Here is a 461373-nt window from a genome sequence, read left to right as displayed (position 1 = left end):
ATGCCGAACCACCCGGACTGGGTGGTCGACCCGGTACAGGGCTGAACCGAGGGGGCGGCCCGCTTCCGGGGCCGCCCCCTCCTCACCGGACGCCGACCGCCGCGAGCGCCTGACGCTGCCGCGCCGTCGGCTGCGCGGGGAAGTACAGGTAGCAGACGCCACCGGTACCGGACACTACGTTCCCGGAGGCGTTGTACCGCTTGGTCCGTAGCCAGATCGTCTCCCACTCCGACCGCCGGTAGACGCGGCGCACCGCGGCGTCGTCGGGCGAGGCCGGGTCGTTGGCGATCACGTCGCCGTCCGCGGTGAAGCCGATGACCGTCATGAGATGGCCCGAGGTGCCGTAACCGGCCCCGGTCAGCTCCGACTTGAGGAACGACTGGGACGTTATGGCCGGGATGCCGGCCGCGATCAGGGTCTCCAGGTCGGCGAGCGAGCCGAGGCGCGTCACCACGCCCTGAAGGTCCTTGTACGTCGCCGCGTAGGCGGCGTTGAAGGGCCAGTTGCCGCAGCCGTCGTACTGGTAGTCGTAGGTGTACCGGGCCGCGTGGCACACCTGCGGGTCGGCCAGGCCCGGTTCGATCCAGGCCAGTTGTTCCGAGGTCGGCCTGCGCCCCCAGTACTCGATGATCATCTGGGAGGAGGTGGGACTGCACCAGGCCTCGCCACCGTTGTCGTACTCGGGGTACTGGCCGGCGTGGATCTCCTGCGAGTAGCGCGGCACCGTCAGCTCGCGGGCGAGCCCGGGAGTGGAGGCCGGGACGGTGAAGCGGTCGGGGATGTCGGATCCCATCGCGCCGAGCCGCCACACGGTGGGCGTGGCCCCGGAACCCGGCGCGCGGTACAGCGTCAGGCGCAGCCGGTACGAGACGAGCCGCAGGCCCGAGGCCGCGTCGTCGATGGCGAAGGTGTCCGTCCAGATGCTGCTTCTGCCGTCCTTCTGGCCGTCGACGGAGGTCCGCCTGATGTCCTGGTCGCCGGCCGCCCAGCGTCCCATCACGTACCAGGGCGTGGCGGTGCCGTCGGAGTAGGTGCCGGTGAGCTCGACCTGGAGCCAGGTGCCCGCCGGGGTGCGCGCGTTCCAGGAGGCGATGGCCTCGGTGGCGGGGACGGCGAGCCGGTGGACCGGGGAGGTCCAGGTCGCGTACTCCCAGGTGGCCGTCCTGCCGGTGTGCGGATCCGTGTACGCGACGGTGCCGGCCGGGGAGGCGATCACGAGGCCCGGCCGGGTGCCGGACACGGCCCGCGTCCCCTTCGCGGTACCGGAGCGCCAGTCGGCGTACGAGGTCCAGGCGCGGTTGTCCACGGCGCGCGCGGGCGCGTGCCCCCGGCGTGCCTCCTGGGAGCGTGCTTCCGCCGCCGCGGCCGGAGTGGCCGCCGCACCGGTCGCCGCCGCGGCCACCGCCGCGGCCACCGCCGCGGCCAGAATGGTTCTGCGGGACGGCTCTGAAGCTCTGGTCATGGGTGGGTGACCCCCGTTCGTCCGGTAGCGGCAATTCCCAACTATGGACGGGGTGAGGCGACTTCTGCCAGCACTTCGGCCCGTGCCACGCCCACCAATATTGGTCGGGACCACTGGCGTGACCTGCGACGCCGACGGACGACCGGACGCCGGCCACGCCGAACGGCAGGGAAATTCCCCTATAGGCGCGGATTTCCGTCCGCTTTCCCCGGCAACCCCCGCGGGACTTCCCCCCGGGGCTCCACCTGGCCATTCTCCGCCTCCTCCAGGCCTCCTCTCCGACACCTCCAGTCCCCTTCTCCAGCTATCCCCCGAGTTTTCCGGCAACCTCTTCCGTGCGACTTCTCGACGTGTTTTCCCGCCCGCTGATCCGGTCGAAATCGGCCCGCCCTAAAATGATCCGGATATACCCGCACACACCTCACACCTCACCGGACCCGGGATCTCCCATTCACGCATTCGCCTCCCACCTGCGCCGGCTGCCGCCCTCCCGCGGCCCCGTCCGCCTGATCGGCGTCGACGGGCACGCGGGCTCCGGGAAGACCACGTTCACCGGACGGCTGGCCGCGGCACTGGGCGGCGCGCCCGTACTGCACCTCGACGACATCGCGACGCACGAGGAGCTCTTCGACTGGACGGCGCGCTTGCTGGACCAGGTGATCGAGCCGCTGGGCCGGGGAACGGCCGCGCGCTACGCCCCGTACGACTGGACGGCCAGGGCCTTCGGCCCGGTGCGTGAGCTGCCGCCCGCGCCCGTGGTCCTGCTGGAGGGCGTCGGCGCCGGACGCCGCGCACTGCGTCCGCATCTCGCGCGGCTGCTGTGGATGGAGCTGCCTCGCGACGAGGCCTGGGCGCGTGGACGCCGGCGGGACGGCGAGACACAGAGCGCGTTCTGGGCCGAGTGGGTCGCCGCGGAACGGCGGCATTTCGCCGAGGATCCCTCGAGGCCCTTCGCGGATCTTCTGGTGCGGCAGTGTTCCGAGGGATACGAGGTGTTTTCGGGGCCTGCCGGGACTCCTGGACCGGACCAGTTCCTCACGCACGGTGACGGACCATCCGCAATGTGCTGAACTCGTGAAGACCCTTGCCGGAGAACTTCCGCCAGTGCTTCAACTCGGCTTGACCGGGGGGCCGTACAGGACTTACGTTCTGAATGTGCGGCCCTTCGAGGTCGCCCCGCAGACGCGAAGCCCCCGATTGTTCCCCCGTGATCGGGGGCTTCGTTCTGCCCACACCCTTTCTTTTCGGGCGCCGCGCGCCGTGATTCGCTCACCCTGGGTCACCGGATGAAGTGCGCCCCATCTGCTCCCACCTCGTGCAACGGTGCTGTCGGCACCCTTCGGCAGGCCCATGCGGCGCAGGTACCATGCCTCTCGGTGCGACCTTCGGACGGCTTGCTCTGCGCACCGGTGCAACTCCCGTCCGCGGCACAGCGGTTCGACCAAGCTGCCGACGGGCACCGGCCCGCTCGGAGAACCATCGGGGGCACGGTTTGTGGGGGACGTGATGGACTTCGGCACGCAGGGCCCGGAGGCCCCGGCCGACCTCGCCTGGATGCGAGGTGTGGACGCCTACACGATGGGCGCCTATCCGCAGGCGGAGGAGGAGTTCCGCACCGCGGTCCGGATGGACCCCGGCATGGCGGACGGCTGGCTCGGACTGCACGCGCTGCGCGTGGACACGACGACCGCGCTGCTGCGCATGTTCCGGCACCGGGACCGCTTCGGCGAACAGCGCTCCCGGCACCGACGCACCCTGAACTCCTGGTACTGGCTGGGCTGGTGGGTGCAGCCGGTGCTCGAGAGCCCGCGCGATCTGCTGCTCGCGCACGCCTCGCACTGGCTGGACGGCCGCCATGTCCCCGAACTGGACCGGGCGTTGGCCGGTCTGCCCCCGGTGGACGCGGATCCCCAGGTGCGCTTTCTGCACGCCTGCCGGGCCTATCTCGTCAAGGACTGGGAGCAGTTGGTCCGGCACACGGACCCGCTGATCGACGATTCGATGCTGGGCATAGAGGCCGGTCTCTTCGGCGGCATGGCCCGGGTCCGACTGGAGATGTTCGGGCAGGCGGAGCCGCTGCTGTCGTCGGCGCTGATGCGCTGCCGCAGCGAGCAGCCGCAGCGCAAGGAGCTGCGGTACTGGCTGGCCCGCGCGCACGAGGGCACCGGCCGGTCGGCCGCCGCGCTCCCCCTGTACCGGGCCGTGCACCGCGTCGACCCCGCCTTCATGGACACCTCCGCGCGACTCGCCGCGATCTCCGAGGGCGACGGGTACGACGATGCCGCCGCCGACCTGGCGGCGATCACGCTCACCGGGATCGGGCAGGACGTGATGGACGGTCCGGACGGCCTGGATCCGCTGTGGGGAGGCGAGGGCCGCGACCTCCGGCTCCCCGAGGCGGACCCGCTGCCGCCCGGCGCGGTGTCGCCGGAGACCGACGTGGTGCGGGAGAAGGCCGTGGTGCCGGTGCGGCCGCTGCCCGCCGGTCCGACCGACCCGGCACTGCTCGAGGAGGCGCTCGCCGAGCTGGAGCGCATGGTGGGACTGGAGCCCGTGAAGCGCCAGGTCAAGGCGTTGTCGGCGCAGTTGAACATGGCGCGGCTGCGGGCCGGGCAGGGGCTGCCGGTCCAGCCGCCGAAGCGGCACTTCGTCTTCTCCGGTCCCTCGGGCACCGGCAAGACCACCGTGGCCCGCATTCTCGGCCGGGTCTTCTACGCGCTCGGTCTGCTCGGCGGCGATCACCTCGTGGAGGCGCAGCGGGCGGATCTGGTGGGCGAGTATCTGGGCCAGACCGCCGTCAAGGCCAATGAGCTGATCGACTCCGCGATCGGCGGGGTCCTCTTCGTGGACGAGGCGTACTCGCTGTCCAACTCGGGATACGGCAAGGGCGACGCGTACGGCGACGAGGCCCTCCAGGTGCTTCTGAAGCGGGCCGAGGACAACCGCGACCACCTGGTCGTCATCCTCGCCGGCTATCCGGAGGGCATGGACCGTCTGCTCGCCGCCAACCCCGGGCTGTCCTCGCGCTTCACCACCCGTGTCGACTTCCCGTCCTACCGCCCCCTCGAACTCACCTCCATCGGCGAGGTGCTGGCCGCGGAGAACGGTGACATCTGGGACGAGGAGGCGCTGGACGAGCTGCGTTCGATCGCCGGGCACGTCGTCGATCAGGGGTGGATCGACGAGCTCGGCAACGGGCGGTTCCTGCGGACGCTGTACGAGAAGAGCTGCGCGTACCGGGATCTGCGGCTGTCCGGGTATCCGAACACGCCGTCGCGGGACGATCTGTCCACGCTTCGGCTGCCGGATCTGATGCAGGCGTACGGGGAGGTGTTGTCGGGGCGGGGGCCCCAGGACCCGTCGGCCCTGTGACCCGGATGATCGCCCCCGCCGCCCCTACCCGACCCGTCCCTGGGGGCTCCGCCCCCAGACCCCCGCATCGCCCGAAGGGCTCGTCCTCAAACGCCGGACGGGCTGGAGAGGCCGCCCGCACTCACAGGCTGACGGCTGGCACAGGCATTTCAGCCCGTCCGGCGTTTGAGGACGAGGCCGTTCAGGCCAAAGCGGGAGTCCGGAGGCGGCAACCCCACGGACAGCCCCCACAAACGCCGGACGGGCTGGAGAGGCCGCCCGCACTCACAGGCTGACGGCTGGCACAGGCATTTCAGCCCGTCCCGCGTCTGAGGACCAGGCCGTTCAGGCCAAAGCGGGGGTCCGGAGGCGGCAGCCCCACGGACAGCCCCCACAAACGCCGGACGGGCTGGAGAGGCCGCCCGCACTCACAGGCTGACGGCTGGCACAGGCATTTCAGCCCGTCCCGCGTCTGAGGACCAGGCCGTTCAGGCCAAAGCGGGGGTCCGGAGGCGGCAACCCCACGGACAGCCCCCACAAACGCCGGACGGGCTGGAGAGGCCGCCCGCACTCACAGGCTGACGGCTGGCACAGGCATTTCAGCCCGTCCCGCGTCTGAGGACCAGGCCGTTCAGGCCAAAGCGGGGGTCCGGAGGCGGCAACCCCACGGACAGCCCCCACAAACGCCGGACGGGCTGGAGAGGCCGCCCGCACTCACAGGCTGACGGCTGGCACAGGCATTTCAGCCCGTCCGGCGTTTGAGGACGAGGCCGTTCAGGCCGAAGCGGGGGTCTGGGGGCGGCAGCCCCCAGGGACGGTCCCCTCAGGTCGCCAGCGCCTCCTCCGGAGCCTCGCTGAGCGCCGTACGCAGCGTCGCAGCCACCACGGTGACGTCCCGGTGCGCCGGATCCCGTACCTCGCCGACCAGCAGCTCCAGTACGTCCTCCAACGCCACGAGCCCGAGCACCTTCCCCGACGCGTCGGCGACCTGCGCGAGGTGCGTGGCGGCGCGGCGCATCACGGTCAGGGCGTCGTCGAGGGGGAGTTCCGACCGCAGGGTCGTCATGTGCCGCCAGATCTGCTGGGGCACCGCCCGCTCGGACTCCTCCAGGTCGAGGACGTCCTTCACATGCAGGTATCCCATGAAGGCGCCGGTCTCCGCGACCACCGGGAAACGGGAGTACCCGGTGCGCGCGGTGAGGGCGACGACCTGGCCCGGGGTGACCGAGGCGCCCACGGTGACCAGGGACTCGCGGTCCAGGAGGACGTCCGTCACCGGTCGGGAACCCAGCTCCAGCGCGTCCTCGAGGCGCTCCTGCTCCTCCGGCTCCAGCAGGCCGGCCTGGCCGGAGTCCTCGACCAGACGGTTGAGCTGCTCGCTCGTGAAGACCGCCTCGACCTCGTCCTTGGGCTCCACCCGGAACAGTTTCAGGATCAGACGCGCGCACGCGCCGAGGGCCACCGTGACCGGCCGGCACAGGCGGGCGAAGGCGACCAGCCCCGGGCTCAGCCACAGCGCGGTCTTCTCCGGCGCGGCCATCGCCAGGTTCTTCGGGACCATCTCGCCGATGACGAGGTGGAAGAAGACGACGAGGGCGAGCGCGATGACGTATCCGAGGGGATGGATCACGCCGTCCGGCAGCCGGACTGCCTCGAAAAGGGGCTCCAGCAGATGGGCGACGGTCGGCTCGGCGACCGCGCCGAGCGTCAGCGAGCAGACGGTGATGCCGAACTGGGCCGCGGCCATCATCTGCGGCAGCCGCTCCAGCCCGTACAGGACCTGGCGGGCCCGGGCGGACTCCAGCGGCTCGATCTGACTGCGCCGCACGGAGACGAGCGCGAACTCGGCGCCGACGAAGAAGCCGTTGGCGAGCACCAGAAGAACGGCGAAGAGAAGTTGGAGCACGCTCATCGGACGGCCTCCGTGGCGAGGTTCGCGTCCGCGATCCTGACCAGCCGGACCCGCTCGGCGCGATAGTGCCCGACCTGGCGCACCGAAAGCCGCCAGCCGGGAAGCTCCGCCCTGTCACCGGGAGCCGGGATGCGGCCGAGCAGATCGGCGACGAGACCCGCCACCGTCTCGTACGGACCCTCGGGCACATCCAGTCCTATGCGCTGAAGGACGTCGACACGGCAGCTGCCGTCGGCGTCCCAGGCGGGCCGTCCGTCCTCGGGCGGCGCCACGGCGAGTTCCGGCAGGTCCTGTCCGTCGTGCTCGTCGCGGACCTCGCCGACGAGTTCCTCGACGATGTCCTCCAGGGTGACGACGCCCGCCGTACCGCCGTACTCGTCGACGACGACGGCGATGGGCTGCTCGCTGCGCAGCCGTTCCAGGAGCGGCTGCACGGGCAGCGTCTCCGGGACGAGCAGCGGGGGCTGGGCGATCCGGCCGACGGGTGTGCGCAGCCGGTCGTGCGAGGGCACCGCGAGGGCGTCCTTGAGATGGACCATGCCGACCACCTCGTCGATCCGCTCCCGGTAGACGGGGAAGCGGGACAGGCCGGTGGCCCGGGTGAGGTTCACGACGTCCTCCGCCGTGGCCGTCGACTGGAGGGCGCTGACCCTCACCCGCGGCGTCATGACGTGCTGTGCGGTCAGGTCGGCCAGCGAGATGGTCCGTACGAAGAGATCCGCGGTGTCCTGCTCCAGAGCGCCGGCCTGGGCGGAGTGCCGGGCCAGGGAGACCAGCTCGCCGGGGGTGCGGGCGGACGCCAGCTCGTCGGCGGGTTCGACGCCGAGTGCCCGTACGAGCCGGTTGGCGACCGTGTTGAGCGCGGCGATCACCGGCCGGAACAGGCTGGAGAAGACGTGCTGCGGGCCCGCGACGAAGCGGGCGACCTGCAGCGGCTTGGACACCGCCCAGTTCTTCGGGACGAGTTCGCCGACGACCATCTGCACGGCCGCGGCGAGCAGCATGCCGACCACGACGGCCACGCCGGACACGGCGCCCTCGGGCAGGCCGAGCGCGGTGAACGGGCCGTGCAGCAGTTCGGCGAGCGCCGGTTCGGCGAGCATGCCGACGACGAGCGAGGTGATGGTGATGCCGAGCTGGGTGCCGGAGAGCTGGAAGGACAGCTCCTTGAGCGAATTGACGACGGTACGGGCCCGTCGGTCGCCTTCGGCCGCGGCCTTCTCGGCGTCCGGCCGCTCGACCGTGACGAGGCCGAACTCCGCCGCCACGAAGAAACCGTTGGCGAGGATCAGCAGGAACGCCGCCGCGAGAAGCAGCAGGGGGATGGTCATGCCGCCGCCTCGATGGGTCGGGAGGGGGCGGCGCAGGTACTACAGGACGATCCGTCCATCGCTGGAGGGAGTCACTCCTCGGGTAGCAGGGGGCCTCTGAATACCGGGTGGTATGTCAGTGGCGGAGGCGCAACGAAAACGCCTCCGCCAACAGGTTAATCAAGACATGGGCCCGCCGGGCAGGGTGGAAGGCCGAGAGTCAGCCGTGATGTTGCTCCGGGTCGCCGATGGAGCGGGCCTCGGCGAGCGCCCGCAGGGTGCGGGCGTCGTCGATCGCGCGCTGTCTGGCGATGCCCGGCTGGATGCCGAGCGCCGGAAGACTGGTGCCGTCACTGAGGTTGAGGAACACCCACGGGTCGCCGGGGCGCAGGTTGACCTGGAGGATCTCCGCCCAGTCCAGGTGCCGGCTGCTGGCGATGTTGACGACTGTGACTCCGCTCTCATCGGCGACGACCTTGGGCCGGGACAGGAGCAGGAGCACCCCGAGAAGCAGCGCGGCGGTGAAGACGAAGCTGACGCGCTCCCCCGGGCTGAGCTGCTCCAGGAGCATCGCGACCGTCGTGATGACCACGAAGATCGCGACACCCGCGGTGAGCAGGACCGCCCGGGTCCGGGACGGCCGGAACGTGACGGGGAGTTCGGGAAGGTGGGACATGGATCGGGCGGTCCTCAGAGGCGGCAGGCGTGGATGGCCGTGGTCAGGATGGCCCGCGCGCCGAGCGCGTACAGGTCGTCCATGATCCGCTGCGCTTCCTTGGCGGGCACCATCGCGCGGACGGCCACCCAGCCCTCGTTGTGCAGCGGCGAGATGGTCGGCGACTCCAGGCCGGGGGTGAGCCCGACGGCCTGCTCCAGGTGCTCGGCGCGGCAGTCGTAGTCCATCATCACGTACGTGCGGGCGACCAGGACGCCCTGAAGGCGGCGCAGGAACTGCTGGACCTTGGGCTCGGCGTCCTCGGAGGTGTCGGCTTCGACGCGGCGGATGACGACGGCCTCGGACTTCATGATCGGCTCGCCGAAGACCTCCAGGCCCGCGTTGCGCAGCGAGGTGCCGGTCTCGACGACGTCCGCGATGACCTCGGCGACACCGAGTTCGATCGCGGTCTCGACGGCGCCGTCGAGGTGGACGACGGAGGCGTCGATGCCGTTGTCGCCGAGGTGGCCGGCGACGATGCCCTCGTAGGAGGTGGCGACCGTCAGGCCGGCGAGGTCCTCGACGCTCTTGGCGGTGCCGGGCTTGCCGGCGAAACGGAAGGTGGAGCGGGCGAAGCCGAGCGGGAGGATCTCCTCTGCCTTGGCTCCAGAGTCGACGAGCAGGTCGCGGCCGGTGATGCCGATGTCGAGGCGGCCCGAGGAGACGTAGATCGCGATGTCGCGGGGGCGGAGGTAGAAGAACTCGACCTCGTTGCCCGGATCGACGATCCTGAGCTCCTTGGACTCCCGGCGCTGCCGGTAGCCGGCCTCATGCAGCATCTCCGCCGCAGGTCCTGACAGGGAACCCTTGTTGGGGACGGCGATGCGCAGCATGAGGTCGGCTTCCTTTGTTAGTGCGTACGTCGGTGGGTTCGTACGCCGGTGGATTCGTACGCCGGTGGGGTGCGGGGCGTGGCTCAGAGGTGGGCGTACACGTCGTCGAGGGAGATTCCGCGCGCCACCATCATCACCTGGACGTGGTAGAGGAGCTGGGAGATCTCCTCGGCGGCGGCGTCCTTGCCCTCGTACTCGGCGGCCATCCAGACCTCTGCGGCCTCTTCGACGACCTTCTTGCCGATGGCATGGACGCCCTTGCCCACGAGCTCGGCGGTGCGTGAGGTGGCGGGGTCGCCGTTGGCGGCCTTGTGCTGGAGCTCGGTGAAGAGCTCCTCGAACGTCTTCTTGGACATGGTGCTGCCCACCCTACGCGCCCGAGCCGGTGTCTCAGCGCCAGGGTTCGGATACTGAACGCAGTGTGGCCGCGGTGGCCACGGCGGCCGTCACCGCCTCGTGCCCCTTGTCCTCACGGGAGCCTTCGATGCCGGCCCGGTCCAGGGCCTGCTCCTCGGTGTCACAGGTCAGTACACCGAAGCCGATGGGGACGCCGGTGTCGATGGAGACCTGGGTGAGGCCCTGGGTGACGCCCTGGCACACATACTCGAAGTGGGGTGTGCCGCCCCGGATGACGACGCCGAGCGCGACGATGGCGTCGTAGCCGCGGCCCGCGAGGACCTTGGCGACGACCGGGAGCTCGAAGCTGCCCGGGACCCTCAGCAGGGTCGGCTCGTCGATCCCCAGCTCGTGCAGGGCGCGCAGCGCGCCGTCCACGAGGCCGTCCATCACCTTTTCGTGCCACTGTGCCGCGATGACCGCGACGCGCAGGTCGCCGCAGTTGCGTACGGACAGTTCGGGTGCACCCTTGCCGCTCACGTCTCTCCTCAGTGCGTCTGTGCTGTGTTGCCGGTTGTGCCGTTGTTACTGGATTCCGTTGTTACCGATCCCGCGGGTGTTGCCTCCCGCGGGTGTCACTGGTTGCCGCAGGCGGCCGCAGTGGGCGTCTCCAGCCAGGGCAGGTCGTGCCCCATCCGGTCCCGCTTGGTGCGCAGGTAGCGGAGGTTGTGTTCGCCCGCCTGGACGGGCATCGGCTCCCGCCGGGTGACCCGCAGGCCGTGCCGGACGAGCGCGTCGGTCTTGTCGGGGTTGTTGGTCATCAGCCGCAGGCTGTGGACGCCGAGGTCCTCCAGGATCTGCGCGCTCGCGCCGTAGTCGCGGGCGTCGGCGGGCAGCCCGAGTTCGAGGTTGGCGTCGAGGGTGTCCCGGCCGCGTTCCTGGAGCTCGTAGGCGCGCAGCTTGGACAGCAGTCCGATGCCCCGCCCCTCGTGTCCGCGCAGATAGACGACGATGCCGCGGCCCTCGGCCTGGATGCGTTGCAGGGAGGCCTCCAGCTGGGGGCCGCAGTCGCAGCGCAGCGAGTGGAACACGTCGCCGGTCAGGCACTCGGAGTGGACGCGGACGAGGACGTCCTCGCCGTCGCCGATCTCGCCGTGGACCAGGGCGACGTGCTCGACCCCGTCCACGGTGGAGCGGTAGCCGTACGCCGTGAACTCGCCGAAGAGGGTGGGCAGCTGTGTCCTGGCCACGCGGCGGACCGTGGGTCCGGACGCGGGCGCCGCCTGGTCGAGCGGGGCCGGGACCTGGAGAGAGCGCCGGTAGGCGATCAGGTCCTCGATGGAGATGATGGTCAGGCCGTGCTTGCGGGCGAACGGGATCAGTTCGGGAAGGCGCAGCATGCGGCCGTCCTCCCCCGCGATCTCCACGATGGCGCCCGCGGGGCGCAGGCCGGCGAGCCGGGCCAGGTCGACGGCCGCCTCGGTGTGTCCGTTGCGGACGAGGACGCCGCCGGGCCTGGCGCGCAGCGGGAAGATGTGGCCCGGCCGCACGAAGTCGCCCGCCCCGGCCTGGCCCCCGGCCAGCAGCCGCAGTGTGGTGGCGCGGTCGGCGGCCGAGATGCCGGTGGTCACGCCGTGGGCGCCGGAGGCGTCCACCGAGACCGTGAACGCCGTCCTCATCGACTCGGTGTTGTTCTCGACCATCTGGGGGAGCTGGAGGCGGTCGAGTTCGTCGCCTTCCATGGGTGCGCAGATCAGTCCGCGGCACTCGCTCATCATGAACGCGATGATCTCGGGGGTCGCCTTCTCGGCGGCGATGACGAGGTCTCCCTCGTTCTCCCGGTCCTCGTCGTCGACGACCACGATCGGCCGGCCCGCCGCGATGTCGGCGATGGCCTTCTCGACCGGGTCGAGCGCGAAGTCCGAGGCATCTTGGTCGTGCCCGGTGCTGTACCAGACGGGGGCGGCGGTCATGCCGGGACTCCTTCCAGGACGGGCTGCCCGGCCTTGCGGGAGCGCAGCCACCAGTCGCGCATGCCCCACAGGACGAGCGCGCCGTAGAGGACGTAGACGAAACCGGAGAAGGCGAAGCCGTTGGCGAAGTTGAGCGGGACGCCCACGACGTCCACCAGCAGCCAGGCGAACCAGAACTCGACCATGCCGCGCGCCTGGGCGTACATGGCGATGACCGTGCCGACGAAGATGTAGGCGTCCGGCCAGGGGTCCCAGGACAGCGACGGGTACGCGTGGAACAGGGCGCTGACCGCGAGGGTGCCGACGGCCGCGGCGCCCACCAGGCAGGCTCGCTCGCGCCAGGTGGCGAACCGTACGGCGATGGAACCGTCCTGGCCCTGGCCCCGGCCGCGGTTCCACTGCCACCAGCCCCACAGGGCGACGACGATGACCACGAGCTGCTTTCCGGCGCTGCCGGAGAGATGGGCCGAGGCGAAGGCCGTGAGCAGGATGACGCCGGACAGGAGCTGTACGGGCCAGCTCCAGATGGAGCGCCGCCAGCCGAGCGCGAGGCCGATCAGACCGATCACGTTGCCGATCATGTCCGACCACTTGATGTGCTGTCCGAAGAGTGTGAACGCCTCGGAGTTGAGCCAGTTCACGGCCGGCTCCCGGAGGTGTCCGGCAGCGCGACCGGCTGCTCGCCGCGGGCGCCGAGCAGCCGCTCGACGTACTTGGCGATGACGTCCACCTCGAGGTTGACCGGGTCGCCGGGCTGCTTGCGGCCGAGCGTGGTCAGATCGAGGGTGGTGGGGATGAGGCTGACGGTGAAGTGGTCCGGGCCCGCGTCGACCACCGTCAGGCTGATGCCGTCGACGGTGATGGAGCCCTTCTCGACCACGTAGCGGGTGAGGTCCGCGGGGAGCGAGATCTTGACGATCTCCCAGTGCTCGGACGGCTTGCGCTCGACGACCGTGCCGGTTCCGTCGACGTGGCCCTGGACGATGTGTCCGCCGAGGCGGTCGCCCACGGCCATGGGGCGTTCGAGGTTGACGCGGGAGCCGACGGTGAGGGCACCGAGGCTGGAGCGGTTCAGGGTCTCCGCCATGACGTCGGCGGTGAATTCGTCGCCCTCGTGGTCGACGACCGTGAGACAGACTCCGTTCACGGCGATGGAGTCGCCGTGCCGTGCGCCCTGCGTGACGACGGGTCCGCGCAGACGGAAGCGGGAGGCCTCGTCGAGATTCTCGACGGCGGTGACCTCACCCAGCTCTTCGACGATTCCGGTGAACACTTCCCGGGTCCTCCTGCCTCATGGGGCACGGACTCCGGGGCCTGTCGATGACGACAGAACGAAACGGACTACGACACCGGGAACGATGCCGAAAGGGGACCTGTCCCGCAGGACACGTCACGACAACCGGCAGCGCGCACGAATGCCCGCCCGCCGCGCACTGCCTCCCATCCGGACTTTAACCGTCGGTCCAGGAATTTCACCTGGTCAACCGGCCGCTGGAAGCGACCGGGTCGCGGACTGTAACCGCCGGTTCGGACTTTCACCGACCCCGGAGTGCGCTGCTTCTGGTACAGCATCAGTGTGCCATGCCCTGTCCATGCCCATGCGGGTGAAGTTCTGTGGGGTGCCTCACAGGCCGCCCGAATGGACTTCTACGGCGACACAACGGCGACACAAGGGCGGTCAACTCCCTTGGGGGCTTGCATGTTTGACGACGATACGGATATTGGTCCATACCTATTGACGCTCTGGTCTAGTCCTCTTAGGGTCGGCGATCAAGGTCCCCGGAAGCCCAGGGCCGTCACGGTTCCCGGAAGCCGAGGGCGATCAAGGTTTGCGGAAGCCGAGGTGGCCTACTCGCCCCCTGAGCGACCCGGCGGCGGTGACGGAGGCCCTTGCCCCGCCGCCGGGTCTCCCCATCAGGGAGAAGAAGTACGCCGGGCACCTCCGGGAACTCCGCTCCCGGGACCCGGGCTTCGCGCCTCCGGCCGCGAGGCGGTGGGCGCCGGGGCGGAACGCCCGGGGACGGCGGCGACTTCGCGGTGGATCACCGCGGATGCGGCGTGAAGAGGTCGTCCTGGGCCGACTCCCGGGCGGTCAGCAGAGCGCCTCGCAGCACCGCGCCGCCGCCCAGCGCCCCGGCCCGCACCTCGGCGGGCAGCGGGGACATCCGGGCCAGCCGCTCGCCGACCCTGGCGGCCAGCACCTCCCCGCCCGCCTGTCCCACCTCACCGCCGAGCACCACACAACCGGGGTCGAGGACGGCCACGACGGACGCGGCGCCGACGGCGAGGCGGTCGGCGAGGGCGGAGAGGAAGCGGTCCGCCAAGTCGTACAGGAAGCGGTCGGTACCGGAGGAGGACACGGCGGCCACCGCCGCGCGCACCAGTGCCGCCGCCCGTGGTTCACCGGACGACTCCGCCGCCTCCAGCCCGTACCCGGCGGCGAGTTCGGCGATCGCGGCGGCCCCCGCCAGCGAGTGGAATCCGCCCACGCAGTCCGTCGCCGACGGCAGCGTGGTGGTGCCCGGAACCGGCAGGAACCCGATCTCGCCGGTGCCGCCGGAGGCCCCGCGGCGGAGCCTGCCGTCGAGGACGACGGCCGCGCCCGTGCCGTGGCCGAGCCAGAGGAGGACGAAGGTGTCCCGGTCCCGGGCCGCGCCGTCGCGCTGTTCCGCGAGAGCGGCGAGGTTCGTCTCGTTCTCGACGATGACCCGGGCGGGCAGCCGTTCCTGGAGGGCCGCGACCAGACGGCGGTGCCATTCGGGCAGGCCGGAGGAGTCCCGGAGTTCGCCGGTGGCCGGGTCGATGAGACCGGGCGCGCCGATGCCGACGGTGTGCAGCCGCTCGGCCCCGGCCTCCTTCGCGGCCCGCTCCACCAGGGCGACCGCCTGCTCCACGGCGGGCCCCGTGCCGGCGTCGCCCGCGATGGGCACCGACGCCCGCCCGAGCTCCGCGCCGAGCAGGTCGGCGACGACGACCGTGACGCCCTCGGTGCGGACGTCGAGGGCGGCCAGCTGCGCCCGGTCCGCGACGATCCCGTACAGCCGGGCGTTCGGGCCCCGCCGCTGCTCCCCCGACTCCCCCACCACCGAGATCAGCCCGGCTGCGGTCAGGCGTTCGACGAGGTCGGCGACGGTGGGCCGGGACAGTCCCGTGAGCTGCTTCAGCTGTCCGGCCGTCAGCGGGCCCTCCTGCTGGAGCAGTCGCAGGGCGAGCCGGTCGTTGATGGCCCGGGCCGTGCTCGGAGATGCGGGCATGCCGGGATCTTCCCAGATCACGCAGTCCTCCCAGATCGGTGGGGCCCGCCGGTCGCGGGGCGTGGGGCCGCCTGCCCGACGGCCGCTATATCGCCTATCTATCAGGCAGGGTCCCTGATAGTTTACGGCGGCAGCATGGGGAGCGGAGCCGGGAGGGTGGGAATGACAGGAACGACGGGAACACCGGGTGACGTCGTCCGGGACGCGGTCGAAGTGAAGCGGGCCCGGTACGCCGTGGCGGCCGTGTTCGCGGTGCACGGCGCGGTGACGGGCTCGTTCGCCACCCGCGTGCCCTGGATCCAGGACCACGCGTCCGTCAGCACCGGCCAGCTCGGGCTCGCCCTGGCGTTCCCGGCCATCGGCGCCTCCCTCGCGATGCCGCTGGCGGGCCGGATCAGCCACCGCTTCGGCGCGCGCACCGCGCTGCGCGGGCTGATCTCCCTGTGGACGCTGGCACTGGTCCTGCCGTCCGTCGCGCCGAACCTCTACACCCTGTGCCTGGCCCTCTTCGTCTACGGCGCGACGGCGGGCATGGCCGACGTGGCGATGAACGCGCTCGGCGTCGAGATCGAGAACCGTCTCGGCAGGTCGATCATGTCGGGGCTGCACGGCATGTGGAGCGCGGGCGCACTGGTCGGATCGGCGGGCGGCACCCTCGCCGCGCATCTCGGTTCGGACGCGCGTCTGCACCACGTCCTGGCGGCCGGGGTCCTGACGGTCCTGGGCCTCACCGCGTGCCGATGGGTCCTGGACCTGCGGCCGACCGAGGACGAGGTCCCCCCGCCGCGCTTCGCGCTGCCGCCGAAGTCCGCGCTGCTCATCGGCGCGATCGGCTTCTGCGCGGTGTTCGCCGAGGGCGCGAGCCTGGACTGGTCGGCGGTCTACCTCAAGGACGAACTCGGCACCTCGGCCGGGCTCGCGGCGGCGTCGACGACCGGCTTCATGCTGACCATGGCGCTGGCCCGGCTCGTCGGCGACGCCGTGGTGAACCGGTTCGGCGCGGTGCGCACCGTGCGGGCGGGCGGGGCGCTTGCCGTGTTCGGCGGACTGCTCGTCGTCGTGGCGGGCAATCCCGCGGTGGCGATGGGCGGCTTCGCCCTGCTGGGCCTCGGCATCGCGGTGGTCGTCCCGCTCTGCTTCGCCGCGGCGGGTCACGCCGGCCCCAACCCCAGCCAGGCCATCGCGGGCGTCGCCACCATCACGTACACCTCGGGTCTGGTCGCGCCGAGCGCGATCGGCTCACTGGCCCAGGCGACCAGCCTGGTGGTGTCGTTCGGACTGGTCACGATCCTGGCGAGCGGACTCGCCGTGTTCGCGGGCGTGCTGCGCGCGGGCGAGCGCGACCGTCCGAAGGTCAGTCGGCCGAGCGCAGCAGTTCCCGACCCACGGCCCTGAAGCGGTCGCTCCACGACGTCGGACGCAGCGTGCCGGCGTCGAGCCGGACCAGGACCCGCGTCCCGCGCGCGTAGGTGACCGCGCCGTCGGCGGAGCAGAACCGGAAGCCGTACGTCAGTCCGGTGTTGCCCAGCCGCTCCAGCCACAGGTGGACGGCGTACGCGCCGGGCCGGTTCACCGGGGCGTCGTAGCTGATCCGGAGCTCCCTGACCGCGTTGCAGGAGTCGCCCGCGGCCTCCCAGTCGCCCTCGAAGCCGAAGCCGTTCTCGTTCCAGAGCGCGGTCCAGGCGCGCTCGACGAGCACGGGATAGCGGGCGTTGTGGAGCAGCCCCAGCGCGTCGAGGTCGTCGAAGTGGACGGTGACGGGGAGCAGTCTCCCGTACGGGAGGGCGGGGGCGACGGGGGCTTCGGCGGTCACGGGCGGGGCTCCTGAGGGTGCCGGGAGGGGCGGTGGGGGCACCCCATCCTAAGCGGCCGCTCAGGAGCCCCTGATCTGGGTGTTCGTACGCCGTCGGGTCAGCCCGCGATCGAGTCGAGCTGCTCCGCGGCCGGCCGCAGCGCCCAGAGGTCGCCGCCGGGTGGCGCCTCCAGCTCCGGTACGGCCGCTCGTGCCGCCCGGTCCCCCGCGTCGGCGGCCGCGTGCACGACGTCGCTCGCCGCGAAGCGGTGGAACTCCAGTTCCGGGTACGGCCACGGGGCGGCTCCCGTGGCGGCGGGCAGCAGTTGGTCGACCGCCTTGAACAGGCTCTGGCCGTCCGGCCCCCGGTACGCCCACAGGTCCACTCCGACGTGCCGGCCGATGGCCGCGAGGCGGGTGTAGGCGACGAGGTCGAAGGTCGAGTAGTGCCAGCTGCGGGTGCGGGTCAGTTCCTGGGGCTGGGTGCCGTCGGCGGCGATCTGCGGGTCGATGCGCCTGGACCGCGCGTCGAGCACGGTCCGCCGGGCCAGGTCCCTGTCGCCGGTCGCGTACGCCAGGGCGGCGAGCTGCATGTCGTAGAAGGTGCCGTGGTTGTTCGCGGCGGCGCCCTCCTCGACGCCGAAGGTGCTGTCCACCAGCCAGTCGCGGAGGTCCGTGTTCCAGGAGCGCATCGCGGTGCGGTCGGTCCTCGACCAGCCGGGGGCGCCGGTGTCGAGGATCGCGACGGCGTCCAGGACGCTGGTGTAGGACTGCGAGAAGTCGATGATGCCGATGGCCCGGCCGTCGTACTTGCAGGGGATGAACTGCCCGTGGGCCAGGTCGGGGTTCATCCGGGTGGCCGGGTCGAGGAACCAGGTGCGCAGGACGGTGGCGGCCTTCTGCGCGTACTGCTTTCTGCCGGTGTAGTACCAGGCGAGTGCGAGGTCGTACGTGGAGTCGAAGACCTTCTCGACGTCCTGGCGGTCGGTGCCCGTGTCGACCTCGGGGTTGCGCTGCCCGTCGCGCTGGACGTAGGGGCAGCCCCACGGGTTGTCGGCGGTCGCGGGCTGCGAGGGCCACCAGTACGGGGCCTGGCTGAGGTAGTCGTGGACGTCGCCTCCGGGGGCGGGCTTGGGCTTGTCGACGACCGTCCAGGGACCCTGGTCCAGCCAGGCGTCGGCGCGGGCCGTGAGGTTCGCGACGGCGTGCCGGAGCCCGGCGTCGCCGTGGTCCAGGCGGATCTTCGTCCGTTGCAGCCGGGCGCCGTCGAGGACGGCGGTGGCGGGGGCCTTCGGTGTCGAACGGCCCTCGTGGGCCGAGGCGGTCGGGACGACGGCGGCCGCGAGGGCGACCACAGCCGCCAGGACCACGCCCGCACGGGGTCTTCTACCCATCGAGCACTCCGATCATACATGTGAACGCAGTTCATGAGTGGGACCGTGCGAGCGTAGAACCGCCAGTTGACCCTGACAATGGTCCGGACCGATTCACGTACAGAGAAAGCGAAGCCGCACCATGGATCTCGGCGTGCGCTGGAAACTGCACGGCGACGGACGCAACCCCGCGCCCGGAGCCGTCGTCCGCCCCGATGAACGCCTCTCCTGGCCGCGCACGATCGGGCTCGGCGCCCAGCACGTGGTGGCGATGTTCGGGGCGTCCTTCGTGGCGCCCGTCCTGATGGGGCTCGACCCGAACCTCGCGATCATGATGTCCGGCGTGGCGACGGTCATCTTCCTGCTCGCCACCCGCGGCCGGGTGCCCAGCTATCTCGGCTGTTCGCTCTCCTTCGTGGGCGTCGCCGCGGTCATCCGCGCACAGGGCGGCACCAGCGCGACGGTGACGGGCGCGGTGTTCGTCGTGGGCGTCGTCCTGTTCCTGGTGGGGCTCGCCGTGCAGCGGTTCGGGGCACGGATCATCCACGCCGCGATGCCGCCGGTCGTCACCGGCGCGGTCGTCATGCTGATCGGTTTCAACCTGGCTCCGGTGACCGCGTCCACGTACTGGCCGCAGGACCAGTGGACGGCGCTGCTCGTGATGCTGTTCACCGGGCTGGCCGTGGTCTGCCTGCGCGGTTTCTGGTCCCGGATCGCCATCTTCCTCGGCCTGCTGTTCGGATACGTGATCTCCTGGGCCTTCGACCGGATCTTCGGGAAGATCCATTCGGTCGACGCGGGCGGCAAGGTCACCGACCACTGGCGGCTGGACCTCTCCGGTGTCGGCAGGGCGGACTGGATCGGCCTGCCGCACTTCCACGGCCCCTCGTTCCAGTGGTCGGCGATCCTCGTCGCGCTGCCGGTCGTGATCGCGCTGGTCGCCGAGAACGCGGGCCACGTCAAGGCGGTGGGCGAGATGACCGGCGACCCGTTGGACGACAGGCTGGGCTCCGCGATCTCCGCGGACGGCGCCGCCTCGATGCTCTCCACGGCGGTCGGCGGCCCGCCCAACACCACGTACTCCGAGAACATCGGCGTGATGGCCGCGACGCGCGTCTACTCGACCGCCGCCTACTGGGCCGCCGCCGGATTCGCCCTGCTGTTCGGCGTCTGCCCCAAGTTCGGCGCGGTCGTCGCGGCGATCCCGGGCGGCGTCCTCGGCGGCATCACCGTCATCCTGTACGGCATGATCGGTCTGCTCGGCGCCCAGATCTGGCTGCACGGCCGGGTCGACCTGCGCAATCCGCTGAACCTGGTGCCGGCCGCGGCGGGCATCATCATCGGCGTCGGCGGCGTCTCGCTGAAGTTCTCGGACACCTTCTCGCTCAGCGGCATCGCGCTCGGCACGCTCGTCGTGATCACCGGGTACCACGCGCTGCGGGCGATGGCGCCGGCCCACCTCAAGACCCAGGAGCCGCTGCTCGACTCGGGCACGTCGGCCTACGACGAGGACGGCGTCGCCGAGGGCCCGGATCGGCGCGCCGGCTCGTAGGCCGCGACGGCGGTCGAGCCGGCCGTCACCGCACCGCGCCGGGCCGCGCGTGCGCGCTCCGCTCCGCGTGCGGCCCGGCGCGGGGTACGTATCCCGGACACCGACCGCTCCCCCGCTCGCGACACTCCCGGCAGGGACGTTTTCCCCCGTTCTGGGGACCCGCCCGGCCAGGCGGCACGCCCACCGGGCCACGGCTGGGACCCTTCCCCCATGGCGCAGTTGGAACATTTCACTACTCCCGTGCACACGGTCGTCTCCCGGATGCGGGCCCTGGAGGCGACCCTGCCGGAGCGGGACGGGGTCGCGGTCTTCAACCGTGTCTACCTCACCGTCACCGAGGAGATCGACCGGCGCCTGGACGCCGGGCAGTTCCCGGATCCCGGGGCCGCGGCCACCCTGGACGTACGTTTCGCCGAGCGGTATCTGACGGTGGCCGAGGAGGGGTGCCCGCCCGCCTGCTGGCGTCCGCTGCTGCAGTTCCGGCGCCATCCCGGAGTACTCCCCCTGCAGTTCGCGCTCGCGGGCGTCAACGCGCACGTCGGACACGATCTGCCGCTGGCCGTCGTGGACAGCTGCCGAGCGCTCGGTTGCGAACCGGCCGACCTGGAGGACGAGTTCGAGCGCGTGGGCGACCTCCTCGTATCGATGGAGGAGCGCGTCCGCGAGGACCTGATGCCGGGACCCGACCTCCTGGAGGTCGCCGACCCGCTCACCCATCTGCTGGGCGCGTGGAGCCTGGAGCGGGCGCGCGACGCCGGCTGGTCGGCGGCGCGGGCGCTGTGGGCGCTGCGCGGACTCCCCGGCCTCGCCAGGGAGTTCGGCGACCGTCTCGACGCGACGGTGGGCCTGACCGGACGGATGATACTGACCCCATTGGGGGATCGAACCGGCCACTGCGGACGGTAACCCGGTGAACCTCCCCGTGATCGCTGTACGTTGACCGAACGGCTCACCGACGTGCAAAGGGGCGACTGGTATGGCGATCCGGCTCGGACTCGGCCTTCCGCAGATGAAGCAGTACGACCTCGGGCGCGATGTGCCGGCGGTGGCCCGCGCCGCGGAGCAGGCCGGCTACGAGAGCCTGTGGGTGTTCGAGCGGGTGCTCTTCCCCGAACCGGCCACCCAGGGGCTGTACGGAATTCCGGGGCTGGCCTGGCCCGACTCCTACCGCTCGGTCGCCGAGCCGCTGGTGACCCTGACCCTGGCCGCCGCGTCGACCGGGCGGGCCCGGCTCGGCACCAGCGTGCTGGTGGCGCCGCTGCACGTCCCCTTCCAGCTGGCACGCTCGCTCGCCACGCTGGACGCGGCCAGCGGTGGCCGGGTGGTGGCGGGCCTCGGTACCGGGTGGTCCCACGACGAGTACGCGGCGGCCGCCGTGGCGCCCTTCGAGAAGCGCGGCAAGGTCCTGGACGAGCTCCTGGACGTCTGCGCGGCGGTCTGGGGACCGGACCCGGTGTCGTACGAGGGTGAGCTCACCACCATCGCCCCGTCCGAGGTCGGGCCGAAGCCCGCGCGTCCGATCCCGGTGTACCTGCCGGCGAACAGCCCGAAGGCGTCGCGGCGGCTGGTCGACCGCGCGGACGGCTGGATGCCGACCGCCCAGGGCGTCGGCCAGCTCACCGAGGAGTGGACCCGGCTCCAGGAACTGGCCGCCGAGCGCGGCAGGTCACGGCCGATCGAGGTCTGCGTCCGCGTCAACGCGCGGTACACGGCCAAGCCGTACGAGGGCGCCGAACGTCCCCTGTTCACGGGCAGCGCGGCACAGATCGCCGAGGACCTGGCCGCACACCAGGTGGACGGGGTCGGGGAGTTCCTGCTCGATCTCCAGGCACCGCTCCGCGACGCCACGGAGCTTGAGGACGTCGCGGCGGAGGTGTACGGGCTCGCCCGCGCGGCCGGCGTCTGAGCACCCCGACCGCCGGCACGGGTCCGCGGCCGGGTTCGAGCACCCCGACCGCCGGCACGGCTCCGCGGCCGGGTCCGAGCACCCCGACCGCCCCGGCGGCCGTCCCGGCCCCCGGCCGTGGACCCTCAGTCCTCGGGCAGTTCCACCGGCGCGATCTCGTCGTAGACGTCGCCCGGCCCGGGGTTGGTCGCGTCGGTCGCTCCACCCAGCTGGTGCATGACGCCCCAGACCGCGTTCAGCGCGGTCTGGACGGCGCCCTCGGCCCAGCCGGCGGTCCAGGAGATGTCGTCGCCCGCGAGGAAGATGCCCCGCTTGTCCTCGGGCAGCGCGTCCTGCATGAAGTGCGTGAACAGGCGCCGCTGGTAGCGGTAGTGGCCGGGCAGGTTGGCCTTGAACGCCCCCATGAAGTAGGGCTCGTTCTCCCAGGAGACGGTCACCGGGTTGCCGATGATGTGCTTCCGGATGTCGACGTTCGGATAGATCTCGCCGAGCGACTTCAGCATGACCTCCATCCGCTCGTTCGCGGACAGCGGCAGCCACTTCAGGCTGTCGTCGCACCACGTGTACGAGAGACAGATGACGGCGGGCCTGTCCGGGCCCTCGTCCAGGAGGTAGGTGCCGCGGGTCATCCGGTCGGTGAGGGTCATCGACATGACGTCACGCCCGGTCGTCTCGTCCTTGTCGAGCCAGAACGGACGGTCGACGGGCACGAAGAGCTTGCTCGACTCCATGTAGTGGGTCCGCTCCATCGCCGTCCAGTGGTCGATGGGGAAGAGCGAGTCGTCGCAGGCGATCTTCGAGAGCAGCAGCCAGGACTGCGCGGTGAAGATCGCCGCCTGGTAGGTGCGGATGTCGCCGTTCGCGTCCGTCACGGTGATCCGGTTGCCCGACGTGCGGTTCAGCCGGGTCACCGCCGGACGCGGGGCACCGTCGTGCAGCGAGGCCAGCGAGGTCCCGGGCGCCCAGTGGACGATCTTCACCGGCTCGCGCTCCCACAGCCGCAGCGGCAGCTGCTGGGAGCCGCCGACGATGCCGCGGTGGTGGTCGTCGGCCTCGGTGTAGACGACGCGAAGGATCTCGAGGATCGAGTTCGGGAAGTCGGTGTCCCAGCCGCCCGTGCCGAAGCCGACCTGGCCGAAGATCTCACGGTGCCGGAAGGACTTGAAGGAGTCCGAGTCGCAGAGGAAACCGTAGAAGGTCTGGTTGTCGAGCTTCTCCACGAGCTTCGCCCAGATCTCACGGATGCGCGGGACGTCGCGCTCGCGCATGGCCCGGTTCATGTCGGAGAAGTCGGCGCCCTCCTCGAGACAGGCGTTCCACGCGTTCATCACGTCGCGGTAGACCTGCGGCAGGTCGTCGACGGTGGTCGCGTAGTGCGACTCGCCCTTGAGGTCGACGACCGTCGAGGGCGTGCTCTCCGCGAGCGGGTTGGGGAACGGCCGGGTCTCCAGTCCCACCAGGTCGATGTAGTGCTGGAGGGCGGTCGACGACGGCGGGAAACGCATGGCGCCCATCTCGGCCGTCAGCGAGGGGTCGCACCCGTCGAAGCCCACCGTGCGCAGCCGGCCGCCGATCTCGTCCGCCTCGTACACGACGGGCTTGAGGCCCATCTTCATCAGTTCATAGGCGGCCACGATGCCGGAGAGTCCGCCGCCGATGACCGCGACCTCGGTGCCGTGCTCGGTCGCGGGTATCTGGCCGAGGCCCGCGGGATGCGCGAGGAAGTCGTCGTACGCGTACGGGAAGTCCGGGCCGAACATGGTGATCGGCGGCTGCTGCGCGTCGGTGTGCTGGACGGCGGTGGGCACCGTGGACGTCATGGGGTACGGACTCCTTGCGACAAAGCTTCGGGGAGGGCTGGAAGTTCAGGCGAGCGACCCGTAGAGGCCGGGGCGGCGGTCCTTCAGATACGGGTTCGCCTCGCGCGAGGCCGCGAGGAAGGCGGGGTCGGCGTCGGCGAGGACCAGCTCCTCGGCGCGCCCGGCGCGGGTGCGGGCGACCCCGTCGGGCCCGGCCAGCGTGGACAGCCCGACGAACTCGAACTCCCCCTCCACGCCGACCCGGTTGACGTAGGCGACATACATCTGGTTCTCGAAGGCGCGCACCGGGACGACGGACTCGGCGACGAACTGGAAGGGGTGCATCTGCGCGGTCGGCACGACGAGGAGGTCGGTGCCGGCGAGGGCGTGCGCCCGGACGTTCTCCGGGAACTCCACGTCGTAGCAGATCATCAGGCCGACGCGGAGGCCGTTCAGCTCGGCCTGGACCACCGGCTGGTCGCCCGGGGTGAAGTGGTCGCGCTCGAAGCAGCCGAAGAGGTGGGTCTTGCGGTAGTTCGCGAGCCGGGTGCCGTCGGCGGAGATCAGCTGCGCGGAGTTGTGGACCCGCTCGCCGGAGCGCTCGGGGTAGCCGTAGGCGACGGCCACGCCGTGCCGGGTGGCGATCTCGGCGATCGCGTCGGCGGCGTCGCCGTCGGCGGGCTCGGCCAGACGCGCGATGTCGTCGCCGATCGCGTAGCCGGTGAGGAACATCTCGGGTGCGGCCAGCAGCCCGGCGCCGGCGGCAGCGGCGCGACCCGCGGCGGCGTCGAGGACCTTGAGGTTCTCGACGACGGAGCCGGGGCGGCCGGAGCTCTGGAGCAGGGCTGTGCGCATGCGTGTTCCTCACCGGTACGGATGGGTTTGGGGGCCAGGTAGACGGTACGGGCGCCTGGCCAGCGTGGACAAGGAGGAGCCGTTGCGTGCCGGTGAACGAATCGTTGCGTGCGGGGGCCGTCCGGCGGTGATTTGTTGTGAGGGGTCTCTGGGAGGCCTCCCGCGGGCCTCCCCGGGGCCTCGAGGGTCGGTTCCGGGGCTTCGCCCCGGGTCCCCGGGGGCGGAGTCGGATGCGGTGTCGGATGCGGGTGGGTGGGGCTGGGCGCGCCGTTCCCCGCGCCCCTGGGGTGGCTCCGTGCGGTGTCGAGTGCCGGTGCGTAGGGGCTGAGCGCGCAGTTCCCCGCGCCCCTAAAAGGCCGGTCCCCACGCCCCCTGAAAAATGCCGGTCTCCGCCGGCCCGGAAGAGCTGGTGTCCGCGTCCCCGAAACGCCGGTCCCCGCGGTCCCGGAATAGGGATTCCGGGGCGCGGGGAGCTGGGGGGGTCGGCGGGGGGGCGTCTAGTCGAGGGTGAACGTGGTGAGGACTGCCGCGTGGTCCGAGGGCCAGGCGTTGTCCGTGACGTGGGGCCAGGCGCGCGGGGTGCCGGTGACGACGGTGCGCGAGTCCCGTACGCGCAGGCCGCGTCCGTCGTGCAGGACGAAGTCGATGCGGTCCTGCGGCTCGGGGCGGCCGCTGCCGTCCTCGTGCTCGGTGTGGATCGGCGACCAGGTGTGGCCCGGGTCCCGGACCGGGTCGGGGTGCGCCTCACGGTAGGAGTCGCGCAGGCCGGCCTCCTCGGCCGCCCGGGTCACCGGCCACTCGACGTCCGGCCAGTCCAGGTGGGAGGGGCTGTTGAAGTCGCCGACCAGGATCACGGGGACGCCGGGGACGGCCGCGGCGTCGATCTCGCGCAGGATCTCCCGCATCTGGCCCAGCCGGCCGGCCTCGTGGGCGATCAGTCCGGCCGTGGGGAGCCCGTCGAAGCGGGCCTCGTACGGTCCGTACGGCGTGTAGTCGAGGTGGGTGCTCCAGACGGCCACCTCCTGGCCGCCGTCCAGCCGGATCCGCACCCCGGTGCCGCCGTAGAAACCGACCTCCGGGGCGCCGAGGCGGGCGGTGATCGGGTGGCGGCTGATGATCCCGAGGTTGTCCCCGGCCCGGTGGTGGTGCCAGCCGAGAGCCTCGGCCAGCTCCCGTGCCGCGTTCCCGTACGTCTCCTGGAGGCCGACCACGTCGGCGCCCGTCTCCGTGATGACCTTGAGCTGCTTCTCGCGGTGGTCGTCGACCTCGGTGCCGCCGTACCAGAGGTTCCAGCTCATCACCCGCAGCTCACGGGGCGCCAGCATGCCCCGCAGCCGGTCCGGCGTCACCTCCTCCAGGCTGGTGAGGACCGTGCGTCCGGGGGCGGGGTCGATCGGTGCGAGCGAGGGCACGGCGAGCACCGCGCACCCCGCGGCCTCGGCGGAGGCCACACCGGTCTCGGTGTCCTCGACGGCCACACAGAGGGCGGGGTCGACACCGAGGGCGCGGCAGGCGGCGAGGTAGGGATCGGGAGCGGGCTTGGTGCGCTCGGTGTCGTCGGCGGTGACGGAGGTGGCGAAGTGCGCGGCACCGAGCGCGTCCAGGACGGTGTCGGCGACGGCACGTGGGGAGGCGGTCACCAGGGCGGTGGGGACGCCCTCGCGCGCCAGGTCCCCGAGGAGCCGCAGCGCGCCCGGGCGGGGCACGATCCCGGTCCGGACGCGGTCGGCGAACTCCCGGTGCAGCCCGGCGGCGATGCCCTCCGCCGGGGTCCCCGTGACCGCGCCCAGCCAGTCGGCGGTGTACTCGACGGGCCGCCCGAGGACCTCCGGCTGGTCCGCCCCGGTGAGCGGGCGCCCGAGCCCGACGGCCACCGTTTCCACCGCCTCCCACCACAGTCGCTCGGTGTCCACGAGCGTGCCGTCCATGTCGAACAGGACGGCCTGGAGCGGGAGTCGGGGGGTGGCGCGGTGGGTCACGGTGTTCTCTTTCATCAGTGGGGGGAGGCCCCGGTGAGGGGGAAGGGGCCGGGAGCGGAGTCGGTCAGTGCGTGCGCTCGGCGACCAGGACCGGCCGCTCCGGCAGGCGCACGGTGACGGCCGCGCCGGGACCGAGGCCGGCGGCCTCGTGCGTGGGCAGGTCGGCCTTCACCTCGGTGCCGTCCGCGAGCCGCACGGTGACCCGGGTCGCGGCCCCGAGAAACGCGCCGGCCACGACCCGGGCGTCACCGGCGTCGTCCGCCTGCACCCGTACCGCCTCGGGCCTCACCAGCACGTCCACCTCCCGCGCGTCGGGCGCGTCCCCGTCGACCGGCAGCCGCTGTCCGAGCACCTCGACCGTCGTGGCCTCAAGACGCCCCGGGATGCGGCTCATCGTGCCGACGAACTCGGCGACGAACGCGGTGGCCGGCCGCCCGTACAACTCGGCGGGCGCCGCGCACTGTTCGAGCCGTCCGGACCGCATCACGGCGACGCGGTCCGCCATGGACAGCGCCTCTTCCTGATCGTGCGTCACGAACAGGGTGGTGATGCCGAGTTCCTGCTGGAGCCTGCGGATCTCCTCGCGCAGGCTGAGCCGCACCTTCGCGTCGAGCGCCGAGAGCGGCTCGTCGAGGAGCAGGACACGCGGGCGCAGGGCGAGCGCGCGGGCCAGCGCGACGCGCTGCTGCTGGCCGCCGGAGAGCTGGTGGGGGAAGCGCTCGCCCTTGTCGGCCAGGCCCACGAGGTCGAGCAGTTCGGCGGCTCGGGAGCGTCGCTCCGCCGTCCGCACCTTGCGCATGCGCAGCCCGAAGGCCACGTTGTCGAGGGCGCTGAGGTGCGGGAAGAGGCTGTACGACTGGAAGACCATTCCGGCGTCGCGGCGGTGGGCGGGGACGCGGGTGACGTCCTCGCCGTCGACCAGCACCTCGCCGGAGTCGGGGTGTTCGAAGCCGGCGAGCATCCGCAGCGCGGTGGTCTTGCCGCAGCCGGACGGGCCGAGCAGGGCGAGGAGTTCGCCGGGCCGCGCGGTCAGGTCGAGTCCGTCGAGGGCGACGGTCGTGCCGAACGACCGGCGCAGGCCTCGGAATTCGACGGTGGCGGCCTTCTCCACGGCCGGGGCGGTCTTGTGCGTGGTGAGGGTCATGGTCATCCCCGGGAAGCGGTACGGGAGCGCCCGCCGAGTCCGGCGAGCGAGAGGAGCAGTGCCCAGGTGACGAGCAGGCTGAGCACGGAGACGGCGACGGAGAGCTGGGCCTGCGACCCGCCGATGCTGTAGATCCACACGGCGAACGGCTGGAAGCCGAGCAGCTGGGCGACGGTGAACTCGCCGAGCACCAGGGCCAGGGTGAGGAAGGAGGCGTTGAGCAGTGCCCCCCGCAGGTTGGGCAGCACGACCCGTACCAGCGCCTGCGGCCAGTTCGCCCCGCAGCTGCGGGCGGCCTCGACGAGGGTGCGTACGTCGACGGCGCGCAGTCCGGCGTCCAGGGCCCGGTACACGAAGGGCAGGGCCATCACGACGTAGGCGAGGACGAGCACGAACGGGAAGTCGGGGTTCTGCAGTGCCACGAACGTCTGGAAGAGCGGGGTGCGGGAGAGGTGTTCGGGCCCCCACTTGAGGACCGTGGAGATCCCGGCGACGAACGCGATCGGCGGGACGACCAGCGGCAGCGAGCAGATGACCTCGACGACGGGCCGCAGCTTCGGGGCGCTCAGCCGCAGGGCGACCATCGCCGGCACCATCAGCAGCAGGACCACGGCGATGGTGGCGGCGGCCAGTTCCAGCGAGAGCAGCAGGCTGGAGGTGAAGCCGTCGGCGCCGACGATCTGGCTGTACGCGTCGAAGGTGATCCCCTGGTTCGGCACGTCGACCGTGAAGACCAGGGACGCGGCGAGCGGGACCAGGAAGTAGAGCCCGGCGAAGGCCAGGACGACGCCGCGCCAGGGGCGCACACGCGGGGACTTGTTCACGCTTCCAGCCATCGCGCGCTCCGTCGTTGCAGGGGCAGGTACACGGCCATGACCAGGCCCGCGACGAGGACCATGTCGAGGCTGAGGGCGAGTGCCACGTTCTCCTGGCCCACCAGGACGTTGCCGGAGATGGCGTCGGCGATCTGCAGGGTGACCAGCGGGACCGCGCTGCCCACCATGGCCGCGGCGGTGGCGTACGCCGCGAAGGCGCTGCCGAAGAGCAGCACGAGACCGCCGAGCAGTGAGGGCGCGAGGACGGGGAGGGCGACATGGCGCCAGTACTGGACCCCGGTGGCGCCGTTGTTCTGCGCGGCCTCGCGCCACTGGGAGCGCAGTCCGTCCAGGGCGGGCGTGATGGTGAGGACCATCAGCGGGATCAGGAAGTAGAGGTAGACGATGACCAGTCCCCAGAAGCTGTAGAGGTTCCAGCCCTTGTCGGACAGGCCCAGGTGCCGGGTCAGGACGCCCGCGTTGCCGAGGGTGGCGACGAACGCGAAGGCCAGCGGGACACCGCCGAAGTTGGCGAGGACACCGGACGCGGTCAGCACGGCCTCGCGCAGCGCGCGGAAGCGGGAGGTGACCACGGCCTGGGCGAGCAGCAGTCCGAGCACGGTCGCGAGGGCGGCCGAGACGGCGGACAGCTTGACGCTGCCGACCAGGGCGGTGAGGTACGCGCCCTGGAGCGAGGCGGTCAGGTTGGCCGTGGTGTACGAAGTGGCACCGGTGGCCTGGTCCTTGAGGGTGAAGGCGCCGTTCAGCATGGCCAGGGCGGGGACCCCGAAGGCGATGGCGACGAAGGCGAGCAGCGGAAGGACGGCGAGCGGGCCGACGGCGCGGCGCCGCCGCTGCCGTGGGGCAGCGGCGGGCACCGTGTCGGCCTCGGTGAGGGCGACGGTCATCCGGAGACGGCCTTGCCCCAGCCCTGGGCGAGGACGCCCTTGGCCTTGTTCTGCTGGTCCTCGGTCGGGAAGCTCGGCGTGCCCGAGACCTTGGGAAGCGCGGCGGCGGCGGTCTTGTCGAGCGTGCCTGCCGTGTCCATGGCCGGCATCAGGCCCGGGCGGGCGTATCCCTTGAGCCAGAGGTTCTGGCCCTCGGTGCTGTAGAGGTACTCCTGCCACAGGCGCGCCGCCGCCGGGTGCGGGGCGTCCTTGTTGATGGCCTGGGAGTAGTACTGGGCGTACTGGCCGTCCGCGGGGACCGTGACCGTCCAGTCGAGGCCCTTGGAGTTGAACTCGTCGGCGTAGCCGGCGTTCAGGTAGTCCCAGTCGATGCTGATCGGCGTCTCGCCCTTCTCGACGGTGGCCGGGGTCGACTCGACGGGCGTGTAGTTGCCGCTCTTCTTCAGCTTGCCGAAGAAGTCGATGCCGGGCTGGATGTCGTCGAAGGAGCCACCGTTGGCGAGGGCGGCCGCGTACACGCCGCCGAACGCCGAACCGGACTTGGTGGGGTTGCCGTTGAGGGCGACCTGGCCCTTGTACTGCGGCTTGAGCAGGTCCGCGAAGGTCTTGGGGCACTCCTTGACCTTCTTGGCGTCGCAGCCGATGGAGACGTAGCCGCCGTAGTCGTTGAACCACTGCCCCTTCGGGTCCTTCTGGGCCTCGGGGATGTCGGCGAACGAGGTCACCTTGTAGGGCGCGAGCAGCCCCTGCTGGGCGGCGCTCAGCGCGAACGAGCTGCCCAGGTCGAGAACGTCGGGCGCACGGTCCTGGCCCTTGCGCGAGGTGACGGCGTTGATCTCGTCCTGGCTGGAGCCGGCCGGGTTCTCCACGTCGATCTTGATGCCGTACTTCTTGGTGAAGCCGTCGATCAGCGCGCCGTAGTTGGCCCAGTCACGGGGCAGCGCGATCGCGTGCAGCGTGCCCTCCTTCTTCGCCGCCTTCACGAGGGCGTCGAGACCACCGAAGTCCGCGGCGGAGGTCGCGGTGGCCGCGCTCTTGCCGTCGGCGGTGGTCGCCTTGTCGTCGGGGGCCGCGCCACAGGCGCTGAGGGCGAGGGCGGCGGCGACGGCGAGGCCGCCGGTGAGGACGGCGGTCCTCGGCAGGAACACGGTCACGGTCTCTCCAGGAGTACGCACGAGGGTGTGATGGAGCGGAGAACTTGTCTGAACAAGTTGACCCCAGTAGGCCCGGCTCCGGTGTCCTGTTCGTAAACACTGGCGAAACCCTGAACCCCGATTCCCTGCACAATCCCGAGCTGCCCAGATCACCGTCCGATCTCGATTACGCTGGTCACGCTGTGCACAGCAGCCGGATCAGAGGGGAAGCATGGGGGCGCGACACGAGGAGATCGCCGACGAGCTGCGGCGGGCGATCGACCGCGAGGAGTACACGGTGGGCAGTCTGCTGCCCGCGGAGACGGACCTCGCGGCACAGTACGGCGTGGCGCGCGGCACGGTCCGGCAGGCCGTCGCGGCCCTGACCGCCGAGGGCCTGATCGGGTCCCGCCAGGGCGCGCGCCGGGTGGTGCTGGCCAGCCGCCGCAGCCAGAGCTTCGCCGAGCTGCGCAGCTTCGCCGAGTGGGCACGCACGATGGGGCGGGAGGCGACGGGACGCGTGGTCGAGCAGACGTACCGTCCGGCGACCGCCGAGGATGCCGTGCGCCTCCAACTGCCGGAGGGGACGGCCGTGTTGCACGTGCTGCGGGTGCGTGGTCTGGACGGCGAGCCGGTGCTCCTGGAGCGGACCGTGTACGCCGACTGGATCTCCCCCGCCGTCGAGGCCATCGAGCCCGAGTGCCCCTCCGTGACCCAGCGGCTCTTCGAGGACACGGGCCTGGTCTTCGCCTACGGCGAGCACGTCATCGACGCGGTGGCGGCCGGCGCCCAGGACGCCGACCTTCTCGGCATCCGCCGCACCAGCCCCCTGCTTCGCGTCCGCCGCGTCACCACGACGCGCGAAGGACGCCCGGTGGAGTGGTCGGACGACCGCTACCGCTCGGACGCCGTGAGCTTCAGCGTGCACAACTCGATAGGGAACAACGCCATGGCGAGGAAGACGGCGGAGTAGAGGCGGAGTAGACACGGACGCCCCGCGCCCGTCAGGGGGCACGGGAACCTGCGCCCGTCAGGGAGCACCGGAACCTGCGCCCGTCAGACGCGCGGGGAACCGCGCCACTCACCACCGCGGACAACTCGCGCCGGTCAGCCCCGCGGGCAGCCCCCACCCGTCAACGCCGCAAGCGACCCGCGCCCCTCCAGGGGCGCGGGGAACTGCGCGACCAGCCACGGACCACCCGAAGGCCGCCGACCTGCCCCGGCCCCGCCCCTGGCGCCGCACCTGGTCTCGGCCACGGGCCCTACGTGGGCGACCCCGAAGAGAACCTCCGCAGCAACGGCGAAAGCACCAGCACCGACTTCGTCCGCTCCACGAACGGCTCCCCCGCGATCCGCTCCAGCACGCGCTCGAAGTGCCGCATGTCGGACGCGAAGACCTGCACGACCGCGTCCGCCTCCCCGGTGACGGTGGAGGCGGCCACGACTTCCTGGTAGCGCTCCAGCCCCCGCTGGATCGTCTCCGGCGAGGTGTTGCGCCGGCAGTAGATCTCGACGAAGCCCTCCGTCTCCCAGCCGAGCGCGGCCGGGTCCACCCGTACGGTGAACCCCGTGATGGCCCCGGTGGCCCGCAACCGGTCCACCCTGCGTTTCACGGCCGGCGCGGACAGGCCGACCATGTGGCCGATGTCGGCGTAGGAGCGGCGTGCGTCCTCGGCGAGGGCGTGCACGATGCGTTCGTCGAGATCGTTCAGCACTGCGGGTGGTTCACTTCTCTACGGTGGCGATACGGGAGCGGCGGTAGCCGTAACTGAAGTAGAACACGAGCCCGGCGGCCATCCAGACTCCGAAGACCACCCAGGTGACGGCCGAGAGGCTGCCCATCATCCAGACGCAGAGCGCGAAGCCGATCGCGGGCAGCACCGGCGACAGCGGTACCCGGAAAGTGCGCCGCATGTCCGGGCGCGTCCGGCGCAGCACGACGACGGCGACGTTGACGAGCGCGAAGGCGAAGAGCGTACCGATGCTGGTGGCGTCGGCCAGCTGACCGAGCGGGATCGCCGCGGCCAGGACACCGCAGAACAGGGAGACGATCACGGTGTTGGCGCGGGGCGCGCCGGTCTTCGGGTGGACCCGCGAGAACACCTTGGGCACGAGTCCGTCGCGGGACATGGCGAAGAGGATGCGGGTCTGGCCGTAGAGCACGGTCAGGACGACGCTGGCGATCGCGATGACGGCACCGGCCGCGAGCAGGGTGCCCCAGAAGGTCTGCCCGGTGACGTTCTTCATGATCTCGGCGAGGGCGGCCTCCGAGTCGTTGAACCGCCGCCAGGGCTTCGCGCCGACGGCGACGGCCGCGACGACGACGTACAGCGCCGTCACGATGACCAGCGAGAGCATGATCGCGCGGGGCAGGTCGCGCTGCGCGTTCTTCGCCTCCTCACCGGCCGTGGAGGCGGCGTCGAAGCCGATGTACGAGAAGAAGAGCGTGGCTCCGGCCGCGCTGACTCCCGCCATGCCGAGCGGCATGAAGTGCTCGTAGTTGCCGGACTTGAAGCCCTGGATGCCGATGGCGCAGAACAGCAGCAGCGCGACGATCTTCACGGCGACCATGATCGTGTTGGCGCGCGCGGATTCCTTGGCGCCGCCGAGCAGGAAGGCCATGGCGAGCAGGACGACGATCAGCGCGGGCAGGTTGAAGACGCCGCCGTCGCCGGGCGGCGCGGAGAGCGCGTCCGGGATGGTGACGCCGATGGTGCCGTCGAGCAGCTCGTTCAGGTACTCGCCCCAGCCGACCGCGACGGCGGCCACCGAGACGCCGTACTCCAGGACCAGGCACCAGCCGCAGATCCAGGCGATCAGTTCGCCCAGCGTTGCGTACGCGTACGAGTACGAGGAGCCGGCGACCGGGATGGTGCCCGCCAGTTCCGCGTACGAGAGGGCGGAGAAGAGCGCGGTGAGCCCGGCGATCACGAAGGAGAGGGTGACCGCGGGTCCGGCCTTGGGGACGGCCTCACCGAGGACCACGAAGATTCCGGTGCCGAGCGTGGCACCGATGCTGATCATCGTCAGCTGCCACAGGCCGAGGGAACGGCGCAGGGTGCCGCCCTCTCCCTGGCCGCCCTCGGCGACCAGGCGCTCCACGGGCTTGCGGCGCATCAGACGCGCGCCGACACCCGGGGACGGTGGGGCGGTCTGTGGGCGGGACTGCGGGGGTGCGCCGGGATCGAGCACGCGCTGGCTCCTTCATCACTGCCGGTCGGAAAAGGCGAGGACCGGCGGCACCCCTGACAGGAGGGACCCACCGAGCGGAGTCCCCGCCACGCCATGTACAGCGCTCGACCCTATGAGCCGGGCCTTCACCGGCGTAATGCAGCAACCTTGCGCGTCTCCGTAAGATCATTGCGTTCATCCCGGCTCGGCGCGTGTTCGTTGCGCGGGCCGTTTCGATGGTTGCGCCCGCCGTCCCCGGGCCGCCGGACGAGCCATTACCGGCCCCGGCCGGCCGGGGGGCCGTGGACCGGTGCGCGAACGCCGAACGGCCCGCGCGGACGTACCGCGGGGGCCGTTCGGAAGGGGGCGGGTCAGCTCCAGCTGGCGTGCAGCGGCTTGCCCTCGGCGTATCCGGCGGCGCTCTGGATGCCGACGATGGCTTTCTCGCTGAACTCCTCCAGCGAGTTGGCACCGGCGTAGGTGCAGGAGGAGCGGACGCCCGCGATGATCGAGTCGATCAGGTCCTCGACGCCCGGACGGGCCGGGTCGAGGAACATCCGCGAGGTGGAGATGCCCTCCTCGAACAGGGCCTTGCGGGCGCGGTCGTACGCCGACTCCTCGCTGGTGCGGTTGCGGACCGCCCGGGCGGAGGCCATGCCGAACGACTCCTTGTACAGGCGTCCGTTGGCGTCCTGCTGGAGGTCGCCCGGGGACTCGTACGTCCCGGCGAACCAGGAGCCGATCATGACGTTGGACGCGCCCGCGGCCAGTGCCATGGCGACGTCGCGCGGGTGGCGGACCCCGCCGTCGGCCCACACGTGCTTGCCGTACTTCTTCGCCTCGGCTGCGCACTCCAGGACGGCGGAGAACTGGGGCCGGCCGACGCCGGTCATCATCCGGGTGGTGCACATGGCGCCGGGGCCGACGCCGACCTTGATGATGTCCGCGCCCGCCTCGACGAGGTCCTTGACACCCTCGGCGGCGACGATGTTGCCCGCCGCGATCGGGACGTGCGGGTCGAGCGCGCGCACGGTCCTGATCGCGCTGATCATCGACTCCTGGTGGCCGTGCGCCGTGTCGATGACGAGGGTGTCGACACCCGCGTCGAGGAGCTGCTTCGCCTTGCCCGCGACGTCGCCGTTGATGCCGACGGCGGCGGCGATGCGCAGCCTGCCGTTCGCGTCGGTGGCCGGGGTGTAGAGCGTGGCGCGCAGGGCGCCCTTGCGGGTGAGGATGCCGGCGAGCCTGCCGTCCCGGTCGACGGCGGGGGCGTAGCGGCGGTTGGCACCGTCCAGCTTGTTGAACGCCTCGCGCGGCTCGATGTCGGCGTCGAGCAGCAGCAGATCCCGGGACATGACCTCGGAGAGCTGGGTGAAGCGGTCCACGCCGGTCAGGTCGGTGTCGGTGACCACGCCGACCGGGCGGCCGTCCTCGTCCACGACGACGCCCGCGTTGTGCGCGCGCTTGGGCAGCAGCGCGAGGGCGTCGGCGACGGTCTGGTGGGGGGCGAGGATGATCGGGGTGTCGAGCACCAGGTGGCGTCCCTTGACCCAGGTGACGACCTCGGTGACGACCTCGATCGGAATGTCCTGCGGGATGACGACGAGGCCACCGCGACGGGCCACGGTCTCGGCCATCCGGCGGCCGGCGATGGCCGTCATGTTGGCCACGACGAGCGGGATCGTGGTGCCCGTCCCGTCCGGCGCGGCGAGGTCCACGCCCTGCCGGGAGCCGACCGCCGAGCGGCTGGGCACCATGAAGACGTCGTCGTACGTCAGGTCGTACGGGGGCTGGATGTCGTTGAGGAAACGCACGTGCTGCACATCCCGGTCGATCAGAGGTGGCCCCCGGACAGGTCAGCCAGGGGGAAAGCACGTACTTCATTGTCCCATGGCGACCCTGGTGGGATACCCAGACACATCATCCAGGCCGACCGGCCCGGCCGTCGTCGGATCCTCCAAGCGCGAGGACGACCTGGAGCGCCCCCGCGGTGCCACGCCCGTGATCGGTGGCCTCGGCGAACACCTCCTGCGCGACGCCCCAGTCCCGTGGCGCGGCCCGGGCGAAGTCCCGCCAGCCGGTGACGACGAGCAGCCGTCCACGCGCGGGCGGGGCCCAGGACAGGTCTCCGAGGCAGTCGGCGAGGGCGTCCCAGTTCCGCCCGAACCAGTCGGGCAGGTCGAGGGCGCGGGCGCAGCGGTCCATGAAAGCGGGTTTGTCGGTGACCCCGGCGAGGTCGAGCCGGACGTGGGCCCAGCCGGCGGCGGCCAGGACGTCAGCGAGGGTGCCGTCGATCATCTCAACACCGCCCGGAAGGACTTGTAGTGATCATCGGTGTAGTAGATCTCACCGCCCTGCCCGGTGACAACGCGCCGGGCTCCCCGGTCCCGTTCGCCGGGCGTCGTGACGGTGTACTCGTGGTAGTAGCCGCGCCGGTGGAGCGGCAGCAGCCGCTCGAAGTTGCCGAAGACGACGCCGTCCCTGGCGTACGGGAAGGGGCCGCCCCGGTCGATGAGGGCGAGGGTCGCGCGCGCTTCCGCGGGGAGGCGGGCCTCCTGCACGGTGCCCATGCCGTGCGCCCAGCCGGGCGCCGCGGAGAGGCCGGGGGCGGTGTCCGCCGGGGAGGAGGGCGAGGGCGCCGAGGAGCACCCCGTGAGCAGGGCCGCCAGGCACAGGAGGAGACTCGCGACGAGCCTGGGCACCGACCGCGGCAGCATGACGTCGATGCTGCCACGGCCGGCCGTCGGCGGCGCGCGTAAGGGCCCCGGAGAGCGCCTCACGAGCCGCCTGCCGTCCGTGGGGCGCGGTGGGGCGCCCGAGGGGGCACGGCGCGCTCCGGGGGCGCCGTGAGCCCCCTTGCGGTCACGGCCCGTCCGGGTCCTGGCGGGACAGCGCCGGGCGTGGTGCGGGACCCGCCGTCATCAGGTAGTCCGCGGCCGAGGTGTCCGTCACCAGGCTGGTGACGAGCCCGGAGCGCAGTACGGCGTCGATCGCGGCCGCCTTGCGCTGTCCGCCCGCGATCGCGACGACCTCGGGGATGCGGCGCAGCCGGTCGGCCTCGACGGTGATGCACCGCTCGCCCAGGTCCCGGCCGACCCGCCGGCCCTCGGTGTCGAACAGGTGCGCGGACATTTCGGCGGCGACACCGAGGGACGCGTAGTGGGCGCGCTCCTCGTCACTGAGCATGTCGTGCACCGTCGAGATGCCCGGCTCCCAGGAGCCGATGGAGACACAGGCGACGGTGACCTTGTCGAAGTACTCGAAGGCGCGTGCGATCCCCGTCTGGCTGCGCAGCGCCGCCGCGGTCGCCGCGTCGGGCAGCAGCATCGGCGCGTAGATGGGGTGGGCGTCCCCGCCCGACACCTGCGCGGCGCGGCGTACCGCCTCCACCGAACCGCGCTCGGCGGTCCCGGCGTCGTAGACACCCGTCAGCTGCACCACCGTGCACGGCGGGAGCCGGTCGAGGGCCGCGGCCATGTGAATGGTGGAGCGGCCCCAGGCGAGACCGAGGACATCGCCCTCGTTGACGAGCTCGCCGAGCAGGTCGGCGGCCACCTCTCCGAGGTTCTCGGGGTCGGGCGACTCCTCGGCGTCGGCCGGGGACTCGACCACCACCGCGTGCCGGAGGCCGTAGCGGGCGCGCAGCGCGTCGGAGCGCTCCGCGTCCAGCTCGGCCGGCACCCGGATCTCGATCCGCACGAGATCCCGTTCGAGAGCGGTCTCCAGGACCCGGGCCACCTTGAAGCGGCTGACGCCGAACTCCTCGGCGATCTGGATCTTGGATTTGCCCTCGAGGTAGAAGCGGCGGGCCATGGCCGCCGCCTGGACCAGCTCAGCGGGTCCCATCCGCATGGCTGACCGGCCCGCCGACATACCCGACACGGCGCTCTCCTCACTGCTGTTCACACTCTGGATTCGCCGTTCATCCTTGCAGATCCGGCGTACTTGATCAGCCCAGATGGGCGGCGTTCACGTTCCCTTGGTTCAGTGGTCGCACGCCCACGCCGCATGAGCCGTCGCCTCCTGTGCCTGGGTGCGCAATGCACGTACCGCCTGGGCCGGGTCCGATGCCCCGTAGACCGCCGAACCTGCGACGAAGACGTCCGCGCCCGCCTCCGCGCACCGCTCGATGGTGGAGGCCGAGACACCGCCGTCGACCTGGAGCCAGAGCTCGAGTCCGTGCTTGCTGATCAGCTCACGGGTGCGGCGGATCTTCGGAAGCATGATGTCCAGGAACGCCTGGCCCCCGAAACCCGGCTCCACCGTCATGATCAGCAGCATGTCGAGCTCGGGCAGCAGATCCTCGTACGGCTCGATGGGGGTCGCGGGCTTGAGCGCCATGGAGGCGCGGGCACCCATGGCCCGGATCTCGCGGGCGAGCCGCACCGGCGCGGCGGCCGCCTCCACGTGGAAGGTGACGGAACCGGCACCCGCTTCGACGTACTGGGGCGCCCACCGATCGACGTCCTCGATCATCAGATGGCAGTCCAGCGGCGTGTCCGTCGCGCGGGCCAGGGATTCCACGACCGGCACCCCGAGCGTGAGGTTCGGTACGAAGTGGTTGTCCATGACGTCGACATGGAGCCAGTCCGCTCCCTGCACCGCCTGTGCCTCCTGGGCAAGACGGGCGAAGTCGGCGGAGAGAATGCTGGGGTTGATCTGCACGGCCATGCCCCAAGACTGCCATGCCCGGCACCGGTTGCTCTCCCCGGTCCGGAACGGGGCCGGCGCCGGGATGCCGCGCGGTGGTCCGCCATGCCGCGCGGAGCCGCCCGCGGGCCCCTTCCGACACGGCCACGGGGTGCCGTGCCGGACGGCAGAGGGCGCGGTGGGCTCAGCGGGCGGGGCTCAGGCGGTCCGCCTGATCAGCGCCAGGTACATCGCGTCCGTCCCGTGCAGATGCGGCCACAGCTGGACGTCGGGGCCGTCGCCGAGCGCCGGTACGTCCGGGAGCAGCGGGCGGGCGTCGAGCAGTTCGGCCGAGCCGTTCTCGTAGTGCTTGAGCACGTCGTCCACGACCGCGCGGGTCTCGGCGAGGTGCGGCGAGCAGGTCGCGTATCCGACGACGCCGCCGATCCGGACCGAGTCGAGCGCGGTGCGCAGCAGTCCGCGCTGCAACGACGCGAACCCGTCCAGGTCCTCCGGGCGGCGCCGCCAGCGCGCCTCGGGACGGCGCCGCAGGGCGCCGAGGCCGGTGCAGGGCACGTCCATGAGGACGCGGTCGAACGTGCCGGGCAGCCAGGGCGGGCGGGTGCCGTCGGCGGCGATGACCTGGTAGGGGCCGGGGTTCCCGGCCAGCGCCTTCGCGACGAGCCCGGCCCGGTGCGGTTGCTTCTCCGAGGCGAGCAGCACGGCGCCGCGCTCGGCGGCGAGGCCGGCGAGCATGGCGGCCTTGCCGCCGGGGCCCGCGCAGCCGTCCAGCCAGGCCTTGTCGGGCCCGTCGAGCGGCGCGTTCGCGAGGGCCAGAGCCACCAGCTGGCTGCCCTCGTCCTGGACGCCCGCACGACCCTCCCGTACGGCGTCGATGGCACCCGGTTCGCCGCCCTCGCTGAGCCGCACGGCGTACGGCGACCAGCGCCCCGGCAGGGCGGACTCCTCCCCCAGGGCGTCGAGGAGTTCGCCCGCGGTGGCGCGTCCGGGCCGGGCGACGAGGGTCACCTCGGGTCGTTCGTTGTCGGCCTCCAGCAGGTCCTCGATCCCGGCCCGCCCGCCGCCGAGCGAGTCCCACAGCGCGGAGACGACCCAGCGCGGGTGGGAGTGCACGACGGCCAGATGGTCCTCGGGGTCGTCGTCGTAGGGCGGCGCGACCTGCTCCAGCCAGCCGTCGAGATCCTGCCGCGCGACCTTGCGGAGCACGGCGTTGACGAACTTGGCGCGCCCGTCGCCGAGCACGACTCGGGCGAGTTCGACCGAGGCGGAGACGGCGGCGTGCGTCGGGATGCGTGTCCCGAGCAGCTGGTGGACGCCGAGGCTGAGGACGTCCAGCACCGGCGGGTCGACCTCGCGCAGCGGCCGGTCGACACAGGCCGAGATGACGGCGTCGTACGTGCCCTGGCGACGCAGCGTCCCGTACACGAGCTCGGTCGCCAGCGCCGCGTCCCGGCCGTCGAAGTCGCCCTTCTCCCGCGCCTTGCGCAGCAGCGGGGGCAGGACGAGGTTGGCGTACGCGTCCCGCTCGTCCACGGCCCGCAGCGCCTCGAAGGCGAGGAAGCGGACGGGGTCCTTCTGGGGGCGGCGGTAGGGCTTGCCGGGCTTGCTCGGCCGACGGGACTGCTCACTCACGAAAAAGGTGCTCCGGATCCAGGAAAAAGGTGCGCCTCTCAGCGTACGCCGCGGGCCGGGGTCCGACGCCGGGCGCTCCGCGTGGCCGGGGCCCCTCGGAAGTACCGGGCATGCCGCCCCGGACGGGCGGCCCCGGCAGGACGGGACCATGGCGGGCGCGGACCACCGAGACTACGGCGGCCCTGTACGGCTCCGGCGGGGCGAGACTTTGACGGTCCCGACCAGGAACTTTGGCGATCGCGACCAGGGACTTTGGCGGTCCCGACCAGGGCGAGACCTGGGCGGGCCCGCCCAGGGCCCTCGGCGGGCCCAACCGGGCGAGACCTTGGCGGACCTGCCCAGGGCCCTCGGCGGTCCCAATCGGGACGAGACCTTGGCGGACCCGACCGAGGACCTTGACGGGCCCTACCCGGGACCTGGGCGGACCCGACCGAGCGGCCCCGGTCGGCCGAGGGGACCGGCGGCGCGGCAGCCGGACCCCGACGCCGAGCCCCGGTCGACGCCCAGCCCCGACGCGATGCCGAGACCCAGCGAACGCCGAGCCTCCGTACGCGCGGCCCGGTGCGATGCCGAGCCCGGATGCAGCGACCGGGCCCCGGCACCGCGCCGAGACCCCAGTGCGCCACCAAGCCCCGACACAGCGCCGAGCCCCGGTGCAAAACCGAAACCGCGTACAGAAACCGGACCCCGACGCCGCGCCAAGACCCAGAGCGCCACCAAGCCCCGACACAGCACCGAGCCCCGGTGCAAAACCGAAACCGGGTACAGAGGCCGGACCCCGGTGCGAGGCCGAGCCCAGGTACAGCGACCGGCCCCCGGCGCGGTGCCGGGCCCGGTGCCATGCCGGCCCCCGGCGCGGTGCCGGAGGCCCCGGTGCCGGCCCCGGCGCGGTGCCGGCCCCGGCGCGGTGCCGGGCCCGGCACGCCACCGGCGCGGCTCAGACCCCGAGCGCCTCTCCGGAGGAGATCCGTACGCCACGTGCCCAGTCGGCGGCGCGCATCGGCTTCTTGCCCTGGGCCTGCACCCAGAGCAGTTCGACGGCGTACGAACCGGTTCCGACGTACACGTTGTTCTTGCCGACGGACAGCTCGCCCGGGGCGAGGTCGGTGCGCTCGGGCACCGGCGCGGCCTGGACGAGCTTGAGCCGCTCGCCGCGGAAGACGGTCCAGGCACCCGGCGCGGGGGTGCACCCGCGTACCACCCGGTCCACGCGCAGCGCCGGCGCGGACCAGTCGACGTGGGCGTTCTCGACGCTGATCTTCGGCGCCAGGGTGACGCCGTCGGCCGGCTGCGGTACCGCCTTCAGGGTGCCGTCCTCGATGCCGTCCATGGTCGCGAGGAGCAGTCCGGAACCGGCGAAGGCCAGCCGGGTCAGCAGATCCCCGCTGGTGTCGGTGGGCCGGACCTCCTCGGTGACGGTCCCGTACACGGGCCCCGAGTCGAGCCCCTCCTCGATGAGGAACGTGGACGCACCGGTGATCTCGTCGCCCGCCATCACCGCGTGCTGCACCGGGGCGGCGCCGCGCCAGGCGGGCAGCAGCGAGAAGTGCAGGTTGACCCAGCCGTGGGCGGGCACGTCGAGGGCGACGCGGGGCAGCAGCGCCCCGTACGCCACCACGGGGCAGCAGTCGGGGCCGATCTCCCTCAGGCGCGCCAGGAACTCCTCGTCCCGCGGCCTGGCCGGCTTCAGCACCTCGATCCCGGCCTCCGCCGCGCGCTCGGCGACCGGACTCGCGACGAGCCGGCGCCCCCGCCCGGCGGGCGCGTCGGGCCGCGTGACGACGGCGGCCACCTCGTGCCGCCCGGAGGCGATCAGGGCGTCCAGAGCGGGGACGGCGACCTCGGGGGTACCTGCGAAGACGAGCTTCATGGGTGGCGGTTGGCCTCTCGGGCGGGAACTCTTCAGACCCCGCGAGCACGCCGACGGGGCCGAGGTACGGGGCGGCGCACCAGTCTATGCGTCGCGGGGGCACCGGACTCGGGCGCTCCCGGACATCCCGCGCCGACGCCGGCTCCAACGCCCGTACCGCCGGGTCCCGACGCCGACAGCCCACGCCCCGCACAGGGCGTGCGGGCCGTGATCGCCGCCGTACGGGCCGTGCGCACCGGGGGCGTACGCCCCCGGACGCGCCCTCTGCATATGCCCCTACGCCCCCGCAGCGTGACCACTCACCCGGAAACGCGTTGGTCAAGAGAGAGTTGACCACCAACGGGCCGTGATCGCGGCCCGATCCTTTTCAACGCCGGTTCGAGAGGCTTGTTCATGGCCGACCACGCAACCCACGACGCCCAGGCTCGGGCCAGCCTGCACTTGCTGGTGCGGGACATCGAGCGGGTCCGCCGGCAGGTGGACGCACTGCGCACGCTCACCGCCCAGCTGGGCAACGTCTACCGCCCGCGCCGCTCCGGCCCCGCCACGGGCTTCGTCGTCTACGGGCGCGCCCCCGCCCCGACCGTCCGTCTCGCCCAGGAGCTACGCGACAGCGTCGAGACGCTGGTCACGGCCGCCGTGGACTTCGACCGCTCGCTGGGCTTCTCGTGGGACGCGGTGGGCTCGGCCCTCGGGGTCACCAAGCAGGCGGTGCACCGCCGTTACGGCGCCCGTCGCGCCGCCGCCCAGGCCGCCGCGGAGGCCGAGCGCGCCACCGAGACTTCGAGTGCCCGCCCGGTCGCGGTCACCACCGGCATCCCCGCGGTGCCCACGGTCCCCGCCGCCCGCTCCATGCCGACGCAGCCGACAGCGGGCAGCCCCACACTCCGCGACGAGGTGCGGCCCACCGCGTTCCCGGGACCGCGCAACGGCTGAACCGGGTACCCCGTCCCTCACGCTCCGCCCTGCCTCCCGGCGCCGCCGCCCCGGGAGGCAGCCCCTCGGCCACCCGTCACCCGATGTCCGGCGGATCGATCCGAATCCGTACGGGCTCGCTCCCCCCACGCGCCATCCGCGCCGCCTGTGCGGCCTTCAGCGCGGCCGCCAGTGCGGCACCGCTGCCTGGCGGCACCCGGACGAGAGCGCGCTCCCACCGCTCCCCCGGCGGCGGCGCCCCCACCCGGCGCGGTCGCCCGGCATCGGTGACCGGCAACGGCACCGGCCCCAACACCTCGGCGTCGCCCGGCAGTTCGACCACCGCGAGAAAACCGGCGAGCGCCTCGGCCGTACCCGACACCGCCGCCATCCGTGACACCGGCGGAAATCCCAGCTCGGCCCGCTCGGCGAGCTCACGCACCGCGTGCCCGACGGGGTCCCACCGTACGAGCGCCTGCACGGGCCGCAGCGTCGGCTCCGCGACGACCACCACGGTGCCGCCCGCTCCCTGCCCGCGCACCAGCGCCGAGGCCCCGATCCAGCGCCGCAGCGCCTCCTCACCGGCCCGCAGATCGGGCCGCGACAGCATCGCCCAGCCGTCGAGCAGCAGCGCGGCCGCGTATCCGCCCTCCGCGACGGGTTCGGCGCCCGGCGTGGACACGACGAGCGCGGGTGCCCCCGGCACCGTGTCGAGCACCTGCTCGCGCCCCGACGTCCTGACCGGCACCGCCGGAAAGGCCCGGCCCAGCTCCTCGGCGGTCCGCCGGGCGCCCACGATCTGCGCGCGCAGCCGGAACCCACCGCACTCGGGGCAGTGCCAGGCCGCCTCGTCGCGCCCGCACCACGTGCACCGCAGCGCGCTCGCGTCCCGCGCCTCCAAGGGACCTGCGCAGTGCCGGCAGCGGGCCGGAGCCCGGCACTGCGCGCAGGCCATCCTCGGTACGTAGCCGCGCCTCGGCACCTGGACCAGCACGGGCCCGTGCCGCAGCCCCTCCCTGACCGCCTGCCAGGCCAGGGTGGGCAGCCGGGCGGCCCGGGCCGCCTCGTCCCGTGCGAGGTCCCCGTCACCCACGGTTCGTACCAGCGGCGCGCTCGCCCGCACCTGGTCCCGCTCGGCCGCCAACGGCAACGCCCAGCCGCTCTCGACCAACTGGGCGGCCTCGACCGTGCAGCTCCAACTCCCCAGCAGAAAGGCGCATTTGTCGTGGGCGGCCCGGAGCAGCAGGACCTCCCGCGCGTGCGGCTGGGGTGCGTGCGGCTCGCTGTGACTGCCGTCCCCGTCGTCCCACAGAACGACGAGTCCGAGGTCGCGCACCGGCGCGAACATGGCGGCGCGCGTCCCCACGACGGCCCGTACGGACCCGCGCCGCACGGCGAGCCACTCCCGGTAGCGCTTCTCGGGTCCGGCCTCGGCCGTGAGGACCGCGTGCCGCCCCTCCCCCAGCAACGAGGTCAGCGCCGCGTCCACGCGGGAGACGGTCCGGCCGTCCGGTACGACGACGAGCGCGCCCCGTCCCGAGGCGAGCGTCGCGCCCACGGCCCGCGCCAGCTCCTCCGCCCATGCGGGCCCCGGCAGTGCGTTCCACACGGCCCGCGGGGAGCCGCCGCGGGCGAGCGACTCCACAAAGGCCGCCCCCCGCGCATACCGCGTCCAGGACTCCGCCGCGGGCGCGTCGGGTGCGGGCAAGGGCGCCGGAGAGGGCTTCGCCTCGGCCCGAGCGTTGCGCGGCGGCACGGCGAGTTGCAGCACATCGGCGAGGCTGCCCGCGTACCGGTCGGCGACGGCCCGGGCCAGCCCCAGCAGCTCGGGGCCGAGGACCGGTTCGGGAGACACCACCTGGGCCAGTGCGGCGAGCGGTCCTGAGTAGTCGGACTCGGCCAGCCGCTCGACGAGGAAGCCGTCGATGAGGCCCCCGCCCTCCCGGCGCCCGTCCCGCACCCGGTGCCGCCCGGCCCCGAACCGCACCCGGACCCGGACACCGGGCTGAGCCTGGGCGTCGAGCTCCTCGGGCACGGCGTAGTCGAAGTACCGGTCGAGATGCAGCACGCCCTTGTCGACGAGCACCCGCGCGACGGGCAGTTCCTTGGCCAGCGCGGCGCCGCGCCAGGTCCGCGGCTTCGCCTTCGGCGCCCTGGCCTGCCGCACGCCCTCGCGGATCAGCGCAAGCTGCTCGGGCGGCACGCCCTCCGCGTCACCCTCACCCCGCCCGTTCGCGCTGCTCACAGCAGTATTCCTACCAGACCGCACTGACAGCGCCGCGCGCCCGGGATCGGGCCGGCCGCGGACCGCGAACGCCCTCGGGCCGTGCCCGCGCCTTCGCGCCGTGCGAGCGGCAGGAAGGGGCGGCCGCGACGTCGGCTCTCCCGAGATCCAGGCGGCAGCGGCTCATGATGCCTGCAGTTTCACCGCACGCCCGAGGGACGTGCTCGACCGAAGTAGCCGCGGCCATCGCACCGGGAGATCCTCAGCGTAGGAACGGGGAGCGGTCCGCGCGAGGCCTTTTTCCGGGCCGGCGCGACCCGTCGCCGGATCAGGGCCGACCGTCGGCACGAACGGCGGACCGTGCCCGGCGGCGCGGGACCAACTGCGCTGCGCGGGAACCACGAGCGGGGCAGGAACCACGAGCAGGGCAGGAACCATGGACGAGGCCCGGCACCCCTGAGGGGGCACCGGGCCTCGTCAAGACGCGGCGAGCCGCGGGCGACTACAGGCCGACGGCCCTGCGCAGCGCGTCCACACGGTCCGTCCGCTCCCACGTGAAGTCGGGCAGCTCCCGGCCGAAGTGGCCGTACGCGGCCGTCTGGGAGTAGATCGGGCGCAGCAGGTCGAGGTCACGGATGATGGCCGCCGGGCGGAGGTCGAAGACCTCGGTGATGGCGGTCTCGATCTTCTCGGCGTCGACCTTCGCGGTGCCGAAGGTCTCGACGAAGAGACCGACGGGCTCGGCCTTGCCGATGGCGTAGGCGACCTGGACCTCGCAGCGCGTGGCGAGACCCGCGGCGACGACGTTCTTGGCGACCCAGCGCATCGCGTACGCGGCGGAGCGGTCGACCTTGGACGGGTCCTTGCCGGAGAAGGCGCCGCCGCCGTGGCGGGCCATGCCGCCGTACGTGTCGATGATGATCTTGCGACCGGTCAGGCCGGCGTCGCCCATCGGGCCGCCGATCTCGAAGCGGCCGGTCGGGTTGACCAGCAGGCGGTAGCCCTCGGTGTCCAGCTTGATGCCGTCGTCGAGGAGGGCCTTGAGCTCCGGCTCCACCACGAACTCGCGGATGTCGGGTGCGAGCAGCGAGTCCAGGTCGATGTCGCTCGCGTGCTGCGAGGAGACCACGACCGTGTCCAGACGGACCGCCTTGTCACCGTCGTACTCGATGGTGACCTGGGTCTTTCCGTCGGGACGGAGGTAGGGGATCGTGCCGTTCTTGCGGACCTCGGAGAGCCTGCGCGAGAGCCGGTGCGCCAGGTGGATCGGCAGCGGCATCAGGTTGGGCGTCTCGTCGGTCGCGTACCCGAACATCAGCCCCTGGTCGCCCGCGCCCTGCTTGTCGAGCTCGTCCTCGTCACCCTCGACGCGGGACTCGTACGCCGTGTCGACACCCTGCGCGATGTCCGGGGACTGGGAGCCGATCGACACCGAGACACCGCACGAAGCGCCGTCGAAGCCCTTCTTCGACGAGTCGTAACCGATCTCGAGGATCTTGTCCCGGACCAGCTGGGCGATCGGCGCGTACGCCTTGGTCGTGACCTCTCCGGCCACGTGCACCAGGCCGGTCGTGATCAACGTCTCCACGGCGACCCGGGACGTCGGGTCCTCCCGCAGAAGCGCGTCGAGAATGGTGTCGCTGATCTGGTCAGCGATCTTGTCGGGGTGACCCTCGGTCACGGACTCCGAGGTGAACAGGCGACGGGACACAACGCTCCCTGTGGTTGCAGCGGCTGCTGGCTGATCATTGGCGGACGGGACGGGAGCTGCGCCCGGCGTCGTCCGAGAACAGTTTATCGGTCGCGCTCGCCGACAGGCCCCCCTGTCTCGCTTCTCGGAAGCGCTGTGACCTGCGGCACGGGCATTCTGCGCTACGGAGATCGCTCTCCGCCAGGGTCACCGCGAGCGAATTCCGCGCGGACGGAGGCGCCTGTTGAGGTGACGGGAACCTCTACCGCAGACGGCGTGTCACCAGATCCCACACGGTCTCGGCCAGGGCTTCCTTGGGTCCGTGGGGCACCGCGGTCTCACTGCCGTCGGCACCCAGCACCACGGCCTCGTTCTCCTCGGAGCCGAAGGTCCTGCGCTCCCCCACCTCGTTCACCACGAGGAGATCGCACCCCTTGCGCTCCAGTTTCGCGCGGCCGTTGGCGAGGACGTCGTCCGTCTCGGCGGCGAAACCGACCACGATCTGGCCGGGACGCGAACGGTCCGCCGAGATCTCGGCGAGGATGTCCGGATTACGGACCAGGACGATCGGCTCCGGCTCCTGGCCGTCCTTCTTCTTGATCTTCCCCGTCGCGTAGGCGGCGGGCCGGAAGTCCGCCACGGCCGCCGCCATCACCACGGCGTCGGCGTCCGGGGTCGCCTTGAGCACCGCCTCGCGCAGCTGCACGGCCGTGCCGACCCGCACCACGTCCACGCCCGCCGGGTCCGGCAGACCGGTGTTAGCGGCGATCAGCGTCACCCGGGCGCCTCGCGCGGCCGCGGTGCGGGCGAGGGCGTACCCCTGCTTGCCGGAGGACCGGTTGCCGAGGAAGCGGACGGGGTCGAGCGGTTCGCGGGTACCGCCGGCGCTGACGACGACATGGCGGCCGGCGAGGTCGGGTTCGCGCACGCCCCGGGCCAGCACCCGGCGGCAGACCTCGAAGATCTCCGTGGGGTCGGGCAGCCGGCCCTTGCCGGTGTCCACGCCGGTCAGACGGCCCACCGCGGGCTCGATGACGACGGCGCCGCGGCGGCGGAGCGTCGCCACGTTCTCCTGGGTGGCCGGGTGCTCCCACATCTCGGTGTGCATGGCGGGCGCGAAGACGACCGGGCAGCGGGCGGTGAGCAGGGTGTTCGTCAGGAGGTCGTCGGCGAGACCGTGGGCGGCCTTGGCGAGCATGTCGGCCGTCGCGGGGGCCACCACCACCAGGTCCGCGTGCTGCCCGATGCGGACGTGCGGGACCTCGTGGACGTCCGACCAGACCTCGGTGGAGACCGGGTGCCCGGAGAGCGCGGACCAGGTGGCGGCGCCCACGAAGTGCAGCGCGGACGCGGTCGGTACGACCCGCACGTCGTGCCCCGACTCGGTCAGCCTGCGCAGCAGCTCGCACGCCTTGTACGCGGCGATGCCACCGCTGACCCCCAGCACGACCTTCGGCTTGCCCACCGGGCCTCCCCACACTCGACACCCGTACGCCCCGGCTCGAAGACGTACGACTCCATGACACACCACGGGCCCGGCAGTCGTACTGCCGGGCCCGGGATGAAGTGAAACAGCGGACTACTGCGCGGGGCCCTCAACGGCCTCGGACGTCAGCAGACCCGCGTTGATCTCGCGCAGGGCGATGGAGAGCGGCTTCTCGTGGACGTGGGTGTCGACGAGCGGACCGACGTACTCGAGGAGGCCCTCGCCGAGCTGCGAGTAGTACGCGTTGATCTGACGGGCGCGCTTGGCCGCGTAGATCACGAGGCTGTACTTCGAGTCGGTGGCCTCGAGGAGCTCGTCGATCGGAGGGTTGATGATGCCCTCGGGAGCGGTGATGGAAGAGGACACGCTCTGCCTTCCGAAAGGTGGAAATTGACCTGGAATATCAAACAACTTCCATCAAGGCTAGCAGCTCACGCGCCACGTCCTCGACGGAGGTGTTGACCAGGGTGACGTCGAACTCCGGCTCGGCCGCCAGTTCGATCTTGGCGGCCTCCAGACGGCGTTCGATCACCTCGGGCGGTTCGGTGCCCCGCCCGGTGAGCCTGCGCACCAGCTCCTCCCAGGAGGGCGGAGCCAGGAACACGAGCAGCGCCTCGGGCATGGACTCGCGGACCTGCCGGGCGCCCTGGAGGTCGATCTCCAGAAGGACCGGCACACCCGTCTCCAGGTGCTCGAGGACGGCCGCGCGAGGTGTCCCGTAACGGTTGCCGGCGAATTCGGCCCACTCCAGGAGCTCGCCGTTGGCGATCAGCTTGTCCATCTCGTCGTCCGAGACGAAGAAGTAGTGGACCCCGTGCTTCTCACCGGGGCGCGGCTTGCGGGTCGTCGCCGACACCGAGAGCCAGACCTCGGGGTGTTCCTTGCGCATATGAGCGACGACCGTGCTCTTGCCGACCCCTGAGGGGCCGGAGAGCACGGTCAGCCGCGGACGTTCACTCATGCGGCGATTATTCCAGTAATCCCGGAGTGCCCAGGACTCAGGCGCCGGAACCGCCGAACTCACGCTCCAAGGAGGCGATCTGGTTCGAGCCGAGACCGCGCACGCGGCGGCTCTCGGAGATCCCGAGTCGCTCCATGATCTGCTTGGCGCGGACCTTGCCCACGCCCGGCAGGGACTCGAGGAGAGCGGAGACCTTCATCTTGCCGATGACGTCGTTCTCCTGGCCCTGCTTGATGACCTCGTGAAGGGAGGCGCCGGAGTGCTTGAGTCGATTCTTGACCTCGGCCCGCTCCCGGCGAGCCGCGGCGGCCTTTTCGAGCGCGGCTGCGCGCTGTTCAGGGGTAAGGGGCGGAAGAGCCACGCCTACGTCACCTCGGATGTCGAACTGTCGGATACGGACCGGTGAGGAACCTAGTCGCCCCACACCTGGGGAGCTGCGAGCAACACGCTTGCCCGTTCTCCCCCACTACCTAGAGGGCGTGGGAGGTGCCCCCACTCGACGGAGACTAGCGGGCAAGTCCGCCAGAGTCAGCGAGAACAGCGGAAAAGTCCTGGTCAGCCTCCCTGGAGCCGGGCATTTGCGACATACTGCCCCGGATTTGAGGATGTATTCAGACTCGGGCCGCTCCGAACGCAGCCATCGGACGACTGCCGAAGGTCCGCCGCGGACCCGCGGGAGGTCGGCCCGAGGTCCCGAAGGCCCCGATAGGACCCGGAAAGGGCGGCTCAGGCGGCCTCGACCGCGGACCTGATCTCCTCCGCGAAGCGGTCCGCGGACTCCCGCAGCGCGAGAACGTCGGGACCGTGACGAAGAACACCTCGGCTCACGTTCGGGACGACGTTGCGCACCGCCGCCCCGAAGACTCCCGCGAGATCGGCCGCGGTGGCCCCCTGGGCGCCGATTCCCGGCGCCAGGAGCGGCCCGTTGATGTCCAGGTCGTAGGAGGAGAGATCGCCCAGGGTGGCACCGACGACCGCGCCGAAGGACCCCAGGGGCGACTCCGCGGCGTTCTCGGCGGCGAGATGGGCCAGCATGGTCGCCCCGACGGTGCGGCCGTCCTCGCGGACCGCGTGCTGCACCTCGCCGCCCTCCGGGTTGGAGGTGAGGGCGAGCACGAAGAGCCCGGCACCGCTCTCGCGCGCCAGCTCCACCGCGGGCTTCAGCGATCCGTAGCCCAGGTAGGGCGACACGGTCAGCGCGTCCGAGAACAGCGGCGCGTCCTTGCGCAGGAAGGTCTCCGCGTACGCGGCCATGGTCGAACCGATGTCGCCGCGCTTGGCGTCCATGACGACCAGCGCCCCGGCCGCCCGCGCCTGCTCGACCGACCTCTCCAGGACGGCGATCCCGCGCGAGCCGAAGCGCTCGAAGAACGCGCTCTGCGGCTTGAGGACCGCGACCCGCTCGGCCAGCGCCTCGACGACGGTGCGGCTGAAGCGCTCCAGTCCGGCGATGTCGTCGGTCAGGCCCCAGTCGGCGAGCAGGGAGGCGTGCGGGTCGATACCGACGCACAGGGGGCCGCGCTCGTCCATGGCGCGGCGCAGGCGTGCTCCGAAGGGTTCCGGGCTCATACGGGCTTCCTCACGTCGGCGCCGACCGCGTCGGCGAGGGTGGCGTACGGGCTCGTACGCAGGCGGGCGGCGAGGCCCTTGTGGATCGCGCGGCCCCAGAAGGGCCCCTCGTAGACGAAGGCGCTGTACCCCTGGACCAGCGTGGCGCCGGCCAGGATGCGCTGCCAGGCGTCCTCGGCGTTCTCGATGCCGCCCACGCCGATCAGGGTCATCCGGTCGCCCACGCGCGCGTAGAGGCGGCGCAGCACCTCCAGGGAGCGGGCCTTCAGCGGTGCGCCGGAGAGTCCGCCGGTCTCCTTGACGAGGGAGGGTCCGGACTTCAGGCCGAGTCCCTCCCTCGCGATGGTGGTGTTCGTGGCGATGATCCCGTCCAGACCGAGTTCGACGGCCAGGTCGGCGACCGCGTCGATGTCCTCGTCGGCGAGGTCGGGGGCGATCTTGACGAGGAGCGGCACACGCCGGTCGGTCACGGCACGGTCGGCGGCCTCGCGGACGGCGCTGAGCAGGGGTCGCAGCGCCTCCGTGGCCTGCAGGTCGCGCAGTCCGGGGGTGTTCGGGGAGCTCACGTTGACCACGAGGTAGTCGGCGTGCCGGGCGAGCCGCTCGGCCGACTTCACGTAGTCGCCGACGGCCTCCGCCTCGGGGACGGCCTTGGTCTTGCCGATGTTGACGCCGACGACGGTCCTGAAGACGGGCGTACGGGCCGCCAGGCGCTCGGAGACGGCCGCGGAGCCCTCGTTGTTGAACCCCATGCGGTTGATCAGCGCCCGGTCCGGCACCAGCCGGAACAGCCGCTTCCTGGGGTTGCCCGGCTGCGGCTCGCCCGTCACCGTGCCGATCTCGACGTGGTCGAAGCCGAGCATCGACATCCCGTCGATGGCGACGGCGTTCTTGTCGAAGCCGGCCGCGAGCCCGAAGGGGCCGTGCATGCGCAGCCCGAACGCCTCGGTGCGCAGCTCCTCGAAGCGGGGGGCGAGCGCGGCGGCGACGAAGGTGCGCAGGACGGGGATGCGGGCGGCGAGCCGGATCCAGCGGAAGGCGAGGTGGTGGGCCCGCTCGGGGTCCATCCGCTTGAAGACGAGGTTGAAGAAGATCTTGTACATGAGTCCTCACGAAGACGTGGAGCCCTCACGAAGAGGGGGACACCGTTTCCGGTGTCCCCCTCTCCGGGCTGCTAGTCGCGGGCCGCGGTCAGATGCTCGGCGTGTTCCTGGAGGGAGCGCACGCCCACGTCGCCGTGGTTGAGCGCGTCGATGCCCTGGACGGCGGCGGCCAGCGCCTGGACCGTCGTCAGGCACGGCACGGACCGTGCCACGGCGGCCGTACGGATCTCGTAGCCGTCGAGGCGGCCACCGGTGCCGTACGGGGTGTTGACGATGAGGTCGACCTCGCCGTCGTGGATGAGCTGGACGATGGTCCGCTCGCCGTTCGGGCCGGTGCCCTCGGACTGCTTGCGCACGACGGCGGCGTTGATGCCGTTGCGCTTGAGCACCTCGGCGGTGCCGGACGTGGCGAGCAGCTCGAAGCCGTGGGCGACGAGCTCGCGCGCCGGGAAGATCATCGAACGCTTGTCGCGGTTGGCGACCGAGATGAAGGCGCGGCCCTTGGTCGGCAGCGGACCGTACGCGGCCGCCTGCGACTTGGCGTAGGCGGTGCCGAACACCGAGTCGATGCCCATGACCTCACCCGTGGAGCGCATCTCCGGGCCGAGGACGGTGTCCACGCCGCGCCCGTGGATGTCGCGGAAGCGCGACCACGGCATGACGGCCTCCTTGACGGAGATCGGCGCGTCGAGGGGCAGTTCGCCGCCGTCGCCGTGGGCCGGGAGCAGCCCTTCGGCCCGCAGCTCCGCCACGGTCGCGCCCAGCGAGATCCGGGCGGCGGCCTTCGCCAGCGGCACCGCGGTCGCCTTCGAGGTGAAGGGAACGGTGCGCGAGGCGCGCGGGTTGGCCTCGAGGACGTACAGGATGTCGCCCGCCATGGCGAACTGGATGTTGATCAGGCCGCGGACGCCGACGCCCTTGGCGATGGCCTCCGTGGAGGCCCGCAGGCGCTTGATGTCGAACCCGCCGAGGGTGATCGGCGGCAGGGCGCACGCGGAGTCGCCGGAGTGGATGCCGGCCTCCTCGATGTGCTCCATGACGCCGCCGAGGTAGAGCTCCTCGCCGTCGTAGAGCGCGTCGACGTCGATCTCGATCGCGTCGTCGAGGAAGCGGTCGACCAGAACCGGCCGGGAGGGGCTGATCTCGGTCGACTCGGCGATGTACGAGGACAGCCGGGTCTCGTCGTAGACGATCTCCATGCCGCGGCCGCCGAGGACGTACGAGGGCCGTACGAGGACGGGGTAGCCGATCTCGTCGGCGATGGCCTTGGCCTCGACGAAGGTGGTGGCGGTGCCGTGCTTGGGGGCCGGCAGGCCGGCCTCCGCGAGGACGCGTCCGAAGGCGCCGCGGTCCTCGGCGGCGTGGATCGCCTCCGGGGAGGTGCCCACGACCGGCACGCCGTTGTCCTTGAGGGCCTGTGCCAGCCCGAGCGGGGTCTGGCCGCCGAGCTGCACGATCACACCCGCGAGGGGCCCGGCCAGCGACTCCGCGTGCACGATCTCCAGTACGTCCTCCAGCGTCAGCGGCTCGAAGTACAGACGGTCGGAGGTGTCGTAGTCGGTGGAGACGGTCTCGGGGTTGCAGTTGACCATCACGGTCTCGTAGCCCGCGTCGCCGAGCGCGAAGGAGGCGTGGACGCAGGAGTAGTCGAACTCGATGCCCTGGCCGATGCGGTTCGGTCCCGAGCCGAGGATGATGACCGCGGGCTTCTCGCGCGGGGCGACCTCGGTCTCCTCGTCGTAGGAGGAGTAGAAGTACGGCGTCTTCGCCGCGAACTCGGCGGCGCAGGTGTCGACCGTCTTGTACACCGGGCGCACGCCCAGCGCGTGCCGCACCTCGCGCACGACGTCCTCGCGCAGCCCGCGGATCTCGGCGATCTGAACGTCGGAGAAGCCGTGCCGCTTGGCCTCGGCGAGCAGTTCGGGGTGGAGCTTGTCGGCGCCGGCCAGCTCGTCCGCGATCTCCTTGATCAGGAAGAGCTGGTCCACGAACCACGGGTCGATCTTCGTCGACTCGAAGACCTCCTCGGGCGTGGCGCCCGCGCGGATGGCCTGCATGACGGAGTTGATGCGCCCGTCGGTCGGCCGCACGGCCTCGGCCAGCAGTTCGGCCTTGTCGCCCGGCTCGCCCACGAAGGTGAACTGCGAGCCCTTCTTCTCCAGCGACCGCAGCGCCTTCTGCAGCGCCTCGGTGAAGTTGCGGCCGATCGCCATGGCCTCGCCGACCGACTTCATGGTCGTGGTGAGGGTGGAGTCGGCGCTCGGGAACTTCTCGAAGGCGAAGCGCGGGGCCTTGACCACCACGTAGTCGAGCGTCGGTTCGAAGGAGGCCGGGGTCTGCTCGGTGATGTCGTTCGGGATCTCGTCGAGCGTGTAGCCGACGGCGAGCTTCGCGGCGATCTTGGCGATCGGGAAGCCGGTCGCCTTGGAGGCCAGCGCCGAGGAGCGGGAGACGCGCGGGTTCATCTCGATGACGATCACCCGGCCGTCCTCGGGGTTCACCGCGAACTGGATGTTGCAGCCGCCGGTGTCGACGCCGACCTCGCGGATGACGGCGATGCCGATGTCCCGCAGGATCTGGTACTCGCGGTCGGTGAGCGTCATCGCCGGGGCGACGGTGATCGAGTCACCGGTGTGCACGCCCATGGGGTCGAAGTTCTCGATGGAGCAGACGACCACGACGTTGTCGTGCTTGTCGCGCATCAGCTCCAGCTCGTACTCCTTCCAGCCGAGGATGGACTCCTCCAGGAGCACCTCGGTGGTCGGGGAGAGCGTCAGGCCCTGGCCGGCGATGCGGCGCAGTTCCTCCTCGTCGTGCGCGAAGCCGGAGCCGGCGCCGCCCATGGTGAAGGAGGGGCGGACGACGACGGGGTACCCGCCGAGCGTCTCGACGCCCGCCAGCACGTCGTCCATGGAGTGGCAGATGACGGAGCTGGCGGACTCGCCGTGCCCGATCTTCTCGCGCACGGCCTCGACGACGCCCTTGAAGAGGTCGCGGTCCTCGCCCTTGTTGATCGCCTCGACGTTGGCGCCGATGAGCTCGACGCCGTACTTGTCGAGCGTTCCGGCGTCGTGCAGCGAGATCGCCGTGTTGAGGGCGGTCTGACCGCCGAGGGTGGGCAGGAGCGCGTCCGGGCGCTCCTTGGCGATGATCTTCTCGACGAACTCCGGGGTGATCGGCTCGACGTAGGTGGCGTCGGCGATCTCCGGGTCGGTCATGATCGTCGCCGGGTTGGAGTTGACCAGGACGACCCGCAGGCCCTCGGCGCGCAGGACGCGGCACGCCTGGGTGCCGGAGTAGTCGAACTCGGCGGCCTGGCCGATGACGATCGGGCCGGAGCCGATGACCAGGACGGACTGGATATCGGTGCGCTTAGGCACGCTGGCCCTCCATCAGGGATACGAAGCGGTCGAACAGGTAGGCGGCGTCGTGCGGGCCGGCTGCCGCTTCGGGGTGGTACTGGACGCTGAAGGCCGGCCGGTCGAGGAGGTGGAGTCCCTCGACGACCTGGTCGTTCAGGCAGACGTGGGAGACCTCGGCGCGGCCGTAGGGGGTCTCGGAGACCTCGTCGAGCGGCGCGTCGACGGCGAAGCCGTGGTTGTGCGCGGTGACCTCGACCTTGCCGGTCGTGCGGTCCTGCACGGGCTGGTTGATGCCGCGGTGGCCGTACTTCAGCTTGTAGGTGCCGAAGCCGAGCGCGCGGCCGAGGATCTGGTTGCCGAAGCAGATGCCGAAGAGGGGCGTCCTGCGGGCGAGCACCTCCTGCATCACGGAGACCGGGCCGTCGGCGGTGGCCGGGTCACCGGGACCGTTGGAGAAGAAGACTCCGTCGGGGTTCACGGCGTACACGTCCTCGGCGGTGGCCGTGGCGGGGAGTACGTGCACCTCGATGCCGCGCTCGGCCATCCGGAGCGGGGTCATGCCCTTGATGCCCAGGTCGACGGCGGCGACGGTGAACCGCTTCTCGCCGATCGCCGGGACGACGTACGCCTCCTTGGTGGCGACCTCCGCGGCGAGGTTCGCGCCCTCCATCTCGGGTGCCTGGCGCACCTCGCCGAGCATCGTGCCCTCGTCGGGCAGCGCGTTGCCGGAGAAGATGCCGACGCGCATGGCGCCGCGCTCGCGGAGGTGGCGGGTGAGGGCACGGGTGTCGACGCCGCTGATGCCGACGACGCCCTGCGCGCGCAGTTCGTCGTCGAGGGAGCGGCGGGAGCGCCAGTTGGAGGGCACGCGGGCGGGGTCGCGGACGACGTAGCCGGCGACCCAGATCCGCTTCGACTCGGGGTCCTCGTCGTTCACACCGGTGTTGCCGACGTGCGGGGCGGTCATGACGACGACCTGGCGGTGGTACGACGGGTCGGTGAGGGTTTCCTGGTAGCCGGTCATCCCGGTGGAGAACACGGCCTCGCCGAAGGTCACCCCCGTGGCCCCGTAGGCGCGGCCGCGGAAGATCCGGCCGTCCTCCAGGACGAGTACGGCGGGAGCCGCCTTGTGCCTCTGCGAGGCGGCTCCCTGGATGGAGGTCGTCATCGTGCGCCTTCCGTGTCGTTGCTCTTGCTGATCATGTTGTTCAGGGTGTCGACCCACTCGCCGTGCTCGGCCGCGCGGTCGGAGCGGAAGCCGGAGTCGATCAGCCGGTCGCCGTGTGCCCAGGTGACGACGAGCAGGCCGCCCTCGGTGAGGACCTTTCCGGCGATGCCCTTGTCGAGCCGGGCCTCGCGCAGTGCCTCGGCGGGGACGAAGAAGTCGGTCGCGCCGGGGCGTACGACGTCCAGTCCCGCGTCCGTCAGCGTGAGCTCGACCCGGCTGCGGGTGCCCAGGCCGTGCGCGACGATGCGGTCGAGCCACTGCCCGGCGGTGGTGGAACCGTGGTAGCGGCCGCTCATGCCCAGTCTCGCCGGACCGGGGTCGTCCGGCGCGGTGGGCAGCTCCGGCAGGTCGCCCTGGAGGGTGCCGCGCCACTTCCAGCCCTCGCGCATCAGCCAGTAGACGAGGGCGACGAAGAGGACCAGTCCGACGAGCCAGCCGATCCGGGCGGCCCAGTCGGTCACTTCGGCCGACTTCTGTTCGGCAGCCAGGGAGGCGGCCATCGGGATGAGAGGTGTCACGCGAGCTTCCCGTCGACGAGGGTGGCCTTGCCCCGCAGCCACGTGTGGGTGACCCGGCCCGGCAGCTCACGGCCCTCGTAGGGGGTGTTGCGGCTGCGCGAGGCGAAGCCCGCGGGGTCCACGGACCCACGGTATGCGGTGTCGACGAGCGTGAGGTTGGCGGGCTCGCCTGCCGAGACGGGGCGGCCGTGCCCGTCGGCCCGCCCGATGCGGGCGGGAGCGGAGGACATCCGGTCGGCGACGCCTGCCCAGTCGAGCAGACCGGTCTCGACCATCGTCTGCTGGACGACGGACAGCGCGGTCTCGAGGCCCACCATGCCCATGGCGGCGGCGGCCCACTCGCAGTCCTTGTCCTCGTGCGGGTGCGGCGCGTGGTCGGTGGCGACGATGTCGATCGTGCCGTCGGCGAGCGCCTCGCGCAGGGCCGTCACGTCACGCTCGGTCCGCAGCGGCGGGTTGACCTTGTAGACCGGGTTGTAGGTGCGGACCAGCTCGTCGGTGAGGAGGAGGTGGTGCGGGGTGACCTCGGCGGTCACGTCGATGCCGCGGGACTTGGCCCAGCGCACGATCTCGACGCTGCCGGCGGTCGACAGGTGGCAGATGTGGACGCGCGAGCCGACGTGCTCGGCGAGCAGGACGTCCCGGGCGATGATCGATTCCTCGGCCACCGCCGGCCAGCCTCCGAGGCCGAGTTCGGCGGAGACGACGCCCTCGTTCATCTGGGCGCCCTCGGTGAGGCGGGGTTCCTGCGCGTGCTGGGCCACGACGCCGCCGAAGGCCTTCACGTACTCCAGCGCCCGGCGCATGATCACCGCGTCGTCCACGCACTTGCCGTCGTCCGAGAAGACCGTGACGCCGGCGGCGGACTCGTGCATGGCGCCGAGCTCGGCGAGCTTCCTGCCCTCCAGGCCGACCGTCACGGCGCCGATGGGCTGCACGTCGCAGTAGCCGTGCTCCCGGCCGAGCCGGTAGACCTGCTCGACGACGCCGGCGGTGTCGGCGACCGGGAAGGTGTTGGCCATGGCGAACACAGCGGTGTAGCCGCCGCTCGCCGCCGCCCGCGTGCCGGTCAGGACGGTCTCGGAGTCCTCACGGCCGGGCTCGCGCAGATGGGTGTGCAGGTCGACGAGGCCCGGCAGGAGCACCTTGCCGTCCGCCTCGACGACCTCGGCGCCCTCCGCCGGCAGTCCGGTGCCGACCGCGGCGATCGTGTCGCCGTCGATCAGGACGTCCTGCGGCTCGCCGCCGAGCACCTTCGCACCACGGATCAGGATCTTGCTCATTCTTCTTACTTCTCCTCGGTGCGGGTGTGGGTGACGGCGGGCTCGTTGCCGCCCAGCAGGAGGTACAGGACGGCCATGCGGATGGAGACACCGTTGGCGACCTGCTCCACGACGGTGCAGCGATCGGAGTCGGCCACCTCGGCGGTGATCTCCATGCCGCGGACCATCGGGCCGGGGTGCATCACGATGGCGTGCTCGGGCATCTTCGCCATGCGGTCGCCGTCGAGCCCGTAGCGGCGCGAGTACTCGCGCTCGGTCGGGAAGAAGGCCGCGTTCATCCGCTCGCGCTGGACGCGCAGCATCATCACCGCGTCGGACTTGGCGAGCGTGCTGTCGAGGTCGTACGAGACCTCGCAGGGCCAGGATCCGACGCCGACCGGCACCAGCGTCGGCGGTGCGACGAGGGTGACCTCGGCGCCGAGGGTGTGCAGCAGGTCGACGTTGGAACGGGCGACGCGGCTGTGCAGGACGTCACCGACGATCGTGATGCGCTTGCCGGCCAGGTCCTGGCCGATCCCGGCGTCGCGGCCGACCAGGCGGCGGCGCATGGTGAAGGCGTCCAGCAGGGCCTGTGTGGGGTGCTGGTGGGTGCCGTCGCCCGCGTTGATCACGGCCGCGTCGATCCAGCCGGAGGTGGCGAGCCGGTACGGGGCTCCGGAGGCGCCGTGCCGGATGACGACGGCGTCGACGCCCATGGCTTCGAGGGTCTGGGCGGTGTCCTTGAGGGACTCGCCCTTGGAGACGCTCGATCCCTTGGCGGTGAAGTTGATGACGTCCGCGGAGAGGCGCTTCTCCGCGGCCTCGAAGGAGATCCGGGTGCGGGTCGAGTCCTCGAAGAAGAGGTTGACGACGGTGCGGCCGCGCAGGGTCGGCAGCTTCTTGATCGGCCGGTCGGCGACCCGGGCCATCTCCTCGGCGGTGTCGAGGATCAGGACGGCGTCGTCGCGGGTGAGGTCGGCGGCCGAGATGAGATGACGCTGCATCTGTCAGGCTCCGTAAGGCAGTTCAGTTCGGGAGGCGGGCGCCGCGGGGGTGTGCCCCGGGAGCGCCGCGGCGGGCGTGCGGGCGCGCAGGCGCACTCGGAGGGCGTACCGCGGTGACGGACGCCGGAGTGCTACTGCTGCGCGTCCGGGGAGATCCGCTTCGCACCGAGCAGCACGGTGTCGCGACCGTCCTCCTCGGCGAGCTGGACCTTGACCGTCTCCCGCAGCGACGTGGGGAGGTTCTTGCCGACGTAGTCGGCGCGGATGGGCAGTTCGCGGTGACCGCGGTCGACGAGGACCGCGAGCTGCACGGCGCGCGGGCGGCCGATGTCGTTCAGCGCGTCCAGTGCGGCACGGATCGTGCGCCCCGAGAACAGCACGTCGTCCACGAGGACGACCAGGCGGCCGTCGATGCCGTCGCCCGGGATCTCGGTACGGGCCAGCGCTCGCGGCGGATGCATGCGCAGGTCGTCGCGGTACATGGTGATGTCGAGCGAGCCCACCGGGATCTTGCGGCCGGTGATCTCCGCGAGCTTGTCGGCCAGTCTGCGGGCCAGGAAGACGCCCCGGGTCGGGATGCCGAGGAGCACCACGTCGTCGGCGCCCTTGGCGCGCTCGACGATCTCGTGGGCGATGCGGGTCAGCACCCGCGCGATGTCGGGGCCCTCGAGAACGGGCCGCGCGCCGGCTGCGTACTGCTGCTTTTCCTGCTCAGAGTCCATACGAAACGGACCTCCTTCTCCGCCTCACGGGACGGATCATTAAAGGACGTCGGATTTGCGCCATCCACGGTACCAGCCCGGCAACGCGCCTGATCACCCCCCTTTGAGCCACCCCGGGTGACCCCCGTGGAGCGGTCGGTCCGGACCATTCGGCTTGACGGGGGAGAGTAACGCTGCGTAACCTCACAGTGAGTCACCAGAGTCACCAGCCGCGCGGCCGAGCCGCACGTTGATACAGCGTCCGGGGAGCTATATGTCCAGCGAATACGCCAAACAGCTCGGGGCCAAGCTCCGGGCCATCCGCACCCAGCAGGGCCTTTCCCTCCACGGAGTCGAGGAGAAGTCCCAGGGACGCTGGAAGGCGGTCGTGGTCGGTTCCTACGAGCGAGGCGACCGCGCCGTGACCGTGCAGCGTCTTGCCGAACTGGCCGATTTCTACGGGGTCCCCGTGCAGGAGCTGCTGCCCGGCACCACTCCGGGCGGGGCCGCCGAGCCGCCGCCGAAGCTCGTCCTCGACCTGGAGCGCCTGGCCCACGTGCCGGCCGAGAAGGCGGGACCCCTGCAGCGCTACGCCGCGACGATCCAGTCGCAGCGCGGTGACTACAACGGCAAGGTGCTCTCGATCCGCCAGGACGACCTGCGCACCCTCGCCGTCATCTACGACCAGTCGCCCTCGGTCCTCACCGAGCAGCTGATCAGCTGGGGTGTGCTGGACGCCGACGCGCGCCGCGCCGTCGCCCACGAAGAGGTCTGACCCCTTCGGACAGCTCAGCAGAAACGTGCCGCCGGGGTGGCCGGGACCATGAGGTTCCAGCCACCCCGGCGGCTTTCTGCGGGCCTCGGGGCCCATGTGGGTACAGGAACGCCGGAGGGCCCGCAGCGAACGCGCTGCGGGCCCTCCGGCGATTTCCCAGCCGTTTCCCGGCTGTGCGGACGAGCCGCGGTCAGGCCTCGTCGCGGCGGAGCGACGGCTTCAGGTCCTTGAGCCGGCCCAGCAGTCCGTTGACGAACGAGGGCGACTCGTCCGTGGAGAACTCCTTGGCCAGCTGCACCGCCTCGTCGAGCACCACCGCGTCGGGGGTTCCGTCGACCCAGATCAGCTCGTAGGCGCCGAGGCGCAGGATGTTGCGGTCGACGACCGGCATCCTGTCCAGCGTCCAGTCGACGGCGTACGTCGCGATGAGCTCGTCGATCCGCTTCGCCTTGGTGGCGTAGCCCTCGACCAGCTCCATCGTGTACTCGCTGACCGGCGGCTGCCGGGTGTCGTTCCGGGAGTGCCGGATCCAGTCCGCGAGGACCGTCAGGACGTCCACGCCGCGCTGGTCGCCCTCGAAGAGGATCTGGAAGGCGCGCTTGCGGGCCGTGTTGCGGGCAGCCACGGTTAGCTGTTCACCCGGCCGAGGTAGTCGCTCGTGCGGGTGTCGACCTTGATCTTCTCACCGGTGGTGATGAAGAGCGGGACCTGGATCTGGTGGCCGGTCTCCAGGGTGGCGGGCTTGGTGCCACCGGTGGAGCGGTCGCCCTGGACACCCGGCTCGGTCTCCTGGATGACGAGCTCGACGGCGGCGGGCAGCTCGACGAAGAGCACCTCGCCCTCGTGCTGCGCCACGGTGGCCGTGAAGCCCTCGATCAGGAAGTTGGCGGCGTCGCCGACGGACTTGCGGTCGACCATGAGCTGGTCGTACGTGTCCATGTCCATGAAGACGAAGTACTCGCCGTCCATGTACGAGAACTGCATGTCGCGCTTGTCGATCGTGGCCGTCTCAACCTTGACGCCGGCGTTGAACGTCTTGTCGACGACCTTGCCGGAGAGCACGTTCTTCAGCTTGGTGCGCACGAAGGCCGGGCCCTTGCCGGGCTTGACGTGCTGGAACTCGACGACGGACCAGAGCTGGCCTCCGTCGAGCTTGAGCACCAGGCCGTTCTTGAGGTCGTTCGTGGAAGCCACGGTTGCGGAATCTCCTGGACTGACGTGGACGACCCCGGGACACGCGCACAGCCGAGGGCTAGAGCGCGAGCAGTTCCTTGGTCGTGATGGTGAGTAGCTCGGGTCCGCCGTCCGCCTCGGGGCGCACGACGAGCGTGTCATCGATCCTGACACCGCCCCGGCCCGGGAGGTGGACCCCCGGTTCGACGGTGACCGGCACGCAAGCGTCCAGTTTACCCATGGCCGCGGGGGCCAGCTGCGGGTCCTCGTCGATTTCGAGCCCGACACCGTGCCCCGTCAGTGAGGGAAGGGCCTCCGCGTACCCCGCGGAATCGAGCACCTGGCGTGCCGCGCGGTCCACGTCGCGGTAGGCGACGCCGGGCACCAGCGCCTCGCGTCCGGCCCGCTGGGCGGCGAAGACGAGGTCGTAGAGGGCGATCTGCCAGTCCGCGGGCGAGGTGCCGATCACGAAGGTGCGGCCGACCTCGCAGCGGTAGCCGCGATAGGTCGCGCCGAGGCAGACGGACAGGAAATCGCCCTCCTCGACCCGCCGGTCCGTGGGCCGGTGCCCGCATCTCCCGGAGTTCGGCCCGGTGCCCACCGAGGTCGCGAAGGCCGGTCCGTCGGCGCCGTGGTCGACCAGACGGCGCTCGAGTTCGAGGGCGAGATGACGCTCCGTCCGGCCGACGAGAATGGATTCGAGGAGTTCCCCGAGGGCCTGGTCGGCGATCTCCGCGCCGATCCGCAGACAGGAGATCTCCTCCTCGTCCTTGATCACCCGCAGCTGTTCGACCGCGGCGCCCAGGTCGCTCAGGCGCAGCCGCGGTGCCACCGACCCCATGGCCCGGTGCCGGCTCACGGTCAGGTGGTGCTCCTCCACGGCCAGCGAGTCGGCTCCCTGAGCGGTGGCGACGTCGGCCGCGGCGACGGCCGGGTCGCCGCCCGCACCGGACAGCGCCTGTACGCGCAGCGCCTCGTCCGGATGTCCCGCGCCGACCTCGTCGCCCAGCGGACCCGTGCAGAGCAACAGGTCCTCGCCCCTGCCCAGCAGGAGGACGGCACCACGCGGGGCCGCCCCCGCGAGGTACCTCACGTTGGCGGGGCGGGTGACGAGCGCGGTCGCGCTGCCGCCCGCCGTACAGCGCTCCCTCAGCCGCTCGCGGCGAGCCGCGTACACCTCTGACATGGATCGAGCCTACGAGCGCCGACCGGATACCGCCGGTTCAGCGGGGCCGGACGGGCGCGTGGGGGCACGGGGCGCACGGAGACCCGGGGTGCCGGAGCTGCCGGAGGTACGGCCGGGGGTGCCGACGCGTGCCGGCCCGGGGCCCGAAGGTAGGGCCGGGGGTGCCGGCGCACGTACCCGGCCTGCGTCGGACGTGCGGCCGGGCGCGATACCGGCGCACGTACCCGCATGCATCGGAGATACGGCCGGGGGTGGGACCGGCGCGCGTACCCGGCAGGCGCCGGACGTACGGCCCGGCGCCATACCGGCGCACGTACTCAGCAGGCATCGGAGATACGGCCGGGGTGGGACCAGCACACGTACCCAGCCTGCGTCGGACGTGCGGCCGGGCGCGATACCGGCGCACGTACCCGGCCCGCGCCGGACGTACGGCCGGGGGTAGGACCGGCGCGCGTACCCGGCAGGCGCCGGACGTACGGCCGGGCGTGACATCGGCACGCATACCCGGCGGGCGTCGGGCGCACGGTCGCAGGTGGTGCCGACGCGCGTACCCGGCCGGCGTCGGTGGATGCCCGCGCGGCGCCCGCGGACGCGTGCGACACCGTCGGCACGGCACCGCGGGTCCACGCCGGACGCCGTGCCGTCAGGACGGGGCTACCACTGCGGGGGGCTGGCGATCGAGCGGGCGAGCACGTCGTCCAGGACCCGGGCCGTGGTCGGTACGTCGAGCTGCGAGTTGTCGATGATGGGCAGCCCGGAGCCGTACCAGCCGGCCATCCGGCCGTGGATGCGGGCCACTTCCTCGTCGGTGAGGCGGCGGTTTCCGGAGCGCTCCGCGTTGCGCTCCAGGACTATCTCCAGGCCCGGCAGCAGGACGACGGGCAGCAGACCAGGACCGACGTGCCGCTTCCAGCCGCCGAGGCCGACGACCGGGCGGTCCGGGAAGACGGCGTCGTCGAGGATGCAGGAGATGCCGTTCGCCAGGAAGTTCCGCGCGGCGAAGCCGCAGGTGCGGCGGGCCAGGCGGTACTGCGCCTCCGAGTGGTCGTTCCACCCCGACTGGGGGTCGGCGAATCCGGAGCGCACCCATTCGCGTACGTCGTCGAGGCTGATGTGGGCCGTCGGGACGCGGCGGTGGTCCGCCCAGTACTTGGCGACGCTGGTCTTGCCCGCGCCCGCGGGGCCGATGAGCAGCACGGCGAGCGTGGTCGCCGTGGGATCGGGGGCGCCCGTGGCGGGGGCTGCGCTCGGCATGGCGACCGGGCCGCCCGGGGGCAGCTGCACATGCCCCGTGGTGTCGGGCACGGGCGGTACGGGGCCGTGCTGCGGGGGCGCGGGGTGCGGCAGGTGCGTCGGCGGAGCCGGAGGTCCCGGCGGCGGGCCGGCGAAGCCGGGCGCGGGTGCGTTCGTGGGTGCCGGACCCGGGTGTCCGCCGGGGTGCCCCGGGTGCTGCGCGGCCGGCGACCAGCCGGCGCCCGGTCCGTGCCCCGGCTGGTGGGGCGGCGGCAGCGGAGCCCCCACTGCGTGCTGCATCCGGTGCCACTCCGTCTCGTACAGGCGATGGGCGCTGGCGAGCGGAGCCTCGGTCCCGACCCGCTCTCCCCCACCCTAGAGGGCGCGGGAGGCGCCCCTACCGAACGGTACCTTCCCCGGCCGCCGTTGTGTGAACGGCCGGGAAAGGCGGGAAGTGCCCATGAGGCGAGGGCAAACCTGCCCAAGTGAGGGCCCGTTGGGTGTTACTCCCCCACTTCGCCGTACGCGGCGAGGAGCACGGCCGGGTCGGGGCCCTCCAGGACGGTCGGCTTGGCCAGCCCGTCGAGGACGATGAAGCGCAGCAGGTCGCCGCGCGACTTCTTGTCGACCTTCATGTTCTCCAGGAGCTTGGGCCACTGGTCGTGGCGGTAGCTCAGCGGGAGCCCCACGGATTCGAGGATCGTGCGGTGCCGGTCGGCGGTCGCGTCGTCCAGCCGGCCCGCGAGCCGGCCGAGTTCGGCGGCGAAGTGCATGCCGACGGCGACGGCGGCGCCGTGCCGCCACTTGTAGCGCTCGTTCTTCTCGATGGCGTGCGCGAGGGTGTGCCCGTAGTTGAGGATCTCGCGCAGTCCCGACTCCCTGAGGTCGCCGGAGACGACCTCGGCCTTGACCTTGATGGAGCGCTCGATCAGCTCGGCGGTGTGCGGGCCCGCGGGCGTGCGGGCCGCCTCGGGGTCGGACTCGATGAGCTCCAGGATCGCCGGGTCGGCGATGAAACCGGCCTTGATGATCTCGGCGAGGCCGGAGACGAAGTCGTTGACCGGCAGCGAGTCGAGCGCTGCCAGGTCGCAGAGCACGCCCGCGGGCGGGTGGAAGGCGCCGACGAGGTTCTTGCCCTCGGCGGTGTTGATACCGGTCTTTCCGCCCACCGCCGCGTCCACCATGCCGAGCACGGTGGTGGGGACGGCGATCCAGCGCACCCCGCGCAGCCAGGTCGCCGCGACGAAACCGGCCAGGTCGGTGGTGGCGCCGCCGCCCACACCGACGATCACGTCGGTACGGGTGAAGCCGGACTGGCCCAGCGCCTTCCAGCAGTAGGCGGCGACCTCGGCGGTCTTGGCCTCCTCGGCGTTCGGCACCTGGATGGCGACGGCCTCGAAGCCCTGCCCGGCCAGATCGGCGCGCAGCGCCTCGCCGGTCTCGGCGAGCGCCTCGGGGTGGACGACCGCGACGCGCTTGGCCCGGTCGCCGATCAGTCCGCCGAGCTCGCCGAGGAGCTGACGGCCGACCAGGACCTCGTAGGGGTCGGTGCCCGCGGTGCCGCCGACCTGGATACGCGTCACTGCCTCGCTCATGCTTCCTTCAACTCCAGTGCGTCGAGGACGGCTTGGGCCACCTCTTCGGGGGTGCGGCCGTCCGTGGGCACGACCGCGCTGGCGACTTCGGTGTACAGGTGGCGCCGTGCCTCCATCAGCTCGCGCCACTGCCGCCGCGGGTTGACGGCGAGCAGCGGACGGGCCACGTTCAGGCCGGTGCGCTGGACCGCCTCGTCGACGTCCATCGAGAGGTAGACGACCCGGTGCCCGGTGAGCAGCGTGCGGGTGTCCTCGTCGAGGATCGAGCCGCCGCCGAGCGCCAGTACGCCGTCGTGGCCGGCCAGCGCGCGGCCGACCGCGCTCTTCTCGATGGCGCGGAAGGCCGGTTCGCCGTCGTCGACGAAGATGTCGGCGATGGTGCGGCCCTGTTCGGCCACGATGTCGTCGTCGGTGTCCCGGTAGGCGCAGCCGAGCCGCTCGGCGAGCAGCGCGCCCACCGTGGTCTTGCCGACACCCATCGGGCCGACGAGCACGACCAGCGGTCCCGCGGTCACCGTACGACCAGGTTCTCGAGGTACGACTCGACGTTGCGCCGCGTCTCGGGGACGCTGTCGCCGCCGAACTTCTCCGCCACCGCGTCCGCGAGGACCAGGGCGACCATGGCCTCGGCGACGATGCCCGCGGCCGGGACCGCGCACACGTCGGAGCGCTGGTGGTGGGCCTTGGCGGCCTCTCCGGTGGCCACGTCGATGGTGGCCAGCGCGCGCGGCACGGTCGCGATCGGCTTCATCGCGGCGCGGACGCGCAGCAGCTCGCCGGTGGTCAGACCGCCTTCGGTGCCGCCGGAGCGGCCGGTGGTGCGGCGGATGCCGTCCTCGCTGTGCACGATCTCGTCGTGGGCCTTGGAGCCGGGCACCCGGGCCAGTTCGAAGCCGTCTCCGACCTCGACGCCCTTGATGGCCTGGATGCCCATGAGCGCGGCCGCGAGCCGGGCGTCGAGCCGCCGGTCCCAGTGGACGTGGGAGCCGAGGCCCACGGGCACGCCGTACGCGAGCACCTCGACGACCCCGCCGAGTGTGTCGCCGTCCTTGTGGGCCTGGTCGATCTCCGCGACCATCGCCTTCGACGCGTCGCTGTCGAGGCAGCGCACCGGGTCGGCGTCGAGCTTCTCGACGTCGGAGGGCCTGGGGTAGACGCCGTACGGTGCCTTCGCCGCGGCGAGCTCGACGACGTGCGAGACGATCTCGATCCCGGCCGTCTCCTTGAGGTACGAGCGGGCCACCGCGCCCAGGGCCACGCGGGCGGCGGTCTCCCGGGCGGAGGCGCGCTCCAGGATCGGGCGGGCCTCGTCGAAGCCGTACTTCTGCATGCCCGCGAGGTCGGCGTGGCCGGGCCGGGGCCGGGTCAGCGGGGCGTTGCGGGCGAGGTCGGCGAGGATCTCCGGGGCGACCGGGTCGGCCGCCATGACCTGCTCCCACTTGGGCCACTCGGTGTTGCCGACCATGACGGCCACCGGCGAGCCGAGGGTGAGCCCGTGCCGGACTCCGCCCAGGAAGGTGACCTCGTCACGCTCGAACTTCATCCGGGCACCGCGTCCATAGCCCAGGCGCCGCCGGGCGAGGTGGTCCGCCACCATGTCCGTGGTGATCGGAACGCCGGCGGGAAGACCCTCCAGCGTCGCGACAAGTGCGGGACCGTGGGACTCCCCCGCGGTCAGCCAGCGCAACCTGCTCAACGGTGCTCCTCATGCTCGCGCCCTGGTACTGCTGCTGCGTACACGCGTCCTTGCGTACGGCGACGGCGCGACCGGGTGCGCGGCCCTGGCCCGCCACCCCCGATCCTCCCATGGCCGGGCCCCCCGTCCGGCCTCAGGTCCATCAGACGGACGTGTCCGGTCCGGCCGGAGGATGCTCGGCCGGACCGGCGGAGGTGTTCAGCGTCCGGCGAGCGCGTGCTCGCCCGCCGTGCGCATGGCGCCCAGGGGGGCCGGGGAGCGTCCGGTCATCTGCTCGACCTGCAGCACGGCCTGGTGCACGAGCAGGTCGAGGCCGCCGACGACGGCGCCGCCGTACGCCGACCAGCGGGCGGCTAGTTCGGTGGGCCAGGGGTCGTAGAGCACGTCGAAGAGGGTCGCGGGGCGCTCGGGGACCGCGGCGGCCAGCGCGTCCGTGGTGCCCGCCGGGGTCGTGGCGATCACCAGCGGGGCGCGCAGGGCCCGCTCGGCGTCCGCCCAGTCCGCGATACGCACCGTCACGTCGAGCCGTTCGCCCCACTGCCGCATCTCGGCGGCGCGCTCGGCGCTGCGGACGTACGCGACGACTTCTCCGGTGCAGATGCGTGCCAGGGCGGCCAGCGCGGACGAGGCGGTGGCCCCGGCGCCCAGGACGGCGGCGGACTCCACCTGCTCGATGCCGTGCTCGCGCAGCGCGGCGACCATCCCCGGGATGTCGGTGTTGTCGCCGACACGACGTCCGTCGTCGGTGAGGACGACGGTGTTGACCGCCTCGACGGAGGCCGCCGTCTCACTGATCCCGTCGAGCAACGGGATGACGGCCCGCTTGAGCGGCATGGTCAGCGAGAGGCCCGCCCATTCGCCGCCGAGTTCCTCCAGGAAGCCGGGCAGCGTCTCCTCGTCGACCTCGAAGCGGTCGTAGGACCAGTCGTCGAGTCCCAGTTCCCGGTAGGCGGCGCGGTGCAGCACCGGCGAGAGGGAGTGGGCGATCGGCGAACCGAGGACCGCCGCGCGCCGGGCGTCAGTGGCCCGAACTCTCATTGAACTTTTCCTTGAGCCTCTTGAATTCGGCATAGGTCTTGGCGAACTCGGTGTTGTTCTGGCCGTCGGTCGCCACGAAGTAGATCCAGCCGTCGTCGGTCGGGTTCAGCGCCGCCTTGAACGCGTCGTCGCCGGGGTTTCCGATGGGACCGGGTGGCAGGCCCTTGCTCGTATAGGTGTTGTACGGGTCCTTGTTGCTGTTGATCTCGGACTCGCTGATGTCGATGTTGCTCTGGCCCTTCAGGTAATTGAAGGTCGAGTCGAACTGGAGCAGCTGGTTGGTCTCCGTGTTCGTCGACTTGAGGCGGTTGTAGATCACCTCGGCCATCTTGCGGAAGTCGTCGTGGGTCTTGCCCTCGGCCTGGACCAGGCTCGCGACCGTGACGAGCTGCAGCGGGTCGGCGAGGTCGAATTCCTTGGCCTTCGCCTCGAGGTTCAGCTTCCGGTAGTTCTCGACGGCCTGCGCGACCATCTGCTTCAGGACGGCTTCGGGCTTCATCCCCTTGGCGGCGGGGTAGGTCGCCGGGTAGAGGAATCCTTCCAGCGGTTCCTTGATGTCCTTGTTGTTGTTCGCCCAGCTCGGCAGTCCGAAGCTCTTGTATTCCTTCTTGGCCACCTTGGCGGTGGTGCCGTCGGGGAGGGAGAGCTTCTCGTCGATCTTCTTGTAGATGGTGACCGTGCGCTCGCCGGGAGCGACGACCACGTTGTTCTGGCTCTTGGGGTCGAGCATGAGCTTGACGGCGCTGGCGGCCGACATCTCTTTCTTCAGCAGATAGGCCCCGGCCTGGATCTTCGTCCCGTCGGGATTGGTCTGCTGGGCGGACACGAAGGCGTCGACGCTCTTGATGACGCCGGCCTGTTTCAGCGCCTGCCCGATCGCAAAACCGCCCGCGCCCTTGGGGATGTTGACCGTCACCTCGCCGGTGCCGTCGCCCACGTAGTCCGGAGCCGGGCCGAAACGTTTTTGGTAGAACTGGTAGCCGAAGTATCCGACGCCGCCGACACCACCGCCGAAGACGAGCACGACCACCAGGCAGGCGCAGCCGCTGCGGCGCTTCTTGGTCGTGCCGCCCTTGCCGCCCCGGCCCTTCCGGTCGCCGCGGCCGCTCTTCGGATCGTCGTCGCCGGAGTCGTCGTCATCGTCGCCCCCCGCGAAGAAGGCGTGCTCGCCCTGGTCCGGACCCGGGTCCCAGTCGGTCGGGGCCGGTTCGGGCTCGACGCGGCGGCGCGCGGGCGGTTCCGGCGGGGGGTACGCGTCGGGGGTGTTGTAGAAGTCGGGCTGCTCACCACCGTAGGCGGCGGCCTGGTTCGCGTAGGGGTCGGTCGGGTCGGGGGCGTACGCGACCTGGTGCTGCGTCCCGTTGTCCCAGCCGCCGTCGTGGTACTGCTGCTGGTCCTGGCCGAGGTACTGCTGCTGCGCCGGATCGACGTACCCCTGCTGGTCGTGGCCGGTGTACTGCCCCGCGTACGGCTGCTGCCCCTGACCGCCGTACTGCTGCTGTCCCTGGTCGTGGTACTGCTGCCGGCCGGGGTGCTGCGGGCCCGCGGCATCGAACTGCTGCTGGCCGTAGCCGCCCTGCTGACCGTCGCTCCAGTCGCCGTACTGCGCCTGCTGCTGTTGCGGCTGCTGCGGATAGTGCTGCGGCTGGCCGCCGTAGGGGGACTGGCCGTCGGCGGCCTGTCCTCCCCATCCGCCGTCCCCGTACAACGGGTCCTCCGGATGCCACGGTTCGGAGCCTGGGCCCCGGCCATACTCAGTCATCGATCCCCTAGAGCCGCGAGGCGGTGGCTGCTGGCGCTGTGGCTCGGCTCCCGTTTCGCCTCTTTTGCTGTGCGGTGGCTGTTCGAACACCACCACATCGCGCGGAACGTTACCGTATCGCGATCAGATGACCACTTCGACGCCCTCGCCAGGTGGATTACCTGACACCCGTTCGGATTCCAATGCCTGTTGAAGGATGATCACAGCGGCCGCCTGATCGATGACCGACCTGCCCTTCTTGGACTTCACGCCCGAGGCCCGCAGTCCCTGACTGGCCGTCACCGTGGTCATTCTCTCGTCGAGGAGCCTCACCGCGACCGGCGCGATCGACCGGGCGAGGTCCTGGGCGAAACCACGGACCTTCACGGCGGCCGGGCCCTCGCCCCCCTTGAGGGAGCGAGGCAGTCCGACGACGACCTCGATCGGCTCGTACTCCTCGACCAGCTGCCTCAGCCGGCGCTGGGCGGCGGGCACGTCCCGTCCCGGTACGGTCTCGACCGGCGTCGCGAGGATCCCGTCGGGGTCGCACGAGGCGACCCCGATCCGCGCGTCCCCGACGTCGATCGCGAGCCGACGGCCGCGGCGCATGCCCCGGCCGTCCCCGCTGCCCGTACCGTCCGTGCTCACGTGCCCGTCCGCGCTCACTTGGCCGTCTCGCCGACCAGGCGTTCGACGGCGTCCATGGCCTCACCGATGGCGGCCGGGTTCTGGCCGCCTCCCTGCGCGACGTCCGGCTTGCCGCCACCGCCGCCGCCGAGGGTCTTGGCGGCCGTACGGACCAGGTCGCCGGCCTTGAGACCGCGCTCGCGGGCCGCCTCGTTGGTGGCGATGACCGTGAGCGGCTTGCCGCCCGCGGTGGTGAACAGGGCCACCACGACGGCCCGGCCGCCCTGGATGCGGCCGCGTACGTCGAGGACCAGCTTGCGCAGGTCGTCCGCTCCCGTGCCGTCCGGGACCTGGCCGGTGACCAGAGCGACACCGCGGACGTCCTTGGCGGACCCGGCGAGACCGGCGGCGGCCTGCAGGACCTTCTCCGCGCGGAACTTCTCGATCTCCTTCTCGGCGTCCTTCAGCTTGCCGAGCATGGCGGAGATCTTCTCCGGGAGCTCCTCCGGACGGCCCTTGACCAGCTCCTGGAGCTGGGCGACGACCGTGTGCTCCTTGGCGAGGAAGTTGTAGGCGTCGACGCCGACCAGGGCCTCGATGCGGCGCACACCGGAGCCGATCGAGGACTCGCCGAGCAGCTTGACCAGGCCGAGCTGGGCGGTGTTGTGCACGTGCGTGCCGCCGCACAGCTCCTTCGAGAAGTCGCCGATGGTCACGACGCGCACGCGCTCGCCGTACTTCTCGCCGAACTCGGCGATGGCGCCCTGCTTCTTGGCCTCGTCGAGACTCAGGATCTCGGCGTGCACGTCCAGGTCCCGGGCGAGCACCTCGTTGATCTTCTGCTCGACGTCGGTCATGACGGCCGTGGGCACGGCCGAGGGCGAACCGAAGTCGAAGCGGAAGCGGCCCGGCTGGTTCTCGGAACCGGCCTGGGCGGCCGTCGGGCCGAGGGCGTCGCGCAGGGCCTGGTGGGTGAGGTGCGTGGCCGAGTGGGCGCGGGCGATGGCCGTCCGCCGACGGGTGTCGATGGTGGCCTGGGCCTGGGCGCCGACCGTGACCTCGCCGACCTGGACGACGCCCTTGTGGACGTACACACCCGGGACGGGCTTCTGGCAGTCGCGGACCTCGACGATCGCGCCGCTGTCCACCCGGATGCGCCCGGTGTCACCGATCTGGCCGCCGCCCTCGGCGTAGAACGGGGTGCGGTCGAGGACGATCTCGACCTCGTCGCCCTCGGTGGCGGCGGGCGACGACACACCGTCGACCAGGATGCCGACGATCGTCGACTCGCCCTCGGTCCGGTCGTACCCGATGAAGTCGGTCTCACCGGAGGCGTCGGCGATCTGGCGGTAGGCGCCGAGGTCGGCGTGACCGGTCTTCTTGGCCCGGGCGTCGGCCTTGGCCTTGTCCCGCTGCTCCTTCATCAGGCGGCGGAAGCCGTCCTCGTCCACGGAGAGGCCCTGTTCGGCGGCCATCTCGAGGGTGAGGTCGATCGGGAAGCCCCAGGTGTCGTGGAGCAGGAAGGCCTTGTCGCCGGCGAGAACCGTGCCGCCGGAGTCCTTGGTGTCCGTGATGGCCGTGTCGAGGATGTTCGTGCCGGCCTTCAGCGTCTTGAGGAAGGCGGCCTCCTCGGCGAGGGCCACGGTCTCGATCCGCCGGCGGTCGCTCACCAGCTCCGGGTACTGCTGCCCCATCATCTCGATCACGACGTCGATGAGGTCCTTGACGACGGGACCGGTGGCGCCGAGCAGCCGCATGTTGCGGATGGCGCGGCGCATGATGCGGCGCAGGACGTATCCACGGCCCTCGTTGCCCGGGCTCACGCCGTCGCCGATGAGCATCACGGACGTTCGCATGTGGTCGGTGACCACCCGCAGCGAGACGTCGGAGTCGTGGGCGGCGCCGTACTCGACGCCCGTCAGCTCGGTGGCCTTCCTGATGACGGCCATGGAGGTGTCGATCTCGTACATGTTCTGCACGTCCTGCAGAATCATGGCGAGGCGTTCCAGGCCGAGGCCGGTGTCGATGTTCTTGCTGGGCAGCTCGCCGAGGATCTCGAAGTCCTCCTTCGAGGTGCCCTCGCCGCGCTCGTACTGCATGAAGACCAGGTTCCAGATCTCCACGTACCGCTCGTCGTTGACGGCCGGGCCGCCCTCGACACCGAACTCGGGACCGCGGTCGTAGTTGATCTCGGAACACGGGCCGCAGGGACCCGGGACGCCCATGGACCAGTAGTTGTCCTTCTTGCCCAGGCGCTGGATGCGCTCGGACGGGACACCGATCTTGTCGCGCCAGATGGACTCGGCCTCGTCGTCGTCGAGGTAGACCGTGATCCACAGCCGCTCGGGGTCGAGCCCGTAACCACCCTTGTCCTGGGGCGAGGTGAGCAGCTCCCAGGCGTAGGTGATGGCACCTTCCTTGAAGTAGTCGCCGAAGGAGAAGTTGCCGCACATCTGGAAGAACGTGCCGTGGCGGGTGGTCTTGCCGACCTCTTCGATGTCGGGTGTGCGCACGCACTTCTGCACGCTGGTGGCGCGCGACCACGGCGGCTTGACCTCACCGAGGAAGTACGGCTTGAAGGGGACCATGCCCGCGGGCACCAGGAGCAGAGTCGGGTCGTCCGCGATGAGCGACGCCGAGGGGACGACGGTGTGACCGCGCTCCTCGTAGAAGCTCAACCAGCGGCGGCGAATCTCGGCCGACTCCATCAGTGGTCCTCATTCCGGTTGTGCGAGTACGTCGACCTCTCGACGTACCTCGGATCGTTACGGTTCTCGATGGCGGCGTACCGCCTGGGGGCGGGGAGTTCACGGTCGACGGACGCGCCGAGCCCGAGCGCCTCGTCGAGTTCGGCCTCCCGCTGGGCCATGCCCTCGCGGACGTCGAGCGCGAACTCCTTGAGCCGGTGCCCTGCCTCGACCGCCTTGTTCGCGGCCTGGGCGGCGAGGCTCTCGGGAGTCAGCTGCTTGAGCTTGCGGTTGACCTTGGTGGTGGCCCACACGCCCGCGGCTGCGCCGGCGGTGAACCAGAACGTACGGCGGAACATCGCTGCGTCAGTCCTTCTTCCGCTTTCCCCGTCGCGCGGACGGGACGGTGCGGCCCACGATCACGGTACGCCGGGACGCTTTGGGGGGCACGTTCTCTCGGCGGCCGCCGATGGCCCGGCGGACGCCGTAACCGAACGCCGCGACCTTGACCAGCGGGCCGCCGAAGGTGGAGGCGACGGTCGTGGAGAGCGCCGACGCGTTCGACGTGACCTCCTGGACGTCCGACGCGATGGCGTCGACCCGGTCGATCTGGGTCTGTGCGGAGCGCACCGCCTCCGAGGCGTCGGCCAGCAGCGGGACGGCCTGATCGGTCACGTCCGCCACGAGCTTGGTGGTCGCCCTGAGCGTCTGGGCCAGTCTCGCCAGCGCGACGGCGAGGAACGAGACCAGGATCGCCCAGAAGACGGCCACCAGGATCCCGGCCACCTCTCCACCGGACACTGTCGCACCCGCTCCCTAGTACGTGCCTGAACATCGAAAAGTCGTCCCCCGACCCTATCGCGCCGGGGCCGCCGCTCCGTACCGCATTAACGGCCGAGGAGGCCGGAATTGCGCGAAGCGATTGTACGGAACGCATACGAGTCAGTACTCTCCGTTTGCCATGCAGCATTTTGACCGGCCCCGGTCCTCCGGCGGTACGCCGCACGGCAATCTGCCCCTGGAACTCGACGCGTTCGTCGGGCGCTCGGCCGAACTCACGCGGCTGGCCGAGGCGCTGGAGGGGTCCCGGCTGGTCACGGTGACCGGCATGGGCGGCGTCGGCAAGTCGCGCCTCGCCGCGCGGACGGCGGCGCGCACGGACGCACGGGACGGCGTGTGGCGGGCGGAACTGGCCGCCGTACGGGATCCGGACCTCGTCGCGTACGCGGTCGTGGAGGCCCTGGGGCTGACGGACCAGACGTCGAGGGCGCCGCGCGAGCTCCTGCTCGACCGTCTCGCCGGGCGCCAACTCCTCCTGGTCGTCGACGGGTTCGAGCATCTGGTGGACGCCTGCGCCGCACTGGTGGGCGAGCTGCTGCGGCACACGCCGGGGCTGCGGGTGCTCGCGGTGGGACGCCGGCCGCTGGAGATCGAGGGCGAACGGCTGTTCCCGCTGGCGCCGCTGGGCGACACGGAGGCCCTCGAACTGTTCGAGGAGCGGGCGGCGGCCCGGGTGCCCGGCTTCGTGCTGGACGACGCCAACCGGTCGGACGTCCGGGAACTGTGCCGCCGTGTCGACGGGATCCCGCTCGCCGTCGAGCTGGCCGCGGGCCGGCTGAGCGCCCTCTCCCCCGCCCAGCTGCTGTCCCGCCTCGAGGACCGCTTCCGGTTGCTGACGGGCGGCGGGCGGGACGCTCTGCCGCGGCACCAGACACTGCGTACGGCGATCGGCTGGAGCCACGAACTGTGCACCTCCGAGGAGCGGCTGCTGTGGTCGCGGCTCTCGGTGTTCGCCGGCCGGTTCGACCTGGAGGCCGCCGAGTACGTGTGCGGCGGCGACGGGCTGCACGCCGACCGCATCCTCGACGTGATCGGGGCGCTCCTCGCACAGTCCGTGCTGGCCCGCGAGGAGACGCCCACGGGGCCGCGCTACCGGATGCTGGACTCGGTCCGGGCGTACGGCGCGGACTGGCTGGCGGCGGCGGGGGACGCGGACCGGCTGCGCCGCCGCCACCGCGACTGGTACATGGGCCTGGCGACCTGGTGCGAGCTGGACTGGTTCTCGCCCCGGCAGGCCGAGGTGGCCGTGCGGGTCGAGGCGGAACTGCCGAATCTGCGCCACGCCCTGGAGTACTGCCTGACCGAGCCGGGTGAGACGCATCTGGGCCAGTACCTGGCGGGCAGCCTGTGGTTCTACTGGGTGGGCTGCGGCCGGCTGGCGGAGGGGCGCCACTGGCTGGAACGCGGCGTGGAACTCGACAGCGACCGTGACCAGTCGCGGCTCAAGGCTCTGTGGGTGCTCGGCTATGTGGCGATCCTGCAGGGCGACACCGTGTCCGCGCTGACCGCGCTCCAGGAATGCCGCGAGGAGGCGCTGCGCACCGGCAGCCCCACCGCGCTCGCCTACGCCGAGCACCGCGCCGGCTGTCTCGCGCTGGTCACCGACGACATGCGGCGGGCGGAGACCCTGCTGCGCTCGGCGCTCGACCGCTATCACGAGATCGGCGAGCTCAACAGCAACGTGCTGATGGGGCAGGTCGAGCTGGCGATGGCGCTGGCGTTCCAGGGCGACATGCCGGCCGCGGTGAAGCTGTGCGAGGACGTCCGCCGGGTGTGCGAGGACCACGGGGAGCGCTGGGCGCTGGCGTACGCGTTGTACGTGCTGGCGTACGAGGCCCTCACCGCGGGCGATCCGTCACGCGCCCGGGAACTTCTGGTCCGGTGCCTGGACATCGCGCACACCTTCCACGACCTGCTCGGCACGGTCCTCGCGCTGGAGCTGCTGGCGCTGGTCACGACGGTGCAGGGTGATCCGGCCGAGGCCGCGGTGCTGCAGGGTGCGGCGGCCCGGCTGTGGCCGTCGGTCGGGCTGCCGCTGTTCGGCTCGGCGTACTACAACGTGCCGCACGAGCGGTGCGAGGCGGGCGCCCGGGAGCGGCTGGGCGACGAACGCTACGAGGAGTGCGTACGGGCCGGGGAGCGGCTCGGCCGGGAGGCGGCGGTGGAGCGGGCGCTGCGGCGGCCCGGACAGCGGCCGCTGGGCGCGGTGCCCGCACCGCGCAGGCTGGCCCCGGACACGCAGAAGCCCGCCGTCTCGCGCACCTCGAAGGGCGGCGGGACGACGGGCTGACGCGCAGGTGGTGCTACGTCCGCGGGATGAAAATCAGCGGGCGTAGTACTCGACGACGAGCTGCTCGTCGCAGATCACCGGGATCTCCTTGCGGTTCGGCTCGCGGTCCAGGCGGAACGCCAGGGCGCCGAGGTTCACCTGGAGGTAGCGCGGGGTCTCACCGTCGGGGGCGAAGCCACCGGCGCGGGAGACCTCGAACAGCGTCTTGCTGCGGCTGCGCTCGCGGACCATCACGACGTCGTCGGGACGGACGCGGAACGAGGGCTTGTCGACCTTCTGGCCGTTGACCTCGATGTGGCCGTGGACGACCATCTGGCGGGCCTGGTAGATCGTGCGGGCGATGCCCGAACGCAGGACCAGCGCGTCGAGACGGCGCTCGAGCTCGATGATCAGGGCCTCACCGGTCTTGCCCTGGACCTTGGAGGCACGCTCGTAGGCGCGGACGAGCTGGCGCTCGGACACGTCGTACTGCGCGCGCAGACGCTGCTTCTCGAGCAGACGGACCTTGTAGTCCGAGTTCTGCTTGCGGCCGCGACCGTGCTCACCCGGCGGGTAGGGGCGGGCCTCGAAGTACTTGACGGCCTTCGGGGTCAGCGCGATGCCGAGGGCACGCGACTTCTTGACCTTGGGGCGGGACTGGTTCGCCATGAACCAAACACCTCATGTTTCCGATGCGAATACGGCTTCACCAGGGTTAGGGGAGGTCGCAATCCGCAGCCCGGGAAACCCTCCTCGCCGCCGTGGGGATCCACGTGGGCGGGGCGGGCAGCCGCTCCTGGGTCTGGGCACATACGTGCAGCACGCGAGTGGCCCACCGACCTGTCCCGGAAGACCGGGTGGTGGTGGGCTGCCCGCGACACCTTCGACGGTGCGCGACGCTCCTGGAATCCCCCCGTTGAGGCAGGGGCTCCGGCTGGATGTCCCGTTCTGGTGGTGCCGACCGGAGCCGGACACGGGACGCAGCGCTTCGCGTCATCCTACAGGGTGGTCAGGAGCGTCCTCGACCGAGGTGCTTGCGGGTCCACTCCACCGCGTCCGCGTAGCGCGCCTCCGTGCCGTGCCGGGTCGGCGTGTAGTACTCCCGGTCGCTGAGCTCCTCCGGGGCGTACTGCTGGGCGGCGATGCCCTCGGGCAGGTCGTGCGGGTACACGTACCCCTGGGCGTGCCCGAGCTTGGCCGCGCCCTTGTAGTGCCCGTCGCGCAGGTGCATCGGGACCGGGCCCGCGTGTCCCTTGCGCACGTCCTCCATGGCGGCGCCGATCGCCGTCGTCGCGGCGTTGGACTTCGGCGCCAGGGCCAGGGCGATGGTGGCGTGGCTGAGGGTGAGCGCGGCCTCCGGGAAGCCGATCATGGCGACGGCCTGGGCGGCGGCGACGGCTGTCGGCAGCGCGTGCGGGTCGGCCAGGCCGATGTCCTCGCTGGCGGAGATCATCAGCCGGCGGGCGATGAAGCGCGGGTCCTCGCCGGCCTCGATCATCCGCGCCAGGTAGTGCAGCGCGGCGTCCACGTCCGAGCCGCGGATGGACTTGATGAGGGCGCTCGCCACGTCGTAGTGCTGGTCGCCGTCACGGTCGTACTTGACGGCGGCGCGGTCGACGGTCTCCTCCAGGGTCTGGAGGGTGATCTCCGGCTCGCCCTTGTCGAGCGCGGATCCCGCCGCCGCCTCCAGGGCGGTCAGGGCGCGGCGGGCGTCACCGCCGGCGATCCGCATCAGGTGCTGCTCGGTGTCCTCGGGGAGGGTGACGGACCCCTTGAGGCCGCGCTCGTCGCCGAGCGCCCGGCGCAGCAGTCCGCGCAGGTCGTCGTCGGTGAGCGGTTCGAGGGTGAGCAGGAGGGAGCGGGAGAGCAGGGGGGAGATCACGGAGAAGTAGGGGTTCTCGGTGGTCGCCGCGATGAGGGTCACCCAGCGGTTCTCGACGGCCGGGAGCAGGGAGTCCTGCTGGGCCTTGCTGAAGCGGTGGATCTCGTCCAGGAAGAGGACGGTCTCCTTGCCGAAGCCTCCGGTGGCGCGGCGGGCGCTCTCGATGACGGCGCGCACTTCCTTGACGCCGGCGGTGATCGCGGAGAGCTCCACGAAGCGCTTGTTCGTGGCCTTGGAGACCACGTACGCCAGGGTCGTCTTGCCGGTGCCGGGCGGGCCCCAGAGGATCACCGAGGAGGGTCCGGCGGGGCCGCCGCCGCTCTCGCCGACCAGTCTGCGCAGGGGTGAGCCCGGCTTCAGCAGATGCTGCTGGCCCACGACCTCGTCGAGGGTGCGCGGGCGCATCCGGACGGCCAGGGGGCTCCCGGAGGGGTCCTTCTCCTGGCGTTCTTCGGCTGCGGCGGTGAACAGGTCGGGCTCCACGGGAGAAACCCTATGTCACCCCACTGACAATCCCCTCGGCGCTGTCAGCTGGTCCAGAAGTCCCACCAGCGGGTCAGGATCAGCATGCCGATGATGCCGATGTGCACGACGGGCAGGACCCAGGTGAACTCGCCGAAGAAGCTCTTCAGCCAGCGCGGGGCGGGCAGGAAGCTGTGACGGACGTTGAACGAGGTCACGTACCAGAACATGATGATCGTGGCGACCCAGGCCAGCGAGCACCACAGGCACAGCGAGTTGATGCGGTACAGGGACTGGAACTGCAGCCAGGTGCAGAATCCGACGCCGAAGAGGGTGCCGGCGTTGAAGGTCAGCCAGTACCAGCGCGGGAAGGTGGCCCGCGCCAGCAGGCTCACTCCGACGCAGATCACGATGCCGTACGCCACCAGGCCCAGCATCGGGTTGGGGAACCCGAAGGCCGAGGCCTGGTCGCTCTTCATGATGTTGCCGCAGGAGACGACCGGGTTCAGGCTGCACCCCGGCACGAAGTTCGGGTTCTCCAGCAGCTTGAACTTGTCGATCGTGATGACCCACGCGGCGAGCAGGCCGGCCGCACCGGTGATCATCAGCAACAGGGCGAGCGCACGGCTGCCGCCGACCGTCCGGGGACCGTCGACGCGGTCCGGGTCGGTGGAGACGTCCTTGACTGTCGTCTTGCTCATCACGCCGTTTCCGTAGCTTCGAAGGGCCTGCGGGCACCGACATTGTGCCGCACGCGCGGGTCTGTCCACCGTTCGATGGACATAAGGAGGTACGTGCGGTCGACCCTGAGCGTTCGGTTCGGCGGGTGGCTCGGGGCCAGGACGACGCGCGGGGCGGAGCTCGCGGGGGACGTACGAGGGCTGCCGGGCGGCACGGGGACGTGATCGCCGTCGACGGCGTCGATCCCGGCATTCGCCGGGGCGAGGCGTTCGGCCTGGTCGGACCCCGTGGCGCGGGTCGGGGCACGAACGGTGGAGACCCTCCAGGGCCACCGTGCCCGGGACGCGGGCGAGGTCGCCGTCCAGACCTCGGACCCGGCTACGGGGACGCGCGCGCGGCGCTCTCGGGTCGGCATCGTCCGGCAGGACGAATCCGCGCCCGCCGGGTTGACGGTGCGCGGGACCACGCACACCGCCCCCGCCGCCCGCGCCCGTGGAATCACCTCACGGGCGGGGCCGGCAGGGGCGGAGAACCGCGTGCTCAGCCGAGCCGGACCTCGAGTTCCGCCACGATCTCGTTGACGCCGACGGGGGTCTGCTCGCCGGACTCCATGTCCTTGAGCTGCACCACGCCCTCGGAGAGGTCCCGCTCGCCGGCGACGATCGTGTAGCGCGCCCCGGACCGGTTCGCGTTCTTCATCGCGCCCTTGAGCCCCTTGCCGCCGTACGAGAAGTCGGCGGCGATCCCCAGCTTGCGCAACTCCGTGACCTTGGCGAAGAGCACCCGGCGGGCCTCCTCCCCCAGCGGCACCGCGAACACACTGGTGGACGCGGGGAGTTCGAGCTCCACTCCCTCCGCCTCCAGCGCCAGCACCGTACGGTCGACGCCCAGGGCCCAGCCGACCGACGGCAGTTCGGGGCCGCCGATCATCTCGGAGAGACCGTCGTAGCGGCCGCCGCCGCCCACCGCGGACTGCGAGCCGAGTCCGTCGTGGACGAACTCGAAGGTGGTGCGGGTGTAGTAGTCCAGACCGCGCACCAGCTTGGCGTCGTCCTCGAAGACGACACCCGCGGCCGTGAGCAGCTCGCGCACCTCCTCGTGGTACGCCTTGCACGCGTCGCACAGGAAGTCGCGCAGGAGCGGCGCGCCGACCAGCTGCTTCTGCACGTCGTCACGCTTGTCGTCGAGGACCCGCAGGGGGTTGATCTCGGCCCGGCGGAGGGTGTCCTCGTCGAGTTCGAGACCGCGCAGGAAGTCCTGGAGCGCGGCCCGGTACACGGGGCGGCACTCCTTGTCGCCGAGCGAGTTGAGAAGGATCCGGAAGTTCCTCAGCCCCAGCGACCGGTAGGCCTGGTCCGCCAGGATGATCAGCTCGGCGTCGAGCGCCGGGTCCTCCGCGCCGATGGCCTCGGCACCGACCTGCGAGAAGTGGCGGTAACGGCCCTTCTGGGGGCGCTCGTAGCGGTAGTACGAGCCGGAGTACCAGAGCTTCACGGGGAGGTTGCCGAGCTTGTGCAGGTTCGCCTCGAGCGCGGCGCGCAGCACGGACGCGGTGCCCTCGGGGCGCAGCGCCAGTCGGTCGCCACCCTTGGTCTCGAAGGCGTACATCTCCTTGGTCACGATGTCGGTGGACTCACCGACCCCGCGCGCGAACAGTTCGACGCTCTCGAAGCCGGGCGTCTCGATGTAGCCGTAGCCGGAGTTGCGCAGCGGCGCCGCGATGGCCTCGCGGACCGCGAGGTACTTCGCGCTGTCCGGCGGGATCAGGTCGTACGTGCCCTTGGGGGCCTTGAAGGTGCTCACGGAAGTCTCTCGTCACATTCCTCGTCGGGGAGCCGGCCGCGCGCCGGGCTCTTGACGGTCTGCCGCCACCTGCCGCAGGTACGGGTTGGTGGCGCGCTCCTGGCCGATGGTGGTCTGGGGACCGTGCCCCGACAGCACCACGGTCGAGTCGTCGAGCGGCAGGCACACGCGGGCCAGCGAACCGAGCATCTCGTCCATGTCACCGCCGGGCAGGTCGGTGCGTCCGATGGAGCCGGCGAACAGCAGATCCCCGGAGAAGAACACGGGCGGAACGTCCGCGCTCTCGGGCATCCGGAAGGTCACCGACCCCTTGGTATGACCGGGCGCGTGCGCGACGGACAGCTCCAGACCGGCCAGCTCGAGCCCGACGCCGTCGGCCAGTTCCTTGACGTCGTCCGGCTCACCCACCGTCAGCTCACCCATCAGCGGCATGCCGATGGACCGACCGAGGGCCTTCTCGGGGTCGCTCATCATGTACCGGTCCTCGGGGTGGATCCACGCCGGTACCCCGTGCGCTCCGCACACCGGGACGACCGAGGCGACATGGTCGATGTGGCCGTGGGTGAGGATGACCGCGACGGGCTTGAGCCGATGCTTCTTGAGCGCGTCCTCGACTCCCTGGGTGGCCTGATGGCCCGGGTCGATGATCACGCACTCCTCACCCGCGGCGGGGGCGACCAGGTAACAGTTGGTCCCCCAGGCCCCGGCGGGGAACCCGGCAATGAGCACGATCGTCCTTCGGGGTGTCGTACGCGATGAGTCGTACAGGGTGGGCGGCTGTGGCTCAGAGCCTACCGGCGCTGCCGTTTCCTCAGCCAACCCATATACGGTACGGGGCACACGCAGGCGATCGGCTCACCAGACGCACGCGTCCCACTTGACGTACGAGACGCACGAGGAGATAACCCGGTGGTCACCCAGGAACAGCGGCGGCGTCAGCTCGCCCGGGAGAAGTTCTTGCGGCAGCAGCAGCGGCGCACGGCCGCGCGGCGCAAGTCACACATGCGCAACACGGTGGTCGCGTCGGTCCTCGGCGTGGTCGTCGTCGGCAGTGTGGTGTCGTACGCGACCGGGGTCTTCAAGAACGACGACAAGAAGGCGAATGCCGGCGCGGAGGTCACGCCGAGCGCCTCCCCGACCAGCAAGGCGCCGGATCCGTGCAACAAGCTGGCCGCGGGCGCGGTGAAGTCGCTGAGCTGGAAGAAGGAGCCGGCGATGACCATCGACAAGTCCGCGGACTACACCATGAAGATGGCCACGACCTGCGGAGACGTGGACATCGCGCTCAACGCGGCGGCGGCTCCGCACACCGTGAACTCGTTCGACTTCCTCGCGGGCAAGGGCTACTTCGACCACACGAAGTGCCACCGGCTCACCACCGACGGCATCTACGTGCTGCAGTGCGGCGACCCGCAGGGCACCGGCGCGGGGGGTCCCGGCTACACGATCCCGGACGAGAACCTGAAGGACAAAAGCCTCAAGGGCAACGTGTATCCGGCGGGCACCGTCGCGATGGCGAACCAGTACAACGCCCAGACGAAGCAGGGACGCCACACAGGTGGCAGCCAGTTCTTCCTCGTCTACCAGGACAGTCAGCTGCCGCCCGACTACACACCGTTCGGAACGGTGTCCGACGCGGGAATGAAGGTCCTCAAGAAGATCGCCGCCGCCGGTGCGCAGCCCGCCGACCCTCAGTCGGGCAACACCGCACCGAACGCGACCGTGGTGATCAACAAGGCGACCGTCTCGAAGTCCTGACCCGTCAACCGGGGAACTTCGGTCGCGCGGGATGCGGACAGCCGCCCCGCCGGTCGCCTATGTTGGCCGTGACGAAACTGTGGACGATGCCCGGGGGCCCTGAAGCCCCTCGCAGGCATCATGTGGAGGAGGCGCTGTGAGCAGCGACCCGTGGGGCCGCGTCGACGAGACGGGGACCGTGTACGTGCGTACGGCCGACGGCGAGCAGGTCGTCGGTTCCTGGCAGGCCGGCTCCCCCGATGAGGCGCTGGCCTACTTCGAGCGCAAGTACGAAGGCCTGGTTGTGGAGATCGGCCTCCTCGAGAAGCGAGTGAAGACCACCGACCTGTCGGCGAAGGACGCCCAGACCGCCATCGACCACATCCGCGCGCAGGTGGACGCCCACCACGCGGTCGGTGATCTGGCGGCGCTGAAGGTACGGCTGGACAAGCTCGTCGAGACGGTGGACGCGCGCCGTGAGGAGCGCAAGGTTCAGCGGGCGAAGCAGTCCGACGAGGCCCGGCACTCCAAGGAGGCGCTGGTCACCGAGGCGGAGGAGCTGGCGCAGAGCGACCAGTGGCGGGCGGCCGGTGAGCGGCTGCGCTCCCTGGTGGACACGTGGAAGGGGCTGCCGCGACTCGACCGCAAGTCGGACGACGAGCTGTGGCACCGCTTCTCGCACGCGCGCTCGGCGTTCTCCAAGCGCCGCAAGGCGCACTTCGCCTCGTTGGACGCGCAGCGCGAGGACGCCCGCAAGACCAAGGAGAAGCTGGTCGCGGAGGCCGAGGCGCTGTCCGCCTCGTCGGACTGGGGTCCGACGGCGGCGCGCTACCGCGAGCTGATGGCGGACTGGAAGGCAGCGGGCCGCGCCCAGCGCGAGCACGAGGACGACCTGTGGAACCGCTTCCGCGGCGCCCAGGACGTGTTCTTCGCGGCGCGCGGTTCGGTCTTCGCCGAGCGGGACGCGGAGCAGTCGGAGAACCTGAAGCTCAAGGAGGAGCTGGCCGAGGAGGCCGAGAAGCTCGTCCCGGTGCAGGATCTGAAGGCCGCCCGGGCCACCTTCCGCTCGATCAACGAGCGCTGGGAGGCCATCGGCCATGTGCCGCGTGACGCCCGCCCGAAGGTCGAGGGCCGGATGCACGCGGTGGAGCGGGCTCTGCAGGAGTCCGAGGAGGCCGAGTGGCGCCGGACCAACCCGGAGGCACGCGCGCGTGCCGAGGGGCTGACCGGTCAGCTGCAGGCCGCCGTGGACAAGCTCCAGGGCCAGATCGAGGCGGCGCGCTCCGCGGGCAACACCTCGAAGGCCGACAAGCTCCAGCGGGAGCTCGACGGCCGTCAGGCGCTGCTCGACCAGGCACTGAAGGGCCTGCAGGAGTTCGGCGGCTGAGCAGGCCGTCGCCCTCCGCGCAAGGGCGTACGAAAGGGGCTCCCGTACACCAGTACGGGAGCCCCTTTCGTCTGCCGGCGAGCGACTACGGCTACGGCCTGCGCGCCGAGGTCACCCGGTACACGTCGTACACGCCCTCCACGCCCCGTACCGCCTTCAGGACGTGGCCCAGGTGCTTGGGGTCGCCCATCTCGAAGGTGAAGCGTGAGGTGGCGACACGGTCGCGGGAGGTCTGGACGGCCGCGGACAGGATGTTGACGTGCTGGTCGGACAGGACGCGGGTGACGTCGGAGAGCAGCCGGGAGCGGTCCAGGGCCTCCACCTGGATGGCGACCAGGAAGACCGAGGACTGGGTGGGCGCCCACTCCACGTCGAGGATGCGCTCGGGCTCGCGCGACAGGGACTCCACGTTGACGCAGTCGCTGCGGTGGACCGAGACACCGCTGCCCCGGGTGACGAAGCCGATGATGGGGTCACCGGGGACCGGGGTGCAGCAGCGCGCGAGCTTGACCCACACGTCGTCGACGCCCTTGACGACCACACCCGGGTCGGCGTTCGAGCGCCGCTTACGGCCGCGTCCGCGGGCGGGCGGGACGCTCTCGTCGATCTCCTCGGTGGCCGCCTCCTCGCCGCCGAGGGCCTGCACCAGTTTCTGCACGACGCTCTGCGCGGCGACATGGCCCTCACCGATGGCCGCGTACAGCGAGGAGATGTCGGGGTAGCGCATCTCGTGCGCGAGCGTCACCAGGGAGTCGCCGGTCAGGATGCGCTGGATCGGCAGGTTCTGCTTGCGCATCGCGCGGGCGATGGCGTCCTTGCCCTGCTCGATCGCCTCGTCGCGGCGTTCCTTGGAGAACCACGCGCGGATCTTGTTGCGGGCGCGCGGGGACTTGACGAAGCCGAGCCAGTCGCGGGAGGGTCCGGCGCCGGCCGCCTTGGAGGTGAAGACCTCCACCAAGTCGCCGTTGTCCAGGGTGGATTCGAGGGGGACGAGGCGTCCGTTGACCCGTGCGCCTATGGTGCGGTGGCCGACCTCCGTGTGGACCGCGTACGCGAAGTCCACGGGGGTCGCGCCCGCCGGAAGCGCTATGACGTCGCCCTTGGGCGTGAAGACGAAGACCTCGTTGCGGGACAGGTCGAAGCGCAGGGACTCGAGGAACTCGCTGGGGTCCTCGGTCTCCTTCTGCCAGTCGAGCAACTGGCGCAGCCACGCCATGTCGTTGACCGCGTCCTTGTCCTTGCTGACGCTCTTCGGGGCGTCCGTGCGCACCTTGGAGGCGCCGGCGGAGGGCTCCTGCTTGTACTTCCAGTGCGCGGCGATGCCGTACTCGGCACGGCGGTGCATGTCGAACGTCCTGATCTGGAGTTCGACCGGCTTGCCGTTCGGTCCGATGACCGTCGTGTGCAGCGACTGGTACATGTTGAACTTGGGCATCGCGATGTAGTCCTTGAACCGGCCGGGTACCGGATTCCATCGCGCGTGCACGGTGCCGAGGGCCGCGTAGCAGTCCCTGACGGTGTCCACGAGGACACGGATGCCCACCAGGTCGTAGATCTCCGCGAAGTCACGGCCGCGGACGATCATCTTCTGGTAGACGCTGTAGTAGTGCTTCGGGCGGCCGGTGACGGTCGCCTTGATACGGGCCGCGCGCAGGTCCGACTGGACCTCGTCGGTCACTATGGCCAGGTATTCGTCGCGCTTGGGGGCGCGCTCGGCGACCAGGCGCACGATCTCGTCGTACATCTTGGGGTAGAGGATCGCGAAGGCGAGGTCCTCCAGCTCCCACTTGATGGTGTTCATGCCCAGGCGATGGGCGAGCGGCGCGTAGATCTCCAGGGTCTCGCGCGCCTTCTTCTCCTGCTTCTCGCGCTTGAGGTAACGCATGGTGCGCATGTTGTGCAGGCGGTCGGCGAGCTTGATGACCAGGACGCGGGGGTCCTTGGCCATGGCGACGACCATCTTGCGCACGGTCTCGGCCTGCGCGGCCTCGCCGAACTTGACCTTGTCCAGCTTGGTCACGCCGTCGACGAGCAGGGCGACCTGGTCGCCGAAGTCGCGCTTGAGGGTGTCCAGGCCGTACTCGGTGTCCTCGACGGTGTCGTGCAGCAGGCCCGCCATCAGGGTCGCCGGGTCCATGCCCAGCTCGGCCAGGATGGTGGTCACGGCGAGCGGGTGCGTGATGTACGGGTCGCCGCTCTTGCGCTTCTGGCCGCGGTGCCAGCGCTCGGCGACCTGATAGGCCTTCTCGACCTGCCGGAGCGTGGCCGTCTCGATCTTGGGGTCGTTGCTGCGCACTATCCGCAGCAGGGGCTCCAGGACCGGGTTGTACGGGTTCGAACGCTGCACGCCGAGCCGGGCCAGGCGGGCGCGGACCCGGTTGGAGGAGCCACCGGTGCGCGCGGGCTGGCTCGGGGCCGAACGGACCGCCGGGGTGCTCGCGGCGCGCTCGGGAACGGCCGGCTTGGGGCGGGACTGCCCGGCCGCCTTGTCGTCGCGCGCGGACTGGGCGTGCTCGACCGGCCCGGGAGCGGTGCTCTTCGCGGGCGTGTCCGTGCCACCCGAGGCGGGCTCGGGCTTGGCGGCGGTGAGTGGCTGGGCCTCGTCTGGCAAGAGGGCTCCTCGTGCGCGTTCCGGGTCCCCCGGTCAGGCTCCGGAGACCCCATGGTAGCGATCCTGGGCGCCGGGCTCGCTCTGGGCCGTGGGGAGGGCCCGTACAGGAGGAACGCGAGAGGCGGGCGCCGGATTCCTCCGGGCCCGCCTCCGACGGTGTCCCACGGGTGTCCCAGGCCTTTCCCGAAGGTTTCCTGGGCCTTTCCCGGTCCGATCCGAATCACTCGGATCTGGAGCAGTGCCTCCACTCAGATCTGGAGCAGTGCCTCCAGCGGAGCGCCCGCGAGAGCGGGCTCCAGCCGGCCTCGGCCGCCGAGGAAGCCGAGCTCCATCAGCACGGCGACGCCCGCGACCTCGGCGCCCGCCCGGCGGACGAGCTGGAGCGAGGCCTCGGCGGTGCCGCCGGTGGCGAGGACGTCGTCGACGACCAGGATGCGGTCGCCCGCGTCCAGGTCCTCGGCGTGCACCTCGATCTCGGCGGAGCCGTACTCGAGGTCGTACCTCTGCGACAGGGTCGCTCCGGGGAGCTTGCCAGCCTTCCGAACGGGGATGAAGCCGAGCCCGGCGCGGACGGCGACCGGGGCACCGAGGATGAAGCCGCGGGCCTCCAGGCCGACGATCTTCGTCGCCCCGGTGCGGACGGCGATCTCCGCGAGCGCGCCGGTCAGCGCCTCGAAGGCCACCGGGTCTGCCAGCAGCGGTGTGATGTCCTTGAACATCACGCCCGGCTCCGGGTAGTCGGCCACGTCGCGGATACGGCTGGACAGCAGCGTGGAGACGTCCGTCAGCTCGGTCATCGGCGCTTCCCCGAAGGTCGGCCACGGCCCCGGTTGCGGGACGCGGGCTGGTTACGCGGACCGACGACCGCCGGTGTGGCGCCCTCCGGCTCGTCATCGTCGTCGAACGGGACGGCCGAGACCGGCTCGTCCAGGGGTTCGCCCTTCGCGGCCGCCTGGGCGCGCTTGGCGAGGACGCGCTTCCTGAGCGCCTTCATCTGCGGCTCGCGCTCCTTGAGGTCGGCGACGAGCGGCGTGGCGATGAAGATCGAGGAGTACGCACCGGCGGCGAGGCCGACGAACAGCGAGAGCGAGATGTCGTTGAGCATGCCCGCGCCGAGCACGCCGCCACCGATGAACAGCAGGCCGCCGACGGGCAGCAGCGCGACCACCGTGGTGTTGATCGAGCGGACCAGCGTGCCGTTGATCGAGCGGTCGGCGACCTCGCTGTACGTGTACCGGGTCTGTTTGGTGATGTCCTTCGTCTGCTCCTTGAGGCTGTCGAAGACGACCACCGTGTCGTAGAGCGAGTAACCGAGGATCGTCAGCAGACCGATCACGGTGCCCGGGGTGACCTCGAAGCCCACCAGGGCGTAGATGCCGACCGTGATGGTGATGTCGTGGATCAGGGCGACCAGGGCGGCGACGGCCATGCGCCACTCGAAGGCGATCGCCAGATAGATCACGACGAGGACCATGAAGATCGCCAGGCCCTCCCAGGCCTTGTTGGCGATCTGGTCACCCCAGCTGGGGCCGACCAGGTCGGCGTTGATCTTCTCCGAGTCGACCTTCAGGTCCTTGGAGAGCTGGTCCTTGATCTGGTCCGACTTGTCGGTGTCGATGCCCGCGATCTGGATGCGCAGGCTGCCGTCGCCGAGCTTCTGGACGATGGCGTCGTGACCGGAGGCGTCCTGCGCGTACGTCTCGGCCTGGGTCACCGAGGACGTCATGTGCTTCGGAGTCGTGAAGACGGCTCCGCCCTGGAACTCGATGCCCATGTTCAGGCCGCGCACCGTCAGACCGAGGATGGCCGTGATGGTGATCAGGATCGAGATGGCGTACCAGATCTTGCGCTTGCCGACGAAGTCGTAGCCGATCTCACCGCGGTGGAGCCGGGCGCCGAGGGTGCCGAGTTTCGACATCTCACGCCTCCTTCGTGTCGACGGGGGCGGACGCGCGACGGGTGCGGCGCAGCGGCGGCTGGGCGCCCAGTCGCTTCGGGTCGAGTCCGGACCAGCTGTGGCCGCTCGCGAAGAACTTCTTCCGGGCGAGGATCGTCATCAGCGGCTTGGTGAAGAGGAAGACGACGACCACGTCGAGCAGGGTGGTCAGACCGAGGGTGAACGCGAAGCCCTGGACCTTGCCGACGGTGACGATGAAGAGCACCGCGGCGGCGAGGAACGACACGAAGTCGGAGACCAGGATGGTGCGCCGGGCGCGCGGCCAGGCACGCTCAACGGCGGGGCGCAGGCTGCGGCCCTCGCGGATCTCGTCCCGGATGCGTTCGAAGAACACGATGAACGAGTCCGCCGTGATACCGATCGCGACGATCGCGCCACAGACGGCCGGCAGGTTCAGCGCGAATCCGATGGCTGGACCGAGCAACGCCATGATCACGTACGTGAGGACGGCGGAGACCATCAGGGAGGCGATGGCGATGATCGACAGGCCCCGGTAGTAGACCACCAGGTAGATGATGACCAGGCCCAGGCCGATCGCGCCCGCGATCAGACCGGCGTGCAGCTGCTCGCCGCCGAGGGCCGCCGTCACGGTGGTGACGCTCGCCTCCTTGAAGGTGAGCGGCAGCGCGCCGTACTTCAGCATGTTGGCCAGGTCCTGCGCCTCGGTCTGCGTGAAGCTGCCGGAGATCTCCGCGTTTCCGCCGGTCAGCGCCTGGCTGACGTACGGGTCGGAGACGACCTCGCCGTCGAGGACGATGGCGAACTGGTTCTGCGGGGACTGGTTCTGCGCGAGCTTGCCGGTGATGCTGGCGAACTTCTTGGAGCCACCGGACGTGAAGTCCATGGTGACCTTCCAGCCCGCGGCGCTCTGGGTGTCGAAGACGGCCGCGGCGCTCTTGATGTCCGTGCCGGAGACCTCGGCGGGGCCGAGCACGTACTTCTGCCACTGACCCGAGGAGTTCTGGCCACAGGCCACGGTGGGGTCGGTGGGCTTGACGCCGTCACCGGCCTTGGCGCGGACCGCCTTGTCGGTGCAGTCGAGCGCGACGTACTGGGCCTGGAGCTTGGCGGCCGCGGGGTCGACGCTGCCGCTCGGCGACGGCGTGGTGCCGGTGGAGGCCGACGACTTCGCGGAGGGGCTCCCGGACGGCGTGGCGTCGGCCTTCAGGGCGTCCGTGACCGCACGGCCCTGGGAGGTGGCCGTGGCCGACGGAGTCGCGGAGCTCGACGACGTCGCCTTGTCGGTCGCCTTGCCGGTCGCCTTGTCGCTCGCCTTGTCCTTCGAGGAGTCGCTGCTGGAGGCGCTCGGCGAGGGGCTGGCCGTCGCGGCGTTCCCGGAGACCTCGGTGGCCAGCACCGGGCGGAAGTAGAGCTTGGCGGTGGTACCGACCTGCTCCCGGGCCTGCTTGGAGTTCGTGCCCTTGGGGATGTTGACGATGATGTTGCGATCGCCCTGGGTCTGGACCTCTGCCTCGGAGACACCAAGACCATTGACACGGCGGTTCATGATGTCGACCGCGGTGTTCATGTTGGTCTTGTTGATCGCGTTCGGCTGGCCCGGCTCGTTCTTCGCCTCCAGCGTGATGCTGGTGCCGCCGGCGAGGTCGATGCCGAGACGCGGGGTGGAATGCCCGGAGAGGAACATCCCCCCGGTGAGCGCCACGATGGCGATCAGGATGAGGGCAAGCGAGCGCCCCGGCCTGCTCTGGGCACTCGCGCTCCGGCCCTTCTTCGGTGCTGCCACCTTCTCGTACTCCCTCTCGGGCCGCCTCGCGCGGGGTCAGCGCGTGGGCGGCCATGACATGGTGTCGGGACTCCGTGCGACAGAGGCACATCCCTTGGGTTCACGGGGCGCGAGCGGATCGCGCCGTGTTCCCCCGGGGATGCTACTTCGCGCCGGACTCGCCGTCGGTCTTCTTCGGCTCTGCTTCGTCGCCCTCGGCCGCCTTCGCGTCGGCGGGCTCGTCCGCGGCGTCCTTCTTGCCGAGGTCGATGGGCTTGTCGTCGGAGGCGTCGGAAGCGGCGTCGGCGGCGGGCTCGTCGGTCTCGGTGAGGGAGGAGGCGTCGTCCGGGACAACCGAACCGTCGGCCTCGAGGTCGTGCTCGATGCCGTGCACGATGCGGTTGTACTCGTCGTCGGTGAGGACGGCGCCGATCGAGTTCTTCGCGAAGAGGAGGTCCACGCCGGGGCCCGCGTCAAGGAGGACCGAGTCCTCGTTGACCTCCTTCACGGTGGCGTACATGCCACCGATCGTGCGCACGCCGGAGCCGGGCTGCATCTCATTGCGCATGGAAGCAGCCTGCTGCTGCTTCTTCTTGGCAGACCGGGTCATCAGGAACATGGCCCCGATGAGCACGATGAACGGGAGGAGGGTCACGAGACTCACGGGTCGGAACTTCCTTCTTCGACCGCGATGGTGAGCGGCCTGCTGGATGGGGGTATGTATGTCGCCGACAAGGGCGGCATCGGCGGAGTCTAAGCGAGTCCGCACTCAGGGAACAACGCTCAGCATGGCACCGGGGTTCCTGACCCCGCGAGTGCCCGCGCCGTCACGCCCCGAACAGGTCCCCTTGTCCGTTTCCCCCCATGGCCCGCTGGGGCGGGGTGAGACCGAGATGTGCCCATGCCGCCGGAGTCGCGACGCGACCACGGGGCGTACGGGCGAGCAGTCCCTCGCGCACCAGGAAGGGCTCGGCGACCTCCTCCACGGTCTCCCGCTCCTCCCCCACGGCGACCGCGAGCGTGGACAGTCCCACCGGGCCGCCGCCGAAGAGCTTCAGCAGGGCTTCCAGGACTCCTCGGTCGAGGCGGTCGAGACCGCGGGCGTCGACCTCGTAGACCTTCAGCGCCGCGGAGGCGATCTCGCGGGTGATCACGCCGTCGGCCTTGACCTGCGCGTAGTCCCGGACGCGGCGCAGCAGACGGTTGGCGATACGGGGCGTGCCGCGGGAGCGGCCGGCGATCTCGGCGGCGCCCTCGGTGCCGATCTCGACGTCGAGGAGGTTCGCGGAGCGGTGGATGACGCGCTGGAGCTCCGCGGGCTCGTAGAACTCCATGTGCGCGGTGAAGCCGAAGCGGTCGCGCAGCGGGGGCGGGAGCAGTCCTGCCCGGGTGGTGGCGCCGACGAGGGTGAACGGCGGCAGCTCCAGGGGGATCGCGGTGGCCCCCGGGCCCTTGCCGACGATCACGTCGACCCGGAAGTCCTCCATCGCCATGTAGAGCATCTCTTCCGCGGGCCGGGACATGCGATGGATCTCGTCCAGGAAGAGCACCTCGCCCTCCTGGAGCGAGGAGAGGATCGCGGCGAGGTCCCCGGCGTGCTGGATGGCGGGGCCGCTGGTGATGCGGATGGGGGCGCCCATCTCGGCCGCGATGATCATCGAGAGGGTGGTCTTGCCGAGGCCGGGGGCGCCGGAGAGCAGCACGTGGTCGGCGGTGGCGCCGCGGGCGCGGGCGGCGCGCAGCACGAGGTCGAGCTGCTCGCGGACCTTCTCCTGGCCGATGAACTCGTCCAGGTCCTTGGGGCGCAGGGCCGCCTCGACGGCCTGGTCCTCACGGTCGGCGGACGCGCCGACGAGCCGGTCGGCGGCGGTCTCGTCGGTCGTGTCGTCCCAGTTCATTGCGTGTGCCTCGCGGTGTGGTGGTGGGGCGGCCGGTGGGTCGGCGGGCGCCGGTCGGGTCGGGCGGCGGGCCGCCGGGTCAGCGGGCGCGGTTGAGGGTCTGCAGGGCGGCCTTCAGGAGCCGGCCCACCTGCGGTGTGCCCTCCTCGGCCTCGGCCTGCGGGGCGACCGCGGAGACCGCCTCGTCGGCTTCGCGGGTGGCGTATCCGAGGCCGATCAGCGCGGCGTGCAGCTGCTCGCGCCAGCCGGTGCTGACCGGGGTGCCGATCCCGGCGCCCGTGCCGAGCGGCTCGCCGAGCCGGTCCTTGAGCTCCAGCAGGAGTTTCTGGGCTCCCCGCTTGCCGATGCCGGGCACGGCGGTGAGCGCCTTCTCGTCACCCGTGGCGATCGCCCGGCGCAGAGCGTCGGGGGTGTGCACGGCGAGCATGGCCTGGGCGAGGCGCGGGCCGACACCGCTCGCGGTCTGCAGCAGCACGAAGGTCACGCGCTCGTCGTCGTCCGCGAAGCCGTACAGGGTCAGGGAGTCCTCGCGGACGACCAGGGAGGTGGCGAGTCTGGCCGGCTGTCCCATGCGGAGGGTGGCGAGGGTGCCGGGCGTGCACTGGACGGCGATGCCGATGCCGCCGACCTCCACCACCGCTGAGTCGGGGGCGAGAGCGGCGACCGGGCCGCTGACGAAGGCGATCATGCGGTACGGCCTTTCGATGCGTGGTGCGGTGCGGACTGCGACGCCGCCTGCGCCGCGTGCAGGGCGGCCGCCTGCTGGAGTCGGTTCTGCGCGACGGCCTGCTGGAGTCGGTTCTGGGCGGGCGCGCGCCAGATGTGGCAGATCGCCAGCGCGAGGGCGTCGGCGGCGTCGGCGGGCTTGGGCGGCGCGTCCAGCCGGAGCAGCCGGGTGACCATCGCGCCGACCTGGGCCTTGTCCGCGCGTCCGCTGCCGGTGACGGCGGCCTTGACCTCGCTCGGGGTGTGCAGGGCGACGGGGATGCCGCGCCGGGCGGCACAGAGCATGGCGACGGCGCTGGCCTGGGCGGTGCCCATCACCGTACGGACGTTGTGCTGGCTGAACACCCGCTCCACGGCGACGCATTCGGGCGCGTACTCGTCGAGCCACCGCTCGATGCCCTGCTCGACGGCGACGAGGCGCAGGCCCAACTCGGCGTCGGCCGGGGTGCGTACGACACCGACCCCGCGCATGGTCAGGGGCCGGCCCGCGACTCCTTCGACCACGCCGACGCCGCATCGGGTCAGCCCGGGGTCGACACCCAGTACCCGCACCCCGGTCCCCCTTCGTCGCTCTCCCCGGTCACCCACTGGTGACAGCTGTTCGTGCAGGCTATCGGGTGCCACTGACAAAGCGACGGGCCGACGGGTGTGTCCCGTCGGCCCGTTCGGCTGTCGGCGGCTCAGGCGTCGACCTTCTCCATGACCTCGTCGCTGACGTCGAAGTTGGCGAAGACGTTCTGCACGTCGTCGCTGTCCTCGAGTGCGTCGATCAGCTTGAAGATCTTCCGGGCGCCCTCCTCGTCCAGCTCGACCTGCATGGTCGGGACGAAGTTGGCGTCCGCGGAGTCGTAGTCGATCCCGGCGTCCTGGAGGGCGGTGCGCACGGCGACCAGGTCGGTCGCCTCGGAGATGACCTCGAAGGACTCACCGAGGTCGTTGACCTCCTCGGCGCCCGCGTCGAGCACGGCACCCAGGACGTCGTCCTCGGTCAGGCCGCCCTTGGGGACGATGACGACGCCCTTGCGGTTGAAGAGGTACGAGACCGAACCCGGGTCGGCCATGTTGCCGCCGTTGCGGGTCATGGCGACGCGGACGTCCGAGGCGGCGCGGTTACGGTTGTCGGTGAGGCACTCGATGAGCACCGCGACACCGTTCGGGCCGTAACCCTCGTACATGATCGTCTCGTAGTCGGCGCCACCGGCTTCGAGGCCGGCGCCGCGCTTGACCGCCGAGTCGATGTTCTTGTTCGGGACCGAGCTCTTCTTGGCCTTCTGGATGGCGTCGAAGAGCGTCGGGTTGCCGGACACGTCGGCGCCGCCCGTGCGGGCCGCCACCTCGATGTTCTTGATCATCTTCGCGAAGAGCTTGCCGCGCTTGGCGTCGATCACGGCCTTCTTGTGCTTCGTCGTAGCCCATTTAGAGTGGCCGGACATCTGCCTGTCTCCTTCGCGTAACCCATCCTGTACGAACTCCCCCACACTTTAAGAGCCTGGGGGACCCCCAGATCCTACAAGGAGCCGGGTGTCCGGTTCGCGCGCACCATGTCGACGAACAGGCCGTGCACGCGGTGGTCTCCGGTCAGTTCGGGGTGGAACGACGTGGCGAGCGCGTTGCCCTGGCGCACGGCGACGATGTGGCCCTCGTGCATGGCCAGCACTTCCGCCTCCGCGCCCACGGACTCGACCCAGGGGGCCCGGATGAAGACGCCCTCCACAGGATCGCCCCCGACCCCCTCGACGTCGACCGCCGCTTCGAAGGACTCGTTCTGGCGTCCGAAGGCGTTGCGGCGCACGATCATGTCGATGCCGCCGATCGTCTCCTGCCCGGAGCGCGGGTCGAGGATCTTGTCGGCGAGCATGATCATGCCGGCGCAGGTGCCGTACACGGGCATCCCTTCACGCACGCGCGCGCGGAGGGGCTCCATCATGCCGAAGAGGTGGGCGAGCTTGGAGATGGTGGTGGACTCGCCGCCGGGGATGACCAGGCCATCCACCTCGGCGAGTTCCTCGGGGCGCCGTACCGCCCTGGCCACGGCGTCGGCCGCGGCCAGGGCGATGAGGTGCTCCCGTACGTCACCCTGGAGGGCCAGGACGCCTATGACGGGGGTGCTCATGAGTGGTGTGTCCTACCAGCCGCGGTTGGCGTAGCGCTCGGCCTCGGGGAGGGTGTCGCAGTTGATGCCGACCATGGCCTCGCCCAGGTTGCGGGACGCGTCCGCGATGATCTTCGGGTCGTCGTAGAAGGTGGTGGCCTTCACGATGGCGGCGGCGCGCTTGGCCGGGTCGCCGGACTTGAAGATGCCGGAGCCGACGAAGACGCCCTCGGCGCCGAGCTGACGCATCAGCGCCGCGTCGGCCGGAGTGGCGACGCCACCCGCGGAGAACAGCACCACCGGGAGCTTGCCGAGCTCGGCGACCTCCTTGACGATCTCGTAGGGGGCGCGCAGTTCCTTGGCCGCGGCGTACAGCTCGTTGTTGTCGTAGCCGCGCAGCCTGGCGATCTCGTTCTTGATCTGGCGCAGGTGGCGGACGGCCTCGACGACGTTGCCGGTGCCGGCCTCGCCCTTGGAGCGGATCATGGCGGCGCCCTCGGCGATGCGGCGCAGGGCCTCGCCCAGGTTGGTGGCACCGCAGACGAAGGGGGTCGTGAACGCCCACTTGTCGGAGTGGTTGACCTCGTCGGCCGGGGTGAGGACCTCGGACTCGTCGATGTAGTCGACGCCGAGGGACTGCAGGACCTGGGCCTCGACGAAGTGGCCGATGCGGGACTTGGCCATCACCGGGATCGAGACGGCGTCGATGATGCCCTCGATCATGTCCGGGTCGGACATCCGGGCCACGCCGCCGTCCTTGCGGATGTCGGCCGGGACCCGCTCCAGGGCCATGACGGCGACGGCGCCCGCGTCCTCGGCGATCTTCGCCTGGTCCGGGGTGACGACGTCCATGATCACGCCGCCCTTGAGCTGCTCGGCCATGCCGCGCTTCACTCGGGCGGTGCCGGTCGCCGCGTTGTCTTCGGGGCGGGCGGGGGTGGGGAGCGTGCTGGACACGGGTTGACCTCACTCGGTGAAAGAGGGTTTCTGCAGTACCGAGGAAACGGGAGTGGACCAGGCCACTGCAAGGGCCAATGGGGACCCGGTGGATCGTTTTCCGCCCCCGCCGCCCCTACCCGACCCATCCCTGGGGGCTCCGCCCCCAGACCCCCGCCAGGGGCGCTGCGCCCCCTGGACCCCCGCCTCGCCCGAAGGGCTCGTCCTCAAACGCCGGACGGGCTGAAAGACATGACCCCGGCCGGAACCATGCGGCACACGCCGCTACCGCCAGCGCAAGCCCGCATCTCCAGCGCAACCCGCATCTCCACCACAAGCCCGCATCTTCAGCGCGGGCCCGCATCTCCAGTGCAGCCCGTCTCCAGGCACGAGCCCGCACCTCCACCACAAGCCCGCATATCCACCGCAGCCCGTATTTCCAGCGCGGACCCGCATTTCCAGCCCGTCCGGCGTTTGAGGACGAGGCCGTTCAGGCCGAAGCGGGGGTCTGGGGGCGGCAGCCCCTAGGACGGCGATGCGGCAGGCGGCTCAGTTCGTGGGCCGGTCAGCCAACGCAGTAGGCGGCTCGTCGTCCATCTCGAAGGCCATCGGGAAGGCGGCATGACCGGCCAGCCGGAACCACCGCACCTTGCGATGCCTCCGCAACGCCCGCGCCGCCCGCACGGCGTCATTGTGGAACCGCCGGGCCATCGGCACCCGCCGTACCGCCTGTGCCAGCTCGCTCGCCGCCGCGTCCCCGCCCGGTGCCTCCCGCACCGCCTCCATCTGCTGGACCTCTCCGAAGACGGCCCGCAGGGCCTGGCTCAGCTCGCTCTCGGCGACCTCGCGCTGTTCCTCCTCCGCCTGCCGGGCGGCGTGCGCGGCCTCGTACAGCACGATGGAGGCGGCCGGGTCGAGCACCCCGGAGGTCGCCAGCTCCTGGGCGACCGAGGCCCGGCGCAACAGCTGCGCGTCGAGTGCGGCGCGCGCGGCGTCGATCCGGGCGTGCAGCCGGTCGAGACGCCCCGCGGTCCAGCTCAGGTAGAGGCCGATCGCGGCGAGGCCGACGAGGATCCAGATCAGGGTTGCGGTCACGGGCGGCAAGGCTACTCGGCGTGGTCAGCCGTCCCTCACGTCCCCTGGGCAGGTGTCCGCCACGGAGAAGGGCGTCCGCGCCCTCCCTGCCCCTGCTCCGCCGCGTCCCGCTCCCCGGTGCTCACTCCCGCGCCAGCCCGAACCGTGCCCGCAGCCCCGTCCGTTCGTCCGCGGCCACCGCCGCCGCCCCGTCCGTCACCGTCTCGTACACGGACAGGATGTCGGCGCCGACGGTCGACCAGTCGAAGCGCCGTACGTGCGCGCTGCCCCGCACACGCAGTTCGGCGCGGCGCTCGGGGTCGCCGAGCAGGCGTACGGCGGATGCGGCCAGCGCGTCCGCGTCCTCGTTGGCGAACAGTTCCCCGGCCGCTCCCTGGTCGAGCACCTGGGCGAAGGCGTCGAGGTCGGAGGCGAGCACCGGCGCGCCCGCGGACATGGCCTCCACCAGGATGATCCCGAAGCTCTCGCCGCCGGTGTTGGGTGCCACGTACACGTCGACGCTGCGCAGGAAGCGGGCCTTGTCCTCGTCGCTGATCATGCCCAGGAACTCGACACGTGAACGCATCTCGGCGGGCAGCGACTCGACGGCCTCCTCCTCGTCGCCCCGGCCGGCGACCAGGAGTCTGGTCGAGGGGCGTTCGGCGAGGATCTTCGGGAGTGCCTTCATGAGGACGGGCAGGCCCTTGCGGGGCTCGTCGATGCGGCCGATGAACCCGAGGGTGTCGCCCTGCCACCCCTGCTGGGGCTTGGCGCGGGCGAAGAAGTCGACGTCGACGCCGTTCGGGATGACGACCGCGTCGCCGCCCAGGTGCTCGACGAGCGTGCGCCGCGCGTACTCGCTCACCGCGATCCGCGCGCTGATCTTCTCCAGCGCGGGCTGCAGGATCGGGTACGCGGCGATCATCGCCCGGGAGCGCGGGTTGGAGGTGTGGAAGGTGGCGACGATGGGCCCCTGCGCGGCCCAGCACGCGAGCAGTCCGAGGGACGGCGAGGTCGGTTCGTGGATGTGGATCACGTCGAAGGTGCCGTCGTGCAGCCAGCGCCGCACCCTGGCCGCCGACAGGAAGCCGAAGTTCAGGCGCGCCACGGAGCCGTTGTAGGGCACCGGGACCGCGCGGCCCGCCGAGACGACGTACGGCGGCAGGGGCGTCTCGTCGTCCGCGGGGGCGAGGACGGAGACCTCGTGCCCGAGGCGGATGAGGTGCTCGGCGAGGTCGCGGATGTGGAACTGGACGCCACCCGGTACGTCCCAGGAGTACGGGCAGACGATGCCGATCTTCACGGCCGCTCCCCGTCGGACGGTGCGGGGCGGGGCTCCAGGTCGGCGAGCCACAGGCGCTGCAGCATGTGCCAGTCCTCCGGATGGTCGGAAATACCCGTGGCGAAGGCATCGGCCAGCGCCTGTGTCATGACAGACGTCTTCTCGGCCCGGGTACCTGTCTCGGGGACCTCGACGGGGGGATGCACCCGGCCCTTCATGACCGGTGAGTCGTCGTACCAGAGCGTCACCGGGAGGAGCAGCGCCCCGGTCTGCTGGGCCAGCAGCGCCGGGCCCGCGGGCATCCGGGTGGCCTCTCCGAAGAACTTGACCTCGACGCCGGACGCGGACAGATCGCGTTCGGCGACCAGGCAGACCAGGCCTCCGTCGCGCAGCCGCCGGGCCAGGGTGCCGAACGCGGTGCCGCCGCTGTGCGGGAGGACCTCCATACCGAGGCCCTCGCGATAGGCGACGAAGCGGTCGTACAGCGATTCCGGCTTGAGGCGCTCGGCCACGGTGGTGAACGGCGTCTCCAGCTTGGTGGTGACCCACGCGCCCGCGAGGTCCCAGTTGCCCATGTGCGGGAGTGCGAGGACGACGCCCCGGTCGGAGGCGATGCCGTCCGTCAGGTGGTGCACGTCCGTGGGGTCGAATCCCTCCCGCACGCGCTCCCGGCTCCAGGCGGGAAGGCGGAAGGACTCCATCCAGTAACGCAGGTAGGAGCGCATGCCCGCCCGGGAGAGTTCCGCGAGCCGCTCCGGGCCCGCGTCGGGCACCACGCGCGCGTAGTTGCTCTCCAGGCGCAGTACGCCCTTGCCGCGCTTCCTCCAGGCGGCGTCCGCGATGGTGCGGCCGAGACGTACGGCGACCGGCTCCGGGAGCGTCTTGACGGTGCTCCAGCCGAGCGCGTACGCCCCGTCCACCAGTCTGTCCTGGAGGCTGGTCACGAGGTGGCCCCGCTGCTGTGCGCGGCGGCCGCGTCGGCCTCGGCGGACTCCCGGCGCACCGTGACGACGCGCTGGACCAGCGTGACCAGGCTGCCGACGGCGACGATCCACAGGGCGACGGGCAGCAGCCACTGGATGCCGGGCACCCCGAACGCGTGCAGCCCCGCGAGGCCTGCCGCGACCAGCGAGATCACCAGGCGTTCGGCGCGTTCCACCAGACCGTTGACGGCGACCGGCAGGCCGATCGCCTCGCCGCGGGCCTTGGTGTACGAGACCACCTGGCCGCTGGCCAGGCAGAAGATCGAGACGGCGCAGAGCACGTTGTTGTCGCCGTTGCCCGCGTACCAGAGGGCGAAGCCGCCGAAGACGGCCCCGTCGGCGACCCGGTCGAGCGTGGAGTCCAGGAAGGCACCCCACCGGCTGGAGCGGCCGAGCTGGCGCGCCATGTTGCCGTCGACCAGGTCGGAGAAGACGAAGAGCGTGATGACGATCGTGCCCCAGAAGAACTCTCCCCGGGGGTAGAAGACCAGCGCGCCCGCCATCACTCCGGCCGTGCCCAGGAGGGTGACCGTGTCGGGGCTTACCCCCCGGCGGATGAGAAACGCGGCGAACGGTGTGAGGACACGCGTGAAGAATGCACGCGCGTACTTGTTCAGCATGGCCTTCCCGAGGGTCGGTGTCGCCGGACGGCCCCTGCTGGCCCCCGGCTGGCCCATCGTAGTCACGCGCGCGCATGTGCGACGGTCGGGCACCCGCACCCCGTGTCACACGGGACTCCCCGGGCGGCACGGCGCGATCGCGTCCGCCGTATGGACGCACCGTGACGCGAGTGCAAAGCTCGAAGTCACCGCGGGCGTCATCGGAGCCGTACCGCTGGGGGTACCCCTGGACCTGGTCCGGGGCAGGATCCGTCGTGCCCGCGCCCACAGAGACCTCACCGTGCACGGGAGGCAAGGCCATGGGCGACAAGGCGAACGCACACCCCGGAGCCGCCGGCAGGGCTACGGCGGCCGACCACCCCGCGTCCGTACGGAATGTGGTGCTGGTCGGCCACAGCGGATCGGGCAAGACGACTTTGGTGGAGGCTCTCGCGCTGACAGCGGGAGCCGTGAACCGGGCGGGCCGGGTGGAGGACGGCACCGCCGTATCCGACTACGACGAGATCGAGCACCGCCAGCAGCGCTCGGTGCAGCTCTCCCTGGTACCCGTCGCATGGGACGGGTACAAGATCAATATCCTCGACACCCCCGGATACGCCGACTTCGTCGGGGAGCTCAGGGCCGGTCTGCGCGCCGCGGACGCGGCCCTCTTCGTGGTCTCGGCCTCGGACGGCGTGGACGGCTCGACCCGGATGGTCTGGGACGAGTGCGCGGCGGTCGGCATGCCGCGGGCCATCGTGGTCACCCACCTCGAATCGGCCCGCGCCGACTTCGACGCGATGACCAGGATCTGCGCGGAGGCCTTCGGCGCCGACGACCCCGACGCCGTACTGCCGCTCTACCTGCCGCTGCACGGAGAGCCGGGCCCCGACGGGCACGCGCCGGTGACCGGGTTGATCGGGCTGCTGTCGCAGCGGCTGTTCGACTACTCGTCCGGTGAGCGCGAGGAGGCCGAGCCGGTGGACGGGCAGCTGCCGCTGATCGCGGAGGCGCGCAACCGGCTGATCGAGGGGATCATCGCCGAGAGCGAGGACGAGACCCTCATGGACCGCTACCTGAGCGGCGAGGAGATCGATTTCAAGACACTGGTGCAGGATCTGGAGCGGGCCGTGGCGCGCGGGGCGTTCTTCCCCGTGCTGGCCGCCGCGCCCGCGGCCGAGGGCGCCCGGCAGGGACTGGGCACCGTCGAGCTCCTGGAGCTCGTCACCGGCGGCTTCCCGACCCCGCTGGAGCGCGCGGCACCCGCGGTGACCACGCCGGACGGCGCGGCGCGGGAGGTCAGGGCCTGCGACCCGGACGGGCCGCTGGTGGCGGAGGTCGTGAAGACGGCCAGCGACCCCTACGTCGGCCGGGTCTCGCTCGTCCGCGTCTTCTCCGGCACCCTGCGCCCCGACGAGACGGTGCACGTCTCCGGACACGGGCTCACCGACCGCGGCCACGAGGACCACGACGTCGACGAACGGGTCGGCGCGCTGTCCGCGCCGTTCGGCAAACAGCAGCGCGCCCTCACCCACTGCATCGCGGGCGACCTGGCGTGCGTGGCGAAGCTCAACCGGGCGGAGACCGGCGACACCCTCTCGGCCAAGGACGACCCGCTGCTGATGGAACCGTGGCAGATGCCCGACCCGCTGCTGCCGCTCGCCATCCAGGCGCACAGCAAGGCCGACGAGGACAAGCTCTCGCAGGGGCTCGGCCGGCTGGTCGCCGAGGACCCCACCATGCGCCTGGAACAGAACCAGCACACCCATCAGGTGGTCCTGTGGTGTCTGGGCGAGGCGCACGCGGACGTCGCCCTGGAACGGCTGCGCAGCCGGTACGGCGTCCAGGTCGACGTGGTCCCGCACAAGGTTTCCCTGCGGGAGACGTTCGCGGCCAGGTCGGCGGGGCGCGGGCGCCATGTGAAGCAGTCCGGCGGCCACGGCCAGTACGCGATCTGCGAGATCGAGGTCGAACCCCTCCCGAACGGTTCGGGCATCGAGTTCGTGGACAAGGTCGTCGGCGGGGCCGTGCCCCGGCAGTTCATCCCGTCCGTCGAGAAGGGCGTACGCGCCCAGGCGGCCCGGGGCGTGGCCGCGGGCCATCCGCTCATCGACGTACGGATCACCCTGCTCGACGGCAAGGCGCACTCGGTGGACTCCTCCGACGCCGCCTTCCAGACCGCGGGCGCGCTGGCGCTGCGCGAGGCCGCCGCCGAGGCGAGGATCCATCTGCTGGAGCCGGTCGCGGAGGTGACCGTCATGGTCGGCGACGACTACGTGGGCGCCGTGATGAGCGACCTGTCGGGGCGGCGCGGCCGGGTCGTCGGCACGGAGCAGACGAGCGGCGGCCGCACGCTCGTACGGGCCGAGGTGCCGGAGATGGAGATCGGACGGTACGCCGTCGATCTGCGCTCGCTCTCGCACGGCACCGCACGTTTCCGGCGCAGTTACGCGCGGCACGAGCCGATGCCGCCGCAGATCGCCGAGAGGATGCGCGAACAGACGCGGGAGGCCTCGTAGTTCACACCGGACACGCTTCGGTTCACCCTCGGCGGGCGGCTTCGGCCGTCCGCCGACGAAGGCCGCCGCCTGCCGATACGCTGATGACGATCAAGCTGATGGCTGATGACGTGGCGAGTCGATCACCATGACAGGCTGATCAACAGGTGTGCGGGGCAGGGAAGTCGGGAAAAGCCGCAGAAGCGACACCGCGGCGATGGGGGCGGGAATGACGGTTCCAACCGGTTTCGAGGACATCTTCGGGCCACAGGTGCCACGTTCGGGTTCGGACGAGATGGCGACCTACGCCCTGGCCTCGGCCGCGTACCGGGACGACGAGGTCGGGAAGATCCTCGAGGCCAACAACGAGTGGCACGAGTCGAAGGTCAGCCCGAGCCGCAAGTGGGCGACGATCTTCCGGCCCAACCTCGGCGAGGCCTTCGCCCAGTCCGTGGTGAACCGGATGCTGGGTGTCGACCGCAAGCCGGTCGTCCAGTCCTTCGGCATCGAGCCGCAGGCGGTGGTCGAGCACTGTCTGGCGGCCAACCGCCTCCGCAGGGAGCGCGACACCCGCCTCACGGTCGTGATGGCGGTCTGCGGCCTGCTCTTCCTGCCGGGCCTCCTGCTGTGGCTGCTGGTCTTCCAGATACGGACCGCCGTCTCCAAGCGCGAGGACAAGCGTGCCTCCGCCCTCGCCACCGCCCTTCTCGTCGCCGTGGGCGTCGTCGCCGTGATCGCCATGATCCGGCTGCCCTTCACCGGTCCCCTGGCCTGGTACGTGCGGGGCGCGATCGTCGCCCCGGTCGTCGGCTGGCTGCTGGCGAAGCAGATCTGCGAGCGCACCGCGAAGGACCTGCGCGACCGCTGGAACAACCTCCTCTCCGGCAGCACCGTCGGCGCCCGGGTCCCCGAGTCCGTCCCCAGCAGCCCCGGCGACACCCGGGCCGAGCGGCTGCGTCAGGCGTTCGGCGAGCTGCGGGACGAGCAGCGGTCGAACTCGGTCTTCTACGCCGGCCCCAAGGGCATCCTCGGCATGGGTACGCGCTGGGGGCACTGGCACCTCGCCGAGGATCTGGTGCCGGTCGTCTCGGACCAGGTGCAGAAGGTGGGGTCGCTCAGCGCGGAGCTCGCCAAGCACCTGGTGCCGCCCCCGGAGATCAACAGGTTCCAGAGCTTCGACGTCGTGAGCGCCGTCGAGCGGGCGCTGGAGCGGCTCAACACGAGCCCGCTGACCACGGGCGGTTTCCCCAAGCCCGAGATCCGGCACTGGGTCGTCACGCACATCCCGGCGACCGCCAAGGAGGTCACGCGCCCGAGCGGCAGCACGGCTCACCAGGTCAACCTCCAGCAGATACGGGACATCTGCAACAAGCAGCAGTACAACAGCGGCCAGCGGCACTACCTCGGGGTCCAGTGGACCCTCTTCGACGGCCAGTTGGTGATCAGCATGCTGGTCTCGGTGACCGTGCTCCACAAGACCCTGCGCATCGAGCTCACCGGCCACGCCCTGGGACCGGTGAACGGCCTGTTCATGGGCAAGCCGGCGGCCAAGGAGAAGAAGGTCGCCAAGACGGTCAAGTTCTGGGAGACCCGCACGGTGAAGCTCCCGCTGGTCGGCAACGACGAGGTCGTACGGCTCGCGGCCCGCGCCCCGTTCACCTGGTACCCGCCGTTCCTGAACTGGCTCGGCGGCTCGCTGACGCTTCCCGAACCGTTCGGACTGCGGCACGCCTGGGCCGACCAGCCCTGGAAGAACCGCTTCATGACCGACGACGTGCTGCGCTCCGCGACCCCCGTGCTCCGTGTGGTGCACGAGGCGGTCATCGAGTTCCTCAAGGGCCACAACGTGGACACCACGAAGTTCGACGGCCGCACGTCCGTGCTCAGCGGCACGGTGCAGGACCCGACACCGAAGAAGGACGACGTCTTCGACGCGTAGGCCTCCGGCGGCTGAGCAGGAGGCGCCGGGTCCCGTGGGCGCCGTCACGGGACCGGGGGACGCCGTGCGGGTCGGGGGGAGCGGCACGGGCGGGCGCCGTACGGACCACGGTCAGGCCCCGCACAGGTCACGAGCGCGCGCCGTACCGGACGAAGGCAGGGCACAGGCAGGCGCCGTACGGAGCCGCGGCCGGGCGCGTACGGGGCGAACTGCGGGGCACGGGCAGGCGGCGCCGTACGAGACGGGGCACGCGCAGGCGCCGTACGAGTCACGAGGGCGCACCGTACGGGGCGAGGTGCGGGTCACGAGCGGACGCCGCGCCGGGCGAAGTGGGGGACACAAGCCGGGCCCCGTACAGGGCACGCGCAGGCGCCGTACGCGCCGTACGAGTCACCAGCGGGCGCCGTACGCGGCGAAGTGCCGGGGGCACGGGCGGGCGCCGTGCGGGACGAAGCAGGGCACGGGCAGGCGCCGTGCCGGGCCTGGGCAGGCGCCGTGCCGGGCGCCGGGGCCGGGCGGCCCGTGGGAGCGGTCGGGGCGTGGATTCCCACGCCCCCGGTCCCTCCCCTTCCGCGCCCGGCAGGGCTACGGCTTGGGCCACGCCTCCGCGAGCATCTTGCGGGTGTCCGCGAGCAGTTGGGGCAGGACCTTGGTGTGACCGACGACCGGCATGAAGTTGGTGTCGCCGCCCCAGCGGGGCACGATGTGCTGGTGGAGGTGGGCGGCGATACCCGCGCCGGCCACGGTTCCCTGGTTCATGCCGATGTTGAAGCCGTGCGCGCCGGACGCGGCCCGCAGCGCGGTCATGGCCTGCTTGGTCAGCTCGCCGAGCTCGGCGGTCTCCGGGCCGGTCAGGTCGGTGTAGTCCGCGACATGACGGTAGGGCACGACCATGAGATGGCCGCCGTTGTACGGGTAGAGGTTGAGCACCGCGTACACCTGCTCACCGCGCCGGACGATGAGCCCGTCCTCGTCGGACTTGGCAGGGATCGAGCAGAACGGACAGCCGTCGTCGGCCCCCGGGCCGGTGGGCTTGTTCTCGCCCTGGATGTAAGCCATCCGGTGGGGCGTCCACAAGCGCTGGAACGCGTCCTGCGTCCCCACTCCGATCTGCTGCTCCGGCTCACTCGTCATGTGGTGCAGCATATTGCTTCGCCCGTTCGCGGCGTGTCGGCGGGGCTCGCCCGAATGCGCCCCGGGCCAAGCTGGGCCTGTGGACGACGACAGCCCGCAGGCCCGCTGGGAACGGCGCACCGAGGTCCCGCTCGGTCTGTGCTCGCTGCTGTTCCTCACCGCCTACGCGGTGCTGGTCCTGGGCCACGGTCTGCCGCCCGCCGCGCGGGACGCGTGCCTGGCCGCGATGCTGGCCGCCTGGGGCCTGTTCCTGGTCGACTACGGAGTGCGCTGGCGGCTGAGCGGCCAGGGGCCCCGCTTCGTACCGGCCCACTGGCTGGACACGCTGGTGCTCGTCCTGCCCCTGCTGCGCCCGCTGCGCGTCGTCAAGGTGTACGAGGCCGTGCAGCGCCGTCGCGGACAGCCCCGTCTCGCCCTGTACGCGCGCGTGGTCTTCTACGCGGGCCTGTCGGTGCTGCTGCTCGGCTTCGCCGGCGCCCTCGCCGTCTACCAGCAGGAGCACTCGGCACCGCACGCGACGATCCGCACCTTCGGGGACTCGGTGTGGTGGACGTGCTCCACCCTCGCGACAGTGGGCTACGGGGACGTCGTCCCGGTGACATGGCTGGGACGCACGATCGCGGTGGGTCTCATGGCGTGCGGTCTGGCGCTGCTCGGCGCGGTCACGGGGTCGTTCTCGTCGTGGCTGCTGCACGTCTTCGCGCGCGAGGACGACGAGAGGCCCCCGGGGTTCTGAACTCCCCGGGGGCCTCTCGTCGTACGCGTCGGATCACTCTGCGCGTCGGATGACTCCGCGCGTCAGACCTGCGTGCGTCAGACCTGCGTGCGCTCCTCGACGATCTTCGCGATCTTGGCGATCGCCTCGTCGACCGGGATGCCGTTCTCCTGCGAGCCGTCGCGGTAGCGGAAGGAGACGGCGCCGGCCGCCATGTCCTCGTCGCCCGCGATGACCATGAAGGGCACCTTCTGCTTCTGCGCGTTGCGGATCTTCTTCTGCATGCGGTCGGAGGAGGAGTCGACCTCGACGCGCAGCCCCTTCTTCTTCGCCTCGGCGGCGAACTTCTGGAGGTACTCCACGTGCGCGTCGCCGATCGGGATACCGACCGCCTGGACGGGCGCCAGCCAGGCCGGGAACGCACCCGCGTAGTGCTCGAGGAGCACCGCGAAGAAGCGCTCGATGGAACCGAACAGCGCGCGGTGGATCATCACCGGACGCTGCTTGGAGCCGTCGGGACCGGTGTACTCCAGGTCGAAGCGCTCGGGCAGGTTGAAGTCGAGCTGCACCGTCGACATCTGCCAGGTCCGGCCGATGGCGTCCTTGGTCTGGACGGAGATCTTCGGGCCGTAGAACGCGGCGCCGCCCGGGTCGGGGACGAGCGGGAGGCCCTGCTTCTCGGCCACCTGCCGCAGCGTCTCGGTGGCCTCCTCCCAGACCTCGTCGGAGCCGACGAACTTCTCCGGGTCCTTGGTGGACAGCTCCAGGTAGAAGTCGGTGAGGCCGTAGTCGCGCAGCAGGTTCAGGACGAAGGTGAGCGTCTTGTCGAGCTCGTCCGCCATCTGCTCCTTGGTGCAGTAGATGTGCGCGTCGTCCTGCGTGAACCCACGGGCGCGGGTCAGGCCGTGCACGACGCCCGACTTCTCGTAGCGGTACACGGTCCCGAACTCGAAGAGACGCAGGGGCAGTTCGCGGTACGAACGGCCGCGTGCGTCGAAGATCAGGTTGTGCATCGGGCAGTTCATGGGCTTGAGGTAGTAGTCCACGCCCTCGTCGAGCTGCATGGGCGGGTACATGCCGTCGGCGTACCAGTCCAGGTGGCCCGAGGTCTCGAAGAGCTTCCCCTTGGTCGCGTGCGGGGTGTAGACGAACTCGTAGCCCTCCTCCTCGTGCCGGCGGCGCGAGTAGTCCTCCATGACCCGGCGGATGATGCCGCCCTTGGGGTGGAAGACGGCGAGGCCGGAGCCGATCTGGTCCGGGATGGAGAAGAGGTCCAGCTCGTTGCCCAGCTTGCGGTGGTCGCGCTTCTCGGCCTCGGCGAGGAAGTCCAGGTGCGCCTTCAACTCGTCCTTGGACGGCCAGGCGGTGCCGTAGATGCGCTGGAGCATCGGGTTCTTCTCGCTGCCGCGCCAGTACGCGCCGGCGTTGCGCATGAGCTTGAACGCCGGGATGTTGCGGGTGGTGGGCAGGTGGGGACCGCGGCAGAGGTCCTTCCAGCACAGCTCGCCGGTCTTGGCGTCGAGGTTGTCGTAGATCGTCAGCTCGCCGCCGCCGACCTCGACGTCCGCGCCGTCGGCCCCGTCCTGGGCGGCCGCGGTGCCCTTGATGCCGATGAGCTCCAGCTTGTACGGCTCCGCGGCGAGCTCCTCGCGGGCGGCCTCGTCGGTGACCACGCGGCGGGAGAAGCGCTGGCCGCGCTTCTGGATCTCCTGCATCTTCTTCTCGATGGCCTTGAGATCCTCGGGCGTGAACGGCTTCTCGACGTCGAAGTCGTAGTAGAAGCCGTCCTTGACCGGCGGGCCGATGCCGAGCTTGGCCTCGGGGAAGAGCTCCTGCACGGCCTGGGCCATGACGTGCGCGGCGGAGTGGCGCAGGATGTTGAGGCCGTCCTGCGAGGAGATCTCGACGGGCTCGACCTCCTCGCCGTCCTTCACCTCGTACGCGAGGTCCTTCAGCTCGCCGGCCACGCGCGCCGCGACGACGGTGCGCTCGCCGGTGAAGAGATCGGCGGCCGTAGTGCCCGTCGTCACCACGCGCTCTTCCCGCTCGGAATCGCGTTGGATGATCACACGGACGTCTGACACCGGACTCTCCTGCCTGAAGGTGGGCGCGCCGCGACACGCGGGCGCAGACAGGAATCGTACCGAGCCGAGGCCCCCCTCCGCGAAACGGTTCCCGCCGGTCCGGGCTCAGTCCCCGCTGCAGGCCTCCTCGAAGAAGTCCAGATTCTCCTGGAGCGACTTCATCAGCCGGTCGCGTTCGGCCTCGTCCACCTGCACGGGTGCGACCCCGGAGGCGTCCGTGAGTCTGCGGAAGCCGCCGCGGCTCTCCAGCCGCCCGTGCACCCGCACCGGCAGCCCGACGAGATGGGCCTGTCCCGCTATCCGGTACGCCTCCTCGTCGAGGGTCACCCGTACGTACGGGACCTCGGCGCCCGCGATGACCCGCAGCCGTACGGTGCCCTCGCCGCGCGGCTGCGACCTGCGTATCCGCACCACGGCCCCGGTGATCCGGACCGGCACGGACGGTTCCTCGCGCAGGTAACGGGCCGCGGCCTCGCGCAGCACGGGCACGTCGCCGGGCGAGAACTCGACGGCCTCGTCGGGCGACGCGCAGCCCTCGGGGACGCCGGCGGCCGGCGCCCACTCGACGGCGATGCGGGCGCCCTCGGTGCCGCGTACGAGCGCGACGACGGCCTCGGTGAGTTCGTGACTCACGCCTGCCTCGACGGCCGCGTCGAAGGCGTCCATGCCGCCGGTGGCCCGCTGGTAGTCGATGGCCTCGCGGGCGGCGTACAGCGCCTGGTGCAGGCGTATGGCCAGCGGCCGGCCGGTGTCCACGGGCACGAAGGCGGTGAGCCTGCGCCCGTCGGGGTCGGCGCCGACGAGGACGTTCTCCAGGGACGCGGCGGCGGGCCTGCGGTACCGGGTGCCGTAGTAGCCGGCGCGAGCGCGGGTGGCGAGGGCGGCCGCGAGCAGCATCTGGCGGGCGGCCGAGCGCAGCCGCTCCTCGACGCTCCAGGGCGTGGCGCCGACCGGACCCCTCGGGACGTCGCGCCACCAGCGGATCTCGTCGCTGGGCACGGCGAGCGCGACCAGGACGTCGCGCGCGGAGGGGGAGCCGCTGCGGGAGAGCGCGTCGAGGGCCTCGCCGAGGAGGTCGTCGCTGTCGGGGAAGGCCCGGTTCTCCGGCACGAGCAGGCTGGTGCCCGAGCCGCCGGGCCCTGGTGGGGTCCACCTGCCGTACCGTCCCGCGGCGCCGCCGCGGCGCTGCCAGCCGTGCCGGTGCAGCAGGGCGCTGAGCACGGCGGGGTCGACCTGGCCGGGCTCGGGCGGCTCGGTCCAGTGGGCCTCCGCGGGGTGCGGCCTGACCGGCCGGAGGGGTTCGTCGATCGGACGGTGCGTCATGGTCTGCCTCCCGTCCCGACCCGCGTCATGATCTCGCACAGGGCCCGGTCGTCGAAGATGCGCGAGGTCGGTATGCGGACGGTGGTTCTGCGCCGGCCCGTGACGGGCTGCCCGGCGAGGTTGGTCCAGTAGCAGCAGTGCCGCAGGTCGAGGCGGTCGTGGCTGGCGCGCAGCCAGTCGTCCTGGGACCGGGGCACGAGCATCACGACCAGGATCTTGTGCACCGAGACCGGGGTGCGGGCGAGCTTCGCCAGGTGCTCGTTGTCGAGCGTGAAGGAGAAGGCGGGTCCCGGGGGGTTCGGCGGGATCTGGTACGTGCACTTGAGCTGCACCTTGATGGTGACTTCGTCGTCGACCGTGTGTCCGGGGCCGCTGTGGCTGACGTGCCAGTCGATCCCGTTGTCCGGAAAGGGCTGGGACAGCGAGCAGCCGGCCGCGGCGGCGACGGCGTGCAGGTAGCCGACCTGCAGTGTCTCCATGCAGGCGGTGGTGGCGAGCGTGCCGCGATGGGGTGCCGTCCGCTGGGGCAGCAGCCCGCCCCGCTCGGGCTGCGCGATTGCCATGAGTCCAACAGCCTTCCAAGCCAAGAGAATCCCCGCGACGGGCCGCTGAACTGCAAAGACCCGTACCTCTGTTGTCTCCTTCCGGCGTACGGCGCAAACAGCCCGGGTATCACCAAACGGGCAGAAGACGGTGCGTCAGCTGCCGTGGGTGAACGAGGAGTTGTGTGCGTATGACGTGCTGGTACGAGGGCCCCTTGGCCGCGTTCGACACGGAGACCACGGGCGTGGACGTCGAGACCGACCGGATCGTGTCGGCCGCCGTCGTCGTCCAGGACGCCGCGGGTTCCCGCCCCCGGGTGACCCGGTGGCTGGTGAACCCGGGGGTGCCGGTGCCCGAGGGTGCGACGGCGGTGCACGGGCTGACGGAGGAGCATCTGCAGCGCAACGGCCGCTGGCCGTCGCCGGTGATGGACGAGATAGTCCGGGTGCTGGGCGAGCAGGCGGCGGTGGGCCGTCCGCTGGTGGTGATGAACGCGCCGTTCGATCTGACGCTCCTGGACCGGGAGTTGCGCCGGCATCGGGCGTCCTGTCTCGACCGCTGGTTCGAGTCGGCGCCGCTGCGCGTGCTCGATCCACGGGTCCTGGACAAACATCTGGACCGCTATCGCAAGGGCCGGCGCACGCTCACCGACCTGTGCGCTCACTACGGCGTCGCCCTGGAGGGCGCGCACGACGCGGCGGCGGACGCGCTGGCCGCGATGGAGGTGGTCCGTGCGGTGGGACGCCGGTTCGCGCCCCGGCTGGAGCGGCTCTCCCCCGCCGAACTGCACACCTTGCAGTCCGTGTGGCACGCGGCACAGGCACGCGGGCTGCAGGCCTGGTTCGCGCGCAGCGGCTCGGAGGAGTCGGTGGATCCGTCGTGGCCGCTGCGGCCGGAGCTGTCCGCGGCGGCCTGAGCGCGGGCGCGTGGCGGGCCGGCGCGAGCGTGGGACGGCCCGCGTGGACACCGGCGCCGGGCGTCCGGCATGCAAGAAGGCCGGTCCGTCTGCGACGGACCGGCCTTTCCCGGTGGGCGATACTGGGTTCGAACCAGTGACCTCTTCGGTGTGAACGAAGCGCTCTCCCACTGAGCTAATCGCCCGGGAACGCACTGAACAATACAGGTCCTGGCGGGTGTCGTTCAAACCGCTCGCAGAGAGGCCCTCAGTCCGTGCCGCCCGGCACGCATCATCAGCGCGTGATTGAGCCGGAACAGAGGCCGTCCCGGCACCGCGAGCCGCCGCAGCAGGGGCTTGCGCACATCGACCTCCTGGTCGTACCGGGCGCGGGTGCCCGGCCCGTCGGGGCACACGGTCCAGCGAGCCCAGCCCTCGATGTCGCCCGACAGCGCGATCTCCAGAACCCCGGCGGTCGGGTCGCTCCGCACCTCACGTGCGGTGAACACCAGGTCGTACGGCAGGAACGAGCGGACACGGATGGTGCCGCTCCGTTCGCCGGCCGGGCGCACCTCGCGGACCTGGGGCCACCAACGCGGGTAGTCCTCGGCCTGTTCGAGAGCGCGGTAGACGGCGGCGGGCGGCGCGGGCAGGGCCCACAGGCTGCGGAAGCGGTAGTGGCACCAGTCCATGGACCGAGTGTGCCGGTCCGGGGTTCCGCGGACGAGGCGGGTACGTGCCGACTTCCGTCACCGTGGACCGCGACTCGGTGTCGACGAGGCCGATCTGACGGGGTGGTGGACCGACGGCTGCGACCGCGTCGCCGATGCCGCGCCGGTCCGTGCCGCCGGGCACCTTCCGGGTGTCGTGGTTCTCCTTCAGGGCGGCGAGGCACTCGTCCCGGGTCCAGCGCCGCCAGGGCGTGATGCACGCCTTCCCAAATACCCTCCCGCCGACGACAAGTGACAACTTGTCGGATCGGGAGGAATACCGAGTTGCTTTACGTCGACTTGGCCGGCCTTCTCGACTCCGGCATTTCCGGCGTCTATGTGCGGCCGGGGTCGAGCAGCACACCTCTCTTGTCGTACTTCCGCAAGAAGGGGACCGCGTTCCGGAATATGTCCGGCCGATTTCCACGGGCGGCTCCGACCCGGGACTTCTCCCAAAAGGCCACATAATCCTGGAAGTCCGTCTTCACCCTGTTCTTCGGGCGTCGGAGTGTTCGTGGCGGGGCGTCGGCACAGGGGAGGACATCCGAGAGGCGGTGCGCGGGCCTGACACGAGGGCTGACGACAGGTCACCCGGAGGCGGGCATGGGGGGCGCTGTCGACGGTGGCCCGCCTCGCCAACCCGGGCGGCGGCGCCATCACCCCGCCGATGCGGCCCGCGGCCGGCACCGCCGCCGAGACCACCGCCGCCCCCTACCTAGGCCGCTTTCGTTCGCTCCGGACGTCGCCGTCCGGCCAGATGGCCCCATGGCCGAGATACCGCGGTACGCGCCGTCGAGGCGCTACACAGCGTCACGTGACGCGCCGCGACCTGGCACGGGAACGACGAAGGCGGCCCTGTCCACGTATCCGTGGATCTGGGCCGCCTACCGTGCTCGTGGGCGATACTGGGATCGAACCAGTGACCTCTTCGGTGTGAACGAAGCGCTCTCCCGCTGAGCTAATCGCCCGGGCGCAGGGAGAACATTACCCCATGTCAGGGGGTGACTCCGACCGACCGGAGGCGCTCAAGCCCGCCCCCGGGGCGCCTCACCGTCACCCCTTGTCACTCCTTGTCACTCCTTGATGTTCCAGGGCATCTCGAAGCCGAACTTCCAGAGGTAGACGGCACAGAGGGCCGCGACGATCACCAGGCCGACGGTCGTCAGGATGATGTTGCGACGCCGGACCGCGGGGTCGAGCGCCCGCTGCGTCGCCTCCGTGACCTTGCGCTTCGTCCAGCGGAGCACCAGCTGCGCCCAGACGAACTCGGTCGCCCAGATCGCCATGCCGCCGAAGATCACCAGCCAGCCGGGACCCGGCAGCGGAAGCATGATCACGCCCGCGACGACCACCGCGAGCCCCACGACGAAAACGCCCACCTGCCAGCTCAGGTGCAGCGCACGACGCGCCTTGATGAATTCCGGCGCCCGCGAACCGAGCGGCTGCTCGGTCTTCCTCTCGTCATCAGCCGTGGCGGCCTCGCCCGGCTCGTCACTCCCCGTATTCATACGACCAAACCCTACCGGAGAGAAACCAGTCACCGGAATGGCCCTATCCGACGAAGGCACCCTCGGCCGGATGAGTTACGTAAAGGCACGCAAAACACTCAGAGGGGTTTACAACGGCACCGTAGGTGGCATGTCGATTTCGCCGACGTGCGAATCCCCGAGCGCACACTGAGCGAAAGGCCCTGGCGCTTATGAACACCACGGTCAGCTGCGAGCTGCACCTGCGCCTCGTTGTGTCGAGCGAGTCCTCACTGCCTGTACCCGCAGGACTGCGGTATGACACGGCCGATCCCTACGCCGTGCACGCCACCTTCCACACCGGAGCCGAGGAAACCGTCGAGTGGGTGTTCGCCCGCGACCTCCTCGCGGAGGGCCTCCATCGGCCCACCGGTACCGGCGACGTCCGAGTCTGGCCGTCCCGAAGTCACGGTCAGGGCGTCGTATGCATCGCCCTGAGCTCCCCGGAGGGCGAGGCTCTGCTCGAGGCCCCGGCGCGGGCCCTGGAGTCCTTCCTGAAGCGAACGGACGCCGCCGTGCCGCCAGGCACGGAACACCGGCACTTCGATCTCGACACGGAGCTCTCACACATCCTGGCCGAGAGCTAGCGACTCCACAGAGCCGCCCGGCGCCGTCCACTCGGGGAGACGGCTCGGGCTAACACAACCGCATAGGGCACAACCGAGTTAGGCACAACAGCATGTGGCACAACCGCACAGATCACGAACACCGGCGCCGTCGCCGCGGACTTCCGCGGCGACGGCGTCGGTGCGTGCGGGGACGAACACCCTGGGCACCAGGATCGTGACGCGGCGCGATGTCGCCCAGCCAGGACCCGGCACGATCAGCACGGGGCGGCGTCCGCCCGGTTCCTCCGCGCCGTACGCACGGTCACGCAGTGCACGCGCCCGCCCGCCCTCCGGGCCGCTCAGGGGCGGGCCGGCCGGGCCGTCCCCGCTCCCCCGCGGCCGGGAAGCCACTACCATCGGCCAGCATCGGCGGGCGGCCGCCCGACCCTCAGGCCAGGGAGCAAAACGTGCTGATCACCCACGACACCCGGTGCGCCCTCGACACCGTGGTGGATCTGGTGAACACCGCGCCGGAGGACGACACGGCGGACGGGCTCGCGGATGTCCCGTCCCTCGCCGATTTCGTACGAAAGCACGACATCAGTGATGTCGGCGTGCTGTCGGCGCAGGATCTCGCGGCCGTACGCGACGTCCGCGGCCGGTTCGCCGGGGTCTTCGCCGCCGACGAGCCGCGGATCGCCGCCGGACTCATCAACGAGCTGGTCGCCGCGGCGGGCACCACTCCCCGCCTCACCGACCACGACGGTTACGACTGGCACGTGCACTACTTCGCGCCGGGCGCCTCGGTCGCGGACCACCTCGCGGCCGACTGCGGGATGGCGCTGGCGTTCTTCGTGGTCGCCGGAGAGCAGGACCGACTTCGCCGGTGCGAGGCGCCGGACTGCCGGCGCGCCTTCGTGGATCTCTCGCGCAACCGCTCGCGTCGCTACTGCGACAGCCGGACGTGCGGAAACCGGCTCCACGTGGCCGCGTACCGGGCACGCCGGAAGGAAGCGGCGGGCTGAGGGGTCGGCGGGGAGACCGGCGACGATCGGGCCGACGCGTGACGGGCCGACGCGTGACGGACGGGACGGCGGCGGGCTACGGAGCCCTCGGCGGGTGACGCCAGGGGCTCCGTGTACGGCTCAGAGCAGCAGCAGGTCGTGCAGCGAAGCCATGAGCAGGAGACAGCCGATCACCGCCAGGAAGATCATCAGCGGTGGCTGGGAAAGTGCGAAGAGACAACCTCGCCGCTCCTCGGGGGGCGCGGCGGGGTCGCTCTGTGTTGTGTCCAGCATCTCGCGGCGATGATGACGCAGCCACCACCCGCTTCGCGATCAACACGCCCGGGATGACAGGGAGTTCGCCAATATCCGCAATATCCGCGATGAGCAGGAACGAACGTGATCGTTTCCGCGACGCGCATGATCCGCCGTGTCGCTTCAGACTGCGCGGGGCGTCATATGCCGTGCTTCTTCAGGATGGCCTCGATGTCGCTGAAGTCGTCCCCGGCGCCGGAGGCCCGCGGGGTCGTCGCGGGACGCGCGGCCGGGCGGGGGCCCTGGCTCAGCGAGGGCGCCGAGGCGGTGGGGGCCACCGCCTCACGCTGGGCGGCCCGAGCGGCCGCCTTGCGTTCCTTGCGCGTTCCGCCACCGCGCCGCTCCACGGCCCGCACCGTCATGAACAGCAGCCAGGCCGCGGCGAGCACGGCGAAGCCCGCCCACGCGGTCGGGCTGAACGCGGTGTCGGCCAGCCAGCCGACGACCCCGGTCATCACCAGTCCGACCGGCACCAACGCGTAGGCGGCGATGCGGGCGGCGGTGAGGAAGCGCTTGCGGTAGGCCGTGACCGCGGCGATGCCCAGGCCGGCGGCGGAGACGGCGGAACAGACGGTCTCGGCAATCATCCGGTCCTCCAGGGCAGGGCTCGACGGGGCGGGGGCGGTTCGTCCCTTCCATCCTGCACCGCCCCGCGCCCGATATGCCATGCTCCGGGCATACCTCAGGGACATCTCCGGGTCGGGGTCCTCCCCAGGTCCCGGTCCGCGCGCCACCGGCCCGCGCCCCTCGGTCCCGGGTCGGCCGCCGGGCCCGGGACTGGGAGACTGGGGGCATGAACGACTCCTCCGCAGCCCGCACCACCGCCGTCCTGGACGTCTGGTGCGAACTCCAGTGCCCCGACTGCCGCGACGCCCTCGACGACCTGCGCGCGCTGCGCGCTCGCTACGGCGACCGGCTGGAGCTGCGGCTGCGGCACTTCCCGCTGGAGAAGCACCGGCACGCCTTCGCCGCCGCACAGGCCGCCGAGGAGGCCGCCGAGCAGGGCAGGTCCTGGGCGTACGTCGAGGCGGTGCTCGGCCGTGTCGAGGAGCTGGACCGCCAGGGCGAGCCCTTCCTGATCGAGGTCGCCCGTGAACTCGGCCTGGACGCGGAGGAGTTCGACACCGCTCTGATCGACGGGCGGCACATCCTGATCGTCGACGCCGACCAGGCAGAGGGCAAGGCCATCGGTGTGACCGGCACCCCGACGTACGTCATCGGCGGCGAACGGCTCGACGGCGGCAAGAGCCGGGAGGGCCTGCGCGAGCGCGTCGAGGAGATCGCCGACCGGCTGCTGGCCGAGAGCGAGTAGCGCCCTCAGAGCAGGTTCTTGTAGAGGTGGTACGAGCTCGTCGTGTAGCCGAGCGACTCGTAGAGCTTCTCGGCCGGGGTGTTGCCCGCGAACACGTTGAGGCCGATGCGGTCCCGCCCGCCGGTCAGGGCCTGGGCCTCGGCCAGCAGCATCAGGGCGCGCCCGTGGCCGCGGCCCCGGTACGCCGTGTCGGCCTCGACGTCGAGCACGTACGCCGTGTCGGGCCACAGACCCACCCACAGGGTGCCGACCGGGGTTCCCTCCTGCTCCAGGACGCTGATCAGCGTGTTCTCGCTGGCCAGGCCGTCCGGTATGAACCTGGCGTGCCCCAGGTCGGTCTTGGTGTACGCCTCCGCCTCCGGTACGCCCCGCTCGATCAGCGTGCGGGCGAACGCCTCGCGTTCGCGGGCCAGCCAGGGAACGTACTCGGCCTCGGTCATGGGCCGCGCGACGCTCCCGGCCGGCAGTCCGGGCGGCGGCCCGTCCAGGTGCTTCGTCATGTTGCGGTTGCTGAGGACGTATCCGAGCGTCGTGGCGAGCCGGAGAGCGGCCTCCGCGTCCCCGGGCACCGAGGTCTCGACGCGTACGCAGCCCCAGCCGCGCGCCACCTCCTCGGCCGCGAGCACGGCCACCGTGGCCCGGCCGCGGCCGCGGTCCGGCTCGTCGATGCTCAGCTCCGCGACCCGGCCCACGGTGGGCCCGTACTCGGGATGGGTGGAGAGGTGGATCCCGCCCACGGGACGGCTGTTCACGCACACCTGGTAGTGGCGGGACAGCGCCCCGTCGGCTCCGCGCTGAAGCGGCTCGGTCGGCCGCAGGGTGGTGGTCATCAGGGGAGTTCTACCCGCCCCACCGCCCCTCGTCATCCGGTTTTACGGCCGCCGACGGACCGTGAACCGCCGATGACGGACCGGGCCAGGGGCTCCGGCCCGCGGAGCGCGCGGACCGGTCCGTCCGTCCTACGGATCGAGGTCGTTTCCGGCCCGCTCGTCGAAGATCCGCATCGCCTTCGCCGTCACCGGTCCGGGCGCGCCCGGGAGTTCACGTCCGTCCACCCGGTGCACGCCCTGCACGTCCCGCAGGGTGGAGGTCAGGAAGATCTCGTCGGCGCGCTCCAGGACGTCCAGCGGCAGGTCGGTCTCCCTGGCGCCGGTCCACTCGACGGCGAGCGCGCGGGTGATGCCGGCGAGGCAGCCGGAGGCCACCGGCGGGGTGTGGATCTCGCCGTCGAGCACCACGAAGACGTTCGACCCGGTGCCCTCGCACAGCTGCCCGACCGTGTTGGCGAACAGCGCCTCGGACGCGCCCTGTTCGCGCGCGCGGGCCAGCGCGACCACGTTCTCGGCGTACGAGGTGGTCTTGAGGCCGGTGAGGGCGCCGCGCTCGTTGCGGGTCCACGGCACGGTGATCACGGCGGTGGAGTCGGGGCGCCGCGCGGACTCGCCCAGGGCGACGACCAGGGTCGGGCCCCGGTCCCCCCGGTCCGAACCGAGCGGGCCGTGGCCGCCGGTGTACGTGATGCGCAGGCGGCCGAGCGGCACCGGGTTGGCGTCCAGGACGGCCGCGCAGGCGCGGCGCACCTCGTCGCGATCCGGGTCGGGCAGCCCGAGGCCGTGCGCGGAGCGGGCCAGCCGGTCGAGGTGCCGGGTCAGCGCGAACGGCCTGCCGTCCACCGCCTTCACGGTCTCGAAGATGCCGTCGCCCACGGTCAGCCCGTGATCGAAGACGGAGACACGGGCGGACTCGATGTCCTGCAGCCCGCCGTCGAGCCAGATCTTCACGTCAGGATCCCTTCACTCACCTCGAATGCTCCCGACGCTACCGCGAGCAGTCGGGACGCCTTCAGCTCGGTCTCGCGCCACTCGCCCTCCGGGTCGGAGCCCCAGGTGATGCCCGCGCCGGTACCGAACCGCAGGACGCCCTCCTCCCGGTCGGCCCAGAAGGTGCGGATGCCGACGGCGAGTTCTCCGGTGCCGCGGTCCGCGTCGACCCAGCCGATGCCTCCGCAGTAGGGGCCGCGCGGGGCGGTCTCCAGGGCGTCGATGATCCGCAGGGCGCTGGTCTTGGGAGCGCCGGTGACCGAGCCGGGCGGGAAGGCGGCGGCGAGGAGCTCGGGCCAGCCGGCGTCCTCGCGCAGCTCGCCGCGGACGGTGGAGACGAGGTGGACGAGCCCGGGATGCTTCTCGACGGCACACAGGTCGGGCACCGTCACGCTGCCGGTGCCGCAGACCCGGCCGAGGTCGTTGCGGACCAGGTCGACGATCATCACGTTCTCGGCGTAGTCCTTCTGCAGCAGGTCGGCCTCGGTGCGTCCGGTGCCCTTGATGGGGCCGGACTCGACCGTGCGGCCGGTACGGCGCAGGAAGAGTTCGGGTGAGGCGGTGGCGATCTCGACGCCTTGCCGGGGCAGCCGGACGGTGCCGGCGTACGGGGCCGGATTGCCGCGGGCCAGCAGGGCGGTCAGGGCGTCCAGGTCGGCGTCGGCGGCGAGCGGCGCGGACAGGACGCGGCAGAGGTTGGCCTGGTAGACCTCCCCGGCGGCTATGTGGTCCCGGATGCGGCGGACACCGCGTGTGTACGCGGCGCGGTCGAGGGACGACGTCCAGTCACCGGCGGCCGGACCACGCCACTGACCTGGCACGGGGGCGGGCACGGGCTCGCGCCGTACGTCGGCGAAACGGGCGCAGACCAGACGTCCCTCGAAGTCCGCCGACACGGCCCAGAAGCCGGTGGAGTCCAGGGCCGCGGGGTCGCCGGTGACATCGAGGAGACCGGTCGCGACGAGGTCACCGAAGCGGGCGAGAGGAGGGAGGTCGAGCACGCAGTCGAGTCTAGGACGGGTGACCTGCGGGTGCCCTGGCCGTGTCCTCGGGCGGACAGACCGCAGCACGCTGCGCAAACGCGTTTTTGTACTGGCCCGGGAATCCGCTAGAGTTCAACACGTCGCCGGGACGCGCAAGCCGACCGGAAACGACAAGCGGACGTAGCTCAGTTGGTAGAGCGCAACCTTGCCAAGGTTGAGGTCGCCAGTTCGAACCTGGTCGTCCGCTCGCAGGACAGTGGGGGATCCACCCGAACCCCCGCGCTCCTGGTGGAGTGGCCGAGAGGCGAGGCAACGGCCTGCAAAGCCGTCTACACGGGTTCAAATCCCGTCTCCACCTCCAAGGACGATTAGCTCAGCGGGAGAGCGCTTCCCTGACACGGAAGAGGTCACTGGTTCAATCCCAGTATCGTCCACTGGATCGCATCGCACTGGTGTGCGAGATCCGAACCCGCGCGATTAGCTCAGCGGGAGAGCGCTTCCCTGACACGGAAGAGGTCACTGGTTCAATCCCAGTATCGCGCACGCAGTACGCCGCGGATCCTGTACGTTGAGGTCCGTCCCGCGCGATTAGCTCAGCGGGAGAGCGCTTCCCTGACACGGAAGAGGTCACTGGTTCAATCCCAGTATCGCGCACCAGCCAGAAGCCCCCGGCCGTCTCGTACGGTCGGGGGCTTCGTCGTGTCGGCGTGTTCGCCACGCCCGGCCGGGGACACCCCGGCCGGCACGATCACGACGAGAAGAGCATGTGCCCGAAGCTCTTGTGACGGTGGTGTCCGCCGTGGCCGCCACCGTAGTGACCGCCGCCGTGACCACCGCCGTGCGGGGCGCCCCAGGCGGGCGCGGGAGCGGCCGGGTACGCCTGCGGGGCGCCCGGGGGCGGCGGCGCGGGCTGCGACCACTGCGACTCCACGCGGGTCAGCGCCTCCAGCTCGCCGTAGTCGAGAAAGATCCCGCGGCAGCCGCTGCACTGCTCGATCTGGACACCGTTGCGGTTGTACGTGTGCATCGGCGCATGGCACTTCGGACACTGCATGCTCGGCTCAACTCCTCGCCGGTCGGTACTGCTTCCGCCAGGACAGACACTGCCCGGCCTCGATCGGTTGCACCCTACGTCGTCGGACCAGGTCCCAACTGCGGCGGGACGGCTCCCATTCGGCCGCACGCGTCGATCACGGCCTGCTGCACCTCGTCCAACGGGCGGTCCGCCGCGACGGACTTGGCGATCGCCAGGGCCGCGGTCTGCACCGTGAGGGCGCGGGCGGCCGTGTCCAGGGCGGGCCAGGGGTCGCCGTCGGCCGGGACCGCCGGGCCTGCCGCGCCCCGGTAGGCGGTCAGGAAGCGGGTCCAGTCGTCGGGCGGGAGCAGGCCGCAGGCGTACCAGGCGGCCGGGCGGGCCAGGTCCCAGGCCGGGACGCCCACCCCGAGGTCGTCCACGTCGATGAGAAGCCAGCGGCCGGCCGGCGCGGGGTGCCGGACGAGCTGGCCGAGGTGCAGGTCTCCGTGGCACAGGGTGTCCGGGCCGGGCATGGCCGCCTCGGCGCGGGCCCAGGCCGGGAGGGCCGCCCAGGCACGCAGGACCGGGGCGGTGGCCGGGTGCGGGCCCGCCGCCCGGAGCCGCGCGATCGCCCGGGCCGCCTTGACGGGTCCCCGCATGGGCGGCAGGCCGGCCGGAGCGGGAGTGCGGTGGAGGCGGGCCAGCAGGGTCGCGGCCTCCTCCCAGGGGGCCGCCTCGGGGACCTCGGGGTCGACCGGGGTGCCGTACGGCCAGAAGGTGACCGGCCGCCCGTGGAGGTCGGCGGGCTCCGGGCGGAGCGGGGTGAGGAGGACGCCGGCCAGGGCGGGGTGCGCGGCGACCGCGAGGCGGCGGGCGAGGTCGGCGGGATCCGTGCCGGGCGCGCTGGCCTTGGCCACGGTGTCGCCATGGCGTACGACGGTGCCGTCGGCCCGGTCGGCGAGGACACTGTCCCGGTGCGCGCAGGCGCCGGCCGCGGGGTGGGCCGCGCTCCGCGCCCCGGCGGTCAGGGCGGGCAGCACATCTGCGGTCACGGGTCCCCCTGGGTGCGTTCGGTACCGGGCGAGCGTACGCAGCGGGACGCGCCGCGACGAATCCCCCGTCCCCGGCGTCCGCTGTCGCCCCTCCCCGGCCGACCACAAAACAATGCCCGCGCAGCTCCCCAGCTGCGCGGGCATTTTTTGCCGTCCGCCGCACCCCCGTCCCCACGGGGTTTCATGGCCGGATGTCCCCGCCCGGACCGCTCTTCCGGGCCTGGGGCGCCGCTCAGCGCCCCAGCATCACGCCCACGGACGACGCTTGTGTGACCACTGACTCCCAGCCGCCGAAGACGACTACGAGCAGGGCCGCCAGGGGAAGGACCATCGCTGTCGCCACCAAGGGGTGGCGCCGACCCTGCCGGCGCGGGCGGAACGCGGCGCTGTACGCCCTGCGTCCCTGCGTGCGGATCGCCGTCCGCGGTGCCGTGTGGGCCATGGTCCCTCTCCTGACCGAGCATCTGTGTGATTGGCAGCGGCGGGTGTCTGACCTCGGGGGACGAGTGCTGCACCCGCCGCTTGACCTCAAATCTATGGGCGCGGCGGCACCGGGTCGTCATGCCCTCGTACCGATTGCCGGGCCTCCCGGAGGATGAGCGATGACCTGCGGTGTACTCCCCTGGGTGGAGACGAGGACCTAGGTCTCAGGGTCTTCCCGGAGGGGGCGGCCGGTGCGCCCCTACTGCTCCGAGCTGTCCTCCCTGGGCACCGGCTGCTCGACCAGCGCCAGCACCCGCGTCGCCATGAAGCGCGCGGTGCGCACGACTGATCCGCTTCGGGTGACTTCGCTCACTTCCACGACACCTCGGCGTACCGCTGTCTCCACCCTGCGGCCCGCCCTGCTCGCCACCACCTCGTACGTACGCGTCGTGTCCCCGGCGTCCACGACTATCTCCACGCGATCACCCTTCACGGGCTCAATCCCCCTTCTACGACGGGTGGTTGGGATCACAGCCGACCCAAGGCCGCGCTGTTCGCGCATTCCCTGACCACCTCTCAAGTTTCCCACCCGGCACTGACAATCGATCGGGCCGCGAGGGCGCGGCCTCTGCGCGCTCCCGGCCGCGGAAACGTAAGCTGTGGCTCGTCAAACGGACCGGGCAGCGGGGATGGACATGGCGATGATGCGCCTGAGGCGCGAGGACCCGCGTGTCGTCGGCTCGTTCAGGCTTCACAGGCGGCTCGGCGCGGGTGGGATGGGCGTGGTCTACCTGGGCTCCGACCGCCGCGGTCAGCGGGTCGCGCTCAAGGTGATCCGGCCGGATCTGGCGGAGGATCAGGAGTTCCGGTCACGGTTCGCGCGCGAGGTCTCGGCGGCCCGGCGGATCAGGGGCGGTTGCACGGCCCGGCTCGTCGCCGCCGATCTCGACGCGGAGCGGCCCTGGTTCGCCACGCAGTACGTGCCCGGCCCCTCGCTGCACGACAAGGTCGCCGAGGAGGGCCCGATGGCGGCCGCCGACGTGGCGGCCGTGGGTGCCGCGCTCTCCGAGGGACTCGTGGCGGTGCACGAGGCGGGGGTCGTGCACCGCGACCTGAAGCCGTCCAACATCCTGCTGTCCCCGAAGGGGCCGCGGATCATCGACTTCGGCATCGCCTGGGCGACGGGGGCCTCCACCCTCACCCATGTCGGTACGGCCGTCGGCTCGCCCGGCTTCCTGGCGCCCGAGCAGGTGCGCGGAGCCGCCGTCACCCCGGCCACGGACGTCTTCGCGCTGGGAGCCACCCTGGCGTACGCGGCGACCTCCGACTCGCCCTTCGGGCACGGCAGTTCCGAAGTCATGCTCTATCGGGTGGTGCACGAGGAACCGCAGCTCCACGGCGTGCCCGACGCACTGGCCCCGCTCGTCCGGGCCTGTCTCGCCAAGGACCCCGAGGAGCGCCCCAGCACCCTCCAACTGTCCTTGCGGCTCAAGGAGATCGCCGCTCGCGAGGCACAGGGCATGACGGACGTCCGGCCGCCCACGCAGCGCAACGACCCCGACCGGCCGACGGGGCGCCTCGCCGAGCAGTACGCCGAGCAGCCCACCCAGCGCCGCCCGCAGGGCACTCCCCCGCCCCGCAGCGGCGGGACGAACGGCGGCGGCTCCCGGCCGGCCCCGTCGGGTTCGCGCCCCACGCCCTCCCGGAACACCGGGCGCTCCGGCAGCCGCCCCGCGCCCCGCAGCGGGACCGGGCGGCAGGGGCCGCGGACCACCGGGACCGGGCGCCGGCCCGCGAATCCGCGGCTGCTGCGGCAGCGGCTCTTCGTGTTCGTCGTGGTGACGCTGCTCGTCGCCCTGGGCATCGCGGTGGCTCAGGGCTGCCAGGGTCCGGCGCGCGGGCTCGACGACGGGGGCGGGCAGCAGGCCGTACGAGTCCTCGGGCAGGAACGGCCGTCGTCCTGGCCGGCGCCCGCCGGGGACCTGGGCGGTGAGCGGTACCCGGGCGTCGAGGGGACGGCCGGCTAGGCCGACGCACCCGGCCGCACGGGGCGCCCGGGGATCCGGAGGTCCGGGCGACGTCCGCGCCTCGGGGACGGAGACCGGGACGGCTCACGTCCCCGCGACCGGACGACGGCCGGTCAGACGCCGGGGCGCCCCGTGGCCACCGCGTAGAACGCGACCGCGGCCGCCGCACCCACGTTGAGCGAGTCGACGCCGCGCGCCATCGGGATGCGGACCCACTCGTCCGCCGCCATCAGGGCCTTCGTGGACAGGCCGTCGCCCTCCGCGCCGAGCATCAGCGCGACCCGGTCCATCCGGTGCGGGGCCGCCTCGTCGAGGGATCGCGCCTTCTCGTCCGGGGTGAGGGCGAGCAGCGTGAAGCCGGCCTCGCGGACCGACTCCAGGCTCCTGGGCCAGCTGTCGAGACGCGCGTACGGGACGGAGAAGACCGCGCCCATGGAGACCTTCACGGAGCGGCGGTAGAGCGGGTCGGCGCAGTCCGGGGAGAGCAGCACCGCGTCCATGCCGAGGGCGGCGGCGGAGCGGAAGATCGCGCCGATGTTGGTGTGGTCGTTGACCGCCTCCATGACGACCACCCGGCGGGCGGACCCCAGGAGTTCGTCCGCCGTCGGCAACGGTTTGCGCTGCATGGAGGCGAGCGCGCCGCGGTGCACGTGATAGCCGGTGACCTGCTCGGCGAGCTCCGGGCTGACCGCGTAGACCGGGGCCGGCAGCTCGTCGATGACATCGCGCATGACGTCGACCCACTTGGCGGACAGGAGCATGGAGCGCATCTCGTATCCGGCGTCCTTGGCCCGTCTGATGACCTTCTCGCCCTCGGCGATGAACAGGCCCTCGGCGGGTTCGCGCTTGCGGCGCAGCTCCACGTCGGTCAGGCCCGTGTAGTCGCGCAGACGCGGGTCGTCCGGGTTCTCGACGGTGATGAGATCGGCCACAGGGTGATACTGCCTTGTCCTGAGTGCGGTGCCAACGGCTGGGAAGGGGTTGGGTTACCCCGGGTTACTCGGATCCTTCCGGAGCCGGCCGTGCCGGTTGTCCGGGGCCCACGTTCACGACCTCGCCGACGACGATCACCGCGGGCGGCCTCACGTCCCGCGCGACGACGGTCTCGGCGACCGTCGCCAGGGTCGCGTCGACCCGGCGCTGCGCGGCGGTCGTGCCCTCCTGGACCAGGGCGACGGGGGTGTCGGCCGGCCTGCCGTGGGCCATCAGGGTCTCGGCGATCCGGCCGATCTTGTCGACGCCCATGAGGACGACGAGTGTGCCGCGCAGTGCGGCGAGGGCCGGCCAGTCGACGAGGGAGCGTTCGTCGTCGGGGGCGACATGACCGCTCACCACGGTGAACTCATGTGCGACACCCCGGTGGGTGACCGGGATGCCGGCCGCACCGGGCACCGAGATCGAGCTGGAGATGCCGGGGACCACGGTGCAGGCGATGCCCGCCTCCGCGAGCGCCTGCGCCTCCTCCATGCCACGGCCGAAGACGAAGGGGTCACCGCCCTTGAGACGGACGACGGACTTGCCCTGCTTCGCGTGCTCGATCAGCGCCCGGTTGATCGCTTCCTGGGCCATGTACCGGCCGTACGGGATCTTCGCCGCGTCGATGACCTCGACATGCGGCGGGAGTTCGGCCAGCAGGTCGCGCGGGCCGAGGCGGTCGGCGATGACCACGTCGGCCTCCGCGAGCAGACGGCGGCCGCGGACCGTGATCAGGTCCGGGTCGCCGGGGCCGCCGCCGACCAGGGCGACACCCGGGGCGCGGGTGCGGTGGTGCGGCGCCACCAGGGTCCCGTCGCGGAGCCCCTCGACCACCGCGTCGCGGATCGCCGCCGTGTGCCGGGGGTCGCGGCCCCGCGCGTCCGTCGTGAGCACCGCGACCGTCACGCCCTCGCTGTGTCCCGTCGCCGGCGTCCAGGCCGTCGCCGCGTCGGCGTCGTCGGAGCGGACGCACCAGACGCGGTGCCGCTCGGCCTCGGCGGAGGCCGCCGCGCTCGCCTCGGGATCACTGGTGGCGATCAGGGCGTACCAGGCACCGGCGAGGTCGCCGTCCTCGTAGGGACGCCTGGTCCAGGTGATCTCGCCCGCGTCCGCCATCGCCTCGACGGAGGGGGTCGCCTCCGGTGACACGAGGTGGATGTCCGCGCCCGCCGCGATGAGCGCGGGGAGACGGCGCTGGGCCACCTGGCCGCCGCCGAGGACGACCACGCGGCGGCCGGTGAGGCGGAGACCTACGGGGTAGGCGGGGTGTTCGGCCATGGCGGTGCGGCTCCTCGTACGGACGGTGCGGTGGGGCGCGCCGCGGCTGTGGAGCGGCCCTGACGTGCGGATTTTAGGCGCCGGTCCGGTGAACGGGCCGGGTGGGGGTTCCTTCCCGGGCCCGCCTCCCCCCGAAACCGGGGCCGTGCCCCGGTTTCGCGCGCGGGCGGGCTCGCGGTGGGTCGGCAGGTGCTCCGCACCGCGGAACACCTGCCCACCACGTCGGCCGGCTACTTCTCGGTGACGCCCGCGGAATCGAACGTCGCCACCTCGTGCATGGCGCGCGCCGCGCTCTGCACCACGGGCAGGGCCAGCAACGCGCCGGTGCCCTCGCCGAGGCGCAGGTCGAGGTCGATCAGCGGGCGCAGGCCCAGCTTGTTCAGGGCCGCCACATGGCCCGGTTCCGCGCTGCGGTGGCCCGCGATGCAGGCGGCGAGCACCTCGGGAGCGATGGCGCGGGCCACCAGGGCCGCCGCGCCGGCGCTGACGCCGTCCAGGATCACCGGCGTACGGAGGGAGGCACCGCCCAGCAGCAGGCCGACCATCGCCGCGTGTTCGAGGCCGCCGATGGCCGCGAGGACGCCGATGGGGTCGGCCGGATCCGGCTGGTGCAGTTCGATGGCGCGGCGCACGACCTCGGTCTTGCGGGCCAGGGTCTCGTCGTTGATGCCGGTGCCCCGGCCCGTCACCTCGGACGGGTCGGCGCCGGTGAACACCGAGATCAGGGCGGCGGACGCGGTGGTGTTCGCGATGCCCATCTCACCGGTGAGCAGTGCCTTGTTGCCGGCCGCCACCAGGTCGCGGGCCGTCTCGATGCCCACCTCGATCGCCGCGGTGACCTCCTCGCGGGTCATCGCGGGGCCGGTGGTCATGTCGGCGGTGCCCGCGCGGACCTTGCGCGGCAGCAGCCCCGGCGTCGCGGGGAGGTCGGAGGCGACGCCCACGTCGACGACGCAGACCTCCGCGCCGACCTGGTTGGCGAACGCGTTGCAGACCGCGCCGCCCCCCAGGAAGTTGGCCACCATCTGGGCGGTGACCTCCTGCGGCCACGGGGTGACGCCCTGGGCGTGCACACCGTGGTCGCCCGCGAAGATCGCGACGGCCGCGGGCTCCGGGATCGGCGGCGGGCACATCCGGGACAGGCCCGACAGCTGCGCCGAGATGATCTCCAGCATGCCGAGCGCGCCCGCGGGCTTGGTCATCCGCTTCTGCCGCTCCCAGGCCTCGCCGAGCGCCTTGGCGTCCAGCGGGCGGATGTTGGAGACGGTCTCGGCGAGCAGGTCGTGCGGCTCCTCGCCGGGCAGCGCGCGTCGGCCGTACGTCTCCTCGTGCACGACCCAGGACAGCGGACGGCGCTTGGACCAGCCCGCCTGCATGAGCTCGGGCTCCTCCGGGAACTCGTCGACGTAGCCGACGCAGAGATACGCCACGACGTCCAGGTGTTCGGGCAGGCCGAGGGCGCGGACCATCTCGCGCTCGTCGAAGAAGCTGACCCAGCCGACGCCGAGGCCCTCGGCGCGCGCCGCGAGCCACAGGTTCTGGACGGCGAGCGCGGACGAGTACGGGGCCATCTGCGGCTGGGTGTGCCGGCCCAGGGTGTGGCGGCCGCCGCGGGTCGGGTCGGCGGTGACGACGATGTTCACCGGGGTGTCGAGGATCGCCTCGATCTTCAGTTCCTTGAACTGCTTGGCACGGCCCTTGGGCAGCGACTTGGCGTACGCCTCGCGCTGGCGTGCCGCCAGTTCGTGCATCGTGCGGCGGGTCTCGGCGGAACGGATGACGACGAAGTCCCAGGGCTGGGAGTGGCCCACGGACGGCGCGGTGTGCGCGGCTTCCAGGACCCGCAGCAGGACGTCGTGCGGGATCGGGTCGTTGCGGAAGCCGTTGCGGATGTCGCGGCGCTCGCGCATCACGCGCAGTACCGCCTCGCGCTCCGCGTCGTCGTAGCCGGGGGCCGCCGGGCCGGTGGACTCTCGTACGTCTTCCACTGCGGCCGTGCTCTCTTCCTGGTCGGCGACCTGGGTGTCCAGGTCCTCCGCTTGCTGTGCGACTACGGGGTCCGGGTCCGCGTCGAGCGGTTCCGGTACGGGGAGTTCCTCGGCCTCGCGGGGTGCGGGCACCGGGGCGACGGGCTCCTCCTCGTGGGCGGGAGCCTCCGGGGTCTGTCCGGGTGCGGCCTCCGGCAGGTCGGTGAAGACCGGGGCCTGCTCCTGGCCGGGCTCCTCGGCCGGGAGCCACTCCTGCGCGGGCAGCGGCGGCACGGTCATGGCGTGCGGCGGGGTCGGGGCCAGGTGCGGGGTCGTCGGCACCTGGCCGTCGACGGGCACGAACCGGCCGAGCGAGTCGTCCGCCGAGGGCTCCGCGGGAGCGCTCGGGAAGCCGGCCTCGCCCCGCGTCTCGCCGGAGAGGTCCTCGTCGTGCGGCGGGTTCGCGGCGGGGGACGCATCGGCGTGCGGCTGGTGGTCGGCCGCGGGGGACGTCTCGCCGTGCGCGGCGACGCCGGCGGCGGCCTCGGCGAACGCGGCGTGCGCCTCGGCGGGGGGCACGAACTGGGCGGCCTGGACCGGGAAGGCCCCGACGCCGGGAACCGCCTGGCCGTACAAGTCGTCCGCGGCCGGTGTGCGCGCCTCGGCGGGCTCGTGCGTCAGGGAGGGCATGTGGGGGTGCGGGGCGGACGCGGGCTGCGCGGCCCCGGCGAATCCGCCCTCCGCCCCGCCCGCTCGGCCCCCTGCCGCGACCTCCGCGAACTGGGCCGCCGACTCCGGGATGTGGACACCGGCGTCGACGAACCGCACGGAGCGGTCCGGGAACCGCGCCGCCTGCGCGGCCGCGTGGGCGGCCTGCTCGACGAAGGGGACGGCTTGGTCCGTGAGGTGCACGGCCTGATCCGTGAGGTGGCCCGCCGGGTCGGCGAGGTGGACGGACGGGTCGGCGACGGCCGGGGCGGTCTGGTGAGCCGCCTGGTCCTGGGGCGCGGCCGCGTCCTGCGCGAGCTGGTCCTGCGCGGCCTGGTCCTGTGCGGCCCGCGACGCCTGATCGGGGGTCAGGTTCCCCTCGTCCACGGCGACCCCCGCCGGGGCGTCGGCGTGCTCGGCCGCGTGGGCGTCGGACACCTGCTCGGCGGCGGCGTCCGCAGCCGGCTCCGTGTGCGGAACATCTCCGGCGGCCGTGAAGGAGGAGGCGGCGTCGGGGGTCTGCGGGGTCTGGAAGTCCAGGGAACCGTCCGGCGCGTGCACGGCCTCGGGTCCCTGCTCCGCCTCGGCACCCGCGTGGGCGAGGTGGTCCTGTGCCGCCTCGGCCGTGCGGTCGGCCTCCGGTACGGCGGGAGCGTGCGCGAGAGCCGCGTCCGCGGCCGCCGCGTCGACGGCGAGGGGGGACGCGAGTTCCGCGTGCCCGGCCTCTTCCATGGCCTGGTGCGCCAGGGGGGACCCCGCGGACTCCGGGGCCTCGTCAGGCGTCGGCGCCGCCCCGAACGCCGTCTCCGGTCCGGCGGCGAAGCCGGCCTCGGAGCCCTGGCCCGCGGCCGGGACGACCGTTTCTTCAGCCGTGGGCTCGGGACCGGCGGCCGGAGCCCCCCAGGGCACCGCGCCCTGCGGCGGGATCTCGGAGAGCTGCGGCACGTCGAGGTACTCGGGCCCCGCCGTCGGCGGACCGGCGTGCCGGACCGGGGTCGCGGGGTGCATCGCGTGGGCGGGTGCGGCGAGCGGTGCGGAGGCGGGGCCGCGGTCGGCGAGCGAGCGCACCGGACCGGCGGAGACGTCCGGGGTCGGGGGGCCGAGGTGCAGCGGGCGGCGCGGCGTAGCCGGCTGCGCGGCGGGGACGGCCCCGCGGACGGCGCTGAGGTCGACCGAGCCGCTGTCCCGGCCCGCCGTCTCGTGCGGACCGGGTTCGTGGACGAGGGGCTGGGGGGCCGGCGGGCCCACCTCGTTGCCCCAGGCGCCCTGGGCACCCGGCATGAGGAGCAGATCGTCGTCCTCGGCGTGATTCTCGGAGGGGTCGAGGAAGGTGTACGCGTCCGGGGCGGGGGCGCCCGGCTGCTCCACCATGCCTGCGTTCTCCGGCAGTCCCTCGCCCGGGACCTGGCCGGTGTCGGTCATGCGTACCCCTCGCCCATCGGTTAGTGCTTCCAAGTCCTGCTCGCCCGGAACGGCGCACCGACCGCCCCACAGTGAAGAACGAGCGGGCGTGCCCAGCGGCACGAACGACCGGCCAACAAAGACGACAAAGCCATTAACTGGCATTGTCCCGGTCGTCCGACCCTCGCGACAGCTTGATCCGCGACGGCCCGCTGTGGACTGCGCCACGTTGCGCGTCCTCCGGTTCTGCCGTACCACACTCGCCTCAAAACGGGCGCGTTTTCCGGACATTGGCCTACGAAAGGCCGAGCGTCCGGAGCGGTACAACGATCGGCCAGCCTACCGCGCGCGGTACGACAACAGGATCACGGGTTGCGATCGGGAAGCCGGCCCGTGAGCAGGAACGCGACGCTGCGCTCCGTCTCCGTCCAGGCCCTCGTGTCGAGTTCGACGGACTGGATGAGGGCGCACTCGACCTGGTAGCCGTGCTCGGTGAGGTTGCGGCCGATGAGTTCGGCGGCGTCGCGGGTCGCCGCGTGCGTCACGATGCGCTGCGGACGGCGGTCGGCTACCGCGGAGACGACCTCCGCTCCCCCGCCACCCACCCGCACGACGTCCGGTTCGGGAAGGTTCTCCAGGACGTGCGGGGCGTCCCCGTGCACGATCTGCATCTGCACGCCGTAGCGGCGGGCGGAGTCCTCGGTGCGCGTGCAGGCCACCAGGTCGCGGTCGACCGCGAGGACCGCGGCACCGGTGCGCGCGGCCTCGGTGGCGAAGGCACCGCTGCCGGACCCGATGTCCCACACCAGGTCTCCCAGGCGCGGACCCAGGCGGGCGAGTTGCGCGGCGCGCAGCAGATCCGTTTCGCCTTCTCCGAGCGCGCCGCCGTAGGCCTCGGCGGGCAGCGCCCAGCCGCGCGGTTCGGTGGCCGGGTCGCGCCCGGCGATCCAGCCGCCGTCCTCGGCCGCGGCCACGAAGCCGCCGATGACGATGACGACGTTGGGGTCGCGCCAGGTGTGGTCGGCGGCCTTGTCGGAGGTGAGGATCGTGACCCGCTCGCGCGCGGTACCGAGTTCCTCGCAGATGACGAAGGTGCGGTGAACGCCTTCGAGGAGCAGGCCGAGCTCGGCGGGGCCCGCACCGGGCGAGGTGAGGACGGCCACCTTGGTATGCGCTCGGCATACATTCACCGCGCGTCGCAGGGAGCGGCCGTGTGCTACGACCACATGTGCGTCATCCCAGGGCATTCCCGCGCGGGCGAAGGCGGCGGCGACCGAGGAGACGGCGGGCACGACCTCGACCTCGAGGCCGAACTCGGGAGCGCGCAGGGTGCGTACGACGCCGAAGAAGCCGGGGTCCCCGTCGGCCAGGACGACGGCGCTGCCCCGGTGGCCCGCGATGCGGCGGGCCGCCAGGGCGACGCTGCCGAGCCGGATGCGCTCGGCGTCCCCGGGCACCTCGGGGAGCGTCAGATGGTGTGCCGCTCCGGCCACCAGGGTGGCCGCACCGAGGGCGGAGCGCGCCGCCGCGGTCAGGGGGGAGCCGTCCCAGCCGATCACCGTGACCCGGTCGGCCATCGTCGTCAGTCTCCAGGGGGTCTTCGCAGGTCGTCAGGGGGCAGCCCGTGGGTGGGCTCCGTGAGGGTACCTGGCGTTGCCCGAGGGGGCCGCGCGCGGGTCCCTCGGGGTGTGAGCGGTGCCGTCGGGGGGAGCGGCGCCTTGGGGCGGGAGCGGTTCCGCAGGGTGTGCGCGGTCACCCGGCTCCGGTGGCGGGAGCCCCCGGGTTTTCGGGTCCGGGTCGCCTTTGTGTTCAGTTATGTGTTCAGTCGTGCGTTCCGTCCCGGGTTCCGCCGTGTGTTCCGTCCCGGGTTCCGCCGTACGTTCCGTCCCGGGTTCAGTTCCAGTCGGAGTACGACGTGAAACCGCTGGAGTCGGCGAGTTGTTCGCCGACGCCGTCGAGGTCCTCCGGGAGGAGGCTCCAGACGATGAAGTCGGTGCGGTGGTCGACCCAGCGGCCGTCCTCGGTGCGGCTGTGCGCTATGCACGCGTTGCGCAGCACACCCTCGCTGATGCAGCCGATCTTCTGGGCGACCTGCTGGGAGGCGGTGTTGTCGGCCGCCGTGCGCACCTCGATGCGCTCGAACTTCTGCTCCCTGAACAGCCATTGGGCGGTGGCGAGCGACGCCTCCGAGGCGTAGCCCTCGCCGCGGGCCCAGGGGGCGATGACGTAGGAGAGTTCGGTGGAGCGGATGTGCCAGTTCGTCTTGCCGAGTTGAATGATGCCGACCAGCCGCTGGGTGAGGAACTCGGTGACGGCGAGGTCGAGGCCGCGGCCCGCGGTGCGTTCCGCGGGCGCGTACTCGCTGATCCAGGTGCGGGCGCCGTCCTCGGTGAAGGGCTGGGGCACGTCGGTCCAGGCCGCGACCTGCTCGTCGTTCATCATTTCGGCCAGGGCGGGGACGTCGTCCTCGTCGAGCGCGCGCAGGACCAACCGCTCCGTGCTGATGGAGATGTCGGGGAAGGTGCTAGTCATGCGCCGCTCCGTAACCGTCGGGGACTTCGGGCCGTCGGAACCTGCGGGCCCGCTGAACTGCCCAGCATGCAGCATGAAAGCACCGAACCGCACCACGGGGTCCTCCCCCAACTGCCCGAAGGGCAACAGGGAAGGACCACCGGGTGCGGTTGTGGGCCCGCGCGGCGGCACGGTGCGCCGGAACGGATCAGAACGAGGGGATGACCGAGCCCGCGTACTTGTCCTCGATGAACTTCTTGACCTCGGGCGAGGTGAGGAGCTTGGCGAGCTTCTTCACCCGCGGGTCGTTCTCGTTGCCCTTCTTGACGGCGAGGAAGTTGCCGTACGGGTTGTTCTTCGCCGACTCCAGGACGAGGGCGTCCTGGGCGGGCTTGAGGCCTGCGGATATGGCGTAGTTGCCGTTGATGACCGCGGCGTCCACGTCGTCCAGGGAGCGCGGGGTCTGGGCCGCCTCGACCTCCTTGAACTTGAGGTTCTTCGGGTTCTTGGAGATGTCCTGCGGGGTCGCCTCGTTGCCGGCGCCGTCCTTGAGGGTGATGAGCCCCTTGGAGGCGAGCAGCTTCAGGGCGCGCGCCTCGTTGACGGCGTCGTTCGGGACCGCGACGGTCGCACCGCTCTTCAGGGCGTCGGCGCTCTTCACCTTGTGGGAGTAGAGGCCGAGCGGCTCCAGGTGCACCGTGACGACGGGCACGATGTGGGTGCCGCGCTTCTTGTTGAAGTCGTCCAGGTACGGCTGGTTCTGGAAGTAGTTGGCGCCCACCGAGCCGTCCTCGGTCGCCGTGTTCGGGACGATGTAGTCCTGGAACTCCTTGACCTCCAGGTCGAGGCCCGCCTTCTTCGCCAGGTTCTTCTTGACGAAGTTGAGGATCTCGGCGTGCGGGGTCGGGCTCGCGGCGACGATCAGCGGGCCGCTCGTGTCGGAGGCGGAGTCCTTGCCCGAACCGCAGGCGGAGAGGCCGAGGGTGAGGGCTCCGGCGGCGAGGACGGCGGTGGTGATCTTGGCAGTGTTACGCACGAAAAGTGCCTTTCCTGAGGGGTGGAGCGTCCCCGTGTTCGGGTGGGACGGGGAAGTCTGCGGGTGGGGGTGAGGTCTGCGGGTGGGGGTGAGGTGCTCGGTCGGGGCGGCCCGGCTCAGACGGCCTTGCCGACGTCGGCGGTGGCGGCCTCCGCGGTGGCGCCGGCCTCCGCGGTCGTGGACGTCCCGGCCTTCAGCAGCCGGAGCCTCGGCGCGGCGCCGGAGTGGCCGCCGCGTCGGTGCAGACGGCGGGCGGCGTAGTCGCCGGCGAACTGGATGACGGAGATGACCACGGCGAGGATCGCCACGGTGATCCACATCAGCCCGGTCTCGAAACGCTGGTAGCCGTAGCGGATGGCGATGTCGCCGAGGCCTCCGGCGCCGACGGTGCCCGCCATGGCCGAGTAGCCGATGAGCGCGACGACGGTGGTGGTCGCCGAGGAGATCAGCGAGGGCAGCGACTCCGGTACGAGCACCCTGCGCACGACGGTCCAGGTGTTGCCGCCCATGGACTGCACGGCCTCGACGAGGCCGCCGTCCACCTCGCGGACGGCCGTCTCGACGAGCCGCGCGAAGAACGGGATCGCACCGATGGCGAGCGGCACGATCGCCGCCTCGCGACCGATCGTCGTTCCCGTGATCGTGCGCGTGAAGTTCATCAGCGCGACCATCAGGATGATGAACGGCAGCGAGCGGGCGATGTTCACGACCTGCCCGATGACCTTGTTCGCGGCGATGTTCTGCAGGAGCCCGCCGCGGTCGGTGAGGACGAGCAGGATGCCGAGCGGCAGACCCCCGACGACGGCGATCAGCGTGGACCAGCCGACCATGTAGAGCGTGTCCCAACACGCCTGGGACAGCAGCGGCTGCATCTCCGACCAGGTCACTTGGCACCGTCCTTCACGAGTGCGGGCTCCTGGCCCTGGATGTCGATCTGCAGGCCCTGCTCGCGCAGGAACCCGATCGGCACGACGTTCTCGTCGTAGCGGCCGGGCAGTTCGATGCGCATCCGGCCGACCTGCTTGCCGCCGACGGTGTCCATGGCGGCACCGAGGATCGAGATGTCGATGTTGTAGGTGCGGGAGAGCTGCGAGATGACGGGCTGTGTCGCGGCCTCTCCGTGGAAGGTGACGTCGATGACCGTGCGGTCGTCACCGGAGGCGTCGCCGCTGACCGGGAAGAGCGCGGAGGCCAGCTCGGAGCCGGGCGTCGCGAGCAGTTCGCCGACCGTGCCCGACTCGACGATGCGGCCGTTCTCCATCAGCGCGGCCGAGTCGCAGACCGTCTTGACGACGTCCATCTCGTGGGTGATGAGCAGGACGGTCAGGCCCAGCTGCCGGTTCAGGTCGCGGATCAGCTGGAGGATGGAGCGGGTGGTCTCGGGGTCGAGGGCGCTGGTGGCCTCGTCGGAGAGCAGCACCTTGGGGTCGCCGGCCAGGGCACGGGCGATGCCGACGCGCTGCTTCTGGCCGCCGGAGAGCTGTGCGGGGTAGACCTTCGCCTTGTCGGACAGGCCGACCAGGTCGAGCAGACCGAGCGCCTTGGCGGAACGCTCCTTCCCCGAGATGCCGAGGATCTCGAGCGGCAGCTCGACGTTCTCCTGGACGGTCCGCGAGGACAGCAGGTTGAAGTGCTGGAAGACCATGCCGATACGGCTGCGCGCCTGGCGGAGCTCCTTGCCCGCGCGCGGACCGCGTCCGACGAGCGCGGTGAGGTCCTGCCCGGCGACGGTGACCGTGCCGGCGGTGGGACGCTCCAGGAGGTTGACGCAGCGGATGAGCGAGGACTTGCCGGCGCCGGACTGGCCGATGACGCCGTACACCTCGCCTTCGCGGACATGCAGATCGACGCCGTCGAGGGCGGTCACTTCACGGCCGCGCGAGCGGTAGACCTTGCTGAGGCCCGTTGTCGTGATCACTGGGGTTTCCGTCACTGTCGAGTGCAGGGCGTGGGTGTGCGCCGGCACGGGTGCATTCGGTCGGGAACGCGGCACGGTTCTCGCGATGGCGATGGAACCGGAGTGAACCGGGGGGAGAACGTGTGCGCGGGGCAGCCCCTGTCGCGTACGCGGTACGGACTCGGGGCGCGGTGGTCCCGCTTCGGGGCGCGGGATCAGACGGTGGTGCGGGGGCCCTCTAGAAGGCGCACATTCGACACATACAGCGAGCACCGGGCGTCATGGTCGCCTCGGTCGCAAGGGTGCGGCTGCTCGTCGTGGTCATGGAGTGAAGTAAAGCAGACGGAGTGGTTCGGCCCGGAACCGCTGTCCGCATCGTGGACAGCGGTGGACACCTCTCAGCCGCGGACGGAGATCTCCACTCCTGCGGCCGTGACCAGTGCGGACAGGGCCGAGAGGTCCTTCACCACCAGGTCCGCGTCCAACTCGGACGCCGTGTGGGTTGTGGCCAACGCCACGGTCGTCATGCCGGCCGCGCGGCCCGCCTGGAGGCCGGCCGGGGCGTCCTCGAAGACGACACAGCGGGCCGGGTCGGCGCCCAGCTCACGGGCGGCGAGCAGGTAGGGCTCGGGGTCGGGCTTGCCGCGGGTGACGTCGTCGGCGGAGATCAGGGTCTTGGGCCGGATGCCGACCTCGTCGAGCCGGGCCTCGGCCAGCCGCCGGGTGGCGGAGGTCACGACGGCCCAGCGCTCGGCGGGCAGCGAGCCGAGGAAGGCGGCGGTCCCGGGCAGCAGCAGGACTCCGCCGGGGACGTCCTCCACCTCCAGCTGCTCGATGCGGGCGAGAGCCTCGGGGACGATCTCGGCGGGCAGCAGGTCGGCGGCTATCTCGACGGCGGGGCGGCCGTGCAGCTCGATCCGGGCGAAGTCCTCGGCGGTGATGCCGTACTCCCGCGCCCAGCGCGTCCAGCAGCGGTTCACCGACGCGAGGGTCGAGACGAGGGTGCCGTCGTTGTCGAACAGCAGGGCATCAGCGTGGATCTTCATGCCCCCGACCCTACGGGGCGGCCGGGGGCGAGGGCATCGGGCCTTTTGGCCCGTAATAGGGTCACGGCATGCTTGATGCCCTGACGGTCGCGACCGCCGTCGCCGCGCTCGCGCTCGCCGCCTGGTGCGGCTGGGCCGCCTACCGTGATCAGCCCACCAAGGACTGGCACTTCATCGGCATGGCCGTGGTGTCGCTGCTGGCCGCGGTCCAGCTGGTGATCGGCATCGTCCAGCTGGTACGCGGCGAGAAGGCGGAGCAGGGCACGACGATCTTCGTGGCCTATCTGCTCGGAGCCTTCGCGTGCGTACCGGCCGTGGCCTTCATGTCGCTGGCGGAGCGCACCCGCTGGGGTTCGGCCACGGTGGCGGCCGGCGGCGTGGTGCTCGCCGTCCTCGAAGTGCGCCTGTACGACATCTGGGGAGGCTGACGTGACGAAGGCCGAGGTCACCGTGACCGAGGAAGAAGCGACCGGGCAGAAGCGGACGCGGCTCATCAGCGGTCCGGGCATGCTGCTGGTCTGGCTGTACGGCGTGATGGTCGTCGGCGCCGTGTCGCGCTCGGCCGTGCAGATCTCGACGGAGTTCGACAAGGCCCCGCTCGCCTACTCGCTGTCGGCGGTCGCGGGCCTCGTCTACGGCTTCATCACGTACTCGCTCGTCCGGGGCGGCGAGAAGGCCCGCAGGGCGGCGCTGGTGTGCTGCGCCGCCGAGCTCGCGGGTGTCCTGATCGTGGGTACCTGGACGCTGGTCGAGCCGTCCGCCTTCCCCGACGCCACCGTGTGGTCGGACTACGGCATGGGGTACCTGTTCATTCCGGTGCTGCTGCCGCTGTCGGCCATGTACTGGCTGCGCGGGCGCGCCGCGGGGAGCCGGTAGTCCGACCGCGGGCCGGCGGGGGTGCGGGCCACCGGCCGCCGGTCGCGTGCCTCCCGGCGGCCGATCGTGCCGCGTCCGCCGGGCGGGGGGTCACGCCGTCGTCGCGTAGGTCTCCGCGGGCTTCTCCAGCACGATCACGGTGACGCCGTCGTCGCCCTTCGACGTGCCGACCGTCTCGTAGCCCACGCTTCGGTACAGCCGCAGGTTGCCGCCGCCGCGCTGGCCGGTGTGGAGCTGGATCCTCTTCGCGCCGCGCTCTCCCACGAGGGCCGCTTCGGCCGCGCGCAGGAGCCGGGCACCGATCCCGTGGCGCTGCATGCGCGGGTGGACGATGAGCTTGTTGAGCCGGGCGGTGCCGTCGGGGTCCACGGTTCCGCGGACCGAGGCCACCACCTCCTGCCCGAGCCGGGCCACCAGGACCGTACCGTCCGCCAGCTCCGCCCTGAGGGAGTCGAGCGGCTGTGTGAGCGGCTCGATGCCGTAGTCGCCGGAGAGCTCCGCCTCGCTCTGGTAGCAGAGGTACTGCAGCTTGAGGATCTGCTCTGCGTCCTGGTCGGTCGCCCCCGAGATGGTCACGCTCATGCCCATGTGTGCATGCCTCCCGCTCACTTGTTCCACCGGTTGTCCCCCACTCCTATCCCCGCGGTCCGTGGGCCGCAACCACCGGTGCCAGCAATCTCCGCAGACATCCCAGGCATCTGGAACGTTCCGGACCGAGGCTGCCCTGTGAGATACCCAACTCACCTGCGATCTCGCGGTAGGTGAGGTCCTGTGGGGAGAGCAGCGCCGCCACGAGGTGCGGGCAGCGGCCGGGCAGCCTGCGCACCGCGTCGTGCAGGGCGCGGCGGGAGTCGGCGGTCATCGCGCGCTGCTCGGGGCCGGCCCCGCCCGGCTCGGCGGGTTCGGAGCCGTACGGCTGTTCGCGGCGGGCCGTGCGGCGGGCGCGACGGGCCTCGGAGCGCACCGCGCGGCGCAGCCATCCCTGCGGGTCGGTGGGCGGCCCGGCCGAGTCGAGGCGCTCCAGGAGGCGCAGCCAGACGGCCTGTTCGAGGTCGCTCTGCTCGGTCCCGGTGGCGTGCGCCTCCGCCGAGGCCTCGGCGGCGAGCAGCGGACGCAGCGCGGAAACCATCTCGTGGGTCATGTGCGGCGGGACGCGGCCGCCCCGGCGGAAGGTTGCCGGGGCGGCCGGGTGTCACCCCATCGGGGCGACGGGTTCATCCGTTGACGAAGTCCTCGCGGGCGAGCAGCGCGGTGTCCGCGTTGTCGGAGAAGACGCCGTCGATGCCGGCGGCGAAGTAGGTCCGGAAGGCGCCGAACGCGTCGCCGTAGGCGTTCGGGTCGATGCCGCGGCGGAAGTCCGCGGGCAGGAAGACGTTCTCGTTGCGCATGGTGTACGGGTGCAGGATCAGGCCCGCGCGGTGCGCGTCGGCGACCAGGGTGGTCGGCGTGGCGAGGGCGCCGTTCGCGTCCTTGGGGATGACCAGGTCGAGCGTGGGGCCGATGCCCTGGGCGTACGAGGCCATCCACTTCAGACCCGCGGGCTTGACGAGGTCCGCGACCGTGCGCGGGTCCCCGGTCGCGACGAAGTCCCAGGGACGGGTGTTCGCGGCGGAGAGCAGGACGACGAGCGGGTTGTCGACGAGCTTGTCGAGGCGCTGGATGCTGGTCGGCTCGAAGGACTGGATGATGACGGGCGAGTTCTTCCCGTCCTTGCCGTGCTTGCGCAGGATCGTGGCGAGGCGCTCCTCGAGGCCCAGACCGAGCGCCCGGAAGTAGGTGGGGTGCTTGGTCTCGGGGTAGATCCAGACCTGCTTGCCGCGCTTGCGGGTCTGCTCGTCCTGCCAGCGGAGCACCTCTTCGAAGGTGGGGATCTCCCAGCGGCCGTTGTAGAGGGTGTTGTTCGGCCGGTTGCCGGGGATGCGCTCGACGGCCCGCAGGGTCTTCAGCTCGGCGAGCGTGAAGTCCTCCGTGAACCAGCCGGTGGTGGGGACGCCGTCGAGGGTCTTGGTGGTCTTGCGGCCGGCGAACTCCGGGTGCGCCGACACATCGGTCGTTCCGCCGATTTCGGGCTCGTGCCGGCAGACGAGGTGACCGTCCTTGGTGGGGACCAGGTCGCCGGCCTCGACGACGTCGGCCCCCATGTCGAGGGCCAGCTGATAGGAGCCGAAGGTGTGTTCGGGCCGGTAGCCGCTGGCCCCGCGGTGGCCGATCACGGTCGGCTTCGGCAGACTCCGGTACCCGCCGCCGTGACCGCCGCCCCCGTGACGCTCGTCGGCCCGCGCCGCGCCGGACAGTCCGAGGACCGCTCCGCCCGCGCCGAGCACGGCGGCCCCGAGCAGTGCCCGCCGCCCCGTGCCCCGGTCCTGCCCGTTCGACTCCTGCGACTCCTGCGTCCCCATGTGCACTCCTCTGCGTACCCGCCCTGCACCTGTCAAAGCGGGTCGATCGTAGGGGCCCCCGCGTGACGGGAGGGAGACCCGCGGCGGAACACCTGGGCTCCGCCCGATGTCGTCCGGGAGGCGGGTGGTGACGGATCGTCGGACGGGGCGGCGAACGGGGGAGCCTTGAGCCGTCCGGGGGCGACTTCCGTCACATCGTGTCGAACGGGTGACACGTGCTCGTCCGCAGGCCACGGCAGGTAAACATTGGTCAACACTGCGTATCCGGACGGTGAACCCGATGTGCAATCACCCGGGAGCCGCGAGTATCGTCCTCACCTGCACAGACTCATACCGAATCCCTTGACACCGGAGGGCCCGTTGTCCCGCTTCGTGCTCATCAAGGCAGTGCTCGGACCGATCATGCGCCTGATGTTCCGCCCACGGGTGGAGGGCGTGGAGCACATCCCGGGCGACGGTCCGGTCATCCTGGCCGGCAACCACCTCACGTTCATCGACTCGATGATCCTGCCCCTGGTCTGCGACCGGCAGGTGCTCTTCATCGGCAAGGACGAGTACGTCACCGGCAAGGGGTTCAAGGGCCGTCTCATGGCCTGGTTCTTCACCGGCGTCGGCATGATCCCGGTCGACCGCGACGGCGCCAACGGCGGTGTCGCGGCGCTGATGACCGGCCGTCGCATCCTGGAGGAGGGCAAGGTCTTCGGCATCTACCCGGAGGGCACCCGCTCCCCCGACGGCCGTCTCTACCGGGGCCGTACCGGCATCGCCCGCCTCACCCTGATGACCGGCGCGCCGGTCGTCCCGTTCGCGATGATCGGCACCGACAAGCTGCAGCCCGGCGGTGCCGGGATGCCGCGTCCCGGCCGCGTCACGGTCCGCTTCGGCGAGGCCATGGAGTTCTCCCGGTACGAGGGCATGGACCGGGACCGCTATGTCCTGCGCGCCGTGACCGACTCGGTGATGACCGAGGTCATGCGACTGTCGGGCCAGGAGTACGTGGACATGTACGCCACGAAGGCGAAGGCCGCGTAGGCACGCGGGCAGCCGCGCCGGCGAAGGATCCTCCGCCGCCGCCGCGACAGGCGACGTTCACCCGGGTGAGCGTCGCCTGTCGTCGTTCTGGACCCCGTCGTTGTGGACCGTCGTTTCTGGACCGCGTCGTTTCTGGACCCGGTCGTTCCGGCCCCCGTCGTCCTAGACCCCGGTCTCCAACTTCTGTCCCTTCAGCAGGAACCATGCCGCTGCCGCCGTGGCGAGCAGGACCACCGCTCCGAGGCCCGAGGCGAAGGCCAGGCCCTCCACGAAGGACGTACGGGCCGCGTCCAGCAGGGCCTGTGAGGTGTGGGCGGGAAGCGTCGCGGCCGCCTCCACCGCGCCACCGAGGGACTCGTGAGCCCCGGCCGGGGTGCCCGCAGGCCCGGTGAACCCCGCGTACACGCCCGTGACGACGGAGCCCAGCAGGGCGATGCCGAGGGCGGCGCCGAGTTCGTACGCCGTCTCGGAGACCGCGGAGGCCGCGCCGGCCTGCTCCTTGGGCACGCTGGAGAGGATCACGTCGGCGGTGACCGTGAACGAGAAGCCCGCTCCGACGCCGACCGCCAGCAGCGCGGTACCGAGCAACGAGTAGCCGGTGGACTGGCTCAGCACGGTGAGCGCGGCGAGCGCGAGACCGACCGCGGCGAGTCCGCCGGAGACCACGGCACGCACCGAGTACCGCCGGGCGGCCGAGCCCGCGACCAGGCCCGCCCCCACCGCACCGACGGCGGCGGGCAGTTCGGCCAGACCCGCCTCGAACGGTCCCCTGCCCTGCACCAGTTGCAGATACTGCGAGAGGAAGAAGACGAGCCCGGACATCCCGAAGACGGTCAGCAGGTCGGCGGCCACGGCCGCCGAGAAGCCCCGGTTGCGGAACAGCCGCATGTCCAGCAGCGGTATCGGCATGCTCAGCTGGCGCCGTACGAACCCGAACAGGGCCCCGGCACCCAGCAGGCCCACGGCCACCGGCTGCCAGGCGAACCCGTGCATGGCCAGTTCCTTCACCGCGTACACGATGCCGATCATGCCGACGAGCGAGAGCGCGACGCTGGCCAGGTCCCAGGGGCCGGGGTTCGGGTTGCGCGACTCGGGCAGCAGCTTGATGCCGACGGGCACGAGGACGAGCATCACGGGCACGTTGATCAGGAAGACCGAGCCCCACCAGAAGTGTTCGAGCAGGAAGCCGCCCACCACGGGACCGACCGCCGTACCGGCGGACGCCGTGGCACCCCAGATGCCGATGGCGAGGCTGCGCTCGCGCGGGTCGTGGAAGAGGTTGCGGATCAGGGCGAGCGTGGCGGGCATCAGGGTCGCGCCCGCGACACCGAGCAGCGCCCGCGCCAGGATCATCAACTCCGGTGTCGTGGCGTAGGCGTTGAGCACGGATATCGCGCCGAACGCGGTGGCGCCGATCAGCAGCAGCCGCTTGCGGCCGATGCGGTCGCCGAGGCTGCCCATGGAGACGAGCAGACCGGCGATGACGAAGGAGTAGACGTCGCCGATCCACAGGAGCTGGGTGCCGGAGGGCTCCAGGTCCTCGCTGATGTACGGGGTCGCGAGACCGAGCACGGTGGCGTCGACGGCCACCAGCAGTACGGCGAGAACGAGGACCGAGAGCGCGAGCCAGCGGCCCGGTCGCTTCTCCGCCTTCGCCGCGTACTCCCCCGCCTTCCGGGCTTCGTCCGAGCCGGGGACACCCCCGTGCCGCAGGGTGCTGGTCATGATCACTCTCTCCGTAGCGCGCCGCCGAGCAGCAGCTCGACGATCATGAAGGTGAAGTCCTTGGTGGCGACCCGCCCCTCCAGCACCGCCCAGGCGCCCGAGGCGATCAGCCCGTAGAGCGCCTCGGTGAGCCAGGCCGGGGTGAGGTCGATGCGGAATTCGCCGCTGTCCTGGCCGCGCCGGAACAGCGCGGCGATACGGGCGTCGAGCCGGGCCCAGCCCTCGTTCTGCCCCTCGCCCTCGAACAGCTGGTTCTCGGTGTAGAGGAAGGCGAGAAGTCCGGCGGCCTTCTCCAGCTCGTTCACCAGCCGGCGCAGCGCCTCCTGCGCGGTGCCGTCGTCGAGGCGGGCGGCGTCCAGGGCCGCCTCGCACTCGTCGATGCCGAGCGCCTCCAGCGCCCGTACGAGCGCGTCGCGCCCGGCGAACTGGCGGTGCAGCGTGGCCCGGCTGATCCCGGCCGCCCTGGCCACCTCGTCCATGGTGGCGGTGGATCTGCGGGTGAGGAGGGCGGCTGCGCTGCGCAGCACGTGGTCACGGTCGACAGCCATGAGACAAGGATAACCCATGTGAGACACCAGTGTCTCATTAGGAGCGTGCACGTCTCACGCACGCCGTACTCGACGGGTGGTCAGTGCCAGGGCAGCCGCGCGCGACCGTCCCAGTAGGCCCGCGGCTCCTCGGCGAGGGCGTCGAGGCGGGCCAGTCGGTCCTCGTCGAGATCGACGACTGCGGCGTGCAGATTCGAGGCGAGCTGGTTGGCGGTGGCCGCGCCGGAGAGGACGACTCCGGCCCAGGGCCGGCACAGCACGAAGGCGAGGGCGACCGCGTCCGCGCCCAGCCCCGTCTGCGCGGCCACGGCGGCGACCGCGTCCGGCGCGTGTCCGGTGGCGAGGCGGCCGTTGGCCATGGCCTCCTTGACGATCACCGTGAGTCCGGCGTCGTGCGCCTCGGCGAGCGCGGGCGCGGCCGAGGTCTCCAGGACGTTGTACGTGGACTGGACGGTACGGAAGAGGGGCGCGCCGTCGACCGTCACGGCGAGGGCGGCGCGGATCGCGTCGGCCTGCGCCGGACCGCTCGTGGAGAAACCGATGGTGAGCCCTCCGGCCGCGGCTTCGGCGAGCTCGGCGTGGAGTTTCCGGTCGGTGAGGGCGGGGCTGTCCGGGGTCACCGAGTGGATCTGGTAGAGGTCGAGCCGGTCACCGAGCAGCTCCGCGGTCTCGGCGCGCTGCCGCTCGTAGGTGGCGAGGCCGTGGTCCTTGACCTCGTGCGCCTCGGCGTCGGTGCGCCAGTCCGCCGTGTAGGTGTAGCCCCACTTGCTGCCGACCACGACGTCGTCGACGCCGGGACGGGAGCGGAGCCAGTCGGCGAGGAACTCCTCGGAGCGGCCGTACGAGCGGGCCACGTCGTAGTAGCGCACGCCCTGGGCGTAGGCGGCGTCGAGGAGTTCGTGGGTGCGCTCGCGCAGGGCTTCGACACTGCGTACGGCCGGGAGGTCGTCCTCGCGGCCGAGGTTGATGTAGCCGGGGCGGCCCACTGCGGCCAGGCCGAGCCCGATGTGCGCGGTGGGAGTCGTGGCTGAGGCGAGGCGGGCGAAGGGCATCGCGGGCTCCGTTTCGATCGGCTCCGTACGGCTTCCGACCAACGTAACCCGCGACACCCCTGTCCCACCGGACCCGCTGCCTCTTCTGCCCGGCGCTGCCATTTCCTGTCCGATACCGCTCGGACCTGTCCGGCGCCGCTCGCCCTTGCCCGGCGTTGTCCGTACTCGACCGGGGGTTGCCTCGCGTCCGGCGCGACCGCTCCCGGCCGGCGTTACTTCTTCTGCTTCGCCTTGGCCCAGGTGTGCTGGGCGGTCACGTCGGACCGGATCTCCGCGAGCTGCACGGCGACCGCGCTCGGCGCCGTACCGCCACGGCCGTCGCGGGAGGCGAGCGCGCCCGGCACGTTCAGGACGGACCGCACCTCGGGCGTCAGGTGCGGGGAGATCTTCGCGAACTGCTCGTCGCTCAGACCGTCGAGTTCGATGCCCTCGGCCTCGGCGACCTTCACGCACTCACCCGCGACCTCGTGCGCGACACGGAACGGCACGCCCTGCCTGACCAGCCACTCGGCGATGTCGGTGGCGAGCGAGAAGCCGGCCGGGGCCAGTTCCTCCATCCGCTCGCGGTGGAGGGTGAGGGTGGCCATCATGCCGGTGAAGGCGGGGAGCAGGACCTCCAGCTGGTCGCAGGAGTCGAAGACCGGCTCCTTGTCCTCCTGGAGGTCGCGGTTGTACGCGAGGGGCAGTGCCTTGAGCGTGGCCATCAGGCCCGTCAGGTTGCCGATGAGGCGCCCCGACTTGCCGCGTGCCAGCTCCGCGATGTCCGGGTTCTTCTTCTGCGGCATGATCGACGAGCCGGTGGAGAACGCGTCGTGGAGCGTGACGAAGGAGAACTCCTTCGTGTTCCAGATGATGACCTCCTCGGCGATCCGGGAGAGGTTCACACCGATCATCGCGGTGATGAAGGCGAACTCGGCGACGAAGTCGCGGGACGCCGTGCCGTCGATCGAGTTCGCGACCGAGCCGTGCTCGAAGCCGAGGTCCTTGGCGACCGACTCCGGGTCGAGGCCGAGGGAGGAACCGGCCAGCGCGCCCGACCCGTACGGCGAGACGGCCGTGCGCTCGTCCCACTGGCGCAGGCGCTCGGCGTCCCGGGACAGCGACTGGACGTGTGCGAGGACGTGGTGCGCGAAGAGCACGGGCTGCGCGTGCTGGAGGTGGGTGCGGCCGGGCATCGCGACGTCCGGGTGGGCCTCGGCGAGGCCGATCAGCGCGTCCTGGAGGTCGGCGACCAGGCCGCCGATGATCCGCGCGTGGTCGCGCAGGTACATCCGGAAGAGGGTCGCCACCTGGTCGTTGCGGGAGCGGCCCGCGCGCAGCTTGCCGCCGAGGTCGGGGCCGAGGCGCTCCAACAGGCCGCGTTCCAGGGCGGTGTGGACGTCCTCGTCGGCGATGGTGCCGACGAAGGAACCGTCCGCCACATCGGCTTCGAGCCGGTCCAGGCCGTCGAGCATCCGGGTCAGCTCGTCGTCCGTGAGGAGGTCCGCCTTGTGCAGCACGCGCGCGTGGGCACGCGATCCGGCGATGTCGTAGGGCGCGAGCCGCCAGTCGAAGTGGACGGACGCGGACAGCTTGGCCAGGGCCTCGGCGGGACCGTCGGCGAAACGGCCGCCCCAGAGCCGTACGTCACCGCTGTTGCTGCTCACTTGCGTTGCTCCTCAAAGATGGCGGTGTGCGGCCGCCTCCGCACCCAGGAACGTGAGGAGGCGGCCGTCAGGCTGGTGCGTGCGGGGTGGTCCTCGGTGTCACCCCAGGTCGCGCTTGGCGGCGATCTTCGACGACAGGCTGTAGATGTCGATGAAGCCCTTGGCGGCCGCCTGGTCGAAGGTGTCGCCCGTGTCGTAGGTCGCCAGGTCGAAATCGTAGAGCGAGGTGTCGGAGCGCCGGCCGGTGACGACCGCGCGGCCGCCGTGCAGGGTCATCCGGATATCGCCGTCGACCTGCTGGCTGGCCTCGTCGATGAAGCCGTCCAGAGCGCGCTTGAGCGGGGAGAACCACTGGCCGTCGTAGACGAGTTCGCCCCAGCGCTGCTCGACCTGCCGCTTGTAGCGGGCCAGTTCGCGCTCGACCGTGACGTTCTCCAGCTCCTGGTGCGCGGTGATCAGCGCGATCGCGCCCGGAGCCTCGTACACCTCGCGGGACTTGATGCCCACGAGCCGGTCCTCGACCATGTCGATCCGGCCGATGCCCTGGCCGCCGGCCCGCTCGTTGAGCAGCTGGATGGCCTGCAGGACGGTGACGGGCCTGCCGTCGACGGCGACCGGTACACCCGCCTTGAAGGAGATGACGACCTCGTCGGCCTCGCGGGGCTCGGCCGGGTTCGCGGTGTACTCGTAGATGTCCTCGATCGGCGCGTTCCAGATGTCCTCGAGGAAGCCCGTCTCGACGGCCCGGCCGAACACGTTCTGGTCGATGGAGTACGGGGACTTCTTGGTGGTGGCGATCGGGAGCCGCTTCGCCTCGCAGAAGGCGATCGCCTTGTCGCGGGTCATCGCGTAGTCGCGGACCGGGGCGATGCACTTGAGGTCGGGGGCGAGGGCGACGATGCCGGCCTCGAACCGCACCTGGTCGTTGCCCTTGCCGGTGCAGCCGTGGGCGACCGTGGTCGCGCCGTGCTTCCGGGCGGCCGCGACGAGGTGCTTGACGATCGTCGGCCGGGAGAGCGCGGAGACCAGCGGATAGCGGTCCATGTACAGGGCGTTGGCCTTGATCGCCGGGAGGCAGTACTCGTCGGCGAACTCGTCCTTCGCGTCCGCGACCTCGGCCTCGACGGCACCGCAGGCGAGCGCGCGCTTGCGGATGACGTCCAGGTCCTCGCCGCCCTGGCCGACGTCCACGGCGACGGCGATCACCTCGGCGCCCGTCTCCTCGGCGATCCAGCCGATGGCGACGGAGGTGTCCAGACCGCCGGAGTAGGCGAGTACGACGCGCTCGGTCACGGGATTCTCCTTCACAGTGCATCCGCTGGTATGCATGAGTATGCAGTAGTCCGCATGATTCGTCAATCAAGGCTCACCCGCGCGGGTGCCGGACCGCCCCGGACCGGACACGCCGGAGCAATTCCTTAGACAGGCGAAGGATCTTGCTCAATAATCGTTAGACATGGGAAAGACCTACGAACGCATCGACGGTCGGCTGCGCACGTTCATCGAGGCCCAGCCCCTCTTCTTCACCGCGACCGCGCCGCTGTCCGCGGACGGCACGATCAACCTCTCCCCCAAGGGCATCACCGGTTCGTTCGCCGTGCTCGACGAACGGACCGTGGCCTACCTCGACTTCGCCGGCAGCAACGCGGAGACCATCGCGCATCTGCGGGAGAACGGCAGGATCACCCTCATGTGGTGCGCCTTCCAGGGACCGCCCAACATCGTCCGGGTGCACGGCCACGGCGAGCCCGTCTTCCGTGACGACCCCCGCTTCAAGGAACTGCTCACGCACTTCCCCGGCGTCGACCCCACCCCGCACGGCCTGCGCGCGATCATCGTCGTGACGGCCGAACTCGTCCGCGACACCTGCGGCTACGCGGTGCCCTTCATGTCGTACGACGAGGACCGCGACCTGCACGCCAAGCGCTTCGCCCGCGAGGACGACACCTCCCTGAACACCTACTTCACCAAGAAGGAGCACATCGCGACCAGCCTGGACGGCCTACCCGGGCTGCCGCTCCCGCTGCCGCCCACTACCGTCTGAGCCATGCGCCTCGGAGCCGTCGCCCTCGCGTCCGCGTCCCTTCTCGCCCTCGCCCCGAGCGGGCCGCCGCCGCTCCCCGGACAGCTCGCGGACACCGGCGGCGGCAGCCAGCTGATCACGGCACAGGCGCCGCGCGCCGACGCGACGTCGGGCACGCTCACCTGGTGGGACCGGCGGGACGGGCACTGGGTGAAGGCCGGGTCCGCGGCGGCGCGCTTCGGGGCCAGGGGGCTGGTCGAGGGCGGCTCACGCAGACAGAGCACGAACACGACACCCACCGGGCTCTACGGCCTCCCGTACGCGTTCGGCATCCGGAAGGCGCCGGACGGCACCCGCGTCGCCTACCGCCGGGTGCGCCAGGAGTCCTGGTGGTGCGAGGACATCGGGTCCCGCTCCTACAACCGCTGGACCGAGCCCCGCCCCGCCGACTGCCGCGCCACCGAGTCCGAGCACCTGATCACGTACGACCCCCAGTACGCGTACGCCCTCGTCGTCGGCTTCAACTACGACAAGCCGGTACGGGGTCGCGGCGCCGGCATCTTCCTCCATGTCGACGGGCGCGGGGCGACCGCCGGCTGTGTGTCGGTGCCGTTGGACGCCATGCGGCGGATCCTCGCCTGGGTCGATCCCTCGCGAGCGCCCCACATCGCGATCGGAACGGACGGCGGAACGACCGCGATCACGAGGTACTGACCGCCGGGGAGACAGCGGGCACCGCATGCCCCACGGCGCTCCTCAGCGGGCGGCGCCGAGCCGGACCGTGAACGTCGTCGACCCCGGACCGCTCTCCAGCGCGACCGTGCCACCGTGCGCCTCCACCACCGCGGCCACGATCGACAGGCCCAGCCCCGCGCCGCCGCCCCCACCCCCCGCACGACGGCGGTCGGCCCGGGTGAATCGCTCGAAGACGCGGGGCCGGACGTCCTCCGTGACACCGGGCCCGTTGTCATGGACCGTCAACACGGGCCCGGTGCCGTCGGTCTCCAGACGCACCCTGACCTCGGTGCCCACGGGCGTGTGCACACGCGCGTTGGCCAACAGGTTGGCCAACACCTGTTGGAGTCGGTGGGCGTCACCCGTCACCGTCACCGGTTCCTCCGGCAGTTCCAGCGTCCAGCGGTGACCCGGACCCGCCGCCCGCGCGTCCGTGACCGAGTCCAGGACGAGGTGGGTGAGGTCGACGGGCAGGCGTTCCAGGGGCCGCCCCGCGTCGAGGCGGGCGAGCAGGAGCAGGTCGTCGACCATCTCGCCCATCCGCGCCGACTCCGCGGAGATGCGTTCCAGGGCGCGGGTGACCTCGGGGGGCACCGGGCCCGGGTGCAGCAGGGCCAGCTCGGCGTGACCGCGCACCGACGCGACCGGCGTGCGCAGCTCGTGACTGGCGTCGGCGGCGAAGCTGCGCAGCCTCTCCTCGCTCGCGTGCCGCTTGGTCAGCGCGTCCTCGACATGACCGAGCATCCGGTTCACGGCACCGGCGACCCGGCCCACCTCACTGCGCGGATCGGGTGCGGGCACCCGCGCCGGCAACGCCACCTCGCCGCTGGCGAGCGGGAGCTCGCTGACCCGGGTCGCGGTCGCGGCCACCCGGCTCAGCGGGCGCAGCGACCAGCGCACCCACAGGGCGCCGGCGACCCCGGCGACGACGAGGGTCACGCCGAAGACGCAGCCCGCGACCAGTTCCAGGCGGTGAACGGCGGCCCGGACCGGCTCCATCGGCAACCCGGTGATCAGGACGTCGCCGTCCCGGCCCCGTACCGCCGTCACGCGGTAGTCGCCGAGCGCGGACAGACAGACGGTGTGGCCGAGGCCGTCGGCCGGGACGGCCGCCAGGGTCCGGCGGTCGGCGGTGGTCACCTTCACAGCGAGATCGGTCGTGTCGTCACCGGGGCGGACGACCGCCGCGTTGGTGACGTCCGTGCCGACCAGCCGGGCGCCGAAGGTGCCGGTGCTCTGCCGGCGGGTGTCGCCGCTCTCGTCACCGTCGTGGTCGGACTCCACCATCTTCCCCCCGTGCTCCAGGCTCGCGGGGAAGCGCGGCCCCACATCCCGCAGCTGCTGGTCGACGCGGCCGGTGAGAAAGCCGTTCAGCTCGTACACGGCGGCCACGCCGACGGCCGCGCAGCCGACGGCGAGCAGCACCAGCAGCCCCGCGGTCAGCCGCGCCCGTATCGTCCGGGGGAACGGGACCCCGCGGACGAGGGCCCGCGCTCCCGACCGCCCGCGCCGCACCGCGCTCCCCCACCGCGCACTCATCCGCCGGCCGCGGGTTTGAGCACGTACCCGGCGCCCCGCACGGTGTGGATCATCGGTTCGCGGCCCGCGTCCACCTTCTTGCGCAGATAGGAGATGTACAGCTCCACCACATGGGCCTGGCCGCCGAAGTCGTACGACCAGACGCGGTCGAGGATCTGCGGCTTGCTGAGCACCCGGCGCGGATTGCGCATCAGGAAGCGCAGCAGCTCGAACTCGGTCGGTGACAGCTCGATCAGCGCGCCGCCGCGCGTCACCTCACGGGCCTCCTCGTCCATGACGAGATCGCCGACGGTCAGCCGCGGGCCCTCGTCGAGCTGCCGGGCCATGCCCGCGCGGCGCAGCAGCCCGCGCAGCCGGGCGACGACCTCTTCCAGGCTGAACGGCTTGGTCACGTAGTCGTCGCCGCCCGCCGTGATGCCCGCGACGCGGTCCTCGACGGCGTCCCGCGCGGTGAGGAAGAGCACACAGACCTCGGGCCGGACGGTGCGCAGGGTGCGCAGGACGGCGAAGCCGTCGGTGTCCGGGAGCATGACGTCGAGGACGACGGCGTCGGGCATCAGCCCGCGCGCCTCGGTGAGGGCCGAGGCGCCGTCGGCCGCCGTCCGTACCTCCCAGCCCTCGTAGCGCAGGGCGCCGGAGAGGACCTCGGCCAGGTCCGGGTCGTCGTCGACGACCAGGACCCGGACCGGGGTGCCGTCGGGACGGGTGAGCGCGGGCAGCCCGGTTCCCCGGGAGCGGTGCATGTTCATCTTGTCCACCAGGATCGCTCGTCCCACCGGGGGACGGCGCCCCTCCCACCTCTGAGTTTCCTCTGAGTCGACCGCACGGGCCGCTCTGGGTTTCCTGTGAGTCCGTTCGGCGGGCGCCCGTTCAGAGGCTCCTCAGAAGTTGCCGAAGCACAGTTTCCCTCCGGACAGCCGGAAGGACGGACACATGACCACGGTGTACGAGCGGGCCACGGTCCCGCGCCCCGCACGACGACGCGGGCGCCCCCGGCGCTCGCCCGCCGGGCCGCTGCTGGCCCTGCTCTGGGCCGGGGCCGCCGCGGTCGTCGCGCTGTGGTGGTACGACACGCGGTCGGTGGTGGGCCCCGCCGGGTGGCTGACCGACGCCGGCCGGATCGCGGGGCTGCTCTGCGGCTACATCTGCGCGGTGCTCGTCGCGCTGATGGCCCGGGTGCCGCTCCTCGAGCGGCGCGTCGGCTCGGACCGGGTGGCCCGCTGGCACGCGATGGCCGGCCGGTACACGGTCTGTCTGCTGGTCGCGCATGTCTCGCTGATCCTCCTCGGGTACGCGGTCCAGGACGGGGCGGGCCTCGTGCACGAGACGCTGAGCGTGGTGTTCGACTACCCGGACATGCTCAAGGCCACCACCGGCACGGTCGTCCTCCTCGCCGTCGGGATCACCTCGGCGCGCCTGGTGCGGCACAGGGTCAGCCACGAGTTCTGGTACTACGTGCACCTGCTCACGTACGCGGCCGTCTTCCTCACCTTCTTCCACCAGCTCTCGCTGGGCGCGGACCTCGTCGGCAACTCCGCGGCCCAGGCGGCCTGGTACGCGCTCTACCTGGGCTCGGCCGCACTGGTCGTCCGGTACCGGCTGCTCGCACCGGTGCGGCTCAACCTGCGCCACAGGCTGCGCGTGGACTCCGTGCACCGCGAGGCGCCCGGGATCTTCTCCGTCGTCGTGCGCGGGGAGCGGCTGGACGAACTGGACGCCCGTGCCGGACAGTTCTTCCGCTGGCGCTTCCTCACCGACGGCATGCGGTGGACCTCCACCCCGTACTCGCTGTCGGCGCCACCCCGCCCCGACCGGATGCGGATCACCGTGAAGGCGCTCGGCGACCACAGTGCCGCCGTGGGGCTGCTGCGGCCCGGCACCCGGGTGTGGGCGGAGGGCCCGTACGGCGCGCTCACCGCCGAACGGCGCAGCGCACCCAAGGCGCTCCTGATCGCGGGCGGCGTCGGCATCACACCGCTGCGCGCGCTGTTCGAGTCGCTGCCCGGCGGTCCCGGCGACGTGACGCTGCTCTACCGGGCGCGCACGGCCGGGGATCTCGCGCTCGGCGCCGAGCTGGAGGCGATAGCGCGGTGGCGCGGGGCGCGTGTCCTGTACGCCGTCAACGACGCCGACGGGACGCGTCCGCGGTTCACCGCCGAGTCCCTGCGGGCCCGTGTGCCCGATGTCGCGGCGCACGACGTCTATCTGTGCGGTCCTCCCGCCCTGGCCAGGGACCTGTACGGCGCGCTGCGTGCGGCCGGGGTCCCCGACCGCCGTATCCACCACGAGTCGTTCGAGCTGTGAGGCCGTCATGCACACCCTGAGGAAGCACCGTCCGCTGCGCCGCGTGACGCTGGCGGCGGCGGCCACCGTCACCGGTGTCGTCCTGCTCCTGTCGCTCAAGCCGCACACCGCCCCGACCGTGGCCGGGACCTCGTCGGCCGCCGGGGCGTCCCCGTCGCGGTCGCCGTCCTCCGCGAGCTCCGCGGGGAGCTCGTCGGGGGGTACGCGCTCCACCGGGACCAGGACGGTCACGGGGGACACGGTCCAGACCCGCTGGGGGCCCGTACAGGTGCGGGTCACCCTGAAGAACGGCAGGATCACCGACGTGACCGCGGTCTCCTACCCCTCGCAGAACCCCCGGGACCAGGAGATCAACAGCTATGCGATCCCGCAGCTGCGGCGGGAGGCGCTGGCCGCGCAGAGTGCCGGGATCGACTCCGTCTCGGGAGCCACGTACACCAGCGACGGGTACCGGCGTTCCCTCCAATCGGCACTGGACTCGACGAACCTCTGAACGCACGGCCGCCGGGCCCCGTATCTCTGGGCCAGGGGACCCCTCCCCTCACCCCGTCCCCCACGGACGCCCACGGAGGAACCGTTGTCCACGATCGCCGGTGGCCGCGCCGCGCGGCGCCAGACCCTGCGCCGAATCCGCCCACGACGCTCCCCCGCCGTCCCCCTGCTGCTCGCCGTCTGGGCGGGCGCGGCCGGGGTCATCTGGCTGTGGTGGAGCAACACCCCGTCCATCGCGGACGACAACAGCAAGATCCTCAACGCGGGCCGCATCACGGGGCTGCTCGCCGGGTACCTGATGGCACTGGTGGTGCTGCAGATGGCCCGGGTGCCCGCCCTGGAGCGCCGGGTGGGATCGGACCGCGTCGCGCGCTGGCACGCGATGAGCGGCCGGTACACGATCTGTCTGGTCCTCGCCCACCTCGTCCTGATCATGTGGGGCTACGCGCTGCAGGCGGGCAAGAGCTTCGGCGACATCGTCCAGCAGACCATCGACTCGATCAACCAGCTGCCCGACATGGGCAAGGCGGCGATCGGCACCGGTCTGCTGTTCGTCATCGGTCTGCTCTCGATCGGCCCGGTGCGCCGCAGGATGGGATACGACACCTGGTACCACATCCACCTGCTCACCTACGCCGCCGTCTTCCTGACGTTCTGGCACCAGCTGTCCACGGGGAACGAGTTCGCGGTCGACCCGACCGCGAAGACCGTCTGGTACGGGCTGTACGGGTCGGTGACGGCGCTGGTGCTCTGGTACCGGATCCTCGCCCCGATCCGGCTGAACCTGAAGCACCGGATGCGGGTCGAGGCGGTCGTCGAGGAGACGCCCGGCATCGTCTCGGTGCTGATCAGCGGCCGGAAACTGCACCGCATGGGTGCGGAGGCCGGGCAGTTCTTCCGCTGGCGCTTCCTGGCACCGGGCATGCGGCTCAGCTCGCACCCGTATTCGCTGTCGGCGGCCCCGCGCCCCACCATGCTGCGCATCACGGTGAAGGCGATCGGCGACCACAGCTCCGCGCTGCGCGACCTGCGGCCCGGCACCCGGGTCTGGGCCGAGGGCCCCTACGGGGCGCTGACGGCGGCCAAGCGCAGCCGCGGCAAGGTCCTGCTGGTCGCCGGCGGTGTCGGCATCACGCCGATGCGGGCGCTGTTCGAGACACTGCCCGGCTCGGCGGGCGATCTGACCCTGCTCTACCGGGCCAACACCACCCAGGACCTGGCCCTGTGGGACGAGCTGGCCTCGATCGCCGAGGAGCGCGGGGCCCGGCTGATGTACGCGGTGAACAGTCCCGAGGGGGAGCGCCCGGACATCTCGGCGGAGACCCTGAGCCGGAAGCTGCCGGACATCGACCGCCACGACGTCTTCATGTGCGGGCCGCCCGGCTTCGCGCAGCAGGTCTACCAGGCACTGCGCGGCGCGGGGGTTCCCGCCCGCCGCATCCATCACGAGTCGTTCGAGATGTGAGCGACGGGAGTCAGGAGCGATGAAGAAGAGCCACCCCATTCGACGTGCCGTGCTCGCAGGCGCCGCCACCGTGTCCGGGATCGTCCTGCTGCTGTCGCTGAAGCCCGCCTCCGACCCGGCGTCCGCGTCGGCGCAGGGCGCGGCCGCACCGCAGCAGTCGGCGGCGGCGCAGGAGTCGCCCCAGGGCGGCAGCGCGCAGCAGTCGTCCTCGGGGGCAGGGACCGTCACCGGCGACGTCGCCCAGACCCAGTACGGTCCCGTCCAGGTCCGTATCACCGTCAGCGGTGGCAAGGTCACCAAGTCGGAGGTCGTCCAGATCCCGAGCGGTGGCCGCAGTACCGAGGTGAGCAACAGCTCGGTGCCCAGGCTCAACCAGGAGGCCGTCGCCGCGGGCAGCGCCGACATCGACGCCGTGTCCGGTGCCACCTACACGAGCGCCGGGTACAAGAAGTCGCTGCAGTCGGCGCTCGACAAGGCGAAGGCCCAGGGCGGCGGGGCGGCAGGGTCCGCCGGTGCCGCGGGCTCGGCGGGCTCGTCCGGTGCCTCCGCGGCGCCCCGGGCCCCCGCCGCGCAGGCCCGTACCGTCACCGGGAGTGTGGCCCAGACCCAGTACGGCGCCGTCCAGGTCCGTGTCACCGTCAGCGGCGGCAAGATCACCAAGGCCGAGGCCGTCCAGGCGCCCAAGGGCGGTCTGAGCGACCAGAAGACCGCGATGGCCGTTCCCAAGCTGAACCAGGAGGCCGTCGCGGCCGGAAGTGCCGACATCGACGCCGTGTCCGGTGCGACCTACACCAGCACGGGATACAAGCAGTCCCTGCAGTCGGCCCTGGACAAGGCCGGTGGCTGACCCCTCCCAGGAGCCGCACGCGCTGCGGCACGCCGAAGAAGTCATGGGCACCGTCTTCTCGTTCGACGTGCGCGGCGGCGAACCCGACCTCGTCCGGGCCGCGTTGGACGAGGCGGTCGCCGAACTCCACAAGGTGGACGAGGTGTTCAGCACCTATCGCGAGGAAAGCCAGCTCTCCCGCCTGGCTCGCGGTGAGCTGAGCGTCGAGGAGTGCGATCCGGAGGTCGGCGAGGTGCTCGACCTGTGCGCCGAGGCGGAGCGGCTGAGCGCGGGCTGGTTCAGCACGAGGTACGGGGGGCGGCTCGACCCGACGGGTCTCGTGAAGGGCTGGGCGACCGAGCGTGCGGCCCGCCGCATGGCGGCGGCCGGCGCGAGCGGGGTGAGTGTGAACGGGGGCGGTGACGTCCAGCTGTTCGGGGCTCCCGGCACCCACCGCCCCTGGCGGGTCGGCGTCTCGGATCCGCTGCGTCCCGGTGGGCTGGCGGCCGTGGTCTCCGCCGCCGGTGTGGAGGAGCTGGCGGTGGCCACCTCGGGCACCGCCGAGCGCGGCGCCCACATCGTCGACCCGAGCACCGGCCGCTCCGCGGTCACCGACCTGGTCGCCGTGACCGTGGTGGGTCCCCGGCTGACCTGGGTGGACGCCTGGGCGACGGCCGCCTTCGCGATGGGTTCCCGTGAGGCCCTGAGCTGGCTGGAGTCCCTGCCGGACATCGAGGCCCTGCTCATCACGGCGGGCGACGAGGTGCGATGCACCGGTGGCCTCGCCCAACGGCTGGGCTGACCGGAGCGGTCCCGTCAGGGCGCGGGGCACCGCGCGGCCGGCCTCGCGCGCCCCGCGCGCGAACGCGGACGGACGCAGGCGGAGGGGCACCCCGGTCGGGGTGCCCCTCCGCCTGCGTACCCGTCAGTGGTTGTTCTGGGCCAGCCGCAGCAGATGGTCGGCGAGCGCCTGTCCACCCGTCGCGTCCCGGCTGATCAGCAACAGTGTGTCGTCGCCTGCGATCGTCCCGAGGATGTCGTGCAGCTCCGCCTGGTCGATCGCCGAGGCGAGGAACTGCGCGGCCCCCGGAGGGGTGCGCAGGACCACGAGGTTCGCGGACGCCTCCGCGGAGATCAGCAGTTCCGAGGAGAGCCGGCGCATCCGCTCCTCCTTCGCCGACTCCCCCAGGGGTACGCGCGGGGTGCGGAAGCCGCCCTCGCTGGGTACCGCGTAGATGAGGTCGCCGTCGTTGTTGCGGATCTTCACCGCGTTCAGCTCGTCCAGGTCCCGGGAGAGCGTCGCCTGGGTGACGTTCAGCCCGTCGTCGGCCAGGAGCTTCGCCAACTGGCTCTGTGAGCGCACCGGTTGCCGGTTGAGGATGTCCACGATCCGGCGGTGGCGTGCGGTACGGGTCTGCGGCACGGCAGGCCCGGCATGCTCGTGGTCCTGCGCCTGGCTCATCGTCGTCGTCCCATTTCTCAGGATCCATCCCCGTTGACTGCGTCGAGGACGCCGGGAAGGGCTCCGAGCAGGACGTCCACCTCGTCGTCGCTCAGGTTCAGCGGGGGCATCAGCCGTACGACATCGGGGGCGGGCGCGTTCACCAGGAGACCGGCGTCCTGAGCCGCCTGCTGCACCTGGGGCGCCAGCGGCTCGGTGAGCACGATACCCAGGAGCAGGCCGGCGCCCCGGACGTGGTCGACCAGCGGGTGCCCGAGTGACTCGATCCCGTCCCGCAGCCTCGCGCTCGTACGCTTCACGTTCTCGAGGAGCCCCTCGGACGCGATGGTGTCGAGTACGGCGAGGCCGGCCGCGCAGACGACCGGGTTGCCGCCGAAGGTCGTGCCGTGCTGGCCGGGCCTCAGCAGCTCGGCGGCCCGGCCGAAGGCGACGGTCGCGCCCAGCGGCAGTCCGCCGCCGAGGCCCTTGGCGAGCGTGACGATGTCGGGCAGGACACCCTCGTGTGCCTGGTACTCGAACCAGTGGCCGGTCCGGCCGATTCCGGTCTGCACCTCGTCGAGGACCAGCAGCGAACCGCTGGCGGCGGTGATCGCGCGGGCCGCCTTGAGGTAGCCGGCCGGGGGCACGACCACACCGTTCTCGCCCTGGATCGGCTCGATGACGACGAGCGCCGTCTCGTCGGTGACGGCCGCGGCCAGCGCCTGCGGGTCGCCGTACGGAACGTGCGTGACGTCGCCGGGCAGTGGCAGGAAGGGCTCCTGCTTGCCGGGCTGGCCGGTGAGCGCGAGGGCGCCCATGGTCCGGCCGTGGAAACCGCCCCGGGTCGCCACCATGTGCCCGCGGCCGGTCAGCCGGCCGATCTTGAAGGCGCCCTCGTTGGCCTCGGCGCCCGAGTTGCAGAAGTAGACCCTGCCGTCGCGCCCGAAGAGCTGGAGCAGCCGTTCGGCGAGCGCGACGGGCGGCTCGGCGACGAAGAGGTTGGAGACATGGCCGAGCGAGGCGATCTGGTTGCCGACCGCCTCGACGATCGCCGGGTGGGCGTGGCCGAGGGCGTTGACCGCGATGCCGCCGACGAAGTCCAGGTACTCCTTGCCGTCCGCGTCCCACAGCCGGGTGCCCGCGCCGCGGACGAGGGGCAGCCGCGGGGTGCCGTAGTTGTCCATGAGCGAGCCCTGCCACCGCTCGGTCAGTTCCTGGTTGGCGGTCATACGGCGTCCCCCTCGGGCGCGTCCGGCACGACCATCGTGCCGATCCCCTCGTCGGTGAAGATCTCCAGCAGGATCGAGTGCTGGACCCGGCCGTCGATGACGCGGGCCGTGGTGACGCCGTTGCGCACGGCGTGCAGACAGCCCCGCATCTTCGGCACCATGCCGCTGGCCAGCTCGGGCAGCAGCTTCTCCAGCTCGGAGGCGGTCAGGCGGCTGATCACCTCGTCGCTGTGGGGCCAGTCCTCGTAGAGGCCCTCGACGTCGGTGAGGACCATGAGGGTTTCGGCGCCAAGTGCCGCAGCGAGTGCCGCAGCCGCCGTATCAGCATTGACGTTGTAGACATGTCCGTCGTCCTGGGAGCGGGCGATCGAGGAGACGACCGGGATCCGGCCGTCGACGAGCAGCGCCTCGATGGCACCCGTGTCGATGTCGGTGATCTCGCCGACCCGGCCGATGTCGACCAGTTCGCCGTCGATCTCGGGCAGGTGCTTGGTGGCGGTGATGGTGTGCGCGTCCTCGCCGGTCATGCCGACGGCGAGCGGTCCGTGCTGGTTGAGCAGTCCGACGAGCTCGCGCTGCACCTGTCCGGCGAGCACCATCCGTACGACGTCCATGGCGTCCTCGGTGGTCACCCTGAGGCCGGCCTTGAACTCGCTGACGATGCCGTGCCGGTCGAGCTGTGCGCTGATCTGCGGGCCGCCGCCGTGCACGACGACGGGCTTGAGCCCGGCGTGGTGCAGGAAGACGACGTCCTGTGCGAAGGCGGCCTTCAGCTCCTCGTCGATCATGGCGTTGCCGCCGAACTTGATGACGACGGTCTTGCCGCGGTGGCGGGTCAGCCAGGGCAGCGCCTCGATGAGGATCTGGGCCTTGGGGAGTGCGGTGTGCTTCCGCGTCATGTGGTTCATGAGGAGTAGGCGCTGTTCTCGTGGACGTAGTCCGCGGTGAGGTCGTTGGTCCAGATGGTGGCGGTGGCGGCGCCCGCGGCGAGGTCGGCGACGATGTGGACCTCGCGGTAGCGCATGTCGACGAGCTCGCGGTCCTCGCCGACGCCGCCGTTCTTGCAGACCCACACGCCGTTGATGGCGACGTTCAGCTGGTCCGGCTCGAAGGCGGCCCCGGTGGTGCCGATGGCGGACAGGACACGCCCCCAGTTGGGGTCCTCGCCGTGGATCGCGCACTTGAGGAGGTTGTTGCGGGCGATGGAGCGGCCCACCTCGACGGCGTCCTCCTCGGTCGCGGCGCCCACGACCTCGACCTTGATGTCCTTGCTGGCGCCCTCGGCGTCCCGGATGAGCTGCTGACCGAGGTCGTCGCAGACCGCTCGTACGGCCTCGGCGAACTCCGCGGCGTCGGGGGTGACCTCCGAGGCACCGGAGGCGAGCAGCAGCACGGTGTCGTTGGTCGACATGCAGCCGTCGGAGTCGACTCGGTCGAAGGTGGTGCGGGTGGCGGCGCGCAGGGCTCCGTCGAGGGTCCCGGTGTCCACGTCGGCGTCGGTCGTGAGGACGACGAGCATGGTGGCGAGGCCCGGTGCGAGCATGCCCGCGCCCTTGGCCATGCCGCCCACGGTCCAGCCGTCGCCGGTGCGCACCGACGTCTTGTGCACGGTGTCGGTGGTCTTGATGGCGATGGCGGCCTTCTCGCCGCCGTGCGGGCCGAGCTGGGCCGCGGCCGTCTCCACGCCCGCCAGCAGCTTGTCCATCGGCAGGAGGACGCCGATGAGTCCGGTGGAGGCCACCGCGACCTCGCCGGCGTCGACGTCCAGGACGGCGGCGGCCTTCTCCGCGGTGGCGTGGGTGTCCTGGAAGCCCTTGGGCCCCGTACAGGCGTTGGCGCCGCCGGAGTTGAGGACGACGGCGGAGACCTGGCCGCCCTTGAGGACCTGTTCGGACCAGAGCACCGGCGCGGCCTTCACGCGGTTGGAGGTGAAGACGCCCGCGGCGGCCAGACGGGGCCCGTTGTTGACCACGAGGGCCAGGTCCGGGTTGCCGTTCTCCTTGATGCCTGCGGCGATGCCGGAGGCGGTGAAGCCCTTGGCGGCGGTGACGCTCACGGTGCCACTCCGATCGTGGTGAGACCCAGCTCCTCGGGGAGCCCGAGGGCGATGTTCATGCTCTGGACGGCCCCGCCGGCCGTGCCCTTGGTCAGGTTGTCGATGGCGCTGATCGCGATGATGCGGTGCGTGGCTTCGTCGTGTGCGACCTGGATCTGAACGGCGTTGGAACCGTAGACGGACGAGGTGGCGGGCCACTGCCCCTCGGGCAGCAGCCGGACGAACGGCTCGTCCGCGAACGTCTTCTCGTACGCGGCCCGTACGGACTCGGCGGTGACCCCGGCCCTGGCCCTGGCGCTGCACGTGGCGAGGATGCCGCGGGGCATCGGGGCGAGAGTGGGGGTGAAGGAGACGGCGACGGGCTCGCCCGCGGCACCGCTCAGGTTCTGGATCATCTCGGGGGTGTGCCGGTGGCCGCCGCCGACGCCGTACGGGGACATGGAGCCCATCACCTCGCTGCCGAGCAGATGGGGCTTGGCCGCCTTGCCCGCGCCGGACGTTCCCGAGGCGGCGACGATCACCGCCTCGGGCTCGGCGAGTCCGGCCGCGTAGGCCGGGAAGAGCGCGAGGGAGACGGCCGTCGGGTAGCAGCCGGGCACCGCGATGCGCTTGGACCCCTCCAGCGCGGCGCGGCCGCCCGGCAGTTCGGGAAGGCCGTAGGGCCAGGTGCCGGCGTGCGGCGACCCGTAGAACGTCTCCCAGTCGGCCGGATTCCTGAGCCGGAAGTCGGCGCCCATGTCGACGACGAGGACGTCCGGTCCGAGCTGCTCGGCGACGGCCGCGGACTGCCCGTGCGGCAGCGCGAGGAACACGACGTCGTGCCCGGCCAGCACCTCGGCGGTCGTCGGCTCCAGGACGCGGTCGGCGAGCGGCAGCAGATGCGGCTGGAGCGCGCCCAGGCGCTGGCCCGCGTTGGAGTTGCCGGTCAGGGCGCCGATCTCGACCTCGGGGTGCGCCAGGAGCAGACGCAGCGCCTCGCCGCCCGCGTACCCACTCGCTCCCGCCACTGCTGCGCGTACCGCCATGGAACCCTCCTCTTAGATGGCATGACTATACGTATCGATGCACGTTTATGCAACGGGGTCATGGGGAGACCCGGGACGCGGGTCACGGGTCGGCGGCGTGTGCGCGATGTGCGCGGAGTCGGCAGGGTCGACGGAGCCCCGGACCGGCGGTCGGCGGGTGCGCGCGGGGCTCGGTACGGTCACTCACCACGTGGTCCCACCCATGCGCACAGCGTAGGCCGCGGCACGGGTGGCCTGGTGTTCCCTGCCCGGGGGAGGAAACCAGGGAAGGGAGAAACGGGGGCGGGGAAGCGGAGCCCGGGAGGTGGGGGCGGAGGTCAGGAGCGTGCGTCGCGGGGCTGGGCGGCGCGCTGCGCGTTCCGCTCCTTGATGCGCTCCTCTTCCTTGCGGACCTCGGCCTGGGTGGCGCGCTCCCGGCGCAGCCACCCGGGGTCGTCCTGCTTCAGCGCGTCGATCTGCTCCGTGGTGAGCGGCTCGGTGACCCCGCCGCGCGCGAGCCCGGCGATGGAGATGCCCAGCCGCGCGGCGACCACGGGCCGGGGGTGCGGGCCGTTGCGTCGCAGTTCCTGCAGCCACGCGGGCGGGTCGGTCTGCAGCGCGTTCAGCTCGGCGCGCGAGACGACGCCCTCCTGGAACTCGGCGGGGGTGGCTTCGAGGTACACACCCAGCTTCTTCGCCGCGGTGGCGGGCTTCATGGTCTGGGTGGTCTGGTGCGACGTCATGGTGTCAAGGGTATCGAGCGTGTGCGCGACCTCCGACCACGACCGATAGCCTGGCGAGGTGACAGGCTCGGAAGTACCTCCTTCGTTCCGGCTCGCCTATGTCCCGGGAGTGACGCCCACGAAGTGGGTGCGGATCTGGAACGAGCGGCTGCCCGACGTCCCCCTGACCCTCGTCGCGGTGTCCGCCGCCGAGGCGTTCGACGTGCTGCGGGACCGCGGCGCCGACGCCGGATTCGTACGGTTGCCGGTCGACCGGGAGGACCTCAGCGCGATCCCGCTCTACACCGAGACCACGGTCGTCGTGGTCCCCCGGGACCACGTCGTGGCGGCGGTCGACGAGGTGACCGCCGAGGATCTGGCCGACGACATCGTGCTGCACCCGCTCGACGACACCCTCGGCTGGGAGCGCCCGCCGGGGCGGCCCGCGTTCGAGCGTCCCGCCACCACGGAGGACGCCGTCGAGCTCGTGGCGGCGGGCGTCGGGCTGCTCGTCGTGCCCCAGTCGCTCGCGCGCCTGCACCACCGCAAGGACCTCACCTACCGGCCGCTCACGGACGCCCCCGAGTCGCGCGTCGCGCTGTCCTGGCCCGAGGAGGCGACCACCGATCTGGTGGAGGACTTCATCGGGATCGTCCGGGGCCGGACCGTCAACAGCTCACGCGGACGCTCGCAGACGTCGGCGCCCGCTGCGGGCGCGGCGTCGGGCGCGACTTCGGCCTCGGGCAAGGGCAAGCGTCCCCAGGCGGGTGGCGGGCGGAAGAAGCCCGTGGGCGGCAGGACGGGCGGCGGGGCGGGGGGCAAGGGCTCCCGCGGCGGCGCCGGTGGCTCCGGTGGCGCCAAGAGCGGTCGGCGGGGCAAGCCCCGTCGGCGGTCGTGAGCGGCCCGTGGGTGAGTTCTGGCCGGTGGCCGACGTACTGGCGTACCTGACCGGGAGCTGGCGGGTGGAGCGTTCGGTGCGGGATCGCGCGAGCGGGGCGGAGGGGCGTTTCACCGGGACGACCGCTTTCTCGCCGCTCGACGACGGAGGCGACGGCCTGCTCCATCACGAGTCCGGCGCCTTCACCTGGCAGGGCACGTCCAGGCCCGCGGAGCGCACGCTGTGGTTCCTGCCCGGACAGCGCGCGGGCACCGCGGACGTCCGGTTCTCCGACGGTCGCCCCTTCCACGACCTGGACCTGACCACCGGCCGGCACGTCGCCGACCACCCGTGCGCGGCGGACCTCTACCGGGGCGAGTTCACGGTGTTCGACGCGGGCCGCTGGCGCACGGTGTGGCGGGTGGGAGGCCCCGCCAAGGATCTGATCCTCACCACCGAGTACACACGGCCGCACTGAGCGCCGCGCGGAGATCAGCGCCCGTAGCAACGCGGAGGCACGCTGGTACCGCGGCGCTAGACACCCTGCGTCGACGCCTCCAGGCGCAGGTTCCAGCGGCCGTTGTGCCCGGTGAGGGTCATCGTCGACAAGGGGCGCACGTCGATGTTCCAGTACGTCGTCGGCTGGGCCCGCAGCGCGTAGACGAGCGCGGCCCGCACCACGGACGGTTCCGTGACCGCGACGATCCGGCCGCCGTCGTCCGCCGGGCGGGTGTCGAGCCAGCTGCCGACCCGGGCGATGAAGGACATCAGGGACTCGCCGCCGTGCGGGGCGGAGCGCGGGTCGGCGAGCCAGGCGTCCACGGCCGACGGCTCGCGGGCCATCGCCTCACCCAGGGTGAACCCGCGCCAGCGGCCCATGTCGCAGTCGCGCAGCGCGGGTTGGACCAGCGGCGCGTAGCCGAGCGCATCGCCGGTGGCACGGCTGCGCGGGGTCGGTGAGCAGTAGCGCAGCTCGGCCGCCGCCAGCGGCACCAGTTCGGGGGCGGCGCGCTGCACCTCGTCCCAGCCGGCCTGGTCCAGCGGCCGGTCGTCCTCGAAACGCTCGGCGAGCAACGACGAACTGCGCGCGGCAGCGACGAACGTGACCCGAAGATGCATGCGCAGATCGTGGAGCGCGGGACTCCGCAGGTCAAGGGGTGCTACGCACGGTGTTCGCGGGCTTACCGCGGTACGAGGGCCATCCACCGGTCGGGGCGGTCCAGCGGCCTGAAGCCGACCTTCTCGTAGACGCCGTGCGCGTCGTGCGTGGCGAGCAGGACCCGGGGCACGCCGAAGGGTTCGAGGTGGTCGCGGACGGCCGCCACCAGGGCTGAGCCCAGCCCCTTGCCGCGGACGGACGGGGCGACGTAGACGTCGCACAGCCAGGCGAAGGTCGCCTCGTCGGTGACCACTCGGGCGTACGCCACCTGCTCGCCCGACGAACCGTCGTACACCCCGAAGTTGAGCGAGCCCGCGATCGCGCGCTCCTGCTTCTCGCGGGGCCGGCCCAGGGCCCAGTAGGCGTCCGTGGAGAGCCAGTGGTGCACGCGGGCGACATCGATGCGGGCCGGATCGGCGGAGATCTCGTAGCCGCCGGGGAGCTGCTGTGGGTCGGTCATGCGGGGAGGGTCGCAGGTCGGGCCGGTGAGGTCGAGCGGTTTTCGTCCCGCGCGGGGAGCAGGGGGAGGCTGCGCGGCACGTCGTCGGGGGGGGCGGCACGGGCTCGGCGCGGCGTCTCGTCACGGACGGCACGGGTCAGTACGGCGTCTCGTCACGGACGGTACGGGCTCGGCGCAGCGTCTTGTCGCGGACGGTACGGGCTCGGCGCAGCGTCTCATCGCGGACGGGCACGGACTCGGCGCGGCGCCACATCGCAGGGGGTACGGGGCAGCGCAGCCCCTCGTCACGGACGGCGCGGGGCAGCGCAGCGTCTCATCGCGGACGGGCACGGACTCGGCGCGGCGCCACATCGCAGGGGGCACGGGGCAGCGCAGCCCCTCGTCACGGGCGGCGCGGGGCAGCGCAGCGCCTCGTCGCGGACCGTACGGGCTCAGCGCAGCGTCTCGTCGCAGGCGGCGCGCAACCGTCGTACGCCCTCCGTGATCTCCTCCGTGCCGGCGACCGCCGCGAAGCTCAGGCGGAGATGGGCGGCCGGGGGTTCGGCGCTGAAGTAGGGGCGGCCGGGGGTGACGGCCACGCCCGCCCGCAGGGCCGCGGCGGCCAGCGCGGACTCGTCGGTGCCGTCGGGCAGCCGCACCCACAGGTGGTATCCGCCGGACGGGATGTGCGGCAGGGCGAGTTCGGGCAGCCGTAGCCGCAGCGCGGCGGTCATGGTGTCCCGCCGGTTTCTCAACTCGGCGGAGACGGACCGCAGATGACGCGGCCAGGCCGGTGATCCGACGAGTTCGAGCGCGGCCTCCTGAAGCGGACGCGGTACGAAGAAGGTCTCGACGACCTGGATGGCGCGCAGCCGCTCCAGGACCGGTCCGCGCGCGGCCAGCACACCGACCCGGAAGCTCGGCGAGGTCGCCTTGGTCAGGGAACCGACGTGCACCACGACACCGTCGGAATCCTCGGCGGCCAGGGGCCTCGGCAGCGCTCCCGCGTCCTCGTGCACGAGCCGGCGTACGAAGTCGTCCTCGACGACGAACGCGCCGGCCTCGCGCGCGATCCGCAGCACCGCGCCCCGCCGCTCGGGGGCGAGCACGGCCCCGGTGGGGTTCTGGAACAGCGGCTGGCAGACGAAGACCCGGGCGCCGGAGGCTCGGAAGGCGTCGGCGAGGAGGTCCGGCTTCACCCCGTCGGCGTCCACCGGTACCGGTACGGGGCGCAGTCCGGCCGCGCGGGCGATGGCCAGCATGCCCGGGTAGGTGGGCGACTCGACGAGGACCGGTGCGCCGGGCGGGGCGAGCGCGCGCAGGGTGGTGGTGAGCGCCGACTGGCCGCCCGCCGTGACGAGCACCTCCGCGGCGGTGACCGCACCTCCGATCCCGCGCGCGAACCACTCGCGCAGCTCCGCGAGCCCCTCCACCGGCGGCCGGGACCAGGCGCCGGGGCGGCGGCCCGCCCGGGACAGGGCCGCGCCCATGGCCCGCTCGGGCTGGAGCGAGGGGTGCAGATAGCCCCCGTTGAACTCGACGACGCCCGCCGGCGGGGCGGCCAGCGTGGCCAGGACTCCGGAGGCGTCCACCGTGCGCGGGACGAGTTCGGCCGCGGCGTCCGCGCTCAGCGTGACCTCCTGCCAGGAGGTGTCCCCCGCCGGTGGGGCGGGGGTCCGGGGGCTTGCCCGGAAGGCGCCGGCCCCCGGTCTGGTGACCACCAGCCCCTCCGCGACGAGCTGCGCCAGCGCTCGCGACACGGTCACCGGGCTCACCCTGAACCGCTCCACGAGTGCCCGGCTCGACGGCAGCTTTCCACCAGGCGAGTAGCGGTCGACTTCCTGACGTAGTTTCTTCGCCAGTGCGGCCACGCTGCTACTCTGCTCCATGAGAGCACAGAGTAGCGCTATCCAGGGGTCGGAGATAGCGGTCACCACCCCCGAGGTGGACACCCGGGCGGACCGCCGCTCCGGCACCCTCCAGGCCGCCCTCGGCGTCACCGCCTTCTCCCTCACCTTCCCCGCCACCGCCTGGGGCCTGGAGGGCTTCGGTCCGTGGTCCCTGGTCGCCGTGCGCTGCGCCCTCGCCGCCGTCGTCGCGGGCGGCTGTCTGCTGGCGCTGCGCGTCCCCGTACCGGCGCGGGAGCACCGGGCGGGGCTCGCCGTGGTCGCCGCGGGTGTGGTGCTGGGCTTCCCGTTGCTGACGACGCTCGCGCTGCGGACGTCCAGCACCGCCCACGCGGCCGTGGTCGTCGGCCTGCTGCCGCTGACGACGGCGCTGTTCTCAGCGCTGCGCACCGGTGCGCGGCCCTCCCGGCTGTTCTGGGGTGCCGCTCTCGCGGGCGCGGCCGCCGTCATCGCGTTCACCGTGCAGCAGAGCGGCGGAGCGCTGACCAGGGCGGACACCTGTCTCTTCGGCGCGCTGCTGATCTGCGCCGCGGGCTACACCGAGGGCGGCAGGCTGGCCCGGACGATGCCGGGGTGGCAGGTGATCGGCTGGGCACTGGTCCTGTGTCTGCCGCTCGCGCTGCCGGGCGCGCTGGTGGCGCTGTCGTACGAGCCCGCGCAGCGGGGTGGCAGGTGATCGGCTGGGCACTGGTCCTGTGTCTGCCGCTCGCGCTGCCGGGCGCGCTGGTGGCGCTGTCGTACGAGCCCGCGCAGCTGTCGGCGCACAGTGTGACGGGGCTGCTGTGGGTGGCGGTCGGGTCGCAGTTCCTGGGGTTGGTCGTCTGGTACCGCGGCATGGCGGCGATCGGGATCCCGAAGGCCAGCCAGTTGCAGCTCGCGCAGCCGCTGCTCACACTGGTGTGGTCGGTACTGCTCCTCGGCGAGCGGCTCACACCGGCCGCGCCCCTGACGGCGGCGGCCGTGCTGGTCTGCATCGCCCTCACCCAGCGAGCGCGGGGCTGAGCAGCACGCGGGTGCCGGTTCGCCGGCACCACCAGCCGTGGGCTCACGGCCACGGTCCACCACTCCCGCAACTGGCGAGGGAGACCTCAGATGCGCGCAACCGAGGGCGACCAGCTCGTGCAGCACGGCAGGGTTGTCGGACAGCACGACAAGGTCGCGGAGATCACCCAGGTCATGGGCAAGGAGGGGACTCCCCCGTATCGCGTCCGTTTCACGGACGGGCACGAGGCCGTCTGCTCTCCCGGCCCCGACTCCGAGATCCGGCACAAGGACCCCATGCGGTAGTCCCGCTCACCGGGCCTGTCCGCGAAGTCCCGGCGTCCGGTGCCCTTCCCGCAGGCCCGGTGCCCCGTGCGTTGGTTCAGCGCACGGGGGTAGCCGGCTGCCCGTAGTGGTCGGCCACGACCCGCGTCATCGCGCCGAGGGGATCGGAACCGACCCCCCGGGCGGAGAAGAAGACGTGCCCGCGCACCTCCGCGTACTTCCGCGCGAAGGTGAGATGCCGGGAGAGTTCGGCCGGGTCCTGCCAGGCAGCCGGCTGCGCCGGGTCCCCGGCCTTGTAGAGCGCCTCGCCGACGTACAGCCGCACGCCGGTGCCCTGGGTGACGGCCGCCCACCAGGGCACGAGCTTCGCGTAGTCGGCGGCGGCGAAGCCGAGATTCCAGTAGACCTGCGGGCAGATGTAGTCGATCCAGTGTTCACGGACCCACTTCCTGGTGTCGGCGTACAGATCGTCGTACGTCTGCACACCGGCCCGGGTGTCCGAGCCGTGCGGGTCCCTCGCGGCGTTGCGCCACACTCCGAACGGGCTGATGCCGAAGCGCGTGCCGGGGCGGATCTGCCGGACGCGGTCGCCCATCTCCCGCACCAGTCTGTCGATGTTGTCGCGCCGCCAGGCGGCCCGGTCCGGGAAGCCCGCGCCGTACGCCGCGTAGGCGTCGCCGTCGTCGAAGGCCTGTCCGGCGACCGGGTACGGATAGAAGTAGTCGTCCCAGTGCACCGCGTCGACCGGGTACTTGCGCACCGCGTCGAGCATCGCGTCCTGCACGAACGTCCGCACGGCCGGCAGTCCGGGGTTGTAGTACATGTTCCCGCCGTACCGGACGACCCAGCTGGGGTGCTGGCGCGCCGGATGGTTCGCCGCCAGCCTGCCCGGGTCGGTGTGCGGGGCGATCCGGTACGGGTTGAACCAGGCGTGCAGTTCCAGACCCCGCGCGTGGGCCTCGGTGACCGCGGTGCCGAGCGGGTCCCAGCCGGGGTCCCGGCCCTGGACGCCGGTGAGGTACTGCGACCACGGCTCGTACGCCGAGGGCCACAGGGCGTCGGCCGCGGGGCGGACCTGGAACATCACGGCGTTGAGCCGGCGGCGGACCGCGGTGTCGAGGTGGCCGACGAGTTCGGCACGCTGCCGGTCCGGGGACAGCCCGGCCCGCGAGGGCCAGTCGCGGTTGAGGACGGTCGCCAGCCACATGCCGCGCAGCTCCGCGGGGGCGGCCCTCCTCCGGCCGGGCGGCCCGGGGGTGCCCGTCTCGACGGGCGCGGTCCCGGTTCCCGCCACCGAGTCGCCCGTGGTGGCCGACCCCGCAAACGCCGCCGCGGCCACCGTGAACGTCCGCCGTGACACCCGCCCCATCCGCGCACTCCTCTTACCCTGTGGACCCGCCCGGTCACGGATCGTTCCGTCGTCGCCCAGCATGCCCGCCCCGGGCGATCGATCATCGATACTTCGGAGTAACGTGCACGATCGGAGCAGGCACCGAACAACGGGGGACCTGCCAGGCCCGTAGATCAGCGAAGGGGACGATGTGACCGACATCGAACGCGTCGGAGTGGTGGGCTGCGGCCAGATGGGAGCGGGCATCGCCGAGGTGTGCGCCCGGGCGGGTCTTGACGTCAAGGTCGCCGAGACCACGGGCGAGGCCCTGGAGATCGGCCGTACCCGGCTGTTCAACTCCCTCTCCAAGGCGGCCGAGCGCGGGAAGATCTCCGCCGACGAGCTCGCGGCCACCCAGGACCGGCTGAGCTTCACCACCGACCTCGGCGAGTTCGCCGACCGCGATCTGGTGATCGAGGCCGTCGTCGAGAACGAGCAGGTGAAGACCGAGATCTTCCAGGTCCTCGACCAGGTGGTGACCCGGCAGGACGCGATCCTCGCTTCGAACACCTCCTCGATCCCGCTGGTCCGGCTCGCCGTCGCCACCTCGCGCCCCGACCAGGTCGTCGGGATCCACTTCTTCAACCCGGCGCCGGTGCAGCAGCTCGTCGAGCTGATCCCGGCACTGACCACCTCCGAGGGCACCCTCGGCCGGGCGCAGCTGTTCGCCGAGAAGGCCCTCGGCAAGCACGCGATCCGCGCCCAGGACCGCTCCGGCTTCGTGGTCAACGCGCTGCTGATCCCGTATCTGCTCTCCGCGATCCGGATGTTCGAGTCGGGTATCGCCAGCCGCGAGGACATCGACAACGGCATGGAGCTGGGCTGCGCCCACCCGATGGGCCCGCTCAAGCTCTCCGACCTGATCGGCCTGGACACCGTGGCCTCGGTCGCGTACTCGATGTACGAGGAGTACAAGGAGCCGCTGTACGCCGCTCCCCCGCTGCTCCAGCGCATGGTGGACGCGGGCCGACTGGGCCGGAAGTCGGGCTCGGGCTTCTACACCTACGCCTGACCTCCTCCGTCTCCCCCTCCCCGCTTTCCGACCACGTGGGGTCGACGCTCACGCGGGCCCGGCACCGGTCGCGGTGCCGGGCCCGCGCCCTTCACACGCCGTGTGCGCGCCGGGCCCGCATATGCCGCTCGCACACGCTCCCCACGTACCCACCAGGCGAGTTGACTTTCCGTGCACATGTAAGGGATGTGACGACTACGGAAAGGAGCGGACACGTGACCGCCGACCCGGAGCATCCCGTGGTCCATGGAGAACTCGCAGAGTTACGCCGCAGACTCGACGTGGCACAGGCCCGTGTCGAGGGAGGACTGACCCTGCTCAGTCACCGCGCCGAACAGACCGCCAAGGACGTGGACGACCTGAGCACACGCGTCGTCGCGATGGAACACACCCGCTGGCCCCTGCCCGCGGTCGCGGCCATCACGGCCGTCGGCGCACTCGCCGTGGCGGTCTGGCAGGCTCTGGGCCGCTAGGGGCTGTCGTTCGCATCAGGTGGCGCCGAGGCGCGGTGCCTTGCCGGCCGCGTCCCGCCGCATGATCCGGACGACAGGCCCCGCGGCCCCGGACGCCGGGGGATCGATCTAGGGCAAGGCGTCCTGCCCGAGCCTGAGGTGGTGCAGGAGGAGCAGCGCGGCAGCCATGTTGGCGGCCGGGACCTCGCCGCGGGCGACCATGTCGGGAACGAGTTTGAGGGGAACCCATTCCCGACGGTCGGACTCGAAGTCGTCCACGGGGTGTCCGATGTACGCGCCTTCGTCGGCCCAGAAGATGTGGTGCCGGGCGTCGGTGAGCCCGTTGGAGGGCTCGACGCTCATCAGATGGCGCAGGGGTCCCGGTCGCCAGCCGGTCTCCTCCTCCAGTTCGCGGGCCGCCGCGACGGCGATGTCCTCGCCGTCCTCGACGACGCCCGCCGCGAGTTCCCACCCCCAACTGTCGGTGATGAACCGGTGCCGCCACAGGAGCAGCACCTCGTTGGCGTCGTTCACCACGGTGGCCACGGCCACGGGCCGCAGCCGTATGAGGAAGTGATCGAGATGCCGACCGTCCGGCAGCTCGACATCTGCGAGATTGACGCTGAACCAGCGGTTTTCGTACACAGTTTGTTCGTTCAGTTTCGTCCACTGCACGGTTCTGCCACCTTCCGCCGAGTAGATGGCAATATCGCAGCAGGAGCGGCCTGACAGCAGGCGCACAGCGGCGCACGGTGGGGGGCGGACCCGGTGGTCTAGAGCGGTACGCGCAGTGCTCCGTCGATGAGTTCGGCTGCCTCGGCCGTGCCCGCACAGCCGCTGCGCACCAGGTGTTCGCGTACCGCGCGCAGTCTGTCCCGCAGCCGCTGGGACTCCATTCCGCGCGCCTGCTCGGCCATCTGCACGGCAGTGGCCACCGCCTTGTCGGCATTGCCCTGGCGCAGCTCGATCTGGCTCAGCATGGCGAGCCGGTGCACTCTGCCCCGGTCGTGCGCCGGGGTGTCCACGGCCGCGGCGGCGTGCGCGGCCGCGGCCACCAGGTCGCCGAGGCTGAGCAGCGCCTCCGCCACTTGTACGTTGACCAGTCCTGGCTGGACATAGCCGGTCTCGTCGGGTTCGTAACCGCGCCGGATCCGCTCGGCGGCCTGCTCGGCACGCCGGATGCAGGACAACGCGCTGCTGCCGTCGCCGAGGTGGGCGTACGCCTTGGCCTGCATCGCGTAGAGGTCGGAGGCGAGCGCGGGGGTGATGTGGCGTCCGGCGGCGCGCAGCGCGGCCTCCGCGAAGGCGACGGACTGCCGGTACTCCCGCATGAACAGCGACTGGTTGACCAGCAGCGCTATGACGTAGGCGCCGAGTCCCCGGTCCCCGCTGGCCTTGGCCAGCCGCAGCGCCTGGTGGAAGTAGCGCTGGGCGAGTCCGTGCGCGTCGGAGTCGTAGGCACAGATACCGGCGACGGCGACCAGGCCGCCGGTCGCACGGTGCAGTTGGCGGCCGGTGGCGTCGGTGTAGCTGCCGCGCAGCAGGGGCGCGGTCTCGGCGTTGAGGAAGCCGACGATCCGGGTGCGGGTCGCGACGCCGCCGGCCTTGCGGTACATCTGCTCGTAGTGCGCGCGGGCCGAGCGCAGCATCTCGATGTCGGCCATGCTCACGTGATGGCGCCCGCCCCGCGAGACGTCCACGTCCTCGGGCGGGTTCTCCCACTCCCACACGGGCATCACGGCGGGCGTACCGGTGACGGCCGGTGCGCCGAGGATGTGCGGGCGCTGCTGTTCGTCGGAGCGCCACAGGGCGGTGGCCCGCTCGACGAAGCCGGAGAGGGACGTGCCGTGCGGAGCGGACGGCTCGCCCGGCACGCCGAGTCCGATGTCGTCGAGCGTGACGGGCCGGTGCAGGCGCGCCGCGAGCACTTCACAGATCAGGTCGGGCACCTGGCCCCGCGGGCGCTGGCCCTTCAACCACCGTGCCACGGCCGTGTGTTCGTACCTGAGGGCGAGGCCGCGTGCCCTCCCCGCCTGGTTGACATGGGCCGCCAGTCCCGCGTGCGAGATGCCGGCCTCGTCGAGAATCGCGTCGAGGAGAGTGTTGGGCTGCATGAGGGCCCCCCGGGTGGCTCGGTGCCGTCGGTGCCGTGCCGTCGCTGCGGTCGGCGTCGTCAGGGTAGTGCGTCCCGCTTCACACGGGGTGTGAACGGAATGCCCGTATCCGTGCCGTGCGCGCGCTGTCGCGGAGCGTGCCGGGCCGGTTGACTGAAATGCCTCGCAAGAGGCCGGCCGGGCCGCCGGCTCCCCCTCGTACAGTGCGGCGGCCCGCTACCGCGCCGTCCGCCCAGCCGCCTGCCCGACACTCCGTGGCGGGGCGGACGGCTCCGCCGGCTGTGGGGCGCGCTGGTGACGGTCCGTCAACAGCGCGCGTCTCGCGGCTCGTCGCACGGTCCCGGCCGTTCGCAACACGCCCTAGCGGGGCACCTGATGAGCGACCGGGCGGTCCTGCTGCACGCGGGTGCGCGGGCGGTCGTTGCGCAGGACCAGGACGGCCACGTCGTCGGCGGGCCTGCCGCGCGTGTGACGCAGCAGCCCCTTGAGAACACCGTGCAGGACGAACTGGGGTGCGGCGGGCTGGATCCGGACGGTTTCGGCCAGCGCGCTCGCCAGCGGGAAGAACCGGCCGTGGCCGTCGCGTGCGTCCTCCACACCGTCGGTGTACAGGAACAGCGCCTCGCCCGGCAGCAGTTGACCACAGTGCACGAGGGGCAGCTCCGCCGGGAGCGGGAACGGCCCGAGCGGCGGCAGGGGTTCGGCGGCCGACAGCCGCTCGACGCGGCGGTGGTCGCCCGTCGGTACGGCGTGGCCGGGCAGCAGATACGGCCAGGGGTGACCGCAGTTCAGCGCGTAGACCTCGCCGTCCCGGCGGATCTCCAGCAGCAGCACGGTGACGAACTCCTCGGCGACCGGGCTCTCGGGGTCCGGGCCCGCCGCCGGATGCTCGGCCTTCGCCCGCTCGCGCAGATGCCGGGCCAGGGCACGCTCCAGGCGTCCGAGCACGCACCCGAGTGAGGGCTCGTCGTGCGCCGCCTCGCGGAAGCTGCCGAGGACGGCGGCGACGGTCCCGAGCGCGCCGAGGCCGTGCCCGCGGACGTCACCCATGACGACCCGTACCCCGTGCTCGGTGGCGATCACCTCGTAGAGGTCACCACCGATGTCCGCACCGCGGTCCGCGGAGAGCTGGGCCGCGGCGACGTTCAGCCCGTCGACGCGCGGGGGCGGCGGCCGCAGCAGCGCGCTCTGGGCGGCGCCCGCGACCTCACGGACCTGTCTGAGCTCGCGCAGGAGCGTCCACCTGACGTGGAGTATCAGTCCCGTTCCCACCACGAAGAAGACGGCGCTGGACACCATCCGGGGCCCCAGCGCGTCCTGCTGGCCCAGCGGACAGGTCATCCTGTACGTGATCGCGATCGCGCCCCAGACGGTGGGCAGCCCCAGACTCAGCGCCCGCCGCAGGGGCGGTCGGTCGGCCCGCCGGACGGACCGGTCGAGGTCACCGCGCAGGCCGACGCCCGTCCGGGCGGGCCCTCGCGCATGCGTCCGGAACCGTGCCCTGCCGGGGGCCCCTGCCTTGATACGGATCATGCCGATGGCCCCCTAATAGGCCCGACAGCGCAGACGGCCTCCGTGAGACCGGTCCGATTCTGTCGACCGCATGCCCCGATCGGGCCACGAGGCCCGAACTTCCCACCCGAACGAGTGAGGCACTGCCCTTCGCGTGCATTTATGCAGGTGACCGCCCTCGCGGGTGGCCCTGCGGGAGGCGAGGGCAGGGAGCGCACCCTGTCGGGTGCGGGTGGTTCGTGGCGGGGCGCGCCGTTCCCCGCGCCCCTGAGGGGCGCGTCCAGCACCCCGCGTGGATCAATGGGCGTAGATCGGGCTGCTTGCCCGGCTGGGCAACACGCCCCGAACGGGGCGCGGGGAACTGCGCGACCGGCCGCGAACCACCCGCAGCCGATCAAGGACCCGCAGTTCCCCGGCGCACCCCCGCGGAGTTACGCCCGCAACACCGCCCCGACCCGCTCGCCCGCGAGGGCCACCGCCGCGTCCCGGGCCGCCGACGCCTCGTCGACGGTCAGGGTGCGGTCGGCGGCGCGGAAGCGCATCGCGTAGGCGAGGGATTTCTTGTCCTCGCCCAGCTGCTCGCTCTCGTAGACGTCGAACAGCCGGATGGACTCCAGGAGGCCGCCGGCGCCTTCACGCAGCGCCGCCTCCACCTCCGCGTGCGGAACGCCTCGGTCGACGACCAGGGCGACGTCCTGCGTGGCGACCGGGAACCCGGAGATCCGCGGCGCCTGCAGGGCTCCGGCGCCCGCCTCCTCCAGCCGGTCGAGGTCGAGCTCCATGGCACAGGTGCGCCCGGGCAGGTTCAGCGCCTTCAGCACACGCGGGTGCAGCTCACCCGCGTGCCCGACGACCTGCTCCTCGCCGTCGAGCACGACGGCCAGCTCGGCGCAGCGGCCCGGGTGCCACGGCCCGTAACGGCCCGCGCGGACGACGAGCTCGGCGCCCGCCTCACGGGCGACGGTCCGTGCCGCCTCCACCGCGTCGGCCCAGTCGGCCGGACGGCCCTTGCCCCACCAGCCGGCCTGCTCGCGGGCGCCCGTGAGGACGACCGCGACGTGCCGGGGCTGAACGGGGAGGGTGGCGGTGAGCGCCGCGATCTCCTCGTCCGTGGGACGCCGGTCCACCGGGAGCCGGGACGCGATGCGCTGCTCCCCGCGGGGGTGGAAGACCAGTCCGGTCTCGAACAGCGCCAGGTCGTGCGAACCGCGGCCGTCGTTGCGGCGCAGCGCGCCGAGCAGGCCCGGCAGCAGCGTCGTACGGAGGGCGGGCTCCTCGTCGGACAGCGGGTTGACCAGCGTGACCACCCGGCGGTTCGGGTCGTCCGCGGCCAGACCGAGCTGGTCGAAGACGTCCTCGCTGAGGAACGGGTAGTTCAGGGTCTCGACGAGTCCGGTCCCGGCCAGCGCGCGCCCGACCCGTCGGTGCAGCCGCTGCCGCTCGGTCAGACCGCGGCCGGCGGGGGGCCGCGGCAGCGTGGAGGGCAGGTTCTCGTAGCCCTCCAGACGGATGACCTCTTCGGCCAGGTCGTTCGGCGCCATCAGGTCGGGTCGCCAGGACGGCACGGTGACGATCAGCTCGTCCTGCCCGTAGACGTCGCAGCCGACCTGCTGGAGACGGCGTACGACGGTCTCGCGGCCGTAGGCGACACCGGCCACCTTGTCCGGGTGGTTCGCCGGGGCGGTGATGGTGTGCGGCGCGGACGGCGTGATGACCTCGGTGACCCCGGCCTCGGCGCTGCCGCCCGCGAGGAGGACCAGCAGGTCGACGGTGCGCTGCGCGGCGGCGGAGGAGGCCTGCGGGTCGACGCCCCGCTCGAAGCGCTTGGACGCCTCGGAGGCCAGCTTGTGACGGCGTGCGGTGCGGGCGATGGAGACCGGGTCGAAGTGCGCGGCCTCGATCACGACGTCACTGGTGGCCCGCGTGGTGTCCTCGTGGTCGGCGATCTCCGTGTCGGCACCGCCCATGACGCCCGCCAGGCCGATGGGCCCGCGGTCGTCGGTGATCACCAGGTCCTCGGCGTCGAGGACCCGCTTGGTGCCGTCCAGCGTGGTGAGGCGCTCGCCCCGCTCCGCCCTGCGCACGCCGATCGTCCCCTGGATGAGGGAGCGGTCGTACGCGTGCAGGGGCTGGCCGAGTTCCAGCATCACGTAGTTCGTGACGTCGACGGCGAGCGAGACGGGACGCATCCCGGCCTTCTGCAGCCGGCGCCGCAGCCAGATCGGGGAGCGTGCCTCGGAGGACAGTCCGGTGACGGTGCGCGCGGTGAAGCGGTCGCAGCCGAGCGGCTCGGAGACCTGCACCGGATAGCCGAACGCGTTCGGGGCCGGTACGTCGAGCAGCGCCGGGTCGCGCAGCGGCAGCCCGTACGCGATGGCGGTCTCGCGGGCGACACCGCGCATCGACAGGCAGTCGCCGCGGTTGGCGGTGACGGCGATGTCCAGGACCTCGTCGACGAGTTCCAGGAGCTCGATGGCGTCGGTGCCGGCCTCGTGCTCGGGCGGCAGGACGATGATGCCGCCGCTGCCGTCGTCGCCCATGCCCAGCTCGTCGCCGGAGCAGATCATGCCGTGCGAGGTCCTGCCGTACGTCTTGCGTGCGGCGATCGCGAAGTCGCCGGGCAGGACGGCGCCCGGCAGGACCACGACGACCTTGTCGCCGACGGCGAAGTTGCGGGCGCCGCAGACGATCTCCTGGGGCTCACCGGTGCCGTTGGCGGTGCCGACGTCGACGGTGCAGAAGCGGATGGGCTTCTTGAAGCCCTCCAGCTCCTCGATGGTCAGCACCTCGCCGACGACGAGGGGGCCCTTGAGGCCCGCGCCGAGCTGCTCGACGGTCTCGACCTCGAGGCCGGACGAGATGAGCTTGGCCTGGACGTCGCGCCCGGTCTCCGTCGCCGGCAGGTCGACGTACTCCCGCAGCCAAGAAAGCGGGACCCGCATCAGATCTCCATCCCGAACGGCCGGGTGAACCGGACGTCACCCTCGACCATGTCTCGCATGTCTTCGACGTTGTGGCGGAACATCAGCATCCGTTCGATGCCGAACCCGAAGGCGAATCCGCTGTACTTCTCGGGGTCGACGCCCGCGGCGACCAGCACGCGGGGGTTGACCATGCCGCAGCCGCCGAGTTCGATCCAGCCCTCGGAGGAGCAGGTGCGGCAGGGCCGGTCGGGGTTGCCGACGGAGTCGCCGCGGCAGACGTAGCACACCATGTCCATCTCGGCGGACGGCTCGGTGAACGGGAAGAAGTTCGGGCGCAGCCGGGTCTTCATGTCGGAGCCGAAGAGCGACTGGACCATGTGGTCGAGGGTGCCCTTGAGGTCGGCCATGGTCAGGCCCTCGTCGATGGCGAGCAGCTCGACCTGGGTGAAGACGGGCGTGTGTGTGGCGTCCAGCTCGTCGGAGCGGTACACGCGGCCCGGGCAGATCACGTAGACCGGGGGCTCGCGGTCGAGCATCGAGCGGATCTGCACCGGCGAGGTGTGGGTGCGCAGCACGATGTTCGACTCCTCTTCGTGGCCCTTGGGGCCCTTCACGAAGAAGGTGTCCTGCATACCGCGCGCCGGGTGGTCCGGGCCGATGTTCAGGGCGTCGAAGTTGAACCACTCGGCCTCGACCTCGGGGCCCTCGGCGACCTCGTAGCCCATGGCCACGAAGACGTCCTCGATGCGCTCCGACAGCGTGGTCAGGGGGTGGCGCGCTCCGGCCGGTACCCGGTCGTACGGCAGCGTGACGTCCACCGCCTCCTCGACCAGTACCCGGGCGTCCCGCTCGGCCTCCAGCTCTGTCTGGCGGGCGGTGAGGGCCTTGTTCACGGCGCCGCGGGCCTGGCCGACGAGCTTGCCGGCGGCGGCCTTGGCGTGCGGGGGCAGGGCGCCGATCTCGCGGTTGGCGAGGGCCAGCGGTGAGGTGCCGCCGGTGTGGGCGACCTTGGCCTCCTGGAGCGCGTCGAGGTCACCGGCGGCGGCGAAGGCGGCGAGCGCCTCGTCCCGCATGCGCTCGATCTCTTCCGGTTTCAAGGCCTCGACCTCTACAGGGTCGTACGACTTATTCGGTGCCGACATCTCTTCCCGTGCTTCCGGTTGGCTGGCGGATGGTCCCCGTCCCGACTCGGGGGACGCGCATCGTCCCTGAAACATGAAACGGGGACGCAAAGGTGCCAAAGGCCGAGTCTAACGGGGGTGGGAGGCCGTGCCGGACTGCGCGTCCCGGCCGGAGCTCCCCTGCGCGTGCGCCCGTGGGGCCTCGTCGGCGTTACAGCAGATACGCCGGGGTGCTCACGGGCAACGTAAATCGGAACTCGGCGCCGCCGCCGGGGGCGCGGCCGACCGTGATCGTACCGCCGTGGGCTTCGACGATTCCCTTGACGATGTACAGCCCGAGGCCCGTGCCGCCGCGCTTGCTGCCCCGCCAGAAGCGGGTGAAGACGCGGTTCATCGATTCCTCCGGGATGCCGGTGCCCTCGTCGCTCACGGTCACCGAGGTGGCGGCGTGCGCGGCGCTCGCCGCGGTTGCGGTTGCGTCGTCCTCCCGCTCCCGCGGGGACGCCGAGGGCGTGATGTCGATGGTGACGGTTCCCTCGCCGTGGCGCACCGCATTTTCGAGCAGGTTGCTGAGCACCTGGTCGATCTTGTCCGGGTCGGCCCACAGCGGGGGCAGCGGCTGTTCGATGCGCAGCAGGAAGCGGTCGGCGGGCTGGCCGGAGGTGACGTAGGCCTGGATGTGGCGGCCGACGGCGGCCCCTATGTCGACGGGCTGGCGGCGCACTTCGAGCCGCCCCGAATCGATGCGGGAGATGTCGAGCAGCTCGGCGATGAGGCGGGTGACCCGGTCCGCGTCGGCGTCCACCGTCTCCAGCATCAGCTTCTTCTGGTCGTCGGTGAAGCGTTCCCACTTGGCGAGCAGCGTGGCGGTGAAGCCCTTGACGGAGGTGAGCGGGGAGCGCAGTTCGTGGGCGACCGTGGCGATCAGCTCGGCGTGGCTGCGCTCGGTGCGGCGGCGGGCCTCGGTGTCGCGCAGCGAGACGACGACGCGGCGGACGGGCCCGGTGGGGCGGCCGCGGACGTACCGCGCGGAGACCAGGACCTCGCGTCCGCCGGGCAGCAGCAGGTTGCGTTCGGGCTGGCCGACCCGGATCGCGAGCCCGCCGTAGGGGTCGGTCAGCTGCCACCACCGGCGGCCTTCGAGGTCCTCGAGCGGGAGGGCCGCTTCCAGCTGCCGTCCGAGGGCCTCGGACGCGGGGACCGCGGTGATGCGGGCGGCGGCGGCGTTGAAGGAGATCACCCGGCCGTGCTCGTCGGCGACGACGAGTCCGTCGGGCAGGTCGTCGGGATCGACACCGAGGCCGGCTCCGGGTTGCTCCTCGTCCCGGGGCGCGGGCGCGTCGCGCACGTCCCGTGCGCGCAGTGCGCCGTTCGCACCGCTCGTGCCGACACCCATCCCCGTATCCCACCTCTCGTCTGGCGGTGGGGGCACCTCCCTGCTCGAGCGAAGCCGAGAGCTTGGGGGAGGTCCCCCGAGCCCGTCACCCTACTAGCCGTCAGTGACGGAGCGGCACCCTCCGGAGGCACGCTGTGCACGGGCGGACGCGTAGAGACATACGGCGGCGGCGGTCGCCAGGTTCAGACTCTCGGCCTTTCCGTGGATCGGGACGCGCACGACGGCGTCGGCCAGCGCGCGCGTCTCCTCCGGGAGCCCCCAGGCCTCGTTCCCGAACACCCAGGCGGTGGGTCCGCCCATGGTGCCCCCGTCGAGCTCGTCGTCGAGGTCGTCCTGCCCGGCGCCGTCCGCGGCGAGGATCCGCACACCGGCGGCCTTCAGCCCCCGTACGGCGTCCTCGACGGGGATCCCGACGGCGACGGGCAGGTGGAACAGGGATCCCACGGAGGCCCGGACGGCCTTGGGGTTGTACAGGTCGACGGAGGCGTCGGTGAGGACGACGGCCTCGGCACCCGCCGCGTCCGCACACCGCAGCACGGTGCCGGCGTTCCCGGGGTCGCGGACGTGCGCGAGGACCGCGACGAGCCTGGGCCGTGCCGCGAGGATCTCCTCGAACGGGGTGTCGAGGAACCGGCAGACGCCGACGAGGCCCTGCGGGGTGACGGTCGTCGAGATGTCGGCGATCACCTCCTCGTCGGCGAGGTGTACACGGGCCCCGGCCTCACGGGCGTCCCCGACGATGGCGGCGTAGCGCTCGGCGGCTTCGGGGGTGGCGAACAGTTCGACGAGCGTGGGGGTCGCGTCGACACGGTGGGCCGCCGCCTCGCGCACCGCCTGCGGGCCCTCGGCGAGGAACAGCCGCTCCTTGCCCCGGAAGTTCCGCCGGGCCAGCCGCCGCGCGGCGGATACGCGGGGCGACCGCGGGGAGATCAGCTCGACGGGGGCGGCGGGCATGGGGTCACCTCAGGGGGTCTACGAAGGGTGGAACGACGGTCCGTGCTGCGGGTCCGCGGGCCGCCGGGGTGTACAAGCCGGCGGGCGGCACCTTTACGGGAGGGTGGGCGGGCGGCCGAGTGGCTCGGCGGCGGGACGACCGGCGACCCGACGTCCACGACGCCACGGAGCCACGGAGCCGCGGAGCCACGGAGCCACGGAGCCACGGAGCCACGGAGCAAAGTGCCACGCACCGAAGAACCGCGCACCGAGCGGCCGCCGGAGATCCGAGGGCACCCGGTGGGGCGGACGGCACGTCTCCCCCGCCGAACCCGCGGAGCCCGAACGCACAGGGACCCGCAAGCCGTGAGGCAAGCGGGTCCACAGATACGTCCGGCTCAGGCCAGTACGAGCGTCACGCGGCCTTCGGCGCGTTGACGTCCGCCGGCAGCGCCTTCTGCGCGACCTCGACGAGCGCGGCGAACGCGCCGGCGTCGTTCACGGCCAGCTCCGCCAGGATCTTGCGGTCGACCTCGATGTTCGCGGCCTTCAGACCCTGGATGAAGCGGTTGTAGGTGATGCCGTTGGCTCGGGCAGCGGCGTTGATGCGCTGGATCCACAGCTGACGGAAGTCGCCCTTGCGCTTCTTGCGGTCGTTGTAGTTGTAGACCAGGGAGTGGGTGACCTGCTCCTTGGCCTTGCGGTACAGGCGCGAACGCTGACCGCGGTAGCCGCTGGCGGCTTCGAGGATTGCCCGGCGCTTCTTGTGGGCGTTGACTGCCCGCTTGACGCGTGCCACTTGTTAACTCCTTGTAGCGGGGCCGCGGTGATGGTCACACGGCCCGAATTCGATTGGGTCCCGGTCCTGACGTACGGCGGCGAGGCGCCGGTACGTCACTTGCCGAGAAGCTTCTTGATCTTCTTGGCGTCGCCCGGGGCCATCTCGGCGTTGCCGGTCAGGCGCCGCGTCAGACGGGACGACTTGTGCTCGAGCAGGTGGCGCTTGCCGGCGCGCTCACGGAGCACCTTGCCGGAGCCGGTGATCTTGAAGCGCTTGCTGGCACCGCTGTGCGACTTGTTCTTCGGCATAGCGCCGTTCTCTCCTCGTCAGTGGCGTTCCGGTGCCCGGTCGCGAAACCGGGCACGGTGGAACGTCATGTGTGTATCGGTTGGCATCCCCCGACTCGTCTCCCGGGAGGTCCTGGACTCTCGTCCCGGGCTCCCCGGAGCCTTCGCCCTGGGATCAGGCCTCGGCGGAAGCCTCGGCCGGGGCCTCGGCGGTCTCGGCCTCGGTGATCTCACCCTCGGTGGTCTCGCCCTCGTTCTCGGCGATCTCACCGTCGGCGGCGTTCTGCGAGCGACCGGGGTTGGCCTTCGCTTCGGCCTTGCGAGCCGCCTGGGCCTCACGGGCCTCGGCCATCGCCTCGGTCTTCTTCTTGTGCGGACCGAGAACCATGATCATGTTTCGGCCGTCCTGCTTCGGGTTCGACTCGACGAACCCGAGGTCCTCGACGTCCGAAGCCAGACGCTGCAGCAGTCGGTAGCCGAGCTCCGGCCTGGACTGCTCGCGACCGCGGAACATGATCGTGATCTTGACCTTGTCGCCCTGCTTGAGGAACCGGACGACGTGACCCTTTTTGGTGTCGTAGTCGTGCGGGTCGATCTTCGGCCGGAGCTTCATTTCCTTGATGACCGTGTGCGCCTGGTTCTTGCGCGCCTCACGGGCCTTCATGGCCGACTCGTACTTGAACTTCCCGTAGTCCATGAGCTTGCAGACCGGCGGGCGTGCGCTCGCCGCCACCTCGACCAGGTCGAGGTCGTACTCCTGCGCAAGCTCCAGGGCCTTGGCAAGCGGAACAATCCCGACCTGCTCGCCGCTGGGACCGACAAGTCGCACTTCGGGAACGCGAATCCGGTCGTTGATGCGGGGCTCGGTGCTGATGGATCCTCCTCGGTAGCACCACACGGCGGTCTGGCGGACAGCCGCGTATGTCTCTGATGACAATGGACCAACCACCGCGGCACATGAAAAATGCCCCGGACGGGACACAGGCGGGGCTCCATGGACTACCGGAGCACCGCCGCGGTCAACCGCGGGGCGCACTTTCGGGCGACTCCACCGTCCGTACGGAACGGTGGTGGCCGCCTGACCGGGTGACCTGCCGTCCCGGAGGACAGTCAGGTGGGAGATCGGAGCCTCCACTTGTGGGCCGAACACATACATGTCCGGCCGGTCGTTACACAAGGTTAGCAGCTCGGGCCGATATCGGCTAACCGAGGCCAACTGGGGCGGGCGGGCGCCCGGGACCTATCGTGTGGGGCATGAGTGACACCCCTCCCCAGAACCCCGACTTCGACAGCATGACCCGCGACATCGCCGAGGTCCCCGCGGTCGAGGTCCTCGTGACGGTCGCCGTCAACCTGATGAGCGCCGCCGCCGTGAAGCTCGGTCTGACCGAGGAGGGCGACAAGTACAAGGACCTCGACGAGGCCCGCAAGCTGATCCACGCGCTGGCCGGACTGCTCGACGCGAGCGCCACCGAGATCAGCTCCTTCCACGCGTCCCCGCTGCGCGACGGCCTGAAGTCGCTCCAGCTGGCGTTCCGCGAGGCGTCCCTGGTCCCGGACGAGCCCGGCCAGGGCCCCGGCGAGAAGTACACGGGCCCCGTCTACGGCTAGTCCGTCCCCTCCCTCACCGCTCTCCGCCGACGCACGTCCTGCCGCCTTCCGCCGACGTACGTCCTTCCGCATACGCGTGTCGTTCTACGAACGTACGTACAGGGGCTCGCCCGGTGGCGTCGTCCCGGCCGGCAGCAGTGCCAGGTCGAGGCCACGCACCAGGCGGGCCCTCAGTGTCTCGTCGGCGGCCAGCCGCCCCGCGACCGCCTGGGCGGCCTCGGCCGGTGTCGCGGAGGCGTCCAGGACGAGGGCGAGGGTGCCGTCCGCCCGGCCGGGGCCGAGGTGGGCGCGCACGACGGCGGGCTCGGCGGCCACGGCGGCGCGCACCGCCTCGACCACGGCGGGATCGGCGAGCGGGTCCGCCGAGGTGCGCCCCTCGGCGAGGGCCAGCAGCGCGGAGCCGGTCAGCTCGTAGGGGACGGGGCCGGCCAGGTCGAGGACGAGCGTGTCGGCCTTCTCGTGCGCGGCGGCCCGCAGGGCCTGGTGCAGGGGTACGGCGACCGGGCGCGCCGCGGGGTCCCAGCGGGCCAGTGACCCGGTGGACGTGAAGGCGGGCAGGGCCGTACGGCCTCCGGCCTTCAGGGTCGGCACCGCCATGTCGCTGGTCTTCTCGTGACGCAGTCCGTTCTCGTCCTCCTCCACCTCGCCGAGGACGGCCACGACGGGCACCAGCAGCCGGGCGCCCTTGAGCGCCTCCAGGACCGGGCCCACGGCGGTGCGGTCCTCGGCCCAGGCCGCGAGCGCCGCGCTCAGCCGGGGATCGGCGGAGCCGTCGTCGTCGGGGAAGCCGGAGTCGGGAATGTTCTTGTTCGCCACGGTCCCCGACCCTATCGGGGGGATGCTGCTGCGCTTGTGCGGCCCCGGAAACCTGGTGGTGACAGCTCTCACCGGATTCTCAGCTCCCGCTGACATACCTTTCACGCACGCCTAACGCCGGACACAGCCGAGGCCCCGAGCATCGCGGAATGGCCTCTCACAGAGCTCGTCGGCGGCGCGCCCGTCCCTCCTCCGGACGAAGGACCGTCCTGTACGCGGTGGTGGCGTCCGCCGTGCTCGTCGGCGGTACGGCGGCCGGAACCGTGTACGTGAAGGCACAGGCGCACGACGGCGGTGGCCTCGTATCCTCCTCCTCGGCGGCGTCCGGCGCGTCGCCGACGGCATCGGAACCGACGAGCGGGGAGACCTCGGTGGAACCCGTCACGGAGCCCTCGGTGGACCGCACCGCGCTGCTCACCAAGGGGATGAGGGCCGTGACCGTGGCGCCCGGCGCCAAGGTGTCGGTCGCGGTGCTCGACCTGGACTCCGGTGAGAGCGCCGCGTACGGCGCGGGAAGCTTCGACACCGCGAGCATCGTCAAGGTCGACATCCTGGCGGCGCTGTTGCTCCAGGCGCAGGACGCGGACCGGCGTCTGACGGCTCAGGAGAAGACGTACGCCACCGCGATGATCACCGACAGTGACAACGCGTCCGCGTCCGCCCTGTGGGACGTCATCGGGCAGGCGCACGGTCTGGACGCGGCGAACGACCGCTTCGGCCTGCACGGCACCACGGGCGGGGACGGCGCGCTGTGGGGGCTGACCCGGACCACGGCCGCCGATCAACTGGCCCTGCTCAAGCAGGTGTTCGGGGACGACTCACAGCTCACCGAGGCTTCCCGGACGTATCTCCAGGGGCTCATGGGCGCGATCGCCGCCGACCAGCGGTGGGGGGTCTCGGCCGCGGCCGACGGCTCCGGGTGGGCCCTGAAGAACGGGTGGCTGCCGCGCAGCACGACGGGGCTGTGGGACGTCAACAGCATCGGGCGGATCACCGCCGACGGCCACGACTATCTGGTGGCGGCCCTGTCCGACGGCAACTCGACCAAGGCGAAGGGGATTTCGCTGGTGGAGGCGGCGGCGCGGGCGGCGGTCTCCGCGTTCTCCACCGCCTGACTCCGCGGAGCGGCGCTCACACCCTGGAGCGGTGCCTCGGCGGAGCGGTGCCTCAGCCCCGGCCCCTGGAGCGGCGCCTCAGTGCCTGGAGCGGTACCGCGGCCCCGCGGCCTCTCCACAGCAGCACCGCCGCGGCCAGCAGGACCACGCCCGCCCCGCCCGCGACCGGGCCCACCCAGCCGGAGGCCTCGTGGTCCTCCCGGGGTGCGTCGGGGCCCGCGCCGAAGTACTTCCGGCCGTAGGCCGCCGGGTGCGGGTCCTCCCCCTTGAGCCGCCCGGCCGCCCGGATGGCCGCCGCGGGGTCGATGAAGCCGAAGCCGCGGGAGTCGTCCCGGCCGCCGTCGGGAGCGTTGCGGGCGGTGTCCTCCAGGAGCTTCTTGATCTGCGCCGGGGACAGGCCCGGGTGGGCCGCCTTGATGAGCGCGACCGCGCCGGAGACGAAGGCGGAGGCGGCACTGGTGCCCCAGCCCTCGTAGTACCTGTCGTCCGGGTCGGCGATGACGACGTCGACACCGGGAGCGCTGACGGTGGCGTACCAGCGGCGGGTGGAGAACGAGGCGTGGGTGCCGTACCGGTCGACGGCCGCGGCGGCGATCACGCCCGGGTAGGCCGCCGGGTAGGAGATGTGGTCGCCCTTCTCGCCGCCGTTGCCCGCCGAGGCGACCACGACGGAGCCCTTCTTCAGGGCGTACTGGACGGCGGCGTCCTCGGCGGGCTCGGGGTGGGCGGACTTGGAGTCGTCCCCGAGGGAGAGGTTGATGACGTCGGCGCCGTGGTCGGCGGCCCAGCGGATGCCCTCGGCGAGGGCGTTGCCGCGGGTGCTGCGGGCTCTCGTACGGGAGGAGTCGCCGTCCTCGAGGATGACGCGGACGGGGAGGATCTTCGCCTCGGGGGCGATGCCGAGGACGCCGTCGCCCCGGCCCGCGCCGTGTCCGTGGCCCGCGATGATCCCCGCCATGGCGGTGCCGTGCCGGGCCCACGCGCGGTCACCGCGGTGCGCTCCGAAGCCGACCATGTCCTTGCCGGGGAGGACGTTGCCGGCCAGGTCCGGGTGCTGGTCGTCGACGCCCGTGTCGAGGACCGCGACGGTGATGCCGCTGCCCTTGGTCGTGCGCCAGGCCTGCTGGGTGTGCATGGCGTCGAGGGCCCACTGCTGGGCCCGGATGCCGTCGGCGTACGCGGTGGTGGACGGGAGCAGCGCGAGGGAGGCGGCCAGCAGGACACCGAGGAGCGCGGCCCGGCGGGTGGGGGTGCGGGTCATGACGGCTTCTCCGAGGCCGAGCCGACGGTCTTGCGCAGGCTTCGCTCGACGCGGTCGGCGAGGCCCTGTGCGTCGTTGCCCAGGCCGGCCTGGGCCGGGGCCGTCGTCGCGCCGGGCTTCACGGCGTCCGCGGCGGGCTGCGGGGCGGTGACGATGCGTCCGTCGGCGAAGCCGGAGACGGCGTAGACGACGACGGGGGCGTCGGTGAGGACCGACACCGTCCAGGACGCGCGCTGGGCGTCGCCGAACCCGGCGGCGACGGTGCCCTTGACGGCGTACGGACGGGGCAGCAGGTCGGTGCGCCGGTCGAGTCCCTGCTGCTGGTACCGGGTCTTCAGGGACGTCATGGTCGCCGCGTCCGCCTTGGTGAACAGCAGCCCCACGGTGGTGACCTGACTGTGTGTCACATCGGTGTAGGTGGCGCGCAGCAACCGCAGGCAGCCGGCCGGCGCCAGGGCCTGGCGCAGGAGCGGGTCGAAGGCGTTGGCGCAGCCGCTGTCGGGGGCGACGGCGATACGGGTCCAGGTGCGGTCGGCGCCGCCGGGTCCGGCGCCCTGGCCGTCGACGGTGGGCGGGAAGAGCTGGTCCACGGGCACGCTGTGCCACAGGCCGGCGGCCGCCGCGAACGAGCTGAGCGCGCCGTCCGCGCCCGCACTGTCCCCGGTGAGCCAACTCCCGGTCACTGCACCGCCGATGAGGCCGAGGCCCAGCACGAGGCAGGCCGCGGCCGCGACGAGCCGGGGCCGGGTGCGGGCCCGGGTGCGGACGGGGCGCAGGCGCGTGGTGGCCTGGTCGAGGGAGTCATAGCTGTCGAAGGTGTCGAAGCCGCCGAAGCCGTCGCTGGTCCCGGGCTCCGCGAACGACACGTAGGGGCGTCCGGTGCCCGGAGCCGGGGCCGCGGGGGTGGCCGGTTCGGTGGGCGTACGCCCCGGGGTGGGCCGCAGCCGCCCGGTCGTCTCCGTGATCCCGTCGTCGGGCACGCCGGACCGCGGCGCGGCGGGTGGCGCGTCGGGGAAACGGGCGGAGGCAGGGGGCGGCGGCGGGTTCGTGGGGGCGGTACGGCGGCCCGGGACACGCGGACGGACCGTCTCGCGGTTCGGGGCCGGGGCAGTCGGGGGTTCGGGGGTGGGGGTGACACTCGGAGCGGACGCGGACGCCGGAGCGGAAGCGGACGGGGTCCCCGGGGAGGGCCCGGTGGGCCCGGTACCCCCCGTGGGCCGGTCGGGGGCCGGGGAGCCCGGGAACCCGGCAGACCCCCGGAGCCCTGTGGACCCCGAAGTCTCCGAGGTTCCCGAAGTCTCCGAGGTCGCCGGGGCTACCGAGGCCGCCGAGGCCGCCGAAGAAGGTTCCTGGAAGAGCCGGAAGGGCCGTGCCGACGTACGGGATCCGCCGTCCGCGTGCGGGCCGGCGTCCATGTGGGCGCCGGACGCCCGCGTCCCACGGGAGCCGGACGCCTCGTCGACGGCGGAGCCACCCGGTGTCTGCCCCCGGAGGTCACCGCCGGGGCGCGGGACGCTCGCCGGGGGCGGTACCTCGGGGCTGGGCAGCGACCAGGGCTCCCCGCCCACGGGTTCCGCCGGACGGGGTCGCCAAGTGGCCCCCGTAGGAGGGTGGTCGGGGCGGGGCGGCACCGCGGGTCCTGTCCCGGGGGACGGCTCGGGCCACGGCGGGGTCGCCGGACGCTGCGGCATCGTCTCCCCGCCGGTGGCAGAGGTCCCGGACCCGTGCGGGGCCACCGGACGACCGGGCCCCTGCGCGCCGGCACGCGGAGGCGTCGCCGGCCGGGGCGGCACCGTGTCGGCCCGCGCCGGGTACCGCTCGGTACGGAACGGGGCGGCGTCCCGGGTCTGCGCGGCACGCTCGGCACGTCCCGGTCGCGCCGGCCGAAAGAACCCCGCGTCACCCGGCTCCGGCGACCGCTCCGGACGGGACGGCCCGGCGTCCCCGCTCTCGGGGTCGCGCTCGGAACGGTCCCGAGGCGTCCGTCGGAAGAATCCCGGGTCACTCGGTCCGGACGACCGCTCCGGGGCGGACGCCGGGGCGGTCGGCGGGCGGTGTGCCGCGGTGCCGTCGTCCGTGCGGGACCCCGCCTCTCGGTGAGGCGCCGTCCCTTCGTCCGTCGCTGTCCCTTCGGGAGATTCCATCCCTTCGGGGGTCCGGTCCCCCTCGGGGGATCGGCCCGTGGCGGGCGGCTGTTCCGGGCGGGGTGGGACGGCCGGGCGCGGCGGGAGGGAGGCGCGACGCGCTTCCGTGCTCATGCACCCCCCGTTTCCTCGTGCCCGGGCAACCGATCAGGACCGGAGTCCGCCGGGCCGTCCACCTGTACGTAAGGGACCACCCCGGCGACTCATCCGTCACGGGACACGCATACTCGCGCCGACGGACCGTCATCCCGGGCAGGCGCCGCCCGGACAAGGTCGCTCGCCCCTCGTCCGCGTCACTCTACGGGTTGACGTGGGCCTGGAGGGAACCAGTCCGAGACCCCGGGGCAGATGCCCGGAACGTCCCCCTACCCTGCGGTAATCGAGTCTGGCAGGCTTCGGTCATGACTGCCCGCGCCGCAGACCGGGCCCGCTACGACCGGGCCACCGCTCACCTCGACGCCCCTCTCGCGATCGTGGACCTGGAGGCCTTCGACGCGAACGCGGACGACCTCGTCCGCAGGGCCGGCGGAAAGCCGATCCGGGTCGCCAGCAAGTCCGTGCGCTGCCGCGCCCTGCTCGAACGCGTCCTGGCCCGGGACGGCTTCGCTGGAATCATGTCCTTCACCCTCGCCGAGTCGATCTGGCTGGCCCGCTCCGGTTTCGACGACGTCCTGCTCGCCTATCCGTCGGCGGACACCGCGGGATACGCGGAGCTGACCGGCGACCCGAAGCTCGCCGCCGCCGTCACCGTCATGGTCGACGACCCCGCCCAGCTCCGTCTCATCGACGAGGCCCGCCGGGGCGGCACCGAAGTCGTCCGGGTCTGCCTGGAGTTGGACACCTCGCTCAAGCTGCTCGGCGGGCGGGTCCGGGTCGGGGCGCTGCGCTCGCCGCTGCACTCGGCCGAGCAGGTCGCCGAGATGGCGCGGGCGGTCGTCGGCCGGCCCGGCTTCGAGCTGGTGGGGATCATGGCGTACGAGGGCCACATCGCGGGCGTCGGCGACGCCGTCGCGGGGCGGCCCTTCCGCTCGCGCGCCGTCCGACTCATGCAGGCCACCGCCCGCAAGGAGCTCGCGGGGCGGCGCGCCGAGGTCGTCCGGGCGGTCCGGGCGGTGGCGCCGGGCCTGGAGTTCGTCAACGGCGGGGGCACCGGCAGTGTGCAGCAGACGGCCGCCGAGGACGCGGTGACCGAGATCGCCGCGGGCTCCGGGCTCTACGTTCCTCGGCTGTTCGACAACTACACGTCCTTCAGCGGACGTCCCGCCGCGCTCTTCGCGCAGCCCGTCGTGCGCCGGCCCGGTGTCGGGGTCGTCACGGTGCTGGGCGGCGGCTATCCGGCCTCGGGGGCGGCCGGCCCCGACCGGCTCCCGGTGCCTTGTCTTCCGGAGGGGCTGCGGTACGACCCCCAGGAGGGGCCGGGCGAGGTGCAGACCCCGCTGCTCGGCTCCCCCGCGGACGACCTGCTCATCGGTGACAAGGTGTGGTTCCGGCACGCCAAGGCCGGGGAGCTGTGCGAGCGGTTCGAGGCGCTGCACCTGGTGGAGGGCGACGAGGTGACGGCGACCGTACCGACGTACCGCGGAGAGGGCCGGACCTTCCTCTGAGGCGCGGGCCGCTACCGGGAGGGGCCGATGCTGCTGCCCACTCCCCCGCCGGTGCCCGCGTCGCCCGTCGGCCGGATCCCTGCGGTGATCCGGTCCATGTCGGCGAGCGGCGGTCCGTCGGCGCCGGCGTCGAAGGCGAAGCGGACGATGACGGGCGACTCCGAGCCCACACTGGAGGCGAACGCCAGCGACTCGACGTATCCGCCCGGTCCCACCCCGGTCCGGACCCGCCAGCGCACCAGGTATCCGGCGCGGCCCGCGACGGCGACCGAACCCGCCTTCAGCAGCCGGTGGGACGTGATGCCCCGATAGGGGCGGCTGCCGAGGACGTCACGGTCGTAGGCGGTGTTCGCGGCGTCGTCGATGTCCTGCTCGGCGAGGGCTTTCGGGGAGCGTTCGGAGGTGGCCGTGACGGTGCGCGAGACGACCCTGCCGTGGCGGCACAGGCCCGGGTCGCCGGGGCAGTCGTACGTTCCCGGGGTGGTCATCACGAGGTCGTCCTCGGCGACGTTGCCGGGTGCGACCCATCCCTTGGGCAGCGGCAGGGTGATGCCGTTGAGCTCGTCCACGACGACGGACGCGCCGCCGGAGTGCGGTGCGGCGGACGAGGCGCCGGTCGAGGGGAGCGCCACCGAAGGTGCGGAGGGGGTGGCGGGCAGTGTGGTCCGTACCGCCGCGGCGCCGCCTCCGCCGTCGTCGCGGCCGAGGACGAAGACGCCCGTGACGATCGAGGTGACGAGCACGGCTCCGGCGGCGACGAGCGCCACGGCCCTGGCGCGGCCGGGGCCCGGGCCGGCTGGTTCCGGTGGGGCGAGGGGCACCGGGACGGACCCGGGCTGCCGCCGGTGATCGGTCCACGCGGTGCCGTCCCACCAGCGCTCGACGAGCGGGTACGACGGGTCGCGGTACCAACCGGGCGGAGGCGTCATGCTCATCCCGGCACTCTAGGACGCGCCCCGAACGTCAGTACATGGTGCTCAGTGGACTGAGTCCTTCTGGTCGGGTACGACCGAACCGTCGTCCCTCAGGACGGGTTCCCGGCCGCCGTCGGTCGCGTTGTAGGCGCTCGTCGAGCACGGGTACGGCTCCGGCCTGCGCGGCAGCGGCTCGATGAACATGGGGTTGACGAGCCAGCGGCCGTCGGCGTCGTCGTAGGCCCGGCACATGAGTTCACTCTTGTTGCGGTTGAGCACGAGATGCGCGCCGGTGGCGTCCCCGACGAAGGTGACGTCGGTGTCGGCGTCCCCGGCCGCGAGCGCGACACGGTGGTGCGGGTCCTGCCGCTGCCAGGCCGCGGCGCCGTGGACACCGTAGATCTCCTGGTTGATCCAGCAGCGCTTGCCGTCGATGTAGGGGATGGCCTCGCCCCGGGTCGCCGGTACGCCGCCGCAGCCCTGGTTCCAGGGGGTGATCCGCCCGTGCCGGTCGAGGACCGACCGGATGGCGATCGTGTGCCGTGCGTCGACGCCGACGCCGTGCGACCAGACCTCGGTGACCGGTTCGGAGCCCGCCGAGACGATGTAGACGTCGAAACCGGCCCGTTGGAGCGTACGGATCAGGTCGCGCTGCTGGGTGTAGTGACGGACGTACGCCGGAAGGGTGTGCGTGCCCACGGTGCGGGTCGAACCGACGGGCGCGGCCAGGGCCTCGCTACGGGCCCGGCGGGCGTAGGAGGTCAGTTCGGCGACGGTGTGTCCGGCGAGGAGTTGCGGCACCCAGGCGTACTGGGGGACGGTGCGCCGGCGGTTCCAGTCCCCGGCGAAGGCGGCGGCGCCGCTCATGGTCCGCCCGGTCTCACGGATCTCGAGGATCTCGTCGGCGCAGCGGGGGCCGGCCGAGGTGGTGAGGGGAGCGCCCACGGGAGTGGCGGTGCCGCAGGCGGTGGTCAGGGCCCAGTCGGCCGCGTCGGTGAGCCACTCGCTGGTGTCCTTCCAGCGCGGCGGGCGCAGGATCCCGTCGTGCCGCAGGATCCAGGCGAGGGTGGTGTCGGTGACGTCGTTCTTGGTGACCGTGTTGTCCCAGTCGAACGCGGCGACGGGGGTGTTCCCGCTCCGGGAGCAGGTGCCTCGCGTGTCGATCAGCTGTTGCAGGCGGGCGCGGTTGTCGCCGTACCAGCTCCCCGAGAGCCGCGGGCAGTCGGCGCGCGGACCGGCGGGGGCGGCGGTCGCGGCCGCCGGGGTGGCGGCCGCGACGAGGGCCCATACGAGAGCGGCACGGACGGATCGGAATCGCATGGGTCGTGCATACACCGGCGTGGTCTACAGGGGCGTGACGTACGCGCCCGAGATCCCTCCGTCCACCAGGAAGTCGGAGGCGTTCACGAAGGAGGAGTCGTCGCTGGCGAGGAAGGCGACCGCCGCCGCGATCTCCTCGGCCTCGGCGAACCGGCCGACCGGGATGTGGACGAGACGGCGCGCGGCGCGCTCGGGGTCCTTGGCGAACAGCTCCTGCAGGAGCGGGGTGTTGACCGGTCCGGGGCACAGGGCGTTGACCCGGATGCCTTCGCGGGCGAACTGCACACCCAGCTCGCGGGACATGGCCAGCACGCCGCCCTTGGAGGCCGTGTACGAGATCTGGGAGGTCGCCGCGCCCATCCGGGCCACGAAGGACGCCGTGTTGATGATGGAGCCCCTGCCCTGGCGGCGCATGTAGGGGATCGCCGCCTTGCAGCACAGGTAGACGGAGGTCAGGTTGACCTCCTGGACGCGCTTCCAGGCCTCCAGGCCGGTGTCCAGGATGGAGTCGTCGTCGGGCGGCGAGATGCCCGCGTTGTTGAAGGCGATGTCGACCGAGCCGTACGTGTCGTAGGCCGCCTTGAAGAGCGCCTCGACCTGCTCGGGGTCGGTGACGTCGACCTTGACGAAGATCCCGCCGACCTCATCGGCGGCGGCCTTGCCGCGGACCTCGTCGACGTCGCCGCAGACGACGTGGGCGCCCTCGGAGGCGAGGCGGCGCGCGGTGGCGAGTCCGATGCCGCTGCCGGCGCCGGTGATGACGGCGGTGCGGCCGACCAGGCGGCGGCAGATGTTCCCTGCGGCGGCTTCGGTATCCGCGGTCGCTGCGGTACCTGCGGTCGCTGCGGTACCTGCGGTGGCTTCGGTCACTGTGCGGGGCCCTCCGTGCTGATGAAGACGTTCTTGGTCTCGGTGAAGGCGGTGAGCGCGTCCGGGCCGAGCTCGCGGCCGATCCCCGACTGCTTGAAGCCGCCGAAGGGGGTCCAGTAGCGGACGCTGGAGTGGGAGTTGACGGAGAGGTTGCCGGCGCGGACGGCTCCCGAGACGCGCAGCGCCCGCCCGACGTCACGGGTCCAGACGGAGCCCGCGAGGCCGTAGTCGGTGGCGTTGGCGAGCCGGACCGCGTCCGCCTCGTCCTCGAAGGGCAGGACCACGGCGACCGGACCGAAGACCTCCTCGACGGCCACCCGGGCGTGCGGCTCGACGTCGGTGAGCACGGTGGGCGGGAACCAGAAGCCGGGGCCTTCGGGGGCCTTCCCGCGGATGCCGGGGAGGTCGGCGGGGACGTAGGACCGGACGCGCTCCAGTTGCGCCCGGGAGATCAGCGGGCCCATCTGCGTCGCCTCGTCGGACGGGTCGCCGACGACGACGGACTCGATCGCCGGGGCGAGGAGCCTGAGGAAGCGCTCGTACACGGAGCGCTGGACGAGGATGCGGGTGCGGGCACAGCAGTCCTGGCCGGAGTTGTCGAGGAAGGACATCGGGGCGGCGGCCGCGGCGGCCTCGATGTCGGCGTCGGCGAAGACGATGTTGGGGCTCTTGCCGCCGAGCTCCAGGGTGACGCGCTTGAGGAGGGCCGCGCCCTTCGCCAACACCTGTTTGCCCACGGTCGTGGACCCCGTGAAGACGATCTTCGCGACGCCGGGGTGCTCGACCAGCGCGTTGCCCGCGACGGGGCCCGCTCCGGGGAGCACCTGCAGCAGATGCTCGGGAAGACCTGCCTCCAGGGCGAGTTCGGCCAGCCGCAGTGCCGTCAGCGGGGTCGTCTCGGCGGGCTTGAGAACGACCGCGTTGCCGGCCGCGAGCGCCGGGGCGGTGCCCCAGGCCGCGATCGGCATCGGGAAGTTCCAGGGCGCGATGACGCCCACGACGCCGAGGGGTTCGAGGAGGGTGACGTCGAGGCCGCCCGGGACCGGGATCTGGCGGCCGGTCAGCCGCTCCACTCCCCCGGCCGCGTAGTCGAGCAGATCACGGACGTTGCCCGCCTCCCAGCGGGCGTTGCCGATGGTGTGCCCGGCCTCGCGGACCTCGAGCCGGGCCAGTTCCTCACGGTGTTCGTCGACGACGACGGCGAACCGGCGCAGGAGGCGGGCCCGTTCACCGGGTGCCAGCGCGGCCCACCGGAGCTGCGCCCGGCCCGCCCGCTGGACGGCGGCGTCCACGTCGGCCGCGGTGGCGGCCGGGACGGTGGCGACGACCTCCTCGGTGGCCGGGTCGAGCACGCGGAGCTCATGGCCGACGGAGAGCGGGAACTCGTGCGTCCCATGCGTCCCATGCGTCTCGGGCGACTGGTGCGACTGCTGCGACTCGTGCGACTCGTGCGACTCGTGCGACAAGAAGGACCTCACATGCGTTCGAAGGAGCGGCGCAGCTCCCAGTCGGTCACCGCGGCGTCGAAGGCCTCCAGCTCGACGCGCGCCATGTTGCGGTAGTGCGCGACCACCTCGTCACCGAAGGCGGCCCGGGCGATGGCGCTGTTCTCCCAGAGCTCGGCGGCCTCGCGCAGGGTGGTCGGCACGTGCTCGTACGCCGCGGTGTACGCGTTCCCGGCGCACGCCTCGGGCAGTTCGAGCTTGTGCTCGATGCCGTACAGGCCTGCCGCGACGAGTCCGGCGACGGCCAGGTGCGGGTTGACGTCACCGCCGGGCAGCCGGTTCTCGAAGCGCATCGAGCGGCCGTGCCCGACGACGCGCAGGGAGCAGGTGCGGTTGTCGTACCCCCAGGCGACGGCGGTCGGCGCGAAGGAGCCGGGCTGGAAGCGCTTGTACGAGTTGATGTTGGGCGCGTAGAGGAGCGAGAAGTCCCTGAGGGCGGCGAGCTGTCCGGCGAGGAACCGGCGCATGGTCTCGGACATGCCGCCGGGGTCCTGGGCGGAGCCCGCCATCACGTTCGTGCCGTCGGCGTCCGCGAGCGAGAGGTGGATGTGGCAGGAGTTGCCCTCGCGCTCGTCGTACTTGGCCATGAAGGTGAGCGAGACGCCCTCCTGGGAGGCGATCTCCTTGGCGCCGGTCTTGTAGACGGCGTGCTGGTCGCAGGTGACGAGGGCCTCGTCGTACTTGAAGGCGATCTCGTGCTGGCCCGGGTTGCACTCGCCCTTGGCGGACTCGACGGTCAGGCCCGCGGCCTGCATCTCGTTGCGGATGCGGCGCAGCAGCGGCTCGATACGGCCGGTCCCGAGCACCGAGTAGTCGATGTTGTACTGGTTCGCCGGGGTGAGGCCCCGGTACCGCGCGTCCCAGGCCTGCTCGTAGGTGTCCTTGAAGACGATGAACTCGAGTTCGGTGCCGACCTGGGCGGTCAGGCCCCGTTCCGCGAGCCGGTCGAGCTGGCGGCGCAGGATCTGGCGGGGGGCCGCCACCACCGGCGAACCGTCGTTCCAGGCGAGGTCGGCGATGAGCAGCGCGGTGCCCGCGTTCCAGGGGACGCGTCGCAGGGTGCCGAGATCGGGGTGCATGGCGAAGTCACCGTAGCCCCGCTCCCACGAGGACATGGCGTAGCCGTCGACGGTGTTCATCTCGGTGTCGACGGCGAGGAGGTAGTTGCAGCCCTCGGTGCCGTGTTCGAGGACCTCCTCCAGGAAGAAGCGCGCGGCGAACCGCTTGCCCTGGAGGCGTCCTTGCATGTCGGGGAAGGCCAGGACGATGGTGTCGATCTCGCCGTCCGCGACGAGGGCGCGCAGTTCCTCGACAGCGAGCGGGGGTGTGCGGTCTGCCACCGGAAAAGCCTCCTTGGGTCAGCCGAGAGCCATAAGGTATTGCCGAGAACCATTGCTTGGGAAGAGGGCACGACCATGGGAAGGGGGCACGACCGGATGACACAGGCGGGTCCTGACCGTGGTCGGGGAAGCGCGGGGGACGGGCTGGCGCCGGTGCTGCGCCCGGTGCGGGCGGGCAACGGCTTCGAGGAGGCGCTGGAGCAGATCCTCCAGGTGGTCCGGCTCGGCCTGGTGCCGGGCGGGGAACGGCTGCCCGCCGAACGGGAGCTGGCCGAGCGGCTCGGGATCAGCCGGGTGACCCTGCGCGAGGTGCTGAAGGTGCTGCAGGACCAGGGTCTGGTCGAGTCGCGGCGCGGCCGCTACGGCGGCACGTTCGTACGGCCGAAGGCCACGGCACCCGGCCAGGACGAACTGCGGCGCCGGATCGCGGGGGTCGACATCGAGGACGTGCTGCGCTTCCGGGAGGTGCTGGAGGTGGGCGCGGCCGGACTGTGCGCGGCGCACGGGCTCGACGACGACCGGGCCGGCCGGCTGCGCAAGGCGCTCGCCCGTACCCATGACGCGCCGCTCGCCGACTACCGGCGCCTGGACACGATGCTCCATCTCACCCTCGCGGAGCTGGCCGGCTCCCCGTCGCTGACGGCCCAGTACGCGGCCGTCCGGGCCTCGGTCAACGACCTGCTCGACTGCATCCCGCTCCTGGTACGGAACCTGGAGCATTCCCAGCGCCAGCACACCGCGCTGGTCGAGGCGGTGCTCGACGGGGACGCGGACGGGGCGCGGGAGATGATGCGCGAGCACTGCGCGGGAACGGCCGCGCTGCTGCGGGGCTTCCTGGCGTGAGCTCCGGTGGCGTGAAGCCCTGCCGCCCGCCCCGCGAGGTGAGAGCATCCACCAAAGGCATGATTCCGTTCCATTGGATCCGACAGGGAGCGCAGAGTGGGCAGCAGACCGCTGATCGGCGTGAGCACGTATCTGGAGTCCGGGGCGCGCTGGGGCGTGTGGGAGCTGGAGGCCGTGCTGCTGCCGGCCGGTTATCCGCGGCTGGTCCAGCGGTCCGGGGGGCTCGCCGCGCTGCTGCCGCCGGACGAGCCCTCGCTGGCGGCCTCGGCGGTCGCCCGGCTCGACGCGCTCGTCGTCGCGGGCGGCCCGGACGTCGACCCGCTCCACTACGAGGCCGAGCGCTCCCCGCGGACGGGTCCGCCCGCTCCCCGGCGCGACGCCTGGGAACTCGCCCTGATCCGCGCCGCGCTGGACGCCGGGACCCCGCTCCTCGGCATCTGCCGGGGCATGCAGCTCCTCAACGTCGCCCTCGGCGGCACCCTCGTCCAGCACATCGAGGGCCATGTGAAGGACGTCGGGGTCTTCGGCCGGCACGACGTGACACCCGTACCGGGCACCCTGTACGCGGAGATCGCGCCGGAGTCCTGCGCCGTGCCGACCTACCACCACCAGGCGGTGGAGCGTCTCGGCCAGGGCCTGACAGCGTCGGCGCACGCCGCGGACGGCACGGTCGAGGCGGTCGAACTGCCGCGCCCCGACTGGGTGCTGGGCGTGCAGTGGCACCCGGAGATGGGGGAGGACCTCCGGGTCGTACGGTCGCTGGTGCGGGCCGCGTCCTGACTGGTGCGGGCCGCGACCCTGAGTCGACACCGCACGAGCACCGGCGCCAGCCGCATCTTCAGCCGACACCGAACGAGCACCGGCGCGAGCCGCGTCTTCAGCCGAGGCCCTACGAGCCCAGGCGCGAGCCGCGTCTTCAGCCGACACCGAACGAACGCCGGCGCCAGCCGCACATCGAGTCGGCCGGGCGCGGTGGCGCCCTCGTATCGCCCCCGCCCGACGCGCGGTATCGACCCCCGCCGCGCTGCCTGCGCCCCGCGCTCCGCGCGCTGCCGCCCCTACACCCCGCGCGTCAGCGACAACAGGTCGCGTGCCGGGCCCGTGGGGCGGTGGCCGGTGGGCCAGACCGCCCGCAGCGCTCGGCGGAGCTCGACACCGGAGAGCGGGACGCTCACCAGGCGGTGGGTGGAGAGTTCCTCGCCGAGGGCCAGCTCGCTCAGGACGGCGGGGCCCGCGCCGCTCACCGCGGCGGCCTTCACCGCCGTCGTCGAGGACAGCTCGATCAGTGGCCGGGCCAGACCTCCCAGCGCAGCGTCGAGCACCTGGCGCGTGCCCGAGCCCTCCTCCCGCAGGATCAGCGGGGTCGCCGCGAGTTCCGGCCCCTCCAGCGGAGCCCGGCGCCGTGCCCACGGGTGTCCCGGCGCCGTCACCACGATCAGCCGGTCGTGCGCGATGACCGCCGAGTCCAGCCCGGCGGGAACCGAGAGCCCCTCCACGAAACCCAAGTCGGCCTCGCCCGTGAGGAGGCGGTCGGCGACGACGGTGGAATTGCCCGCGAGCAGGGAGACCGCCGTGTCCGGGCGCTGCCCGCGCAACGCGATCAGCCATCCCGGCAGCAGATACTCGGCGATCGTCATGCTCGCCGCCACCCGCAGCCGCGAGTCGCGCCGGTCCCTCAGCGCCTGGGCCCCCGCGTCGAACGCCTCGGCCGCCTCCACCACCCGCCGCGCCCAGTCCGTGACCAGCGCGCCGGCGTCCGTGAGTCGCGAACCCCGGGGTGAGCGGTCGACGAGCGCGACGCCCAGCTGCCGTTCCATGGAACGGATCCGGCTGCTGGCCGCGGGCTGGGTGATCCCCAGTTCCCGCGCCGCCCGTCCGAGGCTCCCGAGCCGGGCCACCGCGAGCAGCAGCTCCAGCGCCCCGAGATCGGGCACCCGGTGCGCGATCCCGACCGCGGCCGGCTCACCGGCGCCCCGGCCCCCGACCCGCACCGGTTCACCGACCTGCGCCGCCCTGCCGACCGTCGGTTCCTCAGCGCTCGCACTCATAAAGGCAGCTTATGCCCCCATAGACCGGTACTCCCTGGCGGGGAACCCGTACCCGCGGGACCGTGGAGCCATGGTCACCGCAGCCCATCCCGTCCTCCCGCTCACCGCCGCCGGAACCCGGCGTCCGCGCGCCGTCGCCGTGCGCCATCTCGGCCCGAACTGGTACGCCTCGGTCATGGGCACGGCGATCGTGGCCACCGCGGGGGCCGGACTCCCCGGCTCCGTCCCGGGCCTGCGGACCTTCTGCCTCGCCGTCTGGGCGCTCTCGGCCGTCCTGCTCGTGACGCTGCTCGGCGCCCGCGCCCTGCACTGGACGCACCATCGCGACCAGGCCCGCGCCCACCTCCTCGACCCGGCCATGGCCCCGTTCTACGGCTGCCTCGCGATGGCCCTGCTGGCGGTCGGCGGTGCCACACTCGTCGTGGGCCGGGACTGGATCGGCACCCCTGCCGCGGTCGCCGTGGACGCCGTGCTGTTCGGGGTGGGGACCGTGGCCGCGCTCGCCGCCGCCCTGGCCGTCCCGTACCTGATGATCGTGCACCACCGCATCCGGCCCGACCAGGCCACTCCCGTCTGGCTGCTCCCCCTCGTCGCGCCCATGGTCTCCGCCGCCCTCGGCCCGCTGCTCGTCCCGCACCTCCCGCCGGGCCAGGCCCGTGAGGCCCTGCTCCTCGGCTGCTTCGCGCTCTTCGGGCTCAGCCTGCTGGCCACCTGCGTGATGCTGCCGGTGATCTTCGCCCGGCTCCTCACCGGGGGGCCGCTGCCGCTCGCCCTCACTCCCACGCTGTTCCTCGTCCTCGGTCCGCTCGGCCAGTCCACGACCGCGGTCGGCAAGTTCGCCGACTTCGCGCCGGGTGCCGTACCGGCACCGTACGACCAGGGCTTCGCCCTCCTGGCGGTGCTCTACGGGGTCCCCGTCATGGGTTTCGCACTGCTGTGGCTCGGACTGGCCGCCGCGATGGTGGCGCGGGCCCGCCGCCGCGGCATGAGGTTCTCGATGACGTGGTGGGCGTTCACCTTCCCGGTGGGAACCTGCGTCACCGGCGCCGAGTCGCTGGCCCGGCACACGGGCCTGCTCGCCTTCGACTGGCTCGCGGTCGCCCTGTACGCGCTCCTGGTCGCCGCCTGGTCCGTGGCCGCCGTCCGCACCCTGCGCGGCGTGGCCGACCGCGCGTTGCTCGCGGCGCCCAGTGCCGCGGCAGGCGACACTCGCCCCGACGCGACGCCCGGCACGCTCCCCCACAGCCTCAAGGGCGTGGGAGGTGCCCCGGTCACCCCTGCTCGCCGCACCGGCCGGAAGCCCGAGTACGTCCCGTACGAGGACGTCCGGCCGGCATGCCGGGAGCACGCACCGGACGCCACTCCCTGACGGACGGACGTCGCCCGCCGCGGCACCGGACGGCTGCGACTCGGCCGCGGAGCCCCACCGTCGTACGGGCTCCGCTCCGCCGCACGTCCGTCACGCACTCCGTATAGTCTGGCCCGTCCAGCGCGTGATCAAGCGGTTCCGCAATGGTCCCGAGGACAGCATCGTGTTCTACGGCGCTGCGCTCGGGCTGACGGGCACCGCGACAGACCTCCGTCGCCGGTTCCGCCGCCGCTGGTGACGCCCGTGCCGCAAGTCCACATGACCCTGGCCGACCGGAACAGCCTCTCCGCCCGCGTCACGCACAACTCCAGGAACCCCAGGTCAGGGCCTCGCCCTGCCACACTCATCTGGGACAGGGCAGCCGCCGCCTGGAGGCGGGATCGCATGACGTGGGTCGAGGGTGGCCTCCCGCGCGTGGGACGGTCGTCAGCTCAGGCTCCGCGTGCGGCGGCGGCGCACGATGAGGAGCGCGCCCGCACCCGTGACCACCGCCGCGGCGGCCGCGCTCGTGATCGGCAGCGTCGAGGAGCCGGTGTCCGCGAGGGTGTCGCCGTTCGGCGTCGTCCCGTCCTCCCCGGTCGACGACGAGGCGCCGGCCGAGCCGTCCCATCCATGGGTCGGGCCGCCCGTCGAGCCGGTCGACCCCGCACCCGTGACGTCCAGGGTGATGTCGGCCTTGTCGTTGGCCTTGTTGGGGTCGAACGGCCGCGCTTCGGTGCTCAGCGCCACCGAGCCCTTGGCGTCCGCCACCCGCCTGTCGATCTTCAGCTGGAAGGTGTAGGTCTCCTGGCTGCCCTCATTGAGCGACCGCATGCCGCAGACATACGCCTTTCCCTTGGCCTGGCAGAACTGGCCGCGCTTGACCACCGACGTTCCGGCGGGAAGCGTGATCCTCACGCTGACGGCCCGGTCCCCTGCCCTGGGCATGACCCAGGCGGGCCCGGCATTGGTGAACTTCACCTTCATCGGCACCGTTTCACCGACGCTCCCCTTCAACGCGGCACCCGTCACCTGGTAGTCGGCCGTGTTGACGGCGGTGACGGGCACATCGACGACGGGCGCGGACCCCTCGCCCCCGGCCTGTCCCTCGACCAGTTTCACCGCCGGCGCGGTTCCCGCCACCGGTGGAGTGCCGTTGTCGTCCGCCCCCGGATCGTCGGCACCGACACGCAGGCGCACCTCCTCGTTGAGCGCGCGGTCCAGTGCCTTGGCACGGAGAGGCCTCTCGGGCGTGTAGAGGACGCCCGGCTCCACCGCCTGGTCGAACGCGCACGCCGCTGTCCACCTCTCGGGCATCTCGTCGTAGGGCCGGACGTGTTGTACCTGGCAGTTGGACGGAACCTCCGCGAAGTCGAGTCCTCGGGTGACGGAGTAGGAGACCCACACCTTCTCGGCGGGTCCGGTGCCCTTGTTCGCCACGGTGGCCGGCAGATCGAAGACGCTCCCCGGTTTCACCCCGTCGATCGGCTCGAAGCCTCCAACGACCAGTTCGGGTGCGGTTTCATCGGCGAAGGCGGCAGGAACCGCTGCCAGCGCGAGCAGGCCTGCAGCGCCAAGGGCCGCCACAGCGGCCCGGGAGGCGCGACGGTTGTGCGGGGGTATCGGCATGGAGAGAACCTCTGTTGGAACGCGGGCGAACGGACGGTGTTTTCCAGGAGAACAGCGCTTCGATCGCTAGACCCCTGCCGATACCGAACAGTTGCACGCGCGTAGTCACCTCCGCCTTGCGATCGCGCCCACCGGACCCCGTGCGTGGCCCTGATTTCGGGCACATCAGCTTCGAAGGGACAGCGACAGCCCTGGGGGAACGAGCTCAGGCCTGCTCGCGGTCCGGCTGCCCGGTCTCGGCGGATGCCGAGAACGGGAGCGGTTCGCGTCGCGCGACCCGGTCCTGTTCAGTGTTGCTCGACCGGGGCGGGGACGTCGCGGCGTCAAGGAACGCGCAGCGCCTCGCCGAGCACCCGTGGTGCCCGTGCCAGCGACGGCCCGTACCAGGTCAGGTGCCGTCCGTCGACGAGGGCACAGGGCACGTTCCCGAAGGCCTCGGGTCCGTCGTCGGCGGTGAAGCGGTACGGCTCGTCGGGCAGCACCACGAGCTCCGGGGCCGCCGCGAGGAGCTCGGCCAGCGGGATACGGGGGTAGCGGTCCTCGTGCCGCGCGTACACGTTGTCGACGCCCAGGCGCGCCAGGACGTCCCCGGCGAAGGTGTCCCGGCCGAGGACCATCCAGGGGCGCCGCCAGATCGGCACGACCGCGGCGGTCCGGCGCTGCGGGTCGGGCAGCCCGGTCCATGCCGACTCCGCCTCGTCGAGCCAGCGGGGCCGGGTGCGCGCGCCGCACGCGGTGAGCACCCGGTCGAGTTCGCGGATCGCTCCCGGCACGTCCCGGACCTCCGTGACCAGCACCTCGACCCCGGCCGCGCGCAGGGCGTCGAGATCGGGGCCGCGGTTCTCCTCCTCGTTGGCCACCACCAGGTCGGGGCGGAGCTCCACGATCCGGTCGACCCGGGGGTTCTTGGTGCCGCCGACACGGACGACGTCGAGGTCCGGCGGATGGCTGCACCAGTCCGTCGCGCCGGCCAGGGCGCCGGGGACGGTGACCGCGACGGCCTCGGTGAGCGAGGGCACGAGCGACACGACCCGTGGTGCGCCGGTGCTCGTCGTCCCGGTCACGGGCGCGTCCCCCCTGCCGTGGACAGCGGGTGCGAGGTGGCCGCGGCGTGGTCGAAGACGTGAGAGGTGGTCCCGGACATGGCGTCAGTATCGCAGCGGCTCCCGGCCCGGGTCCGGGCGCGAGGGGCAGGGCCGGCTCAAAGGCGGCACGGACCGGGCGCCGCGAGGCCCGTGCCCCGCGAGCGGCTTCCGGCCCGCTCAGCGCCTGCCGAAGCCGTGACGCTCCTCCACCGCCTCGATGTGGTCGGCGACCTCGACCACGATCACCCGGGTGTCCGGTACGGTGGCCCGCCACCGATGGCGCACCCCGCCCGTGAGGTACAGCGTGTCACCGCGCCCCAGACGGTGGGCGCGGCCCTCGGCCTCGACCTCGACGGCGCCGTCGGCGACGTACATCAACTTGTCGTTGCGGTGCTGGAGTTCGCGGCCCTCCTCGTGGTCGCCGACGAACTCCGTGGCGTGCAACTGGTGGTGACCGCGCACCAGGGGGCGCGTGCGGGCTTGGGAAGCACAGTCGGCGCCGTCCTCGGCGCGCACCACGTCGACACTGCACGCCGGGTCGGCCGCGGCGAGCAACTCGACGGCCGTGGTGCCCAGCGCGTCGGCGACCCTCTCCAGGGAGCCACGGCTCGGCCTCGCCCGTTCGTTCTCCACCTGGCTGAGGAACGGGACCGACAGGCCGCTGCGCTCGGCCACGACGGCGAGGGTGAGCTCCAGTGCCCGGCGTCGCCGCCGGACTGCCGCGCCCACCCGAAGGGGCTGTTCTTTGTGGTCGCCCATCGCTCCGGCTCCCTCCCACGCGTCGTCGGTCCACTGCTTCGGTCCACGCCTCGGGCCCCTTGCCCCTGAAGAGTTGTTTGCACCCTACGCATGTTCGGCAAACCGTTTCATGCGGCCGTCATATCGCTGTCACGTCGCGGGAGGGCGAGGGTCACAATTCGCGCCAACAGCCGAGTTGCCCCGGCTCCCCCGGCACCGCGGCCGCCCCCCGGCCGAAAGGGCTGACCAGGCGGCCCCGACGTCCTTCCCGAGGTGCCCGGCGTCGCCCTTGACCCTGCGTCAGGGCAGCCTGCCCGCCACGATGTTCTGCGGACGCCACCGGTCATCTCCGTCATCACGCGCCCCCAGGACTTCAGGACACGGTCCTGCCGTGGCGGCGGGCTGCCTGCCGGGACGTGAAGTCGGCCCGTGCTGCGCGGAGTTGGCGACCGGTGTCGCAGCGCGCACGGTCGTGGCCGGTCAGCCCGGCCGTGCCGTCGAGCGGGACGGCGTCGTGCGTGCTGCCCCTGCACGGCGTGAGTGGGTGCGGGGCGCGGCGCGGGCGCGGGTCGTCCGCGGGCCGGCCGGGGTCCGGGGCGGGGGCGGCCGCGCACGGCGATGTGGTTGTCCGGATCCCGCGTGTCCGCGTGGACAAACCCTCCCTGGTCGTCCACGGCGCCCCGGCGGGCCGGACAGCGCGAGGGGTGGGCCCCGCCGCCCGGCATCTCACGGATGCTCGGCGGCGGGGCCCACCCCTCGGTCGGCCGGGTCCGGTCGGACTACCGCGGCGCCATCCGGTCCACCACGTCCGGGTGTTCCTTCAGCCAGGCCGCGACGGCGTCCTCCTCGTGGCCCTGGCCGCGCTGCTTGATCTCGCTCTCCAGGGTGCCGAGTTCGTCCTCGCTCATCTTGAAGTTCTTGATCCAACGGGCGAGTTGCGGGTACTGCTCCGGGAACTTCTCGCTGGAGATGGTCCGGATCGTGTTGCCCTCACCGAAGAGCTTCTTGTCGTCCGCCAGCTTGGTGAGCTTGTACTCGCTGTAGGCCCAGTGCGGGGACCACAGGGCGACGGCGACGGGCTGCTTCTTGGCGTACGCGCGCTTCAGCTCGGCCAGCATGGCGGGCGTGGAGCCGTCGACGACCTTGTACTCCTTGTCCAGGCCGTAGCCCGGGAGCACCTTCTTCTTGAGCAGGTTCATCTCACCGGTGCCGGGCTCGATGCCGATGATCTTCCCGTCGAAGGTGCCGGCCTTGCCCTTCAGGTCCGCGAGGGACTTGACGCCCTTCACGTAGGACGGCACGGCGATCTCCAGCGAGGTCGGCGCGTACCAGGTGCCCAGGTCCTTCAGGTCGTTCTTGTGCTGGTCCCAGTAGTTGGACTGGGCGTAGGGCAGCCAGGCGTCGAAGTTGAGGTCGAGGTCACCGGAGGCCAGTCCCGTGTAGACGGGGCCGACGTCCATCTGCTTGAGGTTCAGCTGGTAGCCGCGCCGTGCCAGCACGTTCTTCCAGAGGTAGGTGACGGCGACGTCCTCGTCCCAGGGGAACCAGGCGACGTCCAGCGGGCGCTTCGCCTCGGCCGGGGCGGCGGACGCCTTCCCGGTCGGCGCCAGCTTGTCGACGACGCCGGGGTTCTTCTTCAGCCAGGCGCGCACGGCGTCCTGCTGCTTGCCCTTGCCGACCTTGTTGATCTCCGCCTCGAGACCCGTGAGCTGCTTCTCGGTCAGCTTGAAGTTCTTCAGCCACCGGCCGACGACCGGGTTGTCCTGGGCGAAGCCCTTGCGGGAGAGCGTGTGCACCCCGTCGCCCTTGCCCCAGGCGCCCTTCGGGTCCTTGAGCTTCTTCAGGTCGTAGTCGCTGTACGCCCAGTGCGGCGACCAGAGGGTGACGACGACCGGCTGCTTCTTGGCGTACGCGCGCTTCAGCTCGGCCAGCATGGCGGGCGTCGAGCTGTCGACGACCTTGTACTCCTTGTCGAGCCCGTACTCCTTGAGCACCTTGCTCTTGAGCAGGCCCATCATCCCGGCGCTGGACTCGATGCCGGTGATCTTCCCGCCGAAGGTCCCGGCCTTGCCCTTGAGATCCTCCAGCGAGTCGATGCCCTTCATGTACGAGGGCACGCTCAGCTCCAGCGAGGTGGGGCCGTACCAGGAGCCCAGGTCGTCCAGCTGCTTGCCGTACTTCTTCCAGTACTCCGCGTGCGTGGTCGGCAGCCAGGAGTCCGTCTCGAAGTCGACGTCGCCCTGGGCGAGGGAGGTGTACAGGGGGCCCGCGTCGAACTGCTTGGTGTCGACGTCGAAGCCGCGCTCCTCCAGGATCTCCTTCCAGAGGAAGGTGGAGGCGACGCCCTCGTCCCACGGGATGTAGCCGATGCTGATCTTCTTGCCCTGGCCGACGTTGTCGCCGTCGGCCGCGGTGGACGTCGAGTCCGTACCGCCGAAGATGCCCATACCGCCCGCGACCAGTGCGAGGACGACGACGCCCACCACCGCGACGGCGGGACGGGGCCGGTAGGACCAGATCCGCAGGCCCTGCGCGGCACGCAGCTTGGCGGCGGCGCGACGGCCGAGCGGGGAGACCTGGGTGCCGAGGGCGCCGGTCATCCGGTCGAGGTAGATCGCCAGGATGACGATGGCGACGCCCGCCTCGGAGCCCAGGCCGACGTTCAGCTGGCCGATGGCCTCGTTCACGTCGCCGCCGAGGCCGCCGGTGCCGACCATGCCCGCGATGGCGGCCATGGACAGGCCCAGCATGATGACCTGGTTGACGCCCGCCATGACGGTGGGCAGCGCCAGCGGCAGCTGGATGCGCAGCAGGGTGTCGCGGGGGGTGGTGCCGAACGCGTCGGCGGCTTCGACGAGTTCCTTGTCGACCTGCCGGATGCCCAGCTCGGTCATACGGACGCCGGGCGCCAGCGCGAAGATCAGGGTGGCCACGATGCCTGCGGGGGCGCCCGTGCCGAAGAACAGGATCGCCGGAATGAGGTAGATCATCGCGGGCAGGGTCTGCATGAAGTCGAGCACCGGGCGGACGATCCCGCTGACCCGGTCGGAGCGCGCCGCCCAGATGCCCACGGGGACGGAGACGACGAGTGCGATCAGTGTCGCCACGAGGACGAGCGAGAGGGTCACCATCGCGTCCTCCCACAGTTCGAGGGAGTCGATGAAGGCGAATCCCACGAAGGTGAGGACACCCGCGGAGGTGCCGCGCAGCCAGAACGCGATCACCGCGAAGATGCCCGCGAGCAGGAGCGGCTGGGGGGCCTGGAGGACGGCGTTGATGCCGTCGTAGGTGCCCGAGAAGACGGTCTTGAGGAAGTCGAAGAGCCACGCCATGTGGTTCAGCAGCCAGTCGACGACGTCGTTGACCCAGTCACCGAAGGGAATCCTAGGCATCGGCCGTCACCGCCTCGCGTCGGGGCTGCTCACAGCTGCCGGGTTCGTCCTGTTCGTCGCCCAGGAAGGCGACGAGCCTGCGGCGCGGCACGACACCGACCAGTTCGCCCTGGGGGTCGAGCACCGCGACCGGGTGCGTGAGGCGCGCGCTGATCGCGCACAGATCCACGAACGAGGTGTCGGGCAGCGCGGTCTCGCAGTCGCAGTCGGCCTCGTCGCCCTGTACGTCGGTGTCCATGACGGCGCCCGCCGTCAGCACCCGGGAGCGGTCGACGTCCTGGGTGAAGGAGGCGACGTAGTCGTCGGCGGGGCGCACGAGGATGTCCTCGGCGGTGCCGATCTGGACGATGCGGCCGTCGCGCATGACGGCGATCCGGTCGCCGAGCCGCATGGCCTCGTTGAGGTCGTGGGTGATGAACACGATGGTCTTCTTGAGCTTCTTCTGGAGCTCGATGAGCTGGTCCTGCATGTCGCGGCGGATCAGCGGGTCGAGCGCGCTGAACGACTCGTCCATCAGCAGCAGATCGGCGTCGGTGGCGAGCGCGCGGGCGAGGCCGACGCGCTGCTGCATCCCGCCGGACAGCTCGTCGGGCCAGGACTTCTCCCAGCCCGCGAGTCCGGCCAGCTCCAGGGCCTCGGTGGCGCGCTTCCTGCGCTCGGCGGCCGGTACGCCCTGGACCTCCAGGCCGTACGCCGCGTTCTCCAGGACGCTGCGGTGCGGGAAGAGCGCGAAGTGCTGGAAGACCATGCTGATCTTCGTCGAGCGGACCTCGCGCAGGTCACGGGCGCTGAGCGCGGTGAGGTCCTCACCGTCGAAGCGCACCTGTCCTGCGGTCGGCTCCAAGAGCCCGTTGAGCATGCGCAGCAGCGTGGACTTGCCGGATCCGGAGAGGCCCATGACGACGAAGATCTGGCCCGGGTCGACCGTGAAGGAGGCGTCGATCACTGCGGCGGTGGTGCCGTCGGCGCGCAGTTCCTCCCGGTCGGTTCCCTGGCGGAGTCGTTCCACCGCCTCTTCCGGTCGTCTCCCGAACACCTTGTACAGATGCTCGGCCTCAAGCCTGGATGACACGTGTGCCTCTCGTTCGGACGCTTCGATCGGTGTGATCGGTGCGACGGGTCAGATCGGTGCGACCGCTGTGATCGCCGTGATCGCCGTGATCGATGTGATCGGTTGAATAAGCAACCGGGCGCTTCCCGATGCCGCGCCTGCCCTCACTTACACGGAGCAAACACAAGAGTGGTCCAGGTCACTGTCAGTGGCGTACGGCATGATGCGAGGCGTGACCAGACGCCTGATGCTGCTCGACACCGCCTCCCTGTACTTCCGGGCCTATTTCGGGGTCCCCGACTCGGTGAAGGCTCCCGACGGCACGCCCGTGAACGCCGTGCGCGGGCTGCTCGACTTCATCGACCGCCTGGTCAAGGACCACCGTCCGGACGACCTGGTGGCCTGCATGGACGCGGACTGGCGCCCGCAGTGGCGGGTGGACCTGATCCCCTCGTACAAGGCGCACCGGGTGGCCGTGGAGACCGAGACCGGTCCGGACGAGGAGGAGGTGCCGGACACGCTCTCCCCGCAGGTGCCCGTCATCGAGGACGTCCTGGACGCGCTGGGCATCGCGCGCGTGGGGGTCGAGGGGTACGAGGCGGACGACGTGATCGGCACGTTCACCGGACGCGCCACCGGCCCGGTCGACATCGTCACCGGCGACCGCGACCTCTACCAACTCGTGGACGACCAGCGGGGAGTGCGCGTCCTGTATCCCCTCAAGGGCGTCGGCACCCTCCAGCTCACCGACGAGACGTGGCTGCGCGAGAAGTACGGGGTCGACGGCTCCGGGTACGCGGACCTGGCGCTGCTGCGCGGCGACCCGAGCGACGGCCTTCCGGGGGTGCCCGGGATCGGCGAGAAGACGGCGGCCAAGCTGCTCGACGCCTTCGGGGACCTGGCCGGGATCATGACCGCCGTGGACGACCCGAAGTCCGGGCTGACGCCCTCTCAGCGCAGGCGGCTCGACGAGTCCCGGCCCTACGTCGCCCTGGCACCCGAGGTCGTACGGGTCGCCGGTGACGTCCCGCTGCCCGACGTCGACACGGCGCTGCCGCACACCCCGCGCGACCCGGCCGCCCTGGACGCACTGGCGGCGCGCTGGGGTCTGGGCGGATCACTGCAGCGTCTGCTCACGACGCTCGACACCTGAGAAGCCTCGTTCTCGCCGGCGGGAACGGGATGTCCGGGTGAGGGCATCGTCACTGTTTGGAGGGAGACTCGAGTCTCACCACGGGGGGACTCGAATCCCGGCGCGAAGAGCGCGAAGGCCCCTCCTGCGAAGGGCGCCAACCGGGACAGAGATGCTAACTTAGGTGAGCCTAAGCATTGAACGAGGAGGCCGTCATGGCAGAGCGTCCGGCACGCAGGCCCAGGAAGCCCCACTCCGCGCACGTCGTGCGGACCGAGCGGCTCACTCCGCACATGCAGCGCGTCGTCCTGGGCGGCGAGGGCCTCGCCGAGTTCACCGCGGGCACCTGCACCGACCACTACGTGAAGTTGCTCTTCGCCGCGGAGGGCGTCACCTATCCCGAGCCCTTCGACATGGAGCGGATCCGCGCGGAGTTCCCGCGCGAGCAGTGGCCCGTGACCCGGACGTACACCGTGCGGGCCTGGGACCCCGAACTGCGCGAGCTGACGCTCGACTTCGTGGTCCACGGCGACGAGGGCCTGGCCGGCCCCTGGGCGGCCCGGGTCCAACCGGGCGAGACCGTACGGTTCATGGGCCCCGGCGGCGCGTACGCACCCGACGCGGGCGCCGACTGGCATCTGTTCGCCGGTGACGAGAGCGCGCTGCCCGCGATCGCCGCCGCGCTGGAGGCGCTGCCGGAGGGCGCCGTGGCCCATGCCTTCCTGGAGGTCTCGGGCCGCGACGAGGAGCAGAAGATCGACTCCGACGTGGACGTGGTGTGGCTGCACCGCGGGGACCGGCCCGTCGGCGAGGCCCTGGTGGAGGCCGTGCGCGCGCTCGAGTTCCCCGAGGGCCGGATACACGCGTTCGTGCACGGCGAGGCGGCCTTCGTGAAGGAGCTGCGCCGACTGCTGCGGGTGGAGCGGGAGATCCCGCGCGAGGACCTGTCGATCTCCGGCTACTGGCGCCTGGGGCACAACGAGGACGGCTGGCAGGCGACCAAGCGGGACTGGAACGCGCAGGTGGAGGCGGAGCAGGAGGCGACCTCGCCGGCCGCTTCCTGAACCTCCCCGTACCGGGGCACACGGCGTCCCGGTACGACCTGTACGTACGGGTCGACAGCCAGACGGCCGCCGCGACGGGCGCGAGCGGCCCGCCCGCGCGGCCGGACACGACGCCCCGTCCGGAGTGCTCGGACCTCGCCGGACGCTCCGCCACCCTCGCCCGGTCGAGCGGAAGTTGGCGACGCCCCGCGTCCAGCCGAACGTGCCGGACCGCGCCGTCTTCCCGAAGAGGCCGCCGAGCGGAAACAGCCGGACCGCCGACTGGATCGGCGTGATCGGCGAGGCCGCGGACTGCCGCACGGACAGCGCGAGTTGACGCCGTGTCATGCGCGAGTCCGGGAACGACCACGCTCGTCGCGCGCCCCCGGTGAGAGCGAGGCCGTCGGCGCCCTGCACCTCGACCTCGGCGTCCGCGTGACACCGACCCTCGGACAACGGGCCCCGTACACCCCGGCAGCCGGGGGAGCGCCGTCCGACAGCGCTCGTGATCAATACACCTAGCGCCTCCCGCGACGCCAGGCACACGGCCCCGCCCCGGAGTTCACCCTTGAGGGCGCCCGCGTCCCCCGACGACGGCACCGCCCCGGCCGCGACGACGGCACCGCCCCGGCCGGCGATCGCGACCCGCCCGGCGGGCCGGTCGGTCTGCTCCGGGCCGCGCGTGGTGAGCGGTACGGCCAGGCCCTCTTCACCGGCGAGGCATGCGAGCCGCCACCCGTCGCGCATGCGCGCCCCGGGTTCCGGACCGGGGCGTGAGCACTTCGGCGCGACTCGGACACGGCCGCGTCACGCGAGCGAAACAGGGTCTCCCTAATTTCTGTCACCCGACAGGAATCCGCGCCGAAGGCAGGTGTCACCGTGACCACCACCGCCCCCTCCGACGTCCGCCCCGATCCGCCCCACTCCCCCGACGACGGCTCGCTCACCCCGTTCGGCTACCACCAGGAACTACGGCGCAGCCTCGGCCGGTACGCCTCGTTCGCGGCCGGCTTCTCCTTCATCTCGGTGCTGACGACCGTCTTCCAGTTCTTCGCCTTCGGGTACGCGTTCGGCGGCCCGGTCTTCTTCTGGACCTGGCCGGCCGTCCTGGTGGGCCAGCTGACGGTCGCCGCCTGCTTCGCCGAACTGGCCGCGCGCTACCCGCTCTCGGGCGCGATCTACCAGTGGTCCTCGCGTCTGTCGAACCTCTCCTTCGGCTGGTTCGCCGGCTGGATCATGGTGATCGGACAGATCGTGGTGGTCGCCGCGGCGGCCCTCGCACTGCAGATGGTGCTGCCCGCGATCTGGTCCGGCTTCCAGCTGGTGGGCGACGATCCGGCGCCCACCAGCCCCGACGGCGCGGCGAACGCGGCGGTCCTCGGTGTCGTCCTGCTCGTCCTGACCACGCTGGTGAACGTCGTCGACAACCGTGTGATGTCGGTGATCAACCGCGTCGGCGTCACCGCCGAGATCATCGGCGCCGTTCTGATCATCGTTCTCCTGTTCACTCACTCCGAGCGCTCGCCCGGCATCACCTTCCACCCAGGTGAGGGCGGATCGGGCCTGTTGGGGGCGCTGATGGTGGGCTCCTTCACGGCGGCCTACGTCATGATCGGCTTCGACAGCGCGGGCGAGATGAGCGAGGAGACGCACAACCCGCGGCGCACCGCGCCCCGTACGATCCTCACCGCGCTGGGCGCGGCGGGTCTGCTCGGCGGACTGATCGTGCTCGGCGGCTTGCTGGCCGCTCCCAGCCTCACCGACGGGCACCTGGGCGTGGACGGTCTGAGCTACGTGCTGACCAGCAGCCTCGGGGACGGGGTGGGCCGGGCGCTGCTCGCCGACGTGGCGGTGGCCGTCGCGGTGGCGACGCTGGCGATCCAGACGGCCGCCTGCCGCATGCTCTTCTCGATGGCCCGGGACGGCCGGCTCCCCTTCTCCCGCCGGCTGGCGAGGGTCAACCCGCGCACCGGTATGCCGAGCGTCCCCGCCCTCACCGTCGGTGTCCTCGCCGCCGCCCTGCTGCTGCTCGACTTCGCCTCCCCGGAGGCCTTTCTGGCGATCGGCACCACCTGCATCGTGATGCTGTACCTGGCGTACGCGATGGTGACCGGGCCGATGCTGGTGCGCCGGCTGCGCGGCGAGTTCACCGCCGACGGGACCGACGAGACGGGCGCCCCGCTCTTCTCGCTGGGCCGCTGGGGCGTACCGGTGAACGCGATCGCACTCGCCTACGGTCTCCTCATGAGCGTCGACCTCGCCTGGCCGCGCGCCGCGGTGTACGACCCGGCGGGCGGACACTGGTACTTCCAGTGGTTCACCGTGCTGTTCCTGGGGTCGACCGTGGTCGCGGGCGCGGCCTACCGGGCGTACCGGGCGCGGACGACGCCGGCGGCGGCTCCGGACGCGGCCCCGGCCTCGTACGCCTGAGCCCGGAGCGACCGCCCCGCCGCCGTCTCCTACGCCTGAGCCCGGAACCACCGCCCAGGCCCCCCGCCTCGGACGTCCGAGCGGTGAGCGCCGTGTCCCGTCGCCGCCCGTAGGCTTGAGCGGGTGAGACGCAAGCCCAGGATTCCGCCCTCCCCCCTGCCGCAGCGCGACGGCGTCGACCCCGTGCGCGTCAAACTGCCGCAGGCCGGGGGGTGGGCCACCGTGCGGGAACATCTGGTGGAGCGGCTCGCGGCGGGGACCGGGGTGATCGACACGATGCTCGCGGACGGGCTGATCGTGCGGGCGGACGGGCGGCCGGTGGAGCCCGGCACGGCGTACGAGCCGGGGATGTTCGTGTGGTTCCACCGGGAGCTGCCCGACGAGGAGCGGGTGCCGTTCGGCGTCGACGTCGTGTACCGCGACGCGCACATCGTGGTGGCCGACAAACCGCACTTCCTCGCCACCACACCGCGCGGCAGCCATGTCGCCGAGACCGTGCTCGCCCGGCTGCGGCGGGAGCTGGACATCCCGGCGCTGGGCGCCGCGCACCGCCTCGACCGACTCACGGCCGGGCTCGTGCTGTTCACCGTGCGGCCCGAGGAACGCGGTGCCTACCAGTCGCTGTTCCGCGACCGGCTCGTCGGCAAGGAGTACGAGGCGGTGGCCCCGTACGACGTGGGGCTCGCCCTGCCGCGCACGGTCCGCAGCCGGATCGTGAAGGAGCGCGGGGTGCTGGCCGCGCGGGAGGTGGCCGGCGAGCCGAACGCCGTGAGCCGGGTCGAACTCCTCGACCACCGTGACGGGTTGGGTCGCTACCGGCTGGTGCCGCACACCGGGCAGACCCATCAGCTCCGGGTGCACATGAACGCGCTGGGCGTCCCCGTCCTCGGCGATCCGCTCTACCCGGTGGTGACCGGCCCCGTGCCGGCCGGCGACTTCCGGCGTCCGCTCCAACTGCTCGCGCGGAAGCTGGAGTTCACCGATCCGGTCACGGGGCGGGCGCACCGGTTCGTCAGTGGGCGGGATCTCCGGGCCTGGTCCGCGCACGACGACTGGGCGCGGTAGCCGGGAGCCCCGGCCCGCCCGCTCAGTACCCGCGCCACCAGGCCAGGAAGCGCTGCCAGGCCCCGGCGGGGCGGACGGGCGCGGGTGCCGGCGCCTGTGCCGGAGGCGTCGTCGTCGGCGCGGGCGTCGACATCGGCAGGGACGGCTCGCGCCACGGCGCGGACGCCGCCGGCTGGTCGCCGCCGACCTGCCACGGCTGCCGCTGCGGCGGGACCGGCGAGGCGGGCGACACGTCCTGGACCTCCTCCGGTGGCCGCGGCTCGAAGTAGACCGGAAGCTCCACCAGGTGCCGCGACGACATCGACGAACGCCAGCGCAACTCGTCCTCGTCACCGTCGAGTTCGACGTCGGGAAGGCGCATCAGCAGCGCCTCGACGCCGACGTCGGCGATGGCACGGCCGATGTCCTGCCCCGGGCACTCGTGGGGTCCGCCGCCGAAGGCCAGGTGGGACCGGTTGCCCATCATGTTCGCCTTGAGGTCGGGCCGTACCCGGGGGTCGATGTTGCCCGGCGCGATGCCGAGGATCAGACCGTCGCCCCGGCGGATGGTCCGGCCGCCCAGTTCGGTGTCCTGCTTGGCGAAGTAGCCGAGGACGGCGCTGAACGGAGGCTCGTCCCACAGCGACTGCTCGACGGCCTCGGGAACCGTCATCTGCCCGCCGTTCAACCGGGCACGGAAGCGCGGGTCGATGAGGACCACGCGCAACACGTTGGCGAGCAGGTTGGCCGTGGCCTCGTACGCGGCCAGCAGTACCAGGCGCAGGTGCTGGGCGACCTCGTCGTCGGTGAGGCCGGCCGGGTGGTTGATGAGATGGCCGGTGAAGTCGTCCCCGGGCTGGTCGCGGCGGCGGGCGGTGTGCCGGATCAGGATGTCCATGACGTACTCGTTGCTGGCGATCGCCGTCGCGGTGCCCTTGAGCAGGTCACGGGTGGCCTGCACCAGGCGGTCGTCGTACTCGTCCGGCATACCGAGGATCTGGCACAGCACGGCCATCGGAAGGTGCTCGGCGAACTGGCCGACGAGTTCCGCCCGGCCCTTCTCGCAGAAGCGGTTGACCAGGATCTGGGTCGCCCGGTTGATGTGCCGCCGGATGGTGCGGTGGTTGATGGTCGACATGGCGCCCATGACCGCGCCGCGCAGCCGCAGGTGCTCGTCGCCCTCGGCGTGGGAGCAGATGGGCTGCCAGGCGATGTGCGGCGCGAGCGGGTGGTCGGGGCCGGCCGTGCCGTCCTTGACGGCGGTCCACAGCCGGCTGTCCCGCGAGAAGTGGGTGGGCGTGCTCACCATGTGCAGGTTCTCGGCGTGGCCGAGCACCACCCAGATGGGCACGTCGTTGTGGAGCAGCACGGGGGCGACCGCACCGTGCTCGTCGCGGAGTTCCTCGTACAGGGCTCCCAGGTCCTCCGCCTCGGGGCCGTAGAGCCGGTGGAGCCCGCCGGGACCTCGGCCGTGGGCGGGGCAGCCCGGCGGCGGGTCGAGCGCGAGGTCGTCCGTACCGGCCGGTGAGTGGGGTTCAGGCGTCACGATGATCGCTCCGAAACTTAAGGGGTCCGGTGTCTTTGGGGGGTGGCAGTGGGGAGTGGGGCTCGCGGCCACCGGCGGGCGTCAGGCCCGCGGGGAGGACATCGCCAGCGAGTGCAGGAAACGCATCAGCGTCATCAGGACGTCGCGGCTGGAGGCCCGGCGGCGCGCGTCGCACTTCACGATCGGGATCTCCTCCGCCAGGTCGAGCGCGGTGCGCAGGTCCTCGATCGGATAGCTGGGCGCGTCCGGGAAGTCGTTCATGGCGATGACGAACGGCACGCCGCGTTCCTCCAGACGGCCGATCACGTCGAAGCTGACTTCCAGGCGGCGGGTGTCGATCAGCACGACCGCGCCGAGCGCGCCCTCGAACAGGCCGTTCCACAGGAACCAGAAGCGTTCCTGGCCGGGGGTGCCGAAGAGGTACAGCACCAGTTGTTCGGTGATGCTGATGCGGCCGAAGTCCATGGCCACGGTGGTGGCCGTCTTGGTCTCGGAGCCGTAGTTGTCGTCGATGCCGATGCCGGCCTGCGTCATGGTCTCCTCGGTGGTCAGCGGCTTGATCTCGCTGACGGCACCCACCATGGTCGTCTTGCCGACCCCGAAACCGCCCACGATCACGATCTTCACCGCGGCGGTCGCCGTGTGCGGCAGGTGGTCCTCGGCGCGCGGGCCGGTGATCGTGTCAGAGCTTTTGAAGTCCATGCATCACCGCTTCGAGGAGGGAACGGTCGGGCAGCGCGGAGCGGACGATCGGGGCGCGCGCCTGTACCAGTTCGGCCGTCAGCAGCTCGGTGAGCAGGACGGTCACCACGCTGAACGGCAGATTGAGATAGGCCGAGAGCTCGGCCACGGACAGAGGGGCCTTGCAGAGCCGCAGCAGCACCGACTGCTCGGGCTGGGTGGTGGGCGCCGGAGGGTCGGCGCGCGCCACGATCAAGGTGACCAGGTCGAGGTCGGCCCGGTCGCCGCCCTCACCCCCGCCGGTGAGCACGTACAGGCGCCCAGGGATCTTGGGGTCCTGTTCCTGGCCCTCCTGGGGGGTTCCCTCCGGGGAGGCTCCCGCGTGCGGGGGGCCTCCCTGGGGGACCTCGCGGGGCTCCTGGGTGGGGTGGCGCCGACGGCGTTGCGGAGGAGTCATACGGTCTGCCCGTTGCGGCGCGGCGGGCTGGTGAGATGCGCGCCGATCCGTGCGACGAGGTCGCGCATGCGGTTGCTCATCAGGCCGGGCTCCGCGGTCTGGTTGGCGAGGACCGCGAGATAGGCGTTGGCCCCGGCGGACATGAGGTAGAAGTAGCCCCCGTTGATCTCGATGATGACCATCCGCATGGTGCCGTCGCTGCGGGGGATCTCGCCCGCGACGGCTCCGGCCAGGCTCTGGAGTCCCGCGCAGGCGGCGGCGACGCGGTCGGCGGCGTCGGGGTCGCCGCCGTAGCGGGCGATGCGCAGTCCGTCGGCGGAGAGCACCACGATCTGCTGGATGCCCGGGACGCCGTCGGCGAGATCTTTGAGCATCCAGTCGAAGTTGCCTCGCTGCTGGATCACTTGAGGTCCCCCTCGTCGTCGGCCTCAGCGGGCGCCGGCTGATGGCTCTGGGTGAATGCGGTCGGGTCGGGGTCGCCCTTGAGGCCTTCCATGAACGCCTCGACCCACATCCCCGGCGGGGGCTCCTCCTCCTTCGGGGCGGGCGCGGCGGCCCAGGGAGCCGCTGCCGCCGCGGCCTCGGCGGCCACCTCTGCGGCGCGGGCCTCGGCGATCCGCTGGCTGAGCGGGACCTTGACCCTGCTGCGCCGCTGCGGCAGGCCGTTGGGCGTCCACTCGGTGACCAGCGGGGCGTCGTCGTCCTGGGAGCCGTCGTGCGGCGACGGGATACGGGGTCCGGTGGTCGGACGGCGCTTCTTCGGCTTGCGCTTGGGGCCCTCGACGCCGTCGGTGTCCATCGTGGGCACCGCGTTCACGCCGATGCCGTGGGCGAGACCGGGGGCGGGGTCCTTGGTGAGCATGTTGCTCGGCACGACGATGACGGCGCGGACCCCGCCGTACGCGGACTGGCGCAGCGAGATCTTCATGTCGTACATCTTCGAGAGCCGCCCGACGACGGCCATGCCGAGCCGGGGGGCCTCGCCGAGGATGTTGAGGTCGACGCCGGCCGCGGCCTGCCGGAGCAGTTCCTCGATCTTTCCGCGGGCCTCGTCGCTGAAGCTGACGCCGGAGTCCTCGATCTCGATGGCGACGCCGGTCTGCACGACGAGGGCGGTGAGGTGAACCTTGGTGGTCGGCGGCGAGTAGCGCGTCGCGTTGTCGAGCAGTTCGGCGACGGCGTGGATGACCGGTTCGACGTGGATGCCGTTGACGGCGACGTCGGCGATCGAGTGCAGTTCGATGCGGCGGTACTCGAGGATCCGGGACATGGCGCCGCGCATCACGCTGAACAGCGGGACGGGCTCAGGCCAGTTGCGCCCCGGACGGCCGCCGCCGAGCACGGCGATGGAGTCGGCGAGGCGGCCGATCAGTGCGGTGCCGTGGTCGATGCGCAGCAGGTCGTCGAAGACCTCGGGGTTGCGCCCGTGGTCCTCCTCCATCTCGCGGAGTTCCTTGTTCTGCTGGTGGACGATCGCCTGGACGCGCCGGGCGATGTTGACGAAGGAGCGCTGGGAGGAGTCGCGCAGCAGGTCCTCGTCGTCCACGACCTTGAGCACGGCGCCGAGCAGATCCCGCTGTACCGCGGGGAGTTCGCACGGGTCGCCCTTGCCGCGGCCGAAGGTGCGGGCCACGTCCTCGGGGTTGACGCCGCCCCGCATACGGCGGAGCGCGATCGGCAGGACCTCGGTGCGCAGGCGCACGAACTCCTGGTCGTGCGCGGCGATGCGCTGTTCGAAGTGCGCGGTGCTGCGGGCGAGTTCGGCGCGCAGGTCACGGGCGTCGCGGCCACGGCGCACGGCTTCCGCCGCGACGGTGACGACCAGCAGCGTCGCGATGGCGCCGCACCAGCCGACAGCGGACCTGGCCGGGCTCGTCACCACGGCGACGGCGGTCCCGGTCACCGCGGCCATCAGTATGGCCGGCAGCAACAAGACGCGCGCGTAGGGAAGTTCACGGCCACCGGGAGGCGATTGAACACTCACCATGTATGCCCTCTGAGACAAGTCGGCGGGGGGTCGGGGGGAGTTCGTGGGGGAAACTGCGTGGTCAAACGGAATCTTCGGAACTTTTGGGAACAAGCGCACGATTACATCTCAACTCGGAGCGCTGCGGGCGAGCTTAGTCCGACCGGATCATCGCCGTGTCATATTCAGCAAGCGCCTGAAATCGCCCGCGCGACAGGAGTACCCTCGGCCCATTTATACGCTCAGGACTCACTCGCACACCCTGAGTAACGGCGTACGGGTAGCCGAAAACCCCTCCTCCACCGGGAGGTGTGTCAGATTCCGGCGATCCGCAGCGCGGCGTCGGCGGTGGCTTCGGCGAACGCGGACACGGGCCGGTCCGGGTCGGAGCGGTGCACGAGAATCACCCCTTCGATGAGACCGAACAACAGATCTGTCCGCAGATCGAGTTCACTCTTGGCGAGGGTGCCGCCCGCGACCGTCGCGGCCAGCAACTGCCGGTAGGCGTCCTTGAGTTCGGACCGTACGGCGTGGAAGCCGGCGAAGCGCTCGGCGCGCACCTCGGGCAGCAGGTACAGGCCGCCGAGGTTGTGCGGGCCGCCGCAGAGCAGTTCCACGTCGGTGCGGCACAGCCGCCACAACCGGCCCTCGGGCGCGGCCGCGTCGTCCGCCAGGAGCTCCCGGGCGAAGGCCAGCGAGGGCGTGACCGTGGACTCCAGGAGCTCGGCGAGCAGCTCCTCCTTGCCGGAGACGTAGTGGTACATGGACGCCTGACGCATACCCGCCCGCTCGGCGACGGCCCGGGTGGTCGTCGCCGCGTAGCCGCGCGTCGTGAACAACTCGGCGGCCGCGTGGAGCAGTTCGTCACGCGGCGGCAGACCGCTGTCCGGCCGCTGCGTCGCACGCGGCCGGCCGACCCGTCGTCCGCCACCGGCTCCCATGCGTTCGATCCTCGCACATGACGCCGGTGCCCGGTCGCGCCCCGGAGGAGACCACGAAGCCGCGTGACCAGCCGTGTCCGCCCCGGCCGTCGCCGCGCGACGGGCGCGGGTGAGGGATCGGTAACCGGACGGCAACGCGGGAGACACGGCGTCGAACTCCGCCGCTCCTAATTTCTGTCGGGCGACAGAAATCACCCCGGAGCCGGAGGACCCGCGATGGCGACAGCGACCACGTACGGAGCACGCGATCACGCCCGTGCCCAGGAGGGCACCCGCGCCGAGGCCATGCCCGTCGTCCCGGCGAGCTCCTGGCCCGCACCCCCCTGCGAGGCGGGCCACCTGGTGTGGGCGGAGACGGTGGCCGGCGGCAACTACACGCACCGGGTGCTGGCCCGCGGCACCGAACTCAGGCTGACCGACCTGCGCGGCGACGCCTGCGCGCACCTCCTCCTGTTCGCCGCCGACCGTCCGTGGGAGCGCCTGAACGTGGCGGACACGGTCAAGGTGCAGTGGAACGCCTACCTGGGCGAGGGGCAGTTGCTCCTCTCCGACCAGGGCCGTGTGCTCGCCTCGCTCACCGCCGACACCTCCGGGCGGCACGACGCGCTGTGCGGCACCTCCACGCTCGTACGCAACGCACAGCGCTACGGGGACGGCGCGCCGCAGTCCGCCTCCCCCGCGGGACGCGAGCTGTTCAAGCTGGCCGCCGCCAAGAACGGCCTCGGACCACGTGATCTGCCGCCCTCGCTCTCCTTCTTCCAGGGCGTGGCGGTACGCGACGACGGCTCCCTGGACTTCACCGGTTCGGCGGGGCCGGGCGGCAGCGTGACGTTGCGCGCCGAGCAGGACGTCACCGTGCTGATCGCGAACGTGCCGCACCCGGTCGATCCACGCCCCGCCTACACCAGCACCGCCCTCGAGGTGCTCGCCTGGCGGTCGGCGGCGACGAAGCCGGGCGACCCGCTGTGGGAGGCGACGCCCGAGGGCCGCCGTGCCTTCCTGAACACCGTCGAGTTCCTTGCCGCGAGGGGGCTCGCATGAGCGCCGCCACGAGCGCCGCCACGACCGTGGTGCCCGCGCGCGCCGCCTGGTCGTCCGTCGTCCCGGCGGGCGGCACACTCACCATCACCGATCTGCACGGCAACCAGGCCGTCGACTTCCTCGCGTACGACGCCCACGACCCGTCCGTCCGCTACAGCGCGCCCGACACGATCCAGGCGCAGGGGAACATCTTCCTGACGGCCGGCAGTGTGCTGATGTCCAACGAGCACACGCCCCTGATGACCGTGGTGTCCGACGACGTCGGCCGGCACGACACGGTCGGCGGCGCCTGCTCGAAGGAGTCGAACACGCTGCGGTACGGCCACCACACCTGGTCGCAGCACGCCTGCGTGGACAACTTCCTCGCGCGGGGCGCCCGGCACGGCCTCGGCAAGCGCGACCTGGTCTCGAACATCAACTGGTACATGAACGTGCCGGTCGAGAAGGACGGCACCCTCGGCATCGTCGACGGTCTCTCGGCCCCGGGCCTGTCCCTGACCCTGCGCGCCGAACGGGACGTGCTCGTCCTGGTCTCCAACTGCCCCCAGATCAACAACCCCTGCAACGGCTTCGAACCGACGGCCGTGGCGATGAGCGTCGGGACGCCGGAATGAGCTTCGACACGCTGCTGGTCGCCAACCGGGGCGAGATCGCGGTCCGGATCATCCGCACCGCGCGCGAACTCGGGCTCCGCACGGTCGCGGTGTACTCCGACCCGGACCGCTCGGCGCCGCACGTCCGGCTCGCCGACGAGGCCGTCCGGCTGGGCCCGGCCCCCGCGAAGGAGTCGTACCTCGACGCCGACCTGGTGCTGAAGGCGGCCAAGGACACCGGCGCGGGGGCGATCCACCCCGGCTACGGCTTCCTGTCCGAGGACGCGGCCTTCGCACGGCGCTGCGAGGACGCCGGGATCGTGTTCGTGGGACCGACGCCCCGGCAACTGGAGCTGTTCGGGGCGAAGCACACGGCGCGGGCGGCGGCCCGGGCGGCCGGTGTGCCGCTCGCCCCGGGCACCGGGCTGCTGCCCGGCCTTCCGGAGGCCCTGGAGGCGGCCGAGGACATCGGCTATCCCGTGATGCTGAAGGCCACCGGCGGCGGGGGCGGCATCGGCATGGCGGCCTGCCGCTCCGCCGGTGAACTGGCCGAGGCCTGGGAGCGCGTGCAGCGTGTCGCCGCCGCGTCCTTCGCCTCCGCCGGGGTCTTCCTGGAGCGTCTGGTCGAGCACGCCCGCCATGTCGAGGTGCAGGTCTTCGGCGACGGCCGGGGCCGTGTCGTCACCTTCGGCGACCGCGACTGCTCGCTCCAGCGCCGCAACCAGAAGGTCGTGGAGGAGGCCCCGGCCCCCGGACTCCCGCCTCACGTACGGGAACGTCTCGCCTCCCGCGCACGTGACCTGTGCGCGAGTGTCCGCTACCGCTCGGCCGGCACGGTCGAGTTCGTGTACGACGCCGCGCGCGAGGAGGCGTACTTCCTGGAGGTCAACACCCGCCTCCAGGTGGAGCATCCGGTCACCGAGGAGATCTACGGGGTCGACCTCGTCGCCTGGATGCTGCGGCTCGCGCGCGGTGAGTCGGAGGTCGTGCGGGACCCGGGGGCGCCGCGCGGTCACGCCGTGGAGGCCCGGCTGTACGCCGAGGACCCCTCGCGCGAACACCGGCCGAGCGCGGGGCTGCTGACCCGGGTCGAGTTCCCCGGCGGCGTCCGGGTCGACGGCTGGGTGGAGACGGGCACCGAGGTGACCACCGCGTACGACCCCATGCTCGCGAAGATCGTCGCGTACGGCCCGGACCGCGCGCACGCCCTGGAGCGGCTGGACGAGGCGCTGGCCAGGACCCGGGTCGACGGCGTCGAGACGAACCTGGGGCTGGTGCGGGCCGCGCTCGCCGACCCGTCCTTCCGGGGAGCGGCGCACTCGACGGCCACGCTGGCCGGGATCACCGATCCCACGGCCCGCGTCGAGGTGGTCTCCGGCGGCACGCTCACCACGGTCCAGGACTGGCCGGGCCGCACCGGCTACTGGCAGGTGGGCGTGCCGCCGTGCGGCCCGATGGACGACCTGTCCTTCCGGCTGGGCAACCGCGCCCTCGGCAACGACGAGGGGGCGCCCGGTCTGGAGTGCACGCTGCGGGGGCCGGCCCTGCGCTTCACGCACGCCGTCACGGTCTGCGTCACCGGCGCCCCGGCGCCGGTGACCGTGGACGGCACGGCGGTCGCCCAGTGGGAGCCGGTGACGGTGCCCGCGGGAGCGGTACTGGACGTCGGTGCGCCCGGCGGACCCGGCCTGCGCACCTACGTCCTCTTCGCCGGCGGGGGCCTGGACGTCCCGCCGTTCCTCGGCAGCGCCGCCACCTTCACCCTGGGCCGGTTCGGCGGGCACGGCGGCCGGGCCCTGCGGACGGGGGACGTGCTGCACGGCGGGTCGGTCACCGCTGCGGCGGCGCCCGTACCGCCCGTCGACCGGCCCGTGTTCACGTCCGAGTGGCGGGTCGGCGCGCTGGAAGGTCCGCACGCCGCGCCGGAGTTCTTCACCGAGGACGACATCCACGACTTCTACGCGGCCGGCTGGAAGGTCCACTTCAACTCGGCGCGCACCGGCGTACGGCTGGTCGGCCCCAAGCCGCGCTGGGCGCGCACGGACGGTGGCGAGGCGGGGCTGCACCCGTCCAACATCCACGACACGCCGTATTCGGTCGGTGCTGTCGACTACACCGGTGACATGCCGGTGCTGCTCGGCCCGGACGGCCCCTCGCTCGGCGGCTTCGTCTGCCCCGCGACGGTCGTCAGCACGGAACGCTGGAAGCTCGGCCAGCTCCGCCCCGGGGACACCGTACGTTTCGCGCCGCTCGCCGACGACGGCTCGGCGCGGGCCCCGGTCGTGGACGGCGGGGTGCTGGCCCGGGACGGCGACGTGACGTTCCGCCGCAGCGGCGACGACAACCTGCTGGTCGAGTTCGGGCCCATGCAACTGGACCTGGCGCTGCGCATGCGCGTCCACGCGCTGATGGAGGCGGTGGCCGCGACGGATCTGGACGGCGTCACGGATCTGACCCCCGGCATCCGCTCCCTGCAGATCCAGGCGGATCCGCGCAGACTCCCGCAGCGCGCACTGCTCGCCGCCGTACGGGAGACGGCCCGCGCGCTCCCGCCCAGCGACCGGCTCGTGGTCCCCTCCCGGACCGTGCACCTCCCGTTGTCCTGGGACGACCCGGCGACGCGCGAGGCCATCGACCGGTACATGGCGGGGGTCCGCGACGACGCGCCCTGGTGCCCGTGGAACATCGAGTTCATCCGCCGGGTGAACGGCCTGGACTCGGTGGACGACGTGTACCGCACCGTCTTCGACGCGGAGTACCTCGTGCTGGGCCTGGGGGACGTGTACCTGGGCGCGCCGGTCGCGACCCCGCTGGACCCGCGGCACCGTCTGGTCACCACCAAGTACAACCCGGCCCGCACCTGGACCGCCGAGAACTCCGTCGGCATCGGCGGCGCCTATCTCTGTGTCTACGGCATGGAGGGTCCGGGCGGCTACCAGTTCGTGGGCCGGACCACCCAGGTGTGGTCGGGGTGGCAGCAGCGCGGTGCCTTCGAGCCGGGCTCGCCCTGGCTGCTGCGTTTCTTCGACCGCATCAAGTGGTACGCCGTGGAGCCCGACGAACTCCTCGCCCTGCGCGCCGACATCGTCTCGGGGCGGTTCGTGCCCCGGATCGAGGAGGGCGAGTTCTCCCTGGCGCGCTACGAGGACTTCCTCGCCGCCCATGCCGAGTCGATCGCGCGGTTCCGGGCCCGGCAGGGCGCAGCGTTCGGCGCGGAGCGGGACGCCTGGGAGGCGGCGGGCGAGTTCGCCCGGGCGGACGCCGCGGCCGCGCCCGTGGCCGCGGCCGCCGAGGTGACCGTCCCCGCGGGCGGCCGGCTCGTCGAGGCCGAGTTCGCCGCGTCCGTGTGGCAGTTGAATGTCGAGCCGGGCGACCGTGTCACCGCCGGCCAACCCCTGCTGGCGCTGGAGGCGATGAAGATGGAGTCCAGGGTGACCGCTCCGGTGGACGGAGTCGTACGGCAGGTCCTCACCAGGCCGGGCGCCCAGGTGGAAGCGGGCACGGCCCTGGTGGTCCTGGCGCCCTCCCCCTGACAGCCCCTGTGTGGTCGGGGGCGCGCGGTGGCACCCATCACTCACGGATCGCGCCCGAGGCACCCCGACCGACGTCGTCCGACGTCGCCTGACGTCGCCGAATGCCGACAAATGCATACGACCGCCGACGAACAAGGAGCAACCATGTCCGCCCTCGCCCGTGTGCAGTCGGCCTACGCCCGCATCGAGGCGGTCGACCGCCCCGAGATCTGGATCGACCTGCGCCGCCGGGCGGAGGTCGAGCGGGAGGCCGAGGCTCTCGACGCCCGTCTCGCGGCGGGCGAACGGCTCCCCCTCGCCGGCCGGCTCCTCGCCGTGAAGGGCAACATCGACGTGGCCGGCCTGCCGACCACCGCGGGCTGCCCGGCGTACGCGTACGCCCCGAAGGAGGACGCCCCCGCGGTCGCCCGCCTGCGAGCGGCCGGCGCGCTCGTCCTGGGCACCACGAACCTGGACCAGTTCGCGACCGGTCTGGTCGGTACCCGTTCTCCGTACGGCGCCGTGCGGAGCGCCTTCGACCCGGCCCGCGTCAGTGGCGGCTCCAGCTCCGGATCGGCCGTGGCGGTGGCTCTGGGCCTGGTCGACCTCGCCCTCGGTACCGACACGGCCGGTTCCGGCCGTGTTCCCGCCGCGTTCAACGGCATCGTCGGCCTGAAGCCGACCCGCGGCCTGGTCCCGACCACCGGCGTCGTCCCGGCCTGCGCCTCCCTGGACTGCGTGACCGTCTTCGCCCGCACGCTCCCGGAGGCCGAGCAGGCTCTCGCGCACCTGGCCCGCCCGTCCGGACGCGCGCTGCCGTCCCTCCCCCAGCGCGTCCCCGGCCCATGGCGCGTCGCCGTCCCCGCGACGGCACTGCTCGGCGAGCTGGACGCGGGGTGGGCACCGGCGTACGAGGCCGCCGTGGCGCAGCTCGTCGCGGCGGGGGCCGAGGTGCGCTCCCTCGATCTCACCCCGTTCACCGAGGCCGCGGCGATGCTCTACGAGGGCGCGTTCGTCGCCGAGCGCTACACAGCGGTGGGGAGCTTTGTCGACAAGTCGCTCAGTGAGGGGGGTGCGGGTCTCGACCCGACGGTCGCGGGGATCATCGCCCGCGCCCGGGACATCCCGGCCCACCGGCTCTTCGCCGATCAGGACCGGCTGGCCGCACTGCGCCTGCGGGCGGTCGCCGGGCTCGGTGACGCGGACGCCCTGCTGCTGCCGACCGCGCCGGGCCATCCGACCCTGGCGGAGGTCGCCGCCGACCCGCTGGGCGCCAACGCCCGCCTGGGGCGTTTCACCAACTCCACGAACCTCTTCGACCTCGCCGCGGTCGCCGCTCCCGCGGGCACCGTGGACGGGCTGCCCTTCGGCGTGATGCTGATCGGCCCCGCGTTCACCGACGAACGTCTCGCCCGGATCGCCGCCCTGCTCCGGCCGCGGACACGCGTCGCCGTGGTCGGCGCCCATCTGTCGGGCCAGCCCCTGAACCCGCAGCTCCTCGCCCTGGGCGCCGAGTGGGAGCGTACGACGACGACGGCGGCCGCCTACCGGCTGCACGCCCTGGCCACCACGCCTCCCAAGCCGGGCCTGGTCCGCACCGGTGTGGGCGGGGCCGCCGTCGAGGCGGAGGTATGGCGGCTGCCCGCCGAGGGCCTCGGGCGCCTGCTCGCCGAACTGCCCTCTCCCATGGCACTCGGCCGGGTCGAACTGGCCGACGGCACCCACGTACCCGGGTTCCTGTGCGAGCCCTGCGCGCTCGAGGGCGCCGAGGACATCACCGAGTACGGCGGCTGGCGCGGCTACCTGCGGGCGCGCGGCTGAGCCGCCGGCGTCGCGGCCTGGGTGACCGGCGAACCGCGGTACGCGCGTACCGGTGCGTTCACGAAGCGACGTATCGATGAATTCACGTACGGGAGTACGGGAGTACCGGAATCCCCGAGTACCGGAGTACGGAAGTGCGCCGCCCCCGGCATCGGGGCGGCGCACCACGGGCGGACGGGCTCCGCTCAGCCGACCGACGAGTAGGCGACCACCCCGCGCAGCAGCCCGTCGACCGCCTTGCGCGCGTTCTTCGCGACCGTCGAGCTCTCGCCGCCGGAGACGGGCGCGGCGGCGGAGATCTGGCCCAGCACGTCGATGACCTGCTTGCACCAGCGGACGAAGTCACCGGCCGGCATCTCCGCCTCGCGCAGCACCTCGTCGAGGCCCTTGCCGGATGCCCACTCGTGGGCCGCCCAGGCGAAGCCGAGATCCGGCTCGCGCTGGCCCACGCCCTCGGACTGGGTGATCCGGAAGTCCTCCTCCAGGGCGTCCAGACGGCCCCAGATGCGGACCATCTCGCCCAGCGCGGCCTTGGCCTTGCCGGAGGGCAGCTTCGGCGCCATCGCGTCGTCGCCGACCCGCGACTCGTAGACCAACGCCGAGACGCACGCGGCGAGTTCGGCCGGGTTCAGTCCCTCCCAGACGCCGGCCCGCAGGCATTCGCTGGCCAGCAGGTCGAGTTCGCCGTAGAGACGGGCCAGCCGCCTGCCGTGTTCGGTGGCCTCGTCGCCGCGCAGGTAGTCCAGCTCGGTGAGCAGGGCGACGATACGGTCGAAGGTGCGGGCGATGGTGTTCGTCCGGCCCTCGATGCGGCGCTCCAGCTGCGAGGTGTCGCGCAGCAGCCGGTGGTAGCGCTCGGCCCAACGGGCGTGGTCCTCGCGGTCGTTGCACCCATGGCAGGGGTGGGCGCGGATCGCCGTGCGCAGCCGGGCGATCTCACGGTCGTCGGCCGCCTCGGAGCGCTTCTTGCGCAGCCGGTCGGGGACGATGTGTCCGGCCTTGGTGCGCAGGGCGGACGCGAGGTCGCGACGGGACTGCGGGGAACGCGGGTTGAAGGACTTCGGGATGCGCATCCGCTCCAGCGCCTCCACCGGCACCGGGAAGTCCATCGAGGCCAGCCGCTTGACCTGGCGCTCGGCGGTGAGCACCAGCGGGCGCGGGCCGTCGTGCTGCTCGAACCCGCGGTGGCCGTTCGACCGGCCCGCGGGCAGGCCGGGGTCGAGGACCAGCGCCAGACCGGCGAACTTGCCGGTCGGGACATGGATGATGTCACCCGGCTTGAGCTTCTCCAGCGCGACGGCCGCCTCCGCGCGACGCTGCGCCACGCCCTGCTTGGCGAGCTCGGTCTCGCGGTCCTTGAGCTCACGGCGCAGCCGCGCGTACTCCTCGAAGTCCCCGAGGTGGCAGGTCATGGACTCCTTGTAACCCTCGAGCCCCTCCTCGTTGCGCTGCACCTGCCGGGAGATCCCGACGACCGACTTGTCGGCCTGGAACTGGGCGAAGGAGGTCTCCAGGAGTTCGCGCGAGCGGTGCCGCCCGAACTGCTCGACCAGGTTCACCGCCATGTTGTACGACGGCTTGAAGCTGGAGCGCAGCGGGTAGGTGCGGGTGCCCGCGAGTCCCGCCAGGTGGTCGGGGCTGAACCCGCGCTGCCACAGCACGACGGCGTGGCCCTCGACGTCGATGCCGCGGCGCCCCGCCCGGCCGGTCAGCTGGGTGTACTCGCCGGGGGTGATGTCGGCGTGCTGTTCGCCGTTCCACTTGACGAGCTTCTCCAGCACCACCGAGCGGGCGGGCATGTTGATCCCGAGCGCGAGGGTCTCGGTGGCGAACACGGCCTTCACCAGCCCGCGTACGAAGAGCTCCTCGACGACCTCCTTGAACGTCGGCAGCATGCCGGCGTGGTGGGCCGCGATGCCCCGCTCCAGGCCCTCCAGCCACTCGTAGTACCCGAGGACGTGCAGGTCCTCCGGCGGGATGGAGTCCGTGCGCCTCTCGACGATCTCGCGCACCTTCACCCGCGCCTCCTCGTCGTTGAGCCGCAGGCCCGCGTACAGGCACTGCTGGACGGCGGCCTCGCAGGCGGCGCGGCTGAAGATGAAGGTGATGGCGGGCAGCAGGCCCTCGGTGTCGAGCCGTTCGATGACCTCGGGGCGGCCCGGCGTCCAGATCCGCGAGCGCTGGCGGCGCTCGCGCTCCCGGTCGGCCTCGCGCATGGCGCGGCCGCGCCTGCGGTCCTGGTACGACGGACGGCTCGCCTCCATGCGGGCCAGGCGCGTGAGGTCGGGGTTGACCGCCTTCTTGTGGCCCTCGCCCTCCTCGAAGAGGTCGTACATCCGGCGTCCGGCGAGCACGTGCTGGAACAGCGGCACCGGACGGTGCTCGGAGACGATCACCTCGGTGTCGCCGCGCACGGTGTCCAGCCAGTCCCCGAACTCCTCCGCGTTCGACACGGTCGCCGAGAGCGAGACGAGGGTGACCGAGGCGGGAAGGTGGATGATCACTTCCTCCCACACGGCGCCGCGGAAGCGGTCGGAGAGGTAGTGCACCTCGTCCATGACCACATGGCCGAGGCCGAGAAGGGTCTGCGAACCCGCGTACAGCATGTTGCGCAGCACCTCGGTGGTCATGACGACCACCGGGGCGTCGGAGTTGACGCTGTTGTCCCCGGTGAGGAGACCGACCTTGTCCGCGCCGTAACGGCGGGAGAGGTCGGCGTACTTCTGGTTCGACAGCGCCTTGATCGGCGTCGTGTAGAAGCACTTCTTGCCCTGCTGGAGGGCCAGGTGGACGGCGAACTCGCCGACGATCGTCTTGCCCGAGCCGGTGGGCGCGGCGACGAGCACACCCTTGCCCGCCTCGAGCGCCTTACAGGCCTCGATCTGGAAGGGGTCGAGGCCGAAGTCGTACATCTCGCGGAAGGAGGCGAGCGCGGTGGCCTGCTCGACAGCGCGCTTCCGTGCTGCCGCGTACCGCTCGGCCGGTGAGAGGTCCTCTGTCATCGTGCCTTCGAGACTACCGGCAGCCACTGACAACAGGACGATCAATATCCGGATCCGTTCCCGGTGAAACCCCGGATCCCCGCAGCTCAGGGAATGGCCACCCGCACCGCGCCGGGCACGCACCGCGCCGTGAGCGGCAGCGGCCCCAGCGGCTCCCCGTCCGCGTACCCGGTGAGGCCGTCGGCGACGAGCTCGACGCGGGCCGCCCGGTGCACGCTCACCACGGGGTGGGAGAGATGGGTGCCCCGGTACACCTTGGGGAAGACCCTGAGCAGCGTCCTGCGCGTGCACGGCCCGACCACCGTGATGTCGAACAGACCGTCGCCGAGGTCCGCGCCCGCGCAGATCTTCATGCCGCCGCCGTACGACGAGCCGTTGCCGACCGCGACGAGGGTCGCCTCGATCTCGCGGGCCTCGCCGTCGTCCAGGGTCATCCGGTACCGGACCGGCCGGAAGGCCGCCAGCTCGGCGAGCATCGCCAGGTCGTACTTGACGCGTCCGGAGGGCCGGCGCATGCGGTTGCCGCGGTCGTTGACCCGGGAGTCGAAGCCGGAGGCGAGGACGGTGCCGAACCAGGTGCCGTTCACGCGGCCGAGGTCGACGTCCTGGAACCGGGCGCCCTTGAGCGACTCGGCGATCTGCCGGCCCGCGGCGGCCGGGTCGCGCAGGGGCAGGCCCAGGGCGCGCGCGAAGTCGTTCCCGGTGCCGGCGGCGACCAGGCCGAGCGGGGTGCGGGTCCCGGCGACGGCCTGCAGGGCCAGATGTGCCATGCCGTCGCCGCCGACGGCTATCAGGGCTCCCGTGCCGCGCTCGACCGCGTCGCGCGCGCGGGTGAGGGCGTCGGCGGCGTTCTCCCCGAGAACGGTCCGCACGGAGAATCCCGCCGCCCGCAGAGCGGAAGCGGCCGGCTGCGCCGCGCGGGCGCCCCGGCCGCGCCCTGCGGTGGGGTTGACAAAGAGGGTGATCTCGCTGGTCACGGCCCTGACCCTACGAGATCTTCGCGCCTTGTCAGGTCACGTCGTCATAACCGTTGACCCGGTCCGGGGAGGCCTGCCCGGGCAGTGCCCTGCTGGCCGACACCGTCTCGACCTCCCCGATGTCCTCGGGCGTGAGGTCCAGCTCGGAGGCTTCGTCGTCGTCGGGGCCCTCGGCCTCGCGGCGGCGCTTGCGCCGGTCGTTCAGCAGCGAGAAGGCGGTCGCCATGAAGTACAGCACCCAGATCGGCCCGGCCAGCGCCAGCATGGTCAGCGGGTCGGTGCTGGGCGTGGCCACGGCCGCGAAGACCGTGATGCCCATGATCATGCCGCGCCACCAGCCGAGCATGCGCCGGCCGGTGAGCACCCCGGTCAGGTTCAGCATGACCAGCAGCAGGGGCAGCTCGAAGGAGAGCCCGAAGACGAGCACCATGCGGACGATGAGATCCAGCAGGTCGTCCAGGGGCAGCTGGTTGTCGAGGTCCGCGGGCGAGAAGCCGAGGAGGACCGTCGCCATCGTCGGCAGCGTCTTGTACGCGAAGAAGGCGCCGCCCAGGAACAGCGGGACGCCCGTGCCCACGAACGCCAGCGCGTACTTCTTCTCGTGCCGGTGCAGGCCGGGGACGATGAAGGCCCACAGCTGGTAGAGCCAGATCGGCGACGCGAAGATCACACCGGCCATCAGCGAGACCTTGAGCGCGAGCGTGAACGGCGTCAGCAGGCCGTTCAGCACGATGCGGGCGCAGGTGCCGCTCCGCTGCTGCGCGAGTTCCGACAGGGTGGACCGGCAGCCCACCGCGTCCAGAATCGGGTTCGTGAAGAACTCGATGATGTTCTTGTAGTAGAAGGCGGCCACGACGGTGACGACGACGATGGCCAGAACGGCCTTCGCGAGCCGGTTGCGCAGCTCACGAAGGTGCTCCGCGAGGGGCATCCGTCCCTCGGGGTCCTTCTCCTTCTTGCGGGCAGACTTGAGCAACCCACGTCCTCATCTCGTGCGGCGGGCCGGAGACGTCCGGCCCTGCGTCAGCGCTTGGTCGTGTCCGTGGGCTCGCTGACCGGACGGGCGCTGGTCACGTCGCCGGGCGCGGCCTGGATGGTGCGCTGGGCCGGGGTCTGCTCGTCGGTGCTGGGCGGGCCGGCCGGGGCGGGGTTGCTGCCCTCGTCCTTCATGGCCTTGGCCTCGCTCTTCAGAATGCGTGCGGACTTGCCGAGGGAGCGCGCCATGTCCGGAAGCTTCTTCGCGCCGAACAGCAGGATGATGACGACGAGGATGAGAATGATCTCGGGAGCTCCGAGCCTTCCGAACATAAGTCTTTACCTTCTCACCGAGGCTGCAGGGGCGGGGTACTGCCCGATCGGTCGGACATGTGTCCGGTCGTCGTGTTGACAGCGATCGTAACGCTCAGGGGTGAACGCGAGGCAATCCCTGTGCGTACTCCCGGTCGCGGCCCGCGCCTCTTTCTTCGGACCGCGATCAGAAGCCTACCTGTCCACACTGGCAAGTTGACAGGCTCGAATGACGCATTGCGCAACCCTGGAAGGACTCTTACCGGGCTATCGCGAGGTCACAGGCCGTCCACGGACCGCGCGGCCCCGACGGTCGCCCGCTCCAGGTCGTCGGCCGCCCTGTTGATACGGCGTGCGGAGTCCGTCACCTGCCGTCCCAGGCGTTCCGCCTCCAGGAAGACACGGACGGCGAGCACGCCGAGAACGGCCATTCCCAGGAAACCCACAGCGATCGCACACATCGGCCAGAACATGGGGCGAGCCTAGAGCGTCGAGTGCAGGCGCAGCGTCCGCACCCCGCCCCCGGTGAGGAGCTCGACGATCCGCTCGCCCGCGGGCTTGCGGACCGCGGCGCCGCACTCGGTGCAGGTGAACGAGTAGAAAGTGGTCCGGCTCGAGGCGCCGATCGCCAGCATCAGGGCGTTCGCCCGGAGCTCCAGCCGGGCCCGGCAGTCGGGGCAGCCGGCCTTGAACAGCACGTCGGCCACCCTGCGCATCCCGGCGAACGCGCTGACCACCGTCATCTCGGCGGCGCTGCGTTCCCCACCGGCCCTCACCGCTCCCCCGGCTCTCTCCGGCCTCCCGGCCCTCGCCGTGACACCGGCCCTCTCCGACCCACCAGACGTCGCCGACGTGGTCAAAGCCCCTGCTCCTGCCTGTCGTACGGTCGGTCCTGGACTCCGTCGCCGTCGTCGAGCCCGTCGTAGGCCGCCAGCGCCTCACGGGCCGCCTGCCGCGCGCTGTCCGCCAGCTCCGGCGGCGACACGATCCGGCCGTCACGGCCGAGGCGCAGAGCCAGCCGCCGCAGCGACGCGGGGTCGGGGGTCCGCAGAGTGATACGCAACCCGCCGTCCGGCAGTTCATCCGCGCTGTCGTGCGGGTAGTACTCCGCGACCCAGCGCCCGCCCGGTCCGACCTCGACCACCACCTCGGGATCCTCGGCGGCGGGCTGCACCAGCCCCTCGGACAGGTCCCTCAGCTCGACCTCGGGCGGCGCGGAGGGCTCGTCGAGGATGCGGATCTCGGCGACCCGGTCCAGCCGGAAGGTCCGGCGCGCCTCGGAGCGCCGGCACCAGGCCTCCACGTAGGTGTGCCCGACGCTGACCAGGCGGATCGGGTCGATCTCGCGCTCGGTGAGCTCGTCGCGCGAGGGCGAGTAGTAGCGGATCCACAGCCGGCGGCGCTCGGAGATCGCCCGGTCGACGTCTGCGAAGACCCCGCCCTCGGACTCGAAGGTCACCGAGAGCCGGGAGCTGGCGCCCGCCGCCTCTCCCGAGGCGGCCTCCACCTTGGCGGTGGCGCGCAGCAGCGCCTGCCGGTCGCCCTCCCGCAGCCCGGGCAGGGTGGAGACCGCGCGGGCTGCCACCAGCAGCGCGGTCGCCTCGTCGGCGGCGATACGGAGCGGAGCGGCGACGTCGTCCGGGTTGTGCCACCAGATGCGGTCGCCGTCCGTGTCGATGTCGAGCAGGTCACCGCCGCGGAAACTCGTCCCGCACAGCGGCAGCACGTCGAGGTCGGAGATCAGTTCGTCCTCGGTGATCCCGAAGGCCCGGGCGACATCGCCGACGCGCGCGCCGGGGCGCTCGCGCAGATAGGTCACCAGGGAGAGCATCCGCCGGGTCTGGTCGATCGCGTTCGTGGGCCTGGCCGGTTTTCCTGCCACTTTCCTACGTTCCCCCTCAGCCCTTGGCCACGGCGCGCAGCCGGTCCAGCACGTCGGCCCGCAGCTCGGCGGGTTCCAGGACGACGACGTCGGGCCCGAACTCGACGAGCCACGCGTCCAGACCGTGTCCGTACGGAATCTCCAACTCGTCCCAGCCGTCTCCCCGTTCCCGGACCGAGACGGCCTTGGCCCGCAGCGGGTATCCGGAGCCGGTGCGCAGCCGGATCCGCGCGGAGCGGTCGGCGATCTCGCCCGCCCAGCCCGCGACCGTCTCCCGCACGGTGACGACGTCGGGCACCTCGGCCGTGTAGCGGCCGGCCCGGGCGCGGACCTTGCCGGTGATCCGCGAGAGCCGGAAGACGCGCTCGGCCCCGCGGTCGCGGTCCCAGCCCGCCAGGTACCAGTGGCCGCGCCAGCACTCCAGGGCCCAGGGCTCGACCTGCCGGGTCTCGGGGTGCGCGGCGGTGGCCTTGCGGTAGTCGAAGACGACCGGGCGGCGGTCGCGGCAGGCCAGCATCAGCGGCTCGAAGGCCGCCTCGTGCACCGGGATGTGCGGCTCCAGGGCGCCGTGGGCCTCGTACGGGTCCACGTCCTCGGGCAGGCCCGCGGCACGCAGTTTCTGCAGGGCGCCGCTCGCCGCGCCGGCCAGCCGCGCCTGCTGCCAGACCTTGGCGGCGAGGCCGAGGGCGGCGGCCTCCTCGGCGTCGAGGGTGATGGGCGGCAGACGGTTGCTGTCGCGGCGGGCGAGGTAGCCGACCTCGCCGTCCAGGTTCTCCACGGTCTCGATGACCAGGCCGAGCTCGCGCAGGTCGTCCTTGTCGCGTTCGAACATCCGGTTGAAGGAGTCGTCGGACGAGGCCGCTCCCCTGCCCGGCCTGAACGCCTCCACATAGGCCTCGATGGAATCGCGCAGTTCGCGCTTGCTGAGCGGCCGCCGTGTCCCGAGCAGACACAGCGCCAGGTTCATCAGCCGCTCGGCCTTGGCAATGGCCATCGACGCCCTTCCTATGGTGCTTCCGACCGATGACCGTACCGCTCCGGGGTGTCGTGGCAAAAGCCGAGGGCCCATGCCCGGACAGGCATGGGCCCCAGGTGATCGAATCCGGTCACATCCCGATCACGCGGCGTACGAAGATCGGACCAGGGTGCGACCTTCACGATGATCAGACCGGAGTCGGCGACTTCTCGGCCGTCGCACCGGAAACAGCGCTCCGCGATCGTCCGGTCCCGGAGCGCTCCCCCGGGACCGGTCGCCCGGTCCCGGCCGACGGGGAGCCGTGGCTCCCCGTACCGATGTCAGACCGCGACCAGGTCGCAGACGAAGATCAGCGTCTCGCCGGGGGCGATCCGGCCGCCGGCGCCGCGGTCCCCGTAGGCGAGGTGTGCCGGGATGGTCAGCTGACGGCGGCCGCCGACCTTCATGCCCTGCACGCCCTGGTCCCAGCCGCTGATGACCTGGCCGACACCGAGCTGGAACTCCAGCGGGTTGCCGCGGTTCCAGGAGGCGTCGAACTCCTCGCCGGTGGAGAAGGCCACGCCCACGTAGTGGACCTTGACGAAGTCCCCGGCCTTGGCGACCGGGCCGTCGCCCTCCCAGATTTCCTTGATCTCGAGGTCCGCCGGGGGCTCGCCGCCCGGGAAGTCGATCTCGGGCTTCTCGATGCTCACGTCTCTCGCTCCTGCTTGTTCGCGTTGGTTCGCGTGGTGCCCTTGAGGCACCACCGACAGTCTCACATCCCTGACGGGCTCACATCTTCGCCAGGATGTCGACCGTGAAGACCAGCGTGGAGTCCTTCTTGATGCCGCTGCCGCTCGGCGGGTTGTCGGCGTAACCCAGGGCCGGCGGGATGACGATGAGGACGCGGCTGCCGACCTTCTTGCCCGTCAGACCCTGCCCCCAGCCCTTGACTACCTGCTGGAGCGAGAACGAGGTCAGCTGACCGCGGCTGTACGTGGAGTCGAACTCCTTGCCGCCGTCCCACAGGACGCCCTTGTACTGCACCAGGACGCTGCTGTCCGCCTTGACCTCCTCGCCGTCGCCCTCGATGACGTAGTCCGCCACGAGCTTCGTCGGGGCCTTCACCTTCGGCACGTCGATGGAGGGGGCCTTGCCGTCGGTGTTCGTACCGACCTTCGGGAGGTTCGCGTCGTCCTGCGCGACGTCCTTGCCCTTGGCGGAGCTCTTCGCGTTGAAGGTGTTCTCGATGTCGACGACGAACACCAGCGTGTCGGTGCCCTTGATGCCCGCCTGCGTGTTGCCCTGTTTGCCGTAGCCCCAGGTCGGCGGGACGGCCATCTCGACGCGGCTGCCGACCTTCTTGCCCACGAGGCCGTAGCGCCAGCCGTCGATGATGCTGCCCTGCGCGAGCTGGATGACCAGCGACGTCTTGCGGTCGTAGGAGTTGTCGAAGACCTTCCCCGTGCTCCAGACCTGGCCGAGGTAGTTGGCCTGGACGTAGTCGTTCTCCGCGACCGTCCCGCCGTTGCCCGCGATGACCGTCCTGACCGCCAGGTCCTTCGACGGGTCTCCGCTCCCCTTGGCCACGGTCGGCTTCTCACCGAACTTCGTCCCGGCCGTGATGGCCGGCAGCGGACCGTCGACGATCTTCGGCGGCGGTACCGACGAGGCGGAGGGCGAAGGCGACGGGCTGCTGCTGGACTTGGCCCGGTCCGACTTGTTGTCGTCACCGCATCCGGCGAGAGTGACCAGTCCTGCGGGTACGGCGAGGAGAAGTGAGCGTCGGCGCACGGTGGGGGCCTCGTATCGATCGATCTTGGTTGATGGCGTGCGCGCAACTCTACGACGTGAGAAGGGCGCCGTACGGAAAACGTACGGCGCCCCGCGTTGCGTTCCGCGTCACTCGCGGAACACCCGGCTCACATTCCGGCGATCAGCTTCTCCACCCGGTCGTCGACCGAACGGAACGGGTCCTTGCACAACACGGTGCGCTGTGCCTGGTCGTTGAGCTTGAGGTGGACCCAGTCGACGGTGAAATCGCGGCGCTGTTCCTGGGCACGCCGGATGAAGTCACCGCGCAGCCGCGCCCGTGTGGTCTGCGGCGGAACGGACTTGCCCTCGAAGATCTTCAAGTCATTGCAGATCCTGGCGGCTTGTCCCTTCCTCTCCAGCAGGTAGTACAGACCACGACGACGGTGGATGTCGTGGTAGGCGAGGTCTATCTGAGCGACCCTCGGGTGCGACATCGTCATGTTGTGCTTGGCCCGGTACCGCTCGATGAGCTTGTACTTCATGACCCAGTCGATCTCGGTACCGATCCGGTCGAGGTCCTCCGCCTCGATCGAGTCGAGCGTGCGGCCCCACAGTTCGAGCACCTGCTCGACGGTGCCCGTGCGGATGCCGCGGCGCTCGCAGAAGTCCACGGCCTTCTCGTAGTACTCGCGCTGCACCTCGAGGGCGGAGGCCTCCCGGCCACTGGCCAGCCGCACCTTGCGGCGGCCCGTGATGTCGTGGCTCACCTCGCGGATCGCCCGGATCGGGTTCTCCAGGGTGAGGTCGCGCATCACCGTACCGGCCTCGATCATGCGCAGCACCAGGTCGGTGGCGCCGACCTTCAGGAGCATGGTCGTCTCGGACATGTTCGAGTCGCCCACGATGACGTGCAGCCGGCGGTAGCGCTCGGCGTCGGCGTGCGGTTCGTCGCGGGTGTTGATGATGGGCCGGGAGCGGGTCGTCGCGGAACTGACACCCTCCCAGATGTGCTCGGCACGCTGGCTGACGCAGTACACGGCGCCGCGCGGAGTCTGCAGCACCTTGCCGGCGCCGCACAGCAGCTGCCGCGTGACCAGGAACGGGATGAGGATGTCCGCGAGTCGGGAGAACTCCCCGTGGCGGGCCACCAGGTAGTTCTCGTGGCACCCGTACGAGTTGCCGGCCGAGTCGGTGTTGTTCTTGAACAGGTAGACGTCGCCCGCGATTCCTTCCTCGTGCAGGCGTCGTTCTGCGTCCACCAGGAGTCCTTCGAGAATGCGCTCGCCGGCTTTGTCGTGGGTGACGAGTTCCGTCACGTTGTCACATTCGGGTGTCGCGTATTCCGGATGTGATCCCACGTCGAGATAGAGGCGGGCACCGTTCCGCAGAAAGACATTGCTGCTGCGGCCCCATGACACGACACGGCGGAAGAGGTACCGCGCCACCTCGTCGGGAGACAGGCGCCGCTGTCCCCTGAACGTACACGTGACGCCGTACTCGTTCTCCAGCCCGAAAATGCGGCGGTCCATGACTGAACATTACGCCCGATCCCCCGAGCTGAAACGGGGTTCGACGGCACGGTTTGGATCATTTTCCGATGAGACCGCAACTACCGCACCGTCCCCGGTAGCTGCGAGGACCCGCCCCGTGGCCAGCAGAACCACCAGCGCGGCGGCTCCCGCGGCGCCCGGTACGGCGAAGCCCCAGACGGCCCCGCCCCACTCCACGACCGGGCCCGCGAGGCCCGTACCGACCGACGCACCCACGGTGAACGTGGTCACAAGCCAGGAAAACGCCTCGGTGACGGTGCCCTTCGGGGCATGCCGGTCCACGATGATGAACGCGCAGGCGATGCAGGGCGCCAGGAACACGCCGGCGAGGGCCGTGAGGGCCGTCATGGCGACCGCGCCCGGCATCAGCAGGAGCGGCAGGTAACACACCGCCAGGAAGGCCACCAGCACGCGCAGTCGCCGCTCGGGCGCGCCGGTCCACTGCCGCGCCCCGTACACCGTGCCGCCGACGAGCGCGCCGAGGCCCAGGGCCGCCATCAGCCAGCCGTACACCGCGTCCCCGCCGTGGTCGTCGGCGTACGACACGGCGGCGACCGTGATCGAGCCGAGCGCGGACCCCACGAACAGGAACGCGCCGAGCAGGGCCAGCAGCCCCGGCGAGCGCAGCGCGCCGAGCCAGTGCGCCTCGCGGGGTGCCGAGCGCCACGCGCGCGAGGGCGGCGAGACGACCACCCAGAGGGCGCCCAGCACCCCGATGCCGTTCAGGATCAGCAGCGCGGCCTGCGCGGACCAGAGCGACACGAACAGCGTCACCAGCAGGGGTCCGACGGTGAACATGACCTCCTGGGCCACGGCGTCCATCGCGTACGCGGTGTGCACCTGGTCGTCGCGGCGCAGCACGGAGGGCCACAGGGCACGCAGACCGCCTTCCAGCGGCGGTGTGAAGAGTCCGGCGACCACCATGGCGGCGTAGGCGACGGGCAGCGGGTCGGTGCCCGAGAGGGCGAAGACGGCCATGCCCAGGGCCGAGACCAGCGCGGCGGGCAACTGGACGCGCGGCTGCCCGTGGAGGTCCACGAGCCGCCCGAGCAGCGGCTGCCCCACGGCGTTGGCCACCCCGTAGACGGCGGCGAGCGCCCCGGCCAGACCGTACGTGCCGCCCTCGGCCCGGATGAACAGGACGACCGCGATGGCGGCCGTCGCGTTCGGCAGCCGTCCGGTGAGCGTGCCGGCGAGCAGCCGGGCGGCATGCCTCGCCCTGAGGATCTCCAGGTATCCCGCGGCCATGTTCCCGCCTTCTCCGCCGGGCGCCGAGGCGACCCGAAGCTGCCAGTGTTACGTATAACGTCCCGTGCCATACGTACCATGTGCCCAGTCCGCGAGTCCAGACGAAGGAGCAGGTCGCCGGTGGCACGAGCCAGCACGCGCCCCACGAGCCGGGACGTCGCCCAGGCCGCGGGGGTCTCCCAGGCCGCGGTCTCCCTCGTGCTGGGCGAGAAGTGGCGCGGCCGGGTCTCCGAGGCGACCGCGGACCGTGTCCGGGAGGCCGCCCAGGAGCTCGGCTACCGCCCGAACCTGGCCGCCCGCAACCTCCGCCTCGGCCGCACCCGCACGGTCCTTCTGGTGGTCCCGGCGCTCACGACGGAGTTCTTCGCGGGTGTCTACACCGGAGCGGCGCGAGTGGCCTCCGCCCATGGCTTCGGTGTGGTCCTCTACCCCTCACCGGAGGGCATCGGCCCCGCCCGCGACCCGTTCGGCTCCGCACGGGCGGCTCTGGACGGTGTCATCGCCTCCTCCATGGCCGCGGACGCCCTCACGGCGATCCGGGGCGACCAGCTGCCCCTCGTGATGCTGGACAGCGACCCCGCGGGCAGCCTGGGCGCGGCCACCGTCAACCTCGACATCAGGGACGGTGTACGCCAGGTGGCGGACCACCTGCTGGCCCTCGGGCACCGCCGTTTCCTGCACCTGGGGGCGGACATCGCGTCCTGGACCTTCGAGGTGCGCGCCCGCGAACTGGCCGCCCGGCTGGAGAGCGTCCCTGGTACGCGGCTGCGCACGGCCCGCGCCCCGATCTCCATCGAGCACTCCCGGGCCGCCGCGGAGACGGCCCTGTCCGCGCCCGGACCCCGGCCCACGGCCCTGGTCTGCGACGACGACAACCTCGCGGCCGGCGCCTACAAGGCGGCCCGCCGTCTGGGCCTGCGGGTGCCCGACGACCTCTCGATCACGGGCCTCGACGACCTGGCCCTCGCCCGCGCCATCGACCCAGAGCTGACCACGGTCCGCCTGGATGCCGAGCTGTTCGGCGAACGGGGCATGGAGGCCCTCCTCGCCGTCCTGGACGGCCGCACACCGCCCGAGGGAGACATCCCGGTCGAACTGGTCGTACGGGGCTCCACGGCGCCGCCCTGCTAGGGCGTGCCCATGCCCGTCGTCGGCGGGCGTGCGGCCCGACGCGCGCCGGTGTTGCGCGGCGCCGCGGAACACCCCCGGTGTCCGAGGTCGCCCGGACATGGCCGCGCCCCGCCCACCGGACGACCGGTGCGCGGGGCGCGAGCGGGGTCACTCGTCGTCTTCGGGGTCCTCGGCCTCGGTGGCGGTGGACGCGCCGCCCTCCTCGAGAAGGCGGGCCAGCTGACGCCCGACGATGCGCTTGAACTTGCGCTGCTGCGGGCGCGTACGGTCCAGGATCGCCACCTCCAGGCGCTCGGCGGGGATCTCCCGCTCACCGCCGTTCGGCTCCCGCGACAGCGACTGCACGGCCAGCTTCAGCGCCTCGGCCAGCGACATGCCGTCCTGGTGGCGCTGGTCCAGATAGTTGCTGATCTGCTCGGCGTTGCCGCCGACCGCGACCGACCCGTGCTCGTCCACGATCGATCCGTCGTGCGGCAGCCGGTAGATCTGGTCCCCGTCGGGGGTCTCCCCCACCTCGGCGACCACGAGCTCCACCTCGTACGGCTTCTCGGCCGCACTGGAGAAGATCGTGCCCAGCGTCTGGGCGTACACGTTGGCCAGACCGCGCGCGGTCACGTCGTCACGGTCGTAGGTGTAGCCGCGCAGATCGGCGTAGCGCACACCGCCGATCCGCAGGTTCTCGTACTCGTTGTACTTCCCGGCGGCCGCGAAGCCGATCCGGTCGTAGATCTCGCTGAACTTGTGCAGCGCGCGGGACGGGTTCTCGCCGACGAACACGATGCCGTCGGCGTACTGCAGCACGACGAGGCTGCGACCGCGGGCGATGCCCTTGCGGGCGTACTCCGCACGGTCGGCCATGGCCTGCTGGGGTGAGACATAGAACGGCGTCGACACCGGTTATCCGTCCCTTTCTGTCGAAGTCACAGGGTCACCTGGGTAAAGAGGCCGGGCTCAGAGCAGCGCGGCCCGCGGGCCGTCCGGCTGCTCCAGGCGCCGCTCGAGGATCGCGCGGGCGATCTCTGAGGACTCCTCGTCGGTGAGACGGCGGAATCCCTCTTCGGTGATCACGGTGACGATCGGGTAGATCCGGCGGGCGACATCGGGACCGCCCGTCGCCGAGTCGTCGTCGGCCGCGTCGTACAGCGCCTGGATGACCAGGGTGGTGGCCTGCTGTTCGGTCAGGTCGTTGCTGTAGAGCTTCTTCATGGCACCGCGCGCGAAGATCGAGCCGGAGCCGGTGGCGGCGTATCCGTGCTCCTCGGAGCGGCCGCCGGTGACGTCGTACGAGAAGATGCGACCCTTCTCGCGGTCCACGTCGTAGCCCGCGAAGAGGGGCACCACAGCGAGGCCCTGCATGGCCATGCCGAGGTTGGAACGGATCATGGTGGAGAGGCGGTTGGCCTTGCCCTCCAGGGAGAGCGTGGCGCCCTCGACCTTCTCGAAGTGCTCCAGCTCCAGCTGGAACAGCTTGACCATCTCGACGGCCAGACCTGCCGTACCGGCGATGCCCACCGCCGAGTACTCGTCGGCCGGGAAGACCTTCTCGATGTCGCGCTGGGCGATCATGTTGCCCATGGTGGCCCGCCGGTCGCCGGCGAGGACGACTCCGCCGGGGAAGGTGACGGCCACGATGGTCGTGCCGTGCGGCGCCTCGATCACGCCCTGCACGGGCGGCAGCTGCCGCCTGCCCGGGAGCATCTCCGGCTGGTGCTCGGACAGGAAGTCCATGAAGGACGACGACCCGGGCGTCAGGAAGGCAGCCGGTAGACGCCCGGTGCTACGAGTGTTGGCTTCCACGGGGATCCTTCCAAGTAGGCGGCAGCCCGACGAACAGCGTCGGGATCATCTCCCAACTTGCCGATGGCCGAATTGCAGTTGAAGCACAGTACGCAACGGACCCTACCCGTCTCGTGGCAGTGATCCACGTGAACTGCGGGAGCTTTCAAACAGATCACACAGGGCCCCGTCCGAGAGGCCACCGTCTCGTCCCGTTCGGCCACTGTGATGTCGTAGCGGCGCTTCAAAGTGGCCTGCACGCCCTTCGACGATCCGGCAGGCCTTGTGACGCGTCGACAGGCCGTCAGAGGCTGTTCCGCGCTTGAGGGCCCTCGCGCATCGCCCGGTCGCTCGCGAAGGCCGCTCGCGGCTTGTGCTGCTTACACCGCGAGCAACGCTTCACGTGCACCTCGTCGAGCAACCCTCACACTCCGGCTTGCAACCTTCGCATCAGAGGGGAAATCACTCCCCGCCCTTCTGAACGAAGGAGCGCACGAAGTCCTCGGCGTTCTCCTCCAGGACGTCGTCGATCTCGTCCAGAACCGAGTCGACATCGTCGCTCAGCTTCTCCTGGCGCTCCTTGAGGTCGTCCGTCGCCTGCGCGTCCTGCGCCTGCTCCTCGACCTCCTCGGTGGAACGCGTGGCCTTCTGCTGCCCGCCGCCGGTGTCCTTGGTCGCCATAACCCTCACCCCGCTCGGTTCGACGTTCTTGATCAGACCCTACAAGCAGGGTCCGACATCGGCCCCGCAGTTGCTACAACGTCCGGGGACCATCTCGATGATTCCCGGACGTCGCCTTTTCCACCCCGATGCGCCGACGGGGCCCCAGGACCCCGTACGGCCGGCTCAGCCGCCCGCGAGGACCTTGACCAGGTCTTCCGCCGTGCGACAGCGATCGAGGAGCTCCTTGACGTGATTACGCGTTCCGCGAAGCGGCTCCAGGGTTGGAACGCGCTGGAGCGAGTCCCTGCCGGGCAGATCGAAGATCACCGAGTCCCAGGAGGCCGCCGCCACGTCGTCCGCGTACTGTTCGAGACACCGGCCGCGGAAGTACGCGCGGGTGTCCTCCGGCGGCTTCGTCCGGGCACGTTCGACGTCCGACTCGTTCAGCAGCCGCTTCATCTTGCCGCGGGCGGCCAGTCGGTTGTAGAGCCCCTTCTCGGCGCGTACGTCGGCGTACTGGAGGTCGACCAGGTGCAGCCGGGCGGCGTCCCAGTCGAGGCCGTCACGACGCCGGTAGCCCTCCATGAGCTCCCGCTTGGCGACCCAGTCGAGCTCGCCGGACAGGCTCATCGGGTCGTTCTCCAGGCGGTTCAGCGTGTCCTCCCAGCGGACCAGGACATCCTTCGTCTGGTCGTCGGCGTCCGCCCCGAACCGCTCCTCCACGTACTTGCGCGACAGCTCGAAGTACTCCATCTGGAGCTGTACCGCGGTCAGCGTGCGTCCGCTGCGCAGCGTGACGAGCCGCTTCAGGGTGGGGTCGTGCGAGACCTGGTGCAGTGTGCGCACCGGCTGGTCGACCGCCAGGTCGACGGCGATGAAACCGTCCTCGATCATGGACAGGACCAGGGCGGTCGTGCCCAGCTTCAGGTAGGTCGAGATCTCCGACAGGTTCGCGTCGCCGATGATCACGTGCAGCCTGCGGTACTTCTCGGCGTCCGCGTGCGGCTCGTCGCGGGTGTTGATGATGGGGCGCTTCAGCGTGGTCTCCAGGCCCACCTCGACCTCGAAGTAGTCGGCCCGCTGACTGAGCTGGAAGCCGTGCTCGTGTCCGTCCTGGCCGATACCGACGCGGCCCGCTCCGGTGACGACCTGCCGGGACACGAAGAACGGCGTGAGGTGGCGCACGATGTCCGAGAAGGGGGTCTCCCGCTTCATCAGGTAGTTCTCGTGCGTACCGTACGAGGCGCCCTTGTTGTCGGTGTTGTTCTTGTAGAGGTGGATCGGCTGGGCGCCGGGGAGCTGGGCCGCCCGTTCCGCGGCCTCCGCCATGATGCGCTCGCCGGCCTTGTCCCACAGGACCGCGTCCCACGGGTTGGTGACCTCGGGAGAGCTGTACTCCGGGTGCGCGTGGTCCACGTACAGCCGTGCGCCATTGGTGAGGATGACATTGGCCAGGCCGATGTCCTCGTCGGTGAGCTGGCTGGCGTCGGCGGCCTCGCGGGCGAGGTCGAAGCCTCGCGCGTCCCGCAGCGGGTTCTCCTCCTCGAAGTCCCAGCGGGCGCGGCGCGCCCGGTGCATCGCCGCCGCGTACGCGTTGACGATCTGGGATGAGGTGAGCATGGCATTGGCGTTGGGGTGGCCGGCGACGGAGATCCCGTACTCCGTCTCGATGCCCATTACTCGCCGTACGGTCATGCGGCCCTCCTTGCCCGGCGGCGCCCTCGGTCGGGGGCGCTGCTCAAGTACCGCTGGTGCTCCGGTGCGTGTGCGGTGCCCGTCCCCGCAACGCGCGACTCGGCGGTACGAAAGAGCCTAGAACGGCTCTGCGCTGGTGGGGAGATCATTTGCGTCATTGCTGTGCTCCAGCCGTGCCCCGAAAAGCAGTCGGCTGCGGATACCCGTGGAGGGCACCCGCAGCCGCCCTGGCTTTTACAGGTACTGACCGGTGTTGGCCACCGTGTCGATGGAGCGGCCGGTGTCCGCGCCCTGCTTTCCGGTGACGAGCGTACGGATGTAGACGATCCGTTCGCCCTTCTTTCCGGAGATCCGGGCCCAGTCGTCCGGGTTGGTGGTGTTCGGCAGGTCCTCGTTCTCCTTGAACTCGTCCACGCACGCCTGGAGGAGGTGGGAGACCCGGAGACCCTTCTGGTTCTGCTCGAGGAAGGCCTTGATGGCCGCCTTCTTGGCGCGGCCCACGATGTTCTCGATCATGGCACCGGAATTGAAGTCCTTGAAATACAGGACTTCCTTGTCGCCGTTGGCGTACGTGACCTCGAGGAAGCGGTTTTCCTCGGATTCGGCGTACATCTGCTCCACGGCGGTCTGGATCATGCCGTGGACCGTGGCCGCCCGGTCCCCGCCGTGCTCTCCGAGGTCGTCGGAGTGCAGCGGGAGGCGCTGGGTGAGGTACTTCGCGAAGATGTCCTTGGCGGCCTCGGCGTCCGGGCGCTCGATCTTGATCTTCACATCGAGTCGTCCGGGGCGCAGGATCGCGGGGTCGATCATGTCCTCACGGTTCGAGGCACCGATCACGACCACGTTCTCCAGGCCCTCCACGCCGTCGATCTCGGCGAGCAGCTGGGGGACGATGGTGTTCTCCACGTCCGAGCTGACGCCCGATCCACGGGTGCGGAAGAGGGACTCCATCTCGTCGAAGAAGACGATGACGGGAGTGCCCTCGCTGGCCTTCTCACGAGCACGCTGGAAGACGAGGCGGATCTGCCGCTCGGTCTCGCCGACGTACTTGTTCAGGAGCTCGGGGCCCTTGATGTTGAGGAAGAAGCTCTTGCCGGTGGCTTGGCCGGTGACCTCGGCGACCTTCTTGGCCAGCGAGTTGGCGACCGCCTTGGCGATGAGCGTCTTGCCGCATCCGGGGGGCCCGTAGAGCAGCACACCCTTGGGCGGCCGCAGTTCGTGCTCCTTGAAGAGGTCGGGGTAGAGGTACGGGAGCTCGACCGCGTCGCGGATCAGTTCGATCTGGTTTCCCAGGCCGCCGATCTGCTCGTAGCCGATGTCCGGGACCTCTTCGAGGACGAGCTCCTCGACCTCGCTCTTGGGAACGACTTCGTAGACATAGCCGGAGCGGGGTTCGAGAAGCAGGGCGTCGCCGGGACGGATGGTGACGTCCAGCAGCGGCTCGGCGAGCCGTACCACCCGTTCCTCGTCGGTGTGCCCCACCACGAGGGCGCGCTCGCCGTCCTCCAGGATCTCCTTGAGGGTGACGATGTCGCCGACGCTCTCGTACTCCATGGCCTCGACCACGTTGAGGGCTTCGTTGAGCATCACTTCCTGGCCGCGCCTGAGCTCCTCGAGCTCCACGCTGGGGCTGACGTTCACCCGGAGCTTGCGGCCCCCGGTGAAGATGTCCGCCGTGCCGTCCTCGTTCGCCACGAGGAAGACACCGAAGCCCGCCGGCGGCTGCGCGAGCCGGTCGACCTCTTCCTTGAGGGCCACGATCTGGTCGCGGGCCTCACGGAGCGTGTTGGCGAGCCGCTCGTTCTGCGCGGACACGCCGGCCAGGTTGGTCTGCAGCTCGACGATCCGCTCTTCGAGAATCCTCGTGTGCCGCGGAGAGTCGGCGAGCTTGCGTCGCAGGACGGCGATCTCCTGCTCAAGGTAGGCAACCTGCCCGGCAGGGTCATCGGACCCTCGTCCCGGGCGGATGCCGCGGTTCATGTCGTCGTCGTGGGCTGCCACGGTCCTCACCTCCTCCAAGGGGAGCTGGACGCTTCCAGACCCTACCTGGGTGGGTGTCGATTGAAACCCCTAGATCACAAAGACTGTCGAGGTGTGTCCGATCTTCACCCTTGCGCTCTCCCTCACGCCAGGGGAATACCCACCCAACATGATTGGGAAGCCGACGGAGGTAGGCTCAAAGTGTTCAACACCCGTCAGAGCTGGCCCGATTCCCCAGTCTTCGGATCGCTCGACGCAGGAAACGGCAGGAGAAATGACCGTGCAGCAGGAGGCCGGAGCAGGCGAGCAGGCGCTCGAGGTCTGGATCGACCAGGATCTCTGTACCGGAGACGGGATCTGCGTCCAGTACGCGCCGGAGGTCTTCGAGCTGGACATCGACGGTCTGGCCTACGTGAAGAGCGCCGACGACGAGCTGTTGCAGGCCCCGGGGGCCACAACGCCCGTACCGCTGACGCTTCTGCGTGACGTGGCCGACTCGGCCAAGGAGTGTCCGGGCGACTGCATCCACGTACGTCGAGTTTCGGACAGGGTCGAGGTCTACGGACCCGACGTGGAGTGACCCGGAAGCCACTCCACGTGACAGATTGTCTCTTTTCTCACATTCTTCTCATACGCTCCGGGCATCCGAAGGCGTCGAGCGGATGAACGCTCCGTTCTTCCACTGCCACTTGGCCCGGTCCTTCACGTCCGGGCAGCAACTGGGCACGTCGGCCGACGAGTAGCCGAGCAGGGTCGCGGTGACGGCGCCGTCACGTACCGCGAAGCCCGTGACGCTCAGCCGGTCCTTCGGGTCGACCAGGGTGGCCACGATCCGGGGTTTCTTCGCCGCCCCGCCCTGGGTGAGGACGTAGACACCGTTGGGCGGGGTGCCCGAGCCCGCGTCGCAGCGGACCACGGCGACCGTCTCCGGGCTGCCGTCGCCGTCGAGGTCCCCGGACGCTTTCTTCTGTACGACGACCTCGGCGGGCCCGCACTCGACCGGGAACGTGACGGCCGCGGGGTCCGGGGGCGCGATCGCGGCCGGGGCCGCCTTCGCCCCGGGGCCGGGCTGGGCCGCCGTGGCGGATCCGGGCTGGACGACCGAGGAGAGGGCGACGACTCCGGCCAGGGCGGTGGCCGTCGCCAGCCAGTGGATGGGACGGGTGTGCGTGTGTGCCAGTTCCGGGACGACGGATTGCTGCACTGGGAGCGTCTCCTGGGAGGGCTGTGCCGGTGGGGGTGGAGTGGCCAGCATGGTGCCACACGTCACAGTCGGGTGGAACGGCGGGGTCCGGACTTCTGGCGTCGCGTCAACACGAACGCGCCCTGCCCCAGTTGCGGAAAGGCCTGTGGCCGGGTCCCCGGGTGTCTCCGGGAACTCGGCCACAGGGGTGGAGCGTTGGGTACGTGCGCGGCGGGGACGCCGGTCGGATCAGCGGGCGGTGCCGCCGTCGGCGTTGGGACCGGCGTAGTCCTCGCCGTAGGCGCCCTTGGCGGGGCGGCGTCGGCGCATGGGCGGCTCGACGCCGTCCGCGAGGCGGCGCGCGGTGAGCAGGAAGCCGGTGTGACCGATCATCCGGTGGTCCGGACGGACGGCGAGGCCCTCGATGTGCCAGTTGCGGATCATCGATTCCCAGGCGGTCGGCTCGTTGAAGGAGCCGATCTCGCGGATGGACTCGACGGTCCGCGCGAGCTGGGTGGTCGTCGCCACGTAGCAGCACAGGATGCCGCCGGGGACGAGCGCCTTGGAGACGGCCTCCAGGCACTCCCAGGGGGCGAGCATGTCGAGGATGACGCGGTCGACCTCGGTGTCGCTCAGGTTGTCCTGGAGGTCGCCCACGGTGAGCTGCCAGGCGGGGTGCGGGCCGCCGAAGTAGCGCTCCACGTTCTGCTGGGCGATCTCCGCGAAGTCCTCGCGGCGCTCGTAGGAGTGCAGCATGCCCTGGTCGCCGATGGCGCGCAGCAGGAAGCTGCTGAGCGAGCCGGAGCCGACGCCCGCCTCCACGACGCGTGCGCCGGGGAAGATGTCCGCGAAGGCCAGGATCTGCCCCGCGTCCTTGGGGTAGACCACGGCGGCACCGCGGGGCATGGACAGGACGTAGTCGGGGAGCAGGGGGCGCAGCGCGAGATAGGCGACGTTTCCCGTGGTGCGGACAACGCTGCCCTCGGGAGCACCGATCAGCTCGTCGTGCGGGAAGGAACCCTTGTGGGTGTGGAAGTTCTTCCCGGCCTCGAGCGTGAACGTGTAGTGGCGGCCCTTGGGGTCGGTCAGCTGAACCTGGTCCCCGACCTTGAAGGGCCCGCGCCTGCGGGCGGCACCGGTCGGTTCGGACATGTGAACAGCCTACCGGTCCCCGCGAGGGGCGCCGACCACGGCGGTTGCGGGCGGCCACCGTGGGTGGCGCGTGGCCGGCGGCGCCCGGGGGGGCTCAGGAGGGCCTGGCCATCGCCTTGACGAAGGCGCGCTCGACGTCCGCCGCCGAGAGGACTCCGTAGATCTCGCCCGAGTCCTCCACCACCAGGTACTCGGTCGCGGGGGTCGCGCGCAGGACGTCGAGGAGGGGCTCGCCCGCGAGCTCGGCGGAGACGCGCATGCCGTCGGTGATGTCCTGGGCGAGGCCGCTGACCGCGACCCAGGGGCGGCGGTGCTCCGGTACGCCGACGATGGCGGCCTCGCGCACCAGGGAGACGGGTTCGCCGTCGGCGTCGACGACGACCAGGGCGCGGGCGCCCGCGTCGTTGGCGCGGCGCAGCGCCTCGGAGAGGGGGGTGCTGGTCTCGACCGGGACCGCTCGCCGGGTGAGCGAGCGGGCTCGCAGTTCGGGCAGGTGTTCGCGCAGGCGGGCCATGCGGAGGCTGTTTCCGGCGCCGGTCCAGATGATGGCGGCGAGGATCGCGGCCAGCAGGGCGTCGGTGACCGTGTCCATGCCGCCGATGTTGTCCTGGGTCTCGCCGAGCGCCCCGGACTGGGTGAGCAGGGGCAGCCCGATCAGGACGGAGACGGCGAGCGCGCGGCCGACCCAGGCCGCCGCGATCGTGCCGCTCATCGGCCTGCCGGTGATCTTCCAGACGACGGCGCGGAGCATCCGGCCGCCGTCCAGGGGCAGGCCGGGGAGGAGGTTGAAGGCGGCCACGATCAGGTTGGAGATCATCAGGCCGGCCAGCAGGACACCGGGGACGGTGCCGGGCTCGACGGCGAGCATGGCGAGGTAGAAGAGGCCGGAGAGGACCAGCGAGAGCAGCGGTCCGACGAAGGCCAGCACGAACTCGCGGCCCGGGGTCTCGGCCTCCTTCTCGATCTCGGACACCCCGCCGAAGAACTGCAGCTGGATCCGGCGGACCGGCAGCTTGAAGCGCAGGGCGGCGACCGTGTGGGCCAGCTCGTGGACCAGGACGGAGGCGTAGAAGGCGACCGCGAAGAAGAGCGAGACGAGGTAGCGCAGGGCGCCGAGTTCGGGCAGCACACGGTCCAGCTGGCCACCGAAGACCCAGGTGATCAGCGCGGCCACGAGGAACCAGCTGGGCGCCACGTACACCGGTACGCCGAACGGACGCCCCATCAGCAGCCCGCCACCGGGTTCCCGGCCGCGGCGCGGGGGCTTCGGCCTGCCACCGCCACCGCCGTCCGTACCGGTTCCGGTTCCGGACTGGGCGAGGGTGCGGTGGTGTGCGGTGTCCGGGCCGGTGGGCCGGTCGGGTCCGTGGGGCGCCGGGGACACGGCTCCGGGGCCTGCCTCGCCCGAGGCGCCGTCGCGCGTTCCGGGGCCGGGTGCGGGGCCGGTGGGGGGTGTGGTCCCGTCAGGCCTGTCACCGTCCGTGCCGGGCCCGTTGTCGGAGGTGCCGTGCGGCTCGGGTCCGCTCGTGGGTTCCGGGTGTGCGCGGGTCGCGTCGGAGGCGGGGGCGTTCGGGTCGGCGGGCTGCCCCGTGGGGCGCTCGTGCCGGTCCGCTCCGGGTCGCGTGGCGTCCGCGGCCGGGCCGGCGGGGGCCTGGGACCCCTCGTGGCGCTCGGTCGCTTCGTCGGTGCCGGATCGCGGCTGCCCGCTTCCGCCGCTCTCGTCCACGATGTCCCCTCGTTCGAAGCGTCTCCCGCTCCCGATCGTGCGAAGCAGGGTCTGTGGTCGATGGTATGCGTCGGTCGCGACACGTTCCGCCCCGGCACCCCCTCAGTTTTCCGTGCCGTCGCACCAGCCCCACGCGTGCACTCACTGTCAGTGGCGGGCCGTAAGGTCTTGGGACATGGAGACCAGCACCGAGGGCGCCGTCCCGCCCGAGCCGACCGCGGCTGTCACGGCCGTGCCGCCGGCGTCCCTGTCGCCCTCGCGCGCCAGCGACTTCATGCAGTGCCCGCTGCTCTACCGGTTCCGGGTGATCGACAAGCTCCCCGAGAAGCCGAGTGAGGCGGCCACCCGCGGCACGCTGGTGCACGCGGTGCTGGAGCGGCTCTTCGACTCCCCTGCGACGGAGCGGACGGCCCCGCGTGCCAAGTCCCTCATCCCCGGCCAGTGGGACCGGCTGCGCGAGACACGGCCCGAGGTCGTGGAGCTGTTCGCCGACGACCCCGAGGGCGAGCGGCTGGCGCGGTGGCTCGGCGAGGCGGAGCAGTTGGTGGAGCGCTGGTTCAGCCTGGAGGACCCGACCCGGCTCGAACCCGCCGAGCGCGAGCTGTTCATCGAGGCCCGGCTCGACTCCGGGCTGAAGCTGCGCGGCATCATCGACCGCGTCGACGTGGCGCCGACGGGCGAGGTCAGGATCGTCGACTACAAGACGGGCAAGGCGCCCCGGCCCGAGTACGCCGAGGGCGCGCTGTTCCAGATGAAGTTCTACGCCCTGGTGGTGTGGCGGTTGAAGCAGGTGGTCCCGCGCCGCCTCCAGCTCGTCTATCTCGGCAGTGGCGACGTGCTGACGTACGACCCGGCGATCGAGGACCTGGAGCGGGTCGAGCGCAAGCTGCTCGCGCTGTGGGAGGCGATCCGGCAGGCCACCGAGACGGGCGACTGGCGGCCGCGTCCCACCAAACTCTGCGGCTGGTGCGACCACCAGGCGGTGTGTCCGGAATTCGGCGGTACTCCCCCGCCGTATCCACTCCCCGTCAGGGCGCCCGAGTCGGGCGGTACCGAGCAGGGCAGAATGGGGCCGGACTAGCGAAGGAGACTTACGTGGCCATCCGCGTCCTACTGGTCGACGACCAGCCGCTGCTGCGCACCGGCTTCCGGATGATTCTGGAGGCCGAGCAGGATCTGGCGGTCGTCGGCGAGGCCGGTGACGGTCTCCAGGCACTGGATCAGGTGCGTGCCCTGCAGCCCGATGTGGTTCTGATGGACATCCGCATGCCGCGGATGGACGGGGTGGAGGCGACCCGGCAGATCACCGGCCCGGGACGCGACGGCCCGGCCAAGGTGCTCGTCCTGACCACCTTCGACCTCGACGAGTACGTGGTGGAGGCGCTGCGCGCCGGCGCCAGCGGTTTCCTTCTGAAGGACGCTCCGGCCAATGAGCTGGTGCAGGCGATCCGGGTGGTGGCCGCGGGCGAGGCGATGCTCGCCCCGAGCATCACGCGCCGGCTCCTGGACAAGTACGCGGGTCATCTGCCGTCCGGCGACGAGCCCGTGCCCGACACCCTGCACACCCTCACCGAGCGCGAGGTGGAGGTGCTGAAGCTGGTGGCGCGCGGCCTGTCGAACGCGGAGATCGCCGCCGACCTGTTCGTCAGCGAGACCACCGTCAAGACGCATGTGGGCCACGTTCTCACCAAGCTGGGTCTGCGCGACCGGGTGCAGGCCGCGGTGTACGCGTACGAGAGCGGGTTGGTGCGCCCCGGCGCGCAGTGATCCCCCGGCGGTGCGACCGTGGGCGCCTTCCTCCTGTCCGTCCTGGAGGAAGGCGCCCACGGTCGTGTACGGGCGGGGTGCGTACGGGTCCGCTCAGTCCTTGCTGATCTCCCAGAACCGGAACACGGTCGAGGAGTCGAGGCAGTTCTCCACGCCGTAGACGTTGTCCCGCGTGACCGCGTACTGCTTGGCCTGCCAGACCGGGATGACCGGGATCTGCTCGGCCACGATGTCCTGGAGCTTGTGGTACGCGGCCTCGGTGGAGGAGCGGTTGATCTGGGCGGACGTCTTCGGGAGGAGACGACCGGTGACGGTGCTGTTGCTGTAGTTGTTCTGCAGCACGTTGCCCTTGCCGAAGAAGGGGGCCGTGAAGTTGTCCGGGTCCGGGTAGTCGGGCACCCAGCCCTTCACGTAGACGCCGTACTTGCCGCGGGCGATGTCCTTCTCGTACCGGTCGTAGCGGACGGACTTCACCGTCGCGTGGAACAGCCCGCTGGCGTTGAGCTGCTGGGCGATCGCCCTGAACTCCTGGTCGGTGGCGGGGCCGTAGCGCGACGGCGTCGACCAGAGCGTCAGGGCGACCTTGCCGGTGATGCCCTGGTCCTTGAGCGCCGCGGCGGCCTTCTCCTTCGACGGATGGGCACCGTAGGTGTTGGAGAATGCCGTGTCGTGGCCCGTGATCCCGGCCGGGATGATCGAGTAGAGCGGCGTCGCCGTGCCCTGATAGACCTTGTCGACGAGGGCGTCGCGGTCGAGCAGATAGGCGATGGCCTTGCGCACCCCGAGCTTGCCGGCCACCGGGTCGTCCATGTTGAAGACCAGGTGCTGCACCTCGGCGCTGGTGCCCTCGACGACGTCGACGCCCTTGCCGGTGGAGGTGTCGTTGGTGATGTCCGCGATGCCGTCGGCGGCCAGACCCCGGTAGGCGACGTCGATCCGGTGGTCCAGCACCGCCGTCCTCAGACCGTCCTGGTCGCCGTGGAAGAACTTCAGCGTGACACCGGAGTTCTTCACCCTGGCGGTGCCCCGGTAGCTGTCGTTGACCGAGAAGACGGCCTGGTCCTTGCCGAAGGAGTCCAGCTTGTAGGGGCCCGAGCCGACCGCCTGGTGGTCCCCGCGCAGCCCGTTCCCGGCGTACTGCCGGTGGTCCACGATCGAGCCGGCACCGGAGGCGATCTTGCTCGGGAAGGTGGCGTCGGCGTACTTGAGCTTGAAGACGACCGTCCTGGCGTCCGGGGCCCGCACCGTGTCGAGCATGGGGAACATGACCGCGGGACCGGTGGGGTCGGCGATGTTCAGCATGCGGTCGAAGGAGAACTCGACGTCCTTCGAGGTGAGCGGGTCACCGTTGCTGAACTTCAGGCCGTCCCTGAGGGTGCAGGTGTAGACCGTCGTCCCGCTGCCCGAGAAGGAGCACTCCTTGGCGGCTTCGGGCGTCGGCTCCGTGGCGCCGTTGGAGAAGCTCAGCAGGGACTGGAAGACGTTGTTGAACAACAGCCAGGATCCGGGGTCGTACCCGGACGCCGGATCGGTGGCCAGGACGTCGTCGGACATCCCGATCACGAGGGAGGAGCCGGTGCTGCCGGTGCCGCCCGTTTCCGAGCCGCAGCCTGCGAGCAGGCCGATGGCCAGCCCCGTCACGACGGACAGGACTGGCCATGGGTTGCGCATGTTCACGAGGAGGTGCCTTGTCATTGGTTCTCTGGAGCGCCGGTCCGGCGGACGCCGGTCCGGGGCGGCCGACGCCCCTGAGGACCGATCAGCTGCCCACGCCGCGACCGAGCTCCCACAGCTGGAGCGTCGAGGAGGAGTTGAGGGCCCACTCGGCACCCGTGATGTCGTCCCGCGCGGCGATGTACTGCTTACCCTGCCACAGCGGCAGGATCGGCACGTCCTCGGCCACTATGTTCTGGATGTCCGTGAGGCTCTTCGACGCGGTGAGGCGGTCGGCCTCACGACGCGAGTCCGGGATCAGCGTGCCGCGGATCCGGGCGTTCACGTACGGGGAGCCGAGGGTGTTGTCCTTGTCGAGGAACGGCGCCAGGTAGTTGTCGGCGTCCGGGAAGTCGGGGAACCAACCCATGCCGTAGACCTGGTACGCGCCCTTCTGCTCGGCCGGGCGGAACGTGTCCCAGGGCGTGCCCTTGATGTCGACCTGGAACAGGCGGGTGGCGTTGAGCTGCTGCTTCAGCACCTCGAACTCCTGCTTGGTGGCCGTACCGTAGTGGTCGGTCGTGTAGTGCAGGGTGAGCTTCACCGGCGTGGTGATGCCGGCCTTGGACAGCGTCGTGGTGGCCTTGGCCACGCTCGGGTCGCCGTACTTGTTGAAGAACGAGTTCGAGTGGCCGGTGATGGTGGCCGGGACGAGCGAGTACAGCGGCTCGGCCTGGGAGCCGTACACCTTGGAGACGAGGTCACCGCGGTTGACGACCTCGGCCATCGCCTGGCGGACGGCCTTGCTCTTCACCGACGGGTCGTCGGTGTTGAAGCCGAGGTAGCGGATCTCGAGGCCGGGCATCTCGACGAGGTCGATGTTGCTGTCCGTGCCGAGGTTGCCGAGCTTCTGGATCTGGGCCGGCGTCATCGAGCGGGTCATCAGGTCGATGTCGCCCTTGTTGAGCGCGGCGCCCATGGCGTCGGCGCTGTCGAAGGACCGCATCTCGACCTTGTTGTTCTTCGGCTTCAACAGACCCTTGTAGTTCGGGTTCTTGGTGAAGACGACCTTGACCGCCGCGTCGTTCTTGACATCGGCCTCGAGGGTGTACGGGCCGGAGCCGTCGACCTGGAAACCGTCGCGCAGCTTGCCCTTGTCGTAGTCCTTGGGGTTCACGATGCCGGCGACCGGGGTCGACAGCTTGAACGGGAAGGTCGCGTCCGCGCTCTTGAGGTGGAAGATCACCTCGCGGTCGCCCTGGGTCTCGACGGTGTCGACGGTGGACAGCAGCGCGAACACACCGCTGTCGGCCTTGATCGCCATCGCGCGGTCGATCGAGAACTTCACGTCCTTGGCGGTGATCGGGTCACCGGTCGCGAACTTCAGGCCCTCGCGCAGCTTGCAGGCGTAGCGCTCGTTGCCGGAGTCGGTGAAACCGCAGCTCTCGGCAGCCTCGGGCTGGGGGTCGCCGTCACCGCGCGGCTGGACCATCAGCGTCTGGACCGTCTGACGCAGGATGTTCCAGGTACCGACGTCGTACGCGTACGCCGGGTCGAGAGGAGCCGGGGCATCCTTCGATGCGGTGAACCGGTCCGTGGTGCCGACGACGATCGCATCGCCGCCGTTGCCCCCGCTGTCGGAACCGCCACACGCGGCGAGCACCGGGGCGAGCAGACCCACAACGGCCGGCAGCACCAAAGTCTTGCGGTTCATGCTCGAGTTTCTCCAGAGCTGTCGTGTCCGTGTACACGCCATACAGGGGTGGTGCGGGCGAGTCACGGGGGTTATGGCGAGGTTCTCGCGACGACATTAGTCCGCACCGCCAGGACAGCCCCCAGAGACCGGAGTTGAGTTCCCATCACGCTGCGAAACCGGGCGCGGACGCACCGATAACCCGACAGCGGAAGGATTCGTGCAGCGTTCCACCAATCGGGACACAAGGACGTCCCGATCACGCCCGAAAAGGGGACAACGGCACACGCCGGGTTCTCTGTCGACCCTCTGTCATGTGACGAACATCACACAGTCAACTTGGCCCGGGCGTACCGGAATTCGGCCATCCGCCGGCAGATCGAATATCCCGCGACGACTTCGTTCCGCTTACCCGCGGATACCCCACGGCAATCCGAGCATTCGGATACGCACGCTGGGTGAACGGCTAGCGCATTTCCGTCATCAGGCCGCGGAGAAAGGCCAGGTCTACCTCTTCCAGCGAGGTCACGACCGTGCGCCGGGCCGCGGGGGCGATGGGCGCGATCGAGGGTACGGCAACCACCTGGCAGCCCGCGGCCTCCGCGGCCGCGACGCCGGTGGCGGTGTCCTCGATGACCGCGCATCTGGCAGGATCCGCGCCGAGACCGGCGGCCGCCAGCAGATACGGGTCGGGGAACGGCTTCGTCCGCTCCACCTCGTCGCCCGCGACGGTCAGCGTGAAGTACTGGGGTCCGAGCGAGGCCAGGATCCGGTCGATGATGCGCCGGTGCGAGGCGGAGACCAGGGCGGTGGGGATCTCGTGCGCCGCGAGCTCCGCGAGGAGCCGGGACGCGCCCGGCATCAGCGGCAGGGCCACACCGATACGACGCTCGAAGCCGTCGTTCAGCAGCACCGAGAGCTCGTCGAAGGCGATGTCGGCTCCGGTGGCCTCGATCAGGAAGTTGGCGCTGCGGCTCATGGGGCCGCCGACGACCACCTGACGCCAGGAGTCGTCGAGGGTGTGCCCGAGAGCCCTGAAGATCTCGACCTCGACGTCCCACCAGAAGCCCTCGGTGTCCACCAGGGTGCCGTCCATGTCGAGGAGTACGGCTTGCAGTGCGGAGCCTTCGGCCGTACGGGTACCGAGCGCGGGGACCGTGCTGGTCATCCTGGCGCACCTCCTTGGGGGACGATCAGGCCGGTCACCCTTCGAAGAGCAAGGGGCGACCGGCCTGCGGTGGACCGACCAGTGTACGTCGCCCGTGGCCAGAGTGCCTCTCGACACCCGCGCGGCGCGTGGCGCGGCGTCCGTCCGGCGGTTTCCGCCGGACGGACGGCACGCAGGGACCGGACCGGCACCCCCTGGTGCCGCGTGCGCGGCAGGCACCGTCCGCGCCACGGGGCGCACGGTGCCTGTCACGGGCCTAGCGCGCGTTGAAGTACTTCGCCTCGGGATGGTGGATCACGATGGCGTCCGTGGACTGCTCGGGGTGCAGCTGGAACTCCTCGGAGAGGTGGACGCCGATGCGCTCGGGCTCAAGGAGCTCGGCGATCTTCGCGCGGTCCTCCAGGTCGGGGCAGGCGCCGTACCCGAGGGAGAAGCGGGCACCCCGGTACTTGAGGGCGAACATGTCCTCGACGGCCGCCGGGTCCTCCCCCGCGAAGCCGAGCTCCGAACGGACGCGGGCGTGCCAGTACTCGGCGAGCGCCTCCGCCAACTGCACGGACAGGCCGTGCAGTTCGAGGTAGTCGCGGTAGGAGTTGGACTCGAAGAGCTTGGCGGTCTCCTCGCCGATCCGGGAGCCGACGGTGACGACCTGGAGGCCGACGACATCCGTCTCGCCGGACTCCTCGGGACGGAAGAAGTCGGCCAGGCACAGCCGCCGTCCGCGGCGCTGGCGCGGGAAGGTGAACCGGGTGCGCTCGTTGCCCTGCTCGTCCAGCAGGATCAGGTCGTCGTCCTTGGACACGCACGGGAAGTAGCCGTAGACGACGGCCGCTTCGAGCAGGTTGTCGGTCTGCAGCTTGTCCAGCAGCCCGCGCAGCCGGGGCCGGCCCTCGGTCTCGACGAGCTCCTCGTACGTCGGTCCCTCGCCCGTACGGGCCTGCTTCAGACCCCACTGGCCCTTGAACAGCGCGCCCTCGTCCAGCCAGGACGCGTACTCCTTGAGCTGGATGCCCTTGATGACACGGGTGCCCCAGAACGGCGGAGTGGGCACGGGGTTGTCGACGGAGACGTCGGAGCGGATGTGCCCCTCCTCCGGGCGCTCCTCGACCACGGTCTGCGGGGCGGCGGCCCGCACCCGGCGCTGCTTCAGTTCCGGCAGCACGGCCCCGGGCACGCCCCGCTTGACCCCGATCAACGCGTCCATCAGGCGCAGGCCCTCGAACGCGTCGCGGGCGTAGCGGACCTCGCCCTCGTAGATCTCGTACAGGTCCTGTTCGACGTACGCCCTGGTCAGGGCCGCGCCGCCGAGGATGACGGGGTAATCGGCGGACAGGCCGCGCTGGTTGAGCTCCTCCAGGTTCTCCTTCATGATCACCGTGGACTTGACCAGCAGGCCGGACATGCCGATGACGTCGGCCCGGTGCTCCTCGGCGGCGTCCAGGATCGCGGAGACCGGCTGCTTGATGCCGAGGTTGACGACGTTGTAGCCGTTGTTGGACAGGATGATGTCGACGAGGTTCTTGCCGATGTCGTGGACGTCTCCGCGCACGGTGGCCAGGACGATGGTGCCCTTGCCCTCGGCGTCCGACTTCTCCATGTGGGGCTCGAGGAAGGCCACCGCGGACTTCATGACCTCGGCGGACTGGAGCACGAACGGCAGTTGCATCTGGCCGGAGCCGAACAGTTCGCCGACCACCTTCATGCCGTCGAGCAGCGTCTCGTTGACGATGTCGAGGGCGGGGCGGTCCTGGAGGGCCTCGGCGAGGTCGTCCTCCAGTCCGTTCTTCTCGCCGTCGATGATGCGCCGCTTGAGCCGTTCGTCCAGGGGCAGGGCGGCGAGCTCCTCGGCCCTGCCCGCCTTCAGCGACTTGGTGGTGGCGCCCTCGAACAGCGCCATCAGCTTCTGCAGCGGGTCGTATCCCTCGGCGCGCCGGTCGTAGATGAGGTCGAGGGCGGTGGTGACCTGTTCGTCGTCGAAGCGCGCGATGGGCAGGATCTTGCTCGCGTGCACGATCGCGGAGTCGAGGCCCGCCTTGACGCACTCGTCGAGGAAGACCGAGTTGAGCAGGACGCGGGCCGCCGGGTTGAGGCCGAAGGAGATGTTCGAAAGGCCCAGCGTGGTCTGGACGTCGGGGCGGCGGCGCTTCAGCTCGCGGATCGCCTCGATCGTCGCGATGCCGTCCTTGCGGGACTCCTCCTGACCGGTGCAGATGGTGAAGGTCAGCGTGTCGATGAGGATGTCCGACTCGTGGATGCCCCAGTTCGCCGTCAGGTCCTCGATCAGCCGTTCGGCGATGGCGACCTTGGTCTCGACGGTGCGGGCCTGGCCCTCCTCGTCGATGGTCAGCGCGATCAGCGCGGCGCCGTGCTCCCGGGCGAGCCGGGTCACCTTCGCGAAGCGCGACTCGGGACCGTCGCCGTCCTCGTAGTTGACGGAGTTGATGACGGCCCGGCCGCCGAGCTTCTCCAGTCCCGCGCGGATGACCTCGACCTCGGTCGAGTCGAGGACGATCGGCAGCGTCGAGGCGGTGGCGAAACGTCCGGCGAGCTCCTCCATGTCCGCGACGCCGTCCCGGCCGACGTAGTCGACGCAGAGGTCGAGCATGTGGGCGCCCTCGCGGATCTGGTCGCGGGCCATCTCCACGCAGTCGTCCCAGCGGCCCGCCAGCATCGCCTCACGGAACTTCTTCGAACCGTTGGCGTTGGTGCGCTCGCCGATCGCCATGTACGCGGTGTCCTGGCGGAACGGCACGGTCTGGTAGAGCGAGGCGGCGCCGGGTTCGGGCTGCGGGTGACGTTCGGTGGGCTCGACCCCCCGTACCCGCTCGACGAGCTGACGCAGGTGCTCGGGCGTCGTACCGCAGCAGCCGCCGACCAGGGACAGGCCGTAGTCGTGGACGAAGTTCTCCTGCGCGTCGGCCAGACCCTCGGGCCCGAGCGGGAAGTGCGCGCCGTCCTTGGTCAGGACCGGCAGACCGGCGTTCGGCATGCAGAGCAGCGGGATACGGGAGTGCCGGGTGAGGTAGCGCAGGTGTTCGCTCATCTCGGCGGGGCCGGTCGAGCAGTTCAGGCCGATCATGTCGATGCCGAGCGGCTCCAGCGCGGTGAGCGCGGCGCCGATCTCGGAGCCGAGCAGCATCGTTCCGGTCGTCTCGAACGCCATCGAGCACAGCAGCGGCAGGTCGAGTCCCAGCGCCTCCATGGCGCGACGGGCGCCCAGCAGGGAGGCCTTGGTCTGCAGCAGGTCCTGGGTGGTCTCGACGATCAGGGCGTCGGCGCCGCCCGCGATCAGTCCCTCGGCGTTCGCCTGGAAGCCGTCGCGCAGTGTGCCGTAGGCGACGTGGCCGAGGGTCGGCAGCTTCGTGCCGGGGCCGATGGAGCCGAGGACCCAGCGCCGGCGGCCGTCGCGGGCGGCGAAGTCGTCCGCGACCTCGCGGGCCAGCCGGGCTCCCGCCTCGGACAGTTCGAGGACACGGTCGGCGATGTCGTACTCGGCCATGGCCGAGTGGTTCGCCCCGAAGGTGTTCGTCTCGACGCAGTCGACGCCGACATCGAAATAGGCTTTGTGGACCGAACGGACGATGTCGGGCCGGGTGAGGTTCAGGATCTCGTTGCAGCCTTCGAGGTTCTCGAAGTCCTCCAGCGTCGGGTCCTGAGCCTGCAGCATCGTGCCCATCGCGCCGTCGGCCACCACGACACGGTCCGCGAGGGCCTCGCGCAGTGCGGCGATACGGGTCCGGTTCTCGGCGAGCTCGGACGGAGGGGACGGGTTCGGCAACGAAGCCATGAAGGTGCTCCCTGGAGTGCGACGGCTGTCGGCTTTGCGCTTCCCATGGAAGGCGCACGCCGTCAGGGTAGCCCGGAGCACCACCGGAGGGTCAGTGGCGTCCAGGGGACGGACGCGCGTGGCGGAGGCGACCGGGGTGTTAAGACAGACGCGACATCTTGCGACCACCTATTAGCGGGAGCTCGTCGACGACCGGTAGTGTTCGACATTGCCGAACGGCGGCAGCGCAGGGGCCCGCCAACGGCCCAAGGGGAACGGAGGCAGCACGGCGATGGCACGGAACATCCAGTCGCTCGAACGGGCGGCGGCGATGCTGCGCCTGCTCGCGGGCGGCGAGCGACAGCTCGGTCTGTCCGACATCGCCTCGTCGCTGGGCCTGGCCAAAGGTACGGCCCACGGCATACTGCGCACCCTTCAGCAGGAGGGCTTCGTCGAGCAGGACACCGTCTCCGGGCGCTACCAGCTCGGCGCCGAACTGCTGCGCCTCGGGACGACCTATCTGGACGTGCACGAACTGCGGGCGCGGGCGCTGGTGTGGACCGACGACCTGGCCCGTTCCAGCGGGGAGAGCGTCTATCTGGGGGTCCTGCACCAACAGGGGGTGCTCATCGTGCACCACGTGTTCCGGCCCGACGACAGCCGGCAGGTGCTGGAGGTCGGGGCCATGCAGCCGCTGCACTCCACGGCACTGGGCAAGGTCCTGTCGGCGTACGACCCGGTGGCGCACAGCGAGGTCCTGGAGGCCGAGCGCAACGAGTTCACGGCCCGGACGGTCAGCGCGCTGGAGCAGTTCGAGGGGGTTCTCGACCTGACCCGGGCACGCGGCTACGCGGACGACGTCGAGGAGACCTGGACGGGCGTCGCCTCGGTCGCGGCGCCGATCCACAACCGGCGGCGGATGCCGGTCGGCGCGGTGGGCATCACCGGCGCCGTCGAGCGGGTCTGCAAGGACGGGGAGCTGCGCCCCGAGCTGATCGCGGCGGTGCGCGACTGCGCCCGCGCGGTGTCGCGGGACCTGGGGGCCGGGCGGTTCTGACGCCCGGCCGCCGGCGGCGGCACGCGGGCACCCGCGCGCGGTGGCTCGTGCGTCCGCGTGCGCCCTCCCGCGCCGTTCCCTGAGCCATCGGGCCGGTACGTCGCCGACGTACCGGCCTTTCGCGCGGTCGCGCGCACCCCCGAACGTGCCCGGCACTGCCGTCCCGCACCCCACGGAACGTGCCCCGGCGCTGCCGCCCGAGCGTGCCCCGCGCCTCCGCGGAACGCGCCTCGCACGCATGCGGAACGGGCCCCGCGCGCACGTCACGTACCCGTTCGCGTGCGATGCGCATCCGCTCGAAGATCGATAGCTCACAGCAATCAATAACGATCGTGTTTTCGATAACGGAACCCTTGACGAGCTGGTAACACCGGGGCAAGACTCCCGTCCATCGGTCGACATTGTCGAACACCTGACGACAAAAGCGTTAGGGTGTGGCAGTGCCAGCGGCCGTCATCGCTCTCACCCCCGAGGGCGCGAACCACCGGAGGGACCCGGGGTTCGGCTTCCCCTGGACGAAGGACAAAGGAGTCGCGGGTGTCCAGCTCCGACATCTTCATCGGCGAGACCATAGGTACCGCCATACTCATCCTGCTCGGTGGTGGCGTCTGCGCCGCCGTCACGCTGAAGGCCTCCAAGGCCCGTAACGCCGGCTGGCTCGCCATCGCCTTCGGGTGGGGTTTCGCAGTCCTCACGGCCGTCTACACCTCCGCGCCGCTGTCGGGCGCGCACCTGAACCCGGCCGTGACGCTGGCGCTCACCATCAAGGACGGCGGCTGGAACAACCTGCCGGTGTACTGGGGCGGCCAGTTGCTGGGCGCCATGATCGGTGCCACGCTGGTCTGGGTCGTGTACTACGGACAGTTCCGTGCGCATCTGACCGACCCCGAGATCGTCGGCGCGGCCGAGGAGGGGGCCTCCAAGGCCGTCGAGGCCGAGGAGCCGGCCGCCGGCCCCGTGCTCGGCATCTTCTCCACCGGTCCCGAGATCCGCCACGCGCTCCAGAACCTCGCCACGGAGATCATCGGCACCGTCGTGCTGGTGCTCGCGGTCCTCACTCAGGGTCTGAACGACAAGGGCAACGGCCTCGGCCCCCTCGGTGCCCTGATCACCGCGCTCGTCGTCGTCGCCATCGGCCTCTCCCTCGGTGGCCCCACCGGCTACGCGATCAACCCGGCCCGTGACCTCGGTCCGCGCATCGTGCACGCCCTGCTCCCCCTGCCGAACAAGGGTGGTTCCGACTGGAGCTACGCCTGGGTCCCCGTCGTCGGTCCGCTGATCGGCGGAGCGATCGCCGCAGGCCTCTACAACGTCGCCTTCGCTTAGGAGCATCGCCGAAGCACCGCTCGGGAACACCGCCCAGGAGCACCGCCGAAGAGCCGAACGCCTCGAGGCACGCCCGAAGCACCGCTTACCGCACCTCCAGAGCAGCGCGACGTAAACACGTAGACACCGCCCTTCCATTCGGAACCTTCAGGAGCACACCGTGACCGACGCACACACCGCCGGCCCCTTCATCGCCGCGATCGACCAGGGCACCACCTCGTCCCGCTGCATCGTCTTCGACCGCGACGGCCGCATCGTCTCCGTCGACCAGAAGGAGCACGAGCAGATCTTCCCGAAGCCGGGCTGGGTCGAGCACGACGCCACCGAGATCTGGACCAACGTCCAGGAAGTCGTGGCCGGGGCCATCGAGAAGGCCTGCATCACCCGCGACGACATCAAGGCGATCGGCATCACCAACCAGCGTGAGACCACGCTGCTGTGGGACAAGAACACCGGCGAGCCCGTCCACAACGCCATCGTCTGGCAGGACACCCGCACCGACGCGCTCTGCAGGGAGCTCGGCCGCAACGTCGGTCAGGACCGCTTCCGCCGCGAGACCGGCCTGCCGCTCGCGTCGTACTTCGCCGGCCCCAAGGCGCGCTGGCTGCTCGACAACGTCGAGGGCCTGCGTGAGCGCGCCGAGGCCGGGGACATCCTCTTCGGCACGATGGACACCTGGGTCATCTGGAACCTGACGGGCGGTGTCGACGGCGGCCACCACGTGACCGACGTCACCAACGCCTCCCGCACCATGCTGATGAACCTGCACACCCTCGAGTGGGACGAGAAGATCGCCGAGTCCATCGGCGTCCCGCTCGCGATGCTCCCCGAGATCCGCTCCTCCGCCGAGGTCTACGGCGAGGTCACCGGAGGCCCGCTCGGCGAGCTGCTCGGCGGCATCCCGGTCGCCTCCGCGCTCGGCGACCAGCAGGCGGCCCTGTTCGGCCAGACCTGTTTCTCCGAGGGCGAGGCCAAGTCCACGTACGGCACCGGCACGTTCATGCTGATGAACACCGGCGACAAGATCATCAACTCGTACTCGGGCCTGCTGACCACCGTCGGCTACCGCATCGGGGACCAGGCTCCGGTGTACGCCCTCGAGGGCTCCATCGCCGTCACCGGTTCGCTGGTGCAGTGGATGCGCGACCAGATGGGCCTGATCAAGTCCGCCGCCGAGATCGAGACGCTCGCGTCGTCGGTCGAGGACAACGGCGGCGCCTACTTCGTACCGGCCTTCTCCGGCCTGTTCGCCCCGTACTGGCGCTCCGACGCCCGCGGTGTGATCGCCGGTCTGACCCGGTACGTCACCAAGGCGCACATCGCGCGCGCCGTCCTGGAGGCCACCGCCTGGCAGACCCGCGAGATCACCGACGCCATGACGAAGGACTCCGGCGTCGAGCTCACGGCCCTCAAGGTCGACGGCGGCATGACCTCCAACAACCTGCTGATGCAGACCCTCGCCGACTTCCTGGACGCCCCCGTGGTGCGCCCGATGGTCGCCGAGACCACCTGCCTCGGCGCCGCCTACGCCGCCGGCCTCGCCGTCGGCTTCTGGTCCAACACCGAGGACCTGCGCGCCAACTGGCGCCGGGCCGCGGAGTGGACCCCCAACATGGACGCGGACACCCGCGACCGTGAGTACAAGAGCTGGCTCAAGGCCGTCGAGCGGACCATGGGCTGGATCGAAGACGAGAACTGAGGAGCAAGAACCCGCATGACCAGCCAGCCCACCCTGCAGACCGTGCCTGCCCTCGGTACGCACCCGGCCTCCGGTTCCAACCCGAGCCGCGCCGAGACCCGGGAACAGCTCTCCAAGGCGACGTACGACCTCCTCGTGATCGGCGGCGGCATCCTGGGCATCTCCACCGCCTGGCACGCCGCGCAGTCCGGTCTGCGGGTGGCCCTGGTCGACGCCGGCGACTTCGCCGGCGCCACCTCCTCCGCCTCCTCCAAGCTTCTCCACGGCGGTCTGCGCTACCTGCAGACCGGCGCGGTGAAGCTGGTGGCGGAGAACCACTTCGAGCGCCGTGCGGTCTCCCGTCAGGTGGCTCCTCACCTGGCGAACCCGCTCACGTTCTACCTCCCCGTGTACAAGGGCGGGCCGCACGGCGCGGCGAAGCTCGGAGCCGGCGTGTTCGCGTACTCGGCGCTCTCCGCGTTCGGTGACGGCGTGGGGCACCTGCTGAGCCCGTCGAAGGCGGCACAGGACGTGCCGGAGCTGCGCACCGAGAACCTGAAGGCCGTCGCGGTGTACGGCGACGACCAGATGAACGACTCCCGGATGGCGCTGATGACCGTCCGCGCCGCCGTCGAGTCCGGCGCGGTCGTCCTCAACCACGCCGAGGTGACCGGTCTGCGCTTCACCCGGGGACGGGTCACGGGAGCGGAGCTGAAGGACCGCACGGACGGCGCCGAGTTCGGCGTCGACGCGCGCCTCGTCCTCAACGCCACCGGCCCCTGGGTCGACCACCTGCGCCGGATGGAGGACGCGAACGCCGCGCCGTCCATCCGCCTGTCCAAGGGCGCGCACCTGGTCCTCAAGCGCACCTCCCCCTGGAAGGCCGCGCTCGCGACCCCGATCGACAAGTACCGCATCACCTTCGCCCTCCCCTGGGAGGACATGCTGCTGCTCGGCACCACCGACGAGGAGTACGAGGGCGACCCGGGCGAGGTCGCGGTCAACGAGAAGGACATAGCCCAGATCCTCGACGAGGCCGCGTTCTCCATCCGCGACCAGCAGCTCTCCCGTGATCTCATCACGTACTCCTTCGCCGGTCTGCGGGTGCTGCCCGGCGGCCCCGGCGACACCTCGAAGGCGAAGCGCGAGACGGTCGTCACCGAAGGCCGTGGCGGCATGCTCTCCGTCGCGGGCGGCAAGTGGACCACGTTCCGGCACATCGGCCGCACGGTCATGAAGAAGCTGGAGTCGCTGCCGGGCCACCCGCTGGGCGAGGACTTCGAGCCGATCTCCGCGCTGCCGAAGAAGCTGCCGCTGCCGGGTGTCGCCAACCCGCGCGCGGTCGCCCACCGGCTGCTCGTCGACGGCCCGGCGCCCGGCCCGCGCATGGGCGCCGACACCGCCCGGCACCTCGCGACGCACTACGGTTCGCTGGCCTTCGACATCGCGCGCCTCGCGAACGAGGACGCGGCGCTCGGCGAGCGCGTCCACCCGGACGCCCCCGAGATCTGGGCGCAGGTCGTGTGGGCCCGGGACCACGAGTGGGCCGAGACGACGGACGATGTGCTGCGCCGCCGTACGACGCTGACGATCCGCGGTCTCGCCACGGACGAGATCCGCGCCAGGGTGCAGGACGTGCTCGACAAGAAGTAGGAAGTGACCAGAGCGCACCGGTCCCCCTCTTGCGTGGATTGCGCCGGCGGTTCGAGGAATAGTCCGAACCCTGCGGAAGGGGCGGCTCCCACGGGGGGAGCCGCCCCTTCCGCACATGACGGCGCGCCTCCGCACGCCCCGTCGCGAAGGAACCTCCACCGGCCCCCGGGGCCCGGGCGCCTCGCGCACCTTCGCCGGCCCGAGGGGGTACGCCGATGCCCTCGGGCCCGCGATCCGGGGGCGCTCGCCCGATCCGGCCAGGGATTTCGTGTCCGTTCAACCCGCTGACCCCACATAATGGCCTGAGACATCGGAGGTCTGAGGGACATCCGGAGTGACAGGGAGGTCCGCCATGGCAGTCACCGACGAGGCGATCGAGAAGATCAAGGGCATGATCGTCTCCGGCACGCTGCGCCCCGGCGACCGGCTTCCCAAGGAGAGCGAGCTCGCCGCGGACCTCGGGCTGTCCCGCAACTCCCTGCGGGAGGCGGTGCGCGCGCTCTCCCTGATCCGCATCCTGGACGTGCGCCAGGGCGACGGCACGTACGTGACCAGCCTGGATCCCCAGCTCCTCCTGGAGGCGCTGAGTTTCGTCGTCGACTTTCACCGCGACGACACGGTGCTGGAATTCCTCGCGGTGCGCCGCATCCTGGAGCCCGCGGCGACCGCGATGGCCACGTCCAGGATCAGCGAGCAGCAGCTGGACGCGCTGACCTCCCAACTGGACGTGCTCGGCGCCGCGCCCTCGGTGGAGGAACTCGTCGCCGCCGACCTGGAGTTCCACCGGGGCATCGTGCAGAGCTCCGGGAACTCGGTCCTGTGCTCTCTGCTGGACGGCCTGTCGGGGCCCACCACCCGGGCGCGGATCTGGCGCGGTCTGACCCAGGAGGACGCCGTCAGCCGCACCCTCCACGAGCACCGGGCCATCCTGACCGCCCTGCGCGACCGTGACGCGGAGGCGGCCCGCTCCTGGGCGACGGTGCACATCGCGAGCGTGGAGCAGTGGCTGCGCAGCACGCTCTGACCGGCCACCGCACGGATCCGTGCACCGACCCGGCCCGCTCCGCCACCGACCCGGCCGGCGCGCGCAGCTGCGCCCCCGGCCCGTGCACCCGGCCCGCGCACCGCAGCCCCGTCCTTTTCCGCGGGTTCGGGGCACCCTCTTCCCGCAGGCCTGACGCCCCTCTTCCCCCAGGTCCGGGGCGTACGGTTCCGGCAGCGGGCGGACAGCGTCCGCGCGTCGTACGCCCCGCTCCCCCGGTCATCGGCGCGTCGTACGCCCCGCTCCCCCGGTCATCGGACGTATCACCCGTCCGCGGAGCGGCCTCCCTGGTCGACGGCGAAGTTGACCAAGGACAGCTCGGATGACTCGAGGGTGTTTCAGGGGGAGGAACGGGGCAGTGATCCGTTCACTCCCCTGTGCAAGGGGGCTGCGGAGGCACCCTCGGCACGCCGTAAGGTTGGGGCGTACGCGAGGGCACGTCGGAAGGAGGCGCTGGGTGATCGAGCTGGAGGGGGTTCCCGAGCTGATCGACCCAGTCATGGTGGCCGCGTTCGAGGGCTGGAACGACGCCGGCGACGCCGCCTCCACCGCGGTCGCGCACCTGGACAGGGAGTGGAAGGGCGAGGTCTTCGCGGCGCTCGACGCCGAGGACTACTACGACTTCCAGGTGAACCGCCCCACGGTGTGGCTGGACGGCGGCGTGCGCAAGATCACCTGGCCGACCACGCGTCTGTCGGTGGTCCGGGTCGGCGGTGCGAAGCCGCGCGACCTCGTGCTGGTGAGGGGCATCGAGCCGTCGATGCGGTGGCGTTCGTTCTGCAACGAGCTGCTCGGCTTCGCGCACGAGCTGGGTGTGGAGCTGGTGGTGATCCTGGGCGCACTGCTCGGTGACACGCCGCACACCCGTCCGGTGCCGGTCAGCGGGGTCACCTCCGATTCCGACCTGGCCCGCACGATGGACCTGGAGGAGACGAAGTACGAGGGCCCCACGGGCATCGTCGGCATCCTCCAGGAGGCGTGCACGCACGCGGGCGTACCGGCGGTGTCGCTGTGGGCGGCCGTACCGCACTACGTCTCGCAGCCGCCGAACCCGAAGGCGACGCTGGCCCTCCTCAACCGCCTGGAGGACCTGATCGACCTCCGGATCCCGCTGGGCGAGCTGCCCGAGGACGCGCGGGCCTGGCAGCTGGGCGTCGACCAGCTGGCCGCCGAGGACAGCGAGGTCGCCGAGTACGTGCAGACGCTGGAGGAGGCCCGGGACACCGCCGAGCTTCCGGAGGCGTCGGGCGAGGCCATCGCGCGCGAGTTCGAGCGGTATCTGCGGCGGCGGGACGGCGGAGGTCCGGCGGGCCCGGCTCCCGGCGGTCACGCCACGGCCGACGGCAGTGACAGCGCGTCCTATCTGCGGGACAACCCGGGCGCGCGCCCGAAGCCGTCCAAGCCCCCGAAGCCGGACACCGAGACCGACACGGACACCGGTAGCAGCAGCGGCAGCAGCAGCGAGGACGAGGACTCGTCGGAGGACTGAGCGGACGGGCGGCTCACGCGGGCGATTCGACCCCGCGATTCGACCCCGCGATTCGAGCGGACGGGGCGGTGCGCACACGGCGCGCCGCCCCGCCGCACGTCCGGCACCGCGTCGACGAGGGTGTGCGGCACCGCATCACCCACGGGTCCGGTCCGGGACGCACGATGGTGGTCACGCCGCGCGGCGTCGACCGCCCCCGCCCGCACGCCACATGACCCACGCCCCGCAGCCTTTGGCCTGATTCCTGCGTGACATCTCTTTCAGGACGGATTGCACAGGTTTCCCCATTCAACTTGTTCTCAAACCCGGTTCGCGAAGGCGGGGTGGACGAGTCGCCGCGGGCGTGCCAGGTTGTGCCCCGAAGGCGCGTCCCGGAGACGGGAGCTGACACCGCGTCTCCCCGCGACACAGCACCCGCACGGACCGAGCGGCGCAGCCGCGGGCGCCCGACAGCGCGCCCGCGGGGACCGAAGGGAGCGGCACGCGATGACCGACCAGGAACAGTCGGCGCAGGGCCCGGGAACAACCGGGCCAGGGCCCGACGGAGCGGGATTCACCTATCGAGGGGCCGAAGAGGAGCTGATCGCCGTCGCCCGCCCCGAGGCCCGGCTGCGCGCCCGGGCCGAGGGCGTCCACTCGGCGGCGGGCGCCGACGTCTCGGCCGTCAACATGTTCCTCAGTGACGAACAGCTCACGCTGGAGCCGCTGTTCGGCGGCGAGGAGCGACTCCGGCAGGCCGCCGCGGCGGGCGGCGACGGCAGCCCCGACCTCACGCTCTTCTACCGGGTGCGCGGCGTCGGGAACCGCGCCCAGGAACTGCGCTCCCGGATCGCCGCGCTGCCCGGGATCGACACGGCGTACGTGAAGCCCGCCGCCGTTCCCGCCTCGGCCAGGCCCGCCGGGCACACCGCAGAGGGCGCCGACGGCGGCCGGCGGGTCAAGGAAGGCGCGCCGGTCACGCCGGACTTCACCAGCCGTCAGGGCTATCTGCGCCCGGCGCCCGAGGGCATCGACGCGTACTGGGCCTGGCAACGGCCCGGCGGTACGGGCCGGGGCGTCACGGTGATCGACGTGGAGGGGGCCTGGCAGCTCGGCCACGAGGACCTGGCGGCGAAGCTCGCCGGTGTCGTCGTCGGCACCCAGATGACCGACCTCGCCTGGCGCAACCACGGCACCGCGGTCATCGGGATCATCGGCGCCGACCGCGACGAGTCCGGGGTCACCGGCATCGTGCCGGACGCGGTGACCGCGGCCGCGTCCTTCGAGGGCATCGGCACGGCGGCCGCGATCCACGCGGCGGCCGACCGGCTGGGTCCCGGTGATCTCCTGCTGGTCGAACTGCACGCGCCCGGACCGCGGTTCGACTTCGAACAACGCGACGACCAGCGGGGGTACATCGCGATCGAGTGGTGGCCCGACAATTTCGCGGCCATCCGGTACGCGACCGCCAAGGGCGTCCTCGTGGTCGCGGCGGCGGGCAACGGCGCCGAGTCACTGGACGACGCGGTGTACGAGCGCCGCCCCGCCGAGTTCCCCGAGTGGTGGCGCAACCCCTTCAACCCCTCCCACCAGTCGTCCGGCGCGGTGCTGGTCGGCGCGGGCGCACCGCCGCCCGGCACGCACGGCCGCGACCACGGCCCGGACCGCTCACGTCTGGCGTTCTCCAACTACGGCGCACGGATGGACGCCCAGGGCTGGGGGCGCGAGGTCACGACCACCGGCGGCTTCTGGGACCGGCCCGGCGATCTGCAGGGCGGCGCCGAGGAGATCGGCTGGTACACGGACACGTTCTCGGGGACCTCCTCCGCCTCCCCGGTGGTGGCCGGGGCGCTGGCCGCGCTCCAGGGCATGCTCAGGACGGCCGGGCAGCAGCCGATGTCACCGGAGCTCGCCCGCGCGGTGCTGCGGGCCAGCGGCTCCCCCCAGCAGGACGCGCCCGGCCGGCCCGCCTCCCAGCGGATCGGCAACCGGCCGGACATCAAGGCCGCGGTCACCCGTCTGCTGCCGGAGGCGGTCGGTTCGGGCCGGGCCGAACGGTACTGGGACGAGCTGCTGCCGTACCCGCGCGAACTCCCGCCCCGGCTCCGGCTGTTCGTGGCCGGTGACTGGCGCACCCTGAACAACCCCTCCCCCGAGATCCGGCAGGCGGTGCACTCCGCCTTCGCGGGCGGACGGCCCGACGTACGTGTCTGGTTCTCGGACGACGAGATCGTCGGCCTGGTGGTCACGGGCTGACGTACCCGCACGGTCCACGATTCACGGAAGGTGGCACCCGAATGAGCACCACCCCGCAGATGAGTCAGCAACAAGGACACCAGCACAACCAGCCCGACCAGCAGCAGGGCCCGAGCACGGCACCGCCCCAGCCCTTCGGTCAGCAGTCCGGGCAACACTTCGGTCAGCAGTCCGGGCAACACTTCGGTCAGCAGTCCGGGCAACAGTTCGGGCAACAGCCGCAGGGACCGCAGCCGTTCGGACAGCAGTCCCTCGGGCAGCAGACGCCTCCGCAGATGTGGCCTCAGCCGGTGGGGCAGCAGGTCCCGCAGCACCTGCGGCAGCAGCTCCAGCAGATGGGGCAGCAGCAACCCTTCCAGCAGTTGCTTCAGCAGCTGGGCGGACAGCAGCAGGGACAACTGCCCGGGCAGACGCCGGGACAGATGCCGGGACAGGGGCAGCCGGTGGTGCCGATGGGCGCCGTCGCCTCGCAGGCGCTGGTGAGCGGGACCGCCCAGCACTTCTGGGACGTGGTCACCCCGCTCCCGGGCCAGCCGTCCGTCCTCCACCTGTTCATCGACAACGCCTGGCGTCCCCTGGTGAACCCCGACCAGGTGACGCACGACGCGGTCCGGCAGGCCTTCGCCCACGGGCAGCGGGTCGTCGGCGTCTACGACGCCTACGGCAACACGGTGCAGGCCGTCATCGTGAACCAGTGACGCCGGTGACGGTCTGAGCGGACGGCAAAAGGGCGCCGGGCGGCACATGACCGCCCGGCGCCCCCCGCGTACGGAGCCGACGGGTTACAGGGCGACACCCAGCAGGGCGTCCACGGCGCGCGAGACCACACCGGTGGCGCCCTCGTCCGTGCCGCCCCGCTCGTGCTGGAGCACCGCCCAGCGGTCGACCGCGGCGAGCGCGGCCGGCGCGTCCAGGTCGTTCGCCAGGGCGTCGCGGATCTCCTCGACGAGGGCCTCGGCGGGCGGGCCGTCGGGCCGGGACACGGCGGCGCGCCAGTTCTCCAGGCGGGCGACCGCGTCCGCGAGGACGGCGTCCGTCCACTCCCAGTCGGTGCGGTAGTGGTGGGCGAGGAGCGCGAGCCGGATGGCGGCCGGGTCGACTCCGTCGCGCCGCAGGCCGGACACGAAGACGAGATTGCCCTTCGACTTCGACATCTTCTCGCCGTGCAGCCCGACCATGCCGGCGTGGACGTACGCCTTGGCCATCGGGAACTCGCCGGTGAGCACCTGGGCGTGCGAGGCGCCCATCTCGTGGTGCGGGAAGGCGAGGTCGGAGCCGCCGCCCTGGACGTCGAAGCCCATCCCCAGGTGATCCAGGGCGATGGCCACGCACTCGATGTGCCAGCCGGGCCGGCCGCGCCCGAGCGAGCCCCCGTCCCAGCTGGGCTCACCCTCCCTCGCGGTCATCCAGAGCATCGGGTCGAGCGGGTTCTTCTTGCCCGGACGGTCCGGGTCACCGCCCCGCTCGGCGGACAGCAGACGCATCGCGGCGGCGTCCAGGCCGGACACCTTGCCGAAGTTGGGGTCGGACTCGACGGAGAAGTACACGTCCCCTTCGAGCTCGTAGGCGGCCCCGGCGTCCCGCAGCCGCTCGACGAGCGGCACGATGCCGGGTATGGCCTCGACGGCGCCTATGTAGTGCCGCGGCGGAAGCATCCGCAGGGCGGTCATGTCCTCACGGAAGAGGGCGGTCTCCTGCTCGGCGAGTCCCACCCAGTCGACGCCGTCGCGCTCCGCCCGCTCCAGGAGCGGGTCGTCGACGTCGGTCACGTTCTGGACGTAGTGAACCTGCCGCTTGGTGTCGAGCCACACGCGCTGAACGAGGTCGAACGCGTTGTAGGTCGCCGCGTGACCCATGTGGGTCGCGTCGTACGGCGTGATGCCGCAGACATAGATACGGGCGACGGGACCGGGGTCGAGTGTGACGAGACCGCCGGTCGCGGTGTCGTGGATCCGGAGGTCGCGGCCCTCGCCGGGCAGGGCGGGGACCTCAGAAGCGGGCCAGGCATGCATGTCATGAGCCTAACCGGACGGAACTTCCGTATACGAACCGGACCAGGCCTGATGGCCCGGAAGGCCCTCTTGTGCGGGGCGTCGCACTGTGCATCGGCGTCCTTCCCGGCCGACTCCGGGGCTACGAGGCCCCGTCGCCACGGAGTCGATATGACCACACACCTGAACATATCGGTCCATACGCGCGTATGCCGGGTGTGACGTTGCACCAGTGTGCGCCAGGGGCACCCGAGAGCGGCGCCGCGAGGCGTACCGGGCGGGCGCACCCACCCGGCGGCATCCCTCCGCGTCGGGTTCCTCACACCGGCGGCGACGAGGCCTGACACGACCTCAGACCCGCGGCGCCGGCACCGGTGGCCCCAGACCGTCGGCCCCGGCGCCTTCAGACCGGTGGCCTCAGACCGGCGGCCAGGGGATCGCCGGCCACTCCCCGCTCGGTTCCGGATGCTTCCCCGACGCGAGCATCGCCTCGACGCGCTCGCGCGTGGCGTCGATCTCGGCGGTGGTGATGAGTTCGGCCAGCCGGGTGGCGAGCGGCGCGCCGGACGCCAGACCGTCCCGCAGCGTGGTGAGGACGTCGACCGCCTCCGGGGTCAGCGGCTCCCCGGCCCAGCCCCACAGCAGCGTGCGCAGCTTGTTGTCCGCGTTGAAGGTGACCCCGTGGTCGATGCCGTACAGCCGCCCCTCACCGGTGGGCAGCAGATGACCGCCCTTGCGGTCGGCGTTGTTGATCACGGCGTCGAGGACGGCGAGCCTGCGCAGCCGCGTGTCGTCGGCGTGCACGAGCAGCGCGGTGCGGCCCTCGCCCACCTCGGCGAAGCCGATGGCCTTCCAGCCCTCCGCGGGCTCCTCGTCGTCCACCAGGGCGAGCAGACCGGCCCCGTCGTCCTCGGGGGACGCCTCGACCCACAGCTGGCACATGCCCTCGCCGTAGGGTCCGTCGCGCAGCACGGTGGTCGGGACCAGCCCCCACCCGGTCGCCTCGGAGACCTCGTACGCGGCGACCTCGCGCTGTGCCAGGGTGCCGTCCGGGAAGTCCCACAGGGGGCGCTCCCCGGCGACCGGTTTGTAGACGCAGAACACGTCGCGGCCCTCGTAGGAGACGGAGCAGTACAGCACCGCGTTCGAGGCCTCACGGATCCGTCCGCGCACCTTCAGCTCGCCCTGGGCGAGCAACTCGGCCGTGGTCACGCTCCGCGGCGGTATCCGTTCTGGCGCGGACATACGTGTCCTTCCGGGTCGAGCGGGAGGCTGCACAGCGGGCACGGCGGCCGGCCCGCGTTGACGACGTCGAGGGCGCGCTTGGCGAAGGCCCGCGCCTGCACGCCGGTGAGCCGGACGCGGAGCATCGGCGGGCCGTTCTCCTCGTCCTGGAGGAGCCGTTCCTCGGCCTCGGCGAGGTCCTCGTCGGAGTCGGCGTCGAGTTCCACGAGGGCCTGCGCCTCGACGATCATGCGCTGTTCGTCACCGTCCCAGGCCAGCGCCATGGTGCCGACCCGGAACTCCTCCTCGACGGGCGTGTCGAGGGGGGCGGTGTCGGACACCTCGGTCGAGGCCACGGCCGGGACCGGGGCGATGCCGCCGGTGCGTCGTACGACCTCGTCAAGGAGTTCGTCCATGCGTTCGGCGAGTGCGGCGACCTGGGTCTTCTCCAGCGCCACGCTGGTCACGCGGGGGCCCGAGGAGGCCTGCAGGAAGAAGGTACGGCGCCCGGGCAACCCGACCGTACCGGCCACGAAACGGTCCGGGGGGTCGTAGAGGAACACCTGACGGGACACGTCCTGTCTCCATTGGATTCGGCATGCGGACCGGCTGACTGCGTCGGCCCGCATCGGTTGCTGACGACTTGCTGACAACTGATGCGCTGCTTCGACCGCCTCACCCTACTGCGGCCGACGATCACGGTGCGCCCGCACCGCCCCCGACCGGGGCGTCGCCGCTCGGGGGCTCCTCGCGCGGCGCCAGGGAGGCGAGATCGCCGGTGTCTCCGAGGCGGACGAGGAAGGGGCGCAGTCGTGTGTAGCGGATCGCGGTGATGGAACACGGTTCCACAGAAATCCGCTGGAAGAGATCCAGGTGAAGTCCGAGTGCGTCGGCGACGAGCGACTTGATGATGTCGCCGTGCGAACACATGAGATAGACGGCGTCGCTGCCGTGGTCGCGCTCCACGCGTGCGTTCCACTCGCGTACCGCCTCGGCGGCACGGGTCTGCATGGCCCGCATCGACTCGCCGCCGGGGAAGGCGGCCGCGGAGGGATGCGCCTGGACGACCTCCATCAACGGCTCGTCCTTCAGCTCGGCGAGCTTGCGGCCGGACCAGTCGCCGTAGTGCGCCTCGCCGATGCGCTCGTCGGTGTGCGCTCGTAGCTCGGGCCGGGCGTCGAGCAACGGCTGCACGGTCTCCTGGCAGCGCTGCAGGGGGCTGGTGACGACTTCGGAGAGCGGCAGCGCGGCGAGCCGCCCGGGCAGCGCCGCGGCCTGCTGGGCCCCGCGCTCGTCGAGGGCGACGCCGGGGGTCCAGCCGGCGAGCAGACCCGCGGTGTTGGCGGTCGAGCGTCCGTGCCGGACGAGGATCAGGGTGGGCATGCGAACCAGCGTAAACGGGTGACGCCCGGACCCGTCCGGGCCTGTGGACGAGCGGAGCCGGCGTGCGCGCCGGCCGGGACGGCGGGAGAATACGCTCCGTGATCGTCGACTGGGCCATCTACCGCGCCGGGCACCGGTCCGAGGGCCCCGAGGACCTCTCCGACGCCCTGGACACGGCGCGTGCCGAGGGCGACGCGTTCGTCTGGATCGGCGTGAACGAACCGACGGAACAGGAGTTCGACCTCGTCAGCAGCGAGTTCGGGCTGCATCCGCTGGCGGTCGAGGACGCGCTGAAGGCGCACCAGCGGCCCAAGCTGGAGGTCTACGACGACTCGCTGTTCATGGTCCTCAAGCCGGTCCGCTACGAGCCGGAGAGTGACGTCGTCACCGCGGGCGAGGTCATGGTCTTCGTCGGTGATTCGTTCGTGGTGACCGTCCGGCACGGCGAGAGTTCACCGCTCGCGGCCGTACGGCGCCGCCTGGAGGCGGACCCCGAGTCGCTGCGGCGCGGACCGACGGCGGTGCTCTACTCGATCGCCGACGCGACGGTGGACCACTACCTGGAGGTGGCGACCGAACTGGGGACCGATCTGGAGGAACTGGAGGCGGAGGTCTTCTCCCCGTCCGTCGGGGGCTCCCGGCACACCGCGTCCAGGATCTACGCCTTCAAGCGGCAGGTCATGGAGTTCCGCCGGGCGACGGTCCCGCTGACCGTCCCGCTGACCCGGCTCGCCGGAACGGGCGGGTCCGTTACGGCGGTGCCGTTCGTGGACGCCGCGGCGCAGCCCTTCTTCCGGGACGTCAACGACCATCTGGCGCGGGTGAACGAGTCGGTGGAGGGTCTGGACCGGCTGGTCTCGGACGTCCTCTCGGCGCATCTCGCGCAGATGAGCGTGCGCCAGAACGACGACATGCGGAAGATCTCCGCGTGGGCGGCGATGGCCGCGGTCCCCACGCTGATCGCCGGGATCTACGGCATGAACTTCGATCACATGCCGGAGCTGCACTGGCTGTGGGGCTACCCGGCGGTGGTGCTGGGGATGGTCACGCTGGAGATCCTGCTGTACCGGCTCTTCAAGCGGCGGGGCTGGCTGTAGCGACGGGCTCGCCCACTGGCGGCGGGCCGGCGACGGCGCCCGACGATCGGCACGCCGGCGGCGACAGCGCGCGAAGGCGGCGTGCCGGCAGGCGCGAGGACCGGGTGGGCCGGCCGGGCCGCCCGGCCACGGATCACGCGAACTCGTGTGCCGCGGCCGGAGGACCGCCCAGCGCGTCACGCCGCTCGGGCATCCGCAGGGAGACCATGCGCCGCCAGCCGCCCGCCCGCTCGTAGGCGTAGACGGCGTGGATGCCCGCGGTGAGCGTCGACGCCTTGGCGCGGGGCCAGCCGAGGATGCGCCCCATGTGGGCCGTCACGGCGAGACTGACGTCCCGGTAGACGCGGATCTCGGCGAGCGCGCACGCGCGCAGCGTCCGCTGGATGGCGTGGCCGTGCCCGGCCGAGGCGAAGCGCAGCAGCTCCTCGTGGCAGTAGGCGAGATGCCTGTCCTCGTCGTCGGAGATCATCCGGACGGCGCGGCCGAGCTCGGGATGGTCCGCGAAGTGCCTGCGCAACAGGTCCATCTGCTCGGAGGCGCGCTGCTCGGTGACCCTGCTGTGGGCGAGATACGTGACGATGTCGCGCACACTGAGCGGCTGCTCGCTCCTGAGCTTCTCGTGGGCGAGGCCGATGCCCCGGCGTTCGAGGAGGATCGTGTAGTCCGTGTCGGCCGGGACGCCGACCGGGGCGAGGCCGCGCTTCTTCATCAGGGCGTGGAAGATCCGCCCGTGCTTGTCCTCGTCGGCGCCGTGCCGGGCGATCTTCGGCGCGAGCCCGCGTTCACCCGGGGGGACGAGCGCGGCGATGCGCCCGTTCTCCCAGCCGCCCTGCGATTCCCCGCTGGCGGCGATGGAGCAGAAGAGCCGGAACGACTCGTCGTTGTCGAGGATCTCCTGGAACAGACTCTTGGCCGAAAGCATGACGCGCACCTCTCCGCAGTTTCCGCGCAGAAAACGAGTCAAATCGGATGCCGGGGACCCGGCAACCGATGTGTCGGACAAATCCGCCGAACGAAGGAGGGACAAGGAGGCCAGCGCGCGTAACCGAGCGGGCTCCCGCGCGTTGTTCACGGTGACGGCCGTGGCGGGGAAGACCCCCGAGCCCCCACCACGGCCGCGGAACTCTCCTGTCGGAGTATGTCGAAGCAATCCGTCGCGTTACGCCAGACCGGCCCGCTCCAGGGCGTCCGAGCCGGCGCGGAGCGAGGCGATGCGGTCGACGAGCGTGAAGCCCGCGGGCGCCAGGGTGAGCGTGGTGACACCGGCCGCCGCGTACGCCTGCATACGGTCGGCGATGCGGTCGACGGAACCGAGCAGCGTGGTCTGGTCGATCAGCGCGTGCGGGACGGCGGCGGCGGCGCCCTCCTTGTCGCCGGACAGGTACTTGTCCTGGATCTCGGCGGCCTCCTTCTCGTACCCCATGCGCTGGGCGAGCTGGTTGTAGAAGTTCTGCTTGCGGCTGCCCATCCCGCCGACGTACAGCGCGGTGTACGGGCGGAACGTGTCGGCGAGCGCCGTCACGTCCTGGTCGGCGCCGACGGCGAGCGGCAGCGTCGGGCAGACGTCGAAGCCCTCCATCGTCAGGCCCGCCTTCTCCCGGCCCGCGCGCAGGAACCTGATCGCGGTGTCCTCCAGATGCTCGGCCGAGGGGAAGATCAGCAGCGCGCCGTCGGCGATCTCACCGGTCTGCTCCAGGTTCTTCGGGCCGATCGCGGCGACGTACAGCGGGATGTGCTCGCGCTCCGGGTGCACGGTCAGCTTGATCGGCTTGCCCGGGCCGCCCGGCAGCGGCAGCGTCCAGTGCTCGCCCTCGTACGAGAGCCGCTCCCGGGTCATCGCCTTCCGCACGATCTCCACGTACTCGCGGGTCCGTGCCAGCGGCTTGTCGAACTTGACGCCGTACCAGCCCTCGGAGACCTGCGGCCCGGACACACCGAGGCCGAGGCGGAAGCGGCCGCCGGAGAGCGAGTCGAGGGTCGCGGCGGTCATCGCGGTCATCGCCGGCTGACGGGCCGGGATCTGGAAGATCGCCGAGCCGACGTCGATGCGCTCGGTCTGTGCGGCGACCCAGCTGAGCACGGTCGCCGCGTCGGAGCCGTAGGCCTCGGCGGCCCAGCAGACGGCGTATCCGAGCCGGTCGGCCTCCTGGGCGACGGCGAGATTGTCCGCGTCCATTCCGGCTCCCCAGTAGCCGAGGTTGATCCCGAGCTGCATGGCCGATCCCCTTACCGATCAGTAACGTCCCTTGTGCCGGAGACCCTAGCGCGCGGGCGGGCATTCTGACCGGAACGGGTTCCGGCTCTGATCATCCAGGTTGTCCACAGGGCCACCACGAGGTGAGTTCTGGCCAGTAATCTCGGCGTCCATGGAGCAGAGGCATCTCGGCCGTACCGGCCTGCGTGTGTCCCGGATCGGACTCGGCACCCTCACCTGGGGACGGGACACCGACGAGCATGACGCCGCGGAGCTGTTGAAGGTGTTCTGGGAAGCGGGCGGGAACCTCGTCGACACCGCGGACGTGTACGGCGACGGGGAGGCCGAGTACGTGCTCGGACAACTCATAGAAGGGCTGGTGCCGCGCCGCGACCTGGTGATCTCCACCAAGGCGGGCAGCGTGCCCGACCCGGACCGGCGGTTCGACGGCTCGCGCGGTCACCTCCTGTCGGCACTCGACGCCTCGCTCCAGCGTCTGGGCACCGACTACGTGGATCTGTGGCACGTGCACGCCTTCGATCCCGGCACCCCGCTGGACGAGACGCTCCAGGCACTCGACCTCGCGGTCAGCAGCGGCCGCGCCCGGTACGCGGGCGTGTCGAACTTCTGCGGCTGGCAGCTCGCCAAGGCGGCGACCTGGCAGCTCGCCGCGCCCGGCACCCGGACCCGGCTGGCCAGTACGCAGATGGAGTACTCCCTGCTCCAGCGCGGCGTCGAGCGGGAGGTGCTGCCCGCGGCCCTCGACCTCGGCGTCGGGCTGCTGCCCTCCTCCCCGCTCGGCCGGGGCGTGCTCACCGGGAAGTACCGGGGCGGCACGCCGTCCGACTCCCGGGGCGGCTCGGAGCACCTCGCGCCCTTCGTCGCGCCGTACCTGGACGACACGGCGAGCAGCATCGTGGACGCGGTGACGACCGCCGCGGACGGCCTCGCGGTCACGCCGCTCCAGGTCGCGCTCGCCTGGATCCGCGACCGCCCGGGAGTCGCCGCCCCGATCGTCGGCGCGCGCAACGCGCAGCAGCTCATGGGCGCTCTGTCAGTGGAGGCCCTTAGTCTTCCTGACGAGATCTGCCGGGCGCTCGACGACGTGTCGGCACCGGTGCACCACTATCCCGATCACGACTGGAGCACGCTGTGAGCACGGAGCCCGAGACCACGGAGGAAGCGGAGCCGGGGGCCCTGGGCGCCGCGGCGGAGGCCGACACCCCCGGGACCGGCGATGCCCCAGGAGCCGGTGACGTGCCCGGGACCGGTGACGTGCCCTCCGTGAGCGGGGACACGGACGGGGGCGGGGACGGGGACACGGACGGGGGCGGGGACGGGACCGGGGCCGCCGAGGGCGGGTCGGAAAGTGCCGAGGGCCCGACCGAGGAAGCGGCGGACGGGACCGAGGGGGCCGCGGCCGGGACCGAGGGCGCCGCAGCCCAGCTGTCCGAGGCCGAGGCCGAGTTGGCGGCCCAGCGGCTGGAGCGGGAGCGGATCGAGCGGCGGAAGGCCGAGAAGCGGGGTCCGATCGCCGCCGGTACCGGCCTCAGCGGGACCGCCGCCGACCTGCTGGCGGCGGTACGGGCCGTGGAGAGCGGCGCGAAGCCCGTGGCCCCCGCCTTCCGCGAGCCCGGCCCGGCCCCGCGCGCCACCACGCCGGAGCCCGCGCGACGCCCGCTGCCGGTGTCCGCCCCGGCCGCGTCCCCGTCGGCTCCCGCCCCGCGGACCGTCGAGGCCGTCCGTGCCGTCCTGACCGGCGGCGGCGCTCCCGACGGGCTCGCACCACAGGTCGTCGCCGCCCTGGGCGAGGGCGCGGACGGGCAGCTGCGCGAGGACCCCTGGCAGTTGCTGCGGGTCGCCGGGGTACGGCCCGAGCAGGCCGACGGGTTCGCCCGGGCGCTGCTCGGCGCGGAGTGCGGTCCCGACGACGAGCGACGCGGTCGCGCGCTCACGGTGTGGCTCCTCGAACAGGCGGCGCTCGCCGGACACACCGCCCTCGACGCTCCGGCGCTCACCGCCGCGCTCTCCCAGCGCTCCGTCCCGGACCCGGACGAAGCCGTGCAGAGCACCCTCGCCGAGGGCGACGCGCTGGTCTTCCAGGACGCGCTGGAGACGACGGCCCCCGTGGCCGCCCCCGCACGTGACGACGCCGAAGAGAGCGCCGAGGAGGGCGAGGAGCGCCCGGTGCGCGTCCTCGTGGGTCTGGAGCGGTACGCGCTGGCCGAGGAGAGTCTCGCCGACGGACTGGCCCGGGTGATGAACTCCGTCCCGAAGGACGACGGTTCGGCGGCCGACTGGGAGCGGGCCGCCGCCTCCGCCGGCCGCTCCGCCGCCGACCTGATCCGCACGGCCGCCGGCCACGGCCTGGTCCTGCACACCGGCGGGGACGCCTCCCGGGCCGAGGCGGCGGCCCTGCTGCGTGCCGCGCGCGGCCTCGGCCTGCGCGCCTGGGCCGCCACGCACACCGCCGACGGCCGCGCCCTCCGCGCCTCCGGGCCGGCCCCGCACGACCTGCCGGACGGGCCCGAGGGCGGGGAGGACACCACCGTCGTCACCGTCGCGGACCTGCTGTCAGGCGCCGAGGGTCCGGGCCGGGACGCGGACGGCGCCCTGGACCTCGACCTCCTCGTCGTCCTCGACGCACCCCAGCTCGACGTGGAGACGGCGGCCGTGCTCGCCGAGTCGCTGCCGGACGGTGCGCGGCTGGTGCTGAGCGGGGACCCGGGGGTGCTGTGGTCGGCGGGTCCCGGCAGGGTCTTCGCGGATCTGCTCGCCGCCCGCGTGTGTCCACAGGTCGCCTCGCGGACGCCGGACCCGGGACCGGTCGGGGAGCTGGTCTCCGGGGTCGGGATCGGCGAGCTGAACCAGGTCGAGGCTCCCGGCAAGGAGGTCGTGATCGTGCCGGTGCGCGACGCCGGCGAGGCGGTGCACCGCACCGTGCAGCTGGTCGCCGACTCGGTGCCGCGCGCGATCGGCATCCCGGTCGAGCAGACGCAGGTGATCACTCCGGGGCACGGCGGCGCGGTGGGCACGCGGGCGCTCAACAGCGCGCTCAAGGAACGGCTGAACCCTGGCCCCGGCCGCTTCGGGGGCTTCGACCCGGGCGACCGGATCGCGTACTCCCCCGCGCCGGGCCGGACGATGCCGGGTCGGGTGGTGAAGGCCGACGCCGACGGCCTGCACCTGGACTGCTCGGGCGCCCCCGTCGTCGTACCGAAGGAGCGGGTGGAGCAGTCCGTTCGGCTCGGGTGGGCGCTCACCGCGCACCAGGCCGTCGGCCTGCGCTGGCCCGCCGCGGTCGTGGTGCTGCCGGGCGACGCCGCGGCAGCCCTGACCAGGCCGTGGGTCTACACCGCCTTCGGCCGCGCCGAGCGCCATCTGTCCGTGGTCCACGGGGTGGAGCAGGCGCTGCAGCGGGCGGTGGCGGAGGTGCCGCAGAAGCCGCGCACCACACGCCTGCCGGCTCTGCTCAGGGCACAGGTCCCGACAGCGGGCTGAGGACCTCGCGGGCGGTCCTCCGGGCTCCGGGTGCAGTCACGGGTGGAGCTCACAGCCGGAGCTCACGGACAAACCGGAGCTCACGGACAAAAAGGTGGCGGTCACCGGGCTCCGGTGACCGCCACCTCCTCGCGCCGGGGTCAGCGATCGGCGTCCAGGGGCTCCAGGTCTCCGTCCTCGTCCAGCTCGGCGTCCGTGTCGAGGTCGTCGTCCAGTTCCTCGTCGTCCGACTCGTCGTCGAAGACCGCGCTGACGTCGAAACGGCAGACGACGCGCTGGGGATCGATCGCCTCGAAGGGGGTCTCCAGCCACTCGCCGGGGTCGGCCGGGTCGTCCGCGGCCGTGACCCAGAGCGTGGAGTCGCCCTCCTCCAGACCGAACTCCTTGTGCCGGGAGGCGATCTCGTCCGGTTCGAACTCGCCGAACAGGACACCGAGCGCTCCGTGGACCGTGCCGGACGCCGCGTCGAAGCCCGCTGCCGCGGTGGCGCCGTCCTCCTCCACCGCCTCCACCCGCTGGGCCTGCGCCAGAAGTCGCTGGGGCTCCACCACCGCGTAGTCCCGGCGGATCAGGACGCTCAGGGCGTTCGGCTCCTCGGGGCCCGTGTACGGCGGCAGGGTGTCGTCGCCGGCGGGGATCTCGAAGGGGGTGACCTCGTCGTAGCGGTCGTAGAGCAGCTCGTCGTACTCCTCGGCCGCGGCGGCCAGCTCGTTGAACGCCTCGTAGACGGCCGGGTCGTCATCGCCCGACCTGCGCTCGACCGCGGCCAGGTGGCGGTCGAGTGCGGTCTTGACAGCCTCGGCGGCGGCGCGTACCTCGGCAGCGGTGGGCTGCACAGCATCAGACATAGTGCAGACGCTATCCGTACACGGCCTCTGCCCGCACAATAGATGCGATGCCGGAATACGAATTTGTCGACGTGTACGTTCCGCGCGGGGTTTCCCGCAAGGAAGCCACACGCCTGCTGACGGACCATGCGGAGTACGGACACTGGGAGTTGGACCGCCTCACGCTGCATCGCGACGGCAGCCGCAGGGTGCGGTTGCGCCGGCGGATCATCCGCCAGGTGCGTGCCACGTGGTGAGCGGAAGCGACTGAGACGGAGGGGCCCCGCCCGTGCGGGCCCCCTCCGGTCGCGGCGCCACCGGGGGACGCGGGTGGTGTCGCGATGACGCCTGTGCCGGTGTCGCCGCGCGCGTCCCTGTCCCCCGGCCTGTCCTTCGTGCCCGGTTACGCGCTCGCGCGCGCCCGGCGGTAGAGCACGGCGCCCGCCAGGAGCGCGCCCGCGCCCGCCGGGATCACCGCGCCGAGCGGCAGCTCACTGCCGGTGTGGGCGAGCTGTGCGGCGCTGTGCGGCTGGGAGACGGACTGCGTCCCGGGGTGGGCGGGGTACGAGGTGGACGGCGTCCCGGGCTGACCCGGGGTACCAGGAGTTCCGGGCTGGCCCGGGGTTCCGGGGGTTCCCGGAGTCCCCGGAGTCCCCGGAGTGCCGGGCTGGCCCGGAGTACCCGACTGACCGGGGTGGCCAGGGTGACCCGGATGTCCGGGGTGACCGGGGTGGCCCGGGTGGCCGGGGTGACCCGGATGTCCAGGCTCGCCCGGGTACCCAGGGTGATCGGGAGGACAAGGCTCACCGGGGTGACCGGGGTGTCCCGGGTGACCGGGCTGTCCCGGGTGACCGGGATGCCCAGGGTGACCGGGGTGACCCGGCTGACCGGGGTGTCCCGGGTGCCCAGGCTGACCCGGCGGAGGGGTCTGGTGGTCGCCGGCACCGTTCCCGCACCGGTTGCCCAGTGCCCCGTTGCCGATTCCGACCACGTTCACGCTGTTGCCGCAGACGTTGACCGGCACGTCGATCGGTACCTGGACGTGGTTGCCCGAGCCGACCCCCGGGGAGCCGACCGCGTGCCCGCCGGCGTGCGCGCCCCCACTGCGAGCGCCCCCATAACCCCCTCCGTGACCGCCGGAGGACGCGCTGCCGCCCTGGTTGACGCATGTGTTGCCGACCGCCGGGTTCAGCAACCCGACGACGTTGACGGTGTTTCCGCAGACATTGACCGGTACGTGCACCGGCGCCTGCACCGTGTTGCCCGACAGCACGCCGGGCGAGTTGGAACTGAAGCCGCTCGCACCCGAGTCGGCGTGCGCGTAGCCCCCGGTCGCGGCGATCACGCCGGTCGCGGCCGCCACGGTCATCAGGCCCTTGCGGGTGACCTGTCGCATAGCTGTTTTCCCTGCCTTAGCCCTCGGCTTGGACCATCCGGAAAGCGCGCGCACCCATACCGGCGCGTGCGCGGAAGCCGGTCGACCCCGGAGCGCATGGCGCGCGCTCCGGGGCCGGCCGCTCAGCCCCTCGTGAAGCCGGGCCCTCGCGGAGCCGGACCTCAGGGGGTGGGGCACAACGTCAGCTGTTGATGCAGGTGTTGCCGAAGGCGGGGTTCAGCAGCCCGATCACGGAGACCGTGTTGCCGCAAACGTTCACCGGGATGTGAACGGGCACCTGAATGACGTTGCCGGAAACGACGCCCGGGGAGTGCACAGCGGCACCCTGAGCGCCCGAGTCGGCGACGGCCAGGCCCGCACCCGCGAGAACCAGACCACCAGTGGCAGCCGCAGCAGCGACGACCTTCTTGATCATTATTCCTCCTTGTTGGCAATGCGATCCCAGCTTCGGATCGCATCACCTGTAACGAGGAAGGAGTAATGGAGCTACGAGCTTATCGTCGCATTCACTCGTCCCGGGCGACCTCCGTACACACGGTCGATTGCGGGCGTCAACACGTCAGGACGCCTCGATGAACCGGTCGAGCACCCGCACGCCGAACCGCAGCGCGTCCACCGGCACCCGCTCGTCGACCCCGTGGAACATGCCCGCGAAGTCCAGCTCCGGCGGCAGCTTCAGCGGGGCGAAGCCGAAGCAGCGGATGCCGAGGTCGGCGAAGGACTTGGCGTCGGTGCCGGCCGAGAGCATGTACGGGACGGCGCGGGCGATCGGGTCCTCGGCGGACAGCGCGGTCTGCATGGCGTCGACCAGCGCGCCGTCGAAGGTGGTCTCCAGGGCCTTGTCCGCGTGCACGTCCTCGCGCCTGACCCGCGGGCCGAGGATCCGGTCCAGATCGGCCAGGAACTCCTCCTCGTACCCCGGCAGATAGCGCCCGTCGACGTGGGCGGTCGCCTGCCCGGGAATCACGTTGACCTTGTAACCGGCACCCAGCTGGGTCGGATTGGCGGTGTTCTGCAGCGAGGCGCCGATGAGCTTGGCGATGCCGCCGAGCTTGGCCAGCGTCTCGTCCATGTTCTCCGGGTCGAGCTCGGTGCCGAGCGCGTCGCCGAGCTCGTCGAGGAAGTGCCGCAGGGTCTTGGTCACCCGCACCGGGAACCGGTGCCGGCCCAGTCGGCCGACGGCCTCGGACAGCTCGGTGATGGCGTTGTCCCGGTGGATCATCGAACCGTGCCCGGCGGTGCCGTCCACGGTCAGCTTCATCCAGTGCATGCCCTTCTGCGCGGTCTCGACGAGATACAGCCGCAGCTTCTCGTTGACCGTGAAGGAGAACCCGCCGACCTCGCCGATCGCCTCCGTGACGCCCTCGAAGAGGTCCGGGTGCTTGTCGACCAGGTGCCGGGCGCCCCAGGTGCCGCCGGCCTCCTCGTCCGCCAGGAAGGCGAGGACGATGTCACGGGGCGGCTTGCGGCCGGTGCGCAGCCGGTCCCGTACGACCGCCAGTGTCATGGCGTCCATGTCCTTCATGTCGACCGCGCCGCGGCCCCAGACCATCCCGTCCGCGATCTCGCCGGAGAACGGGTGGTGGGTCCAGTCCGCCGCGTTGGCCGGTACGACGTCCGTGTGCCCATGGATGAGCAGCGCGGGGCGCGAGGGGTCCTCGCCCTCGATACGGGCCACCGTGGAGGCGCGGCCCTGGTGCGACTCGAAGATCTGCGGTTCGAGCCCGACCTCGGCGAGCTTCTCGGCCACGTACTCCGCCGCCTTGCGCTCACCCGGCCCGGAATGGTCGCCGTAGTTGCTGGTGTCGATCCGGATCAGCTCGCGACAGAGGTCCACGACCTCGTCCTCGCCGGAGACGCTCCTGGTCGTGTTCGACTCGCTCACGCTGCTTCCTCCCACTGTCACTGCTGGTGGTCCCCCTCATCCTCTCCCCCACCCCCTGCCCGGCCCAAGGCCGGACCCGGCCCGTCACGCGCCGTTCACGCGGCGACGGGGTGTGATCGGGAGGCCCTCGAAAGCCTGGTAATGTTTCCTCTGTCGCCGCGAGGGAAACCCTGCGCGACAGACACCTTGTCCGGGTGGCGGAATGGCAGACGCGCTAGCTTGAGGTGCTAGTGCCCTTTATCGGGCGTGGGGGTTCAAGTCCCCCCTCGGACACACAGTGACGAGCGAGGGCCGCGACCATCAGGTCGCGGCCCTCGCTCGTTGTGTCCGCCGTGTCACGGACGGATGTGGGGCAGATCTCGTCAGGCTGACATACCCCCACGTCAGAGCATCGCCCTCACGCCGGAATGATCGGTTCCGATGCCTCGGGCGGCCTCCTCGCATGGCTGATGACCAGGCACGGGGCTAGCGTCGTACTAAAATTCCACGCTTGTTTGGAGCTGGACCGGAATATCCCCAGGCATACCTGCGGGCCCACCAGCGCCCCGGACGCTCCGGGAACAACTCGTGAGGACCTGATGGCAGCCCTCGAGCAAGGCCCCGCTTTCGCACTGTTCGACGAGGAGGTGCGCGCGGAGTTCGGCGACCCGGCGCGCTTCTCCGCCTCCGGCGCCGCCTCTCCCCGCACCCTGGTCGACATCCTCGACGCCTCCGTCCGGGCGTACCCCGACGAGCCCGCCCTCGACGACGGCCACCGCAGCCTCACCTACCGCGCCCTGTCCGTCGAGGTCGAGACCCTGCGCACGCGGCTGAGCGACGCCGGGGTGGGCCTCGGCGACCGCGTCGGCGTCCGCGTCCCGTCGGGCACCAACGATCTGTACGTCGCCGTCCTCGCCGTACTGGCGGCCGGCGCGGCCTATGTGCCGGTGGACGCCGAGGACCCCGACGAGCGGGCCGAGCTGGTCTTCGGCGAAGCCGGGGTGCGCGCGGTCGTGGGGGCCGGGCACCGGCTGACCGTCAACGGCGTCTCGGAGGTTCCCGCCGCGCGGCCCGGAGTCGATCACGACGCGTGGATCATCTTCACCTCCGGCTCCACCGGCCGGCCCAAGGGCGTGGCCGTCAGCCACCGCAGCGCCGCCGCCTTCGTCGACGCCGAGGCGGACCTCTTCCTCACCGAGGACCCGATCGGTCCCGGCGACCGGGTCATGGCGGGCCTCTCCGTCGCGTTCGACGCCTCCTGCGAGGAGATGTGGCTGGCCTGGCGGTACGGCGCCTGCCTGGTGCCGGTGCCGCGCTCCCAGGTCCGCAGCGGCGCCGACCTGGGGCCCTGGCTGGTCGAGCAGGAGATCACCGTCGTCTCCACCGTGCCCACCCTGGCCGCCCTCTGGGAGCCGGAGGCCCTCAACGAGGTCCGGCTGCTGATCTTCGGCGGGGAGGCCTGCCCGCCCGAGCTGGTGCAGCGTCTGGTGACCGAGGGCCGCGAGGTGTGGAACACCTACGGACCCACCGAGGCCACCGTCGTCGCCTGCGCCTCCCTCATGACCGGCGAGGAGCCCATCCGTATCGGTCTGCCCCTCAACGGCTGGGAGCTCGCCGTCGTCGACGAGGCCGGCGAACCGGTCGCCATGGGCGACAGCGGCCAGCTGGTGATCGGCGGGGTCGGGCTCGCCCGGTACCTCGACGCCGAGAAGGACGCGGAGAAGTACGCGCCGCTGGAGTCCCTCGGCTGGCAGCGGGCCTACCGGAGCGGTGACCTGGTCAAGGCCGAACCCGAGGGGCTGGTCTTCCTCGGGCGGGCCGACGAGCAGATCAAGCTGGGCGGCCGCCGGATCGAGCTGGGCGAGGTGGACGCGGCCCTGCAGGCCCTGCCGGGCGTAGCGGGCGCCGCGGCCGCCGTCCGCACCGCCCGCGGCGGCAACCAGCTCCTCGTCGGCTACGTCGTCATCCAGGACGACTGGGACCACGCGAGCGCCGTCGAGAAGCTGCGCGCCGCGCTGCCCGCCGCCCTCGTCCCGCTGCTCGCCCCCGTCGAGGACCTGCCGACCCGGACGTCCGGCAAGGTCGACCGCGCCGCGCTGCCCTGGCCGCTGGAGGGCCTGGAGACCGGCGGGGCGAAGGAACAGCTCTACGGCACCGAGGCCTGGCTCGCCGAACAGTGGAGCGAGGTCCTCGGCATACCCGTGGGCAGCGCCTCCGACGACTTCTTCTCGATCGGCGGCAGCAGTCTCGCCGCCGCCCAGCTCACCACCCGGCTGCGCGCCCGCTACCCGAGCGCCGCCGTGCTCGACATCTACCAGCAGCCCGTGCTGCGCAAGCTGGCCCGGCACCTGGAGAAGTCCGCGCAGGACGACGGTGCCGAGCGCGTCATCGCGCCCGTACCGCTGCGCGCCAAGATCGTCCAGCTGCTCGTGCTCGTCCCGCTCTTCACCCTGCTCGGGCTGCGCTGGACCGTGGCGCTGGCCGCGCTCGGGAACGTGCTGCACTGGTTCGGGCCCTACCCCTGGGCGCCGGGCACCTCGTGGTGGCTCGTCGGCGCCGGGGCCCTCGTCCTGTTCAGCCCGCCGGGGCGGCTCGCGATCGCGGCGGGCGGGGCCCGGCTGCTGATGCGCGGCGTCACGCCCGGCCGGCATCCGCGCGGCGGCAGCGTGCACCTGCGGCTGTGGACCGCCGAGCGGCTGGCCGAGTTCAGCGGCGCGACCTCGCTGACCGGCTCCTGGCTGGAGCGGTACGCACGCGCCCTGGGCGCCAAGGTCGGCAGGGACGTGGATCTCCACTCGCTGCCGCCGGTGACCGGCCTGCTCAAGCTGGGCCGGGGTGCCGCCGTCGAGTCCGAGGTGGACCTGTCGGGGCACTGGCTGGACGGTGACCGCCTGGAGGTCGGCGCGGTGAAGGTGGGCGCGCACGCCGTCGTCGGCACCCGCAGCATCCTCTTCCCGGGGGCGCGGGTCGGCAAGCGGGCCGAGGTGGCGCCCGGCTCGGCCGTCGCCGGACAGGTCCCCACCGGGCAGCGCTGGGCCGGAGCGCCCGCCGTGAAGCTCGGGAAGGCGAAGCGCGCGTGGCCCAAGGAGCGCCCGCGCCGGGGCACGTACTGGCGCGCGATGTACGGCGCGACGGGTGTCGCGCTCACCGCGCTGCCGCTGCTCGGCGGCCTGGCCGCGCTTCTCGTGGCGAGCCGGTTCGTCACCCCGGACGCCGGTCTCGGCGAGGCCCTGCGGGGCGCCGCGGTCGCGCTGGTGCCGGCCACACTCGCCTTCGGGCTCACCTACGCGCTGCTGATCCTGGTCGGCGTACGGCTGCTCAGCCTCGGGCTGCGTGCGGGCACGTACCCGACGCACAGCCGGGTCGGCTGGCAGACCTGGACGGTCACCCAGTTGATGGACCGGTCCCGGGACACGCTGTTCCCGCTGTACGCCGGGCTGATCACACCGGTGTGGCTGCGGCTGCTCGGGATGAAGATCGGCCGGGGCGCCGAGGTCTCCACCGTGCTGGCGCTGCCGAGCCTGACCACCGTCGGTGAGGGCGCCTTCCTCGCGGACGACACCCTGACCGCGCCGTACGAGCTCGGCGGCGGCTGGATGCGCATCGGGCGGGCCGAGATCGGGCGCCGCGCGTTCCTCGGCAACTCCGGGATGACCGCGCCGGGCCGCAGCGTGCCGGACGGCGGTCTGGTCGGCGTGCTCTCCGCGACCCCGAAGAAGGCCAAGAAGGGCAGCTCCTACCTCGGACTGCCGCCGGTGAAGCTGCCGCGCGCGACGCAGGACGGCGACCAGAGCCGTACCTACGAGCCGCCCGCGCGGCTGCTGTGGGCCCGCGGTCTGGTGGAGCTGTGCAGGATCGTGCCGGTGTTCTGCTCGGCCGCGCTGGTCGTGCTCACCGTCGCCGCGCTCAGCGCGCTCGGGGCGTGGGCCTGGGCGCTGAGCGGAGTGGTGCTGCTCGTCGCGGGCGCCGCCGCCGCGGTGCTCTCGATCGTCGCGAAGTGGCTGCTGGTGGGCCGGCACCGGGCCGGCGAGCACCCGCTGTGGAGCGGTTTCGTGTGGCGCAACGAGCTGGCGGACACGTTCGTCGAGGTGGTGGCCGTGCCGTGGCTGGCCGGATCCGTGCCCGGTACGCCGTTGATGACGGCGTGGCTGCGCGGTCTGGGCGCCCGGATCGGCAAGGGCACCTGGATCGAGAGTTACTGGCTGCCCGAGACGGATCTCGTCACCCTGGAGGACGCCTCCACCGTCAATCGTGGCTGTGTGCTGCAGACCCACCTCTTCCACGACCGGATCTTGCGGACGGATAATGTGGTCCTCCGTGAGGGCGCCACCCTGGGCCCGGGCGGAATCGTCCTTCCCGGCAGCACAGTCGGGGCGCGCAGCACACTGGGACCCGCGTCGCTCGTCATGGCGGCGGAATCCGTTCCCGACGACACCCGCTGGCTGGGCAACCCGATCGAGGCATGGCGTTCCTAGGCGCGGCCCGTACGGCGTCCGGGGACGGTGCACCGGCACGTCGTACGAGCACAGCGCAGGGAGCAGACGCAGCAGTGACCGTTCAGCAGACAGTGGGATCGGACCCGTACTTCCCGGCCAATGGTGATCCCCGCTACCGGGTGCATCGGTACGAGCTCGCGCTGGACTACCGCCCCGGCCCGAACCGGCTCTCCGGCACCGCGCGGATCAACGCGATAGCCGGCCGGGGCGCGCTCGCGGAGTTCCAGCTCAACCTGGCCGACTTCCGGATCGGCCGGATCCGGGTCGACGGCAAGGCGCCGCACTACACGCACCGGGGCGGCAAGCTGCGGATCCGCCCGGCGAAGCCGATCCGGGCCGGGGCCGCCTTCACCGTGGAGGTGCACTGGGCGGGCAACCCCAAGCCGGTGAACAGCCCCTGGGGCGGGCTCGGCTGGGAGGAGCTGGAGGACGGGGCGCTGGTGGCGAGCCAGCCCGTGGGGGCGCCGTCCTGGTACCCGTGCAACGACCGGCCGGCCGACAAGGCCTCGTACCAGATCTCCGTCACGACGCCGTCGGCGTACACGGTGGTGGCGGGCGGCAGGCTGCTGACCCGTACGACGAAGGCGTCGACCACCACCTGGGTGTACGAGCAGGCGGCGCCGACGTCCAGCTATCTGGTCGGGCTGTCGATCGGGAAGTACCAGACGGTGCTGCTGGGCGACCCGGGGCTCGGTGGTGTGCCGCAGTCCGGACATCTGCCCGCGGATCTGCTCGCCGAGTTCTCCCGCGACTTCGCGCGGCAGCCCGCGATGATGGAGCTGTTCGAGGAGCTCTTCGGGCCGTATCCGTTCGGCGAGTACGCCGTGGTGGTGACCGAGGAGGAGCTCGACGTCCCGGTGGAGGCGCAGGGACTGTCGCTGTTCGGCGCGAACCACGTGGACGGGGCGCGCGGTTCGGAGCGGCTGGTCGCGCACGAGCTGGCGCACCAGTGGTTCGGCAACAGTGTCTCCATCACGGACTGGCGGCACATCTGGCTGAACGAGGGGTTCGCGAAGTACGCGGAGTGGCTGTGGTCGGAGCGGTCGGGCGGCCGTACGGCACAGCAACTGGCCGCGGTGGCGCACCGGAAGCTCGCCGTGCGGCCGCAGGACCTGGTGCTGTCCGACCCGGGCCGCAAGCTGATGTTCGACGACCGGCTGTACGAGCGCGGCGGGCTCACCCTGCACGCCCTGCGCTGTGCGATGGGCGACACGGCCTTCTTCCGCATGCTGCGCGGGTGGGCCGCCCTGCACCGGGGTGGCGCCGTCAGCACGGCGGCGTTCCTCGCGCATGCCGCCCGGTACGCGGCGGAGCCGCTGGACGACCTCTTCGGTGCGTGGCTGCACACGCCCAAGCTGCCGCCCCTGCCCGTCCTGACGGCACCGCTCCCGGCGCGGCCCACGTACCCGCCGACGAACGCCGACTCGGCCTAGGCGGGTGCGGGCCGGCCCCACCGGCCCCACCGGACGCCGTAGCGCGCCGCACGCCTCCGCCCCCGCCCGCCGGTCCGACGCGCGGGCGGGCGCGGACGCGGTCTGGGGGACAATGGCGGCCATGACCAGTCGTACCTGTCCGTGCGGGCTGCCCGAGCCGTACGCGAAGTGCTGTGGGCGCTTCCACCGTGGTGAGGCCGCCGCGCCGACCGCCGAGGCGCTGATGCGGTCGCGGTACAGCGCGTTCGTCCAGCGGGACGAGGGGTATCTGCTGAGGACCTGGCATCCGCGGACGCGGCCGCCCCGGGTGGAGTTCGACCCCGGGACCCGGTGGACGGGTCTGGAGATCCTCGGGACGGGTCAGGGGTCGGCCTTCCACACCACGGGGACCGTGACGTTCCGGGCGTCCTACCGGGGCGGTTCGCTGCACGAGCGGAGCCGTTTCGAGCGGGTCGAGGGTGCCTGGGTGTACGTGGACGGCGACTTCGCCGAGTAGTCCCGGCAGGTCAGGGCAGTAGGACGGTCACGGCGCCAGGATGTCGAGCTCCTGGAGGGCGCCGACCGTGATCTCGCGGGTGAGCTCCTCGGCGCGGACGGCGTCTCCCCCGCGGACCGCCTCCGCGACCTGGACGTGCAGGGTGACGGCGGCGGGGTCGGGGTCCTCGAACATGATCTCGTGGTGGGTACGGCCCGCCAGCACCTCGGCCACGACGTCGCCGAGGCGCGCGAACATCTCGTTGCCCGACGCGTTGAGGATCACCCGGTGGAAGGCGACGTCGTGGACGAGATACGCCTCCAGCTGGTGACCGCGTGAGGTGGCGACCATGCCGAGGGCGCACTCGGTGAGTTCGGCGCACTGCGCGGCGGTGGCGTGCCGGGCGGCCAGTCCCGCCGCGACGGGTTCGAGGGCGGAGCGCAGCACGGTGAGCGAGCGCAGCTGGTGGGGGCGGTCGGCGCCGGCCAGCCGCCACCGGATGACCTGCGGATCGTAGACGTTCCACTCGACCTTGGGGCGGACGGTCACACCGACCCGGCGGCGGGACTCCACCAGGTGCATGGACTCCAGCACCCTGACCGCCTCGCGCATCACCGACCGTGACACCTCGAAACGCTGGGCCAGCTCGTCCGTGCGCAGCACACTCCCCGGGGGGTACTCGCCCGCCGTGATGGCCGGTCCGAGGGAGTCCAGTACCTGTCCGTGCAGCCCCCGGCCCCGTGTGCTCATGGGGTCAGGGTACGAGGCCGAGGTCACGAACAAAAAGTCAGACTTATATGTCACACGTACTTGAATTAGTCGTACCTAATGGGTTTCAGTGTCGTCGACATCAGATGTCGACGAAGACGGTGAGGCAGCGATGAGCACCCCCCATGTCGTCGTGGTCATGGGCGTCGCGGGTACCGGAAAGACCACCATCGGTCCCCTGCTCGCGGCCCGGCTCGGCGTTCCGTACGCCGAGGGCGACGACTTCCACCCCCAGGCCAACATCGCCAAGATGACGGCCGGGACCCCCCTGAGCGACGAGGACCGGTGGCCGTGGCTGGACGCCATCGGCCGCTGGGCGCACGAGCGCGAGGGACTCGGCGGGGTCGTCAGTAGTTCGGCGCTCAAGCGGGCGTACCGCGACCGGCTGCGGGCCGCGGCACCCGGGATCGTCTTCGTGCATCTGACCGGTGACCGTGCGCTCATCGAGGACCGGATGTCGCACCGCCAGGGGCACTTCATGCCGACGGCGCTGCTGGACTCGCAGTTCGCCACCCTCCAGCCGCTGGAAGCCGACGAGGCGGGCGTGCGCGTGGACGTCGCCGGCGGCCCCGACGAGATCACCGAACGGGCCGTGACCGCGCTCCGGTCCCTCGACCAGCCCTCGCAGTAACCCCACCCACCCGTCCGAAGACCTTTCTCAGAGCAAGGGAAAACCGTGACCAGACTCAGCGTCGAGATGCTGGCAGCGGACGCCGTCGAGCCGATCACCTCCGCGGGCCATGCCCAGCTGGGTGTCGCCGTGCTGGCGGGCATCGCCGTCATCGTCCTGCTGATCACCCAGTTCAAGCTGCACGCCTTTCTGGCCCTGACCATCGGCTCGCTCGCGCTCGGCGCGGTCGCCGGGGCGCCGCTCGACAAGGTGATCGTCAGCTTCACCACCGGCCTCGGCTCCACCGTCGCCGGTGTGGGCGTCCTGATCGCCCTGGGCGCGATACTCGGAAAGCTGCTCGCCGACTCCGGCGGCGCCGACCAGATCGTCGACACGATCCTCGCCAAGGCGGGCGGCCGCGCCATGCCGTGGGCGATGGTGCTGATCGCCTCCGTGATCGGACTGCCGCTGTTCTTCGAGGTCGGCATCGTGCTGCTGATCCCGGTCGTCCTGATGGTGGCCAAGCGCGGCAACTACTCCCTGATGCGCATCGGCATCCCGGCGCTGGCCGGCCTGTCCGTGATGCACGGCCTGATCCCGCCGCACCCCGGCCCGCTGGTCGCGATCGACGCCGTCAAGGCCAACCTCGGCGTCACGCTCGCGCTCGGGGTCCTGGTCGCCATCCCGACGGTGATCATCGCGGGCCCGGTCTTCTCCCGGTACGCGGCCCGCTGGGTGGACGTACCGGCCCCCGACCGCATGATCCCCGCCCGCGCCTCCGAGGAGCTGGAGAAGCGTCCGGGCTTCGGCGCCACCCTCGCCACCATGCTGCTGCCGGTCGTGCTGATGCTGTCCAAGGCGCTGGTCGACATCGTCGTGGACGACCCGGCGCACAAGGTGCAGCGCGTCTTCGACGTCATCGGCTCGCCGCTGGTGGCGTTGCTGGCGGCCGTGCTCGTGGGCATGTTCACGCTGGGCCGCGCGGCCGGTTTCACCAAGGACCGCCTTTCCACCACGGTGGAGAAGTCCCTCGCGCCGATCGCGGGCATCCTGCTGATCGTGGGCGCGGGCGGCGGCTTCAAGCAGACGCTGATCGACTGCGGTGTGGGCCAGATGATCCTGGACATCTCCAAGGACTGGTCGATCCCCGCGCTGCTGCTCGCCTGGCTGATCGCGGTGGCCATCCGGCTCGCGACCGGTTCGGCGACCGTCGCCACCATCTCGGCGGCCGGCCTGGTCGCCCCCCTCGCCGCCGACATGTCGACCGCGCACACCTCGCTCCTGGTCCTTGCGATCGGCGCGGGCTCGCTCTTCTTCAGCCATGTCAACGACGCAGGTTTCTGGCTGGTCAAGGAGTACTTCGGCCTGAGCGTCGGCCAGACCGTCAAGACCTGGTCGGTGATGGAGACGATCATCTCCGTGGTGGCCGGCGGACTGGTCCTGCTGCTGTCACTCGTGATCTAGGGGTACGGGGATGGGTCACCCTCTGTTCGACATCAGCGGCCGTACGGCCCTGGTCACCGGCTCCAGCCGGGGCATCGGGCTCGCGCTCGCCCGCGGGCTCCTGGAAGCGGGCTGCACGGTCGTCCTCAACGGACGCGACGCCGACCGCCTCGCCCGAGCCGCCGCCGGACTGCCCGGCGACGTCCGCACGGCGGTGTTCGACGTCACGGACGGCCCCTCGGTGGCCGCCGGCATCGCGGACGTCGAACAGGGGGTGGGTCCCCTCGACATCCTGGTCAACAACGCGGGCATGCAGGTGCGGGCCCCGCTGCTGGAGTTCACGGACGCGGACTGGCACCGGATCCTGGACACCAACCTCACGAGCGCGTTCCTGGTCGGCCGGGAGGCCGCGCGCCGGATGACCGGACGCGGCCACGGCAAGATCATCAACATCTGTTCGCTGCAGAGCGAGGTCGCGCGTCCGGGCATCGCCCCGTACGCGGCCACCAAGGGCGCGCTGAAGATGCTCACCAAGGGCATGTGCGCGGACTGGGGGCCGCACGGGGTACAGGTGAACGGACTGGGTCCCGGATACATCGAGACCGAACTGACCCGGCCCCTCGTCGAGGACGAGGAGTTCAGCGCCTGGGTGCGGCGGCGCACTCCGGCCGGGCGGTGGGGCCGTACCGAGGACCTGGTCGGCGGGCTGCTCTTCCTCGCCTCGCCGGCGGCGGACTTCGTCGGCGGGCAGGTGCTGTACGTCGACGGCGGCATGACGAGTGTGCTCTGAGACATCCGAGAGGGATTCCGGAAGGGATACGGCGATGCTCGGTTGTGTGATCCACGGGCAGGGCGGTCTGCGGGTCGAGGAGCTGCCCGTGCCGTCCGCCGGGCCCGGGCAGGCGCTGGTGGCCGTCCGGTACGGCGGGATCTGCGGGTCCGATCTGCACTACTGGCGGCACGGCGGCGTCGGGGACTTCCGCCTGCGGGAGCCGATGGTGCTGGGCCACGAGGTCGTCGCGGCGGTGGTGTCGTACGGCGCCGGGGCCTCGGGCCCGGTACCCGGTACGGCCGTCGCCGTGCACCCGGCGACGGCGTGCGGAACGTGCCCCGAGTGCGCCGACGGGCGGGAGAACGTGTGCCGGGACACCCGCTACCTGGGCAGCGCGGCGCGTACGCCGCACGTCCAGGGCGGGTTCTCGGCCTTGCTGGCGGTACCCGCCGGGCAGCTGCGGGCGCTGCCCGCGGGGCTCGCCCCGCGGCGGGCCGCGCTCGCCGAACCGCTCTCCGTCGCGCTGCACGCCGTGCGCCGGGCCGGGGAGGTGCGGGGCCGACATGTGCTGGTCACCGGGGCCGGGCCGATCGGCTGCCTCGTGGTGGCGGCCGCGAGGGCCGCGGGCGCGGCACGGGTGACCGTCACCGATCCGCTGGCGCGGGCTCTGGAGTACGCGTCCCTGGCCGGGGCCGACACCCTCGTACGGGCCGACGACCCGGCCGATCCCGGGTGGCCCCCGGAGACCGACGTGGCCGTCGAGGCGTCCGGGGTGGCCGCGGGGCTGGACACGTGTCTGCGCCTCGTGCGGCGCGGCGGGGTCGTGGTCCAGCTCGGCATGCTGCCGCCCGGGAACAGCCCGTTCGCGGGGAACCTGCTGGTGAGTCGCGAGATCGAGCTGCGAGGCGCGTTCCGTTTCGACGCGGAGTTCGACGAGGCGCTGGCACTGCTCGCCGCCGAGCCCCGCTTCGACGCGCTGATCAGCGCGGTCGTGCCGTTGGCGGACGCCGAGTCGGCGTTCGCCCTGGCGGCGGACCGCAGCCGCTCGTGCAAGGTGCTGCTCGACTTCGGGGAGCAGACCCTGCGGGGCCTGTAGGCGCCGATGCCGGTCGGAGTCGAGAACCTGTGGAACCCGTGCCGACCGGGGCCGGAGTGACGGGGCCAGCGCCCGACGGGACTGACGCCCACAGGGGGCTGACGCCTGTCGGGGCCAGCGCCCGACGGGACTGACGCCTGTCGGGGCTGACGCCTGTCGGGGCCAGGGCCCGTCGGGGCTAACGCCTGTCGTCGGGCCGCCACAGCGGGTGTTCCCGCTCCGCCCAGTCCCGGCTCACCGTGCCGGTGCGCATCCCGCGCCGGGCCTCCGGGTCCCCGAGGGCCATCCCGATGTGGCCGCCGAGGACGATGCCGATCGTCAGGGCCAGCCAGTCGTGGACGAAGGTCGCCGAGGTCCGCCACATCAGCGGGGTGAGGTGCGTGAACCACATGAGCAGCCCGGTGGCGAGCATGACCAGACTCGCACCCGCGATCCAGGCCGCGTAGGTCTTCTGGCCCGCGTTGAACTTGGCCGCGGGCCGGGAGGAGCGGAGCGGGTCCCGCCGCAGGGCCGCGCGCATCCACCGGCGGTCGTGCGGGCCCCAGCGGTTCAGCCGGCCCAGGTCCGCGCGGAAGGCACGGGAGACCAGGCCCACCAGGACCGGCAACGGAAGCAGCAGGCCCGCGAACTCGTGGACCCTGACGACGAGTTCACGGCGGCCCACCAACTCGGCGAAGAACGGGAGGTAGAGGCACGCCGCCGTCGCCACGCACACGCCCATCAGCAGGGCCGTGAGGCGGTGCACCCAGCGTTCCGCCCGGCTGAAGCGGTGTACGCGCGCGGTGGGCACCGAGACGGCCGGGGTGTCGTCAACTCGTGGGTGCATCGTCGCGTCCGTTCGAACGGCCGACCCACGCGTCCACGTCGTAGCCCCGGTCCTCCCAGTACCCGGGACGCACGTCCTCGGTGACGGTGATGCCGGAGAGCCACTTGGCGGACTTGTAGAAGTACATGGGGGCGACGTAGAGGCGGACCGGGCCGCCGTGGTCGTGGCCGAGGGGCTTGTCCTGCATCCGGTGGGCCACCAGGACGTCGGGGCGCCGGGCCTGCCGCAGCGTGAGGCTCTCCGTGTACGCCCCGTCGAAGCAGGTGAACCGGATCGCGCGGGCGGTGGGGTGTACGCCCGCCGCGTCGAGGATCTGCGAGAGGCGCACCCCTTCGAAGGGCGTGCCGGGCACCCGCCAGCCCGTGACGCACTGCACGTCGTGCACGAGCCGGGTCTGGGGCAGTGCGTGGAGGTCGGCGAGGGTGTAGCTGCGGGGGCGGTCGACCAGGCCGTCGATGGTGAGGCGGTAGTCCGCGGGGCCCTTGTGCGGGACGGAGGAGGTCACGGAGTAGTAGCGGAAGCCGCCGCCGTTGGGGAGCAGGCCGGTCAGACCCGTGGGGTCGCCGGCGAAGAGCGACTCGAGGCCGCGCTGGAGCGGGGGCGCGGTCAGCACGCCGAGCGCGCCGAGTCCGAGGGTACCGAGCAGGAGCCGGCGGCCGATGGGCGTGCCGGGCTCGTCCGGGCCCTCCGGTTCCCGTTCAGCGGGTCGCTCCGGCGAGCGCGCCGGTGGGGCCTGCGAGGTACGCGCCCGCGGCCGCTCCGGTCCCTGCTCCCGGGAATGTTCAGGGTTCACACACCCATACGAGCACCCGCGACCCCCATCAGGCCAGCGGCAGCGGGTGCCCGTCAGAATTCCGTCATCAATTTCTCAGCTTTCTCAGACAGCGCCGGCCGTCCGGGAGGCGACGAGGGCCATGCCCGGCCCACGGATGTCCCTCCGCCTCTCGCCGCCTCTCGGCACCTCCAGGACTCCTCAGGACCCTGACCCGGACCCGGGGTCGGAACCGGCCCCGGACCTGGAGTCCGCCGCCTTGTCCAGCTGGAAGGCCTCGTTGCCGAGACCGATCCGGGCGTGTGCCTCGGGGGCGCGGGAACGCAGCACCAGGCCCTGGACCAGGCCGACGACCAGGGCGACCGCGACGAGGGCGGGCAGCACCCGGCTCAGTACGGAGTCCGGGCCGGTGCCGACCAGGACGTCGAAGTCCTTCACGGTGTAGCCCGCGATCACGAGCAGGGCGAGACCCGAGACGGCCGCGGTGACCAGGCGCCAGGCCTGGGCCCGTGCGGCGCCTCGTCGGACGAAGAAGACGATGACGGAGAGCGAGGCCGCCGCCATCAGCAGGATGACGCCGAGCGCGCCGACATTGCCGCCCCAGGTGAACAGGTGCAGCACGGGCGCGGTCGGGTCGCCGGTCGGCTTGTCGTCGGTCACGGCGAAGGCGACCAGAACGATCACGGAGACGGCGGTCTGCAGGAGCGAGCCGGTGCCGGGGGCGCCGCTGGCTCCGGTGGTCCGGCCGAAGGCCTTGGGCAGCAGCCCCTCGCGGCCCATGGCGAAGGCGTACCGCGCGACGACGTTGTGGAAGCTGAGCAGCGCCGCGAACATACCGGTCACGAAGAGCACGTGCAGGACGTCCGTGAAGGTGCCTCCGAGGCGGGACTCGGTGAGGAAGAACAGCAGTCCCGCACTCTGCTCCCGGGAGGCGTCGACGATTCCGGAGGGTCCCGTGGCGACGGTCAGCGCCCAGGAGCTGATCGCGAAGAAGACGGCGACGAAGCCGATCGCCAGGAACATCACCCGGGGGACGAGGATGTGCGGGCGGCTCGTCTCCTCCGCGTACACCGGCGCCTGTTCGAAGCCGGTGAAGGCGGCGATGCAGAAGCACAGCGCGGTGCCGACCCCGGCCCCGGTGAGGGTGTCGGGGTTGAAGGCGTGCAGCGAGAGCCCCTGCTTCGCGGGGTCGGCGACGGCCGCGACGTCGAAGACGACGACGAGCGCCACCTCGACGACCAGCAGGACGCCGAGGACCCGCGCGTTGACGTCGACCTTCAGCCAGGCGAGCGCGCCGACGACCAGCACGGCCACCAGAGCCGGTATCCACCAGGCCAGGTCGACGTCGAGGTAGGTGGAGAACAGCCCGGACACCTCGAAGCCGAAGATGCCGTAGATGCCGACCTGGAGCGTGCTGTAGGCGAGCAGCGCGACCGCGGCGGCGCCCGCGCCCGCGGTGCCGCCGAGACCCCGGGCCACGTAGGCGTAGAAGGCGCCCGCGTTGTGGACGTGGCGGCTCATCTCGGCGTACCCGACGCTGAAGAGCACCAGCACCACGCCGAGGATGACGAAGAGCAGTGGCTGTCCGACGATGCCCATCACCGCGAATGTGGTGGGCATGACACCCGCGACCACCATGAGGGGGGCCGTCGCGGCGAGGACGGACAGGAGCAGCCCCCCGGTGCCCAGCCGGTTGGCCTTCAGGGCGCGGTCCTGGCCCTTGAAGGTGCTGATGCCGCCGTCGGCCGCGGCGGGTCTTCCCGTGTTCGCACTGCTCGATGTGCTCGAACTGCCCGTCGTCATCGCGGGGTCGTCCTTTCGGATGTCCGGTGGTCCGGTTGTCTGGAGCGGTCGTTCACGCCGTACCGAGCGCGCGGGCGCGGGCGGCACGGAAGGCCTTGTACGGGTCGCGGTCCGGGTACGACCAGGGCACCGGGGTGGCGTGCGGCCCGATGCGGTGGAACAGGGCGGCGGCCTCGGCGCCGCGGCCCTCGCAGGACTTCGCGTGGGCGAGGAAGTTGAGGTCGAGGAGACGGCGGGGATGGTCGTCGTGCTCCCACTCCAGCCACCAGTCGAAGGCGGCCTTCATCACCTGGCGGGCCCGGCGCCCGACCCAGTGCCCGGAGGCGGCCGGGTCGGCGGATTCACTGCCCGTGGTGGCGAGCACGCGGTAGCGCTCGGCGTGCGCGACGACGGGCAGGATCGCGAGCGGCGAGTCGGCCGGGGCCTGCTCGGCCGCCCAGTTGGCGAAGTCGTAGACCTCGTGGAGCGGGTCCTGTCCCGCCTGGGCGCGGCGCTCGGCGAGGCGGGCGACCATCAGGTGGTGGGCCTGGTGGTGCTCGGGATGGCGGTGGCGCACCTCGTCGAAGAGCCGGACCACGTCGGCCTCGGCGCCGAGTGTGCGCTCCAGTGTCAGCAGGCCGAGCCAGGGCGTGGGGTCGGCGGGGGCGAGCGCGGCAGCGGCGTGACAGGTCTCGCGGGCCCGTTCGGGACGGTCCTTGCCGTCCAGGGCGCGCTGGACGGTGGCGCAGGCGAGCAGCACGGAGGCGTCGGCGGACTCGGGTTCGGCGAGCTGCCAGTCGCGCGCCCAGGCGAGGGTGGTGGGCTCCTGCGCGAGGACGGTGACGCGGTGTCCGCGACGGTCCCACTCGTCACCGGTCACGGCGAGCAGCGAGCGGACCGCGGTCCAGCGGCCCTGCGCCAGCGCGGAGCGCGCGACGACGAGTTCGGCGTCGTCGAGTGCGGCGTCGAAGACCTGGGCCGTGCCTTTGCGGCCGCGGCCGAGGGGAGGAGGGGGTGGCGGGGGTGGCGGCACCGCGAGGTTTCCTCACAGACGCGGCTGGTCAGTGGCGATCGCGGACAGCAAACCCTTGGCTGAGGGTTCACGTCAAGGGCCGTCCGATGCCCTACACGTGTCAACTCCTCCGATGTGCGCACGAGTTGATGACGGACCCGGAGATGCGCGGGGCGGCGGGACGTGCGGACGGTTCACTCGCGTCCGCACGTCGGGGCGACCGCGGTGGTGCTCAGCCCACCGCCCCGGCCGCCGCGCGGCCCGCCGTGCGGCCGGAGAAGAGGCAGCCGCCCAGGAACGTGCCTTCGAGGGACCGGTAGCCGTGCACTCCGCCGCCGCCGAAACCGGCGACCTCCCCCGCCGCGTACACGCCCGCCAGCGGATCGCCGCCCTCGGTCAGGACCCGCGACGAGAGGTCCGTCTCCAGGCCGCCGAGCGTCTTGCGGGTGAGGATGTGGAGGCGTACGGCGATGAGCGGGCCCGCCTTCGGGTCGAGGATGCGATGCGGCGTGGCCGTGCGGATCAGCTTGTCGCCGAGGTAGTTGCGGGCCCCGCGCATCGCGGTCACCTGGAGGTCCTTGGAGAACGGGTTCGCGATCTCCCGGTCGCGCGCGACGATCTCGCGGCGCAGCGCGGCCTCCTCGATCAGGGGCTCCTTGGTGAGCGCGTTCATACCGCGCACGAGCGCGCCGAGGTCCTTCTCGACGACGAAGTCGGCGCCGTTGTCCATGAACGCCTTGACCGGCCCGGGCACGTCGGCGCGCGCCCGCCCGACGACACCCTTGACCGACTTGCCGGTCAGGTCGGGATTCTGTTCCGAACCCGAGAGCGCGAACTCCTTGCCGATGATCTTCTGGTCGAGCACGAACCACGTGTAGTCGTAGCCGGTCCTCATGATGTGTTCGAGCGTGCCGAGCGTGTCGAAGCCGGGGAAGAGCGGTACCGGGAGCCGGTTGCCGCGCGCGTCCAGCCAGAGGGAGGAGGGGCCGGGCAGGATACGGATGCCGTGGTTGTCCCAGACGGGGTTCCAGTTCTGGATCCCCTCGGTGTAGTGCCACATGCGGTCGCGGTTGATGAGGCGCGCGCCGGTCCGCTCGGCGATCCCGAGCATTTTGCCGTCGACGTGCGCGGGCACCCCGGAGATCATCCGCTCGGGCGGGGTGCCCAGCCGTTCGGGCCAGTTGGCGCGCACCAGGTCGTGGTCGCCGCCGATTCCGCCCGAGGTGACGATCACCGCCTGCGCCTTCAGTTCGAAGGCGCCGGTCACCGTTCGCCCGCTGGCCTGGCCGCGCTCGATCCCCGACGGCTCGAGTATCTCGCCGGTGACGGTGTCGACGGCGCCCGCGCTGCGGGACAGACCGGTGACCCGGTGGCGGAACCTGAGCTCGACGAGGCCGCGCGCGACCCCGGCGCGCACCCGCCGCTCGAAGGGGGCGACCAGCCCCGGCCCGGTCCCCCACGTGATGTGGAAGCGGGGTACGGAGTTCCCGTGACCGTTGGCGTCGTAGCCGCCGCGTTCCGCCCAGCCCACCACCGGGAAGAAGCGCACCCCCTGCTGGTGCAGCCAGGACCGCTTCTCGCCGGCCGCGAAGTCCACGTACGCCTCGGCCCAGCGGCGCGGCCAGTGGTCCTCCGCGCGGTCGAAGCCCGCCGTGCCCATCCAGTCCTGGAGGGCGAGCGCATGGCTGTCCTTGATGCGCATCCGGCGCTGCTCGGGCGAGTTCACGAAGAAGAGTCCGCCGAAGGACCAGTGCGCCTGGCCGCCGATCGACTGTTCGGGCTCCTGGTCGAGAAGGATCACCTTGCGGCCCGCGTCGACGAGCTCCGCGGTCGCCGCGAGCCCCGCGAGACCCGCTCCGATCACGATCACATCTGCGTCGTAGGCCATGGGCCCGTCCTCTCGGCATGACGACGCGCATGTCGGCTTCGTCACAAGTCGCCGTCGTCACGGCTGGTTGACAGGAAAATGGCGATCAGGCCATCGGCGGGGACCGGTCGGGACAGCAGATGACCGGCCCGCCGTGGTTACTGATCGGTCAGATCCTTCGGCAAGAAGAGTGACCGAGTCAACCGCCCCGTTGCGGGTACTCCGTGGGCAGCGCCTGGTGGGTGGCACTACAGTCGGCGGGATACGCACCCCGTGACCCGATCTGACTCCGGATGTATCGAGGTACCCAGCGTGTCGGTTCTCGTTCTGATTCTCTCGGTGAGCGCGGCCTGTTGCCTGGGTTTCGGCTTCGTGCTCCAGCAGAACGCCGCGTCACGCGCCCCGCTGAACGACTTCCTCTCCCCCCGTCTGCTGCTGGACCTCATCCGGGTGCCGCGCTGGCTGGGCGGCATCGGACTCATGGTGTGCGGCATGGTTCTCGGCGCGATCGCCCTGGGCAAGGGCGAGGTCTCCCAGGTGGAACCGCTCCTCGCGACCAACCTGCTGTTCGCGCTCGGCCTCTCCCGCCACCAGACGAAGCAGCCGCTGGGCCGTCAGGGCTGGTCCGGGCTCGCCCTGCTCGCGGGCGGAGTGACCGCGTTCATCCTGGCGGGCCGCCCCCAGGGCGGTGACGCGGTGTCCGATCCGCTGCGGCACTGGCTGATCATCGGCATCATGATCGGGCTCGCGCTCCTTCTCACCACGTACGCCAAACGCTCCCGGCTGGGTGCCGCTCCGGTGCTGCTCGCCCTGGCCGCGGGCGTGCTGTACGGCGTGCAGGACGCACTCACCCGGGTGAGCGGGCAGCGGTTCGGCGAGGGCGGCTGGGGCGAACTGCTCATCAGCTGGCAGCCGTACGGGGTGCTGGTGCTCGGTGTGTCGGGGCTGGTGCTGGTGCAGAGCGCCTTCGAGACGGCGGAACTGCGGATGTCGCTGCCCGCGCTCACCGCCGCCCAGCCGCTCGCCGGGATCCTCTGCGGGGTGGGGTTCCTCGGGGACCGGCTGCGGACCGACGTGGGCGCGCTGACCTGGGAGGCGGCGGGACTCGCGGCGATCGTGACGGGCATCGTGCTGCTCGGGATGCACCCGGCGATGCCGGCCGGCGCGAAGAGGACGGAGCCCACGCTGGACCTCCAACGGCGGTGAACCGACTCGGCCGAGCACCACGGCACCCGCGCTCGGTGAACCGACGCGGCCGGCCCGTGAGCGGCACCGCCCACGCGGGGCGGTCACCCGATCGGCCGAACGGCACGCACCGCCCCGGAAACACCCGGTCGGCGGGGCGGCACGCGGCGACCCGGGCGCGCGTCGCGTGGCCGACCGGAACACGGCGGAGGGACCGGGCCCGGGTTCCCCGGGGACGGCCCGGATGCGGACCGGAGGCGGACCGGCCCGGGGTCGGTCGAACGGGACTGATTGGATGGAGACATGAGCGCCGCTGACGAGATCCTCGACATCGTGGACGAGAACGACGTGGTCGTCGGAGAGTCCCCGCGCGGAGAGGCGTACGCGCGCGGACTCCGCCACCGGTGCGTGTTCATCCAGGCCCGGGACTCGGGCGGCCGGCTCTTCGTCCACCGCCGCACCGCGACCAAGCTGGTGTTCCCCTCCCTGTACGACATGTTCGTCGGCGGCGTCGTGGGCGCGGGCGAGTCGTACGACGCCGCGGCCCTGCGCGAGGCCGAGGAGGAACTGGGCGTCTCCGGACTCCCGAGCCCCGTCCCGCTCTTCAAGTTCCTCTACGACAACGGCGCCGGGCAGACCTGGTGGTCCGCCGTCTACGAGGTCCGCTGCGACCTCCCCGTGAACCCGCAGACGGAGGAGGTCGCCTGGCACGCCTTCCTCACCGAGGAGGAGGTGGAGCGGCGTCTGACGGAGTGGACATGGGTGCCGGACGGACTGGCGGCCTACGAACGCCTGCGCGAGCACCGGGCGACGGGCTGAGCCTTCGCGGCGCCCGGCGGTGGCGGCCGGCACCGCGGAACAGCCGAGTAGGGTCCCGGACGTGATCGAATTCGTACGGAACGTCCGGCTCTGGTTCGCGCCCGAGGAGGTCCGGCAGGAGGGCCGCACTCCCGACTACCGGTTCTCCCTGGCCAACGAGCGCACCTTCCTGGCCTGGCTGCGCACCGCGCTGGCGCTGATCGGGGGCGGCTTCGCCGTGGACCAGTTCCTGCCGGACCTGCGCTGGGCCTGGCGAGTCGGTCTCGCGCTGGCCCTGCTGGCGGCGGGCGTGCTCTGCTCGCTGCGGGCCGTCAACCACTGGGTGCGGTGCGAGCGGGCGATGCGGAGGGGAGACGACCTCCCCGTGTCGCGCTTCCCGGCGCTGCTGGGCATCGCCGTCGCGGTGGTCGCGGTCGCGATGGTCGTCGTCGTCCTCGTCGGCTGGGAAGGATGACCGCGCCCGTCCCCGGGCGGGACCCCGGGCTGCAGCCGGAGCGCACCCGGCTCGCGTGGCGGCGTACGACCCTGTCGAGCACCGTCGCCGCGGTGCTGGCGGCGAAGGCGGCGCTGCACGGCGGCCCCTCGGCGACCGGTGTCGTGGCCGGTGTCCTGTGCGGGGCGCTGTGGCTGGGCTTCCTGGCGCTCGCGCACCGCCGCATCCGGGTGCTGGCCGCGTCCGGCACCGCCGGCCCGCCCACCCTCGCACCGCGGCACGCGGCGGCCGCGACCCTGTGCACGGTCGCGCTGGCCGTCTGCGCGGTGGCGCTGGTGTTCTGAGAAGCCGGGACCGGACACGGCCACGACCGCCCCGGGGGACCAGCCATGACCGCCCTCGGGGGCCCAGGCGCAGCCGCGACCGCCCTCGGGGGCCCAGGCGCAGCCGCGACCGCCCTCGGGGGGCGGGCACAGCCATGACCACCCTCGGGGGACCGGGCACAGCCACGACCGCCTCCCCCCGGGGAGGCGACGGCAGCGAGCGACCCCCTGCTCCACCCCGTACGCCCAGCTCTCCGCGCTCTCGGGCGGCACACATGTCCAGATGATGACGAATTGACGGAAATACAACGCTTTCTGGCGCTAGCCTGAGCCGTCGCTTCCCGCCACGCACGAAGGTGAGCACCATGACGACCCTCCATCCGGAGCACTCGGCCCACCAGCACACCCACGGTCCGGCCTGCGGACACACCGCGGTGCCGCACGGGGACCACGTCGACTACGCACACGACGGGCATCTGCACCGCGAGCACTCCGGACACTGGGACGAGTGCGAGCCGAGCGGCCACACGGCGCACGACGACCACGGGGGCCACCAGCACGGCCACGGCTGTGGTCACCCGGCGGTCGAGCACGGCGACCACCTCGACTATCTGCACGACGGACACCGGCACGCCGAGCACGACGGCCACTGGGACGACCACTAGTGACGCGACGGCGGACGGGACGGCCGGCACCCGGGACCACCTCCCTGTAACGCCCCGCCGGCCCCCTCCGGCGTCCCTCCTCGACGCTCTCCCGGCGTCTCCCCCGGCCTCCGGAGGAGACGCCGATCACGTTTGGCGTACACCCTGGACGACATACCGACTGGTCGGCATCATGGTCACGTCCCGCTCCCTCGTGTGTAGGAGAAACGATGAGTCCCGACCACCCGCCAGGTCTCGATCTCGACCGGCTGCGCGGCCTGCTCGACGACGAGCGCCCCGGCCTGACGCACGGCCCGCTGACCGGCCGGCTGATCGAGGGCGGACGGTCGAACCTCACGTACGCGGTCACGGACGGCACCACACGATGGGTCGTACGGCGCCCTCCGCTCGGCCATGTGCTCGCCACCGCGCACGACATGAAGCGCGAACACCGGGTGATCAGCGCCCTGCACCCGACGGCCGTCCCGGTGCCGCGCCCGGTGCTGCTCTGCGAGGACGCGGAGGTGCTGGGCGCCCCCTTCTACGTCATGGAGTTCGTCGACGGCACGCCGTACCGCACCGCCGAGCAGCTCGCCCCGCTCGGCCCGCAGCGCACTCGGGACGCGGTGCTCGGGCTGGTCGACACGCTCGTCGCACTGCACGCCGTGGATCCCGCCGAGGTGGGCCTCGCCGACTTCGGCCGCCCCGAGGGCTTCCTCGACCGTCAACTGCGGCGCTGGGGCAAGCAGTTGGACGCCTCCAGAAACCGCGAGCTGGCCGGGATCGACGAGTTGCAGGCGGCCCTGGGGCGCGCGCTGCCGGACTCCCCCGCGCCCACCGTCGTGCACGGCGACTACCGGCTCGACAACGTGCTGATAGGCGAGGACGACCGGATCAAGGCGATCCTGGACTGGGAGATGTCCACGCTCGGCGATCCGCTGACCGACCTGGGCCTGCTGGTGATGTACAGCGCGCCTCTCGAACTGCCGGACTCCCCCATCAGCACGACCGCTTCGGCCGCCGGCCACCCGGACCCGGCCGAGATCGTCGAACGGTACGCCGCGCGCTCGGGGCGCGACGCGTCCGACGTCGCCTGGTACACGGCGTTCGCCTGGTTCAAACTCGCCGTGATCCTGGAGGGCATCCACTACCGCTACACGCTCGGCCAGACGGTCGGCGCGGGCTTCGACCGCATCGGTGACCTGGTGCCGTTCTTCATCGAGCACGGCCTGACCACTCTTCAGGAAGGCTGATCCGCCATGGACTTCGCATTCGACGCGCGCACCGAGGAACTGCGGGACAGGCTGCTCGCCTTCATGGACGAGCACGTGTACCCGGCGGAGGCGGTGGCGGAGGAGCAGCGCGCCCTGCTGGCCTCGCCGTGGGACACGCCCGCCGTGGTCGGGGAGTTGAAGGCCGAGGCACGCAGGCAGGGGCTGTGGAACCTCTTCCTGCCCGACGCCGAGCACGGGGCCGGACTCACCAACCTCCAGTACGCGCCGCTCGCCGAGATCACCGGCCGCAGCCCGCACCTGGCGCCCACCGCCCTGAACTGCGCGGCGCCGGACACCGGCAACATGGAGGTGCTCGCGCAGTTCGGCGACGAGCAGCAGAAGAAGCAGTGGCTGGAGCCGCTGCTCGCCGGTGAGATCCGCTCGGCGTTCGCGATGACCGAGCCGGAGGTGGCCTCCTCCGACGCGACCAACATCACCACACACATCGAGCGGGACGGCGACGAGTACGTCGTCACCGGCCGCAAGTGGTACATCTCCGGGGCCATGAACCCCGACTGCAAGATCTTCATCGTGATGGGCAAGACCGACCCGGACGGGCCGGACATCCGCCGCCAGCAGTCCATGATCCTGGTCCCGCGCGACACACCGGGGGTCGAGGTCCGGCGCGCCATGCAGGTGTACGGCTACGAGGACCACTCCCACGGCGGGCACGCGGAGGTCGTCTTCCACGGGGCCCGCGTGCCCGTCACCAACCTGGTCGGCGAGGAGGGCGGCGGCTTCGCCATCGCCCAGGCGCGGCTCGGGCCCGGCCGTATCCACCACTGCATGCGGCTGATCGGCATGGCCGAGCGGGCGATCGAGTTGATGTGCCGGCGGGCGGTGGCCCGGACGGCGTTCGGCAAGCCGCTGGCACAGCAGGGCGTGGTCCAGAACTGGATCGCCGACGCGCGGGTCGCCGTCGAGCAGCTGCGGCTGCTGGTGCTGAAGACCGCGTGGATGATGGACACGGTCGGCAACCGGGGTGCCCACACCGAGATCCAGGCGATCAAGATCGCCACTCCGCGTACGGTCGTCGACATCCTCGACAAGGCGGTGCAGTTGCACGGTGCCGGGGGTGTGAGCCAGGACTTCCCGCTGGCGGAGCTCTGGGCCGGTGCGCGCACCCTCAAGCTCGCGGACGGGCCGGACGAGGTGCACCAGCGTTCGCTGGCGCGGCGGGAGATCAAGAAGTACGTGTGACGGCGGGGGCGGTGGGGAGCGCCCCCACCGCCCTTGGCTGACTGGGGGCTCCGCCCCCAACCCCCGACCGGCCTGAACGGCCTCGTCCTCAAACGCCGGACGGGCTGGACATGCGGGCCGGAACTGGATGGTTCCGGCCCGGGTCGGCACCCTGCCGTCCGCCGCCGGCACCTTGCCGTCCAACCGTCGGCACCTTGCCGTCCGGCCATCGGCACCTTGCCGTCCGGCCGCCGGCCTTCAGCGCCGGCGTCAGCCTCTCAGCGCGGGCGCCCACCATCAGCCCGTCCGGCGTTTGAGGACGAGCCCCTCGGGCGATGCGGGGGTCCAGGGGGCCGCAGCGCCCCTGGCGGGGTCCGGGGCGGCGCCCCGGGGACGGGGAGGAGACTACGGCCGCAGCGCGCGCAGCAGCAGGTCGGCCAGGTGCTCGGCGACCTCCTGCGGAGTGAGCGGGCCGTCGGGGCGGTACCACGTCGACAGGTGGTGGACCGAGCCGAAGTGGTAGTCGACGACCAGGTCCGCCGGGGTGGCCGTGGAGAAGACGCCCTTCTTCTGGCCCTCCTCGATCAGCGCGCGGAAGCGCTCGTGGTAGCGGCGCCGCTCGGACCGCACCTGCTTGAGTTTCTCGGGACTGAGGTGGTGCATCGAGCGGAAGAAGATCGAGGCGTCGTCGAGATTGTCGATGGTCGTGACGACCACGTCCGCGGCCGCGCCCCGGACCCGCTCCTCCACCGGCGCGTCGGACTCCGCGAACGCGTCCAGCCGTTCCTGCTGGATGCGCAGCACGCGTGCGTACACCTCGTGCAGGAGGTCGTCCTTCGAGCCGAAGTAGTGGTAGAGCGCCCCCTTGGTGACGCCTGCCGCCTCGACGATCTCCTGCACGGAGGTCCGGTCGTAGCCCTGCTCGGCGAAGAGCCGGGTGGCGGCGGCCAGGAGCCGCTGCGGGACGGGCGTACCGTCGCCGTCCGTCGTTCTGGGCACTGCCGCCACCTGCCTTCCGTACGTGGTTCGATGAAAGCGCCGTTCGGTGGAGGACGCTGCCCGGTGAGGAGCGCCGTCCACTGAGATTGTCGTCTACTCCGGGGCCTGCGAGCGCGTACGCAGTTCCCGACGGAGGATCTTCCCACTAGCCGTCTTCGGCAGGTCGGGCAGGATCTCCACGTGCCGCGGATACTTGTAGGCGGCCAGTCTCTCCTTGCAGTACGCGGCGAGCGCGTCGGGGTCCTCCTCGGCGCCCGGCCGCAGGCTGATGTACGCCTTGACCGTCTCGCCGCGGTAGCCGTCGGGGATGCCCACGACGGCCGCCTCGCGGACCGCCGGGTGGGTGTAGAGCACGTCCTCGACCTCGCGGGGCCACACCTTGAAGCCGGACGCGTTGATCATGTCCTTCTTGCGGTCGACGACGTAGAGCCAGCCCTCCGGGTCCATGAACCCGATGTCGCCGGTACGCAGCTCACCGCCCGGGAAGGTCTCGGCGGTGGCCTCGGGGCGCTGCCAGTAGCCCGGCACGACCTGCGGTCCCGTGACGAGGATCTCGCCCTGTTCCCCGAACGGGACCTCCCGGCCCTGCTCGTCGACGATGCGTACGACGCTGTCGGGGCCCGGCAGGCCGACGGCCAGCGTGCCCGAGACCGGGTCGACGGGGGCCTCCCGGCCCGGCGGTACGGAGGCGCACGGCGCGGTGCACTCGGTGAGCCCGTAGCCGTTGCGGATGTAGGGCCCGAATCCGGCGCGGAACTTCTCCACCAGCGCCGGCGGCAGTGGCGCGCCGCCGGAGGAGATGTTCACGAAGGACGAGAAGTGGTCCGGTGTGACGGACGGATGGGCGGCCAGGGCCATGAAGGCCGTCGAGGGGCCGACGGTGTAGAGCGGCCGGTGCTCGGCGAACGCGTCGAGCACGACCCCCGCCTCGAAGCGGTAGGCGAGGACCAGTGTGCCCGCGCTGTTGAGGCAGGCGGCGAGCTGGCAGACCATTCCGGTGATGTGGAACAGGGGCGCCATCGCGAAGTACACCGGCGCCTCGGGCAGTCCGAGACCGGTCCGCTGCCGCTCGGCGTTGTACATGATGTTGCCGTGCGTGTTGGTGGCGCCCTTGGGGGTGCCGCTGGTCCCGGAGGTGTAACTGATCAGAGCGATGTCCGCGGGACCCGCGTCGCGGCCTTCTGGGGCCTTGTGTCCCTGCGCGGCGACCGTCGCGAGGTCGTCGGCGTCCGCGGCCCCCGGAAGTCGCTCGAAGGTCAGCACGCGCGCGTCGTCACGGCTCTGGAAGTCCAGTTCGCAGCCCGTGAGGACGATGCTCACGGCCGAGTCGGCCGCCGTCTCGCGCAGATACGACTCCCACGCGCGGTCGGAGCAGACCAGGGCACGCACGTCCGCGTCGTGCAGGACGTGGCGGACCTCGCCCGACTTGTACATGGGGTTGACCGGCACGACGGTCGCGCCGGCCTTCCAGGCGCCGAGCAGCGCGAGCACGAAGTGCGGGGAGTTCTGCAGCAGGATCGCCACCCGGTCGCCGCGTTCCAGGCCGCGGGCGGCGAGATGCCCGGCGACCGAGTCGCTCAGCTCGTCCACCTCGCGGTAGCTGAGCCGGCCGTCGAAGTAGGCGAGCGCGGTGCGGTCCGCACCGTCCGCCACGGCCGCGCGCAGGGCGTGCACCAGGGAGTCGGCGGGGGTCACGGTGGCGCGCTGCGCGTCGCTGAGGAGGGCCACCCAGGGGCGGTCGGCATAGGTGGTCACCGGCCCGCCTCCCACTTCTGCTGGATGTGGTTCATGTTCGTCAGCCAGCGGTCCGGTTCCGTCGCCCTCACCTGGTAGTAACCGGCCACCTCGGGGTGCGGCAGGATCAGGAAGCGGTCCTCCTCGATCCCCGCGAAGAGGGCGTTCGCGACGTCCTCCGGCTCGATGGCGGTCGGCTGGAGCACCAGGTCGCCCGCGCTGCCGGTGGCGTCGAGCATGTCGGTGCGCACACCCTGCGGACAGATCGCGTGCACCTTCAGGCCCCGGTGGCGGTAGGTCAGCGACAGCCACTCGGCGAAGGCGTACGCGCCGTGCTTGGTGACGCTGTAGGGCGCGGCGCCGATCATGGTGAGCAGTCCGGCCGCGGACACGGTGGAGACGAAACGGCCGCTGCCGCGCTCCAGCCAGTCCGGGAGCAGTTCGTGGGCGGCCCGGACGTGGGCCATCACGTTGACGTCCCAGGCCAGCTCCCAGACCTTCTCGCCGGCCGCCTCGGTGCCGCCCGAGGCGACGCCCGCGTTGGCGCAGTAGACGTCGATCGTGCCGCCGAGGGCGTCCCGGGCCTCGGTCACGATCGTGGACGCGTCGCCGGGGACCGCGATGCCGCCGATCTCCTCGGCCACGGCGCGGGCCTTGGCGGCGTCGAGGTCGTTGACGACGACTCTGGCTCCCTCGGCGGCGAAGCGGCGGGCCAGCGCGGCTCCGATGCCGCCTCCCGCACCGGTGACGACCACTCCCGCATCCTGCACGGCTTCCACCATCGGTCTCCTTCGACGCGACGCCAATCGGCTCTGCGAGCAGTCGGCCCGGCAGGCGGTCGGCTCCGCACGCGGTCGGTTCTGTCCGCGGTCGGTACTGTCCGCAGTCGGCTCTGCTGCGACGTCAGACTAACCAGTCGGTATGTTGCAAGGGAAGGGGTGTCCGCTCCCGCGGGGCGCCCGGGCGTGTGACATTGTGCGGCCCCGCCGCGCGGGCCCGACCAGGCAACGGGCACCGGCGGCTTCCGCACGTCGGCGGTTGCGCATAGCGTGCCGGTGCCCACCTTCCGCGATCACGGAGGTCCCCCCATGCGCCTCTCCCGGCGAGCCCTTCTCACGGCCACCGCGGCGGCCGGCCTGGCGACCGCCCCCGCCGTCCCCCTCCCCGCCCCGGCCCCCGTGGCCGCCACCGGTGACCGCCTCCGCACCGGCTTCGAGCGCCTGCGAAGCGACGGCTACTCACTCCTGCGCGGCCGCAAGGTCGGGATCGTGACGAACCCCACCGGCGTCACCACGGACGTACGCCACATCGTCGACGTCATGCACGCCGACGCCCGCGTGAACCTCGTCGCCGTCTTCGGCCCGGAACACGGCTTCCGCGGCACCGCGCAGGCGGGGGGCTCGGAGGGCCGCTACGACGACCCGGCGACCGGGCTGCCCGTCTACGACACGTATCTCAAGAGCGGACAGCCGCTCGCCGACGTCTTCACCGCCTCCGGCGTGGACACCGTGGTCTTCGACATCCAGGACGCGGGCGCGCGCTTCTACACGTACATCTGGACGCTCTACGACTGCATGGAGGCGGCCCGGCTCGCGGGCAAACGGTTCGTGGTGCTGGACCGGCCGAACCCGGTGACCGGGCGGGCGGCGCTGGGGCCGGTGCTGCACCGGGAGTTCGCGAGCTTCGTCGGCCGGCAGCCGATCGCGCAGGCGCACGGGATGACGGTGGCGGAGCTGGCACGGCTGTTCAACAAGGAGTTCCTGACCAAGCCGGTCGCGCTGGAGACCGTCCTGATGTCCGGCTGGAAGCGGTCGGACTTCTACGACGCCTCCGGACTCCCCTGGGTGCCGCCCAGCCCCAACATGCCGACGGCCGACACGGCTCTGGTCTACTCCGGCACCTGTCTCTTCGAGGGGACGAACCTGTCGGAGGGACGGGGCACCACGCGGCCGTTCGAACTGCTCGGCGCGGAGGGTCTGGACGGCCGGTGGGCCGAGGCGGTCGGTGGCCTCGGGCTGCCCGGCGTACACTTCCGGGAGGCCTATTTCGCCCCCACCTTCTCCAAGTTCGAGGGCAAGACCATCGGTGGCGTGCAGATCCATGTCGCCGACCGGGCCGCGTTCGACCCCGTCCGGACCGGCATCGCGCTCCTGGTGACCGCCAAGAAGGTCTGGAGCGGCTTCGCCTGGCGTTCCGACCAGTGGATCGACAAGCTGACCGGCTCCACCGGCGTGCGCACGATGATCGACGCGGGGGCGACGGCCGACGAGGTCGTGGCGTCCTGGCGGGACGAGCTGGCGGCCTTCCGGCGGACGCGGAAGGAGTACCTCCTCTACGGATGACGCGTGGCGTACGGCCGGTGCCCGGCGGCGGGTCGGGGGCTCCGATCCGCCGCCGGGCGGGAGTTGACGGTACGACCGGGGTCAACGGTGCGACGCGTACTCCACGACCTGCTGGTACGTCGGCCGGTTCTGCCAGGTGATCCTGCCGTGCTTGATGCCGCCGAGCGCCCGCTGGACGATCGAGTCGGCGCACCACTGGTCACCCGCCGAGCACTGGTCGTCGCCGGGGTAGACCTGGGCGGCGGTCAGGCCCGCGGCCGTCTTGAGCGTGCTGATCAGGATGTCCCGGCAGGCGCTCAGGCTGCCGCCGCCGCAGTACTTCTGCGCCGGCCCGCCCTGCACCGACTGGCCCAGCACCGCCCTGATGTCCTTGTCGACATAGCTCCACCAGCCGTACTGGAAGGAACTGCCCGCGTGCGCGCCGGTCGGGCCGTGCGCCGCCGACGGTGATTCGTCGACGGGCAGGTTGGCGGTGAAGGCGGTGTACAGGTCGGTGCCGAGGCCGGGTGCGAACTCGGCCTTGACCATCAGCGGCCACCAGGCGTCCAGGATGCGGATCGCGTCGGCGTCGGCGTAGGTCTTCGAGCCGGCCGAGGTCTCCTTGCGTCTGGCTCCGGCCGTCACCCAGTCGGACAGCTTGGTCACCGCCGCCGCGGCCGTGGTGTCCGTGACCGGCGAGCTCCTGACGACCTGCAGCAGCTTCGGCAGCACGTCCTCGGCCCGCAGGTCGGCGAGCGCCGCGTCGGCCATCGCCCGGGTCAGCGCGGACCTGGTCACCCCGCCCGCGGCGACCAGCTTCTTCACCCGGTCCTCCAGGAGGTTGCCGCGGTGCACGGAGCCGTCGCCCCAGGGCGCCGTGGTGTAGTCCTTGGCCTGCTTGTTGTTCCAGGAGATGTAGTAGTCCTGGTCCACGGAGTTGGGGTGGGCGGACGGCGGGGTGTACGCGGCGGTGTTCGTGGCCGGGTCCCAGTTCCGCCACTCGTACGCGGCCTGCGCCCAGACCGGGAACTCGGCGTCCACGCCGCTCGCCCGCACCGGGTTGTCGCCGCTGTTGTAGTACGCGGTGTGCGCGGAGTCGGCGTAGAACCAGTTGAAGGTGTAGTTGATGTGCTGCACCGCGCTCTGGAAGGTCCCCGGGCTCTTCACGTAGTCCGGGTCGTTGAGCATCTGGAAGCCGATGATCGAGTCGGCCTCGTGCATGTAGGAGGAGCGCAGGGTGGTGTAGGCGACCTTCTTGCCGCCGACCGTCGCGCGGTACTCCACGGGACCGTACTTGGTCCGGTAGACCTGCATGCGGTACGAACCCGCCGCCGTGCTGTCGGCCGTGGTCGGCTTCCAGGAGTTGGTCCGCTCGACCTTGTCCATGGCGGTGCAGGTGCCGTGGTACAGGTAGTGGTAGTCGTCCTGGCACAGCTCGACGGCGTAGGTGTCGATGATGTCCTGGCCGGACGTCGTCGCGCTCCACGAGTAGTCCTGGCCGCGGCCGAGCTCGACGTACATGCTCAGTCCCGCGAAGGAGGCGCCGCGTGCGCTGAGGCCCGGGCCCTGGATCTCCTGGAGCATGAGGAGTTGTGGCGCGAAGTAGCCGGTCTGCGGGCCGAAGACGGCGATCGGGTGGCCGCTGGCGGTGGCCTTGCCGCTCACCACGAGGGCGTTGGACATCCCGCGTCTGGCCGAGCTGAGACTGGTCGCGGCCGCCGCGGCCGAGGTACCGGTGGCCTTGGCGGTGGCGGCGCTGCCGGTGCGGTCGTAGACCAGCGGCTCCTGGGCCACCGTACCCGCGTCGGGCAGCGCCTCGCCCTGCGCGGTGTCGGGCTTGGTGGCGTACGGGAAGCTCTCGCCGTTGTGGACGGTGAGCACGGCCTCGGGGTCGTTGCGTTCGCGGAAGGACTCCCAGACCTTGGTGCCTTCGGTCACACCGTACTGGGACTGGGCGGCGAGCAGCGAGAGCGCGTTGTTGACCTCGCCGCCGCCTCCGGAACCGAAGAGCGCGCCGATCACGGAGGCCAGCGCGACCAGGTCGGTGAGTTTGAAGTGGTCGATCGTGCCGGCGTTGGTGATGGCGTCCTTGTGGCCGGTCAGGACGTACTCGCCGGGGAAGTAGCGGCCGCTGTCGGAGGCGTCGATGTAGGCGTTGATGCCGTCGATGTAGGCGTTGGCGTCCGCGAGGGCCTGGGTGCCGCGGGCTCCGGCGTTGGCGGTGGCGCTGTCGATCTGCGTCTGCAGATCCGCCTCGGTGTAGGGCGCGTTGCGCCAGAACTCCTGCTCGAGGCCCTGGTTGGAGGGGGCGCCGCCCGCGAAGGAGGTCAGCTGACCCCGGCCGACGTGCCGGAAGACGTCCATCAGCCACAGCCGGTCCTGGGCCGCCGCATATCCGGCGCCGTACTCGGTGCCATAGCGGGTAGTACCAGTGATGTGGGGCACTCCGGACTTCTTGTCGCGCACGATCGTCACGTCCGTGCGGCCGCCCGGCTTGGTGGTCGAGGCGACCTGGTCGGACGCGACGCCGAAGGACGCGTCGTTGAAGAAGGTGTTGATCTTGTCGTCGGTGAGCGTGGAGTAGCCCGCGGCGAGGTTGCTGTAGGGGCCGAGCTGGTCCTCGGCGTGGTCGGGCTGGGTACCGAAGACCTGGTTGAGGAGGATCTGGGCGAGGGTCGCGTTGCCGTTCTCCCCGGGCGGGAGGATGTCGGAACACTGACCGCCGCAGTAGTCGTTCGCGGCGGATGCGGCCGTGCCGCCCGCGGCGGCGGCCTGGGTCAACGGGGACAGCAGGCCGGCGACCAGGACGCAGATGGACGCGGCCTTCAGGAACCTTGGGAATCTGCGGGGAGTTCTCAGTCTGTCGAGGGTGGTACGTGGGGTGCACCGTGGCATGGCAGCTCCTCCCGACGGGGTGGGCCGGACGTTACCGCCGGTATCCCCGAGTGGGAAGATGAACATGCGTCAACTTTTAACGATCACAGGGCAGTTGAGGAGCGGAAGGCCGTACGGGACTCCCCGGTCCGCCGCCCTCGGGGATCACCGGGCCGCGGGAATCCCCCGGGGCCCCGGCATCCCGGCTCACAGCCGTTTCCACAGGTGAGGACCGCGAAGGGGGGTAGGCCGGGGGAGTTCGGCCGGTGACTTGTGGCACTCGTCGGAAATCTGAGGGAGCCGAATCGCGTGTCGATACGTCTACTCGGCGACGTCCTTAGGACGACGACGCCGAAGTGACCGAAGTACAGGTGCAGGTGTGACGGAGGTGCAGGGCGATGGCCGGTTTCCGGAGTCTGGCGAGACAGGTGCGAGATCCGAGGAGTGATCTGGCACTGCGGCGCTATTCACTGCGCAAGTGCCTTGAGCGGTTCGCCCCATACGGGCATCGGGCGACCTGGGACCATCTGTGTTCCCGGGCCGGTTTCGGCCCCGAGGACCGGTCTCCCGACCCGGCGCGGCTCGTGGCCGCACTGGAGGAACTGGAGGAGGCCCGCTCCGTCTGGCTCGCCTACGAGGTCGAGTTCGCCGAGCGTCGCAAGAAGGAGAAGCACGACGGGCTGCGCCGCCCGGGCAGCGTGGACGACTGGCACCGGCTGACCTGGGGCGGGTTCGGTGTCGCGTGGTGCGACGACCCCAGGATCCATCCCCGTGAGCCCATGGCCGAGGTGTTGCGCCGGCTGATCGCCGCGCTGGAGCGGGAGCCCGGGGCGGTCTGCCCGGTGTGCACCGGGGAGCGCCTCGCGTGGAAGTACGACCTGGCCCACGAACCGTCCTCGGGTCCGGTCTGCAAGGGCTGCGGGATTGTCGTGCCGCGGCCCGTCCTGACGCCCGAGGCCGTGGCGGAGGCGCGACGCGGACGACTGCTCGTCTCGGCGTAGGCGCTCCGCTGGGTTGAGCGGTGGGGTGCGGTTGGTTTGTGGCGAGTTGTCCTGGTTCGGTGTGCTGGGGTGAGTGGCGGGGCGTGGGGGCTGCGGGTCAGTTGTTCGCCGCGGGTTGTCGGTGGCCGGGCGCGCAGTCCCCGCGGTTCGTCGAGTGGCGGGGTACGAGGGCAGCGGGACCGTCACTCGCCGCGGGGCGCCCGGGGCCGAGCGCGCGGTTCCCCGCGCCCCTCACAACAGGGCCCTGCCCCCGGGGTGACCACGTGGCCACGGGGGTGGCCGGGTGGCAGGATCAGGGGTGTGATGCAGGTTTGTCTGAACGGGGCGCGGGGGGCCGGTGACGGTGTCGGCGTGCCGTTGTCCCCCGGGGCGTCGGCCGAGTCCGCGGCCGGGGCGGTCGGGGCCGGGGCCTCGGACGTCCATGTTCACCCCAAGACCCCCTGCGGGCAGGACACCCTGTCGGCGAGGGCGGTCGCGGCGGTCCTCGACGCGATCCGGGCCCGGGTCGACGTCCCGGTCGGTGTGACGACCGGCGCGTGGGCCGAGCCCGGTCCCACCGCCCGCGTGGAGCGGGTCCGGTCCTGGACGGTGCTGCCCGACCACGCCTCGGTCAACTGGCACGAACCGGGCGCCGAGGAGCTGGCGGCGGCCCTTCTCGACCGCGGGATCGGTGTGGAGGCGGGCATCTGGTCCGGCACCGACGGCGCCACCCGCTTCACCGCGTCGCCGCTCGGACCGCGCGTGCTGCGGGTACTGGCCGAGGTGACCGACCCCTCCCCGCGGACGGCCGATCGCTCCGCCCTGGCCCTCCTCGCCGGCCTCGGCACCGCGCACGGCGTCCCCGTCCTCCTGCACGGCGAGGAGGGCGGCACGTGGCCGGTGCTGCGGCTCGCGGGCCGGCTGGGGCTGGCGACCCGGATCGGACTGGAGGACACCCTCGTCCTGCCGGACGGTGAGCGGGCGTTGTCCAACGCGCAGTTGGTGGCCGAGGGGCTGGTCCAGCACGAGGCCGCCCGGCACCCGGCGTAGCACGGGCCGGGGGCTCCGGCACGGGCGGCGGGCCCAGCAGGCCGCACCGCGGTCCCGGTGTGCGCCTGCGTACGTCGCGGAAGCCGACGGTAACAGCCGTAAATCCGCTCGCTCCACTCCTTTGCGGTCCGGACAGTTGGGGGCGACGAAACCCGGCCGAGAAGCCCGCGGAACCCGAGGAGAAACCGATGTCGACGCTGCGCGTCACCGCCGAAGTACTGACCGTCCACGAGCACCCGAACGCCGACGCGCTCGAGCTGGCCCAGGTGGGCCTGTACCGGGCCGTCGTCGCCAAGGGCGCCTACCGCACCGGCGAGACCGCGCTCTACATCCCGGAGCAGTCCGTGCTCCCGCCCGCGCTGATCGAGGAGCTGGGTCTGACCGGACGGCTCGCGGGCAGCGCGTCGGACCGGGTCAGGGCCGTACGACTGCGCGGAGAGCTGTCGCAGGGAATCGTCTGCCGCCCCAAAGCGCTGGCGGACGTCGACCTGGAGCGTGCCGCCGCGGACGGCACCGACTTCGCCGAGACGCTCGGCATCGTCAAATGGGTGCCCCCGATCCCGCCCACCATGAACGGCGAGATCGAGTCCGCGCCCGGACTGCTGCCCTGGGTCGACATCGAGAACATCCAGCGGTACCCGGACATCTTCGCGCCGGGCGAGCCCGTCGTACTGACGGAGAAGCTGCACGGCTCGGCCTGCCTGGTGACCCACCTCGCGGACGAGGGGCGCGCGCACGTCTCCTCCAAGGGCTTCGGCGCCAAGTCGCTGGCGCTCAAGGAGGATCCGCGCAATCTGTACTGGCGCGCGGTGCACGGCCACGGGGTCGCGGGCGCCGCGGCCCGGCTCGCCGAGCGGCTCGGCGCACGCCGGGTCGGTATCTTCGGCGAGGTGTACGGGGCGGGCGTACAGGACCTCTCCTACGGCGCCGACGGCCGCCGCGAGACCCTCGGCTACGCCGTGTTCGACGTGTCCGCGGAGATCGACGGTGAGGTCCGCTGGCTGGACGCGGCGGCGCTGCTGGAGGGCGAACTGCCCCTGGTGCCACGGCTGTACGAGGGCCCGTACGCCATCGACCGCGTACTGGAGGCCGCCTCGGGCCGGGAGACGGTCTCCGGCCGCGGACTGCATCTGCGCGAAGGCGTGGTCATCCGGCCCGCGACCGAGCGGTACAGCCCGGTGACGGGCGGCCGGGCCATCGCGAAGGCGGTCAGCCCCGCGTATCTGACCCGCAAGGGCGGCACGGAGTACGAGTGAGCGGGGCGGCGGCGCCCGCGGGTCCCGGGACCCCGGACCGTGTCCCTCACCTTCCCGTCGGCCTGGTGGGGGGCGGCGTCCGGCTCGGCCGGGAGCGCCGGGGTCAGCGGCAGTCCTCGGACTCTCTGCGCCCCTCCGGCGCCGGCCGTGGCCCCGCGCCGCGCTCGACCATGAGCCGGGAACCGGTCCGGCGCTCGCCGAAGACGTCGTCCGGGTTGGAGAGCACGCAGTTGTCCAGGGACAGACACCCGCAGCCGATGCAGTCGGTCAGATGGTCCCTCAGCCTGCTCAACTGCTTGATGCGCTCGTCGAGTTCGCCACGCCACGCCTCGGAGAGCCGGGCCCAGTCCGCGCGCGTCGGGGTGCGCTCCTCGGGGAGCTCGGCGAGGGCCTCACGGATGGTGGCCAGCGGGATGCCGACCCGCTGGGCGGCGCGGACGAAGGCGACCCGGCGCAGCGCGTCCCGGTGGTAGCGGCGCTGGTTCCCGGTGGTGCGGCGACTGCTGATCAGGCCCTTGGACTCGTAGAAGTGCAGGGCGGACACAGCGGCGCCGCTGCGGGCCGACAGCTGGCCGACGGTCAGCTCGTGGATCTTCTCAGGGATCTGGGGCACCCCTCCAACCCTACCGACTTCGTCACCCGCCCGGTCCGTTGACATGCGCCCCGCACCCGACCATGCTAAGCAGTCGCTTAGACATGGAGATATGGGAGGTCAGCGAGATGGCAGAGCCTAGGACGTTCGCGACGGTCGACGAACTGCGTGCCGCCGTGGGCGAGCAGTTGGGGTACAGCGACTGGGTCGAGATCGAGCAGAAGCGGATCGACCTCTTCGCGGAGGCGACCGGCGACCACCAGTGGATCCACGTCGACCCCGAGCGGGCCGCGTCGGGCCCCTTCGGCACGACGATCGCGCACGGCTATCTCACCCTGTCCCTGCTCCCGCTCTTCGGCCCGCAGCTGATCAGCGTCGAGGGCGTGCAGATGGGGGTCAACTACGGTACGAACAAGGTCCGTTTCCCCGCCCCCGTACCGGTCGGCTCACGGCTGCGCGCCACCGCGAGGATCACCGGTGTCGACGACGTGCCCGGCGGTGTCCAGGTGTCCGTGGCCTTCACCGTGGAGCGCGAGGGCGGCGACAAGCCGGTGTGCGTCGCCGAGTCGGTGTCGCGCTACTACGTCTGAGGGGTCGCGCCAGCACGTCTGAACGGCGCCGGCCGCGGGACCCGCACCGGGGCCACCCTCGGACCTACTCCTTGGACCCCACCATGCGCAGCACGAGGTCGGCGTAGAGCCCGCCGACCTCGTCGGGCGTGCGGGGGCCGTCGACGTTGAACCAGCGGGCCACGTCGATGCAGAGCGAGAGCACCGCGAGCGTGGTGCCCGGGACGTCCGGCACGTCGAAGTCCCCGGCCGCGACGCCGTCCTCGATGATCCCGCGCACGGCGGCGTCGGTCTGCCGCCGCAGCGCGATGATCTCGGCACGGGCCTCGGGGCCGAGCGCGTCGAGCTCGTACTGCACCACCCGCGCGGTGGTGTGCTGCCCGGCGTGCCACCGTACGAAGGAGCGCACGGCGTCGGTGAGCCGCTCGGCGGCGGCGCCCTCGCCGTCCGCCGCGCTGCGCACGATGGCGAGGGCCTTGTCGTGCCCGATCCGGCTGATCCGGTGGAGCAGTTCTTCCTTGGTCTTGTAGTGGATGTAGAGCGCGGCCGGGCTCATGCCGGCCCGCCCGGCGATGTCCCGGGTCGTCGTCGCGTGGTACCCGCGCTCGGCGAAGGCCTCCACGGCGGCGATGAGCAGCCGCCGGGCCGCGTCCGGGGTGACCTCGGCCCACGGCTGCATCTCGCCGTCGACCGTCTCCTGCGCCGCACTCATCGCTGGTTCGCCCCTTCCACTGACAGGACGAACACCATACCTCCGATACTGAGCGAGCGCTTAGCACGCCCGCTCAGGGCGGCCCGTCTCGTACTCAGAGCTTTTCGAACGGACTGTACGAACGGTGCGCGAGCTGTGCCTCCTGCCGGTCCCGGATCACCTTGGCCAGCGTGAAGCACGAGGTCACCAGATAGAGGACGGCGACGCCCAGGAAGGCACGCACCCAGGTGTCGGCCTCCAGCTTGAAGATGCCGATGGTGGTCGCGACCATGGCGACCGCGAAGGAGGCGACCGCCTGGCCGTAGAAGGCGGCGGTGGACTGCTGCTTGACGGATGTGTCAGTCATGCGGACCAGACTCGGCCGATACGGGCCGGGCCGCATCCGCTCCCGTACTCACCCGCGTACTCAGAAGGCCGAAACCCCGGTCAGCGCACGTCCGATGACCAGCTTCTGTATCTGGCTGGTGCCCTCGTAGAGAGTCATCACCCGGGCGTCGCGCAGCAGTTTGCCCGCCGGGTACTCGTCGATGTAGCCGTAGCCGCCGAAGACCTGGAGCGCGTTGTTCGCGGCGCGCACGGCCGCCTCCGAGGCGAAGAGCTTGGCCTTGGAGGACTCGGTGGCGAACGGCAGCCCGCGGTCGACGAGGTCGGCGACCCGCCAGGTCAGCAGGCGCGCCGCGTCCACGTCCACGGCGATGTCACTGATCAGCTCCTGGACGAGCTGGTGGTGGGCGATGGTCTTGCCGAACTGTTCCCGCTGGGTCGCGTACGTCACGGCGGCGTCCAGCGCGGCCTGGGCGATGCCGACGCAGCCGGCGGCCACCGACATCCGCCCCTTGGCCAGGGCGGACATGGCCACGGAGAACCCCTTGCCCTCCGGCGCCAGCATGGCGCTCGCGGGGACACGGACGTCCTCGAGGACGAGTTCGGCGGTGGCCTGGCCGCGCAGCCCGAGCTTGCCGTGGACGGTGTGGCGGGTCAGTCCCGGTGTGTCCGTCGGTACCAGGAAGGCGGAGATGCCACGGTGGCCGGGCTCGTCGGTCGACCGGGCGAACAGCAGCACCACATCGGCCCATGTCCCGTTGGTGATGAACATCTTGGTGCCGTTGATGACGTAGTCGTCGCCGTCCCGTACGGCCCTGGTCGTCAGATGGCCCGCGTCCGAGCCGGTGCCGGGCTCGGTGAGGCCGAAGCAGCCCACCTGGGTGCCGGAGGTCAGCCCCGGCAGCCACTGCCGCTTCTGCTCCTCGCTCCCCCAGTGCGCGATCGTCTTGGCGACCAGGCCGAGCGAGACGGAGACGATGCCGCGCACGGACGAGTCCCCGCGCCCCAGCTCCTCCGTCACCAGGCAGTACGCGAGATGGTCGCCGCCGCTGCCGCCGTACTCCTCGTCGACGGTGAGGCCGAGGAAACCGACCTCGCCGAGCTTCTTGACGAGGGACCGGTCGACTTCCTCCGCCCGGTCCCACTCCACCACGTGGGGGGCGATCTCACGGTCCACGAAGTCCTTGGCGAGCTGCCGGACGGCGGTCTGCTCCTCGCTGAGCTCCAGGTTCATGACGGAACACCCCACGTGAAAGCCGTACATCCGAAAATGTAAATTAGCACTGCTAGTTTAAGTGTGCAGCCCTACTATGTGCGCCATGGCCCGACCGCGCAAGCCCCTCCTCAGCACCGACCGGATCGTCGAGACGGCACGGGCCCTGGTGGACGCCGAGGGCCTGGCGACCCTCTCCACGCGCCGGCTCGCCGCCGAACTGGGAGTGAGCGGACCCTCCCTCTACAACCACTTCCGCACCAAGGACCAGATCCTGGAGGCGGTCGCGGACTCCGTGAGCGCACAGGTCGATCTCTCCATGTTCGAGGACGGGCGGGACTGGCGCACCGCGCTGCACGACTGGGCCGTCTCCTACCGGGCCGCCCTGCGCGACCACCCGAACATCGTCCCGGTCCTCGCGCGCGGCCCCGGCCGCCGGCCCGCCGGTCTGCGTCTGGCCGACGCGGTCTTCGGCGCGATGGTCGGCGCCGGCTGGCCGCCTGCGCAGGCCACCTCCATCGGCGCCCTGATGCGGTACTTCATCATGGGCTCCGCCCTCGGCTCGTTCGCCGGCGGCTTCGTCGACGACGAGGCCGCGTACGACCCCGCCGACTACCCCCACCTGGGGCAGGCCCATCTGCTCGCCGAGCAGCAGGAGAAGATCGACGAGCGGGCGTTCGAGGTGGGACTCACGGCGCTGCTGGACGGGTTGGTGCAGCAGTTCCAGCGGGTGACCGGGACGGAGTGACCGGACCACCCGGTGGCCGGGCCATGCAGTGGCCGGACTCGGAGACGGAGTGCCCGGACGGGGGCCCGCGGGTGTTCCCTCCCCCATGCTTCGGCCGGCGCCGAAGTGTTCCTGGCGCATCCTGGGCGTATGACCAGACGGAAGGATCCGGTCGCGCCCGGTCTGGCGGCGCTGGCCGGGATGATCGCCGACGAGACCCGCGCCGTCCTCCTGCTCGCGCTGCTCGACGGCCGCGCCTGGACCGCCGGTGAGCTGGCCCGGCACGCCGAGGTCGCGCCGTCGACGGCCAGCGAACACCTCGGCAGACTGGTCGCGGGCGGCCTGCTCACCGAGGAGCGGCAGGGCCGCCACCGCTACGTACGCCTGGCCGACAGCCGGGTCGCCCAGCTGGTGGAGGACCTGGCCGCCCAGGTCGCCCCCGGCGCCGCCGAGCGTCCCCGCTCCCTGCGGGCGGCCGGCGCGGGTTCCGCGATGGCCCGCGGACGCACCTGCTACGACCATCTCGCCGGGCGGCTCGGTATCGCCCTCACCGACGCCCTCACCCAGCGCGGACTGCTGCGCCAGGACACCGGCTTCGCCCTCACCGACGCGGGCCTGCGCTGGTTCGACACGACCGGCATCGCCCTGAACCGCACCGGCCGCCGCCCCCTCAGCCGCGCCTGCCTCGACTGGACCGAGCGCCGCCCCCACCTCGCCGGCACCGCGGGCGCGGCCCTGTGCCGCCACGCCCTGGACGCCCGCTGGTGCGTACGCATCGGATCGGAGCGGGCCGTCAAGGTCACCCCGGAGGGGGAGCACGCCTTCGCGGAACTCCTGGGCGTCGAGGCGACGGCGCTCCGCTGAGGGACCCCGCCGCACCGACGCCCGCCCCCTCACCACGGCGTCCGTAATCCGCCGGTCCCGCGCCCCCGCCCGCACCTAGCCTCAGGAGCATGATGAACGCCTCCTCACCCGCTCCCGCCCGCCGCACGGAGGTGCTCGCCGCGGGCGCTGCGTCGGTCACCGTCGTGCTGTGGGCCTCCGCCTTCGTATCGATCCGCAGCGCGGGCGCGGCGTACTCCCCGGGGGCGTTGGCGCTCGGCCGGCTGCTGGCGGGCGCCGTGGCCCTGGGCACGATCTGTCTGCTGCGCCGCGAGGGTCTGCCCCCGCGGGAGGCCTGGCGCGGGATCGCGTTGTCCGGCCTGCTCTGGTTCGGCCTCTACATGGTCGTCCTGAACTGGGGTGAGCAGCAGGTGGACGCCGGTACGGCGGCGCTGGTCGTGAACACCGGACCGATCCTGATCGCGCTGCTCGGCTCCCGGCTGCTGGGGGACCCGATGCCGCCGCGGCTGCTCGCGGGGATGGCGGTGTCCTTCACGGGCGCGCTCGCGGTGGGGCTGTCGATGTCCGGCAGGGGCGGTTCCTCGGTCCTCGGGGTGGTCCTGTGTCTGCTCGCGGCGGTCGGCTACGCGGCGGGCGTCGTCGCCCAGAAGCCTGCCCTCGGCCGGGCGAGCGCCCTCCAGGTCACCACGTTCGGGTGTCTCGTGGGCGCCGTCGCCTGTCTGCCGTTCGCGGGACAGCTGGTCCACGAGGTGGCGGACGCACCCGGCTCCGCCACCCTCAACGTGATCTACCTGGGTGTCTTCCCGACCGCACTGGCCTTCACGACCTGGGCGTACGCCCTGGCCCGGACCACCGCGAGCCGGATGGGGGCGACCACGTACGCGGTCCCCGCACTGGTCGTCGCGATGTCCTGGCTCTTCCTCGACGAGGTCCCGGGGGCGCTGACCCTGGCGGGCGGCGCCCTGTGCCTGGCCGGAGTCGCGGTGTCGCGGTCCCGGACGGGGGTCACCGGTCCGGCGCGCGCGACGGCCTCGCCCCGGCCGTCGGAGCGCGCCTGACAAAAAGCCTGCCGAGAAGGGGAGGCCCGGGGGGGGCAGACCCCCCCGCTCCCCCGGGGGTCCCACCGGCTAGAACACCACCACCGCCCGTCCGCCCTTCCCGGCCACCATGTTCTCGAACGCGCCCGGGATCCCCTCCAGCCCGATCCGCTCGGTGACCAGCATCGCCAGGTCCAGCCGGCCCGCCCGTACGTGCTCGGCGAGCACCGGGAGATCGCGCGCCGGGTCGCAGTTGCCGTACACACAGCCGGCCAGGGTCCTGCCCCAGTGGAAGATCTCCAGTGCGTTGAAGGTGACCTGCTGGTCCTTGCCGCCGATGCCGACGACCGTGGTGCGGCCGCCGCGGCGGGTGGAGTCCCAGGCGGCGCGGATGGTCACGGCGCGACCGACGCACTCGACGGCCACGTCGACGCCCTGTTTGCCGGTGAGGGCACGGATCTCACGGGCGGTGGTCTCGGAGGCGACGACGTAGTCCGTGGCGCCCGCGGCACGGGCCAGTGACTCCTTCTCGGGGGAGACGTCGACGGCGACGATCTTCGAGGCGCCCGCGATCCTGGCGGCCTGGAGCGCCGCGAGACCCACCCCGCCGACCCCGAACACGGCGACGGTCTCGCCGGGCTGGACCCCGGCGGAGTGGTGGACGGCGCCGTATCCGGTGAGGACGGCGCAGCCGAGCAGAGCGGCGTCGGTGAGCGGAATGCCGTCCGGAGCGGGGAGCACGCATCCGGCGGCCACCACCGTCTCCTCGGCGAACGCGGCCACGTTCAGGCCGGGGTGGAGGTCGCTCCCGTCGGACGCGCGCCGTGCGTACACGTTCCCCGCTCCGGTCAGCGCGTTGGCGCACAGCCACACCTCCCCCAACGTGCAGGCGTGGCAACTCCCGCAGGAGGGAGCCCAGTTGAGGACCACCGGAGCACCGGAGGCGATGCCCGTCACGCCCTCGCCCACGGCGACGACAGTCCCGGCTCCCTCGTGGCCGAGGACGGCGGGAACGGGAACCCGCATGGTGCCGTCGGACAGCGAGAGGTCGGAGTGACAGACCCCGGCGGCGGCCAGCCGGACGCGGACCTGGCCCGGGCCCGGCGCGGGGAGGTCGATCTCGGCGATCTCCAGAGGAGCGCCCACGGCGGGAAGGACGGCAGCGCGAACCATGTGCGTGCTCCTGGGGTCTAGAACTGGAGGGACTTCGTCTGGAGGTACTCGGACAGGCCGTGCGTGCCCAGCTCGCGTCCGACTCCGGACTGCTTGTACCCACCGAACGGGGCGCGGGGGTTGAAGCGTCCGCCGTTGATGTCGACCTGTCCGGTGTCGAGCCGTCGCGCGAACGCCACCGCCTCGGCCTCCTCGCCGGCCCAGACGGCCCCGGCGAGCCCGTAGACCGTGCCGTTGGCGATCCGGACGGCGTCCTCCTCGTCCTCGTAGCGCAGGATCGACAGCACCGGTCCGAAGATCTCCTCCTGGGCGATCGTCATCCCGGGCTCGACATCGGCGAAGACGGTCGGGCTGACGAAGTACCCCTGGGGGCGCGGCGCTTCGGGGCCACCCGCGACCAGCCGAGCGCCCTCGGCGACACCCTTCTCGATGTAACTCCGCACCCGGGCCTGCTGCTTGGCGTTGACCACCGGGCCGATGCGGTCGCCGTACTTCACCGCCGCCGCGGCGGCGAGCTCCACGGCCTCCTCGTACCGCGAGCCGTGCACCAGCATGCGGGTCCAGGCGCTGCACGTCTGGCCGGAGTTGGACATCACGTTCGCGACACCGACGTTGACCGCCTTCGCGAGGTCCGCGCTCGGCAGGATCACGTTGGCCGACTTGCCGCCGAGTTCCAGCGCGACCCGTTTGACGGCGGCGCCGGCCGCGGCGCCGATCCGCCGGCCGACGGCCGTGGAGCCGGTGAAGGAGACCAGGTCCACGTCCGGGTGCTCGGCGAGGGCCTGGCCGGCCACCGGACCGAGGCCGGTGACGAGGTTGAAGACACCGGCCGGCACGCCCGCCTCCGCGACCGCCTCCGCGAAGAGCTGGGCGGTCAGCGGGGTGTCCTCGGCGGGCTTCAGGACGATCGCGCAACCGGCGGCGAGCGCCGGGGCGACCTTGGCGACGATCTGGTGGAGCGGATAGTTCCAGGGCGTGATCGCGCCGACCACCCCGACGGGCTCCTGGTGCACGACCGAGTTGCCGACCCGCTCCTCGAAGGCGTACGTGGCGGCGAGTTCGGCGTAGGAGCCCGCGACCAGGATCGGTACGCCCGCGTGGACCGCCTGCGAGAACGCGAGCGGCGAGCCGAGCTCCGCCGTGACGGTCTCGGCGATCTCGTCCTTGCGGGCGTCGAGCACGTCACGCAGGGCGGCCAGCCGCGCGGCGCGCTCGGCGGGCGGGGTCGCGGCCCAGGCCGGGAAGGCGGCGCGGGCGGCCCGTACCGCGGCGTCGACGTCCTCGGCGGCGCCCGCCGGGACCCGGCCCACCACCTGCTCGTCGACCGGGTTCACCACCTCGATGGTGTCGGTGCCGGCGGCGGGGCGCCAGGCACCGTCGATGTACATGCCGTCATGTGCCTTCATCGTGTTCCTCCCGGGCGGGGCCGCGTCGGTCCGGACCCTAAACTAGCGATGATAGTTTTGTGGCGCCAGGGGGATCGGGGGGCGCGTGCGGCCCGGACGTCCCCGGGGTCTCAGAAGTCCGCCCGGGTGGGCGCGTCGAGGCGGGCCACGGACTCCTGCCCGAACGTCCTCTCGTACGCCGTCCGGATCCGCTCGACCCCGGCGTCCCGCGCACGGGCCTGCGCCGCCGGATACAGCAGGATCAGCTCGTACGACCGCTCACGCTCGATGACGCCGTGCGCGTCACGATACTGGCCGCGGCCGTCCCGCACGGTGAGCCCCTCGGGGAAGGCCGGCGTCACCTCACGGTCGACGAAGGCCATGAACTGCGGGTCGGTCACGGCCGGTCCGCCGCCGGGCCGCTCGGTGCCGAACAGCAGCCGGGTCTCGACGTAAGTCCTCGCGGTGGCCGGGGCCTTCGGGCCCGCGTCGTCGAACAGGGCGTACGCGGCCGGGGCGTCGGCGGCGAGCAGGGCGGTGGCGGTGGCGGCGCCCACCCGGGCGCGGATGCCGAGCGGCACCATGCACGCATGCTGGCCACCTCACTCGTCCAGGTCGGGCAGCCGCGCCGGGGCGGGACAGATGCGTTCGCCGTGCTGGTCGAAGACGAACAGGTGGGCGAGGTCGACGAGGAGGGGGACCTGGAGGCCGTGCCGGAGTTCGAAGTCGGGGGTGGTACGGACGACGAGGTCACCGGGCAGCCGCCCCTCCGGCGGGGCCTCGTCGGCGCGGGCGGGTTCCGTGTCGCCCGGGTGCTCCAGGACGACCGCGGGCCCGGCCCGCAGGCCGGCCGCCCGCTCCCGGAAGCGGCCCAGGACGGAGCCCGCACGGCGCCGCCGGCGGACCGGACGGACCGGACGCGGCGCTTCCAGCTCCGGTACGAAGGCGGGCCGCGAGCCGGTGTTGAAGTGGACGAGCACCTCGTGCCCCTGGAACTCCACATGCTCGACCAGACCGCTGATCGCCACCTCGCCGGGCCTGGCCTCCGACGGTCTGGCGATGCGGACCCCCTCGGAGCGCAGGCCGACGATGACCTCCCTGCCCTGCTGCACCCGGAGCAACTGGTGGTCGAGACAGAGGGGTTCGGGCAGCCGGAGGTACTGCCGGCCGAGGCTGATCGTCATGGCGCCGTCGAGCGGTGCCCGGACGAGCCCGCGCAGCAGGTTGATGCGGGGCGTGCCGATGAAGGCGGCGACGAAGACGTTCGCGGGCAGTGCGTAGACCGTGCGGGGCGTGCCCAGTTGCTGGAGCACGCCGCCGCGCAGGACGGCGACCCGGTCGCCGAGCGAGAGCGCCTCGGCCTGGTCGTGGGTGACGTACACCGTGGTGACGCCCAGTTTTCTGGTGAGGGAGGCGATCTCGGCGCGCAGGTGGTTGCGGAGCTTTGCGTCGAGGTTGGACAGCGGCTCGTCCATCAGGAAGGCGGAGGGGTGCCGGGCGATGGCGCGGCCCATCGCGACGCGTTGGCGTTCGCCTCCCGACAGCTGGTTGGGGAAGCGGTCGAGGAGGTCCTCGATGCCGAGCATCCGGGCGGTGGCGTCGACGCGCGGGCGGGGGTCCTCGCCGGGCGTCTCGATGCGCAGCGGGAAGCCGATGTTGTCGCGGCTGGTCATGCTCGGGTAGAGGGCGAAGTTCTGGAAGACCATCGCCATGTCCCGTTCGGCCGGCGGCAGATCGTTCGCGAACTCGCCGTCCAGGCGCACCTCGCCCTCGTTCGGGTCCTCCAGCCCGGCGATCATCCTCAGCACGGTCGACTTTCCGCAGCCGGAGGGTCCGAGCAGGACCAGGAACTCTCCGGGCCTGATGTCGAGCGAGAGCCGCTCCACGACGCGGACACCGCGCGCGTACGACTTGCTGACCTGGTGCAGGGAGATGGCGCGTGTCATGAAGGGTGCCCCCGGGGGCTCACAGGGCGCTGGTGCTCCGCGGTCGGACGTCCCGGGCGGGTCGCGGGGGACGTGTGAGTCACGGAAGCTAACGGACCGCGCACGCCCGGGGGAAGACACACGGCGGGATCGGTCGGCACGGTTCACCCCGGGAGGAAACGGACGATCGCCTACCGCTCCGGGCGGGGTCGCGGAGGGCGGACGCCCGGCCGACGTCCGTCAGACGATGCCGAACAGGATCCCCGCCCCCAGCACCACCAGCGACGTCAGCGCCGCCCACTTGACCACGAACCGGGTGTGGTCGCCGAACTCGACCTTCGCCATGCCGACCAGGACGTACACGGCGGGAACGAGCGGGCTCGACATGTGCAGCGGCTGGCCGACGAGCGAGGCGCGGGCGATCTCCAGCGACGAGACGCCGTGTGCGTGGCCCGCCTCGGCGAGCACCGGCAGGACACCGAAGTAGAAGCCGTCGTTGGACATGAAGTAGGTGAGCGGGATGCTGAGGACACCGGTGACGAGGGCCATGTGCGGGCCCATTCCGTCGGGGATGTTGGAGACCAGCCACTTGGACATGTGGTCGACCATGCCGGTGCCCTGGAGGACGCCGGTGAAGACGGCGGCGGCGAAGACCATGCCGGAGACGTTCAGGACGTTCTCGGCGTGGGCGCCGAGGCGGGCCTTCTGGTCGGGCATGTGGGGGAAGTTGACGGTGAGCGCGAGCGCGGCGCCGAGCAGGAAGAGGACCGGGATCGGCAGCCACTCCATGATCATGGAGGTCAGCAGGGCGAGGGTGAGCAGCGCGTTGAACCAGTAGAGCCGGGGGCGCAGGGTGACGCGGTGGGGGTCGAGTCCCTGGAACCCGTCCTCCTCGTCGGGAACACCGGCGTCCGCGCCCGGCCCGGAGCCCGCACCGCCCGTGGGTACGGCCCCGGTTCCGTCACCGCCGCCCGCACCACCCGCGCGCACGGCCCCGGTTCCGTCACCGCCGCCCGCACCGACCAGGACCGTCGCGGTCTCCGGTTCCAGCACCTCGTCCAGCGTCAGCACGCCGAGCCGCCGGCGTTCGCGGCGCCCGAGGACGTACGCGAGGGCCAGGACGCTCAGCAGGCCGACGGCGAGGGCCGGGACCATGGGGACGAAGATGTCGCTCGCGTCCAGCTTCAGCGCGGTCGCGGCGCGGGCGGTGGGGCCGCCCCAGGGCAGCGTGTTCATCACTCCGTTGGCCATCGCGGCGACGCCGGTCATCACGACCAGGCTCATCTTCAGGCGCTTGTAGAGCGGGTACATCGCCGAGACCGTGATCATGAAGGTGGTCGAGCCGTCGCCGTCGAGCGAGACGACCGCGGCGAGGACCGCCGTTCCGATCACGATCCGCAGCGGGTCGGCCCGGCAGAACCTCAGGATCCCCCGGACGATCGGGTCGAAGAGGCCGACGTCGATCATCACTCCGAAGTAGACGATCGCGAACATCAGCATCGCCGCCGTGGGGGCGAGGTCGGTGACGCCGTCGATGACGTAGTCGCCGAGTTCGGCGCCCTTTCCGACGAAGACACAGAAGAGTGCCGGAATGAGCACGAGCGCCGCGATCGGCGACATCTTCTTCACCATGATCAGGACCAGGAAGGTCGCGATCATGGTGAAGCCGAGGATGGTCAGCATGGGTGGATACCTAACGTTCGCCCTTGAACTCCCGCCAGGGCCGGCGGTGCGACGACGTTAGGTCGGTCCGGAATCGGTTGACAAGATGTTGACGCGCGAGCAATAAGCGCAAAACTCCAGGTCACAGCCTCGTCTCGGCGGGCGTGAGCTCGACGGGGATGCCGTTGAGCACCGCCGTGCCCGACAGCGGGTCGAGGAGCGAGCCGTCGAGAAGCTGGTTGACGTTGACGCCGGGATCGAGGGCGGCGTGGCTCATCCGGGTGCCCGGACGGTCGTGTCCCCAGCCGTGCGGCAGGCTCACCACTCCGCGCCGCACGGCGTCGGTCACCTCCGCGGGGGCGGTCACCTCTCCCCCGGCCCCCTTGATGCGTACGGCCGTCCCGTCGGCGAGCCCGAGACGTGCGGCGTCCTCGGGGTGGACGTGCAGGGTGCAGCGGTTGGAACCGCCGGTGAGCGCGGGCACGTTGTGCATCCAGCTGTTGTTGGAGCGCAGATGGCGTCGGCCGACGAGCACGATCGCGGCCGGGCGTTCGCGCAGGGCGTCCCGCAGCCGCGGCAGGTCGTCGGCGACGGGTGCCGGGAGCAGTTCGATCCTGCCGCTGCGGGTCTTGAGCGGCTGCGGCAGGCGGGGGCGCAGCGGTCCGAGGTCGATGCCGTGCGGCCGGGCGAGGAGCCGGTCCAGGTTCAGACCGTCCGGGCGGACGCCGAAACCGTCGCCGTACGGGCCGAGGCGCAGCATCATGTCGAGGCGCCGCTCGGGTCCGGTCTCGCCGGTGAGCGCGGCGGCGAGTTCGCGGGGGTCGCGCCGGTGCACCGGTCCGTGCGCGTCCTCGACCGCCTTGGCGAGGGTGGAGTCGACGACCATGGCGTCGACGGCGGACGGGTCGGTCCCGTGCATGCCGGTCGCGGCCAGCACCAGGCGGGCGAGGATCTCGGTCTCCGCCATCCGGCCGGGTTCGAGGGGGACGGCGGGGCGGTTGTAGCGGACCTGGTTGCGTACGGCGAGGGTGTTGAAGGCGAAGTCGTGGTGGGCGCTCTGCGAGGGCGGGGGCGGAGGCAGGACGACGTGCGCGTGGCGGGAGGTCTCGTTGAGGTACGGATCGACGCTGACCATGAAGTCGAGCGAGTCGAGGGCCTTGTCGAGGCGGTCGCCGTCGGGGGCGGACAGGACGGGGTTGGCGGCGACGGCGATGACGGCGCGGACCGGGGACCCTTCGGGCGTGGCGGTGTCCATCTCCTCCGCGAGGGCGGACAGCGGCAGTTCACCCTTGGCCTCGGGGTACCGGCTCACCCTGCTGTGCCAGCGGCCGAGCGCGAAGCCGTGACCGGGGCCCGCGGGCCGGGGCGTCCGGTCGGTGGCGGCGAGCGGGAAGAGGGCGCCGCCGGGCCGGTCCAGGTTGCCGGTGAGGATGTTGAGGATGTCGACGAGCCAGCTGGCGAGGGTGCCGTGGGGCACCGTGCAGCTTCCGATGCGCCCGTAGACGGCCGCGGTGGGGGCGGCGGCCAGCTCGCGGGCGAGTGCCCGGATGGTGTCGGCGGGTACGTCGCAGGCCTCGCTCGCGGCTTCGGCGGTGAAGTCCCCCACGGCGTCCTCGAGTTCCTCGATGCCCTGGAGGTGCGGAGTGAGCTCGCCGGGGTCGACGAGCTTCTCCTCGAAGAGGACGTGGGTCATCGCCGCGAGCAGCAGGGCGTCGGTGCCGGGCCGGACGGCCACGTGACGGTCCGCGAGTTCGGCCGTGCGGGTCCGGCGCGGATCGATGACCGTGAGCGTGCCGCCGCGGGCCCGCAGCGCCTTGAGCTTGCCGGGGAAGTCGGGTGCGGTGCACAGACTCCCGTTGGATTCCAGGGGGTTGGCGCCGATCAGCAGGAGGTGGTCGGTGTGGTCGAGGTCCGGCACGGGGATGGCGTTGGCGTCGCCGTAGAGCAGGCCGCTCGACACGTGTTTGGGCATCTGGTCGACGGTGGAGGCTGTGAAGACGCTGCGGGTGCCGAGGCCGGAGAGCAGAACGGTCGGGTAGAGGGCGCCGGCCATGGTGTGGACGTTGGGGTTGCCCAGGACGACGCCGACGGCGTGCGGGCCGTGCTGGTCCACGACCGCGCGCAGTCCCGTCGCGACGGCGTCGAAGGCCTCCTCCCACGTGGCCTCGCGCAGTGCGCCGTCCTCGCGCACGAGGGGGGCGCGCAGTCGGTCGGGATCGCCGTCGGCGGCCCCGAAGGAGGCACCCTTGGGGCAGAGGAATCCCTTGCTGAACACGTCGTCACGGTCGCCGCGGGCGCCGGTCACCCGGGTGCCCTCGATGGTGAGCGTCAGCCCGCAGGTGGCCTCGCAGAGGGGGCAGACGCGCAGGGCGGTGCGGGAGTCTCGGGTGGTGCCGGAGGTGCGGGACACGGGTCCTCCCGGAGGACGGCGGCAGCGGTGGCACACGGACGCGGCCGAGCATACCGACCGGTACGGATGAAAGGGAGGGCTCTCGGGGGTGCGGTCGAAAATCTGCGCACCCTCCCCGGCCCGCGCCCGGTTCAGTCGAGGACGCGGCCCAGATAGGCACGCAGCAGTTGCCGGGTCTCGGCGATGATCCGCTCGTCGCCCTCCGGGTCGAGCCGGAAGGCGAGGTGGACCAGGGTGTCGGCGGCCTCCACGGCGACGAGGAAGGTGCGCCGCAGGTCCTCGTCGGGCGTGCGGTCGAGATAGCCGGAGAGCAGGTCGGTGAGCCGGTCGGCGACGCGGGTGTTGGGCTCGGCGTGACCGGAGCCGACCGGTATCTGGTTTCCGAAGTCGACCAGGGAGAAGCCGGGAGCGGTGCGTTTCATGGCGAGGTACTCGTCGAGCACGGCGTCCATGGCGGCCCGCCAGCCGCCCGCGTCGTCCGACTCCCCGAGGCGGACGGCGACTCGTTCGGTGTAGTGCTCCAGGTTGCGCTGGGCCAGTGCGTCGGCCATGGCGCGCTTGTTGCCGAAGAAGCGGTAGACGGATCCGATCGGGACACCCGCGCGCTGGGCCACGGCCCGGGTGCTCAGGGCGTCGTAGCCGACCTCGTCGAGAAGGCCGGCGCAGGCGTCGAGGATCCTCGTCAGTCTTTCGGCGCTGCGGCGCTGGACGGGCGCACGGCGGAGCGGGGTCGCAGGGGGCACGGGCTTCATGATGCCTTTCCGCCGGAGTCCGGTGAACCTCCCGTGTCGGTACCGGCCGGGCCGCCGTTCCCGCTCGTCGTGGCCGTCCGCGTGCGGGGCGGGGTGGTCGTGCCGGCCGCCGCGGTGGCCCCCGTGGCGGTGGCCGCGGGGGGCGGAGTCCGGGTCGGCGTGGCCGCCGGGGCGGAGCCGCGCGTCGGGGCGGAGCCGTGCGTCGGGGCGGACGCGGACGCCGTGATGTCGGCCGTGCTCTGCACCGGCTTGCCGTGCACGGCCCACACCGTCCGGTCGTCCGCGTAGAGGCGTGCGGTGACGTGGTGGGTGCCGCGTGGCACCAGGCCGCCGGCGAGGTGGTGTTCGACGGTGCGCAGCGTGGCGATGGTGCGGCCGTCGAGGTAGAGCAGTGCGACGCCGCGGCCGGCCAGGGCCCGGGTCCTCGCTCCGGCGGGCGAGAAGTGGAAGTGGTGGACGCTCAGGCGCACGTCCCAGCCGTAGTCGGAGTCCGGCTGGACCTCGATCGCGACCTCGGGCGCGTTCTTCTTGTCGACCTCACGGTAGTGCCGTCCCTCCTCGTCCGTCCCGTCCAGGAGTCTGCCCACGGGCGAGGCCGACACCCGCTCCCCTCGCCCGTGCCCGTCACCGGAGCCGCAGCCCGCCGGTCCGCCGAGCAGGACGCAGACCGCGAGCGCGGCGAGCAGTCCACGCTTCCACGACATGCCGGGGAGAGTAGAACAACGGTCCGACGGCCGGATCCCCCTGAAGTCGGGTTCTCGGCCCGTGCGGCAAGCCCTGGGTCGTACGTCGCCCCCGCGCCCCGGCCGCGCGCCGCGGCCGTGGCCGGTCCCGAGCGGTGCCGCGAGCGCCCTCTTGCGCACGGTGACGTCGAATCCTACGGTGATGCATAGGAATCGGGCGCGAGGGAGCGATCATGAGCGGGGACGCGAGGAAGACGGCCGAGGGGCTGGCCTACCTCTCCGGATTCGGCAACGAACACAGCTCGGAGGCGGTCCCGGGGGCGCTGCCGCACGGCCGCAACACGCCGCAGCGCGCCCCGCTCGGGCTGTACGCGGAACAGTTGAGCGGTACGGCGTTCACCGAACCCAGAGCCCACAACCGGCGTTCGTGGCTGTACCGCATCCGCCCTTCGGCCGCGCATCCCGCGTTCACGCGCACGGACAACGGCACCCTGCGCTCGGCTCCGTTCACCGAGACCGAGCCCGACCCCAACCGGCTGCGCTGGAACCCGCTGCCGGAGCCTCCCGCGGGCACGGACTTCCTCGCGGGCCTGTGGACACTCGGCGGCAACGGCGACGCGACGCGGCGCACGGGCATGGCGGTGCACCTCTATCACGCCAACTCCCCGATGGAGCGGGTGTTCAGCGACGCCGACGGGGAGCTGCTGATCGTGCCGGAGCGCGGCGGGCTGCTGCTGCGTACCGAGTTCGGGCTGCTGCGGGTGGAGCCGGGCGGGGTCGCGCTGATCCCCCGGGGGGTCCGCTTCCGGGTGGAGCTGCTCGACGACGCGTTCGACGGCGGGCCCGGGGTGTCCGCCCGCGGCTATGTGTGCGAGAACTACGGGGCGCCCTTCCAACTGCCCGATCTGGGCCCGATCGGCGCCAACGGACTCGCCAACGCACGCGACTTCCTCGCCCCCGTGGCCGCGTACGAGGACACCGAGGGCCCGGTCGAGGTCGTCAACAAGTTCTGCGGCAACCTCTGGACGGCGACGTACGACCACTCTCCGCTGGATGTCGTCGCCTGGCACGGCAACCATCTGCCGTACGTCTACGACCTGCGCCGTTTCAACGTGATCGGCACCATCAGCTACGACCACCCGGACCCGTCGATCTTCACGGTGCTGACCTCGCCGAGCAACACACCGGGGCTCGCCGGCGTCGACTTCGTCGTCTTCGCGCCGCGCTGGCTGGTGGGTGAGGACACCTTCCGGCCGCCGTACTTCCACCGGAACGTGATGAGCGAGTACATGGGGCTCATCGAAGGGGCGTACGACGCGAAGGCCGAGGGTTTCGTGCCGGGAGGCGGCTCGCTGCACAACATGATGTCGGCGCACGGGCCCGACCGGGAGACCTTCGACCGGGCGAGCGCCGCCGAACTGCGGCCCCAGAAGGTCGACGACGGGCTCGCGTTCATGTTCGAGACGCGCTGGCCGGTGACCGCCACGGCACAGGCGGCGGGCGCGGAGCACCTGCAGCGCGGGTACGACGACGTGTGGCAGGGCCTCCAACGGCACTTCCGCCCGTTGCGCTGAGCTGCGGCGACCGGTACGGATACCTTCGTGACCTCCTTCGCCCCGGATTCGATCGTCCTGAACCGCAAGTTGCCGCTCTGGTACCAGGTGTCGCAGTCCTTGCGCGCCTCGATACTCGGGCGGTCGCCCCATGATCCGCTACGGCTGCCGACCGAGGAGCAGTTGGCCGGGCACTACGGGGTGAGCGTGCTCACCATGCGGCAGGCGCTCAAGGAGCTGGAGGACGAGGGGCTGATCAACCGCCATCGCCGGCGGGGCACGTTCATCGAGCCGAGTGCGCGGCGGGGTGCGCCCGTGCGGCTGCTCGGCTCGGTGGACACGATCGTGGCCCAGCAGTCGGGCATGACGACCGAGCTGCTCGGCCACGGACCGGTCCCGCTGCCGGCCGAACTCGCCGAGTACTTCCCGGACGTGACCGAGGTGGGCGCGTACCACCGGCTGCGCAGCGACGAGAAGACCGGCGAGCCGACGAACCACGCGCGCAACTACGTACGTCCCGAACTGGCGGCGCTGATCGACCCGCAGGACCTGGTGCGCTGGCCCATGACCAAGGTGCTGCGGGACGTGGTGGGCCTGCGCATCAGCCGGATCACCGACACCGTGGAGGCCCGGCTGGCGGACCCGGAGACGGCTCGGCTGCTCCAAGTGCCGCTGCTCAGCCCGATCCTGCACTACACCGGCATCGTGTACGGCGAGGACGGCGCCGCCCTGGACGTGGCCCGCATCCAGTACCGCGGGGACCGCTTCTCCTTCACGGTCACGCTCGACGCCCACTGACGACGGCGTACGAGGACGGCGTGCGCGGCCCGCGTCGTACGATGCCCAGCGTGACGCACGACGACGACGCTCCGCTGCTCGCGGACCTCATGCCGTGGTCGGTCGCACCGCCGAGGCTGGGGCGGGGGTGGCCGGTCGCTCCCGACGCCTCGTCCCTCGGAGCGCGGTGGAACGCCCTGCTCAAGGCCGAGGGGCCGGAACGGGAGGCGCTGTTCGGCTCCAGCCGCTCGCGCACCCCGCGGTCGGCGGTCCCGCAGCTTCCGGGGCAGTCGACCGGGACGGGGCGCCTCGCACGCGAGTCGGGTCCCTGCCCGGAGCCGGTGCGTGTCCTGCACGGCCCGTTCGACGAGCAGTGGCTGATCCCTGACCACCGGCTGATCGACGCGGCGCGTCCCGAGCTGTGGCGGGTGGCCGACGAACGGCAGGCGTTCGTGGTCGAGCAGACGGTGGTGCCCGGCGCACCGGGGCCGGTCCTGCTCGCCACCTCCCTCCTGCCGCTCGGTGCCGGACGCGGCGGACGGATCCGGCCCCTCTACCGGCGGCCGGGCGGCCTCGAACCGAACCTGGCGCCCGGCCTGACGGAACACCTGGGTGCCCGGCTGGGCCGCTCTCCCGACGCCCTGGACGTCCTGGCGTGGACGGTGGCGGTCGCGCGGCCGGGCCGGGGCGGCGGCCGTGTCGTCCCCCTCACCGCCGACCCGGAGGTCTGGGAGCGCGGGGTCGAGCTGGGCCGCGGGATGCTGCGGCTGACACGGCGCGACGGCGAGCGTCCCAAACTGCCCGGAGGCCGTCGCCCGTACGTCCGCGCACCGCTCCCGGCCTCCCCCCTCGAACTGCGCTACGACCGTGAAGAGGAGGCCCTGTATCTCGGCGAGGGCCGGATCTCCCCCGTGCCGCCGCACGCCTGGGACTTCGAGGTGGGCGGGGTGCGCGTCCTGGAGCAGTGGTTCGCTGAGCGGACCGGGCCGGGCGGACCGGGCACTCTGGAGGCGATCGGGCCCTCGGCCTGGCCGCAGACCCGGACCTCCGAGCTGCTCGAACTGGTCACGGTGCTGGCACTGTTCGGGGAACTGCGGCAGCGGCAGGCGGAGCTGACGGTGCGGGAGGCGCCGATCGGCGCGAGCGAGCTGCGCGCGGCGGGGGTGCTGCCGGTGCCGGAGGCGGCACGACGGCCGGCGTCCGTTCTCGATCACCACGAGGAGGGCCCGGAGGGCCAGTTCGCGCTGCTCTAGTACCGCGGCACCGGGTCTGGGCCGGGGACCGGTGAGCCGGCTCCGGGCCCGCGACCGGCTGGTCCGAGTTCGGGCCGGGGACCCGTGGGCCGGGAGAGTGTCGCCTGGATCCGCGCGCTGCCGGGCGGGAGTCAGGGCGCGTACGAGCAGAGGGTTTCACCCGCGCCCGGGGACACACCCGGGCGACGCTGCGCGCCGTGGGGATGACGGGCGGCGAGAGCGCAGCGTGCGCGCCGGGGACGGTGTGGTCGCCTGAGCGCGGGTCGGGTACCGCGTGACCGGACTAGTGGCCACCGAACAGGGATCGACGAAGTCGTTTCAGAGGTGCGAAGAGCGAGACCCGCCGTACGCGCGCGCCCCTGCTGTTGTTGTCGTGCGTGGTGTCACGCGCGGTGAGCTCACGCATCAGCGACGTCGCCTCGACCGTCTCGCGCTGCGGTATGGCAGGGCCACCCAGCACCGCCAGATGGCGGTCGAGGCGCGAACTGGTCGCGCTGCTCCCGCAGGTGATCGCAGGGACACGTGCCCTGCTGCGCACTGTTATCTGTTCCATGTCTCTCCCCACCCGTACGAGTCCACCCGGCCCGGGCAGGCTAACCCTATCGCTCCCTCATGGCACTCGTGTATCGCGGTCACAGGATTCACCTTCCCCGTAAGGGTGTTGACGATTACTCTCCGAATCCAACAGATTTCAGGGTGAGTTGGACAACTGGCGCGGTTGTGGGCTGCACCGAGCCGCCGTGCGGCTCGACGGTCACTGCGAGTGACGTCGCCCGAGTGTTCAGTCCGGTGGCCATCAAGGGCGTGTCGCCCTCGAAGAGCCCGAGGGAGCGCGGTCGCGCCTGGGGGCGCATGAGCCACAGCTGGTGCACGCGCCCCCCTGACGGAGTGCCGAGTCCGCTCAGTGTCACGACGGCGCGCCCTTCCGACGCGGAGGCGACGACACCGATCCCGCGGCCCTGCGCGTCCCGTTGACCGGACGCGCGGGCGTCGGGCGCCGCCAGAACGTGGGCGATCTCACGTGCCTGGGCCCGCTCCTGGTCCAGCTTGTCCTGGGTCTGGGTCGCCTGTACGGCGAACAGGGAAGCGACGACGAGGGCCGCGGCGGCGGTCGCGGTGGCGAACGGGGCGAACAGTGGACGGAAGCGCGGGTCCCGCGCACGCGAGGGTCCGTGCGCCGCCCGCGGGCGCGGTGCGCCGCCCGGCGACGCCGGTTCCTGCGGGGTCGTGCGGACAGCGGTCAGGACCCGCTCGCGCAGCGCGGCCGGGGCCGGGGCCGCGGTGGACCAGGCGAGCCGCACCGCGTCCTCGCCCAGCGCCCGCACCTCGGCCTCGCAGCGTGCGCAGCCGCGCAGATGCCGCTCGAAGCGGTGGCGCTCGTCGGGCTCCAGCGCGTCGAGGGCGTAGGGCGCCGCGAGCGAGTGCAGATCGCGGCGCAGCAGACGGTCGAGGACGCTCATGCGACGCCTCCCAGGAGATGCCGGGCGCTGCTGGGCAGGTCCAGAACGCGGGTTCGGAGGAGGTGAGTACCGGTGGGGAGATGCCGGAAGGGGTGACGGGCGCGCGGGTGAAGCGGTCGGACGCCACCGGCGTCGACCCGGTCGGCGCTGCCACGGGGGTGCGCGCCTCCGGCGCCGGGGTGCCGGGTTCCGTCGTCGTGGCTCCAGGGGAGCCGGGCCCCGCTCATGCGGCACCCCCCAGGCAGTTGCGCAGCCGCGTCAGACCGTCACGCATGCGCGTCTTGACCGTCCCGAGCGGCAGGGAGAGCCGGTCGGCGACCTCACGATAGGTGTAGCCGTCGTAGTAGGCGAGGGTGACGGACTGCCGCTGGAGGACCGTGAGCCGGTCCAGACAGCGTCGTACCCATTCACGTTCGAGCCCGGCCTCCACCTCCTCGGCGACCTGGTCGAAGGCGGGGTGGTGGGCCCGCTGCCCCTCGCGCTGCTCGCGCTCGGTGGCCGCGCGGGCGCTGCGGACCCGGTCGACGGCCCGCCGGTGCGCGAGGGTGAGGATCCAGGACAGCGCGCTGCCCCGGCCGGGGTCGAAGCGGGCCGCGGAGCGCCAGAGTTCGAGCAGCACCTCCTGGGACACCTCCTCCGACTGGGCGGCGTCCCGCACCACCCTGCGCACCAGTCCGAACACGGGTCCGGACACGATCCCGTACAACTCCTCGAATGCCTTCTGGTCGCCTCCGGCCACGAGCACCAGAAGTTCGTCCGCCTCCACTCGTTCCCCCCTCTCCGGGCGCGCACGGCCCGGTCCTTCACCTACGTGTTCGCAGCGAGCGGTCCTTCGGATGGGTTACGGATCAGCGGTCCGAAAAAGCGGGTCGACCGCGAAAGAGCCGCGAAAAGAAGCCAGCCGCCCGCTGAGACGAGTCGCCGAACCCGCCGTAAGAACGTTTGGGATTCGACCAATCCACCGCTGCGACCGCTCCGAATGGCGTGCGTCAGGCAATTGGGATCTGAGGACGGACGGCATGACACCTATCTCCAGGAGTGGCGTGGGACGCAGGAGTCTCGTGACTCTCATCTGTGGTGCGCTGGCCGCCGGTGGGCTCGCGGCCGCCGGCGTGACCGTGCTGGAACCGGGGGCGGCCTCCGCCTCCAGCCACCGGGAGGCCCCGCTGATCTCGGGGACCCCGCAGTACGACAACACCGACGTGTACGCCTTCGTGAGTCCGGACAAGCCGGACACGACGACGCTCATCGCGAACTTCATCCCCTTCGAGGAACCGGCCGGCGGACCGAACTTCTACACGTTCGCCGACGACGCCCAGTACGACATCCACATCGACAACAACGGTGACGCGCAGGGCGAGTTGATCTACCGGTATACCTTCAGGACGCACCGGAAGAACGGCGACACCTTCCTCTACAACACGGGTCCGGTCAGCAGCCTGGACGACCCCGACCTGAACATCACGCAGACGTACGACATCGATCTGCTGCGGCTGCACAACCAGAAGCTGGTCTCCAAGACCAAGGTCGCGGACGACATCCCGGTCGCGCCGTCGAACGTCGGCAAGGCGTCGATGCCCGACTACACCAAACTGCGCAACCAGGCGGTGTACAAGCTCGCCGGTGACTCCACCACGTTCGCCGGCCAGGCGGACGACCCGTTCTTCCTGGACCTGCGGGTTTTCGACCTGCTGTACGGCGGCAACCTGTCCGAGGTCGGGCGGGACACCCTCAAGGGCTACAACGTCAACTCGATAGCCCTGCAGGTGCCCAACGACATGATCCGGGAGTCCGCCGGGCAGCCCGTCGTCGGCATCTGGTCCACGGTCCAGCGCGCGGACGCCCGCGGCGACTGGACGCAGGTCTCGCGGCTGGGCAGCCCGCTGGTCAACGAGGTCGTCAACCCCCAGAAGGACAAGGACAAGTTCAACGCGTCCGCGCCCTGGGACGACGCCCAGTTCCTGAAGAACGTGACCAACCCGGAGCTGCCCAAGCTCATCGAGGGGATCTACAAGATCAAGGCACCGGCCGAGCCGCGCAACGACCTGGTCGACGTGTTCCTGAAGGGCGTGAAGGGCCTCAACCAGCCGCCTCACGTGCGTCCTTCGGAGGAGCTGCGGCTCAACACCTCCATCAAGCCGAGCATGCATCCCAAGCGGCTCGGTGTGCTCGACGGCGACAACGCGGGCTTCCCGAACGGGCGTCGGCTCTCCGACGACGTGATCGACGCGTCGCTACGGGTCGTCGAGGGCGAACTCCTCGGCCAGAAGACCGGCCTGACCGACTCGGTCGACAAGAACGACAAGAAGTTCGAGAAGTCCTTCCCGTACCTGGCCGAGCCGACGTCGGGTTCGCGCGGTTCGCTGGCGAAGGGGACCGGCAACAACGTCCGCAACCAGCTGGGTGACGCGATCCAGACGGGTTCGGGCGGCACGGACACCATGCTGATCGCGGGCTCCGCGGCGGCGGGCGTGGCCGGGGTCCTGCTGATCGGCGCCGGCGTGATGTGGTGGCGCCGCCGCATGTACCGGGCCTACTGACCGGCCCGGCCCACCGACTGGCGCGGCCCGTACTCCCCATCCCCCACGGCACGGGCCGCGCCGCTCCCTCCCCCGCACGAAACGAACGTTCCCCCCTAGGACCTTGAGGAGTGGGCATGTCCCCGCGTACGAACGAGAGCGCGCCGGAGGGCGAACCCGGCGAGCGGTCGGTCGCCACGACGGAGCCCGATCCGGCTCCGCCGATCCGCACGGCGAAGGACTCGCCCGCGCGGTCCGCGGCGCGGGCACGGGTCGCGGCCGCCGACCGGACGACACGCGCGCACGCCCCCTCGACGTCCGACGACACGACCGTCGCCGCCGCGGAGGAGGAGACGGCGGTCGACGGGCGGAACGAGGTGACCGCGGAGACCGAGGTGACCGCGGAGACCGAGGTGACCGAGGTGACCGAGGTGACCGAGGTGAACCCCGAGGAGAACAAGAAGGACGCGGCCGGCGAGGAGCGCGCGGACGACTCCACGGACGGCGGCGGGCCGGGCACGGTGAGCGGCGAGGCCGGCGCGGGTGACGAACGGACCGGCGCGGGTGACGAACGGGTCGCCGCCGTCCGGCGGGTCTCCGCCTCGGCACGCCGCTGGCGGACCGTGCAACTCGTCGCTTGCGCGGCGTCGTTGGCCGTCGCACTCACCGCGGGGGCCGTGGTCGTCGGGGCCGTCAGGAGCGGCTCGGGCGCCACCGTCGCCGCCGCGCCGAGCGCCGTCTCTCCGCAACTCCTCGCCAGTGGCGACCTCGACACGAGCATCACCGCGCTGCAGGCCCACCTCCGGGCCCAGCCGAAGGACTTCGGCGGCTGGGCGACGCTCGGACTGGCGTACGTGGAACAGGCCCGCACCAAGGGCGACCCCTCCCGCTACCCCCAGGCGCAGCAGGCGCTGGACCGCTCCCTGAAGCTGCGCCCCGGCAACGAGTCGGCGCTCGCGGGACGGGCCGCCCTCGCCGCGGCACGGCACGATTTCACCGGCGCCCTGACCTACGCGGACACGGTGCTCGAGGAGAACCCGTACAGCGAGCGCGCCCTCTCCTCCCGTATCGACGCGCTGGTCGAACTCGGCCGCTACACCGAGGCATCGAAGGCCGCCGACCTGGCCGACTCGCGCCGCCCGGGCGTCCCCGTCTTCACGCGGTACGCCTATGTGCACGAACTGCGCGGCGACGTGAGGACAGCACGCCGGGTCCTCGAGCAGGCACTCGGCACGGCGACCAGCCGGGGCGACATCTCGTACGTGGCCAGCGCGCTCGGTCAACTCGCCTGGAACCAGGGACGGTACACGGACGCCCTCACCTACTACGCGCGGGCGCTGGCCGCCGACGACACCTACCTCCCGGCACTGGAGGGCCGTGCCCGCGCCCAGGCCGCCCGGGGCGACGACGCGGCGGCGATCAAGGGCATGGAACAGGTGGTGGAGCGCTACCCGCTGCCCCAGCCCCTCGTGGAACTGGGCGAGTTGTACGAGGCGCGGGGCAATCCGGGCGACGCGCGCAAGGCCCACGACCAGTACGCGCTGGTGGACGCGTGGATCGCGCTCGCCCACTCCTACGGCGTCGACGCCGACCTCGACACCGCCCTCGCCGCCGCCGACCACGGCGACCGCGGAGCCGCGCTGAAGGCGGCCCGCGACGAATGGGCCCGCCGCCACACCGTGCACACGGCGGACGCGCTCGCCTGGGCGCTGCACGTCAACGGCCGTGACGCGGAGGCCCTTCCGTACGCCCGCAGGGCCACGGCCACCGGCTACCGCAACGCGTCCTTCCTCTACCACCGCGGCATGATCGAGCGCGTCACCGGCCACCGCAAGGAGGCCCGCGCCTCGCTGAAGGCGGCCCTCGACCTGAACGCGGGCTTCTCCCCGCTGGGTGCCCGTGCGGCCCGTAAGGCCCTGGAGGACGACCAGTGACGCCGCGCCGACTGTTCGCCTCGTGCGCGGCCGTGCTCACCGCCGCCTGCGCCCTCGTCCTGGTGCCCGGCGGCGCCGCGAGCGCGCATCCGCTGGGCAACTTCACCGTGAACCGGTACGACGGACTCGTCGCCGCCCCCGGACAACTGCGCGTCGACCACGTCGAGGACCTCGCGGAGATCCCGGCCACCCAGGCGAAGCCCGACATCGAGAAGCTCGGTATGGCGGACTGGGCCCGGCAGCGCTGCGGGACGGCGGCGCACGGCAGCAGGGCCAGTGTCGACGGGCGGACGGTCCCGCTCACCGTCGCCGCGAGCCGGGCGAGGCTGCGCCCGGGCCAGGCCGGGCTCGACACCCTGCGTGTCGAGTGCCGGCTGACGGCCCCGCTGCCCGAGGCGGCCACGGTGTCGCTGGGCTTCCGCGGCGCGGGGGCCGACCGGGGACCTGGCTGGCGCGAGATCACCGCGCGCGGCGACCGGATGACGCTCACCGCGTCGGACGTACCGAGGACGTCGGTGTCCCGGGAGCTGACCGGCTACCCCAAGGCGCTGCTCTCCTCCCCCGCGGACACCGCGACCGCCTCTCTGCGGATCCGGCCCGGCGGCCCCGCGCTGACCGAGGAGGGACCGGCCGCGCCCGGCGCCTCCGTCCTCCCGCGCGGCGCCGACCGCTGGACCCGGGCCCTGGACAACCTGGTCGCCCGGCACGACCTCACCCTCGGCTTCGCCATGCTGGCCCTGGTCGTCTCGGTGGGCCTGGGCGCGATGCACGCGCTCGCGCCGGGCCACGGCAAGACACTGATGGCCGCGACGGCGGCGGCCCGGGGCGGCCGGGCCGGGCTGCGCGACGTGCTGCCGCTGGCCGCCTCGGTCACGGTCACCCACACCCTGGGCGTCGTCGCCCTCGGCCTCCTGGTGACGGCCGGCTCCGCCGCCGCGCCCTCCGTGATCGCGTGGCTGGGCATCGCGAGCGGCGTCCTGGTGACGTGCGCCGGCGTCACGCTCGTACGGCGCGCATGGCGCAACAGGGCACCCGGACAGGGGCTCCCGCCGAGGCGCGGCGGGGGCCGCGCACATGGCCACGACCATGGCGGCGACCACCACCACCACGACCACGGCCATGAACACGGTCACGGCCTCGAACACGGACACGAGCACCCCCACGGCTCCACGCACGACCACCCCGACCACCCCCACGAGGCCGCCGAGCGGCGCCAGCGCCCGCTGGTCCTCGCGCACGCCCACGCGTCCGCCGTCGCGACGGTCAAGGACGGCGCGCACCACCCCGGCGGTGCGCCGCGCGAGCACCCGCACCACCCCGACCACCGCCATCACAACCACGACCACCCGCACGGCCGCACGGTCCCGCCGACCCTCGAACACACCCACGGCGGGTCCACCCACACCCACGCCGTGGCCCCCACGATCCGCGGCACGATCCTGCTCGGGTTCGCCGGCGGGCTCGTGCCCAGTCCGTCCGCCGTCGTCGTCCTGGTCGGCGCGGCGGCCCTGGGACAGGCGTGGTTCGGCCTCCTCCTCGTGCTCGCGTACGGCGTCGGGCTGGCCCTCACCCTGACCGCGGCCGGGTTCGCCGTCGTCAAGCTCGGCAGTGGCATGAACCGGGCGCTGGCCAAGCGTCCGCGGTGGGCCGAGGGGACGGCAGCGGCCCTGGTCCGCAGGACGGCGCCGCTGGGTTCGGCGTTCGTCGTCGTGGCCCTGGGCGCCGGATTGGTGTTCAAGGGGGCGGCATCCGCACTCGGTTGAGCTACTTTTGTGGAGAAATCACGCGGATGCGCGACGGATACGAATGGGGGGACACCCGTGTCCGAAGAGCCGGGCAGTGAACGTGTGATCGCGGGCCGCTACCGTCTTCTCTCCCCTCTGGGCCAGGGCGGAATGGGGACCGTGTGGCGTGCCCGGGACGAGGTGCTGCACCGCGAGGTCGCGGTCAAGGAGGTCCGCGCGCCCGCCGGGCTCATGGGGCCCGAGGTCGAGCGGATGTACGCGCGCCTGGAGCGCGAGGCCTGGGCCGCGGCCCGGGTGCCGAACCGCAACGTGGTCACGGTGTACGACGTGGCGACGCAGGACGGCCGCCCCTGGATCGTGATGGAACTCGTCCGCGGGATCTCCCTCTCCGACCTCCTGGACGCCGAGGGGCCGCTCTCCCCGCGGCGCGCCGCGCACATCGGGGCCGAAGTGCTCTCCGCGCTGCGGGCCGCGCACGAGGCGGGGGTTCTGCACCGTGACGTGAAGCCGGCGAACGTCCTGTTGTCGAACGACGACCGGGTGGTGCTCACGGACTTCGGTATCGCGACGGTCGAGGGCAGTTCGGCGCTGACCATGACGGGCGAGGTCATCGGCTCGCCCGAGTTCCTCGCCCCGGAGCGGGCGCTCGGCCGTACGCCGGGGCCGGAGTCGGACCTGTGGTCGCTCGGGGTGCTGCTGTACGCGGCGGTCGAGGGCAACTCGCCGTTCCGGTACAACACCCCCCTCAACACGCTGCGCGCCATTGTCGACGAGCCGCTGCCGCCGCCCCGCCGGGCGGGAGAGCTGACTCCCGTGATCGAGGGGCTGCTGAGGAAGGACCCGGCGGAGCGGATGAGCGCCGCGCAGGCGGAGAGCGACCTGCGGATCATCGGCGCGGGCGGCTCCCCGGCCGCGGGCCCTTCGACCGCGAGCTCCCGGACGCCGACGGTCTCCGCTTTCCCCGAGCCCGCGCAGGGTCCGCCGCGCCGGGACCACGGCACGCCGTATCCGCAGGGTCCGACGCGGGGCTACCCGTCGTTCCCGCCCGTCACCGACACCCCGGCCTCGACGGAGCCCGTCCGCAACCGCCGGGCGGCCGTCGCCGTGATCGCGGGGGTGGCCGCGCTCGCTCTCGCGCTGGGCGGACTGACCTACGCCCTGATGAACCACGACAGTGGCGGGGAGGGCACCACCAGCTCCAGTGGCACGGGCAGCGGCGACAGCACCGACAAGGGCGCGGGCGACGGCAGTTCGCCGTCGGGAAGCAGCGCGAACGGTGCCGCGGCGTCCGGCGGCGCCTCTCCGGCCACCCCGTCGCCCGGCGGCCGGACGAGTACGCCGCCCGCCCAGTCGGTGCGGGTGACGGTGGTGGGTGCGCACACCGACTACTCCGGGGCCTGTCCGCCGCCGCAGGCCCAGGCGCCCGTCTTCACCGCGACGTTCACGGTGGGCCGGGTGCCGGCGCGGGTCGAGTACCGCTGGGTGACGGAGACCGGCCAGGTCTCCGACCCGGGCTGGAAGACCCTGTCGTTCTCGGCGGGTGACGGCAGGACCGCGCGGAAGTCGGTCGTCGTCACGACGTACGACGCGAGCGGGACGTACCGGAACGCGATCGGGGTGGAGGTCCGCAGCCCGGTGCACACATCGTCAGACTCGGTCCCGTTCACGGTCACGTGCGTGACGGAGACCCCGTCGGACGGGGCCTCCGCTTCCGCCTCGCCGTAGGGCCGGTCAGGCCACGCCGGTGAAGACCGGCAGATAGCCGCCGGAGTGGCCGGCCGCGGTCGGGTGGTACGACTCGGTGATGTCCAGCAGGTTGAGGCTGTGCAGCCAGGCACTGCCGGAGCAGAGCTCGTGACCGGTGAAGGTGGTCCTGACGTCGCCGAAGGTGAAGCCGTGGTCGGCGGCGCGCTTGGCGATGGCACTGTCCAGGTAGTCGGCGGCGCCGTTGATCGCGGCGCGCTTGGTGTCGGAGAGGCCGAGGCAGGTCGCGCCCAGCTTGTAGAACCGGGGATAGCCGAGCACCACCACGTGGGCGGCGGGTGCTTTGGCGCTGATCGCGGAGTAGACGGAGTCGAGTTGACCGGGGAGCGTCGAGTCGACGTACGCCCTGGCGGTGGCGATCCGGGACAGACAGCCACTGTCGGACTGGAGTACGCAGGTGGTCATGACGTCGGCGAAGCCGGCGTCGTTGCCACCGATGCTGATCGAGACGAGGCCGGTGGAGGAGTTGAGCGGGCCGAGCTGGTTGGCGAGGACATCACCCGTACGGGCGCCCGAACAGGCCGTGAAGGCGAACGACGAGGGTGAATGAGCGGCGGCCCAGAGGTACGGGTACGACTTCGTGCTGCGCAGACAGTCGCCGCTGGAGCTGATGTAGCTGTCGGCGCCGACCCCCGAGGAGTAGGAGTCACCGAGAGCCACATATCCGGTGGCGGCCGCGGTGGGGGACGCCTGCGCCGCCGCTGCCCCGGTGAGGGCACCGCCGACGGCGAGGAGGAGTGAGGCCACGTATGCCGTAATTCGGGAACGTCTCATGGAACCTCCCTTTAGCAGGATCTCTGCCACAACTTTGGTAGCAGCTACGCGTGTTGACAGGAAGTGTCCATGCCAAAGATTTCCGCGACGGTCCGGGCCGCCGCACCGCGCTCACCGGCGGCATCGTGGTTGCACGTTCCTGTCCGCAACCAACTCGGCGGGCCCGCGGCACAGTTCGTCCGGAGCGGACGGCGTCTTCGGAAAAGGTGCACGGAACAAGGCCGTCACAGGTTTGAAGTCGCCCAAGAAGCCCGCATCAGTGCCCACCGCATCTTGACGGCCACCAGCCCCCTGCGCGACATTGAAGCCCGGCATCCGGCGCTTCGGGGGGCAAAGTCGCCAATGCAGACCTTAGGCATCAAGTCACCTTCACCAGACAGTGACGAGCGGTCGGGACAGGATCCGGGGAGGGACCTGGTCCCCTTGTTCGCGGGCGTGGCGGTGGCCGTCGCGGGAGTCGGCGCGGTGCTCGCGCTCACCGACGTGGACTCCTCGCTGCGCGGCCCGTTCACGCTGTTCTTCCTGCTCGCCGCGCCCGGAGCCGCAGTCGGGGCCGCGCTGCGCGGGCTGGATCCCTTCGCCCGCACGGTGGTGTCCGTCGCGGGAGCGATCGCCGTCGATCTCCTCGTCGCCCAGGGCATGCTGGCGGTGCACCGCTGGTCGGTCCCCGGCGGGATCGTGGCCGTGGCCGCCATCAGCTCCCTCGTCCTCCTGCTGGTACTGGTACGGCGGCTGCGCGGCCGTACCGCGAGAAGACGGACCTCCTGAAGTGGACATACGCGTGTACCGCCCCGGCGAGCTGAGCACCGCCGACCGGGCGGCCTGGACGGCTTTGCAGTCGAAGGCCCATCTGAACGGCTCGCCGGAGCTGGCGAATCCTTTCCTGTCCCCGGAGTTCACTCTCGCGGTGGGACGCTGCCGGCGGGGCGTACGGATCGCGGTGGCCCGCGAGGACGGCGAGCCCACGGCGTTCTTCCCGTTCCAGAGATCCACCACCGGCGTCGGACGGGCCGTCGGCCTCGGCGTCTCCGACTGCCAGGGTCTGGTGCACCGCCCCGGGTTCACCTGGGACGCCCAGGACCTGCTGCGGGAGTGCGGACTCGCCGTATGGGAGTTCGACCATCTGGTGGAGGGTCAGCCGCCGTTCGAGGCGGGAGCCTCCGGCACCTTCCCTTCGCCGGTCATGGACGTCGACCAGGGCTACGAAACGTATCTGCGCCAACTGCGCGCCCGCTCGCCGAAGTTCACCCGCACCACGCTCGCCAAGGAGCGCAGGCTCGGCCGGGACGCCGGCGAGGTGCGCTACGTCCACGACGAGCGCGACCCCGCGGCCCTGCGCACCCTGATGGACTGGAAGTCCGCGCAGTACCGCAGAACCGGGCGCAGCGACCGCTTCGCGCACGCCTGGATCAACCATCTGGTGCTGCAGCTCTTCCACACCCGCTCCGAGTCGTTCGCGGGCATCCTGTCCGTGCTGTACGCCGACGGGAAGCCGGTCGCCGCGCACTTCGGGCTGCGCACCGAGCGGGTCCTCGCCTGCTGGTTCCCGGCCTACGATCCGGCGTTCGCGAAGTACTCGCCGGGGCTGATCATGCATCTGCGGATGGCCGAGGCGGCGGCGGCCGACGGAATTGCCTATCTGGATCTCGGGCGGGGCCAGAAGGAATACAAGGACTCCCTGAAGACGCGGGAACTCACCGTGTCCGAGGGGTGGGTGACGCGGCGTCACCCGGTCGCGGTCGGACACAGGGCGCGGCGCGCTCCGGTCCGGGCGCTGCGCAACATGGTGCTGTCGCGTCCGGAGCTCTTCGAGCCCGCCGACAGAATTCTCAAGCGGATGGGGAAAATCCGTTCGAGTCGTTAGGTAACGGCCAAACCAACAAAAACGTGGGGGCACGTTCCAGGCCTTGCCATAGAGACACAATCGTCAATATCGTCATACATCTCACCCGCATCGGACCGTCATGCGTATGCGATCTAGGGGAGGGCTCAAGATCGCGAAGAGGGTCCGGCACGGGGCGCGGTAGGGGGGTGCCGTGCTCGGTGACCACACTTGTGCCGAGCCGTGCCGCGCGGTCGGCTTCCGCTTTTCCGGGAGCCGGCCAGCTTTGCCAGCTCACCCGGCACGCACGGAGATCGATTTCGGCATGCCGTAAGTGAGAACCCCCCTTTCGAACCGGACAAAGAGACGGACCGCCCCAGGGGCGGGCGGTCCACCGGACGAGAGGGACCAGACTCATGAGCTCAGTCCTGCGCCCAGCCATTTCGGGCGATGATCCGTTAGCGGTCGGCAAATACCGGCCGATCTCCTCTCACCTGGCCATTGCGCCACCGGTGAGTGTGGTGATCCCCGCCATGAATGAGGCGGAGAATCTCCCCTACGTCTTCAAGACACTTCCCGGCTGGATACACGAAGTGGTTCTCGTGGACGGCAATTCCACCGACGACACCGTCCGGGTGGCCCGGGAACTCTGGCCCGACGTCAAGGTCGTCGAGCAGCGCGGCAAGGGCAAGGGCGACGCACTGATCACCGGGTTCGAGGCGTGCACCGGCGACATCATCGTGATGGTCGACGCGGACGGCTCGGCCGACGGACACGAGATCGTGTCCTATGTGTCCGCGCTGGTGTCCGGGGCGGACTTCGCCAAGGGCTCGCGGTTCGCCAACGGCGGCGGCACGTCCGACATGACGCCCGTCCGCAAGCTCGGCAACAGGGTGCTGTGCGCGGTCGTCAACGCCAAGTTCGGCGCCCGCTACACCGACCTCTGCTACGGCTACAACGCGTTCTGGCGGCACTGCCTGGACGAGATCGACCTCGACTGCACCGGCTTCGAGGTCGAGACCCTGATGAACATCCGGGTGGTCAAGGCGGGTCTCAAGGTGCAGGAGATCCCCAGCCACGAGTACCTCCGTATCCACGGCGCGAGCAACCTGCGCGCGGTGCGGGACGGGTTGCGGGTCCTCAGGGTCATCCTCAAGGAGCGCTCCAACCGGCGCGCGCTGCGCCGTCGGCCGCACGCTTCGCAGCTCGACTCGGGTCAGGGAGAGGTGTCTTGAGCAGTCCCGACATCTCCGTGGTGGTCTGCGTCTACACCGAGGACCGCTGGGAGGACATCCTCGCGGCGGTCTCCTCGGTACGGGCGCAGTCACTGCCCGCCCTCGAGACGCTCCTCGTCGTGGACCACAACCCCACGCTGCTGGAGCGGCTCGGCAGGGAGTACAAGGAGACCGACGCGGTGCGGGTGCTCGCCAACGCGGGCCCGCGCGGCCTGTCCGCCGGCCGCAACACCGGGATCGCCGCCGCGCGCGGCGGGATCATCGCGTTCCTCGACGACGACGCCGTGGCCGAGCGGGACTGGCTGCGTCACTTCGCCGCCGGGTACGCGGATCCGCGGGTCATGGCCGTCGGCGGCCGTACGATGCCGATCTGGGCGTCGGGCCGCCGTCCGGCCTGGTTCCCCGAGGAGTTCGACTGGGTGGTGGGCTGCACGTACAAGGGCCTGCCGGAGGGCAGGGTCCGGGTCCGCAACGTCCTCGGCGGAAACGCTTCCTTCCGCCGTACGGCGTTCGACGCGGCGGGCGGCTTCGCGACCGGCATCGGACGCGACGGCGACAAGCGTCCGCTGGGCTGCGAGGAGACGGAGCTGTGCATCCGGCTCACCCGCGCCAGGCCGGACGCGATCCTGCTGATCGACGACCGCGCGGTGATCCACCACCGGGTACCACGGGCGCGCGAGCACTTCGCGTACTTCCGCACCCGCACCTACGCGGAGGGTCTGTCCAAGGCCCTGGTGGCGCGCAGCGTCGGCGCCGCGAAGGGCCTGGAGTCCGAGCGCCGGTACACCACCCGGGTCCTGCCCGCCGGAGTCGTGCGCGGCGTGCGCGACGCGGTGCTGGCCCGCCCGGGCGGCGCGGGCCGCGCCGGCGCCATCGTCGCCGGGGTCCTCACCGCGGCCGGTGGGTACGTACTCGGCAGTCTCCGGGCCCGCAGGGGCGGGGCGGTGTTCTCGGTGGTGGAGATCGGGGACGGTCCGGGGCGTGAGGGGGCGGCGGCGTGAGAACAGGACCCGTGTCCGGCACGGGGCGCCACGGCGGCACGCGGCCCGCGCGCGTCCGCGCGGAAGGCGGCGCCCCGTGAGCGACTCCCCCGTGCCCATCCTCATGTACCACTCGATCGCCGCCGCGCCCAACGACGCGACGCGCGCCCTGTCCGTCGCACCCGAGGCGTTCGCCGAGCAGATGGCACTGCTCGGGGACCGGGGATTCACCCCGGTCGGCACGGCGGAGCTGGCGGCGGGGTGGCGCTTCGGCGCCGCCCTGCCCACCCGGCCCGTCCTGATCACCTTCGACGACGGATACGAGGGCGTGCACCGGCACGCGCTGCCCGTGCTCGCCAAGCACGGCTTCGCCTCCACCCTGTTCGTCTCGACGGGCTGGCTGCGCGGCGCGTACGACACCGGGGGCGGCCTCGACACGATGCTGAGCTGGGACCAGGTGCGCGAACTCGCCGCCGTACAGGTCGAGATCGGCGGGCACAGCCACACGCACCCGCAGCTGGACCAGATCGACGACGACGCGCTCCGGTTCGAGGTGCGGCGCTGCCGGGAGATCGTCGCCGACGAACTGGGCACCCGGCCCAGCTCGTTCGCGTACCCCTACGGCTACTCCAGCCGCCGGGTGCGCCGCGCGGTGCGGGAGGCGGGCTTCGCCCAGTCCCTCGCCGTCGGCAACGCCCTGGCGCGCCGGCGGCAGGGCCCGTACGCCCTGGAACGCGTCACCGTGCGCCGCAGCACCGGTGTCGAGGAGTTCGAGCGGCTCGTCGAGGGCCGTGCGATCGCCCGCAGTTTCGCCCGGGACCGTGCCCTGACCAAGGGGTACGCCATGGTCCGAAGAGCACGACAGGTCCGCCGGAAGGCCATTCGTTCCCGTGTCTGACACGACGACCACGACCCAGGCTTCCTCGCCCACGACCGACACGTCCGAACCGCGGCCGGGACGCCGGCTGCGCCTGCCCGGCCGGGGCCGCAAGGGCGGCGGAGGCGGCGGCAACCAGCTGTTCCGCAACGCCTACGCCCTGATGCTCAACACCGGCATCTCCGCGGTGCTCGGGCTCGGATACTGGCTGATCGCCGCCCGCTACTACACCGACTCGGCGGTGGGCCAGGGATCCGCCGCCATCGCCGCGATGAAGCTCCTCGCGGGGGTGACCGCGGTGACGCTGACGGGCGCCCTGGCCCGCTTCATCCCCGTCGCCGGGCGCGCCACCGGGCGCCTGATCTTCCGCACCTACGCGGGCAGTTCGGTGGTCGTGGCGGTGGCCGCCGTCGTCTTCCTGCTCACCCTGAACCTGTGGGGTCCCTCGTACCGCTTCCTGCACGGACCGCTCAACGGCCTCGGGTTCATCCTCGCGGTCGTCGCCTGGTCGCTGCTGACGCTGCAGGACGGGGTACTGACCGGGCTGCGCAGCGCGCTGTGGGTGCCGGTGGGCAACACCGTGTTCTCCGCGGTCAAGCTGGTGCTGCTCATCGGCCTGGCCGCCGCGATCCCCACCAGCGGTGTCTTCGTCTCCTGGGTCGCCGCGATCGCCCTGTCGGTCGTGCCGCTCGGGCTGCTGGTCTTCCGGCGCCTGGTGCCCCGGCACATCAAGGCGACCGAGGACCGTGCGAAGCCGCCCTCCCTCAGGGAGATCGGCCGCTTCCTCGCGGGCGACTACACCGGCTCCCTGTTCTCGCTCGCCGTGGTCTACCTCGTCCCGGTGATCGTCGCCTCGCAGGTCAGCTCCTCCGACAACGCGTACTTCTACATCACCACGACGATCGGCGGCACGGTCAACCTGCTCGCCATCAACATGGGCGCCTCGCTGACCGTCGAGGGTTCGCACGACCCGGCGCGGCTCGCGGCGAACACCCGGGCCGCGCTCAAGCGGATGGTCCGGATCATGCTGCCGGTGTGCGGACTGCTGTTCCTCGGCGCGCCGTTCATCCTGCACGTCTTCGGTGAGGGATACGCGCACGCGGCGACCCCGCTGCTGCGCTGGTTCGCGGTCGGCGCGCTGCTGCGGGTCGTCATGGAGACCTACTTCGCGGTGCTGCGCGCGCAGAGCCGCACCTCCGGGCTCGCCTATCTGCAGGGCCTGCTGTGCGTCCTCGTGCTCGGCCTGACGGTGATCCTGCTGCCCCGCATGGGGCTGACGGGCGCGGGCGTCGCGGAGATCTCCAGCCTCGCGGTGATCGTGTCGATCGCGGCGCCCCGACTGCTCAAGATCGTGCGGCACGCGCCGCCCGCCGAACTGCCGCAGGGCGCGGCGCCGGACGGCGACCTCGCCGACCTCGGCGCGCGCGACGTGCCCGCGGCCGAGCCGAGCGAGCCGAAGCGGCCCGCCTGGGCCCTCGACTCCGACACCCTCGCCCTCGGCATCCACGTCGACTTCGACCACCAGGAGCGCCGCCCGGACGTACGCCCGGGGCCGGGCACTCCGCCCAGCGGGACACCGACGGCGCGCCCCGACCACCGTCCGACCTGGGCGCTGCGCCCGCAGCCCCTGCCGACGCCGGTGGGACTGCCGGTCGAGTCCCGCGAGCCGGGCTCCGAGGCGTCCCTGGGCCCGGCGCAGGCTCCGGAGATCGACGCCCCCTTCGAGGCGGAGGGCAGCACGGACAGCACGCCTCCGGGGACGCCGGACACGCCGCGACCGGTCCAGGACGATCCGTACCCGGCGGACAGCGCCGCCCCGCCGCCGTCCCTGCTCGACCGTCTGCGCCACCCGTCCAAACCCGGCGTCGCACTCGCCTGTCTGCTGGTCTGCGCCCTGCTCCTCTACTGGGTCCCGGCACTCGGCCTCGACGACGCCTCCCTGGACCGGATGGGCGGCCTCGGCCTCATCTCCGTCCTGCCGCTGCCCACCCTCGTGGGCGCCGCCCTGCTGATCACCGTCTTCGCCTCGCTGCTCTGGCTGAACGGGGAGCACAAGGGACTGCTGCTCGTCACCCTGCTCGCCACCGTGGTCTCGCTGCACGCGCTGCCCGCGGTGATCGAGACCGAACCGCGGTTCGCGACGGCCTGGCAGCACCTCGGGTTCCTCGACTACATCGACCGGACCGGGTCGGCCGTGCCGGACCTCGACGCGCGCTGGAGCTGGCCCGGCTTCTTCGCGGCGGCCGCGTTCGTCGCCAGGGCCTGCGGCGCGGGCGACCTCACCGAGGTGATCCGCTGGTGGCCGCTGACCATGCAACTCCTCTACCTGGCACCGATGTTCCTGCTCGTGCGCTCACTGCGGGCGAGCTGGCGCGCCAAGTGGACCGGCATCTGGATCTTCGTCCTGAGCGGCTGGGTCGGCCAGGACTACTTCTCCCCGCAGGGCTTCACCTATCTGCTCTACCTCGCCTTCGTGGCGGTCCTCCTGGTGTGGTTCCGGGCACCGCGCGTGCTCTGGACGAAGGCACGGCCGGGCGAGGCGGAGGTCGAACCGACCGACCGGCGTCAGCGGGCCGTCCTGCTCCTGGTGCTGATCGGCCTGTTCGCGGCGAGCGTCCCGGCCCACCAGCTCACCCCGTTCGTGATGCTGGGTGTGCTCGCGGTCCTCGTCCTCGTCGGCCGCTCCGAACTGCGCGGCCTGCCCGTCCTGTTCGCGGTGCTGGTCTCCGTCTGGATCGGCTTCATGGCCGAGCCGTACTGGTCGGGGCACTTCAACGAGCTGTTCGGCGGGGTCGGCGGGGTCGGCAGCAATGTGTCGACGTCCGTCTCCGGCCGTATCCAGGGCGGCAGTTCGACCCACAAACTCGTCCTCTACGCGCGCGTGCTGCTGGCCGGCGGTGTGATGGCCTTCGCCTGCTGGGGCTGGTGGCGGCGGCGCGACCACAAGTACCGCGAGCGGTCGCTGCTGGTCCTCACCTTCGTGCCGTTCCTCGGTTTCGGCATGCAGTCGTACGGCGGCGAAATGGCCCTGCGCGTCTTCATGTTCGCCCTGCCCGGCGCGGCGCTGCTCGCCGGGCTCGCCCTGTTCCCGCGCACCGGTGTCACCGCGAAGGAGCGCGAGAAGGACCGGTCGAGCCTCGCCCCGCTCGCCGCCCTCGTGGCGGGCCTGCTCCTGATGGGCGGCTTCCTGGTGGCCCGCTGGGGCAACGAGTCGTTCGAGCGGATCCGGCCGGGCGAGGTCGCGGCCATGACATACGTGTACGCGCACGACGACCCGACCGTCCGGCTGCTGTGGCTGAGCAATGACACCGTGAACAACGTGACGCCCGCGATGCCGTGGGGCACGAAGGACATGGAGAAGGTCCAGTACGTGCCCACGCTGGCGCCGACCGATCCGGTCCTGGTGGCGGGTCTGGTCAAGTCCCTGAAGGACGCGGGCCCGAACTCGTACCTCATGATCAACCGCAGTCAGGTGGTCTACCTCCAGATGGACGTCGGCTACTCGGCGACCTGGCCCGCACGGCTCATCCACAGCCTCGACGACCGGCAGGACCTCAGGAAGGTCCTCGGCAACGGCGACGCCACGGTGTACGCGCTGCGCGAGCAGCCCGCGGGGAACGTCCCGAAGGCCGATCCCGGGCCGATCGGTCCGCAGATCACCTGGACGCCGTGGTCGGTCGTCGGCGCCCTGGCGGCCGTGGCGCTCGTCGTGATGCTGACCACGCGGGAGATCGTCCGGGTCGCGGTGCGGCCGAGCGTGCGGCAGCTGCGGTGGCTGCAGAGCAGCTTCTGGTTCTCGCTGCCGCTGCTGGCGGTACTGCTGGCCTCGCTGGTGCAGCGTTTCCTGACCATGAAGTGACGGGTCGGAACGGGTCGTACGGGGTGGGACGGCTCACCGGGTGAGCCACTTCACCCCGTACGCCCCCATGGCGAACTTCCGGCCGTCGACCCGCGCGCTGATCGGCCGGTCCTTGGTGTTCACCACGAGGACGGTCCTGTCGGTGGCGAGGACGCGCACGTTGGGCACGTCGTCGGCGGCGACGGACACCGTCTCGTACCTGGCCCCCGGTCCGAACGCCGCGCTGAAGCGGGAGACCAGGTCGAGCATGGGCAGCGCCGCGCCCCCGTCGGCGCCGTCGGTCGGCGTCCACAGACAGCCCGCGCAGCCGGAGCCCTTCTCCTCCTCGGGGTTCCAGTAGAAGCCCGAGGTGGCACCGCCGCGGGCCATCGCGATCATCCCGGCGGCCTGGACGGCGACGCGGTGGGTCTCGGACCAGCCCTTGCGGTCGTCGTTGCCGTCGGCCGGTTCGACGTAGTACTCGGCCCACCACAGCGGCAGGCCGTGCGTGCGCGCGCGCACCCAGTCCCCGACGGCCGTGAGCTTCTCGGTGGCCGTGAACTCGTCGGGCAGCAGCTCGTCGTCCTTGGTGTAGCTGGAGCCGTCCACGACGACGAAGTCGGCGCCCGCCCTGTGCTTGTTCCAGTAGTCGAACGCGTCGAGGACACGCTGGTCCATGGCGCCCCAGGTGCCCTTCACGGTCGTGGACGCGTTCTCCTTCTGGCGCGGGTCGAAGCTGTCCATGACGAGATAGGGCCCGCCGACCATGATGTCCTTGTCGACCTTCTTCAGCGCCTTGTAGACCAGGTTGTAGAGCTCCGTGTAGCCCTCGTAGTCCCAGCGGGCCTCCGCGTTGTTCCAGAAGCCCTTGAACTCGTTCCAGACGATGAAGTGACGTACGTCCGGATAGCGCCTGGCGACGGTCGCGGCGAGCTCGGCGTAGTCCTTGTAGTGGGCGCGGTCGGGGGCGGTCTCCAGGGACGCCTGGCTCCAGTTCGTGTGGTTCGCGCCGGGCCTGCCGCCCTTCATCCAGTCGGGCGAGCAGCACAGGGTGACGACCGGCGTGCCGCCGGACCTGCGGACGAAGTCGATGCGGCGGTCCATCTCGGTGAAGTCGTAGCGGCCCTTGGAGGGCTCGGGATTGCCGGCGCCCCAGCCCATGATGTGCTGGTTCTGCGGCAGTGACGGCTTCTCCAGCAGCCCCTCGACGCGCTCGGTGGCCGCGCCGCTGCCCTCGTCGGCGCTGAACTGGGTGTGGGTGAAGCCCCAGCCCACCGCCGGCTGCGGCGTCCCGGGCGGGGTGGCCGGTGTGCCGTGCACCTTGTCCCCGTCACGGGTCGTGCCCGCGGTGCTCGCGCCGTCCCCCGGCAAGGTGTTGAGCAGGGTCACCACCAGGGCCAGAGCGGCCACCCCCACGCCGAGCAGCGCGGTCAGCCGCCACCGCTGTGCCCCCGAATTCCACCCATGACGTCCCATCATGGGCAACAGTAACGGCGCGGATCGGCCGCCGGACAGGGCTTGTGGACGCACAGGATTGCCACATTTTCCGGGGATGCGGGCGCCCGTGGCCCCGCGGCGGCCACCCGGTCGTCCGGCCGGAAGGCGGCTGAACTGGGGCGCGTCCAGGGGAACACCGGCAACAGGCTGCGGAAATCCCGTGCGCGGGTCCCCTTGGTGACGGATCATGGCGGCATGTCTGCCAACCCACACGACGCACTGCCGATCCGGCTCAACGTCGACGACAGCGACTCGCCGTCGGATGTCGTCGACGCGCTGTTCCTCGGCCGCTTCGCGACGGGCGAGCAACCTCACTCGCACGCGGCGAACATCGACCGGGTACGGTCCGGGGCGACCCTGCTCCCACCGGGTGCCCGTGTACTGCGCTCCGCCCGCGACGACGACCGCAGCGCGACGCTGGCGGAGGGGGACGGCTGGACCCTCCTGGTGTCCCGCTGGAACCGGGGCGCGGACATCACGGTCACCGCGACCAGCGCCGAGCTGGCCGAGAAGGTCCTCGACCAGGCGACGGACGGCGCGGCGGACGAACCCGAACCGCAGCCCGAGAACGTGACGATGGGCTTCTGGTACGTGTCCCCGCGCCGCGGCCCGCACCGCACCACGCGGCAGATCTCCGCGGGCACGTGGGAGGAGGTCCGGCCGAACTACACCGGCCCGGTCGCCGACGCGATGGACGGCCTGATGAAGACGACCCCGGAGGACATCGCGGGCCGGCTCCTGCTGCTCCACGGCCCGCCCGGCACCGGCAAGACGTCCGCGCTGCGGACCCTGGCCCGCTCCTGGCGGGACTGGTGCCAGGTGGACTGCGTCCTGGACCCCGAGCGGCTCTTCTCCGACGTCGGCTATCTGATGGACATCGCGATCGGCGAGGAGGACGGCACGGGCAAGGGCCGCTGGCGGCTGCTCCTGCTGGAGGACTGCGACGAACTGATCCGCGGCGAGGCGAAGCACACCGCGGGCCAGGCCCTCTCGCGCCTGCTCAACCTCACCGACGGCCTCCTCGGCCAGGGCCGCAACGTCCTGGTGGGGGTGACCACGAACGAGGACCTGGAGCGCCTGCACCCCGCCGTGGTCCGCCCCGGCCGCTGCCTCGCCCGGATCGAGGTCGGCCCGCTGACCCGCTCCGAGGCCGTCGGCTGGCTCGGCACGGAGGAGGGCATCTCACGCGAGGGCGCCACACTGGCCGAGCTGTACGCGCTCCGCCGGGGCACCACCCCGACGTCGGTCCCCGACCCGCGGGACGGCGCGGACGCGGGGCTGTATTTGTAGGGCTCGGGGGGCCGCACGTCCGGGATAGCCGGGAGGCGTCGGGGCCCGGGGGTCAATCAGGACGCCGGGGGTACCCGGGACGCCGGGGGTACCCGGGACACCGGGGTAGCCGGGACACCGGGGGGTACGCGGAATGCCGGGAGCACTCTTGGCACCGGGAGCGTCAGATTCGGGAAGCCGGGGGCGTCCGGGGCGCCGAGAGCACCTGGGGCGCCCCGGCATCCGCCTCCCGGACTCCGGCACCCAGGACGTCGGACATCCGGCTCCCGGACGCCGGGAGCGTCTGAGGCGCCGGGCACCCGGTTCGGGACGCCGGGAGCACCCGGGACGCCAGGGCGTCAGGAGAGCACCCGACCCCCGAGAACGCGGGCCCGCGGACAGCCCGGCGCCTCCGCGGAGCGCATCCCCCGGGCCCCGGAGGGCGCGGGGCGTCGAGGGACGTACGCCCTAGGCCCCCTCGTCATAGGCCGCCCGCAGGGCATCCCGTACGGCGTCGAGCGCGGCGGACTCGGTCAGCGCGAGGCGCCGCACGCGCTCGGCGTACGCCTGCGCGGCCGACGCGGCCTCGCGCTCGGCCGCCGAACCGGCGGCAGCCACGAACGTGCCGTTGCGCCCCCGCGTCTCGATCACCCCGTCCGACTCCAGTGCCCGGTACGCCTTGGCGACCGTGTTCGCGGCGAGGCCCAGCTCCTCGGCCAGCCCCCGTACGGTGGGCAGCTTGTAGCCGACCGGCAGCGCCCCGGAACGGACCTGCCCGGAGATCTGGGCGCGCACCTGCTCGTAGGGCGCGGCCCCCTCATCGATGTGGATCTTCAGTGTCACGCGGCGATTGTCCCGTACCCGCGGGGTGATGGGAGGTACCGGAGCGGAGGCAGCCGAAAAATGAGAGGTGTCCGGAGCCGCCCCGCGCGTAGCGTGCGCGTCCATGACTGTGATCGTGGACGACCTCCGCCCCGACGACCGGCGGCAGACCGAGGGCTTCGCCCGTGTCCGCAACCGTGCGCTCCCCTACGTGCTGTACACCCCCGGCTCCCTCGCGTACGACGTCACCCACGCGCACCCCGACGCCCACTACCGCCCGCTGGTCGCCGAAGTGGACGGCGAGGTGGTCGGCACGGCCCAGGTCGGCATGGCGTACGACAGCCCGGAGCCGGGTCAGGGCTATCTCAACGTGTACGTCGACCCGGACCGCACGGGCCGGGGCGCGGGCTCGCTCCTGGTGCGCGCCGCCGAGAGGCACCTCGCGGCCCTGGGCGCGACCAGGCTCTTCGCCTGGGTCCTGGACGAGCCGGACAACCGGGCGTTCGCCGAGCGGCACGGCTACCGCGCCAGCCGCTCCGCCCACTTCCTCCGGCTGGACCTGGCGGGCGGCGCCCTGCCGCCGCGTCAGGACCCGCCGCCGGGCGTGGAACTGCGCGCGGCATCGGACTTCGCCGACGACCCGCGCCCGCTGTTCGCCCTGGACGCGGAGACGTCGACCGACGAACCCGGTGACATCCCGCACGAGTTCACGGACTACCAGGCCTGGCTGCGGGAGACCTGGCACCACCCCCTGTTCAGTGCCGAACTGACCACGGTCGCACTCGTCGACGGCCGGCCGGCCGCCTTCAGCGCGGCCCGCACGGACGGCGGCACCCGCTACGGCACCGTGATGACGGGCACCGCCGCCGCCTTCCGGGGTCGCGGCCTCGCCAAGCTCGCCAAGAACGACTCCCTGCACCGCGCCCGCGCCGCCGGCTGCACCGAGGCGTTCACCGGCAACGACAGCGGCAACGGGCCGATGATCGCGATCAACAAGTGGTTCGGGTACGAGATCTGCGGCACGGAGGTGCGCCATGTCCGCGAACTCGACTGACGGAACCCGCCGTCTGGAGGTGGTCCTCGTCAAGTCCGGCCGTACGAAGATCCGTTACCCGGCCGAGGTGCTCCACGACGACGGCACCCGGGTCACCGTCCGCGCGCCGTGGGCGGCCGGCGGCGTCCGTGACTTCGGTTTCGTACGGTTCGAGCCGGGTGACGTCCTCACCGAGCATTACTGGCGGGACCGCTGGTACGCGGTGAAGGAGGTCCGTGACGCGCGGGGGGTGCGCAAGGGCTGGTACTGCGACATCACCCGCCCGGCCACCGTCTCGGGCGGCGAACTGGTCGTCGAGGACCTCGACCTGGACCTTTGGTGCTCCGCGGACGGCACGGACGTACGGCGCCTGGACGAGGACGAGTTCGCGGCGAGCGGCCTCGCGACCAGCGATCCGGCGGCCGCGGCGGCCGCGCTCGCCGCCCTCGACACCCTCGAGCTCCTGGCCCGCAGGGGCGGCTTCGAGGCCCTGCCCGACCATGCGGCGTCCGACCACGGGCACCGGACGGACAGTACTTCCGCGTAGTCGGAGAGGCACAACGAGTCACCATCGACGGGTTCGGTGCGGGGAATTACCCCACGCCGTACGTGGTTCCTCTTTCAACGGTGATCGCCGCCGCTCCGACCTGGATTCATGTCGCCGTAACCAGCCGAGCGACCCGGAGTGACACCGACCACTGACAGTCAATCGTGATACTCGCCACAGACAGATCGCGACCGATGAGGAACTCTCCCCGCAAGGGTCTACCTCCGCACAACGACGGAATCGGGTAGACGCAAGGAGGCAGCCATGCGCCGTGTGACCGTGCAGAAGCCCCTGACCAGGTCGGACTCTCGTCGTGCGCGGGACAAGGCGGACGAACGTCCGGCCGAGCGCCCCGAAGTGCGCAAGGACATCCACCGCACGTGGTGGCCGGACGAGTGAGCCGCCCCGGCACCGGCCTGCGGAACGCGAGCCGTCAGAAGAGCCGCTTGCGGTAGTGGACGCGGTCGTACGGGCCGTCCACGCGACGCTCGACGACCTCGTAGCCGTACTTCGGATAGATCTTCCGGTTCTCCCACATCATCGCGTTCGTGAAGAGCCTCACCTCGGGCAGCCCGAGCTCCCGTGCGTGCGCCTCCACGAACGCCAGCAGCCGTCGCCCGACGCCCTTCCCCCGGGCGTCGGGGTGGACGGCGATGCTGTCGAGATACAGGTGGTCCTCGCGCGCCTCGACCACGACGAGGCCGGTCACGCCCTCCCCGGGACCGCCGGTGACGAACACCCGCCCCGCGGCCACGTTCGCCGCGTGGTCCGCGTCCATGGGCTGCGGCACCACCCCGATGCGCGCGATGTAGGGGTGGTACGCCGCGTCGGTCACGACCTTCACCGCGCCCACGTCCGAAGCGACGGCGCGACGGATCCCCGGTTCCTTCGAAGCATCGGCCACGACCCGAACGCTACCTGCCCGCACGGTGTGCGCCCGATCGGCGGCCTTCGTCCCGGCGGCCGAGCTGAGGTGCACCGACGGTGCTCCGCTCGTCACGGGCGGAACACCGCGCTCTAGAACTGCTGGTGATCGCGCGCCCGAGCTTCCCGAGCCGAGGTTCCCGGTATGCCGGCGGTGACGGACCCGTAGGGTTCGGCCCATGGTGACGGCGACTGTCCGCGAGTGGCGCGACGAGGAGGGGTGGGGCGTGCTCGACTCCCCCGAGACACCCGGCGGTTGCTGGGGCCACTTCTCGAACATCCAGAGGGAAGGGTTCCGCACGCTGTCGCCGGGACAGCGGGTGGACCTCCAGTGGGAAGCCCCCGGCTTCAAGCAGGACGGGTACGACTACCGGGCAGTGAACATCGTGCCTCGGGCCGCCTGACATCCACCCGATCGATCTCAACCCACGCATGCCACGACGGACGGCCGTGGACGACCACGGGCGGTGCGGCGCTCCGCCGCAGGTGGGACAGGACTCCCCAACCCCCCATCCTGAGCCCCCCGTTAGCCCCGCCTTAACGCGGCCATAAGGATCTCCCGCACCCGCCTCCAGCAGGCGATTCCACGGTTTCTTGGGGCTAGCTTGCTGATCACCCCCACGTGCTCAGGGCTGTTCGCCCGCTCAGGACCGTTCGATCGAGGAGCTCCCCCATGTCCGGTCGCCGAAAGGCCGCCCGTCTCGCCGCCGTCGGTTTCGCCCCGCTCGCCCTGACCGCGCTCGCCGCCTCGCCCGCCGCGGCGCACGGTTCGATGGGAGACCCCGTCAGCCGGGTCTTCCAGTGCTACGCGGAGGGACCCGAGAGTCCCCGGTCCGCCGCCTGCAAGGCGGCCGTCGCGGCCGGCGGCACCCAGGCGCTGTACGACTGGAACGGCATCCGGATCGGCGACGCGAACGGCCGTCACCAGCAGCGCGTTCCCGACGGGAAGCTGTGCAGTGCGGGCAACGACGAGTTCAAGGGCCTGGACCTGGCCCGCCCCGACTGGCCCGCGACGGCCGTGAGCGCCGGCGCGTACACCTTCAGGTACCGGGTGACCGCGCCGCACAAGGGCACCTTCGACGTCTACCTCACCAAGGAAGGGTACGACCCGTCGAAGCCGCTGGCCTGGGGGGATCTGGATCTGGCGCACCCGGTGGCCACGAAGACCGACCCCGCCGCGACGAACGGCTACTACACCTTCTCCGGCACCCTGCCGAAGCGCTCCGGCAAGCAGCTCCTCTACGCGGTCTGGCAGCGGTCGGACAGCCCGGAGGCCTTCTACTCCTGCTCCGACGTCACCTTCGGCGGAAGCGGCGGTTCGGGCAACCCCGGTTCGGCGGGCGGCGGTTCGGGCGGCAGCGGCTCCGGCAGCAGTGGTTCCGCCGGTGGCGGTCCGGGGGGCGGCGGCACGGGGAGCGGCGTCTCCCCCGCGTCGAGCGCGCCCGCGCCGGTCGCCTCCGCCCCGTCCGAGGAACAGATCGCCGACGGTGCCGACAGGTCGACGGTGCGGCACGACCACCACGACGGTACGGCCACTCCGGCCGCGGGTTCCCCCGCCTCCGGCACGTCCGGCGGCTCGGCCCCGTCCGGCGCCTCCGCCGCTTCGGCCGATCGGCCCGGGACGGCCGGTGCCTCGGAGGACCTCGCCGAGACCGGTGGCGACTCCAACACCCCGTACTTCGCGATCGGTGGGGCGAGCGCGCTGGCGCTGGGCGCGGCGGCGCTGTTCGCCTCGGTGCGCCGCCGCGCGGTGCACGGGGGCCGGCACGGCCGGTAGGGCGTGTTGCGGAAGTCCCGCCTGCCCCTTCTCGTATCGGTCGGGAAGGACTCCGGGTCCTGTCCGGCGGCTCAGGCCGGACAGGACCCGTCGGCGGGCCATGGATCAGCTGAACACCGAGGCGCAGTTGGTGGTGGTGGCGTGCGCGGGATCGAGGGCGTTCGCCGCCTCGTGGAAGGCGATCCGGTCGAGGAGGCCGATCGCCGCGTGCTCGGAGATGTCGACCGGGCACAGGTCCTGCAGCAGCACGTTGTGGACGTCGGATCCGGTGAGGAACTGCGAGCGGTAGGGGGTGACCACCTCGTCGTACCTGGTGGCGATCACCGTGTAGTGGACGCCCGGGACGGTGTCGCCGCCGGCGTTGAGCTTGGTCAGGAACGCGGACCCGGCGATCTGGTCCGCGAGCGCGGGCGTGGCCGCGGACAGCAGGTCCTCGGCGCCGGGGAAGTACGGCAGTAGCTTGGTCAGGCCGTCGAGGGTGGTGCCGTGGTTGTCGGGCGCGATGCCGACGAAGGTGTTCACCTTGGCTGCTCCGCCGAGGAACTTGAGGTAGTAGCGGGGCATCATGCCGCCCTGCGAGTGGCCGACGAGATCGGCCTTGGCGGCGCCGGTGGCGGCGAGCACCTTGTCGACGAAGACCTGGAGCTGTCCGGCCGACTTGTCGATGGGGCCGAGGGCGTTGAAGATCGGGACGCCGGGGAGCTGCCCGTAGTCGAGCGAGTAGACGCAGTACCCGCGGGCCACGAGGTAGGGCGCGAAGGACAGCCAGTTGTCCACGGAGTTCGCGAAGGTGCCGTGGACGAGAACGACGGGGCGGGGATGGCCGGCGGAGGGGCGGCAGGAGTAGTCGTTCCAGCCGCTGCTCGGCGCGGCGGCGTGGGCGGTGGCGGCGGGGACGACCGCGACGGCGGCGGCCAGCAGCAGTGCGACGAGGGGTCTGAGCAGGCGCTTCCAGGGCAGCATCGGGTGATCTCCTTGCGGCTCAAGGGAGTGACGGCGGCGTACGCCCTGTGATCCGGATCACGAGGATGCTGTTCACTCGTCAAGTTACGAGTGAGTAGCCCAACTGTGAAGTTACGCGTCAGTAAAAACTTCCAGTGGTAGTCGGCCGTGCTGGTATGCGCCGTCGCACCGTCACCAGGCAGGCCTGATCGGACCGTAGGGCGCGATCCGCAGCAAACGCTCGCGCAACACGCCCACCTCACCCTCTCCGAGCAGCTCGGCCCACGGCCGGACGGCCTCCGCCGCCGACTCCTCCGCGGCACGCGTGCAGGCCCGTCCGCGCTCGGTCAGCACGATCAGGCGGGCGCGCGCGTCATCGGGGTGCGGGTGCCGTTCCACGTACCCCTTGCGCACCAGCTCGTCGACGAGCTGGCTCGCGGCCTGCTTGGTGACCCCGAGGTGCGCCGCGAGCTCGGTGACCGTCGCGCCGTCCGGAGCGAGCCGCGTGAACGCGAAGCCGTGCGCGGGCCGCAACCCCTCGAACCCGCGCGCGACGACACCCTCGTGGATGCGCTGCGTCAGCTCACCGGCGACGGCGAGCAGGGCGGCGGACAGGGCCATGGCCTCGGAGTTCTGCACGGAAGCATTGAAACACTCCCCGCCCATCGGTCAAGCGACTTGACTATGTGGTCAAGCAGGTTGACCATATAGTCAAGTCGCTTGACCATTTTCGTCCACGCGCCACGGAGGCCAGCCATGCCCGTCGTCCACCCGTCCGACGCCGTCGTCCACGAGATCCACGGCGCCCGTTTCGTCTCGTACGCCACTCCCCTCAGCGGCAGCAAGGAGCTGTGCGCCTGGCGGGGTGAGATCCCCGCCGGGACGAAGGCCCCTGTGCACACGGTCAACCGTGAGGAGATCTTCCATCTCCTCACCGGGGAACTGCTGATCACGCTCGACGGCCGCGCCGAGCGGATCACCGCGGGCGACACGGTGATCATCAACCCCGGCACGGCCTTCGGCGTCGAGAACCCCACCGGTCGGACCGCGACCTCCTGGGTCACCACGTCCATCGGCCTCCGGGCGGAGCTGGCCGACGGCTCGGTCATCACTCCGCCCTGGGCCAACTGACCCTGTGGGCGGTTCGGTTCGAGTCGTCGCCGACGGGGGCCCGCGCGGCCGGCGACGAGCGGCGCGATCGCGTACGGCCCGGACCCCACCCACGCCCACCGGGTCGAAGGTCGCGGCAGGCATGCCACCTGCCGCCGATTGGCCCGCGAGCCGGTAGTCGGCGCCAGGGACACTGGCGCTCCGATGCCGCGCTTGGAGGAGTTGCGATGCAGGTAGCCGTGGTCACTTTCGACGGGTTCAACGAGCTCGACAGCTTCATCGCTTCCGCGCTGATCAACCGGTGCCGCAAGGACGGGCTGGAAGCCTTCATCACGACGCCGACGCCGGTGGTCACCTCGATGAACGGCGTCGAGGTGACCGGGCAGCGTCCGATGGAGTTCGTGACCGAGGCCGACGTCGTACTGATCGGCAGCGGGGTGAAGGCGAGGGACGTCGTCGCCGACGACCGGCTGATCTCCAGGCTCCGGCTCGACCCGTCGCAGCAACTGATCGGGGCACAGTGCTCCGGCGCGCTGGTGCTGGCCCGGCTCGGGTTGCTGGGTGGCATGCCGGTGTGCACGGACATGAAGAGCCGGCCCTTCGTCGAGGCGTGCGACGTCACCGTGCTGGACGCCCCGTTCCACGCCGAGGGCAACATCGCCACGGCGGGTGGCTGCCTGGCGTCCCAGTATCTGGCCACGTGGGTGATCACCCGCACGCTCGGGGAGGACGCCGCGCGCGGTGTCCTCGACTACGTGGCCCCGGTCGGCGAGAACCAGGAGACGGCCGAACGCGCCCTGCGCGCCGTCCACGCGGGCGAGGCCGCACTGCGCTGACGGCGCGCGACCGGCCCCCTGTGGGCGACGACGGTGGCAACGGCCGTCCCCCTGAGGAGGCTTGCACGGCGCTGAGGGCACCCCCTATGGCAGGGGACGCCCTCAGCGTGTCGTTCATCAGTCGACGGTGCCGTGCTCCACGGGGAAGTCCGGGGGCCAGGGCTGGGAGAAGTCGAACAGGGACGGGTCCTCGAACTCGCGGGCCGCCTCGCGCCACGAGGGATCGCCGGAGACGACGAAGCTGTCCCCGTCCGGTTCGATCATCCAGGTGAAGGCCGCATCTTCCGCGGGGAGGTCATGGCGCTCCTGCAGCACCGCGAACTCCGCGCCCGTCGCCCGGCGGACGTGGATGCCCTTCTCGTAGATGGGCTTGAGCAGCATGAGCTCCACATGGCCGAAGTACACCTCGACCCGGGTGTCCGTTGCGTCGACGGCAAGGGCGTCGCTGCGCAGCAGCAACTGCCGGTGCGACGCCGCGAAGCCGACCACCCGGAACAGCCGCCCCTCTCGTGCGAGATCTGGCATTCTCCGCGTTCTCCCTGTCCTGACAAGCGGAGCCCCGCCGAGCCGGAGCCTCTTCGGCTCGGCCGCGGCGGAGCCCGGTGTCATCCGCCGACTGGTCGGCCCCTGGCCGACGTTGAGGTGGTGGGCCACGAGGAACTCCGCGTGGCCGCGGGGCTCGCCGAGGGCGTTGAAGGCTTTGCAGCGGCTCTCGTCGACGCCCACGAAGTATGCCTTCATGGCAGCGAAGCTCTTCAGGTCGCCACCCAGGGTATGGAGACGCCCGGGGCTATTGGTGGGTCGGGGTTCTGCGTGTGGATGCGGTGGCCAGGGTGGCAGGGCGTACCGCTTCCGCCCCGAAACGGCGGCGGGCCCGGTCCGCGGCGGCCTCGGTGGCGCGGGCCCGGGTGTCACCCGGGTCCAAGGAGAGCTGGCGGTAGGCGCCGCCGGCCGGCAGCAGGTCGTCGGCGCGGAGCGCGAAGGCGCGGACTCGTGCTCGCTGCAGGCCCAGGGCGGTCAGCAGGCCCAGAGCGGTCGCGGCGAGGGCCGGTGAGTGGTCGGTGGGTTCCGTCGACGTCCGTGAGCGCGTGGTGGAACTGCGGTCGGCGTACCGCACCGTGAGAGTGACCCGGCCGGCGACCTGGCGTTCGGCGCGCAGGCGCTGACCGATCCGGTCGGCGAGTCCCAGGACGGCTCGGTGATGTTGTGCCGGATCGAGGCAGTCCCGGTCGAGCACGAGGTCGGCGGTCAGGTGGGCCGCTGGGGCCGTCGGGGTGACCGGGCGGGGATCACGGCCGCGGGCCCGTTCGGCCAGCAGTCGGGCCGAGCCGGCTCCGAGCAGCCGCTGCAGGGTCGCCGCGGGGATGTCGGCGACCTGGCCGATGGTGTGCAGTCCGTATCTGTTGAGCGTGTCCGCGGTGGCGCGGCCGATCCCTGGCAGCGCGGTGACCGGGCGGGGACCCAGCCAGGCCTCGGCCTGCCCGTCACGGATCCAGGTGGTGTCACCCGGTGCGGACGCGTCGGCCGCCATGGCCGCCAGCATCCGGTTGTTCGCCAGGCCGGCACTGCTGTCGATGCCGTACAAGGCCTTCAGCCTCATCTTCGCCAACTGGACCACGTCGTACGGGGACAGATCGAAGTACCGGAGTGCCGATGTCAGGTCGAGCTGGACGGCGTCGGGCGGGACGGCCTGGACGTGCGGCGTGATACCGGACACCAGTTCGATTATGTCGGCATACTGATCCTCGGTCAGTGCCGCGTGCAGGTGGAGGTGGGCGATGTGCCGCCGTCGGATGGTCATCCCGCGCTCCCGGGGCTTCGGTGGCCGAACTTCTTCAGGTCGGCCGAGCGGGTGCCGGCCGGCTGCAGGTCGGCGTACGGGTGCAGCCGAGCGCCCGTGGTGCCGTTCGCCAAGGTGCGCCGCGGCGGGGCGGGCACCGGCTGCGGCCGCCCCCGGACCGGCTGGGCGGGGGTCGGGTGCGGATGGTCGGCGCCGAGGAGGGCGAGTGCGGCCTCGGGTCCGTTGTCGCGGCGGGCGGCGGCGATCTCGTCCAGGTCCCAGGCCATGGTGCCGACGACGGTACGGCGGGTGCCGCGCACCTGGACCGTGCCGCGCACCAGCAGCAGCCCGCTGTGGAAGACGGTGTACGCGCAGGCCGGGTGGGAGTCCTCGAAGAAGGCCAGGTCGACCAGGCCGGAGCCGTCCTCCAGGGTGACGAAGATGACGCGCTTGCCGCTGGCGATCGGCGGGGTCTGGGTGGAGGCGCGGACGCCGGCGACCAGGACCTGCTGACCGGCGCGCAGCCCGGCCAGGTGCGCCGCGTCGGTCGCGCCGATCTCCCGCAGCAGCCGGTGGTGATGCTCCATCAGATGCCGGGAGACGTCGATGCCGAGGGTGCTCAACTCGGCGCTCAGGGCCTCGCGTCCCGTCATCTCCGGCAGACCACTCGGCTCCGCTCCCCCGACCGCGCCCGTGTCGATGGGCAGTTGGCCCGAGCCCGCGGTCCGGTTACGGGACTGCCGGTGGAGTTCGGCGATCTGCAGCAGCAGGTCGCGGCGCGTGAGGCGGCCGTCGTGCAGGGAGTTCAGGGCGCCGATCCCGGCGAGGCGTTCGGCGACGGGTCTGCCGGGACGGGCTCGCTGCCAGAAGTCCGACAGGGATCCGTACGGCTGGCCCTCCTCGATCCGCGCGCACTCGTCCTCGCTGATGCCGTGCACCGCGGACAGCGCGAGCCGTACGCCCCACTGATCTCCGTCCGCCTTCTCCACGGTGTGCTTCACCTTCGAGTGGTTGATGTCGACGGGCAGGATCGGCACACCGCGCCGACGGGCGTCGGAGACCAGGACGCGCTTGGGCCACATCCCGGGGTCGTGTTCGAGCAGGCCGGCCAGCAGGAACGCCGGATAGTGGGCCTTGAGCCAGGCGCTCTGCAGGGCGGGTACGGCGAAGGCGACCGCGTGGGCGCGACAGAAGCCGTACGCGCCGAAGGCCTCGACGGTCTTCCAGACCTCGTCCCGTACCGCCGGGCTGTACCCACGGACGTGCGCCTGACGGTGGAACCAGTCCTTGATCCCGGGCAGTCGGCCCTTGTCGCCGAGCGCCCGTCGGGCGATCTCGGCCAGCGCCCGGTCACAGCCGGTCATCACCGACAGCGTCTCGATGATCTGCTCGTGCCAGATGGTCACGCCGTAGGTGTCGGCGAGCACCGGCTCCAGGTCCGGGTGGGCGTAGGCCGGCGCGCCGCCGTGGCGGGCGGCGATGTACCGCTCGGGCATGCCGCCGGCGACCGGTCCGGGACGGAAGAGACTGATGTCGGCGATGACGTCCTGCGGATCGCGGGGCTGGAGGCGGGACAACAGGTCCTGCTGGCCGGGTGACTCCAGCTGGAACAGGCCCAGGGTCTGGCTCTCCTGGATGAGCTTGAACGCGAAGACGTCGTCGAGCGGCACCTGCCGCGGGTCGTCCAGCTCGATGTGGTTGCCGGTGGCCCGTTCGATCTCGGTGACGGCGTGGGCCATCGAGGACAGCATCCGGACGCCCAGGACGTCCAGTTTGATGTTGCCCAGCGCCTCGACCTCCTCCTTGGCCGCCATCGCCATCGGGTAGTCGCCCTGGGGGGTGGGTTGGACGGGCAGACGGTCCAGGAGCGTCGCGTCGCTGATGACCACGCCGCAGGGGTGCATGGCCATGCCGTGGACCAGGGAGTCGAGGCCTTCCGCGAGCTCCCACAGAGGCCCGTAGCGGTGCGCCTCGGCCGCCAGCCGGCGCAGTTCGGGCAGTTCGGCGAGCGCACCGGTGATGTCCGCGGCCCGCAGGTGCGGGAAGCTCTTGGCGATCCGGTCGACGTCCGCGGGCGCGATCCCGAGGGCGAGGCCGGTGTCCCGCAGGGCCCGGCGCGCCCGGTAGGTCTCGGGCATGGCGGTGACCGCCACCCGTTCCTTGCCGAACCGTTCGAAGATCACGTCGTAGCACTCCAGCCGACGCGCGGACTCCACGTCGATGTCGATGTCGGGCAGCGAGGCGCGGCGCACGCTGAGGAAGCGTTCGAACAGCAGGCGGTGGTCGAGCGGGTTGGCCGTCGCGATGTCCAGCGCGTGGCAGACCATCGACCCGGCGCCCGAGCCGCGGGCCGCGACGCGGATGCCCTTGGCCCGGATGTCGGCCACGACCTGGCCGACGGCGAGGAAGTACGAGTCGTAGTTCAGCTCGGAGATCACGTCGAGCTCCTCGTCCAGCCGGTCGAGCACCGCCCGGTCGTGGTCGAGGCCCCGCCGGGCCAGGCCGGCCTCGCACTGCCTGCGCAGCAGTTCAGCGGCTCCTCGCGCGCCGGGCTCGGCGCCGAAGATCGACGGCTCCGGGAAGTGCGGGACGCCCAGCCCGAGGTCCGCCCGGGGATCGATGGCGCACGCGGCCGCCGTGTCGGCGGTGTCCGCCATCAGCCGGCGGGCCCGCCGGACGTCCGCTCCGGCGCATTCGGCGACCATGCGTGCGACGACCGTCATCGCCCGCTCGTCCTTGAGCCAGCGCTGCCCGCTGTCCAGACGGCGCCGGTCGATCGGCCGCAGCAGCCGGGCCGCGTCCAAGACGTCGGCGAGACGGTGCTGGTCGGGGTCGGCGTAGCGGACGGCGTTGGAGAGCACAGCGGTGGTACGGGTGCGGTCGGCCAGGGTGAGGGTGCGGGCGGCCAGGCGCAGGGATCCAGGACCCGTGCCGAAACGTTTCTGCGCAACGACTTCCAATCGGACCTCGCTCCCGAAGATCTCCTTCCAGGGCGCCAGCAGCTTCATCGCGACGTCCTCCCTGCCCACCGCCAGCGCCCGGACCGGCTCCGAGAGCGGCCCGAGCAGCACCGTCAGTCCGGGACCACCGTGCTCGCGCAGCGCCTCCCACGGCACCACCGGCGGCGTACCGGAAACGGCGCCGGCATAGGCGGCCGAGGTGATGCGGCACAGCCGCGCCCATCCGGCCCGGTTCTGAGCGAGCAGCACGAACCGCAGAGACGGTTCGATCACGTGCGCGCCGCCGCGCGCCGGAGTGCGGCGGCGCTGAGCGGGTGGCGGGGGCGCCAGGGCCTCCACCGCCAGGTCGACACCGAAGACCGGCCGCACCCCCGCCTCGGCACAGGCCCGAGCGAACCGGACGGCGCCGGTGACCGTGTCCCGGTCGGTGAGTGCGAGCGCCGTCATGCCTCGGTCGGCCGCGCGCCGGACGAGCTGCTCGGGATGGGCGGCGCCGTAGCGGATGGAGTAACCGGACGCGACGTGCAGATGGGCGAAGCCCGCCATGTCGCACCTCCATCACTCCACCCCTTTTCGGCCATACACCCGATATCTTCATCGTACGCTCGTTCGATTACTCTAGCCCCATCAGCCCCGGTCAGCGATCCGATTCGAACACATCAGCGATTCTTTGGCGAGGGGAGCCGCGGCCGCAACAGGCACCGCCCCGTCACCTCCCCGGCGGGAGGGCGCAGTTGGGGAAAAACACCTCGCGGAGCACCCCGTACGCCGCCGTTCGACGGCCCGGGAAGAGCCGACGGTGCCGGTGTGCGACGCGGACGGCACGCTCCGTAACGACCGTACGGCGCTCCCGTGCCGACGGGACGCGGCTCGGGGCAGCGGACGGTGACGATGCCCGGGGTGCCCTCGGGGTCGGTGAGACAGCCCTGCTCGTGGCGGCGCGAACGGCGGAGGCCCCGCCCCCCGCGGTGCGGGGACGGGGCCTCTGTCGGAGAAGCGGGCGAACGGTCAGCCGATCTGGGCGCCGAACGCCGAGAGCGCCTCGGTGACCGGCTGGAAGAAGGTCTCGCCGCCCGAGGTGCAGTCGCCGCTGCCGCCGGAGGTGAGGCCGATGGCGCTGTCGCCGTCGAAGAGCGAACCGCCGCTGTCACCGGGCTCGGCGCAGACATCGGTCTGGATGAGCCCGTTGACGATGTCCCCGTTGCCGTAGTTCACGGTGGCGTCCAGGCCGGTGACCGTGCCGCTGTGCACCTGGGTCGTCGAACCGCTGCGGGTGACCTTCTCGCCGACGGTCGCCTCGGCCGCCTTGGTGATGGGCTGCGAGGAACCGTTGTAGAGGTCGACCGCGCTCGGGTGCTCGGTGCTCGCGGTGTACTTGACCAGACCGAAGTCGTTGTCCGGGAAGCTGGACTGCTCGTTCGTGCCGATCTGGTTGCCGCTGGAGTCCGACCAGGTGGAGATCGCCTCGGTGCAGTGGCCGGCGGTGATGAAGTACGGCTGGCCGCCCTTCACGACGTTGAAGCCGAGCGAGCAGCGGCCACCGGAGCCGGTGATGGCGTCACCGCCCGCGATGAAGGGCTTGAACTCCCCCTTGGTCCGCTGGAGTTCGGCCTTGGAGCCGAGCGAGTCGACGACCTTGGCCAGCTTGGCCCATTCGGCCTTGGAGACCGTACGGTCCGCGGTGACGACGACCTTGTTGGTCTGGGGGTCGGTCGCCCAGGACGTGCCCGGGATGGTCGCGTCGCTCTTGAGCGTCGTACGGGCGCTCTTGAGCTCGGCGAGGGAGTTCTCGACGACTCTGGCCCTGGCGCCGGCCGACGTCACGGCCTTGGCCGCGGTCTCGTCGAGCACATTGACGACGAGGTGCCGGGACTTCGCGTCGTAATACGTTCCCGCCGCGTCGGCGCCGAGATCCTCGCCGAGGGTCGAGGCGAGCTTTCCGGCCGCCGCGATCGACAGCGTGTGCGGTGCGGGGGTCTGCGGCGTCTCGCTCGCGTTCGCAGTCTGGAAAGTGGCTCCGGCTGCGACGAGTGCGGCGATGCCCGCACCCGCCATGACGGCACGCCTCGCGGGTATGCGTCGGTGCTTCAAGTCACGTCCTCCTGTGGGGGGTCGGTCAGGGAGGTTGTGGGGACCTCCAGGACCGGAAGGCGTACGGACACACACCCGGCTCACAGCAAAATGCCGTGTCCATGCCCGTTGTACGCCGCCCACTATTCCGAGGCGCACAGGGAGCACACAAGGTCGACTTCAGGACGCGCATACGGCAACAGCCCTGCGCCCCGCGCACCTTGACCGTGCGTGGTCACAGCACACGAGTTCCCACCGCAAACACTGTGTGCGAATGGTCGGAATGCGGCCTGTGAGGTCTAGTCCTGTCTTGATTTCGCCCCCTCGGAACCCTCTTCCAAGAGGGTTCCGGGAAGCGGTGGTTGCTCCCGCACCGATTGCTGGGCGGCGGGAGGCGCCGGATCCGGTGCGATCGGATCGGGTGCGATCGGATCGGATGCGGTCGGTTCCGGTGCGGTCGGTTCCGGTCGCGATGCCGATGCCGATGCCGGTGCCGGTGCGACCGCAACCGGTGCGGGTCCCTGTGCCGGGGCGACCGGTGCCGGTGCGGCCGGTTCCGGTGCGGCCGGTTCCGGCGCCGGTGCGGCCGGCTGCTGGGCCCGCTCCAGGAACCGCAGCAGTTCGACGGGGAAGGGCAGGACGAGCGTGGAGTTCTTCTCCGCCGCCACCGCCACCACCGTCTGCAGCAGCCTCAGCTGCAACGCGGCCGGCTGCTCGGACATCACCCCGGCGGCCTCCGCCAGCTTCTTCGACGCCTGCAGTTCCGCGTCCGCGTTGATGACCCGGGCCCGCCGCTCCCGGTCGGCCTCGGCCTGCCGGGCCATCGACCGCTTCATCGTCTCCGGCAGCGAGACGTCCTTGATCTCCACCCGGTCGATCTGCACGCCCCAGCCCATGGCCGGACTGTCGATCATCAGCTCCAGGCCCTGGTTGAGCTTCTCGCGGTTGGAGAGCAGGTCGTCTAGGTCGCTCTTGCCGATGATCGAGCGCAGCGAGGTCTGCGCCATCTGCGACACCGCGAACTGGTAGTCCTCCACCTGGATCACCGCGTCGGCCGCGTCCACCACCTTGAAGTAGACGACCGCGTCCACCCGCACCGTGACGTTGTCCCGGGTGATGCCCTCCTGCGCGGGCACCGGCATCGTGACGATCTGCATGTTGACCTTGCGCAGCTTGTCCACGAAGGGCACCACCATCGTGAACCCGGGTCCACGCACCTCCGAGCGCAGCCGGCCCAGGCGCAACACCACTCCGCGTTCGTACTGTTTGACCACGCGGGCCCCGGCCATCACATAGACCAGGCCCACCGACGCGACGGAGACTCCCGCCGCCACCAGTTCCTCGACCATCACGGCCCCCCAGGGTCCGACGTGGCGCATCAGGCGTGTACCAGACCCCTGTCAGGCCTGCCTCACGGGTTCACATCGACGGTAACCCCGGCACCTGAACAAGGGCGAGCCCCCGCACGCCGGTTGCGTACGGGGGCTCGCCTTCTGCTGGCTGCAGGTCTGGCCGTGCGGGGCACTGTGGGGGCGTGCCGTGGGGGGAGTGTGCTGTGGGGGGAATCAGTCGGTCAGCCGACGCTCACGCCGTAGTAGCTCAGCGCCTCGGTGACCGGCTGGAAGAAGGTCGTACCGCCGGAGGTGCAGTTGCCACTGCCACCGGAGGTCAGACCGTAGGCGACGGAACCCCCGTAGAGCGGACCGCCGCTGTCGCCGCCCTCGGCGCAGACGGTGGTCTGGATCATCTGGTACACCACGTCGCCGCCGCCGTAGTTGACCGTCGCGTTCAGCGCGGTGACGCGGCCGCTGTGCGTGCCGGTGGTCGAGCCACGGCGGTAGACGGTCGTGCCCACGCTGGGCGTGGCCGCGCTGGTGATGGTCTGGCTGCCGACCGCGCTCGGGTGGGCGACCGAGGAGTTGGTGTAGCGGACCAGCGCGAAGTCGTTGGTCGGGAAGCTGTAGCCCACGTTCGTGCCCAGCGTGGTGGTGTGACCGGAGTTGGAGTACCAGGTGGAGGCGACCTCACCGCAGTGGCCCGCGGTCAGGAAGTAGTAGGTGCTCCCGCTGTGCACGTTGAATCCGAGCGAACAGCGGTAGGAACCACCGTAGATGGCGTCGCCGCCGGTGATCAGCTTCTTGAACTTGCCCGGGGTGTGCTTGATCGTGAGGGCGGCCGAGTTGCCGCCCGCGTCCTTCTTGATCTTCGCGATCTCGGCCTGGGAGACCGTGCTGTCGACGGTGACGACGACACGGTTCGTCTTGGCGTCGACCGCCCAGGCGGTGCCCGCGATGTCGGAGTTGAGGACCGACTTGTTCACCGTGCTCAGCTGGGTGGCGCTGAACGTGTGGACGTCGGCCGCGTTCGCGGTGGGGGTGGCGAACGCCGCCGCGGCCACGAGTCCGGTGGTCACGGCCATCAGCTTGACGCGTCTCGCTATGCCGCTGCGAGGAGTGGGGGTGGTGCGCTTGATCCTCACTTTTCGTTCCTCCCGAGGGAAGTAGGGGGCCCGCGTGGGGTCGGGGCCCGTGAGGCGCAGCCGGGAGTCGCCCATCCGGATTCCGGACAAGCCGTGCCCCTGACAAGCGCTGAGGGGGAGTATTCGGCCGCACGGCCGACCGGCGCAAGGGCGCCTTTCGGCCGTGCAGCGTTCAACTTGCGTACGGCCAGGGGGTGTTGATCTCCTCGGCGTGATGGCGCGGAATCCGTGCGGACCGGGGCGCCGCCCGCTCTCCCGCGCCCGCTCCTCCCATCCCCGCTTCCCCCGCTCAGCTCAGTGTGCGCTCCCCCGCCGCGACGGCCGCGCCCAGCGTATTGCCGGGAGGCGGGAAGGGGCAGACGAAGTGGTCGGCGAACGCGCACGGCGGAAGCACGGCGCGGTTGAAATCCACGGTCGTGCGCCCCTCGGCGTCGGGCGCCGCGGGGCGCAGGAACCGGAAGCGATAACTACCGTCCCCGCTGGTGGCGTCGGCGAACACGGCCCACAGCGAGCCGTCGCTCTCGACCGACACCTGGAGCGTGAGATCCGCGCCGTCCAGGGTGAAGGCGAGGATGCCGCCGAGTTCGAGTCCGCGCGTCTGCCCGTCCGCGTTCTCCACCCGCACGGTGCGCCTCTCGCCGTACGGCGTGAAGTGCCCCGGCACCGACCAGTGCGGATCGTACGGCGTCGCCTCGATGCCCTTGAACGTCGTCCGCGTCGGAGCGGCGGGGTCGAAGTCGCGTACGCCCCAGACTCCTTCGCGCACCAGGACGACGAAGCGGCGCTCACCGGTCCCGACGCGGGCCCCGGCCGCCGGGCCCACGTCCGCCACCAGCCGGACCTCGCCGGTGAAGGGCTCGCCGTCCACGCTGAGACCGTCCTCCGGCGCGGCCGTCAGCACCACGTCCTCCTCCTCGGCGGTCCACCGCCCGGGGATGTCCGGAAGTCGCCCGTCCGGATAATCCTCCAGCCAGTGCGTGCCGGTGAGCGCCAGCGGGCCGTAGGGCGCCGACACCGTCTCGATGCGGTGCTCGTGCCACTGCTTCCAGTCCTCGGATGCGTCCGTCGTCATGTGATCAACCTTTCCACAGGGGCCGCACCGACCCGAGGTGCGAGCGCAGCGTCGTACCCGTGTATTCCGTGCGGAAGGCGCCCCGCTCCTGGAGCAGCGGGACCACCCGGTCGACGAACTCGTCGAGTCCGCCCGGGGCCGGACGGGGGACGAGGACGAAGCCGTCGGCGGCGCCGGCGGTCACGCACGCGTCCAGCTCGGCGGCGACCGCTTCCGGGGTGCCGACGTACGAGGGCCGTCCGTAGGCCTCGGGAAGAGGACCGTCGGGGGCGTACGGGAAGGGGCCGGCGCCCCGGGCCCCCTGCGGCGCGACGGTCGCGCTGCCCGCCGGAACCCTCTGGCCGTGCATGCCGGCGGCCCGTTCCCTCGCCTCGGCGGTGGTGTCGCCGAGCACCACGGCCACCGCGGGCATGATCTTCAGGTCGCCGGGCGCGCGCCCGTACGTCGCGAGCCGCCTCTCCATGTCCGCGCGGAACTCCCGGCCCGCCTCCGGTGTCCGGTGCCGCGTGATGACGACCTCCGCGGTGGCCGCGGCGAACTCCCGTCCCCCGTCCGAGTCGTCGGCCTGGATGATCACGGGGTGCCCCTGCGGCGAGCGCGGCACGCCGAACCCGCCCGCGGCGTCGACACGCCGGCCCCGGCGGCCCGAGGAGCGCGGGACACCCTCCGGTGGACAGGAGTCCCACAACTCCCGTGCCCTTTCCACGAATTCGGCGGAACGCCCGAGAACGGCCTCCGTTGTCCGAGTAGGACGGGAATCTCCTCGGCGACGGGCGGCCGGGTCCGGGACGCCGTCACGCCGGAGGCCCTCGCCGGGCACGGTGTCGCGGGAGGCGACCGCGGCCCAGGCGGCCCGCCCGCCGCTGAGGTGGTCCAGCGTGGCGAGTCTGCGGGCGAGCCCGTACGGCTCGTCGAGGGCCGCGCCGATCGCCGCGGCGAGCCCGAGCCGCTCGGTGACGGCGGCCAGCCCGTGGAGAACGGTCAGCGGCTCCGGGTGTCCGACGACGCCCGGATCACGGGTCGTTCCCCGGTCCTCGCCCGGTCGCGGGCTCTCGGCGAGGAGGAGGAAGTCGAACAGGCCGCGCTCGGCGGTGCGCGCCAGGTGTGCGAAGGAGGCGAAGTCGGTCCGCGTGCCCGCGTACGGATCGATCGGCGGACCCTCGTACGAGCCGGTCCGCGGGCCCTCGTACGAGCCGGTCCGCGGGCCCGCGTACGGGTCGGTCCGCGCGAGGAGGCCCCCACCGCCCGGCAGGTGCGCCGCCAGATGGATCCTGCCGCGCGGCCGTACGGTCATGACGCTCCCCCGGTCACGGCGTACCGACCTGCGGGCCTGGCCAGTCGCAGGTGCTCCCTGAGCGTGCTTCCCGGATAGAAGGTGCGGAACAGACCGCGGTGCTGGAGCAGCGCCACCGTTCCGTTCACGAGCCGTTCCAGGTCGCGGCGTGGCTCGACCGGGGTCAGGTGGAAGCCGTCGACGGCCCCGGACTCGTGCCAGACGGCGATGAGTTCGGCGAGGCCGACGGGACCGCCCCGGTACAGCGGGCCCTGCGGGGTGTGCCGGGGTCCGCCACCGCCGTGGCCTGGCTCGGCCGCGCGTTCCCCGTCACCGAGGTCGACGGTGAGCGCGCCGAGGACCCTCAGCGTGTCGGGGGCGCGGCCGGACTCGGCCGCGGCATCGCGGAGTTCGGCCCTGAGAGCGCGGGCCTGCGCCGGACCGGTGACCCGCAGGAGTGCCACGTCGGCGTACCGGGCCGCGGTCCGGCGGGCGGAGCTCCCGGTGGCGTCCACGACCCGGACGGGGTGGCCCTGCGGGGGCCTCGGCTCGATCGAGGGACCCGTCACGGAGAACGTGCTGCCCCGGAAGTCGACGCGGTGCGGCCCGTCCCGGCCGCCGAAGCCGCCGAAGCCGCCGGTCCCCCTGTCACCCGCGCCAGCGCGCGTGCCGGTGCCGGTGCCGGTGCCGCCTTCTCCCTCGGCCCGGAACCGGGCCTCGTCCTCGTCCTCGTACTCGTCCTCGTCCTCGTCCTCGTACGCGTCCGTAGGCCCGCCGGACTGCCAGCCGGCCCGGCCGCGGCTGATCCAGTCGAGGGTCGCCACCGCCTCGTGGACATGGCAGGACTCGGTGCGGGTGCCGGACACGGTCGGTACCAGACCGATCCGGCGGGTGGCGGGCGCGACCCGGGCGAGCACTCCGAGCGCGTCGGGGCCGGGGGGCGCGAAGGCGCCGCCGAGCGTCACGAAGTCGAGCGCGCCACGCTCCGCGAGTTGCGCCGGCTCGACGTACGCGGCGGCGTCGAAGGACCCCCGCTGATCGACGGCGGCGGCTAGGTGCAGCAGCCCCCGGCCGTGCGGTGCGGTCATATGAGAGACACCTTTCCCTACCCGAAATCCATGCATGGTCATAGAGAGATCAGAAAGCCCAAATGCGCTTGAAGGACCTCGAAAGACATCAGAGGACCTTGGAGAGAAACGCCCGTGTCCGTTCCCGCCGCGGCCGGTCCAGTACGTCGCCGGGGGTGCCCCGCTCGACGATCCGCCCGTCGTCCATGAAGACGACGGTGTCGGCGACCTCGCGTGCGAAGCCGATCTCGTGCGTGACGACGATCATCGTGGTGCCCCGGCGCGCCAGGTCCCTGATGACGTCGAGGACCTCCCCGACCAGCTCGGGGTCGAGCGCCGAGGTCGGTTCGTCGAAGAGCAGCAGCTTCGGCTCCAGGGCGAGCGCCCGTGCGATGGCGACCCGTTGCTGCTGTCCGCCGGAGAGCTGCCTGGGGTAGGCGTCGGCTCTGTCGGCGAGCCCGACCCGGTCGAGGAGCCCCCGTGCCGCCTCGACGGCTTCCTCGCGCGGACGCTTCAGCGCGGAGACCGGTGCCTCGACGATGTTGTCCAGCACCGTGAGGTGCGGGAAGAGGTTGAAGTTCTGGAAGACGAAGCCGATCCGGGTGCGCTGTCCGAGGATCTCGCGCTCGCGCAGTTCGTACAGCCTGTCCCCGGAGCGCCGGTAGCCCACGAGCGCGCCGTCGACGGTGATCACACCCCGGTCCGGTTTCTCCAGGTGGTTGATCGTGCGCAGCAGGGTGGACTTGCCGGAGCCGGACGGTCCCAGGACGACGGCGACCTCACCGGCGCGCACCTCCAGGTCGACGCCTTTGAGCACCTCCAGCGAACCGAAGCTCTTGTACACGGCCTTGATGTCCACCATGAGGCGGCCGGCGGCCGGCTCGTCCTTGCCGGGCAATGCGCTCATCGGGCGTTTCCTGACGGGTGGGAGGGGGCGGATGGGAGGACACGGATGGGAAGGAACGGCGGAAGAGGGCGCGCGGGGTCAGGAGACGGGGCGACAGGCGAGGTCGCGCAGGAACACCAGCGCGGCCCGGGCCGCCGCGTCGTTCTGCCGGAACGCAGGGCCGCCGGTACGCGGCCGGGTGAACGCGCCCGAGCCCCGGGCGTCGGTGTGCGGGCCGAGCGCGAAGCGCCGGGGGTGCGGGACACCGGAGCGGTCCAGGACCCTGCCGTCGACGGGGTCGACGGCGAGCAGCCCCTCCGGGGTGGCGGCGGCCCCTTCCGCGTACAGCTCGCGCAGCAGCGTGTCGCGGGTCCGCTCGACCGTGGGGTGCGGCAGTCGCGCCTCGACGAGGGCCCGGGCCTCGACCGTCGCGCCGGGCACGGTGGCACTGGCCGCCCGGAAGACGCCCTCGGCGGCGGTGACGGTCATGTCCGCGCCCAGGAACCGCAGGATTCCGGCCCGTGAGAGGGCCCGCATCTGGCGCAGCCGCGGTCCGGGCGGACCCGACGCGAGGAAGCTGAAGAAGCCGTGCCACCAGGAACCGATGTCACCGAGCCTGACCAACTGCCCGTAGACCGAGAGCAGTCCGAGGAAGACCGCCGAGTCGGCGCTGTACGCGGGGTCGTGACGTCTGGTCAGGTCGTCCTCGAGGTACGCGCGCAGTCCGGCCTGGAGTTCCTCGTACGAGGTGTGACGCATCCCGTCCAGCGGGCGGTCCAGTGCGGCGAGGTCGAGCCGGTCGGCGGGGTCGGGCACGGCGGAGGCCACCAGGGCCTGGATCTCGGGGCCGTCCCCGGTCCCGTACTTCTCCTCGAAGTCGGTCCAGGCGATCCGCGTGCGTTCGGGGTGGGCGGTGAACAGCCGGTGGTAGTGCGCGAACCCCAGTTCCTTCTCGACCAGCGGCCACACATCGCGCCGGAAGTCGAACCCACCGGGTCGGGCGAGCAGTTCACCGACCTGGGTCGGCCCGAAGTACCTTGGCAGCGGCGGCCGTTCACCCGTCCAGGCGTAGCCGATCTTGGAATGGTAGGGGACCCCGCGCCGGGAGCCGACGTACAGCACGGGCTCGCGTCCGGAGGGCAGATAGGTCTCCCCTTCGTACCGTCCGCCGCGCCCCTCGGTGAGCAGCACCATCAGGTCGACGAAGGCGAGCCCGAAGCCGCGGACGAGAACCGGTTCGCCCGGTCTCAGCGCCGCGAGGTCGCTGTCGGCGGTGAAGTCCGGCGGCAGGTGGACCAGGTCGTGCGCGCGGGCGTACGCGGCCAGTTCCCTCTGCTCGGCGTCGAGTTCGGCGTCGAGGTGGCCGAGGGTGAGGACGACGAGGTCGGCACCGAGCGGATGCGTGTGGCCCTCCAGCCACACCAGTTGACGCCCGTCGTGTCCTCCGTCGACCCGCAGGGCCCGGCACGGATGGTGGTGGACCGTGATGCCCGGCGGCAGGGATGCCACCGTCCGCTCGTACACCCAGCGCAGGTACGCGCCCTGCCGCTGCCGGTCGGCGAAGACGCGTCCGTCGAGGGCGGCCCACTCGTGCAGGGTGGGGCCGGCCAGGACAGGCCCCGCCATGTCCACCGTCTCGTCGGTGAACATCGTGACGTCCTGGGCCTCGGAGTTCATCCACAGCAGCGGCGACTGCTCCTCGCGCCAGATGCGGCCGCCGCCCGGCGGATACGGGTCGACGAGATGGATGTCCAGGCCCGAACCGGCGTACAGCTCCGGCGCGTTGGCGGCTATCCGCTCCAGGAGACCGGTCCCGCGGGGACCTGCGCCCACGATCACCAGCGCGGGACGCCCCGCGTCCTCCGGGTGCGTGTTCCCCGGGTGCGTGCCGGTCGGACGCGCGCCGGCCGGGTGCACGGTCTCCGGCTGGGCGGTCACCGGGGGCGTGGCCACCGGATGCACGGTCGCCGGATGCGCAGTCGCCGGACGCGCAGTCGCCGGACGCGCAGTCGCCGGACGCGCAGTCGTCGGACGCGTGCTCATCGGCTGCGCTCCGTACCGCGCGCGTAGTGCCTCTCGACGTGGAACTGACCGAAGGAGAGCACGGAGGTGACGACGACGTACCAGAGGGTGGCCACCGTGAGCAGCGGGATGACCTGGTAGGTGCGGTGGTAGACGAGCTGCGTGGAGTAGAGCAGGTCCTGTACGGCGATGACGCTGACGATGGAGGTGCCCTTGAGGGTGCCGATCAGCATGTTGCCGGCCGGCGGCACGATCGAGCGCATCGCCTGCGGGAGCACGATCCGCCACCAGCGGCGCCACCGGCTCAGACCCAGCGCCTGCGCGGCCTCGATCTGGCCGCGGTCGACGGAGAGGATGCCGCCACGCACCACCTCGGCGGCGTACGCGGCCTCGTGCAGGGTCAGTCCGAGGACGGCGACGGTGACCGGACCGAGCAGGTTCACCGTCCGCACGCCGAGGATCTGTGGGTACAGCGCCCCGATGTTGAACCAGAACAGCAGCTGCACCAGGATCGGCATCGACCGGAACAGCCAGACATATCCCCAGCCGACCGCCCGCAGGACGGGGTTGGCCGACAGCCGGCACGTGGCGAGCAGGGTGCCCAGCGCGAAGCCGAGCACCATCACGACCGCGGTCAGCCAGAGGGTGAGCCACAGGCCCCGCAGGACGGAGGCGGAGGTGAAGTAGTCGCCCACGACGCCCCATTGGAACGCCTCGTTGCGGGCGACGGAGTCGAGAGCGAGTCCGAGCAGGACCAGGACGACGGCGGCGGCGGTCCACTGGCCGAGACGGCGCCGCGGGACGATGCGCAGGGACGCCGTGTCGTCCGGTACGGCTTCGGGGATCTTGGTGAGGGTGTCCGAGGACATGCGGAGGCTCCGTGATGCATCGAGTCGAGCACGGGTGCCTTCACACAGGTCAACGCGGGTGACGCGGGGCGCCGCGAGGCGCGTACGGCCGAGCCCCTCAGCAGGGCCGTGCACCGAGAGTACGGGGACGTTTCCCCTCGCTGTCAAGGCTGTCCACACTATGAGCCGTTCGTCTCAAGTCAGTTGACGCGCAAACGGATGCCTGTTCCACTTGGGTCCATGCATTCGCAGCAGTGGCTGGTCACGCGCTCCCACATCGACTTCGGTCGAGTGTGGTCCTCTTCCTGTTGAGCTGACCCCCTGCGCGACCGCCCGAATCGGGCGCCCTCCGCGTTTCACCGCTCCCCCTCAGGCCTTCACACGCGCACCCCTCCCCTCTCCGTACCCCTCCGCGCTCCTTCGCTCCCGCCTTCAGGAGACCCCACACCATGCGTACGTTCACGCGTACCCGCAACAGGCGTTTTGCGCCCTTTGCCCTGCTTGCCTCCGCGACTCTGCTGCTCACGGCCTGTGGCTCCGGTGCCGGTTCCGGCGACGGCGGCGGCGGGGGAGGCACCGCCCAGGCCGCGGCCGGGAGCGACGCGATCCCCACCACGGACGTCGTCTCGGCCGTCAAGAAGGACGAGGCGGCGGCCAAGTTGCTGCCCGCCGGGGTCACCGACCTCACCGTCGCCGTCAGCGTCTCCGGCCAGCCGCCCGGCACCGCGTATCTCAAGGACGGGAAGACGCTCGCGGGTCAGGACGTCGACTTCGCGGACGCGGTCGCGAAAGCCCTCGGCATCGGCCTGAAGCACGAGTCCGCGAGTTTCGAGGCGATCCTGCCGGCGCTCGACAGCGGCAAGTACGACTTCGGGGCCAGCAACTTCGGCGTCACCGACGAACGCCGCAAGGTGATCGACTTCGTCACCTACATCAACGACGGCCAGGGCTTCGCCACCCGCGCGGACAGCGGGCTGAAGGCCGTCACCGACCTGCGGCAGCTGTGCGGACTGAACGTCGCGACCGGCGCGGGGACGACGTTCGAGGCGACGCTCGAGGACAACAGGAAGGTCTGCGCGGACGCGGGCAAGAAGGCGTACAAGGTGCAGACCTACAGCGAGCAGGGCGCGATCTGGTCCTCGCTCCAGCAGGGCCGCAGCGACATCGTGATGTCCACGATCAACGGACTGCGCTACGCCGTCGCCCACCAGACGGGCGTCAAGTTCCTCAACGAGTACCACCGGCTGGACGTCGGCTTCGCCTTCAAGAAGAACACCGCGCTGGCCCCCGCCTTCCAGGCAGCGGTGAACAGGCTGATCGCGGACGGCACGTACGCGAGGATCCTGAAGAAGTGGGGCACGACGGGGTCGGCGATCGACACCTCCCGGATCTCACCGCCGGAACAGAAGAACTGAGACACACGGCGCCGCCCCCGCGGCGGACGAGCCCGCGCGGCCGTCCGCCGCCGGGGCACCGCGCGCCCCTTCCCGGCGGGGGGCGCCCGGGTCCGCGGTCACGGCCGGCGCCCTCAGATCCCGCAGTCGCAGCAACTGCAGCATTCACAGCACTCGCAGGCCTCGCAGCAGTCGCAGCAGGAGCAGTCGCAGTTGCCGCACCAGCCCTCGCGCCGCTGCCGGGACCACGGCCCCTCGAACTCGTCGGCGCAGCACACCTTGCAGGTGCAGCAGAGCCCGATCGCGGCGGCGCACCCGGCCCAGAAGCCGCGCCCGCCGGGCCCGGGCGGCCGGAAGGAGGGCCCGCCGCCGAGGGGGTCGCCCCCGCCGACGTAGGGATTCCGGCCGTCGTACGGACGCGGCGGCTGCTGCGGGTTGTACGGGCCGCCCTGCCCCGGTGGCCCGAAGGCGCCGGCCGCTCCCGGACCGCCGTGCTCCCCGTGCCCGCACCCCGACGTCCCGAAGGCCCGGTCCACCGAGCGCGTCAGCTCGTGCGCGAGCAGGACGTGCGCCAGCCTGCCGTCCGTGAACGCGACCTCGCGCAGCGCCAGCCGTATCCCGTGCAGCGCGTCGTCGGCGAGCCTGCGGGCCTCGGCGAGTGGCGTACCGGTGGCCGTCAGCGGATTCCAGGCTCCCGACGCGGCGTCAGTTTCCCTGTCCTCCACGGCGTCCAGCAGATGCGCGAGCCGTCCGAAGAGCCGGCCGGCCTCGGCGAGCGGTGCGGCGTTCCCCGGACGGCCGGCGAGGACCGCGGTGTGGGCGAAGGCGGCCGCGGTCGCGGACTCGGTCGGCTCGGTGACGGTCAGCAGCGGTGTTCCGGGCCCGGCGAGCGTCTCGATGCCGATCTGCCGGTCCACGGCGTCGACCAGGACGGCGGTGTCGAAGCCGACCTCGGATCCGGTACGGGCCCCGGCACGCCCCCAGCTCGCGGCGACCCGGCGCGCGGCGAGCGCCACCGGCCTGCGGGCCAACAGGCCGTCCCCGTCGGCCACGTGGTCGCGCACCTTGGCGGAGGCCAGCACCAGGGAGACGGCGGCGGCGAGCCGGGCGCCGTCGCCCTGCGCGACGGACGCGGTCCGCATGCCGCGCAGGGGGCAGGGGCCCGCCGTACGCCGGCCCCCGTCGGCGCGCTCGACCTGAGCCTCCGTCAAAACCGATATCAGCAGACCGTCGTAATTGGTGACAATCCGAGCGAACTGCCCGTGGTCCCCGCGCAACGCGAGGCAGAGCCCGCACAGATGCGCCATCCACTGCGTCTTGAGCCCTTCACCGAGCCGGTGGCTGCAGGGCCTCACGATTCCGAACACGACACTCCCCCGTGACTCGTGCGACGTTGAGCTGCGGCATCGTATCGACCACCCCGTTCACCCGTACGCCCCACGCGTCACCCGAACGCCGTCGAGAATCATATTTCACTCTTAGTCAGCAGCCGTACACGGCAGGGCCCTTGGGAGACGCGGGCTCTCGACGAATTCGCTGTGCACCAGTACCGTCACGAAACCCCCGCGCGGCGTCTATCCACTTGGCGCGACATCCGCATCATGGACGACCATGGGGATGCGGAAGCAAGAAAGACCGCTGTGAGAGGAGGCGTCCATGGGATCGGTGCGCAAGGCGAGTGCCTGGCTTGGCCTCGTCGACGACAACGATGACGAGCGTTACTACGACGACGACAACTACGCCGAGGGGCAGGAGCCCGGCGATGCCTGGGTCACCGACCCGCGCGTGAAGGTCGCGTCCGAGACGGCGGAGGAAAAGGGCCGCCGGATCGGCACGGTCACCCCGGACAGCTTCCGGGACGCACGCGGCATCGGTGAACTCTTCCGGGACGGTGTCCCGGTCATCATCAACCTCACGGCCATGGAGCCCTCCGACGCCAAGCGCGTGGTGGACTTCGCGGCCGGTCTGACCTTCGGCCTGCACGGCACCATCGAGCGGGTCGCCACCCGGGTCTTCCTGCTGACCCCCGCCCACACCGAGATCGTCAGCGGCGAGGCCGCGGGTCGCCAGACGGACGGCTTCTTCAACCAGAGCTGAGGCAGGGCCGCTCACCGGCCCCGCCCTGCGGTGCTCGGTTCACCGGAAGGCGTCGAGTCCGGTGAGCGCCTTGCCCAGTACCAGCTGATGCATCTCCACGGTGCCCTCGTAGGTGAGCACCGATTCGAGATTCGTGGCGTGCCGCATCACGGGATATTCGAGCGAGATCCCGTTGGCGCCGAGAATGGTCCGGGCGGTCCGGCAGATCTCGATCGCCTCGCGCACGTTGTTGAGCTTGCCGAAACTGACCTGCTCGGGACGGAGCCGTCCCGCGTCCATACGCCGGCCGAGATGGTGGGCCAGCAGAATTCCCTTGTGCAGTTCGACGGCCATGTCGGCGAGCTTGGCCTGGGTGAGCTGGAAGCCGCCGATGGGCCGGCCGAACTGCTCGCGTGTCTTCGCGTAGGAGACGGCGGCCTCGAAACTGGCCCGCGCCGCACCCATCGCACCCCATACGATCCCGTACCGCGCGTGCGAGAGGCAGCTGAGCGGCCCCTTGAGTCCGCGCACCCCGGGCAGCACGGCGTCGGCGGGCAGCCGGACGTCGTCGAGGACCAGCTCACTGGTGACGCTGGCCCGCAGGGACCACTTGTGCTTGATCTCGGGCGCGGAGAACCCGGGCACGTCGGTGGGGACCGCGAAGCCCCTGATCCCGTCGTCGGTCTGCGCCCAGACGACGGCGACCCCGGCGACCGAACCGTTCGTGATCCACATCTTCCGCCCGTTGAGAACCCAGTCACCCCCGGCGTCGCGCTTGGCGAAGGTCCGCATGGCGCCGGGGTCGGAGCCGTGGTCGGGCTCGGTGAGCCCGAAGCACCCGATGACGTCGCCGGAGGCCATCGAGGGCAGCCACCGCTGCTTCTGCTCCTCGGAACCGAAGCGGTGGATGGCGTACATGGCGAGCGATCCCTGCACCGAGACGAGGGACCGGATCCCCGAATCGGCGGCCTCGAGCTCCAGACAGGCGAGCCCGTACTGCACCGCGCTGGCCCCCGCGCACCCGTAGCCCTCCAGCGACATCCCGAGCGCCCCGATCCCGCCCAGCTCACGCGCCAGCTCGCGGATTCCGGGCAGCTCCCCCTTCTCGTACCACTCGGCCACGTACGGCAGCACGCGGTCCGCGGCCCAGGTCCGGACGGTGTCGCGGATCGCGAGGTCCTCCGCGTCCAGCAGGTCGTCGATGCCCAGCGGATCGGTGGGGTCGAAGGGCGGCAGCTTCGAGGACGCGGACATGGCAGTACCTCCGGCACACTAAAACTAGCAGTGTTAGTCACAACGGCTTCGGGGCCGACGCTACGACGCGGTGTCCCGTACGTCCAGGGTCCACCGGCGCGCGAGCGGGGGAACCCGGCGAGACCCGGCGAAACCTGACGGAACTACGCGGAGACCCGGGACTCGGGCGCTTTCCGGGGCGCGGGAATCTCGGCCGAGCCCGCCGCCGCGGGCGCCTCGCACTCCATGACCCGGGGCAGCCGCAGCGCCATCACCGCGCCCAGCAGCAGCAAACCCGCACTGACCAGCAGGGTCACATGCAGCCCGTGCACGAAGGAGTCGCGGGCCGCGTGGCGCAGGGCGGCCCCGCGTGCCCCGCCCAGGCGCGCGGCCACGTCGTACGCCTCGCCCAGCGAGTGGCCCGCCGCGGCCGAGTCGCCCGCCGGGACTCCCCGCACGGACGACAGCCCGGGAGCGTACGCCGCGTTCATCACACTCCCCAGGAGCGCTATCCCGATCCCGGCGCCCAACTGGTACGAGGTCTCCCCTATCGCCGCGGCTCCACCGGCCTGCGCGGGCGGCGCCTCGCTCAGCATCGACTCGTACGCCCCGAAGAGCGTCGTCTCCAGCCCGAACCCGAGCAGCACGAACCCGACGAGCAGCAGCCCGGCGTTGTCGTTGCCGCCCATCGCGGTGAGCGTGACCACCGCGGCCGCGGTGGCGCAGAACCCGGAGCAGACCATCACGCGCGGCCCGAACCGGCGCAGCATCCGCGCCCCGACGAGCCCCGCGGCCATCGCCGCGAAGGTGAGCGGGAGCAGTCGCAGCCCGGTCTCCAGCGGGGAGAGGCCGAGCACCAGCTGCAGATACTGCGCGGCGATCAGCTCCAGGCCGACCAGCGCGAGCATGGCGAGCACGATGCATCCCACCGAGGTGCTGAACGCGGGCCGCGAGAACATCCGCAGATCGACCAGCGGATGCGCGCGCCGCCGCTGTCGCCGTACGAATCCGAACATCAGCGCGGCGCCGAGGAGCAGGGGCGCCAGCGTGAACGGGCCGAAGGGCGCCTCGCCCCCGCCGAGCTGCTTCACCCCGAGGACCAGCCCGAAGAGTCCGGCGGCGGCCATCAAGGCCCCGGTCACGTCCCAGGGTCCGTTGCGCGCGCCGCGTGACTCGGGCAGCAGCAGCCGCCCGATCGGCAGGCTGATCAGCATCAGCGGGATGTTGATCAGGAATACGGATCCCCACCAGAAATGTTCGAGCAGGAAGCCGCCCAGCAGCGGCCCGACGGCGGCACCGACCGCGGCGACCGCGCTCCAGATGCCGATCGCGAGCGCCCGCTCGCGCCGGTCGGGAAAGACCTGGCGCAGGATCGACAGCGTGGCGGGCATGATCATCGCGCCGCCGACGCCGAGCAGGGCACGGGCCCCGATGAGGAGCTGGGCGCTGTCGGCGAGGGCGGCGACGCCCGAGGCGACGCCGAACAGCGCGTATCCCAGCAGGAGGACGCGTCTGCGGCCGATCCGGTCGCCCAGCGTGCCGAAGAGAATAAGGAGCGAGGCACAGACGAGCGGGTAGACGTCGACGATCCAGAGCAGCTCTATCGCGCCGGGCTTGAGGTCCTCGGTGACGGCGGGCACCGCGACGTGCAGCACGGTGGCATCGAGGGCCACGAGGAGCAGGCTGACGCACAGCACCACAAGGACGACCCAGCGGTTGGCACCGGCCCCGGTCTCCCGACGGCGACACGTGTCGGCCGTGGTCGTCCCGGACATGTACGTACCTCCCAGATGTTCCCTCGCGTTCGGCGATCCGCTGGGTGGGGACTCCCTGCGGCTGCGGCGGGAGGAACGGCCTTCCCGGGCGCACGCGACCAAGGCGAGTGAGCGGCCAGCGTACGCGAGTTCCCCTTCGCTCCACGTGGCGGACCTCTCACGTTCCCCTGGCCTCGCATGTGGCGTACGCCACGCCCACCGGGCCGAGCAGCGCCCCGGGAGGGCGGCCGGTTCCGCGGGCCGTCGATAATCGAGCCCGTGACCGATCTTGAGACGCCCGCCGCGGCGCCGCCCCGTGCGGGCGCGCTGCGCCGCGCCGCACCAGCCCTCCTCGGGTACGCGGGCGTCCGCGCCCTGGGCCTGATCGCCCTCTTCCTGTGGAGTGCCGCGAACGGCAAGAGCGCGCACACGCTGCTGACAGCGCGCTGGGACTCGCTCTGGTACACCCGGGTCGCCTCGTTCGGCTACGGCTGGCAGGTCCGGCTGCCCAACGGCGACGTGCACTCCAACCTCGCGTTCTTCCCGCTGCTGCCCTGGCTTGAGCGGTTCGTCGCGGCCCTGTCCCCCTTGTCGTACGCGGACGCGGGCCTGCTGGTGGCCACGCTCGCCTCGTTGGCGGCGGCCTGGGGGATCTTCGCGGTCGCGGACCAGGTGTACGGACGGCGTGCCGGTGTGTGCGCCGCGCTCGTGTGGGCGGTGCTGCCCGTCGGCATCGTGCAGTCGATGGCGTACAGCGAGTCCCTGTTCACGGCGCTGGCCGCCTGGTCGCTCTACGCGGTGCTGACCGGCCGCTGGGTGACGGCGGGGCTGCTCGCCTCGCTCGCCGGGCTGACCCGCCCGGTGGGCGCGGCGGTGGTCGCGGCGCTCTGGGTGGCGGCGATCACCTCGTTCGTGCGGGAGCGGAGCACGTCTTCCGCGCAGGGCGCCTCCCGGTGGCGACGCGCCCTCGGCATGCTCCTCGCGCCGCTCGGCGCCGCCGGATACGTCCTGTGGGTCGGCCATCACACGGGCAGAGGCCCGCTGGGGTATCTCGACGTCCAGGGGCAGTGGGGCAACGGATTCGACGGCGGATACGCCTTCGCGCGCTTCGTGGGCGACAAGTTCACGTCATTTCCGTCCGCGTCGGCCGGCGTCGGTCTGATCGTCGGGGTCGCCCTGGTGATCTGGCTGTACGCCACCTGTGTGCGGCAGGGACAGCCTCTCCCGCTGCTCGTGTACTCGGGGATCGTCACCGCGCTCGCCCTGTGCGCCTCGGGCTACTTCGGGTCGAAACCGCGCCTTCTGCTGCCCGCCTTCCCTCTGCTGCTGCCCCTCGCTCTGGCTCTGGCCAGGCTGCGTAAGTCCAGGTCAGCGGCGATTCTCGGCGTCGTGGCCGCGGCTTCGGCGGCCTACGGCGCCTTCTGGCTGAACGGCTCCGGACCGCCATGACCGACCCCTGGACGGTCGGTGAGCAGCCGGAGAATTCCAGTCAAGCATTCGGTGAACGAATTAATAAGCGCCATATAACCGGCCCCGGAACCGATCAATGGAATTACAGCGCCACCCCCTCGAGGATTAGCGAATCATTAGAAATAAACATCGCCCTGAGAGGAATCCCACATCACATCGTCATCACAAAGCGAGTGATTCGGCCTGGAACGCAGCTCACTCGCTGTAGCGTCGATTGAGTGCGTACCGAACGAAACCTCACCCGTCTGGACCGGGTCTTCGCCCGGCTGGACCGTGAGCCGGAACGACCGGCCCACATCGATGTGCCGAAGATGAGCAGGCACAGGGTTGTGCTCTTCGGAGCCACCCTGGCCTTCTACGTGGCCATCGTGTGGGCCGTGGCGATCACTTCGTGGCTGGTCCGGTTCGACTGGCAGGTCATGTTCTTCCGGCCGTATCAACAGTGGCCGGAGATCCACGCGTTCCTCGACTACTACGTGGTGCTCGGCCAACGCGGCCCCACCGCCGTGATGGTGGCGGCCTGGCTCGGCTGGCGCTCGTGGCGGCAGCACACCCTTCGCCCGCTGCTGACGCTGGGCGCCTCGCTGTTGCTGCTGAACATCACGGTCGGCGCCGCCAAGCTCGGCATGGGCCGCCTCGGTCCGCACTACGCCATCACGATCGGCTCGAACGAGATGGGCCTGGGCGGCGATATATTTCCTTCGGGTCACACCGCGAACGCCGTGGTGACCTGGGGGATTCTGGCCTATCTGGCCTCCACCCCGGGGGCGCGGCGCTGGCTGTCCGCGCTGTCCGCCGTGACCTCGCTCGGGGTCGGCCTCACCACCGTCTACCTCGGTACGCACTGGCTGAGCGATGTGCTGCTGGGCTGGGCCGCCGGCCTGCTGATCCTGCTGGCACTGCCCTGGTGCGAGCCGCTGATCGCCCACGCCGAGACCGGGATCTTCACGCTGCGCGACGCCTGGCGTTCCCGTCGCGGCCGCACGGCGCCCGCTCCCGCCGACGTTCCCGTCGGCGCCCCGGTCGGCGCGCCCGTCCTGGTCAAGCAGCACGGCCCCGCGGACGAGGAGGTGCCGGCGCGCGAGACCGCGGCCGCCGCGCGTTCGTCCCGGGGTCCCGCCTACCTGGCCCCCGGACCGCACTTGGCCCGCTCGGAGCGCACCCCGGTCACCCCGGCCGGCAGCCGCCGGCCGCCGCACGCGGACCGCGCGGCACGCTCCGCGACGACCACGGCCTCGGCCCGGCCCGCCGCGGGCGGCTGAGACCAGGAACACGGCGGGGCCGGTACGCACACCCGCCCCGCGCGCGAAGGCCCCCGGCTCACCCGAGCCGGGGGCCTTCGCGCGATCCGGTTCCCGGGCTCTTCGGCCTTCGGGGGCCCCGGTCCTGTCGATCCCTCAGGTCCCGTTTGACCTTTTTGCGGCTTTCGCTCTCCCAGGTCTTCAGGTCCTTGGGACCCCTCGGGTGCCTGGGTGTCCGGCCCCTCGCGCGCGCCTTGGATCCCTCAGGGGCGAGGTGTCCGTGGCCCCGGAGCCGGGACCGACCTGGCCTCAGCCCTTCCAGCAGCGGGTCACCCGGCCGTCGCCGACCTCGAAGTTCAGCCTTCCCACGCGGTACTCCATGGTGATGATCGCGCCGGGCGGGAGCGAGCGCACCGAGGACCAGCCGCGCTCACGGGCGCGGCGCTCGGCGCTGCTCGCCTCCATCCCGACATAGGTCTCCGGGCTGTCCTCGGGTTCCGCGGGCGGAGTGGGAATGGGTGCCATGACCGCCACGTTAGGCGGCCCGCCCCCGACGGGGAAGCGCGGACCGGGGCCCCGGTGTCACCCGTACCCCTCCGGTCACACTTCTGTCACAGGATCACGACACGCGTTTCGGCCGAACTCCGTCACACGTACGAGCGGTTCGGTAGATGAACCGCACGCCTTCGAACGTAATTCGGGACCGCCCTTGCCCCGTTCCGAATAACACGGAGGAAAGTGCGCGCACCAGCGCCGGGCCCGCACTTCGCATTCCGATTCCGCCGCGTGTCACGGAAGCGGGTGCCGCATAGGAAATGCACGGTTCCGACACAGAACCCCCGCAGATCCCGGGCCGTCACGGCGCCCCGGTTCCGCCCCCGGTCCCCGGTGTTCGGCCCGTACCGTCCCCCGTCCGGGGCGATTCCCCAGGAGCCCGCTCCAGTGCCCGGGACAGCCGGCCCTGCGCCGTTCTGATCGCCTCGGTCAACGCGGCCGGTTCGAGCACCTCGAACTCGAAGCCCATCAGCATCACGTGGATCACCATCACGTCGAGGCTCGCGGCTCCGGTACGCAGGACGCAGCTGTCGTCGCCCTCGGCCTCCAGCGTGCCCGCCGACGGTGAGATCCGCTCGGCGGCCTCCACCAGGGGAACGAACAGCCGCACCACCGCGTGCGCGGCGTACGCGCCCGTGGAGACGCCCCGGGAGACATAGGCGGCCAGGTCGTCAGCGGGCGGGGTACGCGGTGGGCAGCGCGGTCCGTGCGGCGGCCTCGGCGTGATGCGGTCCACCCTGAACGTACGCCAGTCGTCGCGGTCGACGTCCCAGGCGACCAGGTACCAGCGGCGTTCGGTGCACACCAGGCGGTGCGGTTCGACGGTGCGGCGGGTCGGGGAGCCGCCGTGGTCGAGGTACTCGAAGCGCAGCCGCTCGGAGTCACGGCAGGCGTTGGCGAGTTCCGTGAGCACGGCCGGGTCGACATCGGAGGGCCCCGGGCCGCGCAGCATCGGCACGGTGAAGGCGTTGAGGGTGCTCACCCTGCGGCGCAGCCGGTTCGGCAACACCTGTTCGAGCTTGGCGAGAGCCCGTACGGACGTCTCGCCGATGCCCTCGATGCCCTGCCCGGCGGCCGTGCGCAGTCCGACCGCGACGGCCACCGCCTCGTCGTCGTCCAGGAGCAGCGGCGGCAGCTCGGCGCCCGCGCCGAGCTGATAGCCGCCTCCGGTGCCCGGGCTGGCGTTCACCGGATAGCCCAGCTCGCGCAGCCGGTCCACGTCACGGCGCACCGTGCGGGGTGTCACGCCGAGGCGGTCCGCCAGGTCGGCACCCGACCAGTCGCGGTGGGCCTGCAGCAGCGAGAGCAGCCGCAGCAGTCGTGCCGATGTCTCCAGCATGGCGTCGAGTCTGCCAGCCCGCGTGGGCGGCCACCGTCCGCGAGGCTGTCCCGGGGGACGGGAGCCGGTGGCGCGTGCGGGAGGTGTTCAGTCCGCCGGGGTGACCGTCACGGAGAGGTCGTTGTCCCGCGTGTAGTAGGGGCCGGCCACCAGCGGGCCGTGCGGCGTCCGCACGGTGGTTCTGGGATGGAGGAGGACGGTCTTCTTGTCGGCGATGTCGTCGAGCAGCCGCGCGACGCGTACCCGGGGTCCCCGCTCCCCCGCCGGCCGCAGCCACAGGTCCCAGACGCCGGGCCGCAGCGCGTCGTACGCCACCGCGAATCCGAAGTCGGTCTGCTCCACCGCCACTTCGGCGCGCAACGGGGCCTCGGTCACGTCCCGGTGGCACACCTCGGCGTACGCGTCCGGCGCGAGTCCGACGCCGTACACGCGGCCGCTCACGCCCAGGCCCCGCTCCCCGCCGCTCAGTTCGACCGCCTCCGCGTGCGGGGCGCGCAGCCAGCTGCGGACGGTGAGACGGCCGTGCCGGGGCGAGGGTCTCTCCTGTCCGGGCGGAGCCGGGAAGCCGGAGGCGTAGGGGATACGGACGGCGACGTGGCCGAGCGCGCCGCCGGGGACTCGGGCGACGAGTGAGCGCAGGTCGTTGACGCCGGGTGCCAGGCGGCGCGGTTCACCGCCCGCCACCTGCGCGTAGGCGTCCCAACGGCCCTCGGGCAGCGGGACGCTGCTGGGCAGGGCGGCACGCAGCCGGCCGTCCCCGGCGGGGGTCAGCGGCAGCCTGACCTCCTCGCGGCCCCCGCGGCGGCGCAGCACGAGGAGCGCGGCGCCCGGCTCGCCGGTGTCGGTGACGTCGAAGGTCAGCCCGCCCGCGGAGTCGGCGATGCAGTCGGCGAACGGGGGCACGGCGATGTCCGCGTCGGCGCGCCGTCGCGCGGCCCGCGGGACCGGCGTCATCATGCGGGGCGTCCCTTGCTCGCGTGGACCTCTTGGGTGATGAGACCCCGGACCCTGCCGATTGGTTGCCTCCCAGCGGCACATCAGGGCTCAGGGAACAGCTGCGGCCCCACGGGAAGCAGCCGGGCACGGGGCCCCGTCCGGTCGGACGACCGGACGGGGCCCCGTGCCCGGGGTTGGGACGAGCGGTGCTCAGAGGTCGAGCCGCTGGCCGGGCACGATCAGGTCGGGATCACCGCCGATGACCGCCCGGTTGGCCGCGTAGATCTCCCGCCAGGTGGTCGCGTGCCGTGACGCGATGCCGCTGAGGGTGTCGCCGCTGCGGACCGTGTAGTCGCCGTGGCCGCCGCGCGACAGGTCGCGGTTCGTGTGGCCCGACGCGCGGGCGGGCGCCGTCGCCCGCTTCGACGGGGCCGCCTTGGACGCGGAGGCCGAAGGCGCCTGCCTGGACGCCGACTTGGGTGTCGACTTCGTGGCGGCCGATCCTCCGGCCGACCCGGCGCCCGAGGACCCGGGCGCGCTTCCGTAGGCTCCGGCCCGGGCCGAACAGGTGGGCCAGGCGCCCCATCCCTGTGCGTTCTGGACCTTGGCGGCAATGGCTATCTGGGCGCCCTTGGAGGCCTTGTCGGCGGTCGACGCGTAGGCCGTTCCGCCGTACGCGCGCCAGGTGCCGGCGGAGAACTGGAGTCCTCCGTAGTAGCCGTTGCCGGTGTTGATGTGCCAGTTCCCGCCGCTCTCGCACTTGGCGATGCGGTCCCACACTCCGTTGTCTGCCGCGGCGGCGTTGCCGGTCGCCGCGAGCAGTCCGAGCGGGGCGAGCAGAGCCGCCCCGGCGAGGACCGCCGTCGTACGAGTCGTCGTACGGACCTTACGGGTGTTGTCGGCACATGCGGACATGTATTTCCCTCTCGAAACACCCGGGGTCCCCCAAGGCGGTGCGCGACTCCCTGCGTGTAGGACGCGGTCGTCGCACTCCTCCCCGTCCGCCGGCGGTGGTGCTCGAAGCTGACTGTGCGGTGCGGCCGGCGGACGTGCCCGAGTGGTGCTCGTTGCACTCGGGGGTGGAATCTATGGAGCCGGTCGCCCCGATATCAACCAACTCCTTGTCATTCGAGGCCAGTTCATGGTTACCGCAGGTATCGGCGAATTTCAGCCACCCATTTCATTGCCTGATTTCCGGATATGTCGACCAGCCGTCCTCCCGCTCTGTGACCCACCTCACCGGTTCAACTTCCTTGGGTCCCAGCCAAGTTGGCTGGGAGTGACGGATTCCGCACCCGAGTTCACCCTGCGCGTCGGATGGTTCGATTCCGTTCGCTTCCGGGCGTGACTCCGGCCACAGATCGCCCGTTGTCATCTTCATGAGCCGGGGCCCCCGGCGTCATGGGCCGGGAGCCACCCGGCATCGCCACGCACCGCATCCCGAGGAGCCACCCGTGCCGCGCATGCTCGACGTCAGCGACGACGTACGCGCCGAGATCGGCGACGAAGAAGCCGACCGGCTGCTCGCCGGAGAGAACGCCCCGGGCAGTTACGACTGCACGTCCTGCCGCACACCGGGCGACTCGGAACAGGAGCGCACCAGCACCGTCCTGTTCATCGGCGACGAGACCGCCGTCCTCGCCTTCGCCCACGCAACCTGCCTGCCCTCACAGGTCGTGCAGGTCACCGAGGAGCAACTGCAGGGCGCCGTCCGCTCGATCAACCCCGACGGCGCGCCCGGCCAGGCCGCCCCGGAGCAGGCCGTGCTCGGCGTCACCAGCGGACTCGTCCTGCTGGGCGGCGACTTGCACCCGGCGCTCGTCGTCGAACCGACCGGCCCCATCGTCCGCCCCGGTTCGACGGACATCGGCGACGACTTCCTGCCGCTCCTGATCGAGCAGGGCTTCATGCCGGTGACCCAGCTGCACTCGGTGCCGCCCGTGCTGCACGGCTGGTCGGTGCTGCTCGCCATGGGCCAGCTGCACGCCGTGCTCCAGCCGGGGACCGGCGGGGGCTCGCCCGTCGCCTGGTGGCAGGCGCACCAGGCGCTCCAGGTCGCCGACAGCTGGCGGGCGGCCGCCAACAAGCACCAGCAGGTGCTGCTGTTCGCGGCTCCGGTCGGCTCGATCGGCCGGCAGCCCCGCGAGGACCTGCTCCGCGACGCGCTGGACAAGGCCGCGGCCAACGGGAAGCTGGTGGCCGCGGCCATGCCGCTCGCCGGCACGTGAGCACTCCCCCGGGGGTGCGGGCAACCGCGGTCGTGCCGACCGCACCGGTCACCTGGCCGGCGCCGGCCGTCCATGACTGAGCGGTCGGCCGCCCGCACCCTCCGCGGGGCGTCGAATGTCCCCCGGATGTCGCGACCGGGTCCCCGCTGACCTGCGAAAGCGACGCGGCGGCCGCATCCGTTGGGCGGTGGGGTCGTTGGCACATACGTGCACACCTACGACGCCCCCCGCCGCCGCCAGTCCCTCCAGCCGATCCCGCCCGCTCGAGCGGCCCAGGACCACCAGGGCAACCCCTCGGCCACGCCGATCTACGACGCGCTCTACGCCGAGTGGGCCAGATCCTTCAGGGCGCTGCCCGGCGACCGGCACGGCGAGGAGGAGCTCGGCTTCACGGCGTTCGGGAATCTGACGCACGGCACGGGCGGGTACGGATCGTCCTCGTACACCTCGTCGTTCAGCTCCTACAGCGCGGGGGCCTACTCCGCGCGCCACGGCGGTGTGACGCCGGGGCACACCACGACGGCGACCGCCGTCTGGCAGCCGGGCGGCCGGCAGCAGGGCACGGGCATGCACCACGTCCACGTCCCGGCCGCCCTGCCGCCCGCGCCACGCCGGGGGCTCTGAGCGGAAACGAGCGAACGGGTGAGGGGCGGCTCCCATGGGAGCCGCCCCTCACCCGTTGTCGCCGCTGTCGCGACTACTTCTTCTTGTTGGCGCCGCGCTTCTCGCGCACCCGGACCGAGATGTGGATCGGCGTCCCCTCGAAACCGAACTCCTCGCGCAGCCGGCGCTCGATGAAGCGCCGGTAGCCGTGCTCGATGAAGCCGGAGGCGAAGAGCACGAACCGCGGGGGCTTGGTGCCCGCCTGCGTACCGAAGAGGATGCGGGGCTGCTTGCCACCACGGACCGGGTGCGGGTGGGCGGCGACCAGCTCACCGAGGAAGGCGTTCAGACGGCCGGTGGGAACCCGGGTCTCCCAGCCGTCCAGCGCGGTCTCGATCGCGGGGACGAGCTTCTCCATGTGCCGGCCGGTGTGCGCCGAGACGTTCACCCGGGGCGCCCACGCCACCTGGAGGAGCTCGGTCTCGATCTCCCGCTCCAGGTAGTAGCGGCGCTCCTCGTCGAGGGTGTCCCACTTGTTGAAGGCGAGGACGATCGCGCGGCCCGCCTCGACGGCCATCGTGACGATGCGCTGGTCCTGGACGGAGATGGTCTCGGACGCGTCGATCAGGATGACCGCGACCTCGGCCTTCTCGACGGCGGCGGCGGTACGCAGCGAGGCGTAGTAGTCGGCGCCCTGCTGGAGGTGGACGCGCTTGCGGATGCCCGCCGTGTCGACGAACTTCCAGGTGATGCCGCCGAGTTCGATGAGCTCGTCGACCGGGTCACGGGTGGTGCCCGCGACCTCGTTGACGACCACGCGGTCCTCGCCCGCCACCTTGTTCAGCAGGGAGGACTTGCCGACGTTCGGGCGGCCGATGAGGGCGATGCGGCGCGGGCCGCCCACCGCGGTGCCGAAGGTCTGCGCCGGGGCCTCGGGCAGGGCCTCCAGGACGGCGTCCAGCATGTCGCCGGTGCCGCGGCCGTGCAGCGCGGAGACGGGGTGCGGCTCGCCGAGACCGAGGGACCAGAGGTACGAGGCGTCGGCCTCGCCGCTCGGGCCGTCGACCTTGTTGGCGCACAGCACGACCGGCTTGCCGGCCTTGCGCAGCAGCCGCACGACCGCCTCGTCGGTGTCCGTCGCGCCGACCTTGGCGTCCACGACGAAGACGACCGCGTCGGCGGCCTCGATCGCGTACTCGGCCTGCGCGGCGACGGACGCGTCGATGCCGAGGACGTCCTGCTCCCAGCCGCCGGTGTCGACGAGCTTGAAGCGGCGGCCCGCCCACTCGGCCTCGTAGGTGACGCGGTCGCGGGTGACACCGGGCTTGTCCTCGACGACGGCCTCGCGGCGGCCGATGATCCGGTTCACCAGGGTCGACTTGCCGACGTTCGGACGGCCGACGACGGCGAGGACGGGCAGTGGGCCGTGGCCCGCCTCGTCGATCGCGCCCTCGACGTCCTCGATGTCGAAGCCCTCTTCCGCGGCGAGCTCCATGAAGTCCGCGTACTCGGCATCGCCAAGCGCCCCGTGCTCGTGCCCGGCCGGGCCGGCCGAGCCGTCGGGCTGGATGTGGTCGTTCATGAAGTCCGTACCTCGTCGTTCATTCGTGGTGATCGGTGGACCGCCCGCACATCGGGTGATCCACTACTAAAGTGTCGCCTAGTGCCCGGTGGGGCGCCCGGCGGTTTCCGGGCGTCCGGTCAGACGCCTGGCGTGGTCCAGGTGGGCGCTCAGCTGCTTCTGGATGCGCGTGGTCGCCTCGTCGAGCGCCTTGCGCGTACGGCGCCCGCTGCCGTCGCCCGCCTCGAAGGGGTCTCCGAAGACGACGTCGACCCGGCTGCGCAGCGGCGGGAGCCCCTTGGTCAACCGGCTGTTCTTGTCGGAACTTCCCAGTACCGCAACCGGGACGATCGGGGCGCCGCTGCGGACCGCGAAATAGGCGAGCCCGGCGCGCAGGGAGGCGAAGTCGCCCTCACCGCGGGTGCCCTCCGGGAAGATGCCGAGCACCCCGCCCGCCGAGAGGACGCCGAGGGCCTGGGTGATCGCGGTGCGGTCGGTGGTCGTGCGGTCGACCTTGACCTGCCCGATACCGAGCAGGAAGGGGTCGAGGGGGCCGATGAACGCTTCCTTCTTGATCAGGAAGTGCGTGGGCCGGGGTGCCACGCCCATGACCATCGGGCCGTCGATGTTGTGCGAGTGGTTCACGGCGAGGATCGCCGGGCCGGTCGCGGGGACCTTCCAGGCGCCGAGCACGCGCGGCTTCCACAGGCCGTACATCAGGCCGACGCCGATACGGCGCCCGATCTCGGCGCCTCTCACGGAGGGTGCGGTCACTTGGCGGCCCGCTTCTCCTCGACGAGGGTGACGACGCACTCTATGACCTGCTGGAGGGTGAGGTCGGAGGTGTCCACCTCGACCGCGTCGTCCGCCTTGGCGAGCGGGGAGGTCTTGCGGCTGGAGTCGGCCGCGTCCCGCTTCAGCAGGGCCTCGCGCGTCGCCTTGACGTCGGCGCCCTTCAGCTCACCGCTGCGGCGGGCGGCACGCGCCTCCGGGGAGGCGGTGAGGAAGATCTTCAGGTCGGCGTCGGGCAGCACCGTGGTGCCGATGTCCCGTCCCTCGACGACGATGCCGTCCTCCGCGCCCGCGGCGATCGACCGCTGCAGCTCGGTGATCCGGGCGCGCACCTCGGGCACCGCGCTGACCGCGCTGACCTTGGAGGTGACCTCCTGCGTGCGGATCGGGCCCGCGACGTCGGTCCCGTCGACCGTGATGGCCGGCGCGGACGGGTCGGTGCCGGAGAGGATCTCCGGCTTGCCCGCCACGGCGGCGATCGCCGTCGGGTCCGTGAGGTCGATGCCGTTGCTCACCATCCACCAGGTGATCGCCCGGTACTGCGCGCCCGTGTCCAGGTAGCTGAGGCCCAGCTGCGCGGCCACTGCCTTGGAGGTGCTCGACTTGCCCGTGCCGGAGGGGCCGTCGATGGCGACAATCACTGCCGGGGCGGTCCGGGCGGCGCCGTTTTCCACGGTGGAGACACCTTCCTGGTGCGGGGTGGAGGTCTGTGCGGGACGCGAACGCGCCCCGGACAAGGTTACTGGCTCCCAGGGCCCCGTATTACTGGCCCGGTCGCCGCTCCCCGCCACCGGCCCTCTCCGGCGCGCGCCGGAGAGGGCTCCGCACCCGCCGGTCGCCCTACTGCCGCAGCGCCCAGCCCCGGTCCCGCAGCGCGGCGCTCAGCACGGGCACCGCCTTGGGCTCGACCATCAGCTGGACCAGACCGGCCTGCCGGCCCGTCGCGTGCTCGATGCGTACGTCCTCGATGTTGACGCCGGCCGCTCCGGCGTCGGCGAAGATGCGGGCCAGCTGGCCGGGCTGGTCGTCGATCAGGACGGCGACCGTCTCGTACGTCAACGGGGCGGCGCCGTGCTTGCCGGGGACCCGTACCTGGCCCGCGTTGCCGCGGCGCAGCATGTCCTCGATGCCGCCGGCGCCCTCGCGGCGCTTGGCCTCGTCGGAGGACTGGAGGGCCCGCAGCGCCAGGACCGTCTCGTCGAGGTCGGCGGAGACGTCCGCGAGGAGGTCGGCGACCGGTCCCGGGTTCGCGGAGAGGATGTCGATCCACATCCGGGGGTCCGAGGCCGCGATCCTGGTCACGTCACGGATGCCCTGCCCGCAGAGCCGTACCGCCGCCTCCTCCGCGTACTGAAGACGCGCGGCGACCATGCTCGACACCAGGTGCGGCATGTGCGAGACGAGCGCGACCGCCCGGTCGTGGGCGTCGGCGTCCATGACGACGGGGAGCGCCCGGCAGAGCGACACCAGTTCCAGCGCGAGGTTCAGGACCTCGGTGTCCGTGTCCCGGGTGGGTGTCAGGACCCAGGGGCGGCCCTCGAAGAGGTCACCCGTCGCGGCCAGCGGGCCCGACTTCTCGCGGCCCGACATGGGGTGCGTGCCGATGTACGCGGAGAGGTCCAGGCCGAGGGCCTCCAGCTCGCGGCGCGGGCCGCCCTTGACGCTCGCCACGTCGAGATATCCGCGCGCCGCCCCGCGCCGCATGGCGTCCGCGAGCGTCGACGCCACGTGCGCGGGCGGGGCCGCGACGATCGCGAGGTCCACGGGCCCGGTGGGCGGCTCGTCGGTGCCGGCGCCGAGCGCGGCCGCCGTGCGGGCCTGATCCGGGTCGTGGTCGGTGAGGTGGACGACGACGCCCCGCTGGGCGAGCGCGAGCGCCGCCGACGTGCCGATCAGACCGGTTCCGATGACGAGCGCGGTTCTCACTGGGCGATGTCCTTGCGCAGGGCGCCCGCGGCGCCCAGGTAGACGTGCGCGATGTCGGCACGGGGCTTGTCGGACTCGATGTGCGCGAGGATCCGTACGACGCGCGGCATCGCGCCCTCGATGTCCAGCTCCTGCGCGCAGATCAGCGGTACGTCGACGATGCCCAGCTTGCGGGCCGCGGCCGCCGGGAAGTCGCTGTGCAGATCGGGCGTCGCGGTGAACCAGACGCTGATCAGGTCGTCCGCGGTGAGACCGTTCCGTTCCAGGACGGCGGTGAGCAGCTCGCCGACCTGCTCCTCCATGTGGCCGGCCTCGTCCCGTTCCAGTTGGACGGCGCCCCGGACCGCTCGTACCGCCACGGCAATGCTCCTCGCTGATCTGCGTACACGTCTGTCACACCAGCGTAGTCAGCCCGCCGACCCGCCGGTGCGCGGCGCCCGCCTGACGAGACGGGCACCGCGCACCGGCCACCGGCCACGGTTCAGAGCGACTGCTGTTTGATGAGGTCCTCCAGGGAGGCGCCGGACCGCGGCAGCTCGCCGCCCGGGGTCAGCTTGTCGACCGCCTGCGGCAGGTACTCGGCGATCTGGTCCGCGGCCTTCTCCGAGCTGACGCCGGTCCGGGCGGCGACCTCCTGGAGGGTGTCGGCGGGCAGCGCCCGCGCGACCTGTTCCGGGGAGACGGGCTTGTTCTCGCCGGTGCCGATCCACGACTGCGCCTGGTCCGCCAGCCCCGACTTCGCGAGCATGTCCATCAGCCCGCCCAGCGGGTTGCCGCCGCCCTGGCCGTTGGTCAGGGACCGGAGCAGTGAGCCCAGGATGTCGCCCCCGCCGGAGGCACCGCCCTGCCCGCCGCCGAGGAGACCGCCGAGCAGGCTGCCGAGATCGTTGTCCGCCATGGGCGACGCCTTTCGAAGAAGAGTGCGGCCGGGGGTGGGTCACCTCCGGCCTCGGACTCAGCCAATGTCACGTGAATCACCCCGTTCCGCCACTTGTGGTGAGAATGCGCCCGTGCGCCTCTGGACGCCGCGGCACCGGTCCGCTCTGATGGCAGAAGACCGCCTCGGGGGAGGCCCGTATGAAGCGCCCAGGACCCCTGCTCACCCTTCTCGCCGGACTGCTCCTCGCCGTGTTCATGCTGTCGCTCAACGCGACGACGGGGGTGAGGAACGCGTCGTCGTCCCGTCCGCGGACGCCCGCCGCCGCGCCGCCCGCGAGCGCGACACCCGAGCAGTCCACGTCACCGCGGAGCCCGTCACCGTCACCGTCCGTGTCACCGTCCGCGAGTCCCGTGCCGAACGCCGACTACGCGGGCCGCACCGACGACGACTCCTCGGCCGTCGCCGTCTCGCTGCGCGACGGCCGCGCGATCGCGTACTTCTGCGACGGCCACGACAAGGAGTCGTGGCTCAAGGGCGACGTCGAGGACGACGGCAGGATGAGACTCACCGGAAAGAAGGGCGCGAAGCTCGACGGCACACTGCGGGACGGCAGGCGGATCCGCGGCACCGTCCACCTCGGCGGCCAGCGCTACGCCTTCACGGCCGACAAGGCGGTCAAACCGTCCGGGCTCTACCGCGCGACGGCCACGGTGCGCGGCGCCGAGCTGGACGGCGGCTGGATCGTGCTGCCCGGCGGCAGGCAGGTCGGCATCCTCGACCGCGACGGCGAACCCGCCGCGGCACCCGCGATCGACCCGGAGACCGGCGCCGTCACGGTCGACGGAAAGAAGCTCACCGCACGCCCCGTCACCCCCTGACCCGCTCGGCGACTCCCGCGACCCCCGCCACCCACTCGACGCCCTGACCCGTGAGCCGCCCTTTTCCCCTCCCCTTCCCGACCCTTTCCATCCCTTTTCGACTCCATCCCTTTTCGACCGAGGACCCTTCCCCGCCCTTTCCCGGCCCTTTCCCGACCAGGGAGCCGATATGACCGCGGATCCGAACGCCGCCACGCAGGGCTACCCCGCTCCCCCGCCCGCCCACCGCCGCCCGCACCCGGCGCGCTGTCTCGTCCCGGCCCTGGTGGCCGCGGCGGTCGCGGTCGGCCTCGGCGCGTACGGCAGGACGCACCACCCGACCGGGACCGCCTTCAATCTCGCGGGGTTCAGCAGCACGAGCGCCGTGAAGTCGTGGCTGGCCAGCACGGCGTTCGCCTTCGCGCTCGTCCAGTTGGTCTCGGCGTTCATGGTGTACGGGAGACTGCCGGGGCCGAGCTGGGCACCGGCCCTGCACCGCTGGTCCGGGCGGATCGCCTTCCTGGTGGCGGTACCCGTCGCGGTGCACTGCCTCTACGCGCTGGGCTTCCAGACGTACGAGCCGCGCGTGCTGTGGCACTCGCCCCTGGGATGCTTCTTCTTCGGGGCATTCAGTGCCAAAATGCTCCTGCTCCGCTCGGAGCGACTGCCCGGCTGGCTGCTGCCCGTGGCCGGAGGACTCGTCTTCGTGGTCCTCACCGTCATCTGGCTGACGTCGGCTCTCTGGTTCTTCCGTACGTTCGGAGTGACGACATGACCAACCCCCCGGCGCGGCGCACTGTTCTCGGCACGGGCGCGACCGCCGCCCTGCTCGTGGGGTGCAGCAAGTACGGTGACGGCGGCGGCAGTTCGCAGACGTCCGCCTCGCCGGCCGCCTCACCGCCCGCGTCCGGCGCCGCCGGTGGCGCCGAGCTCGCCAGTACGAGCGACATCCCGGTCGGCGGCGGCAAGATCTTCAAGGACCGCAAGATCGTGGTCACCCAGCCCACGAAGGACGAGTTCAAGGCCTTCTCGGCGATCTGCACCCATCAGGGCTGCACGGTGAGCACCGTCGCCAACGGCACGATCGACTGCCCCTGCCACGGCAGCAAGTACCGCATCACGGACGCCTCGGTGGTGGCGGGCCCCGCCCCGAGGCCCCTGCCCGCCGAGCGGATCACCGTGGAGGGAAACTCGATTCGCCTGGCCTGAACCACCACGTAGGCTCCCGGACATGCGATCCGAGGCCCTGGTGCGCGACCACACGATCTATTCCTGCGTGATGGGATCGCGCGCCTTCGGCCTGGCCACCGACGACAGCGACACGGACCGCCGGGGCGTGTTCCTCGCCCCGGCCCCGCTGTTCTGGCGCTTCGAGAAGCCGCCGACACACGTCGAGGGGCCGGCCGAGGAGCAGTTCAGCTGGGAGCTGGAGCGGTTCTGCGTCCTCGCGCTGCGCGCCAATCCGAACATCCTGGAGTGCCTCCACTCCCCCCTCGTCGAGTACGCCGACGACACGGGCCGCGCACTGCTCGCCCTGCGCGAGGCCTTCCTCTCCCGCCGGGTCCACGAGACGTTCGCCCGCTACGCGCAGGGCCAGCGCAAAAAGCTGGAGGCCGACGTCCGCCGGTACGGCGCCCCGCGCTGGAAGCACGCGATGCACCTGCTCCGCCTCCTCATGTCCTCCCGCGACCTGCTGCGCACCGGCACCCTGACCATCGACGTCGGCGAGCAGCGCGAACCGCTGCTCGCCGTGAAACGGGGCGAGGTCCCGTGGAGCCGGGTGGAGACGTGGATGAGCCGGCTGGCGGCGGAGGCGGACGAGGCCGACGCGCGCAGCCCGCTGCCGGCCGAGCCGGACCACGCCGGGGTCGAGGACTTCCTGGTCGGTGTCCGCCGCGCCTCAGCCCGTCGCGCCGACCCCGGCGTCCGCCAGGCGCACCCGGACGACGAACGCGTGCAGGGCGTCGTGCACGGACGGGGTGTCCGGCAGCGCTGAGGCCTGCTGCGCCGCGTCCAGCAGGGCGTGCAGCCGCTCCACGTCGTCCGCCACGCGCGCGTGGTCGACGTCCGCGGCCCCGTGCTCCCGCTCGGCCTTCGCCGCCACCAGATCCGGCAGGTACGAGGGGGCGCCCGCCTCCTCGGCGAGCGCGCGCAGATCGGCCTGCACCTCGCCGCTGCGCATCAGATGGACGCCGGTGAGCAGCACCCGGAACGTGTAGAGCAGCGGCTTGAGTTCACCGGTCTTCCCGAAGAGCCGCCACTGTGTCGTGGCGAACCCCCGGTAGTGGTGGGCGTGATGACGGGTGAGGACCCCCGGGGCGAGCGAGATCAGCTCGCGGTGGGCCTCGCCGGTGTGCACGACCAGGGGCGAGAGCAGCTGCTCCAGCACATAGCCGTTGCGCCGCAGCATCAGCCGTACGAACTTGCGCAGGTCATGGGTGACGAGGTCCATCTCGACACCGTCCCGGTCCCACATCCGGGACCGGGTCTCCTCCGGCTCGCGCAGCCCGACCAGTTCGGCCGCCGGCAGCAGGTGCACGCCCCGCAGGTCGACGTCCGAGTCGCGTGAGGGGAAGCCGTACAGGTGTGCCCCGGAGACGGTGGCGAACAGGACCGGGTCGGGCTGCTCCGCCACCACCGCGGAGAGGTCGATGTCCAGGACGTCGTCGATCATCCGTCAAGCATCCCAGAGCGCTCCCAGCGACATGAGGTCGCTCTGGTATTCGATGCGGTCGGCCCACTCGGTCGGCCAGACGTCCGAGCCGTGGTGGGCACCCGCGAACGCGCCCGTCAGACAGGCGATGGAGTCGGAGTCGCCCGAGGTGCAGGCCGCCCGGCGCAGCGCGGTGACGGGCTCGTCGACGAAGAGCAGGAAGCAGAGCAGGCCGGTGGTGAGCGCCTCCTCGGCGATCCAGCCCTCCCCGGTGGCCAGACAGGGGTCGGTCTCGGGCGAGGGGGCGCGCAGGGCGTCCCGGAGCCGGTCCAGCGCGCCCAGGCACTCGTCCCAGCCGCGCTGGATGAAGTGCTCCGGCGTGGGGTCCTGGCTGCGGGTCCACAGGTCGCCGAGCCAACGGGAGTGGTAGTGGCCGCGGTTCTCCTCGGCGTACGCGCGCAGCAGCCCGACCAGTTCCGCGGGCTCGGCACCCTGCACGAGGAGCCGGACGGCGTGCGCGGTGAGGTCGGAGGCGGCGAGCGCGGTGGGATGGCCGTGGGTGAGCGCCGCCTGCAACTGCGCGGCGCCCGCCCGCTGTTCCTCGCTCAGCCCCGGTACGAGACCCACGGGCGCCACCCGCATGTTGGCGCCGCACCCCTTGGAGCCGATCTGGCTGGCGTCCTGCCAGGGGCGGCTCTCGTCCTTCAGGAGGTTGCAGGCGACGAGGCAGGTGCGACCGGGCGCGCGGTTGTTCTCCGGCGACAGGTACCAGTCCACGAACTCCTCGCGCACCGGCCGTGCCATCCGCAGCGGGCCGAGCAGACCGCGGTCCGTGGCCGTGCGCAGGCCCCGCCCCAGCGCCAGCGTCATCTGGGTGTCGTCGGTGACGATCGCGGGCCTGGGCAGTGCCATCTCCCGCCAGGGGCCGCACTTGGCGAGGATCGACGGTATGTCGTTGAACTCGGTCGGGAAGCCCAGCGCGTCGCCGAGGGCGAGGCCCAGCAGGGACCCGGTGGCGGCGTGCTTCGCGAGCGTCGGGGTGGTGGTCATCAGGGCCGTCCTTCCGAAGGGGGACGCAGCAGGGGCGGGTGCAGGGCGGTGGCGCCGCCCGCGCGGTAGAGCGCGGCGGGTTTGCCGCGGCCTCCGGTGAGGCGAGCGGCCCCGGGAACCGGTTCGACGAAGCCCGGCGTGGCGAGGACCTTGCGCCGGAAGTTGGGCCGGTCGAGCACGGTGCCCCACACCGTCTCGTAGACCCGCTGCAGCTCGCCGAGGGTGAACTCGGGCGCGCAGAAGGAGGTGGCGAGACAGGTGTACTCGAGCTTGGCGCCGACGCGTTCGTGGGCGTCGGCGAGGATGCGGTCGTGGTCGAAGGCGAGCGGACCGGGCGTGCCGTACGGCTGCCACCGGGCCTGCGCCGCGTCACCGCCGCCGTGCGGCTCGGGAGGGTCGGGGAGCAGCGCGGCGAACGCGACGGAGACGACGCGCATTCTCGGGTCGCGGCCGGGGTCGCTGTAGGTCCGCAGCTGCTCCAGGTGCAGCCGCGAGACGTCCGACAGGCCGGTCTCCTCGGCGAGCTCGCGCCGGGCGGCCGTCTCCGCGGACTCGGCCGGCAGTACGAACCCGCCGGGCAGCGCCCAGTGGCCCGCGTACGGCTCCTGCCCCCGTTCGACGAGCAGCACCTCGAGCGCGTCGGCGCGGATCGTCAGGACGGCCAGGTCCACGGTCACGGCGAAGGGTTCGAACGCGTACTTGTCGTAGCCCTCGGGCGCGCTGCCGCCGGACGAGCGGCCCTGCCGCACGTGCACACCCACCCGTCCCCGCCTCCACGTCCACGCGACTCACGGCCGACCCGAGCGACGCGTCCCCTCGGCGCGACCACGAGTAATAGTCACTACGACTATAAAGAGAGCGAGGGGGCGGCCACAACCCTCCGGGCACCGGAAACCCACCCCGATCCGAGCCGGGCGCACGACGGTCCGGGCCGGGCGCACGACGGCGCGCGTCCGTGAAGGAGCCGCCGCGGTCCCTGGCGCCCTGCTGACGGCCCGTGGAGCCGGGAGGCGGGAAAGGGTGCCCACGAGTGCCCGTGCGCCGCTCCAGGGCCGTCAGGGCCTCTCCAGGCGTGGAAGCACCCCGGCCACGAGCGGAAACGCGTCGGCCGGCCCCGGGGCACTCCCGGGACCGGCCGAAACGACGGGTCGCGAACGAAACGGTGTCGCGAGCGACGGACGCTCTAGAGGTCGACCTCGTTCATGAGCATGCCGACCTCGGTGTTCGACAGTCGGCGCAGCCAGCCCGACTTCTGGTCGCCGAGGGTGATCGGGCCGAAGGCGACGCGTACGAGCTTGTCCACCGGGAAGCCGGCCTCGGCGAGCATGCGGCGCACAATGTGCTTGCGGCCCTCGTGGAGGGTCACCTCGACCAGGTAGTTCTTGCCGGTCTGCTCGACGACACGGAAGTGGTCCGCCTTCGCGTACCCGTCCTCCAGCTGGATGCCGTCCTTGAGCCGCTTGCCCAGGTCACGCGGGATCGGGCCCACGATGTGCGCGAGGTAGACCTTCTTCACGCCGTACTTCGGGTGGGTCAGCCGGTGCGCCAGCTCGCCGTGGTTGGTGAGCAGGATGACGCCCTCGGTCTCGGTGTCGAGCCGCCCGACGTGGAAGAGCCGCGTCTCGCGGTTCGTCACGTAGTCCCCGAGGCACTGCCGGCCCTCGGTGTCCTCCATGGTGGAGACGACACCGGCGGGCTTGTTCAGCGAGAAGAACTGGTACGACTGCGTGGCGACGGTCAGACCGTCGACCCGGATCTCGTCCTTCTCGGGGTCGACGCGCAGCCCCTGCTCCATGACGATCTCGCCGTTGACCTCGACCCGGGCCTGCTCGACGAGCTCCTCGCAGGCACGCCGGGAGCCGTAGCCCGCGCGCGCGAGCACCTTCTGCAGACGCTCGCCCTCCTGCTCGGCGCCCGGGAAGGTCTTGGGCACCTTGACGTCGGGCTTGCCCGCGTACCGGTCCCGGTTGCGCTCCTCGGCCCGCGTCTCGTACTCACGGGAGCGCGCGGGCTCCGTACGGCCGCCGCGCTGCTGGCCCTGCTTCGGGCCGCCCTTGGCACCGCCGCGGGCCGCGTTGCCGCGCCCGGACTTCGGGCCGTCCTTGGAGGCGCCGGGACCCACGTCGTAGCGGCGCTCCTCGGGACGGGGCTTGCTCTCGCGCTTCGGCTTGTCGTCGCGCCCCGCCCCGGCCTTCGGCCGTCCGGCGCCCCCGCCGTCTCCGCGGTAGTTGCCGCGCCCGCCGCTGTTCCTACCGCTACCGCTACCGCTACCGCTGCCGCTGCTTCGCATCAAAGTTCCGTCTGGTCGTCTGCGTCGTCGTCTGTCCCCGGAGCGTCAGGAGCATCCGGGTCGAACGACGGAACGCCTTCCTGCGTCTCGGCCTCGATCGCGTCCGCTTCCGGAAGGAAGGGTGCGAGCTCCGGGAGCTCGTCCAGACCGCGCAGGCCCATTCGCTCCAGGAAGTAGTTCGTCGTCGTGTACAGGATCGCACCTGTTTCGGGTTCCGTGCCCGCCTCCTCGACCAGACCGCGTTGCAGGAGGGTGCGCATCACCCCGTCACAGTTCACTCCGCGGACCGCCGAGACCCTGGAACGGCTGACCGGCTGGCGGTACGCGACGACCGCCAGGGTCTCCAGCGCGGCCTGGGTGAGCCGGGCCTGCTGGCCGTCCAGGACGAAGCGTTCCACGGCCGCCGCGTACGCGGGCCGTGAGTAGAAGCGCCAGCCGCCGGCGATGAGCCGCAGCTCGAAGCCCCGGCCCTGGACGGTGTACTCGTCGGCCAGCTCCCGCAGCGCGTCCCTGACCTGTCGCTTCGGCCGCTCGAGGATCTTCGCGAGGTGCTCCTCGGTCGCGGGTTCGTCCACGACCATGAGGACGGCCTCCAGGGCGGGCCGGAGGTCGAGGTCGGCGACGGTGCCCTGGCCCGCCGGGATCCCGCTGGTCTGCTCGCTCACGCCTTCTCCTTCTTGGCGTCTTCCTTCGCTGTCTCGGGCGGCCGGTCGAATTCGTCCGTCACCCTGGGCTCCTCGGCACTGTCCCCGCCCGTCCAGCGCACCACCAGGTCCCCCAGCGCCTCCTCCTGGTCGAGGGCGACCGCCTTCTCCCGGTAGAGCTCCAGCAGGGCCAGGAAACGGGCCACGACGGTGAGGGTGTCGGCGGTGTCCGCGACGAGGTCGCGGAAGCTGGCTTCCCCGCGTTCGCGCAGCAGCGCCACCACGATCTCCGCCTGTTCCCGCACGCTGACCAGCGGAGCGTGGATGTGGTCGACGTACACCTGCGGCTTGGGCCTGGGCTGCATCGCCTTCACGGCGAGCCTGGCGAATCCCTCCGCCCCGATGCTGATGACCACCTCGGGCAGGAGTTCGGCGTGGTGGGGTTCGAGACCGACGGTACGGGGATAACGGCGGGCCTCCTCGTCGAGGCGCGCGTTGAAGATGTCCGCGATCCGCTTGTACGCGCGGTACTGCAGCAGCCGGGCGAAGAGGAGGTCCCGGGCCTCCAGCAGGGCCAGGTCGGCCTCGTCCTCGACCTCGGCGGCGGGCAGCAGCCGCGCGGCCTTGAGGTCGAGCAGGGTCGCCGCGACGACCAGGAACTCGGTCGTCTGGTCGAGGTCCCAGTCCGGTCCCATCGCCCTGATGTGCGCCATGAACTCGTCGGTCACCCGCGACAGCGCCACTTCCGTGACGTCCATCTTGTGCTTCGAGATCAACTGCAGCAGCAGGTCGAAGGGCCCCTCGAAGTTGGCCAACCGCACTTTGAAGACCCCGTCACCGGCTTCGGCTCCGGCTTCGGCGGCTTCGGCGAGAATCCCCGAGTCGACGGCGGTCCCCGTTTCCGGGCCGACGGGCAACCGCGTCTCGGCGGGGCGCTCCGGGGCGTCAGGGGTTCCGTGTTCGGCGGACGTCCCGGATGTGACCGAGATCTCGGATCCGGCTCCGGCTCCGGCTCCGACTTCCGGACTGTCCGGAGCGGGAGGAGAGTCCGCAGCGGGAGAGGGTCCGGGGTCGGGATGCGCCGTCGGGCCGGTCGGTGGTTCGGGCTCCGCCGGAATCCCCGGCCCGGCGGACTCCTCGGCGGACTCCGCCGCGGATTCGTCGGCCGGTTCCCCGGCGGACGGCACGGTCGGCGGTGCGGCGGGAGCCGGACCGGCCCCCGGTCCTCGGCCGAGCACACGTCGGCGACCGGCGGAGCCGGCGGCGGGGACGGGGGCGTCGTTCGAGGTCATAGCCGTCGCAGGCTACCGCTACCGCCCGCGGAGCCGTCGTACGAGAATGCTCGCGTCCCCACGGGATTCGAGATCGGCGAGCACGACCGCGACCGCCTCACGGACGATCCGCCCGCGGTCGACCGCGAGTCCGTGCTCGCCGCGCAGCACCAGACGGGCGTGTTCGAGGTCCATGAGCTCCTCGGCGGACACGTACACCGTGATCTTCTCGTCGTGCCGCTCCCGCCCGCTGGGCCGCCGGTTGGCGGCACGCTGGCGTTTGCGGGACTGCTGCTGGGCGGCGGCGGAACCGCCGGCAGAACCTTCCTGCGTCGCCTGACGTCGCGCCGAGCGCTCCGGAGCCGTACCCCTGCTGCGTGACTCCCCCGCGTCGGCGTCGGAGTCGGCGGCGACGTGTTCGTCGCCCTCGCCGTCACCGCCCTGGACGGGCACCGCGTGCGGCGCGTCCTCCGCCGCGGCGGCCGGGTCGCTCTCGCCGGCCGGAGCCGGCACCCGGGCCTCACCGTTGGCGGCCCGGCGAGTGGGACTGGAGGCCTGGAGCGCCATGCCCCCGGTGGTGCGGAACAGTTCGTCGGCCCCCGGCAGACTCACTCGGCGTGACACCGGGCGAGCACCTCCCTGGCGAGCTGGCGATAGGCGGCGGCACCGACGGAGTTGGAGGCGTACGTGGTGATCGGCTCACCGGCGACGGTGGTCTCCGGGAAGCGGACGGTCCGGCCGATCACCGTGTGGTAGACGTGATCGTCGAAGGCCTCGACCACCCGCGCGAGCACCTCACGGCTGTGCACCGTACGGGAGTCGTACATGGTCGCGAGGATGCCGTCGAGCTCCAGCTCGGGGTTGAGCCGCTCCTGGACCTTCTCGATGGTCTCGGTGAGCAGCGCGACACCACGCAGCGCGAAGAACTCGCACTCGAGCGGCACGATCACCTTGTGCGCCGCCGTCAGGGCGTTGACGGTGAGCAGGCCCAGCGAGGGCTGACAGTCGATCACGATGTAGTCGTAGTCGGCCATCAGCGGCTTCAGGGCGCGCTGCAGAGTGGACTCGCGCGCGACCTCGGAGACGAGCTGCACCTCGGCGGCGGACAGGTCGATGTTGCTGGGCAGCAGGTCCATGTTCGGGACCGCCGTCTTCAGGAGCACCTCGTCGGCCGCCATGCCCCGCTCCATGAGCAGGTTGTAGACGGTGAGGTCGAGCTCCATCGGGTTGACGCCGAGACCGACCGAGAGCGCGCCCTGCGGGTCGAAGTCGACGAGCAGGACCCGGCGTCCGTACTCCGCGAGCGCGGCACCCAGGTTGATGGTCGACGTCGTTTTCCCGACGCCGCCCTTCTGGTTGCACATCGCGATGATCTTCGCGGGGCCGTGGTCGGTCAGCGGGCCAGGGATCGGGAAGTACGGCAGCGGGCGTCCGGTCGGGCCCACGCGCTCACGGCGCTGGCGGGCCGCGTCGGGCGCGAGCGTGGCCGCGTACTCCGGATCGGGCTCGTACTCGGCATCGGGGTCGTAGAAGTGCCCCTCGGGCAGTTCGTCGTAGTCGGCGAAGTGGGTGCGGTTCTCGCCACTTCCGTTGCCGGCCATGGCGTTCACGTGATGGCCATCCATGCTCGGGTGTGCTGTCTGAGTCATCCGGGGACTCTGATGGGCTGCGAAGGTTCGGACAGCGACGGAGCCGACAGCCTCGAGCCCCGTGGGGCCGTGGCCCCGCGTCGGCATTCCTGGTTGACCACCCCCGGGAGTAAATGTCGACTCATTCACAAGTCGTCTTACCTCCTTGGTGACCAGGAAACTTCTCGATAGGTCAGCGTGGCACCATGCCGACGGTTGGCGACTCTATGGCGTGTCACCGCTCCGCAGCAACACAATCCGCCGGACCCGACCCGATGTGTCGGCAACCGAACACCCCTCTGTCAAGGGCGTAAGGCCGTCGCACAGCAGGTTTCACCGGTGTGCGAATCGGTCGAAGAGTTACGTTCGTGGCGAGTTGAACGAGTGTCGCAAAGTGACCCGACACACATCCGGCCGGACCTTGCTGGGCAAGGTCCGGCCGGATGCGGGACGTTGACGACCTGTGTTGACGTATCGCCTTTTGCTCGGCGGCCGGTCCGCGACCGCGCGTCGGCGGCCCGGACGGGCACGGGTCAGCCGAGCAGGGACTCCAGCGCCACGTGCTCCAGGCCGTGCGCCTCGGCGACCTCGCGGTAAACGACCTTGCCCTCATGCGTGTTGAGGCCCTTGGCCAGCGCGGGGTCGCGGCGCAGGGCCTCGGCCCAGCCGCGGTTGGCGAGCTCCACGATGTACGGCAGCGTCGCGTTGGTCAGCGCGTACGTCGAGGTGTTCGGCACGGCGCCGGGCATGTTGGCGACGCAGTAGAAGACCGAGTTGTGGACCGGGAAGGTCGGCTCGGCGTGCGTGGTCGGACGCGAGTCCTCGAAGCAGCCGCCCTGGTCGATCGCGATGTCGACAAGGACACTTCCCGGCTTCATCCGCGACACGAGTTCATTGGTGACCAGCTTGGGGGCCTTGGCACCCGGGATGAGGACGGCGCCGATGACGAGGTCGGCCTCGAGGCAGGCCTTCTCCAGCTCGAAGGTGTTGGAGACGACGGTCTGGATCTTCGTGCCGAAGATCTTGTCCGCCTCCTTGAGCTTGTTGATGTCACGGTCGAGCAGGGTCACCTGGAAGCCCATGCCGATGGCGATCTGCGCGGCGTTCCAGCCGGAGACGCCGCCGCCGATGACGACGGCCTTGGCGGGCAGCACGCCGGGAACGCCGCCCGGCAGCACCCCGCGGCCGCCGTTGGCGCGCATCAGCTGGTAGGCGCCGACCTGCGGGGCGAGCCGGCCCGCGACCTCGGACATCGGGGCGAGCAGGGGCAGCGCGCGGTTGGGCAGCTCGACCGTTTCGTACGCGATGGCCGTGGTGCCGGACTCCAGGAGCGCGTCCGTGCACTCCTTGGAGGCGGCCAGGTGGAGGTAGGTGAAGAGCGTCTGGTCCTTGCGGAGGCGGTGGTACTCCTCCGCGATGGGCTCCTTGACCTTCAGCAGCAGGTCGGCCGTGGCCCACACCTCGTCGGCGGTGGCGAGGATCTGCGCACCGGCGGAGACGTACTCGACGTCCGTGATCGAGGAGCCGACACCGGCGTTCTGCTCGACGAAGACCTGGTGGCCGTGGCGCACCAGCTCGTGGACGCCGGCCGGGGTGATGGCCACCCGGAACTCGTTGTTCTTGACCTCGCGGGGGATACCGACCTTCACGTCGATCACGGTCCTTGACTCAGAGGGTTCTGGGGCTATGCACGGCCGGGGCGACGCAAGCCGGGGCAATGCATGTCATACCCGGATGCACGGGCGCGCCGGGAGACACCACGAAAGAACGCAGCGGAGCCAGTCTAATGAAGGGATTCTCTCTGTCTAGCCTTTCAATGCATCAATCTTCTGCGGATGTACTGCGGATTTCGCAGGCGTTAGCGCCCTGTTCCATGGCCATCGCGCCCTCCGGTGGCTCATCACCCAGCATGCGCTCGGCCGCGCCGCGGTGCAGCCGGGCCGCGGCGGGGTCGCCGAGTCGGTCCAGAGTGTCGGCGAGCCTGAGCTGAAGCGCGGCCTGCAGCCGAAGGTCCTCGGCACGGCGGGCCCACTCGATGGCGTCCTGGCAGGTGCGCAGCGATTCCTCCGGCCGCCCCGCGTACTCCTGCACCCGCGCCAGCTCGCTCAACGCCCGTGCCTGGGCCGCCACATCGCCGTTCCTGCGGTGTCCGGTGACGGCGGCACGCCAGTTGCGCAGCGCCTCGCCGTAGCGGCCCGCGTAGGTGTGCGCGGTGGCGATCCGGCCGTAGAGCCGGGCGGCGTCCAGCCGCTCGTCGCGGGCCAGGCGCTGGGCGAGCGCCCGGCCGTACCAGTCGGCGGCCCGGTCGAAGTCCCCGAGCTCCAGGTGGGCGCCGCCTACGGATTCCATCGCCCGGCCGGTCGCGTACGGGTCGTTCGCCTCGCGCGCGGCGTCGAGCGCGGCCCGGTAGCGGGCCAGGGCCGCCGCCGTGCGGCCGGTGCGTTCGTCCAGGTCGGCCAGGTTCAGCAGGGCCGCGGCCCGCTCCCGTGGCAGCCTGCGCCGCTCGGCGACGTCGAGGACGAGCCGGTGGATGCCGTAGAGCTCGGCTGCCGCGGCCCGGGTGCCGAAGTGGACGACCAGCGCCCGCACCAGCGCGGCCATCAGGCGGCGGGCCAGGGTGTCCAGCTCGCCGTCGGCGACCGCGAGCCGGGCGGCGGCCAGCAGCGCGGGCTGCCGGATGCGCAGCCAGTCCTCGGCCGCCCTGGGGTTCGGGAAGCGCAGCGCGCGGGGCATGCCGGCGAGTTTCTCGCGGGCCGGCGAGCTGTCGGTCTCGGTGATCGCGCGGCAGGACACCAGCAGCCGCACGGTCCGCTCCAGCATCCGGGCGCGGGCCAGCTGCAGCTCGGCCGGCCGGTCCTCGCTCTCGGTGAGGGCGCGCAGCAGCGGCAGCAGGAAGCCGGGGACCTCGTACTGCGGCAGCGGCGACTCGACGGGCCGCAGGAGCCCGAGCGCGGCGAAGTCGTCCAGGGTGGTGCGGGCGGCGTCGACCGAGCAGCCGGCGAGCGCGGACGCGGTGTGCGGGTCGACCAGCCCGGCCGGCGCGAGCGAGAGCAGTCGCAGGGTCCGCGCGGCGGCGGCGGGCAGTCCGGTGTACGTGAGCCGGAAGATCCGCGCGGCCGGCGAGCCCTCCTCGCCGTCCGCGCGCAGTTGCTTGGCGAGGTCGGCGACGGCCGAGGTGGGGCGTGCCGCGAGCCAGCCGCCCGCCAGCACCAGGGCGCCGGGCTGGCCCGCGCACTCCTCGACCAGCCCCTCGGCGGCGAGCGGGTCGACGGTGATGCGGACCGAGCCCGCGAAGCGCTCCAGGAGTTCCAGCGCGGACTTGGTGTCGAGGCCGCCCAGGGTGCAGGGGCGGACGTCCGCGATGCCGGTCAGCGGTCCTCCGGAGACGGCGACCACCAGGCACTCGGGGGTGTCGGGCAGCAGGACGTCGACCTGCTCGGCGTCGGCCGCGTCGTCGAGCAGGAGCGCGGCGCGGCGGGTGGCGAGGGCGTCGCGCACGGCCGCGCTCAGGTCCTCGGCGCCGGCCCCGGGCGGCGCGGGCAGTTCCAGGGCCGTGAGGAGTTCCCGCGCGGTGCGCTCGGTGGGCACCGGGGTGCCGTCGGGTTCGGCGAGCCGGGCCCGCAGCACCGCGTCCGGGTAACTCTCGGCGACCTGCCGGACGAGTTCCTCGGCGAGCGCGGTGCGGCCCGAGCCGGGCTTGCCGGCGATCAGCAGCACCCGTGCGCGAGGGGCTTTGCGGCCCGCGAGGGTGTCCAGTCCGGCACGTTCGATGTCGGCCCGGAGTTCCTTCAACTCTCTTGTACGGCCGAGGAACTGACCCTTGGTAGGAGCGGACCCGGCAGCCGGACGCCGCCCTGCCGACGACGCTTTCGCGCCGTCCGTGTCCACCGCCTGATCTGTCACGGGCCACACTCCCGTCCCACTGCACGCGCAAGCCCGCCGGGACTCCGGTTCGGGCGTTTCCAGAGCCTAGTTCACGCTCTGCGACGAACCGTGCGGAGCACGGCGGAGAGATCCCCCGATCGGATCAGCCGATCGTAGGACCGGGTGGGTGCGGTGTGGGGCTCCGGAGGGCGCCGAGGACACCGGGAGCCCCGGAGGCGGCGTCCAGGGCTCTCCGGTGGGCCTGTCAGGCCTCGAAGGGGCGCGCCGGCCAGGGCGCCTCGGCCGGACGCAGCGCGTCGAGTCCGTCCCCGGCGCGCGCGGCGAGCAGGGAGAGGACGCCGACCACGAGACAGTTGTTGTGCAGGTCGCCGCCGAGGACCCCCCGGACGAGTTCGTCGACGGGGACCCGGGCCAGCTCCATGTCGGCCTCCTCGTCCTCGACCTCGAAGCGCTCCCCCTCCGCCTCGGAGAGGTCTCGGGCGAGGAAGACGCGCACGGCCTCGGAACAGCCGCCGGGGGTGGTGTACACGTCGGTCAGCACGCGCCAGTTCTCGGCCTTGACGTGCGCCTCCTCGTACAGCTCGCGCTGGGCGGCGTGCAGCGGGTTCTCGCCGGGGACGTCGAGCAGGCCGGCCGGGATCTCCCAGAGCTTCTGGCGCACGGGGTGCCGGTACTGGCGCAGCACCAGCACCCTGTCCTGCTCGTCGAGGGCGACCACGGCCACGGAGCCGGGATGGACCTGGTAGTCGCGCCGGGCGACCGACCCGTCGGGCATGACCACGTCGTCGGTACGGACGGAGGTCTTGTTGCCGACGAAGGGGGTCGCGGTGGCCCTGACCTCCCACTCCTCGGCGGTGTCCTTGATCGTCATGCCCTGTCCTCCCACACGTGCAAAAGAAACCGGTCCCGGTGACGAAAACGACCGAAACCGGGGTGCGTGCCCCGCAAGGCACACACCCCGGCCACCGTACAACCCTGGTGCTACTTGCCCGTCTTGCGCTGCACCGCGGCCTTCACCAGGCCGGCGAAGAGCGGGTGCGGGCGGGTCGGACGGGAGCGCAGCTCGGGGTGCGCCTGGGTCGCGACCAGGTAGGGGTGCACCTCGCGCGGGTACTCGACGTACTCCACGAGCTTGCCGTCCGGGGAGGTGCCGGAGAACTGCAGACCGGCCTTCTGCTCCAGCTCGCCGCGGTAGGCGTTGTTCACCTCGTAGCGGTGCCGGTGGCGTTCCTCGACGTACTCCTTGCCGTCGTACACCTCCCGCGCGATGGAGCCCTCGGCGAGCTTGGCCGGGTACATGCCCAGGCGCATCGTCCCGCCCATGTCACCCTCGCCGGCCACGATGTCGAGCTGCTCGGCCATGGTGGAGATGACCGGGTGGGCGGTGGCGGAGTCGAACTCGGTGGAGTTGGCGTCCGGGATGCCGGCCAGGTTGCGGGCGGCCTCGATCACGATGCACTGCAGGCCGAGGCAGAGGCCGAGCAGCGGGATCCTGTTCTCGCGGGCGTACTGGATCGCTCCGACCTTGCCCGACACACCGCGGTCGCCGAAGCCGCCGGGGATGCAGATCGCGTCGACGTCGCCGAGCTGCTTGGCGGCGCCCGCCGGGGTCTTGCAGTCGTCCGAGGTGACCCACTTGATCTTCACGCGGGCCTTGTTCGCGAAGCCGCCGGCGCGCAGCGCCTCGGTGACCGAGAGGTAGGCGTCGGGCAGGTCGATGTACTTGCCGACCAGCGCCATGTTGATCTCGTGCTCGGGGTTGTGCACGCGGTCGAGCAGGTCGTCCCAGGTCGTCCAGTCCACGTCACGGAACGGCAGGTCGAGCTTGCGGACGACGTACGCGTCCAGGCCCTCGGTGTGCAGGACCTTCGGAATGTCGTAGATCGACTTGGCGTCGATGGCCGCGACCACGGCCGCCTCGTCCACGTCGCACATCAGCGAGATCTTGCGCTTGATGGCGGTCGGCACCTCGCGGTCGGCGCGCAGCACGATCGCGTCCGGCTGGATACCGATGTTGCGCAGCGCCGCGACCGAGTGCTGGGTCGGCTTCGTCTTCAGCTCCCCGGACGGACCGATGTACGGGAGGAGCGAGATGTGCACGACGAACACGTTGTCGCGGCCGACCTCGTGACGGACCTGGCGGACGGTCTCCAGGAACGGCAGCGACTCGATGTCGCCGACCGTGCCGCCGACCTCGGTGATCACGACGTCCACGTCGTCCGTGGCCATGCGGCGGATGCGGTGCTTGATCTCGTTGGTGATGTGCGGGATCACCTGCACCGTGTCGCCCAGGTACTCGCCGCGCCGCTCCTTGGCGATGACCGTCGAGTACACCTGTCCTGTAGTGACATTGGCGGAGCCGTCCAAGTCGACGTCGAGGAACCGCTCGTAGTGTCCGATGTCCAGGTCGGTCTCGGCGCCGTCGTTGGTGACGAACACCTCACCGTGCTGGAACGGGTTCATGGTGCCGGGGTCGACGTTCAGATACGGGTCGAGCTTCTGCATGGTGACCCGCAGCCCGCGCGCCTTGAGCAGCGCGCCCAGGCTGGAGGCCGTCAGACCCTTGCCGAGGGAGGAGGCGACACCCCCGGTGACGAAGATGTGCTTGGTCGTCGTGGCAGTGCTGTTTCGGAAAGCAGCGGGCGGCATGGCCAAGAGGGGGCTCCCGTGGTCGCGGTCTGGGGTGCGTACCGGCGTGGTTTCCGAGAAAAATTCGGAGGTGCCGTCGCTGCGGTTCGGGGGTTTCTTGCCCACCGGTCCACGGGCTACCAGGGTATCAGCGACGCGGGGAGGCCGCTTCCGGCCACGCTCCGCACACATGTCGACACGAACCCCGCACGCCACTCACTCGATCGGCCCACCCGGGATACCGGGAGCGGCACGCGGATCTTCCACGTGCGTCGTATCCTGCTCGGACACTCGCTGCCGAGCCCGGCCGACACACGGCACCATCCCCGCCCGTACCCCGGAACAACGAGGGCTCGTCAGTTCGTTTCGCAACGACAATCGGACCAATAATTGACGTTCCGCAGCGACGCTTTACCAACGTTCTTACATTCAACCTTCTAACGTTTTGAACGTTCCCTTGACCGCAGAGCGACCGCCCCTCGTGGGGCGACGTGGCCGTTCGACTGGAGATGCACGTGGCCGGGCGCATCGAGGACTACGCACTCATCGGAGACATGCAGACCGCAGCGCTGGTCTGCCGGGACGGCACGGTGGACTGGCTGTGCCTGCCCCGCTTCGACTCCCATGCCATCTTCGCGGGACTGCTCGGCACGGAGGAACACGGATTCTGGCGGCTCGGCCCGGCCCACGCGGCCGACGCCGAACCGCCGACGGCGGCACGCCGCTCGTACCGCGGCGACTCGCTGATCCTCGAATCCGAGTGGGACACCCCCCGCGGCACGGTCCGCGTGACCGATTTCATGCCGCCGCGTGACGGCGCGCCGCAGCTCATCCGCATCGTGGAAGGCGTCACGGGCCGCGTCCCGATGCGCTCCGCGCTGCGGATGCGGTTCAGCTACGGGCGGGTGGTGCCCTGGGTGCACAAGCACGAGGGGCGCACGGTCGCCGTGGCCGGACCGGACTCGGTGTGGTTCGACACCCCCTGCGAGACCTACGGCAAGGCGTTGACCACGTACGCCGACTTCACGGTGGCACCGGGTGACCGGATCGCGTTCACCATCTCGTGGGAGCCCTCGCACAAGCAGCCCCCCGCGCTGCCCGAGCCCGAGCAGGCCCTGGAGGCCACCGAGGAGTTCTGGCGCGACTGGGTCGACCAGTGCACGTACCACGGCCCCTACCGCGAGGCCGTCGTCCGCTCGCTGATCACCCTCAAGGCCCTCACGTACGCGCCCACGGGCGGCATCGTCGCGGCGCCCACCACCTCCCTGCCGGAGGAGATCGGTGGCGTACGCAACTGGGACTACCGCTACACCTGGCTGCGCGACGCCGCGATCACCCTCTCCTCCCTGCTGCGCACCGGCTACCGCGAGGAGGCCCGGGCCTGGCGCGAGTGGCTGCTGCGCGCGGTCGCGGGCGACCCGGAGAACCTCCAGATCATGTACGGCATCGCGGGCGAACGGGAGTTGGGCGAGGCGGAACTCGACTGGCTTCCCGGATACGAGAATTCGGGCCCGGTCCGGGTCGGCAACGGCGCCGCTCACCAGCTCCAGCTGGACGTGTACGGCGAGGTCACCGAGGCCCTGCACCTGGCCCACATGACCGGTCTGTCCCGCAACGACTACGCCTCGCTGCTCCAGTTGAAGCTGATCCGCTATCTGGAGGACCACTGGGACCAGCCGGACGAGGGCATCTGGGAGGTCCGCGGTCCGCGCCGGCACTTCGTGCACTCCAAGGTGATGGCCTGGGTCGCCGTCGACCGCACCATCAAGCTCATCGAGTCGGGCGACGCGGACGGCCCGCTCGAGAAGTGGCGCGAGCTGCGCGACGACATCCACCGGGACGTGTGCGAGAAGGGCTACGACAAGGAGCGCAACACGTTCACGCAGTCGTACGGCTCCAGGGAGCTGGACGCCTCGCTGCTCCTCATCCCGCAGATGGGCTTCCTGCCGCCCGACGACAAGCGCGTGATCGGCACCATCGAGGCGATCCAGCGCGAGCTGTCCACCTCGGACGGCTTCATCCTGCGCTACCCGACCTCCGGCGAGGACGCGGGCGTGGACGGGCTGGAGGGTGACGAGGGCGCCTTCCTCGCGTGCTCGTTCTGGATGGCGGACGACCTGGCGATGATCGGCCGGGTCGACGAGGCCCGCAAGCTCTTCGAACGGCTGCTGGCGCTCCGCAACGACCTGGGCCTGCTGGCCGAGGAGTGGGACCCGCGCCTGCAGCGCCAGGTGGGCAACTTCCCGCAGGCCTTCAGCCACGTGCCGCTGATCGACACGGCACTGAGGCTGACAGCCAGCGGGGCGTACGGCGGCTAGCACCACGTCGGGACGTACGACGACGGGACGTACCACGGCCGCCGGACAGCGGCCGCCGTGGGCGCTCCGCGAGGGGCGCGGACCGTGGGTCCCGGACTCGGCACGGACGGTGCGGCGCGGGCCTCGGCCCGGCGGGCGCCCGGCGGCCCCGGCCCCGGCCTCGGAGGTGCCCGCGCACGGGGTGCACGGGTAGCGTCCGCAGCATGGACAGCCGTACGGACAGCAGCTTCGACACCCAGGGCGCCGGAATCACCGTGCAGCGGGCGCTGGAGCTGCCCGGGCTGCGCAGCGGACTGCCGGAGATCCTCGCGGGCGCCGACCGGCTGCAGCGCACCGTGCGCTGGGTGCACGCGGGCGAGGTCCCGAACATCGCCTCGCTGCTCAAGGGCGGCGAACTGCTCCTGACCACGGGCTACGGCCTCGGCACCCGCCCGGCCGACCAGCGGGCCTTCGTCCGGACGCTGGCCGAGCGCGGCATCGCGGCGCTCGTCGTCGAGCTCGGCCCGCGTTTCGCGCGGCTGCCCGCGGCCCTCGTCGAGACGGCCCGCTCGGCCGGTCTCCCCCTCGTCCAGCTCCACCGGGAAGTGCCCTTCGTCGCGGTCACGGAGGAGATCCACACCGAGATCGTCAACGGCCACTACGCGCTGCTCCAGCAGGCCGAGGAGGTGCACCGGCGCTGCACCGAGGCCCTTCTCGGCGGCGGCGGTGTCCCGCAGGTCCTGCGCATCCTGGCCGACTTCAGCGGCAACCCGGTCTTCCTGGAGACCGCGGACGGACAGCTCCTGTACGCCGCCGGATCCGGCTCCGCGGCCGCCGACCCGCTCCAGGTGTGGGAGGGTCTGCGCGGCCAGCACAAGGAACAGCCGCCCGCCGGGACGACGCTCGTGGACGTGCCCGGCGGCGGTCCCGGTACCGGCTCGGTACGGGCCCGGCTGGTCCTGCTGCCGGTCGGCGCCCCCATCACCCCCGTGCACCGGATCGCGGCGGAGCGGGCCGCCGGCATCCTGGCCGTCGTCCTGATGCAGGCCCGCCAGGAGGAGGAGCTCGCCGCGCGCGGACGCGGCGACTTCCTGACCGACCTCGCGGAGGGCCGTATCCAGGCGGAGGACGCTCCCGCCCAGGCCCGGGTGCTCGGTTTCAAGCCGGGCCGGAGCCCGCTCCTGCCCGTCGTGATGCGGCTCGCCGACGGTCTGTCCCCCGGCGGGGGCTGGGCGGTCCTGGCCCGGGCCGTCGCGGAGGAACTGGCCTCGGTGGGGGTACCGGTCCTGCTCGGCGTACGCCCCGTCGAGGGCCGTGTCCCGCTCCTGCTCGGCCTGCGTTCGGAGTCCGAGCGCCAGGCGGTCGCGGACCGGGTGGCACTGGCGCTGCGGGCGGGCGTGGAGCGCGCGGGGATGCAGCGGCCCGGTGCGCTGCCACCGGTGGTGGTGGTCGGCGTCGCGGGCGGCTGGGCGGCGGCCTCTGCGGGGCTGCGGCACGCGGCGGAGACGGCGACCGCCGCGCAGGGCCTGTCGGACCGCCCCTGGTACGACGCCCGCCGCCTCGACATCGACCTGCTCCTCTGGCGCCTGCGCGACCACCCGGACCTGGCGGCCTTCGTGGACCGCGCCATCGGCCCCCTCCGCGACCACGACCACCGCTCCAGGCCTCCGCTGCTGCCCACCCTGGAGACGTACCTGGCGCACGCGGGCCGCAAGGCGGAGACGGCCCGCGAGCTGCATCTCAACCGGCAGACCCTCTACAACCGCCTTGCCAGGATCGGGGAGTTGCTGGGCACGGACCTGGACGACCCGCAGACGGTACTGGCGTTGAGCCTGGCACTGCGCGCACGAAGGCATGTGTCCTGATCCCCCACGCAGGGACGGGCACGGCCTAGACGAGGGGCCAGGCCTGGGTCAACTCGTCGTAGACGCTGAGCACTTGCGCCACCGTCTCGTCCTCGGTCGGCCAGCCGGCGGCCTGCCGCACTCCCCTCTCCCGGAGCTGCTCCCGGCGCGCCGGATCGCCGAGAAGGCGCACCACCGCCGCGGCGAGCGCCCGCGCGTCCGCGTACGGGACGAGCTCGGCGGCGTCACCGACCAGTTCGGGGATGCCGCCGACCGCCGTCGCCACCAGCGGGACGCCCGCGTGCAGGGCCTCCTGGGCGAGGACGGAACGGGATTCCCAACCGCTCGGCAGCAGCGCGAGATCGGCGGCGGGCAGCAGCTCGGAGACGTCCTCGCGCCGACCGAGCAGCCTGACGGGCAGTTCCTCGTCCTCGACACGCCCCTGGAGGACGGTCCGCAGCGGACCCTCGCCGGCGATCACGAGGAGCGGCACGGGGTCGAGGTCCCGCCACACGCGCGCGGCGTCCAGCAGGGTGCCGTATCCGCGGTGCCGGTCGAGGGAGCCGACCGCCATGAGCAACGGGCGTCCGGTGGCGCCGAGTTCGGCCCGCGCCTTGTGACGCAGCCGGTCGGGGTCCCCGTACTCGACGGCCTTGCGCGGCGCCGGAATCGCGACGGCGGAGAGCCGGGCGTCCCGGGCCCCGCGGCGGCGGGCGCGGTCCACCAGGTCCGAGGAGGTGGCGAGGACGACGGAGGCGGCCCTGGCGACGCGCCGCTCCAGCAGACGCAGCAGATGGGCCCGGGCCCCCTCGGCATGCGAACGGGTGTGCCAGGTGACGACGAGTGGGGTGCGCCGCCCGCTGAGCGCGAGCGTGGCCCGCAGCGCGGCGTGCAGCCCGTGCGCGTGCACTAGGTCGGCGTCCGCGCAGGCGATCCGCAGCGCGGCCACGGAGGCGGGGTCACCGCTGCGGGGCACCGCGACGTGCTGGGCGCCCACACCGGTGAATCCGTACGCGAGGTCGGCCTCGGCAGGGGCGCAGACGGTGACCCGCACACCACGGGCGACGAGGCCCGAGGCCAGCGACCGCACATGCGCGCTGCTGCCCGCGCTTCCGCCGCCGAGCACCTGCACGGTGCGCAGCGGCGACTGGCCGTGCGGTGAGTGGCTGCTCACGTGGCTCACGTGGCCGGGGCTCCTGATTCGGCGTCGGACGGTCACGGAGAAACGTACAGAAGGGTCTGCAGAGGGGGGTGTACCGCACGTCGTGCTCCGCGTACTACGCCAAGGATGCCAGGCCGTACGGGTGTTCCGGGACCGCCATCGGAGCGCGCTGCGCGGCACACCGTCCGACTCGACGACACCTGTCACTCACACGGGTGAGCAGTCCCCTGTCCTCGGGCCGGGTCGGCGGGGCTCGGCGGGCCTTCGTGGATCCCGTGGGGGCCGGAGGCCGAGGGGTGGAGGTGCTGGGGGGCGCGGGAGGTCCGGGCGGGCGCGGAGGGCCGGGTCGGGCGCGGGCGCCGTGCGGCTCGCGCCGCCGCGCTGACCCGCTCCCCGCACACCGTCGCGGCCACCAGCGCCACGGCGTGGGCGAGCAGTCCGGCCCGCCCGTTGCCCGCGACGACCGCGGTACCCAGCGCGGCGCCGAGCGCGTGGGCCCCGGTGTCGCCGATCATCGCGCGCTCGCCGAGATCGTCGGGGAGGACAGCGGCCGCGGCTCCCGTCGCGGCGGCGGCGAGCCGCCCGGCGCGTCCGCCCCGCAGCAGTCCGGGTGCCCCCAGCGCCAGCACCGCGCCGGCGGCCCGCCCGGGACGCACATCCACGAGGTTGACGAAGTGCGCGCTCCCCGCGATCACCACTCCCGCGAGCAATCGGTCCAGGGGCCGCTCCTTCAGCAGCGCCCCCGCCATCAGCCCAGCGGCCGAGATCCCGAACAACTTGACGGCGCCACTGGTGACTTCGCCGTCCCGCAGCGCCCCGAGATGCGCCCGGAACCCACGTCGCGGGTCACCGGCCCCGGCGATGTCGTCGTACGCGCCGCACGCACCGGCCGCCAGGACGGCGAATCCGGCTCCGCGGTGGGCCAGGCCGGCTCCGAGCGCCGCCCCCACGACCACCGCGGGACCCGCGTACAGCTCGACGGTGCGGCCGGCGTGGTTCTCGCGTTCCCAGCGACCGGGACCGCCCGGGGGCTTGGCCCGCAGCGCGGCGAGAAGGGTGCGGGTGGTCGCGGCGGCGGTACCGAACACAGTGATCATGCAGGCCACTCCAGGGACCCGCGGAGCGGGCCCGGGAAGGGGCGCGAAGCGCCGAGAGGGACAGGGGGAACCGGCACGGAGCCACCAGGCCGGAGCGCCTCTCCGCGGACCGGGCGGAACGACGGCCCACGGCGCGACGAGGCCAAGGCCCACGAGACGGCCGAGCGGGCCGCGAGGCCGGAGCCTGGTGGTTTCGCCGAGAGGCCGGTGCGCGCCCGGGCACGGGGCCGGAGCGTCGCCGGGGCCGCGCCCGGGCCGAGGCGCGGAGGCCGGAGCCCGACCGGGGCGCGGGGCCAGAGCGCGACCGGACACGGAGCCCGACGGGGCGTGGGGCGTGCGGCGCGGGCGGAGCCCACCGCGTCGCGAAGCGGCGGCGCGCGGCGCGGCGTGAGAGCGCGCGCCACCGCCGGACGGCTATGCGTCGGCCCGAGCGGTGGCCAGCAACTCCTCCGCATGGGCCCGAGCGGTCTGCGAGTCCTCCTGGCCCGCCAGCATCCGGGACAGCTCCCGGATGCGGTCCTCCCCCTCCAGCACCTTCACCCCGGACCGGGTCACGGACCCGTCGTTCGTCTTCTCGACCAGCAACTGCCGGTCCGCGAACGCGGCCACCTGCGGAAGGTGCGTCACCACGACCACCTGCGCGCTCCTGGCGAGCCGCGCCAGCCGCCGCCCGATCTCGACCGCGGCCTTGCCGCCGACCCCCGCGTCGACCTCGTCGAAGAGATACGTCGGTACGGGATCGGTCCCCGCGAACACCACTTCCACCGCGAGCATCACCCGCGAGAGTTCACCGCCGGACGCCCCCTTGGCGATGGGCCGCGGCGGAGCGCCGGGGTGCGGCGCGAGCAGCAGCTCGACCTCGTCGACGCCCATGGGCCCGTACGCGACCGTGCGCCCGTCGAGTTCCACGCCCTCGGGGTCGTCGGTCTGCCGGATCTCGAACGACACGCGCGCGTGCGGCATGGCGAGCGAGGCCAGCTCGGCGGTCACGGCCGCGGCGAACCGTTCCGCGGCCTCCGTCCGGGCGTCCGTCAACGCCTGTGCCAGCCCGCCCAGTTCGGCCCGCAGCGCGTCCCGCTCGGCGGTCAGTTCGTCGATCCGCTCGTCGTCGCCGTCGAGTTCGAGGAGCCGCGCGGCGCCCTGCTCCGCATAGGCCAGCACGGCGTCGACGTCCTCGCCGTACTTCCGGGTGAGCTGGGTGAGCGCGGCCCGGCGCTCCTCGACCGCCGCCAGCCGCAGCGGATCGGCGTCGAGGTCGTCGGCGTACCCGGCCAGTTCGCCCGCCACGTCGCGCAGCAGGATGTTGATCTCCCCGATCCGCCCGGACAGCCCGCCGAGCGCGGAGTCGTGCGCGCGGACGGCCTCCAGGGCCCGGTGGGCACCCGCGACGAGGGTCGCCGCGTCGATGCCCTCGGGGTCCTCGGGATTGCCGGCGAGCGCCGCGTGCGCGGCGGTGGCGGCCGAGGCCAGCGCCTCCGCGTGTCCGAGCCGCTCGGCCTCCGCCGACAGTTCCGCGTCCTCGCCCGAGCGCGGCTCCACCGCCGCGATCTCTTCGAGCCCGAAGCGCAGCATGTCGGCTTCCTGGGCCCGCTCGCGCGCGCGGGTGGTGATCTCGTCCAGCTCGGTCGTGATCGCCCGCAGCCGCCGGTAGGCCCCGGCGTACTTGGCGAGCGGTGCGGCGACCGCGTCCCCGGCGTACCGGTCGAGTGCCTGCCGCTGCCGGGACAGTTTGAGCAGCCCCTGCTGATCGGTCTGTCCGTGCACGGCGACCAGCTCGTCGGCGAGTTCGGCGAGCACGCCCACGGGTACCGAGCGTCCGCCGATGTGCGCCCGCGAGCGCCCTTCCGCCGAGACGGTGCGGCTGATCAGCAGCGCGCCGTCGTCGAGTTCGGCTCCCGCCTCCTCGGCCCGCAGGATCGCCGTTCCTCCCGTGGGTACGGCGATCCTGCCCTCGACGACGGCGTTCTTGGCGCCGATCCGTACGAGGGCGGGGTCCGCGCGCCCGCCGAGCAGCAGCCCGAGGCTGGTGACCACCATCGTCTTGCCCGCACCGGTCTCACCCGTCACGGCGGTGAAGCCGGGCGACAATTCGACGACTGCGTCGTCGATGACTCCGAGCGACCGTATCCGCATCTCCTCCAACACGGACACGACCTTACGAGGTCAGGGACCCGATGTGCGACGGGCCCTGCCCTGCTTGTGCGAAGCCGCAGGTGGCGGGGGTCACCCGGGCACGTGTGTCACCCGCTGGGGTGGGGTTTGCCGATCGTGGCCCCGCGGTGCCCGTCCGGGGCCCTGGACGGGGCGCCCGCCCGCCCGGCACCGACGAGTGTGCCCCGCCGGCTCCCGGGCCTTCCCCGGACGGCAGGGGGTCCTCCCGGCCCTTGCCGGTCCCTCGTGGGCCCGCCCAAGGCCGTCCTGGGCCTCCCCGGGCCCCTGGCCCCCTGGGCCCCCTGGGCCTCCCCGGGCCCCTGGCCCCCTGGGCCCCCTGGGCCCCCTGGGCCCCCTGGCGGCCGCGGGAACCCGCGAGGGGTTCGCCGGGATCACCTCGTCCGCCGCGATCACCTCGACCGTCGCGGCGAACCCCCGCCCCGCTCTCCTTCGAGCGCCCGCCGGACGGTCCTGCCGCCCGGCCGGCCGCTCAGTGCGGTGCCCCCCGCCACCCCGCCACCGGCAGCGCGAACTTCGCGACCAGCCGGTCGGTGAACGACGCGTGGTGCAGCCGTGCGAGCCGTACCGGAACGGCTCCGCGCCGTACCTCGACCCGTGCTCCCGGCGGCAGCTCCACCGTGCGCCGCCCGTCGCACCACAGCACGCCGGGCGGGATGTGGGGCAACACCTCCACCGCGAGCACGGAGTCGGGCGAGGTCACCAGCGGCTTGGCGAAGAGCGCGTGCGCGCTGATCGGCACCATGAGCAGCGCCTCCACCTCCGGCCACACCACGGGCCCGCCCGCGGAGAAGGCGTACGCCGTGGACCCGGTGGGGGTCGCGCAGACGATGCCGTCGCAGCCGAAGCCCGTGACCGGCCGTCCGTCGATCTCCAGGATGACCTCCAGGAGCTTCTCGGCGGAGACCTTCTGCACGGCGGCCTCGTTCAGCGCCCAGTCGGTGTGCACGATGTCGCCGTTGCGGTGCACGACGACGTCGACGGTCATCCGCTCCTCGACCTCGTAGGCCTTGGTGACCACCCGGTCGACGACCTTGTCGAGGTCGTCCCGCTCGGCCTCGGCGAGGAACCCGACGCTGCCGAGGTTGACGCCGAGCATCGGGACGCCGGACGCGCGGGCGAACTCGGCGCCACGCAGCAGCGTCCCGTCACCGCCGAGCACGATCAGCAGTTCGCACCCGTCGAGGCACTGCGGGGTGGCCTCCCTGACGAGTTCCACCTCGGGCGGCAGCGGCAGGTCCGCCGCCTCCGCCTCCAGGACGCGGACCCCGAGTCCGGAGCGCAGCAGCCCCTGGACGACGAGTTCGGCGCTGCGGATCGCAGCGGGCCGCCCGGTGTGGGCGAGCAGGAAAACAGTACGAGCTCGGGTCTGTGTCAACGCGGCCCCTCCGCCACTGCACGGTCAACGTCGGCCGGGTCGAGTTCGGGTGACCCGGCACGCAGCCACAGAAAGTACTCGACATTGCCCGAGGGCCCGGGCAGCGGACTGGCGGTCACGCCCTCCACCCCGAGCCCCAGCTCCGCGGCCCGTCCGGCCACTCCGCGCACCGCTTCGGCGCGCAGTTCCGGACTGCGTACGACTCCACCACTGCCCAGTCGTTCCTTCCCCACCTCGAACTGCGGCTTGACCATCATCACCAGGTCGGCGTCGGGCGCCGCGCACCGCACGAGGGCGGGCAGCACCAGTCCGAGCGGGATGAAGGACAGATCCCCGACAACAAGGTCCACGGGCTCCCCATCGATCGCCTCCAACGTCAACTCGCGTACGTTCGTACGGTCCTTGATGGTGACGCGTTCATCGCTCTGCAGGGACCAGGCGAGTTGACCGTAGCCGACGTCGACGGCGACGACATGGGCGGCGCCCGCGCGCAGCAGTACGTCGGTGAAGCCTCCGGTGGACGCTCCGGCGTCCAGTGCGCGCCGTCCCTCGACCCGCAGGCCCCGGGGTACGAAGGCCGCCAGGGCGCCCGCGAGTTTGTGCCCGCCGCGCGAGACGTAGTCGGGGTCGTCGTCGTCGCGGGTGACCACGATCGCGGCCGCGGTCTCCACCTGGGTGGCGGGCTTGGTCGCCAGGGTCTTGCCGACGGTGACCCTGCCCGCGGCGATCAGCTGGCCGGCGTGTTCGCGCGAGCGGGCGAGTTTCCGGCGGACCAGCTCGGCGTCGAGGCGGCGGCGTGCCACTCCTGCCACGTTCGGTTCAGCTCCTGCGGTCGTACGGTCATGGAGAGGTGTGACCCGAAGGGTCTCATTGAGGGGCGGCGGTCGGGTGACGGGTGGGGGCCATGGGGCCCTGGCGGACGTCGAGCGCGGTCAGCGCGTCACGCAGCCCCCGGTGCACATCCTCGTACACCTCCAGGTGTCCGTCCGTGGCGAGGTGGTCGGCGTCGCCCAGCCGGTCGAGCTGTGCGTCGACCTCCGCACTCCCCGTGGGGACGCGTTGCACGTCCAGCGGGGCCGGCGCGGCGGGGTCGTACGCGGATTCGACGGCGTCCCGCACGTCCTCCGCGGGCACCCCGGCCTCGGCCTCCGGCGCGACCCCGGACTCCGGCACTGACTCGTTCATGCCCCGACGCTACCCCGAAGCGCTGCGGTACGGTCGATCACGATGGCGACGACTGAGGAGTGCCGTGCGGCGCTCGACAAGCTCTCGGACAACCTGGCGGGTGCCGAAGGGGACGTACGCAGCGCGGCGGCCCTGGACCGCTCGCTGAGCTGCCGTGTCACCGACCTCGACACCACCTTCGTGGGACGTCTCAAGGACGGCCGGATCGAGGTGCTGGACACCCTCCAGGGGCCGCCCCGCGAGAAGGCCCAGATCCGGCTGACCATGACCGGCGACGACCTGGTCGCGATGGTGAACGGGAACCTGCACTTCGCGAAGGCGTGGGGCTCGGGCCGGGTGAAGCTGGAGGCGAGTCTGCTGGACCTGTTCCGGCTCAGGAGCCTTCTCTAGGTCCACAGGGTCGCGGGACCACACGGCCACGGGGTCAGGGTGCCTTGGGCCCCCCAGAGCCGCGGAGCCGCGGAGGGCCTGCTCCGCGTCCTCGGAAGCCCTTCCGCGCCTCGCCGCGGTTCAGGAACCCCCGTCCGAGACCTCAACAGCCCAGAGGCCCGCTCCGCGTTCTCCAGGAGCCCTCCAGGGCATCAGGCGCCTTCCGCCACCTTCACCGCGACACGTGCCTTGCGGGCCGCCGGGACCACCAGCGGCGTCCCCGTCGCCGGGTCGTCGATGACCTGGCAGCGCAGCCCGAAGACCTCCTCGACCAGCTCGGCCGTCACGATGTCCCGGGGCGCGCCCTCGGCGACGACCCGGCCCTCGCGCAGGGCGATGAGGTGGGTGGCGTACCGCGCGGCGTGATTGAGGTCGTGCAGGACGGCGACCAGCGTGCGTCCCCGCTCCTCGTGGAGTTCGGCGCAGAGGTCCAGCACGTCGATCTGGTGCTGGATGTCGAGATAGGTGGTCGGCTCGTCGAGCAGCAGCAGCGGGGTCTGCTGCGCGAGGGCCATCGCGATCCACACGCGCTGCCGCTGACCGCCGGAGAGCTCGTCGACATAGCGGTCGGCCAGTTCGGCGACGCCGGTCGAGGCCATCGACTCCCGTACGACCCGCTCGTCCTCCGTCGACCACTGGCGCAGCAGCCCCTGGTGCGGATAACGGCCCCGGCCGACCAGATCGCCGACCGTGATCCCGTCCGGCGCGATCGACGACTGCGGGAGCAGCCCGAGCGTCCTGGCCACCTTCTTCGCGGGCATCGACTGGATGACCTGCCCGTCGAGCAGCACCCGCCCCGCGGAGGGCTTGAGCATCCGGGACAGGGCGCGCAGCAGGGTCGACTTGCCGCATGCGTTCGGGCCGACGATCACGGTGAAGGAGTTGTCGGGGATCTCCACCGACAGTTTCTCCGCGATGACGCGCTGGTCGTAGCCGAGGGTGACGTTGTCGGCGGACAGGCGGTTCAGGCCGTTCACGGTGCTCCTCCGGGTGTTCTCGTTCGCGGGGGCGCTCATATCCGGCCCGCCTTGCGCTCGGTGACGAGCAGCCACAGCAGATAGATGCCGCCGAGGACTCCGGTGACGACGCCCACGGGCAGCTGGTCGGCGCCGAAGGCCCGCTGCGAGGCCCAGTCCGCGACGATCAGCAGAGCGGCGCCCATGCACATCGACGGCACCAGGTTGGGTCCCGGTGAGCGGGTCAGGCGCCGGGCGAGCTGCGGCGCGGTGAGCGCCACGAAGCCGACCGGACCGGCCGCGGCGGTGGCGCCCGCGGTGAGCAGGACGGCGGACAGCATCAGCAGCAGGCGTACGCGCTCGACCCGCACGCCGAGTGCGTACGACACGTCGTCGCCCATCTCCATCATGCGCAGCCCCCGCGCATTGCTTAGGACGAGCGGCACCAGGACGGCGCACATCGCCAGCAGCGGCCACACCTGCGCCCAGTCACGGCCGTTGAGGGAGCCGGTCATCCAGACGACCGCGCGGGCCGCGTCGACGAGGTCCGCCTTGGTGAGCAGGTAGCCATTGACCGCGGTGACGATCGCGGAGACGCCGATCCCGACCAGGACGAGCCGGTATCCGTGCACGCCCCGCTTCCAGGCGAGCAGATAGATGGCGACTCCGGTCACCAGGCCGCCGACGAGCGCCCCGAGGGCGACCTGGTTCGCGGTCCCCGAGAACAGCACGATCATGATCAGCGCGCCGGCCGTCGCCCCCTGCCCGAGGCCGAGGACGTCCGGACTGCCCAGCGGGTTGCGGGAGACGGACTGGAAGATCGCCCCGCCGAGCCCGAGGGAGGCCCCGACCAGGAGACCGACGAGCACCCGGGGCAGCCGCAGCTCGTTGACAATGAACTCCTGGCCCGCGTTCCCCTGGCCGGCCAGCGTCTTGAGGACGTCGGCGGCCGGGATCGGGAAGTCGCCGGTGCCGAGGAGCACCACGCTCGCGGCGAGCGCGGCCGCCAGCAGCAGCACGACGACGACGAGCGCCCGCACGTCGAACCGGACCGACAGTCCGCCGCGCGCGCGTAGGGATCGGGTACGTGTCGTGCTCACAGCTGGGCCGTCCTCCGCCGTCGTACGAGGTAGATGAAGACCGGGCCGCCGAGGACCGCGGTGACGATGCCGACCTGGAGTTCGGCGGGCCGGGCGATGATCCGCCCCACCACGTCGGCGCCGAGCAGCAGGACCGGGGACAGCACGGTCGCGTACGGCAGGATCCAGCGCAGGTCCGGGCCGGTGAAGGACCGTACGACGTGCGGGACCATCAGCCCGACGAAGACGATCGGCCCGCAGGCGGCCGTCGCGGCGCCGCACAGCACGGTGGCGGCTGCCATGGACAGCGCACGGGTGCGGTTCAGGTTGGCGCCGAGAGCGCGGGCGGTGTCGTCGCCCATGGCCATGGCGTTCAGCGGCCGGGCGAGGCCCAGCGCGAGCGCCGTACCGGCCACCAGGAACGGCAGCACCTGTCTGATGGTCGAGTCCGTCGCCGAGGCCAGCGAGCCGACCGTCCAGAAGCGCATCTTGCCCAGCGCCGCGTCATCCATGATCATCACGGCCTGGAGATAGCCGTAGAGCGCGGCGCTGATCGCGGTGCCGGCGAGCGCGAGCCGCACCGGGGTGGCGCCCCGGCTGCCGCCGAGGAACCAGACCAGTGCCCCGACCGCGGCGGCGCCGAAGAAGGCGAACCAGACGTATCCGCTCAGGCTGGTGACGCCGAAGTACGTGATGGCGGTGACGACCGCGGCGGACGCGCCCGCGTTGATCCCGAGCAGTCCGGGATCGGCCAGCGGGTTGCGGGTGAGCGCCTGCAGGACGGCACCCGACAGCCCGAGCGCGGCGCCGACGAGCAGTCCGAGGACGGTGCGCGAGAGCCGGTCGTCCACGACGACGTCGGCATACGTCCCCGAGTCGTGGAACAGGCCGTGCCAGACCTGGTCCAACGGCAGCGCTTTCGCTCCGACCGCGATGCTCGCCAGCGCGACCAGCACGAGGACGGCCGCGGACACGACGAGCCCGACGGCACGTATCGCCCAGCGGTTCGGGGGCGCGGGGGCGGTCTCCGCGCGCTGTTCAAGGGGACTGTCGACCAACACCCGGTTAGGTTAGCCTACCCTCGCCCATTGGAGGTTCCCCCGGTCACCGCTCAACACCGCCGACTTCCCGGCACATCACCGCCCCGAACCCCGTGAACCGTCACCCGGCCCCGTCAACCGCCCCCGACCCCGCGTGAGCCCCCGCCGAGCCCCGGAACGGGCCGTCAGAGTCCCAGCCGCGCCAGCGCCTTGGCGCCCTCCAGCGCGCATGTCCCGTCCCCTGCCGCCGTCCACGCCGCCGCGCACAGCGCCCGCAGGCCGTCCAGCGCCTCGCCTTCACCCTCCAGCTCCAGCCGCTCGCTCCCGGCGGTCGCCGTCCACCCTCCGCACCGGAACCCGTCACCCGCCTGGGCGATCGCGGGCTGACCGGTCAGCAGACCGCGCAGATCGGCGTCGACATACGTCGGCCGGTGCTGCGGCGGGGCGGCGAGGAGCTGCGCGCCGTCCGTCACGCCGGTGAGCACGAGCAGCGAGTCCACCTCGCCGTTGAACGCGCCCTCGATGTCGGTGTCCAGCCGGTCGCCGACGACCAGCGGCCGCTTCGCCCCGGTCCGCAGGACCGTCTCACGGTGCATGGGGGGCAGCGGCTTGCCCGCCACCTGCGGCTCGGCGCCGGTGGCGATCCGTACGACCTCCACCGCGGCGCCGTTGCCCGGCGCGATACCGCGGGCGCTCGGAATGGTCAGGTCCGTGTTGGACGCGAACCACGGCACACCCCGCGCGATGGCGTAGCAGGCCTCCGCGAACCGTCCCCACGCCAGGTCGGGACCGCCGTACCCCTGCACCACCGCCACCGGATCGTCGTCGGCCGACTCGACCGGTTCGAGCCCGCGCTCGCGCAGCGCGACCCGCAGCCCCTCCCCGCCGATGACCAGCACCCGCGCGCCGGCCGGCACCTGCTCGCTGATCAGCCGGGCCGCCGCCTGGGCGGAGGTGATGACGTCAGCGGCGTCCGTCGGAACGCCCAGCTCACCGAGGTGTTCCGCCACGGCGTCGGGCGTCCGCAGCGCGTTGTTCGTGACATACGCGAGGTGCATCCCGCCGGACCGGGCGGTGCCGAGCGACTCCACGGCGTGGGCGATCGCGTTCCCGCCCGCGTACACCACCCCGTCCAGATCGAGCAGCGCCGTGTCGTACGCCTCACTCAGAGCCTGCTCGCTGCCCTCGGGCCGCGTCCTGACGGTCTGGCTCATTGCACATCGCTCCTCGTTCTAGCTCTTTCCCTCGATCATCGCGCATGGCTTCGGCACACACTGACGATCACACTTACGATGCGTCAATGAACACTGCAGGTCCCGCGGAGGAAACCCCGGTACGCAGCGGCCTCGAACTGGCCCCGTTCCGGGGCGTGCGCTATGACCCCGACCGGGTCGGCAGCCTCGCCGCCGTGACATCCCCGCCGTACGACGTCATCGTCCGGCCGGACGGTCTGCTGCACCTCGAATCGGCCGATCCGCACAACATCGTCCGGCTGATCCTCCCCCAGGACGCGACTCCCAACGCCCGTAACCGCCAGGCGGCGGACACCCTGCACGCCTGGCTGTCCAAGGGGGTCCTGACCACCGACCCCGAGCCGGGCCTGTACGTCTACGAGCAGCGCGACGACGACATGCTGCAGCGCGGCATCATCGGCACCCTGCGCCTGTCGGAGCCGGCCGACGGCGTCGTCCTCCCGCACGAGGACGTCATGCCCCACATCGTCGCGGACCGCGCGGCCCTGATGCGGGCGACCTCCGCCAACCTCGAACCTCTTCTGCTGACCTACCGGGGCAGCGGTTCCCGGGTCGGCACGGCCGCCGTCATCGAGCGCACCGCGGAGCGCGAGCCGCTGCTGTCCACCACCACGGAGGACGGTCTGAGCCACCGTCTCTGGGCAATCACCGACGCCGCCGATCTGGCCGAGATCCAGACGGACCTGGGCCGTCACCAGGCCCTCATCGCGGACGGTCACCACCGCTGGGCGACCTATCTGCAGCTGCGCTCCGAGCACCCCTCGCCCAGCCCCTGGGACTTCGGCCTCGTCCTCCTGGTGGACACCGCGCGCTATCCGCTGCGCGTCCGCGCGATCCACCGTCTGCTGCACGGGCTGCCGGTCACGGAGGCGCTGGCGGCTCTCACGGACTCGTTCCGGGTTCGGCGCCTCGACGTTCCCCTCGCGAAGGCCCTGGAGGCGCTCGCCTCGGCGGCCGCGGAGGGCAACGCCTTCCTCCTCGCGGGCGACGGCTCGTTCCACCTGGTCGACCGCCCGGACCCGGACCTCCTCAACCGTACGATCCCGGTCGACCATCCCGAGGCCTGGCGCACCCTGGACGCGACGGTCCTGCACGCCACGCTCCTCGGGCACGTCTGGGGGATCCCGGAGGACTCGCCCGCCCACATCGCCTACATCCACGACACCGAGGCCACGGTCGCCAAGGCGGAGCTCGACGGCGGCACGGCGGTCCTCCTGCACCCGGTGCACGAGGAGGTCGTACGCGAGCTCGCGCGCCAGGGCGTCACGATGCCCCGCAAGTCGACGTCGTTCGGCCCCAAGCCGGCGTCGGGACTGGTTCTGCGGGCGCTCTCCGACTGAAACGCCGAGCGGCGGGACCCCTTCCGGAGTCCCGCCGCCGGTGTTCTCACCGTGTGGTTTTCAGGCGTCAGCCGCGAGAGGCGTCCTCGTCGTCGCCCTTGTCGCCGCCTTCTTTGTCGCCTTCTTCAGCACGCTCGTCGTCGCGCTCGTCGCGCTCGTCGCGCTCGTCCTCGGCGTCGTCGAGGTCCTCGTTGTCGACCTCGTCGACCTCGTCGATGTCGTCGATGTCGTCGATGTCGTCGATGTCGTCGACCTCGGCCTGGATCGCCGCGGCGGCCTCACGTACGGGCTCGGGCTGGGCCTCGGCCTCGGAGTCCGCGTGGGGCTCGCTCTCGTCCTCGACCAGTGCGTCGACGAACTCGACACCGTCCAGCTCCGCGAGCCGGTCCGAGGCGTCCGTGCTGCCGTCCTTGTCGGACTCGACAGCCTTCGCGAACCACTCGCGCGCCTCGTCCTCACGGCCGGCGGCGAGAAGCGCGTCAGCGTACGCGTAGCGCAGTCGCGCGGTCCAGGGCTGCACGGAGTGCGAGGCCAGCTCGGGGCTCTGGAGGGTCACGATGGCGGCGTCGAGCTGCCCCATGTCCCGCCGCGCTCCGGCGGCCACGAGCCGCATCTCGACCTGACCGGCCTTGTCCAGCTTCTGCACATCGGGCGCACCGGCCATGTCCAGCGCCTTCTCGGGCCGGCCCATACCGCGCTCGCAGTCCGCCATGACGGGCCACAGGTCCACGTTGCCGGTCATCCGACGCGCTGCACGGAACTCCGCGAGCGCCTCGCTGTACTTCTGGCTCGCGTAGGCGGCGAATCCGGCCGCCTCGCGCACGGCGGCGACCCGCGATGCCAGACGCAGGGCGATCCTGGAGTACGCGTACGCGCCCTCGGGGTCCTCGTCGATGAGCCGGGCGACCATCACCAGGTTCCTGGAGACCTCCTCGGCAAGTCCCTTCGGCAGGCTCTGGAGCTCCTGCCGGACGTCCTTGTCGATCTCATCGCCCGTGACGTCGTCCGGGATCGGCAGCCGCTTGATCGGCTCACGGTCCCGGTCGCGGTCACGGTCGTCGCGGCCGCGGAAGCCGCCACCCCGGCTGTCGCCACCCCGGCGGTCGTCACGGCCCTGGAAGCCACCGGGACGGCCACCCCGGTCGTCACGACGGAAGCCGCCACCACTGCCGCCGCCGCGGTTGTCGTCGCGACGGAACCCACCCCGGTCGTCATCACGACGCGGAGCACCGGAACGCTCGTCACGCCGGAACGGAGGCCGGTCCCCGTCACGGCGGGGTCCCCGGTTGTCGCCCCGGTCGTCACGGCGGAAGGGCGGACGGTCTCCCTCGCGACGGTCCCCGCGGTCGTCCCGCCGGAAGTCGTTGCGGTCGTCACGGCGGAACCCACCACGGTCGCCACCGCGGTCGTCGCGACGGAAGTCACTGCCACCACGGCTGTCGTCGCGACGGAAACCGCCACGGTCACCGCCACGATCCCCACCGCGGTCATCACGACGGTCGTCGCGACGGTCGTCGCGACGGAAACCACCGCGGTCGTCATCACGACGCGGGCCACTCGGCCGGTCGTCGCGACGAGGTCCGCCCGTCGGACGGTCGTCACGGCGGAAGGCGGGACGGTCCCCGTCCCTACGGAAGCCACGGTCATCGCCCCGACGGTCGCCACCACGGTCGTCACGGCGGTCGTCACGGCGGAAACCACCGCGATCGCCGCCACGATGGTCATCGCGCCGGAAGTCGTTGCGGTCGTCACGACGGAACCCGCCGCCGGTACCACCCCGGTTGTCGTCGCGACGGAAACCACCGCCGGCGCCGCCACCGCCACGGCTGTCGTCGCGACGGAAACCGCCACGATCCCCGCCGCGGTCATCGCGACGGTCGTCACGACCGCGGAAGCCGCCACGATCGCCGCCACCGCCACGGTTGTCATCACGACGGAAACCACCGCGATCCCCACCGCGGTCGTCACGACGGTCGTCGCGCCGGAAACCGCCGCGGTCGTCATCACGACGCGGGCCGCTCGGGCGGTCGTCGCGGTTGAAGGAGGGACGGTCGCCGTCCCGGCGGAAGCCACCGCCGCGGTCGTCACGGCGCGGGCCGCTCGGCCGGTCGTCGCGACGCGGGCCACCGGTGGGGCGGTCGTCGCGCCGGAACGGCGGACGGCCACCACCGGCGCCACCGCGGTTGTCATCACGTCGGAAGCCGCCGCGATCGCCGGCGCCGCCACGGTTGTCATCACGACGGAACCCACCACGGTCACCGCCGCGATCCCCACCGCGGTCGTCGCGGCGGTCGTCACGTCGGCCGGAGCCGCCGCGGTCGTTGTCGCGCCGGTCGTTGTCACGGCGCGGGCCGCCGCGGTAGCCACCGCGGTCACCACTGTCACGACGGCGCTCGTCGCGCTCCGGTCGCTCGTCGGGAGAGTTGGTGGACATGGGTGACTCCTGTCTTCGGTACCGCAAGTCATTCTCGCGCAGCCGGGTACCCAGCGCGCTTCGGAAAAACAAAAGGACCCTTGGTCCCAGCGAGTCGCTGGGACCAAGGGTCCTCCAAAGATTGTTCGGCGGCGTCCTACTCTCCCACAGGGTCCCCCCTGCAGTACCATCGGCGCTGTAAGGCTTAGCTTCCGGGTTCGGAATGTAACCGGGCGTTTCCCTCACGCTATGACCACCGAAACCCTGTCAGACACCCCTCGGTAAAGAGGGGTCTCGAACGGGCAGCGAACAAGCACACTTTTCAATTAAGTAAGTGGAACTGTTCAGCCAGCACAACCGTTCGTTGTCTGGGAACTACACAGTGGACGCGAGCAACTGAGGACAAGCCCTCGGCCTATTAGTACCGGTCACCTCCAGCGGTTACCCGCCTTCCAGATCCGGCCTATCAACCCAGTCGTCTACTGGGAGCCTTAACCCCTCAAAGGGGGTGGGAATACTCATCTCGAAGCAGGCTTCCCGCTTAGATGCTTTCAGCGGTTATCCCTCCCGAACGTAGCCAACCAGCCATGCCCTTGGCAGGACAACTGGCACACCAGAGGTTCGTCCGTCCCGGTCCTCTCGTACTAGGGACAGCCCTTCTCAATATTCCTACGCGCACAGCGGATAGGGACCGAACTGTCTCACGACGTTCTAAACCCAGCTCGCGTACCGCTTTAATGGGCGAACAGCCCAACCCTTGGGACCGACTCCAGCCCCAGGATGCGACGAGCCGACATCGAGGTGCCAAACCATCCCGTCGATATGGACTCTTGGGGAAGATCAGCCTGTTATCCCCGGGGTACCTTTTATCCGTTGAGCGACGGCGCTTCCACAAGCCACCGCCGGATCACTAGTCCCGACTTTCGTCCCTGCTCGACCCGTCGGTCTCACAGTCAAGCTCCCTTGTGCACTTACACTCAACACCTGATTACCAACCAGGCTGAGGGAACCTTTGGGCGCCTCCGTTACTCTTTAGGAGGCAACCGCCCCAGTTAAACTACCCATCAGACACTGTCCCTGATCCGGATCACGGACCCAGGTTAGACATCCAGCACGACCAGACTGGTATTTCAACGACGACTCCACCATGGCTGGCGCCATGACTTCAAAGTCTCCCAGCTATCCTACACAAGCCGAACCGAACACCAATATCAAACTGTAGTAAAGGTCCCGGGGTCTTTCCGTCCTGCTGCGCGAAACGAGCATCTTTACTCGTAGTGCAATTTCACCGGGCCTATGGTTGAGACAGTCGAGAAGTCGTTACGCCATTCGTGCAGGTCGGAACTTACCCGACAAGGAATTTCGCTACCTTAGGATGGTTATAGTTACCACCGCCGTTTACTGGCGCTTAAGTTCTCAGCTTCGCCAAACCGAAGTTTGACTAACCGGTCCCCTTAACGTTCCAGCACCGGGCAGGCGTCAGTCCGTATACATCGCCTTACGGCTTCGCACGGACCTGTGTTTTTAGTAAACAGTCGCTTCTCGCTGGTCTCTGCGGCCACCCCCAGCTCACCGAGTAAATCGGATCACCAGTGATGGCCCCCCTTCTCCCGAAGTTACGGGGGCATTTTGCCGAGTTCCTTAACCATAGTTCACCCGAACGCCTCGGTATTCTCTACCTGACCACCTGAGTCGGTTTAGGGTACGGGCCGCCATGAAACTCGCTAGAGGCTTTTCTCGACAGCATAGGATCATCCACTTCACCACAATCGGCTCGGCATCAGGTCTCAGCCTTGATGTGCGACGGATTTACCTATCACACGGCCTACACCCTTACCCCGGGACAACCACCGCCCGGGATGGACTACCTTCCTGCGTCACCCCATCACTCACCTACTACAGGTCTGGACCATCGGCTCCACCACTCCCCTTTGCCCGAAGGCTCCAGGGCGGCTTCACGGACTTAGCATCGCCTGGTTCAATGTTTGACGCTTCACAGCGGGTACCGGAATATCAACCGGTTATCCATCGACTACGCCTGTCGGCCTCGCCTTAGGTCCCGACTTACCCTGGGCAGATCAGCTTGACCCAGGAACCCTTAGTCAATCGGCGCACACGTTTCTCACGTGTGTATCGCTACTCATGCCTGCATTCTCACTCGTGAACCGTCCACCACTGCCTTCCGGCGCGGCTTCACCCGGCACACGACGCTCCCCTACCCATCACAGCAGGCGTTGGCCCTATTGCTGCAATGACACGACTTCGGCGGTACGCTTGAGCCCCGCTACATTGTCGGCGCGGAATCACTAGACCAGTGAGCTATTACGCACTCTTTCAAGGGTGGCTGCTTCTAAGCCAACCTCCTGGTTGTCTGTGCGACTCCACATCCTTTCCCACTTAGCGTACGCTTAGGGGCCTTAGTCGATGCTCTGGGCTGTTTCCCTCTCGACCATGGAGCTTATCCCCCACAGTCTCACTGCCGCGCTCTCACTTACCGGCATTCGGAGTTTGGCTAAGGTCAGTAACCCGGTAGGGCCCATCGCCTATCCAGTGCTCTACCTCCGGCAAGAAACACACGACGCTGCACCTAAATGCATTTCGGGGAGAACCAGCTATCACGGAGTTTGATTGGCCTTTCACCCCTAACCACAGGTCATCCCCCAGGTTTTCAACCCTGGTGGGTTCGGTCCTCCACGACCTCTTACAGCCGCTTCAACCTGCCCATGGCTAGATCACTCCGCTTCGGGTCTTGAGCGCGCTACTAAATCGCCCTATTCGGACTCGCTTTCGCTACGGCTTCCCCACACGGGTTAACCTCGCAACACACCGCAAACTCGCAGGCTCATTCTTCAAAAGGCACGCAGTCACGAGATATGTGCAAGCACATATCCGACGCTCCCACGGCTTGTAGGCACACGGTTTCAGGTACTATTTCACTCCGCTCCCGCGGTACTTTTCACCATTCCCTCACGGTACTATCCGCTATCGGTCACCAGGGAATATTTAGGCTTAGCGGGTGGTCCCGCCAGATTCACACGGGATTTCTCGGGCCCCGTGCTACTTGGGTGTTTCTCAAACGAGCCGTTGACGTTTCGACTACGGGGGTCTTACCCTCTACGCCGGACCTTTCGCATGTCCTTCGCCTACATCAACGGTTTCTGACTCGTCTCACGGCCGGCAGACCGTGAAAGAGAAATCCCACAACCCCACATACGCAACCCCTGCCGGGTCTCACACGCATATGGTTTGGCCTCATCCAGTTTCGCTCGCCACTACTCCCGGAATCACGGTTGTTTTCTCTTCCTGCGGGTACTGAGATGTTTCACTTCCCCGCGTTCCCTCCACTTGCCCTATGTGTTCAGGCAAGGGTGACAGCCCATGACGACTGCCGGGTTTCCCCATTCGGAAACCCCCGGATCAAAGCCTGGTTGACGACTCCCCGGGGACTATCGTGGCCTCCCACGTCCTTCATCGGTTCCTGGTGCCAAGGCATCCACCGTGCGCCCTTAAAAACTTGGCCACAGATGCTCGCGTCCACTGTGCAGTTCTCAAACAACGACCAACCACCCATCACCCCCGGCTCACACCGGAGTTCACTGGGGCCGGCACTGAAGGCAGCCAACAATCGGCCGTACCTTCAGACACCCAACAGCGTGCCCGACACACTCCCCGCTTCCCTCATTCGTTCCACGCCCCGAAGGACAGTACTGGAAGGAGAAGACGATCAAGTGTGCCGAATAATCAACGTTCCACCCATGAGCAACCACCGTCGAACATTTGCCGACGTAATGGCCCTGGACCACCAGGCAAGCCTGGCAGCCTAGATGCTCCTTAGAAAGGAGGTGATCCAGCCGCACCTTCCGGTACGGCTACCTTGTTACGACTTCGTCCCAATCGCCAGTCCCACCTTCGACAGCTCCCTCCCACAAGGGGTTGGGCCACCGGCTTCGGGTGTTACCGACTTTCGTGACGTGACGGGCGGTGTGTACAAGGCCCGGGAACGTATTCACCGCAGCAATGCTGATCTGCGATTACTAGCAACTCCGACTTCATGGGGTCGAGTTGCAGACCCCAATCCGAACTGAGACAGGCTTTTTGAGATTCGCTCCGCCTCACGGCTTCGCAGCTCATTGTACCTGCCATTGTAGCACGTGTGCAGCCCAAGACATAAGGGGCATGATGACTTGACGTCGTCCCCACCTTCCTCCGAGTTGACCCCGGCAGTCTCCTGTGAGTCCCCATCACCCCGAAAGGCATGCTGGCAACACAGAACAAGGGTTGCGCTCGTTGCGGGACTTAACCCAACATCTCACGACACGAGCTGACGACAGCCATGCACCACCTGTACACCGACCACAAGGGGGGCACTATCTCTAATGCTTTCCGGTGTATGTCAAGCCTTGGTAAGGTTCTTCGCGTTGCGTCGAATTAAGCCACATGCTCCGCTGCTTGTGCGGGCCCCCGTCAATTCCTTTGAGTTTTAGCCTTGCGGCCGTACTCCCCAGGCGGGGAACTTAATGCGTTAGCTGCGGCACCGACGACGTGGAATGTCGCCAACACCTAGTTCCCACCGTTTACGGCGTGGACTACCAGGGTATCTAATCCTGTTCGCTCCCCACGCTTTCGCTCCTCAGCGTCAGTAATGGCCCAGAGATCCGCCTTCGCCACCGGTGTTCCTCCTGATATCTGCGCATTTCACCGCTACACCAGGAATTCCGATCTCCCCTACCACACTCTAGCTAGCCCGTATCGAATGCAGACCCGGGGTTAAGCCCCGGGCTTTCACACCCGACGTGACAAGCCGCCTACGAGCTCTTTACGCCCAATAATTCCGGACAACGCTTGCGCCCTACGTATTACCGCGGCTGCTGGCACGTAGTTAGCCGGCGCTTCTTCTGCAGGTACCGTCACTTTCGCTTCTTCCCTGCTGAAAGAGGTTTACAACCCGAAGGCCGTCATCCCTCACGCGGCGTCGCTGCATCAGGCTTTCGCCCATTGTGCAATATTCCCCACTGCTGCCTCCCGTAGGAGTCTGGGCCGTGTCTCAGTCCCAGTGTGGCCGGTCGCCCTCTCAGGCCGGCTACCCGTCGTCGCCTTGGTGAGCCACTACCTCACCAACAAGCTGATAGGCCGCGGGCTCATCCTTCACCGCCGGAGCTTTCAACCCACCCAGATGCCCAGGCAGGTATTATCCGGTATTAGACCCCGTTTCCAGGGCTTGTCCCAGAGTGAAGGGCAGATTGCCCACGTGTTACTCACCCGTTCGCCACTAATCCACCCCGAAGGGCTTCATCGTTCGACTTGCATGTGTTAAGCACGCCGCCAGCGTTCGTCCTGAGCCAGGATCAAACTCTCCGTGAATGTTTTCCCGTAATCGGGACGACACCACGAGAGCGGAACCAGGAAGAGGAATAATCCTCCCGGTTCACAGCGTCCTCGCTGTGCGCCCACCCCAGTCAAGGAGCGGGACTTTTTCAAAGGAACCTCGCCCCGACCGATCGGCCGGAGACGGGGTATCAACATATCTGGCGTTGATTTTTGGCACGCTGTTGAGTTCTCAAGGAACGGACGCTTCCTTTGTACTCACCCTCTCGGGCTTTCCTCCGGGCGCTTCCCTTCGGTCTTGCGTTTCCGACTCTATCAGACCGTTTCCGTATCCGATTTCCTCGGTGCTTTCCAGGTTTCCGCTTTCGCGTTTCCCTTTCCGGCGGGTCCGACTCTATCAGATCCTTTCGGGCCTGATTCCCAGTCGGTGGGTTTGTCTTTCGGCCTTTGAGTTCTTTCGTCTCGCGGCCTTTCGACATTCACTACGCTAGCCGATTCCCTGCGCAGCTCATAATCGAGCTCCGCGAGATTGAATTCAGACATGCGGACACGCCGAATTCGCCCCCGCTGAAGGGGAGGTCGTAGGTAGTGGGTTGGCCACTTCCGGCTGCTGGCTGAACGCCGTACCCGGGTCAAGCGGCTCGGGCTACATTACGGATCCCCCAGAGGCGAGTCAAGTTGAGCGCCGGCGGGGCGTATGGGCCCGATAAGGGCTCACGGTGGGGTCGTTGGCGACCCAGAAGCGCCACGGATGGACGCCTCCGTCGCCGGACACCCCGGTGCGTGGACCGTTGCGTACCTGGTCGGAGCCGACGGGTGTCCCCGTCAGCAGGGTCAGCGGACCCCCGTCGGGAGCGCAGGCATCGGCGCCGTCGAGGGACCGGTCCACGTCCAGCGCCGTCGCCAGACGAGCGGGTCCTTTGGCCAGTTCCTTGTCATTTCGGGCCGAGAGTCGACGTTTGCGAGCGAGCTCCGCGCCCTCGACGACCTCGCCGGCCCTCAGCAGGACCCCGCTCGGCCTGCCCGCCGGACCGCACACCAGGTTCATGCAGAACCACATGCCGTAAGTGAAGTAGACGTACACATGCCCGGGCGGACCGAACATCACGCCGTTGCGGGCCGTGCGGCCGCGATAGGCGTGGGAGCCGGGATCGTCCGGGCCGTCGTACGCCTCGACCTCCGTGAGGCGGAGCTCGATCGGACCGTCCGGTGTGGTGCGCACGAGGACCCGCCCCAGGAGGTCGGGGGCGACCTCCAGTACGGGGCGGTCGAAGAACTCACGCGTCAGGGGCGTACGGTCAGGGGCCGCGATCATGGCGTACGAGCGTAGTCCAGCAACACGGGCACGTGGGTACGGGTGGGTGCCGACGGGTGGTCAAGGAGCGTTCCCCTTGTAAGGGTGAGAACGCGGAACCGGCCGAGGTCGGATCGCGTTTGTAGGGATCAGGTAGGGATCAGGGATCCAGACGCAGTACTACGGAGCACAGGCGTTGCCTGGGGAGGTTTGTGACATGGGGTTCAAGCGGCTGCTTGCGAGCCTGGGAGCCGGTGGGGCTTCGGTCGAGACGGTGCTGACCGAGGTCAACGTCGTTCCGGGCGGTGTCGTGCAGGGTGAGGTGCGGATCCAGGGCGGATCCGTGAACCAGGCCATCGAGGGGCTGTCGGTGGGGCTCCAGGCCAAGGTCGAGGTCGAGGGGCACGACGACCAGGAGTACAAGCAGGACATCGAGTTCGCGAAGCTGCGGCTCGGCGGGGCCTTCGAACTGCAGGCCGGTGCCGTGCACGCGGTTCCGTTCGGGCTCGACATCCCGTGGGAGACCCCGATCACCACGATCGACGGACAGAGCCTGCGCGGCATGCACATCGGTGTGACCACGGAGCTGGAGATCGCGCGCGCCGTGGACTCCGGGGACCTCGACCCCATCAACGTGCACCCGCTCCCGGCGCAGCAGGCCATCCTGAACGCCTTCATCCAGCTGGGCTTCCGCTTCAAGAACGCGGACATGGAGCGCGGCCACATCCGGGGCAGCCGCCAGAAGCTGCCGTTCTACCAGGAGATCGAGTTCTTCCCGCCGTCGCAGTACCGCGGGCTGAACCAGGTGGAGCTGAGCTTCGTCGCCGACGACCGCGAGATGGACGTCATCCTGGAGATGGACAAGAAGCCGGGCCTCTTCAGTGAGGGCAGCGACTCGTACCGCTCCTTCCAGGTGGGCCTGCACGACTTCCAGGGCACGGACTGGGCCGCGTACCTGAACCAGTGGCTGTCCGAGGTCGGCAGCAAGCGCAGCTGGTTCTAGGCTCGGACCGAGAGATTCCGCCGTTCAGGAGGTACTGACGTGACCGAGCTCAAGAGGGCGCCGCTCCCGCACGACTTCCATCCGCCCGTTCCGGCCTTCACGGTCACCAGTGAGGACGTCGCGTCGGGCGCGGTGCTGAAGGACGCCCAGGTCTACGCGGCCGGGAACACTTCGCCGCACCTGAGCTGGGAGGGCTTCCCCGCCGGGACCAAGAGCTTCGCCGTGACGTGCTTCGACCCGGACGCCCCGACGGGCAGCGGGTTCTGGCACTGGGTGGTGTTCGACATCCCGGCCTCCGTCACCGAGCTGGTGACGGGAGCGGGCAGCGGCAAGTTCGAGGGCCTGCCGGAAGGTGCGGTCCAGGTGCGCAACGACTACGGGACCAAGGACTTCGGTGGCGCCGCGCCCCCGGCCGGGGACCCCGCGCACCGCTACCTCTTCACGGTGTACGCCGTGGATCAGGAGAAGCTCGGCCCGGACGCGGAGGCGTCGCCGGCCTACGTCGGATTCAACCTGCGGTTCCACACGCTGGCCCGCGCCCAGCTGATGGGCGAGTACGCGGCTCCCGCGTAAAGCGGCACAGACGGACGTTCACTGAACGTTTGCCCGCCTCTGGTCTTGGAAGTGATCAGGGGCGGGCATTTTTATTGCGTTGTCCATCTCGGCGTGCCCGGCCAGAGTTGATCCAAGCCCGCCAGGGGGTGGGCCGGTGCATACGGGAGGTGGGCAGGATGCGGGACACGCTGGTTCTGAACGCGAGCTTTGAGCCGCTGTCGACGGTGACGTTGAACCGAGCCGTCGTTCTGGTGCTGCAGGACAAGGCCGTCGTCGAGCAGGCCCACCCCGAACTGCGTATGCGCGGCGCCGCCCTCGACATACCCGTGCCGCGGGTGATCAGGCTGTGCAGGTACGTCAGAGTGCCTTTCCGAAGACAAGCCCCGTGGTCGAGGCGCGGTGTCCTCGTGCGCGACCGCCACCGCTGCGCGTACTGCGGCAGGCGGGCGACGACGGTCGACCACGTGGTACCCCGCGCACAGGGCGGCCAGGACTCCTGGCTGAACACGGTCGCGTCGTGCGCCGAGGACAACCACCGCAAGGCGGCGCGTACGCCGGAGCAGGCGGGGATGCCGCTGCTCAGGCAGCCGTTCGAGCCGACACCCGCGGACGCGATGCTGCTGACGCTGGACCGCGACGACCTCGACGCCCTGCCGCAGTGGCTGGTACAGCCCGCCGCCTAGGGATGTCGCCCCGCCGTCTGCCGCGCGGGGTCGTACGACGAGGGGGCCCCGCACCGACCGGTGCGGGGCCCCCTCGTCGTACGACGTCGTCAGTCGGTGACGGACGGCTTCTCGCGGCGCTCCGAGCCGCCGTTGCCCGAACCGCCGCCCATGGGGCCGAAGTTGCCCATGGCGCCGCTCAGTCCCTTGAGGGCGTCGCCGATCTCGCTGGGGACGATCCAGAGCTTGTTGGCGTCCCCTTCGGCGATCTTGGGGAGCATCTGGAGGTACTGGTAGGCGAGGAGTTTCTGGTCGGCGTCGCCGGCGTGGATGGACTCGAAGACCGTGCGGATGGCCTGGGCCTCGCCCTCGGCGCGCAGGGCGGCGGCCTTGGCCTCACCTTCGGCGCGCAGGATCGCGGACTGCTTCTCGCCCTCGGCGGTGAGGATCTGCGACTGGCGGATGCCTTCCGCGGTGAGGATCGCGGCGCGCTTGTCACGGTCGGCGCGCATCTGCTTCTCCATCGAGTCCTGGATGGAGGTGGGCGGCTCGATCGCCTTGAGTTCCACGCGGTTGACGCGGATGCCCCACTTGCCGGTCGCCTCGTCGAGGACGCCGCGCAGGGCCGCGTTGATCTCCTCGCGGGAGGTGAGGGTCCGCTCCAGGTCCATGCCACCGATGATGTTGCGCAGCGTGGTGACCGTGAGCTGTTCGATCGCCTGGATGTAGCTGGCGACCTCGTAGGTCGCGGCGCGGGCGTCGGTGACCTGGTAGTAGATGACCGTGTCGATGTTGACCACCAGGTTGTCCTGGGTGATCACCGGCTGCGGCGGGAAGGGCACGACCTGTTCACGCAGGTCGATGCGGTTGCGGATCGAGTCGATGAACGGGACCACGATGTTCAGGCCGGCGTTCAGGGTCCGTGTGTACCGGCCGAAGCGTTCGACGATGGCGGCACTGGCCTGTGGGATGACCTGGATGGTCTTGATCAGGGCGATGAAAACCAGCACCACCAGAATGATCAGGACGATGATGATGGGTGCCATCGATAACTCCCCGTACCCTTCTCCGCCTCGGTGTTTCCGAAAGATCTTATGGTTGTTGAAGATCTTGCTGGACGAGTCTGACAGACCGTCGTCTGCCGCGTGGGGCGTTCGGTTCAGTTGGCGTCGCGCGAGGTCACATGACGATCGCCGTGGCTCCTTCGATGTCCACGACGTCCACCTCCTGGCCCACCTCGTAGGCCTGTCCGGTGTCCAGGGCGCGTGCCGACCAGATCTCTCCGGCGAGCTTGATCCGGCCGTCGCCCGAACCGTCGACCCGCTCCAGGACGACTGCCTGCCTGCCTTTCAACGCCTCGACACCCGAGACGAGTTGGGGCCGTTGGGATCGGTGCCGCGTCGCGATGGGGCGTACGACCGCGATGAGCGCGACGGAGACGGCGCAGAAGACGAGCACCTGGAGGACGACACCGCCGCCGAGGCCGGCCGTGACCGCGGCAGCCGCGGCGCCCGCGGCGAACATGCCGAACTCCGGCATCGCGGTCACCACGAGCGGGATGCCCAGCGCGGCCGCGCCGACCAGCCACCACACCCATGCGTTGATGTCGTTCACGTGGTCATGGTAGGTCCGGGGTCCGTTCGGCGACAGGGCGCAGTTCGGGTGGAGAAGGGGCTCGTACCGGGTCCCGCGGAGCGGGTGCTTCCCGCGGGGCGGTTCGTGCCGGCTGCTTCGTACGGGTCAGGCCATCGGGAGACCCTGTGCGGTCCAGCGCTCGCCGACCTGTTCGACGACCAGGGGGAGACCGAAGCAGCGGGAGAGGTTGCGGGAGGTGAGTTCGAGTTCCAGGGGGCCCGCGGCGAGTACCTTGCCCTGGCGGATCATCAGGACGTGGGTGAAGCCCGGGGCGATCTCCTCGACATGGTGCGTGACCATGATCATGGACGGGGCGATCGGGTCGCGGGCGAGGCGGCCGAGGCGGCGTACGAGGTCCTCGCGGCCGCCGAGGTCGAGGCCGGCGGCGGGCTCGTCGAGCAGGAGCAGCTCGGGGTCGGTCATCAGGGCGCGGGCGATCAGGGTGCGCTTGCGCTCGCCCTCGGAGAGGGTGCCGAACCTGCGGTCGAGGTAGTCGCTCATGCCGAGGCGGTCGAGGAAGGCGCGGGCGCGCTGCTCGTCGATGTCCTCGTAGTCCTCGTGCCAGCCCGCGGTCATGCCGTAGGCGGCGGTGAGCACGGTCTGCAGGACGGTCTGGCGCTTGGGGAGCTTTTCGGCCATGGCGATGCCGGCCACGCCGATACGCGGGCGCAGCTCGAAGACGTCGACCTTGCCGAGGGTCTCGCCGAGGATGGTGGCGGTGCCCTGGCTGGGGAAGAGGTAGCTGGAGGCGAGGTTGAGGAGGGTCGTCTTGCCGGCGCCGTTCGGGCCGAGGATGACCCAGCGCTCCCCCTCCTTGACCGACCAGGAGACCTGGTCCACCAGAGCCCGGCCCTCGCGGACCACGGACACGTCCTCCAGCTCCAGTACATCGCTCATGAGCGCGTTGTCTCCCATTGCAGTCTCGGCCGTCGCTTACGTCTGTGGACGCAGCCCCCAGGGAAAACCTACGCCACCGGCCGGGCGCTCCTGTCCATCGGCCGGTCCTTAGGGTGGAGGCATGCTCTCGGAACCACGCTCAGGACGCTTGGCCGCATGGGGAAATGCCCTTTTGGCCGGTTTTGTATCTCCGGATGACGCGGTACTCGCCATCGTCGGCGAGGACGCGGTGCACCGGGTCGAGGGGCTGCCGGGCGAGGCGGGGCCCGTCGGGCTCACGCTCGCCCTCGGCCGACTGCGGGCGCTCGGGGTCACCGGGCTGCGGGTCGCGCTGCCCGCGCCGGGGCATCCGCTCGGGCTGAGCGGGCCGCCCGACTTCAACGCGCGTGCCCTCGACGCCGAGGAGGCGGTCGTCTGCCACGGCGCCGCGCTGGGGCTGGTGCCGGAGGTCTACGAGGCCGGGCCGGCCGGTGACGTCCACGTCGAGGTCGTCTGGCACTGCCTCCCGGTGCGGGAGGCGCCGCCCGCCGACGTGCCGTCCCTCGGCGAGGCCGAGCGGGAACTGGCGGAGGCGCTGCGCGAGGCGACGGACGTGTTGTCGCGGCTGGACGTGGCCGGGTCGGGGCCGGTCTCGGAGGCGGCGGTGGACGCGTACCGGGCGCGGGCCGAGCGGGGTCGTGAGGTGCTGGCGCCCGGGTATCCGCCGCGTGCGGTGCGGGTGTTGGAGCTCGCCCAGCGAGTGGGTCTGCTGATCTCCGTCGCGTACGAGAACGGGCACGGCGGGGCGGTGAGCGCCTCGGAGATGGCGGCTCGGACCGAGGCGCTGCGGCCGGTGGAGCGGACGGCCCGGCGGGCGCAGGTGGCGGCGTACAACGCGTTCGTGGAGGAGCGCGAGCGGGGCGTGCGCTGAGCGGGGGAAGTGGGCCGGTGCCGTTTCGCTCCGCGCGTCACGGCTTCGCCCGAAGGGCTCGTCCACGGGCTGAGTGTGCGTGCCTGCGCTGGGAGCGACCCGTCAGTGGGTCCCGTGTCCGGAGCGGGTGCCTGTTCGACCGCCGGACCGGCTGGAAATACGTACCCGCGCCGGGAACGACCCGTTCAGCGGGGTCCCCGTGTCCGGAACGGGTGGCTGTTCGGGGCGAACCGTCTGGTGGCGTGGGTTTCCTGGTGCGCGGGGCCGCGGCGGCTCGGTGGCGGGGACGGCGCAGGGCCCCGCGGATGGTCCGCGGGGCCCTGCCGTAACGGGATGCGTCAGTCGTTCACGCCCGTGTTGCCGAACGCCGGGTTCAGCAGGCCGATCACGTTGACGCTGTCGCCCACGACGTTGACGGGGATGTGGATCGGCGCCTGGACGACGTTGCCCGAGACGACACCCGGGGAGCCCGCGGCCGCGCCCTGGGCGCCCGCGTCGGCCACGGCCGCGCCGGCCGAGGCTCCCGCGGCGATACCGGCGACGGTGAGGGCCATGGCTGCCTTCTTGGCGATGTTCATGAGAAACGTTCCTCCTGCGTTTGCGGTTCCGACCCGGCCGCGGGTCGTACGTTGAGCAACGCGGGAGGCCGCCTCGCGGCACGGAAATGCGGGCCGAAGTGACCGTTCGGGCCATTTGAATGATGTACGGATGGCCAGATGGACCGATGGGTCGATGGGTCGGCAAAACCTGACCGGCCCCCCAGGAGTGCCTGAGGGGCCGGTGGTCATGACGAGTGCGGTACGGGCCTCAGTGGTTGAGACCGAGGTTGCCGAAGGCCGGGTTCAGGACACCGATCACGTTCACGCTGTTGCCGACCGCGTTCACGGGGATGTGGATCGGCGCCTGGATGACGTTGCCCGAGACGACACCCGGGGAGCCCGCGGCCTGACCGCCCGCCCACGAGCCGTCCGTCGCGGAAGCCATACCGGCGCCGGCGGCGACCAGGCCGCCCGCCACCATCGCGACAGCCGTGGCCTTCTTCAGGTTCTTCACTTCTGAGCCCTCCCTAGCGATCACCGCGGCAGATCACCGCGGCACGCACTGGAGAACGGCCGGGGTCCGCGAAGGATGCGCCATCCGGGTGACATACACCCGACGGTATGAATCTCAGCCCGGAGCGGAACCCTGCGAATTGCCGCCGTCAGCCCGCCGCTCCATGCCGTACGGCCCACAGCGCGGCCTGCGTCCGGTCGGCGAGGTCGAGCTTCATCAGGATGTTCGAGACATGCGTCTTGACGGTCTTCTCGGAGAGGACGAGCGCGCGGGCGATCTCCCGGTTGGAACGGCCGTCGGCGATCAGGCCGAGCACCTCGCGCTCCCGCTCGGTGAGCGAACCTCCCCTTCCCTGCCCCGAGTTGGCCTCCTCCTGGGACAGCAGGACGCCCGCCACCTCGGGTTGCAGCAGGATGTGCCCGGCGTGCACGGAGCGGATGGCGCCGGCGAGGGCGTCGGGGTCCACGTCCTTGTAGACGTAGCCCGCCGCGCCGGCGCGCAGGGCCGGCACGACCGTGCGCTGCTCGGTGAAGCTGGTGACGATCAGCACGCGCGCGGGGTTGGCGAGTTCACGGAGTTTGCGCAGCGCGTCGATGCCGTCCATGCCCGGCATCCTGACGTCCATGAGGACGACGTCGGGCCGCAACTCCTCGGCGCGGGCGACTCCTTCGGCGCCGTCGGACGCCTCTCCCACGACCTCGATGTCGTCCTGCACCTCGAGGAAGGTGCGCAGGCCCCGGCGGACCACCTGGTGGTCGTCGACGAGCAGCACCTTGATTGCTTCAGCCACCAGGGACCTCCATCTCGATCGTGGTGCCCTTTCCGGGCGCCGATTCCACGGTCAGCGTGCCGCCGACCCCGCTCGACCGGTCACGCATGGAGACCAGGCCGAGGTGGCGTCCCGCGTTGCGTATCGCCGTCGGATCGAAGCCGCCGCCGTCGTCGCTGACGCGCAGCACGGCGCCCGGTCCGCGCTTCTCCAGGAGGACGTCGACGCGGGCCGCCCCGGAGTGCCGCAGCGCGTTGTGGAGGGCCTCCTGGGCGACGCGCAGCATCGCCTCCTCCTGGGCGGCGGGCAGGGCGCGCACGCCCCGGCCGGTGAAGGTCACCCGCGCGGAGTGGGCGCGGTCGAGCACCTGGATCTGGGTGCGCAGCGTGGCCACGAGGCCGTCCTCGTCGAGGGCGGCGGGGCGCAACTCGATGACGGCGGCGCGCAGTTCCTCGGTGGCCTCGGCGGCGAGCGCGGCCACCTGGTGCAGTTCGCCCTTGGCGCGTGCGGGGTCGCGGTCGACGAGGGCGGCGGCGGCCTGCGCGGTCAGACGCAGGGAGAACAGCTTCTGGCTGACGGCGTCGTGGAGTTCGTGAGCCAGCCGGGAGCGCTCCTCGGCGATGGTCAGTTCACGGCTGCGTTCGTACAGGCGGGCGTTGGTCAGGGCGATCGCCGCGTGCTGGGCGAGGATCGTGAGGAGTTCCTCGTCGTCCTCGGTGAATCCGCAGCCGCCGTCGGGCCTGGTGCCGTTCTTGTTGGCGAGGAACAGGGCCGCGATGGTCTCGTCGCCGTCGCGGACGGGCAGGCCGAGGAAGTCCGACATGTCGGGGTGGGCGGCGGGCCAGCCCTCGAAGCGGGGGTCCCTGCGCACGTCGGCCAGGCGCTCGGGGCGGGCCTCGTGCAGCATCGCGGCGAGGATGCCGTGCTGGCGCGGGAGCGGGCCGATGGCCTTCCACTGGGCGTCGCTGACGCCGTCGACCACGAACTGGGCGAAGCCGCCGTGGTCGTCGGGGACCCCGAGCGCGGCGTACTGCGCGTCGAGCAGCTCGCGGGCCGAGGCGACGATCGTCTTGAGGACGTCACGCACCTCCAGGTGCCGGCTCATGGCCAGCAGCGCGGAGCTCACCGCGTACAGACCGGACCGGGGACCTTGGCTCATGACCCCAACGTACCCGTGGGGTGTGACAGTGCGTATCCGACCTGTGGTGGCCGTCCCTGGGCCGGTGGGCCTAGGCCGAAGGGCCCCCGGTCGCCGGGACCCGCGTACGAGGCGGCGGGAGCGGTCCGGTTCCTACGTTGAGGACACCCGCCGGAAGCGGCGGCGCTGGGACGAGGGGACGGACGTCATGCCGGTAGCGATCATCACGGGGGCTTCGAAGGGGCTGGGGCGGGCGCTCGGCGCGGCCCTGGCGCGGCGCGGCTGGGATCTGGTGCTCGACGCCAGGACCGCCGGGGTTCTGGAGGAGACGGCGAAGGCGCTGTCCGGGCACGGGACGCGGGTGGCGGCCCTGCCCGGGGACGTCACGGACGCCGGGCACCGGGCGGCGCTGGTGGCGGCGGCCCGTGAGCTCGGGGGCGTCGATCTGCTGGTGAACAACGCGAGCGCGCTCGGCGCCGAGCCGCTGGTCCGGCTGGAGGATCTGACACCGGGCGGGTTGCGGCGGGCTCTGGAGGTCAATGTGGTCGCGGCGCTGGGCCTGGTCCAGGAGGCGCTGCCGCTGCTGCGGGCCGCGGAGGCGGGCGCGGTCGTCGCGGTCAGCTCGGACGCGGCGGCCGAGGCGTACCCGACGTGGGGCGGTTACGGGGCGTCGAAGGCGGCCCTCGACCACCTCTCGGCGGTGCTCGCCGAGGAGGAGCCGGGCCTGCGGGTCTGGGCCGTGGACCCCGGGGACATGGCCACGGACCTGTACGCGGCGGCCGTACCGGACGACGGGGGGCCGCGGCCGGCGCCGGAACTCGTGGTGCCGGCCTTCCTGAGGCTGCTCGACGAGCGGCCGGCCAGTGGCCGCTACGCGGCGCCCGCTCTCCTGGAGGAGCTGTGACGATCGTGGCGGGGGTACCGGAGGAGTTGTCGGCGCGGGTGCCGGCCGAGCAGCGCGGGCCCGGCCGGGACCGGGACTCCGTACGGCTGCTCGTCTCCCGGGGCAGGGAGGTGTCGCACCACACGTTCACGGAGCTGCCGCGGCAACTGCGGGCCGGGGACCTGCTGGTCGTGAACACCTCCCCCACGTCGGCCGCCGCCGTCGACGGACGGATCGGGCACGCGCGCGTGGTGGTCCATTTCTCCACCCGGGGCGACGACGGGCGGTGGGCCGTCGAGCTGCGGGATCCCGACGGGAGGGGCACCACGCGTCCGCGTGCGGGCGGGCCCGCGGGGACGGAGGTGTGTCTCGCGGGCGATGTGCGGCTCGTACTGGAGGAGCCGCTGACGGCGGGCGGCGCGCGGCTGTGGTGGGCGCGGGTGCCGGGTCCGGACGTGTCCGGGCTGCTGCGGCGGCACGGGCGTCCCATTCGGTACTCCTATACGGAGCGGGACCAGCCGCTCTCTGTCTATCAGACGGTGTTCGCGCTGCCGTCGGACGACGGCGCGGGCAGCGCGGAGATGCCGAGCGCGGCGCGGCCCTTCACCGCGCGTCTGGTGACGGAGCTGGTGAGCAGGGGGATGCAGTTCGCTCCGATCAGGCTGCACACGGGCGTCTCCTCGGCCGAGGCCCACGAGCCGCCCTCGACGGAGTGGTTCGAGGTGCCGGAGGCGTCGGCACGGCTGATCAACGCGGCGAGGGCGGGGGACGGGCGGATCGTCGCGGTCGGTACGACGGCGGTACGTGCCGTCGAGTCCGCGGCGGGCCCCGACGGGGTGGTCCGCGCCCGCCGCGGATGGACGGATCTCGTGGTGACCCCGCGGCGGGGCGTGCGGGTGGTCGACGGGCTGCTGACCGGGCTGCACGAGCCGGAGGCTTCCCATCTGCTGATGCTGGAGGCCGTCGCGGGAAGGGCCGCGGTCGAGCGCGCGTACGCCGCGGCGGTGCGCGGGCTCTACCTGTGGCACGAGTTCGGGGACGCCCACCTCATCCTCCCGGAGGAGAACGCTCACCCTGGGAGTTGCTCCAGCAACTAACGGTGAGAACGATCTAGGTGCCATGTGAGCCCGCACATAGGGCGCACATCACGTACGAACGGACATAGGAGATAAAGGGTGCCGCGATGAGCGGGGCAGACGTGCCACTATGTCCCGATTTGCCCCCCGCGGGCCTACTACTCAGCGTCGTACGTCACACCTTTGCCACACGATTTTGCGGCCGCTAACAATGGCTCCAGTCGCTCAACGCCGCAGGTTCTTACCCGCAGCGTTTGATCCGGAAACGAACTGTCCCCACCGGACCGAGAGCGGCATCCGCGCTATTCGAAGAGGTCCATCAGTTATGCCCAAGAACATCATCACTCCTGGTCATAGTCCGAAGCTGACCAAGGTCCACAAGCTTTCGATCGCCGGTATCGCCACCCTCGGTGCAGCGGCCCTGGCGTTCACCGCGGCGCCCAGCGGCGCACAGACCAGCACCACGAACGACGCCGCCGTCTCGCAGGCTCCGGTCGCCTTCGGTCAGCAGCCCATCAAGGACGTGAAGGCCAGCATCACCGACCAGATGGCCGGCGCCAGCCTGAAGGCTCAGAGCATCGCGGCGAAGAAGGCCGCCGACGCGGCCGTCGCCAAGAAGAACGCCGAGCTCGCCAAGAAGACCGCCGCCGCGAAGGCCGCCCAGGAGGCGCGCGTCAAGGAGCAGGCCGCGAGCCGCTCGGTGCAGCGCGTCCAGTTCGAGACGGTCGCCGCCAAGTCGTACACGAACAACCTCGACGGCTGGATCCACGAGTCGCTCGACATCATGAAGAAGCACAAGATCCCCGGCTCGTACCACGGGCTGTACAAGAACATCATGCGGGAGT

At 71.5% G+C, this 461373-nt stretch carries 401 protein-coding genes, 8 tRNA genes, 3 rRNA genes, 4 pseudogenes and 1 riboswitch (2 of these 417 running past the window's edge); of the genes and pseudogenes, 138 read left to right on the top strand and 278 right to left on the bottom strand.

Annotated features, from left to right (window positions below; all coding sequences use genetic code 11):
• Positions 1-45, top strand: partial view of a M1 family metallopeptidase gene (locus tag OG199_RS33935; protein WP_401802592.1) — the final stretch only. The gene continues 1455 nt to the left of window position 1, outside the view; 45 of the gene's 1500 nt are visible here — the last part of the coding sequence; its start codon lies off the left edge, out of view; its stop codon occupies positions 43-45.
• A gap of 37 nt (positions 46-82) precedes the next feature.
• Here the strand turns inward: OG199_RS33935 and OG199_RS33930 are convergent, their stop codons facing one another.
• Positions 83-1462 carry a peptidase C39 family protein gene (locus OG199_RS33930; RefSeq protein WP_405832660.1) on the bottom strand — a complete coding sequence of 460 codons (1380 nt, stop codon included), beginning with the start codon at positions 1460-1462 and terminating at the stop codon, positions 83-85.
• Between the two features lie 395 nt (positions 1463-1857).
• Here OG199_RS33930 and OG199_RS33925 point away from each other — a divergent pair, with 395 nt between their 5' ends.
• Both OG199_RS33925 and OG199_RS33920 read left to right on the top strand, forming a co-directional pair.
• Positions 1858-2532, top strand: a complete 675-nt coding sequence (locus OG199_RS33925; RefSeq protein ID WP_405832658.1) for a uridine kinase — start codon at positions 1858-1860, stop codon at positions 2530-2532.
• 436 nt (positions 2533-2968) lie between these two features.
• Positions 2969-4834, top strand: coding sequence for an AAA family ATPase (locus OG199_RS33920; protein WP_266697641.1), 1866 nt, complete (start codon positions 2969-2971; stop codon positions 4832-4834).
• Between the two features lie 802 nt (positions 4835-5636).
• Here OG199_RS33920 and OG199_RS33915 read toward each other — a convergent pair.
• From OG199_RS33915 to OG199_RS33870, 10 genes are all read right to left on the bottom strand, one after another.
• On the bottom strand, positions 5637-6725 hold the full coding sequence (locus tag OG199_RS33915) for a hemolysin family protein (RefSeq protein ID WP_356804543.1): 1089 nt from the start codon (positions 6723-6725) through the stop codon (positions 5637-5639).
• Complete coding sequence (locus tag OG199_RS33910; RefSeq protein ID WP_405832656.1) at positions 6722-8056, bottom strand: hemolysin family protein; 1335 nt, start codon at positions 8054-8056, stop codon at positions 6722-6724. Before OG199_RS33910 ends, OG199_RS33915 begins: the two co-directional genes overlap by 4 nt.
• Before the next feature lie 199 nt (positions 8057-8255).
• On the bottom strand, positions 8256-8711 hold the full coding sequence (locus tag OG199_RS33905; protein WP_351721080.1) for a PH domain-containing protein: 456 nt from the start codon (positions 8709-8711) through the stop codon (positions 8256-8258).
• Between the two features lie 14 nt (positions 8712-8725).
• Entirely contained in the window at positions 8726-9583 is an 858-nt protein-coding gene (gene hisG / locus OG199_RS33900; RefSeq protein WP_356804547.1) for an ATP phosphoribosyltransferase, read from the bottom strand.
• 83 nt (positions 9584-9666) lie between these two features.
• Positions 9667-9939 (bottom strand): phosphoribosyl-ATP diphosphatase, encoded by a 273-nt coding sequence (locus OG199_RS33895; protein WP_028803646.1) that lies wholly within the window; start codon positions 9937-9939, stop codon positions 9667-9669.
• 34 nt (positions 9940-9973) lie between these two features.
• The gene (gene ribH / locus OG199_RS33890) at positions 9974-10459 is read right to left on the bottom strand and encodes a 6,7-dimethyl-8-ribityllumazine synthase (RefSeq protein WP_266697647.1); all 486 of its coding nucleotides are present in this window, start codon (positions 10457-10459) and stop codon (positions 9974-9976) included.
• A gap of 95 nt (positions 10460-10554) precedes the next feature.
• The gene (locus OG199_RS33885; protein WP_405832654.1) at positions 10555-11892 is read right to left on the bottom strand and encodes a bifunctional 3,4-dihydroxy-2-butanone-4-phosphate synthase/GTP cyclohydrolase II; all 1338 of its coding nucleotides are present in this window, start codon (positions 11890-11892) and stop codon (positions 10555-10557) included.
• A complete protein-coding gene (pnuC, locus tag OG199_RS33880; protein WP_356804550.1) occupies positions 11889-12533 on the bottom strand; it encodes a nicotinamide riboside transporter PnuC in 645 nt (214 codons plus the stop codon). The genes OG199_RS33885 and pnuC overlap by 4 nt, the downstream gene beginning before the upstream one ends.
• The gene (locus OG199_RS33875; protein ID WP_356804552.1) at positions 12530-13165 is read right to left on the bottom strand and encodes a riboflavin synthase; all 636 of its coding nucleotides are present in this window, start codon (positions 13163-13165) and stop codon (positions 12530-12532) included. Before OG199_RS33875 ends, pnuC begins: the two co-directional genes overlap by 4 nt.
• 153 nt (positions 13166-13318) lie before the next feature.
• Positions 13319-13449, bottom strand: a riboswitch (FMN riboswitch).
• A gap of 485 nt (positions 13450-13934) precedes the next feature.
• On the bottom strand, positions 13935-15146 hold the full coding sequence (locus tag OG199_RS33870; RefSeq protein WP_405832651.1) for an ROK family transcriptional regulator: 1212 nt from the start codon (positions 15144-15146) through the stop codon (positions 13935-13937).
• A 162-nt stretch (positions 15147-15308) separates the two neighbouring features.
• Between OG199_RS33870 and OG199_RS33865 the strand changes: the two genes are divergently transcribed.
• Positions 15309-16541, top strand: coding sequence for an MFS transporter (locus OG199_RS33865; protein ID WP_356804555.1), 1233 nt, complete (start codon positions 15309-15311; stop codon positions 16539-16541).
• Here the strand turns inward: OG199_RS33865 and OG199_RS33860 are convergent.
• Both OG199_RS33860 and OG199_RS33855 read right to left on the bottom strand, forming a co-directional pair.
• Complete coding sequence (locus tag OG199_RS33860; protein WP_356804557.1) at positions 16501-16959, bottom strand: thioesterase family protein; 459 nt, start codon at positions 16957-16959, stop codon at positions 16501-16503. The two genes, OG199_RS33865 and OG199_RS33860, sit on opposite strands and share 41 nt — an antisense overlap.
• 98 nt (positions 16960-17057) lie before the next feature.
• Positions 17058-18332, bottom strand: a complete 1275-nt coding sequence (locus OG199_RS33855; protein WP_401802606.1) for an alginate lyase family protein — start codon at positions 18330-18332, stop codon at positions 17058-17060.
• Positions 18333-18453: 121 nt separating this feature from the next.
• On the opposite strand from OG199_RS33855, the gene OG199_RS33850 reads away from it, so the two are divergent.
• From OG199_RS33850 to OG199_RS33840, 3 genes are all read left to right on the top strand, one after another.
• Positions 18454-19863 (top strand): solute carrier family 23 protein, encoded by a 1410-nt coding sequence (locus OG199_RS33850; protein ID WP_356804561.1) that lies wholly within the window; start codon positions 18454-18456, stop codon positions 19861-19863.
• Between the two features lie 210 nt (positions 19864-20073).
• Positions 20074-20769 carry a DUF5995 family protein gene (locus tag OG199_RS33845; RefSeq protein WP_405832648.1) on the top strand — a complete coding sequence of 232 codons (696 nt, stop codon included), beginning with the start codon at positions 20074-20076 and terminating at the stop codon, positions 20767-20769.
• A 70-nt stretch (positions 20770-20839) separates the two neighbouring features.
• The gene (locus tag OG199_RS33840; RefSeq protein ID WP_401802615.1) at positions 20840-21769 is read left to right on the top strand and encodes an LLM class F420-dependent oxidoreductase; all 930 of its coding nucleotides are present in this window, start codon (positions 20840-20842) and stop codon (positions 21767-21769) included.
• 125 nt (positions 21770-21894) lie between these two features.
• On the opposite strand, the gene OG199_RS33835 is transcribed toward OG199_RS33840, so the two are convergent.
• The 7 genes from OG199_RS33835 to OG199_RS33805 form a co-directional block, all read right to left on the bottom strand.
• A complete protein-coding gene (locus OG199_RS33835) occupies positions 21895-23589 on the bottom strand; it encodes an NAD(P)/FAD-dependent oxidoreductase (protein ID WP_356804564.1) in 1695 nt (564 codons plus the stop codon).
• Positions 23590-23634: 45 nt separating this feature from the next.
• Entirely contained in the window at positions 23635-24423 is a 789-nt protein-coding gene (locus tag OG199_RS33830; protein WP_401802618.1) for a carbon-nitrogen hydrolase family protein, read from the bottom strand.
• A 497-nt stretch (positions 24424-24920) separates the two neighbouring features.
• The gene (locus tag OG199_RS33825) at positions 24921-26417 is read right to left on the bottom strand and encodes an HAD-IA family hydrolase (RefSeq protein WP_405832646.1); all 1497 of its coding nucleotides are present in this window, start codon (positions 26415-26417) and stop codon (positions 24921-24923) included.
• Between the two features lie 49 nt (positions 26418-26466).
• Positions 26467-27546: an ABC transporter ATP-binding protein gene (locus tag OG199_RS33820; protein WP_405832644.1), complete on the bottom strand. Its 1080-nt coding sequence runs from the start codon at positions 27544-27546 to the stop codon at positions 26467-26469.
• 2 nt (positions 27547-27548) lie between these two features.
• Positions 27549-28382: an ABC transporter permease subunit gene (locus tag OG199_RS33815; protein ID WP_351721095.1), complete on the bottom strand. Its 834-nt coding sequence runs from the start codon at positions 28380-28382 to the stop codon at positions 27549-27551.
• Positions 28367-29269, bottom strand: a complete 903-nt coding sequence (locus tag OG199_RS33810; RefSeq protein ID WP_356805580.1) for an ABC transporter permease subunit — start codon at positions 29267-29269, stop codon at positions 28367-28369. The genes OG199_RS33815 and OG199_RS33810 overlap by 16 nt, the downstream gene beginning before the upstream one ends.
• Entirely contained in the window at positions 29266-30423 is a 1158-nt protein-coding gene (locus OG199_RS33805) for an ABC transporter substrate-binding protein (protein WP_405832642.1), read from the bottom strand. Before OG199_RS33805 ends, OG199_RS33810 begins: the two co-directional genes overlap by 4 nt.
• A gap of 211 nt (positions 30424-30634) precedes the next feature.
• Between OG199_RS33805 and OG199_RS33800 the strand changes: the two genes are divergently transcribed.
• Complete coding sequence (locus tag OG199_RS33800; RefSeq protein ID WP_356805576.1) at positions 30635-31375, top strand: GntR family transcriptional regulator; 741 nt, start codon at positions 30635-30637, stop codon at positions 31373-31375.
• Positions 31376-31664: 289 nt separating this feature from the next.
• On the opposite strand, the gene OG199_RS33795 is transcribed toward OG199_RS33800, so the two are convergent.
• From OG199_RS33795 to fmt, 9 genes are all read right to left on the bottom strand, one after another.
• Positions 31665-32117, bottom strand: coding sequence for an Lrp/AsnC family transcriptional regulator (locus tag OG199_RS33795; protein ID WP_356805575.1), 453 nt, complete (start codon positions 32115-32117; stop codon positions 31665-31667).
• Between the two features lie 10 nt (positions 32118-32127).
• Entirely contained in the window at positions 32128-33594 is a 1467-nt protein-coding gene (locus tag OG199_RS33790; RefSeq protein ID WP_405832639.1) for an amino acid permease, read from the bottom strand.
• Between the two features lie 350 nt (positions 33595-33944).
• Entirely contained in the window at positions 33945-35387 is a 1443-nt protein-coding gene (locus OG199_RS33785; protein WP_168533426.1) for a GuaB1 family IMP dehydrogenase-related protein, read from the bottom strand.
• 106 nt (positions 35388-35493) lie between these two features.
• Entirely contained in the window at positions 35494-35871 is a 378-nt protein-coding gene (locus OG199_RS33780; protein ID WP_356805572.1) for a barstar family protein, read from the bottom strand.
• The gene (locus OG199_RS33775) at positions 35868-36290 is read right to left on the bottom strand and encodes a ribonuclease domain-containing protein (protein WP_405832637.1); all 423 of its coding nucleotides are present in this window, start codon (positions 36288-36290) and stop codon (positions 35868-35870) included. Before OG199_RS33775 ends, OG199_RS33780 begins: the two co-directional genes overlap by 4 nt.
• 145 nt (positions 36291-36435) lie before the next feature.
• Positions 36436-37479 (bottom strand): sugar-binding transcriptional regulator, encoded by a 1044-nt coding sequence (locus tag OG199_RS33770; protein ID WP_266697680.1) that lies wholly within the window; start codon positions 37477-37479, stop codon positions 36436-36438.
• A 78-nt stretch (positions 37480-37557) separates the two neighbouring features.
• Positions 37558-38244 (bottom strand): ribulose-phosphate 3-epimerase, encoded by a 687-nt coding sequence (gene rpe / locus OG199_RS33765; protein ID WP_351721100.1) that lies wholly within the window; start codon positions 38242-38244, stop codon positions 37558-37560.
• Between the two features lie 177 nt (positions 38245-38421).
• Positions 38422-39855, bottom strand: a complete 1434-nt coding sequence (locus tag OG199_RS33760; protein ID WP_356805568.1) for a transcription antitermination factor NusB — start codon at positions 39853-39855, stop codon at positions 38422-38424.
• Between the two features lie 937 nt (positions 39856-40792).
• Positions 40793-41725, bottom strand: coding sequence for a methionyl-tRNA formyltransferase (gene fmt, locus OG199_RS33755; protein ID WP_356805567.1), 933 nt, complete (start codon positions 41723-41725; stop codon positions 40793-40795).
• Positions 41726-42118: 393 nt separating this feature from the next.
• On the opposite strand from fmt, the gene OG199_RS33750 reads away from it, so the two are divergent.
• Positions 42119-42661 (top strand): hypothetical protein, encoded by a 543-nt coding sequence (locus tag OG199_RS33750; RefSeq protein ID WP_356805565.1) that lies wholly within the window; start codon positions 42119-42121, stop codon positions 42659-42661.
• Positions 42662-42737: 76 nt separating this feature from the next.
• On the opposite strand, the gene OG199_RS33745 is transcribed toward OG199_RS33750, so the two are convergent.
• The 14 genes from OG199_RS33745 to pyrR form a co-directional block, all read right to left on the bottom strand.
• Entirely contained in the window at positions 42738-44885 is a 2148-nt protein-coding gene (locus OG199_RS33745) for a primosomal protein N' (RefSeq protein ID WP_405832633.1), read from the bottom strand.
• A 481-nt stretch (positions 44886-45366) separates the two neighbouring features.
• A complete protein-coding gene (gene metK / locus OG199_RS33740) occupies positions 45367-46575 on the bottom strand; it encodes a methionine adenosyltransferase (protein WP_266697692.1) in 1209 nt (402 codons plus the stop codon).
• A 241-nt stretch (positions 46576-46816) separates the two neighbouring features.
• Positions 46817-48019, bottom strand: coding sequence for a bifunctional phosphopantothenoylcysteine decarboxylase/phosphopantothenate--cysteine ligase CoaBC (coaBC, locus tag OG199_RS33735; protein WP_405832631.1), 1203 nt, complete (start codon positions 48017-48019; stop codon positions 46817-46819).
• A 114-nt stretch (positions 48020-48133) separates the two neighbouring features.
• Positions 48134-48406: a DNA-directed RNA polymerase subunit omega gene (gene rpoZ, locus OG199_RS33730; RefSeq protein WP_003982715.1), complete on the bottom strand. Its 273-nt coding sequence runs from the start codon at positions 48404-48406 to the stop codon at positions 48134-48136.
• Positions 48407-48443: 37 nt separating this feature from the next.
• Positions 48444-49001: a guanylate kinase gene (gene gmk, locus OG199_RS33725; RefSeq protein ID WP_266697699.1), complete on the bottom strand. Its 558-nt coding sequence runs from the start codon at positions 48999-49001 to the stop codon at positions 48444-48446.
• A gap of 37 nt (positions 49002-49038) precedes the next feature.
• Positions 49039-49362 carry an integration host factor gene (locus OG199_RS33720; protein ID WP_016638838.1) on the bottom strand — a complete coding sequence of 108 codons (324 nt, stop codon included), beginning with the start codon at positions 49360-49362 and terminating at the stop codon, positions 49039-49041.
• A gap of 365 nt (positions 49363-49727) precedes the next feature.
• Entirely contained in the window at positions 49728-50570 is an 843-nt protein-coding gene (pyrF, locus tag OG199_RS33715; RefSeq protein WP_405832629.1) for an orotidine-5'-phosphate decarboxylase, read from the bottom strand.
• Positions 50567-51673, bottom strand: a complete 1107-nt coding sequence (locus tag OG199_RS33710) for a quinone-dependent dihydroorotate dehydrogenase (protein ID WP_405832627.1) — start codon at positions 51671-51673, stop codon at positions 50567-50569. The genes pyrF and OG199_RS33710 overlap by 4 nt, the downstream gene beginning before the upstream one ends.
• 71 nt (positions 51674-51744) lie before the next feature.
• Complete coding sequence (gene carB, locus OG199_RS33705) at positions 51745-55053, bottom strand: carbamoyl-phosphate synthase large subunit (RefSeq protein ID WP_401802642.1); 3309 nt, start codon at positions 55051-55053, stop codon at positions 51745-51747.
• Positions 55046-56203, bottom strand: a complete 1158-nt coding sequence (gene carA / locus OG199_RS33700) for a glutamine-hydrolyzing carbamoyl-phosphate synthase small subunit (RefSeq protein ID WP_402176728.1) — start codon at positions 56201-56203, stop codon at positions 55046-55048. The genes carB and carA overlap by 8 nt, the downstream gene beginning before the upstream one ends.
• A complete protein-coding gene (locus tag OG199_RS33695) occupies positions 56200-56763 on the bottom strand; it encodes a hypothetical protein (protein ID WP_405834757.1) in 564 nt (187 codons plus the stop codon). The genes carA and OG199_RS33695 overlap by 4 nt, the downstream gene beginning before the upstream one ends.
• A 14-nt stretch (positions 56764-56777) precedes the next feature.
• Positions 56778-58064: a dihydroorotase gene (locus OG199_RS33690; RefSeq protein ID WP_405832624.1), complete on the bottom strand. Its 1287-nt coding sequence runs from the start codon at positions 58062-58064 to the stop codon at positions 56778-56780.
• A 5-nt stretch (positions 58065-58069) separates the two neighbouring features.
• Positions 58070-59047: an aspartate carbamoyltransferase catalytic subunit gene (locus tag OG199_RS33685; protein ID WP_356809250.1), complete on the bottom strand. Its 978-nt coding sequence runs from the start codon at positions 59045-59047 to the stop codon at positions 58070-58072.
• A gap of 131 nt (positions 59048-59178) precedes the next feature.
• Complete coding sequence (pyrR, locus tag OG199_RS33680) at positions 59179-59769, bottom strand: bifunctional pyr operon transcriptional regulator/uracil phosphoribosyltransferase PyrR (protein ID WP_266697707.1); 591 nt, start codon at positions 59767-59769, stop codon at positions 59179-59181.
• A 253-nt stretch (positions 59770-60022) separates the two neighbouring features.
• On the opposite strand from pyrR, the gene bldD reads away from it, so the two are divergent.
• A complete protein-coding gene (bldD, locus tag OG199_RS33675) occupies positions 60023-60523 on the top strand; it encodes a transcriptional regulator BldD (RefSeq protein WP_148007825.1) in 501 nt (166 codons plus the stop codon).
• Between the two features lie 190 nt (positions 60524-60713).
• Here the strand turns inward: bldD and nusB are convergent, their stop codons facing one another.
• The 13 genes from nusB to OG199_RS33610 all read right to left on the bottom strand — a co-directional run bounded on the left by nusB (position 60714) and on the right by OG199_RS33610 (position 74300).
• A complete protein-coding gene (gene nusB / locus OG199_RS33670) occupies positions 60714-61148 on the bottom strand; it encodes a transcription antitermination factor NusB (RefSeq protein ID WP_168527171.1) in 435 nt (144 codons plus the stop codon).
• A gap of 2 nt (positions 61149-61150) precedes the next feature.
• A complete protein-coding gene (gene efp, locus OG199_RS33665; RefSeq protein WP_010988257.1) occupies positions 61151-61717 on the bottom strand; it encodes an elongation factor P in 567 nt (188 codons plus the stop codon).
• A gap of 58 nt (positions 61718-61775) precedes the next feature.
• Positions 61776-62882, bottom strand: a complete 1107-nt coding sequence (locus OG199_RS33660; RefSeq protein ID WP_356805292.1) for an aminopeptidase P family protein — start codon at positions 62880-62882, stop codon at positions 61776-61778.
• A gap of 654 nt (positions 62883-63536) precedes the next feature.
• On the bottom strand, positions 63537-64415 hold the full coding sequence (locus OG199_RS33655) for a Pro-rich N-terminal domain-containing protein (protein ID WP_356805294.1): 879 nt from the start codon (positions 64413-64415) through the stop codon (positions 63537-63539).
• 203 nt (positions 64416-64618) lie between these two features.
• The gene (gene aroB / locus OG199_RS33650; protein ID WP_266697710.1) at positions 64619-65710 is read right to left on the bottom strand and encodes a 3-dehydroquinate synthase; all 1092 of its coding nucleotides are present in this window, start codon (positions 65708-65710) and stop codon (positions 64619-64621) included.
• Positions 65707-66225 (bottom strand): shikimate kinase, encoded by a 519-nt coding sequence (locus OG199_RS33645; RefSeq protein ID WP_405832619.1) that lies wholly within the window; start codon positions 66223-66225, stop codon positions 65707-65709. The genes aroB and OG199_RS33645 overlap by 4 nt, the downstream gene beginning before the upstream one ends.
• Positions 66222-67406, bottom strand: coding sequence for a chorismate synthase (gene aroC / locus OG199_RS33640; protein ID WP_266697712.1), 1185 nt, complete (start codon positions 67404-67406; stop codon positions 66222-66224). Before aroC ends, OG199_RS33645 begins: the two co-directional genes overlap by 4 nt.
• A gap of 198 nt (positions 67407-67604) precedes the next feature.
• On the bottom strand, positions 67605-68444 hold the full coding sequence (locus tag OG199_RS33635; protein ID WP_356805298.1) for a shikimate dehydrogenase: 840 nt from the start codon (positions 68442-68444) through the stop codon (positions 67605-67607).
• Positions 68425-70206 carry an endolytic transglycosylase MltG gene (mltG, locus tag OG199_RS33630; RefSeq protein ID WP_356805300.1) on the bottom strand — a complete coding sequence of 594 codons (1782 nt, stop codon included), beginning with the start codon at positions 70204-70206 and terminating at the stop codon, positions 68425-68427. The genes OG199_RS33635 and mltG overlap by 20 nt, the downstream gene beginning before the upstream one ends.
• Positions 70207-70329: 123 nt before the next feature.
• On the bottom strand, positions 70330-70794 hold the full coding sequence (ruvX, locus tag OG199_RS33625) for a Holliday junction resolvase RuvX (protein WP_266705777.1): 465 nt from the start codon (positions 70792-70794) through the stop codon (positions 70330-70332).
• Positions 70795-70847: 53 nt separating this feature from the next.
• Entirely contained in the window at positions 70848-73520 is a 2673-nt protein-coding gene (gene alaS / locus OG199_RS33620) for an alanine--tRNA ligase (protein ID WP_356805302.1), read from the bottom strand.
• On the bottom strand, positions 73520-73858 hold the full coding sequence (locus OG199_RS33615; protein WP_266697716.1) for a DUF6167 family protein: 339 nt from the start codon (positions 73856-73858) through the stop codon (positions 73520-73522). The genes alaS and OG199_RS33615 overlap by 1 nt, the downstream gene beginning before the upstream one ends.
• Positions 73859-73865: 7 nt before the next feature.
• Positions 73866-74300 (bottom strand): DUF948 domain-containing protein, encoded by a 435-nt coding sequence (locus OG199_RS33610; RefSeq protein ID WP_266697717.1) that lies wholly within the window; start codon positions 74298-74300, stop codon positions 73866-73868.
• A 160-nt stretch (positions 74301-74460) separates the two neighbouring features.
• On the opposite strand from OG199_RS33610, the gene OG199_RS33605 reads away from it, so the two are divergent.
• Complete coding sequence (locus OG199_RS33605; RefSeq protein ID WP_405832616.1) at positions 74461-76629, top strand: ATP-binding protein; 2169 nt, start codon at positions 74461-74463, stop codon at positions 76627-76629.
• 33 nt (positions 76630-76662) lie between these two features.
• Here OG199_RS33605 and rpsD read toward each other — a convergent pair whose 3' ends face one another.
• From rpsD to OG199_RS33590, 3 genes are all read right to left on the bottom strand, one after another.
• The gene (gene rpsD, locus OG199_RS33600; RefSeq protein WP_153291663.1) at positions 76663-77277 is read right to left on the bottom strand and encodes a 30S ribosomal protein S4; all 615 of its coding nucleotides are present in this window, start codon (positions 77275-77277) and stop codon (positions 76663-76665) included.
• A gap of 340 nt (positions 77278-77617) precedes the next feature.
• Entirely contained in the window at positions 77618-78973 is a 1356-nt protein-coding gene (locus OG199_RS33595) for a replication-associated recombination protein A (protein WP_356805307.1), read from the bottom strand.
• A 44-nt stretch (positions 78974-79017) separates the two neighbouring features.
• On the bottom strand, positions 79018-79653 hold the full coding sequence (locus OG199_RS33590; RefSeq protein ID WP_401802657.1) for a vitamin K epoxide reductase family protein: 636 nt from the start codon (positions 79651-79653) through the stop codon (positions 79018-79020).
• Between the two features lie 105 nt (positions 79654-79758).
• On the opposite strand from OG199_RS33590, the pseudogene OG199_RS33585 reads away from it, so the two are divergent.
• Positions 79759-80097: pseudogene (locus OG199_RS33585) on the top strand (ATP-binding cassette domain-containing protein); the annotation flags it as partial.
• A gap of 76 nt (positions 80098-80173) precedes the next feature.
• On the opposite strand, the gene hisS reads toward OG199_RS33585, so the two are convergent.
• Positions 80174-81436, bottom strand: a complete 1263-nt coding sequence (gene hisS / locus OG199_RS33580) for a histidine--tRNA ligase (protein WP_266697721.1) — start codon at positions 81434-81436, stop codon at positions 80174-80176.
• 12 nt (positions 81437-81448) lie between these two features.
• Positions 81449-82165, bottom strand: coding sequence for an MBL fold metallo-hydrolase (locus OG199_RS33575; protein ID WP_356808995.1), 717 nt, complete (start codon positions 82163-82165; stop codon positions 81449-81451).
• A gap of 180 nt (positions 82166-82345) precedes the next feature.
• Between OG199_RS33575 and OG199_RS33570 the strand changes: the two genes are divergently transcribed.
• Both OG199_RS33570 and OG199_RS33565 read left to right on the top strand, forming a co-directional pair.
• Positions 82346-83194: a peptidylprolyl isomerase gene (locus tag OG199_RS33570; RefSeq protein WP_405832612.1), complete on the top strand. Its 849-nt coding sequence runs from the start codon at positions 82346-82348 to the stop codon at positions 83192-83194.
• Between the two features lie 136 nt (positions 83195-83330).
• Positions 83331-84560, top strand: a complete 1230-nt coding sequence (locus OG199_RS33565; protein WP_401802662.1) for a DUF349 domain-containing protein — start codon at positions 83331-83333, stop codon at positions 84558-84560.
• 91 nt (positions 84561-84651) lie between these two features.
• Here OG199_RS33565 and OG199_RS33560 read toward each other — a convergent pair whose 3' ends face one another.
• The 15 genes from OG199_RS33560 to pgsA form a co-directional block, all read right to left on the bottom strand.
• Complete coding sequence (locus tag OG199_RS33560; RefSeq protein ID WP_401802663.1) at positions 84652-87171, bottom strand: RelA/SpoT family protein; 2520 nt, start codon at positions 87169-87171, stop codon at positions 84652-84654.
• Between the two features lie 248 nt (positions 87172-87419).
• A complete protein-coding gene (locus tag OG199_RS33555; RefSeq protein WP_356808053.1) occupies positions 87420-87968 on the bottom strand; it encodes an adenine phosphoribosyltransferase in 549 nt (182 codons plus the stop codon).
• Positions 87965-89089 carry a protein translocase subunit SecF gene (secF, locus tag OG199_RS33550; protein WP_266697728.1) on the bottom strand — a complete coding sequence of 375 codons (1125 nt, stop codon included), beginning with the start codon at positions 89087-89089 and terminating at the stop codon, positions 87965-87967. Before secF ends, OG199_RS33555 begins: the two co-directional genes overlap by 4 nt.
• 1 nt (position 89090) lies before the next feature.
• Entirely contained in the window at positions 89091-90872 is a 1782-nt protein-coding gene (secD, locus tag OG199_RS33545) for a protein translocase subunit SecD (RefSeq protein WP_405832609.1), read from the bottom strand.
• Positions 90873-91014: 142 nt separating this feature from the next.
• Positions 91015-91515, bottom strand: coding sequence for a preprotein translocase subunit YajC (yajC, locus tag OG199_RS33540; protein ID WP_266697730.1), 501 nt, complete (start codon positions 91513-91515; stop codon positions 91015-91017).
• 163 nt (positions 91516-91678) lie between these two features.
• Positions 91679-92749, bottom strand: coding sequence for a Holliday junction branch migration DNA helicase RuvB (ruvB, locus tag OG199_RS33535; protein WP_356808058.1), 1071 nt, complete (start codon positions 92747-92749; stop codon positions 91679-91681).
• Between the two features lie 79 nt (positions 92750-92828).
• Positions 92829-93437: a Holliday junction branch migration protein RuvA gene (ruvA, locus tag OG199_RS33530; RefSeq protein WP_402176779.1), complete on the bottom strand. Its 609-nt coding sequence runs from the start codon at positions 93435-93437 to the stop codon at positions 92829-92831.
• Positions 93434-94027: a crossover junction endodeoxyribonuclease RuvC gene (ruvC, locus tag OG199_RS33525; RefSeq protein WP_356808060.1), complete on the bottom strand. Its 594-nt coding sequence runs from the start codon at positions 94025-94027 to the stop codon at positions 93434-93436. Before ruvC ends, ruvA begins: the two co-directional genes overlap by 4 nt.
• 128 nt (positions 94028-94155) lie before the next feature.
• Positions 94156-94908, bottom strand: a complete 753-nt coding sequence (locus tag OG199_RS33520; RefSeq protein ID WP_351721306.1) for a YebC/PmpR family DNA-binding transcriptional regulator — start codon at positions 94906-94908, stop codon at positions 94156-94158.
• A gap of 74 nt (positions 94909-94982) precedes the next feature.
• Entirely contained in the window at positions 94983-95588 is a 606-nt protein-coding gene (gene pdxT, locus OG199_RS33515; RefSeq protein WP_266697735.1) for a pyridoxal 5'-phosphate synthase glutaminase subunit PdxT, read from the bottom strand.
• A gap of 12 nt (positions 95589-95600) precedes the next feature.
• Positions 95601-96449 (bottom strand): pyridoxal 5'-phosphate synthase lyase subunit PdxS, encoded by an 849-nt coding sequence (pdxS, locus tag OG199_RS33510; protein ID WP_248002464.1) that lies wholly within the window; start codon positions 96447-96449, stop codon positions 95601-95603.
• A gap of 603 nt (positions 96450-97052) precedes the next feature.
• Complete coding sequence (locus OG199_RS33505; protein ID WP_266697737.1) at positions 97053-97598, bottom strand: hypothetical protein; 546 nt, start codon at positions 97596-97598, stop codon at positions 97053-97055.
• A gap of 121 nt (positions 97599-97719) precedes the next feature.
• A complete protein-coding gene (locus OG199_RS33500) occupies positions 97720-98880 on the bottom strand; it encodes a glycosyltransferase family 4 protein (protein ID WP_405832605.1) in 1161 nt (386 codons plus the stop codon).
• Positions 98877-99803 (bottom strand): phosphatidylinositol mannoside acyltransferase, encoded by a 927-nt coding sequence (locus OG199_RS33495; RefSeq protein WP_356806663.1) that lies wholly within the window; start codon positions 99801-99803, stop codon positions 98877-98879. The genes OG199_RS33500 and OG199_RS33495 overlap by 4 nt, the downstream gene beginning before the upstream one ends.
• Entirely contained in the window at positions 99800-100519 is a 720-nt protein-coding gene (gene pgsA / locus OG199_RS33490; RefSeq protein ID WP_401803082.1) for a phosphatidylinositol phosphate synthase, read from the bottom strand. The genes OG199_RS33495 and pgsA overlap by 4 nt, the downstream gene beginning before the upstream one ends.
• Positions 100520-100761: 242 nt before the next feature.
• Between pgsA and OG199_RS33485 the strand changes: the two genes are divergently transcribed.
• Positions 100762-102960, top strand: a complete 2199-nt coding sequence (locus OG199_RS33485; protein ID WP_405834754.1) for an elongation factor G-like protein EF-G2 — start codon at positions 100762-100764, stop codon at positions 102958-102960.
• Between the two features lie 208 nt (positions 102961-103168).
• Positions 103169-104878: a hypothetical protein gene (locus tag OG199_RS33480; protein WP_405832603.1), complete on the top strand. Its 1710-nt coding sequence runs from the start codon at positions 103169-103171 to the stop codon at positions 104876-104878.
• 585 nt (positions 104879-105463) lie between these two features.
• Here the strand turns inward: OG199_RS33480 and OG199_RS33475 are convergent.
• Positions 105464-106024 (bottom strand): HIT domain-containing protein, encoded by a 561-nt coding sequence (locus tag OG199_RS33475; protein WP_356806660.1) that lies wholly within the window; start codon positions 106022-106024, stop codon positions 105464-105466.
• A 67-nt stretch (positions 106025-106091) separates the two neighbouring features.
• On the opposite strand from OG199_RS33475, the gene OG199_RS33470 reads away from it, so the two are divergent.
• Positions 106092-106748 (top strand): ion channel, encoded by a 657-nt coding sequence (locus OG199_RS33470; RefSeq protein WP_356806659.1) that lies wholly within the window; start codon positions 106092-106094, stop codon positions 106746-106748.
• Between the two features lie 77 nt (positions 106749-106825).
• On the opposite strand, the gene thrS is transcribed toward OG199_RS33470, so the two are convergent.
• The 3 genes from thrS to OG199_RS33455 form a co-directional block, all read right to left on the bottom strand.
• The gene (gene thrS, locus OG199_RS33465) at positions 106826-108811 is read right to left on the bottom strand and encodes a threonine--tRNA ligase (protein ID WP_356806657.1); all 1986 of its coding nucleotides are present in this window, start codon (positions 108809-108811) and stop codon (positions 106826-106828) included.
• Positions 108812-108916: 105 nt separating this feature from the next.
• Complete coding sequence (locus OG199_RS33460) at positions 108917-110134, bottom strand: hypothetical protein (RefSeq protein WP_405832601.1); 1218 nt, start codon at positions 110132-110134, stop codon at positions 108917-108919.
• Positions 110131-110697, bottom strand: a complete 567-nt coding sequence (locus tag OG199_RS33455; protein WP_153291635.1) for a DUF4365 domain-containing protein — start codon at positions 110695-110697, stop codon at positions 110131-110133. The genes OG199_RS33460 and OG199_RS33455 overlap by 4 nt, the downstream gene beginning before the upstream one ends.
• 170 nt (positions 110698-110867) lie before the next feature.
• On the opposite strand from OG199_RS33455, the gene OG199_RS33450 reads away from it, so the two are divergent.
• The gene (locus tag OG199_RS33450) at positions 110868-111593 is read left to right on the top strand and encodes a 3'-5' exonuclease (RefSeq protein WP_393085553.1); all 726 of its coding nucleotides are present in this window, start codon (positions 110868-110870) and stop codon (positions 111591-111593) included.
• A 113-nt stretch (positions 111594-111706) separates the two neighbouring features.
• Here OG199_RS33450 and OG199_RS33445 read toward each other — a convergent pair.
• The 4 genes from OG199_RS33445 to OG199_RS33430 all read right to left on the bottom strand — a co-directional run bounded on the left by OG199_RS33445 (position 111707) and on the right by OG199_RS33430 (position 113790).
• Positions 111707-111778, bottom strand: a tRNA-Val gene (locus OG199_RS33445).
• A 39-nt stretch (positions 111779-111817) separates the two neighbouring features.
• Entirely contained in the window at positions 111818-112264 is a 447-nt protein-coding gene (locus OG199_RS33440; RefSeq protein ID WP_356808752.1) for an SRPBCC family protein, read from the bottom strand.
• Between the two features lie 914 nt (positions 112265-113178).
• Positions 113179-113250: transfer RNA gene (locus OG199_RS33435), tRNA-Val, on the bottom strand.
• Between the two features lie 105 nt (positions 113251-113355).
• Positions 113356-113790, bottom strand: coding sequence for a TIGR02611 family protein (locus OG199_RS33430; protein WP_356808751.1), 435 nt, complete (start codon positions 113788-113790; stop codon positions 113356-113358).
• A gap of 191 nt (positions 113791-113981) precedes the next feature.
• On the opposite strand from OG199_RS33430, the gene OG199_RS33425 reads away from it, so the two are divergent.
• Entirely contained in the window at positions 113982-114395 is a 414-nt protein-coding gene (locus OG199_RS33425) for an SsgA family sporulation/cell division regulator (protein ID WP_003959770.1), read from the top strand.
• Positions 114396-114823: 428 nt separating this feature from the next.
• Positions 114824-115381, top strand: a complete 558-nt coding sequence (locus OG199_RS33420; RefSeq protein WP_356808750.1) for a CGNR zinc finger domain-containing protein — start codon at positions 114824-114826, stop codon at positions 115379-115381.
• A 120-nt stretch (positions 115382-115501) separates the two neighbouring features.
• Here the strand turns inward: OG199_RS33420 and OG199_RS33415 are convergent, their stop codons facing one another.
• Both OG199_RS33415 and OG199_RS33410 read right to left on the bottom strand, forming a co-directional pair.
• Positions 115502-115654: a hypothetical protein gene (locus tag OG199_RS33415; RefSeq protein WP_194280740.1), complete on the bottom strand. Its 153-nt coding sequence runs from the start codon at positions 115652-115654 to the stop codon at positions 115502-115504.
• A gap of 161 nt (positions 115655-115815) precedes the next feature.
• A complete protein-coding gene (locus OG199_RS33410) occupies positions 115816-116262 on the bottom strand; it encodes a hypothetical protein (protein WP_405832597.1) in 447 nt (148 codons plus the stop codon).
• Positions 116263-116468: 206 nt separating this feature from the next.
• Between OG199_RS33410 and OG199_RS33405 the strand changes: the two genes are divergently transcribed.
• Positions 116469-116987 carry a DsbA family protein gene (locus OG199_RS33405; RefSeq protein ID WP_401802681.1) on the top strand — a complete coding sequence of 173 codons (519 nt, stop codon included), beginning with the start codon at positions 116469-116471 and terminating at the stop codon, positions 116985-116987.
• Positions 116988-116992: 5 nt separating this feature from the next.
• Here OG199_RS33405 and OG199_RS33400 read toward each other — a convergent pair whose 3' ends face one another.
• The 3 genes from OG199_RS33400 to OG199_RS33390 form a co-directional block, all read right to left on the bottom strand.
• Positions 116993-117817, bottom strand: coding sequence for a GNAT family N-acetyltransferase (locus tag OG199_RS33400; protein ID WP_405832595.1), 825 nt, complete (start codon positions 117815-117817; stop codon positions 116993-116995).
• Between the two features lie 129 nt (positions 117818-117946).
• Entirely contained in the window at positions 117947-118768 is an 822-nt protein-coding gene (locus OG199_RS33395) for an aminotransferase class IV (protein ID WP_401802683.1), read from the bottom strand.
• A complete protein-coding gene (locus OG199_RS33390; protein ID WP_405832593.1) occupies positions 118765-119808 on the bottom strand; it encodes a chorismate-binding protein in 1044 nt (347 codons plus the stop codon). Before OG199_RS33390 ends, OG199_RS33395 begins: the two co-directional genes overlap by 4 nt.
• Positions 119809-119964: 156 nt before the next feature.
• Between OG199_RS33390 and OG199_RS33385 the strand changes: the two genes are divergently transcribed.
• The 5 genes from OG199_RS33385 to OG199_RS33365 all read left to right on the top strand — a co-directional run bounded on the left by OG199_RS33385 (position 119965) and on the right by OG199_RS33365 (position 120447).
• Positions 119965-120037: transfer RNA gene (locus OG199_RS33385), tRNA-Gly, on the top strand.
• Positions 120038-120077: 40 nt separating this feature from the next.
• Positions 120078-120151 (top strand) — tRNA-Cys (locus OG199_RS33380).
• Between the two features lies 1 nt (position 120152).
• A tRNA-Val gene (locus tag OG199_RS33375) sits at positions 120153-120224 on the top strand.
• Between the two features lie 37 nt (positions 120225-120261).
• Positions 120262-120333: transfer RNA gene (locus OG199_RS33370), tRNA-Val, on the top strand.
• Positions 120334-120372: 39 nt separating this feature from the next.
• Positions 120373-120447, top strand: a tRNA-Val gene (locus OG199_RS33365).
• Positions 120448-120538: 91 nt separating this feature from the next.
• On the opposite strand, the gene OG199_RS33360 is transcribed toward OG199_RS33365, so the two are convergent.
• The 4 genes from OG199_RS33360 to OG199_RS33345 form a co-directional block, all read right to left on the bottom strand.
• Positions 120539-120844, bottom strand: coding sequence for a zf-TFIIB domain-containing protein (locus tag OG199_RS33360; RefSeq protein ID WP_401802688.1), 306 nt, complete (start codon positions 120842-120844; stop codon positions 120539-120541).
• A gap of 74 nt (positions 120845-120918) precedes the next feature.
• Positions 120919-121857, bottom strand: a complete 939-nt coding sequence (locus tag OG199_RS33355; RefSeq protein ID WP_405832591.1) for a phosphotransferase family protein — start codon at positions 121855-121857, stop codon at positions 120919-120921.
• A gap of 232 nt (positions 121858-122089) precedes the next feature.
• Entirely contained in the window at positions 122090-122299 is a 210-nt protein-coding gene (locus OG199_RS33350) for a hypothetical protein (RefSeq protein ID WP_356801634.1), read from the bottom strand.
• A gap of 240 nt (positions 122300-122539) precedes the next feature.
• The gene (locus OG199_RS33345) at positions 122540-122773 is read right to left on the bottom strand and encodes a hypothetical protein (protein ID WP_081223398.1); all 234 of its coding nucleotides are present in this window, start codon (positions 122771-122773) and stop codon (positions 122540-122542) included.
• 196 nt (positions 122774-122969) lie between these two features.
• Between OG199_RS33345 and OG199_RS33340 the strand changes: the two genes are divergently transcribed.
• Complete coding sequence (locus OG199_RS33340) at positions 122970-124307, top strand: serine/threonine-protein kinase (RefSeq protein ID WP_356801636.1); 1338 nt, start codon at positions 122970-122972, stop codon at positions 124305-124307.
• 113 nt (positions 124308-124420) lie between these two features.
• Here the strand turns inward: OG199_RS33340 and OG199_RS33335 are convergent, their stop codons facing one another.
• The 9 genes from OG199_RS33335 to OG199_RS33295 form a co-directional block, all read right to left on the bottom strand.
• Positions 124421-125239 carry an RNA methyltransferase gene (locus OG199_RS33335; RefSeq protein ID WP_356801638.1) on the bottom strand — a complete coding sequence of 273 codons (819 nt, stop codon included), beginning with the start codon at positions 125237-125239 and terminating at the stop codon, positions 124421-124423.
• 64 nt (positions 125240-125303) lie between these two features.
• Positions 125304-126560 carry a uroporphyrinogen-III C-methyltransferase gene (gene cobA, locus OG199_RS33330; protein ID WP_405832588.1) on the bottom strand — a complete coding sequence of 419 codons (1257 nt, stop codon included), beginning with the start codon at positions 126558-126560 and terminating at the stop codon, positions 125304-125306.
• 230 nt (positions 126561-126790) lie between these two features.
• On the bottom strand, positions 126791-130657 hold the full coding sequence (gene cobT, locus OG199_RS33325; protein WP_405832586.1) for a nicotinate-nucleotide--dimethylbenzimidazole phosphoribosyltransferase: 3867 nt from the start codon (positions 130655-130657) through the stop codon (positions 126791-126793).
• Positions 130658-131001: 344 nt separating this feature from the next.
• Positions 131002-132213 (bottom strand): precorrin-6y C5,15-methyltransferase (decarboxylating) subunit CbiE, encoded by a 1212-nt coding sequence (gene cbiE / locus OG199_RS33320; RefSeq protein WP_356801643.1) that lies wholly within the window; start codon positions 132211-132213, stop codon positions 131002-131004.
• 316 nt (positions 132214-132529) lie between these two features.
• Positions 132530-133168, bottom strand: a complete 639-nt coding sequence (locus OG199_RS33315; RefSeq protein ID WP_356801645.1) for a GNAT family N-acetyltransferase — start codon at positions 133166-133168, stop codon at positions 132530-132532.
• Between the two features lie 187 nt (positions 133169-133355).
• Positions 133356-134183: a MetQ/NlpA family ABC transporter substrate-binding protein gene (locus OG199_RS33310; protein WP_401802701.1), complete on the bottom strand. Its 828-nt coding sequence runs from the start codon at positions 134181-134183 to the stop codon at positions 133356-133358.
• A gap of 116 nt (positions 134184-134299) precedes the next feature.
• Positions 134300-135070 carry a methionine ABC transporter permease gene (locus OG199_RS33305; protein WP_356801647.1) on the bottom strand — a complete coding sequence of 257 codons (771 nt, stop codon included), beginning with the start codon at positions 135068-135070 and terminating at the stop codon, positions 134300-134302.
• A complete protein-coding gene (locus tag OG199_RS33300) occupies positions 135067-136101 on the bottom strand; it encodes an ATP-binding cassette domain-containing protein (protein ID WP_356801649.1) in 1035 nt (344 codons plus the stop codon). The genes OG199_RS33305 and OG199_RS33300 overlap by 4 nt, the downstream gene beginning before the upstream one ends.
• Before the next feature lie 377 nt (positions 136102-136478).
• The gene (locus OG199_RS33295) at positions 136479-137126 is read right to left on the bottom strand and encodes an HAD family hydrolase (RefSeq protein ID WP_401802706.1); all 648 of its coding nucleotides are present in this window, start codon (positions 137124-137126) and stop codon (positions 136479-136481) included.
• A gap of 68 nt (positions 137127-137194) precedes the next feature.
• On the opposite strand from OG199_RS33295, the gene OG199_RS33290 reads away from it, so the two are divergent.
• Positions 137195-137554: a hypothetical protein gene (locus OG199_RS33290; RefSeq protein ID WP_356801652.1), complete on the top strand. Its 360-nt coding sequence runs from the start codon at positions 137195-137197 to the stop codon at positions 137552-137554.
• Between the two features lie 79 nt (positions 137555-137633).
• Positions 137634-138002, top strand: coding sequence for a hypothetical protein (locus OG199_RS33285; RefSeq protein WP_356801679.1), 369 nt, complete (start codon positions 137634-137636; stop codon positions 138000-138002).
• Positions 138003-138092: 90 nt separating this feature from the next.
• Here the strand turns inward: OG199_RS33285 and OG199_RS33280 are convergent, their stop codons facing one another.
• From OG199_RS33280 to OG199_RS33270, 3 genes are all read right to left on the bottom strand, one after another.
• Complete coding sequence (locus OG199_RS33280; RefSeq protein WP_401802709.1) at positions 138093-138590, bottom strand: GNAT family N-acetyltransferase; 498 nt, start codon at positions 138588-138590, stop codon at positions 138093-138095.
• A gap of 46 nt (positions 138591-138636) precedes the next feature.
• A complete protein-coding gene (locus OG199_RS33275) occupies positions 138637-139143 on the bottom strand; it encodes a sigma-70 family RNA polymerase sigma factor (protein WP_405832582.1) in 507 nt (168 codons plus the stop codon).
• Between the two features lie 73 nt (positions 139144-139216).
• The gene (locus OG199_RS33270; RefSeq protein WP_405832580.1) at positions 139217-140401 is read right to left on the bottom strand and encodes a glycerophosphodiester phosphodiesterase; all 1185 of its coding nucleotides are present in this window, start codon (positions 140399-140401) and stop codon (positions 139217-139219) included.
• Between the two features lie 342 nt (positions 140402-140743).
• Between OG199_RS33270 and OG199_RS33265 the strand changes: the two genes are divergently transcribed.
• A complete protein-coding gene (locus OG199_RS33265; protein ID WP_266697787.1) occupies positions 140744-141433 on the top strand; it encodes a 1-acyl-sn-glycerol-3-phosphate acyltransferase in 690 nt (229 codons plus the stop codon).
• Between the two features lie 162 nt (positions 141434-141595).
• Here the strand turns inward: OG199_RS33265 and OG199_RS33260 are convergent, their stop codons facing one another.
• From OG199_RS33260 to OG199_RS33240, 5 genes are all read right to left on the bottom strand, one after another.
• Positions 141596-143158 carry an MFS transporter gene (locus OG199_RS33260; RefSeq protein ID WP_405832578.1) on the bottom strand — a complete coding sequence of 521 codons (1563 nt, stop codon included), beginning with the start codon at positions 143156-143158 and terminating at the stop codon, positions 141596-141598.
• 2 nt (positions 143159-143160) lie between these two features.
• The gene (locus tag OG199_RS33255; RefSeq protein ID WP_266697790.1) at positions 143161-143706 is read right to left on the bottom strand and encodes a TetR/AcrR family transcriptional regulator; all 546 of its coding nucleotides are present in this window, start codon (positions 143704-143706) and stop codon (positions 143161-143163) included.
• Positions 143707-143786: 80 nt separating this feature from the next.
• Positions 143787-144758 carry an aldo/keto reductase gene (locus OG199_RS33250; protein ID WP_401802717.1) on the bottom strand — a complete coding sequence of 324 codons (972 nt, stop codon included), beginning with the start codon at positions 144756-144758 and terminating at the stop codon, positions 143787-143789.
• 212 nt (positions 144759-144970) lie between these two features.
• Positions 144971-146404 carry an argininosuccinate lyase gene (gene argH, locus OG199_RS33245; RefSeq protein ID WP_405832576.1) on the bottom strand — a complete coding sequence of 478 codons (1434 nt, stop codon included), beginning with the start codon at positions 146402-146404 and terminating at the stop codon, positions 144971-144973.
• Between the two features lie 99 nt (positions 146405-146503).
• Complete coding sequence (locus OG199_RS33240; RefSeq protein ID WP_401802722.1) at positions 146504-147697, bottom strand: argininosuccinate synthase; 1194 nt, start codon at positions 147695-147697, stop codon at positions 146504-146506.
• A 163-nt stretch (positions 147698-147860) separates the two neighbouring features.
• On the opposite strand from OG199_RS33240, the gene OG199_RS33235 reads away from it, so the two are divergent.
• Entirely contained in the window at positions 147861-148448 is a 588-nt protein-coding gene (locus tag OG199_RS33235) for a pyridoxamine 5'-phosphate oxidase family protein (protein WP_356801667.1), read from the top strand.
• 3 nt (positions 148449-148451) lie between these two features.
• A complete protein-coding gene (locus tag OG199_RS33230; protein WP_405832574.1) occupies positions 148452-149141 on the top strand; it encodes a L,D-transpeptidase in 690 nt (229 codons plus the stop codon).
• A 42-nt stretch (positions 149142-149183) separates the two neighbouring features.
• Here the strand turns inward: OG199_RS33230 and OG199_RS33225 are convergent, their stop codons facing one another.
• Together OG199_RS33225 and OG199_RS33220 are read right to left on the bottom strand one after the other, a co-directional pair.
• On the bottom strand, positions 149184-150701 hold the full coding sequence (locus OG199_RS33225) for a sensor histidine kinase (RefSeq protein ID WP_405832572.1): 1518 nt from the start codon (positions 150699-150701) through the stop codon (positions 149184-149186).
• Positions 150698-151450 carry a response regulator transcription factor gene (locus tag OG199_RS33220; RefSeq protein ID WP_356801681.1) on the bottom strand — a complete coding sequence of 251 codons (753 nt, stop codon included), beginning with the start codon at positions 151448-151450 and terminating at the stop codon, positions 150698-150700. The genes OG199_RS33225 and OG199_RS33220 overlap by 4 nt, the downstream gene beginning before the upstream one ends.
• Positions 151451-151634: 184 nt before the next feature.
• On the opposite strand from OG199_RS33220, the gene OG199_RS33215 reads away from it, so the two are divergent.
• From OG199_RS33215 to OG199_RS33195, 5 genes are all read left to right on the top strand, one after another.
• Positions 151635-153005 carry a ferredoxin reductase family protein gene (locus OG199_RS33215; protein WP_356801671.1) on the top strand — a complete coding sequence of 457 codons (1371 nt, stop codon included), beginning with the start codon at positions 151635-151637 and terminating at the stop codon, positions 153003-153005.
• A gap of 7 nt (positions 153006-153012) precedes the next feature.
• A complete protein-coding gene (locus tag OG199_RS33210; protein WP_405832571.1) occupies positions 153013-153498 on the top strand; it encodes an FMN-binding protein in 486 nt (161 codons plus the stop codon).
• Positions 153499-153582: 84 nt separating this feature from the next.
• Positions 153583-154962, top strand: a complete 1380-nt coding sequence (locus OG199_RS33205; protein WP_356801674.1) for a ferredoxin reductase family protein — start codon at positions 153583-153585, stop codon at positions 154960-154962.
• Positions 154963-154981: 19 nt separating this feature from the next.
• Positions 154982-155809 (top strand): FMN-binding protein, encoded by an 828-nt coding sequence (locus OG199_RS33200; protein ID WP_405832569.1) that lies wholly within the window; start codon positions 154982-154984, stop codon positions 155807-155809.
• 43 nt (positions 155810-155852) lie between these two features.
• On the top strand, positions 155853-156590 hold the full coding sequence (locus OG199_RS33195; RefSeq protein WP_405834751.1) for an FAD:protein FMN transferase: 738 nt from the start codon (positions 155853-155855) through the stop codon (positions 156588-156590).
• 123 nt (positions 156591-156713) lie between these two features.
• On the opposite strand, the gene OG199_RS33190 is transcribed toward OG199_RS33195, so the two are convergent.
• From OG199_RS33190 to OG199_RS33165, 6 genes are all read right to left on the bottom strand, one after another.
• Positions 156714-157250: an arginine repressor gene (locus OG199_RS33190; RefSeq protein WP_356808737.1), complete on the bottom strand. Its 537-nt coding sequence runs from the start codon at positions 157248-157250 to the stop codon at positions 156714-156716.
• A gap of 17 nt (positions 157251-157267) precedes the next feature.
• The gene (locus tag OG199_RS33185; protein WP_405832567.1) at positions 157268-158458 is read right to left on the bottom strand and encodes an acetylornithine transaminase; all 1191 of its coding nucleotides are present in this window, start codon (positions 158456-158458) and stop codon (positions 157268-157270) included.
• Positions 158455-159366, bottom strand: coding sequence for an acetylglutamate kinase (gene argB / locus OG199_RS33180; RefSeq protein ID WP_356808735.1), 912 nt, complete (start codon positions 159364-159366; stop codon positions 158455-158457). The genes OG199_RS33185 and argB overlap by 4 nt, the downstream gene beginning before the upstream one ends.
• Positions 159363-160514 (bottom strand): bifunctional glutamate N-acetyltransferase/amino-acid acetyltransferase ArgJ, encoded by a 1152-nt coding sequence (gene argJ / locus OG199_RS33175; protein ID WP_405832565.1) that lies wholly within the window; start codon positions 160512-160514, stop codon positions 159363-159365. The genes argB and argJ overlap by 4 nt, the downstream gene beginning before the upstream one ends.
• Positions 160511-161539: an N-acetyl-gamma-glutamyl-phosphate reductase gene (gene argC / locus OG199_RS33170; RefSeq protein ID WP_356808733.1), complete on the bottom strand. Its 1029-nt coding sequence runs from the start codon at positions 161537-161539 to the stop codon at positions 160511-160513. The genes argJ and argC overlap by 4 nt, the downstream gene beginning before the upstream one ends.
• Positions 161540-161856: 317 nt before the next feature.
• On the bottom strand, positions 161857-162261 hold the full coding sequence (locus tag OG199_RS33165) for a DUF5997 family protein (RefSeq protein WP_266697815.1): 405 nt from the start codon (positions 162259-162261) through the stop codon (positions 161857-161859).
• A gap of 58 nt (positions 162262-162319) precedes the next feature.
• Between OG199_RS33165 and OG199_RS33160 the strand changes: the two genes are divergently transcribed.
• Entirely contained in the window at positions 162320-163138 is an 819-nt protein-coding gene (locus tag OG199_RS33160) for a LysR substrate-binding domain-containing protein (RefSeq protein WP_405832563.1), read from the top strand.
• Between the two features lie 7 nt (positions 163139-163145).
• Positions 163146-163595, top strand: coding sequence for a DUF6314 family protein (locus OG199_RS33155; protein ID WP_356808731.1), 450 nt, complete (start codon positions 163146-163148; stop codon positions 163593-163595).
• Positions 163596-163651: 56 nt separating this feature from the next.
• Here the strand turns inward: OG199_RS33155 and OG199_RS33150 are convergent, their stop codons facing one another.
• The 3 genes from OG199_RS33150 to OG199_RS33140 all read right to left on the bottom strand — a co-directional run bounded on the left by OG199_RS33150 (position 163652) and on the right by OG199_RS33140 (position 166604).
• Entirely contained in the window at positions 163652-164236 is a 585-nt protein-coding gene (locus tag OG199_RS33150) for a histidine phosphatase family protein (RefSeq protein WP_405832561.1), read from the bottom strand.
• Between the two features lie 62 nt (positions 164237-164298).
• Positions 164299-164736, bottom strand: coding sequence for a GNAT family N-acetyltransferase (locus OG199_RS33145; protein ID WP_405832560.1), 438 nt, complete (start codon positions 164734-164736; stop codon positions 164299-164301).
• Positions 164737-165167: 431 nt separating this feature from the next.
• Complete coding sequence (locus OG199_RS33140; protein WP_405832559.1) at positions 165168-166604, bottom strand: PLP-dependent aminotransferase family protein; 1437 nt, start codon at positions 166602-166604, stop codon at positions 165168-165170.
• Here OG199_RS33140 and OG199_RS33135 point away from each other — a divergent pair.
• Both OG199_RS33135 and OG199_RS33130 read left to right on the top strand, forming a co-directional pair.
• Positions 166603-167624, top strand: a pseudogene (locus OG199_RS33135) (DMT family transporter). The gene OG199_RS33140 and the pseudogene OG199_RS33135 sit on opposite strands and share 2 nt — an antisense overlap.
• Positions 167625-167714: 90 nt before the next feature.
• Positions 167715-167909 (top strand): DUF1918 domain-containing protein, encoded by a 195-nt coding sequence (locus OG199_RS33130; protein ID WP_401802755.1) that lies wholly within the window; start codon positions 167715-167717, stop codon positions 167907-167909.
• A 76-nt stretch (positions 167910-167985) separates the two neighbouring features.
• Here the strand turns inward: OG199_RS33130 and OG199_RS33125 are convergent, their stop codons facing one another.
• Positions 167986-169257, bottom strand: a complete 1272-nt coding sequence (locus OG199_RS33125) for a family 10 glycosylhydrolase (RefSeq protein ID WP_356797197.1) — start codon at positions 169255-169257, stop codon at positions 167986-167988.
• A 172-nt stretch (positions 169258-169429) separates the two neighbouring features.
• Here OG199_RS33125 and OG199_RS33120 point away from each other — a divergent pair, with 172 nt between their 5' ends.
• Positions 169430-170290, top strand: a complete 861-nt coding sequence (locus OG199_RS33120; RefSeq protein ID WP_266697827.1) for a 3-hydroxybutyryl-CoA dehydrogenase — start codon at positions 169430-169432, stop codon at positions 170288-170290.
• Positions 170291-170505: 215 nt separating this feature from the next.
• A complete protein-coding gene (locus tag OG199_RS33115; protein ID WP_356797195.1) occupies positions 170506-170763 on the top strand; it encodes a hypothetical protein in 258 nt (85 codons plus the stop codon).
• 108 nt (positions 170764-170871) lie between these two features.
• Here OG199_RS33115 and OG199_RS33110 read toward each other — a convergent pair whose 3' ends face one another.
• The 10 genes from OG199_RS33110 to infC all read right to left on the bottom strand — a co-directional run bounded on the left by OG199_RS33110 (position 170872) and on the right by infC (position 182708).
• Positions 170872-171417, bottom strand: coding sequence for an NUDIX hydrolase (locus tag OG199_RS33110; protein WP_356797193.1), 546 nt, complete (start codon positions 171415-171417; stop codon positions 170872-170874).
• Positions 171418-171515: 98 nt separating this feature from the next.
• Positions 171516-172856 carry a transcriptional regulator gene (locus tag OG199_RS33105; RefSeq protein ID WP_356280909.1) on the bottom strand — a complete coding sequence of 447 codons (1341 nt, stop codon included), beginning with the start codon at positions 172854-172856 and terminating at the stop codon, positions 171516-171518.
• 360 nt (positions 172857-173216) lie between these two features.
• Entirely contained in the window at positions 173217-174389 is a 1173-nt protein-coding gene (locus tag OG199_RS33100) for a PP2C family protein-serine/threonine phosphatase (protein WP_405832556.1), read from the bottom strand.
• Between the two features lie 410 nt (positions 174390-174799).
• Positions 174800-177310 (bottom strand): phenylalanine--tRNA ligase subunit beta, encoded by a 2511-nt coding sequence (gene pheT / locus OG199_RS33095; protein WP_356797191.1) that lies wholly within the window; start codon positions 177308-177310, stop codon positions 174800-174802.
• Positions 177310-178434 (bottom strand): phenylalanine--tRNA ligase subunit alpha, encoded by a 1125-nt coding sequence (gene pheS, locus OG199_RS33090; protein ID WP_356797189.1) that lies wholly within the window; start codon positions 178432-178434, stop codon positions 177310-177312. Before pheS ends, pheT begins: the two co-directional genes overlap by 1 nt.
• A gap of 190 nt (positions 178435-178624) precedes the next feature.
• The gene (locus OG199_RS33085) at positions 178625-179809 is read right to left on the bottom strand and encodes an ATP-binding protein (protein WP_405832554.1); all 1185 of its coding nucleotides are present in this window, start codon (positions 179807-179809) and stop codon (positions 178625-178627) included.
• Between the two features lie 93 nt (positions 179810-179902).
• The gene (locus OG199_RS33080) at positions 179903-180763 is read right to left on the bottom strand and encodes a TrmH family RNA methyltransferase (protein WP_405832552.1); all 861 of its coding nucleotides are present in this window, start codon (positions 180761-180763) and stop codon (positions 179903-179905) included.
• Between the two features lie 394 nt (positions 180764-181157).
• A complete protein-coding gene (gene rplT, locus OG199_RS33075; protein WP_148007733.1) occupies positions 181158-181541 on the bottom strand; it encodes a 50S ribosomal protein L20 in 384 nt (127 codons plus the stop codon).
• 95 nt (positions 181542-181636) lie between these two features.
• Positions 181637-181831 carry a 50S ribosomal protein L35 gene (rpmI, locus tag OG199_RS33070; RefSeq protein WP_003947156.1) on the bottom strand — a complete coding sequence of 65 codons (195 nt, stop codon included), beginning with the start codon at positions 181829-181831 and terminating at the stop codon, positions 181637-181639.
• Positions 181832-181985: 154 nt separating this feature from the next.
• Positions 181986-182708 (bottom strand): translation initiation factor IF-3, encoded by a 723-nt coding sequence (gene infC, locus OG199_RS33065; RefSeq protein ID WP_356797208.1) that lies wholly within the window; start codon positions 182706-182708, stop codon positions 181986-181988.
• A 356-nt stretch (positions 182709-183064) separates the two neighbouring features.
• On the opposite strand from infC, the gene OG199_RS33060 reads away from it, so the two are divergent.
• Entirely contained in the window at positions 183065-183421 is a 357-nt protein-coding gene (locus tag OG199_RS33060) for a DUF1844 domain-containing protein (protein ID WP_168527253.1), read from the top strand.
• Positions 183422-183505: 84 nt separating this feature from the next.
• Here OG199_RS33060 and OG199_RS33055 read toward each other — a convergent pair whose 3' ends face one another.
• Positions 183506-184237: an SseB family protein gene (locus tag OG199_RS33055; protein WP_356797184.1), complete on the bottom strand. Its 732-nt coding sequence runs from the start codon at positions 184235-184237 to the stop codon at positions 183506-183508.
• 149 nt (positions 184238-184386) lie between these two features.
• Here OG199_RS33055 and OG199_RS33050 point away from each other — a divergent pair, with 149 nt between their 5' ends.
• The gene (locus OG199_RS33050) at positions 184387-185352 is read left to right on the top strand and encodes a serine hydrolase (protein ID WP_405832549.1); all 966 of its coding nucleotides are present in this window, start codon (positions 184387-184389) and stop codon (positions 185350-185352) included.
• A 52-nt stretch (positions 185353-185404) separates the two neighbouring features.
• Here OG199_RS33050 and mycP read toward each other — a convergent pair whose 3' ends face one another.
• A complete protein-coding gene (mycP, locus tag OG199_RS33045) occupies positions 185405-186613 on the bottom strand; it encodes a type VII secretion-associated serine protease mycosin (RefSeq protein ID WP_401802769.1) in 1209 nt (402 codons plus the stop codon).
• Complete coding sequence (locus tag OG199_RS33040) at positions 186610-187593, bottom strand: hypothetical protein (protein ID WP_405832547.1); 984 nt, start codon at positions 187591-187593, stop codon at positions 186610-186612. The genes mycP and OG199_RS33040 overlap by 4 nt, the downstream gene beginning before the upstream one ends.
• 1565 nt (positions 187594-189158) lie before the next feature.
• Between OG199_RS33040 and OG199_RS33035 the strand changes: the two genes are divergently transcribed.
• Entirely contained in the window at positions 189159-190361 is a 1203-nt protein-coding gene (locus tag OG199_RS33035; protein WP_401802774.1) for an amino acid deaminase/aldolase, read from the top strand.
• Positions 190362-190372: 11 nt separating this feature from the next.
• On the opposite strand, the gene OG199_RS33030 is transcribed toward OG199_RS33035, so the two are convergent.
• From OG199_RS33030 to OG199_RS33010, 5 genes are all read right to left on the bottom strand, one after another.
• Positions 190373-191296: a DUF2510 domain-containing protein gene (locus tag OG199_RS33030; RefSeq protein WP_405832546.1), complete on the bottom strand. Its 924-nt coding sequence runs from the start codon at positions 191294-191296 to the stop codon at positions 190373-190375.
• Positions 191297-191338: 42 nt separating this feature from the next.
• Positions 191339-192595 (bottom strand): haloacid dehalogenase-like hydrolase, encoded by a 1257-nt coding sequence (locus tag OG199_RS33025; RefSeq protein ID WP_405832544.1) that lies wholly within the window; start codon positions 192593-192595, stop codon positions 191339-191341.
• 24 nt (positions 192596-192619) lie between these two features.
• Complete coding sequence (locus OG199_RS33020) at positions 192620-193387, bottom strand: 3-oxoacyl-ACP reductase (RefSeq protein WP_405834749.1); 768 nt, start codon at positions 193385-193387, stop codon at positions 192620-192622.
• 74 nt (positions 193388-193461) lie between these two features.
• Positions 193462-194817: an aldehyde dehydrogenase family protein gene (locus OG199_RS33015; RefSeq protein ID WP_405834747.1), complete on the bottom strand. Its 1356-nt coding sequence runs from the start codon at positions 194815-194817 to the stop codon at positions 193462-193464.
• Positions 194818-194939: 122 nt separating this feature from the next.
• A complete protein-coding gene (locus OG199_RS33010) occupies positions 194940-196310 on the bottom strand; it encodes a glutamine synthetase family protein (protein ID WP_405832542.1) in 1371 nt (456 codons plus the stop codon).
• Between the two features lie 96 nt (positions 196311-196406).
• Here OG199_RS33010 and OG199_RS33005 point away from each other — a divergent pair, with 96 nt between their 5' ends.
• Both OG199_RS33005 and OG199_RS33000 read left to right on the top strand, forming a co-directional pair.
• Complete coding sequence (locus tag OG199_RS33005; RefSeq protein ID WP_405832540.1) at positions 196407-197153, top strand: FadR/GntR family transcriptional regulator; 747 nt, start codon at positions 196407-196409, stop codon at positions 197151-197153.
• Positions 197154-197249: 96 nt separating this feature from the next.
• Positions 197250-197933, top strand: coding sequence for a gamma-glutamyl-gamma-aminobutyrate hydrolase family protein (locus OG199_RS33000; protein WP_356800504.1), 684 nt, complete (start codon positions 197250-197252; stop codon positions 197931-197933).
• A gap of 278 nt (positions 197934-198211) precedes the next feature.
• Here OG199_RS33000 and OG199_RS32995 read toward each other — a convergent pair whose 3' ends face one another.
• Entirely contained in the window at positions 198212-199201 is a 990-nt protein-coding gene (locus tag OG199_RS32995; RefSeq protein WP_405832538.1) for a LysR family transcriptional regulator, read from the bottom strand.
• Positions 199202-199271: 70 nt separating this feature from the next.
• Between OG199_RS32995 and OG199_RS32990 the strand changes: the two genes are divergently transcribed.
• Positions 199272-200570, top strand: a complete 1299-nt coding sequence (locus tag OG199_RS32990; protein ID WP_405832536.1) for a TDT family transporter — start codon at positions 199272-199274, stop codon at positions 200568-200570.
• A gap of 426 nt (positions 200571-200996) precedes the next feature.
• On the opposite strand, the gene OG199_RS32985 is transcribed toward OG199_RS32990, so the two are convergent.
• From OG199_RS32985 to OG199_RS32965, 5 genes are all read right to left on the bottom strand, one after another.
• Positions 200997-202178: an LPXTG cell wall anchor domain-containing protein gene (locus OG199_RS32985; RefSeq protein ID WP_405832534.1), complete on the bottom strand. Its 1182-nt coding sequence runs from the start codon at positions 202176-202178 to the stop codon at positions 200997-200999.
• A 323-nt stretch (positions 202179-202501) separates the two neighbouring features.
• Positions 202502-203242 carry a helical backbone metal receptor gene (locus OG199_RS32980; RefSeq protein ID WP_401802790.1) on the bottom strand — a complete coding sequence of 247 codons (741 nt, stop codon included), beginning with the start codon at positions 203240-203242 and terminating at the stop codon, positions 202502-202504.
• Positions 203243-203440: 198 nt separating this feature from the next.
• On the bottom strand, positions 203441-204022 hold the full coding sequence (locus tag OG199_RS32975; protein WP_356800495.1) for an XRE family transcriptional regulator: 582 nt from the start codon (positions 204020-204022) through the stop codon (positions 203441-203443).
• Positions 204023-204780: 758 nt separating this feature from the next.
• On the bottom strand, positions 204781-207393 hold the full coding sequence (locus OG199_RS32970; protein WP_356800494.1) for an ABC transporter permease/substrate binding protein: 2613 nt from the start codon (positions 207391-207393) through the stop codon (positions 204781-204783).
• Positions 207386-208465, bottom strand: coding sequence for a glycine betaine/L-proline ABC transporter ATP-binding protein (locus tag OG199_RS32965; protein ID WP_405832531.1), 1080 nt, complete (start codon positions 208463-208465; stop codon positions 207386-207388). Before OG199_RS32965 ends, OG199_RS32970 begins: the two co-directional genes overlap by 8 nt.
• A 202-nt stretch (positions 208466-208667) precedes the next feature.
• Between OG199_RS32965 and OG199_RS32960 the strand changes: the two genes are divergently transcribed.
• The 4 genes from OG199_RS32960 to OG199_RS32945 all read left to right on the top strand — a co-directional run bounded on the left by OG199_RS32960 (position 208668) and on the right by OG199_RS32945 (position 214114).
• Positions 208668-209597 carry a 5'-3' exonuclease gene (locus OG199_RS32960; protein WP_356800509.1) on the top strand — a complete coding sequence of 310 codons (930 nt, stop codon included), beginning with the start codon at positions 208668-208670 and terminating at the stop codon, positions 209595-209597.
• 194 nt (positions 209598-209791) lie between these two features.
• Positions 209792-210640: a siderophore-interacting protein gene (locus OG199_RS32955; protein WP_356800492.1), complete on the top strand. Its 849-nt coding sequence runs from the start codon at positions 209792-209794 to the stop codon at positions 210638-210640.
• 858 nt (positions 210641-211498) lie between these two features.
• A complete protein-coding gene (locus OG199_RS32950) occupies positions 211499-213049 on the top strand; it encodes an amino acid permease (protein ID WP_405832529.1) in 1551 nt (516 codons plus the stop codon).
• A gap of 123 nt (positions 213050-213172) precedes the next feature.
• A complete protein-coding gene (locus tag OG199_RS32945) occupies positions 213173-214114 on the top strand; it encodes an RluA family pseudouridine synthase (protein ID WP_405832527.1) in 942 nt (313 codons plus the stop codon).
• Positions 214115-214136: 22 nt separating this feature from the next.
• On the opposite strand, the gene OG199_RS32940 is transcribed toward OG199_RS32945, so the two are convergent.
• From OG199_RS32940 to OG199_RS32915, 6 genes are all read right to left on the bottom strand, one after another.
• The gene (locus OG199_RS32940; protein WP_405832525.1) at positions 214137-215639 is read right to left on the bottom strand and encodes a cytochrome P450; all 1503 of its coding nucleotides are present in this window, start codon (positions 215637-215639) and stop codon (positions 214137-214139) included.
• Positions 215640-215720: 81 nt separating this feature from the next.
• Positions 215721-216341 (bottom strand): ATP/GTP-binding protein, encoded by a 621-nt coding sequence (locus tag OG199_RS32935; RefSeq protein ID WP_356800487.1) that lies wholly within the window; start codon positions 216339-216341, stop codon positions 215721-215723.
• A complete protein-coding gene (locus OG199_RS32930; protein WP_356800486.1) occupies positions 216322-216777 on the bottom strand; it encodes a DUF742 domain-containing protein in 456 nt (151 codons plus the stop codon). Before OG199_RS32930 ends, OG199_RS32935 begins: the two co-directional genes overlap by 20 nt.
• Positions 216774-217181 (bottom strand): roadblock/LC7 domain-containing protein, encoded by a 408-nt coding sequence (locus OG199_RS32925; protein WP_148007708.1) that lies wholly within the window; start codon positions 217179-217181, stop codon positions 216774-216776. Before OG199_RS32925 ends, OG199_RS32930 begins: the two co-directional genes overlap by 4 nt.
• A complete protein-coding gene (locus tag OG199_RS32920) occupies positions 217178-218764 on the bottom strand; it encodes an ATP-binding protein (protein WP_356800485.1) in 1587 nt (528 codons plus the stop codon). The genes OG199_RS32925 and OG199_RS32920 overlap by 4 nt, the downstream gene beginning before the upstream one ends.
• A gap of 293 nt (positions 218765-219057) precedes the next feature.
• Complete coding sequence (locus OG199_RS32915) at positions 219058-219684, bottom strand: TetR/AcrR family transcriptional regulator (protein WP_401802808.1); 627 nt, start codon at positions 219682-219684, stop codon at positions 219058-219060.
• Between the two features lie 216 nt (positions 219685-219900).
• Here OG199_RS32915 and OG199_RS32910 point away from each other — a divergent pair, with 216 nt between their 5' ends.
• The 4 genes from OG199_RS32910 (at position 219901) to atzF (ending at position 226651) form a co-directional block, all read left to right on the top strand.
• The gene (locus OG199_RS32910; RefSeq protein ID WP_401802811.1) at positions 219901-220725 is read left to right on the top strand and encodes an urea amidolyase associated protein UAAP1; all 825 of its coding nucleotides are present in this window, start codon (positions 219901-219903) and stop codon (positions 220723-220725) included.
• A complete protein-coding gene (locus tag OG199_RS32905; protein ID WP_356800482.1) occupies positions 220722-221339 on the top strand; it encodes an urea amidolyase associated protein UAAP2 in 618 nt (205 codons plus the stop codon). The genes OG199_RS32910 and OG199_RS32905 overlap by 4 nt, the downstream gene beginning before the upstream one ends.
• Positions 221336-224851 carry a 5-oxoprolinase/urea amidolyase family protein gene (locus OG199_RS32900; RefSeq protein ID WP_405832521.1) on the top strand — a complete coding sequence of 1172 codons (3516 nt, stop codon included), beginning with the start codon at positions 221336-221338 and terminating at the stop codon, positions 224849-224851. The genes OG199_RS32905 and OG199_RS32900 overlap by 4 nt, the downstream gene beginning before the upstream one ends.
• 111 nt (positions 224852-224962) lie before the next feature.
• Positions 224963-226651: an allophanate hydrolase gene (atzF, locus tag OG199_RS32895; RefSeq protein WP_405832519.1), complete on the top strand. Its 1689-nt coding sequence runs from the start codon at positions 224963-224965 to the stop codon at positions 226649-226651.
• Positions 226652-226836: 185 nt separating this feature from the next.
• Here the strand turns inward: atzF and OG199_RS32890 are convergent, their stop codons facing one another.
• The 12 genes from OG199_RS32890 to OG199_RS32835 form a co-directional block, all read right to left on the bottom strand.
• Entirely contained in the window at positions 226837-229698 is a 2862-nt protein-coding gene (locus OG199_RS32890) for a DEAD/DEAH box helicase (RefSeq protein ID WP_356800480.1), read from the bottom strand.
• A gap of 41 nt (positions 229699-229739) precedes the next feature.
• Positions 229740-230630, bottom strand: a complete 891-nt coding sequence (locus OG199_RS32885; RefSeq protein ID WP_356800479.1) for a diacylglycerol kinase — start codon at positions 230628-230630, stop codon at positions 229740-229742.
• Between the two features lie 31 nt (positions 230631-230661).
• Complete coding sequence (gene tatC, locus OG199_RS32880) at positions 230662-231606, bottom strand: twin-arginine translocase subunit TatC (RefSeq protein ID WP_266697885.1); 945 nt, start codon at positions 231604-231606, stop codon at positions 230662-230664.
• Positions 231607-231653: 47 nt separating this feature from the next.
• Positions 231654-231938 carry a Sec-independent protein translocase subunit TatA gene (tatA, locus tag OG199_RS32875; protein WP_168527282.1) on the bottom strand — a complete coding sequence of 95 codons (285 nt, stop codon included), beginning with the start codon at positions 231936-231938 and terminating at the stop codon, positions 231654-231656.
• Positions 231939-232195: 257 nt separating this feature from the next.
• The gene (locus tag OG199_RS32870) at positions 232196-232390 is read right to left on the bottom strand and encodes a hypothetical protein (RefSeq protein ID WP_168527283.1); all 195 of its coding nucleotides are present in this window, start codon (positions 232388-232390) and stop codon (positions 232196-232198) included.
• A gap of 9 nt (positions 232391-232399) precedes the next feature.
• Entirely contained in the window at positions 232400-232660 is a 261-nt protein-coding gene (locus tag OG199_RS32865) for a hypothetical protein (protein WP_266697886.1), read from the bottom strand.
• Between the two features lie 113 nt (positions 232661-232773).
• Positions 232774-233799, bottom strand: coding sequence for a WYL domain-containing protein (locus tag OG199_RS32860; protein ID WP_356800478.1), 1026 nt, complete (start codon positions 233797-233799; stop codon positions 232774-232776).
• 16 nt (positions 233800-233815) lie between these two features.
• On the bottom strand, positions 233816-234793 hold the full coding sequence (locus tag OG199_RS32855; RefSeq protein ID WP_356800477.1) for a WYL domain-containing protein: 978 nt from the start codon (positions 234791-234793) through the stop codon (positions 233816-233818).
• A gap of 302 nt (positions 234794-235095) precedes the next feature.
• Positions 235096-235467, bottom strand: a complete 372-nt coding sequence (locus OG199_RS32850; protein WP_266697889.1) for an FKBP-type peptidyl-prolyl cis-trans isomerase — start codon at positions 235465-235467, stop codon at positions 235096-235098.
• A 79-nt stretch (positions 235468-235546) separates the two neighbouring features.
• Entirely contained in the window at positions 235547-236548 is a 1002-nt protein-coding gene (locus tag OG199_RS32845) for an FKBP-type peptidyl-prolyl cis-trans isomerase (protein WP_356800476.1), read from the bottom strand.
• A 128-nt stretch (positions 236549-236676) separates the two neighbouring features.
• Positions 236677-238038, bottom strand: a complete 1362-nt coding sequence (gene pafA / locus OG199_RS32840) for a Pup--protein ligase (RefSeq protein ID WP_127181046.1) — start codon at positions 238036-238038, stop codon at positions 236677-236679.
• A gap of 9 nt (positions 238039-238047) precedes the next feature.
• Positions 238048-239307, bottom strand: a complete 1260-nt coding sequence (locus tag OG199_RS32835; protein ID WP_356800475.1) for an MFS transporter — start codon at positions 239305-239307, stop codon at positions 238048-238050.
• Positions 239308-239427: 120 nt separating this feature from the next.
• On the opposite strand from OG199_RS32835, the gene OG199_RS32830 reads away from it, so the two are divergent.
• Entirely contained in the window at positions 239428-240438 is a 1011-nt protein-coding gene (locus OG199_RS32830) for a LacI family DNA-binding transcriptional regulator (protein ID WP_405832515.1), read from the top strand.
• Positions 240439-240585: 147 nt separating this feature from the next.
• Here OG199_RS32830 and prcA read toward each other — a convergent pair whose 3' ends face one another.
• The 6 genes from prcA to arc all read right to left on the bottom strand — a co-directional run bounded on the left by prcA (position 240586) and on the right by arc (position 246573).
• Positions 240586-241332, bottom strand: a complete 747-nt coding sequence (gene prcA / locus OG199_RS32825) for a proteasome subunit alpha (RefSeq protein WP_266697895.1) — start codon at positions 241330-241332, stop codon at positions 240586-240588.
• Positions 241333-241389: 57 nt separating this feature from the next.
• The gene (gene prcB / locus OG199_RS32820) at positions 241390-242235 is read right to left on the bottom strand and encodes a proteasome subunit beta (protein ID WP_266697896.1); all 846 of its coding nucleotides are present in this window, start codon (positions 242233-242235) and stop codon (positions 241390-241392) included.
• Entirely contained in the window at positions 242187-242417 is a 231-nt protein-coding gene (locus OG199_RS32815) for an endonuclease VII domain-containing protein (protein WP_405834745.1), read from the bottom strand. The genes prcB and OG199_RS32815 overlap by 49 nt, the downstream gene beginning before the upstream one ends.
• A 259-nt stretch (positions 242418-242676) precedes the next feature.
• A complete protein-coding gene (locus OG199_RS32810) occupies positions 242677-242895 on the bottom strand; it encodes a ubiquitin-like protein Pup (protein WP_127181041.1) in 219 nt (72 codons plus the stop codon).
• Between the two features lie 165 nt (positions 242896-243060).
• Entirely contained in the window at positions 243061-244572 is a 1512-nt protein-coding gene (gene dop, locus OG199_RS32805) for a depupylase/deamidase Dop (RefSeq protein ID WP_405832513.1), read from the bottom strand.
• A 234-nt stretch (positions 244573-244806) separates the two neighbouring features.
• Positions 244807-246573, bottom strand: a complete 1767-nt coding sequence (gene arc / locus OG199_RS32800) for a proteasome ATPase (protein ID WP_099923559.1) — start codon at positions 246571-246573, stop codon at positions 244807-244809.
• A gap of 253 nt (positions 246574-246826) precedes the next feature.
• On the opposite strand from arc, the gene OG199_RS32795 reads away from it, so the two are divergent.
• Positions 246827-247132, top strand: a complete 306-nt coding sequence (locus OG199_RS32795) for a ferredoxin (RefSeq protein ID WP_356806108.1) — start codon at positions 246827-246829, stop codon at positions 247130-247132.
• Positions 247133-247180: 48 nt separating this feature from the next.
• Here OG199_RS32795 and OG199_RS32790 read toward each other — a convergent pair whose 3' ends face one another.
• From OG199_RS32790 to OG199_RS32780, 3 genes are all read right to left on the bottom strand, one after another.
• Complete coding sequence (locus tag OG199_RS32790; RefSeq protein ID WP_356806109.1) at positions 247181-247756, bottom strand: hypothetical protein; 576 nt, start codon at positions 247754-247756, stop codon at positions 247181-247183.
• A gap of 228 nt (positions 247757-247984) precedes the next feature.
• Positions 247985-248887 (bottom strand): tRNA (adenine-N1)-methyltransferase, encoded by a 903-nt coding sequence (locus OG199_RS32785; protein WP_148007688.1) that lies wholly within the window; start codon positions 248885-248887, stop codon positions 247985-247987.
• A 94-nt stretch (positions 248888-248981) separates the two neighbouring features.
• On the bottom strand, positions 248982-250613 hold the full coding sequence (locus OG199_RS32780; protein ID WP_405832510.1) for a site-2 protease family protein: 1632 nt from the start codon (positions 250611-250613) through the stop codon (positions 248982-248984).
• A 175-nt stretch (positions 250614-250788) separates the two neighbouring features.
• On the opposite strand from OG199_RS32780, the gene OG199_RS32775 reads away from it, so the two are divergent.
• Positions 250789-251694 carry a PD-(D/E)XK nuclease family protein gene (locus OG199_RS32775; RefSeq protein ID WP_266697905.1) on the top strand — a complete coding sequence of 302 codons (906 nt, stop codon included), beginning with the start codon at positions 250789-250791 and terminating at the stop codon, positions 251692-251694.
• A 14-nt stretch (positions 251695-251708) separates the two neighbouring features.
• Positions 251709-252380, top strand: coding sequence for a response regulator transcription factor (locus OG199_RS32770; RefSeq protein WP_010988071.1), 672 nt, complete (start codon positions 251709-251711; stop codon positions 252378-252380).
• A 93-nt stretch (positions 252381-252473) separates the two neighbouring features.
• Here OG199_RS32770 and OG199_RS32765 read toward each other — a convergent pair whose 3' ends face one another.
• From OG199_RS32765 to metH, 4 genes are all read right to left on the bottom strand, one after another.
• Positions 252474-254057, bottom strand: coding sequence for an ABC transporter substrate-binding protein (locus tag OG199_RS32765; protein WP_405832508.1), 1584 nt, complete (start codon positions 254055-254057; stop codon positions 252474-252476).
• An 82-nt stretch (positions 254058-254139) separates the two neighbouring features.
• Positions 254140-255747: an ABC transporter substrate-binding protein gene (locus OG199_RS32760; RefSeq protein WP_356806116.1), complete on the bottom strand. Its 1608-nt coding sequence runs from the start codon at positions 255745-255747 to the stop codon at positions 254140-254142.
• Between the two features lie 445 nt (positions 255748-256192).
• A complete protein-coding gene (locus OG199_RS32755) occupies positions 256193-256894 on the bottom strand; it encodes an HAD family phosphatase (RefSeq protein WP_356806118.1) in 702 nt (233 codons plus the stop codon).
• 256 nt (positions 256895-257150) lie between these two features.
• Positions 257151-260681 (bottom strand): methionine synthase, encoded by a 3531-nt coding sequence (gene metH, locus OG199_RS32750; RefSeq protein WP_401802847.1) that lies wholly within the window; start codon positions 260679-260681, stop codon positions 257151-257153.
• A gap of 271 nt (positions 260682-260952) precedes the next feature.
• Between metH and OG199_RS32745 the strand changes: the two genes are divergently transcribed.
• From OG199_RS32745 to OG199_RS32710, 8 genes are all read left to right on the top strand, one after another.
• Positions 260953-261717 carry an IclR family transcriptional regulator gene (locus OG199_RS32745; RefSeq protein ID WP_168527299.1) on the top strand — a complete coding sequence of 255 codons (765 nt, stop codon included), beginning with the start codon at positions 260953-260955 and terminating at the stop codon, positions 261715-261717.
• 537 nt (positions 261718-262254) lie between these two features.
• Entirely contained in the window at positions 262255-263043 is a 789-nt protein-coding gene (locus OG199_RS32740; protein WP_356808968.1) for an MIP/aquaporin family protein, read from the top strand.
• Positions 263044-263203: 160 nt separating this feature from the next.
• The gene (glpK, locus tag OG199_RS32735; RefSeq protein WP_405832504.1) at positions 263204-264742 is read left to right on the top strand and encodes a glycerol kinase GlpK; all 1539 of its coding nucleotides are present in this window, start codon (positions 263204-263206) and stop codon (positions 264740-264742) included.
• A 15-nt stretch (positions 264743-264757) separates the two neighbouring features.
• Positions 264758-266374 carry an FAD-dependent oxidoreductase gene (locus tag OG199_RS32730; protein WP_401802851.1) on the top strand — a complete coding sequence of 539 codons (1617 nt, stop codon included), beginning with the start codon at positions 264758-264760 and terminating at the stop codon, positions 266372-266374.
• Between the two features lie 352 nt (positions 266375-266726).
• The gene (locus OG199_RS32725) at positions 266727-267398 is read left to right on the top strand and encodes a FadR/GntR family transcriptional regulator (RefSeq protein ID WP_266697913.1); all 672 of its coding nucleotides are present in this window, start codon (positions 266727-266729) and stop codon (positions 267396-267398) included.
• Between the two features lie 475 nt (positions 267399-267873).
• Complete coding sequence (locus tag OG199_RS32720) at positions 267874-268905, top strand: PAC2 family protein (RefSeq protein WP_405832502.1); 1032 nt, start codon at positions 267874-267876, stop codon at positions 268903-268905.
• A gap of 486 nt (positions 268906-269391) precedes the next feature.
• A complete protein-coding gene (locus OG199_RS32715) occupies positions 269392-271140 on the top strand; it encodes a S8 family peptidase (protein WP_405832501.1) in 1749 nt (582 codons plus the stop codon).
• Between the two features lie 41 nt (positions 271141-271181).
• Positions 271182-271838: a hypothetical protein gene (locus OG199_RS32710; RefSeq protein WP_405832499.1), complete on the top strand. Its 657-nt coding sequence runs from the start codon at positions 271182-271184 to the stop codon at positions 271836-271838.
• An 84-nt stretch (positions 271839-271922) separates the two neighbouring features.
• Here the strand turns inward: OG199_RS32710 and mshC are convergent, their stop codons facing one another.
• From mshC to OG199_RS32690, 4 genes are all read right to left on the bottom strand, one after another.
• Positions 271923-273152 (bottom strand): cysteine--1-D-myo-inosityl 2-amino-2-deoxy-alpha-D-glucopyranoside ligase, encoded by a 1230-nt coding sequence (gene mshC, locus OG199_RS32705; RefSeq protein ID WP_356803828.1) that lies wholly within the window; start codon positions 273150-273152, stop codon positions 271923-271925.
• A gap of 396 nt (positions 273153-273548) precedes the next feature.
• Positions 273549-274376 carry an SCO1664 family protein gene (locus OG199_RS32700; protein WP_356803826.1) on the bottom strand — a complete coding sequence of 276 codons (828 nt, stop codon included), beginning with the start codon at positions 274374-274376 and terminating at the stop codon, positions 273549-273551.
• A complete protein-coding gene (locus tag OG199_RS32695) occupies positions 274340-274930 on the bottom strand; it encodes a DUF3090 domain-containing protein (protein WP_266697919.1) in 591 nt (196 codons plus the stop codon). Before OG199_RS32695 ends, OG199_RS32700 begins: the two co-directional genes overlap by 37 nt.
• 121 nt (positions 274931-275051) lie before the next feature.
• Complete coding sequence (locus tag OG199_RS32690) at positions 275052-275738, bottom strand: histidine phosphatase family protein (protein ID WP_266697920.1); 687 nt, start codon at positions 275736-275738, stop codon at positions 275052-275054.
• Between the two features lie 98 nt (positions 275739-275836).
• On the opposite strand from OG199_RS32690, the gene corA reads away from it, so the two are divergent.
• Positions 275837-276835 (top strand): magnesium/cobalt transporter CorA, encoded by a 999-nt coding sequence (corA, locus tag OG199_RS32685; protein WP_356803822.1) that lies wholly within the window; start codon positions 275837-275839, stop codon positions 276833-276835.
• 133 nt (positions 276836-276968) lie between these two features.
• Here corA and OG199_RS32680 read toward each other — a convergent pair whose 3' ends face one another.
• Together OG199_RS32680 and OG199_RS32675 are read right to left on the bottom strand one after the other, a co-directional pair.
• The gene (locus tag OG199_RS32680) at positions 276969-277757 is read right to left on the bottom strand and encodes a ferritin-like domain-containing protein (protein WP_356803821.1); all 789 of its coding nucleotides are present in this window, start codon (positions 277755-277757) and stop codon (positions 276969-276971) included.
• A gap of 237 nt (positions 277758-277994) precedes the next feature.
• Positions 277995-279050, bottom strand: coding sequence for an LLM class F420-dependent oxidoreductase (locus OG199_RS32675; RefSeq protein ID WP_356803819.1), 1056 nt, complete (start codon positions 279048-279050; stop codon positions 277995-277997).
• A 151-nt stretch (positions 279051-279201) separates the two neighbouring features.
• Between OG199_RS32675 and OG199_RS32670 the strand changes: the two genes are divergently transcribed.
• Both OG199_RS32670 and OG199_RS32665 read left to right on the top strand, forming a co-directional pair.
• Positions 279202-280185, top strand: a complete 984-nt coding sequence (locus OG199_RS32670) for an aldo/keto reductase (RefSeq protein WP_356803817.1) — start codon at positions 279202-279204, stop codon at positions 280183-280185.
• On the top strand, positions 280182-282530 hold the full coding sequence (locus OG199_RS32665; RefSeq protein ID WP_405832495.1) for a helix-hairpin-helix domain-containing protein: 2349 nt from the start codon (positions 280182-280184) through the stop codon (positions 282528-282530). Before OG199_RS32670 ends, OG199_RS32665 begins: the two co-directional genes overlap by 4 nt.
• A 140-nt stretch (positions 282531-282670) precedes the next feature.
• Here OG199_RS32665 and OG199_RS32660 read toward each other — a convergent pair whose 3' ends face one another.
• A complete protein-coding gene (locus OG199_RS32660; protein WP_401802876.1) occupies positions 282671-283378 on the bottom strand; it encodes a hypothetical protein in 708 nt (235 codons plus the stop codon).
• 47 nt (positions 283379-283425) lie between these two features.
• Between OG199_RS32660 and OG199_RS32655 the strand changes: the two genes are divergently transcribed.
• Positions 283426-283614, top strand: a complete 189-nt coding sequence (locus tag OG199_RS32655; RefSeq protein WP_100106356.1) for a DUF5703 family protein — start codon at positions 283426-283428, stop codon at positions 283612-283614.
• Between the two features lie 146 nt (positions 283615-283760).
• Here the strand turns inward: OG199_RS32655 and OG199_RS32650 are convergent, their stop codons facing one another.
• The 3 genes from OG199_RS32650 to OG199_RS32640 form a co-directional block, all read right to left on the bottom strand.
• A complete protein-coding gene (locus OG199_RS32650) occupies positions 283761-284753 on the bottom strand; it encodes a chaplin (protein WP_405832493.1) in 993 nt (330 codons plus the stop codon).
• 181 nt (positions 284754-284934) lie between these two features.
• On the bottom strand, positions 284935-285168 hold the full coding sequence (gene chpH / locus OG199_RS32645) for a chaplin ChpH (RefSeq protein ID WP_356803810.1): 234 nt from the start codon (positions 285166-285168) through the stop codon (positions 284935-284937).
• A 144-nt stretch (positions 285169-285312) separates the two neighbouring features.
• Positions 285313-286638 carry a M20/M25/M40 family metallo-hydrolase gene (locus tag OG199_RS32640; RefSeq protein WP_356803809.1) on the bottom strand — a complete coding sequence of 442 codons (1326 nt, stop codon included), beginning with the start codon at positions 286636-286638 and terminating at the stop codon, positions 285313-285315.
• Positions 286639-286826: 188 nt separating this feature from the next.
• Between OG199_RS32640 and OG199_RS32635 the strand changes: the two genes are divergently transcribed.
• The 4 genes from OG199_RS32635 (at position 286827) to OG199_RS32620 (ending at position 293042) form a co-directional block, all read left to right on the top strand.
• A tRNA-Leu gene (locus tag OG199_RS32635) sits at positions 286827-286911 on the top strand.
• Between the two features lie 305 nt (positions 286912-287216).
• Positions 287217-291092, top strand: a complete 3876-nt coding sequence (locus OG199_RS32630; RefSeq protein ID WP_405832491.1) for a Pls/PosA family non-ribosomal peptide synthetase — start codon at positions 287217-287219, stop codon at positions 291090-291092.
• A 74-nt stretch (positions 291093-291166) separates the two neighbouring features.
• Complete coding sequence (locus tag OG199_RS32625; protein WP_405832490.1) at positions 291167-292546, top strand: M1 family metallopeptidase; 1380 nt, start codon at positions 291167-291169, stop codon at positions 292544-292546.
• 121 nt (positions 292547-292667) lie between these two features.
• On the top strand, positions 292668-293042 hold the full coding sequence (locus OG199_RS32620) for a YchJ family metal-binding protein (RefSeq protein WP_356804040.1): 375 nt from the start codon (positions 292668-292670) through the stop codon (positions 293040-293042).
• Positions 293043-293069: 27 nt separating this feature from the next.
• On the opposite strand, the gene OG199_RS32615 is transcribed toward OG199_RS32620, so the two are convergent.
• Positions 293070-293771, bottom strand: a complete 702-nt coding sequence (locus OG199_RS32615) for a FadR/GntR family transcriptional regulator (protein WP_356804038.1) — start codon at positions 293769-293771, stop codon at positions 293070-293072.
• Between the two features lie 130 nt (positions 293772-293901).
• Here OG199_RS32615 and OG199_RS32610 point away from each other — a divergent pair, with 130 nt between their 5' ends.
• Genes OG199_RS32610 through OG199_RS32595 form a run of 4 tightly spaced genes read left to right on the top strand, consistent with a single transcriptional unit; the run spans position 293902 to position 297710 of the window.
• Positions 293902-294420, top strand: coding sequence for a gluconokinase (locus tag OG199_RS32610; RefSeq protein WP_356804037.1), 519 nt, complete (start codon positions 293902-293904; stop codon positions 294418-294420).
• Positions 294421-294465: 45 nt separating this feature from the next.
• Entirely contained in the window at positions 294466-295863 is a 1398-nt protein-coding gene (locus OG199_RS32605; protein ID WP_266697936.1) for a gluconate:H+ symporter, read from the top strand.
• A 10-nt stretch (positions 295864-295873) separates the two neighbouring features.
• Complete coding sequence (locus tag OG199_RS32600) at positions 295874-296632, top strand: SDR family oxidoreductase (protein WP_405832487.1); 759 nt, start codon at positions 295874-295876, stop codon at positions 296630-296632.
• 34 nt (positions 296633-296666) lie between these two features.
• Positions 296667-297710, top strand: coding sequence for an L-idonate 5-dehydrogenase (locus OG199_RS32595; RefSeq protein ID WP_405832486.1), 1044 nt, complete (start codon positions 296667-296669; stop codon positions 297708-297710).
• Positions 297711-297888: 178 nt separating this feature from the next.
• Here OG199_RS32595 and OG199_RS32590 read toward each other — a convergent pair whose 3' ends face one another.
• From OG199_RS32590 to OG199_RS32570, 5 genes are all read right to left on the bottom strand, one after another.
• Positions 297889-298536 (bottom strand): cytochrome b/b6 domain-containing protein, encoded by a 648-nt coding sequence (locus OG199_RS32590; RefSeq protein ID WP_405832484.1) that lies wholly within the window; start codon positions 298534-298536, stop codon positions 297889-297891.
• The gene (locus OG199_RS32585) at positions 298520-299197 is read right to left on the bottom strand and encodes a molybdopterin-dependent oxidoreductase (protein WP_356804047.1); all 678 of its coding nucleotides are present in this window, start codon (positions 299195-299197) and stop codon (positions 298520-298522) included. Before OG199_RS32585 ends, OG199_RS32590 begins: the two co-directional genes overlap by 17 nt.
• Positions 299198-299509: 312 nt before the next feature.
• The gene (locus OG199_RS32580) at positions 299510-301111 is read right to left on the bottom strand and encodes an APC family permease (RefSeq protein WP_401802896.1); all 1602 of its coding nucleotides are present in this window, start codon (positions 301109-301111) and stop codon (positions 299510-299512) included.
• A 52-nt stretch (positions 301112-301163) separates the two neighbouring features.
• Positions 301164-302123 carry a hypothetical protein gene (locus tag OG199_RS32575; RefSeq protein ID WP_356804027.1) on the bottom strand — a complete coding sequence of 320 codons (960 nt, stop codon included), beginning with the start codon at positions 302121-302123 and terminating at the stop codon, positions 301164-301166.
• A gap of 211 nt (positions 302124-302334) precedes the next feature.
• A complete protein-coding gene (locus OG199_RS32570) occupies positions 302335-303990 on the bottom strand; it encodes an FAD-binding dehydrogenase (RefSeq protein WP_405832481.1) in 1656 nt (551 codons plus the stop codon).
• A gap of 291 nt (positions 303991-304281) precedes the next feature.
• Between OG199_RS32570 and OG199_RS32565 the strand changes: the two genes are divergently transcribed.
• The 7 genes from OG199_RS32565 to OG199_RS32535 all read left to right on the top strand — a co-directional run bounded on the left by OG199_RS32565 (position 304282) and on the right by OG199_RS32535 (position 309847).
• Positions 304282-305175, top strand: a complete 894-nt coding sequence (locus OG199_RS32565) for a DMT family transporter (RefSeq protein ID WP_356804023.1) — start codon at positions 304282-304284, stop codon at positions 305173-305175.
• A gap of 282 nt (positions 305176-305457) precedes the next feature.
• Positions 305458-305973 (top strand): NUDIX domain-containing protein, encoded by a 516-nt coding sequence (locus OG199_RS32560; RefSeq protein ID WP_356804022.1) that lies wholly within the window; start codon positions 305458-305460, stop codon positions 305971-305973.
• 61 nt (positions 305974-306034) lie between these two features.
• Positions 306035-306427: a DUF202 domain-containing protein gene (locus OG199_RS32555; RefSeq protein ID WP_356804020.1), complete on the top strand. Its 393-nt coding sequence runs from the start codon at positions 306035-306037 to the stop codon at positions 306425-306427.
• Positions 306424-306750, top strand: a complete 327-nt coding sequence (locus OG199_RS32550) for a DUF202 domain-containing protein (RefSeq protein WP_356804018.1) — start codon at positions 306424-306426, stop codon at positions 306748-306750. Before OG199_RS32555 ends, OG199_RS32550 begins: the two co-directional genes overlap by 4 nt.
• 344 nt (positions 306751-307094) lie before the next feature.
• Positions 307095-307394, top strand: a complete 300-nt coding sequence (locus tag OG199_RS32545) for a hypothetical protein (protein ID WP_356804017.1) — start codon at positions 307095-307097, stop codon at positions 307392-307394.
• 209 nt (positions 307395-307603) lie between these two features.
• A complete protein-coding gene (locus OG199_RS32540; protein WP_405832478.1) occupies positions 307604-308626 on the top strand; it encodes a phosphotransferase family protein in 1023 nt (340 codons plus the stop codon).
• Between the two features lie 6 nt (positions 308627-308632).
• Complete coding sequence (locus OG199_RS32535; RefSeq protein ID WP_356804013.1) at positions 308633-309847, top strand: acyl-CoA dehydrogenase family protein; 1215 nt, start codon at positions 308633-308635, stop codon at positions 309845-309847.
• Between the two features lie 384 nt (positions 309848-310231).
• Here the strand turns inward: OG199_RS32535 and OG199_RS32530 are convergent, their stop codons facing one another.
• The 3 genes from OG199_RS32530 to OG199_RS32520 form a co-directional block, all read right to left on the bottom strand.
• Positions 310232-310825 (bottom strand): TetR/AcrR family transcriptional regulator, encoded by a 594-nt coding sequence (locus OG199_RS32530; RefSeq protein ID WP_401802913.1) that lies wholly within the window; start codon positions 310823-310825, stop codon positions 310232-310234.
• A 93-nt stretch (positions 310826-310918) separates the two neighbouring features.
• Positions 310919-312580 (bottom strand): class I adenylate-forming enzyme family protein, encoded by a 1662-nt coding sequence (locus OG199_RS32525; RefSeq protein WP_405832475.1) that lies wholly within the window; start codon positions 312578-312580, stop codon positions 310919-310921.
• On the bottom strand, positions 312577-313341 hold the full coding sequence (locus tag OG199_RS32520) for an SDR family oxidoreductase (RefSeq protein WP_356807477.1): 765 nt from the start codon (positions 313339-313341) through the stop codon (positions 312577-312579). The genes OG199_RS32525 and OG199_RS32520 overlap by 4 nt, the downstream gene beginning before the upstream one ends.
• Before the next feature lie 306 nt (positions 313342-313647).
• Here OG199_RS32520 and OG199_RS32515 point away from each other — a divergent pair, with 306 nt between their 5' ends.
• Positions 313648-314901 (top strand): exo-beta-N-acetylmuramidase NamZ domain-containing protein, encoded by a 1254-nt coding sequence (locus OG199_RS32515; protein ID WP_405832473.1) that lies wholly within the window; start codon positions 313648-313650, stop codon positions 314899-314901.
• Between the two features lie 81 nt (positions 314902-314982).
• On the opposite strand, the gene OG199_RS32510 is transcribed toward OG199_RS32515, so the two are convergent.
• Positions 314983-317775, bottom strand: a complete 2793-nt coding sequence (locus tag OG199_RS32510) for a penicillin acylase family protein (protein ID WP_405832471.1) — start codon at positions 317773-317775, stop codon at positions 314983-314985.
• Between the two features lie 377 nt (positions 317776-318152).
• Here OG199_RS32510 and OG199_RS32505 point away from each other — a divergent pair, with 377 nt between their 5' ends.
• The 3 genes from OG199_RS32505 to OG199_RS32495 all read left to right on the top strand — a co-directional run bounded on the left by OG199_RS32505 (position 318153) and on the right by OG199_RS32495 (position 321040).
• Positions 318153-318755, top strand: a complete 603-nt coding sequence (locus tag OG199_RS32505) for a hypothetical protein (protein WP_356807483.1) — start codon at positions 318153-318155, stop codon at positions 318753-318755.
• A gap of 300 nt (positions 318756-319055) precedes the next feature.
• Positions 319056-319784, top strand: coding sequence for a 3-keto-5-aminohexanoate cleavage protein (locus OG199_RS32500; RefSeq protein WP_405832468.1), 729 nt, complete (start codon positions 319056-319058; stop codon positions 319782-319784).
• A 188-nt stretch (positions 319785-319972) separates the two neighbouring features.
• Positions 319973-321040 (top strand): RNA ligase (ATP), encoded by a 1068-nt coding sequence (locus OG199_RS32495; RefSeq protein WP_401802924.1) that lies wholly within the window; start codon positions 319973-319975, stop codon positions 321038-321040.
• Between the two features lie 103 nt (positions 321041-321143).
• Here the strand turns inward: OG199_RS32495 and soxR are convergent, their stop codons facing one another.
• Positions 321144-321653, bottom strand: coding sequence for a redox-sensitive transcriptional activator SoxR (gene soxR / locus OG199_RS32490; RefSeq protein ID WP_356807488.1), 510 nt, complete (start codon positions 321651-321653; stop codon positions 321144-321146).
• Positions 321654-321760: 107 nt separating this feature from the next.
• Here soxR and OG199_RS32485 point away from each other — a divergent pair, with 107 nt between their 5' ends.
• Positions 321761-322222, top strand: a complete 462-nt coding sequence (locus tag OG199_RS32485) for a MaoC family dehydratase (protein ID WP_356807494.1) — start codon at positions 321761-321763, stop codon at positions 322220-322222.
• Positions 322223-322286: 64 nt separating this feature from the next.
• Here OG199_RS32485 and OG199_RS32480 read toward each other — a convergent pair whose 3' ends face one another.
• From OG199_RS32480 to OG199_RS32470, 3 genes are all read right to left on the bottom strand, one after another.
• Positions 322287-322913 (bottom strand): TetR/AcrR family transcriptional regulator, encoded by a 627-nt coding sequence (locus OG199_RS32480; RefSeq protein WP_356807490.1) that lies wholly within the window; start codon positions 322911-322913, stop codon positions 322287-322289.
• 94 nt (positions 322914-323007) lie between these two features.
• Positions 323008-323259: a YiaA/YiaB family inner membrane protein gene (locus tag OG199_RS32475; protein ID WP_356807492.1), complete on the bottom strand. Its 252-nt coding sequence runs from the start codon at positions 323257-323259 to the stop codon at positions 323008-323010.
• A 60-nt stretch (positions 323260-323319) separates the two neighbouring features.
• On the bottom strand, positions 323320-324471 hold the full coding sequence (locus OG199_RS32470) for an acyl-CoA dehydrogenase family protein (RefSeq protein ID WP_266697962.1): 1152 nt from the start codon (positions 324469-324471) through the stop codon (positions 323320-323322).
• Between the two features lie 85 nt (positions 324472-324556).
• Between OG199_RS32470 and OG199_RS32465 the strand changes: the two genes are divergently transcribed.
• The 3 genes from OG199_RS32465 (at position 324557) to OG199_RS32455 (ending at position 327078) form a co-directional block, all read left to right on the top strand.
• Entirely contained in the window at positions 324557-325198 is a 642-nt protein-coding gene (locus OG199_RS32465; protein WP_356803543.1) for a TetR/AcrR family transcriptional regulator, read from the top strand.
• 129 nt (positions 325199-325327) lie between these two features.
• On the top strand, positions 325328-326041 hold the full coding sequence (locus OG199_RS32460) for an ArsR/SmtB family transcription factor (protein ID WP_405832463.1): 714 nt from the start codon (positions 325328-325330) through the stop codon (positions 326039-326041).
• 89 nt (positions 326042-326130) lie between these two features.
• Entirely contained in the window at positions 326131-327078 is a 948-nt protein-coding gene (locus OG199_RS32455) for a DMT family transporter (RefSeq protein ID WP_405832461.1), read from the top strand.
• A gap of 69 nt (positions 327079-327147) precedes the next feature.
• On the opposite strand, the gene OG199_RS32450 is transcribed toward OG199_RS32455, so the two are convergent.
• From OG199_RS32450 to OG199_RS32415, 8 genes are all read right to left on the bottom strand, one after another.
• Positions 327148-328230 carry a Zn-dependent alcohol dehydrogenase gene (locus OG199_RS32450; RefSeq protein ID WP_356803538.1) on the bottom strand — a complete coding sequence of 361 codons (1083 nt, stop codon included), beginning with the start codon at positions 328228-328230 and terminating at the stop codon, positions 327148-327150.
• A 17-nt stretch (positions 328231-328247) separates the two neighbouring features.
• Positions 328248-329636 (bottom strand): aldehyde dehydrogenase family protein, encoded by a 1389-nt coding sequence (locus tag OG199_RS32445; protein ID WP_405832459.1) that lies wholly within the window; start codon positions 329634-329636, stop codon positions 328248-328250.
• 110 nt (positions 329637-329746) lie between these two features.
• Complete coding sequence (locus OG199_RS32440) at positions 329747-330199, bottom strand: DUF3574 domain-containing protein (RefSeq protein ID WP_405832457.1); 453 nt, start codon at positions 330197-330199, stop codon at positions 329747-329749.
• Between the two features lie 18 nt (positions 330200-330217).
• A complete protein-coding gene (locus OG199_RS32435) occupies positions 330218-331561 on the bottom strand; it encodes an ABC transporter ATP-binding protein (protein ID WP_356803535.1) in 1344 nt (447 codons plus the stop codon).
• Positions 331562-331780: 219 nt separating this feature from the next.
• Positions 331781-333223: a CitMHS family transporter gene (locus tag OG199_RS32430; RefSeq protein WP_405832454.1), complete on the bottom strand. Its 1443-nt coding sequence runs from the start codon at positions 333221-333223 to the stop codon at positions 331781-331783.
• Positions 333224-333344: 121 nt separating this feature from the next.
• Entirely contained in the window at positions 333345-335612 is a 2268-nt protein-coding gene (locus OG199_RS32425) for a molybdopterin oxidoreductase family protein (protein ID WP_405832452.1), read from the bottom strand.
• Positions 335613-335743: 131 nt separating this feature from the next.
• Complete coding sequence (locus OG199_RS32420; RefSeq protein WP_356803530.1) at positions 335744-336364, bottom strand: TetR/AcrR family transcriptional regulator; 621 nt, start codon at positions 336362-336364, stop codon at positions 335744-335746.
• Complete coding sequence (locus tag OG199_RS32415) at positions 336361-337068, bottom strand: nuclear transport factor 2 family protein (protein ID WP_401802948.1); 708 nt, start codon at positions 337066-337068, stop codon at positions 336361-336363. Before OG199_RS32415 ends, OG199_RS32420 begins: the two co-directional genes overlap by 4 nt.
• Positions 337069-337280: 212 nt before the next feature.
• On the opposite strand from OG199_RS32415, the gene hmgA reads away from it, so the two are divergent.
• Genes hmgA through OG199_RS32400 form a run of 3 tightly spaced genes read left to right on the top strand, consistent with a single transcriptional unit; the run spans position 337281 to position 340630 of the window.
• A complete protein-coding gene (gene hmgA, locus OG199_RS32410) occupies positions 337281-338621 on the top strand; it encodes a homogentisate 1,2-dioxygenase (protein ID WP_356803526.1) in 1341 nt (446 codons plus the stop codon).
• Positions 338622-338648: 27 nt separating this feature from the next.
• Positions 338649-339398 carry a GntR family transcriptional regulator gene (locus OG199_RS32405; protein ID WP_405832449.1) on the top strand — a complete coding sequence of 250 codons (750 nt, stop codon included), beginning with the start codon at positions 338649-338651 and terminating at the stop codon, positions 339396-339398.
• Positions 339399-339439: 41 nt separating this feature from the next.
• Positions 339440-340630, top strand: coding sequence for a type ISP restriction/modification enzyme (locus tag OG199_RS32400; RefSeq protein WP_405832447.1), 1191 nt, complete (start codon positions 339440-339442; stop codon positions 340628-340630).
• A gap of 283 nt (positions 340631-340913) precedes the next feature.
• On the opposite strand, the gene OG199_RS32395 is transcribed toward OG199_RS32400, so the two are convergent.
• The 3 genes from OG199_RS32395 to OG199_RS32385 all read right to left on the bottom strand — a co-directional run bounded on the left by OG199_RS32395 (position 340914) and on the right by OG199_RS32385 (position 342856).
• On the bottom strand, positions 340914-341183 hold the full coding sequence (locus OG199_RS32395; RefSeq protein ID WP_153291450.1) for a hypothetical protein: 270 nt from the start codon (positions 341181-341183) through the stop codon (positions 340914-340916).
• Positions 341184-341298: 115 nt separating this feature from the next.
• On the bottom strand, positions 341299-342090 hold the full coding sequence (locus OG199_RS32390; protein WP_356803522.1) for an anti-sigma factor: 792 nt from the start codon (positions 342088-342090) through the stop codon (positions 341299-341301).
• 223 nt (positions 342091-342313) lie between these two features.
• A complete protein-coding gene (locus OG199_RS32385) occupies positions 342314-342856 on the bottom strand; it encodes a sigma-70 family RNA polymerase sigma factor (RefSeq protein WP_401802960.1) in 543 nt (180 codons plus the stop codon).
• A gap of 253 nt (positions 342857-343109) precedes the next feature.
• On the opposite strand from OG199_RS32385, the gene OG199_RS32380 reads away from it, so the two are divergent.
• The 4 genes from OG199_RS32380 to OG199_RS32365 all read left to right on the top strand — a co-directional run bounded on the left by OG199_RS32380 (position 343110) and on the right by OG199_RS32365 (position 350013).
• Positions 343110-344630: a DUF4331 domain-containing protein gene (locus OG199_RS32380; RefSeq protein WP_402177238.1), complete on the top strand. Its 1521-nt coding sequence runs from the start codon at positions 343110-343112 to the stop codon at positions 344628-344630.
• 116 nt (positions 344631-344746) lie between these two features.
• Complete coding sequence (locus tag OG199_RS32375) at positions 344747-346543, top strand: tetratricopeptide repeat protein (protein WP_405832444.1); 1797 nt, start codon at positions 344747-344749, stop codon at positions 346541-346543.
• The gene (locus OG199_RS32370; protein WP_405832442.1) at positions 346540-348306 is read left to right on the top strand and encodes a sulfite exporter TauE/SafE family protein; all 1767 of its coding nucleotides are present in this window, start codon (positions 346540-346542) and stop codon (positions 348304-348306) included. Before OG199_RS32375 ends, OG199_RS32370 begins: the two co-directional genes overlap by 4 nt.
• Positions 348307-348363: 57 nt before the next feature.
• The gene (locus OG199_RS32365) at positions 348364-350013 is read left to right on the top strand and encodes a serine/threonine-protein kinase (RefSeq protein ID WP_405832440.1); all 1650 of its coding nucleotides are present in this window, start codon (positions 348364-348366) and stop codon (positions 350011-350013) included.
• A 6-nt stretch (positions 350014-350019) separates the two neighbouring features.
• On the opposite strand, the gene OG199_RS32360 is transcribed toward OG199_RS32365, so the two are convergent.
• Complete coding sequence (locus OG199_RS32360) at positions 350020-350826, bottom strand: SGNH/GDSL hydrolase family protein (protein WP_401802973.1); 807 nt, start codon at positions 350824-350826, stop codon at positions 350020-350022.
• A gap of 423 nt (positions 350827-351249) precedes the next feature.
• Between OG199_RS32360 and OG199_RS32355 the strand changes: the two genes are divergently transcribed.
• From OG199_RS32355 to OG199_RS32330, 6 genes are all read left to right on the top strand, one after another.
• A complete protein-coding gene (locus tag OG199_RS32355) occupies positions 351250-351594 on the top strand; it encodes a hypothetical protein (RefSeq protein ID WP_405832437.1) in 345 nt (114 codons plus the stop codon).
• A 1-nt stretch (position 351595) separates the two neighbouring features.
• On the top strand, positions 351596-352690 hold the full coding sequence (locus OG199_RS32350; protein ID WP_356803421.1) for a GNAT family N-acetyltransferase: 1095 nt from the start codon (positions 351596-351598) through the stop codon (positions 352688-352690).
• A gap of 374 nt (positions 352691-353064) precedes the next feature.
• Positions 353065-353883 carry a glycosyltransferase family 2 protein gene (locus OG199_RS32345; protein ID WP_356803423.1) on the top strand — a complete coding sequence of 273 codons (819 nt, stop codon included), beginning with the start codon at positions 353065-353067 and terminating at the stop codon, positions 353881-353883.
• A complete protein-coding gene (locus OG199_RS32340) occupies positions 353880-354884 on the top strand; it encodes a glycosyltransferase family 2 protein (RefSeq protein WP_356803424.1) in 1005 nt (334 codons plus the stop codon). The genes OG199_RS32345 and OG199_RS32340 overlap by 4 nt, the downstream gene beginning before the upstream one ends.
• 76 nt (positions 354885-354960) lie before the next feature.
• Entirely contained in the window at positions 354961-355761 is an 801-nt protein-coding gene (locus tag OG199_RS32335; protein ID WP_356803426.1) for a polysaccharide deacetylase family protein, read from the top strand.
• Positions 355754-359599: a lipopolysaccharide biosynthesis protein gene (locus tag OG199_RS32330; RefSeq protein ID WP_405832434.1), complete on the top strand. Its 3846-nt coding sequence runs from the start codon at positions 355754-355756 to the stop codon at positions 359597-359599. Before OG199_RS32335 ends, OG199_RS32330 begins: the two co-directional genes overlap by 8 nt.
• 33 nt (positions 359600-359632) lie before the next feature.
• On the opposite strand, the gene OG199_RS32325 is transcribed toward OG199_RS32330, so the two are convergent.
• Complete coding sequence (locus OG199_RS32325; protein ID WP_405834742.1) at positions 359633-361054, bottom strand: GH39 family glycosyl hydrolase; 1422 nt, start codon at positions 361052-361054, stop codon at positions 359633-359635.
• A gap of 216 nt (positions 361055-361270) precedes the next feature.
• Between OG199_RS32325 and OG199_RS32320 the strand changes: the two genes are divergently transcribed.
• A complete protein-coding gene (locus OG199_RS32320) occupies positions 361271-362365 on the top strand; it encodes a DUF5925 domain-containing protein (RefSeq protein ID WP_356803430.1) in 1095 nt (364 codons plus the stop codon).
• Between the two features lie 447 nt (positions 362366-362812).
• Here OG199_RS32320 and OG199_RS32315 read toward each other — a convergent pair whose 3' ends face one another.
• Positions 362813-363187: a GntR family transcriptional regulator gene (locus tag OG199_RS32315; protein ID WP_266698008.1), complete on the bottom strand. Its 375-nt coding sequence runs from the start codon at positions 363185-363187 to the stop codon at positions 362813-362815.
• A gap of 103 nt (positions 363188-363290) precedes the next feature.
• Between OG199_RS32315 and OG199_RS32310 the strand changes: the two genes are divergently transcribed.
• From OG199_RS32310 to OG199_RS32300, 3 genes are all read left to right on the top strand, one after another.
• Positions 363291-364220, top strand: coding sequence for a GNAT family N-acetyltransferase (locus tag OG199_RS32310; protein WP_405832431.1), 930 nt, complete (start codon positions 363291-363293; stop codon positions 364218-364220).
• The gene (locus tag OG199_RS32305; RefSeq protein WP_405832429.1) at positions 364201-364746 is read left to right on the top strand and encodes a DUF402 domain-containing protein; all 546 of its coding nucleotides are present in this window, start codon (positions 364201-364203) and stop codon (positions 364744-364746) included. Before OG199_RS32310 ends, OG199_RS32305 begins: the two co-directional genes overlap by 20 nt.
• A 264-nt stretch (positions 364747-365010) precedes the next feature.
• Positions 365011-365145 carry a hypothetical protein gene (locus OG199_RS32300; protein ID WP_356803436.1) on the top strand — a complete coding sequence of 45 codons (135 nt, stop codon included), beginning with the start codon at positions 365011-365013 and terminating at the stop codon, positions 365143-365145.
• A 34-nt stretch (positions 365146-365179) separates the two neighbouring features.
• Here the strand turns inward: OG199_RS32300 and OG199_RS32295 are convergent, their stop codons facing one another.
• Positions 365180-365650, bottom strand: a complete 471-nt coding sequence (locus OG199_RS32295) for a GNAT family N-acetyltransferase (RefSeq protein WP_405832427.1) — start codon at positions 365648-365650, stop codon at positions 365180-365182.
• Positions 365651-365849: 199 nt separating this feature from the next.
• Between OG199_RS32295 and OG199_RS32290 the strand changes: the two genes are divergently transcribed.
• Together OG199_RS32290 and OG199_RS32285 are read left to right on the top strand one after the other, a co-directional pair.
• On the top strand, positions 365850-366074 hold the full coding sequence (locus tag OG199_RS32290) for a cold-shock protein (protein ID WP_401802993.1): 225 nt from the start codon (positions 365850-365852) through the stop codon (positions 366072-366074).
• A 269-nt stretch (positions 366075-366343) separates the two neighbouring features.
• Entirely contained in the window at positions 366344-367447 is a 1104-nt protein-coding gene (locus OG199_RS32285; protein WP_405832425.1) for a lytic polysaccharide monooxygenase, read from the top strand.
• 105 nt (positions 367448-367552) lie between these two features.
• Here OG199_RS32285 and OG199_RS32280 read toward each other — a convergent pair whose 3' ends face one another.
• Positions 367553-368410 carry a triacylglycerol lipase gene (locus tag OG199_RS32280; protein WP_266698019.1) on the bottom strand — a complete coding sequence of 286 codons (858 nt, stop codon included), beginning with the start codon at positions 368408-368410 and terminating at the stop codon, positions 367553-367555.
• 171 nt (positions 368411-368581) lie between these two features.
• Positions 368582-369028: a MarR family winged helix-turn-helix transcriptional regulator gene (locus OG199_RS32275; protein ID WP_405832423.1), complete on the bottom strand. Its 447-nt coding sequence runs from the start codon at positions 369026-369028 to the stop codon at positions 368582-368584.
• A gap of 117 nt (positions 369029-369145) precedes the next feature.
• On the opposite strand from OG199_RS32275, the gene OG199_RS32270 reads away from it, so the two are divergent.
• Both OG199_RS32270 and OG199_RS32265 read left to right on the top strand, forming a co-directional pair.
• The gene (locus OG199_RS32270) at positions 369146-369520 is read left to right on the top strand and encodes a cupin domain-containing protein (RefSeq protein ID WP_266705817.1); all 375 of its coding nucleotides are present in this window, start codon (positions 369146-369148) and stop codon (positions 369518-369520) included.
• 206 nt (positions 369521-369726) lie between these two features.
• Positions 369727-370335, top strand: a complete 609-nt coding sequence (locus OG199_RS32265) for a DJ-1/PfpI family protein (protein WP_356803444.1) — start codon at positions 369727-369729, stop codon at positions 370333-370335.
• A gap of 117 nt (positions 370336-370452) precedes the next feature.
• On the opposite strand, the gene OG199_RS32260 is transcribed toward OG199_RS32265, so the two are convergent.
• The 12 genes from OG199_RS32260 to OG199_RS32205 all read right to left on the bottom strand — a co-directional run bounded on the left by OG199_RS32260 (position 370453) and on the right by OG199_RS32205 (position 386813).
• Positions 370453-370860, bottom strand: coding sequence for a hypothetical protein (locus OG199_RS32260; protein WP_405832420.1), 408 nt, complete (start codon positions 370858-370860; stop codon positions 370453-370455).
• Positions 370861-371125: 265 nt separating this feature from the next.
• Positions 371126-372136, bottom strand: coding sequence for a DNA polymerase thumb domain-containing protein (locus OG199_RS32255; protein ID WP_401803004.1), 1011 nt, complete (start codon positions 372134-372136; stop codon positions 371126-371128).
• On the bottom strand, positions 372133-375621 hold the full coding sequence (locus tag OG199_RS32250) for a DNA polymerase III subunit alpha (protein ID WP_405832418.1): 3489 nt from the start codon (positions 375619-375621) through the stop codon (positions 372133-372135). The genes OG199_RS32255 and OG199_RS32250 overlap by 4 nt, the downstream gene beginning before the upstream one ends.
• A gap of 462 nt (positions 375622-376083) precedes the next feature.
• Positions 376084-377241 carry a S1 family peptidase gene (locus OG199_RS32245; RefSeq protein ID WP_405834740.1) on the bottom strand — a complete coding sequence of 386 codons (1158 nt, stop codon included), beginning with the start codon at positions 377239-377241 and terminating at the stop codon, positions 376084-376086.
• A 203-nt stretch (positions 377242-377444) separates the two neighbouring features.
• On the bottom strand, positions 377445-378494 hold the full coding sequence (locus OG199_RS32240) for a slipin family protein (RefSeq protein ID WP_405834738.1): 1050 nt from the start codon (positions 378492-378494) through the stop codon (positions 377445-377447).
• Positions 378495-378718: 224 nt separating this feature from the next.
• Positions 378719-379624, bottom strand: a complete 906-nt coding sequence (locus OG199_RS32235) for a S1 family peptidase (protein WP_356805910.1) — start codon at positions 379622-379624, stop codon at positions 378719-378721.
• Positions 379625-379913: 289 nt separating this feature from the next.
• Positions 379914-380696 carry a DUF1684 domain-containing protein gene (locus OG199_RS32230; RefSeq protein WP_356805911.1) on the bottom strand — a complete coding sequence of 261 codons (783 nt, stop codon included), beginning with the start codon at positions 380694-380696 and terminating at the stop codon, positions 379914-379916.
• Between the two features lie 4 nt (positions 380697-380700).
• Positions 380701-381990, bottom strand: a complete 1290-nt coding sequence (locus OG199_RS32225) for an LLM class flavin-dependent oxidoreductase (RefSeq protein ID WP_405832416.1) — start codon at positions 381988-381990, stop codon at positions 380701-380703.
• Positions 381987-383057 carry an LLM class flavin-dependent oxidoreductase gene (locus tag OG199_RS32220; RefSeq protein WP_405832415.1) on the bottom strand — a complete coding sequence of 357 codons (1071 nt, stop codon included), beginning with the start codon at positions 383055-383057 and terminating at the stop codon, positions 381987-381989. Before OG199_RS32220 ends, OG199_RS32225 begins: the two co-directional genes overlap by 4 nt.
• Positions 383058-383145: 88 nt before the next feature.
• Entirely contained in the window at positions 383146-383898 is a 753-nt protein-coding gene (locus OG199_RS32215; protein WP_356805929.1) for an amino acid ABC transporter ATP-binding protein, read from the bottom strand.
• A 123-nt stretch (positions 383899-384021) separates the two neighbouring features.
• Positions 384022-385761, bottom strand: a complete 1740-nt coding sequence (locus OG199_RS32210; RefSeq protein WP_405834735.1) for an FAD/NAD(P)-binding protein — start codon at positions 385759-385761, stop codon at positions 384022-384024.
• Between the two features lie 200 nt (positions 385762-385961).
• The gene (locus tag OG199_RS32205; RefSeq protein WP_356805916.1) at positions 385962-386813 is read right to left on the bottom strand and encodes an amino acid ABC transporter permease; all 852 of its coding nucleotides are present in this window, start codon (positions 386811-386813) and stop codon (positions 385962-385964) included.
• A gap of 428 nt (positions 386814-387241) precedes the next feature.
• On the opposite strand from OG199_RS32205, the gene OG199_RS32200 reads away from it, so the two are divergent.
• Entirely contained in the window at positions 387242-388207 is a 966-nt protein-coding gene (locus OG199_RS32200) for an ABC transporter substrate-binding protein (protein ID WP_401803016.1), read from the top strand.
• A gap of 113 nt (positions 388208-388320) precedes the next feature.
• On the opposite strand, the gene OG199_RS32195 is transcribed toward OG199_RS32200, so the two are convergent.
• Positions 388321-389553 carry a DUF5685 family protein gene (locus OG199_RS32195; protein ID WP_356805919.1) on the bottom strand — a complete coding sequence of 411 codons (1233 nt, stop codon included), beginning with the start codon at positions 389551-389553 and terminating at the stop codon, positions 388321-388323.
• Positions 389554-389842: 289 nt separating this feature from the next.
• On the opposite strand from OG199_RS32195, the gene OG199_RS32190 reads away from it, so the two are divergent.
• A complete protein-coding gene (locus tag OG199_RS32190) occupies positions 389843-390283 on the top strand; it encodes a cell division protein SepF (RefSeq protein ID WP_266698056.1) in 441 nt (146 codons plus the stop codon).
• A gap of 39 nt (positions 390284-390322) precedes the next feature.
• Here the strand turns inward: OG199_RS32190 and OG199_RS32185 are convergent, their stop codons facing one another.
• On the bottom strand, positions 390323-391516 hold the full coding sequence (locus OG199_RS32185; protein WP_356805921.1) for an acyl-CoA dehydrogenase family protein: 1194 nt from the start codon (positions 391514-391516) through the stop codon (positions 390323-390325).
• A gap of 143 nt (positions 391517-391659) precedes the next feature.
• Positions 391660-393270: an MFS transporter gene (locus tag OG199_RS32180; protein WP_356805922.1), complete on the bottom strand. Its 1611-nt coding sequence runs from the start codon at positions 393268-393270 to the stop codon at positions 391660-391662.
• Positions 393271-393528: 258 nt separating this feature from the next.
• On the opposite strand from OG199_RS32180, the gene OG199_RS32175 reads away from it, so the two are divergent.
• Positions 393529-394698, top strand: coding sequence for a glycosyltransferase family 39 protein (locus OG199_RS32175; protein WP_405832411.1), 1170 nt, complete (start codon positions 393529-393531; stop codon positions 394696-394698).
• A 239-nt stretch (positions 394699-394937) separates the two neighbouring features.
• Complete coding sequence (locus OG199_RS32170; protein ID WP_405832409.1) at positions 394938-395981, top strand: phosphatase PAP2 family protein; 1044 nt, start codon at positions 394938-394940, stop codon at positions 395979-395981.
• 288 nt (positions 395982-396269) lie between these two features.
• Here OG199_RS32170 and OG199_RS32165 read toward each other — a convergent pair whose 3' ends face one another.
• The 4 genes from OG199_RS32165 to OG199_RS32150 form a co-directional block, all read right to left on the bottom strand.
• Positions 396270-396485, bottom strand: a complete 216-nt coding sequence (locus OG199_RS32165; protein ID WP_356809655.1) for an I78 family peptidase inhibitor — start codon at positions 396483-396485, stop codon at positions 396270-396272.
• A 331-nt stretch (positions 396486-396816) separates the two neighbouring features.
• On the bottom strand, positions 396817-397854 hold the full coding sequence (locus OG199_RS32160; RefSeq protein WP_405832407.1) for a helix-turn-helix transcriptional regulator: 1038 nt from the start codon (positions 397852-397854) through the stop codon (positions 396817-396819).
• Positions 397855-397941: 87 nt separating this feature from the next.
• Positions 397942-398808 (bottom strand): hypothetical protein, encoded by an 867-nt coding sequence (locus OG199_RS32155; protein ID WP_356809656.1) that lies wholly within the window; start codon positions 398806-398808, stop codon positions 397942-397944.
• A 192-nt stretch (positions 398809-399000) separates the two neighbouring features.
• Entirely contained in the window at positions 399001-399705 is a 705-nt protein-coding gene (locus OG199_RS32150; protein WP_356809670.1) for a transglycosylase family protein, read from the bottom strand.
• Positions 399706-400244: 539 nt separating this feature from the next.
• On the opposite strand from OG199_RS32150, the gene OG199_RS32145 reads away from it, so the two are divergent.
• Positions 400245-401018: a hypothetical protein gene (locus tag OG199_RS32145; protein WP_356809671.1), complete on the top strand. Its 774-nt coding sequence runs from the start codon at positions 400245-400247 to the stop codon at positions 401016-401018.
• Between the two features lie 207 nt (positions 401019-401225).
• Positions 401226-401642, top strand: coding sequence for a hypothetical protein (locus OG199_RS32140; RefSeq protein ID WP_401803027.1), 417 nt, complete (start codon positions 401226-401228; stop codon positions 401640-401642).
• Positions 401643-401715: 73 nt separating this feature from the next.
• On the opposite strand, the gene der is transcribed toward OG199_RS32140, so the two are convergent.
• The 6 genes from der to OG199_RS32110 all read right to left on the bottom strand — a co-directional run bounded on the left by der (position 401716) and on the right by OG199_RS32110 (position 406798).
• Entirely contained in the window at positions 401716-403203 is a 1488-nt protein-coding gene (gene der, locus OG199_RS32135; protein ID WP_266698075.1) for a ribosome biogenesis GTPase Der, read from the bottom strand.
• Positions 403204-403281: 78 nt separating this feature from the next.
• Positions 403282-403995, bottom strand: a complete 714-nt coding sequence (locus OG199_RS32130) for a lysophospholipid acyltransferase family protein (protein ID WP_356804251.1) — start codon at positions 403993-403995, stop codon at positions 403282-403284.
• Complete coding sequence (gene cmk / locus OG199_RS32125; protein WP_266698079.1) at positions 403953-404648, bottom strand: (d)CMP kinase; 696 nt, start codon at positions 404646-404648, stop codon at positions 403953-403955. Before cmk ends, OG199_RS32130 begins: the two co-directional genes overlap by 43 nt.
• A gap of 166 nt (positions 404649-404814) precedes the next feature.
• Positions 404815-405900 (bottom strand): prephenate dehydrogenase, encoded by a 1086-nt coding sequence (locus OG199_RS32120; protein ID WP_356804253.1) that lies wholly within the window; start codon positions 405898-405900, stop codon positions 404815-404817.
• Positions 405897-406259, bottom strand: a complete 363-nt coding sequence (gene aroH, locus OG199_RS32115) for a chorismate mutase (RefSeq protein WP_356804254.1) — start codon at positions 406257-406259, stop codon at positions 405897-405899. The genes OG199_RS32120 and aroH overlap by 4 nt, the downstream gene beginning before the upstream one ends.
• Positions 406260-406381: 122 nt before the next feature.
• Positions 406382-406798, bottom strand: coding sequence for a YidB family protein (locus tag OG199_RS32110; RefSeq protein WP_356804255.1), 417 nt, complete (start codon positions 406796-406798; stop codon positions 406382-406384).
• 179 nt (positions 406799-406977) lie between these two features.
• Between OG199_RS32110 and OG199_RS32105 the strand changes: the two genes are divergently transcribed.
• The 4 genes from OG199_RS32105 (at position 406978) to OG199_RS32090 (ending at position 409633) form a co-directional block, all read left to right on the top strand.
• On the top strand, positions 406978-407658 hold the full coding sequence (locus OG199_RS32105; protein WP_405832402.1) for a hypothetical protein: 681 nt from the start codon (positions 406978-406980) through the stop codon (positions 407656-407658).
• Positions 407659-407827: 169 nt separating this feature from the next.
• On the top strand, positions 407828-408412 hold the full coding sequence (locus tag OG199_RS32100) for a DUF6529 family protein (RefSeq protein WP_405832400.1): 585 nt from the start codon (positions 407828-407830) through the stop codon (positions 408410-408412).
• The gene (locus OG199_RS32095; RefSeq protein ID WP_356804260.1) at positions 408409-408846 is read left to right on the top strand and encodes a Rieske (2Fe-2S) protein; all 438 of its coding nucleotides are present in this window, start codon (positions 408409-408411) and stop codon (positions 408844-408846) included. The genes OG199_RS32100 and OG199_RS32095 overlap by 4 nt, the downstream gene beginning before the upstream one ends.
• A gap of 22 nt (positions 408847-408868) precedes the next feature.
• Positions 408869-409633 (top strand): DNA polymerase beta superfamily protein, encoded by a 765-nt coding sequence (locus OG199_RS32090; RefSeq protein ID WP_356804262.1) that lies wholly within the window; start codon positions 408869-408871, stop codon positions 409631-409633.
• Here the strand turns inward: OG199_RS32090 and OG199_RS32085 are convergent.
• From OG199_RS32085 to OG199_RS32030, 12 genes are all read right to left on the bottom strand, one after another.
• Entirely contained in the window at positions 409538-410311 is a 774-nt protein-coding gene (locus OG199_RS32085; protein ID WP_401803040.1) for a DNA polymerase beta superfamily protein, read from the bottom strand. The two genes, OG199_RS32090 and OG199_RS32085, sit on opposite strands and share 96 nt — an antisense overlap.
• A 3-nt stretch (positions 410312-410314) precedes the next feature.
• Entirely contained in the window at positions 410315-411340 is a 1026-nt protein-coding gene (locus tag OG199_RS32080) for an ADP-ribosylglycohydrolase family protein (RefSeq protein WP_356804263.1), read from the bottom strand.
• Positions 411340-412095, bottom strand: coding sequence for an NUDIX domain-containing protein (locus tag OG199_RS32075; RefSeq protein ID WP_356804268.1), 756 nt, complete (start codon positions 412093-412095; stop codon positions 411340-411342). The genes OG199_RS32080 and OG199_RS32075 overlap by 1 nt, the downstream gene beginning before the upstream one ends.
• A gap of 428 nt (positions 412096-412523) precedes the next feature.
• Positions 412524-413630 (bottom strand): pseudouridine synthase, encoded by a 1107-nt coding sequence (locus OG199_RS32070; RefSeq protein ID WP_405832397.1) that lies wholly within the window; start codon positions 413628-413630, stop codon positions 412524-412526.
• Entirely contained in the window at positions 413630-414295 is a 666-nt protein-coding gene (gene scpB / locus OG199_RS32065; protein WP_356809155.1) for an SMC-Scp complex subunit ScpB, read from the bottom strand. Before scpB ends, OG199_RS32070 begins: the two co-directional genes overlap by 1 nt.
• Positions 414292-415566, bottom strand: coding sequence for a segregation/condensation protein A (locus OG199_RS32060; protein ID WP_405832396.1), 1275 nt, complete (start codon positions 415564-415566; stop codon positions 414292-414294). The genes scpB and OG199_RS32060 overlap by 4 nt, the downstream gene beginning before the upstream one ends.
• An 18-nt stretch (positions 415567-415584) precedes the next feature.
• Positions 415585-416169: a hypothetical protein gene (locus OG199_RS32055; RefSeq protein WP_356809157.1), complete on the bottom strand. Its 585-nt coding sequence runs from the start codon at positions 416167-416169 to the stop codon at positions 415585-415587.
• On the bottom strand, positions 416154-417281 hold the full coding sequence (locus OG199_RS32050; protein WP_266698092.1) for a ParA family protein: 1128 nt from the start codon (positions 417279-417281) through the stop codon (positions 416154-416156). Before OG199_RS32050 ends, OG199_RS32055 begins: the two co-directional genes overlap by 16 nt.
• Positions 417282-417706: 425 nt before the next feature.
• On the bottom strand, positions 417707-418831 hold the full coding sequence (ald, locus tag OG199_RS32045) for an alanine dehydrogenase (protein ID WP_401803048.1): 1125 nt from the start codon (positions 418829-418831) through the stop codon (positions 417707-417709).
• Positions 418832-418994: 163 nt separating this feature from the next.
• The gene (locus tag OG199_RS32040; protein WP_405832393.1) at positions 418995-421076 is read right to left on the bottom strand and encodes a tetratricopeptide repeat protein; all 2082 of its coding nucleotides are present in this window, start codon (positions 421074-421076) and stop codon (positions 418995-418997) included.
• 226 nt (positions 421077-421302) lie between these two features.
• The gene (locus OG199_RS32035; protein ID WP_405832391.1) at positions 421303-421929 is read right to left on the bottom strand and encodes an NUDIX domain-containing protein; all 627 of its coding nucleotides are present in this window, start codon (positions 421927-421929) and stop codon (positions 421303-421305) included.
• A gap of 110 nt (positions 421930-422039) precedes the next feature.
• Positions 422040-423707 (bottom strand): CTP synthase, encoded by a 1668-nt coding sequence (locus OG199_RS32030; RefSeq protein WP_356807786.1) that lies wholly within the window; start codon positions 423705-423707, stop codon positions 422040-422042.
• A 494-nt stretch (positions 423708-424201) separates the two neighbouring features.
• Here OG199_RS32030 and OG199_RS32025 point away from each other — a divergent pair, with 494 nt between their 5' ends.
• Positions 424202-426004: a glycoside hydrolase family 15 protein gene (locus OG199_RS32025; RefSeq protein WP_194280903.1), complete on the top strand. Its 1803-nt coding sequence runs from the start codon at positions 424202-424204 to the stop codon at positions 426002-426004.
• Between the two features lie 203 nt (positions 426005-426207).
• Positions 426208-427848 (top strand): PucR family transcriptional regulator, encoded by a 1641-nt coding sequence (locus OG199_RS32020; RefSeq protein ID WP_405832389.1) that lies wholly within the window; start codon positions 426208-426210, stop codon positions 427846-427848.
• Positions 427849-427873: 25 nt separating this feature from the next.
• On the opposite strand, the gene OG199_RS32015 is transcribed toward OG199_RS32020, so the two are convergent.
• The 6 genes and pseudogenes from OG199_RS32015 to OG199_RS31990 all read right to left on the bottom strand — a co-directional run bounded on the left by OG199_RS32015 (position 427874) and on the right by OG199_RS31990 (position 434818).
• The gene (locus OG199_RS32015) at positions 427874-429010 is read right to left on the bottom strand and encodes a glycosyltransferase family 4 protein (RefSeq protein ID WP_356807788.1); all 1137 of its coding nucleotides are present in this window, start codon (positions 429008-429010) and stop codon (positions 427874-427876) included.
• A gap of 344 nt (positions 429011-429354) precedes the next feature.
• Positions 429355-430086 (bottom strand): annotated as a pseudogene (locus tag OG199_RS32010) (hypothetical protein); the annotation flags it as partial.
• A 414-nt stretch (positions 430087-430500) separates the two neighbouring features.
• On the bottom strand, positions 430501-432219 hold the full coding sequence (gene recN / locus OG199_RS32005; protein WP_405834732.1) for a DNA repair protein RecN: 1719 nt from the start codon (positions 432217-432219) through the stop codon (positions 430501-430503).
• 508 nt (positions 432220-432727) lie between these two features.
• On the bottom strand, positions 432728-433633 hold the full coding sequence (locus OG199_RS32000) for an NAD kinase (RefSeq protein WP_153291379.1): 906 nt from the start codon (positions 433631-433633) through the stop codon (positions 432728-432730).
• Complete coding sequence (locus tag OG199_RS31995; RefSeq protein ID WP_405832388.1) at positions 433630-434445, bottom strand: TlyA family RNA methyltransferase; 816 nt, start codon at positions 434443-434445, stop codon at positions 433630-433632. The genes OG199_RS32000 and OG199_RS31995 overlap by 4 nt, the downstream gene beginning before the upstream one ends.
• Positions 434446-434500: 55 nt before the next feature.
• Positions 434501-434818, bottom strand: a complete 318-nt coding sequence (locus OG199_RS31990; protein ID WP_356806997.1) for a hypothetical protein — start codon at positions 434816-434818, stop codon at positions 434501-434503.
• 42 nt (positions 434819-434860) lie between these two features.
• On the opposite strand from OG199_RS31990, the gene OG199_RS31985 reads away from it, so the two are divergent.
• A complete protein-coding gene (locus tag OG199_RS31985) occupies positions 434861-435208 on the top strand; it encodes an alkyl sulfatase C-terminal domain-containing protein (RefSeq protein ID WP_356806995.1) in 348 nt (115 codons plus the stop codon).
• Positions 435209-435399: 191 nt separating this feature from the next.
• Here OG199_RS31985 and OG199_RS31980 read toward each other — a convergent pair whose 3' ends face one another.
• The 4 genes from OG199_RS31980 to OG199_RS31965 all read right to left on the bottom strand — a co-directional run bounded on the left by OG199_RS31980 (position 435400) and on the right by OG199_RS31965 (position 439536).
• Entirely contained in the window at positions 435400-436263 is an 864-nt protein-coding gene (locus OG199_RS31980) for an ABC transporter ATP-binding protein (RefSeq protein WP_405832385.1), read from the bottom strand.
• Positions 436260-437303: a FecCD family ABC transporter permease gene (locus OG199_RS31975; RefSeq protein ID WP_405832384.1), complete on the bottom strand. Its 1044-nt coding sequence runs from the start codon at positions 437301-437303 to the stop codon at positions 436260-436262. The genes OG199_RS31980 and OG199_RS31975 overlap by 4 nt, the downstream gene beginning before the upstream one ends.
• Entirely contained in the window at positions 437300-438343 is a 1044-nt protein-coding gene (locus tag OG199_RS31970) for a FecCD family ABC transporter permease (RefSeq protein ID WP_405832382.1), read from the bottom strand. Before OG199_RS31970 ends, OG199_RS31975 begins: the two co-directional genes overlap by 4 nt.
• 164 nt (positions 438344-438507) lie before the next feature.
• Positions 438508-439536, bottom strand: coding sequence for an HAD hydrolase-like protein (locus tag OG199_RS31965; RefSeq protein WP_356806989.1), 1029 nt, complete (start codon positions 439534-439536; stop codon positions 438508-438510).
• A gap of 86 nt (positions 439537-439622) precedes the next feature.
• Between OG199_RS31965 and OG199_RS31960 the strand changes: the two genes are divergently transcribed.
• Entirely contained in the window at positions 439623-440915 is a 1293-nt protein-coding gene (locus OG199_RS31960) for a DUF1015 domain-containing protein (protein ID WP_405832380.1), read from the top strand.
• Between the two features lie 67 nt (positions 440916-440982).
• Here OG199_RS31960 and OG199_RS31955 read toward each other — a convergent pair whose 3' ends face one another.
• The 6 genes and pseudogenes from OG199_RS31955 to OG199_RS31930 all read right to left on the bottom strand — a co-directional run bounded on the left by OG199_RS31955 (position 440983) and on the right by OG199_RS31930 (position 449968).
• Positions 440983-441825: a tetratricopeptide repeat protein gene (locus OG199_RS31955; RefSeq protein WP_405834730.1), complete on the bottom strand. Its 843-nt coding sequence runs from the start codon at positions 441823-441825 to the stop codon at positions 440983-440985.
• Positions 441826-442341: 516 nt separating this feature from the next.
• Positions 442342-443331: pseudogene (locus OG199_RS31950) on the bottom strand (hypothetical protein); the annotation flags it as partial.
• Between the two features lie 141 nt (positions 443332-443472).
• A 5S ribosomal RNA gene (gene rrf, locus OG199_RS31945) occupies positions 443473-443589 on the bottom strand.
• Positions 443590-443726: 137 nt separating this feature from the next.
• A 23S ribosomal RNA gene (locus OG199_RS31940) occupies positions 443727-446848 on the bottom strand.
• A gap of 315 nt (positions 446849-447163) precedes the next feature.
• A 16S ribosomal RNA gene (locus OG199_RS31935) occupies positions 447164-448689 on the bottom strand.
• The 16S, 23S and 5S rRNA genes sit together here, the layout of an rRNA operon.
• Before the next feature lie 637 nt (positions 448690-449326).
• Complete coding sequence (locus OG199_RS31930; protein ID WP_401810667.1) at positions 449327-449968, bottom strand: DNA-3-methyladenine glycosylase; 642 nt, start codon at positions 449966-449968, stop codon at positions 449327-449329.
• Positions 449969-450164: 196 nt separating this feature from the next.
• On the opposite strand from OG199_RS31930, the gene OG199_RS31925 reads away from it, so the two are divergent.
• The 3 genes from OG199_RS31925 to OG199_RS31915 all read left to right on the top strand — a co-directional run bounded on the left by OG199_RS31925 (position 450165) and on the right by OG199_RS31915 (position 452188).
• Positions 450165-450950 (top strand): sporulation protein, encoded by a 786-nt coding sequence (locus tag OG199_RS31925; protein WP_356805245.1) that lies wholly within the window; start codon positions 450165-450167, stop codon positions 450948-450950.
• Between the two features lie 39 nt (positions 450951-450989).
• Positions 450990-451523: a YbhB/YbcL family Raf kinase inhibitor-like protein gene (locus OG199_RS31920; RefSeq protein ID WP_266698112.1), complete on the top strand. Its 534-nt coding sequence runs from the start codon at positions 450990-450992 to the stop codon at positions 451521-451523.
• Between the two features lie 158 nt (positions 451524-451681).
• Positions 451682-452188, top strand: coding sequence for an HNH endonuclease (locus OG199_RS31915; protein ID WP_168527421.1), 507 nt, complete (start codon positions 451682-451684; stop codon positions 452186-452188).
• An 89-nt stretch (positions 452189-452277) separates the two neighbouring features.
• Here OG199_RS31915 and OG199_RS31910 read toward each other — a convergent pair whose 3' ends face one another.
• The 3 genes from OG199_RS31910 to OG199_RS31900 form a co-directional block, all read right to left on the bottom strand.
• Positions 452278-453213, bottom strand: coding sequence for an SPFH domain-containing protein (locus OG199_RS31910; RefSeq protein WP_266698118.1), 936 nt, complete (start codon positions 453211-453213; stop codon positions 452278-452280).
• A gap of 133 nt (positions 453214-453346) precedes the next feature.
• A complete protein-coding gene (locus tag OG199_RS31905) occupies positions 453347-453781 on the bottom strand; it encodes an NfeD family protein (RefSeq protein ID WP_356805247.1) in 435 nt (144 codons plus the stop codon).
• 126 nt (positions 453782-453907) lie between these two features.
• A complete protein-coding gene (locus OG199_RS31900; protein WP_168527423.1) occupies positions 453908-454699 on the bottom strand; it encodes an ABC transporter ATP-binding protein in 792 nt (263 codons plus the stop codon).
• Between the two features lie 121 nt (positions 454700-454820).
• Between OG199_RS31900 and OG199_RS31895 the strand changes: the two genes are divergently transcribed.
• Positions 454821-455609 (top strand): hypothetical protein, encoded by a 789-nt coding sequence (locus tag OG199_RS31895; RefSeq protein ID WP_401809743.1) that lies wholly within the window; start codon positions 454821-454823, stop codon positions 455607-455609.
• Positions 455610-455947: 338 nt separating this feature from the next.
• Here OG199_RS31895 and OG199_RS31890 read toward each other — a convergent pair whose 3' ends face one another.
• The 4 genes from OG199_RS31890 to OG199_RS31875 all read right to left on the bottom strand — a co-directional run bounded on the left by OG199_RS31890 (position 455948) and on the right by OG199_RS31875 (position 458590).
• Positions 455948-456187 (bottom strand): chaplin, encoded by a 240-nt coding sequence (locus OG199_RS31890; RefSeq protein ID WP_356805250.1) that lies wholly within the window; start codon positions 456185-456187, stop codon positions 455948-455950.
• Positions 456188-456416: 229 nt separating this feature from the next.
• Positions 456417-456662, bottom strand: a complete 246-nt coding sequence (locus tag OG199_RS31885; protein WP_168527425.1) for a chaplin — start codon at positions 456660-456662, stop codon at positions 456417-456419.
• A gap of 148 nt (positions 456663-456810) precedes the next feature.
• Positions 456811-457452, bottom strand: coding sequence for a response regulator transcription factor (locus OG199_RS31880; RefSeq protein ID WP_356805252.1), 642 nt, complete (start codon positions 457450-457452; stop codon positions 456811-456813).
• Positions 457445-458590, bottom strand: coding sequence for a GAF domain-containing sensor histidine kinase (locus OG199_RS31875; protein WP_356805254.1), 1146 nt, complete (start codon positions 458588-458590; stop codon positions 457445-457447). Before OG199_RS31875 ends, OG199_RS31880 begins: the two co-directional genes overlap by 8 nt.
• Positions 458591-458777: 187 nt before the next feature.
• Between OG199_RS31875 and OG199_RS31870 the strand changes: the two genes are divergently transcribed.
• From OG199_RS31870 to OG199_RS31860, 3 genes are all read left to right on the top strand, one after another.
• On the top strand, positions 458778-459473 hold the full coding sequence (locus OG199_RS31870) for an SDR family NAD(P)-dependent oxidoreductase (protein ID WP_356805256.1): 696 nt from the start codon (positions 458778-458780) through the stop codon (positions 459471-459473).
• Complete coding sequence (locus tag OG199_RS31865; RefSeq protein WP_405832376.1) at positions 459470-460549, top strand: S-adenosylmethionine:tRNA ribosyltransferase-isomerase; 1080 nt, start codon at positions 459470-459472, stop codon at positions 460547-460549. Before OG199_RS31870 ends, OG199_RS31865 begins: the two co-directional genes overlap by 4 nt.
• 304 nt (positions 460550-460853) lie before the next feature.
• Positions 460854-461373 carry the 5' portion of a transglycosylase SLT domain-containing protein gene (locus OG199_RS31860; RefSeq protein WP_356805259.1) on the top strand. 218 nt of this gene lie beyond the right edge of the window, so 520 of the gene's 738 nt are visible here — the first part of the coding sequence; its start codon is at positions 460854-460856; its stop codon lies beyond the right edge, outside the window.

It is taken from the genome of Streptomyces sp. NBC_01176 (assembly GCF_045039825.1).
GTDB lineage: Bacteria > Actinomycetota > Actinomycetes > Streptomycetales > Streptomycetaceae > Streptomyces.
This window is presented reverse-complemented; position numbering and strand designations above follow the sequence as displayed.

Bases quoted from the DNA above. Each gene is read 5' to 3' on its own strand.
- OG199_RS32205 (WP_356805916.1), bottom strand. From the start codon at position 386,813: ATGTCCTCGGACACCCTCACCAAGATCCCCGAAGCCGTACCGGACGAC.
- OG199_RS33895 (WP_028803646.1), bottom strand. From the start codon at position 9,939: ATGTCCAAGAAGACGTTCGAGGAGCTCTTCACCGAGCTCCAGCACAAG.
- OG199_RS33145 (WP_405832560.1), bottom strand. From the start codon at position 164,736: ATGACCGACCCACAGCAGCTCCCCGGCGGCTACGAGATCTCCGCCGAT.
- OG199_RS32415 (WP_401802948.1), bottom strand. From the start codon at position 337,068: ATGTCGTGGAAGCGTGGACTGCTCGCCGCGCTCGCGGTCTGCGTCCTG.
- OG199_RS32215 (WP_356805929.1), bottom strand. From the start codon at position 383,898: ATGGTGGACATCAAGGCCGTGTACAAGAGCTTCGGTTCGCTGGAGGTG.
- OG199_RS32650 (WP_405832493.1), bottom strand. From the start codon at position 284,753: ATGCGACAGGTCACCCGCAAGGGCCTGATGACCGTGGCGGCCGCGACC.
- OG199_RS32670 (WP_356803817.1), top strand. From the start codon at position 279,202: ATGGAGCAGAGGCATCTCGGCCGTACCGGCCTGCGTGTGTCCCGGATC.
- OG199_RS33060 (WP_168527253.1), top strand. From the start codon at position 183,065: ATGAGTGACACCCCTCCCCAGAACCCCGACTTCGACAGCATGACCCGC.
- OG199_RS32540 (WP_405832478.1), top strand. From the start codon at position 307,604: ATGAGTCCCGACCACCCGCCAGGTCTCGATCTCGACCGGCTGCGCGGC.
- ruvA (WP_402176779.1), bottom strand. From the start codon at position 93,437: ATGATCGCCTTCGTCAGCGGCCCGGTCGCCGCTCTCGCCCCCGACTCA.
- pyrR (WP_266697707.1), bottom strand. From the start codon at position 59,769: ATGGACTCTGAGCAGGAAAAGCAGCAGTACGCAGCCGGCGCGCGGCCC.
- OG199_RS33655 (WP_356805294.1), bottom strand. From the start codon at position 64,415: ATGCAGCACGCAGTGGGGGCTCCGCTGCCGCCGCCCCACCAGCCGGGG.
- OG199_RS32580 (WP_401802896.1), bottom strand. From the start codon at position 301,111: ATGACGACGGGCAGTTCGAGCACATCGAGCAGTGCGAACACGGGAAGA.
- OG199_RS33920 (WP_266697641.1), top strand. From the start codon at position 2,969: ATGGACTTCGGCACGCAGGGCCCGGAGGCCCCGGCCGACCTCGCCTGG.
- alaS (WP_356805302.1), bottom strand. From the start codon at position 73,520: ATGGAGTCGGCCGAGATTCGCCGCCGCTGGTTGAGCTTCTACGAGGAG.
- mycP (WP_401802769.1), bottom strand. From the start codon at position 186,613: ATGACCCGCACCCCCACCCGCCGGGCCGCGCTCCTCGGTGTCCTGCTG.
- OG199_RS33210 (WP_405832571.1), top strand. From the start codon at position 153,013: ATGCACACCCTGAGGAAGCACCGTCCGCTGCGCCGCGTGACGCTGGCG.
- OG199_RS31890 (WP_356805250.1), bottom strand. From the start codon at position 456,187: ATGAACATCGCCAAGAAGGCAGCCATGGCCCTCACCGTCGCCGGTATC.
- OG199_RS33780 (WP_356805572.1), bottom strand. From the start codon at position 35,871: ATGATCGACGGCACCCTCGCTGACGTCCTGGCCGCCGCCGGCTGGGCC.
- OG199_RS32520 (WP_356807477.1), bottom strand. From the start codon at position 313,341: ATGGTGGAAGCCGTGCAGGATGCGGGAGTGGTCGTCACCGGTGCGGGA.
- OG199_RS32320 (WP_356803430.1), top strand. From the start codon at position 361,271: ATGTCTGCCAACCCACACGACGCACTGCCGATCCGGCTCAACGTCGAC.
- OG199_RS31990 (WP_356806997.1), bottom strand. From the start codon at position 434,818: ATGAACGAGTCAGTGCCGGAGTCCGGGGTCGCGCCGGAGGCCGAGGCC.
- OG199_RS32710 (WP_405832499.1), top strand. From the start codon at position 271,182: ATGAGCACCACCCCGCAGATGAGTCAGCAACAAGGACACCAGCACAAC.
- rpmI (WP_003947156.1), bottom strand. From the start codon at position 181,831: ATGCCGAAGAACAAGTCGCACAGCGGTGCCAGCAAGCGCTTCAAGATC.
- fmt (WP_356805567.1), bottom strand. From the start codon at position 41,725: ATGAAGCTCGTCTTCGCAGGTACCCCCGAGGTCGCCGTCCCCGCTCTG.
- OG199_RS32345 (WP_356803423.1), top strand. From the start codon at position 353,065: ATGAGCTCAGTCCTGCGCCCAGCCATTTCGGGCGATGATCCGTTAGCG.
- OG199_RS33810 (WP_356805580.1), bottom strand. From the start codon at position 29,269: ATGACCGTCGCCCTCACCGAGGCCGACACGGTGCCCGCCGCTGCCCCA.
- rpsD (WP_153291663.1), bottom strand. From the start codon at position 77,277: ATGGCGAACCAGTCCCGCCCCAAGGTCAAGAAGTCGCGTGCCCTCGGC.
- OG199_RS32230 (WP_356805911.1), bottom strand. From the start codon at position 380,696: ATGACGACGGACGCATCCGAGGACTGGAAGCAGTGGCACGAGCACCGC.
- OG199_RS32975 (WP_356800495.1), bottom strand. From the start codon at position 204,022: ATGGGCGACCACAAAGAACAGCCCCTTCGGGTGGGCGCGGCAGTCCGG.
- OG199_RS32390 (WP_356803522.1), bottom strand. From the start codon at position 342,090: ATGAGCGTCCTCGACCGTCTGCTGCGCCGCGATCTGCACTCGCTCGCG.
- cbiE (WP_356801643.1), bottom strand. From the start codon at position 132,213: ATGGCCGACCGGGTCACGGTGATCGGCTGGGACGGCTCCCCCCTGACC.
- OG199_RS32030 (WP_356807786.1), bottom strand. From the start codon at position 423,707: ATGCCGCCCGCTGCTTTCCGAAACAGCACTGCCACGACGACCAAGCAC.
- OG199_RS33360 (WP_401802688.1), bottom strand. From the start codon at position 120,844: ATGCAGTGTCCGAAGTGCCATGCGCCGATGCACACGTACAACCGCAAC.
- OG199_RS32630 (WP_405832491.1), top strand. From the start codon at position 287,217: ATGGCAGCCCTCGAGCAAGGCCCCGCTTTCGCACTGTTCGACGAGGAG.
- OG199_RS32620 (WP_356804040.1), top strand. From the start codon at position 292,668: ATGACCAGTCGTACCTGTCCGTGCGGGCTGCCCGAGCCGTACGCGAAG.
- OG199_RS31965 (WP_356806989.1), bottom strand. From the start codon at position 439,536: ATGAGCCAGACCGTCAGGACGCGGCCCGAGGGCAGCGAGCAGGCTCTG.
- hisG (WP_356804547.1), bottom strand. From the start codon at position 9,583: ATGCTGCGCATCGCCGTCCCCAACAAGGGTTCCCTGTCAGGACCTGCG.
- OG199_RS32865 (WP_266697886.1), bottom strand. From the start codon at position 232,660: ATGACGGTGGTCAGCGCGTTCGCCGGGATGCGCAGGGTGGCCGACGTG.
- cobA (WP_405832588.1), bottom strand. From the start codon at position 126,560: ATGGCCGAACACCCCGCCTACCCCGTAGGTCTCCGCCTCACCGGCCGC.
- OG199_RS32610 (WP_356804037.1), top strand. From the start codon at position 293,902: ATGAGCACCCCCCATGTCGTCGTGGTCATGGGCGTCGCGGGTACCGGA.
- mshC (WP_356803828.1), bottom strand. From the start codon at position 273,152: ATGCATGCCTGGCCCGCTTCTGAGGTCCCCGCCCTGCCCGGCGAGGGC.
- OG199_RS33695 (WP_405834757.1), bottom strand. From the start codon at position 56,763: ATGGCCGCCTCCCTGGCTGCCGAACAGAAGTCGGCCGAAGTGACCGAC.
- OG199_RS32785 (WP_148007688.1), bottom strand. From the start codon at position 248,887: ATGTCCGAACCGACCGGTGCCGCCCGCAGGCGCGGGCCCTTCAAGGTC.
- OG199_RS32615 (WP_356804038.1), bottom strand. From the start codon at position 293,771: ATGAGCACACGGGGCCGGGGGCTGCACGGACAGGTACTGGACTCCCTC.
- OG199_RS33660 (WP_356805292.1), bottom strand. From the start codon at position 62,882: ATGTCAGAGGTGTACGCGGCTCGCCGCGAGCGGCTGAGGGAGCGCTGT.
- OG199_RS33845 (WP_405832648.1), top strand. From the start codon at position 20,074: ATGGCGCAGTTGGAACATTTCACTACTCCCGTGCACACGGTCGTCTCC.
- OG199_RS33415 (WP_194280740.1), bottom strand. From the start codon at position 115,654: ATGCTGGACACAACACAGAGCGACCCCGCCGCGCCCCCCGAGGAGCGG.
- OG199_RS33290 (WP_356801652.1), top strand. From the start codon at position 137,195: ATGCTTGATGCCCTGACGGTCGCGACCGCCGTCGCCGCGCTCGCGCTC.
- OG199_RS32485 (WP_356807494.1), top strand. From the start codon at position 321,761: ATGGCAGAGCCTAGGACGTTCGCGACGGTCGACGAACTGCGTGCCGCC.
- OG199_RS31915 (WP_168527421.1), top strand. From the start codon at position 451,682: ATGCGGGACACGCTGGTTCTGAACGCGAGCTTTGAGCCGCTGTCGACG.
- OG199_RS32495 (WP_401802924.1), top strand. From the start codon at position 319,973: ATGTCGACGCTGCGCGTCACCGCCGAAGTACTGACCGTCCACGAGCAC.
- OG199_RS33280 (WP_401802709.1), bottom strand. From the start codon at position 138,590: ATGGGCATGAGCGTGACCATCTCGGGGGCGACCGACCAGGACGCAGAG.
- OG199_RS32400 (WP_405832447.1), top strand. From the start codon at position 339,440: ATGCCCAGCGTGACGCACGACGACGACGCTCCGCTGCTCGCGGACCTC.
- OG199_RS32200 (WP_401803016.1), top strand. From the start codon at position 387,242: ATGCGTACGTTCACGCGTACCCGCAACAGGCGTTTTGCGCCCTTTGCC.
- atzF (WP_405832519.1), top strand. From the start codon at position 224,963: ATGCATACGACCGCCGACGAACAAGGAGCAACCATGTCCGCCCTCGCC.
- OG199_RS32595 (WP_405832486.1), top strand. From the start codon at position 296,667: ATGCTCGGTTGTGTGATCCACGGGCAGGGCGGTCTGCGGGTCGAGGAG.
- OG199_RS32915 (WP_401802808.1), bottom strand. From the start codon at position 219,684: ATGGGAGCCGGTGGCGGACGACGGGTCGGCCGGCCGCGTGCGACGCAG.
- OG199_RS33750 (WP_356805565.1), top strand. From the start codon at position 42,119: ATGGCCGACCACGCAACCCACGACGCCCAGGCTCGGGCCAGCCTGCAC.
- OG199_RS33910 (WP_405832656.1), bottom strand. From the start codon at position 8,056: ATGACCATCCCCCTGCTGCTTCTCGCGGCGGCGTTCCTGCTGATCCTC.
- OG199_RS33685 (WP_356809250.1), bottom strand. From the start codon at position 59,047: ATGCAGCGTCATCTCATCTCGGCCGCCGACCTCACCCGCGACGACGCC.
- OG199_RS31900 (WP_168527423.1), bottom strand. From the start codon at position 454,699: ATGAGCGATGTACTGGAGCTGGAGGACGTGTCCGTGGTCCGCGAGGGC.
- OG199_RS33225 (WP_405832572.1), bottom strand. From the start codon at position 150,701: ATGAGTGCGCGGTGGGGGAGCGCGGTGCGGCGCGGGCGGTCGGGAGCG.
- OG199_RS32060 (WP_405832396.1), bottom strand. From the start codon at position 415,566: ATGACCTCGAACGACGCCCCCGTCCCCGCCGCCGGCTCCGCCGGTCGC.
- recN (WP_405834732.1), bottom strand. From the start codon at position 432,219: ATGCGGATACGGTCGCTCGGAGTCATCGACGACGCAGTCGTCGAATTG.
- OG199_RS31870 (WP_356805256.1), top strand. From the start codon at position 458,778: ATGCCGGTAGCGATCATCACGGGGGCTTCGAAGGGGCTGGGGCGGGCG.
- OG199_RS33480 (WP_405832603.1), top strand. From the start codon at position 103,169: ATGACGGTTCCAACCGGTTTCGAGGACATCTTCGGGCCACAGGTGCCA.
- OG199_RS32810 (WP_127181041.1), bottom strand. From the start codon at position 242,895: ATGGCGACCAAGGACACCGGCGGCGGGCAGCAGAAGGCCACGCGTTCC.
- OG199_RS32550 (WP_356804018.1), top strand. From the start codon at position 306,424: ATGACCGCGCCCGTCCCCGGGCGGGACCCCGGGCTGCAGCCGGAGCGC.
- OG199_RS32755 (WP_356806118.1), bottom strand. From the start codon at position 256,894: ATGACCAGCACGGTCCCCGCGCTCGGTACCCGTACGGCCGAAGGCTCC.
- OG199_RS32300 (WP_356803436.1), top strand. From the start codon at position 365,011: ATGCGCCGTGTGACCGTGCAGAAGCCCCTGACCAGGTCGGACTCTCGT.
- OG199_RS33865 (WP_356804555.1), top strand. From the start codon at position 15,309: ATGACAGGAACGACGGGAACACCGGGTGACGTCGTCCGGGACGCGGTC.
- OG199_RS32020 (WP_405832389.1), top strand. From the start codon at position 426,208: ATGGACAGCCGTACGGACAGCAGCTTCGACACCCAGGGCGCCGGAATC.
- OG199_RS33520 (WP_351721306.1), bottom strand. From the start codon at position 94,908: ATGTCCGGCCACTCTAAATGGGCTACGACGAAGCACAAGAAGGCCGTG.
- OG199_RS33840 (WP_401802615.1), top strand. From the start codon at position 20,840: ATGGCGATCCGGCTCGGACTCGGCCTTCCGCAGATGAAGCAGTACGAC.
- OG199_RS32450 (WP_356803538.1), bottom strand. From the start codon at position 328,230: ATGGTTCGCGCTGCCGTCCTTCCCGCCGTGGGCGCTCCTCTGGAGATC.
- OG199_RS32090 (WP_356804262.1), top strand. From the start codon at position 408,869: ATGCGATCCGAGGCCCTGGTGCGCGACCACACGATCTATTCCTGCGTG.
- OG199_RS32100 (WP_405832400.1), top strand. From the start codon at position 407,828: ATGACCGCGGATCCGAACGCCGCCACGCAGGGCTACCCCGCTCCCCCG.
- OG199_RS32375 (WP_405832444.1), top strand. From the start codon at position 344,747: ATGTCCCCGCGTACGAACGAGAGCGCGCCGGAGGGCGAACCCGGCGAG.
- OG199_RS32160 (WP_405832407.1), bottom strand. From the start codon at position 397,854: ATGCTGGAGACATCGGCACGACTGCTGCGGCTGCTCTCGCTGCTGCAG.
- cobT (WP_405832586.1), bottom strand. From the start codon at position 130,657: ATGACCGACACCGGCCAGGTCCCGGGCGAGGGACTGCCGGAGAACGCA.
- OG199_RS32660 (WP_401802876.1), bottom strand. From the start codon at position 283,378: ATGTCTGATGCTGTGCAGCCCACCGCTGCCGAGGTACGCGCCGCCGCC.
- OG199_RS32430 (WP_405832454.1), bottom strand. From the start codon at position 333,223: ATGCTGACCATCCTCGGCTTCACCATGATCGCGACCTTCCTGGTCCTG.
- pdxT (WP_266697735.1), bottom strand. From the start codon at position 95,588: ATGAGCACCCCCGTCATAGGCGTCCTGGCCCTCCAGGGTGACGTACGG.
- OG199_RS33085 (WP_405832554.1), bottom strand. From the start codon at position 179,809: ATGGGTGTCGGCACGAGCGGTGCGAACGGCGCACTGCGCGCACGGGAC.
- OG199_RS33250 (WP_401802717.1), bottom strand. From the start codon at position 144,758: ATGCCCTTCGCCCGCCTCGCCTCAGCCACGACTCCCACCGCGCACATC.
- OG199_RS32050 (WP_266698092.1), bottom strand. From the start codon at position 417,281: ATGCCGACGCGGGGCCACGGCCCCACGGGGCTCGAGGCTGTCGGCTCC.
- OG199_RS33460 (WP_405832601.1), bottom strand. From the start codon at position 110,134: ATGACGCACCGTCCGATCGACGAACCCCTCCGGCCGGTCAGGCCGCAC.
- OG199_RS32680 (WP_356803821.1), bottom strand. From the start codon at position 277,757: ATGCTTTCGGCCAAGAGTCTGTTCCAGGAGATCCTCGACAACGACGAG.
- OG199_RS33165 (WP_266697815.1), bottom strand. From the start codon at position 162,261: ATGACGTCGCACCAGACCACCCAGACCATGAAGCCCGCCACCGCGGCG.
- OG199_RS32095 (WP_356804260.1), top strand. From the start codon at position 408,409: ATGACCAACCCCCCGGCGCGGCGCACTGTTCTCGGCACGGGCGCGACC.
- OG199_RS32260 (WP_405832420.1), bottom strand. From the start codon at position 370,860: ATGCCAGATCTCGCACGAGAGGGGCGGCTGTTCCGGGTGGTCGGCTTC.
- argB (WP_356808735.1), bottom strand. From the start codon at position 159,366: ATGAACCACATGACGCGGAAGCACACCGCACTCCCCAAGGCCCAGATC.
- pgsA (WP_401803082.1), bottom strand. From the start codon at position 100,519: ATGGGCCAGCCGGGGGCCAGCAGGGGCCGTCCGGCGACACCGACCCTC.
- OG199_RS32290 (WP_401802993.1), top strand. From the start codon at position 365,850: ATGGTGACGGCGACTGTCCGCGAGTGGCGCGACGAGGAGGGGTGGGGC.
- OG199_RS32985 (WP_405832534.1), bottom strand. From the start codon at position 202,178: ATGCCGATACCCCCGCACAACCGTCGCGCCTCCCGGGCCGCTGTGGCG.
- OG199_RS33030 (WP_405832546.1), bottom strand. From the start codon at position 191,296: ATGAGCATGACGCCTCCGCCCGGTTGGTACCGCGACCCGTCGTACCCG.
- tatA (WP_168527282.1), bottom strand. From the start codon at position 231,938: ATGTTCGGAAGGCTCGGAGCTCCCGAGATCATTCTCATCCTCGTCGTC.
- OG199_RS33775 (WP_405832637.1), bottom strand. From the start codon at position 36,290: ATGCTGCCGCGGTCGGTGCCCAGGCTCGTCGCGAGTCTCCTCCTGTGC.
- OG199_RS32440 (WP_405832457.1), bottom strand. From the start codon at position 330,199: ATGGTGCCGCTCGGCATCCGCGCCCGGGTGGGCGCCGCCACCGCCACC.
- aroB (WP_266697710.1), bottom strand. From the start codon at position 65,710: ATGAGCGAGGCAGTGACGCGTATCCAGGTCGGCGGCACCGCGGGCACC.
- OG199_RS33105 (WP_356280909.1), bottom strand. From the start codon at position 172,856: ATGCAGCCCAACACTCTCCTCGACGCGATTCTCGACGAGGCCGGCATC.
- OG199_RS32080 (WP_356804263.1), bottom strand. From the start codon at position 411,340: ATGACCACCACCCCGACGCTCGCGAAGCACGCCGCCACCGGGTCCCTG.
- gmk (WP_266697699.1), bottom strand. From the start codon at position 49,001: ATGAGTGAACGTCCGCGGCTGACCGTGCTCTCCGGCCCCTCAGGGGTC.
- OG199_RS33340 (WP_356801636.1), top strand. From the start codon at position 122,970: ATGGACATGGCGATGATGCGCCTGAGGCGCGAGGACCCGCGTGTCGTC.
- OG199_RS33815 (WP_351721095.1), bottom strand. From the start codon at position 28,382: ATGGCTGGAAGCGTGAACAAGTCCCCGCGTGTGCGCCCCTGGCGCGGC.
- dop (WP_405832513.1), bottom strand. From the start codon at position 244,572: ATGACCGTACGGCGAGTAATGGGCATCGAGACGGAGTACGGGATCTCC.
- OG199_RS32545 (WP_356804017.1), top strand. From the start codon at position 307,095: ATGACGACCCTCCATCCGGAGCACTCGGCCCACCAGCACACCCACGGT.
- pheS (WP_356797189.1), bottom strand. From the start codon at position 178,434: ATGTCGGCACCGAATAAGTCGTACGACCCTGTAGAGGTCGAGGCCTTG.
- OG199_RS32180 (WP_356805922.1), bottom strand. From the start codon at position 393,270: ATGTCCGGGACGACCACGGCCGACACGTGTCGCCGTCGGGAGACCGGG.
- OG199_RS33275 (WP_405832582.1), bottom strand. From the start codon at position 139,143: ATGACCCACGAGATGGTTTCCGCGCTGCGTCCGCTGCTCGCCGCCGAG.
- OG199_RS32775 (WP_266697905.1), top strand. From the start codon at position 250,789: ATGGAGACCAGCACCGAGGGCGCCGTCCCGCCCGAGCCGACCGCGGCT.
- OG199_RS32150 (WP_356809670.1), bottom strand. From the start codon at position 399,705: ATGTCCGCATGTGCCGACAACACCCGTAAGGTCCGTACGACGACTCGT.
- OG199_RS32455 (WP_405832461.1), top strand. From the start codon at position 326,131: ATGATGAACGCCTCCTCACCCGCTCCCGCCCGCCGCACGGAGGTGCTC.
- OG199_RS33475 (WP_356806660.1), bottom strand. From the start codon at position 106,024: ATGCTGCACCACATGACGAGTGAGCCGGAGCAGCAGATCGGAGTGGGG.
- OG199_RS32570 (WP_405832481.1), bottom strand. From the start codon at position 303,990: ATGGCCTACGACGCAGATGTGATCGTGATCGGAGCGGGTCTCGCGGGG.
- OG199_RS32110 (WP_356804255.1), bottom strand. From the start codon at position 406,798: ATGGCGGACAACGATCTCGGCAGCCTGCTCGGCGGTCTCCTCGGCGGC.
- OG199_RS32255 (WP_401803004.1), bottom strand. From the start codon at position 372,136: ATGACCATCCGACGGCGGCACATCGCCCACCTCCACCTGCACGCGGCA.
- OG199_RS31875 (WP_356805254.1), bottom strand. From the start codon at position 458,590: ATGAGCCAAGGTCCCCGGTCCGGTCTGTACGCGGTGAGCTCCGCGCTG.
- OG199_RS33440 (WP_356808752.1), bottom strand. From the start codon at position 112,264: ATGGACTGGTGCCACTACCGCTTCCGCAGCCTGTGGGCCCTGCCCGCG.
- OG199_RS32930 (WP_356800486.1), bottom strand. From the start codon at position 216,777: ATGACTCCTCCGCAACGCCGTCGGCGCCACCCCACCCAGGAGCCCCGC.
- OG199_RS33185 (WP_405832567.1), bottom strand. From the start codon at position 158,458: ATGACCGCCAACCAGGAACTGACCGAGCGGTGGCAGGGCTCGCTCATG.
- OG199_RS33255 (WP_266697790.1), bottom strand. From the start codon at position 143,706: ATGGCTGTCGACCGTGACCACGTGCTGCGCAGCGCAGCCGCCCTCCTC.
- OG199_RS33350 (WP_356801634.1), bottom strand. From the start codon at position 122,299: ATGGCCCACACGGCACCGCGGACGGCGATCCGCACGCAGGGACGCAGG.
- OG199_RS33230 (WP_405832574.1), top strand. From the start codon at position 148,452: ATGCGCCTCGGAGCCGTCGCCCTCGCGTCCGCGTCCCTTCTCGCCCTC.
- OG199_RS33485 (WP_405834754.1), top strand. From the start codon at position 100,762: ATGGGCGACAAGGCGAACGCACACCCCGGAGCCGCCGGCAGGGCTACG.
- OG199_RS33710 (WP_405832627.1), bottom strand. From the start codon at position 51,673: ATGTACAAGATCTTCTTCAACCTCGTCTTCAAGCGGATGGACCCCGAG.
- OG199_RS33050 (WP_405832549.1), top strand. From the start codon at position 184,387: ATGGCCTCTCACAGAGCTCGTCGGCGGCGCGCCCGTCCCTCCTCCGGA.
- OG199_RS32955 (WP_356800492.1), top strand. From the start codon at position 209,792: ATGGCAGAGCGTCCGGCACGCAGGCCCAGGAAGCCCCACTCCGCGCAC.
- OG199_RS33615 (WP_266697716.1), bottom strand. From the start codon at position 73,858: ATGTTCCGCCGTACGTTCTGGTTCACCGCCGGCGCAGCCGCGGGCGTG.
- OG199_RS33605 (WP_405832616.1), top strand. From the start codon at position 74,461: ATGCAGCATTTTGACCGGCCCCGGTCCTCCGGCGGTACGCCGCACGGC.
- OG199_RS33140 (WP_405832559.1), bottom strand. From the start codon at position 166,604: ATGGAGCAGAGTAGCAGCGTGGCCGCACTGGCGAAGAAACTACGTCAG.
- OG199_RS32970 (WP_356800494.1), bottom strand. From the start codon at position 207,393: ATGCCTAGGATTCCCTTCGGTGACTGGGTCAACGACGTCGTCGACTGG.
- OG199_RS32250 (WP_405832418.1), bottom strand. From the start codon at position 375,621: ATGGCGGGCTTCGCCCATCTGCACGTCGCGTCCGGTTACTCCATCCGC.
- OG199_RS33430 (WP_356808751.1), bottom strand. From the start codon at position 113,790: ATGAATACGGGGAGTGACGAGCCGGGCGAGGCCGCCACGGCTGATGAC.
- OG199_RS32380 (WP_402177238.1), top strand. From the start codon at position 343,110: ATGACACCTATCTCCAGGAGTGGCGTGGGACGCAGGAGTCTCGTGACT.
- OG199_RS33410 (WP_405832597.1), bottom strand. From the start codon at position 116,262: ATGATTGCCGAGACCGTCTGTTCCGCCGTCTCCGCCGCCGGCCTGGGC.
- OG199_RS33590 (WP_401802657.1), bottom strand. From the start codon at position 79,653: ATGAGCAAGACGACAGTCAAGGACGTCTCCACCGACCCGGACCGCGTC.
- OG199_RS32190 (WP_266698056.1), top strand. From the start codon at position 389,843: ATGGGATCGGTGCGCAAGGCGAGTGCCTGGCTTGGCCTCGTCGACGAC.
- OG199_RS33400 (WP_405832595.1), bottom strand. From the start codon at position 117,817: ATGACCACCACCCTGCGGCCGACCGAGCCGCTTCAGCGCGGAGCCGAC.
- rpe (WP_351721100.1), bottom strand. From the start codon at position 38,244: ATGGCCGTGCAGATCAACCCCAGCATTCTCTCCGCCGACTTCGCCCGT.
- pyrF (WP_405832629.1), bottom strand. From the start codon at position 50,570: ATGAGCCCGGAACCCTTCGGAGCACGCCTGCGCCGCGCCATGGACGAG.
- OG199_RS32220 (WP_405832415.1), bottom strand. From the start codon at position 383,057: ATGACCGCACCGCACGGCCGGGGGCTGCTGCACCTAGCCGCCGCCGTC.
- OG199_RS33690 (WP_405832624.1), bottom strand. From the start codon at position 58,064: ATGAGCAAGATCCTGATCCGTGGTGCGAAGGTGCTCGGCGGCGAGCCG.
- OG199_RS31910 (WP_266698118.1), bottom strand. From the start codon at position 453,213: ATGGCACCCATCATCATCGTCCTGATCATTCTGGTGGTGCTGGTTTTC.
- pheT (WP_356797191.1), bottom strand. From the start codon at position 177,310: ATGCGGGTCCCGCTTTCTTGGCTGCGGGAGTACGTCGACCTGCCGGCG.
- OG199_RS31960 (WP_405832380.1), top strand. From the start codon at position 439,623: ATGAACACTGCAGGTCCCGCGGAGGAAACCCCGGTACGCAGCGGCCTC.
- OG199_RS32855 (WP_356800477.1), bottom strand. From the start codon at position 234,793: ATGGCCATTGCCAAGGCCGAGCGGCTGATGAACCTGGCGCTGTGTCTG.
- carA (WP_402176728.1), bottom strand. From the start codon at position 56,203: ATGACGACCTCCATCCAGGGAGCCGCCTCGCAGAGGCACAAGGCGGCT.
- OG199_RS32920 (WP_356800485.1), bottom strand. From the start codon at position 218,764: ATGGTGAGTGTTCAATCGCCTCCCGGTGGCCGTGAACTTCCCTACGCG.
- OG199_RS33125 (WP_356797197.1), bottom strand. From the start codon at position 169,257: ATGGGGCGGGTGTCACGGCGGACGTTCACGGTGGCCGCGGCGGCGTTT.
- OG199_RS33915 (WP_356804543.1), bottom strand. From the start codon at position 6,725: ATGAGCGTGCTCCAACTTCTCTTCGCCGTTCTTCTGGTGCTCGCCAAC.
- OG199_RS32675 (WP_356803819.1), bottom strand. From the start codon at position 279,050: ATGCAGCTCGGGATCAACCTCGGCTACTGGGGAGCCGGAATGGACGCG.
- OG199_RS32360 (WP_401802973.1), bottom strand. From the start codon at position 350,826: ATGAGACGTTCCCGAATTACGGCATACGTGGCCTCACTCCTCCTCGCC.
- OG199_RS33825 (WP_405832646.1), bottom strand. From the start codon at position 26,417: ATGAAAGAGAACACCGTGACCCACCGCGCCACCCCCCGACTCCCGCTC.
- OG199_RS32270 (WP_266705817.1), top strand. From the start codon at position 369,146: ATGCCCGTCGTCCACCCGTCCGACGCCGTCGTCCACGAGATCCACGGC.
- OG199_RS32725 (WP_266697913.1), top strand. From the start codon at position 266,727: ATGGCAGTCACCGACGAGGCGATCGAGAAGATCAAGGGCATGATCGTC.
- OG199_RS32990 (WP_405832536.1), top strand. From the start codon at position 199,272: ATGGTCACCGCAGCCCATCCCGTCCTCCCGCTCACCGCCGCCGGAACC.
- OG199_RS32470 (WP_266697962.1), bottom strand. From the start codon at position 324,471: ATGAACCTGGAGCTCAGCGAGGAGCAGACCGCCGTCCGGCAGCTCGCC.
- bldD (WP_148007825.1), top strand. From the start codon at position 60,023: ATGTCCAGCGAATACGCCAAACAGCTCGGGGCCAAGCTCCGGGCCATC.
- der (WP_266698075.1), bottom strand. From the start codon at position 403,203: ATGAACGACCACATCCAGCCCGACGGCTCGGCCGGCCCGGCCGGGCAC.
- chpH (WP_356803810.1), bottom strand. From the start codon at position 285,168: ATGATCAAGAAGGTCGTCGCTGCTGCGGCTGCCACTGGTGGTCTGGTT.
- OG199_RS33925 (WP_405832658.1), top strand. From the start codon at position 1,858: ATGATCCGGATATACCCGCACACACCTCACACCTCACCGGACCCGGGA.
- OG199_RS32480 (WP_356807490.1), bottom strand. From the start codon at position 322,913: ATGAGTGCGGCGCAGGAGACGGTCGACGGCGAGATGCAGCCGTGGGCC.
- OG199_RS32310 (WP_405832431.1), top strand. From the start codon at position 363,291: ATGACTGTGATCGTGGACGACCTCCGCCCCGACGACCGGCGGCAGACC.
- OG199_RS33820 (WP_405832644.1), bottom strand. From the start codon at position 27,546: ATGACCCTCACCACGCACAAGACCGCCCCGGCCGTGGAGAAGGCCGCC.
- OG199_RS32280 (WP_266698019.1), bottom strand. From the start codon at position 368,410: ATGCTGCCCTGGAAGCGCCTGCTCAGACCCCTCGTCGCACTGCTGCTG.
- OG199_RS32225 (WP_405832416.1), bottom strand. From the start codon at position 381,990: ATGACCGTACGGCCGCGCGGCAGGATCCATCTGGCGGCGCACCTGCCG.
- OG199_RS33215 (WP_356801671.1), top strand. From the start codon at position 151,635: ATGACCACGGTGTACGAGCGGGCCACGGTCCCGCGCCCCGCACGACGA.
- OG199_RS33830 (WP_401802618.1), bottom strand. From the start codon at position 24,423: ATGCGCACAGCCCTGCTCCAGAGCTCCGGCCGCCCCGGCTCCGTCGTC.
- OG199_RS32035 (WP_405832391.1), bottom strand. From the start codon at position 421,929: ATGACGATCAAGGACACCGCCGAGGAGTGGGAGGTCAGGGCCACCGCG.
- secF (WP_266697728.1), bottom strand. From the start codon at position 89,089: ATGTCGAAACTCGGCACCCTCGGCGCCCGGCTCCACCGCGGTGAGATC.
- OG199_RS32510 (WP_405832471.1), bottom strand. From the start codon at position 317,775: ATGCCACGGTGCACCCCACGTACCACCCTCGACAGACTGAGAACTCCC.
- OG199_RS32460 (WP_405832463.1), top strand. From the start codon at position 325,328: ATGACCAGACGGAAGGATCCGGTCGCGCCCGGTCTGGCGGCGCTGGCC.
- OG199_RS32960 (WP_356800509.1), top strand. From the start codon at position 208,668: ATGCGAGGCGTGACCAGACGCCTGATGCTGCTCGACACCGCCTCCCTG.
- OG199_RS32655 (WP_100106356.1), top strand. From the start codon at position 283,426: ATGCCGGAATACGAATTTGTCGACGTGTACGTTCCGCGCGGGGTTTCC.
- OG199_RS32795 (WP_356806108.1), top strand. From the start codon at position 246,827: ATGACCGTGCAGCAGGAGGCCGGAGCAGGCGAGCAGGCGCTCGAGGTC.
- OG199_RS32745 (WP_168527299.1), top strand. From the start codon at position 260,953: ATGGCACGGAACATCCAGTCGCTCGAACGGGCGGCGGCGATGCTGCGC.
- OG199_RS33285 (WP_356801679.1), top strand. From the start codon at position 137,634: ATGCTGCTGGTCTGGCTGTACGGCGTGATGGTCGTCGGCGCCGTGTCG.
- OG199_RS32395 (WP_153291450.1), bottom strand. From the start codon at position 341,183: ATGGAACAGATAACAGTGCGCAGCAGGGCACGTGTCCCTGCGATCACC.
- OG199_RS33850 (WP_356804561.1), top strand. From the start codon at position 18,454: ATGGATCTCGGCGTGCGCTGGAAACTGCACGGCGACGGACGCAACCCC.
- OG199_RS32465 (WP_356803543.1), top strand. From the start codon at position 324,557: ATGGCCCGACCGCGCAAGCCCCTCCTCAGCACCGACCGGATCGTCGAG.
- OG199_RS32905 (WP_356800482.1), top strand. From the start codon at position 220,722: ATGAGCGCCGCCACGAGCGCCGCCACGACCGTGGTGCCCGCGCGCGCC.
- OG199_RS32185 (WP_356805921.1), bottom strand. From the start codon at position 391,516: ATGTCCGCGTCCTCGAAGCTGCCGCCCTTCGACCCCACCGATCCGCTG.
- OG199_RS33800 (WP_356805576.1), top strand. From the start codon at position 30,635: ATGGGGGCGCGACACGAGGAGATCGCCGACGAGCTGCGGCGGGCGATC.
- OG199_RS33455 (WP_153291635.1), bottom strand. From the start codon at position 110,697: ATGGCAATCGCGCAGCCCGAGCGGGGCGGGCTGCTGCCCCAGCGGACG.
- OG199_RS32085 (WP_401803040.1), bottom strand. From the start codon at position 410,311: ATGATCGACGACGTCCTGGACATCGACCTCTCCGCGGTGGTGGCGGAG.
- OG199_RS33425 (WP_003959770.1), top strand. From the start codon at position 113,982: ATGAACACCACGGTCAGCTGCGAGCTGCACCTGCGCCTCGTTGTGTCG.
- OG199_RS33855 (WP_401802606.1), bottom strand. From the start codon at position 18,332: ATGGGTAGAAGACCCCGTGCGGGCGTGGTCCTGGCGGCTGTGGTCGCC.
- OG199_RS31980 (WP_405832385.1), bottom strand. From the start codon at position 436,263: ATGAGCGCCCCCGCGAACGAGAACACCCGGAGGAGCACCGTGAACGGC.
- OG199_RS33295 (WP_401802706.1), bottom strand. From the start codon at position 137,126: ATGAAGATCCACGCTGATGCCCTGCTGTTCGACAACGACGGCACCCTC.
- ruvX (WP_266705777.1), bottom strand. From the start codon at position 70,794: ATGCGCCGCGGCCGTCGGCTCGCGATCGACGTCGGGGACGCGCGGATC.
- OG199_RS32165 (WP_356809655.1), bottom strand. From the start codon at position 396,485: ATGGCACCCATTCCCACTCCGCCCGCGGAACCCGAGGACAGCCCGGAG.
- OG199_RS32900 (WP_405832521.1), top strand. From the start codon at position 221,336: ATGAGCTTCGACACGCTGCTGGTCGCCAACCGGGGCGAGATCGCGGTC.
- OG199_RS31895 (WP_401809743.1), top strand. From the start codon at position 454,821: ATGCTCTCGGAACCACGCTCAGGACGCTTGGCCGCATGGGGAAATGCC.
- OG199_RS31930 (WP_401810667.1), bottom strand. From the start codon at position 449,968: ATGATCGCGGCCCCTGACCGTACGCCCCTGACGCGTGAGTTCTTCGAC.
- OG199_RS33080 (WP_405832552.1), bottom strand. From the start codon at position 180,763: ATGCCCGCCGCCCCCGTCGAGCTGATCTCCCCGCGGTCGCCCCGCGTA.
- OG199_RS32325 (WP_405834742.1), bottom strand. From the start codon at position 361,054: ATGGGACGTCATGGGTGGAATTCGGGGGCACAGCGGTGGCGGCTGACC.
- OG199_RS32870 (WP_168527283.1), bottom strand. From the start codon at position 232,390: ATGTTCTGGCCGATGTGTGCGATCGCTGTGGGTTTCCTGGGAATGGCC.
- OG199_RS31985 (WP_356806995.1), top strand. From the start codon at position 434,861: ATGGCGACGACTGAGGAGTGCCGTGCGGCGCTCGACAAGCTCTCGGAC.
- OG199_RS31925 (WP_356805245.1), top strand. From the start codon at position 450,165: ATGGGGTTCAAGCGGCTGCTTGCGAGCCTGGGAGCCGGTGGGGCTTCG.
- OG199_RS33405 (WP_401802681.1), top strand. From the start codon at position 116,469: ATGAACGACTCCTCCGCAGCCCGCACCACCGCCGTCCTGGACGTCTGG.
- OG199_RS31955 (WP_405834730.1), bottom strand. From the start codon at position 441,825: ATGGTCGCCCGGCTCATCGACGAGGACCCCGAGGGCGCGTACGCGTAC.
- OG199_RS32690 (WP_266697920.1), bottom strand. From the start codon at position 275,738: ATGCCCACCCTGATCCTCGTCCGGCACGGACGCTCGACCGCCAACACC.
- OG199_RS32070 (WP_405832397.1), bottom strand. From the start codon at position 413,630: ATGCGAAGCAGCGGCAGCGGTAGCGGTAGCGGTAGCGGTAGGAACAGC.
- OG199_RS32435 (WP_356803535.1), bottom strand. From the start codon at position 331,561: ATGACACGCGCCATCTCCCTGCACCAGGTCAGCAAGTCGTACGCGCGC.
- OG199_RS32505 (WP_356807483.1), top strand. From the start codon at position 318,153: ATGGCCGGTTTCCGGAGTCTGGCGAGACAGGTGCGAGATCCGAGGAGT.
- ruvB (WP_356808058.1), bottom strand. From the start codon at position 92,749: ATGAACTGGGACGACACGACCGACGAGACCGCCGCCGACCGGCTCGTC.
- OG199_RS33905 (WP_351721080.1), bottom strand. From the start codon at position 8,711: ATGTCCCACCTTCCCGAACTCCCCGTCACGTTCCGGCCGTCCCGGACC.
- OG199_RS33200 (WP_405832569.1), top strand. From the start codon at position 154,982: ATGAAGAAGAGCCACCCCATTCGACGTGCCGTGCTCGCAGGCGCCGCC.
- OG199_RS32445 (WP_405832459.1), bottom strand. From the start codon at position 329,636: ATGAAGGCACATGACGGCATGTACATCGACGGTGCCTGGCGCCCCGCC.
- OG199_RS32420 (WP_356803530.1), bottom strand. From the start codon at position 336,364: ATGAAGCCCGTGCCCCCTGCGACCCCGCTCCGCCGTGCGCCCGTCCAG.
- OG199_RS33270 (WP_405832580.1), bottom strand. From the start codon at position 140,401: ATGGGGACGCAGGAGTCGCAGGAGTCGAACGGGCAGGACCGGGGCACG.
- OG199_RS33190 (WP_356808737.1), bottom strand. From the start codon at position 157,250: ATGAGCCAGGCGCAGGACCACGAGCATGCCGGGCCTGCCGTGCCGCAG.
- OG199_RS32760 (WP_356806116.1), bottom strand. From the start codon at position 255,747: ATGAACCGCAAGACTTTGGTGCTGCCGGCCGTTGTGGGTCTGCTCGCC.
- OG199_RS32835 (WP_356800475.1), bottom strand. From the start codon at position 239,307: ATGGCCGCGGGATACCTGGAGATCCTCAGGGCGAGGCATGCCGCCCGG.
- OG199_RS32240 (WP_405834738.1), bottom strand. From the start codon at position 378,494: ATGGTCGAGGAACTGGTGGCGGCGGGAGTCTCCGTCGCGTCGGTGGGC.
- OG199_RS33100 (WP_405832556.1), bottom strand. From the start codon at position 174,389: ATGATCCGTATCAAGGCAGGGGCCCCCGGCAGGGCACGGTTCCGGACG.
- OG199_RS33260 (WP_405832578.1), bottom strand. From the start codon at position 143,158: ATGACCAGCACCCTGCGGCACGGGGGTGTCCCCGGCTCGGACGAAGCC.
- OG199_RS33150 (WP_405832561.1), bottom strand. From the start codon at position 164,236: ATGCATCTTCGGGTCACGTTCGTCGCTGCCGCGCGCAGTTCGTCGTTG.
- OG199_RS32305 (WP_405832429.1), top strand. From the start codon at position 364,201: ATGTCCGCGAACTCGACTGACGGAACCCGCCGTCTGGAGGTGGTCCTC.
- metH (WP_401802847.1), bottom strand. From the start codon at position 260,681: ATGGCTTCGTTGCCGAACCCGTCCCCTCCGTCCGAGCTCGCCGAGAAC.
- OG199_RS33005 (WP_405832540.1), top strand. From the start codon at position 196,407: ATGACACAGGCGGGTCCTGACCGTGGTCGGGGAAGCGCGGGGGACGGG.
- OG199_RS32715 (WP_405832501.1), top strand. From the start codon at position 269,392: ATGACCGACCAGGAACAGTCGGCGCAGGGCCCGGGAACAACCGGGCCA.
- OG199_RS33315 (WP_356801645.1), bottom strand. From the start codon at position 133,168: ATGACTAGCACCTTCCCCGACATCTCCATCAGCACGGAGCGGTTGGTC.
- OG199_RS33885 (WP_405832654.1), bottom strand. From the start codon at position 11,892: ATGACCGCCGCCCCCGTCTGGTACAGCACCGGGCACGACCAAGATGCC.
- OG199_RS32560 (WP_356804022.1), top strand. From the start codon at position 305,458: ATGAGCGCCGCTGACGAGATCCTCGACATCGTGGACGAGAACGACGTG.
- OG199_RS33835 (WP_356804564.1), bottom strand. From the start codon at position 23,589: ATGACGTCCACGGTGCCCACCGCCGTCCAGCACACCGACGCGCAGCAG.
- OG199_RS32700 (WP_356803826.1), bottom strand. From the start codon at position 274,376: ATGTCCGCGCCAGAACGGATACCGCCGCGGAGCGTGACCACGGCCGAG.
- OG199_RS33870 (WP_405832651.1), bottom strand. From the start codon at position 15,146: ATGCCCGCATCTCCGAGCACGGCCCGGGCCATCAACGACCGGCTCGCC.
- OG199_RS32285 (WP_405832425.1), top strand. From the start codon at position 366,344: ATGTCCGGTCGCCGAAAGGCCGCCCGTCTCGCCGCCGTCGGTTTCGCC.
- hmgA (WP_356803526.1), top strand. From the start codon at position 337,281: ATGAGCGGGGACGCGAGGAAGACGGCCGAGGGGCTGGCCTACCTCTCC.
- OG199_RS32475 (WP_356807492.1), bottom strand. From the start codon at position 323,259: ATGACTGACACATCCGTCAAGCAGCAGTCCACCGCCGCCTTCTACGGC.
- OG199_RS32155 (WP_356809656.1), bottom strand. From the start codon at position 398,808: ATGACGCCGGTCCCGCGGGCCGCGCGACGGCGCGCCGACGCGGACATC.
- OG199_RS32730 (WP_401802851.1), top strand. From the start codon at position 264,758: ATGACCAGCCAGCCCACCCTGCAGACCGTGCCTGCCCTCGGTACGCAC.
- OG199_RS32515 (WP_405832473.1), top strand. From the start codon at position 313,648: ATGCGCCTCTCCCGGCGAGCCCTTCTCACGGCCACCGCGGCGGCCGGC.
- OG199_RS32600 (WP_405832487.1), top strand. From the start codon at position 295,874: ATGGGTCACCCTCTGTTCGACATCAGCGGCCGTACGGCCCTGGTCACC.
- OG199_RS33220 (WP_356801681.1), bottom strand. From the start codon at position 151,450: ATGAACATGCACCGCTCCCGGGGAACCGGGCTGCCCGCGCTCACCCGT.
- OG199_RS32535 (WP_356804013.1), top strand. From the start codon at position 308,633: ATGGACTTCGCATTCGACGCGCGCACCGAGGAACTGCGGGACAGGCTG.
- OG199_RS33235 (WP_356801667.1), top strand. From the start codon at position 147,861: ATGGGAAAGACCTACGAACGCATCGACGGTCGGCTGCGCACGTTCATC.
- OG199_RS33930 (WP_405832660.1), bottom strand. From the start codon at position 1,462: ATGACCAGAGCTTCAGAGCCGTCCCGCAGAACCATTCTGGCCGCGGCG.
- OG199_RS33130 (WP_401802755.1), top strand. From the start codon at position 167,715: ATGCGCGCAACCGAGGGCGACCAGCTCGTGCAGCACGGCAGGGTTGTC.
- OG199_RS33035 (WP_401802774.1), top strand. From the start codon at position 189,159: ATGACTGCCCGCGCCGCAGACCGGGCCCGCTACGACCGGGCCACCGCT.
- OG199_RS32910 (WP_401802811.1), top strand. From the start codon at position 219,901: ATGGCGACAGCGACCACGTACGGAGCACGCGATCACGCCCGTGCCCAG.
- OG199_RS32105 (WP_405832402.1), top strand. From the start codon at position 406,978: ATGAAGCGCCCAGGACCCCTGCTCACCCTTCTCGCCGGACTGCTCCTC.
- OG199_RS32590 (WP_405832484.1), bottom strand. From the start codon at position 298,536: ATGCACCCACGAGTTGACGACACCCCGGCCGTCTCGGTGCCCACCGCG.
- pdxS (WP_248002464.1), bottom strand. From the start codon at position 96,449: ATGGCCGAGCAGCTCAAGGGCGGCGTGATCATGGACGTCGTCACCCCG.
- mltG (WP_356805300.1), bottom strand. From the start codon at position 70,206: ATGACTGAGTATGGCCGGGGCCCAGGCTCCGAACCGTGGCATCCGGAG.
- OG199_RS33195 (WP_405834751.1), top strand. From the start codon at position 155,853: ATGGGCACCGTCTTCTCGTTCGACGTGCGCGGCGGCGAACCCGACCTC.
- OG199_RS33450 (WP_393085553.1), top strand. From the start codon at position 110,868: ATGACGTGCTGGTACGAGGGCCCCTTGGCCGCGTTCGACACGGAGACC.
- OG199_RS33555 (WP_356808053.1), bottom strand. From the start codon at position 87,968: ATGACCGAGCTGACGGACGTCTCCACGCTGCTGTCCAGCCGTATCCGC.
- pafA (WP_127181046.1), bottom strand. From the start codon at position 238,038: ATGGACCGCCGCATTTTCGGGCTGGAGAACGAGTACGGCGTCACGTGT.
- OG199_RS32265 (WP_356803444.1), top strand. From the start codon at position 369,727: ATGCAGGTAGCCGTGGTCACTTTCGACGGGTTCAACGAGCTCGACAGC.
- argC (WP_356808733.1), bottom strand. From the start codon at position 161,539: ATGGCGGTACGCGCAGCAGTGGCGGGAGCGAGTGGGTACGCGGGCGGC.
- OG199_RS32935 (WP_356800487.1), bottom strand. From the start codon at position 216,341: ATGGACTTCAAAAGCTCTGACACGATCACCGGCCCGCGCGCCGAGGAC.
- OG199_RS33025 (WP_405832544.1), bottom strand. From the start codon at position 192,595: ATGCGATTCCGATCCGTCCGTGCCGCTCTCGTATGGGCCCTCGTCGCG.
- OG199_RS32995 (WP_405832538.1), bottom strand. From the start codon at position 199,201: ATGAGTGCGAGCGCTGAGGAACCGACGGTCGGCAGGGCGGCGCAGGTC.
- OG199_RS33635 (WP_356805298.1), bottom strand. From the start codon at position 68,444: ATGAGAGTTCGGGCCACTGACGCCCGGCGCGCGGCGGTCCTCGGTTCG.